At 39.5% G+C, this 392,634-nt stretch carries 328 protein-coding genes and 4 pseudogenes; 171 read left to right on the forward strand and 161 right to left on the reverse strand.

Features of this window, described 5'->3' with window-relative positions; translation table 11 throughout:
* Window positions 1-618: pseudogene (locus tag MED217_RS19235) on the reverse strand (IS3 family transposase); the annotation flags it as partial.
* 406 nt (window positions 619-1,024) lie between these two features.
* Complete coding sequence (locus MED217_RS10730; protein WP_009780543.1) at window positions 1,025-2,041, reverse strand: hypothetical protein; 1,017 nt, start codon at window positions 2,039-2,041, stop codon at window positions 1,025-1,027.
* Window positions 2,042-2,226: 185 nt separating this feature from the next.
* Here MED217_RS10730 and MED217_RS10735 point away from each other — a divergent pair, with 185 nt between their 5' ends.
* Window positions 2,227-2,727 carry an OmpH/Skp family outer membrane protein gene (locus MED217_RS10735; RefSeq protein ID WP_009780544.1) on the forward strand — a complete coding sequence of 167 codons (501 nt, stop codon included), beginning with the start codon at window positions 2,227-2,229 and terminating at the stop codon, window positions 2,725-2,727.
* Between the two features lie 198 nt (window positions 2,728-2,925).
* Here the strand turns inward: MED217_RS10735 and dnaK are convergent, their stop codons facing one another.
* The gene (gene dnaK / locus MED217_RS10740) at window positions 2,926-4,842 is read right to left on the reverse strand and encodes a molecular chaperone DnaK (protein WP_009780545.1); all 1,917 of its coding nucleotides are present in this window, start codon (window positions 4,840-4,842) and stop codon (window positions 2,926-2,928) included.
* Window positions 4,843-5,084: 242 nt separating this feature from the next.
* Window positions 5,085-6,356: a cystathionine gamma-synthase family protein gene (locus MED217_RS10745; RefSeq protein WP_154648933.1), complete on the reverse strand. Its 1,272-nt coding sequence runs from the start codon at window positions 6,354-6,356 to the stop codon at window positions 5,085-5,087.
* 122 nt (window positions 6,357-6,478) lie between these two features.
* Between MED217_RS10745 and MED217_RS10750 the strand changes: the two genes are divergently transcribed.
* Window positions 6,479-6,940: an Lrp/AsnC family transcriptional regulator gene (locus MED217_RS10750; protein ID WP_009780547.1), complete on the forward strand. Its 462-nt coding sequence runs from the start codon at window positions 6,479-6,481 to the stop codon at window positions 6,938-6,940.
* Window position 6,941: 1 nt separating this feature from the next.
* Here MED217_RS10750 and MED217_RS10755 read toward each other — a convergent pair whose 3' ends face one another.
* Together MED217_RS10755 and MED217_RS10760 are read right to left on the reverse strand one after the other, a co-directional pair.
* A complete protein-coding gene (locus tag MED217_RS10755; RefSeq protein WP_009780548.1) occupies window positions 6,942-8,216 on the reverse strand; it encodes a Y-family DNA polymerase in 1,275 nt (424 codons plus the stop codon).
* Entirely contained in the window at window positions 8,216-8,590 is a 375-nt protein-coding gene (locus MED217_RS10760) for a S24 family peptidase (protein WP_009780549.1), read from the reverse strand. The genes MED217_RS10755 and MED217_RS10760 overlap by 1 nt, the downstream gene beginning before the upstream one ends.
* A 115-nt stretch (window positions 8,591-8,705) precedes the next feature.
* On the opposite strand from MED217_RS10760, the gene MED217_RS10765 reads away from it, so the two are divergent.
* Window positions 8,706-10,139, forward strand: a complete 1,434-nt coding sequence (locus MED217_RS10765) for an L-serine ammonia-lyase (protein WP_009780550.1) — start codon at window positions 8,706-8,708, stop codon at window positions 10,137-10,139.
* On the opposite strand, the gene MED217_RS10770 is transcribed toward MED217_RS10765, so the two are convergent.
* A complete protein-coding gene (locus MED217_RS10770; RefSeq protein ID WP_230199294.1) occupies window positions 10,136-13,426 on the reverse strand; it encodes an ankyrin repeat domain-containing protein in 3,291 nt (1,096 codons plus the stop codon). The genes MED217_RS10765 and MED217_RS10770 overlap by 4 nt on opposite strands.
* Window positions 13,427-13,686: 260 nt before the next feature.
* Complete coding sequence (locus tag MED217_RS10775) at window positions 13,687-14,136, reverse strand: hypothetical protein (protein WP_009780552.1); 450 nt, start codon at window positions 14,134-14,136, stop codon at window positions 13,687-13,689.
* A gap of 136 nt (window positions 14,137-14,272) precedes the next feature.
* Here MED217_RS10775 and panB point away from each other — a divergent pair, with 136 nt between their 5' ends.
* Together panB and MED217_RS10785 are read left to right on the forward strand one after the other, a co-directional pair.
* Window positions 14,273-15,091, forward strand: coding sequence for a 3-methyl-2-oxobutanoate hydroxymethyltransferase (gene panB / locus MED217_RS10780; protein WP_009780553.1), 819 nt, complete (start codon window positions 14,273-14,275; stop codon window positions 15,089-15,091).
* Between the two features lie 12 nt (window positions 15,092-15,103).
* The gene (locus tag MED217_RS10785; protein ID WP_040532759.1) at window positions 15,104-15,811 is read left to right on the forward strand and encodes an RluA family pseudouridine synthase; all 708 of its coding nucleotides are present in this window, start codon (window positions 15,104-15,106) and stop codon (window positions 15,809-15,811) included.
* A gap of 3 nt (window positions 15,812-15,814) precedes the next feature.
* Here the strand turns inward: MED217_RS10785 and MED217_RS10790 are convergent, their stop codons facing one another.
* Both MED217_RS10790 and MED217_RS10795 read right to left on the reverse strand, forming a co-directional pair.
* Complete coding sequence (locus MED217_RS10790) at window positions 15,815-16,684, reverse strand: DMT family transporter (RefSeq protein WP_009780555.1); 870 nt, start codon at window positions 16,682-16,684, stop codon at window positions 15,815-15,817.
* A 23-nt stretch (window positions 16,685-16,707) separates the two neighbouring features.
* Window positions 16,708-18,270, reverse strand: a complete 1,563-nt coding sequence (locus MED217_RS10795; protein WP_009780556.1) for a hypothetical protein — start codon at window positions 18,268-18,270, stop codon at window positions 16,708-16,710.
* Between the two features lie 127 nt (window positions 18,271-18,397).
* Between MED217_RS10795 and MED217_RS10800 the strand changes: the two genes are divergently transcribed.
* From MED217_RS10800 to leuB, 4 genes are all read left to right on the forward strand, one after another.
* A complete protein-coding gene (locus MED217_RS10800) occupies window positions 18,398-19,570 on the forward strand; it encodes a 2-isopropylmalate synthase (RefSeq protein ID WP_009780557.1) in 1,173 nt (390 codons plus the stop codon).
* A 95-nt stretch (window positions 19,571-19,665) separates the two neighbouring features.
* Window positions 19,666-21,051 (forward strand): 3-isopropylmalate dehydratase large subunit, encoded by a 1,386-nt coding sequence (leuC, locus tag MED217_RS10805; protein WP_009780558.1) that lies wholly within the window; start codon window positions 19,666-19,668, stop codon window positions 21,049-21,051.
* Window positions 21,052-21,636 (forward strand): 3-isopropylmalate dehydratase small subunit, encoded by a 585-nt coding sequence (leuD, locus tag MED217_RS10810; protein ID WP_009780559.1) that lies wholly within the window; start codon window positions 21,052-21,054, stop codon window positions 21,634-21,636.
* Between the two features lie 23 nt (window positions 21,637-21,659).
* Window positions 21,660-22,775, forward strand: a complete 1,116-nt coding sequence (gene leuB / locus MED217_RS10815) for a 3-isopropylmalate dehydrogenase (protein ID WP_009780560.1) — start codon at window positions 21,660-21,662, stop codon at window positions 22,773-22,775.
* A 101-nt stretch (window positions 22,776-22,876) separates the two neighbouring features.
* Here the strand turns inward: leuB and MED217_RS10820 are convergent, their stop codons facing one another.
* The 21 genes from MED217_RS10820 to ilvD form a co-directional block, all read right to left on the reverse strand.
* Window positions 22,877-23,404 carry an SRPBCC family protein gene (locus MED217_RS10820; protein ID WP_009780561.1) on the reverse strand — a complete coding sequence of 176 codons (528 nt, stop codon included), beginning with the start codon at window positions 23,402-23,404 and terminating at the stop codon, window positions 22,877-22,879.
* A gap of 65 nt (window positions 23,405-23,469) precedes the next feature.
* Entirely contained in the window at window positions 23,470-24,231 is a 762-nt protein-coding gene (locus MED217_RS10825; RefSeq protein ID WP_009780562.1) for an oxygenase MpaB family protein, read from the reverse strand.
* Between the two features lie 211 nt (window positions 24,232-24,442).
* The gene (locus tag MED217_RS10830) at window positions 24,443-25,894 is read right to left on the reverse strand and encodes a TolC family protein (RefSeq protein WP_009780563.1); all 1,452 of its coding nucleotides are present in this window, start codon (window positions 25,892-25,894) and stop codon (window positions 24,443-24,445) included.
* Window positions 25,875-29,081 (reverse strand): efflux RND transporter permease subunit, encoded by a 3,207-nt coding sequence (locus MED217_RS10835; RefSeq protein ID WP_009780564.1) that lies wholly within the window; start codon window positions 29,079-29,081, stop codon window positions 25,875-25,877. The genes MED217_RS10830 and MED217_RS10835 overlap by 20 nt, the downstream gene beginning before the upstream one ends.
* 25 nt (window positions 29,082-29,106) lie before the next feature.
* Window positions 29,107-30,189 carry an efflux RND transporter periplasmic adaptor subunit gene (locus MED217_RS10840; RefSeq protein WP_009780565.1) on the reverse strand — a complete coding sequence of 361 codons (1,083 nt, stop codon included), beginning with the start codon at window positions 30,187-30,189 and terminating at the stop codon, window positions 29,107-29,109.
* Window positions 30,190-30,347: 158 nt separating this feature from the next.
* Window positions 30,348-30,719 carry a hypothetical protein gene (locus MED217_RS10845; RefSeq protein WP_009780566.1) on the reverse strand — a complete coding sequence of 124 codons (372 nt, stop codon included), beginning with the start codon at window positions 30,717-30,719 and terminating at the stop codon, window positions 30,348-30,350.
* 183 nt (window positions 30,720-30,902) lie between these two features.
* Window positions 30,903-32,201, reverse strand: a complete 1,299-nt coding sequence (gene argH, locus MED217_RS10850) for an argininosuccinate lyase (protein WP_009780567.1) — start codon at window positions 32,199-32,201, stop codon at window positions 30,903-30,905.
* A 61-nt stretch (window positions 32,202-32,262) separates the two neighbouring features.
* Window positions 32,263-33,327 carry a M20 family metallo-hydrolase gene (locus MED217_RS10855; protein WP_009780568.1) on the reverse strand — a complete coding sequence of 355 codons (1,065 nt, stop codon included), beginning with the start codon at window positions 33,325-33,327 and terminating at the stop codon, window positions 32,263-32,265.
* Window positions 33,327-34,103: an acetylglutamate kinase gene (gene argB, locus MED217_RS10860; protein WP_009780569.1), complete on the reverse strand. Its 777-nt coding sequence runs from the start codon at window positions 34,101-34,103 to the stop codon at window positions 33,327-33,329. The genes MED217_RS10855 and argB overlap by 1 nt, the downstream gene beginning before the upstream one ends.
* Before the next feature lie 9 nt (window positions 34,104-34,112).
* Window positions 34,113-35,063 (reverse strand): N-acetylornithine carbamoyltransferase, encoded by a 951-nt coding sequence (locus MED217_RS10865; RefSeq protein ID WP_009780570.1) that lies wholly within the window; start codon window positions 35,061-35,063, stop codon window positions 34,113-34,115.
* Window positions 35,064-35,121: 58 nt separating this feature from the next.
* The gene (locus MED217_RS10870) at window positions 35,122-36,255 is read right to left on the reverse strand and encodes an aspartate aminotransferase family protein (protein WP_009780571.1); all 1,134 of its coding nucleotides are present in this window, start codon (window positions 36,253-36,255) and stop codon (window positions 35,122-35,124) included.
* Window positions 36,255-37,055, reverse strand: a complete 801-nt coding sequence (gene proC / locus MED217_RS10875; RefSeq protein WP_009780572.1) for a pyrroline-5-carboxylate reductase — start codon at window positions 37,053-37,055, stop codon at window positions 36,255-36,257. The genes MED217_RS10870 and proC overlap by 1 nt, the downstream gene beginning before the upstream one ends.
* Window positions 37,056-37,142: 87 nt before the next feature.
* Window positions 37,143-38,120 (reverse strand): N-acetyl-gamma-glutamyl-phosphate reductase, encoded by a 978-nt coding sequence (gene argC, locus MED217_RS10880; RefSeq protein WP_009780573.1) that lies wholly within the window; start codon window positions 38,118-38,120, stop codon window positions 37,143-37,145.
* Entirely contained in the window at window positions 38,117-39,304 is a 1,188-nt protein-coding gene (gene argG / locus MED217_RS10885; protein WP_009780574.1) for an argininosuccinate synthase, read from the reverse strand. The genes argC and argG overlap by 4 nt, the downstream gene beginning before the upstream one ends.
* A 47-nt stretch (window positions 39,305-39,351) precedes the next feature.
* Window positions 39,352-40,017 carry a GNAT family N-acetyltransferase gene (locus tag MED217_RS10890; protein WP_009780575.1) on the reverse strand — a complete coding sequence of 222 codons (666 nt, stop codon included), beginning with the start codon at window positions 40,015-40,017 and terminating at the stop codon, window positions 39,352-39,354.
* A 385-nt stretch (window positions 40,018-40,402) separates the two neighbouring features.
* Window positions 40,403-41,998 carry an NADP-dependent glyceraldehyde-3-phosphate dehydrogenase gene (locus MED217_RS10895; RefSeq protein WP_009780576.1) on the reverse strand — a complete coding sequence of 532 codons (1,596 nt, stop codon included), beginning with the start codon at window positions 41,996-41,998 and terminating at the stop codon, window positions 40,403-40,405.
* 97 nt (window positions 41,999-42,095) lie between these two features.
* Window positions 42,096-43,403: a threonine ammonia-lyase IlvA gene (gene ilvA / locus MED217_RS10900; protein WP_009780577.1), complete on the reverse strand. Its 1,308-nt coding sequence runs from the start codon at window positions 43,401-43,403 to the stop codon at window positions 42,096-42,098.
* Between the two features lie 37 nt (window positions 43,404-43,440).
* Window positions 43,441-44,940, reverse strand: a complete 1,500-nt coding sequence (ilvC, locus tag MED217_RS10905; protein ID WP_009780578.1) for a ketol-acid reductoisomerase — start codon at window positions 44,938-44,940, stop codon at window positions 43,441-43,443.
* Between the two features lie 82 nt (window positions 44,941-45,022).
* Complete coding sequence (ilvN, locus tag MED217_RS10910; protein WP_009780579.1) at window positions 45,023-45,550, reverse strand: acetolactate synthase small subunit; 528 nt, start codon at window positions 45,548-45,550, stop codon at window positions 45,023-45,025.
* A gap of 2 nt (window positions 45,551-45,552) precedes the next feature.
* Window positions 45,553-47,289: a biosynthetic-type acetolactate synthase large subunit gene (gene ilvB / locus MED217_RS10915; protein WP_009780580.1), complete on the reverse strand. Its 1,737-nt coding sequence runs from the start codon at window positions 47,287-47,289 to the stop codon at window positions 45,553-45,555.
* 6 nt (window positions 47,290-47,295) lie between these two features.
* On the reverse strand, window positions 47,296-48,978 hold the full coding sequence (gene ilvD, locus MED217_RS10920) for a dihydroxy-acid dehydratase (RefSeq protein ID WP_009780581.1): 1,683 nt from the start codon (window positions 48,976-48,978) through the stop codon (window positions 47,296-47,298).
* Between the two features lie 451 nt (window positions 48,979-49,429).
* On the opposite strand from ilvD, the gene MED217_RS10930 reads away from it, so the two are divergent.
* On the forward strand, window positions 49,430-50,416 hold the full coding sequence (locus tag MED217_RS10930) for an aldo/keto reductase (RefSeq protein ID WP_040532763.1): 987 nt from the start codon (window positions 49,430-49,432) through the stop codon (window positions 50,414-50,416).
* A 12-nt stretch (window positions 50,417-50,428) separates the two neighbouring features.
* Entirely contained in the window at window positions 50,429-50,731 is a 303-nt protein-coding gene (locus MED217_RS10935) for a DUF3861 domain-containing protein (RefSeq protein ID WP_009780584.1), read from the forward strand.
* A gap of 79 nt (window positions 50,732-50,810) precedes the next feature.
* Here the strand turns inward: MED217_RS10935 and MED217_RS10940 are convergent, their stop codons facing one another.
* Both MED217_RS10940 and MED217_RS10945 read right to left on the reverse strand, forming a co-directional pair.
* The gene (locus MED217_RS10940) at window positions 50,811-51,281 is read right to left on the reverse strand and encodes a GNAT family N-acetyltransferase (protein ID WP_009780585.1); all 471 of its coding nucleotides are present in this window, start codon (window positions 51,279-51,281) and stop codon (window positions 50,811-50,813) included.
* Between the two features lie 64 nt (window positions 51,282-51,345).
* Window positions 51,346-52,704, reverse strand: coding sequence for an NAD-dependent succinate-semialdehyde dehydrogenase (locus MED217_RS10945; protein ID WP_009780586.1), 1,359 nt, complete (start codon window positions 52,702-52,704; stop codon window positions 51,346-51,348).
* 160 nt (window positions 52,705-52,864) lie between these two features.
* On the opposite strand from MED217_RS10945, the gene MED217_RS10950 reads away from it, so the two are divergent.
* Complete coding sequence (locus MED217_RS10950; RefSeq protein ID WP_009780587.1) at window positions 52,865-53,272, forward strand: hypothetical protein; 408 nt, start codon at window positions 52,865-52,867, stop codon at window positions 53,270-53,272.
* A gap of 38 nt (window positions 53,273-53,310) precedes the next feature.
* Here the strand turns inward: MED217_RS10950 and MED217_RS10955 are convergent.
* The 3 genes from MED217_RS10955 to MED217_RS10970 all read right to left on the reverse strand — a co-directional run bounded on the left by MED217_RS10955 (window position 53,311) and on the right by MED217_RS10970 (window position 56,331).
* Window positions 53,311-54,548, reverse strand: a protein-coding gene (locus MED217_RS10955) for an IS3 family transposase (protein ID WP_230199236.1) whose coding sequence is annotated in 2 segments (ribosomal slippage) — window positions 53,311-54,206 and window positions 54,206-54,548 — 1,239 coding nt in all. Because the reading frame shifts where the segments join, the coding sequence is not laid out codon by codon here.
* Window positions 54,549-54,652: 104 nt separating this feature from the next.
* The gene (gene ychF, locus MED217_RS10965; protein WP_009780588.1) at window positions 54,653-55,747 is read right to left on the reverse strand and encodes a redox-regulated ATPase YchF; all 1,095 of its coding nucleotides are present in this window, start codon (window positions 55,745-55,747) and stop codon (window positions 54,653-54,655) included.
* 233 nt (window positions 55,748-55,980) lie between these two features.
* Entirely contained in the window at window positions 55,981-56,331 is a 351-nt protein-coding gene (locus MED217_RS10970; RefSeq protein WP_009780589.1) for a 4Fe-4S dicluster domain-containing protein, read from the reverse strand.
* A 167-nt stretch (window positions 56,332-56,498) separates the two neighbouring features.
* Between MED217_RS10970 and MED217_RS10975 the strand changes: the two genes are divergently transcribed.
* The 6 genes from MED217_RS10975 (at window position 56,499) to MED217_RS11000 (ending at window position 61,744) form a co-directional block, all read left to right on the forward strand.
* Window positions 56,499-57,557 (forward strand): acyl-CoA reductase, encoded by a 1,059-nt coding sequence (locus MED217_RS10975; protein WP_009780590.1) that lies wholly within the window; start codon window positions 56,499-56,501, stop codon window positions 57,555-57,557.
* Window positions 57,558-57,835: 278 nt separating this feature from the next.
* A complete protein-coding gene (serC, locus tag MED217_RS10980) occupies window positions 57,836-58,900 on the forward strand; it encodes a 3-phosphoserine/phosphohydroxythreonine transaminase (protein WP_009780591.1) in 1,065 nt (354 codons plus the stop codon).
* Window positions 58,901-58,930: 30 nt separating this feature from the next.
* The gene (locus MED217_RS10985) at window positions 58,931-59,884 is read left to right on the forward strand and encodes a D-2-hydroxyacid dehydrogenase (RefSeq protein ID WP_009780592.1); all 954 of its coding nucleotides are present in this window, start codon (window positions 58,931-58,933) and stop codon (window positions 59,882-59,884) included.
* A 114-nt stretch (window positions 59,885-59,998) separates the two neighbouring features.
* The gene (locus MED217_RS10990; protein ID WP_009780593.1) at window positions 59,999-60,637 is read left to right on the forward strand and encodes a DUF937 domain-containing protein; all 639 of its coding nucleotides are present in this window, start codon (window positions 59,999-60,001) and stop codon (window positions 60,635-60,637) included.
* Window positions 60,638-60,757: 120 nt separating this feature from the next.
* On the forward strand, window positions 60,758-61,189 hold the full coding sequence (locus MED217_RS10995; protein WP_009780594.1) for a DUF6146 family protein: 432 nt from the start codon (window positions 60,758-60,760) through the stop codon (window positions 61,187-61,189).
* A gap of 42 nt (window positions 61,190-61,231) precedes the next feature.
* Window positions 61,232-61,744, forward strand: coding sequence for a DUF6787 family protein (locus MED217_RS11000; protein ID WP_009780595.1), 513 nt, complete (start codon window positions 61,232-61,234; stop codon window positions 61,742-61,744).
* A 4-nt stretch (window positions 61,745-61,748) separates the two neighbouring features.
* Here the strand turns inward: MED217_RS11000 and MED217_RS11005 are convergent, their stop codons facing one another.
* On the reverse strand, window positions 61,749-63,272 hold the full coding sequence (locus MED217_RS11005) for a bifunctional ADP-dependent NAD(P)H-hydrate dehydratase/NAD(P)H-hydrate epimerase (protein ID WP_009780596.1): 1,524 nt from the start codon (window positions 63,270-63,272) through the stop codon (window positions 61,749-61,751).
* 341 nt (window positions 63,273-63,613) lie between these two features.
* Here MED217_RS11005 and thrA point away from each other — a divergent pair, with 341 nt between their 5' ends.
* From thrA to MED217_RS11045, 8 genes are all read left to right on the forward strand, one after another.
* A complete protein-coding gene (gene thrA, locus MED217_RS11010; protein WP_009780597.1) occupies window positions 63,614-66,052 on the forward strand; it encodes a bifunctional aspartate kinase/homoserine dehydrogenase I in 2,439 nt (812 codons plus the stop codon).
* A 9-nt stretch (window positions 66,053-66,061) separates the two neighbouring features.
* The gene (locus tag MED217_RS11015) at window positions 66,062-66,991 is read left to right on the forward strand and encodes a homoserine kinase (protein WP_009780598.1); all 930 of its coding nucleotides are present in this window, start codon (window positions 66,062-66,064) and stop codon (window positions 66,989-66,991) included.
* Window positions 66,992-67,075: 84 nt separating this feature from the next.
* Window positions 67,076-68,374 carry a threonine synthase gene (gene thrC, locus MED217_RS11020; protein WP_009780599.1) on the forward strand — a complete coding sequence of 433 codons (1,299 nt, stop codon included), beginning with the start codon at window positions 67,076-67,078 and terminating at the stop codon, window positions 68,372-68,374.
* A 53-nt stretch (window positions 68,375-68,427) separates the two neighbouring features.
* Entirely contained in the window at window positions 68,428-69,510 is a 1,083-nt protein-coding gene (gene gcvT / locus MED217_RS11025; protein ID WP_009780600.1) for a glycine cleavage system aminomethyltransferase GcvT, read from the forward strand.
* A 78-nt stretch (window positions 69,511-69,588) separates the two neighbouring features.
* On the forward strand, window positions 69,589-70,395 hold the full coding sequence (locus MED217_RS11030; RefSeq protein ID WP_009780601.1) for a sugar nucleotide-binding protein: 807 nt from the start codon (window positions 69,589-69,591) through the stop codon (window positions 70,393-70,395).
* A 6-nt stretch (window positions 70,396-70,401) separates the two neighbouring features.
* A complete protein-coding gene (locus tag MED217_RS11035; RefSeq protein ID WP_009780602.1) occupies window positions 70,402-71,475 on the forward strand; it encodes a DUF3810 domain-containing protein in 1,074 nt (357 codons plus the stop codon).
* Window positions 71,476-71,564: 89 nt separating this feature from the next.
* Window positions 71,565-74,537, forward strand: coding sequence for an amidohydrolase family protein (locus MED217_RS11040; RefSeq protein ID WP_040532769.1), 2,973 nt, complete (start codon window positions 71,565-71,567; stop codon window positions 74,535-74,537).
* A 1-nt stretch (window position 74,538) separates the two neighbouring features.
* The gene (locus MED217_RS11045) at window positions 74,539-75,837 is read left to right on the forward strand and encodes an amidohydrolase family protein (RefSeq protein WP_009780604.1); all 1,299 of its coding nucleotides are present in this window, start codon (window positions 74,539-74,541) and stop codon (window positions 75,835-75,837) included.
* 94 nt (window positions 75,838-75,931) lie between these two features.
* Here the strand turns inward: MED217_RS11045 and MED217_RS11050 are convergent, their stop codons facing one another.
* A complete protein-coding gene (locus MED217_RS11050) occupies window positions 75,932-77,197 on the reverse strand; it encodes a tetratricopeptide repeat protein (RefSeq protein ID WP_009780605.1) in 1,266 nt (421 codons plus the stop codon).
* A 29-nt stretch (window positions 77,198-77,226) separates the two neighbouring features.
* Window positions 77,227-79,764 (reverse strand): DNA gyrase subunit A, encoded by a 2,538-nt coding sequence (gene gyrA, locus MED217_RS11055; protein WP_009780606.1) that lies wholly within the window; start codon window positions 79,762-79,764, stop codon window positions 77,227-77,229.
* A gap of 247 nt (window positions 79,765-80,011) precedes the next feature.
* Here gyrA and MED217_RS11060 point away from each other — a divergent pair, with 247 nt between their 5' ends.
* Window positions 80,012-82,558 (forward strand): ATP-dependent Clp protease ATP-binding subunit, encoded by a 2,547-nt coding sequence (locus MED217_RS11060; protein WP_009780607.1) that lies wholly within the window; start codon window positions 80,012-80,014, stop codon window positions 82,556-82,558.
* A 110-nt stretch (window positions 82,559-82,668) separates the two neighbouring features.
* Window positions 82,669-83,046 (forward strand): GTP cyclohydrolase I, encoded by a 378-nt coding sequence (locus MED217_RS11065; RefSeq protein WP_009780608.1) that lies wholly within the window; start codon window positions 82,669-82,671, stop codon window positions 83,044-83,046.
* 21 nt (window positions 83,047-83,067) lie between these two features.
* Here the strand turns inward: MED217_RS11065 and MED217_RS11070 are convergent, their stop codons facing one another.
* From MED217_RS11070 to msrA, 3 genes are read right to left on the reverse strand one after another with little or no spacing between them, the layout of a single operon-like run.
* A complete protein-coding gene (locus MED217_RS11070) occupies window positions 83,068-83,376 on the reverse strand; it encodes a hypothetical protein (protein ID WP_009780609.1) in 309 nt (102 codons plus the stop codon).
* A 41-nt stretch (window positions 83,377-83,417) separates the two neighbouring features.
* Window positions 83,418-84,017, reverse strand: a complete 600-nt coding sequence (gene folE / locus MED217_RS11075; RefSeq protein WP_009780610.1) for a GTP cyclohydrolase I FolE — start codon at window positions 84,015-84,017, stop codon at window positions 83,418-83,420.
* A gap of 15 nt (window positions 84,018-84,032) precedes the next feature.
* The gene (gene msrA / locus MED217_RS11080; protein ID WP_009780611.1) at window positions 84,033-84,584 is read right to left on the reverse strand and encodes a peptide-methionine (S)-S-oxide reductase MsrA; all 552 of its coding nucleotides are present in this window, start codon (window positions 84,582-84,584) and stop codon (window positions 84,033-84,035) included.
* 234 nt (window positions 84,585-84,818) lie between these two features.
* Here msrA and MED217_RS11085 point away from each other — a divergent pair, with 234 nt between their 5' ends.
* From MED217_RS11085 to MED217_RS11115, 7 genes are all read left to right on the forward strand, one after another.
* Window positions 84,819-85,481 carry an ABC transporter ATP-binding protein gene (locus MED217_RS11085; protein ID WP_009780612.1) on the forward strand — a complete coding sequence of 221 codons (663 nt, stop codon included), beginning with the start codon at window positions 84,819-84,821 and terminating at the stop codon, window positions 85,479-85,481.
* On the forward strand, window positions 85,462-86,253 hold the full coding sequence (locus MED217_RS11090) for a TIGR02757 family protein (RefSeq protein ID WP_009780613.1): 792 nt from the start codon (window positions 85,462-85,464) through the stop codon (window positions 86,251-86,253). The genes MED217_RS11085 and MED217_RS11090 overlap by 20 nt, the downstream gene beginning before the upstream one ends.
* A gap of 108 nt (window positions 86,254-86,361) precedes the next feature.
* Window positions 86,362-87,609, forward strand: a complete 1,248-nt coding sequence (locus tag MED217_RS11095) for a sensor histidine kinase (protein WP_009780614.1) — start codon at window positions 86,362-86,364, stop codon at window positions 87,607-87,609.
* 76 nt (window positions 87,610-87,685) lie between these two features.
* Window positions 87,686-89,593 carry a BatA domain-containing protein gene (locus MED217_RS11100; protein WP_009780615.1) on the forward strand — a complete coding sequence of 636 codons (1,908 nt, stop codon included), beginning with the start codon at window positions 87,686-87,688 and terminating at the stop codon, window positions 89,591-89,593.
* Window positions 89,590-90,843, forward strand: a complete 1,254-nt coding sequence (locus MED217_RS11105) for a dihydroorotase (protein WP_009780616.1) — start codon at window positions 89,590-89,592, stop codon at window positions 90,841-90,843. Before MED217_RS11100 ends, MED217_RS11105 begins: the two co-directional genes overlap by 4 nt.
* The gene (locus tag MED217_RS11110; RefSeq protein WP_009780617.1) at window positions 90,843-91,172 is read left to right on the forward strand and encodes a DUF4870 domain-containing protein; all 330 of its coding nucleotides are present in this window, start codon (window positions 90,843-90,845) and stop codon (window positions 91,170-91,172) included. Before MED217_RS11105 ends, MED217_RS11110 begins: the two co-directional genes overlap by 1 nt.
* A 1-nt stretch (window position 91,173) precedes the next feature.
* A complete protein-coding gene (locus MED217_RS11115; protein ID WP_009780618.1) occupies window positions 91,174-91,827 on the forward strand; it encodes an alpha/beta hydrolase in 654 nt (217 codons plus the stop codon).
* On the opposite strand, the gene MED217_RS11120 is transcribed toward MED217_RS11115, so the two are convergent.
* Together MED217_RS11120 and MED217_RS11125 are read right to left on the reverse strand one after the other, a co-directional pair.
* Window positions 91,824-92,306: a hypothetical protein gene (locus MED217_RS11120; RefSeq protein WP_009780619.1), complete on the reverse strand. Its 483-nt coding sequence runs from the start codon at window positions 92,304-92,306 to the stop codon at window positions 91,824-91,826. The genes MED217_RS11115 and MED217_RS11120 overlap by 4 nt on opposite strands.
* Before the next feature lie 4 nt (window positions 92,307-92,310).
* Window positions 92,311-93,075, reverse strand: coding sequence for an MBL fold metallo-hydrolase (locus tag MED217_RS11125; protein ID WP_040532773.1), 765 nt, complete (start codon window positions 93,073-93,075; stop codon window positions 92,311-92,313).
* Window positions 93,076-93,184: 109 nt separating this feature from the next.
* Between MED217_RS11125 and MED217_RS11130 the strand changes: the two genes are divergently transcribed.
* Entirely contained in the window at window positions 93,185-94,636 is a 1,452-nt protein-coding gene (locus MED217_RS11130) for a hypothetical protein (protein WP_040532776.1), read from the forward strand.
* Window positions 94,637-94,716: 80 nt separating this feature from the next.
* On the opposite strand, the gene hisS is transcribed toward MED217_RS11130, so the two are convergent.
* Complete coding sequence (gene hisS / locus MED217_RS11135; RefSeq protein ID WP_009780622.1) at window positions 94,717-96,087, reverse strand: histidine--tRNA ligase; 1,371 nt, start codon at window positions 96,085-96,087, stop codon at window positions 94,717-94,719.
* Between the two features lie 158 nt (window positions 96,088-96,245).
* Between hisS and MED217_RS11140 the strand changes: the two genes are divergently transcribed.
* Complete coding sequence (locus tag MED217_RS11140; protein ID WP_009780623.1) at window positions 96,246-97,487, forward strand: ABC transporter permease; 1,242 nt, start codon at window positions 96,246-96,248, stop codon at window positions 97,485-97,487.
* 8 nt (window positions 97,488-97,495) lie between these two features.
* Here MED217_RS11140 and MED217_RS11145 read toward each other — a convergent pair whose 3' ends face one another.
* From MED217_RS11145 to rpsF, 5 genes are all read right to left on the reverse strand, one after another.
* Entirely contained in the window at window positions 97,496-100,360 is a 2,865-nt protein-coding gene (locus MED217_RS11145) for a polysaccharide lyase family protein (protein ID WP_009780624.1), read from the reverse strand.
* A gap of 157 nt (window positions 100,361-100,517) precedes the next feature.
* Window positions 100,518-100,994 (reverse strand): DUF6495 family protein, encoded by a 477-nt coding sequence (locus tag MED217_RS11150; protein WP_009780625.1) that lies wholly within the window; start codon window positions 100,992-100,994, stop codon window positions 100,518-100,520.
* Between the two features lie 164 nt (window positions 100,995-101,158).
* The gene (rplI, locus tag MED217_RS11155; protein WP_009780626.1) at window positions 101,159-101,608 is read right to left on the reverse strand and encodes a 50S ribosomal protein L9; all 450 of its coding nucleotides are present in this window, start codon (window positions 101,606-101,608) and stop codon (window positions 101,159-101,161) included.
* Window positions 101,609-101,622: 14 nt separating this feature from the next.
* Window positions 101,623-101,922, reverse strand: coding sequence for a 30S ribosomal protein S18 (gene rpsR, locus MED217_RS11160; RefSeq protein ID WP_009780627.1), 300 nt, complete (start codon window positions 101,920-101,922; stop codon window positions 101,623-101,625).
* Between the two features lie 2 nt (window positions 101,923-101,924).
* Window positions 101,925-102,263, reverse strand: coding sequence for a 30S ribosomal protein S6 (rpsF, locus tag MED217_RS11165; RefSeq protein ID WP_009780628.1), 339 nt, complete (start codon window positions 102,261-102,263; stop codon window positions 101,925-101,927).
* Window positions 102,264-102,471: 208 nt separating this feature from the next.
* Here rpsF and MED217_RS11170 point away from each other — a divergent pair, with 208 nt between their 5' ends.
* On the forward strand, window positions 102,472-103,173 hold the full coding sequence (locus MED217_RS11170) for a LytR/AlgR family response regulator transcription factor (RefSeq protein WP_009780630.1): 702 nt from the start codon (window positions 102,472-102,474) through the stop codon (window positions 103,171-103,173).
* Window positions 103,174-103,228: 55 nt separating this feature from the next.
* On the opposite strand, the gene priA is transcribed toward MED217_RS11170, so the two are convergent.
* From priA to nadC, 4 genes are all read right to left on the reverse strand, one after another.
* On the reverse strand, window positions 103,229-105,685 hold the full coding sequence (gene priA / locus MED217_RS11175) for a replication restart helicase PriA (protein WP_009780631.1): 2,457 nt from the start codon (window positions 105,683-105,685) through the stop codon (window positions 103,229-103,231).
* 68 nt (window positions 105,686-105,753) lie between these two features.
* Window positions 105,754-106,182, reverse strand: a complete 429-nt coding sequence (locus MED217_RS11180; RefSeq protein ID WP_009780632.1) for a DUF2147 domain-containing protein — start codon at window positions 106,180-106,182, stop codon at window positions 105,754-105,756.
* A gap of 81 nt (window positions 106,183-106,263) precedes the next feature.
* Window positions 106,264-107,214 carry a YihY/virulence factor BrkB family protein gene (locus tag MED217_RS11185; protein ID WP_009780633.1) on the reverse strand — a complete coding sequence of 317 codons (951 nt, stop codon included), beginning with the start codon at window positions 107,212-107,214 and terminating at the stop codon, window positions 106,264-106,266.
* Window positions 107,214-108,071 (reverse strand): carboxylating nicotinate-nucleotide diphosphorylase, encoded by an 858-nt coding sequence (gene nadC / locus MED217_RS11190; RefSeq protein ID WP_009780634.1) that lies wholly within the window; start codon window positions 108,069-108,071, stop codon window positions 107,214-107,216. The genes MED217_RS11185 and nadC overlap by 1 nt, the downstream gene beginning before the upstream one ends.
* Before the next feature lie 124 nt (window positions 108,072-108,195).
* Here nadC and rlmH point away from each other — a divergent pair, with 124 nt between their 5' ends.
* On the forward strand, window positions 108,196-108,669 hold the full coding sequence (gene rlmH, locus MED217_RS11195; protein WP_009780635.1) for a 23S rRNA (pseudouridine(1915)-N(3))-methyltransferase RlmH: 474 nt from the start codon (window positions 108,196-108,198) through the stop codon (window positions 108,667-108,669).
* A 7-nt stretch (window positions 108,670-108,676) separates the two neighbouring features.
* On the opposite strand, the gene MED217_RS11200 is transcribed toward rlmH, so the two are convergent.
* From MED217_RS11200 to MED217_RS11230, 7 genes are all read right to left on the reverse strand, one after another.
* Window positions 108,677-109,162 (reverse strand): GyrI-like domain-containing protein, encoded by a 486-nt coding sequence (locus MED217_RS11200; protein WP_009780636.1) that lies wholly within the window; start codon window positions 109,160-109,162, stop codon window positions 108,677-108,679.
* Window positions 109,163-109,374: 212 nt separating this feature from the next.
* Complete coding sequence (locus MED217_RS11205) at window positions 109,375-114,273, reverse strand: DNA repair ATPase (protein WP_009780638.1); 4,899 nt, start codon at window positions 114,271-114,273, stop codon at window positions 109,375-109,377.
* Window positions 114,274-114,403: 130 nt separating this feature from the next.
* Window positions 114,404-114,715, reverse strand: a complete 312-nt coding sequence (locus MED217_RS11210; RefSeq protein WP_009780639.1) for a GIY-YIG nuclease family protein — start codon at window positions 114,713-114,715, stop codon at window positions 114,404-114,406.
* Window positions 114,716-114,827: 112 nt separating this feature from the next.
* On the reverse strand, window positions 114,828-116,894 hold the full coding sequence (locus MED217_RS11215; protein ID WP_009780640.1) for a flotillin family protein: 2,067 nt from the start codon (window positions 116,892-116,894) through the stop codon (window positions 114,828-114,830).
* Window positions 116,895-116,910: 16 nt separating this feature from the next.
* Window positions 116,911-117,630 carry an OB-fold-containig protein gene (locus MED217_RS11220; RefSeq protein ID WP_009780641.1) on the reverse strand — a complete coding sequence of 240 codons (720 nt, stop codon included), beginning with the start codon at window positions 117,628-117,630 and terminating at the stop codon, window positions 116,911-116,913.
* A gap of 2 nt (window positions 117,631-117,632) precedes the next feature.
* The gene (locus MED217_RS11225; protein WP_009780642.1) at window positions 117,633-118,352 is read right to left on the reverse strand and encodes a PspA/IM30 family protein; all 720 of its coding nucleotides are present in this window, start codon (window positions 118,350-118,352) and stop codon (window positions 117,633-117,635) included.
* 12 nt (window positions 118,353-118,364) lie between these two features.
* Entirely contained in the window at window positions 118,365-118,760 is a 396-nt protein-coding gene (locus MED217_RS11230; protein ID WP_009780643.1) for a type III secretion system chaperone family protein, read from the reverse strand.
* Between the two features lie 265 nt (window positions 118,761-119,025).
* On the opposite strand from MED217_RS11230, the gene MED217_RS11235 reads away from it, so the two are divergent.
* Window positions 119,026-119,781, forward strand: coding sequence for a helix-turn-helix domain-containing protein (locus MED217_RS11235; protein WP_009780644.1), 756 nt, complete (start codon window positions 119,026-119,028; stop codon window positions 119,779-119,781).
* Window positions 119,782-119,797: 16 nt separating this feature from the next.
* On the opposite strand, the gene MED217_RS11240 is transcribed toward MED217_RS11235, so the two are convergent.
* The 5 genes from MED217_RS11240 to ruvX all read right to left on the reverse strand — a co-directional run bounded on the left by MED217_RS11240 (window position 119,798) and on the right by ruvX (window position 123,421).
* The gene (locus MED217_RS11240) at window positions 119,798-120,760 is read right to left on the reverse strand and encodes a sterol desaturase family protein (RefSeq protein ID WP_009780645.1); all 963 of its coding nucleotides are present in this window, start codon (window positions 120,758-120,760) and stop codon (window positions 119,798-119,800) included.
* Between the two features lie 234 nt (window positions 120,761-120,994).
* Entirely contained in the window at window positions 120,995-121,768 is a 774-nt protein-coding gene (mazG, locus tag MED217_RS11245) for a nucleoside triphosphate pyrophosphohydrolase (RefSeq protein WP_009780646.1), read from the reverse strand.
* A gap of 90 nt (window positions 121,769-121,858) precedes the next feature.
* Window positions 121,859-122,284, reverse strand: coding sequence for a DUF5606 family protein (locus MED217_RS11250; RefSeq protein ID WP_009780647.1), 426 nt, complete (start codon window positions 122,282-122,284; stop codon window positions 121,859-121,861).
* Window positions 122,285-122,398: 114 nt separating this feature from the next.
* Entirely contained in the window at window positions 122,399-122,989 is a 591-nt protein-coding gene (gene def, locus MED217_RS11255) for a peptide deformylase (RefSeq protein WP_009780648.1), read from the reverse strand.
* A 27-nt stretch (window positions 122,990-123,016) separates the two neighbouring features.
* A complete protein-coding gene (gene ruvX / locus MED217_RS11260) occupies window positions 123,017-123,421 on the reverse strand; it encodes a Holliday junction resolvase RuvX (protein WP_009780649.1) in 405 nt (134 codons plus the stop codon).
* Window positions 123,422-123,732: 311 nt separating this feature from the next.
* Here ruvX and MED217_RS11265 point away from each other — a divergent pair, with 311 nt between their 5' ends.
* The gene (locus tag MED217_RS11265; RefSeq protein ID WP_009780650.1) at window positions 123,733-124,548 is read left to right on the forward strand and encodes a 2,3,4,5-tetrahydropyridine-2,6-dicarboxylate N-succinyltransferase; all 816 of its coding nucleotides are present in this window, start codon (window positions 123,733-123,735) and stop codon (window positions 124,546-124,548) included.
* A gap of 17 nt (window positions 124,549-124,565) precedes the next feature.
* Window positions 124,566-125,624, forward strand: a complete 1,059-nt coding sequence (locus MED217_RS11270) for a glycosyltransferase family 9 protein (protein WP_009780651.1) — start codon at window positions 124,566-124,568, stop codon at window positions 125,622-125,624.
* Here MED217_RS11270 and MED217_RS11275 read toward each other — a convergent pair.
* On the reverse strand, window positions 125,608-126,435 hold the full coding sequence (locus tag MED217_RS11275; protein WP_009780652.1) for a glycosyltransferase family 2 protein: 828 nt from the start codon (window positions 126,433-126,435) through the stop codon (window positions 125,608-125,610). The genes MED217_RS11270 and MED217_RS11275 overlap by 17 nt on opposite strands.
* Window positions 126,436-126,499: 64 nt before the next feature.
* On the opposite strand from MED217_RS11275, the gene MED217_RS11280 reads away from it, so the two are divergent.
* Window positions 126,500-127,258: a glycosyltransferase family 2 protein gene (locus MED217_RS11280; protein ID WP_009780653.1), complete on the forward strand. Its 759-nt coding sequence runs from the start codon at window positions 126,500-126,502 to the stop codon at window positions 127,256-127,258.
* Between the two features lies 1 nt (window position 127,259).
* Here MED217_RS11280 and MED217_RS11285 read toward each other — a convergent pair whose 3' ends face one another.
* Window positions 127,260-128,018 carry a hypothetical protein gene (locus MED217_RS11285; RefSeq protein WP_009780654.1) on the reverse strand — a complete coding sequence of 253 codons (759 nt, stop codon included), beginning with the start codon at window positions 128,016-128,018 and terminating at the stop codon, window positions 127,260-127,262.
* A 65-nt stretch (window positions 128,019-128,083) separates the two neighbouring features.
* Between MED217_RS11285 and MED217_RS11290 the strand changes: the two genes are divergently transcribed.
* The 7 genes from MED217_RS11290 (at window position 128,084) to MED217_RS11320 (ending at window position 134,950) form a co-directional block, all read left to right on the forward strand.
* Complete coding sequence (locus tag MED217_RS11290) at window positions 128,084-129,145, forward strand: glycosyltransferase family 4 protein (protein WP_009780655.1); 1,062 nt, start codon at window positions 128,084-128,086, stop codon at window positions 129,143-129,145.
* A gap of 2 nt (window positions 129,146-129,147) precedes the next feature.
* On the forward strand, window positions 129,148-130,041 hold the full coding sequence (locus MED217_RS11295) for a glycosyltransferase family 2 protein (protein WP_009780656.1): 894 nt from the start codon (window positions 129,148-129,150) through the stop codon (window positions 130,039-130,041).
* Between the two features lie 3 nt (window positions 130,042-130,044).
* Complete coding sequence (locus MED217_RS11300; RefSeq protein ID WP_009780657.1) at window positions 130,045-130,632, forward strand: L-threonylcarbamoyladenylate synthase; 588 nt, start codon at window positions 130,045-130,047, stop codon at window positions 130,630-130,632.
* A gap of 97 nt (window positions 130,633-130,729) precedes the next feature.
* Window positions 130,730-132,160: a CCA tRNA nucleotidyltransferase gene (locus MED217_RS11305; protein WP_009780658.1), complete on the forward strand. Its 1,431-nt coding sequence runs from the start codon at window positions 130,730-130,732 to the stop codon at window positions 132,158-132,160.
* A 20-nt stretch (window positions 132,161-132,180) separates the two neighbouring features.
* Window positions 132,181-133,203, forward strand: a complete 1,023-nt coding sequence (locus MED217_RS11310) for a COX15/CtaA family protein (protein WP_040532780.1) — start codon at window positions 132,181-132,183, stop codon at window positions 133,201-133,203.
* 120 nt (window positions 133,204-133,323) lie between these two features.
* Window positions 133,324-133,848 (forward strand): IS1096 element passenger TnpR family protein, encoded by a 525-nt coding sequence (locus MED217_RS11315; protein WP_009780660.1) that lies wholly within the window; start codon window positions 133,324-133,326, stop codon window positions 133,846-133,848.
* Between the two features lie 43 nt (window positions 133,849-133,891).
* Window positions 133,892-134,950, forward strand: coding sequence for a nucleoid-associated protein (locus MED217_RS11320; RefSeq protein WP_009780661.1), 1,059 nt, complete (start codon window positions 133,892-133,894; stop codon window positions 134,948-134,950).
* 69 nt (window positions 134,951-135,019) lie between these two features.
* On the opposite strand, the gene MED217_RS11325 is transcribed toward MED217_RS11320, so the two are convergent.
* Window positions 135,020-135,364, reverse strand: coding sequence for a MotA/TolQ/ExbB proton channel family protein (locus MED217_RS11325; RefSeq protein ID WP_009780662.1), 345 nt, complete (start codon window positions 135,362-135,364; stop codon window positions 135,020-135,022).
* Window positions 135,365-135,551: 187 nt separating this feature from the next.
* Between MED217_RS11325 and MED217_RS11330 the strand changes: the two genes are divergently transcribed.
* Window positions 135,552-136,607 (forward strand): sensor histidine kinase, encoded by a 1,056-nt coding sequence (locus tag MED217_RS11330; RefSeq protein ID WP_009780663.1) that lies wholly within the window; start codon window positions 135,552-135,554, stop codon window positions 136,605-136,607.
* A complete protein-coding gene (locus MED217_RS11335) occupies window positions 136,600-137,319 on the forward strand; it encodes a LytR/AlgR family response regulator transcription factor (RefSeq protein WP_009780664.1) in 720 nt (239 codons plus the stop codon). Before MED217_RS11330 ends, MED217_RS11335 begins: the two co-directional genes overlap by 8 nt.
* Here MED217_RS11335 and uvrB read toward each other — a convergent pair whose 3' ends face one another.
* The 4 genes from uvrB to MED217_RS11355 form a co-directional block, all read right to left on the reverse strand.
* Window positions 137,320-139,320 carry an excinuclease ABC subunit UvrB gene (gene uvrB, locus MED217_RS11340; RefSeq protein ID WP_009780665.1) on the reverse strand — a complete coding sequence of 667 codons (2,001 nt, stop codon included), beginning with the start codon at window positions 139,318-139,320 and terminating at the stop codon, window positions 137,320-137,322. It lies immediately after the preceding gene.
* Window positions 139,321-139,438: 118 nt separating this feature from the next.
* Window positions 139,439-142,159, reverse strand: coding sequence for a T9SS type B sorting domain-containing protein (locus MED217_RS18550; RefSeq protein ID WP_009780666.1), 2,721 nt, complete (start codon window positions 142,157-142,159; stop codon window positions 139,439-139,441).
* Window positions 142,160-142,258: 99 nt separating this feature from the next.
* Window positions 142,259-143,089 (reverse strand): ABC transporter permease, encoded by an 831-nt coding sequence (locus MED217_RS11350; RefSeq protein ID WP_009780667.1) that lies wholly within the window; start codon window positions 143,087-143,089, stop codon window positions 142,259-142,261.
* 7 nt (window positions 143,090-143,096) lie between these two features.
* Window positions 143,097-143,996 (reverse strand): ABC transporter ATP-binding protein, encoded by a 900-nt coding sequence (locus MED217_RS11355; protein ID WP_040533492.1) that lies wholly within the window; start codon window positions 143,994-143,996, stop codon window positions 143,097-143,099.
* 138 nt (window positions 143,997-144,134) lie between these two features.
* Here MED217_RS11355 and MED217_RS11360 point away from each other — a divergent pair, with 138 nt between their 5' ends.
* A complete protein-coding gene (locus tag MED217_RS11360) occupies window positions 144,135-145,208 on the forward strand; it encodes a hypothetical protein (protein WP_009780669.1) in 1,074 nt (357 codons plus the stop codon).
* A 71-nt stretch (window positions 145,209-145,279) separates the two neighbouring features.
* Here the strand turns inward: MED217_RS11360 and MED217_RS11365 are convergent, their stop codons facing one another.
* The 3 genes from MED217_RS11365 to MED217_RS11375 all read right to left on the reverse strand — a co-directional run bounded on the left by MED217_RS11365 (window position 145,280) and on the right by MED217_RS11375 (window position 147,801).
* The gene (locus MED217_RS11365; protein WP_009780670.1) at window positions 145,280-145,603 is read right to left on the reverse strand and encodes a type II toxin-antitoxin system PemK/MazF family toxin; all 324 of its coding nucleotides are present in this window, start codon (window positions 145,601-145,603) and stop codon (window positions 145,280-145,282) included.
* Window positions 145,594-145,839 (reverse strand): AbrB/MazE/SpoVT family DNA-binding domain-containing protein, encoded by a 246-nt coding sequence (locus MED217_RS11370; RefSeq protein ID WP_009780671.1) that lies wholly within the window; start codon window positions 145,837-145,839, stop codon window positions 145,594-145,596. The genes MED217_RS11365 and MED217_RS11370 overlap by 10 nt, the downstream gene beginning before the upstream one ends.
* 150 nt (window positions 145,840-145,989) lie before the next feature.
* Entirely contained in the window at window positions 145,990-147,801 is a 1,812-nt protein-coding gene (locus MED217_RS11375; RefSeq protein WP_009780672.1) for a glycoside hydrolase family 15 protein, read from the reverse strand.
* Between the two features lie 106 nt (window positions 147,802-147,907).
* On the opposite strand from MED217_RS11375, the gene MED217_RS11380 reads away from it, so the two are divergent.
* The 4 genes from MED217_RS11380 to MED217_RS11395 all read left to right on the forward strand — a co-directional run bounded on the left by MED217_RS11380 (window position 147,908) and on the right by MED217_RS11395 (window position 153,835).
* The gene (locus MED217_RS11380; protein WP_009780673.1) at window positions 147,908-150,112 is read left to right on the forward strand and encodes a bifunctional alpha,alpha-trehalose-phosphate synthase (UDP-forming)/trehalose-phosphatase; all 2,205 of its coding nucleotides are present in this window, start codon (window positions 147,908-147,910) and stop codon (window positions 150,110-150,112) included.
* Window positions 150,113-150,235: 123 nt separating this feature from the next.
* A complete protein-coding gene (locus tag MED217_RS11385; RefSeq protein WP_009780674.1) occupies window positions 150,236-151,585 on the forward strand; it encodes a M28 family peptidase in 1,350 nt (449 codons plus the stop codon).
* A gap of 46 nt (window positions 151,586-151,631) precedes the next feature.
* Window positions 151,632-153,257: a M1 family metallopeptidase gene (locus MED217_RS11390; RefSeq protein WP_009780675.1), complete on the forward strand. Its 1,626-nt coding sequence runs from the start codon at window positions 151,632-151,634 to the stop codon at window positions 153,255-153,257.
* 2 nt (window positions 153,258-153,259) lie between these two features.
* Window positions 153,260-153,835 carry a YdeI/OmpD-associated family protein gene (locus MED217_RS11395; RefSeq protein WP_009780676.1) on the forward strand — a complete coding sequence of 192 codons (576 nt, stop codon included), beginning with the start codon at window positions 153,260-153,262 and terminating at the stop codon, window positions 153,833-153,835.
* A gap of 66 nt (window positions 153,836-153,901) precedes the next feature.
* On the opposite strand, the gene MED217_RS11400 is transcribed toward MED217_RS11395, so the two are convergent.
* From MED217_RS11400 to MED217_RS11465, 14 genes are all read right to left on the reverse strand, one after another.
* Entirely contained in the window at window positions 153,902-155,086 is a 1,185-nt protein-coding gene (locus MED217_RS11400; protein ID WP_009780677.1) for an aldose epimerase family protein, read from the reverse strand.
* 19 nt (window positions 155,087-155,105) lie between these two features.
* Complete coding sequence (gene araA / locus MED217_RS11405) at window positions 155,106-156,617, reverse strand: L-arabinose isomerase (RefSeq protein ID WP_009780678.1); 1,512 nt, start codon at window positions 156,615-156,617, stop codon at window positions 155,106-155,108.
* 40 nt (window positions 156,618-156,657) lie between these two features.
* Window positions 156,658-158,307 carry a solute:sodium symporter family transporter gene (locus tag MED217_RS11410; RefSeq protein ID WP_009780679.1) on the reverse strand — a complete coding sequence of 550 codons (1,650 nt, stop codon included), beginning with the start codon at window positions 158,305-158,307 and terminating at the stop codon, window positions 156,658-156,660.
* Between the two features lie 31 nt (window positions 158,308-158,338).
* Window positions 158,339-159,037: an L-ribulose-5-phosphate 4-epimerase gene (locus MED217_RS11415; protein ID WP_009780680.1), complete on the reverse strand. Its 699-nt coding sequence runs from the start codon at window positions 159,035-159,037 to the stop codon at window positions 158,339-158,341.
* The gene (locus tag MED217_RS11420; RefSeq protein ID WP_009780681.1) at window positions 159,030-160,727 is read right to left on the reverse strand and encodes a ribulokinase; all 1,698 of its coding nucleotides are present in this window, start codon (window positions 160,725-160,727) and stop codon (window positions 159,030-159,032) included. The genes MED217_RS11415 and MED217_RS11420 overlap by 8 nt, the downstream gene beginning before the upstream one ends.
* Before the next feature lie 90 nt (window positions 160,728-160,817).
* Window positions 160,818-162,812 (reverse strand): alpha-L-arabinofuranosidase C-terminal domain-containing protein, encoded by a 1,995-nt coding sequence (locus MED217_RS11425; RefSeq protein ID WP_009780682.1) that lies wholly within the window; start codon window positions 162,810-162,812, stop codon window positions 160,818-160,820.
* 23 nt (window positions 162,813-162,835) lie between these two features.
* Window positions 162,836-165,202 (reverse strand): glycoside hydrolase family 127 protein, encoded by a 2,367-nt coding sequence (locus MED217_RS11430; RefSeq protein WP_050759328.1) that lies wholly within the window; start codon window positions 165,200-165,202, stop codon window positions 162,836-162,838.
* Between the two features lies 1 nt (window position 165,203).
* Entirely contained in the window at window positions 165,204-166,184 is a 981-nt protein-coding gene (locus MED217_RS11435; RefSeq protein ID WP_009780684.1) for an arabinan endo-1,5-alpha-L-arabinosidase, read from the reverse strand.
* A 3-nt stretch (window positions 166,185-166,187) separates the two neighbouring features.
* The gene (locus MED217_RS11440; RefSeq protein ID WP_009780685.1) at window positions 166,188-167,201 is read right to left on the reverse strand and encodes a glycoside hydrolase family 43 protein; all 1,014 of its coding nucleotides are present in this window, start codon (window positions 167,199-167,201) and stop codon (window positions 166,188-166,190) included.
* Between the two features lies 1 nt (window position 167,202).
* Complete coding sequence (locus MED217_RS11445) at window positions 167,203-168,744, reverse strand: arabinan endo-1,5-alpha-L-arabinosidase (RefSeq protein ID WP_009780686.1); 1,542 nt, start codon at window positions 168,742-168,744, stop codon at window positions 167,203-167,205.
* Window positions 168,745-168,754: 10 nt separating this feature from the next.
* A complete protein-coding gene (locus MED217_RS11450; protein WP_009780687.1) occupies window positions 168,755-170,305 on the reverse strand; it encodes an alpha-N-arabinofuranosidase in 1,551 nt (516 codons plus the stop codon).
* Between the two features lie 7 nt (window positions 170,306-170,312).
* Window positions 170,313-173,621, reverse strand: coding sequence for a VCBS repeat-containing protein (locus MED217_RS11455; RefSeq protein WP_009780688.1), 3,309 nt, complete (start codon window positions 173,619-173,621; stop codon window positions 170,313-170,315).
* A gap of 11 nt (window positions 173,622-173,632) precedes the next feature.
* Window positions 173,633-175,183 carry a RagB/SusD family nutrient uptake outer membrane protein gene (locus MED217_RS11460; protein WP_009780689.1) on the reverse strand — a complete coding sequence of 517 codons (1,551 nt, stop codon included), beginning with the start codon at window positions 175,181-175,183 and terminating at the stop codon, window positions 173,633-173,635.
* Window positions 175,184-175,195: 12 nt separating this feature from the next.
* The gene (locus tag MED217_RS11465) at window positions 175,196-178,327 is read right to left on the reverse strand and encodes a SusC/RagA family TonB-linked outer membrane protein (RefSeq protein ID WP_009780690.1); all 3,132 of its coding nucleotides are present in this window, start codon (window positions 178,325-178,327) and stop codon (window positions 175,196-175,198) included.
* Window positions 178,328-178,549: 222 nt separating this feature from the next.
* Here MED217_RS11465 and MED217_RS11475 point away from each other — a divergent pair, with 222 nt between their 5' ends.
* From MED217_RS11475 to MED217_RS11500, 6 genes are all read left to right on the forward strand, one after another.
* Complete coding sequence (locus MED217_RS11475) at window positions 178,550-179,248, forward strand: NUDIX hydrolase (protein WP_009780692.1); 699 nt, start codon at window positions 178,550-178,552, stop codon at window positions 179,246-179,248.
* Window positions 179,249-179,388: 140 nt separating this feature from the next.
* The gene (locus tag MED217_RS11480) at window positions 179,389-180,294 is read left to right on the forward strand and encodes a MerR family transcriptional regulator (protein WP_009780693.1); all 906 of its coding nucleotides are present in this window, start codon (window positions 179,389-179,391) and stop codon (window positions 180,292-180,294) included.
* A gap of 5 nt (window positions 180,295-180,299) precedes the next feature.
* Window positions 180,300-181,760, forward strand: a complete 1,461-nt coding sequence (locus MED217_RS11485) for a phytoene desaturase family protein (protein WP_009780694.1) — start codon at window positions 180,300-180,302, stop codon at window positions 181,758-181,760.
* Between the two features lie 9 nt (window positions 181,761-181,769).
* Window positions 181,770-182,609 carry a phytoene/squalene synthase family protein gene (locus tag MED217_RS11490; protein WP_009780695.1) on the forward strand — a complete coding sequence of 280 codons (840 nt, stop codon included), beginning with the start codon at window positions 181,770-181,772 and terminating at the stop codon, window positions 182,607-182,609.
* A 1-nt stretch (window position 182,610) separates the two neighbouring features.
* Window positions 182,611-183,063 (forward strand): sterol desaturase family protein, encoded by a 453-nt coding sequence (locus tag MED217_RS11495; RefSeq protein WP_009780696.1) that lies wholly within the window; start codon window positions 182,611-182,613, stop codon window positions 183,061-183,063.
* Window positions 183,060-183,776 carry a YqjF family protein gene (locus tag MED217_RS11500; RefSeq protein WP_009780697.1) on the forward strand — a complete coding sequence of 239 codons (717 nt, stop codon included), beginning with the start codon at window positions 183,060-183,062 and terminating at the stop codon, window positions 183,774-183,776. Before MED217_RS11495 ends, MED217_RS11500 begins: the two co-directional genes overlap by 4 nt.
* 2 nt (window positions 183,777-183,778) lie before the next feature.
* On the opposite strand, the gene bshC is transcribed toward MED217_RS11500, so the two are convergent.
* A complete protein-coding gene (gene bshC, locus MED217_RS11505; protein WP_009780698.1) occupies window positions 183,779-185,383 on the reverse strand; it encodes a bacillithiol biosynthesis cysteine-adding enzyme BshC in 1,605 nt (534 codons plus the stop codon).
* A gap of 266 nt (window positions 185,384-185,649) precedes the next feature.
* Here bshC and MED217_RS11510 point away from each other — a divergent pair, with 266 nt between their 5' ends.
* The 4 genes from MED217_RS11510 (at window position 185,650) to MED217_RS11525 (ending at window position 192,638) form a co-directional block, all read left to right on the forward strand.
* Window positions 185,650-188,121: a M14 family metallopeptidase gene (locus tag MED217_RS11510; protein ID WP_009780699.1), complete on the forward strand. Its 2,472-nt coding sequence runs from the start codon at window positions 185,650-185,652 to the stop codon at window positions 188,119-188,121.
* 1 nt (window position 188,122) lies between these two features.
* Window positions 188,123-188,695, forward strand: a complete 573-nt coding sequence (locus MED217_RS11515) for a mechanosensitive ion channel domain-containing protein (RefSeq protein WP_009780700.1) — start codon at window positions 188,123-188,125, stop codon at window positions 188,693-188,695.
* 3 nt (window positions 188,696-188,698) lie between these two features.
* Entirely contained in the window at window positions 188,699-191,560 is a 2,862-nt protein-coding gene (locus MED217_RS11520) for a M16 family metallopeptidase (RefSeq protein WP_009780701.1), read from the forward strand.
* A 70-nt stretch (window positions 191,561-191,630) separates the two neighbouring features.
* Complete coding sequence (locus tag MED217_RS11525; RefSeq protein ID WP_009780702.1) at window positions 191,631-192,638, forward strand: carboxypeptidase-like regulatory domain-containing protein; 1,008 nt, start codon at window positions 191,631-191,633, stop codon at window positions 192,636-192,638.
* On the opposite strand, the gene MED217_RS11530 is transcribed toward MED217_RS11525, so the two are convergent.
* Window positions 192,601-193,041, reverse strand: coding sequence for a hypothetical protein (locus MED217_RS11530; RefSeq protein ID WP_009780703.1), 441 nt, complete (start codon window positions 193,039-193,041; stop codon window positions 192,601-192,603). The genes MED217_RS11525 and MED217_RS11530 overlap by 38 nt on opposite strands.
* Window positions 193,042-193,073: 32 nt before the next feature.
* Window positions 193,074-194,381, reverse strand: a complete 1,308-nt coding sequence (rimO, locus tag MED217_RS11535; protein WP_009780704.1) for a 30S ribosomal protein S12 methylthiotransferase RimO — start codon at window positions 194,379-194,381, stop codon at window positions 193,074-193,076.
* Window positions 194,382-194,464: 83 nt separating this feature from the next.
* Between rimO and MED217_RS11540 the strand changes: the two genes are divergently transcribed.
* Window positions 194,465-195,541 (forward strand): serine hydrolase domain-containing protein, encoded by a 1,077-nt coding sequence (locus tag MED217_RS11540; RefSeq protein ID WP_009780705.1) that lies wholly within the window; start codon window positions 194,465-194,467, stop codon window positions 195,539-195,541.
* Here MED217_RS11540 and MED217_RS11545 read toward each other — a convergent pair whose 3' ends face one another.
* The 16 genes from MED217_RS11545 to MED217_RS11615 form a co-directional block, all read right to left on the reverse strand.
* Window positions 195,542-197,185 (reverse strand): amidase family protein, encoded by a 1,644-nt coding sequence (locus MED217_RS11545; RefSeq protein ID WP_009780706.1) that lies wholly within the window; start codon window positions 197,183-197,185, stop codon window positions 195,542-195,544.
* Between the two features lie 82 nt (window positions 197,186-197,267).
* Window positions 197,268-198,221, reverse strand: a complete 954-nt coding sequence (ftsY, locus tag MED217_RS11550; RefSeq protein ID WP_009780707.1) for a signal recognition particle-docking protein FtsY — start codon at window positions 198,219-198,221, stop codon at window positions 197,268-197,270.
* 133 nt (window positions 198,222-198,354) lie between these two features.
* A complete protein-coding gene (locus MED217_RS18760; protein WP_009780708.1) occupies window positions 198,355-198,507 on the reverse strand; it encodes a DUF4295 domain-containing protein in 153 nt (50 codons plus the stop codon).
* Between the two features lie 3 nt (window positions 198,508-198,510).
* The gene (rpmG, locus tag MED217_RS11555; RefSeq protein ID WP_009780709.1) at window positions 198,511-198,693 is read right to left on the reverse strand and encodes a 50S ribosomal protein L33; all 183 of its coding nucleotides are present in this window, start codon (window positions 198,691-198,693) and stop codon (window positions 198,511-198,513) included.
* Window positions 198,694-198,716: 23 nt separating this feature from the next.
* Complete coding sequence (rpmB, locus tag MED217_RS11560) at window positions 198,717-198,956, reverse strand: 50S ribosomal protein L28 (RefSeq protein ID WP_009780710.1); 240 nt, start codon at window positions 198,954-198,956, stop codon at window positions 198,717-198,719.
* A 79-nt stretch (window positions 198,957-199,035) separates the two neighbouring features.
* Window positions 199,036-200,283, reverse strand: coding sequence for a competence/damage-inducible protein A (locus tag MED217_RS11565; RefSeq protein ID WP_009780711.1), 1,248 nt, complete (start codon window positions 200,281-200,283; stop codon window positions 199,036-199,038).
* Complete coding sequence (locus MED217_RS11570) at window positions 200,283-200,624, reverse strand: Hpt domain-containing protein (RefSeq protein ID WP_009780712.1); 342 nt, start codon at window positions 200,622-200,624, stop codon at window positions 200,283-200,285. The genes MED217_RS11565 and MED217_RS11570 overlap by 1 nt, the downstream gene beginning before the upstream one ends.
* A 21-nt stretch (window positions 200,625-200,645) precedes the next feature.
* Entirely contained in the window at window positions 200,646-201,260 is a 615-nt protein-coding gene (locus tag MED217_RS11575; RefSeq protein ID WP_009780713.1) for a fumarylacetoacetate hydrolase family protein, read from the reverse strand.
* Window positions 201,261-201,263: 3 nt separating this feature from the next.
* Entirely contained in the window at window positions 201,264-202,208 is a 945-nt protein-coding gene (locus MED217_RS11580) for a carboxypeptidase-like regulatory domain-containing protein (RefSeq protein WP_009780714.1), read from the reverse strand.
* A 6-nt stretch (window positions 202,209-202,214) separates the two neighbouring features.
* Window positions 202,215-202,988: a 3'-5' exonuclease gene (locus MED217_RS11585; protein ID WP_009780715.1), complete on the reverse strand. Its 774-nt coding sequence runs from the start codon at window positions 202,986-202,988 to the stop codon at window positions 202,215-202,217.
* Window positions 202,989-203,145: 157 nt separating this feature from the next.
* Window positions 203,146-204,480, reverse strand: coding sequence for a dihydrolipoamide acetyltransferase family protein (locus MED217_RS11590; protein ID WP_009780716.1), 1,335 nt, complete (start codon window positions 204,478-204,480; stop codon window positions 203,146-203,148).
* Window positions 204,481-204,564: 84 nt separating this feature from the next.
* A complete protein-coding gene (locus MED217_RS11595; protein WP_009780717.1) occupies window positions 204,565-205,683 on the reverse strand; it encodes a glycosyltransferase family 2 protein in 1,119 nt (372 codons plus the stop codon).
* Window positions 205,684-205,686: 3 nt separating this feature from the next.
* Window positions 205,687-206,304 carry a recombination mediator RecR gene (gene recR / locus MED217_RS11600; RefSeq protein WP_009780718.1) on the reverse strand — a complete coding sequence of 206 codons (618 nt, stop codon included), beginning with the start codon at window positions 206,302-206,304 and terminating at the stop codon, window positions 205,687-205,689.
* A 65-nt stretch (window positions 206,305-206,369) separates the two neighbouring features.
* Complete coding sequence (gene wecB / locus MED217_RS11605; protein WP_009780719.1) at window positions 206,370-207,494, reverse strand: non-hydrolyzing UDP-N-acetylglucosamine 2-epimerase; 1,125 nt, start codon at window positions 207,492-207,494, stop codon at window positions 206,370-206,372.
* Window positions 207,481-208,752: a nucleotide sugar dehydrogenase gene (locus tag MED217_RS11610; protein ID WP_009780720.1), complete on the reverse strand. Its 1,272-nt coding sequence runs from the start codon at window positions 208,750-208,752 to the stop codon at window positions 207,481-207,483. Before MED217_RS11610 ends, wecB begins: the two co-directional genes overlap by 14 nt.
* Complete coding sequence (locus tag MED217_RS11615) at window positions 208,752-209,756, reverse strand: SDR family oxidoreductase (protein WP_009780721.1); 1,005 nt, start codon at window positions 209,754-209,756, stop codon at window positions 208,752-208,754. Before MED217_RS11615 ends, MED217_RS11610 begins: the two co-directional genes overlap by 1 nt.
* Before the next feature lie 206 nt (window positions 209,757-209,962).
* Here MED217_RS11615 and MED217_RS11620 point away from each other — a divergent pair, with 206 nt between their 5' ends.
* From MED217_RS11620 to MED217_RS11635, 4 genes are all read left to right on the forward strand, one after another.
* Window positions 209,963-210,454 (forward strand): Dps family protein, encoded by a 492-nt coding sequence (locus MED217_RS11620; RefSeq protein WP_009780722.1) that lies wholly within the window; start codon window positions 209,963-209,965, stop codon window positions 210,452-210,454.
* Between the two features lie 35 nt (window positions 210,455-210,489).
* Window positions 210,490-211,425: a mechanosensitive ion channel family protein gene (locus MED217_RS11625; RefSeq protein ID WP_009780723.1), complete on the forward strand. Its 936-nt coding sequence runs from the start codon at window positions 210,490-210,492 to the stop codon at window positions 211,423-211,425.
* A gap of 5 nt (window positions 211,426-211,430) precedes the next feature.
* Window positions 211,431-212,294: an NHL repeat-containing protein gene (locus MED217_RS11630; RefSeq protein WP_009780724.1), complete on the forward strand. Its 864-nt coding sequence runs from the start codon at window positions 211,431-211,433 to the stop codon at window positions 212,292-212,294.
* Between the two features lie 80 nt (window positions 212,295-212,374).
* Window positions 212,375-213,517 carry a pentapeptide repeat-containing protein gene (locus MED217_RS11635; RefSeq protein WP_009780725.1) on the forward strand — a complete coding sequence of 381 codons (1,143 nt, stop codon included), beginning with the start codon at window positions 212,375-212,377 and terminating at the stop codon, window positions 213,515-213,517.
* Window positions 213,518-213,522: 5 nt separating this feature from the next.
* On the opposite strand, the gene MED217_RS11640 is transcribed toward MED217_RS11635, so the two are convergent.
* Both MED217_RS11640 and MED217_RS11645 read right to left on the reverse strand, forming a co-directional pair.
* Window positions 213,523-215,094, reverse strand: a complete 1,572-nt coding sequence (locus MED217_RS11640; RefSeq protein ID WP_009780726.1) for a bifunctional GNAT family N-acetyltransferase/carbon-nitrogen hydrolase family protein — start codon at window positions 215,092-215,094, stop codon at window positions 213,523-213,525.
* 29 nt (window positions 215,095-215,123) lie between these two features.
* Window positions 215,124-218,834 carry a metallophosphoesterase gene (locus MED217_RS11645; RefSeq protein ID WP_009780727.1) on the reverse strand — a complete coding sequence of 1,237 codons (3,711 nt, stop codon included), beginning with the start codon at window positions 218,832-218,834 and terminating at the stop codon, window positions 215,124-215,126.
* 57 nt (window positions 218,835-218,891) lie between these two features.
* Here MED217_RS11645 and MED217_RS11650 point away from each other — a divergent pair, with 57 nt between their 5' ends.
* Entirely contained in the window at window positions 218,892-220,097 is a 1,206-nt protein-coding gene (locus MED217_RS11650; RefSeq protein WP_009780728.1) for a Pycsar system effector family protein, read from the forward strand.
* A 65-nt stretch (window positions 220,098-220,162) separates the two neighbouring features.
* Here the strand turns inward: MED217_RS11650 and MED217_RS11655 are convergent, their stop codons facing one another.
* The gene (locus MED217_RS11655; protein ID WP_009780729.1) at window positions 220,163-222,535 is read right to left on the reverse strand and encodes a GAF domain-containing protein; all 2,373 of its coding nucleotides are present in this window, start codon (window positions 222,533-222,535) and stop codon (window positions 220,163-220,165) included.
* Window positions 222,536-222,720: 185 nt separating this feature from the next.
* On the opposite strand from MED217_RS11655, the gene MED217_RS11660 reads away from it, so the two are divergent.
* On the forward strand, window positions 222,721-223,863 hold the full coding sequence (locus tag MED217_RS11660) for a TlpA disulfide reductase family protein (RefSeq protein ID WP_009780730.1): 1,143 nt from the start codon (window positions 222,721-222,723) through the stop codon (window positions 223,861-223,863).
* A 94-nt stretch (window positions 223,864-223,957) separates the two neighbouring features.
* On the opposite strand, the gene MED217_RS11665 is transcribed toward MED217_RS11660, so the two are convergent.
* The 5 genes from MED217_RS11665 to MED217_RS11685 all read right to left on the reverse strand — a co-directional run bounded on the left by MED217_RS11665 (window position 223,958) and on the right by MED217_RS11685 (window position 233,588).
* Complete coding sequence (locus MED217_RS11665) at window positions 223,958-225,526, reverse strand: SusD/RagB family nutrient-binding outer membrane lipoprotein (protein ID WP_009780731.1); 1,569 nt, start codon at window positions 225,524-225,526, stop codon at window positions 223,958-223,960.
* 11 nt (window positions 225,527-225,537) lie between these two features.
* Window positions 225,538-228,630, reverse strand: coding sequence for a SusC/RagA family TonB-linked outer membrane protein (locus tag MED217_RS11670; RefSeq protein ID WP_009780732.1), 3,093 nt, complete (start codon window positions 228,628-228,630; stop codon window positions 225,538-225,540).
* 381 nt (window positions 228,631-229,011) lie between these two features.
* Window positions 229,012-230,271 carry a cysteate-C-fatty acyltransferase gene (locus MED217_RS11675; RefSeq protein WP_009780733.1) on the reverse strand — a complete coding sequence of 420 codons (1,260 nt, stop codon included), beginning with the start codon at window positions 230,269-230,271 and terminating at the stop codon, window positions 229,012-229,014.
* Between the two features lie 109 nt (window positions 230,272-230,380).
* Window positions 230,381-231,421 (reverse strand): cysteate synthase, encoded by a 1,041-nt coding sequence (locus tag MED217_RS11680; protein WP_009780734.1) that lies wholly within the window; start codon window positions 231,419-231,421, stop codon window positions 230,381-230,383.
* A gap of 85 nt (window positions 231,422-231,506) precedes the next feature.
* Window positions 231,507-233,588: a S9 family peptidase gene (locus MED217_RS11685; RefSeq protein ID WP_009780735.1), complete on the reverse strand. Its 2,082-nt coding sequence runs from the start codon at window positions 233,586-233,588 to the stop codon at window positions 231,507-231,509.
* Between the two features lie 113 nt (window positions 233,589-233,701).
* On the opposite strand from MED217_RS11685, the gene MED217_RS11690 reads away from it, so the two are divergent.
* Genes MED217_RS11690 through gloA2 form a run of 3 tightly spaced genes read left to right on the forward strand, consistent with a single transcriptional unit; the run spans window position 233,702 to window position 234,737 of the window.
* Window positions 233,702-234,025, forward strand: coding sequence for a YbaB/EbfC family nucleoid-associated protein (locus tag MED217_RS11690; RefSeq protein WP_009780736.1), 324 nt, complete (start codon window positions 233,702-233,704; stop codon window positions 234,023-234,025).
* Between the two features lie 13 nt (window positions 234,026-234,038).
* A complete protein-coding gene (locus MED217_RS19240) occupies window positions 234,039-234,344 on the forward strand; it encodes a DUF6122 family protein (protein WP_040532785.1) in 306 nt (101 codons plus the stop codon).
* Window positions 234,345-234,353: 9 nt separating this feature from the next.
* A complete protein-coding gene (gene gloA2, locus MED217_RS11700) occupies window positions 234,354-234,737 on the forward strand; it encodes an SMU1112c/YaeR family gloxylase I-like metalloprotein (protein WP_009780738.1) in 384 nt (127 codons plus the stop codon).
* Window positions 234,738-234,743: 6 nt separating this feature from the next.
* Here gloA2 and MED217_RS11705 read toward each other — a convergent pair whose 3' ends face one another.
* Entirely contained in the window at window positions 234,744-235,775 is a 1,032-nt protein-coding gene (locus MED217_RS11705; RefSeq protein WP_009780739.1) for an LLM class flavin-dependent oxidoreductase, read from the reverse strand.
* An 86-nt stretch (window positions 235,776-235,861) separates the two neighbouring features.
* Here MED217_RS11705 and MED217_RS18555 point away from each other — a divergent pair, with 86 nt between their 5' ends.
* From MED217_RS18555 to MED217_RS11720, 3 genes are all read left to right on the forward strand, one after another.
* Window positions 235,862-236,302 carry a hypothetical protein gene (locus MED217_RS18555; protein ID WP_009780740.1) on the forward strand — a complete coding sequence of 147 codons (441 nt, stop codon included), beginning with the start codon at window positions 235,862-235,864 and terminating at the stop codon, window positions 236,300-236,302.
* A 166-nt stretch (window positions 236,303-236,468) separates the two neighbouring features.
* Window positions 236,469-237,500, forward strand: a complete 1,032-nt coding sequence (locus MED217_RS11715; protein WP_009780741.1) for a LacI family DNA-binding transcriptional regulator — start codon at window positions 236,469-236,471, stop codon at window positions 237,498-237,500.
* Between the two features lie 211 nt (window positions 237,501-237,711).
* A complete protein-coding gene (locus MED217_RS11720) occupies window positions 237,712-239,040 on the forward strand; it encodes a rhamnogalacturonidase (protein WP_009780742.1) in 1,329 nt (442 codons plus the stop codon).
* 81 nt (window positions 239,041-239,121) lie between these two features.
* Here MED217_RS11720 and kbl read toward each other — a convergent pair whose 3' ends face one another.
* Window positions 239,122-240,309: a glycine C-acetyltransferase gene (kbl, locus tag MED217_RS11725; protein WP_009780743.1), complete on the reverse strand. Its 1,188-nt coding sequence runs from the start codon at window positions 240,307-240,309 to the stop codon at window positions 239,122-239,124.
* 10 nt (window positions 240,310-240,319) lie between these two features.
* Window positions 240,320-241,282: an NAD-dependent epimerase/dehydratase family protein gene (locus MED217_RS11730; protein WP_009780744.1), complete on the reverse strand. Its 963-nt coding sequence runs from the start codon at window positions 241,280-241,282 to the stop codon at window positions 240,320-240,322.
* 166 nt (window positions 241,283-241,448) lie between these two features.
* Between MED217_RS11730 and MED217_RS11735 the strand changes: the two genes are divergently transcribed.
* Window positions 241,449-241,913, forward strand: coding sequence for an Lrp/AsnC family transcriptional regulator (locus MED217_RS11735; protein WP_009780745.1), 465 nt, complete (start codon window positions 241,449-241,451; stop codon window positions 241,911-241,913).
* On the opposite strand, the gene MED217_RS11740 is transcribed toward MED217_RS11735, so the two are convergent.
* Window positions 241,906-242,826: a metallophosphoesterase family protein gene (locus tag MED217_RS11740; RefSeq protein ID WP_009780746.1), complete on the reverse strand. Its 921-nt coding sequence runs from the start codon at window positions 242,824-242,826 to the stop codon at window positions 241,906-241,908. The genes MED217_RS11735 and MED217_RS11740 overlap by 8 nt on opposite strands.
* A 165-nt stretch (window positions 242,827-242,991) precedes the next feature.
* On the opposite strand from MED217_RS11740, the gene MED217_RS11745 reads away from it, so the two are divergent.
* Window positions 242,992-243,951 carry an alpha/beta fold hydrolase gene (locus MED217_RS11745; protein WP_009780747.1) on the forward strand — a complete coding sequence of 320 codons (960 nt, stop codon included), beginning with the start codon at window positions 242,992-242,994 and terminating at the stop codon, window positions 243,949-243,951.
* Window positions 243,952-244,551, forward strand: a complete 600-nt coding sequence (locus tag MED217_RS11750) for an RDD family protein (RefSeq protein ID WP_009780748.1) — start codon at window positions 243,952-243,954, stop codon at window positions 244,549-244,551. It begins immediately after the preceding gene.
* 35 nt (window positions 244,552-244,586) lie between these two features.
* On the opposite strand, the gene MED217_RS11755 is transcribed toward MED217_RS11750, so the two are convergent.
* Window positions 244,587-246,776 carry a M28 family metallopeptidase gene (locus tag MED217_RS11755; protein ID WP_009780749.1) on the reverse strand — a complete coding sequence of 730 codons (2,190 nt, stop codon included), beginning with the start codon at window positions 246,774-246,776 and terminating at the stop codon, window positions 244,587-244,589.
* A 226-nt stretch (window positions 246,777-247,002) separates the two neighbouring features.
* On the opposite strand from MED217_RS11755, the gene MED217_RS11760 reads away from it, so the two are divergent.
* On the forward strand, window positions 247,003-247,446 hold the full coding sequence (locus MED217_RS11760) for a hypothetical protein (protein ID WP_009780750.1): 444 nt from the start codon (window positions 247,003-247,005) through the stop codon (window positions 247,444-247,446).
* Here the strand turns inward: MED217_RS11760 and MED217_RS11765 are convergent.
* The gene (locus tag MED217_RS11765; RefSeq protein ID WP_009780751.1) at window positions 247,443-247,850 is read right to left on the reverse strand and encodes a response regulator; all 408 of its coding nucleotides are present in this window, start codon (window positions 247,848-247,850) and stop codon (window positions 247,443-247,445) included. The genes MED217_RS11760 and MED217_RS11765 overlap by 4 nt on opposite strands.
* Before the next feature lie 142 nt (window positions 247,851-247,992).
* Window positions 247,993-249,267, reverse strand: a complete 1,275-nt coding sequence (glyA, locus tag MED217_RS11770) for a serine hydroxymethyltransferase (RefSeq protein WP_009780752.1) — start codon at window positions 249,265-249,267, stop codon at window positions 247,993-247,995.
* A gap of 109 nt (window positions 249,268-249,376) precedes the next feature.
* Between glyA and fahA the strand changes: the two genes are divergently transcribed.
* The 3 genes from fahA to MED217_RS11785 all read left to right on the forward strand — a co-directional run bounded on the left by fahA (window position 249,377) and on the right by MED217_RS11785 (window position 252,507).
* On the forward strand, window positions 249,377-250,669 hold the full coding sequence (fahA, locus tag MED217_RS11775) for a fumarylacetoacetase (RefSeq protein WP_009780753.1): 1,293 nt from the start codon (window positions 249,377-249,379) through the stop codon (window positions 250,667-250,669).
* Between the two features lie 253 nt (window positions 250,670-250,922).
* Entirely contained in the window at window positions 250,923-251,525 is a 603-nt protein-coding gene (gene pnuC, locus MED217_RS11780; RefSeq protein ID WP_009780754.1) for a nicotinamide riboside transporter PnuC, read from the forward strand.
* Window positions 251,503-252,507 (forward strand): acyl-CoA dehydrogenase family protein, encoded by a 1,005-nt coding sequence (locus MED217_RS11785; protein WP_009780755.1) that lies wholly within the window; start codon window positions 251,503-251,505, stop codon window positions 252,505-252,507. Before pnuC ends, MED217_RS11785 begins: the two co-directional genes overlap by 23 nt.
* 68 nt (window positions 252,508-252,575) lie before the next feature.
* On the opposite strand, the gene MED217_RS11790 is transcribed toward MED217_RS11785, so the two are convergent.
* Window positions 252,576-253,583, reverse strand: coding sequence for a 3-oxoacyl-ACP synthase III family protein (locus tag MED217_RS11790; RefSeq protein WP_009780756.1), 1,008 nt, complete (start codon window positions 253,581-253,583; stop codon window positions 252,576-252,578).
* A gap of 231 nt (window positions 253,584-253,814) precedes the next feature.
* Between MED217_RS11790 and MED217_RS11795 the strand changes: the two genes are divergently transcribed.
* From MED217_RS11795 to MED217_RS11805, 3 genes are all read left to right on the forward strand, one after another.
* Entirely contained in the window at window positions 253,815-256,265 is a 2,451-nt protein-coding gene (locus MED217_RS11795; RefSeq protein WP_009780757.1) for an alpha/beta hydrolase family protein, read from the forward strand.
* A gap of 79 nt (window positions 256,266-256,344) precedes the next feature.
* A complete protein-coding gene (locus tag MED217_RS11800) occupies window positions 256,345-257,013 on the forward strand; it encodes a carboxypeptidase-like regulatory domain-containing protein (protein WP_009780758.1) in 669 nt (222 codons plus the stop codon).
* Window positions 257,014-257,274: 261 nt separating this feature from the next.
* Window positions 257,275-258,252, forward strand: a complete 978-nt coding sequence (locus MED217_RS11805; protein WP_009780759.1) for an acyl-ACP desaturase — start codon at window positions 257,275-257,277, stop codon at window positions 258,250-258,252.
* A 77-nt stretch (window positions 258,253-258,329) separates the two neighbouring features.
* On the opposite strand, the gene MED217_RS11810 is transcribed toward MED217_RS11805, so the two are convergent.
* Window positions 258,330-259,055, reverse strand: coding sequence for a hypothetical protein (locus tag MED217_RS11810; protein ID WP_009780760.1), 726 nt, complete (start codon window positions 259,053-259,055; stop codon window positions 258,330-258,332).
* Window positions 259,056-259,442: 387 nt separating this feature from the next.
* Between MED217_RS11810 and MED217_RS11815 the strand changes: the two genes are divergently transcribed.
* The 9 genes from MED217_RS11815 to MED217_RS11855 all read left to right on the forward strand — a co-directional run bounded on the left by MED217_RS11815 (window position 259,443) and on the right by MED217_RS11855 (window position 268,353).
* Window positions 259,443-259,739, forward strand: coding sequence for a hypothetical protein (locus tag MED217_RS11815; protein WP_009780761.1), 297 nt, complete (start codon window positions 259,443-259,445; stop codon window positions 259,737-259,739).
* 21 nt (window positions 259,740-259,760) lie between these two features.
* Entirely contained in the window at window positions 259,761-259,991 is a 231-nt protein-coding gene (locus MED217_RS11820; RefSeq protein ID WP_009780762.1) for a hypothetical protein, read from the forward strand.
* A gap of 397 nt (window positions 259,992-260,388) precedes the next feature.
* Entirely contained in the window at window positions 260,389-260,832 is a 444-nt protein-coding gene (locus MED217_RS11825) for a hypothetical protein (RefSeq protein ID WP_009780764.1), read from the forward strand.
* Window positions 260,833-260,840: 8 nt separating this feature from the next.
* Entirely contained in the window at window positions 260,841-261,272 is a 432-nt protein-coding gene (locus tag MED217_RS11830; RefSeq protein WP_154648934.1) for a hypothetical protein, read from the forward strand.
* 172 nt (window positions 261,273-261,444) lie between these two features.
* Window positions 261,445-262,380: a hypothetical protein gene (locus MED217_RS18560; protein ID WP_009780766.1), complete on the forward strand. Its 936-nt coding sequence runs from the start codon at window positions 261,445-261,447 to the stop codon at window positions 262,378-262,380.
* Window positions 262,381-262,521: 141 nt separating this feature from the next.
* On the forward strand, window positions 262,522-263,256 hold the full coding sequence (locus MED217_RS11840) for a LytR/AlgR family response regulator transcription factor (RefSeq protein ID WP_009780767.1): 735 nt from the start codon (window positions 262,522-262,524) through the stop codon (window positions 263,254-263,256).
* Between the two features lie 30 nt (window positions 263,257-263,286).
* On the forward strand, window positions 263,287-264,795 hold the full coding sequence (locus MED217_RS18565) for a sensor histidine kinase (RefSeq protein WP_009780768.1): 1,509 nt from the start codon (window positions 263,287-263,289) through the stop codon (window positions 264,793-264,795).
* Between the two features lie 113 nt (window positions 264,796-264,908).
* Window positions 264,909-266,162, forward strand: coding sequence for a hypothetical protein (locus MED217_RS11850; RefSeq protein WP_009780769.1), 1,254 nt, complete (start codon window positions 264,909-264,911; stop codon window positions 266,160-266,162).
* Window positions 266,163-266,172: 10 nt separating this feature from the next.
* A complete protein-coding gene (locus tag MED217_RS11855; RefSeq protein ID WP_040532788.1) occupies window positions 266,173-268,353 on the forward strand; it encodes a T9SS type A sorting domain-containing protein in 2,181 nt (726 codons plus the stop codon).
* Window positions 268,354-268,377: 24 nt separating this feature from the next.
* Here the strand turns inward: MED217_RS11855 and MED217_RS11860 are convergent, their stop codons facing one another.
* Complete coding sequence (locus MED217_RS11860) at window positions 268,378-268,920, reverse strand: nuclear transport factor 2 family protein (RefSeq protein ID WP_009780771.1); 543 nt, start codon at window positions 268,918-268,920, stop codon at window positions 268,378-268,380.
* 518 nt (window positions 268,921-269,438) lie between these two features.
* On the opposite strand from MED217_RS11860, the gene MED217_RS11865 reads away from it, so the two are divergent.
* Window positions 269,439-270,656 (forward strand): tyrosine-type recombinase/integrase, encoded by a 1,218-nt coding sequence (locus MED217_RS11865; protein ID WP_009780772.1) that lies wholly within the window; start codon window positions 269,439-269,441, stop codon window positions 270,654-270,656.
* A gap of 72 nt (window positions 270,657-270,728) precedes the next feature.
* On the forward strand, window positions 270,729-271,823 hold the full coding sequence (locus MED217_RS11870) for an AcrVA2 family anti-CRISPR protein (RefSeq protein ID WP_009780773.1): 1,095 nt from the start codon (window positions 270,729-270,731) through the stop codon (window positions 271,821-271,823).
* Between the two features lie 273 nt (window positions 271,824-272,096).
* On the opposite strand, the gene MED217_RS11875 is transcribed toward MED217_RS11870, so the two are convergent.
* Complete coding sequence (locus MED217_RS11875) at window positions 272,097-272,477, reverse strand: hypothetical protein (protein ID WP_009780774.1); 381 nt, start codon at window positions 272,475-272,477, stop codon at window positions 272,097-272,099.
* Window positions 272,470-272,643: a hypothetical protein gene (locus MED217_RS19025; RefSeq protein WP_009780775.1), complete on the reverse strand. Its 174-nt coding sequence runs from the start codon at window positions 272,641-272,643 to the stop codon at window positions 272,470-272,472. Before MED217_RS19025 ends, MED217_RS11875 begins: the two co-directional genes overlap by 8 nt.
* A gap of 380 nt (window positions 272,644-273,023) precedes the next feature.
* Here MED217_RS19025 and MED217_RS11885 point away from each other — a divergent pair, with 380 nt between their 5' ends.
* The 7 genes and pseudogenes from MED217_RS11885 to MED217_RS11915 form a co-directional block, all read left to right on the forward strand.
* A complete protein-coding gene (locus MED217_RS11885) occupies window positions 273,024-273,347 on the forward strand; it encodes a helix-turn-helix domain-containing protein (protein WP_009780777.1) in 324 nt (107 codons plus the stop codon).
* Window positions 273,344-274,342, forward strand: coding sequence for a DNA cytosine methyltransferase (locus tag MED217_RS11890; protein ID WP_009780778.1), 999 nt, complete (start codon window positions 273,344-273,346; stop codon window positions 274,340-274,342). The genes MED217_RS11885 and MED217_RS11890 overlap by 4 nt, the downstream gene beginning before the upstream one ends.
* On the forward strand, window positions 274,335-275,384 hold the full coding sequence (locus tag MED217_RS11895) for a DNA adenine methylase (protein WP_009780779.1): 1,050 nt from the start codon (window positions 274,335-274,337) through the stop codon (window positions 275,382-275,384). Before MED217_RS11890 ends, MED217_RS11895 begins: the two co-directional genes overlap by 8 nt.
* Entirely contained in the window at window positions 275,332-276,435 is a 1,104-nt protein-coding gene (locus MED217_RS11900) for an HNH endonuclease signature motif containing protein (protein WP_009780780.1), read from the forward strand. Before MED217_RS11895 ends, MED217_RS11900 begins: the two co-directional genes overlap by 53 nt.
* A 263-nt stretch (window positions 276,436-276,698) precedes the next feature.
* Entirely contained in the window at window positions 276,699-277,271 is a 573-nt protein-coding gene (locus MED217_RS11905; protein WP_009780781.1) for a hypothetical protein, read from the forward strand.
* A gap of 4 nt (window positions 277,272-277,275) precedes the next feature.
* Window positions 277,276-278,091 (forward strand): hypothetical protein, encoded by an 816-nt coding sequence (locus MED217_RS11910; RefSeq protein ID WP_009780782.1) that lies wholly within the window; start codon window positions 277,276-277,278, stop codon window positions 278,089-278,091.
* A 189-nt stretch (window positions 278,092-278,280) separates the two neighbouring features.
* Window positions 278,281-278,889: pseudogene (locus tag MED217_RS11915) on the forward strand (transposase); the annotation flags it as partial.
* A 26-nt stretch (window positions 278,890-278,915) separates the two neighbouring features.
* Here MED217_RS11915 and MED217_RS11920 read toward each other — a convergent pair.
* Window positions 278,916-280,045, reverse strand: a protein-coding gene (locus tag MED217_RS11920; RefSeq protein ID WP_088124387.1) for an IS3-like element ISLbl2 family transposase whose coding sequence is annotated in 2 segments (ribosomal slippage) — window positions 278,916-279,784 and window positions 279,784-280,045 — 1,131 coding nt in all. Because the reading frame shifts where the segments join, the coding sequence is not laid out codon by codon here.
* 58 nt (window positions 280,046-280,103) lie between these two features.
* Between MED217_RS11920 and MED217_RS11930 the strand changes: the two are divergent.
* Together MED217_RS11930 and MED217_RS11935 are read left to right on the forward strand one after the other, a co-directional pair.
* Window positions 280,104-281,048, forward strand: a pseudogene (locus tag MED217_RS11930) (transposase); the annotation flags it as partial.
* Between the two features lie 58 nt (window positions 281,049-281,106).
* Complete coding sequence (locus tag MED217_RS11935; protein WP_009780786.1) at window positions 281,107-282,471, forward strand: hypothetical protein; 1,365 nt, start codon at window positions 281,107-281,109, stop codon at window positions 282,469-282,471.
* Window positions 282,472-282,513: 42 nt separating this feature from the next.
* Here MED217_RS11935 and MED217_RS11940 read toward each other — a convergent pair whose 3' ends face one another.
* Window positions 282,514-283,479 (reverse strand): IS110 family RNA-guided transposase, encoded by a 966-nt coding sequence (locus tag MED217_RS11940; protein WP_009780787.1) that lies wholly within the window; start codon window positions 283,477-283,479, stop codon window positions 282,514-282,516.
* Between the two features lie 379 nt (window positions 283,480-283,858).
* Here MED217_RS11940 and MED217_RS11945 point away from each other — a divergent pair, with 379 nt between their 5' ends.
* The 3 genes from MED217_RS11945 (at window position 283,859) to MED217_RS11955 (ending at window position 287,269) form a co-directional block, all read left to right on the forward strand.
* On the forward strand, window positions 283,859-285,406 hold the full coding sequence (locus tag MED217_RS11945; RefSeq protein ID WP_009780326.1) for an IS1182 family transposase: 1,548 nt from the start codon (window positions 283,859-283,861) through the stop codon (window positions 285,404-285,406).
* Window positions 285,407-285,469: 63 nt separating this feature from the next.
* Window positions 285,470-286,231, forward strand: a complete 762-nt coding sequence (locus MED217_RS11950) for an SH3 domain-containing protein (RefSeq protein ID WP_009780788.1) — start codon at window positions 285,470-285,472, stop codon at window positions 286,229-286,231.
* 3 nt (window positions 286,232-286,234) lie between these two features.
* Window positions 286,235-287,269 (forward strand): PD-(D/E)XK nuclease family protein, encoded by a 1,035-nt coding sequence (locus MED217_RS11955; RefSeq protein WP_009780789.1) that lies wholly within the window; start codon window positions 286,235-286,237, stop codon window positions 287,267-287,269.
* A 656-nt stretch (window positions 287,270-287,925) separates the two neighbouring features.
* Here the strand turns inward: MED217_RS11955 and MED217_RS11960 are convergent.
* Window positions 287,926-288,891, reverse strand: a complete 966-nt coding sequence (locus MED217_RS11960; protein WP_009780319.1) for an IS110 family RNA-guided transposase — start codon at window positions 288,889-288,891, stop codon at window positions 287,926-287,928.
* Between the two features lie 354 nt (window positions 288,892-289,245).
* Here MED217_RS11960 and MED217_RS11965 point away from each other — a divergent pair, with 354 nt between their 5' ends.
* The 18 genes from MED217_RS11965 to MED217_RS12055 all read left to right on the forward strand — a co-directional run bounded on the left by MED217_RS11965 (window position 289,246) and on the right by MED217_RS12055 (window position 306,559).
* Entirely contained in the window at window positions 289,246-289,674 is a 429-nt protein-coding gene (locus tag MED217_RS11965) for a hypothetical protein (protein ID WP_009780790.1), read from the forward strand.
* A complete protein-coding gene (locus MED217_RS11970; RefSeq protein ID WP_009780791.1) occupies window positions 289,674-290,264 on the forward strand; it encodes a hypothetical protein in 591 nt (196 codons plus the stop codon). Before MED217_RS11965 ends, MED217_RS11970 begins: the two co-directional genes overlap by 1 nt.
* The gene (locus MED217_RS11975; protein ID WP_009780792.1) at window positions 290,264-291,436 is read left to right on the forward strand and encodes a hypothetical protein; all 1,173 of its coding nucleotides are present in this window, start codon (window positions 290,264-290,266) and stop codon (window positions 291,434-291,436) included. The genes MED217_RS11970 and MED217_RS11975 overlap by 1 nt, the downstream gene beginning before the upstream one ends.
* A gap of 162 nt (window positions 291,437-291,598) precedes the next feature.
* Window positions 291,599-293,146, forward strand: coding sequence for an IS1182 family transposase (locus tag MED217_RS11980; RefSeq protein ID WP_009780326.1), 1,548 nt, complete (start codon window positions 291,599-291,601; stop codon window positions 293,144-293,146).
* Window positions 293,147-293,163: 17 nt separating this feature from the next.
* The gene (locus MED217_RS11985; protein ID WP_230199262.1) at window positions 293,164-293,835 is read left to right on the forward strand and encodes a dioxygenase family protein; all 672 of its coding nucleotides are present in this window, start codon (window positions 293,164-293,166) and stop codon (window positions 293,833-293,835) included.
* Between the two features lie 335 nt (window positions 293,836-294,170).
* Window positions 294,171-294,542, forward strand: coding sequence for an ArsR/SmtB family transcription factor (locus MED217_RS11990; RefSeq protein ID WP_009780794.1), 372 nt, complete (start codon window positions 294,171-294,173; stop codon window positions 294,540-294,542).
* Window positions 294,543-294,553: 11 nt separating this feature from the next.
* Window positions 294,554-295,150: a mercuric transport protein MerTP gene (gene merTP / locus MED217_RS11995; protein WP_009780795.1), complete on the forward strand. Its 597-nt coding sequence runs from the start codon at window positions 294,554-294,556 to the stop codon at window positions 295,148-295,150.
* Window positions 295,151-295,161: 11 nt separating this feature from the next.
* Window positions 295,162-295,512 carry a heavy-metal-associated domain-containing protein gene (locus MED217_RS12000; RefSeq protein ID WP_009780796.1) on the forward strand — a complete coding sequence of 117 codons (351 nt, stop codon included), beginning with the start codon at window positions 295,162-295,164 and terminating at the stop codon, window positions 295,510-295,512.
* 87 nt (window positions 295,513-295,599) lie between these two features.
* Window positions 295,600-295,827, forward strand: coding sequence for a hypothetical protein (locus MED217_RS12005; protein ID WP_009780797.1), 228 nt, complete (start codon window positions 295,600-295,602; stop codon window positions 295,825-295,827).
* Window positions 295,828-295,881: 54 nt separating this feature from the next.
* Complete coding sequence (locus MED217_RS12010; RefSeq protein WP_009780798.1) at window positions 295,882-296,511, forward strand: DUF2652 domain-containing protein; 630 nt, start codon at window positions 295,882-295,884, stop codon at window positions 296,509-296,511.
* Between the two features lie 60 nt (window positions 296,512-296,571).
* Window positions 296,572-297,180 (forward strand): organomercurial lyase, encoded by a 609-nt coding sequence (gene merB / locus MED217_RS12015; RefSeq protein WP_009780799.1) that lies wholly within the window; start codon window positions 296,572-296,574, stop codon window positions 297,178-297,180.
* A 52-nt stretch (window positions 297,181-297,232) separates the two neighbouring features.
* Window positions 297,233-298,966, forward strand: coding sequence for a mercury(II) reductase (gene merA / locus MED217_RS12020; protein WP_009780800.1), 1,734 nt, complete (start codon window positions 297,233-297,235; stop codon window positions 298,964-298,966).
* Window positions 298,967-299,286: 320 nt separating this feature from the next.
* Window positions 299,287-300,834, forward strand: a complete 1,548-nt coding sequence (locus MED217_RS12025; protein WP_009780326.1) for an IS1182 family transposase — start codon at window positions 299,287-299,289, stop codon at window positions 300,832-300,834.
* 48 nt (window positions 300,835-300,882) lie between these two features.
* Window positions 300,883-301,467 (forward strand): Crp/Fnr family transcriptional regulator, encoded by a 585-nt coding sequence (locus MED217_RS12030; protein WP_009780801.1) that lies wholly within the window; start codon window positions 300,883-300,885, stop codon window positions 301,465-301,467.
* Between the two features lie 75 nt (window positions 301,468-301,542).
* Complete coding sequence (locus MED217_RS12035) at window positions 301,543-302,349, forward strand: type 1 glutamine amidotransferase domain-containing protein (RefSeq protein ID WP_009780802.1); 807 nt, start codon at window positions 301,543-301,545, stop codon at window positions 302,347-302,349.
* 185 nt (window positions 302,350-302,534) lie between these two features.
* Window positions 302,535-304,082 (forward strand): IS1182 family transposase, encoded by a 1,548-nt coding sequence (locus MED217_RS12040; RefSeq protein WP_009780326.1) that lies wholly within the window; start codon window positions 302,535-302,537, stop codon window positions 304,080-304,082.
* A gap of 17 nt (window positions 304,083-304,099) precedes the next feature.
* Window positions 304,100-304,999 (forward strand): DUF2726 domain-containing protein, encoded by a 900-nt coding sequence (locus tag MED217_RS18570; RefSeq protein WP_154648935.1) that lies wholly within the window; start codon window positions 304,100-304,102, stop codon window positions 304,997-304,999.
* A 355-nt stretch (window positions 305,000-305,354) separates the two neighbouring features.
* Window positions 305,355-306,559 (forward strand): IS3-like element ISLbl1 family transposase gene (locus tag MED217_RS12055; protein ID WP_154648898.1). Its coding sequence is split into 2 segments (ribosomal slippage): window positions 305,355-305,634 and window positions 305,634-306,559, totalling 1,206 coding nucleotides; the frame shifts between segments, so codons are not numbered across the junction.
* A 62-nt stretch (window positions 306,560-306,621) separates the two neighbouring features.
* Here MED217_RS12055 and MED217_RS12060 read toward each other — a convergent pair.
* Window positions 306,622-307,287: a transposase gene (locus MED217_RS12060; protein WP_230199263.1), complete on the reverse strand. Its 666-nt coding sequence runs from the start codon at window positions 307,285-307,287 to the stop codon at window positions 306,622-306,624.
* A 73-nt stretch (window positions 307,288-307,360) separates the two neighbouring features.
* Here MED217_RS12060 and MED217_RS12070 point away from each other — a divergent pair.
* Window positions 307,361-308,490 (forward strand): IS3-like element ISLbl2 family transposase gene (locus tag MED217_RS12070; protein WP_088124381.1). Its coding sequence is split into 2 segments (ribosomal slippage): window positions 307,361-307,622 and window positions 307,622-308,490, totalling 1,131 coding nucleotides; the frame shifts between segments, so codons are not numbered across the junction.
* 26 nt (window positions 308,491-308,516) lie between these two features.
* Here the strand turns inward: MED217_RS12070 and MED217_RS12075 are convergent.
* Together MED217_RS12075 and MED217_RS12080 are read right to left on the reverse strand one after the other, a co-directional pair.
* A pseudogene (locus MED217_RS12075) lies at window positions 308,517-308,987 on the reverse strand (IS91 family transposase); the annotation flags it as partial.
* Complete coding sequence (locus MED217_RS12080; RefSeq protein WP_009780806.1) at window positions 308,987-309,574, reverse strand: tyrosine-type recombinase/integrase; 588 nt, start codon at window positions 309,572-309,574, stop codon at window positions 308,987-308,989. The gene MED217_RS12080 and the pseudogene MED217_RS12075, both read right to left, overlap by 1 nt.
* A gap of 546 nt (window positions 309,575-310,120) precedes the next feature.
* Here MED217_RS12080 and MED217_RS12085 point away from each other — a divergent pair.
* The 3 genes from MED217_RS12085 (at window position 310,121) to MED217_RS12095 (ending at window position 311,888) form a co-directional block, all read left to right on the forward strand.
* On the forward strand, window positions 310,121-310,495 hold the full coding sequence (locus MED217_RS12085; protein ID WP_154648936.1) for a hypothetical protein: 375 nt from the start codon (window positions 310,121-310,123) through the stop codon (window positions 310,493-310,495).
* Window positions 310,496-310,659: 164 nt separating this feature from the next.
* The gene (locus MED217_RS12090) at window positions 310,660-311,319 is read left to right on the forward strand and encodes a CPBP family intramembrane glutamic endopeptidase (RefSeq protein ID WP_230199264.1); all 660 of its coding nucleotides are present in this window, start codon (window positions 310,660-310,662) and stop codon (window positions 311,317-311,319) included.
* A 17-nt stretch (window positions 311,320-311,336) separates the two neighbouring features.
* On the forward strand, window positions 311,337-311,888 hold the full coding sequence (locus tag MED217_RS12095; protein ID WP_009780809.1) for a DinB family protein: 552 nt from the start codon (window positions 311,337-311,339) through the stop codon (window positions 311,886-311,888).
* Window positions 311,889-312,027: 139 nt separating this feature from the next.
* Here MED217_RS12095 and MED217_RS12100 read toward each other — a convergent pair whose 3' ends face one another.
* Entirely contained in the window at window positions 312,028-313,395 is a 1,368-nt protein-coding gene (locus MED217_RS12100; protein ID WP_040532794.1) for an alpha-L-fucosidase, read from the reverse strand.
* 224 nt (window positions 313,396-313,619) lie between these two features.
* Here MED217_RS12100 and MED217_RS12105 point away from each other — a divergent pair, with 224 nt between their 5' ends.
* From MED217_RS12105 to MED217_RS12155, 11 genes are all read left to right on the forward strand, one after another.
* Window positions 313,620-314,663 carry a serine hydrolase domain-containing protein gene (locus tag MED217_RS12105; RefSeq protein ID WP_009780811.1) on the forward strand — a complete coding sequence of 348 codons (1,044 nt, stop codon included), beginning with the start codon at window positions 313,620-313,622 and terminating at the stop codon, window positions 314,661-314,663.
* A gap of 38 nt (window positions 314,664-314,701) precedes the next feature.
* Window positions 314,702-315,898 carry a DUF418 domain-containing protein gene (locus MED217_RS12110; protein ID WP_009780812.1) on the forward strand — a complete coding sequence of 399 codons (1,197 nt, stop codon included), beginning with the start codon at window positions 314,702-314,704 and terminating at the stop codon, window positions 315,896-315,898.
* Between the two features lie 137 nt (window positions 315,899-316,035).
* The gene (locus MED217_RS12115) at window positions 316,036-317,046 is read left to right on the forward strand and encodes a hypothetical protein (RefSeq protein ID WP_009780813.1); all 1,011 of its coding nucleotides are present in this window, start codon (window positions 316,036-316,038) and stop codon (window positions 317,044-317,046) included.
* Between the two features lie 56 nt (window positions 317,047-317,102).
* On the forward strand, window positions 317,103-317,939 hold the full coding sequence (locus MED217_RS12120; RefSeq protein WP_050759357.1) for a CPBP family intramembrane glutamic endopeptidase: 837 nt from the start codon (window positions 317,103-317,105) through the stop codon (window positions 317,937-317,939).
* A 44-nt stretch (window positions 317,940-317,983) separates the two neighbouring features.
* Window positions 317,984-318,862, forward strand: coding sequence for a transglutaminase-like domain-containing protein (locus MED217_RS12125; RefSeq protein WP_009780815.1), 879 nt, complete (start codon window positions 317,984-317,986; stop codon window positions 318,860-318,862).
* A gap of 171 nt (window positions 318,863-319,033) precedes the next feature.
* Window positions 319,034-320,362, forward strand: a complete 1,329-nt coding sequence (locus tag MED217_RS12130) for a DEAD/DEAH box helicase (RefSeq protein WP_009780816.1) — start codon at window positions 319,034-319,036, stop codon at window positions 320,360-320,362.
* Window positions 320,363-320,571: 209 nt separating this feature from the next.
* Window positions 320,572-321,057 (forward strand): hypothetical protein, encoded by a 486-nt coding sequence (locus tag MED217_RS12135; protein WP_009780817.1) that lies wholly within the window; start codon window positions 320,572-320,574, stop codon window positions 321,055-321,057.
* Between the two features lie 179 nt (window positions 321,058-321,236).
* Window positions 321,237-323,936 (forward strand): prolyl oligopeptidase family serine peptidase, encoded by a 2,700-nt coding sequence (locus MED217_RS12140; protein ID WP_009780818.1) that lies wholly within the window; start codon window positions 321,237-321,239, stop codon window positions 323,934-323,936.
* Window positions 323,937-323,969: 33 nt separating this feature from the next.
* Window positions 323,970-327,212 (forward strand): S41 family peptidase, encoded by a 3,243-nt coding sequence (locus tag MED217_RS12145; protein WP_009780819.1) that lies wholly within the window; start codon window positions 323,970-323,972, stop codon window positions 327,210-327,212.
* A 186-nt stretch (window positions 327,213-327,398) separates the two neighbouring features.
* Window positions 327,399-328,166 carry a hypothetical protein gene (locus tag MED217_RS12150; protein ID WP_009780820.1) on the forward strand — a complete coding sequence of 256 codons (768 nt, stop codon included), beginning with the start codon at window positions 327,399-327,401 and terminating at the stop codon, window positions 328,164-328,166.
* Between the two features lie 72 nt (window positions 328,167-328,238).
* A complete protein-coding gene (locus tag MED217_RS12155) occupies window positions 328,239-328,850 on the forward strand; it encodes a DUF1684 domain-containing protein (RefSeq protein ID WP_009780821.1) in 612 nt (203 codons plus the stop codon).
* 9 nt (window positions 328,851-328,859) lie between these two features.
* On the opposite strand, the gene eutB is transcribed toward MED217_RS12155, so the two are convergent.
* The 4 genes from eutB to MED217_RS12175 form a co-directional block, all read right to left on the reverse strand.
* Window positions 328,860-331,199 carry an ethanolamine ammonia-lyase subunit EutB gene (eutB, locus tag MED217_RS12160; RefSeq protein ID WP_009780822.1) on the reverse strand — a complete coding sequence of 780 codons (2,340 nt, stop codon included), beginning with the start codon at window positions 331,197-331,199 and terminating at the stop codon, window positions 328,860-328,862.
* 241 nt (window positions 331,200-331,440) lie between these two features.
* Window positions 331,441-333,111, reverse strand: coding sequence for a M1 family metallopeptidase (locus tag MED217_RS12165; RefSeq protein WP_040532797.1), 1,671 nt, complete (start codon window positions 333,109-333,111; stop codon window positions 331,441-331,443).
* A gap of 3 nt (window positions 333,112-333,114) precedes the next feature.
* Window positions 333,115-335,811, reverse strand: coding sequence for a DUF5695 domain-containing protein (locus MED217_RS12170; RefSeq protein WP_009780824.1), 2,697 nt, complete (start codon window positions 335,809-335,811; stop codon window positions 333,115-333,117).
* Window positions 335,812-335,823: 12 nt separating this feature from the next.
* Window positions 335,824-338,163, reverse strand: a complete 2,340-nt coding sequence (locus MED217_RS12175; protein WP_009780825.1) for an alpha-L-arabinofuranosidase C-terminal domain-containing protein — start codon at window positions 338,161-338,163, stop codon at window positions 335,824-335,826.
* A 336-nt stretch (window positions 338,164-338,499) separates the two neighbouring features.
* Here MED217_RS12175 and MED217_RS12180 point away from each other — a divergent pair, with 336 nt between their 5' ends.
* Window positions 338,500-339,345, forward strand: coding sequence for an AraC family transcriptional regulator (locus tag MED217_RS12180; protein ID WP_009780826.1), 846 nt, complete (start codon window positions 338,500-338,502; stop codon window positions 339,343-339,345).
* On the opposite strand, the gene MED217_RS12185 is transcribed toward MED217_RS12180, so the two are convergent.
* The 4 genes from MED217_RS12185 to MED217_RS12200 all read right to left on the reverse strand — a co-directional run bounded on the left by MED217_RS12185 (window position 339,342) and on the right by MED217_RS12200 (window position 342,922).
* On the reverse strand, window positions 339,342-340,034 hold the full coding sequence (locus MED217_RS12185) for a peptidoglycan DD-metalloendopeptidase family protein (protein ID WP_009780827.1): 693 nt from the start codon (window positions 340,032-340,034) through the stop codon (window positions 339,342-339,344). The two genes, MED217_RS12180 and MED217_RS12185, sit on opposite strands and share 4 nt — an antisense overlap.
* A 90-nt stretch (window positions 340,035-340,124) precedes the next feature.
* Window positions 340,125-341,831, reverse strand: coding sequence for a hypothetical protein (locus MED217_RS12190; RefSeq protein WP_009780828.1), 1,707 nt, complete (start codon window positions 341,829-341,831; stop codon window positions 340,125-340,127).
* A gap of 16 nt (window positions 341,832-341,847) precedes the next feature.
* The gene (locus MED217_RS12195; protein ID WP_009780829.1) at window positions 341,848-342,447 is read right to left on the reverse strand and encodes a hypothetical protein; all 600 of its coding nucleotides are present in this window, start codon (window positions 342,445-342,447) and stop codon (window positions 341,848-341,850) included.
* On the reverse strand, window positions 342,431-342,922 hold the full coding sequence (locus tag MED217_RS12200) for an RNA polymerase sigma factor (protein ID WP_009780830.1): 492 nt from the start codon (window positions 342,920-342,922) through the stop codon (window positions 342,431-342,433). Before MED217_RS12200 ends, MED217_RS12195 begins: the two co-directional genes overlap by 17 nt.
* Window positions 342,923-343,111: 189 nt before the next feature.
* On the opposite strand from MED217_RS12200, the gene MED217_RS12205 reads away from it, so the two are divergent.
* Entirely contained in the window at window positions 343,112-343,768 is a 657-nt protein-coding gene (locus tag MED217_RS12205; protein WP_009780831.1) for a hypothetical protein, read from the forward strand.
* A 156-nt stretch (window positions 343,769-343,924) separates the two neighbouring features.
* Here the strand turns inward: MED217_RS12205 and MED217_RS12210 are convergent, their stop codons facing one another.
* Window positions 343,925-344,350 carry an organic hydroperoxide resistance protein gene (locus MED217_RS12210; protein WP_009780832.1) on the reverse strand — a complete coding sequence of 142 codons (426 nt, stop codon included), beginning with the start codon at window positions 344,348-344,350 and terminating at the stop codon, window positions 343,925-343,927.
* Between the two features lie 176 nt (window positions 344,351-344,526).
* Here MED217_RS12210 and meaB point away from each other — a divergent pair, with 176 nt between their 5' ends.
* Window positions 344,527-345,564 carry a methylmalonyl Co-A mutase-associated GTPase MeaB gene (gene meaB / locus MED217_RS12215; RefSeq protein WP_009780833.1) on the forward strand — a complete coding sequence of 346 codons (1,038 nt, stop codon included), beginning with the start codon at window positions 344,527-344,529 and terminating at the stop codon, window positions 345,562-345,564.
* Here meaB and MED217_RS12220 read toward each other — a convergent pair.
* Genes MED217_RS12220 through MED217_RS12235 form a run of 4 tightly spaced genes read right to left on the reverse strand, consistent with a single transcriptional unit; the run spans window position 345,561 to window position 347,585 of the window.
* Entirely contained in the window at window positions 345,561-345,824 is a 264-nt protein-coding gene (locus MED217_RS12220) for a hypothetical protein (RefSeq protein ID WP_009780834.1), read from the reverse strand. The two genes, meaB and MED217_RS12220, sit on opposite strands and share 4 nt — an antisense overlap.
* 11 nt (window positions 345,825-345,835) lie before the next feature.
* A complete protein-coding gene (locus MED217_RS12225; RefSeq protein ID WP_009780835.1) occupies window positions 345,836-346,780 on the reverse strand; it encodes an NAD-dependent epimerase/dehydratase family protein in 945 nt (314 codons plus the stop codon).
* 1 nt (window position 346,781) lies between these two features.
* Window positions 346,782-347,354 carry a phosphatase PAP2 family protein gene (locus tag MED217_RS12230; protein ID WP_009780836.1) on the reverse strand — a complete coding sequence of 191 codons (573 nt, stop codon included), beginning with the start codon at window positions 347,352-347,354 and terminating at the stop codon, window positions 346,782-346,784.
* Window positions 347,355-347,585, reverse strand: coding sequence for a hypothetical protein (locus tag MED217_RS12235; RefSeq protein ID WP_009780837.1), 231 nt, complete (start codon window positions 347,583-347,585; stop codon window positions 347,355-347,357).
* A 194-nt stretch (window positions 347,586-347,779) separates the two neighbouring features.
* Between MED217_RS12235 and MED217_RS12240 the strand changes: the two genes are divergently transcribed.
* Window positions 347,780-349,225 (forward strand): sodium:solute symporter, encoded by a 1,446-nt coding sequence (locus tag MED217_RS12240; RefSeq protein WP_009780838.1) that lies wholly within the window; start codon window positions 347,780-347,782, stop codon window positions 349,223-349,225.
* Here MED217_RS12240 and MED217_RS12245 read toward each other — a convergent pair.
* Window positions 349,196-349,561, reverse strand: coding sequence for a CoA-binding protein (locus MED217_RS12245; RefSeq protein ID WP_009780839.1), 366 nt, complete (start codon window positions 349,559-349,561; stop codon window positions 349,196-349,198). The genes MED217_RS12240 and MED217_RS12245 overlap by 30 nt on opposite strands.
* 489 nt (window positions 349,562-350,050) lie before the next feature.
* On the opposite strand from MED217_RS12245, the gene MED217_RS12250 reads away from it, so the two are divergent.
* Window positions 350,051-352,495, forward strand: a complete 2,445-nt coding sequence (locus tag MED217_RS12250) for a TonB-dependent receptor (protein ID WP_154648937.1) — start codon at window positions 350,051-350,053, stop codon at window positions 352,493-352,495.
* Window positions 352,496-352,685: 190 nt separating this feature from the next.
* Here MED217_RS12250 and ytxJ read toward each other — a convergent pair whose 3' ends face one another.
* A complete protein-coding gene (ytxJ, locus tag MED217_RS12255; protein ID WP_009780841.1) occupies window positions 352,686-353,078 on the reverse strand; it encodes a bacillithiol system redox-active protein YtxJ in 393 nt (130 codons plus the stop codon).
* 203 nt (window positions 353,079-353,281) lie between these two features.
* Between ytxJ and clpB the strand changes: the two genes are divergently transcribed.
* The 3 genes from clpB (at window position 353,282) to MED217_RS12270 (ending at window position 358,055) form a co-directional block, all read left to right on the forward strand.
* Window positions 353,282-355,885, forward strand: a complete 2,604-nt coding sequence (clpB, locus tag MED217_RS12260; protein WP_009780842.1) for an ATP-dependent chaperone ClpB — start codon at window positions 353,282-353,284, stop codon at window positions 355,883-355,885.
* A gap of 177 nt (window positions 355,886-356,062) precedes the next feature.
* A complete protein-coding gene (locus MED217_RS12265) occupies window positions 356,063-357,472 on the forward strand; it encodes a KAP family P-loop NTPase fold protein (RefSeq protein WP_009780843.1) in 1,410 nt (469 codons plus the stop codon).
* 328 nt (window positions 357,473-357,800) lie between these two features.
* A complete protein-coding gene (locus MED217_RS12270) occupies window positions 357,801-358,055 on the forward strand; it encodes a hypothetical protein (RefSeq protein ID WP_009780844.1) in 255 nt (84 codons plus the stop codon).
* A gap of 452 nt (window positions 358,056-358,507) precedes the next feature.
* Here MED217_RS12270 and MED217_RS12275 read toward each other — a convergent pair whose 3' ends face one another.
* The 3 genes from MED217_RS12275 to MED217_RS12285 form a co-directional block, all read right to left on the reverse strand.
* Complete coding sequence (locus MED217_RS12275; protein WP_009780845.1) at window positions 358,508-359,971, reverse strand: alpha/beta hydrolase family protein; 1,464 nt, start codon at window positions 359,969-359,971, stop codon at window positions 358,508-358,510.
* Window positions 359,972-360,450: 479 nt separating this feature from the next.
* Window positions 360,451-362,640: a xanthine dehydrogenase family protein molybdopterin-binding subunit gene (locus MED217_RS12280; RefSeq protein WP_009780846.1), complete on the reverse strand. Its 2,190-nt coding sequence runs from the start codon at window positions 362,638-362,640 to the stop codon at window positions 360,451-360,453.
* 6 nt (window positions 362,641-362,646) lie between these two features.
* Entirely contained in the window at window positions 362,647-363,111 is a 465-nt protein-coding gene (locus tag MED217_RS12285) for a (2Fe-2S)-binding protein (protein WP_009780847.1), read from the reverse strand.
* Window positions 363,112-363,311: 200 nt separating this feature from the next.
* On the opposite strand from MED217_RS12285, the gene MED217_RS12290 reads away from it, so the two are divergent.
* Window positions 363,312-364,496 (forward strand): BamA/TamA family outer membrane protein, encoded by a 1,185-nt coding sequence (locus tag MED217_RS12290; protein ID WP_230199266.1) that lies wholly within the window; start codon window positions 363,312-363,314, stop codon window positions 364,494-364,496.
* 36 nt (window positions 364,497-364,532) lie between these two features.
* Here MED217_RS12290 and MED217_RS12295 read toward each other — a convergent pair whose 3' ends face one another.
* On the reverse strand, window positions 364,533-366,089 hold the full coding sequence (locus MED217_RS12295; RefSeq protein WP_009780849.1) for a M61 family metallopeptidase: 1,557 nt from the start codon (window positions 366,087-366,089) through the stop codon (window positions 364,533-364,535).
* 192 nt (window positions 366,090-366,281) lie between these two features.
* On the opposite strand from MED217_RS12295, the gene MED217_RS12300 reads away from it, so the two are divergent.
* The 5 genes from MED217_RS12300 (at window position 366,282) to MED217_RS12320 (ending at window position 372,762) form a co-directional block, all read left to right on the forward strand.
* Window positions 366,282-367,346 (forward strand): ligand-binding sensor domain-containing protein, encoded by a 1,065-nt coding sequence (locus MED217_RS12300; RefSeq protein ID WP_009780850.1) that lies wholly within the window; start codon window positions 366,282-366,284, stop codon window positions 367,344-367,346.
* A 108-nt stretch (window positions 367,347-367,454) separates the two neighbouring features.
* Window positions 367,455-368,672, forward strand: a complete 1,218-nt coding sequence (locus tag MED217_RS12305) for an exonuclease SbcCD subunit D C-terminal domain-containing protein (protein ID WP_009780851.1) — start codon at window positions 367,455-367,457, stop codon at window positions 368,670-368,672.
* A 1-nt stretch (window position 368,673) separates the two neighbouring features.
* The gene (locus tag MED217_RS12310) at window positions 368,674-371,697 is read left to right on the forward strand and encodes an AAA family ATPase (RefSeq protein WP_009780852.1); all 3,024 of its coding nucleotides are present in this window, start codon (window positions 368,674-368,676) and stop codon (window positions 371,695-371,697) included.
* Between the two features lie 22 nt (window positions 371,698-371,719).
* Window positions 371,720-372,199 (forward strand): hypothetical protein, encoded by a 480-nt coding sequence (locus tag MED217_RS12315; RefSeq protein WP_009780853.1) that lies wholly within the window; start codon window positions 371,720-371,722, stop codon window positions 372,197-372,199.
* 170 nt (window positions 372,200-372,369) lie between these two features.
* Window positions 372,370-372,762 (forward strand): acyl-CoA thioesterase, encoded by a 393-nt coding sequence (locus MED217_RS12320; protein ID WP_009780854.1) that lies wholly within the window; start codon window positions 372,370-372,372, stop codon window positions 372,760-372,762.
* 90 nt (window positions 372,763-372,852) lie between these two features.
* Here the strand turns inward: MED217_RS12320 and MED217_RS12325 are convergent, their stop codons facing one another.
* Window positions 372,853-373,431 carry a hypothetical protein gene (locus tag MED217_RS12325; RefSeq protein WP_009780855.1) on the reverse strand — a complete coding sequence of 193 codons (579 nt, stop codon included), beginning with the start codon at window positions 373,429-373,431 and terminating at the stop codon, window positions 372,853-372,855.
* 317 nt (window positions 373,432-373,748) lie between these two features.
* On the opposite strand from MED217_RS12325, the gene MED217_RS12330 reads away from it, so the two are divergent.
* Window positions 373,749-375,140, forward strand: a complete 1,392-nt coding sequence (locus MED217_RS12330; RefSeq protein WP_009780856.1) for an aminopeptidase P family protein — start codon at window positions 373,749-373,751, stop codon at window positions 375,138-375,140.
* Window positions 375,141-375,143: 3 nt separating this feature from the next.
* The gene (locus MED217_RS12335; RefSeq protein WP_009780857.1) at window positions 375,144-377,390 is read left to right on the forward strand and encodes a S9 family peptidase; all 2,247 of its coding nucleotides are present in this window, start codon (window positions 375,144-375,146) and stop codon (window positions 377,388-377,390) included.
* 76 nt (window positions 377,391-377,466) lie between these two features.
* Here the strand turns inward: MED217_RS12335 and MED217_RS12340 are convergent, their stop codons facing one another.
* The 3 genes from MED217_RS12340 to MED217_RS12350 all read right to left on the reverse strand — a co-directional run bounded on the left by MED217_RS12340 (window position 377,467) and on the right by MED217_RS12350 (window position 379,568).
* Window positions 377,467-377,976 carry a hypothetical protein gene (locus tag MED217_RS12340; protein WP_009780858.1) on the reverse strand — a complete coding sequence of 170 codons (510 nt, stop codon included), beginning with the start codon at window positions 377,974-377,976 and terminating at the stop codon, window positions 377,467-377,469.
* Between the two features lie 111 nt (window positions 377,977-378,087).
* Complete coding sequence (locus MED217_RS12345; RefSeq protein WP_009780859.1) at window positions 378,088-378,450, reverse strand: hypothetical protein; 363 nt, start codon at window positions 378,448-378,450, stop codon at window positions 378,088-378,090.
* A gap of 74 nt (window positions 378,451-378,524) precedes the next feature.
* Complete coding sequence (locus tag MED217_RS12350; protein ID WP_050759329.1) at window positions 378,525-379,568, reverse strand: cytochrome-c peroxidase; 1,044 nt, start codon at window positions 379,566-379,568, stop codon at window positions 378,525-378,527.
* Window positions 379,569-379,697: 129 nt separating this feature from the next.
* Between MED217_RS12350 and MED217_RS12355 the strand changes: the two genes are divergently transcribed.
* From MED217_RS12355 to MED217_RS18575, 3 genes are all read left to right on the forward strand, one after another.
* Window positions 379,698-380,309, forward strand: a complete 612-nt coding sequence (locus MED217_RS12355) for a hypothetical protein (protein WP_154648938.1) — start codon at window positions 379,698-379,700, stop codon at window positions 380,307-380,309.
* A protein-coding gene (locus MED217_RS12365) for an IS3-like element ISLbl2 family transposase (RefSeq protein WP_088124381.1) occupies window positions 380,245-381,374 on the forward strand; the annotation gives its coding sequence in 2 pieces (ribosomal slippage) (window positions 380,245-380,506 and window positions 380,506-381,374; 1,131 coding nt in all). Before MED217_RS12355 ends, MED217_RS12365 begins: the two co-directional genes overlap by 65 nt.
* A gap of 128 nt (window positions 381,375-381,502) precedes the next feature.
* A complete protein-coding gene (locus MED217_RS18575) occupies window positions 381,503-382,003 on the forward strand; it encodes a zinc metalloprotease (RefSeq protein WP_009780863.1) in 501 nt (166 codons plus the stop codon).
* A gap of 181 nt (window positions 382,004-382,184) precedes the next feature.
* Here MED217_RS18575 and bcp read toward each other — a convergent pair whose 3' ends face one another.
* Window positions 382,185-382,640, reverse strand: coding sequence for a thioredoxin-dependent thiol peroxidase (gene bcp / locus MED217_RS12375; protein WP_040532804.1), 456 nt, complete (start codon window positions 382,638-382,640; stop codon window positions 382,185-382,187).
* An 89-nt stretch (window positions 382,641-382,729) separates the two neighbouring features.
* Here bcp and MED217_RS12380 point away from each other — a divergent pair, with 89 nt between their 5' ends.
* Window positions 382,730-383,386 carry an endonuclease III domain-containing protein gene (locus tag MED217_RS12380; protein WP_009780865.1) on the forward strand — a complete coding sequence of 219 codons (657 nt, stop codon included), beginning with the start codon at window positions 382,730-382,732 and terminating at the stop codon, window positions 383,384-383,386.
* A gap of 20 nt (window positions 383,387-383,406) precedes the next feature.
* Here the strand turns inward: MED217_RS12380 and MED217_RS12385 are convergent, their stop codons facing one another.
* Window positions 383,407-388,674 (reverse strand): CHAT domain-containing protein, encoded by a 5,268-nt coding sequence (locus tag MED217_RS12385; RefSeq protein ID WP_009780866.1) that lies wholly within the window; start codon window positions 388,672-388,674, stop codon window positions 383,407-383,409.
* Between the two features lie 169 nt (window positions 388,675-388,843).
* Between MED217_RS12385 and MED217_RS12390 the strand changes: the two genes are divergently transcribed.
* The 5 genes from MED217_RS12390 (at window position 388,844) to MED217_RS12410 (ending at window position 392,555) form a co-directional block, all read left to right on the forward strand.
* Complete coding sequence (locus MED217_RS12390) at window positions 388,844-389,536, forward strand: HAD family hydrolase (protein WP_230199267.1); 693 nt, start codon at window positions 388,844-388,846, stop codon at window positions 389,534-389,536.
* A gap of 103 nt (window positions 389,537-389,639) precedes the next feature.
* On the forward strand, window positions 389,640-390,686 hold the full coding sequence (locus MED217_RS12395) for a M28 family metallopeptidase (protein WP_009780868.1): 1,047 nt from the start codon (window positions 389,640-389,642) through the stop codon (window positions 390,684-390,686).
* A gap of 95 nt (window positions 390,687-390,781) precedes the next feature.
* Window positions 390,782-391,390 carry a GNAT family N-acetyltransferase gene (locus MED217_RS12400; protein ID WP_009780869.1) on the forward strand — a complete coding sequence of 203 codons (609 nt, stop codon included), beginning with the start codon at window positions 390,782-390,784 and terminating at the stop codon, window positions 391,388-391,390.
* The gene (locus tag MED217_RS12405; protein ID WP_009780870.1) at window positions 391,387-391,932 is read left to right on the forward strand and encodes a DUF1697 domain-containing protein; all 546 of its coding nucleotides are present in this window, start codon (window positions 391,387-391,389) and stop codon (window positions 391,930-391,932) included. Before MED217_RS12400 ends, MED217_RS12405 begins: the two co-directional genes overlap by 4 nt.
* A gap of 56 nt (window positions 391,933-391,988) precedes the next feature.
* The gene (locus MED217_RS12410) at window positions 391,989-392,555 is read left to right on the forward strand and encodes a hypothetical protein (protein ID WP_009780871.1); all 567 of its coding nucleotides are present in this window, start codon (window positions 391,989-391,991) and stop codon (window positions 392,553-392,555) included.
* The last annotated feature ends 79 nt before the right edge of the window (window positions 392,556-392,634 follow it).

The following is a 392,634-nucleotide window of genomic DNA, read 5'->3' on the forward strand; positions in this document are numbered from 1 at the left end:
GTCAAATAGGGCATCTCTGCCTATTTTAACTCCCATCCTTTTGAAACTCAACCTTGAGTAAATAATACAGTTTACGAGTGCCTAGCCTTGGCATTTGCCGGCGGACCCTTAAAATCAGCGGTTTGATTAAAGCAAGTTCATCAGCTCTTATCTGTTCTCGCTTTTCTGATTGATAGACAGCCTGTCTGCTTATCCCAAACAATCTGCAACAACGTGACAGGCTTAGTCGGTGTTCTTGCCGGATTCGTTGGATTGATTGGGCAAATGCTTTTTTCGAATAGAAGTTCCGTATTGCTGATCTGAGATGTCGATCATCGTGTTGAGAATCTTATTTTTAAGCTTCTCATCTGATAGCTCTTTTTCAAGCCTCTTGATCTTTTGAGCAGGTGTTTCTTTCATTGTGTTACAGGTAAGTCTTGTCTTTGGTTTACTCCAGTCTAAGTTACCGTGTTTGCGTAACCAAACCAAAACAGTACTCCTTCCTTGAATACCATATGCTTTTTGGGCTTGCTTATAAGTCATTTCGCCCTTTTCTACCTGAGATACAACCGCCAATTTAAAGCCTAAATTGTAATCACGCTGAGTGCGTTTCTTCTCAGCTCCTTCTGAGTCTTTCATAAATAAGTCGAATTTGTGTCAACTTATTTCAGGACGGGACATAAGTTGGAAAAAAGTCTGTTACTTCGGTGCAGACTTTTTTAGTTTTGGCTACTAAAGGTTCTATACCCTATCTGCTTTTTCGATTCATTGCTTGTATCCGCTCTAACCCCTAGCCTTTTAATTTAAAGCATCACTACTTGGTTAAAAAAAGACCCGGCATCAAAAAAAAATGGTCTATAGTTATACCGAAATAACTAAAGCATTCTTTTAAAAGTATTCACAAGCATACACAATTCAGTTTATATAGCAGATCTCTTGATTGTAAGGCTTAAAATTCCTTCTATTCTATTATTTTTAATACATTATTCTGAACACTTCTATATTCCTTTCTAAATCTTCCTGAAGTAAGAAAAGTAAATCATTTTTACTGTTGCGGAACCTGCATTTTTCTTGGTTTGACGACAAACGGTGTAAACCAATCCCAAGTCAATCCAACAGAAAACCGTGGATAGCTGTCAACAAAACGATAATTGTAATCATCAAAACCAAAGCTAAAACGCGCCATAATTCCCAAATCGCCATCCCAGGGATACAAAGTGGCACTGGTCTCTGATCTATAAATTTCAGCAGAAGGATGTACATCAGGATGTAAGAAAACACGCTGAGTTAAACTGTAACGCATTTTCTTTAAATGTGATGTAAACTCATACCAGGCCTCAATTTGATGCCTTCCGTAGATGTTGATGTCTTCTGGATTGTAGCCTCCAAACTGAAACACACCCAAAAAACGATTATGATAAATTTGGTAAGCAATTGTAAAGGAATGCGATTGCAAGGGATAGTTGTCTTCATCAAAGGTATTGATGCGGTAATTTAAAGAGAGTCGTGTGAGATTGGTAGAAAAATTACCTGAAGAACGATTGAGTATTTCAGCAAGATTCGTATCATCTGTGATATCCTCATAAAGTGCCCTACTCTCCGGGGTATTATCCTCAAAATCTTCACTAAAAGCCGATTTGCTTTGACCATTAGAATAATGCCCACTTTCTATTGCTGCAGTTAAAAAATTGTTGTTTTCGGTTTTAATGATCGATTGCCAGCCCATAAAAGCTTTGTACGACGGAGTTTTCACAGGTTTTGAATTGGCATCATAAATACGCAAATGCGGCTGAATACTCAAATACACCGCATCACCGGCAACTATCGTATCTCGATTAAGCGCTTCTCTTATGTCATTATAAATACTGTAATACACCACAGGTTTTGCCTCTAGAAGTATGCGTTCATAAGGATTATTACCAGATCCTGCTGCCAAAAAAGGTCTTTCAGCAATAGGGAAATAGTCCTTAAAGCCTTTTGCTGACTTACTGTTTTGACCAAAACAAACCAAAGCACCTAAAAAGAAAATAACAGAAAAAATACGGTGTAGTGTAAAACTCATAGAATAGCAGATATGTGATGTACGGAAATAGATTTTTAAAATCGTAAAATTGCAAAGAACCAAAACATTAAGCCGTAGGTTTAAGAATATTTTGAGTTTTGGCCTAAATATTGAAACGCATCTAAGAAACAAGCGTCTTTAAAACATACGCTGAATAACGAATTAAAATTGAAATATCCCCAAATATGAAATTTAAGCACCTTGCCTTCCTTTTATTACTTACCGTGAGCAGCATCGCATCAGCACAGGGAACTGTTGCCCACGTCAATATGGAAGAAGTAATCAATCTTATGCCACAAACCTCACAAGCTGAAGCCGAGCTTAACCGACTAAGACAAGCCTATCAACGTGATTTTGAGACTTCGTACCGTGAATATCAAGCGAAGTTTGTAAAATATGAAGATGAAGAATCTACGCTTTCTCCTGCGGAAAATGAAAAGCGTAAAAGCGATCTCGAACTCATTGAACGTAATCTTGCACAAACGCAGCAAAATATTGAAAAACAAATCGCCGAAAAAAGAAAGGTTCTTTTTGATCCTATTAAGCAACAAGCACGCGATCTCGTAACAAAGGTTGCCGATAACCTTGGCTTTCTTTACGTCTTAGATTCTTCTAAAGATACCGGACTAGTTATGGCAAAAGGAAAAGATTTAATGTCTGAAGTTAAACGAGCTTTGGGAATGTAATTAAAGCTCCCGATTCTAAAAAAATTAAGACAAGCGCCCTAGGTATTATACCTGTTAGCGACACCCGTAAACTACCTTAGGGCAAGCCTCGGAGTATTGAACCCTTTGGCGGTGCCAATAAAAAAGCCCGATGCATTAGCATCGGGCTTTCTAGTATTAAACAACCAATCTAATTGGTTACTCTCAAATTATGAAGGTTTACTTAACCTCTTCAAAATCTACGTCTTCTACATCACTTCCTGAAGATCCTTCAGCATCACCACCGGCTGCTTGACCAGCATCTGGTCCCGGTTGTGCTCCGCCTTGCGCTTCAGCTTGAGCTTTGTAAATCTCTTCAGAAGCTGACTTCCAGATCTCATTCAAGTTATCTAGAGCAGGCTGTACTTTTTCTACCTCTCCGGTAGCGTGCGCCTTTTTCAATTCTTCTAAAGCACCTTCGATTTTGGTTTTGTTATCTGCAGATAATTTATCACCAGATTCTTTCAATAGTTTTTCAGTTTGAAAAACCATTTGATCTGCTTCATTCAATTTATCTACTTTCTCTTTAGCTTTTGCATCTGCTTCTGCATTTGCCTCCGCTTCAGATTTCATCTTTTGAATTTCTTCTTCTGTTAAACCTGAAGAAGCTTCAATTCTGATATCTTGTTTCTTACCAGTCGCTTTATCCTCTGCACTTACTTTGATGATACCGTTTGCATCAATATCAAAAGTAACTTCAATTTGAGGAGTACCACGCTGTGCTGGTGGAATACCGTCTAAGTGGAAACGACCAATTGTTTTGTTGTCATTTGCCATTGGACGCTCACCTTGCAGTACGTGGATTTCAACACTTGGTTGGTTATCAGCTGCAGTTGAGAATACCTGAGACTTCTTCGTTGGGATCGTAGTGTTTGCTTCGATCAACTTAGTCATCACACCACCCATAGTTTCAATACCTAAAGAAAGTGGCGTTACATCTAATAATAATACATCTTTTACATCACCAGTTAAAACACCACCTTGAATTGCTGCACCTACTGCTACAACCTCATCAGGATTTACTCCTTTACTTGGCTTCTTGTTAAAGAATTTCTCAACAGCTTCTTGAACTGCAGGTATACGTGTAGAACCACCTACAAGAATAATCTCGTCGATATCGCTCTTAGAAAGACCTGCTGCTTTAAGCGCAGACTCACAAGGCTCAATAGTTCTTTTTACTAGATCGTCAATCAACTGCTCAAACTTAGAACGAGTTAATGTACGTACCAAGTGTTTTGGTCCGCTTGCAGTAGCTGTTACGTAAGGCAAGTTAATTTCAGTTTGATTTGAAGAAGAAAGCTCAATTTTTGCTTTTTCAGCAGCTTCTTTTAAACGTTGAAGTGCCATAGGATCCTTACGAAGATCCATATCTTCTTCTGCCTTAAATTCTTCAGCTAACCAGTTGATGATTTTGCTATCTACATCATCACCACCTAAGTGTGTATCACCATCAGTAGCAAGTACTTCAAATACACCGTCACCTAATTCTAGGATAGAAACGTCATGTGTACCACCACCAAAGTCAAATACAACAATTTTTTGATCACTATCTTTCTTATCAAGACCGTAAGCAAGTGCTGCAGACGTAGGCTCGTTGATGATACGCTCTACTTTAAGACCTGCAATCTCACCAGCTTCTTTTGTTGCTTGACGTTGAGAATCGTTAAAGTAAGCAGGAACAGTAATTACGGCTCCGGTTACTTCCTGACCTAAATAATCTTCAGCTGTTTTCTTCATTTTTTGAAGAATCATTGCTGAAAGTTCTTGTGGAGTATATAAACGACCGTCGATGTCTACACGAGGAGTATCGTTATCTCCTTTTACCACTTGGTAAGCAGAAGCTTCAACCTCTTTAGAAGACTCGCTAAATTTATTCCCCATAAAACGCTTGATAGAAGAAATCGTTTTGGTTGGGTTTGTTACAGCTTGTCTCTTTGCAGGATCTCCTACTTTAATTTCTCCTCCTTCTACAAATGCTATTACAGAAGGGGTAGTTCTTTTACCCTCTGCATTAGGTATAACCACCGGCTCGTTACCTTCCATCACGGCAACACAAGAGTTAGTTGTACCTAAATCAATTCCTATGATTTTACTCATTATATATAATTTTAAGTGTTATTAATTTTTGTTCAGCCTGTTAAAGTCAATCTTTGTGCCACTAGAAATTTGCTGACAAGCTGTCAGAATTTCTTTAATGGCAAGTCAGCAAGTCTGCAAAAATGCGCTCAATGCGTATAGGTTTGCTACGGAAATATGAACTGAATCAATTAGACTCGAAACCAGAGATGTTAGAAATGCAAACGATTTTGTTTTAAACAGTAAACAGAAAACAAATAACCTTAAACCTGACGTAACGCATTTTCAATATCCATAATAAGATCTTCTTCGTGTTCTAGACCTATAGAAAGACGAACCAGTCGCTCGTTGATACCCATAAATTCTTTTATTTCAGGATCAAGCCCCACGTGGGTCATTGTGGCTGGATGCTGCCCTAAACTTTCGGTACTACCCAAGCTTACTGCTAATTTTACCAGTTTAAGACTGTTCAGAAATTTAAAAGCTTCGGCTTCTTTACCCTTAACCTCAAAAGCAATCATGGCTCCCGGAGAAGTATATTGTCTTTTATAAAGTGAATAAGCATCAGAATCTTTAGGTAAGCACCCCAAATAATATACTTTCAAAATTTTAGGATGTTTCATTAGGTATTGGGCAACTCGCTCTGCGGTGCGCGCTTGCTGCTCCATACGTACTTTCAAGGTTTCTAAACTACGTAGCAATAACCAGCAAGTATGCGGACTAGCCATATTCCCTAAAAATGTACGCAAAACTTTAATGCGTTGCATCACTTCGTCACCACCTAAAACAGCGCCTGCGATCAGGTCACTATGGCCTCCCAAATATTTGGTTGCTGAATACATCACAATATCTGCACCGTGCTCCAACGGACTACACCACAAAGGTCCCATATAAGTATTGTCTGTAGCCAAATAAACTTTTTTAGCATTGCTGCTAAAGCGATCTGCCAATCTGCGACACATCACAATGTCTATAAGTTCGTTCGTTGGATTCGCCGGAGTTTCAATGTAAATTAAACTGAGCTTATCGGCCTTTCCACTTTCTTCTATAAGTTGAGCAATATCCTCTTCACTATGATCAGGTCTGAAACCTATGGACTCTACTCCTATTTCCTTTAAAAAGTGATTGATAAAATGATCGGTCCCACCATAAGTTGGTCGGCTGTACAACAACATATCGCCAGGCTTCAAAAATTCAAGCAATACCGTACTTATGGCAGACATCCCACTTTCAAAAACCGCACATTGATCTGCCTTATCCCAAAGCGCCAAACGGTCTTCTAAAATCTCAAGATTGGGATTGTTGATGCGGCTGTAAATAAGACCCAATTCTTCCTGATCTGCTTTTTCACGCAAGCCGTAAGCCACTTCAAAAAAAGCTTTTCCGGCTTCGGCTGTTTTAAATACAAAAGTTGAAGTTTGAAAAACAGGTGGCTTTATCGCGCCTTCAGAGAGTTCGGGCTTATAGCCATGGGTCATCATTAGACTTTCAGGATGCATAGTTGTAGTTTTTAAATTGTTTGGTAAAATTACCATTTACAATACTCCATTTCTGCATTAATGATTAAATCAATAATAATTCCTTTTTTTATAATTTTAACAGGAATTTATTGTTTAATACAACCATTTAAAGCGCTTCCAACGGAAATTTTCCCACTATGAAACTAGATGATACAGATAAAAAATTGTTAGCCATTCTTCAAGAAGATAGTAAGACCAATATTAAAGAGGTTGCTTCACAACTGAATCTTACCAAAACGCCTATTTACGAACGCATAAAAAGGTATGATCAGGAAGGCATAATTAAGAAGTATGTGGGTGTTCTTGACACCACCAAATTAGATACTGCCATGGTGGTTTTCTGCTCTGTTTCCCTTGAAAGTCAAAAGCTAGATGCTTTAGAATCATTTGACAAGGCCATAGCCAATATTCCTGAAGTGGTCGAATGTTATCTGATGGGTGGTGCCAACGACTTTTTACTTAAAGTTGTGGTTAAAGATTTACAGGCGTATCATACTTTTTCATCAGGGAAGCTGGCAGCCTTGCCTAATGTTTCTCAAATAAAAAGCACCTTTGTTTTAAATGAAGTAAAGCGATCTACAGTGATACCTATTTTTTAAATTAATATGCATCAATCGTAAGCAGCTCACCCCATTGGGTGGTGTACCGCGGACTACGATCATTTTTAATCAATTCCCATTGATTCATACGATTACCAACCAATGCTGAAGAGACCGTTGATTTTCCAAATTTCTGGTTGATCTTATCTATCGTATTCATAAGATCGGTGCGAGAGGCAGGAATTTCTGCATCAAACAAACTGGTCTGTACATATTCTTGTGGAATAAGTCCGCTTAAATTAACACCTACCTTTTTGTAGCGATAATCCGGTTTGTAAATACTATAAAGAGCTTTTTTAGCCTCACGGGTGAGTATATAGGTGTTATTTGATGCTGTAGGCAAAGTCACTGTGATACTTTTAGAATATTGCTTGTCGCGCTCGCTGTGATAATTGGTTTGCAAAAACACCTGTATATATTGAGCACAAGATTTTTGTTTTCTCAAAACCTCGCTTACCTCAGCGATATAATAGGCACAGGCTTCTTCAATTAAATCAAGGCTGGTGAGTTTTGAACCAAAGGATTTTGCAGTGCCTATCGCCTTTTTTGCTCGGGGCAATGTCTCTAAAGATAAGCAAGACTCACCGCGTAATTCACGCCAGATACGCTCCCCTACTACCGTCATATTTTTCCGAACCCAGTCTAGCGAAACTTCATAAGCAAATTGATAGGCCATAAAAATGCCTTTTTTATTAAGGCGCTCTCGGTGCTTTTTACCAATACCCCAAATATCTTTTAATTCTGCGTGTTTTAAAGCCTGAATGCATTTTGCTTGGTTATCAAGCACACAAACGTGGTCATAGTTTTCAATCTTTTTAGCCATTCTGTTTGCCAGCTTTGCTAAAACTTTGGTTGGTGCAATACCTACGCCAACGGGTAAACCTGTATAGCGAAATACGGTTTCTTTGATAGAAGCCCCATACTGCCGCAGATCTACAAAGCGCATATTCGATAAATCAACAAAAGATTCATCTATACTGTAAATCTCTACTTCCGGAGAAAAGAGTTTCAACGTATTCATCACGCGCTGGGACATCTCGCCATACAATGTGTAATTAGAAGAAAAAAACTCAACCTGATTTTCAATCAATAGTTTTTTGATCTTAAAAACAGGTTCAAACATAGGTATATCAGTAAGAGCCTTAGCTTCCTTATTGGCTGCAATCACACAGCCATCATTATTACTCAATACAACCACCGGTTTTCCCCATAAATCTGGACGAAAAACCTGCTCACAAGAAGCATAAAAACTATTGCAATCTACTAGTGCAATCATTATATCTGATGTATAACATAGGTAATCACACCCCAAAGCAATTGCTCTTCCGTTTCTCCTGAAGTCTCATTCCTATTAAATTTAACAATCTTAAATTCACCATCTTTTACTACTACAGCGAGTTTACCGCGAGAAGCAACCATAGATCTATCAACTATAAGAACATCACCATTATTTATTTGAAATTCTCTGTATCCATCGCCTTTAACGCGTATAAAAAAAGTAGCATCTCGGTTACGGGTTAAAATACGATTAAGATCAATGCGACTCTCTAAATAGTGTGTTGCCGGACTAGGAAAGCCTGTTTGCTCTGAACTTCCTGCCTGGTGTACTTCGTCGGGTACCTGTACGCGTGCTACATCTTCAAATTCCATAAATCAAAATTATGGAAATATTCCTAATTAATGGATTTAATCCTGTTAATTAACAAATGTGCTATTTCAATTTCAGCTATGCTAATTATTCTATATTTGAAACCAAATTTCTCATATGCGCAAAATAGAAAGCATCAGTGTTTTTGATATGTTGAAGATAGGCGTTGGCCCTTCCAGTTCCCATACTTTAGGTCCGTGGCGCGCTGCCCGCAGGTGGATTACCAAATTGAAGAAAAAGAACAATTTTGATAAAGTTGAAAAAATCACGGTAGAACTATACGGCTCCTTGACTCTCACAGGAAAAGGTCACGCAACAGACATTGCTGTTCTTCTAGGTTTAGAAGGTCTTGACCCGCAAAAGTTTCCTATTGAAGATATCAGTGGTGTTATAGATCGTATTAAAAATGAGAAACAATTAAGCTTTAACAGCGAGCGTCCCATTGAATTTGATGCTGAAACTCAAATTATTTTCAACAAGAAATTCAAACCCTTTCATCCTAACGGAATCACGTTTAGAGCGTTGTTAAGCTCAGGTAAACGTACCACAGACACGTTCTACTCTATTGGTGGTGGTTTTGTAGTTCAAGAAGAACGCAAACGCGCTAAAGCCAAGCAAAAATTATTAAAGAGTTTTCCCTATCCCATACAGTCTGGAAAAGAATTACTGGCGTTTTGTAATGCTGAAAACTTAAAGATCTCAGAACTCGTTCTTGAAAACGAAAAATCGCTGGCTTCTGAAGAGGAAATCAATTTTAGACTGAAGGAAATCTGGAAGGTAATGCTCGACTCTATGTATACCGGCTGCCACACCGAGGGCACTTTACCGGGCGGACTCAACGTACGTCGTAGGGCATTTGACTCACATAAGAATCTGATAGGCGACTGCGCCTACAATAACGCCGAAGAATGGATTACCGCCATACGCGGCACCGAAGTAAAATTTAGACAAATTCTCAAGTGGGTTTCCTGCTTTGCGCTTGCTGTAAATGAAGTAAACGCTTCGCTAGGTCGGGTGGTAACTGCTCCCACAAATGGTAGTGCGGGTGTGATTCCCGCCGTGATGATGTATTATATGGTTATTGAGAATCACGATGCAAACTTTGAAGATATTAGACAATTTATGTTGGTTGCCGGTGAGATTGGTAGTTTGTTTAAAAAAGGTGCTACTATTTCTGCAGCAATGGGAGGCTGTCAAGCTGAAATCGGAGTTTCAAGCGCAATGGCAGCCGGTGCCTTAACCGAATTGATGGGCGGTACTCCCGAGCAGGTTTTAATGGCAAGTGAGATCGCTATGGAACATCACTTAGGACTCACATGTGATCCCATTGCAGGATTAGTACAAATACCCTGTATTGAGCGCAACGCAATGGGTGCGATAAAAGCCATAAATGCCTGTGAAATGGCATTAGACACCGATGCAAAAAATGCTAAAGTCCCACTTGACAAAGTCATTGAGACGATGTGGCAAACCGCAAAGGATATGAATTCAAAATATAAGGAAACCAGTGAAGGTGGTCTGGCAGTAAATGTAGCGTTAAGCGATTGCTAGCGGTAAACACTATCTTTTAAGAGTTGCTTGATGCTTCTATCTTGTGCGTAATCAAAAACCGTTTGTTTTTTGACCGTTTGAGCTTCGGCTAGAGCACCTTTTTCTAGTAATTTTAGAATGATTTTTTTATTAGGGCTGCCACCTTTTACAGCCCAATGCAGTGGCGTCTCTCCTATTTTATTTTTGGCGTTGATATTCAACCCAAAATTTAAAAGTTGGTCTACGAGTGCTACATCTTGATCCTGCGCTTTATAAACAACAAAATGCAATACAGTGTTGCCTTCATTGTCTTTGGTTTTAGCATTGAGACCTGTCGCTAACATTACCGGCACTGCCTCTTTAAAATCAGATTTTAATGCTTTAAAAATATCTTCCTCAGCAGGGATCCCACCTTTAGCAATAGCCAGTTTTAACAGATCGATTTGTTTCGCATCTAAGGCAACCTTATACGCATAATCGGCTGCGTTTAAACGATCTATTAAGTGAGATACCACAACTGGCATTTGATTCTGGACTGCATTAAGAAGGAGTGTATTGGTCAAGAGTGAATCTTCGGCACGCTCCATCAGTTTTAGAGCGATTGCTTCGTTCTTAGAATCAATTGCGGTGGTTAGGGCTGCTGAATTGACCTGCGCACCGTAGTTCAAATTGGTTTCTACAAGTTGGGGGTCCTTCAACTCGATCAAGTCTATCATTATCGAATCTGGGTTGATCTGGCGTGTTTCAAGTAACACTTTAGTAAGCTGAACGTCCTTGACGTTCGATGCAATTTTAAGCAGATCAGGATTTTTTACAACGGCTCCCTTTTCAATCAAATACGCTACTATAATGCTATTGCCCGAAAGTACAGCTACCTCGAGGCCCAATTGCGGATCTGCATCTTTTGAGATCAACAACTCAACCAATTCTTGATTTCCATTTTTGACGACACTAGCTAAATGTTTACCGGCATCTACTTCTGCCTCTTTCTGCTGAAAAACATACTTTACAAAATCAGTTTTATTATAGTCAACAGCAACAGCCAAGGCCGCTTTGGGATTTCCTTGAAAACGATCTAGACTTTCTTTAAAAAGAGAAAAATCGTTTTCTGTTGCCGCGTATGTAAAAACCGAATCTACATTAGCGCCTTTTTCCAAACTCAATCTAATTGAAGCTGTATTTTTTAAAGTAATAGCTTGTTCTAAAGCATAATCAGCCCAGTTTTTTTGTTCTAAAGCCAGCGCTAAAATCTCTAGGTTATTATTAGAGATTGCGGTAGTTATGACCTTATTTGATAACTGCGCTCCTTCTTTCTTCGTAAAATAAGTAAAAAGCTCTGTATTATCAGCTTCGGTAATAACTTCGAAAACCTGAGTAGATGCTGGCGTCACGTTTCGAATTTGGTTGAGGATCAGTGTATCTTCAACGTGTAAAGCTTCAGCTAAAATTGTCGCATTCGCTTCGGCTCCAAATTCAATAAACTGTTGCACAAGATCAGTATCCCCATGGGTAACTGCTAACGCTAACATTTCAGTATCTGCAGTAAAATGGGTGATCTCATCGCTCATTAAAGCTTTTACCGCTTTGTAATCTTTATTTCTAACCGCAAATGCAACATCATTATTTACCGGTTTTGCACCTTCTCTGAGCAAGGCATAAATCACCTCTGGAGCACTGAAAGCAACCGCTTTAAATATCATATTATTCTTTGGTTTTGCACCCCGTTCTAGCAAAGCTAAAGCCTTTGCTTTACTGAAATAATCCGGATCAAAAACCATATCCAGATCGCTTATTGTAGGTCGTACTCCTAAATCAAAAATCCTATTAAGCACTTGAGCATCTTCAAAATTCTGCACTGCAGCGGCAACAACACCATTTACACTGCGCGAAGCTCCGTTGAAATACTTTTCAGTCAGTGCTGTCGTATCTCCTCGTGCAGCTGCCGAAACCAATTCTGAATCTAAAGCATAATTATAAAAATTGCCTGATGCTACGATGGTCGTGTTCTCTTTGACTTGCTCTAAACTGTATTTAATGGTAAATACATCCTTATCGATGGTAGTGATTTGAACTTCTTTAACTACCGGCTGGAGCAATGCCTCTTTAAAAGATGTCCTAGCGGTTTCTGGCCCGCTAATGAGTAATGTCGTTCTTTGATCTCCCTTGACCAGTTTCTTTGTGTCGTCCCATATACTTACGTAAGCACCTTTGAGTTCCTCGGGAGAGACCGTAAAATCAAGTACTCTATTCAGTGCAATCTCCTCATCGGTGAGCAAGGTATTTAAATCGATTCCCTGATATTCTATCAGCGGTTTAGACGTCATAGGGTCGCCGTTGGCCTTAAAACTTCCAAAGAAAAGATCGCCTACATAATTGGTGCGCGAAGCTTCTTCAGCCGATCCCGTACTATTTTTAACCACTGAAATCACCTTTTGCCGAAACTGCAAGGAATATTTCTGAAAGAAGGACGAAGAGCTTTCTTGAGCCTGCCAACTTTTCACTTTAGCCTTTGCGTGATCAATTGCTTTTTGAAGCAAGGCTTTCTTTTTCTGTAGATCCTCAATTTCAGGAAAATTTTGAACCGTGAGCAACTCAGAAAGTTCGGCATATTGAGCGGCAATGATCACCGCATTTTTAGGATTGAGCGTTTGCTCCCAGCGTTTGTCCCAAAACTCATTTGGGTTTCCACCTCGAGTAAAGCGTTGCGGCTCACCTAATGGAATATAAGGATCAGTCAGTACCTCACCACGTTGTTGCTCACCTATAGCGATGCGTAATTTGGTTTTAAACACCTCTTCAGAATGTGGTGAATTGATAAAATCTGTAGAATTGATGCTATTACGGGTAAGAAAAAATCCGCCATACGTAACTTCTGTAGTATAGTGCGTTCCAAACCAACTCAAAAAACCTTCGGCAGTCACATCACGACCAAGCCGCATGACTGCATCCTTAAAACCTTCTGAAAGCGCTATTTTAGGTAGTTTTTTCGCAAATAAGGCTTTTTTTCGTAAGGTATAAACATAAAGCTGCTTGTTGTTTTTTTCAGCATCTGCAGTGCCCTTGTACGCTTGCGAAAAATGTGCAGAGACGGGAAGACCTTCTGCTTGAGTACTAAGAATAGTATGTTCAAAATCGTGAGCGGTTTGTATAAATTCAAAACGTAATTCTGAATCACCTGGCGTCTTTATTTTTGCAATTTCATCAAAAGCTACCTGCTCAAAAATTTCACCTTTTTTTGGACCAATAACCGATTTACGAGCAGGATCTAGCACATCTAAGAAGCGAATATCCACACTAAATCCAGGCACTTTCAAGGAATCTAAGCTTTGCTGTGCAAAGCAAAAATTGAGGCTTAAAAGAAAAAATGTATAATAAAAATGACGAGAAGCCCTCACGGTCTATAAGTTTACTATTAACGCTAAGAGGGGATTATTAAGGGACTTTGAAGATAGTTAAATACCTGAAATACACCAAGCTATTTACACTATAATCGAGACTTAAATGTTCTGAGGCTTGCTTCGAAAATAAACATTTTTCTCATCAATGCTTGCGGCTTAACTAGGGCAGTTTAGTCACAGCTTTGCCGGTTTCTGGTGTCAACGATATAGAATATTTTCCAAGAACCTTCATCCCAGATCATTTGAAAATTATTGACACCGCAATGGCTTAACTCACTATTGATATAGAATTCATAAGGCGTCCACACATTGGCCATAAGCGCATCAGAACGGGTTTGATAGTCGAGAATACGCTCTTCAAAATTTACATTTTCCGGTATGCCGGCGATTGACTTGAGAAAGGAATCAAAACTGCTTGTAGAAAGTTTTAACTCTCCGTCTTTACTCATCCCAATAGATTGCATCTTTACTGAATCATACATCAATTCTTTCATCGCCAGCGTGTCCTGCTGATGAAAGGCATTAAAAAAGGCTACCACTACTTCCTTAGCTTGTTCTGGCTCTTGTGCCTTCAGATTAAAAAAGGAAAGGATACAGATGAGTGTAAAAATTGTTTTCACAGTAGTATAGGTTTTAAATTTTTATTGGAATACAAGGTTTTGCATTGACCTGCTGATTGTCGCTGATATCAACGCTTACTTTGTGGGGCAATACGTGAGTAATTTACTACTTTTACGCGCATTTAAAAATTGTGCTATGTCAGCAGCAAAAAAAGAATACAAAAGAATTACGGTTAAGTCTTTAACCGAAATGAAAAGTCAAGGTGAGAAAATCGCAATGCTTACCGCGTATGACTATACTACAGCCAAAATTCTAGACCGTGCAGGAATCGATGTAATCCTCGTAGGAGACTCTGCATCCAACGTGATGGCGGGCCATGAGACCACGCTACCTATCACTTTAGACCAAATGATCTATCACGCTTCGTCAGTTATTCGCGCAATAAAACGCTCGCTGGTAGTGGTTGATCTTCCTTTTGGAACCTACCAAAGTGATCCTAAAGAAGCGCTTCGTTCTGCAATTCGTATTATGAAAGAAAGCGGTGGTCACGCGTTAAAACTAGAAGGCGGAAAAGAAATTAAAGAGTCTATCAAACGTATTTTACACGCAGGAATTCCAGTGATGGGACACTTAGGTTTGACACCACAATCTATTTATAAATTTGGTACCTACACCGTACGCGCTAAGGAAGAAGCTGAAGCACAAAAACTGAAAGAAGATGCGCTACTCCTTGAAAAATTAGGCTGCTTTGCGGTCGTTCTTGAGAAAGTACCGAGCAAATTGGCTAAAGAAGTAGCTGAAAGTCTTACGATTCCAGTAATAGGCATTGGTGCCGGTAACGGTGTTGACGGTCAAGTGCTTGTAATGCACGATATGCTTGGAATGAGCAAAGAATTTAGTCCGCGATTTTTACGTAGATATCTAGACCTTCATACGTTAATGACCGGAGCTTTTGAGCAATATATTACCGACGTAAAAGCGGTAGATTTTCCTTCGGAAGACGAACAATACTAAGTAGCGGTACTACTGAAAAATCAAGCCATACATAGCACAAAAGACAATCTTCAGGTTATTTATGAGGACAATCACATAATTGTCGTTAATAAACGACCCGGAGATATTGTGCAAGGTGACAAAACCGGGGATAAACCGCTTAGCGAAGTTGTAAAAAGCTACATTGCTGAAAAATACAATAAGCCAGGCGCTGTTTATCTGGGCGTTGTGCATCGTTTAGACCGCCCCACCAGTGGTATCGTGATCTTCGCGCGGACGTCAAAAGCACTACCCCGACTCAATAAATTATTTGCTGCCAAAGAAGCGAAAAAAACCTATTGGGCATTAGTAAAAGAAAGTCCGCCTAAAACTTCAGATAGGCTTGTTCATTATTTAAAACGAAATCCTAAGCAGAATAAATCGTACAGTCATATTAACGAAGTTTCTGATAGCAAAAAAGGGATTTTAGAGTATCGCGTGCTTAAGGAGTTGAACAACTATACCTTATTGGAAGTTGACTTGCACACCGGACGACATCATCAGATTAGATCGCAATTATCGGCCATTGGTTGCCCGATAAAAGGAGATTTGAAATACGGTTTTGACCGAAGCAACCCAGATGGAAGCATTCATTTGCATTCAAGAAAATTAACGTTAGTACATCCCGTACAAAAAAAGGAAATGACGTTTATTGCCGAGCCTCCATCTGAAGATGCACTATGGCAAGCTTGCCTAAAATAAGTTTTAAGACTTCTTCTTTGCTGTACGCAAACTTTCAATAACCACAGCGCTGATAATCAACAAGCCTCCTACTAATGTAGCTAATTTAGGAACTTCATTTAAAAAGAAAATTCCTAATAAAATACCATAGACAGGCTGCACACTGCTTATTATACTCGCAGTGGTAATAGAAAAGTACCTAAAGGTCAGCAAAAATAGCGTGTGTCCTAAAGCTGTTGTCAAGAGCGCCAAAGCCAAGATCCACATAAAATTGTCTTGCAAGGCTTCCATACTTGTTTGAAATGAAAGCGGAATCAGTAAAACTCCAATGATCAAGGCTTGGTACATCATTAATAAACTTCCATGGTATTTAGCGACTTGTTTTTTCATTAAAATATTCCGCAAGGCATAAGCTAATGCTGAAGCTAAACCAAACGCTACCGCTTGTGTATACTGATTTTCAAAATCAAAATCAGGAATGAGAAATGCGATGCCGGCAAGTACCAGCAATCCTAAAAACAGGTGAATTTTCTGAAAAGGTAATTTCAGCAATAAAGGTTCTAAAATGCTGGTTAAAGCCGGGTAAGTAAATATCGTGAGCATCCCAATTGCCACATTACTCAATTGCAAAGCTTTGAAATAAGCCACCCAATGGATGCCCATTAAAATTCCACCGAGAAATACCTTTAACCTATCTTTCCTTTCTATAATTAAACTGATCGATTTCCACTTTAGAAAAAGCAACAGGAAAACGACCGCTAAAAGTGCGCGCCAACCAATCGTTACCACCGGCGGTAAAGTAACCGCTCTCCCCAAAACACCGCTGGTGCTGACCAAAAGCATCGCCAGATTGAGCTGTAAAATATTTTTGAAATAGGAATTTTGCGTTTGCATCAAAGCAGAAAAATGTAATGAAATTATCGGTTAAGTAAAGATGCTTTTTCTTTGATGATATCGGCAACGGGCCGGTTTTCAATTCGGCTGTCAAGCCAGGAAAGAATGTCAAGATAAAGAAAAGCACGGCGCTCATACGGGTCATCTTCATAAACCTCTAGTCTGCTTCTCAATTTTTTAAATTCATTCTTCAATTCTCCCGGAAAAATATCTCCCAGATTTCTTAAGAACTTAATCATCTCCTTTTGCACCTCGTGTAGATCATCCATCTTGATCAAGAATTTATAGGTGCTTTTCAAAAGGGTTTCCAAATGATAGTCCATTCCGGCTTCATAGTGCGCAACCAGATTGAGAATACGTGAAAAACACATCAAATCCTCACGCATTTTGAGCGATTTATTGTTGATGATTTTGCCAAGATATTCAATACACTTTTTGTTTTGGCCATTACCAAAATACAGACTAGCAATCTTGTAATAAAACACCATAATGTGATGCTCATCCATACGTTGTCCAGACTGCTTCAGGTATTTTTCAATCTTTTCTATAAGTCCGTCATCGGTAGAAAAATCACCTACCATAAATTTGTGATTCAGCTTATGCGAGTAAACATACAGAAACTCCAAAATCTCCAAGTTATCACTATGCGGAAAATCTGTAGATTCCAAACGCGATTCTAGTCGAGCAAGGACTTCTTCAAATTTGGTGTGATGTTTCAAGAAGAATAATGACTCTAGCAAATAATGATTCCCCTTGAGGTAAAACACTGGATTACGTGCGATCATCGCTGGCGTCTCTTCAAACAATTCAACATAACGTGTTGCGTACTTAAAACACGATAAAAAATCCTGAATCAGGAAACTATACCAGAGGTAAGCTTTATTCAACCAAAGCTTCTCCCGAAACCCCAAGTCACTCATTTTATACTTGGGCATCGACTTTGTAAAAAAGTTGGTAATCTCTCGTTTTTCATCATCACTACGCACATAGCCCGTTTTCAACATCAAACCATAAAGCTGCAGCGAAAGATTAGAGAGCTTGCTGGTCATCAAATTCTGCTGACTCAAAATTTTTGCCTCATTCGCCAGTTCTTCTGAGCGCGTGCTCATACTGCGCGTGATGTACTGCGACTCGATGACTTTCTCAAGTTCTACGATCTCATAGGCCACATTTTTCTCTTCGTTCTCAATCGCCATATGCTTGGCTTTCTCCAACAATTTAAGGCTTTGTTGATATAAGCCTTTTTGATAGAGCACCGTGGCAAAATCTAATTGTTCACGTATTTGTACCCGAATATTTTGATGCGCCGGACTCAAGCGCAAAGAGATCAAAATCTGTTTATAGAGATGCGCTTTAAGATTAGAAAGCTGTTGTTTTTTGACAATATTTTGCTTCAAAATGATGCTTTCATCATAGTTGCTCATTTTATCAAGCAAGTTGAAAAGCTGTAAATACTTTGAATCTGCATTTCCGTCAAGGCGACCTACATAAAGTTTAAATTGTCGTTTTTCTGACTTGGACAACGACTTTATCAAAACGTAAAGCGAATCTTTTGAATCATTTGCCGTTGTAATGATTTTACGCATAAAACATTGATTATAAGTAATTTAAATAAAGACGTTTTTACTTAAACATCGTAGGTTATTTTGCTTTGGTCTCCTCAAAAGTACTACCAATATATATATTCACACTTAAATTGAGAAAAAAAGCACTATGACCGATAACAAAGTCCAAATTTTTGACACGACGCTTAGAGACGGGGAGCAAGTCCCGGGCTGTAAATTAGACACACAACAAAAGCTAATTATCGCAGAACGTCTCGACCTGCTGGGTGTTGATGTTATTGAGGCCGGTTTCCCTATTTCTAGCCCCGGTGATTTTAAATCTGTTGAAGAAATTGCGCGTTTGGTTAAAAACGCCACGGTGTGTGGTCTTACCCGTGCCGTAAAAAAAGATATTGAAGTTGCTGCCGAAGCCTTAAAATATGCGGTTAAGCCACGTATTCACACAGGAATTGGTACCAGCGACTCACACATTAAATACAAGTTTAAGTCCAATCGTGAGGACATTATTAAACGTGCTTACGATGCTGTTGCTTATGCTAAAACATTTGTTGAAGATGTAGAGTTTTATGCAGAAGACGCTGGCCGTACCGATAATGAGTATCTGGCGCGTGTTTGTGAGGCTGCAGTAAAAGCAGGTGCAACAGTACTTAACATTCCTGATACCACAGGATATTGCTTACCTGAAGAATACGGAGCAAAAATGAAATACCTTATGGAAAACGTTAAAGGTATTGATAAAGCCATTCTATCTTGCCACTGTCATAATGATCTGGGCCTTGCAACTGCCAACTCTATTGCCGGTGTGGTCAATGGTGCGCGCCAGATAGAATGTACTATAAACGGAATTGGTGAACGTGCTGGTAACACAGCGCTTGAAGAAGTGGTGATGATCTTGCGTCAACATCGAGATTTAGGCCTTGACACCAACATCAATTCACGTCTACTTTGGGATACCAGTAAAATGGTGAGTGACAAAATGGGAATGCCGGTACAACCTAACAAAGCAGTTGTGGGCTCTAACGCCTTTGCTCATAGCTCGGGTATTCACCAAGATGGTGTGATCAAAAATCGGGAGACTTACGAAATTATGGATCCTGAAGAAGTTGGTGTTACCGAAAGCGCCATCATTCTTACCGCGCGTAGCGGTCGTGCTGCCTTAGCCTACCGTTCTAAAAAAGTAGGGTATGAATTAACCAAGCTTCAGTTAGATGATGTTTATGAGGTCTTTCTTAAATTTGCCGATAAGCAGAAAGAAATTCATGATGAAGACATTCATGAAATTATGAAAGAGGCAAAAATTCAGACACAAGTCGAAGCATAACACATTATAAATTAAACTATTAAATAAGGATTCTTGAATTAGAATCCTTATTTTTTCATATAATCTAAGTGTTCTTAGGAACCAATTAAATTAAAATGGCAGGAAAAACCCTATTTGATAAAGTCTGGGATGCACACGTGGTTGACACGGTGCCTAATGGACCACAAGTACTTTATATTGACAAACACCTTATTCACGAGGTTACTAGTCCGCAAGCTTTTTCAGAATTAGAAGAACGCGGCATACCTGTAGCGCGCCCGGATCAAATCGTGGCGACCGCAGACCACAACACGCCAACCGTAGATCAACACTTGCCGGTGCGTGATGTATTATCAAGAAATCAGCTGAAACAACTTTCAGAAAACTGTGAAAAGCACGGGATCACGCTTTATGGTCTTGGTCACAAATACAACGGAATCGTGCACGTAATGGCTCCCGAATTAGGAATCACCCAACCGGGAATGACGATGGTTTGTGGAGATAGCCACACCTCTACTCACGGTGCTTTTGGTACGATCGCTTTTGGTATTGGTACCAGCCAGGTTGCTCAGGTTTTTGCGAGTCAGTGTTTATTACTGACTAAGCCAAAAAGTCTACGGGTAAACGTAAATGGAAAATTAAAACCCAACGTACTTCCTAAAGATGTAATTCTTTATGTGATCTCCAAAATCGGTACCAACGCTGGTACAGGCTATTTCTGTGAGTATGCAGGAAATGTCTTTGAAGAAATGTCTATGGAAGGCCGTATGACGGTTTGTAATATGAGTATTGAAATGGGTGCGCGAGGCGGAATGATCGCTCCAGACCAGACTACTTTTGACTACGTTCAAGGTCGTGAGTTCGCTCCGGAAAGTGCAGAGTGGGAAGAAAAATTGGCCTACTGGAAAACGCTTCCTACTGATGACGATGCGGTTTTTGATAAAGAATACTCATTTGATGCAGAAGACATCGAGCCAATGGTTACTTACGGTACAAACCCGGGAATGGGAATTAAAGTTACCGGAACCATTCCAGATAAAGAGGATGTAAATCTAGATAAGGCACTCGCTTATATGAACTTTAAAAAGGGAGAAAGCCTTATTGATAAACCTATCAATTATGTATTTATTGGTAGTTGTACCAACTCTCGTATTGAGGATTTCCGCATTGCGGCAGATTTTGTAAAAGGAAAACAAAAAGCACCAAATGTAAACGCTTGGTTAGTTCCGGGATCACAGCAAGTAGCTAAGCAACTTATTGAAGAAGGATTAGATAAAGTCTTTACTGAAGCTGGTTTTGCATTGAGACAGCCCGGTTGTTCTGCTTGTTTAGCGATGAACGATGATAAAATTCCGGAAGGTGAATATTGCGTTTCTACTTCAAACCGAAACTTTGAAGGACGACAAGGACAAGGCGCACGTACGATTTTAGCGAGTCCGCTTATGGCCGCTGCAACCGCCGTAGCCGGAAAAATTACAGACATTACAAAACAATTAAACTAGATGGAAAAGTTTACAAAACTTACCGATACGGCTGTTCCGTTACCTATTGAAAATATAGATACAGACCAGATCATACCTGCGCGCTTCTTAAAATCTACCGACAAAAAAGGCTTTGGCGATAATGTTTTTAGAGATTGGAGATTTGATCAAAAAGGAGAAAAGAACGAAGATTTTGTTTTAAATGATCCTACGTATAGCGGTCCTATTTTGGTTGCCGGAGATAACTTTGGTTGCGGTTCAAGTAGAGAACATGCGGCTTGGGCGATTGCAGGATATGGTTTTAAAGTAGTGATTAGTAGTTTTTTTGCAGATATTTTTAAAGGAAATGCACTCAATAACGGTATTCTTCCTATTCAGGTAACTCCGGAATATCTAAAAGAACTTTTAGCACTTGTTACCGAAAAGCCTGACACAAAACTCACCATCGATCTAGAAAACCAATTATTGAGTACCCCTGCGGGCAAACTTGAGTTTGAGATCGATCCGTATAAAAAAGTTTGTATGATCAATGGATATGACGACATTGATTTCTTAATCAGTAAAAAAGAAAAAATAGAAGCTTTTGAGCAAGAGCGCAGCTTCTAATTTGAAAACATAAAGCAGCACTTATGAAATTTAACATAGCACTTTTAGCAGGAGACGGTATTGGACCAGAAGTTACAGAACAAGCTGTAAAAACTCTTGATGCCATTGCAGACGTCTACAACCATACTTTTAAATTCAACAAAGCGCTTGTAGGTGCTTGCGCTATTGATGAAACGGGAGACCCACTTCCTGAAGATACGATCAAGTTGTGTCAGGAAAGTGACGCGGTACTTTTTGGTGCTATTGGTCACCCAAAATACGACAACGATCCTTCAGCAAAAGTGAGACCTGAACAAGGTTTATTAAAGCTGCGTAAGTCGCTTGGTTTATTCTGTAATATTAGACCGGTAAAAGCATACGAGCGTTTAATCGAAAATTCTCCTTTGAAAAAAGAGATCATCAGCGGGACCGATATTTCTATCTATCGTGAGCTGACCGGCGGGATTTATTTTGGTGATAAGCATATAAGCGAAGACGGACAAGTAGCTAGCGATGGCTGCTCGTATTCTGTAGAAGAAATCACGCGTATTGCACACCTAGCGTTTAAAGAAGCACAAAACCGAAGAAAAAAATTAACGCTTGTAGATAAGGCTAACGTATTAGAAACTTCGCGTTTATGGCGTAAAACCGTTACCGAGATCGCTAAGGAATATGAGGATGTAGAACTCGACTTTTTATTTGTAGACAATGCAGCGATGCAAATGATCTTAAATCCAAGTCAGTTTGATGTGATCTTAACCGAAAATCTTTTTGGAGATATCATTTCTGATGAAGCATCGGTAATTGGTGGTTCTATCGGGCTATTGGCTTCTGCATCTATCGGAAGCACTGTAGGAATGTTTGAGCCTATTCACGGTTCGTTCCCGCAAGCAACCGGTAAAAATATTGCTAACCCGCTTGCTTCTATCCTTTCTGCGGCAATGATGTTGCGCCATTTGGATCTTCACAAAGAAGCAGATGCTATTGAGAAAGCTGTCGAAAAGTCTTTAGAATTAGGCATCACTACTGGCGATATCAATCCTAAAAAACCATATAGCACCACAAAAGTAGGTGACTTTATTGCTGACTACATCACACATCCTGAAGATTCTAATCGTAATTTTAGAAACATTCACGCGGGACAAAGCACGATTATCTAGGGATAGATTTTAGATATTAGACATTAGATTCTAGACCTGAGATTTTAGAATAAAAAAGCGACCTTTTGGGTCGCTTTTTTTATGTTTTAATTTTCAGTTTTCTAACTATCCTCAAGAATTTCCTTTAGATTTTTGAGTCCGGCTTCAAAGTCTTTGCCTACCATTTTATCCATACTCATAAAATGACTCACGATCGTAAACGGAAAATTATATTTCCCGCTAAAACCCCAGGCGACGTTGGTGATACCGGGATTAGGTGTGCTCACCGCCAACCACGCATCGCTGGTACTTTTCATAGGTTTAATAAACCGCAACTGACTTTCAATACGTTTACCGGGAATAATCCCTGTGATCTCTTGTTCGCCGCTTCCTACCTCTTTATTTCCATCCCATTTTGAGATGAATCCTACGGTACCGTCGACACCCTCATAGGATTTATTCATATCGGGATCTTTTCGATTCCACGGGGACCATTGATCTTGATTTTTTAAATACTTCAAATATTCAAAAATCTTATCTGCAGGTTTTTGAATATTAATATCACGCTTAACAACGTATTGCTTCTTAGCTGTCACATGCAGAATAGCGATTAAACCCAAAATTGCGACGAGGATATAAACGAATAACATATTAAATTGTTTGAGGTTGCTACAGACTAAAGTAGAGAAATTTTAAATGTAATTCTCAATCTTTTTTAAACAACCACCTCCAGAGCTGCAATTTCCTTTTTATAGCTTTTGGGTAATAAAACTGCTTTTACAAGCACGTCGGCCTTTAGGAATCTACTTAACTTATAAAGCGGAATAAATCCTGTTAACCAAGAAAACGAACGCATGCTCAACAATTGGCGTACACGTTGGGGCACAAGTAGTTTTTGGGCTTCGATTAAGAAGAAATACCGCGCACTTCCCAAATGCTTTTTAAACTGTTTAAACAGATCTTTAGTGTATTTACTATTCTTTAAATCCTGCTGAATGTGTTGCTCCCGCTGTTCAAGCCAATCGGTATACTTTGGTTGGAGCTCTTTTAATTTCATTTGAACTCCGAAACGATAAAAAACATCATAAACCTCCTGTTTTTCTTCAGCAGAAAGTTTGCGCTCCAACAACTCAAAAGCCGCTATCGAGTAATGAATAAGCATAAACAAAACATCTCGATAGGCCCAATCGGGTATCGCACCACCCCTATTCTGCTCTACCGACTTATGAATATGGTAGATAGAATCTATGGTTTTGAGCGCGTATTGCTCTTCAGCAAAAATGATTTTTCTCGCATAAGTCACCGTTGAAAATAACCGGCCTAAAGGATCTGCCGGAAGTTTCCCGGTAAAATACAACCAGTCTACAGCTTTATTCAATGCAAATTCTGCAGCCGCCCCGGCAAAAATTAAAAGAACCGTATCGCTTTTACCCCAAATGGTTCTTACTATAGAATCCTGTTTTACAAACTGCTTCATCGCTATCGCTGTTAGATACTAAAGTAACGAAAGTAAAGTATAATTCAATTCTAAAACTCTGAAGCAATTTTAGAAAGCGAATTCAGCATATAGCATCCTTTTGGCGGTGCCAAAAAAAACCGCCCGGGACATCACCACCGGGCGGTTTCTAGTTTGCACGCTTCCGATATCAAGAAGAAGCTATGCAAACAACCTCAACACTAACTAATTCTTAGTTCCAGCCGCCACCTAGCGCCTGGTACATATGCACATACGCATTCATTTGAGCCATTTTGGTCTCTACAAGTTCAAAGTTTGACTCCAATGCATCACGCTGGGTCATCAATACTTCCATATAATCTGCCCTTGCTGATGAAAACAACTGACTAGAAATATTAACCGAACGATTAAGCGCATCTACTTCTTGAGCTTTGAGCTCATAGCTTTTCTCCAGATTATCTACTTTAGAAAGTTGGTTTGCAACCTCTATATAAGCGTTAAGCACGGTACGCTCATAATCATAAACTGCCTGAATCTGTTTTGCATTGGCACTTGCATAAGCCGCTTTGATCTCATTTCTGTTGATCAAAGGTGCTGTAAGTTCGCCGGCAATAGAATACAACAGCGACTCTGGAGTATCTAATAAATATTTAGGATTAAAAGCTTCAAAACCTACTCCTGCTGAAATTCCTAAGGAAGGATAAAAACGTGCCTTAGCTACTTTTACATTAAGCTTTGCAGCTTCAAGAGCAAGTTCGGCTTGCTTTACGTCTGTACGATTTTCTAAAAGCTGAGCAGGAATTCCTGCACGTATGGCTTTTGGCTTCATCATTAAAAGATCATCAGTACTACGCTGCACGTGTTGCGGAAAACGCCCAACTAAAAAGTTGATTCGGTTTTCTGCTTCAATAATGCGCTGCTGAATGTCAAATTGCAAACTCTTGGTATGCAACACCTCTGCTTCAAATTTACTTACCGCAAGACCGGTTGCGCGTGCAGCCTCTTTCTGAAGTCTTACAATACGATATGCATTGCTCTGAATTTCAATATTTCGGTTTACGATCGCCAGTTGATTGTCTAAAGCTAAAAGTTCGTAATAGCTTTCAGCGATTTCACCTACAAGTTGTGTAACCATAAAATTTCGACCTTCAACACTTGACAGATAATTGAACACCGCTGCTTTTTTTGCGTTGCGCAGTTTTTTCCAAATATCTAACTCCCAAGTCGCGTGCAAACCAAATTGATAATTGGGCAAAGGCTCAGGAAACTCAACACCTTCTTTAATATCGGTGTTGGCATCGTTTGCTCCTTGACTGGTATATCTACCTACCTTTTCAGTTTCAGCTGCAGCACCAAAGCCTACAAATGGTAAATACTCTCCTTTTTTAGCCTTAATCTCTGCCTGAGAAATCGCAATCTCTTGAAGCATAATGTTAAGCTCCTGATTGTTTACTAAGGCCGAATCTATAAGCGTAGTAAGGTATGAATCTGTAAAATACTCCTTCCATTGAATAAGAGCAGTATTGGTCGTATCTGTACTGCTGGTATTTGTGAAGTTTTGAGGGAGGTCTTTTAAATCGATCTCCCGCTCTACTAGACTGGGTGCTTTACAGGCAGAAAATGCCAGTAACACACACACTACTGCAGTATGAATAAATCGGGTTTTATTTATCTTCTTGATCATCTTCTTCTGAATTTGAAAAACTATCTATTTCGTGAACAAAGCCCTCTGTTAAAGAACCGTCTTCTTCATCTCTAATTAACTTCTTACCATCTGCCAAAGAACCAAATATGAAGTACAATCCGGGTACGATAATCACCCCGAAAATAGTACCGAATAACATTCCGCCTAAGGCTGAAGCACCAATGGTATGGTTACCAATTGCCCCCGCTCCTGAAGCTAATAGCAACGGAATCAAACCGGCGATAAAGGCAAACGAAGTCATTAAAATAGGTCTGAAACGCACCTTTGCACCTTCTATCGCAGCATCGAGTATCGTGGCGCCCTGAGAGCGTTTTAATACTGCAAATTCTACAATAAGCACGGCATTTTTACCCAGAAGACCTACTAACATTATGAGACCAATTTGGGCATAAATGTCATTTTGTAGTCCCATCATTTTAAGCACCATAAACGAACCAAACACCCCAACCGGAAGCGAGAACACTACCGATAACGGAATGATAAAGGATTCGTACTGTGCAGCTAAAACAAAGTACACAAAGACTAGTACAATCAAGAAAATATAAACAGACTCATTACCGCGGTTAGCCTCGTCATAAGAAAGACCTTCCCAGCCAATGTCATATCCTTTAGGTAAGGTTGTAGCCGCTACTTCACGTATGGCTTCAATCGCGTCTGCTGTCGTATATCCGGGAGCCGGAAGACCGCGTATTGCCGCAGAATTATACATATTGAAACGCGTTACCTCGTTAGGCCCCTGTGTTTTTTTCAAGGTCATAAATGCCGAATACGGAACCATTTCGCCATCCTCATTCTTCACAAACATATTGAGCACATCTGAAGGTAATCTTCTGAATTTAGGATCAGACTGCACATATACCTTAAAGAAGCGACCAAACTTAATAAAGCCTTGCTCGTAGGTACTACCTATCATAATGTTCAGGTTTTCCATAGCTTTCCCAATAGAAACACCTTTTTGCATGGCAAGATCATTATTGAATTCGAGTTCATATTGCGGATAATTTGCCGCAAAGAAGGTAAATACACCGGTGAGCTCTTTACGCTCTTTTAAATGATCTACAAACTCTTGGTTCACCTTATCAAAATCTTGATAATCGGTTTCCGTATTCTCATCTAATAAACGCATTGAGAATCCACCAGAAGAACCAAAACCAGGAATGGCAGGTGGTTCAAAAAATTCAATTACAGCACCTAGTCCTTTTGATTTCTCCTCAAGCTCTTCCATAATTTCGGTCACATCGTGCTCACGTTCAGACCAAGGTTTTAAGTTGATCAAACATGTACCGGCGTTAGAACCACGACCTTCGGTCATAATCTCATAACCTGCAAGCGAAGAAACCGACTCGATCCCATCAACTTCTTCAGCGATTTTCTGAAGTTCAAGCGAGACTTTATTAGTTCGCTCTAAAGTTGCTCCCGGAGGAGTCTGAATGATCGCATAGATCGTACCTTGATCTTCACTAGGAATAAAACCTGAAGGAAGCATCTGACTTTCTATAAAAACACCAATACAGAAAGCGATCAAAATTCCGAAGGTTAACCATCTTCTGCTTACGATACGCTTCAGTATCGCAACGTATTTACCGGTGAGTTTATCAAAACCACTGTTGAATTTATCCAGCGCACGTGTAAAGAGGTTGCGCTTCTTCTCTTTTCCGTGGTTGTTCTTCAAAAGCATTGCACACAATACCGGCGTCAACGTCAACGCGATCAATGCTGAAATCACAATGGAACTCGCCATAGTAATAGAGAACTGTCTATAGAACGTACCAACGGGACCAGACATAAAAGATATAGGTAAGAATACCGAAACCATTACACCGGTAATCGCGATAATCGCCCCACTGATCTCTCCTAAAACTTGTTTAACTGCTCGATACGGCGAGATATGCGGATGCTCTTCAAACTTGGCGTGCACCGCCTCGACGACGACAATTGCATCATCGACCACAATACCAATGGCCAGTACCAATGCAAAGAGTGTCACCATATTTATCGAAATCCCGAAGAACTGAATAACAAAGAATGCCCCAATTAAAGAGACTGGCACGGCTATAATAGGGATAAGCGTAGAGCGCCAGTCACCTAAGAAAATAAACACTACTAGTGCTACTAAAATAAAGGCATCACGTAAGGTGTCTATTACCTGTTCTATAGAAGAATCTAAGAATTTAGAAACGTCATAACTGATTTTGTAATCCATTCCCGGAGGGAAATCAGCACGCATTTCTTCAAGCTTTTCTTTTACTTCATCAATAACGTCACTGGCGTTACTTCCGTAGTTTTGCTTCAATACGATCGCCGCAGAAGGGTGACCATCTAAGTTGGAGTAGATATCAAAGAATTCACTTCCTAATTCTACTTTACCAATATCTTTTAGGCGAATGCTTTCACCTTCAGAGTTTGCTCTAATAATGATATTTTCATATTGCTCAGGCTCATTATAACGGCCTTTATAAGTCAACACATATTCTAAAGATTGTGCTTCTATACCAGAACTTCTTCCCAATCGCCCGGGACGTCCCACGATACTTTGCTCCTGCATCGCTTCCATCACTTCATCAACTGAGACATCATACGCACGCATACGATCTGGATTTAACCAAACACGCATTGCGTATCTACGGCTTCCTAAAATTTGAGAACGTGCAACCCCTTTTAGACGGTTGATCTCAGGAATCATTTTTACGTTGGCATAGTTGTACAGAAATTTTTCATCCATACTTTTTTCCTTAGAATACAGGTTCACATACATCAACATACTAGGCTGTATGGGTGTAATCACTACCCCTTCTCGCTGAACCAACTCGGGCAAGAGGGGCATAACCTGGTCAACCCTGGTCTTGACCCTCACCACAGCTTGGTTAGGATCTGTACCGGGTTCAAAAATAATTCTAAGCGTGGCCTCACCTGCACTGGTGGCATCGGTAGCCATATAACGCATTCCTTGAACCCCGTTGATAGAATTCTCTAAGGTTACTAAGGTTGATTTTACTAATACATCTGCACTCGCACCGGGATACGCGATAAAAATATTTACCGTTGTAGGCGCGATTTGCGGGAACTGTGATATAGGCAGCTGCTTGATCGCGAGCGAACCTATAAACACGATAATAATCGAAATTACTATCGCAAATACGGGTCTGTGAATAAATCTACTAAACATTATTTTTCGTTTTTAGAAGATGTGCTTACTCAGCATAAAGTGCTAACTCAGCCATTGCTTTGTTAGGATCTTCTACTTCATATTCTACTTTATCATGCTCTCTTACCAATCTTAATCCTTCAAGAAGAATTTTATCATCGGTGCTCAGACCATCGCTCACAGCGTATAAGTGCGGCATTTCTTCTGCGATGGTGATTTGTCTTGAGTGAACAACGCCTTCGTCATCTATCACGTAGCAGTACTTCTTGTCAAGGACTTCAAAAGTTGCCTTCTGTGGAATTAAAAGCGCATTTTCTAAAGGAATAGTAACGTGCACATTACCGGTTTCTCCGTGACGTAATAGCGCGTCAGGATTAGGGAAAGTAGCTCTAAAAGGAATATTACCCGTTTCGTTATTAAAGTCGGCTTCGATGGTCTCTACAATACCTTTATGGCCAAAATATTTATTGTTTGCCATAAGCAATTCAACTTCTGGTTTTGTAGCATCTTTCAGCGCAGCTTTATAATCAAGATACTCTGCTTCAGGAACATTGTAGTATACCCACATAATGTTGTTATCTGAAAGATTGGTGAGCAATTCGCCCTCATCTACCAGGCTTCCTAAACGTACGTGAAAGCGATCAACGATTCCATCAAAAGGAGCTCGTATTTGAGTAAATTCCAAATGTACTTGCGACAGTGCAAGTTCTGCATTTGCCTTTTCTAGCTTGGCTTTAGCCATCGCTAACTCATTAGGAGCGACAACATTGCTATCGGCAAGTTTCTTAGTGTTTTGGTATTCAATAGTTGCAAATTGCGCTTCGGCTTTTGCTTTTTGCATTTCTGCTTCATAAAGCTTCGGCATAATTTGAAAAAGAAGCTGTCCTTTTTTTACGGCTTGACCTTCGTCAACAAATATTTTCTGAAGATAACCGCGTTCTTGAGCACGCAGTTCAATGTGTCTACTCGAGTGAATTTGTGCGACGTAATCTTTTGTGATTACTGTATCCTTACGCATAGGATTTGTAACATAAAAGGTCGTTTCCTCTTCCTTTTCGTGGTGTTCTGACTTGCAGCTTACGTGGAACATTAAAGCCCCAAAGCCCAACATCATGAGAATCTTTTTCATGTGATGTGAATTTTACTTTAAAAAAAATTAAATGGATTTAAGTGTTCTTCCAGAACGGAAAAACGTAGGGAGTTTCGGCTTAGTGGTTAAACTAAGTGTGAGGTACACCAATAAGCAAAAACAGATTAAGCCCAGACAATGTGGGCTCAAAAGTTAAATCAAAGTCTAAATACCTGAAATAAAAGGTACGGCTTTACTGAAGCGCTTAAAGAAGAACGCGCCTTAGTTTTTAAATGTTTGTATTTAAAGTAAAAACATCTGGGAACAGATGTTTGAGTAGCTGTAAGTGAAGCTAAAACCTGGTTTTGTTTGTCTTTAGAAGCAGCATCGCTCTCTTCTATTTCAAACTCTGCCATTCTAATCTCCGGGCTATGACTATGAGCTACATCATAGTGAAATCCTACGGGATTAGCTGAAAAAGTTTCTTCAATACCCGATTCACTGAAGCTTGCTTCAGCCGACAGATAGGAGCTACCTGAAAGCTGTACAAAACCAGCAAGGAATAAGATAAATGAAAAAAGAAACTTCATAAGTCTTTTAATTTAAGACGGAACAAAATTAACAGAAGACTTATCAAACCACCAAAAATTGTGAAGGAAAAGTTTTACGAATAATTAATTTCTCAACGTTTAATCTCTAAATAAAATGATGTCACAAAAAAAGCTGCAAAAATAATCATTTATGCAGCTTTTTAATTAAAACCTAAATTCCTTCTATTTGATATCTAAAGCTGTTGAAACTTTACGCATTTTAGCCTTGATTTCGGCAAATCCCGGATTGTGAATGCTCCCAATGTGGGTATGGTTTTTTCCGGCTTCCGGCTTGTACGTTCCATCCTGAACCTGGCCTCCAATCTGTTGATAAGCCTCTCTAAAAGATTTACCTTCTACTACCAGATCGTTAATGCTATCTACGGTAAATAGGTATTTGTACTTCTCGTCATTCAGATCAATTTCTTTAACGATCACCTGACCAATCGCATAATCAAAGATCTCTAAAATATCCTTGATGGTCTCAACCGCGCTTATCGTATTTTCCTTTAATAATTGATAATCTCTGTGATACCCGCTGGGTAAATTATTTGTAATTAGTACCATTTCGGTACTCAAAGATTGAATCTTATTACACTTCCCCCGTATCAACTCAAAAACATCAGGATTCTTCTTATGCGGCATAATACTGCTTCCCGTTGTCAGATGCTCAGGGAAACTCACAAAGCCAAAATTCTGACTCATATACAAGCAAACATCCATCGCAAAACGAGACAGTGTGTTGGCTAAACTTCCCAGTGTAGAAGCTAACGTACGTTCACTTTTACCGCGTGCCATTTGCGCTGCAACCACATTATATTTCATCGTGGCAAAACCCAATTCTTTAGTCGTCATCTGGCGATCTATAGGAAACGAACTCCCATAACCTGCAGCAGAACCCAGTGGGTTTTGGTCAACAATATCCTGAGTGGCATTGATCAAGATCACATCGTCGATCAATAATTCGGCATACGCTGTAAACCAAAGACCAAAACTGCTAGGCATTGCAACCTGTAAATGGGTATAGCCCGGCAACAACTTCTCTTTATGCGTTTCACCAAGATTCATTAAGGTTTCAAATAAAGAAACCGTGCGTGCTTTAATTTGCTGCAATTGTTCTTTGTAATACAACTGAAGCGCCACCAAAACCTGATCGTTACGCGAGCGCGCAGTGTGTACTTTTTTACCGGTATCGCCAAGAATAAGGGTTAATTCTGCTTCTAGTTTAGAATGAATGTCTTCATATTCGGGCTCTATAAAGAAGTCCGGATTTTGCGTATGCGCTTCTAAAATATCAAGCTGCGGAAGCAAACTTTTCAATTCCTCATCGGTGAGAATGCCTATTTTGTTCAGCATTTTTACGTGTGCGCGTGTTGCTTGCACATCATATTTTGCAATATGCACATCGATCTCGCGATCATTACCCACCGTGAAATCGATGATCTTAGTATCTATATCGGCACCTTTATCCCAAAGTTTCATATCTCTTGTTTTTTCATTCCCTAGAAATAGGGAATCTAATTATTCCGCGAAGGCGGAAATCTTAAAGTATACTTTTCAGCAAATCTATATAAATTTCGATTCCTTCTTCGATTTCATTTACATAGATAAATTCGTTAGCGCTGTGTGAGCGCGTACTGTCTCCTGGACCCAATTTAAGCGAAGGGCAACTCAATACCGCCTGATCGCTGAGTGTTGGTGAGCCATAAGTGGTACGCCCTAAAGCAATGCCGGCTTTAACCAAATCGTGATCTAAGGGAATTGAAGAAGAATTCAATCGCAGACTACGCGGAATGATCTCATCGCACGGCGCTTTTTCCTGAAGTAAATCGGCAACTTCTTGATTAGAATATTTATCATTTACACGAACATCTACAACCAGCTCCACATCTGCAGGAACCGCGTTATGCTGCTTCCCTCCTTTGATTTGAGTCACAGTCATTTTTACTTCGCCCAAAGCATCTGAAACCTTCTCAAAAGTAAAATCTTTAAACCACTGCAAAACATCAATACAATTATAGATCGCGTTGTTATTGTTAGGATGCGCTGCGTGAGAAGGTGTTCCTTTCACTTTGGCGTCAAACACCACAAGGCCCTTTTCGGCAACTGCAAGATTCATCAACGTAGGTTCGCCCACAATAGCAACATCTACCGGCGGAATCACCTTAAGCATACTGTTCAAACCATTGGGACCACTGCTTTCTTCTTCACCACTGGCTACGATAACCAAATTATATTTTGGGTTTTCCTGCGCGTAGAAATACGTGAAGGTTGCGATTAACGAAACCAAACATCCCCCTGCATCATTACTTCCTAAACCATACAATTTACCATCTTCTACATCAGGACTGTACGGATCGCGTGTATACCCATTATTAGGCTGCACCGTGTCGTGATGGCTGTTAAGCAGCAACGTGGTTTTGCCTTCTTCAAAGTTTTTATTGGTCGCCCAGATATTATTGGCCTGTCTTTTAAACGGAATATCATGGGCTTTAAACCAAGCTTCAATTATCGCAGCGGTACCTTCTTCTTCGGAAGAAAAAGATTGGGTTGCGATCAATTTTTTAAGTAGCTCAATGGCTTCCTGTGTAAGTTGCTCTCTATTCATTACAGTCTTAAGGTTGTAAAATTAGCATCTTTATTGTATAGCATTTCGGGCTTTCCTAAACGTACTTGCTGAACTCCGCCTTTTAAAGCGTAAAAACAGTTTTCCATCTTCGGAAGCATTCCATCTGCTATTATTTTTTCTTCTAACAATTCAGCATATTTGGCTGAATCGATGTCTTTCACTACTGAAGTATCGTCGTTAATATCGAGTAAAACACCGTTCTTTTCGAAGCAATAATTCAACGTAACCTCATAGTTTTTTGAAAGTCCGCGTGCCAATTCACACGCAATCGTATCTGCATTGGTATTGAATAATTGCCCGTTTCCATCATGCGTGATCGCACAAAATGCCGGCGTAATACCAATACTCAAAAGCTTATCGATCATCTCTGAATCTACAGCTACCACATCACCCACAAAACCAAAATCGATTTCCTTAACCGGGCGCTTTACCGATAAGATCGTATTCCCGTCTGCTCCCGAAAATCCAATCGCATTGCAATTTCTGGCTTGCAAGCCGGCAACGATACTTTTGTTCACTTTTCCGCCATAAACCATCGTAATTACTTCAACCGTTTCTGCATCGGTAATTCTACGACCATTCACCATATTCACAGGAATTTCTAATCGCTCAGCCAGCTGACTTGCCAGCTTTCCGCCACCATGCACTAAAATCTTCGGCTCTGGAAGCGCCGCAAAAGCATCAAGAAAAGACTGAAGATCTTCTTCTTTCTCGATAATGTTTCCGCCTACTTTGACGATGTTTAGCTTTTTCATTTTCGGCTTTTAATTCAGGTTCTCTAAAATCTTCTTCAAAACCACCTGGGCTGAAAACGTACGATTATTTGCCTGCTCGATCACCACAGATTGTTCGCCATCTAAAACTTCGTCTGCAACGATTACATTACGACGCACCGGTAAACAGTGCATAAATTTAGCATCACCCAGTTTTTCATCGGTGATCGTCCAACTGCTGTGCGAATCTACAGTTGCCAAAACTTTACCGTAATCCTCATAGTTACTCCAGTTCTTGACATAGACAAAATCTGCATCTTTTAAGGCCTCATCTTGATCATAAACCACAGGGGTATCCTTCATCGTGGCGTCGCTGAGTTCGTAGCCTTTAGGATGCGTAACGGTAAGCTCAACATCCATTTTCTGCATCATCCCGATAAAGGAATTGGCCACGGCGTGCGGTAAGGCTTTAGGATGTGGCGCCCAACTCAGGACAACTTTTGGCTTTTTCTTTTCCGAAAGCTCCGTGATGGTAATAGCATCTGCCAAAGCTTGTAACGGATGTGCCGTCGCGCTTTCCATATTTACAACCGGTACTGTGGCGTATTTTACAAAATTAGAGATCACGTATTCAGACTCGTCTTTTGCTTTATCGGTCAAGGTTGGGAAAGCACGTACCGCAATAACATCACCATATTGCGAGATCACTTTTGCCGCTTCTTTCACGTGCTCAGAGGTATCTGCATTCATCACAGTGCCGTCTTCAAATTCTAACTTCCAGGCGTCGCTGTTAAAGTTCATCACCGTAACATCCATACCTAAGTTACTTGCTGCTTTTTCTGTACTTAGACGCGTGCGCAAACTCGAGTTGAAAAACAGCATCACCAGGCGCTTGCGCTTTCCTAAATGTTCATATGCATATGGATTTGCTTTTAACGCGCGTGCTTCGGCGATTAATTCCTGTAGATCTGTAATGTCGTCTAAACCGGTGTATTTTTTCATTAGTTGATTCCTGTCAAAATGTTAGTTAGCAGCCGAAATCTCTGCTAGATTTATATTATTATAAGTTGTTTAATTCTATTTTAAGCGCTTCAAAAAACTGATCGATATGCTCGTTTTGAACCGTTAATGGTGGAAGAATACGTATCAAGTTTTTGTTTTTTGCACTTCCTGTAAAAATATGCTGATCGTAAATAAGTTTTTTACGCAAGGCTGCCGTATCAAAATCAAATTCAATTCCCAGCATCAAACCGCGCCCTTTTACTGCTTTGATCTGCGGAATTTCAGTAGTTTTTGCTTTAAAATGATCTGAAACACGTAACGCGTGCGCCATCAAATCTTCTTCTTCTAAAACTTCGAGAACGGTCAAGGCTGCGGTACACGCTAAATGGTTTCCTCCAAAGGTGGTTCCCAGCATTCCGTATTCTGCTTTGATCGAAGGGTGAATAAGAATTCCTCCAACCGGAAATCCGTTCCCCATTCCTTTAGCCATTGAGATCAACTCAGGCTCCACATTATATTCTTGAAAAGCAAAAAAGTTTCCGGTACGGCCAAAACCTGCCTGAACTTCGTCTGCGATAAGACACGTGCCGGTTTCCTTGCATAGTTTATCTACGCCTTCGTAAAATTCAGCAGTGCTGATGTCTAAACCACCCACGCCTTGAATAAACTCTACGATAACCGCACAAACATCGCCCTTGGCTAAAACTGCAGCTAAAGCATCCAGATCTCCTAAGGGTAAAAATTCAACTTCTTGCTGCGCGTTTATTGGAGCGACAATCTTAGGATTATCGGTCGCAGCAACGGCTGCAGAAGTTCTTCCGTGGAAACTGTTGTGAAAAGCGACTACTTTTTTTCTTCCGGTAACGAAAGATGCCATTTTCAGTGCATTCTCATTAGCCTCGGCGCCACTGCTACACATAAATAATTGATAGCCGGGACAATTTGCCTGAAGCGGTAATTTTTCGCCTAAAGCTACCTGTAATGGGTTTTTAACCGCATTACTGTAAAAGCCTATATCGCCCAATTGCTTAGTAAGATTTTCTACATATTTAGGATGGGCGTGACCTATGGAAATCACTGCGTGACCACCGTATAAATCTAAATATTTGGTAGGCGTAGCATCATAAACCCAGACGTCCTGAGCTTTAATGGGTGTCACATCATAAAGTGGATAAACATCAAATAAACTCATTATTTCTGGTCTGTTTTTATAACATTAATTTTATTGAAAGATGCCACCATACCTTGAATCAAGGACGAACTCAAGCCTTTGTGTTCCATCTCGTTCAAGCCTTCTATGGTGCAGCCTTTTGGCGTAGTTACACGGTCGATCTCTTCTTCAGGATGGTTCCCGGAATCGATCAATAATTTAGACGCTCCGTTACAGGTGTGCATCGCCAATTCTTGAGCTTCTTTAGCATCAAACCCTAACTGAATCGCTGCCTGTGTTGTGGCACGAATTAAGCGCATCCAGAATGCGATTCCGCTAGCGCACACTACTGTTGCTGCTTGCATTTGTTTTTCAGGAATGATCAAGCTGTTTCCTAATCTGTTGAAAATAGCTTCGGCGATCTTAATACGCTTCATCCCCTTCTCGTTGCTCGCTAAACACGTCATCGATTCACCCACGGCAATTGCTGTATTCGGCATTGCGCGTATGATAAACTGATCTGTGCCCACAATATCTTCTATTTGCGAAATTTGATACCCTGTGATGGTTGAAATAATCACGTGCTTATCGGTCAATTCATTCTTGATGTCGTGTAAAATACTTGCTAACTGAGCCGGTTGTACCGCAAAAATCAAAATATCAGATTTTTGTACGGCCTCCACATTGTCTGAAGTTACAAACACATTTTTATATTCGGCGTACGACTCGATTCCCGCAGGATTACGACGCGTCATGTACAAAGAAGTGATTGCATTGTTGGTAATTAAACCTTTAGCTATAGAAAGTCCCAAATTACCCGTACCTATGATTGCTATTTTCATATGTAATATTTTTTTATCACTTCCGCCCTTCGACTATCGCTCAGGATAAACTTCAGGCGAAAACCTTTTTATTGCCTCTTTAAGGGCCTAGAAATAACTTCCTTTTAAATTCAAGCCTTCGGTTTGTGGTAAGCCAAAGATCAAGTTCATATTCTCTACCGCCTGTCCTGAAGCTCCTTTTAAAAGGTTATCAATACAACTGGTGATCAATAATTGATTTTCATGCTTATGCAAGTGAATTAAACATTTATTGGTGTTCACCACTTGCTTCATATGAATATCTGTATCAGAAACAAAGGTGAATGGCGCTTCGGCATAAAAATCGGTGTAGATTTTTTTTATGGCTTCCAGCTCACCTTCAAATTTGGTGTACGCGGTTGCGAAAATTCCACGTGAGAAATTTCCTCGATTTGGAAGAAAGAAAATCTCTTTGTCAAATCCGCTTTGCAAACTTTTAACCGATTGATTGATCTCACCCATATGCTGATGGGTAAACGGCTTGTAATACGAAAAGTTATTATCTCTCCAGGTATAATGCGTTGTTGCTGAAAGTGAGGTTCCCGCACCGGTAGCTCCGGTAACCGCATTGATATGAATGTCTGAAGTAATATTTTTTGAATCTGCTAACGGAAGTAATGCCAACTGGATCGCAGTAGCAAAACACCCAGGATTTGCAATAGACCCCGCTTGTTTGATCTCATCTTTATTCAGCTCCGGAAGGCCGTAAATGAATTCTCTTCCTTGAAACTCAGCGTCTGGTTTTAGCCTGAAATCGTTACTTAAATCAATAATGATTGTTTCTTCAGAAAACACATTTTTATCTAAAAAAGCTGTTGAATTTCCGTGTCCTAAACACAAGAAAACCACATCAACGTCAAAATCAACCGTGTCTGCAAACCGAATATCAGTACTCCCTAAAAGGTCCTGATGCACATCGCTCAATAGGTTTCCAGCATTCGAAGTACTGAAAACAAAACTTAAATCAACATAATTATGATTCAGTAGAATTCTGATTAACTCTCCTGCCGTATAACCGGCACCGCCAATTATTCCTGCTTTGATCATGAGTCTCCGTTTACGTGGTTGTAAATCTTGTTTTGATTCCCGGTGATTTTGATAAAGCCTTTAGCATCATTTGCCGTCCAACCTTTGTTCATCTCACCATACGCACCAAAGGAAGCATTCATCAAATCGTGATCAGATTTTATACCTTCTAAAGTGAATCGATACGGTTGAAGAGTGACATACACCTCACCTGAAACGTTCTTTTGACTATCGGTTAAAAAAGCTTCCAGATTGCGCATTGCGGGATCAAGATACTGTCCCTCGTGCAGGTGCATTCCGTAAAAGTTAGATAAGTAATCTTTGTGCTGCATTTGCCATTTTGTAAGCGTGTGCTTCTCTAGCAAATGATGCGCTTTAAGAATAATAACGGGCGCAGCAGCTTCAAAACCTACACGACCTTTGATCCCGATAATCGTGTCACCCACGTGAATATCGCGACCGATACCAAACGGAGCCGCAAGTTTTTGTAAAGCTTCGATATTTTCTACCGGAGATCCTGATTTGCCATTTACAGCGGTAAGTTCGCCCTTTTCAAAAGTCAAGGTCACTTTTTCTGCTTCAGACTTTTCTACCTGAGAAGGAAAAGCCGACTCCGGCAAACCTTGGTGTGAAGTCAAGGTTTCACTTCCGCCAACAGAAGTTCCCCATAGTCCACGGTTTATAGAGTATTGTGCTTTTTCCCAAGACATCTCAACACCGTGACTTTTTAAATAATCGATCTCTTCTTGACGTGAAAGTTTTAAATCTCTAATCGGTGTGATGATCTCGATCTCAGGTGCTAATGTTTGAAAGATCATATCAAAACGTACTTGATCGTTTCCTGCACCGGTGCTTCCGTGAGCTACATATTCTGCACCAATAGACTTTGCATAATTGATGATCTCAACCGCCTGGATGATACGTTCTGCACTTACCGAAAGTGGATACGTATTGTTTTTCAATACGTTCCCAAAGATCAAATACTTTACTACTTTATCATAAAAGCGGTCTACCGCTTGTACATTTTTGTAGGTTTTTGCACCGATTTTTAAGGCTTTAGATTCGATTTCATCAATCTCTTCTTGCGTAAAACCACCGGTATTGATGCTTACCGCGTGAACTTCAAATCCTTTTTCTTCTGAAAGGTATTTTGCACAATAACTGGTATCTAAGCCGCCGCTGTAGGCGAGAACTAATTTTTTCATTTTATTCTATTTATTCTGAAAACGCTCGGTAAGTGAGCTTAAGGTTTTTATTCTTCTTTTTTTTTATCTTTTTTCAAAAACAAGTGTTCTTTGATGCTTTTTAAGCGCGTAAATGCTTTGGGATTTACCTCTTCTTTCTCACGAACTCGTTGATTGATTTTCTCTTCAATTTCCTGCTTTTTCTTTTCTTCCTTTTCAGGATCATAAAGCATTCCTGTGCATAGACACATTTTTTGCTCGGTGCGTTGAAGAATGTCGTAGTTTCTGCAGGTTTGGCAACCTTTCCAGAAGGTAGGATCATCTGTAAGCTCTGAGAAGGTCACAGGACGGTAGCCCAAATCTGAGTTGATCTTCATCACCGCAAGACCGGTGGTAATCCCAAAGACTTTGGCATCAGGATACTTATCACGGGAGTGATTAAAGATCGCTTCTTTGATCTGACGTGCGAGTCCGCTACCTCTATAATCCGGATGAACAATTAAACCTGAATTAGCAACAAACTTACCGTGGCCCCAGGCCTCGATATAGCAAAAACCGGCAAATTTTTCACCATCAAGAGCGATGACAGCATTGCCGTTTTCCATTTTTGTAATGACATATTCAGGAGTACGTTTGGCGATTCCGGTGCCACGTACTTTTGCAGATTCTGCGATGGTATCGCAAATATATTGTGCATATCCCGCGTGGGATTTGTTAGCAATAATAATTTCCATATTCAATTGAATTGGAAGTTAGAAAAAAGTGAAATTGTAATTTGAATCGAAAGTTGGAACCGGACTCACCTAAGTTCCCTAAAAATATGCACCCACTAGGGGCGGCGGCGCTCACGGCGGCGTACAGGAATATAAACCAATGTAGTGTTGGTTCTGTTAACTGGGTATAAAGAATTAAGCAACGCATTTACCGCTTGCTTTAGTTCTGTTATATGTCTTTTTATTCCCTTCATTGTTGATGCTAAAATACAAAGTAGATTTAAATGAGCCTTCAGAATTTTTCAGAAATATCAAATAAATCTACTTTTTTATGATTTTATCAGATTTAAACTAAAAATCAGAATTTCACTGAAATTTTAATAATCAATACTGCTTTTTACAAAGTTTACAATAAGTAATCTGTACTTACAAAGTTTGACTTTTTGGTATCTAGAAGCTCGTTGAGTATCGCATTGTTGTAAGCATTGTCTTTAGAAGCCACAAAGGTGCGTATCGAGAACGATCTTAATGCATCATGAACACTCAACGTACTCACCGCTGAATCCTTTCTTCCCGTAAACGGATAGACATCCGGACCACGTTGACACGAACTATTTAAATTAACTCTGCAGACCAAATTAACCAAGGTGTCTATCAAAGGAGCAAGCGCTTTTACATCTTTACCAAAGAGACTTACTTGCTGGCCATAATTAGATTCGGCCATATCATCTAAAGGTTCGTCGATGTGTTTAAAAGTCAGTACCGGAACTACAGGTCCAAACTGTTCTTCTTTGTAAACTTCCATTTCTTTAGTTACCGGAAATAATACCGCAGGCCAAATAAAGTTTTCTGAACGTTCCCCTCCTTTAGCATTAATGATCTTTGCTCCTTTTTCTTTAGCATCATCAATCAACTGCTGAATATAATCTGGTTTTGAAGGCTCTGGAAGTGGCGTGAGTTTCACATCGTCTTCCCAAGGTAAACCAAATTTTAAAGCATCAACGGCTTCGGCATATTTTCTATTGAAGGTTTCTGCGATATTTTCATGTACATAGATCACTTTTAAAGCTGTACAGCGCTGGCCATTAAAAGATAGTGTTCCTGCGATGCATTCGGCAACAGCAAGATCAAGATCTGCATCGGGTAAAATGATAGCAGGATTTTTTGCTTCGAGACCCAGAACTAAGCGTAAACGATTTTGTTTTGGGTGTAATGCCTGAAGCGAATTGGCCGAAGAACTATGACCAATTAATGCTAAAACATCGACCTTTCCGGTTTTCATAATTGGTGTTGCCACTGCTCGACCTCTACCAAAAAGAATATTCACCACTCCTGCGGGAAAACTTTCTTGAAATGCTTCAAGCAATGGCGTGATTAAAAGAACGCCATGTTTAGCCGGTTTGAAAACCGCAGTATTCCCCATAATCAATGCAGGAATCAGCAAGCAAAAGGTTTCATTAAGCGGGTAGTTATAAGGCCCCAAACAAAGCACGACTCCTAATGGCCCGCGTCTAATATGTGCGTGAATACCTCCTTCTTTATAGAATTTGGCACTCTCCCGATCCATATTCTTGTAATCTTCTATGGTATCGAGAATATATTCTACCGTACGATCAAACTCTTTTTGCGAATCAGGATAATTTTTACAAATCTCCCACATGAGTAGCTTCACAATAAGTTCGCGCTTTTCTTTCATTTTTGTAACGAAAGTTTCCATACACTTAATGCGGTCAGCTACTTTCATCGTTGGCCATAAGCCCTGACCACGATCATAGGCTTTATGCGCAGCATCAACTGCCGCAATAGCTTCCGACTCTCCCAAGGTGGGAATAGAACCGAGTCGCGTAGGTGTGCGCTCCCCATCATTTTCTGTATGGATACTTGAGAAAACATCTGAAGTTTCTCCGTTCCAATTATGCAGTTTGCCATCAATAAGATAGGTGCGCTGCTCAATGGGTGTTACTTTAAATTGATCTGGAATTTCTGCTGTAATTTTTTTCATTGGTTGGTTAGTTTTTGGTGAAAAGGTAATTATGCGTTGTTTATCAATTCATCAGAAATATACAGCTTAAATTATTAACTTATAGATTCTTACATCTTTAAATTAAGAATTCGAATAAATCTGGTTTATCGTTTAAGTATTCTCCAAAAAAGTTTCTACTTTTCATTCGATCGATAAGCGGTTGTAGGTCTTTGCGGTCTTTAAGCTCAATCCCTACCACAGCCGGACCATCTTCACGAGATGTTTTCTTTTTATATTCAAAAAAAGTAATGTCATCTTCCGGACCTAAGATTTCATTTAAGAACTCACGCAATGCGCCTGCGCGCTGTGGGAATCTAATGATGAAATAATGCTTCAAACCACGATATAACAGAGCACGCTCTTTTATTTCGGCAGTACGTGTAATATCGTTGTTGCTTCCGCTCACAATACACACCACGTTTTTGCCTTTGATCTCATCTGCAAACTGATCTAACACAGATAGCGTAAGCGCTCCCGCGGGCTCGACCACAATCGCCTCTTTGTTATAAAGATCAAGAATAGTCTGGCAAACTTTCCCTTCAGGAACAGTCACCATTTTTTCTAAATATTCTTTGCATATCGCAAAGGTTCGTTCTCCTACACGTTGTACCGCAGCACCATCGACAAACTTTTCGATCAAGGAAAGCGTCGTATTTTCTTTATTAAATATCGAAGTACTCATAGACGGAGCTCCTTCAGGCTCTACTCCTATTATTTTAGTATTCGGCGAAAGCAAATGAAAAACCGTACTCAAACCTGAAGCTAGACCACCACCACCAACGGGAACAAAAACATAGTCTATCTCTTCTTTGCTCTGCTCAATAATCTCCAAACCTACAGTAGCCTGACCTTCAATAATTTTTTCATCATCAAAAGGATGTACAAAGATTTTACCCAGCGCATCACATTCAATTTTTGAAGCTTTATAGGCATCGTCAAATGTGTCTCCGGTAAGTACGATTTTGGCATATTCGCCACCAAACATCTCTACCTGCTCAATCTTTTGTTTTGGCGTAGGCGATGGCATAAAAATCGTACCATTAATCTTCAGCTTTGCGCAGGCAAAAGCCACGCCTTGTGCATGATTTCCTGCGCTTGCACAAACGATTCCTTTGGCGCGCTCTTCTTCGGTTAACGAATTGATTTTATTGAATGCTCCTCGGATTTTATAGGACCTCACCTGTTGCAAATCTTCACGCTTCAGCATAACATTGGCGTCAAACTTGCGCGAATAATTTAAACTCGGCATTAAAGGAGTCAACGCAGCAACACCTTCCAAGGTTTTTGCTGCTTCCTTTATCTGCTCTAGGTCAGGAAAAAATGTGGTTTTTAAATCGCCCAAAATAAAAGTATTAGGATTAAGTAAGCCTGTCTCAAAATGCATTGTGACAGGCTTATTTTTTATTGAGTTTAGAAAATCTTTAAGCTGTCACAGCCTCTCCAGAAGCTACGGTCTTAATGTCTTTCATCGCAGTCATTGACTCACGTAACCAAGCTCCTACAGCCTCTACTTCGTGAGCACGAATCGCATCGTTTACAGCAATAAGTGTTTTGTTATCTACACTGTTGTCTGTCGCATATGCTTTACCAATCACATTGGTATCAATGCCTTTCATAAACTCGGTAAGCATTGGCTTACACGCGTGATCAAATAAGTAACAACCATATTCTGCTGTATCAGAAATCACACGGTTCATTTCGAATAATTTCTTACGAGCAATCGTATTTGCGATAAGTGGCGTTTCGTGAAGCGACTCATAATAAGCAGATTCTTCAATGATTCCGGCTTCGGTCATGGTTTCAAAAGCGAGTTCTACACCGGCTTTTACCATTGCCACCATTAACACCCCGTGATCAAAGAATTCCTGCTCGCTGATTTCCTGACTTCCTGCAGGTGTTTTTTCAAAAGCTGTCTCTCCTGTTGCTGCTCTCCATTTAAGAAGATTTGCATCATCATTAGCCCAGTCTTCCATCATTGTTTTTGAGAAATGACCAGAGATGATATCATCCATATGTTTGTGGAATAATGGACGTGTGATATCTTTAATTTCTTCAGCCAGTTCAAAAGCTTTGATTTTTGAAGGATTGTTCAAACGATCCATCATATTTGTGATTCCACCGTGCTTTAACGCTTCGGTAATGGTTTCCCAACCATACTGAATCAATTTTGAAGCATAACCTGCATCGATTTCTTTTTCAACCATTTTGTCAAAGCAAAGAATAGAACCGGTTTGCAACATTCCACAAAGAATGGTTTGCTCACCCATCAAATCACTTTTTACTTCAGCAACAAAAGAAGATTCAAGAACACCCGCTCTGTGACCACCGGTTGCTACAGCATATGCTTTTGCCTGATCAAGACCTTTTCCTTCAGGATCATTTTCAGGGTGTACAGCAATAAGTGTAGGTACACCAAAACCACGTTTGTACTCCTCACGCACTTCAGAACCCGGACATTTAGGCGCACACATAATTACAGTCAAGTCTTTGCGCACTTGCATTCCTTCTTCTACGATATTGAAACCGTGGCTATACGCCAAAGTAGCTCCTTCTTTCATCAACGGCATAACCGTAGAAACCACAGCAGTATGCTGCTTATCTGGTGTTAGGTTACAAACCAAATCTGCAGTTGGGATAAGTTCGTCATACGTTCCTACCGTAAAACCATTATCTACAGCATTTTTATACGAAGCTCTTTTCTCTTTAATCGCACCTTCGCGCAACGCATAAGAAATATCTAAGCCGCTGTCACGCATGTTTAACCCTTGGTTTAACCCTTGCGCACCACAACCTACGATGACTACTTTTTTTCCGCGTAAAGCTTCCACCCCATTTGAAAATTCTTCAGATTCCATAAAGCGGCATTTGGCAAGTTGTGCCAACTGTTCTCTTAGGGATAGTGTATTAAAGTAATTTGACATTTTGATTTATTTTTAATGATATTGATTAGTTAATTTTAATTGCGCTGCTAAAGGGTTTCTTCCCTAGCCTATGCGCGATAGTTTACTCGGCAAATTCTGCCAGCATTTTAGAGATTTTCATTTCGTCTTTAGTTACCGAAATTCTTCCGGAACGTACAAATTGCATAATTCCGAAAGCGCTTAATTCGCGGTATAAAAGTTCGATCTCACTACGGCGACCGGCTTTCTCCAAAACAAAGAACTCTTTGTTCACGGTTACGATACGTGCACTACTTTCTTTTATGATATTCTGAATTTGGCGCTCTTCAAACAACAAGTCTGATTTGATTTTAAACAGACAAGTCTCTAAAAAGATGGTCTCTTCATCGGTGTGATAATACGCTTTGATCACCTCAACCTGCTTCTCCAGCTGACCGATGATCTTTTTCATACGTTCTTCGGTAAGGTTGATCACAATAGTAAATCGCGACACGCCTTCTATCTCTGAAATCGAAGTGTTTAAACTCTCGATATTTATTTTTCTACGCTGAAATATCGCCGAAATACGGTTAAGCAAACCGATGTTATTTTCGGTATATATAGAAACGGTATATGTTTTTGTTTCGCTCATAACTACTCAAGTCTAATATCTGAAACTGATGCTCCTGTTGGGATCATCGGGAATACGTTATCTTCTTTTTCTACAGTAACTTCCAAGAAGTAAGGCCCTTCTGAAGCTAGCATTTCTTCGATAGCCCCTGCAAGGTCTTCACGTTTTGAAACGCGCTTTGCATCTATATAGTACCCTTTTGCAATAGCCACAAAATCCGGGTTGATCAATTCGGTTGAAGCATAACGACGGTCAAAGAACAACTGTTGCCACTGGCGCACCATTCCGAGGAAATCATTATTCAACACCACGATCTTTACAGGAACTTTAGTCTGAAAAATGGTTCCCAATTCTTGAATGGTCATTTGATAACCACCATCGCCAATGATCGCAACTACAGGACGCTCTGGCGCTCCCATTTTTGCTCCAATCGCTGCCGGAAGTGCAAATCCCATCGTACCTAATCCTCCCGAAGTCACATTGCTTTTTGACTGGTTAAACTTGGCATAACGACAAGCGATCATTTGATGTTGACCAACGTCCGAAACGATCACGGCATCTCCTTTTGAAACTTTATTGATTCCTTCAAGGACTTCGCCCATCGTCAGACCTTCTTTTTCAGGAGTGATATCGTCTTTAATGATCTTGTCAAATTCTACCTGATACAGTTCTTTAAAACGATTATGCCATTCGGTATGCGTATTCTCTTTTAAAAGCGGAAGTAATGCTGCCAGCGTTTCTTTACTGTTTCCTAGAACAGCAATATCAGCTTCTACATTCTTATTCACCTCAGCAGGATCAATTTCAAAATGAATCACTTTTGCCTGCTTTGCGTAGGTATTTAAATTACCGGTAACACGATCGTCAAAACGCATCCCGATAGCAATCAATACATCACACTCGTTAGTCATTAAGTTAGGTGCATAATTTCCGTGCATCCCAACCATACCTACGTTTAAAGGGTGATCTGTAGGAATCGCTGAAACTCCAAGTATGGTCCAGGCTGCAGGTACTCCAGATTTTTCAACTACTGCCTTAAACTCTTCTTCTGCTTTACCCAAAATAACACCTTGCCCCCAAACGATCATTGGCTTTTTAGCATTATTGATTGCTTCAGCTGCAGCTTGCAACGCTTCAGGATTTAGTTTTGGGATCGGCTTATAGCTACGTACTGCTGTACATTTTTTATATGCAAAATCAAACTCTTCAAACTGTGCATCTTTTGTAATATCGATAAGCACAGGTCCCGGACGACCACTTTTTGCGATGTAAAAAGCCTTAGCCATCACCTCCGGAATTTCAGAAGCTTTAGTGATCTGATAATTCCATTTAGTAACCGGAGTAGAAATACCGATGATATCAGTCTCTTGAAACGCATCACTACCTAATAAATGCGAAGCCACCTGCCCGGTAATACAAACCATCGGCGTAGAGTCTATTTGTGCATCAGCGATCCCGGTAATAAGGTTAGTTGCACCAGGTCCCGATGTAGCGATAGCGACGCCTACTCTTCCGCTTACACGGGCGTAGCCTTGAGCGGCGTGCGTAGCACCTTGCTCGTGACGGGTCAAGACGTGATGAAGCTTGTCTTGATATTTATACAACTCGTCATAAACGGGCATAATCGCCCCTCCGGGATAGCCATAAAGTGTGTCTACACCTTCGGCAAGCAAGCATTTTATAATAGCTTCTTTTCCCGTTAAACGCTGCGTAGCTTCTACTGCAGTGTCTTGCAATTTGATTGTTTGTGTATTATCCATACCCTTCTACATTTCGTCTGTCACACAACCTTTAGAAGCTGACGAGACTGTTTTCGCATATTTATATAACGCTCCGCGTTGGAATCTAAGTTCCGGAGCTGTCCATTTTTCTCTTCGTTTTGCCAATTCTTCATCGGTAATATCGATGTTGATGGTATTCTTTACGGCATCAATAGAAATGACATCTCCATTTTCTACAAGTGCGATATTTCCACCCACTTGTGCTTCGGGAGAAACGTGCCCCACCACAAATCCGTGCGATCCACCAGAGAATCTTCCGTCAGTAATCAAAGCAACGTCTTTACCTAAACCGGCTCCCATAATTGAAGAGGTAGGCTTAAGCATTTCTGGCATTCCGGGACCACCTTTAGGTCCTTCATAGCGAATGATCACTACGTCACCTTTTTTAACTTTTCCTGATTTAATTCCTTCGTTTACCTCTAATTCGCTGTTGAATACATTGGCAGTTCCTGTAAACGAAAGCCCTTCCTTACCGGTAATCTTTGCTACAGCTCCTTCAGTAGCCAAGTTCCCGAATAGTATACGGATATGGCCACTATCTTTAATTGGCTTATTCAACGGTCTAATAATATCCTGACCATCTATAAGATTGGGAACATCTTTTAGGTTTTCAGCTAAAGTTTTTCCGGTAACGGTTAAACAATCCCCGTGAAGCATACCGTTATCAAGCATATATTTTAATACTCCCGGAATTCCGCCAACACCGTGTAAATCTTCCATAGAATATTTACCTGAAGGTTTAAGATCTGCTAACAACGGTGTATTATCACTCAGGCGCTGAAAATCTTCTAGCGTAAAATCTACCTGAGCTGCTTTAGCTATTGCTAAAAAGTGCAATACTGCGTTGGTAGAACCTCCCAAAACAGTCACCAAGCGAATCGCATTCTCGAGCGACTCTTTTGTTACAATATCTGAAGGTTTAATATCCTGCTCTAATAAATATTTTAAAGCCTCACCTGCTTTAATACATTCCTGCTCTTTAATATTAGCATCAGTAACTGCAGGGTTCGATGAGTTAAAAGGCAATGACATTCCTAAAGCTTCAATAGCAGAAGCCATAGTATTTGCAGTATACATACCACCACAAGCACCGGCACCCGGACACGCTTTGTGTACTACTTCTTTAAACTCATTATCATCAATAGTTCCTGCAACTTTTTGACCATAAGCCTCAAAAGCAGAAATGATATCTAGTTTTTTTCCGTTATGGCATCCGGAAGCGATCGTTCCTCCATAAACTAAAATTGACGGGCGATTTAATCGCAATTGCGCAATTAATGCCCCCGGCATATTTTTATCACAGCCCACAACTGTAACCAGACCGTCATAACTCATTGCTTGAACCACGGTTTCCATAGAATCAGCGATGATATCACGTGACGGCAGCGAGAAACGCATTCCCGGAGTTCCGTTAGAAATACCATCACTTACACCGATCGTATTGAAAATAAGTCCGACTAAATCTGCATTAGACGCACCTTTCTTGACGTAGGTTGCCAAATCATTAAGGTGCATATTACAAGGATTCCCCTCATAACCAGTACTTGCGATACCAATTAATGGTTTCTTGAGATCTTCATCGGTTAAACCTATTGCGTGCAGCATTGCTTGAGCCGCAGGCAATGTTGGGTCTTGAGTTACAGTTTTACTGTATTTATTTAATTCCATTGTTATAATTCTAATTCGAAATTAATTATTCCCATTTTTTATCAATTCTTTTCCCAAAAAGCTTTGGATATACCAAAAATTCTCAAAAAGATTTTAAATTGTTGATTTTCAGTTTTTTAAACTAAAAATACTACTATGTTCAATAGTTGAAATTCTGCATGTTTTAAATGCTATTCAAAAAAAAACCTTCCAGTTTAACGGAAGGTCTATTATTTAAATATGACGTTCCGCATCAACTACCGTTAATGACAATAATAGAACGTACACGAATTGCTGTTTTCATTATGGTAAAGCTATTTATTCTTAATGGGGCAGCATTAGAAACCCGGCTAAAATATTGGGATTATAGGCATTTTTAAAAATACCATATTTTGGCAAGGGTTTATGATCATTCTATTATAGGAAAACAGGTGGTTTTGTACTTTTAATGAAAATTTTCAAACAATTTTTTATGAACTATAGAAGATTAGGCAAAACAAATCTCAATATCTCTGAAATTTCTCTCGGAACTTGGCAAGTGGGCGGCAAATGGGGTTCAGGTTTTGACGATAACACAGCAGAACACATCATCAATACCGCAATAGATCAAGGCATCAATTTTATTGATACTGCAGATGTTTATGAGAATGGACTAAGTGAAGCTGCAGTAGGCCGCGTGGTACGCAGCAGATCTGAAGAGGTTTATGTCGCCACAAAATGTGGTAGACAAATCACCCCACACGTTGATGCAGGCTATACTGTAAAAGCTTTGCGTACTTACGTTGAAGCCAGCCTGAAAAACACCGGTTTAGAGCGTTTAGATTTAATTCAATTGCATTGTCCGCCAACCGAAACGTTTTATCGTCCGGAAATTTTCAGACTTTTTGAAGATCTTAAACAAGAAGGAAAAATTGCTAACCTTGGCGTGAGCGTTGAAAAAGTAGAAGAAGGCTTGAAAGCGATGCAATATGAAAATGTCACTACGGTACAGATCATTTTTAATGTATTTAGACAACGTCCTGCCCAATTATTCTTTCGCGAAGCGGAAAAAAATGATATCGGAATTATTGTAAGGGTTCCTTTGGCCAGTGGACTACTCACAGGTAAGTTTGATCAGAACTCCTCATTTGACAAAGAAGATCATCGCAACTTTAACCGAAACGGAGAAGCCTTTGATAAAGGAGAAACCTTCAGCGGAATTGATTTTGAAACCGGGCTTCAAGCCGTAGATCAATTGAAAGGTATATTCCCTCAGGTAGAAAATCTTGCTCCCGTAGCGCTTCAATGGATTTTACAGCATCCGGAAGTAAGCACTATTATTCCCGGGGCTTCTAAGGTTGAGCATTTGATGTCAAACCTTTCTCTTTATGAGCGACCCGATTTAACTTCAGAAGAAATTGAAAAAATGAATGCGGTTTATACTGAAAAAATAAAACCGCTTGTTCATCAAAAATGGTAAACCCTGAAAGCAATGGCAACCACAGTAAAAAAAGGAAATCACTACAAACTGAGTTTAGAACAGCTAAGCGTTTTAAAAGAAGAAAAGCGTGATGATAATACACTTGAATTAGAATTCTCAAACCACGACGAACTTTTTGAAATCGTCGAAAAAGTAAAGTCAAAAAAACTTTTTAACTCAGAAGAAGAATCAACAGAATTTGCACTCGGACTTAAATTATTTACCGAAGTTATGCTTCGCAATAAAAAGCATCCTTTATTTGAAGATTTAAGACCTCACATTGTAGATTTTATGAAGAAGCTGAAGAGCTCTTAATAACAAGCTGGTGTAAAGCAAACGAAACATAGCTTTAATTTCAACAATTAAAAAGCGACCTGATTAGGTCGCTTTTCTACTATAATATTTTCCCGTATTTAGTAAGATCTGGAGTAAAACCCAAAGATTGATAAAGCTTTCGGGCCTTTTTGTTATCATCAAAAACATTAAGCGTTAATAAACTGTAACCACAGTCTTTAGTCCATTCTTCTGCTTTTTGCATCAACATTTTACCTATACCTCTTCCCCTTGCTTCAGGCGCTACGATGATATCGGCGATATGGCCGTGAGGTTCCCGATGGTAATAGTCGGTGCCTATTTCTAAAAAGATAAACCCAAGCTGTGTTTTGTCTTCATCATCTTCGGCAATAAAAATCGCATTATCCTTATTACCATCTTCAATTTCGGCCTTTAAAATACGTTGATCAATATCAAGCATTACCTCAGGATCACGCCAGTGCGGCAATTCAGGATCTGTAAGGCTAGGCAAAAGATTCAGAATAAAATCAGTATCGCTTTTGGTTACGCGTCTAATAGTTACTTTGGGCATGTATAAGGCTGTTTGAAGGTTTTTTGGGTAAGTTACAATTATCCTCTTTTTGAACCAATCCTATTTAATAGGTATTAAAATAAACCGTCTTTTTATTTACAAACTCTTTGATACCATCTTCTGATAATTCGCGGCCATATCCAGAAATTTTAGTTCCGCCAAAAGGCAATCTGGGGTCGCTTTTAACGAGCTCGTTGATAAACACCGCCCCATCGTCAAACAACGGAACAAGTTTTCGCGCACGCTCTTTATCTTCGGTAAACACAGAAACTCCAAGTCCAAAATCAGTGTAATTTGCCAGATGAATAGCTTCGTCTTCATTTTTAAACGTGGTAATTCCAATCACAGGACCAAAGGTTTCCTCTTTAAACAAAGCCATTTTGGTCGTAACATTAGTGACCACCGTAGGTTCGAAGTAAGCTTTCTTGCGGGTTCCTCCGGTTAAAATTTTGGCGCCTTGCCTTACACTCGATTTTAATTGTTCTTCTAGCTCTTCAGCAAGATCTTCTCGCGCCATTACACCAATAAACGTATTCTCATCCATGGGATCACCGCTTTGCAATTCTTTGACCTTAGCCACAAATTTTTGTGTAAATTCTTCGGCAATATCTTTATGAAGCAGCAAACGCTTTCCGGCGATGCAGCTCTGTCCTGTATTTTGAAAACGTGCCTGAACCGCTGTTTTTATGGTTTCATCCATATTACAATCTTCAAAAACCACAAGTGCATTGCTTCCGCCTAATTCCAATACAGATTTTTTGATCTCGCTTCCGGCTGTAGCTGCAACAGCACTTCCGGCAGGCTTGCTTCCGGTAAGCGTAACAGCTTTAACGCGAGGATTTTTTATGATTCCCTCAATTTTATCACTGCGCAAAGGCAAATTGGTAAAACAGCTTTTAGGAAAACCAGCACGCTCAAAAACCCGCTGAATATTCATAGCACTTTCCATTACATTGCTTGCATGTTTTAAAAGGGCGACATTACCCGCCATTAAAGCCGGAGCTGCAAAGCGAAATACTTGCCAAAAAGGATAATTCCACGGCATTACTGCCAGAACGACTCCGAGTGGCTCGTAACTCACATAACTTTCGGTAGCATCTGTTGTGATCGTCTTAGGAGCTAATTGCGTTTGTGCATTTTGCGCGTAGTATTCACAAACCCACGCACATTTCTCCACTTCAGCTACAGCTTGTTTGATAGGCTTTCCCATCTCTAACGTGATGGTGGTTGCATAATCCTCTTTGTTTGTTTTGAGTTCGTCTGCTGCAGCCCGCATTAACGAAGCGCGCTCTGCAAAAGTGGTTTTTCTCCAAGACAAAAAACGCTCGTAGGCAACTTCTATAGCTTCAACCGCCTCTGCCTTGGTAAGTTGTTTATTTTGAAAAACATGTTCTTTTGTGTAGGGATTTATAGATTTAATCATGGGGACTTTTCATTAGTGACCTAAAGTTAAGAAGCAGAACACAAAGCATAGCGCGATTAAGAGCACTTTAACTGTGTAGCTGTTTATAAGTCGTTTACAACTCTTTACTTCTCAGGTTTGAAGTGCATTTTATAATTGTAATTTTAGAAAACTTCACGCTATGAATTCTAGAGATGCCCAATTACTCCAATTAAGACCAGAAATTTTATCAGCTCGAGTTGACGACACGATGAGTGCTGATGAGCAGTTTCAAAACGGAACCTTGCGTCCGGTTGTAAAACTTCAAAACGATCTTCTGGTAGAAGCCTTTCGCAATTACATCAAAAAGCATAAAAATGTATTCTACACTTTAAATATAGACCGAAGAATGGAATACATCGCAAATGCGATTCAGAAAGACATCAAATTTAGGAACAGCCTCAAGGGAATGGTTATTGGCCAATTTACGGTTGAAGAATATCAGACCTATATACAGAATTCTTCAGCATTAAATAAACGGATGATGAATCTGGTGAAGCAGCGTATTCAAAGTAATATTCAGCTGCTGGAAGAAGAAGTTTCTGTGTAATTGAGTCGTCCTAAAATAGGTTGACAGTTTTTAAAAGTTTAAATCAATCCGGTGAAGCTAGCTTCACCGGATTTTTTGTTGTGTATAAAATTAGGTGTTTTGTAGTTAAGGCTTAGATGTGGTCTTTCATTGTTATATGTTTTTATTGACTGCTGAATCAACAGTCTGAGTTCTTTACCTGTATTGCATTTGTTTATGAAGAACTCTTCCTTCAATATCCCGTTAATTCGTTCTGCTAACGCATTTTGATAGCAGTCATACCCATCTGTCATTGATGGTAATGCATTTGATCGCTTCAATTGAGTTTGATATAACGAGGAGCAATATTGCAAGCCTCTGTCAGAATGGTGTATTACCTCGCTTGATGTGGTTCTACTTTTATTAGCCATTTTCATTGCTTTAACTACATTTTCTGCACTCATATCATCACTTAGGTGGTAGCCCATTATTTTTCTGCTAAAAGCGTCTGTCACCAAGGAAAGATAGTGAGTTCTTTCTCTACTCTTGATGTAAGTAATATCGCTTACAAAGTATTGCTCTGGTCTTACGGGCGTAACATCTTTCATCAGGTTGGGGTGTTTTTTTAGCCAATGCCTAGAATCTGTTGTTCTTGTGTAATTCTTTTTTTGTTTTATAAGCATTGATTCTGACCTGAGATAGTCAAATAGGGCATCTCTGCCTATTTTAACTCCCATCTTTTGAAACTCAACCTTGAGTAAATAATACAGTTTACGAGTGCCTAGCCTTGGCATTTGCCGGCGGACCCTTAAAATCAGCGGTTTGATTAAAGCAAGTTCATCAGCTCTTATCTGTTCTCGCTTTTCTGATTGATAGACAGCCTGTCTGCTTATCCCAAACAATCTGCAACAACGTGACAGGCTTAGTCGGTGTTCTTGCCGGATTCGTTGGATTGATTGGGCAAATGCTTTTTTCGAATAGAAGTTCCGTATTGCTGATCTGAGATGTCGATCATCGTGTTGAGAATCTTATTTTTAAGCTTCTCATCTGATAGCTCTTTTTCAAGCCTCTTGATCTTTTGAGCAGGTGTTTCTTTCATTGTGTTACAGGTAAGTCTTGTCTTTGGTTTACTCCAGTCTAAGTTACCGTGTTTGCGTAACCAAACCAAAACAGTACTCCTTCCTTGAATACCATATGCTTTTTGGGCTTGCTTATAAGTCATTTCGCCCTTTTCTACCTGAGATACAACCGCCAATTTAAAGCCTAAATTGTAATCACGCTGAGTGCGTTTCTTCTCAGCTCCTTCTGAGTCTTTCATAAATAAGTCGAATTTGTGTCAACTTATTTCAGGACGGGACAATTTTAAAGCATAAAAAAGCCACTTAAATAAGTGGCTTTTTTATACTTGATTTTCTGGAAGAGTTACACATTAAATAAGAAGTGCATAATGTCTCCGTCTTTAACAATGTAATTTTTTCCCTCAACACCCATTTTACCGGCTTCTTTTACTTTGGTTTCACTTCCGTAAGCAACATAATCTTCATAAGCGATTACCTCTGCTCTAATGAAGCCTTTTTCAAAGTCGGTATGAATAACTCCGGCTGCTTGAGGCGCTGTCGAACCAATTTTAGTCGTCCACGCGCGCACCTCTTTTTTACCTGCTGTAAAATAGGTTTGTTGATTCAATAACTTGTATGCCGTACGGATCAATTTTGAAGAACCCGGCTCCTCAAGACCTATATCTTGTAAAAACATCTGGCGCTCTTCGTAGTCGTCCAATTCGTTGATATCTGCTTCGGTACCTACGGCAAGTACAAGCACTTCTGCGTTTTCCTCCTTTACTGCCTCACGTACTTTTTCTACGTAAGCATTTCCGTCTACAGCTGCACCCTCATCTACATTACACACATACATCACCGGTTTATCGGTAATGAACTGAAGCGGCTTAACAAATTCTGCATAGTCTTCTTCAGAAAATTCAACAGCTCGTACAGATTTTCCTTGCTCTAAAGCTTCTTTAATCTGAATTAAAACTGACTCTTCTTTCTGAGCGTCTTTGTTCCCGGTGCGAGAAGCTTTCTTTACTTTTTCAAGTTTCTTTTCAACGGTTTCAAGATCCTTAAGCTGAAGCTCTATATCTATAGTTTCTTTGTCGCGAATAGGATCTACGCTACCATCAACGTGAACAATATTATCATTGTCAAAACAACGTAAAACGTGAAGAATAGCATCGGTTTCTCTAATGTTTCCTAAGAATTGATTTCCTAATCCTTCTCCTTTACTTGCTCCTTTTACAAGCCCTGCAATATCAACAATATCAACAGTAGCAGGAATCACACGCTCTGGCTTTACCAGCTCTTCTAATTTTGACAAACGAGGGTCTGGAACATTAACTACCCCAACATTAGGTTCGATAGTACAAAACGGAAAGTTTGCACTCTGCGCTTTTGCATTTGATAAACAATTAAAAAGAGTTGATTTTCCTACGTTAGGCAATCCTACAATACCTGCTTTCATGGTTTCAAAATTTTGAGGCGCAAATATAGGAAGCTTATCTAAAACTTTACAGCTTTACTTGATAATCAAGAGCAATTGTTTTACTCCCGTTATACTACTATAGTTTTTTACAGCACAAGACCAATTCAAACGATTAAAAATCAATACGCTAAGTCAATCAACCCATAACTCCAAGGCATAAAAAAGTCCGGTTTATTAACCGGACTTTTCATTAATTATATAGAAGCCTTTGCTTAATTATGATGCATAAATGCCTGTTTGCCTAGAAGTTCTTCTTCCGTTTCTACGTTATCTTCATCAGGCACACAGCAATCTACGGGACAAACCGCAGCACATTGTGGCTCTTCGTGAAAGCCCATACATTCTGTACATTTATCAGGAGCGATGTAATATACCTCATCACTTATAGGCTCTTGAGTTTCTTCTGCATCAACCTCTTTCCCGTTAGGAAGCACTACTTTCCCTTCAAGGTCTGTCCCATCTGCATAACGCCAGTCATCTGCACCTTCATAAATCGCGGTGTTAGGACATTCTGGCTCACAAGCCCCACAGTTAATGCATTCATCAGTTATTATAATTGCCATAGTATAATCGTTTTCTAATCCTTAATTTTGCCCTCGTGGACAACACATTTTTAAACCCTACTAAATTAGTAGAAATTAATGAGAAAACAGGGCGAAAAATACACTGATTTTCTCTTAAATATTGAAACGCAAAATTAAGGTCTCGGCCTAACTCTACCAAACCATTTATGGATTTAAACCAAAGAATTACTGCATTCTCAAACCTCGGTGAATTTTTAAAGGATTATTTGTCTGACGCTCCAAAAAGCGATTTGGCGTTACAAGATTTTAAAACATTAACCGAAGAATTCACTGCGGTTATTGAAACTTCGCACCGTCAAAACGCCTGGTTCACTCCAGAATATATCAAAATGGCATTACAGAGTTGGTCTCAAATGCTCACAAAAGAAACTCTTACCCATTGGTTTGCGGCTTATGCTGCTTCAAATACAACTTCAAAAAGAGTAGCAGTGATTATGGCAGGTAATCTGCCTTTGGTAGGCTTTCATGACTTTTTAAGCGTTTTACTTTCCGGGCATCACCTTATCGCAAAATTATCTAGTGATGATAAATTACTAATGCCTTTTCTAGCCAAAGTATTGATTAAACTAGAACCTTCTTTTGAATCAAAAATTGAATTCACTCAGGAAAAATTGCCCCAATTTGATGCCGTTATCGCAACCGGAAGCAACAACACCGCACGCTATTTTGAATACTACTTTAAAGACAAACCAAGTATCATCCGCAAAAACCGTAATGCCGTAGCCATACTTACAGGAAATGAAACTGCTGAACAACTTGAAGCCTTAGGGAGCGATATTTTCAACTATTTTGGGATGGGATGCCGTAGTGTTTCAAAGATCTATGTGCCACAAGGCTACGACTTTGATGCTTTTTTCAATGCAATGTATGCGCATCAAAACGTGATCAATCACCACAAATACGCCAACAATTACGATTACAACAAAGCGGTTTATCTTATGAGTCTTTTCCCTGTTCTTGACAACAACTTTATGGTTTTAAAAGAAGATAAAAACTTCTCCTCTCCTATTTCTGTAGTCTTTTATGAGTACTATAAAAGCATAGATTCACTTAAGGAAACACTAAGCTCACAAGCAGATCAAATTCAGTGTGTTGTGGCTCAAAATTTTGATCCCAATGAGGTTGCATTTGGGCAAGCTCAAAAACCAAAACTTTATGATTATGCAGATGGTGTTGATACCGTTGCATTTTTATTAAAATTATAAGAGAAATTCGTCAATTATTTATTGATTTATCAAACTACTTTGAAAGTGTTTTAAGCATCTTTGCATGTCTTTTTAAGCACGCAATTGCTTGCACATATATAAGGTGGAATCTTATGTATTCTGTTTGAAAAGCCGTAATTTTCCAACGGAATACTTCAGGGCAAGTTCACGAAGTATTCTTAAGGAATAAATTTTCAATATTAAAGCAAGCCTAGGGTATTAAAGCCTTTTGGCGGCGCCAATAAAACCAAACAAAAAGAGACCAAATATTCAATCCAATGAAAAAACATAATTTCAGTGCAGGGCCATGTATTCTTCCTCAGGAAGTATTCAAACAAGCCTCTGAAGCCGTTTTAAATTTCAACAATCTTGATCTTTCTATTTTAGAAATTTCGCATAGAAGCAAAGACTTTGTAGATGTTATGGAAGAGGCTCGCGAGCTTGTTCTTGAATTAATGGGTCTTGAAGGCAAAGGTTATAAAGCATTATTCTTACAAGGTGGTGCAAGTATGCAGTTTGTAATGACCGCATACAATCTACTAGAAAATAAAGCAGGATATATCAATACAGGTACTTGGAGTGACAAAGCGATCAAAGAGGCAAAGATCTTTGGTGAAGTGGTTGACGTTGCAAGTTCAAAAGACAAAAACTACAACTATATCCCAAAAGGTTTTGAAGTACCTTCAGACCTTGATTATTTACATCTTACAACAAACAATACCATCTTTGGTACTCAAATCAAAGAGTTCCCTACTACAGATGTGCCATTAGTTGCAGATATGAGTAGTGATATTTTTTCTCGAGAAATCGACTTCTCAAAATTTGATCTAATTTATGCAGGAGCTCAAAAAAATATGGGGCCTGCAGGTACGACACTTGTTGTGATCAAAGAAGATATTTTAGGCAAAGTAACACGCCAGATCCCAAGTATGTTGAGTTATGCTACGCACATTTCAAAAGGAAGTATGTTCAACACGCCTCCTGTATTTGCAGTATACACCTCAATGCTTACCCTTAGATGGTTGAAAGAAAATGGCGGTATTGCAAAAGCTGCAGAAGAAAATGAGAAAAAAGCAACCTTGCTTTACTCTGAGATCGACCTCAACCCACTGTTTAAAGGATATGCAGCAAAAGAAGATCGTTCTATTATGAATGCTACCTTTAATCTTGCAGAAGACAATCTTAAAGAAACCTTTGATACGATGCTTAAAGAAGCTGGTATCAATGGCCTTAACGGGCACCGAAGCGTTGGTGGGTATCGTGCATCTATGTATAATGCTTTGCCACTTAACAGTGTAGGCGTTCTTGTTGACGTGATGAGCGAACTTGAGCGTAAAGCCTAACAAACCAATCAATAAATCAAAAATTAAAACATGAAAGTTTTAGCAAATGATGGTATTTCTCAAACTGGAGTAGACGCTCTTGAAGCTGCCGGTTTTGAAGTTATTACTACCAAAGTTGCTCAAGAGCAGCTCGTAAATTATATTAATGAAAACAACGTAGACGCGCTTCTAGTACGTAGCGCTACAAAAGTTCGCCAAGATCTTATCGATGCGTGTCCAGACCTTAAACTTATAGGACGTGGCGGTGTAGGTATGGATAATATTGACGTACAATATGCCAAGGATAAAGGCCTGAGCGTGATCAATACACCGGCTGCATCTTCTGCATCTGTTGCAGAGCTTGTGTTTGCACATCTTTACGGTGGCGTTCGTTTCTTGTACGATGCTAACCGCAATATGCCTTTAGAAGGTGAAGAAAAATTCGGCGCACTTAAAAAAGCATACGCAAAAGGTGTTGAGCTTCGCGGAAAAACTTTAGGAGTTATTGGTTTTGGCCGTATCGGTCAGGCTACTGCAAAAGTGGCCTTGGGTGCCGGAATGAAAGTGATCTATTCTGATCCTTACATGGAAAAAGCCGAAGTAAAAGTTGACTTTTTTGACGGTCAGGAAGTTTCTTTCAAATTCGAAAGCAAACCGAAAGAAGAAGTTCTTGCAGAAGCCGACTTTATCACATTACACGTTCCTGCTCAAAAAGAATATGTTATTGGTAAAGCCGAAATTGAAAAAATGAAAGACGGTGCTGCTCTTGTTAATGCAGCGCGTGGCGGAGTAGTTGATGAGCTTGCACTTATTGAAGCACTAGATGCCGGTAAACTTGCTTTTGCTGCTCTTGATGTTTTTGAAAGCGAACCAAAGCCGGAAATCAAAATTTTAATGCATCCTAAAATTTCATTATCTCCGCACATTGGTGCAGCGACTAATGAAGCCCAGGATCGTATAGGTGTTGAACTTGCAGATCAAATTGCTTCGATCTTAAAAGGTTAATTTTCAACTCCCCAAAAACAAAAAGCCGAATTTTATTCGGCTTTTTTTATGTGCAATAAGCAGAGAATAATGCAACTGTGCTTAACTTTATATCATAACAAAAACCAAAAAATCATGGCAGGCTTATTAGATTTATTAAATAGTGACCTAGGAAAACAATTAATTAGTGGCGCGAGCGCACAAACAGGAGCTTCAGAAAGTAAAACCGCAGATGTATTGAGTATGGCAATGCCACTGCTTTTAGGTGCAATGAAAAAAAATGTTTCCTCTAAAGATGGTGCTTCCGGACTTATGAACGCCTTAAGCGGAAAGCACGATGGAAGTATCCTTGACAATATAGGTAGTATTTTAGGCGGTGGTAGCGTAGATCAAGATGTAATGCAAGATGGCGCTGGTATTTTAAGTCACGTACTTGGCGGAAAACAACCCGTTGTTGAAAATACACTAAGCGCCAAAACAGGTTTAGATGCAGGAACCATTGCCCAAATTCTGAAGATCGCTGCGCCTATTCTACTTGGTATTATTGGGAAACAAACCAAAGAAAACAATGTTCAAGATCAAGATGGTCTTACCGGAATTCTAGGGAGCATGCTTGGTGGCCAACCAAAAGAAAACCAAAGTTTGATAGAATCTCTAATCGATTCAGATGGTGACGGAAGCGTTCTTGACGATGTTGCTGATATGGTTTTAGGATCAAACAAAAAACAAGGTGGAGGTATCGGCGGAATGCTAGGCGGGCTTTTCGGAAAATAAACATATTATCCCGTAGTAAACTAACAAGCCGCTTCCATCAAGCGGCTTGTTGATTTTAAACCCTAAAAATTTGATCAATTTATATGGCTTGAGTTTTGTAGCTTTAAAAGAAAAGATCTTATGAAAAATTTCTTCTACGTTGTTTTGGCACTTGTTCTAGTTTACGGTTGCGCTTCAACACAAAATAATAAACCCATTACAGATGCTAATCCTGAAGCAACTGCTAATGATACCGTGCGCATTGCTAATGACAGTCTCGAATACGAGATCATCATTATAGAACCCGGTTACAACGCATTTTTAAATTCAATAGCAAGGCCAGAAGGATATTACTCTCAAAACTATCTTGAGAACAAGAATCGATTCATTGTACCGGAATATAATCAACGCGTATTGCAACCTTTCCGATTTGATCCTAACCTGTATCCACAACAAATCGATTACAACAGTTCTGTAGATTATGGTTATGAAGTAAACTACAAACTTTATTATTACTTTGTGTATTTCACCCGAAAGTATAAGCAACGTTTTAGTGTTCCTACACGCATCTAGAATTAGTTTATTTATCTTAATTCTAAATAGTATATTTGGTGCGTGAAAAAATTCAAAGCAAACTGGGAAATCACCCATAACTGGCAACTTATATTTCCTGCTCTGGGAATTTTACTTTCTTTAGGATGTGGCTTCCTCATCGCCCGTAGGCTGGATTTCTTTTTAGATCCCGGGATTACTCAAAAAATCTACTTGACGGTTCTCAGCTTAGTACTAACCTATGCAATAATCCAATTGAGTTTATTCTGCTTTAAAAAGCTTAAAAACAGATGGCTTTTAGAAAACCGCTGGGAATTCATCGCGGTGTTTATCGTCTTTGCGATTACCGGTTCTACTGCCGGCAGAATTTCAAGCCCCGTAATGCAAGCAATAGGCTTAGGGAGCGAGACTATTTCAGGATGGATCTATTGGCCGTTACGCATCCTCATCATATTCCCAATTTACCAGGTCTTGCTGATTATCATCGCCTGGATCTTTGGGCAGTATGCATTCTTCTATCAGTTTGAAAAGAAAATGCTTTCAAGGTTTGGTTTAGGCTTTCTGTTTAAAAAATAGATCACTACTCCTTTTCCGGCTTGGCAAATAGATCAAGATAAGCTTGACCTAGAAATTCGGTGATCATACTCGCCGTTAAACCTTCATAAGCAGTATGGTTAATCGCAATATCTGCAGCCTTCCCGTGAAGGTAAACTCCAAAAATAGCAGCCGTTAGCGGATCATAATTTTGCGCTATCAATCCGGTGATTATTCCTGTTAAAACATCTCCACTTCCACCTGTTGCAAGTCCGGGATTACCGGTATTATTCACATAATATTTGCCGTCAAAAACCGTGATGGTATGCGCATCTTTAAGCACTAAAACACACGTGTACTTTTTACTGAATGCTTCGGCTTTTTTCAATTTATCAAAATCATCTTCCCAGGCACCAATCAGTCGTTCTAACTCTTTTGGATGTGGCGTTAATACAGAATATTTCGGTAAGTAATCTAAAAACTGCTTATTCTTTGAAAGTATATTGAGTGCATCTGCATCAAGCACAAGGGGTACTTCATTATCTTCCAAAAATTCCCCTAAAGCATTTTGAGTTTTTTGCGAAGTCCCTATTCCAGGCCCTATCCCAATTACGGTAGGTTTCAAATCAAATTCAATCTCCTCGAGTACATTCCCCATAAAATCATCAACCATCACCATAACTTCTGGCAAACTTGATTGTAAAATAGGCACACCTTGCTGAGTGGTATAGGCTGTAACCAAGCCGGCTCCTGCGCTCAAAGCACCTTTACAACTTAAGATTGCAGCCCCCATTTTACCATAACTTCCCGCAATCATCAAGGCGTGACCATAAGTTCCTTTATGACTGAATTTAGTTCTGGGTTTATACATTTGTTGTGCTTCAGCCTTATCGATAAGCTGTGCCTGTGTCTCAACCGAATTCAAAAAATCACGATCTAGTCCGATATCTAGGACTGTCCAATTATTGATATACTTTCCACTTTCCGGAAGAAAGAACGCCAGTTTCGGGGTTTGAAAAGTAAGCACGATCGTAGGCGTCACTATCGCCGAATCTTTAATAGTCAGATCTATACCCATCCCAGAGGGCACATCGATAGAAACAGTATATGCACCACTTTTATTAATGGCTACAAAAAGAGTTTGTACCCAGTCTGGCGCAGGCCTGTTGATCCCGATCCCAAAAATGCAATCGACAATCAAATCCTCCCGGCTTAATTCTGGGAGATCTTCTTCAGATTTTAAAACCTGAGGCCATTTGCGCGTCACTTTTTTAAGTTCGTCTAAGGCCAGAAGAAAATCTTTGCTTCGGTTATCGCTATAATTCACCACATACACATCAACAGGATATTGATGCTCAACAAAATATCTTGCGATCACCAGACCATCTCCACCGTTATTCCCTATTCCACAGAAGATTTTAACCGGTACAGGCTGCCCTTGTAACCGCTGGTGCATATATTGAAATGCATAACCTCCTGCACGTTCCATTAAATTGTAAGAAGGAATATTTTCTGCGTTCTCGGTCGCTTTATCGGCTTGATAAACTTGGTCTTTACTTAATATTTTCATTGGGAATTAATTCAGGTTTAGAATATCCGTAAGGAAAAGCCTTTGATTTCTATTTAATTAGTGATTTCTCTGTTAAAAAAGTATTCCTTGAAAAATCCTCAAAAATCAAAGTTTCAGCTTGTGCTTATGCGTAAAAATAATACTTTTGACTGCAACAGTTAATAACACATGAAAGCAATTAACAACATTCTTATCCCTACAATCGCTACCATAGGTATTGCGATCGCTTTCATTATTATTACCCCTTTGGGGTATTCTATTAACATATAACTTCCGGTACTTCTCGTGTTTACACGAAAATCAACTTATTTTTATAAAAACTCATTTCAAACACTAAAGCCATGCGTGTTTTAAAATTTGGCGGTACTTCAGTAGGAAGCGTCGCAAACATAAACCAAGTCATCAACATCGTTAAGAACGGTGCTCAAGATCAAAAGATAGCCGTTGTCGTTTCGGCATTAGGAGGCATCACAGATTTATTGATGCAAGCAGGAACAGATGCCAGCAATAAAGAAGATTACAATACTGCTTTTAAAGATATTGAAGCAAAACACATCGAGTTCACCCGAACATTAATTCCCGACAGCAAAGAAGCTTTAGACGAGATAAAAAATCTTTTAGGCAATCTTGAATCGCTTTTACAAGGCATTTACCTCATAAATGAACTTTCTCCTAAAACAGTAGATAAATTATTAGCCTACGGCGAAATTTTATCTTCTTCGATCATTGCTCGGGCAATGTATGCTCAAGGTCTGGATGCCGTGCGTAAGGACAGTCGAGATCTGATTACTACAAATGATAAACACACCAAAGCCGGAGTAAATTATAAAGTAACCAACAGTCAGGTGGAATATTATTTCACCAAAGCAAAACAAAAGATTACCGTATTGCCTGGTTTTATCGCAAGTACAGCGCAAGGCGAAACCACTACTTTAGGTCGCGGCGGTTCTGACTTTACAGCAGCTATTGTTGCTGCTGCACTTGATGTAGATCAAGTTGAGATCTATACCGATGTGAGCGGTATGTACACGGCTAACCCAAAAATGGTGAAGCAGGCAAAACCTATTGACAGCATTTCGTATCACGAAGCAATGGAGCTTTCACATTTTGGAGCTAAAGTTCTATATCCGCCTACGATCGTTCCGGTAATGAGTAAAAACATCCCGATACGCATTAAAAACACCTTGCAACCTGAAGACCCGGGAACACTTATTCATAATCAAGAAGGTCTTAGCGATAATCCTATCAAAGGCTTGAGCAACATCAATAATGTGGCGCTACTTACTCTTGAAGGCGGCGGTATGGTTGGAATTCCGGGCATCAGTAAGCGTTTGTTTGAAACCTTAAGCAACCAGGGAATCAACATCATTTTGATCACGCAGGCTTCTAGCGAACACAGCATTTGCTTAGGTGTGATGGAAGAAGATGCAGGAAAAGCTAAAAATGCCATTGACGAAGAGTTTGAATATGAAATTTCACTGAACAAAATCGATCCGTTAACGATCGAGATCGGTTTGAGCATCATTGCGCTTGTAGGCGATCAAATGAAAAGCCATCAGGGAATAAGCGGTAAAATGTTCAGTACGCTTGGTAAAAACAACGTAAACATTCGCGCTATTGCTCAAGGAGCGAGTGAGAAGAATATTTCTGCAGTGATCGCTCAAAAAGACGTTAAAAAGGCCTTAAACAGTCTTCACGAGCGTTTCTTTGAAGCACAACGCAAGCAATTGAACTTATTCATTACAGGAGTTGGAAATGTAGGTGAAAAACTACTGAACCAAATTCAGCAACAGCAAGAGTATCTTAAGAAACAGCTCAACATCAATATGCGTGTGCTGGGATTGAGTAATTCTCGCAAAATGCTTGTTGATGAAAACGGGATCGATTTACAAAACTGGAGTACACTCTTAGATGCAGGAGAACCTGCGACATTGGATGGTTTTCTAGATCACGTAGTAGAGCTCAATCAACGTAACAGCATCTTTGTAGATATTACCGCTAATGCTGATGTTGCCGATATGTACGGTAAATATTTAAAACAAAGTGTTGCCGTTGTGGCTTGTAACAAGATCGCTGCAGCTTCTGATTTCAAAAATTATAGCGAACTGAAGCGCTTAAGTAAAGCTTATAATGCACCCTTATTGTTTGAAACCAATGTAGGAGCAGGACTGCCTATAATTGACACCTTAAACAACCTTATTGCTTCAGGCGATCGTGTAAATCGCATTCAGGCGGTTTTATCCGGAAGTTTGAATTTTGTATTCAATAATTTCAAATCCGGAGATAGTTTCCACGATGTGGTACAAGCAGCAAAAGCTGAAGGTTTTACTGAGCCTGATCCAAGAATTGATTTGAGCGGTGTAGATGTTGCCCGTAAGATTTTAATCCTGGCACGTGAAAGCGGACTCAAAATCAACTTAGAAGATATTGAGAACGAACCTTTCTTAACGGAAAACAACTTGAATAGTTCTGACGTTCCGCACTTCTTTGAAACACTTAAAGAAGATGCCGAACATTTTGAAAAGCTCGTCGCTCAAGCCGAAGCTAAAAACTGTCGTTTGAAGTATGTAGCTCAACTCGATAACGGCAAGGCAAGCGTAGGACTTCAAGAAATTCCTGAAGGTCATCCGTTCTACAATCTTGAAGGTTCAGATAACATCGTGCTGTTCTTCACAGACCGCTACCCTACGCAACCTATGCAGATCAAAGGTGCAGGCGCAGGTGGTGATGTTACCGCTTCAGGATTGTTTGCAGACATCATAAGAACAGCCACTTTTTAAGCCGAAAAAATGAAAGAAATACGTGTCTTTTCACCGGCAACCGTTGCTAACGTAAACTGCGGTTTTGATGTTTTAGGTTTTGCTCTTGATGGTTTGGGTGATGAAATGGTAATTCGTAAAGTTCCTGAAAAAGGAATCAAAATCACCGAGATCACCGGCGCCGATTTACCGTACGAAGCGAAAGAAAATGTGGTGGGCGTTGCCGGCTTGGCTATGGTTGAAGCTTTAGATCTTGATTATGGTTTTGAAGTAGAAATTCATAAAAAAATAAGACTGGGCAGCGGTGTGGGCAGTAGCGCGGCAAGTGCTTCAGGAATTGTTTTTGGAATCAATCAATTTCTAGAGGAGCCGTTATCAAATCTTGAACTTACCGAATTTGGTATGAAAGGGGAAGCGGTTGCCAGCGGCAATGAACATGCTGATAATGTTGCGCCTTGCCTTTATGGTGGGTTTACATTAATTACCGGTTACGAACCTTTAAAGATTGTTTCCGTACCGGTTCCTGAAGAATTGTATGTGACCATTATTCATCCGCATATAACTATTAAAACCAAAGAAGCTCGGGAGATTTTACCTAAAGAAGTTTCGCTTAAAAATGCGATCAAACAGACGGGAAATCTGGCAGGATTAATCGCCGGACTATACACCAAAGATTACGATTTGATCGCTACGAGTACGCAAGATGTTTTGGTAGAACCTTATCGTAAAAACTTGATCCCTGATTTTGATTATTACAGAGACACGGCTCTTAAAAATGGAGGTTTATCTTTTGGAATTAGCGGCTCTGGACCTTCGATGTTTACGCTAAGTAAAGGTCTGCAAAATGCTGGTGCAGTTGAATTTGCATTGAAAAAAGCGTTAAAAGAAAAGAATATGCTTAGCGACAGCTATGTTTCTCCGGTCTCAAAACACGGAAACAGAATTTTAGAAAAAAATTAAACAGTTTAATTCGTGCGATTCGGAAAGTTTCCTAGTTGATTTAAAAGAATGTCGTACGAATACACATTCAATATTTATAAGAAAATGAACTTTTATAGTTTAAATGGTAAAGCGCCAGAGGTAGGTTTAGAAGAAGCTGTTGTACGCGGAATTGCACCCGACAAAGGATTGTATTTTCCCGAGTCGATCACACCGCTTCCACAGTCGTTTTTTGACAACATAGAAAACCTGTCAAATAACGAAATCGCATTCACTGCAATCCGTCAATTTGTTGATGGGGTCATTCCTGATACCGCCTTAAAAGATATTATCGCAGATGTGCTTTCTTTCGATTTCCCTGTTGTAGAAGTTGAAGAAAATATAGGAACGCTAGAACTTTTTCACGGCCCTACAATGGCGTTTAAAGATGTAGGTGCTCGATTTATGGCACGCTGCCTGGGTTATTTTTCGGCACAAAAAGAAACACAAGAGCCGGTAACGGTTTTGGTAGCTACCAGTGGCGATACCGGCGGTGCTGTTGCTCGTGGCTTTTTAAATGTGGAAGGTGTTGATGTTGTGATTCTGTACCCAACCGGCAAAGTGAGTGATATTCAAGAAAAACAATTAACTACTTTGGGCGCCAATATTACCGCACTGGAAGTTGATGGTGTTTTTGATGATTGCCAAGCCATGGTGAAAACAGCATTTCTTGATGAAGAAATTACTTCGCAACGCAAATTAACTTCTGCCAACTCTATAAATATTGCGCGCTGGCTGCCGCAACTATTCTATTTCCTGTTTGCGTATAAACAAGCCAAATCAAAAGGTAAAGAATTGGTTTTTTCTGTTCCTAGCGGAAACTTTGGTAATATTTGCGCGGGAATGGTTGCACATAAATTAGGAATGCCCGTAAAGCATTTTGTAGCTTCAGTAAACAGTAATGACATCGTTCCTGAATATTTAAAAACAGGAGAATACAAACCAAAACCTTCTGTTGCTACGATTAGTAATGCGATGGATGTTGGTGATCCTTCAAACTTTATTAGAATTCAGAAGTTATTCAACAACGATCTGGAAGCCCTTTCGCAGAAATTGTCCTCTTATTCATATTCTGACGAGGAAACCAAAGCAGCGATGCAAAAAATTTATGCAGAGACCGGTTATATCGCAGATCCGCACGGTGCCGTTGGTTATTTAGGTTTGAAACATTACCTGAAAGATCATCCTGATGCCTACGGTATTTTCTTAGAAACTGCACATCCGGTCAAGTTTTTACCGGTTGTAAATCCGGTGATTGATGCAGAAATTGAAATTCCTGAGCAGATCAAAGCAGTAATGGACAAAGAAAAACACGCGATCCCTATTAAAAATTACGACGAATTTAAGTCGTTTTTGTTAAGCTAGGTGCTGCGCTTTTCAGTGTAGTTTTGATACATTTGTGCTCTTAAAATTTACAGATGAAATCTACTGCACTTACCAAAATACATGAAAGCTTAGGAGCTAAAATGGTTCCGTTTGCGGGATACAATATGCCGGTTTCTTACGAAGGCGTAAATGCCGAACACGAAACCGTACGTAACGGCGTTGGCGTTTTTGACGTTTCGCATATGGGAGAATTTCTTGCCATTGGCGAGCAGGCCCTTGAGCTGCTTCAAAAAGTATGTAGTAACGATATATCAAAACTTAAAGTTGGCGGTGCGCAGTACAATTGCTTACCAAATAACGAAGGCGGGATTGTAGATGATCTTATTGTTTATCGCATTCGCGAAAATGAATATTTGCTCGTGGTAAACGCTTCAAATATTGAAAAAGATTGGGAATGGATTAGTAGTCATAACGAATTTGGCGTTGAGCTGAAGAACATTTCTGATGATTTTTCGCTCTTAGCAATTCAGGGCCCAAAAGCAATTGAAGCCATGCAGTCGCTTACCAAGACCGATCTTTCTGCGATCAAATTCTATAATTTTGAGGTAGCTCCATTTGCAGGTATCGATCACGTGATCATCAGCGCAACTGGATATACCGGCAGTGGTGGCTTTGAGATTTATTGCCACAACGATCACGCAGAGCAACTATGGGCTAAGGTTTTTGAAGCCGGAAAAGATTTTGGAATTAAGCCAATTGGTCTTGCTGCTCGTGATACTTTGCGTCTGGAAATGGGCTATTGCCTTTATGGAAACGACATTGACGATACCACTTCGCCCATTGAAGCTGGTTTGGGATGGATCACAAAATTCACTAAAGATTTTGTCAATGCTGAAGCCTTAAAAGCTCAAAAAGAAAACGGTCCCGAGCGTAAATTAGTAGGATTTGAACTTACAACGCGTGGTATTCCTCGTAAGGACTATGAGATCGTAGATGCAGATGATAATGTAATTGGCGTGGTAACTTCGGGAACAATGTCTCCTTCCCTATCCAAAGGAATTGGTCTAGGCTATGTCAAAACTGATTTGGCTAAACCAGATACCGAAATTTTTATCAAAGTACGCAATAAAAGCATCCCGGCTAAAGTTGTAAAACTACCTTTTTATAAAGCATAAAACACTAATTAGGTCGCTGTGGCACATGCAGAGACCATAATTAAAACGTGAACGCTCATTCAAAATACACACAAAATATTGATTTTGGGAGCCAGCGGCTTCCTGGGCGGTGCCTTGTATAAAGAATTACACAGGTACTATGACACCTATGGCACCTATCATACAGGCCGAATTTACTCAGACAATCAACATTTTATTCATTTTGATGTTTCTCGAGACAGCATTTACGAAATATTGAATCAAGTGCGGCCAACTGTCGTTATTTCGGCTTTGCGTGGTGATTTTGAAGGACAAGTAGAAGCGCACGAAGATCTTTGCGATTATGCGCAGCGTACCGGTATCTATGTGATCTACCTCTCTTCGGCTAATGTTTTTGATGCTTTTGTAAACTATCCCAGCTACGAGTATGATAAAACTTTATCAGAAAGCAAATATGGAAAGCTTAAAATACGCTGCGAGAATTTTTTTCTCAATTACCTGCCAGAAGAGCAATATGCGATCATCAGGTTACCGATGGTTTTTGGGATGAACTCACCTCGCGTGCGCGCCATAAAAAATGCTATTTTACTGCAAGAGCAAGTTGAAGTTTTTCCGCATTTGATTATGAATACGACTACTGATCGTAAACTGGCGCAGCAAATTCATTTTATCATCAACCGAAACCGTTTTGGGATTTTTCACTTGGGAAGTAATGACTTGATTCATCATCAAGAATTCATCAACGAAATCATTACTAAACTGGACATCAAGATCAAACCGAATTTCAAATTGGTTTATACCTCAAATTTTGATCGATATCTAGCCGTTTTACCTAAAGACAATAAATTACCCCAGCATTTAAGCATAACCAACGAAGAAGTAGTCGCAGAATCTCAAGCCTATTAAATACTGATGAAAATTAAAAAGCTTCTTATTTATTCTGGTGTTTTAGTGCTTCAGATCATTGGTCTCAAGTTACTTGCCTCCAATCCGGAATTTATCGAGCAGTATTACAGCAACGGAATCTACGAGTACACCTCTAGATTATTTCGGTATGTATTTGGATGGATTCCTTTTTCTTTTGGAGATTTGATGTATACCGCAGTGATTGTTTATCTACTGGTCGCTGTTTTTAAACTCTTCAGAAATAAATTCAAAACCTTTATTCCGTTTTTAACTCAAGGTATTTTATTTGCTAACATCGTTTATTTTGCTTTCCACTTTTTATGGGGATTAAATTACTATAGATTACCACTGCATCAAGCGCTTGGTATTGAAAACCAATACACCACAGAAGAGGTAATTAGTCTCACCCAAAGACTAATTAAAAGAGCAAATATGCTGCACGAAAGGCTTCAGCCAAACGATACGTTGCCTGTAGTTTTTCAGCAAGATTTACAAGACATTTTTGACAAAACCCCTGAAGGTTATGCAATTGTAGAAGATAATTTCCCAAAACTAGACTACCATCCCAAAAGCATTAAAAATTCGCTTTACCGTTATCCGCTGAGCTATATGGGATTTGGAGGTTATCTCAACCCGATAACTCAAGAAGGTCAAATAAATGGTTTGTTACCGGCCCATCGCTGGCCTTTAGTAAGCTGCCACGAAGAAGCACATCAATTGGGTTTTGCAAAAGAAAACGAAGCCAATTTTATTGCGGTTATGGCAACCACAAATAATCCTGATCCTTACTTCAAATATTCCGGCTATATATTTGCTTTGCGCTATTGTCTTAGTGATGTTTATCAAAGAAATCCTGCCGCAGGCGAACTGCTTTCTGCCAAAATAAAACCGGGAATTCTCGCAAATTACAGACAGTCGCGAGACTTCTGGATGGCGTATCAAAATCCATTAGAGCCTTTGTTAGCCAAATTTTACGGTGGCTATCTAAAAGCAAATAATCAACCTGCTGGAATGCAGAGTTATAATTATGTAGTGGCTCTTTTGGTGAATTATTTTAAGAAGCGTCCTCTTCACGTTTAAGCGTTAAAAATATCTTAATTACTCTTAAAATATCTTAAAGCCGCGTATTTACCTTTAATTTAGAGAGCATTCTTAAATTAAGTTAAATTATGAACAAAAAACTATTCTTCACCGGATGGTTATTATTCATGTTCTGTATGGTTTCAGCGCAGGAATATTATCCGGTAAACGATGGAGTAAAATCTATCAACACAAACTACACCCTATTCAAAAATGCAACCTTGCATCTTTCTCCAGGTAAAACGATTTCAAACGGAAGTTTGCTTATCAAAGACGGTAAGATTGTATCTGTAGGAAAATCAGTAGACAGCCCAAAAAATGCTGTGGTAATTGATCTGGAAGGGAAACACGTTTATCCTTCTTTTGTAGAAGCCTATTCTACTTTTGGTGTTAAAACACCAGAACGCTCCTTTGGTGGTCGCAGTCCGCAATATGAAGCAACACGTGAAGGCTATTATTGGAACGATCATATACGAGCAGAAACCAATGCTCTTGATGCGTTCAAGTATGATAATAAAGCTGCAAAAGATTTGGTTGAAGCCGGTTTTGGTGCGGTAAGTACGCATATGGCAGATGGTCTTGCACGAGGAAACGGAATTCTCGTCGCTCTAAATTCTGAAGGAAATACAGCAGAGCGTCTTCTTGATACTCGATCTGCACAATTCTTTTCATTCAATAAGAGTAACCTTTCGCAGCAATCGTATCCATCTTCTGTAATGGGTTCCACTGCTCTTATCCGTCAGGTTTTTGAAGATGCAGAATGGTATGCTGGTGGCAATGTTGACACTAGAGATCTTTCACTAGAGGCGCTAAATGCAAATATGGATCTTCCACAAATCTTTTATGGTGAAGGTCTTTATGATGATTTGCGCATCGCGAGTTTATCTAAAGAAACCGGAGTACCTTTTATCATCGTAGGTGGTGGTGATGAGTATAAGCGTATTGGCGAGGTTAAAGCTACCGGCGCTTCGTATATTATTCCTATTAATTTTCAGGATGCTTATGATGTTGAAGATCCGTATCAAGCAGATTTTGTAAGCTTAAGCCAAATGCTTGAATGGAACCAAGCGCCTACCAACCCGGCAAAACTAGACGAGGCAGGACTAACCTTTGCTATTACTTCTAATGGTTTGAAGTCTCCGGGAATGCTTTCTTCTATGTTGAAAAAAGCGTTTAAGTATGGTCTTGATAAAGAAACCGCTCTAGCTGCGTTGACTACTATTCCTGCTCAATTATTAGGAAAGTCAGAAGAGTTGGGAACACTTTCGCCTAATGCTTGGGCTAACTTTTTAATCACTTCAGGAGAACTTTTTGAAGAGGAAACAATTCTTTACGAAAACTGGGTTCAAGGTTCTCAAAATGTAATCAAAGATGCTTCGATAATCGACATTGATGGAAGCTATACCTTAAATACCGGTGGTAAATCTTATGATATGACCATCTCAAAATCTACAGAAAGACCTTCGGTAACTGTGAAGGATGGTGAGACAAAACTCGGTTCTAAAGTAGCTTACAATGATGGTTGGTTGAATGTTACTTTTACAGGTGACGCCGATAAAAAAGAGTATACACGTGTCATTGCACAAGTAAGTCCAAATACGCCTTGGAGCGGTAAAGCAATCTTACCTGATGGTTCTGAGACTTCTTTTAATATTTCGAAAAAACCTTCAACCGAAACGGAAGAGGAAGAAAAAGAAGACGATGACAAAGAAGAAGTTGCTCCAGAAGTGATGCCGCTTACCTATCCTAACGTGGCTTACGGCTATGAAGAAAAACCGGAGGCTGAAACAATTCTGTTTAAAAATGCTACGGTTTGGACTAATGAAGAAGCAGGTATTTTAGAAGAAACTGATGTACTTGTGAAGAATGGTAAAATTGCCAAAGTAGGTAAAGGACTAAGCGCCGGTGGGGCAAAAGTTGTTGATGCGACTGGTAAGCATTTAACCAGTGGTATTATTGACGAGCATTCTCATATTGCTGCATTTTCTATTAATGAGTCCGGTCAAAACTCATCTGCAGAGGTTCGTATGAAAGATGCGGTTAATCCTGATGACATAGATATCTACAGAGACCTTGCAGGCGGAGTTACCACCATTCAACTCTTACACGGTTCAGCAAATCCTATTGGAGGTCAATCAGCTGTGATGAAACTTAAATGGGGTTCTAGCATCGATGAGATGGTTCTTGATGATGCCAAGTTTATCAAATTTGCCTTGGGTGAGAACGTAAAGCAATCAAACTGGGGCAGCTACAGCAGATTCCCACAGACGCGTATGGGGGTTCAGCAAATGTTCACAGATTATTTTCAGCGTGCTAAAGAATATGAGGCTAAGAAAAATAGCGGCGAGCCGTATCGTACAGATTACGAGATGGAAACGCTTGTCGAAATCTTAAACGCAGATCGCTTTATCACTTCGCATTCTTATGTTCAAAGTGAAATCAATATGCTTATGAAAGTAGCTGAAAGTTTCGACTTTAGAATTAACACATTCACACATATTCTTGAAGGTTATAAAGTAGCTGATAAGATGCAAGAACACGGTGTTGCCGGTTCAACATTTAGCGACTGGTGGGCGTACAAGTATGAAGTGAACGATGCTATACCGTACAATGCGGCTATTATGTGGAGCCAAGGTGTACTTACCGGTATCAACAGTGATGATGCCGAAATGAGCCGTAGATTGAATCAGGAAGCTGCTAAGACTATGAAATATGGTGGCGTACCAGAAGAAGAAGCCTGGAAGTTTGTCACACTTAACCCTGCAAAAATGCTTCATATTGATGACCGTACCGGTAGTATTAAAGAAGGAAAAGATGCAGATTTAGTGCTTTGGTCAACCTATCCGATGTCTGTAAGTGCAGTTGCTGAAAAGACAATGGTTGAAGGTGTTGTTTATTTCGACATTGAAACCGATAAAGAACTGAAAGAAAAGGTTGAAGCTAAAAAGAATAAGCTTTCTACGATGATGCTTGGCGCCAAAAATAAAGGTCTTAAAACGCAGCCTGCTAAGAAGAACGAAAAACAGCGTTTAGATTGTGACACTTTAGAAACACTATACTAGAATGAAGACATTTAAAAAATTATATATACTATTATTTTTTGCAGTCCTTTCGCTGCAAGCACAGCAAACTCCTGCTCCGGTTCAAAAAGGTGACATAACGCTTACCGGCGGTGTTGCCCATATTGGAAATGGAGAGGTTATTGAAAACAGTCTGATTTTCATCACAGACGGAAAGATCGTTGGTGTTTATGATGCGACTACAACAAAGCGACCTCTTAAAGGAGAGATCATCAAAATTGATGGACAACACGTCTACCCAAGCTTCATCGCGCTAGACACCAAGCTAGGTTTGATTGAAATTGAAGCGGTACGCGCAACAGAAGATCAGGATGAAATTGGGGAGTACAACCCGCATATTGAAGCTATTGTAGCTTATAATGCAGAATCAAAAGTTGTTGAAAGTATGCGCCCTAACGGTGTGCTGCTCGCACAAACGGTTCCTCAAGGGGGTACGATCTCTGGAGAGTCATCTGTGGTACAACTAGATGCTTGGAATTGGGAAGATGCTGCCATTAAGCGCGGCGACGGAATTCACTTAAACTGGCCCAATAGTTTTAGACGTGGTCGCTGGTGGTTAGGTGAAGATGCAGGTTACAGCCCAAATAAAGAGTACGCGTCTAACATCACAGAAATTAAAGATTTCATGAGTCAATCTGCGGCATACGAAGCGGGCGATTCTTCTATTAAGAACTTACCTTTTGCAGCTATGCAAGGTGTTTTAGACGGAAGTCAAAATCTCTATGTACACGTTGATTCTGAAAAGGAAATCCTTGATGTTCTTAAGTTTAAAGAAGAAATGAATATCGACAAGCTTGTACTTGTAGGAGCTTATCGCGCGTATAAAGTTGCAGATGAGATCGCCAAAGCTGATGTACCGGTAATTCTTGCTCGTGTACATAGTTTACCTGAAGCTGAAGATGACGACTACAACATCTCTTTTAAAATGGCTGCAACCCTTGTTGAAGCTGGTGTTAAGGTTGCTCTAGGGAACAGCGGAGAGTATTGGGAAGCACGTAACACGCCTTTTTACGCAGGTCAAACAACTGCTCACGGTTTAAGCTTTGAAGATGCATTACAGTTGATCACTAAAAATGCAGCTGAAATCTTAGGAATGAGTGATCAGGTAGGAACACTTGAAAATGGAAAGGATGCAACCTTCTTTGTAAGCACGGGAAATGCTTTAGAAATGAAAGGAAACAACCTTACGCACGCATTCATCAACGGAAGAAGCATCAGTTTAGAATCACATCAAACTGAGCTTTGGAAACGTTATATGGAAAAATACGACCGAACAGAATAATTAGATTCTGTCTCTTAATTAGAATTAAACAAAAAAAGTCCGATTCAAAATGAATCGGACTTTTCTTTTATAGAAGTTTAAAACTTGCTAAAAATTAACCTTGCATTGCATCAAGCTTCGCTTTGTAAGCTTCAGCTTCTTCAGTATTCCCTAACTGAATATGGATGTTATATAAAGTTCTTATCGCTTCAATATTTGGATTCTCACCAGCAGTAGCTTTCTCTAAATAAGGAACAGCATCTTTGTATAATTGTAAGCGCTCTTCTTTAAGCTCTTCATACTTATCATTATCTGCCTTAGTATTTCCTAAAGAGTTCATTTGCTCAATAATCTCTTTGTCTTTACCTAGCATCAATGCAGCGATGTTAAGATTTGCTCCGGCATAATCAGGATCGATCTCCAAAGCTTTTTTGTAATAGCCAAGCGCTTTCTCAGTATTACCAGCATCAGCAGCACCTACACCAAGGTTAAAATACAAACCAGGATTATTAGGATCTTTCTCGATTACCTTTTGTAATGCAGCTTCATACTCATCTGTCATTCCCATTTTAAGATATACATCTGCTGCAGAGCGCAATAATGCATCATCATCAGGATTTGCAGCCAAAGCGTCTTTAATCGCTTCTAAAGCTTCCTCATTCTTCCCTTCTTGAATATATATAAGCGCAATGTTTTTTGCAATCTCACCTGCGCGAGACTCAGTAACCTCAACTTTAGGATCTTCGTGAGAACCAGATTTTACAAAAAGATCACGTTGTTGCTTTGAAGGGAAACTCTCTACCTCACCACTCTCTTTATTCTTAGCAGTGTATTTAGTCTCAATACCGGTGTAGCCCAAATCTTTAAGCTGCCCGTAATAATCAAGAGCAGTATCGTAGTCTTGACCATTCACTGCATTTGAAGCTGCAAAATAAAGATAAGAAGTATCCTTTGGAGTTAAAGTATACAATTTGTAAAGCTTGTCTGCTGCAGGAGCATATTTCTGTGCATTTTGATCATCTACAGCAGAAGAGATAATAGCGTTCATAGCAGTCTGCTTATATTGCGTAGCTTCTTCGCCATATTTATCTCCTTCGTTGTATTCAAAAACTTGATTAAAAGCTTCCATCGCTTTTAAAAGTTCGTCTGCATTCTTGTTATTTTCTCCACCAAGAAATGCACGTCCTTTTACAAAGTAGTAATATTCTTTTTCTTTTTCATCCATCTCGCCCATCATACTTTCAACAGCGGCGATTTCAGTTTGTGCTTCAGCATAATTTTCATCATCTACAGTTTTTTCCGCAGATCTGATTTCCCTTTTCTGCGCAAAGGTTACTGCAGTAAATGATAGGGCTGCAAGCAATAAAGATTTAGTTTTCATTATTGATTTTTATTAATATTCGACTTTATTTATTCTTCTTCGTCAGAAGAAGGTTTTTCAACATTTGGTGTTTCTGGTGCGTTTTCATCAGTCACGATATCTTCAGTATCATCCCCTTCAATATCATCCTCATCCTTTTTAACCTTAGTTACAGCAGCAATTGTGTCTCCCTTCTTAAGATTAATAAGTCGTACACCTTGTGTAGCACGGCCCATAACTCGCAATTCTGAAACTTCCATTCTAATTGCGATTCCAGACTTATTAATGATCATAAGATCATCTTCATCTGTAACATTGTTGATTGCTACAAGATTTCCGGTTTTTTCGGTAACAGAAATTGTTTTAACTCCCTTACCTCCTCGGTTAGTCACTCGATAGTCTTCAACTAAAGAACGCTTACCATAGCCGTTTTCTGAAACTACAAGAACATTAGACTCAGGATCGTTTACAGCGACCATGCCGATCACTTCGTCATTATCATCTGCAAGAGTTATGCCACGCACACCAGAAGCGTTTCTACCCATAGGTCTAGTCTTCTCTTCTTCAAAGCGAATCGCTTTACCAGATTTGACTGCAAGCATCACTTGGCTATCTCCGGTGGTTAATTTTGCAGCGAGCAATTCATCACCCTCCTTAATAGTAATCGCGTTGATTCCATTAGTTCGTGGTCGTGAGTATTGCTCAAGAGAAGTTTTCTTAACCTGACCTTTTTTGGTCGCCATAATGACATAATGACTGTTGATGTATTCCTCGTCTTTTAGGTCATTGGTACAGATAAAGGCTTTTACTTTATCATCTGGCTCGATATTGATCAAGTTTTGGATTGCGCGTCCTTTTGAAGTTTTGCTTCCTTCCGGAATTTCAAAAACACGTACCCAGAAACATTTTCCTTTTTCAGTAAAGAAAATCAAATACTGATGGTTTGTTCCTACAAACAGATGTTCTAAGAAATCTTCATTACGCGTAGTAGAACCTTTTTGTCCAACCCCTCCTCTATTCTGAGTTTTATATTCCATTAGGGAAGTGCGCTTCACGTAACCTGCGTGAGAAATCGTAAGAACAACTTTCTCATCAGGAATCAGGTCTGTGATACTAACATCACCGCCGGCAATATCAATATCTGTACGACGTTCATCACCATATTTAGCTCTAATTTCTTCGAGCTCTTCTTTGATGATATCCATACGACGCTCTTTGCGCGCTAGAATATCCTTCAAATCTTCAATCGTTTTTAAGAGCTCCTCGTACTCTTCACGTAGTTTATCTTGCTCGAGACCGGTAAGCTGTCTTAAACGCATTTCAACAATCGCTCGGGCTTGAATTTCAGTCAATTCAAAACGATCGATCAATTTTTGACGGGCTTCCTCAGCATTACTACTTGCACGTATCAAAGCAATCACTTCGTCAATATTATCTGACGCGATGATAAGACCTTCTAAAATATGCGCACGATCTTCAGCTTTTTTAAGCTCATATTCGGTACGGCGTACAACCACCTCATGACGGTGATCTACGAAATGATGAATCATATCTTTTAGATTCAACATTTCTGGTCTTCCTTTCACCAATGCAATATTGTTCACACTGAAAGAAGACTGCAGCGCAGTATATTTAAATAAGGTATTAAGAACAATGTTAGGGATGGCGTCACGCTTAAGAACATAAACGATACGCATTCCTTTACGGTCAGACTCATCACGTATTGAAGCAATACCGTCGATCTTCTTTTCATTTACAAGATCTGCGGTTTTCTTAATCATATCGGCTTTGTTCACCTGATATGGAATCTCGCTAACGATGATACACTCTCTTCCCTTTACTTCTTCGATGATCGCTTTGGCGCGTAATACAACACGACCTCTTCCAGTTTTAAAAGCCTCACGCACACCGTCATAGCCATAGATAGTTCCTCCTGTCGGAAAATCTGGAGCTGTGATATGCTGCATCAACTCGTCTATTTCGATGTCGTTGTTTTCGATATATGCGATGGTCCCGTTTACAACTTCAGTAAGGTTGTGTGGTGGCATATTGGTTGCCATACCCACAGCAATACCCGAAGCTCCGTTTACTAAAAGTCCCGGAATACGCGTAGGAAGTACGGTAGGTTCTTTTAAAGTATCGTCAAAGTTTAGGGTGTGATCTACCGTATCTTTATCTATATCGGCAAGCATTTCTTCTGAAATCTTGCGCATACGCGCCTCTGTATATCGCATCGCCGCCGGGCTATCACCATCTACAGAACCAAAGTTTCCTTGACCATCTACCAGCATATAGCGTAAACTCCACTCCTGTGCCATACGCACCATAGTATCGTAAACTGATGTATCCCCGTGAGGGTGATATTTACCAAGTACCTCTCCTACAATTCTCGCAGACTTTTTATGTGCAGAGTTTGACCGAACACCTAGTTCATGCATTCCAAACAAAACACGTCTATGTACAGGCTTCAAACCGTCTCGCACATCTGGCAACGCACGTGACACGATGACCGACATTGAATAATCAATGTAGGCTGATTTCATTTCATCTTCAATGTTGATAGGAATTAACTTCTCTCCTTCAGCCATATATTTTAATCTTTAATTGTGGTTTAAACAGTAAGGGGCAATATACGGTTTTCTTGTCTGTTTTAGGAGGCTGCGCAAATAAGCTAAGCTGGTTTTTATTAACAAAAATTAATTTTGGTTTTTAATAAGTATGCTTAACTTCCATTGTGTCTTTGAAAGTAATTTTGTCAATTTACTTACAAAGTAATCAACGGAACGGTTTTTGACCTACTAATACCAAAAACCTAAGATAAAGAGAGGAGCGTTTATGGATGATAATTTTTCACCCCGAGTTAAAGATGTAATTGCCTATAGTAAAGAAGAAGCTTTACGTTTGGGCCACGATTTTATAGGAACCGAACATTTAATGTTAGGCCTTCTACGTGACGGAAGCGGTAAAGCGATCGAAATTCTTCAGGCGCTAGATGTAGACCTTAGCCATTTAAGGCGCAAGGTAGAAATTTTGAGTCCGGCGAATCCGGGATCAGGAATTTCCAGCAATGAGAAGAAAAACCTACATCTTACCAGACAAGCCGAGCGTGCTTTAAAAACAACTTTTTTAGAAGCAAAACTTTTTCAAAGTTCTTCTATTAACACAGCGCATCTTTTACTTTGTGTTTTACGCAATGAGAACGATCCTACGACCAAATTGCTCAATAAACTCAAAGTAGATTATGACAATGTAAAAGATCAATTCAAACTTATGATGACTAGTGATGACGATTATATAGAGCCAATAAAAAGTGAATCGTTTAGCGAAGATGATAGTACTGCAGATTCGTCTAAAGAAAATCCTTTTAATGCTCCGGGAAATAAATCAAACAAAAAATCGAAAACTCCAGTTCTAGACAACTTCGGGCGCGATCTTACCGCACTTGCCGAAGATGATAAACTAGATCCTGTAGTGGGACGAGAAAAAGAAATCGAGCGTGTTTCTCAAATTTTGAGTAGACGTAAGAAAAACAATCCGCTACTTATCGGTGAGCCGGGTGTTGGTAAATCTGCCATTGCCGAAGGTCTTGCTTTGCGAATTGTTAAGCGAAAAGTATCACGTATTCTTTTTGACAAGCGTGTTGTGACGCTGGATCTTGCAAGCTTAGTTGCAGGAACCAAATATCGCGGTCAGTTTGAAGAGCGTATGAAAGCAGTGATGAATGAATTAGAGAAAAATTCAGACATTATTTTATTCATTGATGAAATTCATACTATTGTTGGTGCAGGTGGTGCAACAGGATCGCTTGATGCGAGCAATATGTTTAAACCTGCTTTGGCACGTGGCGAAATTCAATGCATTGGAGCAACAACGCTAGACGAGTATAGACAATACATTGAGAAAGATGGTGCGCTTGAGCGTCGTTTTCAAAAGGTGATTGTTGAGCCTACGAATATTGAGGAAACCATAGAAATCCTGAATAACATTAAGGATAAATATGAAGATCATCATAATGTATCCTATACCGACGAGGCGATAAAAGCTTGTGTTACGCTTACTAATAGATATATGACAGATCGCTTTCTTCCGGACAAAGCTATTGATGCTTTGGATGAGGCAGGATCGCGGGTGCATATTGTGAATATTGATGTTCCGAAGAAAATTCTTGATTTAGAACGCCAATTAGAAGAAGTACGTGAGCGTAAAAATTCTGTAGTTAAAAAACAGAAATACGAAGAAGCTGCAAAACTGCGCGATGATGAGAAGAATCTTGAAAAAGAACTGGCTGTAGCACAGCAAAACTGGGAAGAAGATTCTAAACAGCATAAAGAAACAGTGACCGAAGATAACGTTGCTGATGTGGTTTCTATGATGTCTGGAATTCCGGTAAACCGAATTGCAAAAACAGAAAGTAATAAACTTGCTGAGTTGCCTAAGTCTATTAAATCAAAAGTAATTGGTCAAGATGAAGCGGTTGCTAAAGTGGCAAAAGCTATTCAGCGAAACCGAGCCGGTTTAAAAGACCCGCATAAACCCATAGGTTCTTTTATTTTCTTAGGCCAGACAGGTGTAGGTAAAACGCAACTTGCAAAAATTCTAGCTACTGAATTGTTTGACAACGAAGATTCTTTAGTACGAATCGATATGAGTGAGTATATGGAAAAATTTGCTATATCTCGCTTAATCGGTGCACCTCCGGGATACGTGGGTTATGAAGAAGGTGGTCAGCTTACTGAAAAAGTACGTAGAAAACCATATTCTGTAATTCTACTTGACGAAATTGAGAAGGCACATCCTGACGTATTCAATATGTTGTTACAAGTACTTGATGATGGTTATATCACAGATTCTTTAGGTCGTAAAATCGATTTTAGAAACACTGTAATTATTATGACTTCAAACATAGGTGCTCGTAAACTTAAAGACTTTGGTCAAGGTGTAGGTTTTGGTACTGCAGCGCGTAAAGAACAAGCTGAAGAGAATGCTAAAGGTGTAATCCAACAAGCGCTCAAAAAGGCATTTGCTCCAGAATTCTTAAATCGTGTTGATGATGTAATCGTATTTAATGCGCTAGATCGTAAAGAAATACATAAAATCATCGATATCGAGCTTAAAAAGCTTTATCAGCGCATAGAAACTTTAGGATATCACTTGACTTTAAGTGATAAAGCAAAAGACTTTATTAGCGATAAAGGTTTTGATAAAGAATATGGTGCTCGACCTTTAAAGCGTGCCATTCAAAAGTATATTGAAGATGCACTTGCTGAAGAGATTATCTCCTCCAAAATAACCGAAGGTGATCGCATTTTTATGGATCTTGAAGACGATAAAGAAGAGTTGACTATAAAAATTGAGAAGACTGAGAATTCTGCTCAGTCTTAAGACTGTCAATCGCTCATTAAACCTAAAAAGTCGCCAACTTGGCGACTTTTTAGGTTTAATACACTTATAATCACTACATTCCCATAAACAAACTTTAACGGTGATTGGAGATGATAGAGCTCAGTGTAGGTACCCTTCATTTTGAAGGTCAAATTGCGATAGGTAAAATGCGTCCTGAAATTTCAATTGATGAGTCTGCAGCTCAAGAAATATACGAGGCCTGCGTTCAGCATTACAGAGACGAACCCTATGCCTATATTTCTATAAGAGATAATTCCTATAGTGTAAACCCACTTATCTACATCAATTTATCAAAGAAAAAGAATTTCAGTGCTATGGCCGTTGTGACCCAAAGCCCATTAGGAATTTCAAGTGTACAAATTGAGCGCATATTTTTCAAGAAACCTTTTAAGGCATTCAAAAATTTCACCGAAGCTAGAGACTGGGCATTAGAGATCTTAATCGAAGAACTAAAAAATGGTGCTTAAAAGCACCATTTTTTAGTTTTATTAGTTATTAATTTTAATAGGAATTGTTTTCAACTTACGCTCTGATTGAGGTTTTAGAAGAAAGGTATAAGCCCACATCAACGTAAATGAAGGAATGACATCTGTAAACGGTAAAATCTCTTCTACAAAAACTAAAATTGAGGCAAATTTGCCTTTTCTTCCAGGATACATCTTAGTCATCTGCTTAGCCGCCACGGGAGCCCAAGCTAAATCTAAAAAAGGCCCAATTACCGGGATCGCCATGGTGAGCATTCCAACTGCATCAAAAAATAAGCCTTTTAAAAGTAAATTATAATTTAAGGTCTTCATCGTTTAAATTTTACTTTTAATAGAGCAAATAACTTGCCAAACTATCCCAAATCAGAACCTATGAGTTTTAAAAACTCATTGCGCGTTTCATTATGTTCAAATTGCCCTCTAAACCCTGAGGTTGTAGTTGTTGAATTTTGTTTTTGAACTCCGCGCATCATCATACACATATGTGAAGCTTCGATCACTACCGCGACTCCTTGTGGTTTGAGTGTATTATTGATACATTCTAAAATATCATGGGTCAAACGCTCTTGTACCTGCAATCTTCTAGAAAATACATCAACAACGCGAGGAAGTTTGCTTAAACCTACGATATGACCGTCTGGTATATAAGCGATATGTGCTTTTCCAAAAAATGGTAGTAAGTGGTGCTCACACAGAGAATATAATTCAATGTTTTTAACGATTACCATTTCTCTGTAATCTTCTTTAAACATAGCTCCTTTGAGAATCTCACTTGCATCCATGTCATAACCGCTGGTTAAATACATCATTGCCTTAGCAGCGCGCTCCGGAGTTTTTACGATACCTTCACGGGTTACATCTTCGCCCAGATCTGTGATAATCGCCTTATAGCGATCTTTCACGTCTTCTTTGACATCGATATTATACTCTTCAAATTGTCTGTATGGAGCCATAAATATAGGTTTTGATTAAAGATACACCTCTTGCAATTTATCTTGGTATAGCTTCTTTATTTTGTTGACTTTAGGATTTATTATAAACTGACAATACCCTTGCTCAGTATGATTATTATAGAACGAATGATGCTCTTCTTCAGCGTTATAAAATGGTTTTTCCGGTGTCACTTCGGTGACAATATTAGACTCAAAAACCTGTTGTTCTTCTAAGTAAGCAATATACTGCTCTGCAAGTTGCCGCTGTTCTTCGGTATGGTAAAAAATCGCACTTCGATATTGTGTTCCCACATCATTGCCTTGACGATTTAATGTAGTTGGATCGTGTGTAGTAAAAAACACCTGCAGCAAATCCTTATAAGAAATGATTTCAGGGTTAAAATCAAACTGAATTCCTTCTGCGTGTCCCGTTCTTCCTTGACATACCTCGCGATACGGTGGATTTTTAATCGTCCCACCGGTATAACCACTCATCACATTGTAAACTCCTTTAAACCGCTGAAACACGGCTTCTGTACACCAGAAGCATCCGTTGGCAAAAGTGGCTTTTTCTAATTTTTCATTCATAGCTTAGCAAATTTATAATCTGAATCTTAACTCAGATACTGTTTAACCTTTTGTTAATACATTTAGACAAATCATTAAACAAAAAACAAATAGCACACGTGAAGACGCAAATCTTTTACACTGTAGTATCTTTGAAACCTATTGCTGAAATATCTGAGATTATTAAACAGTAAAAGGCAGCATACTAGTCGAAAACATACCGGCTAGCTTACATTTAATTGCATTGCATATATTATGATTAAAGCTGAAAATATTTATAAATCCTATGGAGATGTCCAAGTCTTGAAAGGTGTTGATCTTGAAATTAAAGATGGCGAAGTAGTTTCGGTCGTGGGTGCAAGTGGCGCCGGAAAAACCACACTCCTTCAAATTTTAGGTACACTAGATTACGCCGATAAAAACAAAGCGACTAATCTTTTCATCAACGATACTCAAATCGCAGACCTTAACGAAAAAGAGCTGAGTAAATTTCGCAACTTAAATATTGGATTTATTTTTCAGTTTCATCAACTTCTGCCAGAATTTACAGCATTAGAGAATGTATGTATTCCGGCGTATATTGCTAAAAAAAGTAAAGAAGAAGCCGAAGCAAAGGCAAAAGAACTTTTAGATTTTTTAGGCCTTGGTCATCGTATAAATCATAAGCCCGGCGCACTTTCAGGAGGTGAACAACAACGTGTTGCTGTCGCGCGTTCGCTAATCAATGAACCCGCATTAATTCTCGCCGATGAGCCTTCAGGAAATCTCGATAGTGAGTCTGCAGAGAATCTGCACCAATTATTTTTTAAGCTTCGTGACACCTATAATCAAACCTTTGTAATTGTTACACATAATGAAGATCTAGCAACAATGGCAGATCGTAAACTCACCATGATAGATGGCAAAATCATCTCTTAGACTAAAAAAAAGCGAACTCAAAGAATTTTTAGATGAAAAGGCTGCGCTCTATGAAAGTCCAAAGTTTATAGGCACAGATCCTATTCAGATTCCGCATCAATTCAGTAAAAAAGAAGATATTGAGATCATAGGCTTTTTGGTTGCTACTATCGCCTGGGGTAACCGCAAAAGCATCATTAAAAATGGTAATCAACTCGTAGCATTACTTGAAAATGCTCCATTTGATTTTGTGATGAATCATACCGAAAGTGATCTCGAACGTGTATTGCCTTTCGTGCATCGAACGTTTAATGGTACAGATCTGATGACATTTATTAAGGCCTTACGTCATATCTACACAAATTATGAAGGTATTGAAGCGGTCTTTAATAGCTATGCTTTGAATAATGAACTGCAAACTGCAATTCATCATTTTAAAAAGCACTTTTTTGAAGTCGAACATTTACCACGCACACAGAAACACGTGAGCGATCCACTGAAAAAATCAGCTGCTAAGCGTATCAATATGTACCTAAGATGGATGGTAAGACCTAATGCAGCAGGGGTTGACTTTGGAATATGGCCATCACTAAAACCTGCGCTACTCTCCTGCCCTTTAGATGTACATTCTGGTCGTGTAGCAAGACAATTAGGTTTGTTAAAACGCAAGCAGAATGATGCTATCGCTTTGGCCGAACTGGATAAACAATTAAGAAAATTAGACCCACAAGATCCTGTAAAATATGATTTTGCACTATTTGGACTCAGTGCTTTTGAGAAGGATCTATTTTAAAGCAAAATGCCAAATCAAGTTTTTTCCTGAGCTTCTATTTTTAATCTTTACCGAAAAAAAGTAGGACTACTTATAAGGTCAAATTACTATATTTACTTTCTGGAAAAGATGATAAAAATAGACGAAAAAAAACGGCAAGAGGCTGTAGATTCTTACAAGTTAGTAGGAACCCTACCCGAAAAAAGTTACGATAACATTACTCAGATTGCATCTTTCATCTGCGGTACTCCCATTGCATTGATTACAATGCTTGACTACAACCGTAATTTTCTAAAATCGCATTACGGAGTTCCTTTTAATGAATCTCCTCGTGAAATTTCGTTTTGTACACACGCTATTCAAACACATGATCCTATTTTTATTATTCCAGATGCGCGGGAAGATGAGCGTTTTAAAAACAACCCACTCGTTACCGGTGACACTAAAGCGATTTTTTATGCGGGCGTTCCTCTGGTGGATAAAGGTGGACACGCTTTAGGTACCTTATGTGTTTTTGACCACGAGCCACGTGAATTGGATGAAAATCAAATAAGCACACTTATCGCGCTCGCACATCAAGTAGTCAATCTGTTTGAATTGCGTCGTCAGAATATTGAAAATAAAGCTTTACAGGAGAACCTTTTAAAAAAGAACAGCTTACTTAAAGAATTTGCCGGAGTCGTTTCGCACGATATGAAAATGCCGCTAGCAAATATCATCACAACAACAGATATCTTAAAAGCTAAATATAAAGAGCTTCTAGACGAAAAAGGCTTAGACTACCTTAATTACTTAAAAAGTTCTTCCTTTTCTTTAAGCGAATACATCAGCGGTATTTTGCAGCATTACGAGAGTGACAATCTCACGATTGATCAGCGAGAATCATTTGACATACACGATCTTCTTGAAGAGATCGAAGATGTACTCAATCACGATTATAAAACAGTCATCAATCTACCCGAAGCCAACCACGTTATCTCATGCAATCGCTTGGCCTTACATCAAATTTTCATCAATTTATTAGGCAACAGCATCAAATATAATGACAAAGAAGAACCTGTAATTACTGTCACTTTTGATGAAAATGAAGAATTTTACCTTTTTGAAATCATCGATAACGGAATCGGGATTCCAAAAGATAAGATCAATAAAATTTTTGACCTTTTTTCTATTGTAGCTTCCAAAGACAAAAACGGAAATCGTGGTAATGGTATCGGTCTTTCTACAGTTAAAAAATTGGTTGCTAATCTAGGTGGAAGCATAAGCGTCACTTCTGAAGAAGGCAAAGGAAGCACCTTTAAATTCACCGCTAGAAAAAGTGACATCCCAACACTCATTAGCGGTCCGGAAGTTGATACCTCAGATTTGCAAAAATAAATTGAAATAAGCTTAAAATTGCAATTCAATAATTCTGAAAACTTGTACTTTCGTTAAGACCGAAACGTAGTTGTTTATGCTGTTTAAAAATCCAGAAATTCTTTACGCCCTTTTCCTTCTGGTAATTCCTATTTTAATTCATTTATTTCAGCTAAGACGCTTCAAAAAAACGCCTTTTACAAACGTTGCCTTTCTTGAAACTGTAATTCAAAATACGCGTAAAAGCAGCTCGTTAAAAAAATGGTTAATCCTCGCTACGCGCCTACTCGCGATCGCGTGCCTCGTCATTGCCTTTGCAGGCCCTTATATTCCTGCAACTAATCTTGCGCTTCAGTCTCGAGAAACCCTGATCTTTATTGATAATTCGTTCAGTATGCAAGCCACCGGTAAGAAAGGTGATTTACTTACCGAAGCGAAACAAGATGTGTTGGCCAACCTTTCTAAAGATGAAAATTATACCATAGCAACTTGGGATGATGTATTGCGAGATTTTAATCCCGTCGCAGACCGCAACGAACTTCTAGAGCTAGACTTTGCTGCGACCTCGAGTACACCACAAAATTTGCTTTTAAAACTCAACAACCTTTTTTCAAATACCCAAACAGCAAAGCAACTTTTATTGATTTCCGATTTTCAAGACGCTGAATGGAGTGCTGTTACTGACAGTACCGAAAATGCACTGTACCTCGTAAAATTGGTTCCAACTTCGTTAGAAAATTACGCGTTGGATAGTATCAGTTTACAGCGTGCAGGTAACAATTATGACCTTGAGGTTTTTGTAAAAAGCAACCAAAAGACAACGACAGATATACCGGTTTCTCTCTTTAATAAAAACGAACTTATTGCTAAAGGATCTGCTAAGTTTGAAGATAGTTATCAAGCCATAATCAATTTTCAAATAGACTCCGATGAAGCTGTTGAAGGAAGGTTAAGTATTACAGATCCTCATCTAAAATTTGACAACAACTTTTATTTCAGTATTAATAAAACAGAACCGCTGAAGGTTTTAGCTATTTCCAATGCAAGTGATGCATTTTTACAGCGTTTGTATCAAAGTGAAGAATTTCAGTATACCGGAGTAGCAGAAAACCAACTGGATTATAGCTTACTTTCTGATCAGAATTTGATCATTTTAAATGAGCCTAAAACAATTCCGCAGGCGTTAATCAATTTATTACAACAACACACACAAGACGGCGGAACATTGATTTTAATTCCAAACACTTCGATTAATCCTAGCGCCTATAACAAGCTACTCAACACCTTTGGTCTAAGTGGCTTTAAAAATTTAGAGGCAACTCCACAACGCATCTCCACAATAAATTTTGACCATCCACTTTATAAAAATGTATTCACAGGCAGGTCTACCAATTTGCAAACACATCAGGTAGAAGGCTATTTTCCGTTAGAGACTTCAGATGCGATTTTGAGCTTAGAAAATAAGCGTCCGTTTTTAGCTGAAAGCAACAAACTCTTTGTATTTACGAGTAGCTTATCATTAACAAACAGCAATTTTATTAATGGTCAACTTATCGTGCCTACATTCGACAAGATCGCTTTAGAAGCGCTTCAACTACCTCAAACACACTATACGATCAACAGCAAGAATACGTTTGAGTTTAGCACTTCACTACCACAGGATGCCGTTTTAACACTAGAGAAAAACGGAAATTCTTTAATCCCTATGCAACAAAGACAGGGGCAGAAAATAAGCATTTCTACGCAAGACGGCATCGTAGAAGATGGGCTTTATGCTCTAAAATCGAAACAAGACACACTAGCCGTTGTGGCGTTTAATTATGCGCGTGCTGAAAGCGTATTAACCGAAAACGCTGCTCTTGTATCTACAGAAAATACAACAATCCCTAATCTTTTTAATAAGCTAGAACAAGACACAAATCTTAATTTACTTTACAAATGGTTTGTTATTTTTGCTCTGCTTGCATTTCTTGCCGAAATGCTCATACTAAAACTGTTTAAATGAACGCACGCATCACTCAGGCAACCCTCCTAGACGAGAGTAACGAACACCACGGAAATCAAGTCGATATCAGGATTGAAAACGGAATCATAACCGAAATCGCGTCAAGTCTTGATCCCAAAAACGGAGAAGAACAACTTCAGTTTGAAAACCTTATCGTTTCTGCCGGTTGGTTCGATAGTAGTGTAAGCATTGGTGAACCGGGATATGAAGAGCGCGAGACCATACTTAACGGACTCAAAGTAGCCGCTAAAAGTGGTTTTACTTCAATTGCTGTAAACCCGAATACGTTACCAGTAACTGATACGAATGCTGCAGTTTCATTTTTAAAAAACAAAGCCGCTGGGAATGCGGTTGCGCTGTATCCTATAGGTGCGCTCACCCGCAATGCAGAAGGCACAGACTTGGCAGAATTGTATGACATGCAACAAGCTGGCGCTGTCGCTTTTGGCGATTACCAACATTCGATAAGCAACCCGAATCTTATTAAAATTGCTTTGCAATATGCGCAAGGATTTGACGGACTCGTACTTTCTTTTCCGCAAGAAAATGATTTGATCATAAAAGGGGTTGCAAATGAAGGAGAAACAGCCATTAAACTCGGTCTTAAAGGAATTCCCGCTCTTTCTGAACATATTCAGGTAGCGCGTGACCTGTATATTTTAGAATATACCGGCGGAAAATTACATATCCCAACCATTTCTACTGCGCAAAGTGTTGCTCTTATTAAAGAGGCAAAAGCCAAAGGTCTTGATGTAACCTGTAGCGTGGCTATTGCTAATCTATTTTATACCGAAGAAGTTCTTGAAGATTTTGACACCCGTTACAAAGTCTTACCGCCGTTACGCACCGAAACCGATCGCCAGGCCTTAATCGCAGCAATAAAAGAGGGCACGATAGATATGGTTACAAGTGATCACAATCCGCTTGATATTGAATTGAAAAAGCTTGAGTTTGATCACGCAAAATTTGGTACGATCGCCCAAGAAGCAACTCTAGGCGCTCTATTGACTTTAGTTTCAGAAGAAAGAGCAGTTAAATTGCTTACTGCCGGTAGCGAACGTTTTACAGGTACAACATCAAAAATAAAAATAGGGCAACCTGCAAACCTTAGTTTATTTACAGCAAATGGAACTTCGGTATTTGGGAAAGAAGACATACGCTCAAAATCTAAGAACTCTGCTTTCTTAGGAGCTCAATTAAAAGGAAAAGTTTATGGCATTTTTGCCAACAACCAATTTATAGCATCATAATGACTCTTGAAGACGTAAAACAAGGTAAAACCACAGCCATAGTTTCTTATCTAACTATGTTAGGAACTATCATCGCTATTTTTATGAATATGGAACCCAAAAATTCATTTGCGCGTTTTCATATTCGCCAAGCATTTGGTGTTTTTCTCACCTTTTTTGCATTGGGCTTTTTAGTCTCCTATTTAAACAGCTGGCCGGCCTCCATTGGTTTCTACGTTTTTATTTTCATTCTTTGGGGATATGGCTTTGTAAACGCTGTGCAAGGAAACATCGTACCGGTACCGATTCTTGGAAAATGGTATCAAAAATGGTTCACTTTTATCGAATAATATGGCACAACTATCATTAGAACATCTTATACAAAAACCCAAAAAGGCTTCAGAAAATAAGCCTCCGCTGCTGTTACTATTGCACGGTTATGGCAGTAATGAGCAAGACCTTTTTTCTTTTGCTCCGGAGTTACCTGAGGAATATTTTGTGATTTCAGCAAAAGCTCCAATGCCTATGCAACCTTATGGCAATGCGTGGTACACGATACACTGGGATGCTTCTAATGGTAAATGGTCTGATGACGAGGAAGCGATTGAAGCGCGTGAACTCATTAAAAAGTTTATAGATGAAGTTGTGACAGCGTATGACCTCGACGGCTCTAATGTCACGCTATTGGGTTTCAGTCAAGGCTGTATTTTAAGTTATGCTGTGGCACTCACCTATCCTGAAAAAATTAAAAACGTAATCGCTTTGAGCGGATACATCAATGAAGCTATCATTGAACCGAAGACAGATTTAAGCCTGTATGAGCACCTATCTATTTTTAGTTCGCATGGTACCGTTGATCAAGTTATTCCGGTTGAAGCTGCTCGTAAGATTCAGTCCTATTTGACACCTTTAGGTATTGAAGCAAAACTTCACGAATACCCTGTGGGCCACGGTGTAGCACCACAAAATTTTTACGATTTAAAAGATTGGCTGCTTAAGCACTAAGGATAAATGACACTTTGAAGTGTTTCAAATGTGATTTCACCATCCTTTGAAACATCATAGAGTAAAATAAGTTCGCCCCAGCGTTTCCCATCACTAAAATCGGTGATTACCCATTTGTGGTTGAGCACTTCTACTTTGTTGATCTGGAAAACACCAGTGGCATTTTCATAAGGAATAAGCGCATTTCCTGAAGCAGTGTTTTTACTTATTAAAGCGCTTTCAATTTTAGATTCTAAAGCGTCAACTTCGATCCCAAAACGATCAAAGTACGCATATGCATGCTCGTTTCCGTTCAATTGAAAATAGCGCGTGCCTTCATTTTCTTTAAGTGCATTTAAAGAATCGGCAGCGGTGAGTTGTGATTCAAGCTTTGCAATTTTTGACTCCTGAGCTTCAAAAAGTTTTGTTGAATTTACATACTGAAAAACCACCCATAAAGCGGTAAATAAAAATAAGTACATAAATATATTTCTGCGCATAATCTTAAAGTTCTAATTGTAAACCATCGTAGGCCAGATGTACATTTTCTGGAAGTTGCTTTTCAACTTCTGCGTGAAAGCCCAGCAGATGACTTATATGTGTGAAATAGGTTTTTTTCGGTTTGATCTCTTCAACAAAAGCTAAAGCTTCCTCTAAATTAAAGTGAGAATAATGAGGTTCTTCACGCAACGCGTTCACCACCAAAACGTCGAGATCTCTTAGCTTTTCTTTCTCTTCCGCAGCAATGGTTTTGACATCGGTTAAATAGGCAAAGTTACCAAAGCGATAGCCAAAGACTTGTAATTTTCCGTGCATCACATTTACAGGTTCCACGTGTAGATCGTTTATTTCAAAAGAAACATTATTGGTCACCTCATAAACCTCTACAGCCGGAGCTCCGGGATAGCGGTTTTCAGTCTCAAAAATATATTCAAAACGCTTTTTGAGTTCATCTAGAACCCGTTGATGCGCATAAATGGGAATATCACCTTGTCTAAAAAAGAAGGGTCTGATATCATCTAAACCGGCAGTATGATCTGCATGCTCGTGTGTAAACAATAAAGCCTCAAGATGAGTAACCTTATTTGAAAGCATTTGTTGCCTAAAATCTGGACCGCAATCTATGACATAATTAGCACCCTCAAATTCGATCAAAATTGACACCCGCAAACGTTTGTCTCGGGGGTCTGTGCTCATGCAAACCGGGTGTGTGCTACCAATGATGGGGATTCCTTGTGATGTACCTGTGCCTAAAAAGGTGATTCTCAAAGCTGTGAAATTTAGCACAAAACTACACTTAATTTTTTGTAAGCCCTACCATTTTGTTACCTTTAACCCGCAAAGGAAACAACCAATACTCACCCATAAAAAACGTGCTATGCCAATCACAATTCAAGGTGATAGAGAGTTTGAAAATATCCCGTCGATAAATAATAAAGCCCTACGAATAAATCTTAACCAAAATATCTACGGTACGTTTGCCGAGATTGGTGCCGGTCAAGAAACAGTACGACACTTTTTTAGAGCTGGAGGCGCAAGCGGAACAATTGCTAAAGCGATGTCTGCCTACGACAAAGATTTTAGTGACGCTGTTTACGGCGTTGAACACGATCATCGTTACGTTACCGAGGCAAGACTTAAAAAAATGCTGGCTCACGAAACCAATCTGTTAGAAAACAGAATTTCTCGTGAGAAGCATCCTAATAAGATCTATTTTACCTATGCTAATACTGTCGCGACCATTGATTTTGCAAAAAAATACAAAGGTCACGGTTGGGTAGGAATTAAATATCAAGTAGAGCCACAAGCAGAATTTAATGAGATAATCCTTCACGTACGCTTTCACGAGACTGATGCACGCTTGCAACAGCTTACCTTGGGTACCTTAGGTGTAAACCTCATTTATGGTGCATATTATAAATATGATTCGCCTAAAAAATTGCTACGCTACCTTTATGACCATATCGATAAAGATCAAATCGAGATCGATATGATCAACTTCTCGGGACCGGTTTTCTCTAAAGTAGACAACCGCTTGATGAGTTTACAGCTCGTGAAAAACGGATTTACCGATGCGGTAATGTTTGGCCCCGATGGCAACAATATTCTTTCAGCTAAAATTCTTTATAAGAAAAACATTCTTGCGCTGCGCGGAAGTTTTAGACCGGTGACTAAAGTGAACACCGATATGTACCGAAAATCCCTGGAAATCTTTCTAAGTGAAAATCGGGTTAAAGAAGAAAACACCGAAGTTATTTTTGAGATCACCCTTTCTAACCTGCGCGCTGAAGGTGAGATCGATGAGGAAGATTTTATGGCCAGAGCCCGATTATTATGTAATCTGGGACATACCGTAATGATTTCTAACTTTCAGGAATATTACAGACTTGTTGAATATTTCTCTCGCTATACCAAAGAGCGTATGGGGCTCGCAATGGGTGTTAACAACCTGATCGATATTTTTGACGAATCCTATTATCGTCACTTGAGTGGTGGTATTCTAGAAGCTTTTGGTAAATTATTCTTTAAAGATCTACGCGTGTATCTCTATCCAATGCGTGATCCTGAAACTGGAGAATTCTTTACCAGTGAAAACTTAAAAGTGCATCCACGTATGAAAGAATTGTATAAATTCTTTAAATACAACGGTCGCGTAGTAGATATTGAAGATTACAATCCAGATATTCTTAATGTATTCTCGCGTCAAGTGCTTAAAATGATTTCTAACTCAGAAGAAGGTTGGGAACAAATGCTTCCTAAGGGAATTGCTCAACAAATAAAAGAACAAGGATTGTTTGATTACAAACCAAAAACTATCGAACAGGAATAAATCTTCTTGTGCTAGTGCCAATAAAAAATCCCGAACATTAATTAATGTTCGGGATTTTTTATTGGAAACAATTTTGGTTTTTAAGCTAGGGCTGCTTTCAACCCTTCAAGATCAACACGCGTTTGATCTCCTGTTTTCATATTTTTTAAGGTGTAAACCCCTTCTTCCATTTCTTGTGTTCCTGCTAAAACTACAAATTGAATATTGCGCTTATCTGCGTGTGACATTTGCTTTTTCATTTTGGCAGCATCAGGATATAATTCTGAAGTGATTCCTGCTTCGCGTAAAGCTTTTACCGCTTTCAAACAATACAGCGATTCTGCTTCGCCAAAATTTATGAACAGTAATTTGGTTCCTTTAATCGCTTGCTCAGGAAAAAGACCAAGTTCTTCAAGCACCAAATAAATACGGTCAAGACCAAAAGAAATACCAACACCACTCATATTTTTCAATCCAAAAATCCCGGTAAGATCATCATAACGGCCACCGCCTCCTATGCTTCCCATCTTTACACCTTCGGGAGCAGCAACTTCAAAAATCGCCCCCGTATAATAATTCAGTCCGCGGGCTAAAGTCACATCAAGATCAAGAGTGACTGTTGTAAGTCCGAGCGCTTCAATTTTATCATTGATATACGCCAATTCTTCAATTCCTTGTTTTCCCACATCTGAATCCGCAAGTAGCTGATTCAACAGTTCAAGTTTTTCAGCAAAAGTTCCGCTTACATTGAAGATGGGTTTTACCCGTGTGATAGCTTCTTCAGAAATACCTTTGGCAAGCATTTCTTTGATCACACCTTCTTCTCCTATCTTATCGAGTTTATCTAAAGCGACTGTAAAATCGATGAGCTTATCTGCTGCACCAATGGCTTCAGCAAGACCTGAAAGTATTTTTCGGTTATTCATTTTAACCGTGGTTCCCTTCAGTCCTAAATCGGTAAAAACCGCATCATACAACTGCACAAAGGCTACTTCCTGCAATAAAGAATCTGAACCTACAGCATCTGCATCACATTGAAAAAACTCTCTAAATCTTCCCTTTTGCGGACGATCTGCACGCCAAACCGGCTGAATCTGATAGCGCTTAAAAGGAAATTCTATCTCGTTTTGATGCTGTACCACATAACGAGCAAAAGGCACGGTAAGGTCATAGCGCAATGCTTTTTCTGAAATTTCAGAAGTTAGTTTATTACTGTCACGCTCTTGATAAACCGAATCATTTACCTTGCTCAAATAATCGCCACTATTCAAAATCTTGAAAATAAGACGATCTCCTTCGTCGCCATATTTCCCCATCAAGGTGCTGCTATTCTCAAAAGAAGGCGTCTCAATAGGTTGAAAACCAAAAAGCTCAAAATTTGAACGCAACGTATTGATGATATAATTACGTCTTAAAACTTCTTCAGGTGAAAAATCGCGAGTACCTTTGGGTATGCTGGGTTTTTGAGCCATTTCTTTTGTAGTGTTGCGGTATATTTAATAATAAAAGCCAATGCCCATTGCATTGGGCCTGCAAATATCTTAAAAATTGAGGGTTTGTCCTGCTTAATTTTATAAAACGGTAACATTTTTAGACATTAGTAGACCTATTGGTTCAAACCGGTAAATCTATGTTCTCCTTATTTAGAGAAAATATTCGCATCGCCTACGATTCTATACGCAGTCAATTGCTTAGAACGATTCTCACAGTAGTTATCATCGCTATAGGGATAACTGCACTCGTGGCTATTTTAAGTCTTGTAAAAGCTCTGGAAAACACTATAAGTAGTGATTTTTCCTCTATGGGAGCCAACACCTTCAATATTCAGCGGTATGAGTTTACCACGCGCCGACGCGGAAGTGGAGAAAAACAAAAAATCAACCCTGTAATTCGCTATACCGAAGTAAAAGATTTTGAAGAGCGCTACACCTACCCGTTTACTCAAGTCTCGGTTTCTTTTACAGGAACTTCTTCGGCTGAAGTTAAATATGAAAATCTAGATACAGATCCTGAAGTTACCGTTGTAGGTGCAAATGAAAACTTTCTTGACAATGCGGGACTCGATCTCGATGTAGGTCGAAACTTCACGATGTTTGATGTTCAAAACAACAATAACGTGTGTATTCTGGGAAGCGATTTTAAAAACGGGCTCCTAAAAAATGTAAATCCTATTGGGCAAACCATCAGTATACGCGGAGCAAAGTTTAAGGTCGTTGGTGTTCTAGAAGAAAAAGGTTCGACTTTTGGAAACAATCAGGATTTACGTGTAATTATACCTATCCAACTCGCACGTTCTATTTTTACTCAAGCTAATATCAACTATGCGTTGAGCGTAAAAGTTGACGATAAAGAAATGTTTGACGGCGCTCTTGACGAAGCCATTATAACCTTCAGAAACATTAGAAAACTTGCTCCTGTTGAAGAAAATAACTTCGGCATCGGCCGAAGTGATGACCTCATTAATCAGATCTCACAAATAAGTGGATATCTCTCTCTTGCAGCCTGGATTATTAGCCTAATCACCATTTTAGGATCATCGATCGCATTGATGAATATCATGCTTGTTTCGGTTACCGAACGTACGCGCGAGATTGGTGTTCGCAAAGCTTTAGGTGCAAAAAAATCGATTATTGCCGGTCAATTTCTGATGGAAACAATTATGATAGGTCAATTTGGAGGTTTGTTAGGTATTATATTAGGAATAGGTATTGGTATATTGATATCGACTGTAGCTAATTTCAATTTTACCACACCGTGGATGGCGATGCTCGCAGCTACTGCTGTTACTTTAATCGTTGCAATTATCGCAGGATTATTCCCAGCCTTAAAAGCTGCCAAATTAGATCCTGTAGAATCTTTAAGATATGAGTAATTTGTAAGCTACTTAATAAATAGCTTTTTGTAGCGTGTGACCGTACCGTCTTTAATGCGAAGAATGTAAACACCAGTGGTTAAATCCTGATTCCAATATAGTTTTAATTTACCTGCTATGCGTTCTGGATTTTTATCCTCAACAACTTTTTTACCGTTAAGTGTAAATAGCGCTAATTCTGGTTTTTCGAGATACTCTTCTCCCTCCATATTTATCGTAGTGTAATTTGTTGCGGGATTAGGAAAAAGGCTGACTCTTTTAGCACTTACCTTATGGTCCTCTACACTTAAAACCGACTCAAATTCTCCTTCAAAACTTATATAGTCGTACATATGATGGTTAACACCACTCGAAGTGGAAGGCATTACAAACTTTATTGTATTCATTCCTTCACGTAATTTGCTATAAGGAATTTCTACCGTTTGAACGGCATATTTTGCGTGATCACTTTGCCTTAGGAAAGCATTACCTCCTCCGTTGGGGGGATAAAAAGTTATGGAAGGAGCACTTTCACCGTTGATGTACAACCACTGTTGCGCGTGATCTGTACTGGCATAGGCAATGGTGAGTGTTGCGTTACCTGAATTAGGAATTTCCCCTTGTATCTCAAAGTTAATATTCCAATCCCAACGGGAGCGATTGTCATTTGCGTCAAAATAAGAAGAATGTACATAAGGCAACACCTCGTCCCAATTATTATCTGCAACATTATATTCTATGGTTTCTGAGAATAACTCATGAAAATTCTCTTGGATAAATCCTTCTGAGTAACGTAAATGCCCCAAAACAAATTCTTCAGCAGTTCTATTAGGCACTCCTATTTCCCATATCAAATTACCATTATTTCGTGGTATCTCAAGCTCTAAATTACCAAGCTGAGTCACGTTTGAAGCTTCGACCCTGATGTTTTCCTTTTTAAATTCCTGAATGGCTCCATCATTAAAAGCAAAAAGCGTATAATCTCCAGGCCGAATGTCTTCGATTAAGAAGTTCCCATCATCATCAGCACGTGTCCAATACTGATAATTTTCTTCTTCAAACTGCCAATCGCCATCACTTCTCGAGCTAAGTTGTGTTACTCCCACCCAAGCATTTGCGCCATTCACATTATCTTTCTCCACATCTATTATATTGAAGTTACCAGCAACAGCACCACGAGCATCTTGCAATGGATATTCTGGGGTATTGGTCAACCACGAGTATGGCCAAGCAGCTTTTTCTTGAGCAGCTCTGGCTTTTGCATCTTGCCAATTGGCTTCTGCCGTTTCTCCTGAGCTCATATAAATCAAGTAGGGCCCATAAACCTTATTCCAATCGCGCCCTTCTGGAATTACCATGCCTCTAGAGTTATAATGGAGTCCGTTTAATAACACATGAATTATACCTGCTGCGGAATTTAAATCGTGATGCGTAGGACCGCTATTATAAAACTCATGACTTCCCATCACAGCCCATAAACCCATTTTATTCTTATCGCTCGTAAACCCCCAGGCCGGCAGCTCCATCAATTCTTCGGTATATTGATATTTTCCATCATACATACCGGCGCGTACACCGGTTACTAGTTTTATGATTTCGGGAATAGTGGTAGGTTCAGCATTCTCATTATCGGCATATGAAGCCATTTGCCAATTTTTAATTGAATCTACATAAATATTCTCAAATTGAAAAATTCCATCTTCATGAGCCGTCCACAATACCTGCCTCCAGGAGCCTAAGTCAAAACTAGGATACTCTGCTTTATGATGAATTACAGAATATGTGTACAATCCCGTATCTCCCTTTTTTAGGACATAATGAATGTCTGCATCGGCAGGAGTGTTTCTAACTCCGGGTTCGTATGTTCTTAAAAAGGAAATATCAACATAATCCTCGGTCTCTTCTTTTATAGAAAAGCTGGTACCCGTTACACGTTCAAAACCATAGGAAGTCTGAAAATCATAATAACCACCGATGCGTCTACCACTTTGAGAAAGGGTTTCTGTGCCGTTTATAACTAGAGAAAGTAAGTCTGAAGAACTTTTATCAATCTTTGCTTCAACAAATTCGTTTTTTAATAAGATATAAGTTGCGTACTCTTGAACCATTCTATTCTCATCCCTCGGAATAGCAACAATGGTCTGACTCCCATCAAAATTGACTTCTAGAGCCGTATCCTCATCGGTAACTATTTTTCCTGTATCAACAAGGTTTTGAAGTGCTGTTTGATTATCGCCATTTACCACTAAAGCGCCAATTCCGTTAATTGTTATTTTTCCATTATCCCCGATACGCACATCTGAAGCTACCTCCAGCCTCCCGCCATCAATAAGAACAGTTCCCACAGTAGTGGTTTCATCTGAACCTACTTCAAGGGTAGCTCCTACATAACAAATGCCTCCAAGAATAGAAACACTACCATTGCCCGAAGCTCCTCTTCCCACAAAAAGAGCATTCTTGCTTTCAAATCTGCCTCCATTGACTTCTAAACTTCCGTTAGAATTATTTCCTATAAAAACAAAGCTTCGTATGTTGAGATATCCAGGCTCATTTATAATCAGTTGTCCGTTAATGTAATTACTACTCCATGGTAACAGCGCTCCTTGCACTGTAAATTTACCACCATTGGCAATATCCAAAGCTCCCGGCCTTCTGTTTATATCTCCTGCACTTCCACCATTTTGTATCGGGTCATAAGGATTACCCGCATTAATAATTAGAGTAGTAGCCTGCAGGTTTAAGAAATCTACACTTGAATCATCCCAATTGTCAACATTATAAAAATCTTGATCAACGTTACCTACCCAGCCTACCTGCGCAATCGATTTCGTAATAAAACCAAAAAAAAGACAAACCAGTACTATTTTATATTCTATAAACCTCTGAAACGACATATTATTAAAATTAGTGCTTCAAGATACTTAAGCTTAAAAAATACTCTAACCTGTACTTTCCTGCCCTAGAGACACTTTCAAATTTAACTCAAAAAAAACCGCTCAGTTTCTATTACCAAGCGGCTTTCTTTAAAACATTTCAGTGCTAGCTATCTGTTTACTCTACCTCTACAAATTTTTCAAACCATTGGTATAAGTCTCCTTGAGTAATATTGGCTCCTTGCCTGATAAGTACAAAAATATCGTTGTTACGATCTTCAGAAAGCAATTTACTTGAGCTGTAGAGATTTACTTCATCCTTCATAAAATTATCCTGAAGCCACTTATATCCTTGTGGAGTTGTAATATCTACACCCTTATTTTCAACCTCGATAGAGATCATACTGATTTTGAGCTCACCTACTTTGAATAAGAACATATGTTGTGGAGAAAAATGCTCAAGATATTTCACCTTAGCAAGAACGCCTTCCCAAATCAGATCGCTAAAAACGTCAAGCTCTTGTTCTGCAGTTTCCGGCTGATTTTTTTTGATATCTTCCCACTCATCTGCTGTGATCGATTGTGCTGCCAAAAAGTTAATGAACTCTTGGTGCATTTCATCTAATTGCTCTTTTGAAAGTCTGATGTACTTCATATGCTGAGTTTTTAGAAGTAAACTACCTCAGGGCAAACCCGAGAGGCGTTTGTTGGAATGAATTTTCGATTTACTGGCAGGCCTAAGTGTATTAAACTCCTTCGGAAATGCCAATAAAAAAAGCTTCCGCGTAAACGAAAGCTTTTTACTGTATTGTGTAAGGCTTATGCCTCTGCTACAACGTCAAATGTGAAATTTTTCACTACATCACGGTGAAAACGAAGGCTTGCTTCGTACTGTCCTAAACGCTTGATGTTACCACCAGCGATAGTGATGTATTTTTTGTCGATCTCTACACCTTCTTTTGCTAATGCATCAGAAAGATCTGCATCTGTGATAGAACCAAATAGTTTATCAGCTTCTCCAGCTTTTGCAGTAAGTTTAATTTCTAAACCTTCTAACTTAGCAGCTTGAGCGTTTGCAGCATCAACCACTTTCTTCTCTTTATACGCACGTTGCTTTAAGTTCTCTGCCAATACTTTTTTAGCAGAAGGAGTTGCAAGTACTGCATATCCTTGAGGAATCAAGTAATTTCTTCCGTAACCATTCTTAACAGTTACTAAATCGTCAACAAATCCTAGATTATCGACGTCTTTTTTAAGTATAACTTCCATCTCTTATCTAGTTTTTATTTATATAAATCTGTTACGTATGGCATAAGTGCTAAGTGACGTGCACGTTTTACTGCCACACTTACCTTACGCTGGTATTTTAAAGAAGTACCGGTAAGACGACGTGGTAACAATTTACCTTGCTCGTTTACAAAAGACGCTAACCAATCTGCATCTTTATAATCTACATACTTAATACCAGAACGCTTAAAACGGCAGTATTTTTTTGTCTTAGAGGTCTCAATATTTAACGGAGTTAAATATCTGATTTCCCCATCTTTTTTCGCTTTTGCTTGTTGCTCTATAGATGATGCCATAATTACGCTTTTTCTTTATTTCGTTTTCTACGTTTTTCAGCCCACTCGATCGCATATTTGTCAAGCTTAACCGTTAAGAAACGCATAACGCGCTCGTCACGTCTAAACTCAAGTTCAAAGTTTGCGATAACCTCTCCTGGTACCGTAAATTCAAATAAGTGATAAAAACCACTCTTTTTGTTCTGGATTGCGTAAGCTAATTTTTTAAGCCCCCAATCTTCTTTAGAAATCATCTTGGCACCGTTTGAAACAAGAAAATCTTCAAATTTCTTTACTGTTTCCTTTACCTGGTCATCAGATAAAACGGGATTCAAGATGAAAACAGTTTCGTAATGATTCATAAAAATAGTTTATTAAAAAAATGAGTGCAAAAGTAACTTTAATTTTTCATACAACAAAACAGATCTCCTTTAAATCGACCATTTACTCGGTATTTTTTAATACAAGTGAAAATTCAGGAAAAAATATCGATGAACTACACAAAAAAGTTGGTTAATACATATATTGTAAGTAGTTTTGGTAAACTAACGCTATCTCAAAACTTAACCTTTGGAAGAATTAATTTTAGATTGTGCCGTTGTCGATGATTCAAGTTTACAACGTCTCGCTATCGTAAAGATGATCAAAGATCATCCTAATTTACGATTAGCCGCACAATACAACAACGCAATCGAAACTAAAAACGGTCTATTAGAAACCAAGGTTGATCTTATCTTCCTTGATATTGAAATGCCTATTCTAACCGGTTTTGATTTGCTTGATGATCTGGTACATAAACCACAAATCATCTTTGTTACCGGTAAAACAAAATATGCTTACAAAGCCTTCAACTATAACGCTATAGACTATTTAAGAAAGCCTCTTACCAAAGATCGCTTCCTGAATGCCGTTCATAAAGCTATCAATCTACATCGTCTTAAAACTGAAGGCAATGTAGAGGATGATGATTATATCTTCGTAAAAAGTAATCTTAAGAAGAAAAAGGTTTTTCTTAATGATCTCAAGTTTATTGAAGCACTCGGTGACTATGTAAAATTAGTCACTTATAATGAGCCTATCATTGTATTATCAACGATGAAAGCCTTTGAGGCGCAATTACCTGCAGAGCGTTTTATGCGAATCCATAAATCCTATATTATCAATCTGGACAAGGTTGAAAAATATAACAGTAGAAATATTGAGATCGAGGGAGATAAAATTCCATTGAGTAGACATAAGAAAACAAAATTGATGGAAGCTTTATCTAGCTAATCTCCATTGATTTGCGAATCAAAAAAAATCCTGCAATTTGCAGGATTTTTTTTGATCAATAGTTATCTACATTCAGTACTATCTTCACACTTCTAAATTGAGAAATACTTGAAAATGTAGTACGCACTTTAAGTATCGCTTTCTTTGTTTTCTCCAGACTTTGTTTCCGTGGAATTTTGATGAGAATATTGCGGTAATATTCATTACGAATTCGGGAAACCGGCGGAGGCTCTGGGCCTAAAACCTGATCTCTAAATACATTCTTAAGCGCTTGTCCCATCCATACCGAAGCCTCTTCAATCTTCTGAAAATCACGATGCTTCATCGTGATTTTAATCAATCTACAAAATGGCGGATATTTATAAATATGCCGCTCTTCGAGTTGCTCGTGATACATCGCTTCATAAGCATTCATAGACACTTGCTGCAAAATCTGATGATGCGGATTAAAGCTTTGAATCAACACTCTACCACGTTTCGCTGTACGTCCTGCCCTACCCGACACCTGCTGAATCAACTGAAAGCTTCTTTCATGTGCTCTAAAGTCCGGAATGTTAAGCATACTATCTGCGTTGAGAATTCCTACAAGGGTCACATTTCTAAAATCCAGTCCTTTTGTAAGCATTTGAGTTCCTACAAGAATGTCAATTTCGCCCTGCTCAAAAGCCGTTATAATCTTCTCAAAGCCGTGTTTACCCCGCGTCGTATCAGAATCCATTCGGCCTATATTATGCTCAGGGTATAATTCTTTGAGCTCAGTTTCCACTTGTTCTGTTCCAAAACCTTTAGTATCCAGCTCTTCGCTACCACAAGCCATACATTTTTGAAGCATCGCGATATGATAACCACAATAATGACAACGCAACTGCCCACGATGCCTGTGATACGTTAGACTTACGTCACAATTAGGACACTGCGGTGCGTGACCACAAGTGTTACACTCCACAATAGGTGAATAGCCTCTTCGGTTTTGAAACAAGATCACCTGCTCTCCAAGTTCTAAGGTATCGGTAATTGCCCGGAGCAGATCATCGCTAAAATGACCGGTCATCCGTTTTTTGCGATGTTTTTCTTGAATATCGATTATGCTGTTTTCGGGCATTAAAACATTTCCAAAACGCTTGTTCATAGTTACAAGTCCGTATTTACCGATACTCGCATTGTAAAATGTTTCTAAGGCCGGGGTCGCAGAACCCAACAAAACTTTTGCATTTTGCTGATGTGCCAATACAATGGCCGCATCTCTGGCTTGATAACGCGGTGCTGGATCGTATTGCTTGTAGCTGCTTTCATGCTCCTCGTCAACAACAACAAGTCCGAGATTTTCAAACGGAAGAAAAAGCGCACTACGCGCTCCTAAAACCAATTGCGCTTTAGATTCGTGATGTAAGACATTATTCCATACTTCAACACGTTCGTGAACTGAATATTTAGAATGATAAACAGATAATTGATTTCCAAAATACTCTTGCAAGCGCGCTACGAGTTGTGTTGTAAGAGCAATTTCAGGTAATAAATAAAGTACTTGTTTTCCTTCAGCCAGATATTCTTTAATAAGATTAACGTATACTTCCGTTTTTCCAGAAGCCGTTACCCCGTGCAATAAACAGACATCGTGATTTTGACAGGAGGTTTTTATTTCGCCTAAAGCTTGCTCTTGATTCTCGTTAAGTGTCTTAATCGGGCTATCTTCTTTACCACTGTAATTGATGCGATCTTTCTGAATTTTATAAATCTCAAAAATTCCCTTTTCGACCAAAGCCTTAAGCTGTGCTGATGATGCTTCACTTTGCTCTTGTAGTTCCTTTGCTTTTATCGGTTTTGGGGAACGCGCAGTTTGCGTAAAATAGTTGAGTAAAAGTTCCCGTTGTTTCGGGGCTCTACTTAATTCGTCAAGCGCTTCGTGCATTTTTTCTTCTTCATTATACGCTGGGGCAAGCCGAACATACTTAACCAGTTTAGGTTTATAGGCCTCATAAATCTCTTGATCAAGAGCAACCAGATCAAGATCTATCAATTTATTGATGCTAGGAAGCACTTTCTTTTTATTGAGCACCTGCATCACCTCACTGATTCTTAAAATTGAATTTCCTTCAAAAGCGTTGAGTATAGCAAGACCATCCTCATCAATAGCATCTAGATGGGGTTCAATAGGCGTCTTTGAAATACGCTTGATTATACTTTCACTTTCTAATAAAAACGCTCTTGGAAGGGCTGCACGCATTACATCACCTAATGTACACATGTAATACTGCGCCATCCATTTCCAGAAATTCAATTGGGCTAGGTTTACGACCGGTGTTTCATCTAAAATCTGCTCGATCTCTTTGGCTTCATAAATGCGCGGTTCGATCTGATGAACGCTAATAGCAAGGGCTGTATAAATTTTACTTTTTCCAAAAGGCACAGCAAGCCGCATCCCCGGTTTGATAAAAGCATATTCGGTCTCACTAATGCGATACGTAAACGCATTTTCGACAGGAATGGGTAAGATTACATCAACAAAATACACGAGGGTAAAGATAAAAAAAAGGCTGTCTCAAGAATTAGAAACAGCCTGTGTTTTGAAGTATATCGCTTTTATTTTACACGGTGCCAGTATTGCGTTCTTCCTATTAAAGAGAAACCTATATAGCCACGAACTTTCAACTTGTCTGCTTTTTCAAGTTCGATAAGACACTTGTATAATTTTCCGCTTTGCGGATCTAAGATTTTCCCATCATTATACTCATCACCATCCTTCTCAAGACCTTTAATGATCACAAGACCATTGATAGGCTTGCCTTTATCTGCTCCCGGGCAATCTACACATTTTGCATCTTGACGGTCTTTATTTAAAATTTCAACAATTTTACCATAAACCTTACCGTCTTGCTTGTAGATCTCAACAATAGATTTTGCATCACCTGTTTCATCATCAATAGTCTTCCATTTTCCCGTCACATCCTGAGCAAATAGCCCAGCTGTACAAACAAGCATCACAACTAAAAAAGCACTTAATTTTTTCATATTCGTTATTTGAGGGGTTATTAAATTTTTATTTATCAAATTAAACTTATCAATAATAAGATATTTTCAACTATCCTAAAATTATTTTGAAGATAATTGAGATTTTTTATAATCCCTTCTGCGCTTTAATCGATACAAACTCGCGTTGAGTTCGAAGCCTAAAAGCAACAAATTTGCATTGAGCCAGATATATACCATCATAATCAACAACGCTCCAATAGAACCATATAATTGATTATACGTGGCGAAATTATTGATGTACACGCCAAACAAATACGTGGTCACAATAAACAGAAATGTAGTTAATGTCGCTCCTATTGATAAAAAACGAGTGTCTTTCCCTTCTTTTGTTCCGAAGTAATACAAGGTTGCCACCACAGTATAAATCAAAACGATCAAAGCGATATAACTTCCCAATTGTGATATCCACAAATTATCTTCATTAACGATGCCGCGTCGTTTCAACTCACTTATAGTAATCTGAAGATAAAGCACCGCTATTACCACAAGTAACAACAACAGTGCCAACATTATAGAAACCCCAAGCGCCACAGCATATTGTTTTACTATACTTCGGTTTGTGATGGAGTGAAAACTATATTCAAACCCGGTGAAAATGGCATTGACACCATTGGCCATTAAAAAAATAGCAAAGATTAAAGTGAAAGATAGAAGTCCGCCACGCTGGTTTGCTGCAATATCCAAAAGGATCGGGTCAAAAAACTCCTGAGTTTGCGGTGGTAATAGATTATTGATAAAGGATAAAAAGTCACTTTGAAATCCGTTGATAGGAACATACGGAATAAGGTTGAGCACAAATAAAAAGAATGGAAAAAGCGCCATAAAAAAGCTGAAGGCAATCGCGCTGGCTCTTGTTGCAAAAGTACCTTTTAAGATACCTACGGCATACATTTCCCAAAAATCATATAGAGACAAGCCTTCAAAACCGGGAAGGATCACTCCCTTTGCCCATTTGACTACTGGAAGCAAAAATGGAATCGTTTTTAACTTATCGTCCCACTCTTCAGCCATTAAACTGCTTTTAGGCTTAAATCCATATTATAAACCGAATGCGTTAACGCGCCGCTAGAAATATAATCTACACCGCATTTAGCGTACTCCGCCAGCGTATATTCATTAATATTCCCAGAAGATTCCGTTAAGCATTGATCACCTATCATTGTTACTGCCGTGCGCGTGTCATCATAATTGAAATTATCTAATAGAATCCGATATACACCGCCTGCTTCTAAAATAGCTTCCACTTCGGCCAAATCTCTGGCTTCAACAATTATTTTTAAATCAAGACCATTTTCAGCTAAATAGGTTTTTGTTTTTGCGATCGCCTCTGGAATTCCGCCGGCAAAATCAATATGATTATCTTTAAGCATCACCATATCGTAAAGGGCAAAACGGTGATTTTCTCCTCCACCAATTTTCACCGCCATTTTTTCTAATGCACGAAAACCCGGCGTGGTTTTTCTAGTATCTAAAATTTTTGCTTTGGTTCCTTGAAGAAGTTCGGTATAGGCATTTGTTTTAGTTGCTATTGCACTCATACGCTGCATCCCATTTAAAACGAGACGTTCGGCTTTTAAAATGCTTTGAGAACTACCAGAAACATAAAGTACAATATCTCCTACTTTAACTTCTGCCCCATCTTGTATCAAAACCTCGACTTCTAGAGTTTCATCTACGTAAGCAAAAACTTTTTGAGCAAAGGCAACGCCTGCAATGATTCCTTTTTCTTTAACCAAAAGCTTGGCTTTTCCCTGAGCTGTATCAGGAATACAGGCCAATGAACTGTAATCTCCGGGACCAACATCTTCTCGAATGGCATTGGCGATGATACCTTCTATTTCTTCATTCAGCTTTGCTTCAGAAATCATAAAGTTGTGTCGTTTTTACTAAGTTAGATTTTCAGCTGGTTAATTTACAACACAGCCTTGCAAATATCGTGAAGATATATGCTTTTCTAAAGCACTCAAAATTGAAATAATGTAATTTTGAACTATGAATATAAAACTGCTTTGTATAGGAAAGACCGATGATCGTAATCTCGAGGCGCTTATTTCGGTTTACACCAAACGTTTAAAACATTATGTAAACTTTGAACTGGAGATCATCCCAGATCTTAAAAAGACCAAAAACCTTTCTGAAGAACAACAAAAAGAAAAAGAAGGCGAACTTATACTGAACAAGATCACAGCGCAAGACCAATTAATTCTACTTGACGAAAATGGTAAAGAATTGAACAGCGTAAAATTTGCCGACTATCTTCAAAAAAAAATGAATAGTGGTATTAAGACTTTGGTCTTTGTTATTGGTGGTCCTTATGGTTTTTCTGAAGCGGTATATGCCAAAGCTCAAGGCAAAGTTTCTTTATCAAAAATGACATTTTCACATCAAATGATTCGGCTTTTTATTACAGAACAAATCTATCGTGGCTTTACGATTTTACGCAACGAACCGTATCACCACCGCTAGTTTAAGCTTATTTCAGCTGAATAGGTAACCATATTTCTTCTTCAGATTCCGGGTGCTCTGGGCCGTAGTATTTTTCTCCCAAGCGTTCAAAGTGTGCCCGCTTATCCAGCTTGTAACCCGATTGGGGAAGCCAAGTACCGTAAATATAATTTGAAGTTTCTACAAATTCTTTTACGGGCCCCACGTGCGTAAAAACCGCATACAAACCACCGGCAATGGTTTTGGTTTGCATTCCTTCGGGTACTGTATCAAAATCTGTAACCTCAACAGCAGCCCAACGCTCAAATTCGGTTTCTCGCGTGAATTCCTCCACCTTAAAACCAGAAGGATATACCTGCATTGAGTAAAAACCAGAATCTACACAATTTTTTATTTCTTTATGTCTACTCATAAAATCTTGCCATAAAGCAGCAGTATCGTCAAACGATAAGGTCGTCGTAACACATTTCCCGATGATCTTGCGGGGTTCAATTTCTAGTATTTCTGGTTTCATGAAGTTGATTTTTATCCTTTAGCCCTAAAAATAAGAATTCTTTAACCCACAAAGCTCTTAACAATGGTTATCCTTAAAAAAACCATTACTATGAAACCAAGAAAACTAATTAAACGATTTTTCCTATTTACGAGTGCTATGCAGTTTGGCTATTATGCTGTTGTGTATGCTGATAAATACAAAAAAGATATTAAGCGTGTAATCAAAAAGTCTTAATCCTTTTTAAGAAAGCCTTGTTGTAAAACATTTTTGATTCCTTCAAGATTATCTGAAAATTGCATGAGTTGCGCGAGTAACTGAGCCATTTCGTTTGCATCTCCAAAGCCTTTGAGCTTGTTGTTTTTAACGAATGTTTCCTTTATAGCTGTCCAACGTTTAATTTCCTCTTCCTCTAAATTATCGGTAAGCTCCTTATATTTTAAAAGGTTTGCTTCGGCAGCTGCAGTCAAGGTCTGCGACTCGCTTTCATAATGTGATAACAGCAGGGTTTGCAACTCGTTTTCATTCATAACCGGCACCACTTTAGCTACCAATTTATTCATATCACGATAGGAGCCTTGCAGTTTAAAAGCAGGCTCGGTTCGGTATGCGTCGTCCATCGCTGCAGATTTAATATAAGCTGCGTTCACTTTAAGAACTGTGTTCCTGATTTTTAATACTTTTTTCAAGATCAAAGTATACTCTTCCAGTTCTCTGCTGCTGTGATTGCCTTTCAATTGCAATTCTTCATTGCCGGTTTCTAAACGTTGAAGCAACGTATATACATCGTCAAAATTTTTACTGCTCAATTGCTGAAGAATTGGATTTGCATTCAATGCATTTTCTATCAAACTCAGTTTGAAAAGATCTTCGGTATCGCCAATAATATCTCCCAAATTGTAAATGTCTGCCCGGTTGGCCAACATATCCGGGATTTGAAATTTAGCACCACTTTCTGTGTACGGGTTACCCGCCATAATCACACAAAACTTTTTCCCTCTAAGATCATAAGTTTTAGGCTTTTCCTTATAAACACCTTCTACCCTACGCGTACCATCAGAAAGCGAAATGAATTTCTGTAAAAACTCAGGATTACAATGCTGAATATCATCCAGATAAAGCATTACATTATTTCCCATTTCAAACGCGAGATTCAACTTTTTTAATTCTTCGCGCGAAGCGGAATTGGTAGCCGCTGCCGGATCTACTGAGGTTACCTCGTGCCCAATTGCCGGACCGTTGATTTTCATAAAAACCAAACCTAATCGATTGGCGATATACTCCATCAAAGTGGTTTTACCATATCCCGGCGGAGAGATCAACAGTAACAAGCCCATGCGGTCTGTGCGTGACTTGTCTCCAACAGTCCCTAGTTGCTTGGCTAAATTATCTCCGAATAATGGGAAATAAACCTGATCAATCAACTTATTACGCACAAATGAGGTCAAGACTTTCGGCTTAAATTCCTCCAGTTTTAATTCTTCCTTTAAATCCTCTGTAACTTTGTGTTTCGCTTTACGAAAAGCTTCAAACGCCGGTACCGCTTCAGCAAAATAGTGTTGCAAAGTCTGGGTAAAAAAATGGAAGTTAAACTCATAAATACCATCAGAAATGCTAGAGTGATCACCTTTCAAATCGGTGATTTTCTCAGATGCCTGAATGGTATTGACTTTAGAAACTGATTCATCATCAAACAGCAACAAACATACTGCTTCGTCTAAATAACTAAGCGCAAACTGTGTTTTCTCGCTTGTTAGAAAAGCTTTTACCCATTGGCGCACCAAAGCAATTTTAGACTCATAATCAGCCTGTGCTTCGAGGCTTGTTTTAAACTTTATATCTGCTTGGCGCTCTTTCAGGTCTGTTAAAAAAGATTCTTGTATCTCAACTGCAATAGTGCTTCGCGTAAAACTATCATCATTTTGAAGTTCAGCAAATAAATAGTTGGCTGTGGCAATAGCATCTTGAATTTCTAATAATTCATTTTGAACCGAAAACGCTTCGATTCTTTTAGCCAAAGCCTCCACAACAAAATTAGAAGTGGTTTCCTCCGGGAAATACTGTAGTACTTCGCCAGAAGCTTTCAATTTTTGATTTAAAAGGTTTTGCTCTTCACTTGCTAAGCTGTTCCAAAAGAATTGCGCATAAGAACGTATCTGCGGACTAAATCTCAACAGTCCCAGATCAACATGCTTTTGTACTAAAACTCTTAAGATTTTTGCAGCATCACTATCGTGAACTCCTTTTACATAACCTTCACTGTAATTGGAGCTGCTATGCTCTTGCACAAGCTTGAGCAATTCGTCATCAGTTGCTTCATGAAGCGTATCAATAGGCGCTACTTTATAAATTTTATAGGCTAAATAAGCTGATCGATACACTGTATCATTTTCTGAAACAAATTCCTGATCCCAGATCTGACGCGAATTTAAAAGAATAGGATCGTCAAGTTTTTGGTAAAAATCGGTTCCTGTAAGATGGTAAGCAAGCTCGCCATCTTTAAGCACTATAGTTAGATCAAGCGGCTGCCTGTTAACTCCAAATTTATGATTCCCAAAGCGGATGATATTCTCCCCGTCTTCATACAAATCGAGTTTATCCTTGAGTTTGCGCAAAGCATCCTCACGCGCAACTTTGAGCGCAGTTTCTAATTCTTCGGCTTTACCGCTATCTTCAAGTTCGTTGAGCTGCAAGATGATATACCGCAACTTATTGATCATAAGATCAGAAGCAAAATACCCATTGATCTCATCTGCAGATCCCAAACTTTGAGCACGTTTAGCGACTCCTTTTAAGATGCGTTCAGAAGCATTTTGCAAAGCAAGTGCGCGTTTATTCCGCTTTTCGACCAAAGCATTTTTGCGCGCTTCAAAGGCAGCATAAACTTCCTCCCGTTTTTCTAAGATGACGGCAATAAAATCTTCAAAATCTGCGAATTTCCCTTCGAGCTCCTCAAGCTGAATAGATATCTTATTTTGGAATTCGTCACATTTCTCTGGAGTTGAAGCAATATCTATATAATTGATGATGCTTTGATCAATCAGCTTTAGTTGTGCTGAAAAATCAGCTTGAGCTTCAGCACTTCCGAGTGCTTTTTTCTTATTTTTAAGCGCTGCTTTTAATTGATTTATGGTAGCAAAAATCAACGAAATATTGTCAACGATCTTTGTAGCGTGCGCAGTATCTTCAATATCAAGATTGGTAACAATGTCAATCAACAATTCTAAATCTGCAGCAATTTGATTGACTTCCTCTTCTAGCTTTTTTGCCTCAATTACTTTCTTGACGCCTTCAAGTTGGTGATTCTTCTCAGCAACTTGATCGTGATATGGTTGTAATGCCTTGTCATCTAGTAAAAACTGAACACAGCGCCTAGATATTTTTTGCGTTTGCTCACCTATTTCAGCTTCTAACTCATTTAGAAAATCAAGGTTTACATAACGCACTTCGCGAAGGCTAATCACCTTCCCTCGCAGACTGCGCAACTGGGTTAGAAGAATGACAAAATCGTTTATCGATTTAAAAGACGAACTCTTGATCTTAGAGAATATTTGCTCTGCTTCCTCGCGTAACGCTTTAGTTTGAGCTGCGGCGTGACGACGTAATTCTGTTACTTTCTCAAACTCATCGATCGCAGCATTAGCTGCTTTATTGATTTCGCCAAGCGGAAGATCTAAGCGTTCGGTTTCCTCTTCGGCTAACCAGTAATACGAATCCTGAATATCTTTAGCCGATTTTGCAATATCAGCGTAAAGTCCGTCATAATTATCCTCTTTATTAAGCAGTGTAATCAAGGCTTGCGACTCTGCCATCGCTTTTACAATGTCCTTGTTCCCTATTTTATACAGCATCGATTCGGTATGCTGTGAAGGCATAAAATCTCCCTTCAAAAATGGAGTTTGCCAGATTTGAACCACGTGATGTTTAGTCTGATTGTCTTCTGCAGTAAAATAGCAAAGCTCGCCATTCTCAAGAATCGTAAAACCGCTACAAATGATAGGAGTTTTTATTTCTTGACTGATGATGTTGTACGACATCAATTTATAGAGACCGGCTTTTGCCTCATAAAAAACGTACATAAAATCTTCTCCATTAGGAGAGACGATCTTTTGCTGAAATTTTAGATCGAGATGCCCGTCATCAAAGATTTTGTATTCTCCGGTCTGCAAGTAATATCCATTAGGAAAAATAATTCCCTGATCATCTGGAAGTAAAACTGCCGCAACACCTATACTTTGAATCTTATGAACCTGCTTAATTTTATGATTGTAAACAAAATAGCGTGAAGTTTCTTGAAAGGGTTTTATATCAAGCACGATCAGGTTGCCCAAATCTGCAAAGCGATATTGCCCATCATCCAGTGTCTGATCAAAATGTGCTACAGGTTCAGAAAAAATACCTTTTCCGTCCTCGGTATTATCTTCAATCTTAATAGTAAGATCACCACCTATGGTCTCTACAAATACTCTGTCTAAAATTGAAACGTGAGAATGCACACCATAACGATGCATATCGCGATTCACCTCTTGCCACTTAAACTCATGCTGCGGCGGAAAACGGTATTCGTGATCGCTGCGATTATCAACATACTCAAGCGCATTTTCTTTTATAAGCCACTTAAATGTCTTAATATCTGTTACACTTTCGCTCAGCTGAAAAACCATATGCAGGTAATTGCCTATGATTGCAAAGCGTGCAAAAATGGTATTTCGGTAATATTTATAAAGGTTTGAAAAGTCTGTTTGAAACGTTGAATCATCGAGCAAGTCTAAAGTGACCGGCTCAAACCTATTATTGGTAAACTGATAAATACTAAAAACATCTGAAAGGGCAATTTCGGTACGCAAACCAAAATGAACGTTATAACCAAAAATACAGGTATTTCCCAGCGAAACAATATCTCTGGCAATGCAGTTGTTCTCGGTACTGATGCGGTCATTAGCAATAAGCTTTGTCTCTAACGAACCAAAAACTGTCTTACGCGCTTCGTTTAAAGATGTTAACTTATCCTGCAGCTCTTGCTTTTGCTTTTGAAGTCTGCCACGAATGATAGCATATGTGCCACCATCCAGCGTTTCTTGCGCAGGATTTTCTTCAGGATTATTTATAGTGGTTTGTGACGTTTTTGCCATTTTTTGTGCTATTATTTTTTGGCAATAATGAGTGTCTTATAGACCCAGACTAACATTTGATATACTTAAAAGTGTTTTTGTCACGCTGAGCTTGTCGAAGCGCTTCACTCTTGCAATCATAACCTTGGTCCTACTCGTTAATTTTATTACCAAACTGAGTGTAATTTTTTGAGAATAATACCAAATCATCCCAATTACTTTCTATAAGTGCGATCTTCTTTCTTCTGCTCCAACCTTTTATCTTTTTCTCCCATAAAATAGCCTGATCTACTTGAGAAAAGCCCTCACTCCACACCAACTCGACAGGTCTGCGTTTAAATGTGTACGAATCAGGTTTTATCCCAAAATTATGCTGATCGATGCGCAACTCTAAATTACTCGTTACACCAGTATAAAAGCTATTGTCCTTACATTTTACGATATAAACAAAATAGGTTTTCATTTGAAGTAGTTGTTTTGTAAGGTCTTCGACAGGCTCAGACTGACATTCCGATTATAAATTAAATGTCAAACTGAGCCAGCAAAGAATATAGGTAGTCAGATCTCACTTGATTCTACTTCAACTTCTTGTTGTCTAAACCTAGACCTTTCGCCAAGTTGAATAGATTACTGAACAAGGTCTGCTCTTCAGAATCGTGAGAACGTTCTTTAAGATGCATCAGCAAGTTCGCTATGGTCAAGTTTTTAATGTCCTCGGAAGAAACACCATACTTGTCTGCAAATTCTTTTACTTTTTCAAGCAAATTTCCTTTGACATCATCGCTACCAAGAATTGCATTTTTTACATCCTGTATATTGCTACTATTCTCTACTAAACGATCGTATCCTTTAGCCTTTGTGATCTGACCAATAATCTGATCGAAGAACATCGTCTCGCCACCAACAATATCAATTTTAGCAGCTTTAAGTGCATCTCCTATCACCTGAGCCTGAGCATCGGCAATATCTTTCTGAATGTTGATATGTGCTAAGTCAACTTGCAATTCTTTATCCAGACGTAGTTTGAACTCTTCGTGTTCTTTACCTACACCGTCTAGTTTCTTCATTGCATTTGCTTTTTCTTCGATACCGGCTGCATCTGCCATCGCTTTTTCTTTGATCACCGCAGCTTCGGCAAGACCGTCTTTGCGCTTCGCTTCAGCTTTAGCTTCCATACCGGCAGCTTCCGCCTTCATTTTCTTCTCAATGATTGAAGCTTCAACAACTCCCTGACGCTCATTGGCATCTGCCTTGGCGTGCATTACTTGCGCTTCAGACATACCCACAGTTGCTTCTTCTTTTGCTTGCGCTTCTGCAAGAATCTTACGCGCCTGTGCTTCTTTCTCAGAAGCTTCTTTATGCGCAAGTGCCTCGATATTGATTTCTTCAGCTTTTTGCTTAGCCGCTTCTTTTTGAGCTTCTGCAGCTTTTATCGTCTTAATAAGATCTTCTTGAGCATTAGCTTCTGCGATGGTGATTTTTACTTGCTTCTCACGATCTGCAGTTTTAAACGCCTGAATATCCTTCATACTCTCCTGCTCTTCAACCACGCCTTTTTCTAGCATCACGCGATCACGAATCACATCTTGAATATTCTTCTTCTCCACTTCAACTACCTTCTCTTTCTCAATCTGAGCCAAGGTTACTACGCGCTCTCTTTCGGTAGCTTCGAGTAGACGATCTTTTTCAACGCGCTCGGTTTCTACAGCATCGGTGCGTTGCTTATTTTTAGCAGCGACAATGATCTGGCGCTCCATATTTTCTTCAGCAACTTTTACCTTTTCCTGCGTCGCAATACGTGCAGTTTCTGACTTGAGACGTTCTTCTTCTGCAACTTTCATCGTTTCAGCCTCTTCACGGGCTTTGATGTTTGCAATTTCACGTTTTTGCTGCTCTTCTTTTTCAGCCAATTGCTTATCAAGCTCTAAGATCGCTTCACGTGCTTCGACATCCTGCTTACGTATGGTTTTTTCCTCATCACGCTTGATCAGGTTTGCTTTTACGTTTTGAACCGCAGTTAACTCAGTGATTTTCTTAATCCCTTCTGCATCAAGAATATTGTCTGGTTTTAGATGGGTAACCGGTGTTTGCTCTAAAAAGTCAATGGCGCAATCTTCTAAGGTATACCCGTTAAGATCTGTACCAATGATATCTACAATCTCATCACGAAATTCCCGTCGTGCCTCGTACAATTCTATAAACTGGAATTTCTTACCTACGGTTTTTAATGCCTCAGAAAACTTGGCTTCAAAAAGATCTTCAAGGGTTTCTATACGAGAAGCACGGGCAACACCAATGGTCTGCGCTACTTTTTTGATATATGAAATGTCGTTATTTACTCTAACGAAGAACGCCACTTTAATGTCGGCCCGCATATTGTCTTTACAGATAAGCCCTTCTACGCCCAATCTTTCGATCTGGATTTTCTTTACAGAAACATCCATAATTTCCACTCTGTGAAAAACCGGGACAACATAAAGTCCTTTATCGGTAGCCACTTTAGTACCTCCAAAACCGGTACGGATAAGCGCCTGTCCTTGATGGACTTTCTTGTAAAACATCGCGATAATCGCGAAATAAACGATGATTAAGAACAAAAGCACTCCTAATCCAATTCCAATAATTGGTAAAACTTGATTCATTTTTTGATTGATTTATTTAGTCGTTATAATTCTGTACGAGGTAAAAATTCTGATCTTCAGAATGTTTGATAATTAATACGGTGCTGCCGTAGGTCAACGGTTCTCCGGTAAGGGATTTTACATAAATAGACATAGAATTGCCGTCTGCAAGCACTTCGGCATTGCCCATTTTTTCTCCGCTAATACTAGAAAGTAAAGTTGCTTTACGCCCCAAATAGTCCACAGCCACGTCACCGTCTTTATTAAGATGTCTGAAAAAACCTTTAAATGGTGTCGTAAATAATTTGTTGACTATTAACGCCGGAAAAAATGCAATTAACATTATCGCAAAGCCAAAAACCGAATCATAGGTCATTGTAAGGGCCGTTGTTAATGTCGTCATCAACCACCAGATAAATATCCAGCAGGTGAACGTAAACATAAACGGAAGCCCAACGAAATTGAAATAGATCAGAAAAATCTGCCAACCTTTAAGCGGCTTACGGCGTTTGCCTACAACATTTTCTTTTGTCACCTCAACATTTGAGACATCTTCAAAATCCATATTGCCGCCTTCTAAACCGGTATCAAGATCTACATCGGCGTCGACATCTACATCGACATCTACGTCAATATCCAAGTCAAAGTCGATCCCGCCGATCATCGTAACGACCCAATACAGGATTAAGATAATAAGCAATATAGACAGTACAATATTGACTTCTGAAAAGAGTACTTCTGTTAAGGTTGCATCCAATGTTATCCCTGGTTTTTAGAGTCATCAAGACCCAATTGTGATTTCAATTTTTCTAGTTCATCATCAGCTTTAGCTGTAGTCGTATCAGCGGCCTTATCCAGCTCATCATCAATAGATTTTGAAGCATCTGCAATATCCCCATAAGCTTCGGCCAGCGCTTCTTCCTGAGCTACTTTATCTTTCATACGCTCTAGCATAGAAACAGTTCCTGTACTGTCTAATTCTGCCATTTGCTTATTTAAATTCTTTGTGGCATTACTCACTTTCACGCGTGCTTTAAGCGTTTTGAGTTCGTTTTCCCATTTGCTGATATTCGATTTTATATTTTGAATATTCTTTTGCAACTGTTCTACATTTCCGTCAAACTTTTCAGATTCAGCCTTGGCTTGATCAACTTGTTTTTGCGCCTCTTCCTTCTTTATCAAAGCTTCCTTTGCAAGACGATCTGCTTCAGCTGCATCCATTTGTTTATTATGCGCTTTCTTAAGAATCACGATTGCTTTGCTCTGGTAATCTTCAGCTTTATCTTGAAATTGTTCCTGATCGTTTTTTGCTCTAATTGCAAGTGCTTTAACCTGCGCCAGAGCTTCAAGACTTTTATCTAGATCTTGCTTCATATCTCGAATTCCCTGCTCAGTTAATTTGATCGGGTCTTCCATATTATCGATTGCGGAGTTGGCTTCTGCTTCCCCTATTTTGAATAAGCGTTTAAATATGTTCATGAGTTCTAAAGTTTAATATTTTGAAAATTCTATTATTTTATCTGAATATTCACTCATCAATAAACTGAGTGAATTAAGGGAGCCTTCGAGTTCGTTTAAGTCCATATTCTCGATTTGAAGCGTATCTCTAAAGATTACTTTATCACCACTTTCATTTAAAACAAAAGCACCGTGAATGATATCTCTATTCTTTTGTAACAGGCTTTTAAGGACTTTTTCTGAGTGATTATTTATTTTGAAAATAAATTGCTCCAGAATTAGAATGGGTGGAGCAACTCCCAAAATCAGGTTTTTAATTCCTGAATTTTCTTTCTGAACTACAAGTATTCCATCTTCAGGATTTTGAAAACTGATATTAAAGTCCAGTTCGAGTAAATAATCTTTGGTTATATGAAAATGATCTTTCATCTTTTTGGTTACAAGTTGTTAAGAATTTCTAAAAGTTAATAATACGAAAACTAGTTTTTAATTGTTCATATTACGCTAATTATTATTGTTAACAATGAATGAATTAATACTACCATAATGTTCGATTTTTTGATTAGTGATTTCTTGATTGTCTGCAAAAATGAAAATGAATACTAAAAAAAATAGCAGACATTATTATTTTTTGCTAATATTGTTAGGTAAATATAATGAATATTTTATTTATTGCAAATATTATTAGCAAATTATGTCGTTTTTTGGAAAAAATATTAGAAAGATTCGTAGCGTAAAAACGCTAAGTCAACAGGCTTTTGCAGAGTTATTTGACTTAAAAAGAGGCACTTTAGGCGCATATGAAGAAGGAAGAAGTGAACCAAAGATCGAAACTATAATTAAAATTGCTAATTATTTTAGCATACCTATAGATGATCTGCTAACTCGAGAACTTACCGTCAATGAATTGCTGAAATTTAAAAGTTCGTTGTCAGAAATGCACGAGTTATCCCATCCTGAAAGCTTTGTTCAGGTACCTTGTATTACAGAAAAAAATAAAGACGAGTATCTCGAAAACTATAAGAATAAAAAATTCTTAGAAGAAATGATTCAGGTTACTTTACCCATAGAAAACAATGAAACTATGCGCGCTTTTGTGGTAACTAACCTAGAAATGACCAAGCAAAATCAGGGCTTCTTTCCTAAAGACATCGTTTTTGGAACCTTAGTAAAAAAAGACCATTACAAAAATATCGAAGACGGCACTGTGGTATTAGCACATACAAAAAGTCAACTCATATTGCGTAAAGCCTATTTATTGGATAACACACTTGTTTTGAAGGCAGAACATCAAAACATTGACGACTTGAACTTTGCGCTTTCAGAAATACTAGAACTATGGCAAATTACTTCTGTATATCAAAGACGAATTAACCCTATTAATTCTGGTATTGAAGACAAACTGACTATGCTCGAAAAAGAATTCGCCAAATTAAGAAGTCAAATATAAAAGGACGTAAGCTGTTTTACTCAGCAGCTTCAAGTTCTAAATCACTTTTTGCTTGCTGTACGCGTTCTTCTTTCAACTTTTGACGCATTTGTTTTATGGTGAGCGTGCTTCCGTCGTGGCTCCATCCCGGTGGGCCAAAGGCATACATAAACTTATGCTTCAGTTTGGGCGAGCGTTTCATATCGTTCCAAATATCTTTATACTCGTGGGTTAGTATAACCAACGGGTTGTAACTATCTGGTGATTTAGTAACTCCATATTCAATTTCGATTTCCTCGTCAAATTCTTTGAAGGTTCCAAATACCCGGTCAAAAATATTAAGAAAGCCACCGTGGTTTTTATCCATATACTCCAAATTCCGGGCGTGGTGCACTTGGTGCATTGTGTGGGTGTTAAAAACCTTATCAATGATTCCTAACTTCGGTATATATTGGGAATGCAACTGAAATTGCCACAATGCTTCGATACCTAAACAAACCACAAGCATTTCTGGCGGAAAGCCTATTGCGACAATCCAAACGTAGAATAAAGGTTTGTAGAAAATAGTAAACCACCCATTCCGCACTGCGGTACCTAGATTGAAATTTTCTGAAGAATGATGTACGATATGAGCTGCCCAAAAAAAGCGAACCATATGATTCTGGCGATGAAACCAATAATAAGAAAAATCATCTGCCAACTGACAAAGAATCCAAACATACCAGGCATAACCAAAGGATTCCCAACCAAAAATGTTGGTACGCACCCCATCAACCATTGGATTAAAAACATCGTAAACCCAGTTGAATAGCAAAATTACGGTCACGGTTTTTATCAAAGGCGCAATAAGTGTAGAGCCTATTCCCATAGTCAAACTTGCGCCAAGATCCTTCCAATTGTATAATTCGTCGTGATCGTGATGCTTGCTGTAGGTAAGCTCTACTAAAATGAGGCCTAAGAAACAAGGAACTCCGTATATTAACGGGTTTGTAAAATCCATAAAGTTGGTTTGATGATGGTCGAGATTTGTATTTTTTTGGACCCAATATTATACTGTGGTCACTTAAATACTAAAAAGATTTTTTTGTAAATACCTCAAAATATGAGGCGTTTGTTCCAAAAATAACCTTTAGAACACACAAACCAAGAGAAATAAGGTTAAACCCTTAAAAATTGCGATAAATCTTGTGTATTTATACGAAAACTAAAAAGAATCAGATCAAATCGTGCTTTTTTATAGCTTTTTAGCTTCTTCCCAAAAGGTATCCATTTCACCCAACGTCATATCTCGAAGCGCTTTATTGTTTTCTTTTGCCTTTTGCTCTAGATATTGAAAGCGTTTTATGAACTTTTTATTAGTACGCTCCAGAGCACTTTCGGCATCTACTTTTAAGAAACGTGCGTAATTGATCATAGAAAACATCACATCACCAAATTCTGCCTCGATCTTTTCCTGATCTCTAGCTTCAATCTCTACTTGAAGTTCCGCGAGTTCTTCTTGTAATTTTTCAAAAACCTGATGTGGTTCTTCCCAGTCAAACCCTACCCCTGCAACTTTATCTTGAATTCGGCTTGCTTTTACAAGAGCCGGTAACGAGCGTGGCACACCTTCTAAAACAGATTTTTTACCTTCCTTCAGCTTTAAATTTTCCCAATTGCGTTTGACATCTTCTTCATTTTCTACATCAACATCGCCATAAATATGTGGGTGTCGAGAAATGAGTTTTTCGCAAATGCCGTTAGCAACATCTGCAATATCAAAGTCATTAGTCTCGCTTCCTATTTTAGCATAGAAAACAATATGAAGCAGCAAATCGCCCAACTCCTTTTTCACTTCCTCAAGATCATTATCAAGAATAGCATCGCCCAATTCATAAGTCTCTTCGATCGTAAGATGCCTAAGACTTTGTAAGGTTTGCTTGCGGTCCCACGGACACTGTTCCCGAAGTTCATTCATAATAGTTAGCAATCGATCAATGGCTTTTAATTGAGTTGCTCTGTCATTCATAAGGCTAGTATTTTGCAATGAAATAGGTTGAAATAAAAAATCCTTCAGTAAAAGTACCGAAGGATTTGTATATTTTAGTTGTATTTGCGACTATTCTTCTTCGTCTGCTTTTGCAGGTTCAGCAGGCGCTTCAGCAGTTTCTAGTAAATCATTTGCTTGAAGCAAATTGTACCACTGAATCACTTTTTTCATATCGCTTGCATATACACGATCTTCATCAAAATTAGGCAGCACATCAAAAAAGTATGCTTCTAACTCATCTTTAGCAACCTTGTGGCTAATCGCCTTCTCGCCGTTTTCTTTTTCAGCAATTTTAGCAAAAACATCACGTAAAGGTACCTCGCCATCTAAAGTATAAATAGAAATTTCTGAAAGCACACTCACATTATGACGCAATCCTACCGGTATTTTTTTTCCGTCAGTTAATGATTCTGCAATAAAACCAGAACGCGTTTGCGCTCGCAAATGATATAATCCCGGTTTTCCTGAAATTGAAACTATTTTATCTAGACTCATAGTATGTATTTTATCCTTAAACGGATTTTTAAGTGGTTTATTCTAATTTTAAAGGCGGCAAATATCTAGGCTCTTTTTGAATTTTCAAAATTTAAACCGCCTGCAACATCTTTTTTAACGTCCTTTTTTTACTGCCGGAAATCGCATACGGTAATCTGCATTCACTTTTCCTTTACTAATTCCGGCGAGTTTACTTTTAATAATGCGCTTTTTAAGACTGCTCAATTTATCAGTAAACAAGATTCCTTCAATATGATCATACTCGTGCTGAATCACGCGCGCAAGCAACCCATCAAATTCTTCTACGTGCTCGTTAAAATCTTCATCCTGATATTTGATCTTGATGATGGGACATCTAAACACATCTTCATTAATCCCGGGAATACTGAGACAACCTTCGCTAAAAGCCCATTCATCACCGGTTTCTTCTAAAATCTGCGGATTAATAAATGCTTTTTTGAATGTTCTCAAACGCTCTTGTTCCTCATCAGAAAGATCTTCGTCGTCTGCAAAAGGGGTCGCATCAACTACAAATAATCTAATCGCTTTGCCTATTTGCGGAGCAGCAAGGCCCACCCCACTAGCGCCATACATAGTTTCAAACATATTGGCTACAAGCTCCTTTAGCTCAGGATAATCTTGAGGAATTTCTACTGCTTTTTTGCGTAAAACCGGATCGCCGTAAGCAACTATAGGTAATATCATTTTTAAACTTTTTAGTTATACTTCAACCTATTGATACAAATAGGTTTGAAGAATAATCGTAGCACTTATTTCATCAAGAAGCGCCTTATTTTTTCTTTGTTTCTTTTTCAATCCGCTGTCTAGCATGGTCTGTGCCGCCATCTTTGAAGTAAACCGCTCATCAACTCTTTTGATTGGGATCGAAGTAATTTTTTCTAAACTTTCGCGAAATTTCAATATTTCAGCTTCTACGTGAGAAGCTTCGTTATTCATTCGTTTGGGCTCTCCTAATAAGATGAGTTCTACGTTCTCTTCAGCAAAGTATTTTTTCAGAAAATCGAGAAGCTCTTTTGTGTTCACCGTTGTCAATCCTGAAGCGATTAGCTGCAGCTCATCGGTCACAGCGATGCCCGTTCTTTTCGTTCCAAAATCTAATGCCAGTATTCGCCCCATCTTACACATTGCTCGAGAGGTTCTTTATAAAACATTTAAAAATCAAAAATCTGCTTTTTAAAAGCTACTTGAACCTGCCCCGAATTTTATTTTGGCAAAAATAAGATTTTAGAAGCATATAGAATCAAAGCCCTTGGTATTCTTTGATACACGATTAGATTTCCAGAGTATTTAGTAAATACGCCTAACTTGAGGTCAGCTCAATAGGCAGTACTTGAAAACAAATGATGGTATTTTCGTTTTTTAGACACGCCTAGGCTATATTTGAACCCGCAAAAATTGAACTAATCAACAAATAATAAAATTTAGAAATGCAACAAGTAAAAAATCTTATTGAAGCAGCCTGGGAAGACCGTTCGCTTCTTTCTGATAGTGTAACTCAAGACGCAATACGCGAAGTTATAGAACTCATCGACGGCGGTACGCTGCGCGTTGCAGAACCTAAAGGTGATGACTGGCAGGTGAATGAATGGGTTAAAAAAGCAGTAGTGCTTTATTTCCCTATTCAAAAAATGGAAAAATTAGAAGTTGGTATTTTTGAATACCACGATAAAATGCCACTTAAAAAAGGATATCAGGATAAAGGAATTCGTGTGGTTCCTCACGCTGTTGCACGTCACGGTGCCTTTATTTCAAAAGGGGTTATTATGATGCCGAGTTATGTAAACATCGGTGCTTATGTAGATGAAGGCACCATGGTTGACACTTGGGCAACTGTAGGAAGCTGTGCACAGATTGGTAAAAACGTTCACCTGAGTGGTGGTGTAGGAATTGGTGGTGTACTAGAGCCTTTACAAGCTGCTCCGGTAATTATTGAAGACAACGCATTTATAGGATCACGTTGTATCGTGGTTGAAGGGGTACGCGTAGGTAAAGAGGCTGTTCTTGGAGCTAACGTAGTTCTTACTGCTTCTACTAAGATCATTGATGTAACCGGTGACGAACCTAAAGAAATGAAAGGTGCTGTGCCTCCACGTTCGGTGGTGATCCCTGGAAGTTATACTAAGAAATTTGCCGCAGGAGAATACAATGTTCCTTGTGCATTGATCATTGGTACGCGTAAAGAAAGCACCAATAAAAAGACTTCGCTTAACGACGCGCTACGTGAGTATGATGTAGCGGTGTAGTTTTCTAAATACAGAAAATGAAAATTTTAGTGATTCAGCAAAAGATGATAGGTGACGTTTTAACGTCATCTATCCTTTTTAGAGCCATACGTGAACAGTTTCCAGATGCTGAATTGCACTATTTAATTCAATCGCACACCTTACCTGTGGTTGAAAACAATCCGTATATCGATCAGATAATTTTTGATCGCACAACTGCCGAAGCTACGAATGTAAGCCTTCCTGTTTTTGCAAAATACATGGCAGAAGCGCGTTACGACTATATCCTTGATGTCTATTCAAAACTAGGTACTGCCTTTTTGTGTTTACCCAGCAGCGCAAAAAGTATTGGTTATAAAAAATGGTATACCCAATTTGTGTACAACAAAACTATAAGCTACCTAAAAAAGCCTAAAACCAATGCCGGTTTGGCTATCGAGAACCGACTTCGGTTACTTCAAATTTTACCGGGAAATTTCCCAGATTCTTTCAAACCTAAAATCTACCTCACTGCTGAAGAGAAAAATAAAGCGCTCCAGTTTTTACGCGAGGCTGAAGTAGCTATTGAAGCTCCAATTTTTATGATTGGTTTATTGGGTAGTGCTCCTAACAAAACTTACCCTCTGGAGTATTTGGCTCAATTATTAGAGGTGCTCGTTCAAGAAAAACCGGAAGCACAAATATTACTGAATTATATTCCCAGTCAAAAAGAAGCTGTAGATCAATTTTTAAACGTTTGCTCAGCCGAATTAAAAGCGAAAGTTTTTCCGAAAGTTTATACTGCAAATCTTCGTGAGTTTATTGCCGTTCTATCCCATTGTAAAGCCTTGATAGGTAATGAAGGTGGCGCTGTAAATATGGCTAAAGCACTTGATGTGCCTACGTTTGCAATCTTCTCTCCGTGGATCAGTAAAGAAGCCTGGGCTCTTTTTGAAGATGAAAAAAATGTTGCAGTTCACCTAAGCGATTTCAAGCCGGAGTATTTTCAGAAGAAATCCAATAAGCACATCAAAAAAGAAACCGAAACCTTGTACAAACAGTTCGTACCAGACCTTATAAAGCCTCAACTAGCAACATTTCTTAGGAATCTTTCTTGATCCCAAAAGCGGTGTAGGTTTTTTGTTGAGCTTTAGTTTCCTTTCTAATTTCAGCATTCTTTATAAGCATCTCTTCTTTCACGTAACCTCGAGCGTGATCGAGATGTACGCAAACTGCACTGTATCTAATTTGTTTTGACTTAATACCTTTATTAAAAAGGCGCTCTCCCAACTCGCGGTCTTCTCCCCCATATTGCATACGTTCATCAAAACCGTTGACTGCAAGTATTTCTTCTTTCCATCCACTAGAATTATGCCCGTTCCACGTAGGTTTAGTTGGCGTTACCGCATTAAGCAATCGCGCTTCTAAACCCCTTGCTGAAAGCTTTTTATTTTTGATAGAAGCTTTCAAGCCTTGTGCTTTAAGCCAGTTGAGATCAAAACAGTGCTGCTGTTCAATGTCGTCTTTGGTAATCGCTTGGGAAATATGCATTGGCAATTTGAAGTACCCTCCAGAAAGAAAATATCCTTGTTCTCGATACTTGAGATGCACCTCGACAAAATCTGCCTTAGGTATACAATCGCCATCAGACATTAAAATATAATCAGCGCTACTCGCCTCGACAGCTTTATTTAAAATGATGGTTTTTCTAAAACCGATATCCTCGTGCCAAACATGAACAATAGGTCGCTCAAAAACAGTAGAGAATGCTTCGATTGCCGCTTTGGTTTGCGTATCTGACCCGTCATCTGCGATGATAATTTCAAAATCTTTAAAGGTTTGAAAAGCATATCCCCATAGGGTTTTCTTCAGCCAGTCGACCGCATTGTAGGTACTGATGATAATCGATAGCTCCGGTTTTTTCTCCATAAATCAAAGAAAACAAATTTAATCTTAAAACCATATTTTAATTAGCTTTACGCTTCAGCAATTGATGGAAAAACTCACCGTAATCATACCCACGTTTAATGAAGCAGCTCATATTGAGGCCGCTATACAATCGGTATTATTTGCTGATGAGATTATAATCGTAGATTCCTTCAGCACCGATGAAACGCTAGGAATTGCTCAAAAATTTCCGGTAAAAATACTTCAGCGAGAATATGAATATTCAGCTTCACAAAAGAATTGGGCAATTCCGCAGGCTACACATAAATGGATTTTTATTCTAGACGCGGATGAACGTGTATTTCCTAGCTTAAAAGATGAAATTCTGAATATTCTTAAAAATCCAGATCCAGAAATTGTCGCTTATTGGGTGTACCGCAACAACCATTTTATCAATAAAAAAATCAAGTACAGTGGCTGGCAAAACGATAAAGTAATTCGGCTTTTTAAGAAAGAATTTTGCAGCTATGAAGATAAAAGAGTGCACGCCGAAATTATACCTCAAGGACGTGTTTCATTTTTAAAAAATCTTTTAGATCATTATAGTTTTACTTCTATTCATCAGTTTACCACAAAACTCAACCGTTATGCGGTTTGGCAAGCGCAAGACTATGACTCACAAACCGGAAGCATCACAGCCTATCATTTTCTATTCAAACCGAGCTGGCGCTTTTTTAAACATTATGTTTTACAGCAAGGTTTTAGAGACGGGATTCCCGGTTTGACGATAAGTTATCTTCAAGCCTACGCGGTTTTTATGCGATATGTAAATCTTTGGATTTTGAGAAATTCGAAGAAAAACTAAATCACTTTTTCCAGAATTTCACCTTCTTTTTGAAAGCCTGTTTTTTCGCAAAATGCTCTTGAAAATCCTGTGTTGCCTTCCACATCGCGACTTTGGTTTTAGCTTCATCGTAGTCTCCTACTCTGGCATATTCCTCAGCCATAATATCAACCATTTCCTTCTTTGGGGTCAATCGGGCAAAATTTTGAATACGGGTTTCAAAATCCAGCGGCTTAAATTCCATTCGGTTTAAATCAACTAAATAGAAATCATAGCCTTTTTCGGTTTGTACGATCAACGTATTTCCGGCAGAATGATCTAAAAAATGAATCTGTTTCTCGTGCATCTCATAGGTAAAGCGCGTGAAGGCTTTAAGAATCTCAATACGATTGGGAAAGTCCTCTTCGTTGATCAAGGTTCTAAAGGTTGCATCAGCTTCAACCAACTTACACGCGTAAAAACTTTTACCAAAAAAGATTCCGTTGGATTCTATTGCGTACCCTAAGGGAAAGGGCGTTAAAATACCTTTATCAAGCAATTTACACGCATACTCATACGATCGTTGTGCTTTTGATTTCCTGAAGTACTGGTACGCGATTTTATTGACCAGATTGGGAATTTTAAATCGTTTTACAGTGACTTTAGTTCCCTCAAGATCAAAGACTTTAATCTGGTTACGGTTGCCGTCTGCCAAAATTTTTCCTTGATTTTCAAAATGAACAAAAAAGGCTTTTAGTTTTAAAAGACTATTTTTGACCGATTTGTGAACTATGATTTTCATTGAGGAAATTTAGATTGCAAAAGTAGTTTTAATTGAATAAGAACTCAACACGGATTCCTAAAAGAATGAAGCAGGTTTTTCTCGAATCTCATAACATCAAAAATCTATGTTCTGGGCTAGGACAATTTAATTATCACCTCATCAAAGGTTTTTATGAATGTGCAGCTGATGATTTTAAGTTTGTTGTTCACGCCAAGAATATTAAAGGACTCAAAGCTGAGTTTGGTGATTTCTTTAAGTATCAGCCTTACTTTTCAATCACCCGGTACCGATATCTTAGATTGCCAAATAAATACACCATCTGGCATTCTATGAACCAAAACACTAAGGTAGAACCTCGATTTGAGATGCCTTACGTGCTTACCATACATGATGTTCATTTTGCTGAAGAACAAGACAGTGACGAAAAAGCTTCAAGTGTCAAGCGCTTTAAAGAAAAATTAAAACGCGCAAATGCCATTGTCTACATTTCAAAATATGCTCAAAAGGCAACCCATCGTCATTTTGATACCTCAGGAATTCCCGAGTACATTATTTACAATGGGAACCCGATGGCAGACACTAGCATTCCTGAAAATTATAATCCAGAACTAAAAATTTCAGGTCCTTATTTATTTACGATTGGTGAATTTGTTCCTCGAAAAAACTTTCACGTTTTGCTAGAAATGCTGAAGTACTTACCAGATTATAAATTGATCATTGCAGGAAACTCAGACCGTCCTTATTTACAAAAGATCAATGCATTGATCACGGAGCTTTCTTTAGAAGATCGCGTTTTTATTCCCGGAAAAATTTCAGAAACTGAAAAAAAATATCACCTCAAAAATTGTGAGGCTTTTGTGTTTCCTACACTTAAAGAAGGTTTTGGAATTCCTATTATCGAAGCTTTAAGTTATGGTACCGCTGTAATCACCTCAGACAACACTTCGCTTCCCGAAGTGGGACGTAGTTTTGCAACCTATTGGAAACATTATGAGCCGGAATATATGGCGCAGAAAGTTTTAGAAGGAATTGATCGTTTTCAAGATCAGGAGTTCGTTGAGAACGCAAAAAAACACGCGCAATCCTTCAGTTGGAAAAACACCGCCAAACAATACCTTGAAGTGTATAACGATATACTGCAGTAACTATGAAAGATATTGCAGTAATTATCATCAATTTTAATACTTCAGCATACACCTTAAAGTGTGTTGAAAAGGTATTTGAAAAAACGAATCCAAAAATTTCGTTTGAGATTGTAGTCGTAGACAATAATTCAGAAAAGAAAGACTTTGAACACCTTTCTAAGAATCTGAGAAAAGCGGAAAATGTAACACTGATAAAAAGCGAAATCAATACCGGTTTTGGAGGGGGGAACAATCTTGGATTTTCACATTCAGATTCAAAATATATTCTATTCTTGAATAATGATGCTTTTTTGATCAATGACTGTTTACAACTCGCTATAAATTTTATGGAAGAGAATCCGCAAGCAGGCATTGCAGGCGCACAGAATTACGATGAACATAATCAATTTGTTTCTTCATTTGACCACGATAAAGGTTTGCGCAAATTACTCTTTGGCAGATCTTTTCTGCAAAAATTAAATCCAGAAAAATATCCTTGCGTTAAAAAAAATTACACGTGTCCTGTTTGTGTGAATTGGGTGAATGGAGCTTTTATGTTTATGCGTGCTGAAGATTTTAAAAGAATAGGGAAATTTGATCCTGAGATTTTTCTGTATTTCGAAGAAATGGATCTTTCTCAACGCATGTTAAAGATCAATAAAAAAACTTTTTTGATTCCTGGTGCTAAGATCAAGCATTATCAAGGCAAAAGCACAGGTAAGAATCACCTTCTAGCTCAGGAAGGACTTATTTCCTTTCTCTATGTATTGGAAAAAAACAAAGGTATTCTTAAACAAGTATTGATTCGACTGTATTTTATACTCACCTTTGCATTCAAACCAAAAAAATGGTGCTTCTTAAAAATAGTGCTCTCCCCAAATCCAAAGAAATTCTCACTTCGACCTAAAATTTCCTAAAGCATGGCAACAAACAGATACGATCAAAATATCATCAACGAAGTTAATGAGTCACTGGGTGTGATTAAACGCGGTGGTCTGCTGCTCTATCCTACCGATACCGTCTGGGGAATAGGCTGTGACGCTACCAATGCCGATGCGATCGACAAGGTATATGCACTTAAAAAACGTAAAGAAAGTAAAGCTTTGATTTGCCTAGTGAGCGATATGAAGATGCTTAATCAGTTTATAGAAGAAATTCCTGAAGTTGCTTACAACATTCTCAAATATGCAGATCAGCCTACGACTATTATCTACGACAAACCCATACGTGTTGCCGAAAATCTTGTAGGCGAAGATAACACGCTGGGAATTCGTATCGTTCAAGATGAATTTTGCCGAAGCCTCATCAAAAAAATGGGACGACCACTGGTTTCTACTTCTGCAAATATTAGTGGTGAAAAAACGCCTATGCGTTTCCCTGAAATAAGTAAACCTATTTTGGAAGGAGTAGACTATATCGTAAATTTGCAGCGCAAACATAAATCGACCAAATCGTCAACCATTATTAGGTTGAGCAATGATGGTCAGGTTAAAGTTTTACGCAAATAATCTATAGCGTCGACGCTATAGATTTTAAATAGTCAACGTATTATTTCGGGTTTTGCCCGGAATATTTTAATCTCGATTATCGAGTAAATAAGAATACATGCCAGTTCCCAGTTTTCCGGAGGCTTTACAGCCAAAAATCTTTGATACGATCACGCAGGCTTCGGAAGAATTAAATCTTGAAACCTATGTGATAGGTGGTTACGTACGCGACTTTCTTTTAAAAAGAGGTTCAGCAAAAGATATAGATATTGTCGCTCTAGGAAGCGGAATCGAACTGGCTGAAAGAGTTGCCTCACTTCTTCCTCACAAACCTAAAGTTCAGGTTTTTAAAACCTATGGAACGGCGATGTTACGCGATGGAGATATCGAAGTGGAGTTTGTAGGCGCACGCAAAGAGTCATACAATGAAAACAGCCGCAATCCTGTGGTTGAAAATGGCAGTCTCGAAGATGATCAAAACCGTCGAGATTTTACGATAAACGCGTTGGCCTTAAGTCTTAACAAAAGCACTTTAGGCAATCTTATTGATCCCTTTGAAGGTCTAGTAGACCTTGAACGCGAGATCATAAGAACGCCGCTGGATCCCGACATCACATATAGCGATGACCCGTTGCGTATGATGCGCGCCATACGGTTTGCTACACAACTCGATTTTATGATCGAACGCAAATCGCTTGAGGCAATTTCTGCAAACAAAGACCGAATTAAGATCATTACCAAAGAGCGTATCGTTGACGAGCTAAATAAAATAATGCTGAGCAAAACGCCTTCTAAAGGATTCTTACTTCTTGAAAAAACAGGCTTGCTCAACTACATTCTTCCAGAATTGACTGCGCTAAAAGGCATTGAAGAAAAAGAAGGTCAAAAGCATAAAGACAACTTTTACCACACACTAGAAGTGGTTGATAATATTTCTGAAAATACCGATGATCTCTGGTTACGCTGGGCTGCTTTGTTGCACGATATAGGCAAAGCGCCTACAAAGCGTTTTCATAAAAAAATAGGCTGGACGTTTCACGGACATGAATTTGTAGGTTCAAAAATGGTCTTCAAACTCTTCAAGCGTTTAAAAATGCCTTTGAATGAAAAAATGAAATTCGTTCAAAAATTGGTTTTGATGAGTTCGCGCCCAATCGTGATCGCTGAAGATTTTGTAACCGACAGCGCAGTGCGTCGCTTGATTTTTGATTCCGGAGATTATCTTGAAGATTTGATGACGCTGTGTGAAGCCGATATCACAACCAAAAATCCGAAACGTTATCGCAAATATCACAACAACTTCAAGACGGTTAGACAAAAGATCGAAGAGGTTGAGGAACGCGATCACGTACGCAATTTTCAACCGCCGGTAAGTGGTGAAGAAATTATGAGCACATTCGACTTACAACCTTCCAAAGAAATTGGGATTATAAAAGAAGCGATTAAAGAAGCAATTCTTGAAGGTGAAATTCCTAATGAATACGAAGCTGCTCACGCTTTTATGTTGAAAAAAGGCGAAGAATTAGGCCTGGAAGCTGTAAAAAGTTAATTACTCAATACGTTAAACTCGTGTATAGAAAGTCAATAATTGTTTCGCTTATCCTTATTTATTTGGTAATCATTGCCGGGGCTGTTGTGCGTATGACCGGTAGCGGAATGGGATGTCCCGACTGGCCAAAATGTTTTGGCTATATCATACCACCAACTTCTGCAAGTGAATTAGAATGGACGCCTGAAAAAACCTATGAAAAAGGTCAGGTGATTATTGTAGATGAAACGCTGCGCGTTGCAAAAACCGACTTTACAACTACCGAAGCTTTCAATCCGCAAAACTGGAATGGGTATGATAAACACGATTATGCCATTTTTAACCCTTGGCATACGTGGATCGAGTACGTTAATCGCTTGTTTGGCGCGCTTGCCGGTCTAGCCTTTCTAGTTATGCTGGGCGCTGCTATTTTTAAAGAGCGAAAGCGTAAACGCATTCTCCTTTCCATACTTGCAGTTTTTCTTATAGGTTTTCAAGGCTGGATTGGTGCGACCGTGGTTTACTCAGTGCTTTCTCCGGTGCGCATCACGATTCATATGGTCATTGCGCTGCTCATTGTAGCACTGTTAATCTATATGCTTTACGAAGCATCTGTTACGACAAACAAGTTCAAATTTGATAAGGCATTCAAAACAGGAATGCTAATCGCAATTGTGCTTACGATGCTTCAAATCGTTTTGGGAACACAAGTGCGGCAACATATCGACGAGCAAGTAGATCTTGTGGGGTACGCAGCAAAAAACCTGTGGCTCAACAATCCTGAAATTACTTTTTACATTCACCGCTCCTTCTCTATCGTCGTATTTCTATTAAATGCGTGGTTGTTTATGCGCAATAGAAAATTGAATCTGGGACACCGCAGTTTCAATTGGGTGGTTCTTTTGATCTTAATCGAGATCGCAACCGGAGTTTTGATGAATTATTTTGAATTTCCGTTTTTAACGCAACCTATACACTTGGTTGTAGCCTCGTTACTCTTTGGAATTCAGTTTTATATTTTGCTTACCGCAAACAAAAAAGAAAACCTCAAAAAAGCCGTTTAAGCCTTTCTTGAAATTATATCTTTGCCGCCCTTTTGAAAATTTTCAATTGAGAGGATTTGATTTTAGATTTTTAGGACTATTACCTATTTTGAAGTTTTAACTTTGCTTAAAAATTAGATTATGATTTACCGTTTTCGCGTTATTCTAGATACTGAAGAAGATATCTTTAGAGACATTGAGATCGAGCAAAATGCAACTTGCGAAGATTTTCACAACTCGATCACCCAAAGTTTTGGGTTTGACGGCACAGAAATGGCTTCATTTTATGTGAGCGATGATGAGTGGCGTCAAGGAGAAGAAATTCCGCTTTTTGATATGAGCGAGTCTGATTCCCCACTACGTATGATGAATGAAACCTTGCTCGAAGATGTACTTTCTGAGGATCAAACGCGTTTGATTTACGTTTATGACTTTTTAAATCTATGGACGTTCTTTGTAGAGCTTGCCGAAATCGCCGAGCCCCAAGACGGTACTTCTTATCCTAATTTGATGTATGTGCACGGCCAAATTCCGGCAGAAGCACCACCGGCAGATTTTTCAGGTGATGAAGATGATCTTGATGAGGACGATCCTTTTGCAGATGATGATGACGATTATGATATCGAAGACTATGACGGTCTTGATTTTGATGAAAACTGGAATTAAATTAGGCTTCCAGAATTAGTTCTCCACTTAAACACAACAGCAAATGATCAATTTATATTCTGCTCAAATCGAGTCGCTTTCCATACATCGCATAGGTAATAAAAGCCGCAATGAAGGTGCTTTTTTATCTAAGGAGCGATACCATCTTAATGACGAGATCACGCCTTTGATCAAAGAGTTTTTCTTTAAGCCTTTCCGTGATAAAGAAGAAAACTACTATCAATTTGTTCACGAGGCAGATTTAGAGTTTCATTCGCTATCCAACCTTGTTGCATCGGTTTTTAATGACCCGAGACAATCGCACGAAATTTCAGTAGAAATTGCAAAGCTCTTGTATGAGCAGTCCAGTCATCCCCACATTAAACCGGGTGAAGTTTATGTGGCCCATATTGAAAATGTGATGATGGATAATGAGAAAATGGATGCTATCGGGATTTTTAAATCAGAGCTTAAGCAGGATTTTCTTCAGTTTCAAGAAGGTGAAAGCAACCTGCAAATGCATCTAGAACAAGGTGTAAACCTCAGCAAACTTGACAAAGGCTGCTTGATTTTCAATAAAAATTCTGAAAACGGTTATAAAATTCTTTCCATCGATTCTAACCGCTACGACACCAAGTATTGGCTCGAGAATTTCTTAGGCGTTGATATTCTTGCTGATGAAAACTTCTACACCAAGAAGTACTTAAAATTCTGTCAGGATTTTGCCAAAGACGTTGTGCTTCCTGCTGAAGATAAAAAGGAAGAAGTGATGTTTATGAACCGTGCGGTGAATCACTTTGCTAAAAACGATGAGTTTGTAGAGCAAAACTTTATGAACGAAGTGATGGAAAACCCGGCTTTGATTCCTGAATTCAACAATTACAAAACTGAAAAAGCGCCTAAATATAAAATTGAAGATCTTACTACATTCCCAATATCAAACACTGCCGTAAGTGGTGCGCGTAAGCGTATTAAAAGTGTTATAGAATTGGATACCAACGTACAGATCAAACTGGACTTTGTAAATCCTGAAAGTGCAGAAAAGTTTGTAGAAAAAGGTTGGGATGAAGAACGCCAGATGTACTATTACCTGGTTTATTTCAACAAAGAACAAAAAAGTTAGACAACTGTTTACTGTAAAACACAAAAGCCGAATCCATCCAGATTCGGCTTTTGTGTTTTTTGAGGAGTATTATTTCATCAAGTTTAAAATCAAGATAAAAAGTCGGCCAAAAATAAAAGTCACCAACCCAAAAACAGTAGTTAGAAATGCTATTTTAAGTCCGCCAGCCATCATTCCTTGAGAAACTTCGCCTAAACCTTCAATAGCATCAAAAGCTTGGATAAGACCAATGACACTTCCTAAAAATCCCCAGCTTAAAATAAATAAGCTGATGTTGCTTAATAAGGTTATGGTGTGTGCTTTATCTGCTTTGGTAATCATTTGTCTTACAAATAGTGCAACAATAATGATAAATACGATCACAATAGGCCACATAAAAAATGGGCCGCCTTCTTGAATTCTGTCTAATAACATAATTTGGTTTTTAAGAATGAATAGGCTTCAAAAGTATTTGAGATAAAAGTATTTAAAATTTATTTGCGATTGATAACCGATTTAGCCAGCGATTCTACATCAAAAACACTTATGTTAAATCGGGATGAGTTTCTGCAGTTCGTCTCAAAAACTATTCAATTTTGCCAAATTTTAGCATCTTGCATCCATGGATTTATTGAAGTTTAACCAGACCCGCATTTTTGCTTCTCATACCCTGTTGTGGGTTGGAGTTTGGTTTTTCTTTGTGTACTTTTTCAGTTATAATTCTACAAACTCTCTTTACATCACTTGGTTCTCGAGCATTCTACTGCCGCTAACCATGCTCACGACCTACACCACTGCTTATTATTTGGTCCCAAAATATTTACTTCAACAGCGCTATCTATTATTCAGCCTGTATGCCATTTACGTATTGATTTTTACTGCCTTTCTTGCTACTGTAACTATGATAGGTAGTTTTATTTTTCTTTCCAATCTAAGAGTTGCCGAAACACCACCTATGAGCCGCAACCTCATTTTCATAATGATTCTCATTTATCTCGTGGTTGGACTGGTGAGTTTTGTGCATATTCTAAAGCATAATTTTAATATGCTTACCCAAAACAAGGCTTTAGAAAATAAAATATTAGATACGCAGTTGCATATCAAACAGCAAGAGTTGCACTATCTAAAAAAGCAAATACACCCGCATTTTTTGTTCAATACACTCAATACCATTTACGGTTTTGCATTACGCCAATCCCAGCAAACGCCTGATATCATTCTAAAACTTTCTAATCTGCTTGATTATATTTTATATCAGGTACAAGAAAAAGAGGTTTCTCTAGAAGACGAGCTGAAACACATTGAAGAGTATTTGAGTCTTGAAGAAATTCGTTTTCAAGATACTTTGGAAGTTTCGGTAACTAAACAATACAATAATCCATCGATTACCATTCCGCCGATGCTTTTTTTGCCTTTTGTTGAAAATGCATTTAAACATGGTGCTATTCTCGATGGAAAACTTCGAATTCTTATCGATCTAAAAGCAGACGATCACGAGCTCAATTTTAAGATTAAAAATACGTTTCTAAATGCGTTACCTTCTGAAACACCACAAGGAATTGGCTTGCCCAACATTCAGAAGCGACTCGATCTCCTTTTTGGAAAAAACTATACTTTAGAAGTTGATACTCAAGATTCTTGGTATTCTGTTGAATTAAATCTCAAACTCAATGCATAAAAAACTCACCGCGATAATCGTAGATGATGAGCCCACAGCCAGAGCCATCTTGCTTACGCATTTGCGTCAAATCCCGCTGGTTGAAGTTCTAGGTGATTTTAAAAATGCGATTGAGGCACTAACATTTTTAAAAAACCAATCGGTGGATGTTGTATTTCTTGATATCAATATGCCTGAAGTCACCGGTCTTTCTTTAGGAAAACTTGTACATAATGATGTCAAAATTGTATTTACAACCGCGCATCGAGAGTATGCTGTAGAAGGTTTTGAACTGCAGGCAGTAGATTATTTATTGAAACCTATTTCCTTTGACCGCTTATTGCAAGCTGTTTATAAATGTCTTGGTGAAACTGTCAAAACGGAGCCGGTCCCCCTTTCATTCGAAAAGGAAGTGCAGAATGATTTTGTGTTCATTCGTGCAGATCGAAAGATGATCAAAGTTGAATTTGATCAGATTATTTATGTTGAAAGCTTAAGTGACTATATTAAGATTCATACCCAAACAGCAACCTTAACCACGCGAGAAACGATATCTAATTTTGAAGCGAAATTACCTGTAAAAGAATTCCTGAGAATTCATCGGTCATTTATCGTGGCTGCTTCTGCGATTAAAGCGTATACAAACGAGCACGTGGAACTTGAAGAAAAATCGCTTCCCATAAGCCGAAGCTACAAGGAAGCTGTTCTAGATGTTTTAAGTAGATATGAATAATTAATTCAATTCTTTTACCTGCTCCTGATAATTTTTAATACGGTCTCGAAGCTTGGCAGCCTCCATAAAATCTAACTCTTTAGCTGCTGCTTCCATTTGCTTACGCGTATCACGGATGAGTTTCTCGAGTTTTGGCTTACTCATATAGGCAGTATCGGGCTCGGCTGCAACGTTAGTCAATTCTTCAGCTTCAAATTTGAATTTCTCTTTCTTAGCCAATGCATTGTCTAACGACTTTTTGATCGCCATCGGTTTTAGACCGTGTTTCTCATTGTAAGCGATTTGCTTTTGTCTTCTGTATTCTGAAGTATCAATGGTTTCCTGCATACTTCTGGTAATCGTATCAGCATACATTATCGCCAGCCCATTGATGTTACGCGCAGCTCTACCTATGGTTTGCGTAAGTGATCTATTACTACGTAAAAAGCCTTCTTTATCGGCGTCAAGAATAGCCACGAGCGAAACTTCGGGCAAATCAAGTCCCTCACGTAAAAGGTTCACTCCCACGAGGACATCAAAAATACCTTTACGCAAATCAGACATAATTTCTACACGCTCCAGAGTATCTACATCAGAGTGAATATAGCGAGTTCTAATATCAACACGGGTTAAGTATTTGGTAAGTTCTTCAGCCATTCGTTTAGTCAAGGTAGTTACCAGCGTACGCTCGTCTTTTTCCACACGCTTCTGAATCTCTTCGATCAAATCGTCGATCTGATTTAAACTCGGTCGTACCTCAACAATAGGATCTAATAATCCCGTTGGTCTAATGATCTGCTCCACATACGTACCTTCAGATTTCTGCAATTCATAATCTGCCGGAGTCGCACTCACATAGATCACTTGATTCTGAAGCGCTTCAAACTCTTCAAATTTCAACGGCCTGTTGTCCATTGCCGCCGGAAGTCTAAAGCCATATTCTACCAAATTTTCTTTACGACTTCGGTCTCCTCCATACATCGCGCTTACCTGAGAAACGGTAACGTGACTCTCATCAATCACCATCAAATAGTCATCAGGAAAATAATCTAAAAGACAGAAAGGACGCGTCCCGGGTTCTCTTCCGTCTAAATAACGTGAATAGTTTTCGATTCCGCTACAGTAGCCGAGTTCGCGAATCATCTCCAGATCAAAATTGGTGCGCTCTTCTAAGCGTTTTGCCTCGAGGTGCTTCCCTATTTCCTTAAAATATTCGACCTGCTTAACCATATCAAAACCAATCTGATCAATGGCATTCTGCAATACATCCGGACTGGTAACAAACATATTGGCCGGATAGATATTCAAGCGATCGTACTTTTCTAAAACCTCATTGGTCGTCACATCAAAGGCTTCGATCTCCTCGATTTCATCACCAAAGAAATGCACGCGAAACGCGTGATCGTCATATCCCGGATAAATATCTACCGTATCCCCTTTTATGCGGAAATTACCGCGGTTAAATTCAGCGGTCGTTCTGCTATATAAACTTTGTACAAGACGTTTGAGAAGCTGAGTACGAGAAATTACCATATCCCGCTCCAGCGCGATCACATTTTTCTGAAATTCCACAGGATTCCCAATACCATACAAACAAGAAACTGAAGCCACCACAATGATATCGCGACGTCCCGAAAGCAAAGACGAAGTTGTACTCAAACGCAACTTTTCGATCTCTTCATTGATCGAGAGATCCTTCTCAATATACGTTCCTGAGGTTGGGATATACGCTTCCGGCTGGTAATAATCGTAATAGGAAACAAAATACTCTACCGCGTTATTGGGAAAAAAGGCTTTAAACTCACTATACAACTGTGCAGCCAAAGTCTTGTTATGCGCCAATACCAGCGTTGGCTTTTGCACCTCTTGCAGCACATTGGCCACGGTAAAGGTTTTACCACTACCTGTAACCCCAAGTAAGGTTTGATAACGCTCACCGGCATCAATGCCGCCTACCAATTGCTCAATCGCACCGGGCTGGTCTCCTGTTGGTTTAAATTCTGACTGTATATTGAATTTCAAAATAGATCGTATTTGCGCTCAGACAAGAGCGATTAAAGAAAAAAATCCCTACGTAAAATTAAACTATTTGAAAGTCAGAGTAAAGTTTAGAAATCTTAGGATTCCCTTAAAATTACGGCTATCGCTTCAAGGTAAAATGTGATTTAAAAACACGGCCGTCTTCAAGGTTAACCTGAAACCAATAATCATCGGCCGGTAAGTTGGTTCCACTGAAAGTACCGTCCCAACCTTGACCTAAAGGATTCAATTCTTTTAAAAGCTTTCCGTAGCGATTGAAAATACGAATTACCGTCCCCGGCTGAACCATCGCACTTATTCCTTTTACTTGCCAATAGTCGTGATATCCATCCCCGTTGGGCGTAAAATATTTTGAAAAGCCGATAATGCTGAACTCTTGAGATATTGCTGTACAAGCATTTTTTGAACGTACATACAAAGTATGAAACCCGGGGGTTAACCCATCAAAAAACAATTCATCCTGATAAGGCCCCGTCTCATCATCAATAGCCACTTCATAAGCCCCATTGCCGGAAAGTGTTATTGTAGCCGTATTGTTTTCGGTAGCATCAGTTACTTCAATGTTATCAATAATCGGAATTTGTTCTTCAACAATTGTAATGGTTGCTTCTCTAAAACAGCCTGTGTTTACATCGGTTACGCGCAGGGTATGATCGCCTGATAAATTGGTTTCTAAATACGGTGTAGTCTGCCCTTCGGGAAACCATTCGTAGGTGTAAATTCTTGAGGGATCTAGATCGCTATAATCTGGCGAATACGTCTGAGTTTCGGGATACGAAGCTTCGCAATAAATGGCTTCTGTTTCTAAAGAAAAATCAGGTCTCGGAATTAAAATTAAAGCTACAGTACTTATAGCAAAACACGCATTATTATTTTCAACACGCGCATACACAGTTTCATTATAAGCGGTTTGATTGGTATACAACTGCGGAAGCTCTAATGCCGAATCCTCTAGCAAAGCAGCTTCTTCAGTAGGATAATAATGAATCTCATAATTTCCTGAAACACCGTCCAAAACCTGCGCATCTGCCTGAGAAAGGTCAAATTCGGCAAAGCCTGTATCGTCAAGATCACAACCTTCTAAAACTGCTGTATTGGCTGCAGAACTGCTTACTATTAAATCAATAGGTACAGTAATACTACATCCGGCCGGATTGGTTACCCGGGCATACACAGTTTCGGTAGGATTTGTATTCTCATAACCAACAGGATCAATAGCGTTGCTTTCTGTAGCAGCATCTGTAGCATTTAGGTGATAACTAACCGTGAAATCTGTATCACCGCCGGTGAGCTCTTCCTGCACTTGGGTTAAATTAAAAATACTTAGACCATCAGCAGTCCCGGCATCTTCACATTGAGTAAGCGACAATCCTGTTGCAGCAGCTGGATATGCATAATACGTCACTTCTGCCACACCTACTTTCTCACAGCTTCCATCATTAGGATCGAGTCTAAATTCATAAGTTTCCGTATACGGTAAACTAACTCCGGCAGGCTGACTTATATTCAATTGATTATTGGTTTCTCCAGCTATTAAATTTCCATCTTTATACCAGGAATAAAGTGCTCCCGCCACAGGCTCATAGCCCAATACATAATTTTCACCATCACATAAGGTCAATTGGGTAGTACTGATGCTATTTTGAATGATATCTAATTCATTAAAAAGGGATTGATTAAATGGAGGCAAACCCTGATAGCTCACACCTGTTCCTAAATCTATAGCTTGATCATTATAGTTTGCCGCAGTTCCTAACGCATTTGGATTTTCAATAACACCCAATGAATTTAAACCCTCTTCATACGCCAAACTTAAAGCTCGGTAAATTTTTCCATCAGGACCTAACTGTAAACTTCCTCTGTAATAGCCGCTTTCATCTAAAGAGACTTGGCTGGCATTAATATCCGCTGCCTCCAGATCGTACTGAATCAAGGATGAAAAATGATTTCCTGCTCCTAATCTTGAATCTTCATTATTAGAGCTGGCTGAATACAAAAATCTATTATTCGGTGAAAATTCAACTCCATAAGCAGCATAGTTAGCTGAGTTTATATTCAAGCGCTGCGTATTGGTTACGGTTCCAGACTCTGAGTCAAAATCGGCTAAGAATAGACCTCCGCTTGCATTTGCGATAGCTAGTTTGGTTCCGTCTGGTGAGAATTTTAAGTTCCCTCTGGGATCTTCAACCACAAAACCTGCGCTGGAACGTACCGGGGTTGTATCTAGTCCGCTTGAACTCAACTGAAATGCATAAACCGTATTGATAAAATTCTGATTCCCTGAAGCTGAAGATAAGGTAACGAGCCAAACGCTATTATCGGTACAGCTCTTGATCACCGCACTCAGCTTTTCTGCTGCGTAATTCAACAAGGGTGTGTTTTTTTCACGCACAACACCAGCTGGATCTGAGGTAAAATCCACGATTGAATAATTGACACCTTCGTTGGTTTCCCCCTGTCTCGTAGTCGTATCTACGGTAAAAATATAGTAGATACCTGGTGTATCTGGTTGCGGAATTATAATCGCAGATTGCGTACTGGAAGGATTCCCAAACAATCCTGTTCCGTTGGTAAGGATGCTGTGATTTGCACCATAAACGGTGATTCCGTCGGTGTAAAATAGCAAGTTTCCGTCATCATCAGAAATTGTCGCACAACCTTCAAGTGTATATAAGCTTCCATCGGTTAAAGCTCTGGGCGATCCTGTACTAAAGTTCAGTCCAGCACCGTATCCAAAATACCAATTATTTGCCTGTCCTTGAGCACAAACGTTAAGCATTCCTAAAAGAAACACGCCTGTAAGCAGTACTATTTTATGCATTAAATGTGAGTTCGCCTTCATTATACGCCCACAATTTAAAGTATTCCAAGTGCTTATTGAAATACTATCGGTGAATCCAACGAAATAATCGAGAAACTTTTATAAATCGCGTTTTTTAAGCAATGCGTAAGCGCTGTAAATAAATAAGAAAATCCATACTGAAACAATTGCTACTTCATACCAATGTACCGCATAATCTATTTGAATATCTGCCTGCAGTTGATTGGCTGCGGTTTCAATAAAATTCAAACGTTGAAACGGCAAATTGATCAGGTTTTTCATTGATTCCAGCGGAAAAAATTGAATGACTGCATCTGCAGTTTCGGCACTGGTTTGCCAGCGGAGAATACCGTAGAGAATGTTTTCAAAAATCCACCAAACAAATAAAAACCCTAAAGCAAACGCTGAACGTTTTACCAAAACACCCAAGAAAAGACAGAATGAAAAGAAGCCTACTAGCTTGAAAAAGTATGCCAATAGAAATTCCATCTCTCGCGTTACAATACTAAACTCAGTATAATCTGAAAAAGAGTAGCCTAAGATCAAGGTCATCACAAAGATGAAAAGTGTAGATAGCGCAGCAAAAGCAATGACCGTATAAAACTTAGACAGCATAAATTCTTTCTTGCTTAAACCGTCGATTAAATTTTGTTTAAGTGTTCTATTGCTGTATTCGTTAGAGATCATTGAAACGATGACGATCGCCAAGAAAAACTTAAGTGTCGCAGCAACCCAAGTATTAAAATGCCAAATAAACGGGAAATTGAAAATTCCCTGATCTGCAATGCGAATTTGAAAATCACCCAGATTAAATTCTATCGATGCAATGAGTGCGATAAAAGATAAAATCACAAAATAGGCGATGCTCAGCACTTTTGAAGAGCGGCTGTGTTTTAATTTATAAAATTCTATAGTGAGTAATCGTAGCATGAAAATCTTAGTTAAGGTTGGCAGTAAGTTGTAAAAATTGTTCTTCAAGGCTTTCTTTACGCTTCACCATATGTGATAGCACAATCCCTTGAGTAAAAAGAAGCGTGTTGAGTTCTTCTGCAGTAAGCGGATTTTTCAAAAACGCGGTTACGAGTCCGTTTTCTTCTTTTATCGAAGCAAAATCCTGATGACTTTCTAAAACGCTAATAAGCTCAGCTTGCTTCTCACAACGCAATTCAAAAAAGCCGTGACTTGCATTCAACTCGTCTACCGGTCCTGCATACAGTTTTACTCCTTTTCTAATAATTACAACATGCGAACACACTTTTTCAACTTCGTCAAGTAAATGTGAAGCCAATAAAATAGTGGTTCCGCCAGATGCAATGGTTTTAATGATCTCTCGTATTTGATGAATTCCCTGAGGGTCCAAACCGTTTGTTGGTTCGTCTAAAATTAAAATCTCAGGGTCATTTAAAAGCGCCGAAGCGATAGCCAAACGCTGCTTCATCCCCAAAGAAAACGTACTGAATTTACTATCCTTTCGGTCTAGTAGATGAACGATTTCTAGCTTTTCTTCAATCTTACCGGGATCTACATCCTTTATCGTACACACCAATTCCAAATTTTGAGCAGCCGTCATATAAGGGTAAAAATTAGGGCGCTCGATGATCGCTCCAACTTTTTTAAGAGCATTGTGCGTAGTGTCACTTCCGTCAAACCACTGGAAAGCTCCTGAAGTCGCATTGACCACATTGAGCACCATTCCTAGAGTTGTAGATTTTCCACTTCCGTTGGGGCCCAAAATACCGTAGACGTTGCCTTTTTCTATAGTAAAGCTCAAGTCGTTTACCGCTTTTACTTTTCCGTAATGTTTGGTGAGATTATTTAGTGTAAGAATTGTTTCCAAAAGCGTATTTTTAGAATTAACGTTCTCTAACAAGACGGGTAAGCTTCTGTTTTGTTACATCACATTAGTACCTTTACACCTGAATCAAACTAGAAAATCAGTAGATTTTCTTTATTTAATTCAACAAAATTACACGCTATGGAAGATAAATTAATGTCTCGTAAAAAGCCTACATATCCCATTGGGGAGCGCTTAGAAGAGTATTTAAATAAATACAATCGCCTGACGCAAATCCCCGTTTTTTATGATGATTTATTACGGTTTTCCGGCGGAATAAATATTTACGATAAAAACGATAAAGACACCTTATGGATCAGTGTGTACTACCCCGAACACGAGCGCAAAGAAATTGAAGAAAGCCTTAAACGGGTTTATGCCATTTTGCATTCTGACGGAAACGAGAATGTGCTTCCGTTCTTAAGTGTGACCGCTATTGACTATTGTACGTTTGGAAACTCGAAGCCCTTCCGCATAAAAGTCAACAATATTTTTAACGATAACTACACCTATTTCTACGTAAAAAAAGCTGATGCAAGTCGTATTTATGGCTTGGATCTCGAGCACATTTTATCTCCAAACCGTATTAACTTTTTAGTCTATAAAGACACGCTTATTGAAGAACATATTGTAGGCATTCCCGGTGACGTTTTTATTTCAGATTATCTTGAAGAATGTGATGATGTGGGAAAAGCACAACTGGCCAAGGAGTTTGTAAAGTTTAATGAACGCTGCACCATTTTGCTATTAGGAGATATGCGCTCGTATAATTATGTGGTGATCCCAACGCATGATTTTGATCACATCAAATATAAAATACGCGCTATTGATTTTGACCAGCAAGCCTATGAAGGGAATTTTAAGGTCTATAAGCCACACATTTTTAAGGAAAACTTCAGAATGGTTGAATTAGTTTCCAATAGACTTCGAGATAAATCTATCGAGCAATACCGCGAGGAAGAACGCGCGGTGTTAGCAAAACGAATTATCACCTCAAAAAACAGACTACGCCGACTTTTAAAATGTATGAGCCACGATCACATTTCTACCGAAGAAAACCTCAAAGAACTGCGCAGTCAGTTGTACGATTACACGATGGATATGAAATTTAAGCGTGCAAAGTCTATGGGACAAATTGTAAAAACCGCCTTAGCCTTTGTAAAACGAAATTATGAAGATGTAAGTATGAAACGTATTATGGAGGCGAGACAATAAATTAGCGGTTAAAACAATGAGTAGTCGTTTAGTCCTAGATTAAGTGTAAAAAAAACGTGATAAATATTATTTTAATCCACAAAGGTTTCTTTTATCACCTCTTTGCATTTTTTAATTTCCGATTTTGACAGATCTTCAAAAACTCGGATTATTCTTGTTTTATCAACGGTTCGAATTTGGTCAATTGCTATCATACCCTTTTTACCGTTGTGTTTTACCGGAACTCTGGTTGGGTAATTTTTTAGATTTGTTGTCATGGGAGCAAGCACGATTGTACTTAAATATTTGTTCATTTCATTTGGCGAAATGACAACACAAGGTCTTGTCTTTTTTATTTCACTCCCAATTGTTGGATCTAGATTTACAAGAACGACTGCGTATTGATTTAACTCCATTCCTCAATGTTTTCGTCATCAAAAACGTCATTCATCAATAACTTATCGTCTCCATTCTCACTCATCTTTTTAAATTCTTTTTCCCAATTTTTTCTCGGTAATTCGATAGGTTTAAGAATTATTTGTCCCTTTTCAAGTATAAGTTCAACCTTGTCCTTAATATTATATTTTTCCAAAATGGTTTTACTTAAGCGAAGTCCTTTTGAATTTCCGATTTTGATTATTGATACTTCCATAATTACAGATGTTATTACAAAGTAAATACATATAACTTATATTTCAAAATTCGTTCCGTACTAAGACCTAGTCATTACTAAACCTTTGACTACGACATTAAAAAAGCGGCTCAAAGGCCGCTTTTTTATTATTATATATTTAGCATTTTTCTAATACAAAATAGGTTTAAACTGTGTTTCTTCTTCATCTTCCTGACCATATTTTGCAAAATTGGTCGCCGTCTCGATCAACGCAAGATGTGAGTATGCCTGCGGAAAATTTCCCAGTAGACGCTTGGTTTTAAAATCGATATCCTCACTGAATAAGCCTAAATGGTTACTATAGGACAACAATTGATCAAAATATTTGATTGCTTTTTGCTTCTGCCCTACCTTGAATAAACTGTCAATAAACCAAAAAGTACAAATGGTAAAAGATGAACTCGGTTCACCAAAATCATCTTCATTTTTATAACGATACATCAAACCATCTTTACACAATTCGCGTTCGGTGGCTTCAACGGTAGAAACAAATCGGGGATCTTTTGCATCGATAAAACCATACTGCTCCATCAGCAATGTTGAAGCGTCCATATCTTTTGAACCGTAGTATTGTGTATACGCCTGCATATCTTCATTCCAAGCGTTGTCGTGAATCTCATCGTGAATCTCCTTACGCAATGTGCCCCACTCTTCAAGATGACGTCTTCGGTTTAAAACCTCAGCGATTTTAATCGCACGATCTACTGCCACCCAGCAAAGTAATTTTGAGAACGTAAAGTGACGATCTTCGGTACGCAATTCCCAGATTCCTTTATCGGGTTCCTGCCAGTGTCGTCTTACGATTTTCACAATTCCTAAAACAACCGTCCACAGTTCCTCACTGTTTTCAAGAGTAGTTTCAAACTGAATGAACTGCTGATAGATCACTTCCATCAGAATTCCGTAGATATCATTCTGTTTTTGAACGTAGGCTGCATTACCTATGCGCACCGGAGCCGAATTTTTATAGCCTGAAAGATGATCTAATGTATGCTCGGTAAGTTCTTTCTCTCCATTGATACCATACATAATTTGCATTTTCTCATCTTTATCTGGAAGCGTGTCTATGATAAACTGAAGAAAATTCTGTGCATACTTAGTATGACCCAAATTGGAAATCACCCGAATCACCATCGAAGCATCACGCACCCAACAAAAACGATAATCCCAATTGCGCACTTCGCCAATGGTCTCTGGCAACGAGGTAGTCGCTGCAGCGAGAACGGCTCCTGACTTTTCAAACGTAAGGGCCTTTAGAGTAAGTGCGCTTCGCATAATTTCGTTTTGATATAAAGGATATTTTGTAGTGACCTCACTCCAATTCATCCAATAAACTTTCGTACGCTGAAATTTTAAATACGCTCTATCCAGCGTTTGCTCCATCAATTTCTCGTGATAAGACATCAAGAGAAATGCGTTTCCGTCTAGGGTTATTTCTTTCTTATTAAGAATAGATTCCTTTTCAAGATTCGTGTATAAATAGAGTGAATCATACTTTCCGTCATCGGTGTAACTCTCGATATACTCTCCTTTATTTACCGTTATCGTTTCGGTACTGGCATATTCTAATTTAGGATCATAGTTACACACAAACTTTGGAGCTCCTTTAACCAATCGTACAAAACGAATAATATCTGGCGGTGCGTAGAATGCTCCACTTCGCTTTTCGTATCTGGGCATAAAATCAAACACTTCAAAAGCATCGGTACCATTATCATACATTGTGCGTAGGATATTGGTCTGCCACATATATTTTTGAGTAATGGTATACTCATCTGAAACCTCAAAACTCTGAGAACCTCCTTTTTCTTCATCTAAAAGTTTGGCGAAGACCGAAGGCGAGTCAAAAATAGGCAGGCAACACCAATCTAATGAGCCTTTGTCTGAGATAAGGGCTGCACTCTTGCAGTTCCCGATGATTCCATAATTTAAATTGTCCATAAGGGAATTAAAATTCTAAAGTTCTATTAAACGGCTAGCTTAACCGCTACGATTTTCCGAAATTTAAGCATTAACAAAAAATCTAACCCTCCGATTACGTGTTTTTATGAGTAAAACTATCATTATTTCAAATCGACTGCCCTTACAATTACAAATTGACAACAATACCATCAAAGCAACACCCAGCGTAGGTGGATTAGCAACCGGAATGAAATCTGTACATAGAGACAGTAATGGTGTCTGGATCGGTTGGACCGGTTTAACCGAAGAAGAAACTCCTGAAGAACTTGTAGATGATGTGGCTAAAGCTGCCCAGGATGCGCAGTGTGTTCCTGTTTCTTTAACCGAAGAAGATATTGACGGTTTCTACTACGGCTTTTCTAACCGTACGATTTGGCCGCTATTCCATTATTTTATGGAGTATACCGAATTTGAAAAGGAAAGCTACCAGACCTATGTAGAAGTTAATAAAAAGTATGCTGAAGTTGTACTTGAAAATATTGAAGAGGGCGATACGGTTTGGGTTCACGATTATCAATTAATGCTTCTCCCGGAACTTATTAAAAAAGAGCGTCCTGATGTTCAGATAGGATTCTTTTTACACATTCCGTTTCCTTCTTATGAAGTTTTTAGGACGCTTCCTTGGAGAGAAGAAATATTAAAAGGGCTGCTGGGATCAGACCTAATTGGTTTTCATACCTATGATTATCAACGTCACTTTTTAAGTTCGGTTTCTCGTATTCTAAGACACGAAGTGAGCTTTAACGAGATCACTTTAAAAGATCGTATCGTCACTGTGAACTCCTACCCTATGGGTATTGATTACGACAAGTTTGCCGATGCTGCTGCAAAACACGATGCTGCAAAAAATCAATCGGAATTACAACGCCGTTTAGACTTGCATATCGATTCTACTCCAGATGCAAAAATGATCCTTTCCATAGATCGTTTAGATTACAGTAAAGGAATTGCAAACCGCATTCGTGCATATGAGTATTTCCTAGAAAAGTATCCGGAATTTAAAGAGAAAGTACGTTTAGTGATGTTGGCCGTACCATCTCGATCAAACGTTCCGCAATATCAATTGCTGAAAAAAGAAGTAGACGAACTCGTGGGTAGAATCAACGGAAAATTTGCATCGGTGAGTTGGACACCAATTTGGTATTTCTACCGCTCGATGCCTTTTGAAAATCTGATCGATTTATATACGACTTGTGAAGTAGCGCTTCTTACTCCAATTAGAGATGGAATGAATCTCGTTGCAAAAGAATATGTTGCTACCCGAACTGATAAAACAGGTGTGCTTATTCTGAGTGAAATGGCCGGTGCTGCGCAAGAAATGAGTGAAGCCCTGATCATCAACCCTAATAATTTTGAAGAGATCGCCGATGCCTTAAAACAAGCGATGGAAATGCCGGAAGCTGAGCAAATCAAAAGGAACAAATTCCTTCAAAAACGCTTAAAACGCTATAATGTTGAGAAATGGGCTGACGATTTTATGCACTCTTTACACGACACCACACACAAATCTGATATTGTAAAAGCAATTCGTATGCGTCAAGATCAAGAAGATGAAATGTTTGATGCGTATAAAAAATCAGAAAAGCGCATTCTGTTCTTAGATTATGATGGAACCTTAAGAGGATTTGTCAATAACCCTGAAGATGCAAGTCCTGATGACGAACTTATCGAACTAATTCGTAGCATACACAGTCAGGAAAATACAGAAGTAGTGATCATAAGTGGCCGCGATCGCCATACCTTAGGAACCTGGTGGCAAGATGTGCCCATCACTTTGATCGCAGAACACGGCGTATGGAAACGTCCTGTTGGCGGAGAATGGGCCGTAACTGAAAATCTTAAAAATGACTGGATGGAGACCGTGCGTCCTATTCTTGAAAAATATGTAGACCGCACTGCAGGTACTTTTATTGAAGAGAAGAATTATTCACTGGCGTGGCATTACCGTAATGCCGATCCTGACCTTGGAGAAAAGCGTGCCAGCGAACTTTCAACTGTTTTAAAAGAACTTTCAGCAAATAATGAACTTGGTGTTCTTGACGGAAATAAAGTTCTGGAAATTAAAGACAGTACCATTCATAAAGGGAAAGCGGTAACCAAACATATTTTCGGCAAAGACTATACGTTTAAATTTGCCATAGGTGATGATTGGACCGATGAATATATGTTCCAAGATCTACCCGATGAAGCATTTACGATCAAAGTGGGACTTCAAAAAACAGCTGCAAAATATTATGTAGACGATACCGACAGAGTACGCGACTTGCTTAAAAAGTTTGCTGCATCTTAGTGGTAAACCACAGCAAGCCCTAAGTATTTCGACGCTTTGGCGATGCCAATAAATTAGCATAAATTTATCACGAGCAGTATTTTTAACGATACTGCTCGTCCTTTTTTAACCCTAATTAATGATATGAAATTAAAATTTACACTTGTATTCCTTTCTTGTTTCGGGGCTCTTTTCGCTCAGAATAATGTGCCTTCAGAAACAGATTTACGCATTTACGATATTATCGATGCTGTTTCGGCAGACCGTATTGAGCAAGATGTGCGCACGCTTGCCGGTTTTGGTACGCGCAACACCTTTAGCGATACGCTAAGCGATACCCGCGGAATAGGAGCCGCACGTCGCTTTATCAAAGAAGAATTCGACAAAACGTCTGCAAAGTGTGGTGACTGTCTTGAGGTTTTTTACCAGAAAGATTTAGTTACACCAGAAATGGGAAGCCGTATTCCTAAAGAAACCTACGTGGTAAATGTTGTCGCGATTCAAAGAGGCACAAAATATCCTAACCGCTTTATCATAATGAGTGGTGATATCGATTCTCGCGCGAGTAGTGCAACCGATTTTACCACCGATGCTCCCGGAGCAAATGACAATGCGAGCGGTATGGCAGGAACTATGGAAGCTGCCCGCGTACTTTCAAAATACAAATTTGAAAACAGCATCATTTATGTTGGTTTATCTGGAGAAGAACAAGGCCTTTTTGGAGGAAAAGGTCTTGCTGAATATGCTGTAAAAAAAGGATGGGATATCATCGGAATTTTAAACAACGATATGATCGGAAATATCACCGGTGTAGATGGTGTGGTAAGCAATCGTGATTTTAGAATTTTCTCAGAACCTGTTCCTGCAAATGAAACCGAACGTCAGCGCAATGCACGCCGTTTTTACGGAGGTGAAGTCGATGGTAATTCACGACAATTAGCACGCTACATTCATAAAAATGTAGAAAAGTATATGCCAGAGATGAACCCGATGATGATCTATCGTCTGGATCGTTTTGGTCGTGGTGGGCATCACAGACCTTTTAATGACTTAGGTTTTGCTGGAGTTCGCATTATGGAAGCGCACGAAAATTACACCCAGCAGCACCAAGACATCCGTACTGAAGATGGTATCGCTTATGGAGATGTGGTAGAACACGTAAACTTCTCGTATGCAGCAAAACTTACAGCGGTAAACGCGATCAACCTTGCGAGCTTAGCTTGGGCTCCGCCGGCACCGGAGACGGTTAAAATTGGTGGAATTGTTGAAGCAGATGCTAAATTAGCTTGGTCAAAAGTAGACGGAGCATTTGGTTACAAAGTATACTGGAGAGACACCACTTCGCCTACCTGGGACCATAGCCGTTATGTGGGGGATGTTTCAGAAATTACTTTAGACGGAATTGTAATTGATAATTCATTCTTCGGAGTTTCAGCGGTTGGAGCTAACGGTCACGAGAGTCCGGTAGTTTTCCCTAATGCGATTATGCGTTAATCCATTTTTTGGAACGACATTTGAACTTCAGTCTTAAAACAAAAGCATGCATAAACTAATCACAGCGCTTTTAGGTATGATATGCCTAACTGCATTTGCTCAAGAAAAGCAATTTACACATCAGGATACACTCAAAGGCAGCATCACTCCTGAACGCGCTTGGTGGGATGTCACCCATTACGATCTGAAAGTTGACATAGATCCTGAGCAAGAATTCATTTCAGGAACTAACACGATCACCTACAAGGTGCTTGATCCGTATCAAACCCTGCAAGTAGATCTGCAAGAACCTATGAAACTCCTGAGCGCTACTCAGAATGGACAGAAACTAAAGATCAAAAAAGATGGCGCAGCCTATTTTATAGCACTTCAAGAGCAACAAGAAAAAGGTGCTGTAAACACAGTCGATGTAAAATTTGAAGGAAAACCTGTGGTTGGTGATCGCTTACCTTGGGACGGTGGCTGGACGTGGCAAGAAGACGCCAATGGTAACGTCTTCGCTGCAAACGCCAATCAAGGCATTGGTTCATCGATCTGGTGGCCAAACAAGGATATTCCTTACGACGAAGTAGAAAGCCTAGATTTCTTTATTACGGTTCCTAAAGGCTTGACAGCGGTAGGTAATGGGAAACTTATTAATTCAACTTCTACTCAGGACAAAACTACCTTTCATTGGGCTGTTGAGAATCCTATTAATAATTACGGAGTAAGCGCTGATATTGCAGATTACGCACATTTTTCTGATACTTTTAATGGTGAAAAAGGTGAACTCGACATAAACTTTTACGTGCTAAAAGAAAATCTTGAGAAAGCTAAAAAGCAGTTCAAGCAGGTGCCAAAAATGCTGGAAGCTTTTGAGCATTGGTTCGGCCCCTATCCATTTTATGAAGATGGCTATAAACTGGTTGAAGTCCCTTATCTGGGGATGGAGCACCAAAGCAACGTGACTTATGGCAATGCATACGGAAATGGCTATTTAGGTCGTGATCTTTCGGGAAGCGGCTGGGGAATGAAATTTGACTACATCATTATTCACGAAAGCGGTCACGAGTGGTTCGCCAATAATATCACCAATAAAGATGTGGCAGATATGTGGGTTCACGAGAGTTTCACCACCTATTCTGAAAATTTATTCATTGATTATTTCTACGGAAAAGAAGCGGCTTCAGACTATGTGGTCGGGATGCGCAGATCAATTCGTAATGATCGCCCGATCATCGGGACTTATGGTGTAGATCACGAAGGAAGCGGCGATATGTATTTTAAAGGAGCCAATATTCTACACACCGTACGCCAACTAGTTGAAGATGATGAAAAGTGGCGGCAAATTCTGCGCGGACTCAACAAAGAATTTTATCATCAAACAGTGACGACTGCTCAGGTTGAAAATTATATTAGCGAGCAAAGCGGAATTGACCTGACTCAATTTTGGGATCAATACCTGCGAACTACGATGATTCCGGAGTTGGAATACACGATTGATGGGAACACGTTAAAATTCCGATATACCGCTATTGTTGAAGGTTTTGATATGCCTATTCAGGTTCACGTAAATAATACAACTGAATGGATCTACCCTTCAGCAGCTTGGAAAACAAAGTCATTTGATGCGCCAATTACCGATTTTAAAGTTGATCGTAACTTCTATATTGAAGCGGAAGAAATCAAGTAAATATGACAAAAGGTAAGCGCCCACTACTCTATTTTAAAAATGCTGAAGAATGGCGCGCTTGGCTTCATGAAAATCATCATTTAGAGAGCGGTGTCGATCTAGTTTTTTACAAAGTAGCTGCCGAAGAACCTAGTATGCGTTGGGAAGAAGCCGTGCAAGTCGCCATTTGTTATGGTTGGATTGACAGCACTGTGAGAAAAATTGATGACGATAGACGCAAGCAATACTTCTGTAAGCGCAACGCAAAAAACGTTTGGAGCGCAGTTAACAAAGCTTACATTGAACGATTAGAGAAGGAAGGCCTAATTCACGATAGTGGTTATAAATCCATTGAAATCGCAAAAGAAAACGGTTCGTGGAGTGCTTTAGACGATGTAGAAAACGGAATCATCCCAGAAGATCTACAAACGGCGTTCAATAACAATCCCAAAGCTTTTGAGAACTATGAGAATTTTGCCCGCGGCTATCGCAAAAGCTATTTGTATTGGCTTAATCAAGCTAAAAGAGAAGCAACGAGGCAGAAGCGCATTGAACAAATCGTCGCGCTCTGCGAACAAAATTTAAAGCAACGCTCATAAACAACAAAAAGCCCAATGTAAATTACATTGGGCTTTTTCATCTAAACACAAATGCTCAAGGCATTTTTATTTTACTGAAAACTTAAAGCTTGTAGTTGTGTTATAGGTTTCTCCCGGTTTTAAAAGTGTCGATGGAAATTCAGACTGATTAGGAGAATCTGGATAATGTTGTGTTTCTAAACAGAAACCACTTCTCAAAGCATAAGTGCCTTCACCTCCTTTTTGCGGTAAGGTTCCGTCTAAGAAATTCCCGGTATAAAACTGAATTGCAGGCTCTGTAGTCATCACTTCTAAGAATCTTCCACTACGTGGATCATAAGCTGTAGCGGCTAAATGCATCGCTCCGCTTTCATCATTCAAAACCCAGCAGTGATCATAACCCTGCCCTTTTTTAAGCTGATCGTTTTCAGCTTCAATTTCTGCTCCAATCGCTTTCGCTTCTCGGAAATCAAAAGGAGTACCTTCAACAGCACGCAACTCTCCTGTTGGAATCAAGGTTTCATCAACCGGTAAATATTGATCTGCATTCAGCATTACTTCGGTATCTAAAATAGTGTTGTCAAAATCACCAGATAAATTGAAGTACGAATGCTGTGTAAGGTTCACAACCGTTGTCTTATCTGTTGTTGCCTCATAGTCTACTTTAAGCGTATTGTCTGCTAATAAGGTATAGGTCACAGTAGTTTCTAAATTTCCGGGATAGCCTTGATCACCATCAGGACTGGTGTAGGTCAACTTTAAGCCTACGTTGTCTCCATCTTCAATTTCTTCAGCCGTCCAAACTACTTTATCAAAACCTTTTCCACCGTGCAGACTGTTTGGTCCGTCGTTAGTTGGTAATTGATATTCTTCACCATCGATGGAAAATTTACCGTTGGCAATACGGTTTCCATAGCGTCCGATCAAAGCTCCAAAAAAAGTTGGATTTCCGGTCGTAGTATATTCCTCTAAAGTATCATAACCGAGTACCACATCTTGAAATGTGCTGTCTTGGCTAGGCGCTTTTAAGCTGGTAATGATACCGCCATACGTGATGATATCAACTTCCATCCCATTTGCGTTAACAAGGCTGTATTTTTCAACAGCAATGCTATCTGGCGTCATTCCAAAGTCTGACTTGGTGATGGTTGCTTCAGGCATTTCTGCAACAACCGCAGTTTCTTCTTTCTTAGGCTCATTTTTACAATTTACCATCGAAAGGGCCATCCCTAATACAACAGGAACAACTAAAAGATTTTTATTTAATTTCATAATTCGTCTGTTTTTAAACTTACATACGGTGTTGAAAGATGTGATAGTAGGCTTCGTTAGCGTTTATCGTATCCTTAAAGTCACGAACTCGGGTTTGATCATCGATCACAAGTAATTCGATACCTGCTATGTCTGCAAAATCTTCCATAAATTCTGTAGTTACCGCCTGGCTGTATACCGTATGGTGCGCACCTCCTGCGTGAATCCAGCTTGTTGCTGCGATATCAAGATTCGGTTTACAATCCCAAAGTACACGCGCTACCGGCAAATGCGGAAGATCTGCTTCTGGCTTAACGGCTTCAACTTCGTTCACAATTAAACGGAAACGGTTACCCATATCTACTAAAGAGGCGTTGATCGCCGGACCTTCTGGTGAATTGAACACCAAACGCGCCGGATCTTCTTTACCACCAATTCCTAACGGATGTACTTCACATTTTGGCTTGGCATCAGCAATAGATGGACAAATCTCCAGCATATGCGAACCTAACACGTAAGAACCTTGTGGTGTGAAATGATAGGTATAATCTTCCATAAATGAAGTTCCTCCCTCAAGACCAATGGCCATCACTTTCATCGCGCGCGTTAAAGCAGCTGTTTTCCAATCTCCTTCTCCACCAAAACCGTAACCATCTGCCATAAGGCGCTGCGTTGCGATTCCCGGTAATTGTTTCAGTTCGCCAAGATTCTCAAACGTATCTGTAAACGCACCAAAACCACCTTCTTCTAAAAAGGCTCTCAAGCCTAATTCAATTTTTGCTGCATCAACTAAAGACTGGCGCTTCTCGCCACCTTCTTTTATAGAATCGTGCAGTTCGTATTCAGTCTCATAGGTTTTCAATAAAGCGTCAAGATCCTCTTGCTTGATCTCATTGATTTTTGCCACAATGTCTGAAGAATCAAATCCGTTTACGGTAAAACCAAAGCGAATTTGTGCTTCTACCTTATCACCTTCAGTTACGGCAACCTCACGCATATTGTCACCAATACGCGCTACTTTTAAGTTTTGGAATTCATTCCATCCTAAAGCAACACGGGTAAACACACCCAGTTTAGTCTGTACGCGAGCATCTTGCCAATGACCTACAACGACCTTGCGCTTTTTACGCATACGCGACATCATAAAACCAAATTCACGATCACCGTGGGCAGATTGATTTAGATTCATAAAATCCATATCAATCTCGCCCCATGGAATTTCTGCATTAAATTGTGTGTGTAAATGGCAGACCGGTTTTTGAAGAATATTCAATCCCTTAATCCACATTTTCGCCGGTGAAAATGTATGCATCCATAAAATTAAACCGATGCAATTTTTAGTACTATTGGCCTCAAGACACAAGTCTGTGATCTCGTTAGGCGTTTTTACTAGATCTTTATAAACAATTTTTACAGGAATCGCTGCAGATGCATTAAGTCCTTTTGCAATCTCCTGAGAGTGTCCTGCTACTTGTTTTAGCGTTTCTTCCCCGTATAAATGCTGGGTTCCTGTTACAAACCAAACCTCGTACTGGTCAATGTTATAATTCATAGCCTTGATTGTGCTTCTATTTTTAAATGATTAAGTGTTTTTATGAAAAGTAGATGTAAATACTCACCACCGCGATGCAGATAACTACACCAGCCGGTTTTAAATATTTCCAAGGTGTAATGTCCACCTGACGTGTGTATTCTTCAAGATAATCTGTTTGACGTGGAAAGAATTTACTCACCGTAAACAAGATGAAAAGAACCATTACAAATATGATTCCCATAATATGTAAGAAACTTGGGAATGCATCTTTTGCTACCATTGCAAGTTCTGAAGCATCGGTAACGCCAGAGAGCTCTGCTGCTGCAACTGCATTGTCTGCGATAATTGGTTTTACCACATATAAGGTCACTAAATAGGTAACTACCGCAAAAACAATAGCGATATTAGCTGCTTTTCCTGAAACGCGTTTTGAGAAATAACCTACTAAAATGATCGCCAAGATAGGCACACTAAAAGAACCGTTTAATTCCTGTAAATAGTTGAAAATACCACCTTCTACTCCGTATAATAATGGTGCGATAGCCATCGAAAAGATCGCTAAGAATATACCGAAAGTTTTACCTGCGCGTACAACCTGCTTTTCTGATGCATTTGCATTAAAATATTGTTTATATAAGTCAAGACCAAATAAGGTTACCGAACTGTTTAATGCCGAGTTGAACGAACTCAAAATCGCACCAAAAAGTACCGCTGCAAAGAATCCTACAAAAGCAGTTGGAAGAACAGCTTTTACAAGCATTGGGTATGCTTCATCAGCATTGTCAAGATTTCCGTTAAAATATTCAAAAGCAATAACCCCCGGAAGTACAACAATGATAGGACCTAAAATCTTAATGATCGCTGCAAGACATAATCCCTTTTGTCCTTCAGCTAGGTTTTTTGCTCCCAGCGCACGCTGAATGATCGCTTGGTTTGTACCCCAATAATAGAAATTCACGATAAGCATTCCTGTAAATAAGGTCGTCCAAGGCACCGAAGAATTAGGTCCACCTAGAATTTCAAATTTCTCAGGAAGATTTGTGGTGACTACATTCAATCCTTCAAAAACGCTTCCGTTACCTACAGCCATAAGACCGAAAACAGGAATTAGAAGACCTCCCACGATCAAACCAACAGCGTTGATCGAGTCAGAAACTGCTACTGCTTTAAGTCCACCAAAAATCGCATAAATAGAGCCAATGATTCCAATTCCCCAAACCGTAACCCAAAGAGCAGATTCAGGATCGAGTCCCATACGCTCCGGGATATCAAACATCGTATTGATCGCCAAAGCTCCAGAATACAATACCGTTGGCAGCATCGAAATCGCGTAAGCCATTAAGAATAGGATTGACACAATCGTTTTCGTAAGTTTTCCGTAGCGTTTTTCCAAAAATTGAGGAATCGTCGATATTCCACCTTTCAGGTATTTTGGTAAAAGCACAAAAGCTGTAAAGACCATCGCTACAGCTGCAACGATTTCATACGCTGCAATTAAAATACCTTCACTAAAACCAACACCGTTTGTACCTATAATCTGTTCCGTAGAAAGGTTGGTTAACAAAAGGGAACCGGCGATTACCGGTCCTGTTAGACTACGCCCTCCTAAAAAGTAACCATCTGAAGTGGTCTCATCTGTTTTACGCGAAGCGAAATACGAAATCACCGCTACCAAAAGTGTAAATGCGGCAAATGTGATTAATCCCATAATTTGAAAATGTAATTGATTAGTTTATTGATTAGCAGCCCTGGCCGTAATAAGCATCTTTTCCGTGCTTACGCTCATAATGTTTTTTAATAAGCGAATCTTTAAGTCTTGGTGCATTTGGATTAATCTGAAGTGTCAATTGTGCCATACGCGCTACTTCTTCTAAAACCTTACTGTTATAAACCGCTTTTGCAGCCGTTTCTCCCCAAGCAAAAGGACCGTGGTTACCCAAAAGTACCATATTTACTTCGTTATAATCCAAACCTTTGTCTTTAAAACAGTCAAGAATTTGGATTCCTGTATTATGCTCATAATTTCCTGAGATCAAATCATCGTGCATGGGTGGCGCACAAGGAATATCTGCTGTGAGGTGATCGGCATGTGTCGTTCCAAAAATCGGAATATCCATCTGTGCCTGAGCCCAAGCTACAGAATACGTAGCGTGCGTATGTGCAATACCGCCAACACCTTCCCAATGTTTGTATAAATACGCATGTGTTTTTGTATCTGACGATGGACGCTTATCTCCTTCTACAATGTTGTTATCATAATCAACGATAACAATATCTTCCGGTTTCAAGGTTTCATAAGGCACACCGCTAGGTTTAATAGCAAATACGCCGTTTTTACGATCTACTGCGCTTACGTTACCAAAAGTATAAATAACCAGACCTAAAGCGTCTAGTTCCATATTAGCTTCGTAGCATTCTTCCTTTAAAGACTTATACATGTTCTTTTATGTTCTTTTTCGGTTTGGTTATAGTATTTTCTACAAAGTCACTCAAGACTTCATAGCGCTGCATCAAAGTTGCAAATTCTTCTAAATACTCTTCCTGCGGAAGGTATTCTGCCTCATAATCACTGCCTAAGGTTTTGCTCGCTTCAATCACATTAGGATACAATCCTGCAGCAACAGCAGCATAAACCGCCGCTCCTAAAGCTGGCGCCTGATCTGAAGCTGCTACTTTAATCGGTACGTTAAGTGTATTTGCCAGCGACTGCATAATAAATTTAGATTTACGCGCTACACCGCCAATCCCAACCACCGACTTGATCTCGATGCCTTCATCTTCAAAACGATCTAAAATCTTTTTAGAACCAAAGCAAATCGCATTTACTAAGGCTTTAAAGATATGCGGAGCACGCGTTCCCATATTCAGGTTGGTGATCGCAGCCTCAAGCTCTTGATTTGCATCTGGAGTCCTTCTTCCGTTGATCCAATCTAAAGCAACGGGAATCGCTTCACTATGCGGAATCGCTTCGGCAGCATCAGATAATTTTCTTATAAAATCAGCTTCTATTTCTTCTTTTAGTTGCTCCTTTTGCTCTGCAGAAAGAATATCTGAAGTAAGCACAAGGTTATCAATGGGCCAACTCAATACATCTTTGAACCATGCCAATAGATCCCCAAAAGCAGATTGACCGGCCTCAAGACCTACAGCCCCGGGAATGACAGAACCATCTACCTGACCACAAATACCTCTTACGGTTTTATTAGCCACTACCTCTGGTGAAGAAACACTTATATCACAAGTAGAAGTTCCCATTACGCGAACGAGCGTGTGCTCTTCTACTTTAGCACCTACAGCCCCTGCGTGTGCATCAAAAGTTCCTACTGCGATTTTAGTTTCAGTCGTAAGTCCTAATTTTTCTGCCCAGGCAGCGCTAAGATTTCCGGCTACTTCATCAGACGTGTACGTTTCAGAATATAATCGTGAACGCAACGCTGCTAAATATGGATCTAATTTACCTAGGAATTCTTCTGGCGGTAATCCTCCCCAGCTTTCGTGCCACATCGCTTTATGACCTGCTGCACATCGACTGCGTTTAAACGTTTCTAACGAAGTATTTTCAAGCAAAAGATAAGTGATCCAGTCACAATGCTCCATCCAGGAGTATGCAGCTTGTTTTACTGCGTCATCTTCACGCACCACGTGTAAAATTTTTGCCCAAAACCATTCAGAAGAATAGATTCCTCCTTCATATTTTGTAAAATCTTCACCTCCCCAGGTGCGTGCAAGGTGATTGATCTCGTTAGCTTCTGCAATTGCGGTGTGATCTTTCCACAACACCATCATCGCATTAGGGTTTTCTTCAAAACCATCTGTTAGTGATAAAGGCACACCTTCCGCATTAACCGGAATAGGTGAAGAACCTGTAGTATCGATACAAATTCCTTTTACCGATTCTGCTGAAACTCCGCTTCGGGTAACAACAGCTTTTATGGTTGCTTCAAGCCCTTCGATCAAATCTAAAGGATGCTGGCGAAAACGATTTTCTGAAGCGTCACAATATAGACGCTCTTTCCAACGTCTATAATAACTTACTTCTGCTTCTATCTCTGCTCCTGTAGCTGCATCTATCAAAACCGCTCTAACAGAATCTGAGCCGTAATCAAGCCCAATCACATAATCTTTCATATTCTAAAATCTTACTTGCTAACAAATCTACTATAATCTGTTTAAAAATGTAGATTCAACACTTAATATTTTTAGTTTTTTATTAAGAATTTATTTTAGTGGTATTCTAATGATATTCAACGAATAAGCCGAAACTTCATAGGTTGCAACATCTTTTTTAACTTTTAACTCCTCGGTTACAGGGGCAATTTCCTGCGTTGATTCAAACGAATTTTCCTGAGTCAAATCTGCTTCTTTTAAAACAATTATGCTGCCCTTACTCTTTAAACGCTTGCCTTCAAAATTCAACTGAATTTCTTGAGCTTCGCTTGAAGTATTAACCACTTTCACCACAACCTCATTAGCTTCTGAATCTAAAGTCGCTGAAGCGTAAAGTTCTTCTTGTCCAACCAAGTTTTCACCATCTTGGGTTACCGAGATCAAATCGGTTCCTTTATTGGTTGAATATAATTTTTGAACGTAATAATTCGGCGTTCCGTAAGACTCTAAGTTATTGAACCAGATCATATCTGGTGTCCACTGCCAACCTTCGGCGTGTGCCATCAACGGTGCATACGAAGTAAGCTGAACCACCTCTGCATTACGCTCTAAACCGGTCATAAATGCAGCTTCAGAAAGTGCAGTCTCCCAGTTATTTTTGTTATCCGGACTTGCAATAGCAACGCTTTGTGCTGCGTATTCTCCTGCGAAAATTTTTGGACCATTACGGTCATAGCTATAATAACGGGTTGCATTTTCTCTAAACCACTCCGGACTTCTGTAATAATGCTCATCGATGATCTCTGCTCCTATTTTCTTGAGTTCTTTCATACCGTATTCAAAGTAGTCTCCGTCAGGAAATGGTCCGCTTCCTGAAACAATAATGATCTCAGGATACTTTTCTGCAATTGCTTCATTAAATACTTTGTATCGCTCGATATATTCTGGTCCCCATTGTTCGTTTCCTACTCCAATATATTTCATATTGAAAGGCTCAGGATGTCCCATATCTGCACGTACTTTTCCCCAAGGAGTATCTGTCGATCCATTTGCAAATTCGATTAAATCCAATGCGTCTTGCACATAAGAATCCAGTTCGTCCATAGGCACTAATTCGCCGGTATTGAATTGACACGCGATACCACAACTCAAAATAGGAAGCGGCTCTGCCCCTAGATCTTCAGACAACTGAAAATATTCAAAGAAACCTAAACCAAACGACTGGTAATAATCTGGAGTCAAACGGTGATCAAACTCCGTATTCCAACGGTTCACTAAACTAGGGCGCTCGTCAACAGGACCCACGGTTTTTTTCCATTGGTAACGACGCGCCAGCGTGCGGCCTTCCACAATACAACCACCCGGAAATCTTAAAAATCCAGGATCAAGATCATACAATAATTGCACTAGATCTTTACGTAAACCATTCTCACGACCATTCCACGTATCTGTTGGAAACAACGAAATCATATCAAGACCTAATTCACCGGTACCTTCAAAGGTTAACTTTAAAGAACCTTTCATCACGGTTTTATTCGGAACGATTTCAGCTTTATAATTTGCCCATTCTGAACCAGAAACCGGAATTGAAGCTTCAGCGATCGTATTTCCTTCCTCATCCAAAAGTTCAGCCTTCACTGCAGAAACTGCACCTTCCATTTGTTTGGCATCAAAAGTAAAACGATAGGTATCTCCTTCTTTGATTCCCATTCCTCGGAAGCCTTCATTGTGCAATTCGTAACCTTTAGCATTCTTAATCTGAACGCGTAAAAAGTTTAAATTACCTTCTCCTTCAAAGTATTTTACGGGCAATGCATAGCCAGATTCATTGTTATACGAATGCCTGTCACTATTAGGCTGCGACCAACCCATCATTGAGATCGTAAATTCAAACGAACGGTTTTTGATCATCTCTGCATACAAACCACCATCGGCAGCAAAGTTGATATCTTCAAAGAAAATTCCGTACATCGTAGGTTGAATGGGTGCGATGGTCTCGCTCATATCAACCGTTAATTCCTTTTGAGCAAAAAGCGTATTGCCTGCCAGAAAAGTTCCGGCTAGTACAGCGGCTAGTCCTGCTTTTTTAATTGTTTGTGTGATCATTATATAAGTGTGTTTATGCGTTTTTATTCTTTAGTTGCGGGTATGCTCAATAAGCGTACGCCGTAAATTCCGGCTGTGGTTGAACCTGCTTCAGCTTCAAAGCGCACGGTTAGAATTTCATTAGTTGCGGCAAGTTCTTGCGGAATCGTATAATCGACTTCAAAAAAGTCATTGCCACGAGTTCCTTTTAAATGTGGTTCGGCAATTGTTGTCTCGTTTACCATAATCTTAAACTTGCGACCAGCGTCTTTACCAAAATAGGTCACACGCAAGGTTTTGGCCTTAGCTTCTTTATTTCTAAGATCGTAACTAAACCAACCTGCAGCGTCGCGCCAGTGCTTATTTTGATTTAAGCCACTGTTTGAATTTTCAGATAAAATTCCGTGATCAGACTCTGGTTGTTGTTCTCCCGGAGCCACAAAATCTAATGTGATCTCACGCAAATAAGCTTCTGCCTTTTGCTTTTCTTCAAGCTTGCGTTGCTCTTCAGCTAAGCCTTCAGGAGTTTGTTTTTTAAAGTAAATCGAATAGCGCTTCTCGTGAATTTTATAAAACGGCTGAAGCACCAAATCTGAATACGTTTCAGGGTAAAATAAATCTGGCGCTTTAAAGTGTAACGGCTCGCCTTCAACCGGTTTGATCTCATTTAAAAGATTTTCACCGCTTTCAGTAAGAAACATCGGCGCTTCAGTTAAAGGTAAAAATGGACCGTCTGCGATATGACCCCCTCGACTATCATCTGCAAAAAGTCCGTCTTGATTTGCTTCACCTGTCACTGCGGCCAAAACAATTGGACCGTATTTCACAGAAACATAGCCTGAATCATCAGGCAATTCTTCTAAACTTAAATGCATTGGCAATTCCATCTTAATGCGATCGCCATTTTTCCATTTGCGTTCTAAGGAAACATAAGAACCCGGAGTCGCATCTATTTTCTCTAGTTTATCATTCACATAAACCTTCAGTTCACCGGCATTTACCCATTGTGGATAGCGCAACATTAAAGTTGCCTTAGTTTTCTTTCTGCTATTCCAAATAAGTTCAGTTAATGCTTCTTCAGGAAAGTTTGTTTTTTGAGTAAGTGTAGCGTTTTTCTCTTCCCAGTTCACTTCCGAAGGAATAAACAAATTCACATAAAGTTTATCCTCTTTTTTGGCATAAATGAGTTCGTTATACTTGGTGTGATTTTCCATTCCCGAACCTACACAACACCAAAAACTGGTTTCCGGCTGCGAATACACGCGATAATGACCGGGGCGAATGGGCGTGAAATACACAAACCCGCCATCAGGGTTTTGAGAAGACAGAATGTGATTGTACAAACCGCGCTCGTAAAAATCTATGTAATGCTCTTCTGAAGTATCTTCAAACAAGAGTTTGCTCAACTTGAGCATATTGTAGGTATTGCAACTTTCTGGTCCTTGCTCGCTGCTCACCACCGATGAAAAATCATCAACGGGATTAAAATGCTCGCGCACGCTATTCCCACCAATGCTTATGGAACGCCGTGTTGTGACATTATCGAAGAAATTAGATGCGGCATCGTGGTAATCTTTAGCCTCTTCCAACTGACTGATGCGCTCAAAACCAATAAACTTAGGAATTTGCGTATTAGCATGCATTCCGGTTAATATGTCTTCATTTGCCGCTAGTGGTTTCAACAAAGCGTGCTGCGAAAAATCTTCAGCGAGTTTTAGGTATTTTTTATCGCTTGTAATTGCGTAAACCTCAGCAAAAACTTCGTTGAGTCCGCCGTGTTCTGAACGCAGCATATCTTGAATTTGCGCCTCACTTAGATCGGCTGTAATGTCCAGAAACCAATCGGTTAACTCAATGAGCATACGCTTTGCCTGCGGAAGTTCTGCGTGAATCCACGCGTCTTTTAAACCATTAAAGGTTTTATGGATGTTATACAGCGGCACCCATTTATCATTTAGACTGAAGCTTCCCGCGTTGATCTTTCCTGCTTTAATTTCCGCCCAAAGCGCATCGCTTCCGGGTACGCCACCAATGTAACCGTTCCCATTTGATTTTTGCACGCGATCTAATTCAGCTAAAGCATATTCAAGCATCTCTTTGGCTTTTGGATCACCGGTAGAAGCATAATACATCGACAATGCAGAAATATAGTGTCCTGCAGTATGGCCGTCGAGTCCTGTATTTTCCCAATTGGTGTAGGAATCCGCTTTAGGTTCAAGACCGGCTTCACGCAAAAACGGAGCGAGTAAGCGGTCTGCATCAAGCGCTTGTATGTAGTTAAAATCGGTTAATGCTGCTTCTTTAAAAACTCCGGATTCTACCGAAACCGCATTCAATGGAAAAAGCGAAACCTTCTCCTGCGCTTTGGCAAAAGCACTTAGTAGAAACAGACTAACAACAATATATTTCATTTTAATCAAGGACATTATCTTTTAAAGTTGGCCAGTCTTCAGCATCCCACTGAAGCTCAGCAATTTTTAATTTTGGTGCGCCATTATCATTAGCATCATACGCGTGAAAAATGATGTAATCCTTTCCGTCGAACGTGTAAGTACTGTTGTGCCCCGCGCCATACCAATTTTCATTTCCTTCGATGATCAAGGTTCCGCCACCGTTATTTAAGGCAACACCTTCTTTATCTACATAAGGACCGGTCGCGCTTTTAGATCGCCCAACCACTACTTTGTAGGTGCTGTTTTCACCGCGACAGCATAAATCCCAAGACAAAAACTCATAATACCAATCTCCTTTTTTGAAGATGAAAGGCGCTTCTAGCGCTGCATCTCCGGGATTGGCATCTGCCAGATCAAAAGAACGTTCCCGGCGCGCAATCGTATGCCATTCTTGCGGCTGCGCGATAGCTTTCAAATCCTCTGAAAGCTTTACCATTTTTAATCCTTCCCAAAAGGAACCAAATGCCAGATACGGCGTATCATTCTCGTCAAAAATCAAATTAGGATCAATGGCATTCCATAAATCGCGATTAGGAACCGACTGGATCACGATACCCTGATCTTCCCATTTGTAATTAGGATCATCTGCATCAAGGGTCGTATTGATCGTCAAACCGATGGCCGAAGTATTCTTTGCAAAAGCAGAAACCGAATAATATAAATAGTATTTGCCGTTGTGAAACGTAATATCCGGAGCCCAAATATGATTATTGAAATCTGCCGCAACATCATCTGCCCAAACCGGTTCTTCCGTAAATACTTGAGGTTCTTTTTCCCAGTTTTTTAAATCGGGCGAACTGAATACTGAAATTCCTCTTCCGGTGCAAAAGAGATAATAGGTATCACCCTGCTTGATCGCAACCGGATCGTGAACGCGGATGTCTTGTGCAAAAAGGCTGTTGAGAACTAAAAAACTAAAAAAGGTAAAGAGCGTTTTCATAGTTTAGTTTTCTGGTTGAATTCCTTCTGAAGTCATCACGATGCGTTTGATCGTCCCGTCTTCGTTGTAGTATAAACGATCTACACATACCGAACGGTGAAAACTACTACCGTGTGTTGGAATGCTTCCGTTATGATAAACGAAATACCACTTGTCTTTAAATTCAATAATCGACTGATGATTGGTATTGCTGTTACCCGCAACTTCATTTAAAATCCCTTTATATTCCCACGGACCGGTAATTGATTTTGACATTGCATAGGCGGTTTTCTCAGGAAAATCATAAGCATAAGAAAGATAATACCAGTCGCCACGTTTATGAATGTATGGTGCTTCAGTAAATTTAGGAAGGTCAACTGTCTGGATAGGACCGTCCATCTCGATCATATTGTCTTTTAACTTTACGTATTTACACACTTGATTTCCCCAATATAAATACGGAGTGCCATCATCATCAATAAAAACTGTTGGATCAATATCATCCCAACTAATTTTTGTTTGTGTGGTCATATCGTTAGTGATCAAAGCTTTGCCTATAGCGTCTTTCCAAGGTCCCTCCGGACTGTCTGCCACGGCTACACCAATTGCTTTACCGTGTTTTGACTCATTATGTTGAACCGTTACAAACCAGTAAAACTTACCATCCTTCTCCACCACTTCCGCAGCCCAAGCTGAATGAATTGCCCAGTCAAAATCGGTAGGTTTTAGCGGCACGGGATGTTCTTTCCAGTTGACCATATCATCTGAAGAAAACAGCAACCACTCATTCATAATGTAACGTTCCTGATCGTCTGGCGCCTGATCGTGACCGGCATAAATATACACACGACCATCGTGAACCAAAGCAGCAGGATCTGCAGTGTATTTGTCTTTTATAATCGGATTGTTATAAGAAGCTTCAAGCTCTTCAAAAAGTGCCTGACCACGTTCTACACTTACTTCTTCTGTTTGTGCTGTGGTTTTACAGCTTGTGAAAAGTGCAGCTGCTGCACAAAGTGAATAAAAATATCCTTTCATTTTAGTTTATTTTTTTGCCCCAAATGGCAGTTCCTTCATTATTTAATCCTGAAAGTAAAATGGTAGATTCTACTTCATTTTCCCAATCACGGCCACGTTCAACATAGAGTTTATCTACAAAGGTTCCGTCACCAAAATTTAAAGTTAACCAAGGTGCATCATAACTCCACACATCATTGGCGTTAGAATTGATACTTCCGTCAGCATTTAACGTGAGATCTATCGAGTTTTGAAAATCAGGATAGCGCTGTTCATCAGCATATCCCGGCGTAACAGTGTAACCAAAAATGATCTGCTCATAGTTTCCGACTAGATCCTCTTTGTTTATCGCTGTCTGTGCTACATTGGCAAAACGCTCTGGTGAAACAAGAGGCCAACCATCTTCGGTCCAATGGATTTTACGCACGTGCAATACCATAAAGAAACTATTTTCACCTGGTCTTCCTTGATGCGCCATATAATATTGACCACTATCATCTTTAAAAACGCCGGGATGCGAAACTCCTTGCCAACCTGAGTGCTCATCAAAACGATAAGGCGCCAGAATCATGGGACCGTTATCTTCTTCAGTGTTAATATCTAAACCATTATAATCGTAAAATGGCCCGTCTGGAGAATCGCTTCGGCCTACGCGCACGTTGTACTTGGTTTGCAACCAGTCGTAGGCAATAAACATATAATACTTGTTCTGATCTTCATTATAGATCACCTCGGGCCCTTCGATATTTCCGTTTACGATACCGTTAGTAAAACCGCGTTGTGCGACTCTACTGCCTTTATCTCCGGGATTTGCAGCCAGACCGGTTTCTGGATTTAATTTCAATTTGTAGATTCCATCGTAAGCAGAACCGTAGTAGAACCAATGTTCGCCTTCTGGCGTCACCACAACAGAAGGATCTATCGCATTGGTTTGCACGGCACCTCCAGGTTCTGAAGAAACCACTAAATCTTTTTCTACCCAAGGTCCTTCAGGATTGTCTGAAGTAGCAAGTCCCATCGTACTCAATCTTCCGGTAGATGAGGATAACGAATAATATAAACGATACTCCTCACCAACTTTCATCACATACGGCGCCCAAAGCGCTTGAAAAGGTGTCCCGCCTTTGCTTCTGATGTAGGCAGCCCCTTTTGCCGGTAACCCGCTAAAAGCCCAACCGATCCATTCCCAGTTGATCAAATCTTCTGATTTACGAATCTGGATTCCGGGACGCACTTCTGAACCAAAAGACACGTCTGTATTATAACAATAATACGTATTACCCACTTTGATCACCGAAGGATCGTGCACGTTATAGGGACCCCAGTTTGCAATGTTCTCAACGCCGGCAACATCATAATACGTATCTGTAATATTGTCTACCGTATAGACTTTTGCCGCTACAGGCTCCTCGGGCTCTTCAGGTTCTTCAGGAGACGTTGGTTTTTCAGGCTCTTCACCCGTTTCTTCAACCGGTGAATCTGATGAGCAAGAAATTGCCAATGCACACCAAAAGACAAAAAGCCCCTTATACAGTATACTTGTAATTTCTTTATTCTTTTTCATAGCAATAGGTTTATTTTCCTTCTAAAACCACTACCGAAAATGCCGGTAACGTAACTTCTAGCACACCTTTTTTAAATTTAAAATCCTTAAATCCTTCAGGCATGATATGCTCAGGGTCTTCAAAAGAATTGTGGTCCTGTAGTTTATCTGAAGCTAAAATTTCAGCAGAAAAATCTTTGATATTCAATGCGCTAAGATCGATGCTCACGGTGTTTTCTTTATGTGCATCTATGTTTACCAGCGAAATGTGCGTTTTGCCTTCAGCATCTTTTGAAGCCGAAGCTGAAATTGCAGGAAGCGTATCGCCATTATACTCATAATCTGGCGTATCTAAATCTAGCGGAATAAGCTGTGCATCGTGATGTACTGTGTACATTTTTAAGATATGATACGTTGGCGTTAAGATCATTTGCTCACCTTTAGTCAAAGCAACTGCCTGAAGTACATTTACCGTTTGCGCAAGGTTTGCCATTTTAACACGATCACTGTGATTATTAAAAATGTTCAAAGTTGTACCAGCGATCATCGCATCACGCATCGTATTTTGTTGATACAAAAATCCGGGATTTGTACCTTCTTGCACTTCGTACCATCCACCCCACTCGTCAACAACAAGATCTACTTCTTTCTTCTTGTCATATTTATCCATAATCGCCACGTGCTTGGTGATCAATTGATCCATAAACAGGCTCGACTTCATTGTGGTGAAATAATGATCTTCGGTAAAATCAACATCCGGTCCTTTCTTATTCCAATCAATTACAGAATAGTGATGTAATGCAACACCATCTAACAAGCTTTTAGGGATGTTTTTCATCAACACCTCGGTCCAGTTGTAATCTGCGCTATTCGCTCCAGATGCGATTCGGTATAAACCGGCTTCATTATTCCAGCTGCCCATAAATGTTGCATACTGGCGGTATAAGTTTGCGTAGAACTCCGGCTCCATATTTCCGCCACAGCCCCACATTTCATTTCCTACACCCCAATAGGTAACGCCCCAGGATTTCTCGCGGCCATTTTGTTTACGCAAGTCGGCCATCGGGCTTGTACCGTCGTGATTTACATATTGAACCCAATCTGCCAATTCTTTAACAGTACCACTACCTACATTTCCTGCCAAGTACGGCTCAGTTTCCAGTACTTCACAAAGGTTCAAGAAGTCGTGGGTACCAAAACTGTTGTCTTCGGTCACGCCACCCCACCACGTATTTACGATTGTAGGACGATCTTCTTGTGGCCCAATACCATCTTTCCAATGATACGTATCTGCAAAACAACCTCCGGGCCATCTCAGGTTAGGAATTTTGATCTCTTTTAAAGCTTCAATCAAATCATTACGTACGCCGTCTGTATTTGGAATAGGACTATCTTTCCCAACAAAAAAGCCATCATAAATAGAACGTCCTAAGTGTTCTGCAAAATGCCCATAAATATGTTTACTAATCGTAGGCGCATCCTTTGAAGGTTTTACGGTGATGGTCGCATCCTGAGCATTAAGCAACGAAACGCTGCAAAATGCAATTACAAATGCACCAATAATTTGTAGTTTGTTCATCATAATTGAATTATTTGGTGTTTAAATTGTGTGTGTTTGTATTTTTAAATTTAAAGGTCGTCAAGGTTTCACCGTTGCGGCCAACAAGTATCAAGTTGCTGTCCTTTGTTGAAACTTTCACTATACTTTTTGAATCTCCTGCCACTGTAAAACCAGATTTTTTACGAGATACTTCTGTAAAATTTCCATCTTTGGTATTTATCAAAGTCGTACCGAATGAAGCATCATAGCGTCCTCCATTGACTTCGGCACTATAATCATTACCTACTAGTAAAAGATCTGGAAATCCATCTTGGTTTAAGTCTTCGACTAGAATACTATTAACAGGTGCTAGCTGCACGGCATTTGGTAGTGGTAAAACTTCAAAACCCGTATCCTTTTGTTCTATAAAAATACTACGTAATTCTTTTGCTTCTAAGGTCTTGAAAGGAGTTTTTAAGAGCTGAAGCAACTCACTTGTGGTTGCTTGTGCAAATTTGTGATAATACAAGAAGTTCTTTTTCAATTGCGGCAACTGCTGGGTAAGTTGGTCTAGCGTTGCTATCGGAAAATAAGCACCTTCCTCATACTTCGAGAAGATAGGATCTACATAGCCATTGTTATCAAAATCGGCATAATCGACCTTTAATGCTTTATTTTGACCCGAATTTAGCATGGTATTTAATCCTATATTTCCTGCTACAAAATCTATATCTCCATCATTATCAAAGTCGGCTGCAGCAATGCTATTCCATAAACCTGTTGTTTTGCTCAGTCCGAGTGCTTCGGTTTTATTTTCAAACGTATTACCTGTATTTTCCAGTACAGTTATTGGCATAAATTCGCCCGCAAGAATGAGATCGATATTTCCGTCCTTGTTGTAATCACTAAAAGCAGCGTCAGTTACCATTCCCGCATTTTGAAGCAACGGACAAACCTCAGCCGTCACATCTACAAAATTTCCACCCTTATTTTTCAGAATATAACTCTCTGGTGTCGTCGGAAATTTCCCGGGAACGACGCGTCCTCCCACAAAAAGATCTACAAACCCATCGTTATCAAAATCTGCAGCTGCTACAGCATATGTGCTCGTAAGCATCTCCGGCAGTGGCTGCGCTACAAAACCTGAAGCGGTATTGAAATACAAGCGATCTTGATAAGCCTTGTGACCGGCATAGCGCTCAGATCCACCGCTGGTGACATAAAGATCTAATTTACCGTCATTGTTTGCATCAAAAATAACAGCCTCCCCATCTTCAAAAAGTTCTGTTTCCGGGAGTTCTTGCTTTTTAAAAGTGTAATCCTTTTGTTGATATAAAATAGTAGAATTTTCACCGTAGCTTCCGCCGATGAATACATCTTCGAGACCATCTCCGTTTAAATCTCCTACTGCCAGACTTGGACCTTGCTCTGAGTATTTATGCATAAGCAAAGGTTGTGTAGCATAATCGTTATTGAAACGGTCTTTATGCTCATAATCAATGGCTTCAACACGCGTTAAAAAACTAGCTTGATCAGTTGTATCTTGAGGAATATAATTTGCCTCATCATAAGATACTGTCAAGAGCCCATTGACTTTAATATTGCGTTCAATAGACTTTTTACCATCTGGCCATTGCACGATCAAACTGTCTATAGTTCTATGATCTTTCAATCCGAAGTGTAAGGTAGTACTCACCGTACTTTGAAAACCGCGCACCGGATTATTGACTCTTATCCTTTCAGTACTGCCTGAATAAACACGTACAGTTGCGCCAATTCCTTTTAAATTATTTTTTGAACCTTGTAGATCCACTTTTAAATAGTTAGTCTGCAGTCCTAAACTATCATTGAGGGTATTTTTATAAACAAAAGCCGGAGCGTTAATATTGCTTGCCATAAGGTCAAGATCCCCATCATTATCAAAATCGGCATACACCGCACCACTTGAAATAGAAGCTTCTTCAAAACCCCAGGCTTCAATATTTTTAGTAAATGACTGCCCATCTACATTTTTAAATGCATAGTTGGCTACTTTAATTGCCGGGCGTGTGGTTAGACAATCTTTAACTGCTTTTTGCAATTCACCACCACTACCAAAAGACGAACTTTTGCTTTCTCTGAATTTCACAAAATCCATATCGGTAATGTCTTTGCCAAAACCGTTTGTTATGTAAAGATCATTAAACCCATCGTTGTCAAAATCTGCAAGCAGTGGAGCCCAACTCCAATCTGTTTTATCTATACCGGCAAACTGACCTATCTCGCTATAGGTCCCGTCACCGTTATTATGCTGAAGCATATTACGCATATACTGATGCCCGTAGCCATAGCGCAAGGCAATCTGAAATATGTCGTAAGAATTTGCTCCAGACATTAATTTTCTTCGTTTTAAATCTTCGGGCAACATATCTACGGTAATTACATCTGTAAAACCGTCGTTATCAATATCTGCTACATCATTCCCCATAGAAAAGTGACTCATATGCCCAAAATATGTCAAGCCCTCTTCGTTAAATGTTCCATTTTGTTGATTTACATAGAGTAAATCTCTTGATAAGTAATCATTAGAAATATAAAGGTCTGGCCAGTTGTCGTTATTGGCATCTAATACCGAAACGCCTAATCCAAAACCTTCAAAAGTGATTCCGGCTTCTGCCGAAACATTTGTAAAAACCGGATGTCCCAGTTTCTCATTGTAATCATTGCGATATAAACGATCTGTGTTTCTTGCAGTTCCATTGGTCTGCATAGCTCTAACGCTAATCGCTGAATTTTCAAATCCACCACCGGTTAATAAATACATATCCAGATCTCCGTCCAGATCATAATCAAAGAATACGGCTTGAATGGATTCTCCCTGATCTGCCAAGCCATATTCTGCTGCAGCTTCAGTAAAAGTTAAATCTCCGTTATTAATGTAAAGCAGATTGGGGAACTCGCTTTTGTTCCCCATTCCGCCCACACTTAAATAAACATCATCATAACCATCCTGATTCACATCAATAACACTTACCCCGGTTGTCCACTTTCCGGAAGTATTTATACCAGAAGCAGACGTGATATCTTCAAACTTTAAAGCTCCTTTATTGAGATAAAGTTTACCCGAAGTAAGATTGCCACTGAAGAAAACATCAGGCAGGTTATCCTTATTAAAATCACCAACTCCTACTCCGCCTCCATTATAGAGATACTCATAATTGAGTATGTTGATCGAGTCGTTTGTGGTTATTGTATTCTCAAAATCAATACCTGTATAAGAAGCACTGAGACGCTCAAAGAGCGTCTCAGATTTTTTATTATCTGCACAAGAACTTACCACAAGGGCAAATACTAAAACAAATAGATTATTGATTTTCAACAGAAAGGATTTTATTGATTAGCTGAATTTCCTATCAAATTAGGGTTTCTATCTAGCTCATTCTGAGGAATAGGTTGAAACTTTCTATTTGATGAATAGGTAGCAAAATCAGAATCATTGTCCTGAAGCTCACTCAATTTTGCAGGATCATCTAAATAACCCCATCTTTTTATATCATACCAACGTAAACCTTCAATCGATAATTCAGTGATTCGCTCGTGATCTAACTGCTCCATAAATTGAGAAAGGTTATAACCTGCAAATTCTGCTTCACGATCCGGAAGATTCACGCGGTCTCTTACACGCTGAACTTGAGACGCCGCAAGAGGAATATTGCCTGTATTCGCTAAACATTCAGCATACATTAGCAAGACATCTGCAAAACGTATGATATGATAATTTATACCACAGGTAAAAGGATCTCCTCCTGTATTAGCCAACGTATACTTGGCAATGTAATTTTCATTTTGATCTAAGAAGAATTCTCTACCATAAGCTTGAGTCAAACCTTCTTCTGGAAGATAAGATAAGATTGTAGCAGGATATCTTGGATCTAGTTCGTCATCAACGGTTCTTTCTTGTTTCATTTCATTCACTAAGAATTGAGTAGGAAAGAAGTCGTAAAAATCTGCTCCAGAATATGTAGGTGCGATTGCAGAAAACTGTCTCCAGTTGACCGTAGGGTCTCCACCCCAGTTAAAGTCAACGTTTTGGCTTTGTGTAAATTCTGCCCAGAATATTCTACCCGGGTTAGCATTTTCTAGTGCCGGATCTTGAGAAAATAAATCCCCATAATTAGGCGCTAGATCATATACATTAGAATTTACTACGCTTTCAAAATACGGCAACGCTCCTTCGTAATCACCTTGATACAATTTAAGCTTACCCATTAATGAATTCGCAGCACCCAAAGTAGCACGCGCATCCTGACCAAAATCTGGCCAAGAAGGATCATCGTAATTTACCGGTAGTCGCTCAATTGCCATATTTAAATCTGCCTCAACCTGCGCATAAATATCTGCTTGAGTTGTTTCTTGATTTGAAGGGAAAAAACTTTCAGATCCTGATTGTACTTCTAACACCAGAGGGACATTATCAAAAATATTAGTAGCGTTGAAATAGGTCAAAGCTCTTAAGAAATAAGCTTGTCCTATAAGACGTTCTCTAAGCTCCGGATCAATATCCTCGATACGGTCTATAGCCGCAAGCGCTTGATTGGCTCTATTGATAACAGTATAAAAACCTAAATAGGCAATTTGTACATCTGGCTGTGTAGGAGGAATTGTAAAATTTGCAGTCCCGATCAAAAATGCCCACGGACTTCTTGATCTTGTTTCATCTCCTCTGGCATCATTAATTGCCGGAATCATTCTCTGATAATTCCCGTCTATAATAAGTCCATTATAAATGGCATCTACTGTAGCTTGGGCCTCTGCTTCGGTCTGATAATATTCTTCCTCAGCAAGCCTGTTTGTGTTCTCGATGTCTAGTTGATCATCACAAGAAATAAATGCGGTGATACCAACTACAAGAAACAATGATTTTATAAAATTTGTTTTCATTTTTCTAAGCTTTTAAAATTTTAATTGAACCCCTAACATGGTTGTCATAGGTCTTGGATAGGTACCAAAATCAAAACCAGGATTTAAGACACCAGCTTGAAAATCTGGATTATATCCTTTGTATTTTGAAAGAACAGCAACATTCTGCAAAGTCACATAAAACCTTGCGCTAGACATTGAAATTTTACTGATAAAATCATTAGGAAGACTGTATCCTAAAGAAATCGTATTGATTCTAAAGTAATCTCCGTCTTGTAACCATCCCGGTCTGTTAGAGTTTCGGCCATTTTGGTTAGGATCTCCAAACACTACTCGTGGCACAGTGGTATTGGTATTATCTGGCGTCCAACGATTTAAAATATCCTCGTGCCAGTTAGTATATCCAGAAGTAGGCATTAGACCGCGATATAAGTTACTGTTGATCAAGTTACCTCCACTTCCTTGTCCGAAAATGGTAAAGTCAAAGTTTTTATATCTGGCCGTAATATTGATCCCGTAATAATAGGTTGGCAAGCCCTGACCTAAGAAGGTACGGTCTGCATCATTAATTACGCCATCAGGAGTTCCGTCAGGTCCGCTTATATCTCTAAATTTGATATCTCCAGGACGTGTACCAGGCTGTTGCGTTGGTGAATTTGCTATTTCATCATTTGTTTGAAATATACCGTCATACACCCAACCATAATGTTCACCTAAAGAACGACCAACGATATTTCTCGAGCCTGTACCGCTAATAAAATCTTGGTTACCTATATCTAGTATTTCATTCTTTACGGTATAGAAGTTTGGAGCGATTTCAAATGAGAAATCATCACCAATGAACTGTCTGTAAACCGCAGATAATTCTATACCTGAGTTTCTAATAGATCCTGCATTTGACAAAATCTCAGAGTTAAATGCACCCACAATATTTGTAAAAGGAACCGGAATATTTACCAAAACGTCTTCTGAAGTGTTTCTGTAGTATTCTGCTGTAAAATCTAGACCTCCATTAAACAACGAAGCATCAAGACCAATACTGCTAGTTCTTCTGGTTTCCCATCTGATGTCCTCATCAATAAGTTGGGTTACAGCAGAACCAATAACCGTTGGACCTCCAGAAAATTGATAAGGAATACCTCTGTTAACAGTTCTTTGGAATAGGTAGTTTCCAATTTCTTGGTTACCTACTTCACCCCAACCACCTCTTAATTTAAGGCTTGTAATAAAGTCTGGTAATTCAAATTCATTGTGAATTTTCCAAGCAGCAGAAACCGATGGGAAAAATTCATAACGCACATCAGGGTTGAATCTTGACGAACCATCATATCGTATGTTACCTGTAAAGAAATACTTGTCATCAAAAGAGTAATTCACCCTTCCTAAATAAGAATACAAAGCAGACTCCTGAATATTGTCAAAAACACTAAAGTCTGTAGCGTTTTCCAAGTTCTTGATATAAGGCGCTGTCAAACCTCCACCTACTGTTGTAATGGCTCTAAAATTATCTTTTTGATACGTTTGCCCTACTAATACAGATAGGTTGTGCTTGTCAAATTCCTTGTTGAAGTTAATCGTGTTTTCGATCAAAAATCGATCTATGTTAGTATTAACCACACGTAACTGCGCCAATGGATTTGGGAAAAAATACCCCAAGTCATATTCCGGAACAAATAATTGCCCTTCAATATTAGTTGTGTTATAAGATGCACTAGACTTTAGAGCTAAACCTTCGATTGGTTCAAATTGCAAATACAAATTGGCATTTAATCTATTTACCTTAGATTCATTCTCAACTAATGTATTTATACCTGGTACGTTAAGCGTGATAGACTGATGTACGGTTGCATCTGCACCTCCAAATCCTCCTAAACGATTTGGATCTCTTAATGGTATAGTTGGCGCTGCTTGTAATAAGTCGTTCACTAATGTTGGTCTACCTCCAGGTAAATTGATAGAAGCAGTGTTGAATAAAGGATTTTCGTCTGAACGCACAAAGAACATATTCTCACCAATAGTAAATTTACCAACTTCAGCTTCAGTATTTACTCTAAAAGAGTAGCGTGTATAATTTGGACCTTGTCCTACTAACGTTCCTTGGTTGTCTAAGTAATCGAGAGAGACAAAATAGGTTGTGTTCTCAGTACCACCGGCAGCATTAAGGTTATGATTCTGAATAAAACCTGAAGTATAACCTTCATCTTGCCAATCTGTATTAATATCATCTATAAAACTTGGCGAGTTAGGATCATTCCCTAAAGGAATTGGTGTTAATGCTGCACCAGCAGGAAGTTGTGCATTACCATTATTAATCAACTCTCTATTGATAGTCTGATATCCTTCTCTATCAAGAAGCGGAAGCTTCTGCGTGATGTTCTGAACACCATAGTAAGATGAAAGATTAAAGGTGAGTTTTTGTCCTTTTTTTCCACCCTTAGTGGTAATAATGATAACACCATTACCTGCTCTGTTACCATAAATAGCACCTGCAGATGCATCTTTCAATACCTGAATTGACTCGATATCGTTAGGGTTAACATCTCTAATCCCGTCTACAGGAACGCCATCAACAACATATAAAGGCTCTGCACTCGCGCCTATACCAAAAGTTGCCACACCTCTAATACGAACACTAGGAGCTGCACCTGGCTGACCATCACTGGTAATAGTTACACCAGCAACACGACCTTGCATCATTTGAGTCACATCATTTGAGGCTTGCTTGGTCATTTCCTCAGTATCTACAACGCTCACGGCACCGGTTAGATCTGACTTTCGCTGTGTACCATATCCAACTACAACGACTTCGTCAAGATTTGACAAAGCTTCTTCGAGGGTAACGGTAAGCGAGGTTTGATCCCCTACAGTAATGCGTTGTTCTTGAAATCCAAGGTAGGTAAACACTAATACATCGTTTGCGCTAGCTTGAATAGAAAAATTACCGTCAAAATCGGTAACAGCACCGGTAGTAGTCCCCTCTACAAGAACGTTTACTCCGGGAATAGGCATATTACCATTTGAAGACAGGACAGTACCTGTAATGGTCTTGCTTTCTTGTGCTTGAGCACTCACCAAAGGTGCTAAAACAACTGCGAGAAGAAATATCCCTTTCTTAAAGAGAAATTTAAAAACGCAAAGACAATCATAAAGTTTGTTTTGCTTCATGTTAATAAAAGTTTAAAGTTAATTATAAGTGTGTATTTTACATTTCCAAATGTAAGTAAAGATATCTCAATCAAACAAATTTATTTTAAGGAAATTTTAAACATTGTTTATATTTTTTCTGTTTTCGGTAATTCGATATCGATTTTTATTATTGTATTATTAACATTTATTTTATTTTTACCCTTAAATCATATCTTTACTTTTATTCTATAGCGTTCCAAAATGACTGATGTTCTTAATAATTACAATTCTGAAGACAAAGTACTTCTTGCCGTAGATTGTATCATTTTTGGATTTGACCAGGAAGACTTAAAAATCTTGTTGGTTAAGCGGGATTTTGAACCCGAAAAAGGCAAATGGTCTTTGATAGGTGGATTTCTAAAAAGAACAGAAACACTTGACGACGCTGCCAACCGCATTTTGCACCATCTTACAGGTATTGATAAAATCTACATGGAGCAGCTTTACAACTTTAGTAAGGTAGATCGTGATCCGGCTGAACGTACACTTTCTGTTGCTTATTATGCGCTTATCAATATAGAAGACCACGACAAAGATTTGATTGAACAATATTCTGCAAAATGGTTCAGTATAGACAAAGCTCCGTCGCTCATCTTTGACCATGATGCGATGGTAAACAAGGCGATCTTAAGATTACGCAGACGTGCAATTTCAAAACCTATCGGTTTTGAATTACTTCCAGAAAAATTTACGATGCGCCAGCTACAGAAACTTTATGAGTCCATTCTTAATGAAAAACTAGATAAGCGTAACTTTATCAATAAAGTTAATGGTCTCGATGTCCTCGTTAAGCTTGAAGAGAAAGACATGTCTTCTTCCAGAAAAGGCTCGTATCTCTATCAATTTGATAAAGAAAAATACGATCGTAATGTAGAAGACGGCATTACATTTAAAATTTAGTCTCCATTTATATTCAACTTTCCTCGCTGTTTTTTGACTTTCTTAAAGCAATGCTAAAGTTTTCGTTTTGTTGAAGTTTTTACAAATTCTATTAAACAAAACTGTACTTTTGATATTATAAGATTTAGTCAAAAGACATTATGAATACGGTAAAATCAACGTTTAGCATCAAAGACCTAGAAAGTTTTGGTGGCATAAAAGCCCATACGATTAGAATGTGGGAACGTCGATACAACCTTTTAGAACCGGAGCGAACTCCTACCAACATTCGCACCTATTCTCTCGAAGATCTTCAAAAATTGCTCAACGTGACCTTCTTACTGGATCACAATTTTAAAATTTCGAAGATTGCAAAAAACTCGAGTGATGAAATCGCTTCTTTAGTTGCAGAAATTGTTGAAGAGAAAGATCTGGGAACTAATCATCACGCAATCAATTCGTTTAACATCGCGATGATGAATTTCGATCAGCGCTTGTTTTCTCAGACCTATAATCAATTGCGAAAAACCCTTGATTTTAGGTCCGTATTTTTTGAGGTTTTCATTCCGCTTTTAGAAAAAATCGGGCTTTTATGGCAGGCCGGAGTTGTTAATCCTGCACACGAGCATTTCATTTCAAATCTTATTAAACAGAAGATTTTGATCAATCTTGATGCCTGTTCAGAAACAACTTCAAAAGAGACTGACAAGATATTTATTTTGTTTCTCCCTGAAAATGAAATTCACGATTTGGGATTGATGTTCCTCAATTATGAGCTTGAATCCAGAGGTTATAAGTGTGTTTATCTGGGACAGAATATGCACATTGAAAATCTGAAATACATCGTAAACACACAGCACAATCCACACTTCATTTCCTATCTTACGGTAAATCCTTGTGATACAAGCGTAAAACAGTTTGCTGAAGATTTTAACAAAACGATTGAAGAAGAAAATATCCCCTTATATCTAATGGGAAGAATTGTTCAGAAAGTTGATCAAAAAGAACTTCCTGCTAATGTTCAAATTTTAAAAACTATAGACGCTTTAACTGCGACGCTCAACTGATATTTATGCCAAAAAAAATCACCATACTAGGATCTGGATTTTCTTCACTTGCCGCTGCAAGTTATCTGGCGCAAGCCGGTCACGAGGTTCACGTCTATGAGAAAAACAGCAGTTTAGGAGGGAGAGCCAGACAATATAAACGAGACGGATTCACGTTTGATATGGGGCCGTCCTGGTATTGGATGCCTGATGTTTTTGATAGGTTTTTTGCAGATTTTAATAAGAAGACCTCGGATTTTTATGCGTTAGAAAAGCTCAATCCTGCATACCGCGTTTACTTCGGTGAGAACGATTCGATACTTATCGAAGATTCTCTAGAAAAAATCAAAAAGACTTTTGAAGCTATTGAGCCCGGAAGTGCACAAAAGCTTCAGGAATTTATAGATGATGCGGCAGATCATTATGAGGTTGCCATTAAAGACTTAGTATATCGTCCGGGCGTCTCTCCTCTAGAACTTGTTACTCCGGCAACGATCAAAAGAATTGGAAGCTTTTTTAGTACGATTAGCAAAGATGTGCGTAAAGCTTTCAAAAACCCCAAATTAATTGAAATACTAGAATTTCCGGTGCTCTTTTTAGGTGCTAAGCCTAGCGACACCCCTTCCTTTTACAGTTTTATGAACTTTGCCGATTTTGGCATAGGCACCTTTCATCCACAAAAAGGAATGCACGCCGTCATTGAAGGTATGGTACAACTTGCCAAAGAATTAGGTGTGCATTTGTACACAGACAGTCCTGTAGAACGCATTTTAACCGAAAATAAAAAAGCTATTGGAGTTCAGATCAATGGAGAAGAAATTCTTTCTGACATCGTATTGAGCGGCGCAGATTATCACCATACAGAAACCTTACTTCCAGAAGCACTGCGTCAATATTCTGAAAGTTATTGGGATTCAAAGACATTTGCTCCATCTTCATTATTATTTTACGTAGGCTTTGATAAAAAATTAGAACGTGTTAATCATCATACGCTCTTTTTTGATACCGACTTTGAAAAGCATGCAGTTGAAATATACGACAAACCAAAGTGGCCAGAAGCCCCACTTTTCTATGCTAATTTCCCTTCGATAACCGATGCCAGTATGGCTCCCGAAGGAAAAGAAGCGGGATTCTTTCTTATACCCTTAGCTCCGGGAATTGAAGATTCTGAAGCACTTAGAGCGCAATATTTTGAAATTATAATGAACAGGCTTGAAAAGCTTACCGGACAAACGGTCAAAAAAAACATTATATTTAAAGAGTCCTTTTGTGTCAAAGACTTTGTAGAACAGTACAATTCATACAAGGGTAACGCTTACGGATTAGCAAATACGTTATTACAGACTGCGTTTTTAAGACCAAAATTAAAAAGTAAAAAGGTAGACAACTTATACTTTACAGGTCAGTTAACGGTTCCCGGTCCGGGAGTGCCTCCTGCACTGATTTCCGGTAAACTTGTGGCCGGTCTAATAACAAAAAATGACTAAGAAAAAGAAATGAAACAAATTTTTGACAATGTATCGCAAGCCTGTTCGGAAACGGTAACACGATCCTACAGCACATCATTTTCAACAGCAACCCGAATGCTGGCTCCCAGCATCAGACAACACATACATAACATTTATGGCTTTGTACGTTTTGCTGATGAGATCGTAGACACGTTTCATGCATATGATAAAGAAACGCTCTTCAATCGTTTTGAGCAGGATCTTGAAAATGCTCTAAATGATAAGATCAGTCTTAATCCTATTCTCAATTCATTTCAGTATACTTTTCATAAGTTCAAAATAGAAAAACACTTGGTTGATGCTTTTATGCACAGTATGCGACTCGATCTTTCTAAAAGCAAATACCTTACTCAGGAAGAGTATAATAACTATATCTACGGTTCTGCTGATGTCGTTGGACTTATGTGTCTCACAGTTTTTGTGAAAGGTGATCGTCAAAAATATGAAGAGCTTAAAGAAAGTGCGATGAGTTTAGGCTCTGCTTTTCAAAAAGTTAATTTCCTTAGGGATCTAAAAGCAGATTTTGAGGAGTTGAGTAGAACCTATTTTCCTAATACCGATCTCAACGAATTAGACGAAGTTTCAAAACAAAAAATTATTGAAGAAATTGAGGCAGATTTTGCAAAAGGTCTTTCGGGGATTTGTAAATTGCCTGTAGAAGCTAAATTTGGCGTCTACACGGCATACCGTTACTACCGAAAATTACTGAGTAAATTAAAAAGTACGCCTTCTTTAGAAATCAAAAATGCGCGCATACGTGTTCCTAATTATGTTAAGGCTTCACTTTTAGCACGCAGCTATGTAAAATACAGACTAAACCTAATTTAAAATGCAAACCCTTCTTTGGATCGTAGTTTTCCTGCTTACCTTCACGATTATGGAATTTATGGCTTGGTTTACCCATAAGTACGTCATGCACGGTTTTTTATGGGTGTTGCACCGCGATCATCACCATAAAGATCACGGCTCGTGGTGGGAGCGCAATGATTTTTTCTTCATCTTTTATGCGCTTATAAGTATAGGATGTTTTCTCCTGTGGCAATACGAAAATGTTTGGATAGGCTTGCCAATTGGTCTTGGTATCTTTGCTTACGGCTTTACCTATTTTATGGTTCACGATATCTTTATTCATCAGCGCTTTAAACTTTTTAGAAATGCCAATAACTGGTACGCCAAAGGCATTCGTCGCGCACACAAAATACATCACAAGCATTTAGGTAAAGAGGATGGAGAGTGTTTTGGAATGTTGCTTCCTCCTACAAAATACTTCAAAACTAAATGAGTTTTCTCACAGCATCTTGGAAGAAACTCTGCTTTGTCAATTATGCTATTGATCCGGCTATTTTAGAGCCTTATGTACCTGCGCACACCGAGCTTGATTTTTTTGAAGGTAAGTGCTATGTAAGTCTCGTAGGTTTTTTGTTTGATGATGTAAAACTGAAAGGAATTACCATCCCTTTTCATAAACGTTTTGAAGAGATTAATTTGCGTTTTTACGTCAAGCATTTTGACGGCTCTCAATGGAAACGCGGCACGGTATTCATTTCAGAAATTGTTGAAAAACCCGCTATTGCTTGGGTTGCTAATACACTGTATAATGAGAAATACAGCGTGCATAAAATGCACTATAAACACGATTTGACCGAAGAGGAAAATTTTATCAGCTATGGTCTGGATCTAGAAGAGAACTGGCAGCTTATTCAAGTTGCGACAAGCCCGGAACCCGAACCCTATGAGCAAGGAAGCATCACCCAATTTATTACCGAACATTTCTGGGGTTACAGCTACAAAACACCTACAACAAGCTGGGAATATGAAGTACGACATCCGCTATGGAAATCTTATAAAATCCTTGATCACGAAATCGTTTTCGACTTTGCAAAACTCTATGGAGATGATTTTCAAGACTTAACCACTGCTCAACCTGACAGTATTCAATGTATGGATGGTTCTGCGATAAGTATTGAAGGTAAAAAGTTGATCAAAGGCAATTAGAACTATTTTGAGAGAATCGTAAATCTATAATCTAACGGATCTAGCGCCTCGAACAAATCTTCAAGTAAACGATCTCCATACTCCAGGTAAAATTCAGAAAAATTGGTCGTACGCTCCTGCAAATTCTCTTGCGGAAACAATTCATTTTGTATAGCTACAAACCGCTTTACGTGATCGCTCAATTTTTTCTTTTGAGCTTTTAAAAGCCGTTTTTCTAAGTGTTCTAAACCTTTTAACTGTTTTACTTCCTGAGCTTTTACAGCACCAATAAAGGAAGCATCGGTTTCTTCTGCTATGTTATAAAGCGCTTCAAACTGACGTACTAAATGTTGTTTTTGAGGAGAAAAATCAATATCGATATTAGAAATCTTTCTGATCTTTCGGTTCACCAAGTCATTTTGATCAAGAAATAGATCGGCGATAGACAGGTCGAGTTTCTCTAATTTTTGTTGCTGCTTATCTGTGATGAGTAAGGCTGAATTGCGCAGCATCAACATTGGAAACTGCACTTCAACCTCATCAAAAAAGGTCTTTAACTCCAGCCAATATGCCAACTCTCCTCCTCCTCCAATGTAAGCCAAATTGGGAAGTATGACTTCTTGATATAATGGTCGCATAATCACATTGGGACTAAAACGCTCAGGATGATTCTCCAACTCTAAGAGCAACTCTTCTTTTGAAAATTTAAGTTCTGTGTCGTTAACAAAGAAGCTTCCTTCCTTTTCAATAATTCGCTCACGTAAGCCATCAGCCAGGTAAAACAGGTTGATCTCTCTAGCATTTACTTGAACTCCATAACCTGCTTTTTGCAAAGCTTCAGCTTGTTTTTGAACGGTATCAAATGCTTTTTGTTCAAGTAACTCCTGCTTCAGGTAAGGCATAAATACACGCTTCAAATCGGCATCGTTTCCATCAACGATAATCAATCCGTATGCTGCGAATAAGCTATTGGCTAAAAACCGGGTAGCTTCGGTTAAATTATCGTGCTTGAGATAAGCTTCTTCAAAAAGGGTACACAAGGATGTGCCCATTTTGGTCGTTCCAAATTCAGAACAAATAAGTTGGTAAACCTCGCTTAATCCTTCAGTTGAAAGTTCGCCTACAGCACCTTTATCATTATCCTGAATATCTGCTCTGTTCCATTTGATTTTCTTTCCGCGGAAATTAAAATAATTGATTTCCTCAAAATCGTGATCTTCGGTAGCCATCCAATATACCGGCACAAAATCTTGTTCAGGATAAGTTCTGCTTAATTGTTTGGCTAAATTGATCGTACTTACAATCTTGTATAAAAAATACAATGGCCCTGTAAATAAGTTAAGTTGATGTCCCGTGGTTACAGTAAACGTGTTGGGTAGTGCTAGCCGGTTTAGCGCATTATCTACGGCATCATGTAAATCAATATTTTTGTACTGATTTCGTACTGCCTTTACTAAAACTTCGCGGTTTTCCTCTGCAAATTGCTTTTGCTCGATCTGCTCCTTAAAATTTTCAAGATTCGGAAAATTGCCATAAAAAGATTTTAATGCATCTTTTTGTTCCAGATAATCACAAATAAGTTTAGAATAATAACCGGTCTCTTGATACGGAATATGATGTATAGACATTAACGTTCTTATTTAGGGTAAATAGCCTTAAAAATATAAGGTTAAATGAAATAGTTCTTATTTGGATTTTCCCGAATTGGGAATTTAATAAATTTTCAACCCAAATATTCAACGCATTCTTAAAGAATACTCGTTTAATTTCTAAAAATTTAAAACAAGCAAAAATAAGAGTCCTAGCGCGATGTGAGGCCCAAATTTACGTTAATTCAACGACAACACTTAGGTTCAATTTTAGTAGATTTACTGTTTACTAACCCTATTATTGTATGCAGAAATTTACCTTTTTCGTCGCTTTTATTTTCAGCAGCTTGTGCTTTGCTCAAGATGTTAAATCTCCGGAAGAATTTTTAGGTTATACCGTTGGAACTCAATTTTCAAGACACGCCGATGTGGTGGCCTATTTTGAGCATGTAGCTCAAAATTCTGATTGGGTAACTTATAAAGAATATGGTCGCACCAATGAACGCCGACCGCTCACCTACGCAATTGTTACTAGTCCGCAGAATCAAGCGAATATTGAAAGCATTCGTACCGATCACTTAAAAAACACAGGGATTCAAGAAGGAACAGCCAACCCCGATAAAGCAATCGTATGGCTTAGTTATAACGTGCACGGAAACGAGGCGAGCAGTACCGAAGCTTCTATGCTCACTTTATATGAACTCATTACCGAAAAAAAAGATTGGCTAGAAAATACGGTGGTTATTATTGATCCGTGTATCAATCCTGATGGTCGTGATCGCTATGCCAACTGGTACAATAAAGTAAAAGCTACACCTTACGATACCAATCCTAATGCTGCTGAGCACAACGAACCTTGGCCTGGCGGGCGTGCTAATCATTATTTATTTGACTTAAACCGCGATTGGGCTTGGGCTACGCAAAAAGAAACACAACAACGCTTAAAAGTCTATAACCGTTGGATGCCCCACATTCATGTTGATTTTCACGAACAAGGAATCAACAGTCCGTATTATTTTGCTCCGGCAGCCAAGCCATATCACGAGATCATTACTCCTTTCCAGTTTGAATTTCAGCAAGAAATAGGAACCAATCACGCCAAGTATTTTGATCAAAACGGCTGGTTATTCTTCACCCGCGAAGTTTTTGACCTCCTCTACCCGAGTTATGGCGATACCTACCCTACTTACACAGGAACCATTGGAATGACCTATGAGCAAGCCGGCGGTGGCCGCGCAGGTCTAGGGATTAAAAAAGCAGATGGAACTGTTTTAACCTTAGTAGACCGGGTGGCACATCACTTTACTACAGGAATTTCTACCGTAGAAATGGCTACCAACAACGTTGATCGTCTCAACACAGAATTCAAAAAATACTACAGCAATCCTGATGTAACCTACAAAACCTTCACCCTAACCGGCGAACAAGATCATCTTAATGCTTTAGCAAGCTTACTCGATGTACACGAAATAGAATATCAGCTAAGCGGAAACGGTACCAGTTCAGGATATGCTTACGACACCCAAGAAAACGGAAGTTTATCTTATGAACAAGCGTTGAGTGTGAGTACAGACCAACCTAAAGGTAAATTGGTTCATGTACTTTTTGAACCCGAAGCAGCACTTTCTACTCCGCTTACATATGACATCACTGCCTGGAGTTTACCTTATGCTTATGGTCTTAATGCGGTCGCTAGTACTAAGGCGGTAAATACTCAAGAAGCAGTAACTAAAACTCCAAAGCGAAACACCATCTCAAAGACTGCTGCAGGATACATTTCAAAATGGAACAGTATGACAGATGCTCGCTTTTTGAGTGCATTGCTTCAAGCTAAGATTAAAGTACGCTTTTCTGAAAAACCGTTTACAAACTCAGGAGTTGCATATCCAAGCGGCTCCTTGATTGTTACACGCAGTGACAATCCAAATGCTGATTTTGATACAAAGCTTATTGAAATTGCCAATGAATTTGATCGAACGCTTACCGCTGTTCCTACAAGTTTTGCTTCAGCCGGACCTGATTTTGGTTCATCTTCGGTAAAACTTATCAATAAAGCTAAAATTGGTTTGTTAACGGGAGAACAAACTTCATCTTTGAGTTATGGTGCCACGTGGCATTTCTTTGAGCAGCAATTAGAATATCCTGTTACCTCGATCAACGTTGATGATCTGGGTCGTGTTAATTTTAGTGATTATGATGTTTTGGTTTTTCCTAGCGGAAGATACCGCATCGACAATAATGTACTTGATCAACTAAAGTCTTGGGTGCGCAGCGGCGGAAACATCATTGCACTTGACAACGCGCTCAATGTTTTTGCTGATAAAGAAGGCTTTCAGCTAAAACGCATTCCATCTGAACAAAATGAAGACAGTCTTGCAGATAAAATTATCCCTTACGCTGATCGTGAGCAACAAATTGCTAAAAATTTGATAAGTGGAAGCATTTTTAAAACCAATGTAGATGCAACACATCCATTAGCTTTTGGATATGACGACACCTATTACAGTTTAAAAATAGGAAGCGACGCCTATGCGCTGCTAGACCGCGGTTACAACGTAGCGTATCTTGACGAAACTCCGCAGCGTGTATCAGGCTTTGCCGGCGCTGATGCTTTAAAGCATTTGAGCAACAGTCTTGTGTTTGGAGTAGAACCTATGGGACGCGGGACTATCACGTATATGGTAGACGACCCGTTGTTTAGAGCGTTCTGGGAAAACGGAAAACTCTTCTTTGTAAATGCACTGTTTTTAAATAACCCAAATACCTACAGAGACTAATTTGAATCCCATTGAATTAAAAATAATCGAATCGCTTGTACTTCTTCTAGTACTCGTGGTCATTCGTTACGTGGTTTCAAAACTTATCATTAGCCGTTACAAACGTGCAAATTTTGACATCACACGTAAGCAACTTACGATCAAAGTGCTCAACATTCTGTTTTTTATGATTTTGGGCTTGTGTCTTATTGTGGTGTGGGGACTTACGGGACAACAAGTTATTGCCGGGATAGGTTCGGTGATCACCTTGCTGGGAGTTGCCTTTTTTGCACAATGGTCTTTATTGAGCAATATCACTTCAGGTTTGATCCTGTTTTTCAACCATCCGTTAAAAATTGGAGATTATGTTGAGATCGTAGATAAAGATTTCCCGATGGCCGGTCGCGTAGAAAATATCACCTTATTTTTTCTGCACCTGCGGAATAAAGACAACCACGTTTACACATTAGCCAATACGATCGTAGCTCAAAAAACCATGCGCATTATGGAGCCTGAAGAGTTTTTTGAAGCGATCGAAAACGAAACCATTGAAGAAAATAAAAACACCCCTAGCGATAACAACGCTCAAGATTAATCTATGAAAAAAACTAAAGTATATCTATTGCTGTCTTTTTTGGCTTTAGCAGCTTGTAAAGGCAATGACCACAATTCTGATCAAGAATCGCAGCAAACTGAAACTGACTTTTCAGTAGCTTTTGAAGAGTATAAACTCGATAACGGTCTAACGGTTATTCTACACAAAGACACTTCAGATCCCGTCGTTGGTGTTGCGCTTACAGCCCACGTAGGTTCTGCCAGAGAAAAAGAAGGACGCACAGGTTTTGCGCATCTTTTTGAACATTTGCTCTTTTTAGAGTCAGAAAATTTAGGAAAAGGAGGCTTAGATCAATTAAGCGCACGTGTAGGTGGAAGCGGTGCCAATGGTTCTACCAACCGCGACCGAACCAACTATTTTCAGACAGTTCCTAGCGATGCGCTAGAAAAAATGATTTGGGCAGAGGCAGACAAGCTGGGTTATTTCATCAATACGGTAACCGAACCTGTTTTAGCTAAAGAAAAACAAGTCGTAAAAAACGAAAAACGTCAAAGCTATGACAACCGCCCTTACGGCCACCAGCGTTATGTAACGCATAAAAATTTATATCCCGCAGATCATCCTTACAACTGGCAAGTCATTGGTTCATTAGAAGATTTACAAAATGCAACCTTGCAAGACGTCAAAGATTTTTACAACCGCTGGTATGTTCCTAACAACGTCACGTTGACCATCGCCGGTGATTTTGATACCGCGCAAACCAAAGAATGGATCGAGAAATACTTTGGTGAAATTCCACGAGGCGAGGATGTAGAGGACTTACCCGTTCGTATTCCGCAACTTGCTGAATCAAAAAGTTTGTATTATGAAGATAATTTTGCGCGCTTGCCGCAACTTACGATGACTTGGCCTGCTCCTCCTGAATATACAAAAGACTCGTATGCGCTAGAAGTGCTCGCCGATTATCTCTCAAACGGAAAAAAAGCACCCTTAAATAAAATCCTTACCGATGAAATGCAACTGGCTAACAACCCGAGTTTACGTTATGGCGGTTCTGAGCTTGCCGGTGAGTTTACGCTAAGCGTGAGAGCCAATCCCGGTGTTGATCTCGATTCTGTAAAAGCAGGTGTTTACAAAGCTTTTGACGATTTTGAAAATGCAGGTATGTCACAAGATGATCTTGACCGCATCAAAGCAAAACAAGAAACACGCTTTTACAACAGTTTGAGCAGTGTTTTAGGTAAAGGATTTCAGTTGGCGCAATACCAAATTTTTGCAGGAGATCCCGGCTATATCAATGAAGACATCAAACAAATTCAGAATGTCACGATAGAAGACGTAAACCGAGTTTATGAGCAATACGTTCAGAATAAAAACTTTGTTGCGACGAGTTTTGTTCCTAAAGGGGATAAAGATCTGGCGTTAAGTGATGCAACAGAAGCCGAAGTTGTAGAAGAACAAATCGTTAATGGTGCCGAAGAAAGCTTTGATCCTTCTCTCGCAGCAGATTATGAGCGCACACCTTCTTCTTTTGATCGAAGCATTGAACCGCCATATGGTGCCAGCCCGCAGCTTAAAGTGCCTGAAGTTTGGAGCGAAGCACTTGATAACGGATTACACATTTACGGCGACACCAGCGACGAGGTTCCTCTAGTGAACTTTAGTCTCAGCGTCAAAGGAGGCCAACTTATAGAACCCAAAGACCAAAGCGGTGTCGCATATCTTACGGCTAATTTACTCACGAAGGGAACTCAGGATAAGACTATTGCTGCGTTAGAAGAAGCTTTAGATTTATTGGGAGCTTCAGTTTATGCATACGCCGGTCAAGAAGCGCTAACGCTTAGCGGAAGTACGCTTGCGCGGAATTTTGATGAAACCATGCAAATTGTTGCTGAGATTTTACTTCAGCCTAGATGGGACAAAGCAGAGTTTGAACTTCAGAAAAAGGAATTACTTACGCGCCTTGAGCAGCAAAAAGCAGACCCGGGAAGTATTGCAAATCTTGCGTTCTCAAAAGCTATTTATGGTACCGATCATCAGTTGGCTAAAAACATTCTAGGAACTACAGAAAGTGTTGAAGCACTTACGCTCGAGGATGTAAAAGCCTTCTATAACAATCTTGTTCCCAATTTGAGTGATCTTGAGCTTGTAGGTGCTGTTGATCTTGATCAGGTAAAAGACGCTATCGCACCGCTTGCGACCAACTGGAAAGCAAAAGATGTTGAAGTACCTATGCCTTCGATAGAAGCTAATCTTGACCGTGGCAAGATCTATTTTATAGACATTCCTGATGCTAAGCAATCCCAATTGCGCTTTGGTTATGTTGCATTAGCCGCGACAGATCCAGAATTTCTGCCCGCACAAATGATGAACTATCGCTTAGGTGGTGGTGGTTTTGCAAGTGAGCTTACTCAAATACTGCGCGAAACTAAAGGATACACCTATGGTGTGCGTTCGAGATTTGAAGGTTCACAACTCCCCGGCCCTTTTCTTGTAACAAGTGGCGTTAGAAGTAACGTTACTGCAGAAAGCACTGAGCTTGTACGTGATATTATGAGTTCGTATGCACAAGATCTAAGCGCAGAGGATCTGGAACTCACTAAAGGGTATTTTATCAAAAGTGGCGCTCGTAGTTTTGAAACTCCCAGAGCAAAACTCAACTACCTGAGCGAGATCGCTACTTTAAACTATGAGCCGGATTATATTTTAAAACAACAAGAAACGATAAAATCAATCGAACTTGACGAACTCAAGGCACTTGGTGAAAAATATGCTGATCCTTCAAAACTCATATATGTAATTGTAGGTGATGCTAAAACACAACTTAAAAAAGTTCAGGATTTAGGTCTTGACGTAGAATTGGTTGATCAAAATTTAGAGCCTCAAAAACCTCTTAAGAAATAAAGGCGAAAGTATTCTAATTAGAAAAACTATTATTGTAGTTTTATAACTATAATAATAGTTTTTTTGTTTTATGCGGTTTTGCTTGTTGCTTTTTATTTCACTTCACTGCTTTACACTTTCAAGCCAGCGAAAGCTAAAGGGTTATGTTTACAGTGCCAAAGATTCTACTGCGCTTGAAGCTGTAAGTATCTATTTTGACGGCACCACCATTGGAACCATCACCAATCAAAACGGGCATTACAGTATTCCTGTTCAAGATGGAATAAAAAGTCCGTTAGTGATTACTATGATGGGCTTTGCGCCGGTTTATATCAACAATTATCAAAATTCTGATGGCAAGATGCCGGCTGTTTATCTTCAGGAAACTGCAGAGGAGCTCGACCAGGTTTTTCTGGAAACCGATCCCTGGACCAGAAAACGTAAATTGCATATTTTTAAAATGCAATTTCTAGGAAATTCTCCTGAAGCTTTTCAATGCAAAATACTCAATGAAGATGCCATAAAACTGCATTACAGCCCGTCAAAACTGAAGCTTACCGCCTGGGCCAATGAACCTTTAATTATTGAAAATAAACATCTGGGATATACCGTTAGGTATACTTTAAATGATTTTTATGCCAAATATGAAAAAAACCTGAGTGGCTTAGAACTTTTAAACATGGTGTACTATGAAGGGTTTAGCTTCTTTCAGGAATTAAATAAACGCACGCGTAAGAAATACATTAAAAGCCGGGAAGATTCTTATGCGGGATCTACACTGCACTTTATGCGTTCTCTTGCTCAAAAGCAATTACACGAAAACGGTTTTAGGATTTTCTACGACAAGTTTGAGGCGCCACCCTATTTACATTTTGAGTTCAGAAAAGTGCTAAACAAAACGTATGTAAAGTTGCTGAAAGAAAAGCTTAGTATCTTGTACGACAATGAGGAGCAATCCTCTATCCAAACAAAAGGAACCTTTGTTATTGACGCTTTTGGAAATCACACTCCGCCGAGTGCTATTATTATGGGCGGAGCGATGTCATCGCGCCGTTTTGCCTTTATGCTTCCGCTAGACTATAAGCTTCAGGCTGAGTAGCCTCTTCTTTTATAAAATCTTTATTGAAAAAAGCAATATCTTCAGCCTTAAAATAGTTGAGATCAAACATTTCACCGCTTCCCAAACCTGCATTGATCGTTAAGGATTTATCAGTTAATTTTAATGATTTGATTTGATTCCGTTTAAAAATGATATGCTTTTGCTCAGGAGCTTTTAAGACTAACTTCTCCTCGTTCCACTTAATTACTGAAAATAAGCCTTTAGTATAAAATCGATAGCCCAGAAGAGCCAACATACCAATACCCAAAATGATATGCCACCAATTTGAAAGGGAATAACCTTCTGTAAAATGTATTACGATCCCAGACCCCAGGTACAACAAGCCAAATATCAATAAATAATTGCGTTGTCTTGTGTGTAATTTAGAGGTGATGGTTTTCATTTTTAATAATATTTATTCCTAAAAATAATATATTATTTACTAACCGGCGCTGCATAAAGATCAAAATCTTCTGCATCTGTTATCTTGACCCAAGTATATTCACCTGTTTTTAAATAGTGTTGTGTCGCATCAATAAGCACCTCATTGTCCACATCTGGAGAATCAAACTCAGTACGACCTACAAAGTAATTTCCTTCCTTACGGTCGATCACAATACGATATTCTTTACCTATTTTTTCTTGATTCAACTCCCAACTGATCTGTGATTGCAAAGCCATAATCTCATTGGCGCGTTCCATTTTTACTTCCTCAGGAACATCGTCTTCCAGATTATAGGCGTGGGTATTTTCTTCGTGTGAATAGGTAAAGCAACCTAAACGCTCAAAACGCATTTCTTTGACCCAGTCTCGTAATAATTCAAAATCTTCTTGAGTCTCACCGGGATAACCTACAATTAACGTAGTTCTAATTGCCATTTGCGGCACCTTCTCTCTAAAGGTTTTCAACAGCGCATTGGTCTTTTCATAAGTGGTACCACGGCGCATCGACTTTAATAATTTAGTCGAAATGTGCTGTAACGGGATGTCGATATAATTGCAGACTTTAGGCTCCTCGTTCATCACATCAAGTACATCCATCGGGAAACCGGTTGGAAAGGCGTAGTGCAAACGAATCCACTCAATTCCTTCAACTTTTACCAACTCGCGTAACAACTTGGCTAACGCACGCTCTTTGTACAAATCAAGACCATAATACGTTAAATCCTGAGCGATAAGAATCAGTTCTTTTATTCCGCTAGCGGCTAACTTTTTAGCCTCTGTCACCAGATGTTCAATTGGTGTACTTTTATGACCACCGCGCATAAGCGGGATCGCACAAAACGAACACGGACGATCACAACCTTCAGCAATTTTTAGATACGCATAATTTTTAGGAGTCGTAGTCAAACGCTCTCCTATCAATTCGTGCTTATAATCTGCTCCTAAAGCTTTTAAAAGTCCGGGAAGCTCAGTAGTACCAAAATATTGATCTACATTAGGAATTTCCTTCTGCAAATCGGGTTTGTAACGTTCAGAAAGACATCCGGTTACAAATACCTTATCTACAATACCATCTTCTTTCTTTTGAACATACTCCAGAATCGTGTTTACCGACTCCTCCTTCGCATTGGCGATAAAACCACAGGTGTTGATCACCACTACATTTCCTTCCTCTTCGTGAACCACTTCTTTTTGGTTCGCCTTAAGCTGCCCCATCAATACTTCACTGTCATAAACGTTTTTTGAGCAACCTAAAGTCACCACGTTTATTTTATTCTTCTTAAGGGTTTTAGTACGCATAATGCTGTTGATTTTGGGGCGCAAAGATACGGTATTTTAAGGCTTTTATGTCCTAAATTAGAGGATTCTTAAACAGACTGAATATGAGAGCCTTATTTTTAATACACCTTTTACTGCTGTTTATAGGCTGTTCCTCAAGCGACGAACCTGTAATGGTCCTTACACCAGAAGAGACGCGCTATTTTCCTCCGCTTAGCGGAACAACTTGGGACACAATCGATCCTACAGATCTGGGCTGGAATACCTCAAATATTGCCGATTTAGAAGATTTTTTGATCGAAACCAATACCGAAGCTTTTCTGATTTTAGAAAATGGGAAAATTGCTTTTGAAGCCTATTATAATGGAAAATCCAGTACTGACTTTTTTCCGTGGAATTCTGCAGGGAAGACACTCACCGCATTTACTATAGGCCTGGCACAACAAGAAGGTTTTCTTGACCTTGAGGATCAAACAACTCAATATTTGGGTCGTGGCTGGACTGCTATGACCGCAGAACAAGAAGATGCCATTCGCATCAAAAATCAATTGACGATGACTTCCGGAGGGGATTTTACTGATGAAAATACTGCTTGCTATGATCCGGAATGCTTAACATTTAAAGCAGCTCCCGGAGCAGAATGGTATTATTATAACGCTTACTACACCTTATTACAACCTGTACTCGAAGCCGTAACTCCCAATGGCTTTGAAGCCTTTTTTGAAAACGAATTAAAGACTAAAATAGGTTTAGATGGGCGTTGGGTAAGCTTAGGCTATAACAACGTATATTTTAGCACCGCTCGCGGTATGGCGCGGTTCGGTTTGCTCAACTTGAATAAAGGAAAGTGGAACGATACTCAATTACTGAATACTACCTATTGGGAAGCGATGACCACTACATCACAAGAACTCAATCCTTCTTATGGTTACCTCTGGTGGCTTAACGGAAAATCAAGTTTTAAACTTCCGGGTGCTACACAGTCTTTTAACGGTAAATTAATTCCTAATGCTCCCGATGATCTCATTGCCGGCTTAGGCGCCAATGATAAAAAGCTTTACGTGATTCCCAGTAAGAATTTGGTTATAGTAAGATTAGGACCTGCAGCCTATGCTGAGGATTTAGGTCCTACATCTTATGATAATGATTTATGGGGTGTTTTGAATGAAGTGCTTAATTAATTACTCATCAAAATCTACCGGTGTTTTACGCTTTTTAGAGATTTGCTCATAGGCATAAGCCAGCTCTAGAAGTTGCGCTTCAGATAAAGTAGGTGCAATAAATGTCAATCCCATTGGTCGATTGTTGTCTTGATATCCCATAGGCACGGTGATCGCCGGATATTTTGCCACAGCCGCATAGCCCGCCATATAATTATTAATGGATAATACCGCATCAAGATCATTTGCTTGCATAGGTTCATCAAAAAAGAGTCTTCCGTTGCGTTCTAAGGTATCTTTGATCGCAGTGAATTCTTCAGTAGAAGCTGAATCTTCTAAAACACCGTAAAGCAGCTTTTGTCCATACGGCATACGCACAAGCGAATCTTTTTTGTTGTATGCAGTGATGTCGTTTAAGTCTTTTACTGAAAGTGATTTCGCTCCATACTTCGCGATATAATCAGGTAGATCCTTTTTCATATCCAAATTTAATACACGTACAAATTGGGGTAAGTTGATCTCAGGACGCTCCAGTTCTACTAAAGTTGCTCCCGCATCCTTTAAGGCTTGTACGGCTTGAATATACAAGGTGTCCTCGTAACCTTTATAATATCCCAAACGCTTTTCAGTTAAGAAAGCTTCAGCATCTAAAGCTTTTAAAGCTGAAATATAGTCTTGATTTTCCGCTTGAAGCGACACAGCCTTTGCATCATCAGCGTCCAGACCAATCATTGCCTGAAGCAAGATCGCATTATCAACAACCGTGCGTGTCATAGGTCCCGGTGTATCAAGCGTACTCGAAATAGGAACAATTCCTCCTCGAGATAGCAAACCGATTGTAGGTTTTAACCCCACAACTGAATTTGAACTCGAAGGAGAAAGAATAGAACCACTAGTCTCTGAGCCTACAGCTGCAACCGCAAAATTAGCTGCCATAGAAACGCCACTACCAGAACTTGAGCCACCGGTATCGTGTATTTTTCTTCCATAAGGATTTAAGGTTTGGCCTCCAACCGCAGAATAGCCACTAGGGCAATCACCACAAAAGAAATACGCCCATTCACTCAAATTGGCTTTACCTAAAATAAGAGCGCCATTTTCTTTAAGCTTTTGGGTGATAAAAGCATCTCCTGCGTTATTATTCTCAAAAACCACGGCTCCGGCAGTCGTTGGCATATCAGATGCGTTGATGTTGTCTTTCAACAGAATAGGCATCCCATAAATGGAATAAGGATCTAAATCCTGCGGGCGTTTCTCATCCAACTCCCGAGCCTGATCTAAAATTTTAGGATTTAACGCGATAATCGAATTTAATGACAACTCATTTTCACGGTCGTATTTTTTAATTCGTGTTAAATAGAATAAAACCAACTCTTCATAGGTAAGCTTGCCTTGGGCAACAGCTTCCTGAATTTCGGGAATATTCTTTTCAAAAATTAAAGGCTTCAGTTTACTGTATTTTGTTTCAGTAAACATTTTGGTATCAAACTCAAAGGGTTTCCAGAGTGCTTCTGTATCCAGAACTTTGGAGTCTAAAACGGCATATTCCCGCTCTTCGGTTAATGCATTTGAATCTTGTGCAACGCTTTCGGCGTTTTCCTGTGTTGCTTCTTCTTTACAGGAAAAGAAGACAACAAATAAAGCTAAAAGTAAAAATTGTTTCATAGGGTTTATTTAAACTAAACCCCTAAAATACAAAAGGCATCACATAATTGTGATGCCTCGTGAACGCTTTATTTTAAGCTTCTTATTTTCTAAAAAAGGAATCGACAAATTCGATTTTATTAAATACCTGTAAATCATCTATTCCCTCTCCTACTCCAATGTATTTCACAGGAATTTGAAACTGGTCACTAATTCCTATAACCACTCCGCCTTTTGCTGTACCATCCAATTTGGTAACGGCAAGTGAAGTCACTTCTGTGGCTGCTGTAAACTGCTTAGCTTGTTCGAAGGCATTTTGACCGGTAGAACCATCCAAAACCAACAAAACTTCATCTGGAGCATCTGGAACTACTTTTTGCATCACGCGTTTAACCTTGGTCAATTCTTTCATCAAATTCACCTTATTATGTAAACGTCCTGCAGTATCAATAATAACAACATCGGCATCTAGCTTCACTGCGCTTTGCACCGTATCAAATGCTACAGATGCAGGATCGCTTCCCATTTGTTGCTTGATAATAGGAACATCAACACGATCTGCCCAAATTTGTAATTGATCAATAGCTGCGGCTCTAAACGTATCTGCAGCTCCTAAAACAACCTTCAAACCTTTACTTTTAAACTGATGTGCAAGTTTACCGATGGTGGTAGTTTTACCCACTCCATTAACGCCAACAACCATAATCACATATGGCTTTTTTGAAGGAATGCTAAAGTCGGTCGCTTCACCACTATTGGTCTCGCTCATCAACCCGGCAATTTCATCTCGGAGAATCGCATTCAATTCATCGGTGCCCAAATACTTATCGCGTGCAACGCGTGCTTCGATACGCTCGATGATCTTAATAGTCGTCGCCACACCTACGTCACTAGAAACCAATACTTCTTCTAGATCATCAAGTACTTCATCGTCAACCTTACTTTTACCAGCAACGGCCTTTCCTAATTTATTTAGAAAATTAGTATTTGATTTTTCCAACCCCTTATCAAGGGTTTCCTTTTTCTCTTTGGAAAATATTTTCTTAAAAAAACTCATCGTATTCGGGATACATAAATTAAAGGCGCAAAGGTATTCTCTTTTAACAGTACAAAAAAGCGACTTAAAACGAAAAAATACAAAAAGCCGTTACACAAAAGTGTAACGGCTACGTATAAACATTTAGAATGTCTTATTTTTTGTCTAAAAACTCTCCTACAGCTTCTGGTGGCATAACAGCTTCTACGAAAGTGTATGCTCCAGTTTTTGGAGATTTTACCATTTTAATGGCTTTGGTCAAACGTTTTGAACCGGTCTGTAATGTTGCTACTGATTTCTTTGCCATGTCTTATTTAATTTCTTTATGAACAGTCATTTTATTCAAAATCGGGTTGAATTTTTTCAACTCAATTCTGTCTGGAGTGTTCTTTTTATTCTTAGTGGTAATATAACGAGAAGTTCCTGGTTTCCCAGAAGCTTTATGCTCTGTGCACTCTAAAATTACCTGTACTCTATTGCCTTTCTTTGCCATAATTCCTAATCGTTATACCGTTATTATTTAGTAAGAAAGCCTTTAGCACGCGCTTCTTTAAGCACAGCAGTAATACCTTTCTTATTTATATTTTTAAGAGCGGCTGTAGAAATCTTTAATGTAATCCACTTGTCTTCTTCAGGAATATAGAAACGTTTTTTGATTAAATTGGCATCAAATTTACGCTTGGTCTTATTCATCGCGTGAGAAACATTGTTTCCTACCATTGCTTTTTTGCCCGTAAGCTCACAAACTCTTGACATGATTCTAAACTTTATAATGTGTTACTGAAAAACAGGGTGCAAATTTACACAACTAAATCAAGTTGACCAACTTAAATTGCTAGTTTTTTAAAATTTCTTTTTGCAAGAGTTCAAACGCCTTATTCACGCTTTTTGAAATCACGCGCTCACGCTGACTTCCCATCTTAAATTCTTGCGAAAAAACTCCTGTTGGGGTAGCAATTCCGATGAAAACGGTTCCTACCTCAGCATCAGAATCTCCCTTTGAAGGTCCTGCATTACCTGTAGTAGAAATGGCATAATCTGATTGATACCAATTTTTAACCGCTGCGGCCATCGCTTCAGCAACTTGTGCACTCACCACCGAATGCTCGTCGATCACCGCTTGATCAATTTTAAGAAGTTCCACTTTAGAATGCGTGGCATAGGTTACCATTCCGCCTTTAAAGTATGAAGAAGCTCCGGGAATAGCTGTTATTGCCGCAGCTATTTGACCTCCGGTACAACTTTCGGCTACCGCCAGGGTTTTATTGTTATTCGTCAATAAACTTCCTACAACTTTTTCTATAAGCTCATCATCATCGTAACCCACAATAATATCTCCTATCAAGGCTTTGAGCGATGTGATTTGCTCTTCAAGACGACGTTCTAAAGGCGCTTTATCTGGGCCTTTGGTAGAAAGTCGCAAACGTACTTTTCCTAAAGCAGGTAGATATGCTAGCTTAATATCTGACGGAAGGTTGTCTTCCCAATCTTCTATGGTATTGGCTATTTCACTCTCACCGCGACCATAAGTCTGCAAGGTTTTGTGTAAAATAAACGGCCTACTGAAGGTTTGCTGCACTCGCGGGATGACCTCATCGGTCATTAATGCTTTCATCTCAAACGGAACACCCGGCATCGACACAAATACCGTTTTACCAGATTGCATCCACATTCCCGGAGCCGTACCGTTTTTATTCATCAAAACGGTTGCCTTGCTGGGCACTAAGGCCTGCGATCTGTTAGCGGGCAGCATAGGTCGATTTACGTGGTGTTTAAAAATGCGTTCTATATTTTGCAATACCGCTGGATCTTCAACCAGGGTATCTTGAAAATACTCACAAAACGTATGTTTAGTTACATCGTCTTTCGTAGGCCCCAAACCGCCGGTAATAAGCACCAACTCTGAAGTTTCCTGAGCTTCTGCTAAGCTTTGTAAAATATGCTGTTTATTATCTGAAATGGAAGATATCTGGTGCACTTCGATACCTACTTTATCCAGCTCTTTTGCGATAAAGGCCGAATTGGTATCTACAATTTGACCGATAAGTATCTCATCTCCAATTGTAATTATATGCGCTCGCATTACATCTTCCAGTCTTTGCGCATTTCTTCAATCGCATTATTGATTAGCGTGATGATGGTATCTAATTGCGGACGTATTGCAGAAGTAGGTTTATTGCTGTCTGCCCAGCGCTCCATCGCCGAAATTTCTCGAATAAGATCAATACCGAACATTTCTAAATTCGGTTTCATTTTATGTGCAAATTGATAAGCCATCTTATGATTATCATTATCAATCGCCATTTGCATACTTTGAAGATCTGGTGGGATTTCGGTTAAAAAAGCTTCAACAACAGTCTGCATAAACTCCTTGTCACCGCCAGACATATCTTCGAGCTGGTATAAATCATAATGTGTAGGCATGGGTTCTCTTTAATTTTGGGGTTATTTTATATTCACAGTAAATATGGGTTCGTCTTCTAAGTATCCTTTAAGCCTATCATCAATAGCAACCGGGCCAACACCCGCCGGAGTACCTGTAAACAGGATATCGCCAATTTTTAAGGTCATAAATTGAGATACATGTGCGATCAAGGTATCAATATCATAAATCATATCACGCGTATTCCCTGACTGCACAATTTTATCATTTTTTTCTAAACGGAAATTAATATCGTTTAAATCTTTAAATTTTTCTTTGGACACCCAATGGTCTCCGAGTACTGCAGACCCGTCAAAACCTTTGGCCTTTTCCCAAGGATGTCCTTTTTCTTTACACGCTCGTTGTAAATCTCGCGCCGTGAAATCGATCCCAAGACCGATCTCATCATAATACTTATGTGCAAATTTAGGCTGAATATATTTTCCCAAGCGATTAATTCGTACCAATAATTCAACCTCATAATGTACCTCGTTACTAAACTCAGGAATAACGAACGGATGCTTTTTTAATAAAACAGCAGAATCTGGCTTTAAAAAGAACATAGGTTCGCTCGAAGGTTTACTATTGAGCTCTTTAATATGATCGCTATAATTCTGACCGATGCAAATAATTTTCATAATCTAATCTGTAAATAATACTTTAAAAGCCGGTGCCGGAGCACTCCCTGCCAAGATACTGTTTGCAGTGTTAAGCTGCGCTACAGCTTTCCAGCCTTCTAAACTTTTATAATAACTGCGGCTATCGCTTTTCTGATCTACTTCAACACCTTTAAAAATTGGAGCATAACGTGCGACTTCATACGTTTTAAAGTTGCCCGTTTCAGCATCTTTGATACTAAGGCGCTCAAGAAAGCGATTTTCTGGGATAAAAATATGCTCAACCACAATAAAAAGTCCCTTTTGCGGAACAGCAATTTTATAGGGTAACAAGTCTATTTTGATACTTCTCGCGTTAGCTTCCTTCTTTAAGATCAAATCCTCAACGAGCAAATCTGAACCAGGTTTACCATCCTCACTAACCCTAAGCACTCGCAAACGAAACTTTGCTGCAGGACTCGGTTTGCCTATCACCCTGTAAAAATCAATCTCCACTTCCTTAATAAAACAGCCCTGATCAAACTTCTCAGGACGTTCATAATGACGCGCTAATGCTGAAGGATAAGCTCCACCACTAAAATTACCTAAGCCTACAATTCTCGCTCCAATGAAGGGATTTACGCGCTTGTGCTTTTTATCTTTTATATCATAGATGCGAACTTCGCCCAAATCATCAATCTTGGGTTCGAGCGTGATCTGCCCGGTAAGCTCTTTAACTTTTAGCCTTCGATCAACATAACCTACACTGGAGATCTTTACAAGTTCTTCAGCTTCATTAGTTTCAAAAGTTAAGATAAAATTGCCTTCTTCGTCTGTAGAAGTTCCTTTTTTGAGCTTCGTTATAATTAGATGTCCAAACGGAATTCCCTCCTGAGTTTCCTTATTAACCACCTTTCCCTGAACAGAAGTTGTTTGCCCGTAAATGGAAAAACAAACAAAACTTAAAAACAGGAATAGTTTGTTAATCATTTTGAGTTAAAACTTGGTATTGAGCTTTCTAAGTTTAATTGCGGTAAGCACCTTTTTGGTATACAAAGGAAAATCTGCATTTTGAATCCAACCAAAATAGCCGGGTTCATTTTCAAGTACATCTTCAACCTTTTTACCCTTATGTTTCCCAAAAGAAAACACTTCTTCCCCGTCTTTATTGAAGGCGATAAATCCTGCGAAATCTGCAAACTTTTTACGCGCGCTGAATTCTGCGAGGCTTTTCATATTATTCTCTAGATCCTCATAGCGATCCAGTTGTGATTTTAAAACCTCATAGGTCGCAATGGTATCTGCTTCTGCACTGTGCGCATCCTCTAAAGTTTGATCGCAATAAAACTTATAAGCGGCGCTTAAGGTACGCTGCTCCATCTTATGAAAAATCGTCTGCACATCAATTGCATTTCGGTTTTTCATATCAAAATCTACTTCTGCACGCAACATTTCTTCTGCTAAAAGCGGAATATCAAAGCGATTGGAATTGAAGCCTGCTAAATCTGAATCTTTGATCAAATTATGAATCTCATTAGCCAATTCTTTGAACGTAGGTTTATCTGCCACATCCTCATCTTTGATACCGTGTACCGCTGTAGTTTCGGGTGGTATTGGGATGGTAGGATTTACCAGCCAAGTATGCTTTTCTTCTTTTCCGTTAGGTAAGACTTTCAATACTGAAATTTCTACGATACGGTCTTTAGCTACGTTGATTCCTGTGGTTTCCAGATCAAAAAAACAAATAGGTCTGGTTAAGTTTAAGTTCATAGGTTGCTTTAATTTCTACAAAAGTACAATTACCTATTCCAAATGATAAACATTTTGAAAAGCTATAATCGTATTTCACTTAATTTTCAGAAAAGTGCATAAAAAATCCTCTCTGTAGGGAGAGGATCTTTAAAATTTTTAAATCTCAGTTTAACTTTTAAACCGCTCGGTTAGCATCCCAGGCTTCTAAATATTGTGCAACACGCTGCACAAATTGTCCTCCAAGAGCTCCGTTTACCACACGGTGATCATACGAATGCGACAAGAACATTTTATGACGAATACCTATAAAATCACCTTCTGGTGTTTCAATTACCGCTGGCACCTTTCTAATGGCTCCGAGGGCTAAAATCCCCACTTGCGGCTGATTGATAATTGGCGTCCCCATAACACTACCAAAGGTTCCTACATTAGTCACGGTGTAAGTTCCGCCTTGAGTATCGTCTGGCTTTAATTTACCGGCACGTGCTCGTGAGGCAAGATCATTAACGGCTTTTGCCATTCCCACAAGGTTTAGCTGATCTGCTTTCTTGATTACCGGCACGATCAAATTACCGTCAGGTAAGGCTGCTGCCATTCCTAAATTAATATCTTTTTTCTTAACGATCTTATCGCCATCTACCGAAATATTGATCAATGGAAAATCACGAATTGCCTTAGCAACGGCTTCCATAAAAATTGGAGTAAAAGTAAGGTTCTCGCCTTCTCGCTTCTCAAATTCAGCTTTTACTTTATTTCTCCAGTTCCAGATCGTAGTTACATCAACTTCAATAAATGATTGTACGTGTGCAGATGTTTGCACTGATGCCATCATATGCTTTGAAATCATTTTTCCCATACGGGTCATTTCAATGATCTCATCTCCTCCATTTACACTTACCGGTGTTTGTACTGCTGCTGATGTAGTTTCTTTTGGTGTGGCATTTGGTGTATTGGTTTCCGAAGTGGTAGTCTTCTTTCCACGATGCTCCACATACTTAAGAATATCATCTTTGGTCACACGACCTTCAAGTCCGGTACCCGGTACTTTATCAAGTTCTTCTTGAGCTATACCTTCTTCCTGAGCAATATTTTTTACAAGTGGCGAATAAAAGCGGGCACCGTCATTTGTAATAGCAGGAGCCGCAGCCGTCTCTTGTCCCTGATCGAGCATTTGCGCTGCCTGTGCTACAGCCTCATCTTCTGGTTCTTCTTCAGCTACGTTTTCTTCTGAAACACGTTCTTCAGTGCTTACTTCTTCAGCGCCTTCACCTTCTATTTCTATTATGGCAATGGTTTGACCAACCTCTACAACATCATCAACGTCAAATAGTTTTTCTACCAAAACGCCCTCTACTTCACTAGGAACCTCGCTATCAACCTTATCTGTGGCAATCTCAACTACCGGTTCATCCATCTCAATGGAGTCGCCTACCTCTTTGAGCCAGTTTGTCACTGTAGCTTCAGCAACGCTTTCTCCCATTTTCGGTAATTTCAGTTCAAATTTTGCCATATTATCAAAATAAATATTAGTTGACTATAATTTTTTGCGAATTTACTAAATTAAAGCTTATGAAAACGATTTTTTAATTACCGTTCACCATTTTAATAGTTCGCCACGACTTGTAGAGGTGTCGCTTCCGAGGATAAAATTACAATTTGAAGGTCGTATGCGAAACCTATTTTTGTTGTTTTTTAACAACTGAAAGGCATCGATCACTTCGGAAAACTTCAAGAAATTCAAATCAAAAATCAGTTTGCTATTGAATTTCTGGAGCTCCTTTTCCTTTTCAAAATTTATCACTTGGTTTATCTGAAAAGGTATATTTTTTAATTCTTCTTGCTCCAGATTTCCTTTGTAAACCCAAAATATTGCTGTCTTTTCTTTCTGATCTTCTTCTTTTGAGGCAACTTTAGATTTACTAAAAGCCAAACACTTAAGACTTAAATCCAAAGCTTTGTCTATAAAAAATCCCTGCGAGAAATGTTTCTGCTGAAATAACTGCATCGCACCATAGAATCTCAAATTATATTTACGGTCTTTTACAGTGCTTTCCCCTTTGAAATGAATAACAGAAACTTGCCCAAAATAATAATTCTTAAATCCGTTTTGAGTAAGTCTGTAACTCAAATCGATATCTTCCCCATACATAAAAAAGCGCTCATCAAAACCTTTGATCTTCAAATATGCTTGCTTCTTTACCAACATAAAGGCACCAACAAGAACAGGAACTTCCCCTATTTCATCCTGAGCAAGTTGATTGGCATAATATCTAGAAGTATCGCCGGTCATTTTTTTAAATGCGACCTTAAAATCGGGCACATTGCGTTTACTTTCTGGCAAATAATGTCCGGTGCCATCAATTAATCGTGGTCCTAAAGCACCAAAATCAGGTTGCTTTTCGGCAAATGGAATAAGAGTTTTAAAGCAGTTTTCTGACAAGACCGTATCTGGATTCAAAATGCATACATACTTGCCCTTTGCCGTATGAACCGCTTGGTTGTAGGCTTTAGCAAATCCTAGATTCTCATTATTCTGCTGAAAAATAACGCGCTCAAAATTGGTCGTAATTAATTCTTCTGTTTCATCCTGAGAATTGTTATCTACGACAATAATTTCGGCATCAATACTTGCTATTGAACGCTCAACGCTTTGCACACAAAGTAGTACGTGATAGGGTACTTTATACGCTAAAATAATTACCGAAAGCAGCATCGCTTAGTGCTTTAGGGAGTTTTCAAAAGGAATACGATTAAGGATACTTCTTCCCAAAGTAACCTCATCCGCAAACTCAAGTTCGTCTCCCACCGCAATACCACGTGCAATAGTAGATGTTTTTACATTAAGACCTTCAAGCTGACGATAGATGTAAAAATTAGTCGTATCCCCTTCCATAGTAGAACTTAATGCAAAAATGATCTCTTCAATGGCTCCTGATTTTACTTTTTCGATTAAAGAATAAATCGTCAAATCTTGCGGACCAATACCGTCTAATGGAGAAATCTTTCCGCCTAAAACATGATAGTGCCCGCGATACTGACTCGTATTTTCAATAGCCATCACATCCCGAACATCCTCGACCACACAAACTATTGCCGATTCTCTATTGGGGTTTGCGCAAATCTCGCACAATTCGGTATCTGAAATATTATGGCAGTTTTTACAGAATTTAATACCGGTGCGCAACCCTGTTAAAGCTTCAGTCAATTGCTCGGTCTGTGCTTCAGGTTGCTGCAGTAAATGTAAAACCAAACGCAAGGCTGTGCGCTTACCAATACCCGGTAGTTGAGACATCTCATAAACAGCTTGCTCTAATAACTTTGAAGAAAATTCCATACGCGGTAAAGTTAGGAAAGATTATAGGTTAAACCACCGCTTACCACATTTGTTAACACCTTAGACTAAAGTCGATCTTTTACAAAATTAACGATGCGCTGCGCTGCCTTCCCATCGCCATACGGATTGTGTGCTGAACTCATTATCTTATAAGCTTCAACATTATCGATAAGATCCAGGACTTCAGTCTTGAGTTGTTCAGTGTTGGTTCCCACTAGTTTTACGGTACCTGCGTTTACTGCTTCGGGTCGTTCTGTAGTATCCCGCGTGACGATTACCGGCTTACCTAAACTTGGTGCCTCCTCTTGAACTCCGCCACTATCTGTAATAATAAAATAGGACTCATTTAAGAGCCAAACAAAATCAGGATACTCTAAAGGCGCGATCAAAGAAATATTTGACACTCCTCCTAACGTCTTTTCCACAACTGTTTGTACGTTAGGATTAAGGTGAACAGGATAAACGAAATGAACTTCTTCACGAGCCAAAGCGATTTCCTTCAAAACATTACAAACCCGCTGCATACCATCTCCAAAATTCTCTCTGCGGTGTCCCGTAACCAAAATGATTTTCTTCGAATCAAAAGGAATACCGGCTGCAAATGACGGTTTTAACTTTTTTATTTTAACTACCGTCTCTTGCAGTGCATCGATCACCGTATTCCCCGTAATCACAATTTTTTCTTCTGAAATGTTTTCTGCAACCAGGTTGGCTTGTGCCTGTTGGGTAGGCGCAAAATGGAAATCGGCTATTTTACTTGTAAACTGTCTATTGAGCTCTTCTGGGAATGGTGATTGCAAATTAAAGGTGCGTAAACCTGCTTCAACGTGCCCCACTTTAATTCCTGCATAAAATGCAGCAAGACTTGCGGTCATCGTGGTGGTGGTATCCCCGTGAACCAAAACAAGATCAGGGTTATAATCTTCAAACGGAACTTTTAATGCAACCAAGGCTCTGGAAGTCAAGGTTGTTAAATCCTGATTTTTTTGCATTAAATCAAGATCATAATCCGGTTGAATTTCAAAAAAATACAATACCTGATCTAACATTTCCCGATGCTGAGCGGTGATGCAGATTCTGGTTTCAAAATAAGATTCCTTCTGAAAGGCTTTGATCACCGGCGCCATCTTTATGGCTTCGGGCCGCGTACCAAAAATAAAAAGTATCTTTTTTGATTTAAAGTCTTCCATCTACACCTTCGGTTAAAAAGCCTTTAACATCATAAACCACAGCGGTATTGGCTTTAAGCTTTTCAAGATCGATTTGCTCAAATTCACGATGTGCTACAGCAAGAACTACAGCGTCAAAGAGCTTGCCTTCCAAATGCTCTAAAAGTTCAATATTATATTCAAGTTTTACCAATTCTGCATCTGCCTGCGGATCATAAACCGAAACCTGAGCACCGTATTCCTTTAAATCCTGAATAATATCTATTACGCGTGTATTGCGCACATCGGGACAATTTTCTTTAAAGGTAATTCCCAATACAAGAACACGGCTGTTTTTCAGCTTTATGTCTTTTTTCGCCATCAATTTCACCACCTGCGAGGCTACATAAGGCCCCATACTATCGTTGAGTTTTCTTCCTGCCAATATTATTTCAGGATGATACCCTACTTGCTTTGCCTTTTGAGCCAAATAATACGGATCGACACCTATACAATGTCCACCAACCAAACCTGGTTTAAATGGAAGAAAATTCCATTTTGTGCCTGCTGCTTCTAAAACAGCCTGCGTATCGATATCCAGCAGATTAAAAATCTTTGCCAACTCGTTAACAAAAGCAATATTTATATCGCGTTGTGAATTTTCTATCACCTTGGCAGCTTCGGCAACTTTAATCGATGCTGCTTTAAAAGTTCCTGCCGTAATTACTGAAGCGTATAGTTGATCAACGTGTTGTGCGATCTCAGGAGTAGATCCCGAGGTCACTTTTTTAATTTTATCAACAGTATGCGTCTTATCACCCGGATTGATACGTTCTGGAGAATATCCCGCATAAAAATCTGTATTGAAAATTAAACCTGAGGCTTCCTCCAAGATAGGAATGCAAAACTCTTCGGTAACACCGGGATACACAGTTGATTCAAAGATCACAACGTCTCCCTTTTTCAAAAAACCTCCTACCAACTTGCTTGCCTTTTCTAAAGGAGTCAAATCTGGATTGTTATTCTTATCTATGGGTGTTGGTACAGTGATGATATAGGTATCACTTTGCTGAAGATCTTCGGGATTTGAAGTACAAAACAAACCTTTTAAAGCAGAAGTCTCATTTATAAGAACAGCCTTTAAATGCTCTGAATCAAGTTCGCCGGTCTTATCAAAACCGCTTTGCAATTGGGTTATTCTCTCTTTGTTAATGTCAAAACCTATCGTAAGATATTTTGTAGCAAATAAACGTGCTAAAGGTAGTCCTACATAACCTAACCCAATAATTGCAATGCTCATTAATTATCTTTATCTGTTTCTAAATTTTGCTTGTACCAGTCAATTGCCTTATTGATTCCTGCCTCCAAATCATATTCTGGGTCATAACCCAAAAGATTTTTTGCTTTGGCAATAGAAGCTAAAGAATGAGGGACATCTCCCGGTCGTTCTGGTCCAAATTTAGGTTGAACGTCAATTAAATCGCTGCTATAATTAAGCAAACGATCCTTGAGCAAATTTACTAATTCAATTAAAGAAGTACGCTCACCGTAGGCAATATTATATACCTCATTAAGTGCATTTTTATTATCGGTGACTAACGCCAATAAATTGGCCTGCACTACATTGTCTATATAGGTATAATCTCTAGAAAAAGAACCATCTCCATTTATAACTGGAGATTCATTATTCATTAGCGATGAAATAAATTTCGGAATCACCGCGGCATAAGCTCCGTTGGGGTCTTGCTTTGGGCCAAATACATTAAAATAACGCAAACCAATAGAGTTGAAACCATAATTACGCTTGTAGACACCGGCGTAATATTCGTTTACAAGTTTGGTTACGGCATAGGGAGAAAGCGGTCTTCCGATCTCGCTTTCAATTTTTGGTAAAGCCTCATTATCTCCGTAAGTCGAAGAACTAGCGGCATAGACAAACTTGGATACTCCGGCAAGTCGAGAAGCCTCCATCATATTTAAGAATCCGGTAACGTTAACCGAGTGTGTAAGCAAAGGAGTTTTTAAACTACGCGGAACAGAGCCTAGTGCAGCTTGATGGCTTACATACTCACATCCTTCTACAGCTTTTTTACAGGTTTCAAAATCCCGAATATCTCCTTCAATAAATGTGAAGTTGTCGCGCTCTAGAAAAGGTTCTATATTCTTTTTCTTTCCTGTAGATAAATCGTCTAGACAAGTAACAAAAGCTTCTGCCTCTAAGAGCGCTTCAATGAGGTTAGATCCTATAAATCCGCAACCTCCTGTAACAAGCACATTTGCATTTTTTAGTACTTTAAAATTCATTTTAATAATGAAGTAGGGTTGAATTTTGCTAAAGTATTATAAAGCGGTGTATTTCTCATAAAGTTTTTAACCTTTTTTTAACTGAAAAATTCAAACTTAACAACTTTTAGGTTTTCCAGTTAAACTTATACTAAACGGATTTAACACGCTCTTAAAGTGAAAAATGCCGCTTAACTTTGAGTATTAACTTTTACGATAATTAGATCATGAACTATTTAAATTTAGATCCAAAAAGAACTGAAGCTACCGTTGAGCAGCTTAATGTTTTATTAGCAGATTATCATATTTATTATCAAAAACTGCGCAACTTTCACTGGAACGTTGTGGGTGAAAATTTCTTCGATCTTCACGAAAAGTTTGAAGAGATGTATAACGATACCCTGATCAAGATCGATGAAATTGCCGAGCGTATTTTGACGCTGAGATACCAGCCCGTTAGCCATTTATCAGAATATCTTAAAATGGCAAACCTCAAAGAATCCCCTAGTGAAACTGCCGATTTAGAAATGATAGAACTATTACTTGAAGATCACGGCAAACTACTCACTCAAATGCGTAAGACCGTAAATTTTGCAGATGAAGGTGGCGATGAAGGAACAATAGATTTATTAGGCGCTTACATCAGAGAACTCGAGAAAACGAGCTGGATGCTTGACAGTTGGAGAATGACAAAATCTGAAACACATAAAAAATCGTAACTTATTCAACAGAACTAATCAACCAAAACGCACCTATGCTTTTACTTCAAGAAAACACAAATTCTGATTGGACCATTTTTGGTTTTGACCTTTACAAACTTATTGAGAAACTTCAGGGATGGGGTGAAAGTTTTATTTTAAAATTGCCCAATTTTCTTGTTGCGGTTTTAGTTTTTGTACTCTTTTGGTATGGTGCAAAATACGTCTCAAAATTTGTTCGCAATATTTTGATGCGCGGTGTGAAGCAAGATTCAATTAAAGTAATGGCAGGTCAAACCGCCTTTGCCATTACTGTTCTCATCGGCTTTTTTATTGCCCTTGGAATTATGGATCTTGACAAAGTACTTACATCAGTTCTTGCAGGTGCCGGTGTCGTAGGTCTTGCAATTGGTTTGGCTTTACAAGGAACCTTGAATAATACCTTTAGCGGTGTGATCCTAAGTTTTATGCCTAAACTTCAATTGGGCGATTGGGTTGAATCTAACGATTATTCAGGTATTGTTGAAGATATTACCTTACGCAACGTTACCATTAGACAAGCTGATAACAACTATGTAATTATCCCTAATGCAAACATTGTTGACTCGCCATTTAAAAACTGGAGTCAAACCCAACGTTCTCGTGTATTTTTGAGTTGTGGAGTAGGCTATGAGAGTGACTTAGAAGCTGTAAAAAAGTTAACTATTGAAACATTGACAAACGAGTTTGAGCAGCAAAGTAATGAAGATATCGAATTTTTCTACGAAGGTTTTGGCGACAGCTCTATTAACTTTGTAGCGCGTTTTTGGGCACCGGTGACCAAAAGAAAAGATATGTTAGTCGCTCAAGACCGTGCCATTATTGCTATCAAAAAGGCTTTTGACGCGCACGATATCAATATTCCATTCCCAATTCGTACGCTAGATTTTGGTAAAAATAAATTTAGATCAGAAACCATTACCATAGCTAATTCTGATAATTCTAAACGCTAAAAACAATGCTACGGTTCTTAATTGGTGCTAGTTTTGCTTTATTCTTAATCAGCTGTCAAGATTATGGCCAATTGGAAATGAAAGGCAGCCTTGAACGAACGTTAGCAGAAGTTTCAGGTCTTGCCTTGTTTGAAGGGGACACCCTTATTTATACCGCTACAGACCACGGTAATCCAAACATAATTTACGGCTTGGATACTTCAGGAAACATCGTAAGGGAATTAAAAATAAGTAACGCTCCCAATGAAGACTGGGAAGATTTGGCCAACGATGCTGAAGGTACCTTATACATTTCTGATACAGGAAATAATGAGAACGACCGGGAAGACCAATTTATTTACATTATTAGAAACTTCAATGAGCTTCCCCGCGACGCAACTTCAGCCACAGCAGAACGCCTTACGTTTACCTTATCTGATCAGGAAGATTATCCACCAGATCTTAAGAATCTTAACTTTGATATAGAGTCGCTCATTTATAAAAATGAATACCTGTATTTATTTACCCGAAACAGAAGCCGCAACTTTGACGGTGTTACAAAAGTCTACAAATTACCTGCACTTCCCGGCAATTTTGAAGCCGAACTCATAGATGAATATTACGTTTGTGATGATTTAAATACTTGTGCGATCACAGGTGCAGCTATTTCTTCAGATGGAAAAACCATAGCGCTCCTTACAACCAACAAAATATTGCTTCTATCTAATTTTAAAGAAGAAAGGTTTTTCTCAGGAGATATCACGACTTATGAGACCGGCTACAATTCTCAAAAGGAAGGTGTGGCTTTCAAAAACGATTCTACACTATATCTCGTTGATGAGCGTCGCGCGCAAACCGGAGGAAATCTCTATGAATTCAGTCTAAAATAGATCATCTCGTTTTTATAAAGGCAACATGCTGCAATGCGCAGCGTTTATAGTATTTTTAAGCTGCATCAGACAATAATACTATGATTGAAGAACGACTTTCTCAATTAGAAGCCGAAAATCAAAAGCTCAAGGAGCAATTAGACCGTCAGGAAAACAAGAAAAAGAACCGCCGTAAACTGGGTTGGAATTTTCTCAAACGCTCTTCAGGAATTATTTTAGGCGCACAACTAAAAAAGAGCATTGAGAAATTTCTGGACGAAATCGCAGAACAGCAGCGCGTCTCCAGAGAGACCCTTTCAGACTTGCTAAGCAGCATAATTATCAGATTGACACGAGTAGGGTTTTTATTGATCCTTACTGCTGTACTCCCTTCTATCCTACTCATTTTTCAAACCTATTATTTAGGAAAACAGAATATGTTGATCACCGGTCAAAGCGAAATGTTTAAACAACAAAACAAACGTTTAGATCAACAAACCTACCTACAAGAAGCAGAGCGCCGTGGACAAACCTTGCTCATTATGGACAATATGCTGAAAGAAATAAGCACCGATGTTTCCAGAAGCAGTGCTAACGCGATTGACGATGCAACGGCTGGTAGACTCATTTCCTTGAGCAAAATGCTGAAACCTTATAAATATCTGGAAAACGATAGCTTAATCGCAAGAGTTACAAGCCCCGAACGCGGGTATTTGTTGGTTTCTTTATTAGAAACAGGAATTAACCTCAACACGACCGCCCGTTCACGATCTAACGGAAGACTCATTGAACGTCTTGATTTTACCTATGCAGAACTACGCAATCTATCACTAAAAGGTGCAGACTTGATACAAATCGATTTATCTAACGCCGACTTAAGAAATTCAAGTTTTAACGGGATTGATTTTGAAAAAGCAAATCTTCAAAATACGTGGTTACACGAGACCAACCTTACTTATGCCAGCCTAAAAGAGGCCAATCTGGAACATGCCGTTTTACAAAATGCTATTTTAGATTATTCAAACCTGCAAAATGCTAACTTATCATCTGCAGATTTGCGTAATGTGAGTCTGGTAAAAACAAAATTATTAGATGCTGATTTCACCAATGCCAGAGTAAACAAAACTTTTGAGCAAGATGTAACGCAACAACTCAATGCCGCTCAAAGGGAATGGTTGTTTTCAACCTTTGAGGTGGTCGAAATTGAAAAGGACAACTTTCAGCTGTTACCCATCAGCAATTGATCAGGCTATTTTTTCTTCCACTTAAGCTGAAATAAATCTTTTCTTCGGTCTACCAAATTATGAACACTACCAAATTGATTTAGTTCTTTCAATAGATCAAGATCTACATCTGCAACGAGAATCATCTCAGCATTTGGCGTCGCTTCCGCCTTAACGCCGTTTGTAGGAAACTGAAAGTCACAGGGTGTTAACACCATACTTTGTGCAAATTGCATATCCATATTATGTACTTTTGGGATGTTCCCCACGCTTCCGGCGATAGCCACATAACATTCGTTCTCAATAGCCCGTGCCTGCGCACAATGACGCACACGGCTGTATCCATTTTGCGTATCGGTTAAGAAGGGAACGAAGAGAATATCCATTCCTTCATCTGCTAGTAAACGACCCAATTCTGGAAACTCAACATCATAACAAATGAGGATTCCAATCTTACCGCAATCGGTATTGAAGGTTTTCAGTTTTTCGCCACCGCTCATCCCCCAGGCTTTGGCTTCGTCCGGTGTTACGTGCAGTTTATAAAACTTTTCTATCGTACCGTCACGTTTACATAAGAATCCCACGTTATACAACGTACCGTCTTCCATATACGGCATACTCCCTGTAATGATATTGATATTATAGCTCACCGAAAGCTCACTAAACCGATCTCTTATGCGCTCGGTATATTTTGCTAATTCTCGTATCGCATCAGGTTCTGATAAGTGATTGTACGCTGCCATAAGCGGAGCATTAAAGAACTCTGGAAACAATGCAAAGTCTGAACGATACCCAGAAATGGTGTCGATAAAATATTCGGCCTGCTCAAAAAGTTCTTCAAAATTTTTATAGGTACGCATCTGCCATTGCACCAAGCCTAAACGTACAACGGTTTTGATCGCATTTGGCTTTTTTGCCGGCTTTTGATAATAGATATTGTCCCATTCTAAAAGCGCCGCATACTCTTTTGATTGCTTATCTCCTTCTAGGTAATTTGTAATAATCCGTTTTACGTGAAAATCATTACTCAACTGAAAGTCAAGCACGGGATCGTTAATCTCACGCGCACGCACTTTCTCTATGTAGGCTTTTGGAGAAAGTTCTTTGGCATACTGATGATAGTTGGGTAATCTTCCGCCAAAAACAATGCGTTCTAAATTAAGATTCTCACACAATTCTTTACGATAATCATAAAGACGTCGACCAATGCGCATGCCACGGTACTTATGAGAAATAAAGATATCTATACCGTACAATACATTTCCCTTGGGCGTATGCGTACTAAAAGTTTCATCGCCTGTGATTTCCATATAGGTATGCGAATCAGAAAACTTCTCGTAATCTACCACGATAGAAAGGGCACAACCAGCGATCTCCCCGTTTACCTTGACCACTACTTGACCTTCCGGAAAAATGGAAACCAGTTTTTGCAGCTCCTTTTTCTTCCAATAAGGATCTGGAATATTGGGATAAACAGCGATCATGATCTCCTTGAGTTCTTCAAAGTCTTTTACTTTTAAATACTCAAGATTGATGGTGTCTATGCGTTCGCGCTTTTCTGCACTGTCTGAATTATCTATGTGATCTACTTCTTTCATATGTTATACACCTTTCGGCAAAAATTATTCTAAAAATTAAATCCAAAACCAAACGAAACCCGATACCCTTCGCTTGACTTAAATAAGTTAAATGTACCGCTCAAAGCATCTGCACTATTTACCCAAAACCCGATGCCGTAGGAATCGTGCCAACGCTCTGACCCCTCATCCAGATCTGACCATACACGACCCAAATCATAACCGCCAAAAACACCTATTTGTAACGGCAGAAAACCGGTCTTGAATGTGTTAAAGGCATATCGCAAATCTCCCGAAGCTGCAAAAGAACGCTCTCCGGTAAAACGGTCAAAACGGTAACCGCGTAACCCATTTGCTTGCCCTAGGGTTGCAGCCTGATAAAACTCAGTATTATCTCCAAATCTAAACTGACTGCGTGCTGTCGTTTTTAAAACCAATTTACGGTTGGCACTTATTGCATTATAAAATCCCAGACTAGGATTGAGGTAAGCAAAACGCTTCCCGCTCTCGCTAAGGCTGTTGGTAAACCCGCCGTTTAGAACAAAATCCATACCTCGGGTGGGCGCCAGTGCATTGTCTTTACTGTGATACTCATAACTTGCATCAAGAGTCGCAAAATACTTACGCTCTTCCTGTTCTATGATATCAACAATATCAATGTACCTCAAATAATTATTATCAACCTCAATACCTTCAAAAAGCCCACGTATAGAAAAAGTGCTTCCATAATCTGAATTACGCAAGAGTCCGGCAGATGCTTCCAGCCTGCTTAAACGCACGCGATTAAAATTCATTCCCAGTTCATCATCATTGTTACTGGTCTCGTTTCCGTAGCCGAAAAAGTTTCTGGCGTAATTAGGTGTCGTATAACGCGCACTTAGCGATAAATTCCAGTCGTTCATTATCCCTGCAAATTCACCGCTATACTTAAAATCCAGTCCGCTTGTTGCAAAAAAGTATAACATCTTAAAGCGATGCTGTTGCGAGAACGGGTTTTGTCTAAAGCCTTGAATGGTATAAACGTCTGTCAAACCAAGACTGATCCCATTGTCTGGATTGTACCCAAAAGCAGGTGTTATTCCATTGGTGCGTAATATTTGTTTCTGATAATCGTAGGTGTTGTAATCATAAACATCGGTAAGTCTAAAGTTTGCTCCACCCCGCTCTTCAATGGTATTGGGTAGACTTTCGTGATCATAAACTTTTACCTTTCTTCCATTCTTGATGCGGTAAATATCGTTGTTCTGCCCTCCAATAATTCGCATAAAAATTGGATTATCTCCGGTTCCTTTCACTTCAAAAACATCATCATCATCAAGGCCGTAAATCCATAATTGTTTGGTTTCATCAGAATAATAGGTGCGGTCAAGCATTACATCTGCTTTTTCTCCCCCTTTAATTCTATAAACCTTTACGTGCGTTTGATCATCAGATCGGGTAATCTCAAAATAATCATCTTTATCTGTCCCGGTGACCATTTGTAATTCTACCAGATAATCATAAAACGAATCTGCGATGCTTACCAAATTATCTCTGCGCCCTTTAAGATTCTTCTTGATCTCATCTATAGACTGCCCGCTTCGTACTTCCGGAGGCAAATCGTTAAAAGCTTCTTCTATAATCTCATCGGTGATGTGCTCTTTTATAAACTGCGCTTCGTCGTGCCAAACCGCTCTTCCCGAGCGCTGGGCTAATGCCCGATCAAGTTTAATCCCTGCGTTGTTAAACCATTTCATATCGTCAAGATTCTCATCATAGACCTGAAATTGTCTCGCCATACCAAAAAGTGTTCGTGCAATGTCGAGAATCGCTCCGTCAAAATTGGTGAACACCTGATCCCGATCTCTTGGGATAGGTATAAAAACATCCTTTCCGTTTTGATTTTTATATTCTGCCCAGCGCCATTGATCATTGTGACGATCCCAGTCTCCAACAAGCATATCAAACATACGTGCGCGTATATAAGCTTGTTCATCTACGATGTTTTCTTCATCGCTACGCAGTTTATCAAGAATATCATCTGTACTTTCAATATCATCAGGATATGCAAAAGTAGCTCCCGAATATTCCTTTGCTGGTCGCTCTACAATCATGTAAAGTTGCTCTCCATAATCTTCATTATACTTACCTAAAGCGGGTTGCTTAGGTACATAATAAAGACGTGGCGTCGTGTGTAATACTTGAGCGGCCTCGCTCAATCTTGGGATGGCAAAAGCTCCGTAAGGATGTGCAGAAGTATAAAAATCCTGTATTAAAGATTCCGGTAGTGTATTGTCAAGATCTTCTTCAATATCTGCATTTTCCTTCAGAATAACCTTTTGTAAAAACTGAACCGCGCTTTTACGCAAGGCACGCATATTATATTCTCTTCCACTCTTATCTTTTAAACGAAGTGATACCGTTTGATGTCCTCCGCCGGGACGCACAACTTCCAATCCTCCATAAAGCGTATCAAGAAGTGCTACTGGAGCTGTTATTTGTTTGCCATAAACCTCGCGATAATGTTCTCCCCAAACACTTTCAAAAAGATCTGAACGCTGGGTTTCTTCAATAGAATAAACTGAGGTTTTTAACGTCTGCGGAAAGCTTGTAGGCAATTGTGAATAATCTACAATTGAATCAGGCGCATAGACTTCTTGCTGAAAAAATAACTCCGGTTCACCGGTTTCCTGATTGGTACCGTAATATTGAACCCAGGACGAACCGTCTTCAAAAATATCGAGTTTCGCAAATCCCTCATAGTCAGAACTGAAAAGTCCGTCGTTACCCAAATAAGCATAAGATGATTTTGAACCTGATCCTGAAACGATCTGCCGCACTTCATCATGTTCTATATATTGTAAGCCATGCTCGTGACCAGAAACAAAAACGATCTTCTTATGTGTTTGACCCAGGACACGAATGCGCTTCATCAATTCGTTATACTTTTCATTAAAGCGGTCTTGCTTAGAAACACCGCCTTGCGTTCTGATCTGCGTAACGAGCGAACCTAAAATAGGCACAGGAATTTTTTGTTGAGAAGGAAATAAATGTTTGTCTATTGCAAATTTCCCACCGTGAACCCCATTGGTATACATTGGGTGGTGCATAGCTATAACCAGCGTTTTTTGCTGATTTTTTTTAATCTCCCCCTCAAGCTCTATAAAGAATTTTTCACGGTCTTTAATGTTATCACAATTGTCATTGATCTTCGGGCTCTTATCCCAATCTTCAAGATACCATTGTGTGTCTAGAATGATCAAATGAACCGATTCATTAATATCATAACTCACTAGCGGGCAGCCGTCCTTTGGCAAAAAGATATCATCAAGCCCCGTAACCTCTTTTAGATATTCTTCTTCGCGATTTAAACCGTGCAAGTGGTCGTTGTACCAGTCGTGGTTTCCGGGAATAAAAATGGGAGTTCCTGAGTAGTTGTCAAAAGTCTCCACTTGTGCATCTAGACGGTGCTGTGCCAGTGGACGTTCTTCAGTGCCTTCTGGTGGCATCCCCACAGGATAAATATTATCACCCAAAAAAATAGCAAATGAAGAATCATCATTTGCTTTGTCTAAAAATTTCTTAAATAATTTAATGCCTTCTGTACTTTGACCCATCTCAGAATTCCCTGCATCTCCTAACAGATAAAAGGTTCTGTCAACCTTCTTAGATGTTGGGTAAATCCCTTGCTCTACGCCGTCTTTATACCTTGAAGTATAGGTTGCACAAGCCGAAAAAAACAGAAGTAAAATAAGTGTTAGAAGTATGTTATTTTTTATCATGCAAATTATTTTGGAAATTCTTTTTCGTATTTTTCCTTACTTTAACAAGTATACTCTATGGCTGAAACAGCAGAAAAATCTACAGAATCTTTTTCAAAAGCAGATCAGTTTGTTTTAGAACTTTTCAAGGAAAAACTTCCAAACAGTTATCTCTATCACAACTACAACCATACTGTGAGAGTTGTTAAAAGTACAAAGGAAATCATCGAAAATTCTCAAATTAATGTTAAACAGAAAGAGGCATTAATACTAGCCGCATGGCTTCATGATACCGGTTATACCGTTACTAGAGACGGGCACGAAAAAGCAAGTGTCGAGATCGCTAAGGAATATATGGCAAAGGAAAATATCGATGCCGAAACTCAAGAACTTGTCGAGCAACTTATCGCTTCGACCAAAATGGGTGTTGAGCCTCAAAACGAATTAGAGCGCATTTTAAAAGATGCCGATAATTCGCATTTTGCCAAAGATTATTACGCACAAACCAGCGAGTTTCTGCGTCAAGAATTACTGTTGACTGAAACCAAAAAATTCTCTCCGGCAGAGTGGCGCGAGGAAAACATTCAAATGTTTACCCACAAGCATAAATTTTATACCGATTATGCAGCGCGCAACTGGAAAAGTCAAAAAGATGAGAATTTAATTTCTCTCCTTAAGAAAGAAAAAAAGAAGAAGAAAAAATACCGAAAAGAAGAAGTAAAAGCCAAACTGAAGGCCAAATATAAAGATGAAAGTCCAGATCGTGGCGTTCAAACCCTATATCGTACTACGCTAAGAAATCATATCAAACTAAGTGATATTGCAGATACTAAAGCCAACATTTTATTATCTGTAAATGCGATTATTATTTCGCTGGCACTTTCTAATATGATCCCAAAACTAGATGCGCCAAGTAACCGTCACTTATTGATCCCAACATTAATTCTTGTGATCTTTAGTGTTGCTTCGATCATTATGTCTATCCTTTCTACACGGCCCAATGTAACTTCAGGAGAGTTTACACGTGAGCAAGTAAAGAAGAAACAGGTGAACATCCTTTTCTTTGGGAATTTTCATAAAATGAAATATGATCAATATCAATGGGCGATCAATGAGATCATCTATGATAAAGATTACATCTACGAGGCGCTTACAAAAGATTTATACCTTCTCGGTGTGGTGCTCAATAAGAAATACCTGCTATTGAGAAAAACCTATACCGTTTTTATGGTTGGAATTATCGTTTCGGTAATAAGTTTTATTATCGCATTTTGGTTAATTTAAATCAGCATTCAAAATTAAAAAAGCCCCGAAAATCGGGGCTTTTTTAATTTGTAAACGTGAGCTTATTAATCTAAGATTTCCATGAGATCTTCGTAAGTGATCGTCTCTTCATCATTTTGTCTAGGCAATTTAGAAGTGTATAATACATTTACACGAATTGCTTTCAATCCTACTACACCTTGTACATCTTCCAATTCTAGATACTCTACTTCGGTACCTAAATATTCTTTGCGCTGCAGGTAATTGATATATCTCGTGTATTCTTCAGCATCTGCATCCTGAGAATAAATGATCGCAATTTTTCCTTTTTGTGTGATACGCTCTTCGGTTCCTTTTACTAACGCTTTGTCGATGCGTTTTTTGATGATTTCATAACGTGCGTTGTACGTTCCATCTACATCAAATTTCTTTTCATCCATTCGATATCGAATAGACAACGTAGTACTAAAAACCAAAATTAAAGAAGCTGCATCAAGCTGTAGCTCTGCCCCTTCCTGCTTGTGGTAAAAATGATTTTCCATTTCACACATCGTGCACAGCTGCCACAATCTCAAATTATAGAGATATACTTTATTAAACTTATCACTAGGCGTCATTGAAGCACCAATGTAGATGTTGTGATCTACACCGTCTGTTTTGTAACGCTCAAAATAATGTGGAAAAATCTGTTGTGCTTCTTGTTGTTTTCTGTCTAAGAACGTTGCCAGATTTTGATTGATCAACTGTACCGTATCATCGTAATTCTTGCGGTTCTCATAGATCAACCCCGTATCTTTATTGATCGAAGTTTTATAATTATCGATCGCTTTTTTAAGTTCAGGGATTTTGGTGTTTAAATGACTCAATAACGGATTGACTTCATCCTGGAGCAAAGCAAACACTTCGCTTTCACTATTGGCATTCAAACGCTCGGTAATTTGTTCTGTAAATTCTTCTATCCTGAATTTTACTTGCTCGTAAATAGGCATCGGAGCTGTTTCTATCGCTAATTCAAGAATAGTATGAACCATTTTCAACTGAATCAAAATATCCTGCTGAATTGCTTTATTACGCTCGTCAGACGAACCTACAATATCTATTTGACCATATAAAGGATAAACATCTTCAAAAGCAATATCCTTAAACGCAGCAAATTTTCCTTGGTTTTGATTGGCTATAAAACGCTTAGCCTCCTCTTCAAAAATCCATAATACACTAGGATGAATACTTGTGCATTCACTTTGGATTACGGCTTTGATTCGGTTTTCTAACTCAAACTTTTTACGTTCTACCGTTGAAACAATGTATGGCATCACATCATCCAACTTGGTCGCATTAAGACTATGAAGTGCATTTTTCTTAGTAGAGACCAACTCAAGCACCGCCATAAGTTCGTTACCTCTAGCCACAGGAGCTAGAATACAACTCTTTATACCTTGAGCTTGTAAATTTTTTGCCAGCATATTTGAACTATGCTTATGCGCATACTCATCAACATCTGCAATGGTAAAATACTTCTTGTCTTTAATTAAAGTGTCATAAGAACACTCGCACATACTTTGTCTACAATCTGTGCGCATCTTATCGTTCAAAATAAAGCTAGAGCCTACACCGCCGTTCATTCGAGTAAAACAGTCGTCTTCCTGATTAAACTCGGTAAAACCAACTTGTAGATCTGGAATATTAAAGATCGAACTGAATATACTCTGAAACTGCTTTTCAGCATCAGTTTTGATGTTTTTTTGAGAAAGTAACGTACTCTTTAAGTCAGAAATTGAATCATCTACCGTAACATCGGTTAAATTTAAAATGGTAAGCCCTTTAAGAATCCAGCTTTTTGGAGGAAAATATTCTTTCCACATATCAAAGTCATCACCGTTTTCTATAAGCTTATCTACGATCTCAGGAGTGATTTCAATAGAATTTTCGGTAGGCTCGCAAAAGGTAAAATCGGCATTCATCGACGCTCTATACGTACGCATCACACCATTTTTATCTGGAATTTCATAAAAAAGCGGACGTTTAAAATCGATCTCGTAGTTGTAATAACTATTCAGAATGATCACACAGCCTATGATATAAAAATATTCAGGATCAAGATTGCGTATAGAAAGACTAAAATCTTCACCGGCATCATTCATAATTGCAGAAAAACGCTTGGTAGGATTAAAGATCTTATTCATAAAAGGCATCGTAGCCGCTTTGATCTCATTCTTGGTCAATGCTGCCGGAAATAGATTGTCTAAAAGCGTCCCTAAAATATCCTGATATTCGTCAATCTTATCAGGATCTTCTATTCCTTCAATCAATTCTGGATAGCTTTCGGCATAGTTCAAGACCGACTTGAGGTACTCTCTAGCGACCTCATTTTGCGACTGTTTCATGCGCTTTTTAAATTCCTCTAAAACCTTAGCGAAACTCAGTTGTACTTGCAGTGGAAACTCCTGTAAATCTTCCATAAGCCTTTTATTTCTAATCAAAATACTAAAATTGCTGGGAACCCGTTAGAACCTATTGGTCTTTAACAAAGGTTTAAACTTACACGCCAGGCTATAAAAACTTAAACCTATTTTCAATGCATTGACCGATCATCGATTAAACCTCAAAATCCCGTATATTGCACGCCTAATTTAATACCTCTATAATGAATAAATATTTTTTAGCACTTGCAGCAACAATGCTCCTTATATCCTGTGGTTCTGATGGAAATTTTAAAATTACAGGAACCACACCCGACATCAATAACGGGACCTATGTTTACCTGCAAAAAATTGACATCAACAATCAAATTCTCAACGTTGACACCACGGTTATCAAAGATGGAAAATTCAGTTTTACTGAAGATCCTGTTGAAAATTCAGAATTGATGGCACTATCTTTTCAAAAAATTCGTGGTAATGTTTTCTTTATTTCTGAAAACGAAGAGATTTCTATAAAGGCCTACAAAGACAGTTTATATACTTCTGAAGTTGATGGCGGCGTAGAAAACGACGTGTTTAAATTATATTATGATGATGTGGTAACCTCTAACAATGAAAAGCAAAGGCTTCAACAAGAAGGAATGGCCGCTATGCAAAATGGCGATACCGCAAAGGTTAACATCATTCGCAACGAGTTTGAGCAAATTAACGAGGCAGATACCAGAAGACGTATAAAATTGATCAAAGACCATCCTGATAGATTCATTAGCATTATCAGTCTTTCTGAACTTGTAGGAACCCGCGCTATTGAATCGAGCGAGGCTGAAGAATTATTTGAAAATCTTGATGCTTCTTTAAAAGAAACCAAAAAAGGAAAGCGTCTTAATGAGATGATCGCAAAACTTAAATCTCAGGAAGCAGCGGCTGCTCAGGCAGAAATAGGAAATAAAGCTCCGGCATTTACCGCCCCTACTCCAGAAGGAGAAGAATTGGCTCTCGCAGATGCTATGGGATCAAAATATACGATCATTGATTTTTGGGCAAGCTGGTGTAAACCTTGTCGTCAAGAAAATCCAAATGTAGTTTCAGTGTACAATACATATCACGATAAAGGTTTAAACATTATAAGTGTTTCTTTAGACCGTGCTTCTGCAAAAGATAAATGGCTTGCTGCTATAGAAAACGATAAGATGGACTGGTTTCACGTATCTAACCTTATGGAATGGCAAGATCCGGTTGCTCGTAAATATGGAGTAACTGCTATTCCTGCCACCTATCTTATTGATGCTGAAGGCGTCATTATTGATAAAAACTTACGCGGTGAAGCCTTAGTTGCTAAAATGCAGGAGTTATTAGGAGAAGGTTAATCTTCACTTTCTAAACGCTTGAAAACTTAAAAATAGAAAAGCCCCGGATATTCATCCGGGGCTTTTTTAAATATCAATATTAAGTATTGAATGCTTAATTCACATCCCACCAAAGTCTGGTACCACCGGTATCAGGACCTCCAAGTAGGTTGATCGCTTCAGTAACTGCTTCTCCGTTTGAAGAGATCTCATTAGTTACATAGATCACACGTTTCATCAATGATGTACCTACTCCTGCATCAGGATTATCTGTATAAAGAAGAGGATAGATCACTTGCTCATCTGTTCTTCTTAAATCTGCCCAGGTTTCCCAAGATTCAGGGAAAAGTGCAAGATATTTTTGTACAGCGATCTGCGTGCGTTGTTCTGCTTCATTTGCAGACCAGCTTACCGGTAGATCAACAGGTGTGTCATACAGATCAAGATCAGGATATAACTCTGTAATTACTGGTACAACCGGAGTAGAATTTCCTGCGATGTAAGAATCAATCGCAGCAGAATCTGTAATATTCCATTGGTTCATAGATAAACGGATACCGCTCTCGTAGAAGCTTTCTGCGTTTCCGTTCATATTCCATCCATTTAATGCTCCTTCTGCTCTGTTTAAGTAACATTCAGCAGCCATTAAAATTTCGATAGGTTTAGTTTCTCTGTAGTCATTACCTAAAACATCATCGTTAAATGCTGAGAATTCAGTAGTACCAAACTGGTCATTTAAACCTCCTGCAGGCTGACCTCTAAACTCTCCATCTTCAGTAGGTGCAAACCAAACTTCCATTCTTGGATCATCGTATCCTTTTAAGATACTCTCCATAGAAGCGGTCATAAAATAACCCCAGCTGTTAACGATCATATTTAAGTTATTAGGAGTAATATCACTCGTTGCAAAGTATGCACTCTCGTCATTACTTTCCATAACTCCATTGGCTACAGCCAATTCTGCTTGTGTTTGTGCTCTTTGAGGATCTACATCAGAAATTCTTAAAGCAAGTCTTAAACGTAAGCTGTTTCCGAAAGTTCTCCAGTTTTCAATATCTCCATTATAGATACGATCTGAAGTTTGAAAAAGTCCGGCTGTAGACTCAGAAGTTGAACTCAATACAGCGTCTGCTTCATCTAGAAGAACAAAAAAGTCATCATAGATCTCACTTTGAGAATCATAAGCAACGCTCTCTGCTCCAGAACCTGCTTCAGTATAAGGAATAGGACCGTAATGATCTGTCATCTGGTTGTACATAAATACCTTCCAGATTTTTAGAATTGCCTGCGCTTCATCGTCACCTTCAGTTGCTAACATTGCATTTTGCAATGCTGGTACTGCTACGGTATAAAATCTCAACCATCCACGTGATTCATAGCCTCCAAAAGCATTTCTTTCGGTACTAAAACCAGTATTCATATACTGTACGAAGGTTGAAGAAATAATTCCTGTCGCGATACCCCAAGTTCCTTGGTCATCAACTCCAGGAGAAGAATATGAACCATTATGGGTCCCGGCATACTGTGCCGAAGCAAATGCAGGTCCTGCAAGACTTGCGTCAAGCTGATCTGTTGTTAGGGTATTATCGTTTGTATTTATCTCGTCAAAATCATCTGTACACCCAATAGCCAATGCGACCATAAGCGAAACAGCTGTTGTTTTTATATTTAAGTATTTTTTCATTTTGCTATTTTTTAAAATCCAAATTTCACACTAACCCCATAATCTCTTGTAGAAGGGATGTTAAAAGACTCTATACCTTGAAGGTTACCGGTACCTGCTCCTTGCTCAGGATCAAAATATTCTGCTTCGTTAAGAATGAAGAATAGGTTACGACCTACTAAAGAGATATTTACACTTTTGAAAGGTGAGTTCTCTAATAAACGCTGTGGCATTGCATAACCTAAAACCAATTCTCTTAAACGAATGTTTGTTGCATCAAAAATAAACGGCTCTGCTACCGGAGTACGCTGTCCTATAGCAGTCCAGTACTGTTCTGCCGTAATATTTGTTGTGTTTTGTGAGTATGTACCATCACCATTGTCTACAACACCATCTACAACAAAACCATTTTCACGACCTGCAAGAGTCATTTCATTTACCCCTAAACCTGCTTGTCTAGCTTGAGTATATGAGATTACATCACCTCCTATACGCATATCGATCAAGAAGCTTAAAGAGAAATCTTTGTATCTAAAGTTGTTCTTAAGACCACCGGTCCAGTCTGGGTTAAAGTTACCACCATAAACATCAAAACTATTTGTTGCTAACGGAATACCCGCTTCATTAACGATAACTTCTCCTGCATCGTTTCTTTGGAAACCTTGCACGTATAAGTCACCATATTGACCACCTACAACAACTTTACTTCTTACTAAACGTCCTTGACCTAAAACAAGTTCGTCTCTTCCTTCAAAGATCGAAACGATCTCTGAATCATATGAAGCATAGTTTGCTAAAATATCCCAAGAGAAGTTTTCAGTTTCAACTGGAGTTGCAGTAAGCGATACTTCTATACCACTGTTTTGTACTTCTCCTCCATTTACGATTGCATTAGAATATCCTGAAGATTCCGGAGTGTTGATGCTGAAGATTTGATTCTTGGTATTTGTTTTGAAATACGTGAAATCAACTCCTAATCTATTGCTTAAGAAACGTACATCTGCACCAAATTCAACTGAATTTGAAATCTCTGGCATCAAGTTAGGGTTTGCTGCTGTAGTTTGGGCATAAAGCATACCGCCGTTACCACCGATGTAAGAAAGCTGTGGACTTAACTGATAAGGATCTGTATCATTACCTACCTCTGCGTAAGAAGCTCTCACTTTTGCATAGGTGAAAAATTCTGGTAATTCTACCATTTCTGAAATGATACCAGAAAGACCTACAGAAGGATAGAAGAATGAACGGTTTTCTTCTGGTAGTGTAGAAGACCAGTCATTTCTAGCCGTAACATCTAAGAATAATTTGTTTTGGTACCCTAACTGAGCAAAACCGTAAACAGAATTAATCTCCTTTTCTCTCTTTGTTGAAGATGAACCGATAGTTTCTACGTTAGCTAAAGCAAAGAAGTTACGTAAGCTCAATACACCTCCAGAAGTAAGAGAAGCACTGGTTTGCTTCAGCATGTTTGCACCTGCATTTACATTTAAACTGAAGTCACCAAATTTATTCTCATACGCTAATAATGCGTCACTGTTGATTTCTCTTACAGTTTCGTAATATTCGCTGTAAGCACCTAAGTTGTTATTGAAGGCGTTAGTCGCATAACGATTTCTAAACGTTTTATTTGTCATATCATCGATACCGGTACGCACTTGTAAACTTAAATGATCGGTAAACTGATACTTTAACGAAGCTAAACCTATAAAACGGTTTCTTCTATCTGTACGAGCATCATTTCTAAGTGCAGACCAATATGGGTTACCACCTGGCGCACCTACCTCATCTCTAAAGTAGTTTGTTTGTAATTGCCCTTCAGCATCATAATATTCAAAATCACGATATTGACTGTGAGCAATACTACGTGGTAATAAGTAAGCTGATGTACCGATAGACTCCTCACCTGTTCGTAATAAGTTATCTATATCCTGTACGATATAATTGGTTTTAACATCAACAGACAATCTATCTGTAAGCTGACTGTTTAAACGCAAGTTTGCGTTATGTCTGTTAAGTTTGTTTCCTCCTACAATACCTTCAGCAGTTGTATTGGTATATGAGAAATACGCCTGTGTTTTATCACTTCCTGTAGTAATAGAGAGGCTATTTGCAAGATTATAACCTGTCTGATAAAAATCAATTACGTTATCCGGTTGTGGAGAATAAGCGTATGTAGCAGGGCCATCATAGTCAGGATTTCTTACAAGTTGCCAAGCTTCTACCTGACTTCCATCAAGTCTACCACCCCAGCTAGAGCTTGAATTAGGAACATATTCTCCGTTTGTACCTTGACCATACTCATTTTGTAAGTTCAATAAGTTATATGCCGAAGATGCCATAAAGTTTGAAGAAACTGTAATACTTGTTCCTTGTGCTCCATTTCCTGATTTTGTTGTAATTACAATCACACCATTACTTGCACGTGTACCGTAAAGTGCAGCTGCCGAGGGACCTTTCAAAACACTGATGCTTGCGATATCATCAGGATTGATGTTTGAAATTCCATCTGGCTGAGTTGTACCTCCCGTATCTATATCAGAATTACGGTTTCCAGATCCATTACTAATAGGCACACCATCTACTACATAGAGCGGTTGGTTATTCCCGGTAAGCGATCTGTTACCACGTAAGGTAATTCTTGAGGCACTACCTACACCGTTTGAGGTTGTTGAAAAGTTAAGACCTGCAACTTTACCCGATAACGAGTTTGCAACGTTTAACGAGCGTGCTTCAGAAACTTCATCAACTTCTACGTTTTGCGCAGAATACGTGATCGCTTTCTTTTCTCGTTTAATACCTAAAGCTGTTACAACAACCTCACCAAGTTGTTGCTCATCTTCTTGTAATTGAACATCAATAACGGTTTGATCTCCCACAGTAATTTCTTGAGAAGTAAAACCTAAAGAAGAAAATGTAAGAACCGCGTCTGAAGTTGTTAAGTCAAGAGTGTAGTTACCATCAAAGTCTGTTGAGGCACCGTTGCTCGTTCCTTTTTCAATGACATTTGCTCCGGGTAGGGGCATGCCGGTATTATCTGTTACCTTACCGGTAATGGTTTGCGCCACCACGCCTTGCATAAAGAGCAGTGTAACAAACCCAAGTATGTACTTTACCTTCACATTCATGTTTGTTGAATTTTGAGTTAATTAATTGTTATGAAAAACTTAATACAACTTAAAGGTGTCTATAAATTTGTGTTAAAAGAAACTATTTCGACATATAACATCTGTGAATAGGTTAATAACGTCACAATTCGCATAAAGGAACCCTAATACACCCTAAACGACATTACAGCATTTTTATAGATTTAAATCTATCAAGCGAAGAATCACTTCGATTTGCACAATACCTGATAAATTGTCTAACGAACGCTCTTGAAGAGTGAGAAATCCGCAATTCAAAAAGGGAGAGAATTGGGCTTCTTATTTAGGATGAATTCTAAAAAAACATAAAAAAAGCCTGATTTCTTTCGAAATCAGGCTCCTCATTTTGTTATCCTTGGTGAATTATGCTTCCATTGAAGCTTGAACACCTGCAGACAATCTTTTATAAGTTCCGTTTTCTAAACGCTCTCTAATTGCTGAAAATGCATCAAGCGTTTCTTCAACATCTTGTAAGGTATGAGATGCTGTAGGTATTAATCTTAAAAGAATCAATCCTTTTGGAATTACAGGATATACCACAATAGAACAGAAAATGCCGTGATTTTCACGCAAATCCTTTACAAGAGCCATCGCTTCTGGAATACTTCCTTTTAAATATACCGGCGTAACACAACTTTGTGTCGTACCAATATCAAAGCCACGCGCTTTAAGACCATTTTGAAGCGCGTCTACATTCTCCCAAAGTTTTGATCGAAGCTCTGGCATAGAACGCAACATATCTAAACGCTTTAACGCTCCCACAACCAACTGCATTTGCAATGACTTAGCAAACATCTGTGATCTCAGGTTATATTTTAGGTAATCTATAATTTCTTGATCTGCTGCAATAAAAGCTCCTGTACTTGCCATTGATTTTGCAAAAGTTGCAAAATATACATCGATACCATCTTGTACCCCTTGCTCTTCTCCTGCTCCTGCTCCGGTAGCTCCTAAGGTACCAAAACCGTGCGCATCGTCAACAAAAAGTCTAAAGTTGTACTTTTCTTTAAGCGCTACGATTTCTTTTAATCGCCCTTGCTCTCCACGCATTCCAAATACACCTTCTGAAATCAAAAGGATTCCGCCTCCGGTTTGCTCTGCAAGTTTTGTTGCTCGCTGTAAGTTTTTCTCGATACTTTCAATATCGTTGTGCTTGTAGGTAAAACGTTTACCCATATGTAAACGTACACCGTCAATAATACACGCGTGAGCATCTACATCATAAACAATAATATCGTCTTTAGCTACCAATGCATCTACCGTAGAGACCATCCCTTGGTAACCAAAGTTTAACAAGTAAGCTGCTTCTTTTTTAACAAATGCTGCAAGTTCATCCTGCAATTGCTCGTGCAATGAAGTGTGCCCACTCATCATACGCGCACCCATTGGGTATGCTGAACCGTATTGTGCGGCAGCTTCTGCATCTACTTTACGAACTTCTTCGTTATTTGCAAGTCCTAAATAATCATTTACACTCCAGGTAATAACGTCTTTACCTTGAAATTTCATACGGTTTGAAATAGGCCCTTCTAACTTAGGGAAAACAAAATATCCTTCTGCCTGTGCTGCCCATTTTCCTAAAGGACCTTTGTCCTTATAAATTTTGTCAAATAAGTCTTTCATACATCAATATTCCAACAAAAAGCTTCTACTCATACTTTTTGTTATTCATTCTAATTTCTTACCAATTTAGGATTATTCAATTCTATTGTACTTCTACAATTTAAAAGTACTATTTAATAAATTCTATTTTTTGTGCTGCAAATTCGTTTTGACTGTCAAAGAATCCTTGCTCATTCATCCAGTCGTCACTATAGATTTTACTCATATAGCTTCGGCCGTGATCAGGAAACATAATTACCACTTTAGAATCTTGATCAAACTCCCCTTGTTCTGCCATTTGGATCGTTCCTTGCACTGCTGCGCCACTGGTATACCCCACAAACAGACCTTCAGTTTTTGCAATCCTACGTGCGGTATGTGCACTATCTTCGTCAGAAACTTTCTCAAAGTAGTCTATCACATCAAAATTGGTAGCTGTTGGGATCAGGTTTTTACCAAGACCTTCTATACGATATGGGTAAATTTCGTTTTTATCAAATTCCTGAGTCTCGTGGTATTTCTTTAGCACACTTCCGTAAGCGTCTATACCAAGAATTCTAATATTTGGATTCTTTTCTTTTAAATATTTAGCGGTTCCCGAAATTGTCCCTCCGGTTCCACTGCAGGCAACTAAATGCGTGATCTTACCTTCGGTTTGTTTCCAAATCTCAGGACCGGAAGATGCATAATGCGCATCTGCATTTAATTGATTAAAGTATTGGTTGATGTAAACTGAACCTTTGGTCTCGCTGTGTAGACGCTTGGCCACTTGGTAATAAGATCGAGGATCGTCTGCGCTCACATTTGCCGGGCACACATAAACCTTTGCCCCCATTGCGCGTAGCGCGTCGATTTTATCTTTTGAAGATTTTGAACTAACGGCTAAAATACACTTATAACCTTTAATTATACTCACCATAGCAATACTGAAACCTGTATTACCTGATGTTGTTTCTATAATGGTATCACCCGGCTTTAAGATCCCTTTGCGCTCTGCGTCTTCGATGATGTAAAGCGCGATTCGATCTTTTGAAGAATTTCCCGGATTGAACGCCTCAACCTTTGCAAAATAAGACCCTGGCAGGTCTTTTGTAATTCTGTTAAGTCGTACTAAGGGCGTATTTCCTACCAGCTGAAGGACGTCATTATAAACGTTAAGGTGTTCTTTCATAGAAGAATTATCGTTTCGAGTACTCGTTTAGTATTTCCTAAAACCGTTATTTAAAACCTTGCAAATTTACGGGAAATATTTGGATTTAGTTGGCTTTTCCTGCTAAATCAATTAAAAATGCATAATCTTTAGCAGTCTCTTTTAAAGCTTCAAAACGTCCTGAAGCCCCGCCATGACCTGCGTCCATATTGGTTTCAAAATAAATTTTTGTGGCTGCTGTATTCTTATCTCTCAGACGTGCAACCCACTTCGCAGGCTCCCAATACTGTACTTGGCTGTCGTGATACCCCGTAGTAACCAAGATATTGGGGTAATTTTGCACCGTTACCTGATCATAAGGCGAGTAAGATTTCATATACGCATAGTATTCCTTATCATTAGGATTTCCCCATTCATCATACTCTGAAGTTGTAAGTGGGATCGAGTCATCAAGCATAGTAGTAACCACATCTACAAAAGGTACTGCTGCGATCACACCGTTATACAACTGCGGAGCCATATTCAAGATTGCGCCCATAAGTAAACCACCAGCAGAACCACCATAAGCATAAAGGTTTTTCTCACTGGTATAGCCTTCTGAGATCAAATGTTTTGAGCAGGCGATAAAATCGGTAAACGTGTTACGCTTTTTAAGCAATTTCCCGTCTTCGTACCAATTTCTTCCTAGATACTCACTGCCGCGAATATGGGCTATGGCAAACACAAACCCATTATCAAGCAAACTCAATCGAGAAGTGGAAAATGAAGGATCTGTGGTGATCCCGTAACTTCCATAGGCATATTGTAGTAACGGATTACTTCCATCTAGTTCTATTCCTTTTCTATAAACTAAAGAAATAGGCACCTTTACACCATCTTCGGCGGTGGCCCAAATGCGTTTAGACTCGTAATTGGCTTTATCAAATTTTCCTCCTAAAACTTCAACTTCTTTAAGCACTTCCTTTTCCTTAGTGATCATATTGAAAGAAACTACAGAGGGCGGCGTATCAAGTGAGTTAAACGCATAGCGTAAATACTGCGTATCAAAGTCGGGATTTATACCACTGTAAGCAGTATAAGTCTCACTATCAAATGGAAGATAATAATCTGCCGTACCATCCCAGCGCTTGATATTGATTTTGTTCAAACCGTCATTGCGTTCTTCGATAACCAGAAAATCTTCAAAAATCTCTACGTCTTCTATAAGCGTATCGTCGCGATGCGGAATCACATCAACCCAATTATCTGCTGAAGTTTGACTAACCGGAGTTTTCATCAGCTTAAAGTTGGTCGCATCATCTTTATTGGTAACCAAGTAAAAATGCCCCTTAAAATGCGAAACACTATACTCCAAACCTCTTGTTCGTTCTTGCAGCACCTTAAACCCAAAATCAGGTCCTTTTGCTTCGGTAAAACGGTATTCTGTGGTTAACGTACTTGAAGCACCTATAAAAATATACTCCTTCGACTTTGATTTAAAAACGCCCACGTCAAAGGTTTCATCTTCTTCTTCAAAAACCAAAACATCCTCTGAAGGATCAGTCCCTAAAACGTGTTTGAATATCTGACTACTACGCAACGTTTGAGGATCTTTCCGCGTATAAAAAATAGTCTTATTATCTCCTGCCCAAATCGCTCTGCCGGTTGTATTTTCAATTCGAGTATCGTAAAGCTCGCCGGTTACTAAATTCTTGAACTGTAACACATACTGTCTTCGGCTTACGGTATCAATACCAAAAACAGCGATCTCGTTATTTTCAGAAACAGAATAACCTGCTTGCTTGAAATAGCTATGGCCTTCAGCCATTTCATTATTATCAAACATCACCTCTTCTGGGGCAGTCATCGTTTCTTTTTTTCGGCAATACAGCGGGTAGTTCTTACCGGTTTCAAAGCGTGTGTAATACCAATAACCGTTGTATTTATAAGGTACGCTGGCGTCATCTTCTTTAATGCGCGCTTTCATCTCTTCAAATAGCTTTTGCTGTAACGGTTTTGTATGCGCAGTCATTTGCTCGTAATAGGCATTTTCTGCTTCGAGATAAGCGATAACATCAGGATGGTCCCGTTCATTCATCCAGTAATATTCGTCAATACGAATATCACCATGCTTTTCTAATTCGTGAGGTATTTGCTTGGCATCCGGTGGTAAAACCGACGCGTTTAGGGCTTCTAATTGATTCTTCATACAGAACGCAAAAATAGCAGTAATCGCTACAATCAACGAGATTTTTTTAAATTTCTTAAGCTCGATTATGCACACTAAATTTGCAAAACAACTATTAATTAAAAATTGAAACTATGTTTGGAGATATGATGGGAATGATGGGCAAGATCAAAGAGGCCCAGCAAAAAGCCGAAGACACAAAAAAACGTTTAGAAAGTGTTTATATAGATGAAAAAAGCAGCGATGGACTTATAGAAGTTAGCGTGAGCGTTGCAGGACAAGTCAAGAAAGTAGACTTTAAAGATGAGCTTCTTGAAGACAAAGAGCAACTGGAAGATTATCTTATTCTAACGTTGAACAAAGCGCTTTCAAGAGCTAAAGCAACCTACGACCAAGAGCTTGCTGCGGTGGCAAAAGAAGGAATGCCAGACATTCCCGGGCTTGATATGTTTAAATAAGTAAAGCTTTAGTTTGTTACAAACTCTTGTACATTACAGCTTACATTTTATTATACCCGGGTTAATTGCCCGGGTATTTTTTCCTGAGTATTGGGTGAAAGCCTGGTTAATTATGATCGCCACTATGTTTGTTGACTTGGATCATTTGCTGGCCAGTCCTATATTTGATCCCGATAGGTGCAGTATCAATTTTCATCCGCTTCACTCCTATTGGGCCATCGCCGGCTATTGTATCTTGTTTTTTATTCCAAAATGCAGAGTAATCGCCATCGGACTTTTATTTCATATGCTTACCGATTTTCAAGACTGTCTTTGGTAATTTTATTTTATGCTTCAAAACATTCACCACATTGCAATCATCTGCTCAGACTATTCTACATCTAAAACTTTTTATACTGAAGTTTTAGGCCTAGAGATCATTAAAGAAACCTTTCGCGAGGAACGAAAATCATACAAGCTTGATCTGGCTTTAAACGGCAACTATATTATTGAATTATTTTCGTTTCCTAATGCACCGCAACGGATTTCACGCCCTGAAGCGCAAGGCTTGCGGCATCTGGCATTCTCGGTAAACAACATTGAATCAGCCATTGAAGAACTCCATGCAAAAGGCGTTACTACAGAAGCCATTCGCGTTGATGAAATTACCGGAAAACGCTTTACCTTTTTTGAAGATCCAGACCAGTTACCACTGGAACTATATGAAATTTGATCCCGCTTAAACCGGTACTTCTATAGCATCAAAAACTTCGCTTACCAGTTTATAAGACTTTAAACGCGCCTCCTGATCATAAATATTGGCGATGACAATAATTTCATTCACCTGTGTCTCTTCAACAAAGGCTTTTAATCCTTCAGCAATAGTTTCTTTAGAACCTATAAAACTGTAATACATCATTTTTTCGATCTGCATACGTTCCATAGTGCTCCATTCTCCGTCCATACTTTGCACCGGTGGTGGCAATGGTTTTCTTGTATTACGGATCACACCCAACATAAATTTCTTTGCGCTGGTTGCAAGGTATTCTGCCTCCTCATCTGTATCTGCAGCGATGATATTGAGACAAGCCATAGTATAGGGTTTATCTAACTGGGCAGAAGGTTGAAAGTTTTGATGATATAAACGTAATGCATCGTGCAAATGAGTGGGTGCAAAATGACTTGCAAAGGCGTAGGGTAACCCCTTTTTACCGGCAAGCTGAGCGCTAAAAGTACTCGAACCCAATAAATACAACGGAATATCAAGCCCTTCTCCCGGTGTTGCTCGTACGGCTTCGGTACTGTTTTCTTCTGAAAGATACATTTGCAACTCATTGATATTATTAGGAAAATCTTGCACCGTTTCCTGTTGATATCTTCGCAATGCCATCGCTGTACGTTGATCGGTTCCCGGCGCTCGGCCTAAACCAAGATCAATACGATTAGGGTGAATTGTGGCCAACGTCCCAAATTGCTCTGCTACAACTAATGGAGCATGATTGGGAAGCATTACTCCGCCAGAACCCACACGAATACGTTCTGTTCCCTGCGCCACATGACTGATAAGAATTACCGGGGATGCACTGGCTAAACTTTCCATATTGTGATGCTCAGAAATCCAAAACCTGTGGTAACCAAACTGCTCTGCATGCTGTGCTAAATCTAAACTGCGTGCAATAGCTTCTTTTGCAGTGATGCCTTCTACAATAGGCACGAGATCTAAAACTGAATATTTTATAGAGGACAACGTAGTATTCTTTGTATTTTTCATAAAAATTTAGTCTCTACATAAGAAGCATCCTTACGTAGAAATCTTCCTGATTTTGTACGCTGACTGTCTTTATAAATAACTACACCATGAGAAAAATTTTCTATCTCGCTCTAGCCTTCACACTACTAATAAGTTGTAAACAAAATACTTCAAAAACACCTGCTTCAAACTTTCCGATTAGTGTAGGTTGCTATGGGTATTCTGATGAAAATTCAAACATCACCTTTCAAGTCACCCGTGTAGATCCTATGGTACAAGGAACACTTATTTATAATTACGCAGAAAAAGACCGAAATTCTGGTAGTTTTAGTGGCTCAATAGATCAAAATATTATTCTTGGTACCTACACCTTTATTTCTGAAGGAATTGAAAGTACACGTCAAGTTGCTTTTAAGATTGACGGCGACCAACTTATTGAAGGGTTCGGCGAGGTTACTTCGTCTGGGAAAATGATGGCTTTTAAAAATGCTTCAGACCTAAATTATAACGGCGACATCACACTTACTAAAAATCAATGTGCAAATTGATGCTATTTTTATACAAGTCTGAAACCACTAAGTGTATTTAGCCAATCGCGCGCAGCTATTGCTATTGCTGAATCGATTTAGTGTGAAACATACATTTAAAAATTCTATACACTGGATTTACAGCATTTTGGGTAATTTTATTTAAAATAATCACCTCAGCTTATCTATGAAGAAAAAAAGACCTTCTCTTAAGGACATTGCAGAAGTTTTAAACGTCTCTACAACTACTGTTTCGTTTGTTTTAAACGGAAAAGGAGAAGAAAAAAAAATATCAAAAGAACTTATTGCTAAGGTAGAAGCTTACCTTAAAGAGATCAATTACAAACCTAATCTTGTTGCCCGAAGCCTACGTACAGGAAGTACACGAGTTTTGGTTTTTATGGTTGAAGATATAAGCAACCATTTCTTTTCAAAGGTAGGACGACTCATTGAAGACATTTCTTATAAAAATGATTACCGTGTACTTTTTTGCAGTACCGAAAACGATTTAAAACGCACTCAAGATCTCATTCATCTTTTTCACGAGCGCCAAGTTGATGGTTTTATTATAGTTCCTCCATTAGGTATTGAAGATGATATTAAACACCTGATGGAGCACGAAACTCCGGTTATACTTTTTGACCGAAAAATACCTTCGCTAAAAACAGATTATGTAGTCATCAATAACTTTGAAGGAGCAAAAACATCAACCAAACATCTCATTGATTCCGGATATAAAAATATCGCCTACATTACCGTAGATCTCGATCAAGGTCAAATGCAAGATCGGGAAGCGGGTTATCGCGCTGCAATTGAAGAAGCCGGTTTAAATGAAATCACGCTCAAATTACCGTTTAATACCACGGCAGTTACTGAATCTCGAGAAAAGCTTAAAAATTTTATCAAAGAACATAGCAACATAGACGCGATTTTCTTTGCCACAAACTACCTATCGCAAAGCGGCCTAAAAGGCATTCATCAAATAGACCCTAATCTCATCAATAAACTGGGTATCATCAGCTTTGACGATAGCGGATTTTTTGAAATGTATTCTCCTACCATCAGTGCCTTTGCACAGCCTATTGAAGAAATGGCTGAACAACTTATGCGCATCATGCTTAAGAAGCTAAAAGAAAAAGATACAAAACCAGAGTATCTAACCTTAAAAGGAACACTGGTAGCCCGGGAGTCTTCACAACCTAAGACAACCAAGCTTTAACTTTAATGTTTGCCTCAAAAAGTGCGTCGTTACTCCATAATAGGAGAACGGCGCTTCTTTTTTAATTCAGTTACATTTAGTAAACTACATCAAAATAAGCCTCGTAGCAGTATCGCTTTGACTTTACAATACATTGAACGTTGCAGGACACCGCAGGATTACTATATCGATATATATGAATACTTTTAAATGCTATCGAATTGTAAAAAATATGATGAAATCACTCCAGAGTTACACGCTAAATACTTTATTAATTTTAACACTAGTGCTGCCTTTCGGTGCTTTTGCTCAGGATAAATTTCCTGACGGAAGTATTATTCCAGAATGGTTTCACGACACCACGCCTACCGATATTGCTACCTTAGGTAAACAGTATACACTTACCGATTATGGTGTAATCAAAGACAGCACGCTTATTCAAACTGAAAAAATCCAGGCAGTTATTGACACTGCTTACGCGCAAGGTGGAGGCGTTATCATTGTGCCCGAAGGTACTTTTTTAAGCGGTGCTCTTTTCTTTAAACAGGGCACACACTTATATCTTGAAGAAAATGGAGTTCTAAAAGGAAGTGACGATATCAGCGATTTCCCTGTTGTGGTGACCCGTATTGAAGGGGAAACCGGCAAGTATTTTCCCGCTCTTGTAAATGCCGACGGTATTGACGGCTTTACCATTTCAGGAAAAGGAACCTTAGATGGAAACGGTCTGCGTTACTGGAAAGCTTTCTGGCTAAGACGGGAGTGGAATCCTGATTGTACTAATAAAGATGAAATGCGCCCGCGTCTGGTTTACATTTCTCATTGTAAAAACGTTCAAATTTCTGATATCAAACTGAAAAACTCTCCTTTCTGGACAACGCATTATTACAAAAGTGAATACATCAAACTTTTAAACCTGCATATCACTTCTCCCAAAGAACCTGTAAAAGCACCAAGTACCGATGCAGTAGATATTGATGCCTGCCAAAATATGTTGATCAAAAATTGTTACATGGCCGTTAATGACGATGCAGTGGCTTTAAAAGGCGGGAAAGGTCCGCACGCTGACGAAGATCCAGACAATGGTGAAAACCGAAATATCATCATCGAAGATAACACCTATGGTTTTTGCCACAGTGCATTGACTTGCGGAAGTGAATCTATTCACAATTATAACATCATTTTCCGTAGAAGTACTGTAGATACTGCACATCGTATTTTTTGGCTTAAAATGCGTCCTGACACTCCCCAGCACTATGAATACATAACTATTGAGGACATAAAAGGAAGCGTAAGAAGTATGATCTTAATTAAACCTTGGACGCAATTTTTCAACCTCAAAGGGGAAAAAGATATGATCACTTCTCAAGCCAATAATATCACCATGAGAAACATCAAGCTCGATTGTGAAATGGGCTTTAATATTGAAACCTCAGATCAATATGAGCTTTCTAATTTTTCGTTTGAAAACATCAAGTTAAAAACCTCAAATGCTATGCTTGACAACACTGAAAATATTGCAAACCTGAAGCTGGATAATGTTGATGTTAAGACCAAATAAGATCAAAGTATTGACTTAAAAATAAAAAAACCTCACGCCTTTGGCGTGAGGTTTTTTATTTCAATAGTGTGTTGTTGTATCTTAGATAACACCCAAAGCTTTACCTACTTTAGTAAAAGCAGCTACAGCTTTTGTAATATGCTCATCCTCGTGACCTGCAGAAAGCTGTACACGAATACGTGCTTTTTCTTTAGGCACCACCGGATAGAAAAAGGCAATAACATAAATACCTTCGTCCAATAATCGAGCTGCAAACTCCTGAGCTAGTTTTGCATCATAAAGCATTATAGGCACAATAGGATGCTCTCCCGGGATAATGTCAAAACCAGCATCGGTCATTTCTTTTCTAAAACGCTTCGCGTTATTTTGCACTTTTTTGATCAAGTCACCAGACTCGCTAAGCATATCGATCGCTTTGATCGAAGCTCCCGCAATTGCCGGTGCCAGAGTGTTTGAAAATAAGTAAGGTCTTGATTTTTGACGCAACATATCAACAATTTCTTTGCGAGCTGCGGTAAAACCGCCCGAGGCTCCGCCAAGGGCTTTTCCATAAGTACCGGTAATGATGTCTACGCGACCCATTACTTTATTATACTCATGAGTTCCTTTACCGCTCTCACCAATGAATCCTGTGGCATGGCAATCGTCTACCATTACCATTGCGTCATATTTTTCTGCCAGGTCACAAATTTTATCCAGCTGTGCGATGGTACCGTCCATTGAGAACACCCCATCGGTTACAATCAATTTTCTACGCGCTCCTGAAGCTTTTTTCAATTCTTCCTCAAGCGCTTCCATATCATTATTCTTATAACGGTGACGCGCTGCTTTACACAAACGTATTCCGTCTATGATACTTGCGTGATTCAATTCGTCTGAAATGATCGCGTCCTCTTTCGTCAAAATAGGTTCAAAAACACCTCCATTTGCATCAAATGCCGCAGCATACAGGATACAGTCTTCCATCCCTAAAAACTCAGCGGTCTTACGCTCTAACTCTTTATGAATATCCTGAGTCCCACAGATAAAACGCACTGAAGAAAGTCCAAACCCGTGACTTTGAATGGCTTCAATTCCCGCATTAATGATGTCAGGATGTGCTGAAAGTCCTAAGTAGTTATTAGCACAAAAGTTAAGCACCTCACTCCCCTGCTGCGTATTGATTTCAGCACGCTGTGGTGTAGTAATGATGCGTTCTTCTTTATAAAGACCAGCTTCTTTTATCTCTTCTAATTCGTGTTGTATACTTTCTCTTACAGATGTAAACATGATTTTATTTTTAGGCGAAAACGCTCAGGTTTCTATTTTTTTTTAACTCCAGACGATAGATCATCTCTTCGGTCATACGCTTTAGATCGTAACTGGGCTCCCAACCCCACTCTTCTCTGGCACAAGTATCGTCTAAAGAAATCGGCCAGCTTTCTGCAATTTGTTGACGGGAATCTGGTTGATAGGTCACCTCAAAAGCAGGAAATGTTTTCTTGATTTCTGCAGCGATAATTTCTGGGGAAAAACTCACTCCTTGAATGTTATAACCTACGGTCTTGATATCGCGTTTTGACGCTTCCATCATTCTAATGGTAGCATCTATCGCGTCGTCCATATAGAGCATAGGAAGCTGTGTATCAGGCTTAAGATAACAAACAAATTCCTCATTATTAATGGCTTTATGAAAAATATCTACAGCATAATCTGTAGTTCCGCCGCCGGGTAACGACTGATAGCTAATTAAACCGGGATAGCGCAGGCAACGAACATCCATATCATATTTTGCGTTATAATATCGTGCCCAGTGCTCTCCGGCTACTTTGCTAATACCGTAAACGGTAGTCGGATTGAGACCAAAATCCTGAGCTACGTGTTCCTGTCTAGCATCTGGACCAAAAACAGCAATCGAACTTGGGAAAAATACTTTCTGAACGTCATTCAAACGTGCAGCCTCTAAAACATTAAAAAATGTGGTATTGTTTAAATCCCAAGTTTTTAAAGGTTGCTGTTCTCCCTTCGCTGAAAGTACCGCTGCCAAATGGTAAATTTGAGTAATATGATGATTGCGTACCACCTTATCCATGGCTTCAAGATTAGTCGCATCGAGCGTTAAGGTCTCGCAATTGAATTCGTCCCGAATATTTAGATCGGTTGCAACAACGGCTTCGCTTCCGTATTTGTATATTAAAGCTTCAGTTAAAGCTGTTCCCAGCTGACCAAAAGCTCCGGTAATCAATATTTTAGGTGTGCTCATATCCTATCAATTTTTCAATATAAAATTAGAAAACAGACAGAAACAACCTTTTAATTATCTGTTAAATAGAAAAAACTAAGTGTTTTATTCTGTTGAAACAAACTTTAAACCTATTTTTATCTGATACGATCTATATATTATTATTCGTTCAGTAATTTTATCTGTCATGACCGAAAAACTTGATGAAACCGACCTGAAAATTTTAAGAATTCTACAAGAGAATGCTAAAAAGACTACCAAAGAAATTGCAGAGCAATTGCACCTTACAGCTTCTCCGGTATATGAGCGTGTACGACGCTTAGAACAAAAAGGCTATATTAAAAACTATGTAGCCTTGCTTGACAAGAAAATGCTCAATAGACCTGTGACCGCGATCTGTATGGTCTCGCTGCGCTATCACAATGAAGGATTTATTGACACTTTTGAGCGTCAGATCAAAGAGTTGGTAGAAGTTCAAGAATGTTATCATATGGCAGGTAAAGTAGATTTCTTCTTAAAAATCCACTTAGAAAGTCTAGAGGAATATCACGAGTTTGTGCGTACCAAACTCTCAAAAATTCAAAATATTGGCGTTTTGGAAAGCTATTTTGTGCTTAAAGAAATTTACAACACTACGACCATCGCTATTTAAGCGGCGTTTTATAATCTGACGCCCGTTTAAAGCCTTGTATTTTTAAATGAGCTTCGTCGAGTTCTACGATACTAAAGCTATTGTTCTCGAGTCCCTCATAGTCTACCATTCCCAATTGGGTGATGTAGTGAATTCCCTTTATCGTTTTGAACTCTTCCTTGTGTACGTGTCCGTGAAAACATGCGACCACTTTTTGAGAAGCTTCCATAACCTCCTGCACTTCTTGATGATTGGTAACATGAAACTTTGAACCTTCTTTATAAAAGGGATAAAGCGGATGATGACAAAAAACTAAAACAGGCTTTTGCGCTTGGCTCAAAGTCTGCTTAAACCAACGTAACTCTTCCTGCGGTATGTTTGCGTCTTCCCAGTCGGCACCTTCAGCATAAAAATGATCAGTTCCTTCTGCATCATAATTTGCATCCAGCACAACACAAACAAACGCTGAAGTTTCAAATGAATAATAACTTTTGGCCTGCTTCTGTCCTGTATTTTTGATAGTATTTAAGAAGTCGGTTTTACGTATGCTGTCTACATCGTGATTCCCCAATGCGTGATAGCCATCACCATTATAAGTTTGAAAAACAGTCTCGATTTCCTGCAAATACTTTAAAGTCTCTTGCTGATTTGCTTCTGCCCCTTGATCTTTAAAATCTCCCAAATGAATTAAAAAATCCAGTTGTCCTTCATTTAAAGCTTCAATTGCTTCTTTCATTTTTGGTAAAGCATCGCGGTAAAAACGCGTTCCTGCCGGTTCACGATCTGCATAATGCGAATCTGTAATGATCCCAAAACGCAAGGGTTTTACAACGTTCTTAGCACTCCAAAGTACGCTTGGCATAGCGAGTACTGTGGTTCCGCTAAGGGCAAAAAGTTTGAGAGAACTGCGTCGACTTATGCTGGCTTGTTTCATAGATCACAAATTTAGATTTAATCTAATAGATAAAAACTCTCCCGTTATAGTTTAAAGATTTATTAAAGAGTTGAGTGGCGGTAGCAGATTTAGTAAACTTGAATATAACCTTTAAAATACGCTATTTTGAAAGAATTGATGCTTTCCCTACTTTGTTGTTTCGGTATGTTTTTTCTTCAAGCTCAAGAAGATCAATTAGAATTGCTAGACCTTCAACTGGCAAATTATGAGTATCCTTATGAAGTGACTTCTATTGAGGTACACGCTCAAAACCAAACGCTCGAAATGGCTTTTATGGATGTCAAACCGAAGAACTACAACGGGAAAAACATCGTGCTATTACACGGTAAAAACTTTAACGGTGCGTATTGGAGAACCACAATTGAAGCCTTGACCGCAGAAGGTTTTCGTGTGATCGTCCCCGATCAAATAGGATTTGGAAAATCGGCTAAGCCCGATTATTTTCAATATACGTTTCAGCAATTAGCATTGAATACCAAAGCTGTTTTAGACAGTATTGGTGTTGAAAAAACAGCAGTCTTAGGACATTCGATGGGCGGAATGCTCGCCACCCGATTTGCTTTGATGTTCCCTGAAACAACCGAAAAATTGATCTTAGAAAATCCTATTGGTCTCGAAGATTGGAAGTTGAAAGTACCTTACAAACCGGTTGAATGGTGGTATAAAAACGAACTTAAAAAGAGTTATTCCTCCATAAAAAACTATCAACTAGAAAGTTATTACGACGGGAATTGGGATCCTTCTTATGATGAATGGGTAAATCTTTTAGCAGGCTGGACGCTTAATTCTGATTATGAAACCATCGCTTGGAATGCAGCGCTTACCTACGAAATGGTGTTTACCCAACCGGTCGTTTATGAGTTTGAAAAAGTTAGTGTTCCCACCTTACTCATCATCGGCACGCGAGATCGTACTGCGCTAGGTAAGAATCTGGTAAGTGACGAAGTACGCAAAACGATGGGGCTGTATGACAAATTAGGGAAAACTACACAACAGAAAATCCCTAACAGTCAATTGGTTGAAATTCCCAACACCGGTCACCTGCCGCACATTGAGCGTTTTGAAAAATTTATTGCACCTTTGAAGACCTTTTTAAGCAATTAAATGAGTTCAGATCAAAACCCACAAATCAATCTTAAACAAAGTTCTGATGAAGAACTGGTAAAAATCATTACGGTTCAGGTACATCACTATGAACCGCATACCGTTAAAGCTGCAGAAGCCGAAATCGAACGCCGTGGAATTGACAAAATGCGTATGGCGCATCTAGTTAAAAAAGTAGCTCAAGAAAATACTGCAGTTCAAGAAATTCAGGATTATGTAACCACAACCTGGATGCGGTTTGTGAATTTTTTAATCGACTTTATCGTGTTTGTATTGTTGGTACTCATAGGCAGTTTATCCCTAGATTCGGTTTTTGTGACCTCAAATAGTGATTTCCTTTTATTCATAGGTTACGGAATGGTGATCCTTATCTTTTTGCTATATCACGGCATTGCAGAATTCTTTTTTCAGAAAACCGTAGGTAAATATGTTACAAATACCAGAGTAGTGACCAAAGATGGTAAAAAGCCTGGAGCAGGCACTATTGCATTACGCACACTATGCAGGTTGATTCCTTTTGATCGTATTTCTTTTTTAATTACTAAAAACGGCTTTCACGATCGTTTTTCTAACACTAAGGTAATAAAAGACCCCAGCTAAAAACTGAGGTCCATTACACGTTTATTTGAAGTGTTTTATCCCATTTTTACGAGTTCGTCAAGTTTACTCTTAAAGGTAGTAAAGGTCTTTGCCAGCTTTTCAATTTGCTCTTGAGCCTCTTTAAAATTCTTTTGTTCGATCGCTTCGCGCACGCCGGGTAAGGTTTTTACGCCATAACCTGTATAGAATCCCGGAGCGTAAATTTGATGTTTGAACCAAGGACGTCTAGGCAATCCGCTGTCGCTTAATAAAGCTTTTTCAAGATCTTTCAGCTTAGCATTTACCATTTTCTGTTTTGATGCACTTAAGCTGGTAAAATCGGTTTTTGAAAATTCCTGAACGCTTACTTTTACTGAAGCTAAAGCATTTTGCAAGGGTGAGAAGTCAAGGTAAGGCACATCGCTTTCTGCTTCGGGAGCCTTCAAATTATCTTTAGGATCTGCGGCGAGCACATAGGCTTTTTCGGCAACCAGTTGCTGTTGCTTTTCAGCTTGCTTACGCATGGAATTGGTGGTTTCAATAACCTCATCCATATATTCTGAAACCGTTTTATACCACGCATTCAATTCAAAGGGTAAAATATCGGCATTTGCCATCCGCAGGGTAATATGGCCGGCAGTTTTTGCTAAAGTCACTCCGTATTCAAAACCGGGATCTTTAAAGCGCGTATAATGCGTGTAACTGTCAAAAATCGTATGGTATTCTCCACCCGAACTTTCACCACCAAAACCAAGGTTTAATGAAGGGATCCCGGTATGCTGAATAAACGGCGTATAATCTGATCCTGAGCCTAAGGCTGAAAGTCCAAAAGAACTGTCACGTCCAGAAACTTTAGCGGCCGCAGCGCGACGTTCTACAAGTGAAACTCCCGTTTGCGGATCTTTGATGTCGCCGGCGATTTCCTTAACCATGGTTTCCAGCGTATGCGAGCCGCCTACTCCTAAAAATCCGCGACCGTTTCCATCGGTATTGATATATACCACAGCTTTTTCTTTAAGTAGGTCCTGATGATCCTCTACCCATTCGGTAGAACCGATCAAGCCAGGTTCCTCAGCATCCCACGCACAATACACGATCGTACGTTTTGGCTTCTTTCCGGCTTTTGCCAATTCTCCTACAGCACGAGCTTCTTCCATCAAGGCCACCATTCCGCTTACAGGGTCTGAGGCACCGTGAACCCAAGCATCGTGATGATTCCCACGCATCACCCACTCGTCTGGATACGTAGCTCCTTTAAGTTTTGCAATAACATTATACGCCGGCTGCAACTGCCAATCAAACGCTAATTTTAAATGCACTTTTGCCGGTCCCGGACCTATATGATACGTCACCGGTAAACCTCCTCGCCATGAAGCGGGCGCAACCGGACCTTCTAAGGCTTCCAGAAAGGGTTTTGCATCGGCATACGAAATAGGCAATACCGGGATTTTGGTTATGGTAGGAGCATCTTTACGGTGGAGACGCTTGGCATTTTTGGTCGCTCCATAACCCGGTGTTAATACGTCTCCCGGGTATAAAGGCATATCCATCACACTCCCGCGTTGTACGCCGGTTTCGGGCTTAAAAGCACCTTCGGGATACACATCACCTTGCACATAACCATCATCTGCGGGGTCAGAATAAATGATACAACCTATCGCTCCTTTTTCGGCGGCGAGCTTTGGTTTGATACCGCGCCACGAACCGTAATACTTCGCAATGACTATCTTCCCCTTAACGTCAATACCCAATTTTTCTAGTTCTTCATAATCCTTAGGGACGCCATAGTTCACAAATACCAGCTCTGCAGTCACATCACCATCTGTAGAAAAGGCATTGTAACTGGGCAATAGGGCTTCGCCCTGCTGGGTGTATTTATCTTCGGCAATAGGCTCTGGTGCTAAAGCGGCTTTGAATGTAGTAGGTTCCGTAAGCTCTAAAAGTCGAAGCTTGGGATACGGAAACAACACCTGATACTCATCAATCTCAGCATCGTACCCCCAGGATTCAAACTGTTTTTTCATCCATTCGGCATTCTTTTTACCATATTCGGTACCAACATAATGGGGTTCTGCAGCCATAAACTGCATCCAATCGTCAAGATTTTCTTTTTTCAGCTTAGCGTCAAATTGCGCTTCTAAAGCCAACTGATCTTGTGCGCTTTCAGGAGAAAATCCTTGAATAGTTTGCGCTATTGCTGTGTACGAAAACGCATAGAGCAACAACAAAACGTAATGTTTTTTCATAAATAATTCCTTGTGTTAGTTTAGACTTGATGCTCATAAGTTAAGAAATAACTCCGGGGCAACTCTCATACACTAACCTAAGCAGGTCACTTTTATGAATTCTAAAAATATTGAGGAGTTAATTGATTAAATTGGCAAGAATTTATTTTGATGTACCTTGAAAAAATAATGCGTTTTGTTTATCGTTTTAGACTAATTTCGCCCGCCTTAAAAACTAAAAAATTAGATGCAAAAGAAAGCACTTATACAAGAATTACGCTTACGCTTAAATGCAAAACTCAACCAATTGCAGGAAACAAAAGCCAATCTTATCGAGTCGCGTGACAGCGATACCAAAAGTAGCGCCGGAGATAAATATGAGACGGGGGTAGAAATGATTCAGCAGGAACTGGAGCGTACGCAAGGGCAAATCGATCAAGTAGAAAGACAGAAGGATTTTTTAAACCGCATCAGTATGACGCCCAATACAATTATTGGCGAAGGAAGCTTGGTCATCACAGACAAAGCAAAATACCTTATCGGGATTCCTTATGGCGAACTCAAACTGGAAACCGGCAATGTGTACTGTATCTCTAGCGCGTCACCTATTGGCGAACTACTTACCGGCGCACAAAAGGATGATGTTATCAGTTTTAGAGAACAGAAGTTCACGGTAACCGAAATTCATTAACCCGTAGCCAATAAAGATTGAACCATATTTAAAAGCGCATTAGGTCTGATAGGTCGTTCAATATAACCTTTAACTAAAATATGATCTGCAAAAGCTGCCTTTTGTAGGGAACCAGGATCCAGCATCATAAAGACCTCTGTGCGCTTATCGATCTGCGGCTGAAAGGTTTCGATCTCTGAGAGAAATCTTGCTATACAGTGTGAAGATAAATTACCTGAAAGCAGAATGGTATCAGGATATTCCTTAATAGTAAAGCGCTGCTCACCTAAAAAGTACTTATATCCCGCTTCACAAGAATCAAAACGTTTGATGACGATTTGGCCATATTCGTTCTTAATCAGACGCTCAATGAGATCTCGGTTCACCCGATCTTCATCAATTATGTAAATCACTTTTGCAGACATCGTTACCCCTAATTTGATGACTATAAATTATATTAAAACACTCGGCGAAATAAAATCATCCTGCGCTATCCTGATTCTTTTTTAACAAAAAAACCGACCATCTAGGTCGGTTTTCATCAAAGTAACTTGTAAATAAGTTATATTAATGCTTGAATAAAGGTCTGTGTCCCATCATGTTATTTACCTCTCCTGCAATTTCTTCAAGCTTCTCATCATCTTGATAATTTACAATTGCAGCATCGATAAGCTCAACCACTTTTTTCATATCCTCTTCTACCAATCCACGAGTCGTTACGGCAGCAACACCAATACGCATTCCTGAAGTTACAAAGGGTGAACGGGTATCAAACGGTACCATATTTTTATTAACGGTAATATCTGCTTTTCCTAATGCTTCTTCTGCATCTTTACCGGAAATATCTTTATTTCTCAAGTCGATCAACATCATATGATTGTCGGTTCCGCCGGAAATGATATCATAACCTTTAGCTACAAATTCAGCCGCCATAACCGCAGCATTTTTCTTAACCTGAACCATATAGTGTAAGAAGTCATCAGTAAGCGCTTCACCAAAAGCGATCGCTTTTGCTGCGATGATGTGCTCTAATGGTCCACCTTGATTTCCAGGGAAGATTCCGCTGTCTAATAAAGACGACATCATTCTTAGGTTTCCGTTCTTCAGCTTGATTCCGAATGGATTTTCAAAATCTTTCCCCATCAAGATCAAACCTCCACGTGGTCCTCTTAAGGTTTTATGTGTTGTAGTTGTTACAATATGACAATGTGGTACAGGATCACCTATGATTCCTTTTGCGATCAAACCAGCAGGATGTGCCATATCGCATAATAAAATTGCTCCTACTTTATCTGCGATCTCACGGAAACGCTTATAATCGATCTCACGGCTATATGCTGAAGCACCGGCGATGATCATTTTTGGCTGCTCTTTTACCGCAAGTTCTTCGATCTTATCATAGTTCAATAAACCGGTTTCCTGATCTACCCCATAAAACACAGGGTTATATAAACGACCAGAAAAATTTACAGGCGAACCGTGCGTCAAGTGACCACCATGTGCAAGGTCAAAACCTAAAAAAGTTTCGCCCGGCTTCATCACTGCATGAAAAACTGCAGTATTTGCCTGCGATCCTGAGTGTGGCTGTACGTTTGCGTACTCGGCACCAAAAAGTTCTTTAGCGCGGTCGATGGCGATTTGCTCTACCACATCTACCACTTCACAACCTCCATAGTAGCGCTTTCCGGGATACCCTTCGGCGTATTTATTGGTAAGTACAGAGCCAGCAGCTTCCATCACTTGCTCGCTGACGAAGTTCTCTGATGCAATTAACTCTAAACCATTAAGTTGACGTTGTTTTTCTTCCTGAATAAGATCAAAGATTTCAGTATCCCGTTGCATGCTTTATAAAGTTTGTTAAATTAGGTGCAAAAGTAGTGATTCCAATTGGTTGGTACTATTTTAATTCTATATTTGAAATGAGCATTTACTAACATTTTATTAAAAATTTATGCCTTCCAAAGCAAACGACCCCAAACGTAAAACATGGCTGGAGACTCCCGCCCAGACCGACTTTCCTATACAAAATATTCCTTTTGGGGTATTTCTTACCCGTGATGATATCATCACCATTGGTACGCGTATAGGAGATTTTGCCATCGATCTAGGTGCGTTACATCAGCTTGGCTATTTTGAAGGAATACCGCTCACCGATGATATCTTTTTACAGGATACGCTTAATGATTTTATAGCAGACGGTCGCAAAACCTGGCGCGCCGTGCGTAACCGCATTTCTCATATTTTTGAAGAAAGCAATCCAGACTTGCGTGATAATGCAGAGCATCGCGATACGGTGATCTTTGCGCTAGACGAGGTCGAAATGCAACTGCCGGTACAGGTAGGAGATTACACCGATTTTTACAGTAGTAAAGAACACGCAACAAACGTGGGCAAACTCTTCCGTGGAAAGGACAGCGAGTTGATGCCCAACTGGATGCATATGCCTGTAGCTTATCACGGGAGAAGCAGCTCTATAATTCCTTCGGGAATCCCGGTACACAGACCACAAGGTCAGAAGTTGCCTAATGGAGCTACCGAACCTATTTTTGGTCCTTCGCGCCAATTAGACTTTGAATTGGAGATGGCCTTCATTACCACAGATGCTAACGAATTGGGACAACCGATTCCTGCTGATCAGGCTGAAGAATACATCTTTGGGTTGGTCTTGTTCAATGACTGGAGTGCTCGAGATATTCAACGTTGGGAATATGCCCCTTTAGGACCCTTTTTAGGAAAGAACTTTGCATCTTCTGTTTCTCCCTGGATCGTCACTTTAGACGCTTTGGAGCCGTTTAGAACTACAAGTCCAAAACCGGATAAAGAATTGCTTCCGTATTTAAATTACTCGGGTAAGAAAACCTTCGACATCAAATTAGAAGTAAGCATCAAACCTGAAAACAAAGAAGAGACCGTAGTTTCTAAATCAAACTTTAAGTACTTATACTGGAATATGAGTCAGCAATTGGCACATCATACCATTAATGGATGTCCGGTAAACAGTGGTGATATGATGGGAAGTGGAACGATTTCCGGTCCAACACCAGACGCTTACGGCTCGATGCTCGAACTCAGCTGGAAGGGTTCTAAACCGGTAAAACTTACCGAAGGCGGTGACCGTAAATATATCGAAGATAAAGATACCGTGATCGTACGCGGGCATTGTGAAAAAAGCGGTGCTGCTCGAATAGGTTTTGGAGAAGTTTCTACTAAGATTCTTCCGGTATTCAAGCACAAGAAAAAGTAATAATAGAATATACTTCTTATTGAAAAACGCGCTAAATCTCACCGTATTTAGCGCGTTTTTTAATTTTAGAACAATACCTTTGTCTTCAGAAAATGGGGTGCTTACACCAATTGTTGTAGGCTGAGATGATACCCAGAGGCTTTACCTCACACCTGATCCGGTTAGTACCGGCGTAGGGATTTTGTACTACACTACTTGTGTGCTTCTGCCCGTTGGGCTCATCTCCTCATTCCATACATTTTAATTGATCACAATGGAGGAGTTTTTTATGAATTTTGTCTGGCTGCAATGGATCGGTACCGCTTTTGGCGTGACACAGGTGTTGCTCGCTCGCAAAAACAATGTCAACAATTATATTTTTGGGATTATTGGTATTCTTATCGGGATCTGGGTGCTGTATCATTCTAAGCTTTATGCAGATATTTTACTACACCTCTACTATCTCGCTATGAGCATTTACGGCTGGCTGTACTGGAAATTTGGTAAAGAAAAACAAGAAGCTCCAATCGCCTATTCTACAAAAAACGAACACCTAAAAGCCGGCGGTATTGTTCTTGGCTGTTTTATATTGATGAGCTATTGGCTTACGCAGCATACCGACTCAGATGTACCGTATCTGGATGCAGTTGTGAGTGCATTTGCCTGGGCAGGAATGTGGTTGATGGCTAAACGTAAAATAGAAAACTGGGTATACCTCAACATCAGCAATATCATTTCGATCCCGTTGTTGATCTATAAAGAATTATACATCTATGCCGGTCTTACCGTGTTTCTCTTTATCGTAGGTACTTCGGGATATTTAAAATGGCGCAAACTCATTAAACAAGAAAGCTATGAGCAACTTAGCGAAGCTTAATAAACAGGATTTTGGTAAATCGGTTTTTGATGCGGAAACCCTAAAATTAATAGCAGAAGAACAACTTTGGAAGATCTGGGTGCCTAAAACGTATGACGGACTCGAATTAGCTCTTACTGAAGGTTTAAAGACACTACAACAACTGGCCAGCATTGATGGCAGTCTGGGATGGACGGTCACGCTTTGTAGCGGCGCCAATTATTTTATAGGGAATCTGCTTCCTACAACGGCTTCGACGATCTTCAAGGCTTCAGCAAATCCTATTTTGGGAGGAAGCGGCGGACTCTTTGGCACTGCACACAAAGAAGGCGATCATTACCGTCTTAACGGAACCTGGAAATATGCTACCGGTGCGCCATACCTTACGCATTTTACGTTGAATGCAAAGATCATTGAAAACGGAAAAGAAACATTCAATGAAGACGGTTCACCTGTTTTTAAATCCTTTGTAATACCTCGTGAGGCGGTACATATCATCGACGACTGGCATACGATGGGACTGCAAGCTACAGCAACCCAATCCTTTGCTGTGACTGATCATTTGGTACATCAGGACTTTAGTTTTGTTTACAATGAATTCTATTTACCGCAAGACATTTTTAAGATCAACTTCAGGGTCTTTGCAGACCTCACCCTTTGGGTAAATTATATCGGGATGGCGCAACATTATCTGGCGGAAGCTTCAAAACTTCTAGAGCAAAAAACACTAGAACAATCCCATAAAATTACTACCGAAGCCACAAACCAACTGTTTAACTATGCGCAACAAATTGAAACGATAACCGCTGATAATGCGGTATTCACAGCGGTTCAGATTGAAGAATTACACACGACAGCAGCTGCTTCGGTAAAAAGACTTTCACAGCTCTTAATTGAATTGCATCCCCGTTTAGGAATCAAAGCCGCAAGTAGTCAACATCCGCTTAATCTCATCTTTAGAGATTATTTTACAGCTACACAACATCATATTTTCACCCGCTAAACCCAATTATACAAAACAAAAAAGGAACCAACAGGGTTCCTTTTTTGTTTTGTATACTCTTAAAATTGTTACCATTTAATAATGGCACTCGCCCAGGTAAATCCGCTACCAAAGGCTGCCAAAACCACTGTATCACCTTCTTTGATCTTACCTTCCTCCCAGGCTTCGGTTAACGCGATAGGAATAGAAGCCGCAGTAGTATTTCCATATTTCTGAATGTTGTTATACACTATATCGTCATTCAGCTTGAATTGTTTTTGTACAAACTGAGAGATACGCAAATTCGCCTGATGCGGGATAAGCATATCGATATCTGCAGCGGTGAGTTTGTTCTGTGCCAAACCTTCCTGAATGACTTCAGCAAAACGCACTACAGCATTTTTAAACACAAACTGTCCGTTCATATAAGGATAATACGGGATATCTTCCTGTGGATCTTTCTCGATCAACTCCGGCACCCACTCCATCGTACTGGGTCCTTTTAGCGACAACTCTAGCGCATGTTTTCCTTCACTATGCAGATGGGTAGACAAAATACCTTTGCCGTTATCTTCCTCGCGGGTTAACACAGCCGCTCCTGCCCCATCACCAAAAATCACAGAAACACTACGCCCACGTGTGGTCATATCAAGACCTCCACTGTGATTTTCAGAACCTATCACGAGGATGTTTTTATACATTCCGGTTTTGATAAATTGGTCGGCAGTAGAAAGCGCATAAACAAAGCCGCTACACTGGTTACGTACATCAAGCGCGGGTACCGTGCGCATCTCCAGCATTTCTTGTACCTGCACCCCACACCCCGGGAAATAATAATCTGGACTCAGGGTCGCAAACACGATCATATCAATATCCTGAGCCGTCATTTTTGCACGTTCTAATGCGATCTTTGCCGCTTTAACACCCATCACAGCTGTGGTGTTGCCATCACCATCTTTTATGTGACGGCGTTCTTGTATACCGGTACGCTCTTGAATCCACGCATCATTCGTATCCATCATTTTCGATAGATCATCATTGGTGACTACATTTTCTGGGACGTAAGCGCCCATTCCGGCAATTCGAGAATTATACATAATTTATAAAAATCTAGTTCAATTAAGAATCTGTTAGTAAACAGAATTAATAAGCGTTGTAATATAGTGTTTCTTCAATTTGTAGCGTGTTAGCAGTTTCTTATTTAGCTATGCACGCATAGCATTAACACAGTGCTTCGGGCTTTTTTCAGTAAATTAGAACAGTATAAAAACTTCCTTTTTGTCTAAATCATAGACATAGAGTTAATTAGATCAACAAACACAAAAACTATGAAAAGAATCAACCTGCTAAGCTTGTTTTTACTGCTTACTGCTTCGGTAGTTGCACAGGTAAATCTAGATTATCAAAAACCTCCGCAAGAGATCTTAGATCTGGTAGATGTGCCACGCGCCCCTTGGGTACTAATGAATACCGAAGGCGACACCATGCTTTTAATGTATCGCGACAGTTATAAAACCATCGCCGGACTTTCTGAAGAGGAATTGCGCCTTGGCGGACTGCGTATCAATCCTAAAACCAACATTGGTAGCCGCACCACTTTTTACAACAATATCAAGATCAAAGGAATTGAAGAGACTGAAGCTCGCGAGATCAATGGCCTGCCCGAAGATGCGCAGCTCAGCAATTTTAACTGGTCGCCCGACGAAAGTAAAATGGCGTTTACAAACACCATTGAAAACGGCGTGCAAGTATATATCCTCGATCTGGAAACCGCAACAGCAAAACGGGTCACTGAAGCTTTTGTCAATGCCAATATGGGCAATCCTATCAGCTGGTTTAAAGATGGGAAAAGTTTGCTTGTGAATATGCTGCCGGCTACGCGAAAAGAATTGATCAACACGGCAGAAGCCGTTCCTACCGGACCAACGATCTCTACCAGCGACGGTTCTAAAGCACAAAACCGTACTTATCAGGATTTGCTTCAGAATCCTAATGATGTTTTCAACTTTGAGCAATTAGCGACTTCAGCCTTGGTAAAAGTAAACCTTGACGGAACTTCAACCTTATGGAAAGACGCTGCGATGTATAGCGATGTTTCTTTTTCTCCTGACGGAACGTATATCATGACAAGTACTATTCATAAGCCCTTCTCTTACATCGTACCTTATTATCGCTTTCCTGAAACCGTGACCGTTTATGATCAAGACGGTACCGAAGTGAAGGTGATTAATGAAACCCCACTTCTTGAAGAATTACCACAGGGCTTTATGGCGACACAAACCGGTAAAAGACGTATCTCCTGGCGTGCCGATCAGCCGGCAACCTTATATTGGGTAGAAGCTTTAGACCAGGGAGATCCTGAGGTTCAAGTTGATTATAGAGATCAGGTATTTATGCAAAAAGCGCCTTTTACCGGTGCTGCGCAAAAAGTGATCAAAACCATCAACCGTTTTAGCGGAATCACCTGGGGAGACAGTACCACTGCCGTGGCCTACGACCGCTGGTGGAATACACGAAATACTAAAACCTATGTATTTAACCCTTCAGACGGGAGTAATATGGGCGAAGTGATTTCAGACCGAAGCTATCAGGACACGTATAGTGATCCCGGTAATTTTGTGACTCACGATAATGAATATGGGCGTTCGGTACTCACCTTGGTTGACGGCCACGCCTATTTGATGGGAGATGGATTTAGCGATAAAGGCCAGTTCCCTTTTATTGATAAGATCAACTTAGCCACTCAGGAAACCGAACGTATTTATGAATCGGCTTACACCGATAAACTTGAAGACCTGCAAAAGGTTTTAGATATCGAGAGCGGTAACGTATTAGTTCGTATTGAAGCTCCTACTGAATATCCTAACTATTACATCAGAAACTTAAACGACAATAGTCTGGACCAGATCACCGCTTTTGAAAATCCTTTTAAGAGTATTCAGGACGTTCACAAAGAATTGATCACCTACAAGCGTGAGGACGGCCTTGAACTTTCAGGAACTTTATACCTTCCTGTTGGCTATGATATGGAAAAGAAAGAAAAGAAGCCGATGCTGCTCTGGGCGTATCCACGTGAATACAAAGACAAAAACAGTGCTTCACAAACCACCACAAATCCTAATGAATTCACCTACCCGTATTACGGGTCTATGGTCTATTGGGTAACCCGTGGTTATGTGGTGCTTGATGATGCCGCTTTCCCAATTGTGGGAGAAGGCGATGAAGAGCCTAACGATACCTTTAGAAGTCAGCTGGTTGCCAATGCCAAAGCTGCTATTGATGCCGTAGATGCTTTAGGATATATAGACCGCGACCGTGTTGCAGTGGGTGGTCACAGCTACGGAGCGTTTATGACCGCTAACCTTTTGAGCCACTCCAATTTATTTGCTGCCGGAATCGCACGAAGCGGTGCTTATAACCGTACGCTAACTCCTTTTGGCTTTCAGTCTGAAGAGCGTAGCTACTGGGAAGCTCCGGAAATTTATTATGAGATGAGTCCGTTTATGCATGCCGACAAGATGAAAACTCCGCTATTGCTCATACACGGTGTTGCAGACAATAACAGTGGTACGTATCCGCTTCAAAGTGAGCGTTATTTCAATGCGCTTAAAGGTTTAGGCGCAACGGCACGATTAGTGATGTTACCTAAAGAGAGTCATGGATATGCTGCCAAAGAATCTATTTTACATATGCTTTGGGAACAAGATCAGTGGCTTGAGCAGTATGTCAAAAATCGTGACGTACAAGAGATCAAAAAACAAGAAGAAGTAAAACAATAATGCAGTAAGTAGGTCGCAGTGAGCAGCGTAAATGAGTACGTCGGTCCACGTCTGCTCACTGAGACTAAACACTGAACCTATGCATTTTAAACTGAGTATTCCAGAACCTTGTCACGAAGACTGGTCGCAAATGACGCCTAGTGGGCAGGGACGCTTTTGTAGCAGTTGCGAAAAAGAAGTGATTGATTTTACAGAACTTTCGCGAAAGCAAATTATAGCTAAAGTGCAGCGCGGTGAAAAGATCTGTGGGCGGTATCGCAAAGATCAGTTAGATATCCCCTATTTTATTGCGCAGGAAAAACCTGCTTTTAAGCATTTAGGTATTGCTGCAGCTTTTACATCGCTTTTGGCTTTATGTGAGCCGGTACAGGCACAACAATCAGAGCCTTCTTTAGCATATTATCAAACAGATGCTCGTGTTGATGAGGACAAAAAAGAAAGCGTTCAAGATTCGATTGCTATTAGAGGCAACGTTACAGACGAGCTAGAGAATCCTATACACAAGGCTCGAGTTACGTTGGCGGGCACCAAAATAACTACACTGACGGATAAAGATGGAAACTATTGTATTACAATTCCAAAAAAACCAAATACTGAAAAAGTAGTACTACATTTTGAATACCTCTTTTATGATCTCAAGAAAGTACAACTAGATAATACGACAAAGCGTATTGATGTTACTCTTGATCAACCTATAGTTGTTGGCGAGGTGGCGGTTGAATATGATCCCAAACCGGCAAAAAATTGATCAGCTGAATTAAACTAAAAGTCTCGGTATGCAAAAAGATGCCTGCTGAGACTTTTTTTATACTATTCTAAAAGAAGTAACTCCAAGATACTGAATACTAAAACCATACACTTCAGCACCATACAAAGCTATGCGTGCATAGCAAGTGTGCCTTGGAAATAGCAGGCATACCACCTAAAACCGCTACCTTTACACACAAGGCTTTGAGTGCTACTATAAAGCTTTGCTTAAACATTAGTTTTTAACTTTTGAATATAAACAATGACCCTAAATAACATCCGTCTTGAAGTAATGCAAACCGTAGGTAAGTCTATGGATGAGCTTATAGGCAAATACCTGAAATCTGTAGAAGAGAACTGGCAACCCACAGATATGCTACCAGACGCTACAAACCCCGAATTTATTGACGACGTACGAGAGATCCAAGAGCTCTGCCGCGAGATGGATTATGACCTGTTTACAGTTTTGGTAGGTGATACTATTACCGAAGAAGCCCTTCCTACTTACGAATCCTGGTTGATGAGTGTACAGGGAGTGGATCAGGTAAACGGAAACGGCTGGTCAAAATGGGTACGTGCCTGGACGGCTGAAGAAAACCGTCACGGTGACTTGCTCAACAAATATTTATACCTCTCCGGGCGTGTGAATATGCGCGAGATGGAAGTAAGTACGCAATACCTCATCAGCGATGGTTTTGATATTGGTACAGGAATGGATCCTTATAAGAACTTTGTATATACCAGTTTTCAAGAATTGGCAACCAACGTTTCACACCGCCGTGTAGCTTCATTTTCACGTAAAGCAGGAAATAAGCAACTGGCAAAAATATGTAACACGATAGCCAAAGATGAGGCGCGTCACGCTTCAGCTTATATGGATTTTGTACGCCGTATTTTTGAACTGGACCCTAGTGAAATGATGATGGCTTTTGAAGCCATGATGAAAAACAAGATCGTTATGCCGGCGATGTTCTTACGAGAAAGCGGACAACAAATTGGCGAACTCTGGGAACACTTTTCTGATGCAGCACAACGCTCTATGGTATATACCACTCAGGATTACATCACCATCCTAAAATCTTTGATCGCCGACTGGAATATCAACGATATCAAAGGGCTCAACGACAAAGGAGAGCGCGCTCGCGATTACCTGATGAAGTTACCAGATCGTTTAGAACGTATTTCACAACGTATCGTAGTGCCTAAACGCGACCATACCTTTAAATGGATCGCCACCTAAAAGGCTTTTATACAGCATACTAAAAACCCCGATAAACGTGATTTATCGGGGTTTTTTATTAGTTCCGCTAAAGGCCATTATGCACAAATGATCTTCCATTCTTTAGCGTGCGGCAAATTCTTAGCAGAAATAGGATAGCTGAATGAAGTATATGAACTGATCGATGCTTTGAGCTCATCTAGCGTCTGATGCGAGACATAGCCTATTTTTTGAAGCAAAGCCCCAGCCAAGGCTCGCGTGCGTGCTTGATAATTTAAAGCCAACTGCGCCACGGTTTTATGCTCTCTGGAAGACAAGTGGGTCAAGCCTTTAGTAATATGATAGCACAACTCATCTGGCGTGGCAAAGGCTTGCTTTGATAATGCACCCAACATATCTAAGAGTTGAAAATAAGGGATATGCGCAGGCTTGATGACATTTTTCTGTCTGATAAATGAAACTTTGAAGGGTCCGCGTTTTATGGGATTTCGCTTTTCGGCAATGCCTACTTCGATCTGCGTGCCGGCCGGTAAATTAAAGCCCAACTCGGTATAACTGCTTTTTCCGGTAAGGTATCCTATTTGTTTTCCATCTTCAAACAACAGATCTTTTACCACCTCATAAGGCTTCAACTGCGGTGCTCCATCCGCTTTATAGAATTTGTCTTTTGCCAGTTTATTTATTTTACCGCTTTTGGCGAGTCGGTTCAAGTACCGCTCCACGGCCTGCTCGGTTCCCGGGTTTTCTTCAAAATCGTTGTGTGTAAACACGTATCCGTAGGGCAATTCTTCTATTTGTTCTTCAAGATATTCTATATGTTTCATAAGCGTATGCGTATTCGGCTAACTAAAAGACTAGCGCAATCGATTGATTGTTACAGTGCTAACGGAATAATTATGTTAAAACGTATATCAAGAGTGCTCTTGTTCTTTTTCACCAATGCCTTAGACGCACAAGTTTTCTAAACGTTTAAAAGAGATTGAAAAGATTTTAAGGGTGGTTTATAGGATTGAGAAGAATCAGTTGAGTACCAGCGATTCAAAAGAATTATTGGTTCCTAGTTAAATCCTGCAAGTTACAGGACTGAAAACTATTGACCTCCCTTACATCACCCTGATAAACAGCTATATTTGTGAGGGTAATAGAAGTTCGTAACAAGCTATAGAGAAAATCAAAAAAAGAACCTATATCTGATACTGATAACAATATAAATGGAAATTCCGAAAATAAAATTAGTCCCAAAACCAGAAACTGATGAAGGTAAATCTGTGATTGGTTATAAATATAACGATGTTGCAGGAACAAGACATTTTCTAGGTGGAAAACCAGAAGAATTAAATGAAGAAGATTATCCTAGATGTGAAGATTGTAATAAACAAATGACTTTCTATTCACAAATAGATCCTATCGGAGATCAATATGATTTAGCAGATTGTATGGTAATTCACACTTTCATTTGCTTTGATTGTTTAAAAGTAAAATCTGAATTAAATCAACTAAAAGCTTAGGAGAAATAAAAAGAAAAATCTATGCCTTATGGTTCAGGAATAATTTATAGTGTAACAGGATATCTATATTTATGGATTAGGTATAGAAATAAGAATAAAGTTATGGAAGTTCTCCAGAAAGAATATGACGGTAGATATTATGATGCTGGAGCAAGATTAATATTGAGCATTTTTGGAATAGCCCTAATTGGATTGATAATTTTACTACTAGTAGCAGTAATTGGAAGATTTACATATGATTTAATTTACTAATTGCGCCAGTTGCCAACAACGGTTAATAGCCAATAAGCTGCTGCCTTAGAAAGAAAATAATTAATTTGATCAACAAACAAAGACTAAGCCGACAACTCCGCCTCCCTTACTCCGCCAAGTGGCGATAACCGGCACCTTTACCATACATTTGAAAAGAACCTCTAAAATAGTACTTAAAATTATCGGATTAATAATGCTATTGATATTTCTATATTTTTTAGAAATGATTATTTTCTGGATGATTTTTGGAGAAGGTGGTCAAGCAAGTTATATTATGAGCAAATGGTCTACACAGTTTATATTTTATGTTCTGCCCTTTCTCCTAATCTTCGGGATTGCTTATAAAATATTTAAGAAAAGAATCAATTGAACAGATTTTGAGAACTTTAGTAGTTTAATGATCGAGATTACCTATAAAATAATTGATGGTGGATGGGCTAATGCCAAAATAGGCAACGGTAGAAAACAGACAAAATTTGCCGTTTCTTACTTAAACGATTCTCTAAAAGAACTCGCCGAATCTGCAATTGAAATTCGCAGTAAAGATTTCAAAACTGTGGTATTTATGGAAGAACCCGGAGAGCACGTGCTCATCTTACATCGCAATGATCAGAATAAAATAGACTACGAACTAAGATGGTACGCAGACTGGTGGAGTTGGAATCTGATTGAAGAAGGCAATTTCAAAACGGTTTTAAAAGGTTCAACAACTGTCCCTAAATATATAAACCAAGTTAGAAACATACTGCAAGAGCTCATGACAGCGCTTGGACCGGAAGCATATCGAAAAAAGTGGATTGAACACGATTTTCCAATTGAGGAATATGAAAAACTGAAATGAAAATGAAAATGAAAACCAAAATCCAAATAAACGTATTAAGTATTGATGCTAGGGATGATACAATTCATTTTCAATCTTATTTTAGTAACGGGCACTGCTCAACTACTTTAGAGACTTATGGATACGCAAATGAATTTCAAGACTTTGCAAAAAAAATAACTGAGTTTCCCAAATCAATAGATGACGTAGCTATTTATAAACTAGGAGAAAGAGGGATTAAATGGGCTTACTATCTTTTAATAAAAGTTTATTGCAGTCAACCTAATGGACGAGCATCCATACGAATAGAAGCCACCAATAATTCTATTAGTCCATACTATCACGAATCAATATTTGAAATTGAGTCTCAAGCTGCTTCGCTAAATCGTCTCGGAAAAAGCTTATTACACTGGAACCCCAGAGAATCTAAAAAATTTGAGTGGACTCCAAATCAACAATGACGAAAGCACAATACCAACTAAAATTTACTACGTCGATAATCTCAGCTCCTTATTTAGAAAACTTTTCTACCCCGTTCTAACAAATACCCAACCCATCCCCGTAAAATCACAGTTCAGAAGGATTAACTATCCCAGCCTGTAAAGATGCTCTAGGTTTGCGCAAAATTACGGTATGAACAAAAGCTATCACTTACTGAAAAAGGGAATTCTATACACCTTAAGTGTTTGCTCCTTATTTACTGTTGCGGGATATGTTTATCTCTATGTGCTTCCCAAAGGACCTGCGATCACGACAACTTCTAAAATCAAGAATGGTAAAGATGCCTTTGTAATGTATGCCTATACCACTACTAAACGCAAAAGCATCAAGATATGGACGTACAAACCGGAGCGTTGGAAAGATAACGACCAGATAGTGTTTATTATGCACGGCGGAGGCCGCAATGCTGAAGACTACTTGGATGCTTGGGTTGAGATCGCCCAAAAGAACAACCTGCTACTCCTCGCTCCTGAGTTTGCCAATACCTTTGCGAAATACACCACAAACGACTATCAGGAAGGGAATCTCTTTACGTTTTTTGGCACGCCAAACCCAAAAGAGGAATGGGCTTATAGCGTTATTGAAAATACGTTTGACCACATTAAAGCAACCCATAAGATCAGTAACGAGCAGTATGCTATTTTTGGGCATTCAGCGGGTGGACAATTTGTACATAGAATGATGCTCTTGATGCCCGAAGCACGAATAAGCATTGGCATTGCAGCAAATGCAGGCTTTTACAGCTTTCCGAATGAACAGCTTGAGTTTCCGTACGGTCTCAAAAATACAGAGGCAAAGCTTCAGGAAGCCTATAATAAAAAGTTGGTAGTCCTTTTGGGTGCGCTAGACAATGACCCGGCTTTGGGAACGTTTAGAACCACAGCCCAAGCTATGCAACAAGGACAACATCGATTAGAACGCGGAAGTACGTTTTTTAATGCCAATAAAGAATTAAGCGCCTCCCACCGGTGGAACTTCAATTGGGAGCTAGACACCATCCCAAATGTAGGGCACGACTATAAAAAGATGTCCTTACAAGCTGCTAAATGGTTAACCCCACAATCCTAGCCGTTTGTTTTCCTAAAGGTTGAAGCATACAACTGCCCGAACAACGTGTTAAGGTACCGCTTATACAACAAGCGAAGCAGGTTATACACTATCGTGGGCTACTTAGAAAACAAAGTTTAAATTTATACAAATTTGAACGCTATGCTACATTGTATTCTTGTTGATGACGAACCTCGGGCTTTAGAGACCTTAGCCTGGGAACTTGAGCAATTTAAAGAAGAGATCAGTGTAGTGCAGACCTTTACGCAACCGGAGGAAGCCATCACATACCTTAAAAAGAACCCGATAGACTGTGTGTTTCTCGATATAGAAATGCCTAGTATGGATGGGTTTCAGTTACTGGAACAGGTAGGACGTATTGACTTTGCGATCGTGTTTACCACAGCCTATAACGAGTATGCCATTCAAGCTTTAAAAAAGGAGGCCATCGACTACTTGCTCAAACCCATCGACAGTGATGACCTGCGGCAAGCGATTCAAAAGATCAAAAAACATAAGTCCAATACAGAGGACAATAAAAAATTTGAACACCTGTTGCTGCACTTCAATGAGCGCTTTCAGCATAAGAAAATAGCGATAAACACCGATGGCAAGTTGGTTTTTCTCGATCCCGACGAAATTTGCTACGCCGCCTCAGACGGTAACTACACCACGCTGTATCTTGAAGCTGCAAAGAAGATCGTAGTGACCAAAAAGCTCAAAGAAATAAACGCCTTGCTCCCGGAACATCAGTTTTTTAGAGTGCATCATTCTTACATCATCAATATGCACAAGATCAAAGAATTTTTAAAGAGCGATGGCTATATTATCCTTGAAGATGGTAGTAAAATTCCGGTATCAAGGCAAAAGAAATCGCAGTTTCTCAATAACTTTTAACCCATAATCCAACCTAATTAAACGCTACTTTTGGGCAGCAGCCTTGACGACATATTATACAACAGCACCTCAAACGGTTTGGGGCTGGCCGTATTGGCGGTACTTTCGTATATGGGAGGCTATCACTTGTTTCTATATGCACAAAACCGCAGAATACATTACCTGTATTACAGTCTTTTTATTCTGATCTCGGTAATTATGTTACTGCCCCGTATAGAGAATGCATTTACGTCGCCATTTTTGCTTCAGTATAAAGGGATGCTGAACGCCATTCACTTTCCGCTACAGGTAACTTCCTATATGGCATTTGCAGGTTTTATACTCGAGATCTTAAAACTGAAAGAAGTCAGTCGTAAGTATTACCGCCTAAGCTACGGCTTCATCATCGGTTCGATTGTATTGTTTGTGCTGCTGTATCTCTTTGATGTTCTTTTTGGTACCAACTATGACATCCTGATCTATAGTACCGTTTTTGTTCCGGTATTTACGATCCTTACATTTATCGGGATATACTTTATTTTAAAGGCAGACAGTCCGGTGAAGTATCCCATTCTTATCGGCTTACTCATTTTACAGATTCTTTCGACTTACGTGTATATTGCCGGAAAAGGCAAAAGCTATGAAGAAACACAAGGCTTGTTGTGGATCTACTATCTGGCGGTGCTCTTACAAAATCTGGCTTTTGCCATTGCGATAGGAAAGGATCAGGCGCTTTTGTTCAAAGAAAAAAACCACCTGCAAAAGCAGTATATCCGGCAGCTGGAAGAAAATCAGAAAATAAAAGAAAACATCAACCAGGTCCTTGAACAAGAGATCGAAGCAAAAAAGGAAGAGCTTCTCAATGCTGCTGCACGCCAGGAACACGAAAAGCAGAAAAACCTGAAGCTGCATTTTGAGAACGAACTGAACGCCCTGCGCCTCCAAAGCTTACGGAGTCAGATGAATCCGCATTTTATATTCAATGCGCTCAACAGCATCAAATTATTCCTCATAAACAATCACACCAAAGATGCGGTGTATTACCTGAATAAATTCTCAAAACTCATACGGCATGTCTTAGAACATGCCACAACCCCAAGCATCAGCCTTGAGAAAGAACTGGAGATATTACAGATCTACGTTCAGATAGAAAACCTGCGCACGCAGCTTCCTATTGACTATACGGTCACTATTGACCCGGAGATCAACCCCGCCCAGATCCCCTTTCCTCCTCTTTTATTGCAACCCTTGCTTGAAAATGCCATCCTTCACGGTCTGGCACTCAAAGAAACTAACAAATCCCTCAGCCTTCAAATTCAGCGTAAAGCGCAAGCACTTGTCATTACCGTTACCGACAACGGTATAGGCCGAAAAGCCGCAGCAGCACTCAGAGCGCATAAACACATCAAAAAGAATTCTTTAGGTGTAAAGTTGGTCGAAGAACGCCTGCAGTATTTTTCTAAAACCACACAAAAAGAAACAGCGCTGAAGCTTATCGACCTGACTGCAGCAGATGGAAGTCCTGCCGGCACCCAAGTCAAGATCTCGATCGCACTCTAAGTCACTGGCTCTTACCAGTTATACAAAATTGCGCACCAAGTATACATCTCTGTAGAAACACCTGCTGTTCACTCCCTAGTTTTAGAGTACAGAAGTTTTTTAATACTCAAACTATGAACAAAACTACACCGGTCATCATCGCTACAATATGTGCTTTATTTAGCCTTCCGGCGGAAGCACAATTCCTAAAAAAGCTCACCAAAAAATTGGAGGATAAAGTCCTCAATAAGGTAGACGAAACCCTGGAAAAACAACCCAAAGAAACTACCGAAACCACTGAAACATATCAGAATGCAACCGTACCTAAGTTCGCTTCCAACATCAAAGGGGAAATGATCGTGCAAGATGAAGCTTTAGTGTTTGAAGGATTAGACTGGCGGCTTCAGCTCAACAAAATTGACCTAAGCAACCTGGGCGCTGCGGTAAAAAAGTACGAAGGCGATAGGCTTACCCCTCCTGTAGACGCCTATCCCGCAGGCTACGCGATGCTGAGCAGCCTTACCGAAGATGGATATTTGCTTCCTGATGCAGCACAAAATACGATGGTGCACATCTATAAATTGAATAAAGACACGCTCAATTTTGCGTTTAGAGGCGTATGGCATTTTATAGATCCCGATAAGCAAGACCAGCCGTTGAGTAAAGAGGTTTTTGTACTTACCAAAAATATTATTGATAAACGTCGCGAGGCTTCCGCTGCAAAACCTTCGGCAAGTGGTAGTAGTACCAACACATCCACTGCGGCATATCCATTTACACCGGAGCAAGAGGAAAACATCAGCGCGATGAACGGGAACTACTTTTTTGACCAGTCGATGACGGTTGCCATAAAAAGTGAAGGCGTAGACCCTGTCTTCAGCACCTATTATTTCAGTTCTGATATCCCGGGTATTTTTTGCAATACTATTGAAAGCGGAGCGCAAGAAGGTACTATGAAAACCCTGTTTACTCCCGAAGGCTACACCGTGTTGATGGATATGGGTGCTATGAAGATCAAAAAATCGGTATCCCAAAAACAGATCGACCGTATGGCCGGTGGTTTAAACTTAAAAGAAACCGACCAGAATACCCAAGCAGAACGTACCGGACGCACTAAAAAAATACTGGACTATACCGCTGAGGAATATAAGATCCTATCAGAAGGAAAACCCATTTATTTCTGGACCACCGAAGAAGAAATCCCGGTGCAAGCTTCTTTTATTCCCCTGTTTGGCCAAAACCCCAGACTTCCCTTTAGCGGTGCTGTACTCGAGATCAATGCAGAAGGTATCAGTATTACCACGACCGCGTTTGATCCCGCCGCAAATTTGAGTGTAGATACCTCAAAATACAAAGCGATGGGAATGAATCCTTTCGGTAATAAGTAAAAGAAAAGCTATGAAGAACTACCTACTCCAAGCACTTCTTATGCTCGTGCCTTGTATGATCTACAGCCAGTTGCGTCTGGTAAAAGATTATACAGGCTCTGGAAACGGACAAACCTATTCGCTTAATGTAGTGGACAACGATCTGGTCTTTGCTATGCAAATCAACAATAGCGGGGCAGATCGCTATGGCGTTTACAGCAGTAACGGTACTGCTGAAGGTACTTTAGACCTAAGCTTGAATCGCAGCGAACTCGTAACCGGCACGATAAGTACCGTGGCAGAAGGCTACAAAGCTATCTTGAATGAAGACCTAGAGATAGGCAGCGACCTGTTTATGTATTTACATCAAAACAGTCCCGGTACCAAAACCCTTTTTAAACTCAACGCTGCCAAAACGGGGATGGACTTTTTTGACAATATCACAGACACCCAGACCAATGACCTGGGCAGCCGTGTTATCGCTATGCAAAACGATAAGATCGCGATGTATAAAGTGTCGCTAAGAACAGAAGATACCATTACCGATAGCAGGGACTTTGACCTTAAGATCCATACCAAAACTGATATTTTAAACTATGCTTTTAACGGCGTGGTGAATCGTGAAGCGCAGGATTACAGTGAATTGTCGGTAGTGGTTGATCTTATCAACGTATTTTTCTTTCAAGACGAACTCTGGCTCGAGGCCCGAAATACCCGAGACCGTATCGATCTTTATAAATATTTTAATGGCAATCTGGTACGCGTCACGCAAGATTTTACCACGGTGAACGGTGATGGCGTCAATCCGGAATATATGATCCCCACTGAAAATTACATCTACTTCTCGGGGGATTTTGTTTCCGGCTCGTATCAAGACAACAGCTATGTGGCACACGGGATGGAAGTGTGTTTTACCAATAATGCCTTGGCCGCAACTACACCATTGAACAGTGTGCGGGGCTACAATATTTTTGAGACCCAACGCAATGCACAAGACGCAGCCAACAGTAGTTTGCTCGCCGTTTCTGAAGATGCGATCTATTACCATAGCAGCGTAAACAATACTGTGAGTGCGGTTACCTTTGATGAAAATAACATTGCAGTAGTACAAAGTCTTTTTTCGGTGCCTCCCGGTGGCTATGCAGGCATCAAAGCCTTTACCAGAGGCAACACCGCCTATTTTTTGTCGCGTGACCCTACCTCCTATGTCGCCACGATATATATCACGCAAGGGCAGCCGCAGGATGTACAGGAAGTTCCATTTCCTGATCATCCAGATGGAGCACAACTTAGAGGGTATAACCCGTATTATGATGTGGCGGGAGACAAACTCTACATCAGCGGTTCCTATTACCCTTCTAGCGGACGCACCTATAACATTCTGTCTTTTGATTTTGAAACCCATACTACAGAAATCGCTGCCGAGTTTCCCGATGCATTTCCCGGAGGAATAGGTAAGCTTAAATATTACTGCGGTGGATTTGCCGTAAATGCTACCGGAGGCGGTATTTACACGCTTGATACTGAAGTGCGCAGCGGATTTTTGGGACAAAACAGTTCGCGTGATCTGGGAGACTTGAGCTTAAGTTATGACGGAATCCCATATGAAACGACTTTAGTGGCTACCGATCTAGCTACGACCGACAGTTTAAAAATTCAGCTGTTAGACACCGGCAGCGTGCACTTTAAGGAGCATATCAACGCGTTACCTTCAAGCGACTATGCTACGAAATATTATAGGCTGAATACACTTACGGAAGGTTTAAAACACCGTTCTACCCTAACCTTATCATATGCTGATACCGACTTTGAATCGGCACCGCAAAATCTGGAGCTTGTACTTTTTAAAGACGGAGCTTTTACCGCTTTGACACCCGATGCTGTAAACACTACCGAAAAAACGATCACGATAACCGCCGATTTTGAGGCAGAGTCCATCCTCTTCTTGCGAAGCACGGCCAGCCTTTCCATGGAACACGTAGCAGAAGTGCAAGTAACGGTATATCCTAATCCTACGACCGATGCGCTTTACCTCGACCTACCACAGGAAACTATTGAAGAAGTTATGGTATACAATATGCTTGGTCAACGCGTCCTTAAGCCCAAAACATCACAAAGCATCGATGTGAGCATGCTCAAACCTGGCGTGTATCTTCTCAAACTGAAAGATCAAGATCAACGCATTAGAACGCATAAATTCATTAAGCGCTAGACCGCATACTACTCCAATCAAACCCTAAGGCTTCAGCGCGTTCCAGTCGGCTTCGCTGGCAGGAGCGCCCTGTAGTTCCATAGTGATCAACCAATGACCTTCCTTTTTTACCAACAAGGCCTGCATATTCACGTAAACCACTTGTTGTACAGCCCCCTCAGCATTCAATACGCTATAGGCAAACATACCGGTCTCGTGCGCAGTAGTCGCATCACCCAGACGTTTTGAAAACCGAAAGGCCACCTGAGCACCGGTTTTTCCGCTACGGGTATCTTCAAAACCCTGCTTCCACGCAGCTAATGCTTGTGTTATGGGCATACTGCCCGGCCTGCCGGCATTGTCGATCACCAGCACCGCATCTTGATGATACAGCGCAGCATAGCCTTCAAAATCTCCCGTTTGTACCGTTTGCGAAAGCCGATCCCAAAAGGCATTTAAAGCGGCCACGCGACCAGTATCTAAAGTAGCTTGTACACGTATTGGGGTAGCCCCATCATAATCCCGGGCGTGCGTTGGAGTGAGACTGAATACAAGTAAAAACGGTAGCAGGAACAGTGGTGATTTCATAGTGTAGCTTTTAATGGCACCGCCAAAGGGTTCGATTCCCTGTCCCGATAGCTTACGGGTTGCCACGAAATTAAAATTAGATATCCAATAACTACCTCGGCAGCCTGCCTTTGCCGGCAAACAGACTTAGGCCGAGGAAGTCTGCTACAATATACTGAAATACCCACAATTCCTACGGTCTTGCCGCGGTTAACCCAAATACATTAAGATCCTAATCTTTAAAAATTTCACCTAAACCTTTGCAACTGAAGCACGCTAAAAAGCTTCCTAAACAAGACGGGTATATAAGGGATGTTTGGCGTGGTTTAGTCGCCCTTCAGGCATAGATTATCCGTTAATTAAGCATTGTTTGCCCATAAACACTGGGGTTTAATGGTAAAACAACGGATAAACTATGGATGAATACTGGTTGAAGCCCTATTCAAACCCGAAGTTTTTAAAGATCATTTATGCAAAAAAACACAACGTATGGAGTTGCAAAAGACACTGTTTTTCAATAGCTTAACTCTAAAAAAGAGATGTATACCATAAAGCTAGACCGCATAAGACATAAAAATGCCTCGCAAATAGCTGTGCATTTTGACTATGATGTTTCAGTAAAAGAGCATGTGAAGGCCTTTAAAGACACGCATTGGAGTCAAACCCATAGGTGTTTTTATTTTGAGGACAGCAGCAGTAAGCTTCGTCAATTTTTTAAACACATTCAGCAGAAATCCTGGTATCTGGATTATGAAGCCTTACGAAAAGCTCCAAAGCAACCTCAAGTCGTGCAAACTTCTACAGAGCGTTTACTCCGTAATACCACAGACTTAAAGCAGCAGTATCAACAACTGCCACAAAGCCACAAGGCTCTTTTAAAGCGCTATGTTCACTATTTAAAAGGACAACGTTTAAGTGAACAAACCCTAAAAGTGTATGGTAATTTTACAGTTCAGTTTTTGAACCACTACAAAAACAAGCCTATAGAAAACCTGAACGTGCGTGCGTTTAGAGCCTTTATAGAAGAGGTTATTGCCTTTAGAAGGTATAGCATAAGCAGTCACAGGCAATGCATAAGTGCGCTGAAACATCTAAGTATACTCCTAGAATTTCCGAAAGCTCATTTTGATGGTTTACAGCGCCCTAAGAAAGACAAAAAACTGCCCGTCGTATTGAGCCGGAAAGAGGTGATCGATTTATTGCGTGCTACACCAAATCTAAAACATCGCACTATTTTGGCACTGCTGTATAGCGCAGGTTTGCGTATAGGCGAACTACTGGCATTACGCTGTGATGCTATAGATCTTGACCGCATGCAAGTGCACATCAAAAAAGGAAAAGGCCGCAAAGACCGTACGGTAAAACTTGCACAGGCCGTAGTACCCCTTTTACTGAATTATATGGAAAGTTATGCACCTACCCACTATTTGATCCCTGGACGTGATGGGCAAGGCTACAGTGCAGGCGCTATACGCACCTTTTTGAAAAAAAGCTGTACACGTGCAGGGATTAAAAAAGCGGTAACACCTCATACATTACGCCACAGTTATGCTACGCATATGATGGATCACGGGGTAGCCTTGCGGCATATCCAAGAACTTCTAGGACACGCCAAACCCGAAACTACGATGATCTATACACACGTCTCGCAACAAGATTTGTTTGAAGTAGCAAACCCCCTAGATGTCACGATATCGCAAATAACAAAAAACGCAAAAGAGCAACAAAAAGTGTTGATATCCCGACAAGGACTCTGATAATCAACTATATTTGTGTTGATATAACAAGTTAGCACCAATTTGAAAAAAAACTCTGACAGACAAAGAAATATGTCGAACGAATATTTAGAATACTATCCTAACAAACTTGCAAAGGACTTTAAATTTGAAAAGCATTTGAAAAATGAAAAGAGATTTAAAGAATATTGCAGAGGAAAAGAAGTTCCGTACTATAAAGACGAAGGAAATTGGGGAACGAAACTTGACCTTGGAAATGTACCTGAAAACGAAGCTGTTAAAAGAGCGTTTCTCTTACAAGAATTTCGCATTTGGAAAGATTGGAAAAACTTGGGAAGAAATATTTTTAGTTTTTCAGAAAACATTAGTAAACTTCTTAAAAAAACCGATGTACTTGATATAGATATTTCACTTATAAAATTACCTTATCAAAACTTTTACATTGATTTATCATCTGCCAAAATTCCATTAGAAGAAAATAGTTCAGAATTTATAGAAGGAGCATTTATAAGAGATGAACACGATGATGGAGATAACGGAGAAACTTTTGAGAGAGCAATAAATATTGACTTTGTCAGTAAAGATTATATTGATAAATATTGGATAATAAACAAACACTTGGATTGGGATATGGAAAGAGGTTTCCATTCTTTGCTACTTTTTTTGGACCGTAAAGACAATTTAACAACAATCGAAGATGCAATTAAATTTGACAAACAGGCATTTGTCGGAGAATATACATTTGACGACAGAGAAGATGATACAAAAATTGATTTGTATTTAATTCATAAACAATTTGTCGATAGAACTATAAATTTTATTATTAATTGTCTTTTATATCTAACTACAAAAGAAGCTGACATTGAAGAAAAATATCCTAAAGATTTACCAACCTATTTAAAATCGAAATTAGCAAAAGCTAACACAAAACGAAAAAAAGAAGTTGTTAAAGACGAGATTTACAGAAACGGATTCACTAAAATCAAATATGTAGGACAAAATATAAAACTGACACATAGCAATAATGGTTCAAATGGAGATGTGGCGACACATTGGAGAAGAGGACATTGGAGAAATCAAAAATTCGGACAGAATCTATCCGAATCTAAATTAGTTTGGATTTTACCAACGATTGTCAATAAAGAAAAAGGAGAACCGAAAAAAGGACATATTTACAAAATTGAGTAGAAAAAACTGGTGCTAACAACGTGTATAGCTCATTGCTAATCAGTTTCTTAAATCAAAGTTAAGGCATATTTCGAAAGTCGCCAAATTTTTAAATTTGACGATTTCCAAAAAGTAAAATTTAAAAATCTGGCTTGTGGCAACCGAAAATAATCGCTAATTTGCACGCAACGAGCCATACACAAAACCGTTAGGCAACAATAAACGGCGGATTTTCTCACTCTGCCGGTTAATTTAAAAGCCAAGCAGTACGCTTTATAATTGTCGCTACCGCTCCTAATTTTTATCTATTAAACTCATATCAAAAACACCCTTTTTAATTTTATGAAGTTTAAAAAAATGCTTAGAGTTCATATCTAAATCAAATAAATCAGAAAACGTTACACCGAGGGATTTATTTGTAAATCTTGAGTAACTTCGTTTACTTCCTGCTAAATGGTAATTATCATCTTCTTTTTCTTCAATCTCAATTCTTACTTTTTTATCTTTTTTTGATAAATAGAACATTAAACCTTGCTTTTCTTTATCTATTTTTAGAAGATTCATTGTCGGTTCATAAAAACAAAACTCTCCTAAAGGCAAGCCTAATCCTATTGTTGGATGGATATGCTTATTACCTCCTTTTCGCTCTTTTCTTATTGCTACAAAATCACTCATTTTCTTTTTTATTTATAATTAAACATTCGTCTAAAGTTGCCTTTCCTCTTGATTTATCTACTAAATCAACACAAGCTAAAGTTGTTTTTAAAATTTGTTCACTTAACTGAATATTATTAATTCTTAAAGCACAATCAACGTAATCTAATCTTTCTTTTTTTTTCATTTTATAAACATTTGTTCTTACTCATTCTCTAATTTGGCTTTTTCAAAGCCACGCCGTTTACAGTAGCCAACAACGGTTATAAAAAATGCGGGTTGTGAGCTTATCCGATAAGCTTAAGTTTCTCTTACTTTGCCTTTGCAACGGCGGAAACAATCCGTTAGCCAACCCCGCCCATTTCATAACCAAATCCGTTACCTGCAAGCTGAAAAAAAGCCACCGCTCGGTCAAGCACATTTGTTTTTTTCCGACACTCATAGCCAACGCTAAAAAAACAAAAGAGCTTGCCCTTCCCCACCACCACCCGAAAAAAATATTTGATAACTTGATATAAAATTCGCAAATCATTCTTACATTTGCTAAAAATAGGTCAAATCAATAAAATGGCAAGTTTCGGAAATTTTATAAAGACAGAAAGAGAAAAACGAGAATGGACTCAAACTGAATTCGGTGCAAAAATCGGAATCAACACTAGTGCAATCAGTCGAATAGAAAACGGAAGTCAAAAATTTAGTAAATCTAAACTAAAGGAACTTTCAGAATTATTTGAAATTCAATTACAACAAGTAACTGACTTATTTTTCGCAGACAAATTTGCTAGAGAGGCTTTTAAATATAAATGCTCGGAATCAGTATTTTCTGTTGCAGAAGACACTGCAAATTATTATCGCAACACAAATGTTAAACAAGGAAAATTAGAACTATGAGCAGAAGTTTAAAATATATTGACCTGTTCTCTGGTGCTGGAGGCTTTTCGCTTGGATTTGACAATAAAGGTTTTCAAAATGTCTTTTCAGTAGATATTGAACCTAGTTTTTGTGAAACATATAATCATAATTTCCCAAGTCATAATTTAATACATAAGGATATTTGTGATGTTAAAGATGCCGAATTGAAATACTTAAAAGAATATGATGAAATTGATGTTGTTATAGGTGGTCCACCTTGTCAAGGATTTAGTATCGCTGGAAATATCGGAAGAAAATTTATTGATGACCCAAGAAACAAACTATTCAAAGAATTTGTTAGGGTAGTTAAAGTTGTTGAGCCTACATACTTTGTTATGGAAAATGTTGCTCGATTATACAACCATAATAAAGGAAATACTAGAAAAGAAATAATAAATGATTTTGAAAATCTAGGTTATAAAGTTGAATGTAAAATTCTAAATTCCGCAGACTATGGAGTTCCTCAAGTCAGAAAACGTGTAATCTTCATTGGAACTAAAAACAGTCAAAAAATACTTTTTCCTAAAAAGGAAGTTGATAAATATGTAACTGTAAAAGAGGCATTATCTTCTTATCCAAAATTGAAGTCTGGTCAAGAATCAAAAATTCCAAATCATATAGCAATGTCTCATTCAGAACAAATGTTGCATAAAATGAGCTTTGTATCAGATGGTGGAGATAGAAATGAAATCCCTGAACAAATTAGACCGAAATCAGGTGATGTTAGAAAATATATAAAATATTCAAGTGATAAACCTTCTGTAACAGTTACAGGAGATATGAGAAAAATATTTCATTATGAGCAGAACAGAGCATTGACTGTTCGTGAATTAGCAAAATTGCAATCTTTCCCAGATGATTTTGAATTTAAAGGCTCAAAAATTTCTCAACAACAACAAGTAGGGAATTCTGTTCCACCAAGAATGGCGGAAGCTATAGCAAGTGTAATTATTAAAATGAGTGAAAATGTTTAAATATCCTAAAGTCAATTACATAGGAAATAAAGAAAAGATTGCAAAGTGGATATGCGACCAATTTCCAACGGATGCAGAAACACTTTTTGACGCTTTTTCTGGAGGTTGTTCATTAAGCTATGAAGCAAAATGTAGAGGTTTAGAAATTTACACAAATGATATTCTAAAAATCAATTATCACATTGCTAATGCATTGGTAAAAAACAATAGTACTCTACTTGACAAAAACGATATAGAAATAATTTTTAAAGGAGAACCTTTTGAAGGGTTTATGTTTAAAAATTATTCAGAAGTCTATTTTTTTCCACAAGAATGCAAAGAACTTGATTTGTATAGACAAAACATTGAACTACTTAAATCAGAGGAAAAAAAATCATTAGCATTTGCTTTAATGAGAAGAGCTATGATTCGTAAAATGCCTTACTCTAGATTTACATTAAATTGGGATAAAATAGTCCAATTAAGAGATGAGGAATACAGCTATAAAAAATACAAACGAAGAAGAGCTTATCACAACCAATCATTTAAACATCATTTTCTTCAAAATTTAAATGAGTACAATCAAGCAGTATTCAATAATGATAAAAATAATATTGCTTACAATGATGATATTTTCAATTTGTTAGAAACTGTAAAAGCAGACATTATTTATTTAGACCCACCATATACAGGAACAATGAATAATTATTTTGGTTTTTATGGTTTGGTAGACGATTTTATAACATCAGAGGTAACAAAACCATTTGAAAACAACTTTGTAAATAAAAATTCTGCAATTGAGCTTTTTGATAAATTGTTTTCTAAACTTAATAATTTTAAATATTGGTATTTAAGCTACAATAACTCTTCTTTTCCAAGCAAGAATGAACTACTTTATCTGTTGGGTAAATATTCAGACAATGTTGAAGTAATTGAGCGTAAACATAACTATCAAATTACTGGTAAAAACAAAAAAGAAAAGAATAAAGAATTTTTATTCATTGTGAAAAATGAAAATTATAAAGAAACTATTAAAGAAAATTATGCCACAGCAGAACTATGAAGAGTATTGGAAACTGACCAATGCCTTTACTGATTATAATGGTACAAAGTTTTTAGATACATTGGCTGTTTGTATCAATTTTATTGATGTCCATAAAAACGAAGAATATTCTGAAGAAAAATATTCAAAACTTCAGGACGAGATTCATAAAGTAAATCCTATTAACCATATTTCGATTAGAAAGTCTATAAATCAATTGGTTAAAATGGGATTTATTAATTCTTTCCTTGTTTCTTATCATCCACAAGCTAAAGAGTATGTTGAAGCTCGAACGAATAAGAAAAGAGAAACACTTTTATCCAAAATTGTTTACTCAAATTCAAGTTTCAACAGAGCAGTAAATAATGAATCTTCAATAAAACAAATCAATTTCCTAATTCAAACACTAATTGAAAAAGGTAAATTATCTAAAGAAGAAATAATAGCCTTAATGCTTGTTGATATTGAAGCTTATAAAAAACCATTTATAACTGAAATTGAACTTTCAGAATATGTTAAAGAAGCTAAAGAAATTGGTTTTCTGGAAAGGAAATATAATCAAATTGGCTATTTGTATAACCTTCTCGGAAAATTAGATGATTTAGTTTTTGTTAAGGAAGATTTATATTTTAAAGAAGATGCTGAACAGATTTTTGGAGAAGATTTAAAAGCAATTACAAAAAGAAGAGACCCATATTTACATAGATTATATAAAAACCAATTACAAGAGGAATGTGAAGAAATTTATGGTAATCCTATGTGTGTTTTAGAACATCTTTCTTATCCTGTTTTAATTGCTAGTCATATCAAACCTTTTATTGACTCTGATGAAAATGAAGCTTATGACCCAAATAACGGATTGTTATTAAGCAGAACAATTGATTCGTTATTTGACTTAAAATACATATCGTTTACAGATGAAGGAACTATGATTTTCTCAAATAGAATATCAGATGATGTAAAGGAGTTTTGGAAAAATTATAAACTCGAAGAAAATATATTAAACGAAAAGAGAAAAACATATTTGGCTTATCACAGAAATCTAATGACAGAAATTGATGCCCGAGCTTAAAGCCATACACATTTGCAATTCGCTCCAGCCAACACGCAAGCCGAAAATTGCAAAAGAGTATGTCTTTGCCAACGCTGAAAACCAAGCAGAACGGAAGAAAGCCAGCAGGTAACAATGTATAAAAATAATAGCGGTTTTATCGCTAAAATGAAAGTAAGTAAATATAAAAAGGGTCTGTGTTTAACCGAAAAGTTAGTGCCTGTAAACCCGCTACTATTCTTATACTAGACCGTTAGCCACAATACGAAACCAAAAAATGAACAATGAGTAAAATAAACTTAGAAGTCAGGGATAATTATGAATTTCTCCAAGAGTTATCGTATGAAGAAAAGAATCTAAATACTAATACTATCGTTTTAGAACCAAAAAGGAACAATAGAGATTGGTTAAAGCAATCTTCAAATATAGATCATTCTACTATAGAAGAGAATATTACTTTAATAGTAGAAAAGAAAATATCGTTTTTCAAATACGGGATAAAATTACATTGTCCAAATTTCACAAGTCAACCTTATTTCAGATTTGATTCCGACGGACCTGCTCATAGAAATAAATCGGAACCGTCATTACCTGAACAAAAAATTACAACACCACATTTTAATACTTTTGATGAAAAAGGAAACGAGTTTGCTTATAAGAGCGAAACTTTAAAAAGAGATGAAGATGCTCAAGCAATTGCAGAGGATTTAAATTTCGGTATAAGTCATTTCTTTAAAGAAACTAATATAAAAACTAACGGCAAGGAAGAATTTCCTGAGATTAAAATTGATGAGCCAGAATTATTTGAAATAGAATTAGACACTGACCCTTTAAATGGAATTGATTTTTTAGATTAGCGTAATGGATAAACTGTTAGACATTTTCACAACGATTAAAGAGGATTTCTGCTCTCTCACTACTTATAAAGTACGTGGGGAAAGTTTAGAAATAATCACTCCATTTTCTACATTAAATAATAAATTTGTCTCTGTTTTTATCAAAGAAATAAAAGGAAAATTTGTTATATCAGATGGTGGTTGGACAGATTTAAATTACTATGATGTCAACATAAGTGAGGAATCAGAAGATATTATTCAACGCATTTTCACTTACTATCAACAAAGTTTTGAAATATCAATAACTTCCGATCAAGCTGGAACTTTGTATTATTTTAAGACGTGTTCTAATCCAAGAGATATTCCAACTTATGTATATGATATTGCCAATTTTATAGTTGGTGCTGTAAATTCTTTAGGTATCAAATACAAAGATGACAAAGAAGAAAAGGAGAAAGAAACTTTTAGAAAAGATGCTAACACATTTTTAAAAGTTCATTATGATGAAAATGTAAAGCTTCAGAAATCATTAGATGATTTTAAAAATATTAGATTTAATGCTTTGATTACAAAAAACTCTGATATTTTTCTTATCTCATACGTAACAGGTAGTAGCTCATATTACTTTACGAATGATTTAAGAAAGACAATTGTAAATTTTGAAATTTCTGAAAAATCGAAATATCGAGATTTTATTAGAGAAAAAGTTTCTATAATTAATGATAATGCAGATGGTTATAGACCGGATAAACTAGGTAGTATGTTGGAGTTGTTGAATGAAAAAGTTACAAAAGAGCCTATAAAATGGTCTGAAAAAGAGAAAATATTAGAGTTAATATAAAAAAGTACTGTGGCTAACACCGTATAACAACAATTGCGGCTTTGTGTTCTGCGGACACAACCGCGCAAGCATAAAAGTCGGTAATTTTAGCTATCTTAGTTTCTGAACAATCCGCAACTGATTGTTATACAAGACCGTCAGACTGTCTCAAAACTTAGGATATTTCATTTAAAAAGATTAATTTCATGAATGGAATATCAACAAGGACAACCCCGCGAGCAACTTACCCTGTACACCACCTGTTTAGACGATATGATCCCTCAAGATAATAGTGTTCGTCTGATCGATCAATTTGTAAACCTATTAGATCTTCAAGCGCTGGGCTTTCAATCCAAAGCCTCACAGGGCAGACCTCCCTATGATCCTGCAGATTTATTGAAGCTTTACATTTACGGCTATATGAACCGGATGCGCTCTTCCCGCATCTTAGAAAAAGAATGCCTGCGCAATATCGAGGTCATCTGGTTGATCAAAAACCTACAGCCTGATCATAATACTATTGCCCGATTTAGAAAAGACAACCCAAAGGCTATTAAGCGCGTGTTCCGCCAGAGCGTGCAACTCGCACGTAACTTCAACCTGATCGGGGCTACGCTCATCGCCGGTGATTCTACTAAGCTCAGAGCCCAAAACAGCAAGAAGAATAACTACAACAAAAAGAAGATACAGCGCCATCTGGATTACATTGATAAAAAACTCGAAGAACATAACCGGGAACTGGCTAATGCTGATGGAGATCACAAAGAAGAAGTACAACAGCAAATACACACCCGTAAAGCTCAACGTGTAAAATACCAGTGTAAGCTTCCCCAGACTAGAACTGCTTAATCTTCCAAAACTGGTTTAAAATTATTGTTTTTCATTCTCTTGGGGCTAGCCCCAAGAGAATGGAGTTTTGCGTATTGCACTGGTGCTATTTTGCCCAGTGAGTCATGGGGACGATATTTATTGTAATCTTCCATCCATATTTGAGTTTGTTCCCTTACCTGATCAATGTTTTCAAAGATATATTTATCTAGGACACCTCTGCGATAGGAGCCATTAAAGCGTTCTACAAAAGCATTTTGAGTAGGTTTGCCTGGTTGTATGTATTTAAATTCAATTTCATGCATTTTACTCCATTCAGCAGTTAGGTTTGCTATGAATTCAGGACCATTGTCCATCCTGATCCTATTTGGCTTACCTCGTCGGTTAATTAGGTGATTAAGTACCCAGACTACCCGATTACTGGTTAAAGAAAAGTCTACTTCAATATGTAGTGCCTCTCGATTAAAATCGTCTATTACGTTAAAAGATCTAAAACGTCTCTTGTTTTCTAGGACATCGCTTACGAAATCAATACTCCAAGTATCATTCAATTCTTCAGGAATCTCCAAAGGCTCCTGTATACGCGCGGGCAGGCGCTTCTTTGCTTTTCTTCTTAAAGGAAGCCCTAAAGATACATACACCCTGTGTACCCGCTTATGATTCCAAGGCTTTCCTTCGTTACGGATACGCCAGTAGGCTTTCCAGAAACCCTCTTCTGAATGTTCTTCTGCTTTGTCTCTAAGAGCTTGTTCTATAGGAGTATCATCCTTGGGTAAAGGTTTGTAATAATAAACACTTTTACTCATATTAAGCACTCGGCACGCCCTACTGATGCCGTAGCGGATAAGTTCTTTAGCTATGGTGCGTTTACGGCAGGGCTTTAGAGCTTTTTTTCAATAATCTCTTTTGCCATTTGGTGGTCTAGTGCTAAAGAGGCATACATCTGCTTTAGACGGGCGTTTTCAGCTTCGAGCTCCTTAATACGCTTAAGTTCTTTGCTGCTCATACCAGCGTATTTAGAACGCCATTTATAAAAGGTAGAGGTACTGACACCGTATTCGCGGCTAATTTCTTCAACACTCTTACCGTTGTCGAACTCCTTTAAAATTTTTGCAATCTGTGTAGGTGTGAATTTGCTTCGTCTCATACTGTTTAAAATTAAGAATTATTACACTTCTAAACAGTTCGGTTTGAAGGGAAGCTTACACCAGCAGATAAAAAACCAACTCGAGCAGGATACCTCTTCTCCCAATCCGCAACTATCGACCTCTGACCCTGACAGCAGACATCAAATTGTACGCGGGACCGTTACCGAAGTATGCTACACTGCACAAACCACCGTAGATGCTCAAAATAAAATCCTGATCGATTATAAACTCACCAACGCCAATGATAAAAAAGCAATGGGCGGTATGCTCGCCAGAGCTAAAACCATCTTACGCACAACCCACTTCACCGCCCTTTATGACAAAGGGTATCACACCGGAAGTGAGTTTCATACAGCAGATCATTTAGGCATTGCTACCTTGGTTGCCATACCTGCTATTGGAAGAAAAAGTCAGGCACCAAACCCCAGATACAACGCAGAGTATTTTAACTATAACTCAGATCCAGACACTTATACCTGTCCGCAGGGACATACACTAACCTCTAACGGGACCCAGTACAAAGCACGTAACTACACTTTTAAACAATACAAAACCAAAGCCTGCAAGACCTGTGTGGTGCGGGAGAACTGTACCACTTCAAAAGTCAATGGAAAAGTAATACAGCGCAGTCAGTACACCCAGAACATTCAGGATAATGCCAAACGTATTGCTCAAAGCGGTGAACTCTACAAAAGGCGGCAAGCACTAGTTGAGCATCCTTACGGCACCATAAAGCGTCAATGGGGATTTAATCATATCTTGACCAAAAAAGGAATACAAGCTGCTTCAGCAGATTTAGGTCTTATGCTGCTAGCTTATAATCTTAAAAGACTGTTCAAGCTAAAAGTATCTCTTGAGGCAGCGATAAAACATAGTTTTTTAAGTGTTTTAAAGCTATTAGAGGGCTTAGAGAGGCTCAAACCTAAAGTATATCACCAAAATACCCAAAACACCTCATATGCAGTTTTTGTTGGATATCGCATACACTTCAACTACTTTTAAAACATAAAAAGGTAGTTTTGAGACAGACTGCCGTTGTAGGCAATTAAACCCAAAACCAATGAACAAACAAATTTTACTGATTTATTTTCTATTATCAAGTGCTTTTTCTATTGCACAAGAAACAATTTATTCGCTCAATAAAGAAAGTATTGCTGACAAAGGAATTGAATTTTTTGAAATCATTGAAAAGAAAATAACGGCAAAGACTTATGAAAATAAATTAATTGATAATCCTGAACGAGAAAAAGCAAAAAAAGAAATTGAGAATGCTAAAATCAAAATTGACTCACTTCAAGGTGGCTATCTTACAAATGAGCAAAAACAGTTTTTAGTAAATGCACGTGCAGGCTTAGAAAGAGCAATTGCAAAAAGAACAAGATGGCAAGATTTAAAGTATGCAAAAGAAGAATTAGATAAATCGGGATTTGACTTCATTCAAACAACAAAAAAAGACTATAAACTTGCACTTCAAGAAGCTCAACAAAATCTGAATAAAATAAATGACTTATTCGGTAATTCGGAAACTAAAATTGAGAAAATTAATTCGCTTAGAGAACGAATGTCTAATTTAAGAAAAGATTTAGGTATTGGTTGTATTGGCTGTGGAGAACCGAAAATCCCACATACAATTAGACAAAATGTACCAATAGGAGAAATAGAACGAAACATAAGGATTTTAGGTGCAAAAGTGCCTGTTTCTGAAATTCAAGGTAATTTTAGTTTGACAAGTAATTCATATTATCTTATCAAAAAAAATCATCGTAGATTTTTAGAAAACGAATTGGTTTCTGGAGATGACGTAAGAGAACATATTTATAGATTTGATATTGAAAACGTTGCTGAATTTGTGGCAAGTAATTCGTACACGCTTGTAATGACGGATAATAACAAAAGATATTTTGTACAAAATGTATCTATTGAGGATTTTGCAACTGATTTAGTCAAAAATCAATTCCAAAACATTGTTAACTCTGAAAATCTGGTAATTACAAACTCAAATAGAAAAACGTTTGTATCCAAAAACAACGTCCAATGTGTATTGTCAGATTATGTAAAAATGCAATTAGCACAAGGAAACATTGATATAATAAAACAGACTTCAAACTCTGTAAATAGTTACAATCAAATTTATGACCAAGCCATAAAACAATTAGATTTGGTTACAAAACATTATCAAGCATATAGGAATCGGACTATGACGGAAAGTAGGTTATCCACTTGGAAAAACGATATCCGAAAATTAGAAGCGAGCTATAAAAAACTAAGTGACATTAATTATGGTAAATACAAAAACGATACATCGTCAGATTTAGCATATGAATATTTTAGGAATTTTAGTAAGCAACTAACGAGAGAACAAGTTCAAGCCAGCTCATTGATGGCTGATATGATAAGAGAAACGAAAATAATAACAGGAATATAATAACTGCCTACAACAAAGAACTGAGTTAAAATCCAAGAGTATTTAGTTCAATTTTGTCGCATAATTTGGGTCATAGGGCAAGCCGCTCTTTGCGATTGCAAAAGCTTGTTTTATTAGTTTATTTATAACTGCTATTAGTGCTAGCTTTTTACTTTTGCCTTTTGCTATAATACGTTCATAAATTTTCCTACAGGCAGTATTGTATTTACTTGCAGAGAAGGCACATAAAAACAAAAGATTTCTGAGTTTTTGGTTACCCATTTTACTGATTCTGCTTTTACCCCTGACACTGCTCCCTGATTGCCGTATGGTGGGCGTTGTGCCTGCAAAGCTACAAAGCTGCGATGCAGTTTCAAATTTGGTAAAACCATCAGTTAACACGATCAATAAAGCTGCTGTTTTATCTCCTAAACCTGGGATACTCTTTAAATTAGTCAACTGTTGCTGGTGCTCTGCTTTAACTAGAGATAATAAGCGCGTTTCTAGGGATTTTATCTCTTTATCCAATATCTTTTTTGATCTGTTCAATGATCTAAAAACCGCTTTAGAAGGTATACCTAAAGCTTGCTCTCCGTGAATTTTATTCTTTAGCTGAGTGCGCTGTTTTAAGTACAGCTCTAATAAACGTAGAAGTTGTAGAGATTCTGCTTGATTCTGATCCTTTCCCGTATATAAAGGCACTGGGTTGATCAAAGCATAGTCACATATGGCTTTAGCATCACTCTTATCGGTCTTTACTTTAGATAAACGCATCTGTATAAACCTCTTTACAGATAATGGATTTACTACAGAAACCGGTTGGCCAGATTCAAACAGGAATTGTGCTAAACAATAATGATAATAACCGGTTGCTTCCATAACGACAATTGCTGATTTTTCAAGCTCTTTAATGAACTTTTTGAACCCGGCAACAGTATTAGGGTATTGACGGTAAAAGCCTGTTGTATTTGCTACATCAAAGACATCTTTGCTAATATCTACTCCATAAGTTTCACTATATTTACTCATAACAATTAGATTTTGGAAAGGACGATCTACTTGGTGTTCAACAACTTTAAATCGAGGTTAGCGCCTCACAGAACTGATCGAAATCTAAGTAGAAAAGAGCAGTGATTATCAATGTTGACGGAATCTGAAGTTCCAACGGCTATAGTAACCTTAACCTGCTCTTTTGTTCTTTCTGATTAATGCTATAATTTAAACAGAATCAAACTTAAGTTGGCTATAAGTAATTGCTTGTTCTCGCCTACTTCTGAAAATCCTCGCGGATTTTCAGTTTGGTGTGTACTTGCAAAGTTAAGTGCTAAACCACGCAACTACTCATAGCCGAGACCGTCAGACTGTCTCAAAACTTAGGATATTTCATTTAAAAAGATTAATTTCATGAATGGAATATCAACAAGGACAACCCCGCGAGCAACTTACCCTGTACACCACCTGTTTAGACGATATGATCCCTCAAGATAATAGTGTTCGTCTGATCGATCAATTTGTAAACCTATTAGATCTTCAAGCGCTGGGCTTTCAATCCAAAGCCTCACAGGGCAGACCTCCCTATGATCCTGCAGATTTATTGAAGCTTTACATTTACGGCTATATGAACCGGATGCGCTCTTCCCGCATCTTAGAAAAAGAATGCCTGCGCAATATCGAGGTCATCTGGTTGATCAAAAACCTACAGCCTGATCATAATACTATTGCCCGATTTAGAAAAGACAACCCAAAGGCTATTAAGCGCGTGTTCCGCCAGAGCGTGCAACTCGCACGTAACTTCAACCTGATCGGGGCTACGCTCATCGCCGGTGATTCTACTAAGCTCAGAGCCCAAAACAGCAAGAAGAATAACTACAACAAAAAGAAGATACAGCGCCATCTGGATTACATTGATAAAAAACTCGAAGAACATAACCGGGAACTGGCTAATGCTGATGGAGATCACAAAGAAGAAGTACAACAGCAAATACACACCCGTAAAGCTCAACGTGTAAAATACCAGCAGATAAAAAACCAACTGGAGCAGGATACCTCTTCTCCCAATCCGCAACTATCGACCTCTGACCCTGACAGCAGACATCAAATTGTACGCGGGACCGTTACCGAAGTATGCTACACTGCACAAACCACCGTAGATGCTCAAAATAAAATCCTGATCGATTATAAACTCACCAACGCCAATGATAAAAAAGCAATGGGCGGTATGCTCGCCAGAGCTAAAACCATCTTACGCACAACCCACTTCACCGCCCTTTATGACAAAGGGTATCACACCGGAAGTGAGTTTCATACAGCAGATCATTTAGGCATTGCTACCTTGGTTGCCATACCTGCTATTGGAAGAAAAAGTCAGGCACCAAACCCCAGATACAACGCAGAGTATTTTAACTATAACTCAGATCCAGACACTTATACCTGTCCGCAGGGACATACACTAACCTCTAACGGGACCCAGTACAAAGCACGTAACTACACTTTTAAACAATACAAAACCAAAGCCTGCAAGACCTGTGTGGTGCGGGAGAACTGTACCACTTCAAAAGTCAATGGAAAAGTAATACAGCGCAGTCAGTACACCCAGAACATTCAGGATAATGCCAAACGTATTGCTCAAAGCGGTGAACTCTACAAAAGGCGGCAAGCACTAGTTGAGCATCCTTACGGCACCATAAAGCGTCAATGGGGATTTAATCATATCTTGACCAAAAAAGGAATACAAGCTGCTTCAGCAGATTTAGGTCTTATGCTGCTAGCTTATAATCTTAAAAGACTGTTCAAGCTAAAAGTATCTCTTGAGGCAGCGATAAAACATAGTTTTTTAAGTGTTTTAAAGCTATTAGAGGGCTTAGAAAGGCTCAAACCTAAAGTATATCACCAAAATACCCAAAACACCTCATATGCAGTTTTTGTTGGATATCGCATACACTTCAACTACTTTTAAAACATAAAAAGGTAGTTTTGAGACAGACTGCCGTTGTAAGCCATTTGACCACACCAGAAACATATGAAATACATTTTTACTTTATTCCTATTTTTAAACTCAATTTTTGCCCTTTGTCAAACCGAATTTATAGTAAACACGGAACTTTTAAATGTACGTAGCGGACCAAGTACTGATTACGAAGTGGTCGGTCAGGTAAAACTGAACCAAAAGGTTTTAGAGATTTCGAAGTCTGGTAATTGGTCAAAAATACAGGTTGACGATTTACAAGGTTATGTATCTGCAAAATACATCACAGCCGTTGATGCTAATTCTCAAAGTAAAGATAATGAAGACGGCGATACTTTTATTGGGTGGTTGATAGCTCTCGGGATTATTGGCTACATAATAATTAAAGCAAAGAACTTTTTGTCCAATCTTTTTGGAGGTAGTAAGTCATCAAGCAGACCAAGCAGAAACTATGCCCCAAGTACACCTAAAAAAGTAACCAATTATCACTTATCGATAAAAGACGGTGTAGTTTATTTAGGCAAAGAGAGGAGTACAATGCAATCACCTGTGTTTCGAGGGTTTGAAAAAGCTGTTGACTGTGATTTGGAAAACCCAACAAATGAAAGGTCAAGATTTTTAGTTGCAACTGCAAAAGGCGAAGTATTATTATGCCAATTAAAAAGCACAAGTCAAAAAAAGGTTTTTAGACCTTTTGTATCTTTTGGAAGTGCATACAAGACAAGATTTGCAGATAGCAATTCATTTACTTTTCAGACGGAAAAGGGACTTTTCAAGGGTTATTTTAATAGTACTAAAATAGACAAACTCGCATAGCTGATGAAACCAAACATTTTCAATATTGCCACCAAAGAACTAAATCAAGACGCATTTTTGACTTGGTTGCTAAAATATGCGGATAGAAGTTGTGCTTCAATTAACATTTCGCTTAACAACTGTGGCAAAGAGTTTATTTCAAGTTTGATAAAATCGGTACATCCACAGTTTAATGATAATATAGAAATAGTTGATGCTGGTAGGCAATGGCACAACATTGACGTTTGGGCAACAATTAACAATAAGTACCTTATTATAATAGAAGATAAAACCTTTAGTTCCTTTCATTCAAATCAATTGGCTCGGTACAGACAAATCGCAACTGAATGGTGCCAAGAAAAAGAGTATTTTGAGCCAATTTGCGTTTATCTCAAAACGGGCAATGAATCAATGCGGAATTTGAGTTTTGTAAAGAAACAAGGCTATTCGATTTTTAAGCGCCAAGACTTTTTGAAAATACTTGAGAAGTATAATAAAATTGATAATGATATTTTCATTGACTTTAAAGATAGGCTTGCAAAACTCGAACATTCAAACAATCAATACAAACATAAGCTGATTGGCGAATGGAATGGTGCGGATTGGCAAGGTTTCTACCAATATTTGGAAAAAGAAATTGGTTTGGTCAATTGGCATTATGTCAACAATCAAAATGGTGGTTTCTGGAACGCAGTCTTGAATTGGGATTATTGGAGTATGTTTCCTGTCTACTTACAAATTGAACAAGGAAACCTTTGCTTTAAAATTTCAACTGACCCAGATGAATTGGAAATGCCCGAAAACGAAACAAGAAGTCAAATAAGAAATAAAATCTATCGCTTAATTCTGAAAAATGCAAAAGAACAAGATTATGTCGAAATCAAACGACCAAACCGTTTCGGACACGGAAAATATATGACGGTGGCAATCATAAAACAGCAGGATTGGCTTGGGAAAAAAGATGAAAAAATTAACGCTGTACAAATAGCTGAAAAACTAAATGAATACAAGAAATTTCTCAAACATACCGTAGAAAAAACGGCTTACAACAACGTATAAGCGCAATAGCGGGAAAAGTGATAAAACGAAACAAAATGTATAAATTTATGGTCAGTTATAAATCGAAAGGTAAGTGCGTTAATACCGCTACTGCGCTTATACAAAACCGTTACCTGTAATAAGCTGAATGAGCTCCGGCGGAATACTGAAAGATCTAAAACCTACTTTAGTTTTTCATTACAAACCTTCTGATTTTCTCACTCGAACTCTCACTGAAATAAAACTTGGCTGAACTTAACGAACTTTCTCAAAACTTTGAACTGAATACTTCGCGAACGAACTTCTGACTGATTTACTACAGGTAACAACGGCTATAGTTCATTGCGGCTGAATTCGATACCCGAATTCACCGCTTTTTAGTATATTCGTTATTCATCGGAAAAATCCCAGCGGATTTTTCCGCAACGAAACCATAGCCAAACCCGTTACCATTAATAGCGCGGAGTCGCCTATGGCTGATTTTCTTTCTGACAGAGTTTTGATCACAGTCGCTCGTTAACGAGGAAAAGAATTCTCACTTTTGAACATTTCCGAATCTGACTGATTTTAAAAGCCTATCCGAATGGAATGAATCTGAAAACCATCGTCGGTTCCGGCCCAATGTTTCGGTCGCGCTACAAAAGGTAACAAAGAACTGAGTTAAAATCCAAGAGTATTTAGTTCAATTTTGTTGCATAATTTGGGTCATAGGGCAAGCCGCTCTTTGCGATTGCAAAAGCTTGTTTTATTAGTTTATTTATCACTGCTATTAGCGCTAACTTTTTGCTTTTGCCTTTTGCTATAATACGTTCATAGATTTTCCTACAGGCGGTATTGTATTTACTTGCAGAAAAGGCACATAAAAACAAAAGATTTCTGAGTTTTTGGTTACCCATTTTACTTATTCTGCTTTTACCTCTGACGCTGCTCCCTGATTGCCGTATGGTGGGCGTTGTTCCTGCAAAGCTACAAAGCTGTGATGCAGTTTCAAATTTGGTAAAACCATCAGTTAACACGATCAATAAAGCTGCTGTTTTATCTCCTAAACCTGGAATGCTCTTTAAATTAGTCAACTGTTGCTGGTGCTCTTCTTTTACTAGAGATAACAACCGTGTTTCTAAAGATTTTATTTCTTTATCTAATGTCCTTTTTGATCTGTTTAAAGATCTAAAAACAGCTTTTGAGGGTATACCTAAAGCTTGTTCTCCGTGAATTTTATTCTTTAGCTGAGTGCGCTGTTTTAAGTACAGCTCTAATAAACGTAGAAGTTGTAGAGATTCTGCTTGATTCTGATCCTTTCCCGTATATAAAGGCACTGGGTTGATCAAAGCATAATCACATATGGCTTTAGCATCACTCTTATCTGTCTTTACTTTAGATAAACGCATCTGTATAAACCTCTTTACAGATAATGGATTTACGACAGAAACCGGTTGGCCAGATTCAAACAGGAATTGTGCTAAACAATAATGATAATAACCGGTTGCTTCCATAACGACAATTGCTGATTTTTCAAGCTCTTTAATGAACTTTTTGAACCCGGCAACAGTATTAGGGTATTGACGGTAAAAGCCTGTTGTATTTGCTACATCAAAGACATCTTTGCTAATATCTACTCCATAAGTTTCACTATATTTACTCATAACAATTAGATTTTGGAAAGGACGATCTACTTGGTGTTCAACAACTTTAAATCGAGGTTAGCGCCTCACAGAACTGATCGAAATCTAAGTAGAAAAGAGCAGTGATTATCAATGTTGACGGAATCTGAAGTTCCAACGGCTATAGTAACCTTAACCTGCTCTTTTGTTCTTTCTGATTAATACTATAATTTAAACAGAATCAAACTTAAGACGGCTATAGTTCATTGCGGCTGAATTCCGTGTTCGGAATTCACCGCTTTTTAGTATATTCGTTCTACATCGGAAAAATCCCGGCGGATTTTTCCGCAACAAAACCATAGCCAAACCCGTTGTGCGTAATTAAAACCAACCAAAATGGGAATATTTAACAGAAAAAAAGAGGAGAAATTATCGGGAGAACCAGCATTATTTTTAATGGCTGCTTCTTTACTTCAAAATGGCGAACACCAAAAATCACTTGAAGTTTTTGACAAGTTGATTTCTGAATATGTTTCAAATCGAGTAAATTTTAATGACTCTGAAATTGCTGAACAAGATGCTATGATATATTATAATAGGTCTTTGGCAAAATATTATCTCAATGATATGCAAGGAGCAATAGATGATTTAAAAATTTCTGTAAGCATAAAAGAATTAAATCAAGCATATTACCAGCTATTTGTGATTTACCACAATCAAGATAAACCACAAGAAGGAATAGACTATTTGGTAAAATCATATAAACTCGGGAATAAAGAAGCGGAGAACATTTTAAGACAAAACACTAATTATTTTAATCAATAATGAGAATAGATTTAAGAAATCAGCTTGCAGAAGGGATGAACAACTTGCAAACCTGGAGAAGTAGATACAGTAAAGGTGAATATGGGGAGAAAGTGCTTCTAAATGTATTCTACAGAAAGTATTCAACTTTTTTTATGTGGGACAAAATTCAAAATTCATTCAATGGTAATGTCCTATGGAATGATTTTAATATAGGGTTTCGAGAAATGATGAACCTGTATCAAAATCAAGCAATGCAAACACAACCAATATTACTACAATTACTTTCTGAAAAAAGCAATAATCCAGTTGGCAGTGTTACTTATGCAGGGTTTGCCGATAAAATTAGGGGAGCAAAACAGGGCAAAAATGAGGACATTGAAGAAATAGAATTTACATATTTACACTACCTATTGAATGACCAACTTATTTTAATGTGGAGTGCGTTTGGCGGAACAGGACTTTCTAAAATAGATGCTTTGGTTCAAATGTCAGGAGTAATAATTGCGGAAACTGATATGTCAGAATATGGTAAAGTTGAAAATATAATTGGTCAATTATGTACAGGTCCATATTTACACGAAAATTATAATCCATTACCACCATTATAATGGATGAAACAGTTAACAAAGGTCTAAAATCAAGTCTTGGACTACTCTTCTCAATTACAGAGTTTGAGGATTTCTTCAAAAACTATTCTCAAGAAAAAAAGATTGAAGGTAAAAATGGTTTGTATTTGTTAATTGAATCTTTTAGAGAAAATCTATCCCAAAATAGAGAGTTATCGTCAGAAGAAGATATACTGCTAAAACATATTGTTGAATGCACGGAAAATGAAATTTATGCGAATAGTGCTTTAAAAATTTCAATTGTAAATAAGGTTAAAATACCCAATGAAGAATTTTTAAAAGAATTTCTGACTGATTTTGAAGCAATTAAAACGGGCGACTTATCTTTTGAAGAAATAAATAATGGTAAATACAAAACTGTAAAAGAATATATTTCTTTACAAGGTGTTGATGGAAAAGGATTGTCCAAATTATATGAAAAATACAAGGACTTCAATCACCCATATATTTATGATTTAATTTCAGAACCTATTATTCAAGCAAAAAACTATTCTAATGGAATAGCAATTCTTAAAAAATCTCTTAAATACGCTTTACGTTATCCAAATTATTTTTGGCATAGTTTACAGGGTGTAGATGCGTGTGCTACTTCTTTATATCGTATTCAGTTTTTATTGGGATATGAGGGTTTTAGGGAAATTGAAAAATCAATTGAGAACTTTGAAACTAAATTATTAAAGTTAATCTTCCTATTCCTTTCAAGAGTTATCTATATGAGTAAAGACAATTTACTCTCTATTGATGCATATTCAAATAGGGCAAGAATTGTAAGAGATTATAAGTACCAATTTATTGGGATTTTTGGAATAGGCGTGATACCAGACATTCAATATATTTCAGATAAATATTTAGCTTACACAACGGCAACAAAAAATAATTTAGTCGGACAACCCTTTACTCAACTAATGTGGGACAGTATGAAAATGTATAGACACGGTTCACATATTCCAAATAGCTCGGGAGGTTATCAAGAGACAGAAGATGCAACTTGGATGCAATTAGTACAAAGAGGACATTTGAGAAGTATAAATCTTTCCGAGAAAATTTTGGAAGAATTTGAAAACTACGAACTGAATTTTACAAACTCGGAAATTGATTTAATATGTGAAATCGCATTAAAAAAGAATATAATAACTACGCACAACAACGTATAACAACAATTGCGGCTTTGTGTCCTGCGGACACAATCGCGCAAACATAAAAGTCGGTAATTTTAGTTATCTTAGTTTTTAATCAATCCGCAACTGATTGTTATACAAGACCGTCAGACTGTCTCAAAACTTAGGATATTTCATTTAAAAAGATTAATTTCATGAATGGAATATCAACAAGGACAACCCCGCGAGCAACTTACCCTGTACACCACCTGTTTAGACGATATGATCCCTCAAGATAATAGTGTTCGTCTGATCGATCAATTTGTAAACCTATTAGATCTTCAAGCGCTGGGCTTTCAATCCAAAGCCTCACAGGGCAGACCTCCCTATGATCCTGCAGATTTATTGAAGCTTTACATTTACGGCTATATGAACCGGATGCGCTCTTCCCGCATCTTAGAAAAAGAATGCCTGCGCAATATCGAGGTCATCTGGTTGATCAAAAACCTACAGCCTGATCATAATACTATTGCCCGATTTAGAAAAGACAACCCAAAGGCTATTAAGCGCGTGTTCCGCCAGAGCGTGCAACTCGCACGTAACTTCAACCTGATCGGGGCTACGCTCATCGCCGGTGATTCTACTAAGCTCAGAGCCCAAAACAGCAAGAAGAATAACTACAACAAAAAGAAGATACAGCGCCATCTGGATTACATTGATAAAAAACTCGAAGAACATAACCGGGAACTGGCTAATGCTGATGGAGATCACAAAGAAGAAGTACAACAGCAAATACACACCCGTAAAGCTCAACGTGTAAAATACCAGCAGATAAAAAACCAACTGGAGCAGGATACCTCTTCTCCCAATCCGCAACTATCGACCTCTGACCCTGACAGCAGACATCAAATTGTACGCGGGACCGTTACCGAAGTATGCTACACTGCACAAACCACCGTAGATGCTCAAAATAAAATCCTGATCGATTATAAACTCACCAACGCCAATGATAAAAAAGCAATGGGCGGTATGCTCGCCAGAGCTAAAACCATCTTACGCACAACCCACTTCACCGCCCTTTATGACAAAGGGTATCACACCGGAAGTGAGTTTCATACAGCAGATCATTTAGGCATTGCTACCTTGGTTGCCATACCTGCTATTGGAAGAAAAAGTCAGGCACCAAACCCCAGATACAACGCAGAGTATTTTAACTATAACTCAGATCCAGACACTTATACCTGTCCGCAGGGACATACACTAACCTCTAACGGGACCCAGTACAAAGCACGTAACTACACTTTTAAACAATACAAAACCAAAGCCTGCAAGACCTGTGTGGTGCGGGAGAACTGTACCACTTCAAAAGTCAATGGAAAAGTAATACAGCGCAGTCAGTACACCCAGAACATTCAGGATAATGCCAAACGTATTGCTCAAAGCGGTGAACTCTACAAAAGGCGGCAAGCACTAGTTGAGCATCCTTACGGCACCATAAAGCGTCAATGGGGATTTAATCATATCTTGACCAAAAAAGGAATACAAGCTGCTTCAGCAGATTTAGGTCTTATGCTGCTAGCTTATAATCTTAAAAGACTGTTCAAGCTAAAAGTATCTCTTGAGGCAGCGATAAAACATAGTTTTTTAAGTGTTTTAAAGCTATTAGAGGGCTTAGAGAGGCTCAAACCTAAAGTATATCACCAAAATACCCAAAACACCTCATATGCAGTTTTTGTTGGATATCGCATACACTTCAACTACTTTTAAAACATAAAAAGGTAGTTTTGAGACAGACTGCCGTTGTGCAACATTTGAAAAAAGCATCGAGAATGAAAAAATATTTGGGAATAGTATTGATGGCTTTGATTATAACTTCCTGTAACGGACAATCTAAATCTGAAAGAAAAGTTGGTGGACCTTGCCAAGATTGCGAAGCAGTTTTGGATTATAAATTGTTGGAATTAGAACCTAAAACAACTGTTACTTTACCTAAATTCGAAGACAACGAACCGAAAGTAAAAATAACAGGAACTGTATATCAAAAAGACGGAAAAACACCTGCTGAAAATGTAATACTGTACGTATATCACACAGACAGAAACGGAATTTATCAACCAAGTGAAAATCCAATTGGTTGGGAAAAAACTCACGGACAATATCGTGGATGGCTAAAAACAGAAAAAGACGGAAAATTTACTTTTTACACTTTTAGACCAGCACCCTATCCAAAAGTCCAAGAACCTGAACATATCCATATTTATGTGAAAGAACCGAATACTATTCCATACTATATCGACAGTTATTTTTTTGAAAGTGACACGAAATTGACGACAGAAAAAAAACAATCCCAGAAAAACAGAGGTGGCTCGGGAATTGTGAAGTTGGAAATGAAAAATGGAATTTGGACAGCAAATAGGAATTTAATTTTAGGAAAAAATATTCCTAATTATGAATAAAAAACGTTGCACAACAATGTATAACCGCAATTACGGCGGATTCGACTACGTCCGAATCCACTCGGAATTGCTAAGGCTAGTGCTTAAACGGAAAATAATGGCTAATTTATGCCGTAACTGACGGTTATACGAGAACGTTACCCACAAGCTGAAAACCAGCCGCATATTTTAGCACTTTCGGTTTTTCCCAACACATAAATCCAACGCTCTAAAAACCAAAAGAGCTAAAACTTTCCCAAAATTCGTAATTATGTATTTAAGTATTTGCTTATATACGTAATTAATTATATGTTTGTACGACAAAGCAAATAACTTTAATAAAAATATATACACAAATGAAATTAGAAATAACCTGTACAAGAGCGGAAGCCAACCATAAGCAGTTACAAAACTGTATGGAGGCATTGGATAATATGGAAGGGAGTTTTCAAAAAATGACAAAACTTTTATCAATTGCAGGAAGCGATGTAAGATTGAGAATTCTTTATTTATTGAATTTAGAAAATGAACTATGTCCTTGTGATTTAGCTGATATACTAAAAATGAGTGTTCCTGCGATCTCACAACATATACGTAAAATCAAAGATGCAGGAATAATCAATTCAAGACGAGATGGTCAAACACTTTATTATTCATTAAATAAAGATGAAACAGAGATATTTATTAGCATTTTTAAATCTATCGAATTAATTAGAAAAACAGCATAATTTATAAAGAAATGAAAACAGAAAAAACATCAAAAAATGCAGCATACACAGGTTTATTTGCTGCTGTAGCAGCATCATCTTGTTGCATACCACCTGTTATAGCATTAATAGCTGGCGTTGGAGGAAGTGCATCTGCACTATCTTGGATGGAACCTTTTAGACCCTATTTAATAGGTTTAGCTGTAATAGCTATTGGCTATGCTTGGTATGCTTACTTAAAACCCAAAAAAGCCGATGACTGTTGCGAAGTTGATGCAAAACCAAAATGGTATCAAACCAAAGGCTTTTTAATAGGCATTACATTGTTTGCAGCTATTTCAATTAGCTTTCCTTATTATTCTCATATATTTTATCCAGATAACAAAAAAGAGGTTATTGTCGTAAATCAATCAGACATTCAAACTGTAAATTTTGATGTAAAAGGTATGACTTGCGCTTCTTGTGAAGAACACGTTAAGCACGCTGTTAACGAATTAGAAGGTATTGTTAATGTAGCTGCTTCTTATGAGAAAGCTAATGCCGAAGTGGAGTTTGACAATACAAAAACATCTAAAGAAGATATAGAAAAAGCTATAAATTCAACGGGTTATAAAGTTATTAATAAATAAAAATAAATCTTATGAAAAAATTATTAGTTATATCAGGATTATTCCTTTTATTATTTTCATTTAATGCACAAGCACAATCGTGTTGTTTGCCGAAAAATGACAAAAAGGTAGAGAAAGCCAATATCAATATGCAAGAAACTAAAACAGTTACTTTAAAAGTTACAGGCATGACTTGTATGTCTTGTTCAAACCATGTAATGAAGGCTTTAGAAAAAGTAGAGGGAGTTATAGAACCGTTGGTCGAGTATAAAGAGGATAGAGCGGTTGTGACTTTCAATCCAAAGTTAACTACAGTAGAAGCCATTATTGAAGCCATTAATAAAACACCTTATAAGGCAAGTTTGATGGAGCCAAAAAGCTAGGGAAACTAAAGTCGCAAAAAAAGTTGGGGTATAATACCTCAATTTTTTTCAAACTGTATTTAAGTATTTAATTAAATAATTGTTCTAATGAAACAGTCAAAGAAGGAAGTTTTCAATCCGGACCACTTGGATTGTTGCATAGAAATTGGAGATTGTGAATTGCAAAATCCACCAAAAGAATTAATTGATAAACTTATTGGACAGCCCATCAGTGACTGTAAAAAAATTATTGAAGAGTTTCTTAAACCTCAAGAAAAATTAGTTATAAAATTTAAAAAGAAAATAGGGTTTAAAACTCAAAATGATAATCGCTAGTTAGCTTTTAAATGGACTGAAAATACAGTACTTAATTTAAAAAAAGATATCAAAATGGAAGTTTGTCACACCAGTAACCCAGCACTTATTCTTATACCAGATATTAGTGGGTTTACCAAATACATTGCCACTTCTGAAATTAGGCATAGTCAGGAAAAAATTGCACTATTGCTCGAATCAATTTTAGAAAATAATATACTAAATTTTAAAGTGTCTGAAATCGAAGGCGATGCTATTTTATTTTACAGTTATGAATTTCCATATTCAGCAACGGAAATCATTAATCAATGTCAATTGATGTTCGACAAATTTCATCAAAGAATAGATGAATTTAAACGATCGAAATGTATGTGTGAGTCTTGCCAAAATCTATATAACCTTTCACTAAAATTTGTGCTTCATTTTGGACAACTTGGCTCTGTAATGGTAAAAGACTATTGTAAACTCTTTGGTAAAGATTTAATAATAGCACATCGGCTTCTTAAAAACAAAATTAGCTCAAATGAGTACATACTTTTCACGGAAAATTTTAGCAATCAATTTCCACTTATAGGCACTCATCTTGATAACCATACGGAATTGGTCAACGACATTTTCAATTTAGAAGACATCGGTGATATTGGTATTACTTATTTCGATTTGAAGGCATTAAGTTTAAAGAACAGACAAGGTACGACTTGTTAAAATGATCAGCATTTTCTTCGTGCGGAAAATGAAATAAACATAATCTAAATTATATACAAAATGAAAACAGCAAAGCAATATTTGGGCAAACAATTAAACACCATGTTATCTGAAATTCAACTTGATGATAATAATTTTATCGTGAATGTCCAAAGGGAATTACTTAAAGGCAATCCACTGCCAAAAACAACATTTTATGCACTTATCGATGCGACTAAAGAGAAAGCTGATTCACTGTTGGAATTATTAGGAGAGCTAAATGAAAATGATGAAATCACTGCCTTTTCTGGTTTGTCGATCACACCTACTAACCACAAGTTTATAGTGCAAGGCAAAACACTTTATACTTGGTGTGCATTAGACGCTATATTGTTTACCGAATGGCTGGATGTTTCGTCCCAAATTATATCTCAAGACCCAATTGACAATTCTTTAATTGAGTTGAATATTGACTGTGATCATTTGGTATCATCTAATCCGTATCCAATATTTCTCTCTTTGGTTGAAAAAATGGACTCTTGCAATATCAGAGGCTCCTTCTGTAATCACGTTTCTTTTTTTGCAAGCGAACAAACCGCAAAACAATGGCTTGACAGCAATGCAAATGGCAAGATATTAACCTTGGAAGATCTGTTTGAATCGAATAAAATTGGCTTAAAATGTTGTTAAAAATAATAACCCATATTTATTAAGCACCACATAAAAACAAATCATTTTTAATATGAAGAATTTATTTAAAAAGAAAAACGAGTTATCTCAAAAAACAGAAACTGTTTCATTACAGATAGAAGGAATGACCTGTAGTGGCTGTTCATTACATATCGAAAAGGATATCAATAAAAAAGATGGTATTCTAATCAGTTCTGTGAACCACGAAACTGGTAAAGGAGAATTTACTTTTGATACTGCCAAGTTGAATAAAGAGGAATTGATTAACGCTGTAAATAGCATTGGTAAGTATACGGTTGTTAAAGGCAATGAAAAAGAGGATTGTTGTGATTCAATTTCGGATAGCACGACAGATAAAGCGTCCAACAAAGGAAAAAATCAATTCGATTTAATCGTAATTGGAGGTGGTTCTGCTGCATTTTCAGCAGCCATAAAAGCTGAAAGTTTAGGACTCACAACACTAATGGTTAATGGTGGATTAGATTTTGGTGGCACTTGTGTTAATGTTGGCTGTGTACCTTCCAAAAATTTAATCCGTGCGGCTGAAACGGCTTACCATACAACACATTCTAATTTTGCAGGAATAAAACCAAAAGGTGCTGACATTGATTTTGCTCAAATAATAAAAGACAAAAAAGCATTGGTTGCAGCCCTGCAACAGCAAAAGTATATGGATGTTGTGAGTGATTTTGAAAACTTAACGATGCTAAAAGGATGGGCAGAATTTGTAAATAACAACACCATTATTGTTGATGGTAAAGACACATACACTGCAACAAACGTTGTTATAGCAACAGGTGCAACCACGAATATTCCAAATATTGAAGGATTAAATGAAGTTGGGTATTTAACTAATGTGTCCTTATTCGATTTGGAAGAAAAACCCAAAAGCTTGACCATAATGGGCGCAGGTTATATCGGATTGGAAATGGCAATGGCATATAATCGTTTAGGAGTAAAAGTACGTATCATAGAATTTACCGATAGGCCTTTACGAAGTCAAACCGAAGACATTACTGATGTTTTAGTTGAACAAATGAAAAGTGAAGGCATTGAAATTCTTCCAAATTTTAGAGCTTTTAAATTTGAAAAAGAGGGCAACGATACTATTATTCATTGTAACTGTCCTGATGGTTCTACAACACAAATTGTTGAAAAAGGACATATTGTTGTTGCTACAGGAACCACGCCAAACACGTCTAAATTAGGTCTAAAAAAAATAGACCTAAAATTATCAGAAAGAGGGCATATTGTGGTTAATGAAAAAATGGAAACTAATATTTCCAATATTTATGCAGCTGGTGATGTCACTAATACACCGCCATTTGTGTATACAGCAGCAACCGAAGGCAGTACAGCCGTTAATAATGCATTTTCATTATCAAAACAAAGTGTAGATTATGCATCATTACCTTGGGTAGTATTTACAGACCCTCAAATTGCGGGAGCAGGTATGGATGAAATTGAAGCTGAATCAAGAGGCATTCCTTTTGAAGTATCAAAATTAGATCTAACACATGTACCAAGAGCTTTAGCTGCACAAGATACCAGAGGATTTATAAAGTTGATTCGTAATACGGAAACGGATAAATTAATTGGAGCAAGAGTAATAGCACCAGAAGGTGGTGAACTCATCCAACAATTAAGTATGGCTATTAAATTTGGAATTACAGTAAAAGATTTGGCTGAAAGTTTTTATCCATATTTGACACTTGGAGAAGGAATCAAATTAGCAGCAATTACTTTTGGAAAAGATGTTTCTAAATTGAGTTGTTGTGCAAGTTAATCCCTACTAAAAGCCATACACATTTGCAATTCGCTCAAAGCCACCACGCCATCAAAAATTGCAAAAGAGTATGTCTTGCCAACGCTCAATCCGAACATTTAAGAAAATATCGGAATTGAAAAGCAGAACGGAATAAAGCCAGTGGGTAACAACGTATATAAAAAATAGCAGTTAAGAGCTAAACTAAAAGTTTGGTTCTTTTCTGCTATCTTTGTTTTCAACTGAAAAATTGCACATACAAATCTGCTACTTTTCATATACAAGACCGTCAGACTGTCTCAAAACTTAGGATATTTCATTTAAAAAGATTAATTTCATGAATGGAATATCAACAAGGACAACCCCGCGAGCAACTTACCCTGTACACCACCTGTTTAGACGATATGATCCCTCAAGATAATAGTGTTCGTCTGATCGATCAATTTGTAAACCTATTAGATCTTCAAGCGCTGGGCTTTCAATCCAAAGCCTCACAGGGCAGACCTCCCTATGATCCTGCAGATTTATTGAAGCTTTACATTTACGGCTATATGAACCGGATGCGCTCTTCCCGCATCTTAGAAAAAGAATGCCTGCGCAATATCGAGGTCATCTGGTTGATCAAAAACCTACAGCCTGATCATAATACTATTGCCCGATTTAGAAAAGACAACCCAAAGGCTATTAAGCGCGTGTTCCGCCAGAGCGTGCAACTCGCACGTAACTTCAACCTGATCGGGGCTACGCTCATCGCCGGTGATTCTACTAAGCTCAGAGCCCAAAACAGCAAGAAGAATAACTACAACAAAAAGAAGATACAGCGCCATCTGGATTACATTGATAAAAAACTCGAAGAACATAACCGGGAACTGGCTAATGCTGATGGAGATCACAAAGAAGAAGTACAACAGCAAATACACACCCGTAAAGCTCAACGTGTAAAATACCAGCAGATAAAAAACCAACTGGAGCAGGATACCTCTTCTCCCAATCCGCAACTATCGACCTCTGACCCTGACAGCAGACATCAAATTGTACGCGGGACCGTTACCGAAGTATGCTACACTGCACAAACCACCGTAGATGCTCAAAATAAAATCCTGATCGATTATAAACTCACCAACGCCAATGATAAAAAAGCAATGGGCGGTATGCTCGCCAGAGCTAAAACCATCTTACGCACAACCCACTTCACCGCCCTTTATGACAAAGGGTATCACACCGGAAGTGAGTTTCATACAGCAGATCATTTAGGCATTGCTACCTTGGTTGCCATACCTGCTATTGGAAGAAAAAGTCAGGCACCAAACCCCAGATACAACGCAGAGTATTTTAACTATAACTCAGATCCAGACACTTATACCTGTCCGCAGGGACATACACTAACCTCTAACGGGACCCAGTACAAAGCACGTAACTACACTTTTAAACAATACAAAACCAAAGCCTGCAAGACCTGTGTGGTGCGGGAGAACTGTACCACTTCAAAAGTCAATGGAAAAGTAATACAGCGCAGTCAGTACACCCAGAACATTCAGGATAATGCCAAACGTATTGCTCAAAGCGGTGAACTCTACAAAAGGCGGCAAGCACTAGTTGAGCATCCTTACGGCACCATAAAGCGTCAATGGGGATTTAATCATATCTTGACCAAAAAAGGAATACAAGCTGCTTCAGCAGATTTAGGTCTTATGCTGCTAGCTTATAATCTTAAAAGACTGTTCAAGCTAAAAGTATCTCTTGAGGCAGCGATAAAACATAGTTTTTTAAGTGTTTTAAAGCTATTAGAGGGCTTAGAAAGGCTCAAACCTAAAGTATATCACCAAAATACCCAAAACACCTCATATGCAGTTTTTGTTGGATATCGCATACACTTCAACTACTTTTAAAACATAAAAAGGTAGTTTTGAGACAGACTGCCGTTGTGAGTAATTTAAATGAACATCGAAAACTCAATAATATCAGAAATTTTTAAAGAAATCTCTTTTTCAAAAAAAGAAGAAAATCTTATTGAAAATAAACTTAAAAAACTCGATTTAAAAAAAGGAGTTACAATATTAAAAGCAGACGATAAAGTCCTCAATCAATATTATGTTTACAATGGTTGTTTAAGAACTTACTTTATTGATAAATCTGGCAAAGAACATACTTTGCAATTTGCCATTAATGATTGGTGGATAAGTGATTATACAGCTTTCTTCACAACAACTAAAGCAGTAATGTATATTGAAACTATTGAGGAAGCAACGATATATCAAATTTCAAAAAAAAGTATGGAAGATTTATTCATAGAGATTCCACAATTAGAAACTTTTTTTAGAAAAAAAATGGAAAAAGCTTTTGCTAGTTTTCAAAAGAGGATATTAGCAAATTTGGCCCAGTCTGCTAAAGAAAGATATGTTTCGTTTATCAATACTTACCCAAATATTGAACAGACTGTAAAAAATTACCATATAGCTTCTTATCTAGGAATTACTACCGAAACCTTAAGTAGAATTAGAAAAGAAATGTCTCTTAATTGATTTTATTGACATACATCAATTTTCAGCACTTAATTTGACTATAATTTTGCCTTTTTAAAACAAAATAATTCTCAAATGAAAAGAATAACAACAATTATAATCGCTTTGGCTTTATTTTCGTCCTGTGGCAAAAACACAAAAGAAACTAATTCTAATGAGCAAAAATTAAGTACTAACACAGAAACAGAAAAAAGTAAAACAATGAAAAAAGTATTATTTGTATTAACAAGTCACGAAGATTTAGGAGATACTGGGCTCAAAACTGGTTTTTGGATAGAAGAGTTTGCAGCACCTTATTATTTATTAAAAGATAAAGGAATTGAAATTACTTTAGCATCTCCAAAAGGAGGACAACCTCCAATTGACCCAAAAAGTGCTTCTCCAGACTTTCAAACCCCAGCAACTGTAAGATTTAATGACGATAAAGAAACCCAAGAAGTCTTATCTAGAACAATAAGATTGGAAACTGCAAACCAAGCAGATTTTGACGCTGTATTTTATCCTGGTGGACACGGTCCTTTATGGGATTTAGCTGAAGATAAAAATTCAATTGCTTTAATAGAAGATTTTTATAAAAATAATAAACCAGTTGCTGCTGTTTGCCACGCTCCTGCTATTTTTAAACACACAAAAAATACAAATGGGACTTATTTGGTTAATGGCAAAAAAGTAACTGGATTTACAAACGGAGAAGAAGAAGCTGTTCAACTAACTTCTATTGTTCCATTTTTAGTAGAAGATATGCTAAAAAGTAATGGTGGAATTTACTCTAAAAAAGCAGATTGGAATCCTTATGCTGTTGAAGATGGTTTATTAATAACTGGACAAAACCCTGCCTCTTCTGAATTAGTAGCTGAACTTCTACTTAAGAAAATAAAGTAAAAACTACTCACAACATTGTATAAAAGCAATAGCGGTTTGGGTTATAACTCAAACCGCTATTTTATTTTAATTAAGTATCTTGCTATTCGAATAGTGGAGCGTTTTAATCCGCTACTGCTCTTATACTAGACCGTCAGACTGTCTCAAAACTTAGGATATTTCATTTAAAAAGATTAATTTCATGAATGGAATATCAACAAGGACAACCCCGCGAGCAACTTACCCTGTACACCACCTGTTTAGACGATATGATCCCTCAAGATAATAGTGTTCGTCTGATCGATCAATTTGTAAACCTATTAGATCTTCAAGCGCTGGGCTTTCAATCCAAAGCCTCACAGGGCAGACCTCCCTATGATCCTGCAGATTTATTGAAGCTTTACATTTACGGCTATATGAACCGGATGCGCTCTTCCCGCATCTTAGAAAAAGAATGCCTGCGCAATATCGAGGTCATCTGGTTGATCAAAAACCTACAGCCTGATCATAATACTATTGCCCGATTTAGAAAAGACAACCCAAAGGCTATTAAGCGCGTGTTCCGCCAGAGCGTGCAACTCGCACGTAACTTCAACCTGATCGGGGCTACGCTCATCGCCGGTGATTCTACTAAGCTCAGAGCCCAAAACAGCAAGAAGAATAACTACAACAAAAAGAAGATACAGCGCCATCTGGATTACATTGATAAAAAACTCGAAGAACATAACCGGGAACTGGCTAATGCTGATGGAGATCACAAAGAAGAAGTACAACAGCAAATACACACCCGTAAAGCTCAACGTGTAAAATACCAGCAGATAAAAAACCAACTGGAGCAGGATACCTCTTCTCCCAATCCGCAACTATCGACCTCTGACCCTGACAGCAGACATCAAATTGTACGCGGGACCGTTACCGAAGTATGCTACACTGCACAAACCACCGTAGATGCTCAAAATAAAATCCTGATCGATTATAAACTCACCAACGCCAATGATAAAAAAGCAATGGGCGGTATGCTCGCCAGAGCTAAAACCATCTTACGCACAACCCACTTCACCGCCCTTTATGACAAAGGGTATCACACCGGAAGTGAGTTTCATACAGCAGATCATTTAGGCATTGCTACCTTGGTTGCCATACCTGCTATTGGAAGAAAAAGTCAGGCACCAAACCCCAGATACAACGCAGAGTATTTTAACTATAACTCAGATCCAGACACTTATACCTGTCCGCAGGGACATACACTAACCTCTAACGGGACCCAGTACAAAGCACGTAACTACACTTTTAAACAATACAAAACCAAAGCCTGCAAGACCTGTGTGGTGCGGGAGAACTGTACCACTTCAAAAGTCAATGGAAAAGTAATACAGCGCAGTCAGTACACCCAGAACATTCAGGATAATGCCAAACGTATTGCTCAAAGCGGTGAACTCTACAAAAGGCGGCAAGCACTAGTTGAGCATCCTTACGGCACCATAAAGCGTCAATGGGGATTTAATCATATCTTGACCAAAAAAGGAATACAAGCTGCTTCAGCAGATTTAGGTCTTATGCTGCTAGCTTATAATCTTAAAAGACTGTTCAAGCTAAAAGTATCTCTTGAGGCAGCGATAAAACATAGTTTTTTAAGTGTTTTAAAGCTATTAGAGGGCTTAGAAAGGCTCAAACCTAAAGTATATCACCAAAATACCCAAAACACCTCATATGCAGTTTTTGTTGGATATCGCATACACTTCAACTACTTTTAAAACATAAAAAGGTAGTTTTGAGACAGACTGCCGTTGTGCGTAAGCTGACCAAACCAAGAAACTTAATGATTAATCAAGAAAATATATATCAGCTTTTACAAAAAGAAAATTGGACTGAATTAATCGGAATATTCTACCAAAATAAGGATTTAATAAAAAAAGACCTATTACTTCAAACCGCATCGGAAACTACTATTTCTGTTATGGTTCAAAAAGCAATGGAATTAGAGACTGATTCAGATTTTGTTGAAAATTTAGGTCAACTGACTTTGTTGAATGCTGGACATTTTATAAAACTAAAACCCGAACAAGACGAAGCCATTAATGTCGCAATTGCAAATGCAAAAATTGACAACTTATCTCTTGCTTATAATTATGCCAAAAAATATCCTGACAATGAGGTTTCTAAAAGTATAATTACTAAATACCATAAAGAGTTTCCGAAAGAAATTAGCAACAGTTCTAAAAATCGAATTCTAACAACTGAAAATACTCTTGACGAAAACGGAATTGATGCTCGGAAATCAATGTTTAACTCTTATCAGGAAAGTGAGTTTTTTGTAGCTCTAAAAAGAGTTTTTGACACTTACCAAGTTTATCCAAATGTAGCTTTGAGCAATGTAATCGAGTATGATTTAATTAAAAACCAACTAAATCAAACTGAACGGAATTTTTTCTTCAAATCGTCTATCGACTTTGCAGTTTTTGAGCCTTTCAAAAATTATTATCCAATTTATTTTTTCGAACTCGATAGTATTTATCACGACACAAAAGAACAAAAAGAAAAAGATAAAATGAAAGACAAAATTTTGAGTCTCTCAAATTCAAAACTTTATCGGATTAGAAAACGAGATAAAACTGTTAGTGAAGCGGAATTTGAAGAAATAATACGAGAAATAAGAAAATTAACGGAATGAAAAAAGCCTACGCACAACAACGTATCCTATGAAAAGCCCTAGTCCAGTTCTTTAAAGTTAATATTTTATTTTTAATCACTTCATAATGTTGATTTTGGGGTGTTGAATCGTTGATAATTCCGATAGGATTATCAATCATTCAATACCTATATAACTTGCTCGGCATCCTATATGTGATACGCGCATCTTGGCGGTTCACCAGCATCTGTATGATTATAAGCTATAATAAACTGGTCACTTGCTAACCGATGTGATCTAAACTCAAGTAGTCACCTACGTTGTTTTGTGATCCAGATTTTGCTACTTCTATGTGGAATTACTACATTAGACTGGACATAGAGTTGAATGAATATTATTGCAAGTTGTTAACTTAGCAATCATGAGACGTAAAGCCAAACATTACACTTTAGAGTTTAAGCAAAAAGCAGTAGAATTAAGTTACGCCAAAGGCAGTGTAGCACAGGTTTGTGAGGACCTGGATATCTTACCTGCTGTTCTTTACCGGTGGCGTAAAGAGCAAAAGAATTATGGTAAAAATAGTTTTCCCGGCCGTGGTAACCCTAAAATGACCGATCAACAAAAAGAGATAGCCCGTTTAAAGAAACAGCTCAAAGAAGCCGAATTAGAACGTGATATCTTAAAAAAGGCGATTGGCATCTTCTCCGCGAGCGACAAGAAAAATACAGGTTCATAAAACAGCATCGTATGAAATTTCCTGTTGAGAAGATGTGCACTATGTTAGCCGTGAGTAAAAGCGGTTATTACCACTGGTTGAAATCTGGTCCTAGCACCCTTTGGAAAGAAAATCAGAAGCTCTCTTCATTAATCAAAGATATATTTGAAGATAGTCACCAAAGCTATGGAGCTCCTAGAATAAAGGCTGAATTGAAAGCTTTGGGCTTTAAGGTATCAAAGCCTCGGGTAGCCCGTATAATGAAGGCAAACTATTTATACGCTAAGAGGAAGCGTAAGTTTAAAGCCACCACCGATAGTAACCATAAATATCCCATAGCACCAAACTTGTTGAACCAATGCTTTAATGTAGCCAGGGCTAATCAAGTATGGGTAAGCGATATTACCTATGTTCAGACCAATCAGGGTTGGAGTTACCTAACAGTGATCATTGATCTATTCAATAGAAAAGTTATAGGATGGGCTTTAAGTGATACCCTAAATACTGAGGATACTGTTATAAAAGCTTGGCAGATGGCTATTAAAAATACCACACTAACACAACCTTTGATATTCCATTCAGACCAAGGTATCCAATATGCCAGCCAAAGATTTACTAATCTACTTAAAAGCTATAATGACCTGGTAAAACAATCGATGAGTAGAAAAGGTAATTGCTGGGACAATGCCGTAGCTGAATCCTTTTTTAAATCTCTGAAAGTAGAATGGGTATATTGGCATAAATACAAGCTTAAATCACAGGCAGAGTTATCTATCTTTCAGTGGATAGAAACCTGGTACAATACCAGAAGAAGACATTCCTACTTAGGAAACAGAACTATTAAAGAATTTGAAATAGATATGTATAATCAAAAACTAGCAGCATAGTCACTCAACTTAAAGTCCAGTTTTTTGTTGCAAGTCCAATGTTGAGCTTTGTTATTGGTTTATTATTCTACAATCCCTATCTCATAGGGAATTCCTGTTTTAATTACAGCTAAGGTGCGGCTTAGTAATTTACGAGCTACCTTAACGATTATTGATTTTACGTTCTTACCTTGATGTTTGCGATAATACTCTTGCATTACCGGGTCTGTCCTGATCGCTTGCCAAGAAGCCTCAATAAAATAACTGCGTATCAAGCGGTGTGCTCGCATACTCACACCCGTATGCCTTAGGGTATCACCACTTTGATAAATACCTGGGGCTAAACCTACATAGCCCGCCAGATGCTTTATGTTCTTAAAGCGTCGCAGATCTCCAAGCTCACTCAGTATACCACTGGCCACAATAGGACCTATGCCCGGTATACTGCGCAATAGCATATAATCGTGTTTAAAATGTGTTTTAGTGTGTCTTCTAAGTAACGTAGATACATCCCGAAACTCTTGATCTATAAACCGAAAACTACGCATACGGCTGCGTAAAACTTCTGTGCCTGTATCATATTCAAACTTCAAGTCATCTAACCAATATCTAAAATTATGACTCCAGTGATCATTGTCGTACTCCGGTGGTATTTCTATACCATAATACAGCAGTTGCATTTTAATATAACTCTTGATCTGACGCATATCTTTAACCAGATCATTGCGTCGACGAAAGAGGCTGCGCAATTGCTCACGACATTGTATGCTTCCCTTAAAACCGAACTGTTTAGAAGTGTAATAATTCTTAATTTTAAACAGTATGAGACGAAGCAAATTCACACCTACACAGATTGCAAAAATTTTAAAGGAGTTCGACAACGGTAAGAGTGTTGAAGAAATTAGCCGCGAATACGGTGTCAGTACCTCTACCTTTTATAAATGGCGTTCTAAATACGCTGGTATGAGCAGCAAAGAACTTAAGCGTATTAAGGAGCTCGAAGCTGAAAACGCCCGTCTAAAGCAGATGTATGCCTCTTTAGCACTAGACCACCAAATGGCAAAAGAGATTATTGAAAAAAAGCTCTAAAGCCCTGCCGTAAACGCACCATAGCTAAAGAACTTATCCGCTACGGCATCAGTAGGGCGTGCCGAGTGCTTAATATGAGTAAAAGTGTTTACTATTATAAGCCATTACCCAAGGATGATACTCCTATAGAGAAGGCTCTTAGAGACAAAGCAGAAGAACATTCAGAAGAGGGTTTCTGGAAAGCCTACTGGCGTATCCGTAACGAAGGAAAGCCTTGGAATCATAAGCGGGTACACAGGGTGTATGTATCTTTAGGGCTTCCTTTAAGAAGAAAAGCAAAGAAGCGCCTGCCCGCGCGTATACAGGAGCCTTTGGAGATTCCTGAAGAATTGAATGATACTTGGAGTATTGATTTCGTAAGCGATGTCCTAGAAAACAAGAGACGTTTTAGATCTTTTAACGTAATAGACGATTTTAATCGAGAGGCACTACATATTGAAGTAGACTTTTCATTGACTAGTAATCGGGTAGTCTGGGTACTCAATCACCTAATCAACCGACGGGGCAAGCCAAACAGGATCAGGATGGACAATGGTCCTGAATTCATAGCAAACCTAACTGCTGAATGGAGTAAAATGCATGAAATTGAATTTAAATACATACAACCAGGCAAACCTACTCAAAATGCTTTTGTAGAACGCTTTAATGGCTCCTATCGCAGAGGTGTCCTAGATAAATATATCTTTGAAAATATTGATCAGGTAAGGGAACAAACTCAAATATGGATGGAAGATTACAATAAATATCGTCCCCATGACTCACTGGGCAAAATAGCACCAGTGCAATACGCAAAACTCCATTCTCTTGGGGCTAGCCCCAAGAGAATGAATAACAATAATTTTAAACCAGTTTTGGAAAATTAAGCAGTTCTAGTCTGGGGAAGCTTACACAAGGACAGGTTCTGTCCCCAGGTATGCAGGATGGCGATCATTCCGGGACTAGCCCCTAAAAACTTAGGATTGGAAGCAAACCCTGTTATAACCTCCCAAGCGGTTTTGAACAGCAAGTCATACAAGAGTCTGGGCTCATACAGGCACAGGCGGTTGAGCTCACAAGGCAGGGTAAAGACCACGTGGAAGTAAGGCACATTCAAGAGTTCTTCTTCCCGTGCTCTAATCCATTGCTCCCTTTTGTGCCCCTGGCACTTGGGACAATGCCGGTTACGACAACTGTTATAACTCAGGTGTAAGATATTGCAAGAGGTATTGGTGCAGCGGTCAATGTGACCGCCCAGGGCAGCCGTGCGGCATTTACGCAAGGCGTATAAAGTTCTTAACTGCCAGCTAGTGGCACAACAGCCAGCTAAGTCTTGTGTATTGCGATTTAATACCTGAGCTACCTCATACGTAGCCCTTGCCATCAGTCTTGTTTATAGAGTTTATCAAGCGGACTGAAGGACTTTTGCCTGCCCAGTTGAGCCACGTGTAAATACGTTAGGGTGGTCTGGATGTCTGCGTGCCCTAAAAGATCCTTTACACTCATAATATCAAGACCCATCTCCAGAAGGTGGGTAGCATAACTGTGGCGCAGGCTGTGGGTGGTCACTTGTTTTCTTATGCCGCTATGCTTACGGGCTTCACTTACGATCCAACGCACCCCTTGAGTAGAAAGCGGGACAGCTTTACCTTCGCTATTATTACCGGTAAAGCACCAGATGGAAGGCTGTTCTGCCCTAAGGTAGGTTTGAAGTCCGCGGATCTGCATCTTTGACAAGGGTACATACCGGTCTTTCCTGCCTTTTCCCTGGCGGATGTGGAGCATCATCCGGTCAAAGTCCAGATCTTTTAACTGCAGGTTACACAGTTCAAAACACCGAAGACCGCAACCATAAAGCAGTGCCAAGACCAGACGGTGCTTTAATAACTTTGGAGCTTTTAAGAGTCGCTTTACCTCCCTAAAGCTTAAGACAACCGGAAGCTTTTTGGGACGCTCAATGGAGGGGAGCATCAACTGCATTTCTTTACGGTTAGATATCCTGTAAGCATATCTCAAGCCATAAACGGTATGTTTAAAAAAGCTGCTCGAAGGAGTCTTGTTGCGAGATTTTAAAACGTGTAGATAATCCAGCACCTGTTCTTCATCCAGATCCAGTGGACTACACTTAAAATGCAGGGCTATGTGTGAAAGACAGCGGGCATAATTAGTTAAGGTACTTTGGCTTTTGCCCGATAGTTCAACAGAACGTTTTAGTTTGAGATACAATTCCTGAAATTCCGGAACACATTCACAAGCACGTTCAATCAGAGTACTACTTTTTTTTCATAATTTGCTAACTATTAGATTTATATATCCTAAAGGTAGTGAATAGAGATTTAGACAACTCTTGAAGCTACCTTTAGGTTTAGTTCAACACAGTGTATAGCTCATTGCGGCTGAATTCCTCATAGTTTATTTGGGCAACTTTACTATCTTTAAGTCGGGCGAAATCCCGATGCTTCGGGACTAGTTGGATTTTTTTGTAAAACCGTTGTGCACAATATGCAAAACCTCAAGATGATTAATCAAACTTTCCTATTAGGACTTTTCATTCTGAGCCTGAATTCCTGTACGGAATCGATAAAAAAAACTTCAAAATTCATTTATGAGATAGAAGAAAGTAGCGTGCAATTAAAAATCTTGAATGGAAATGACTATCTGACTTATAATACTCCTATCAGAGTAGATTTTGAATGGAAAAATATTGAACCAGAAACAGTTTCGATCTACGGAGCAGGAATAAAGCTTCTGAGAATAAAGAATGAAGTCACTCAAACTGAAATAAATATAGAAAGGCATCACTTGATCTCAGATACCTTGGATATCAAGTTGAGTTTTGAGCTTAATGGTCAAAAAACTAGCACTTATTTTAATATTCCTGTAAAAAATTAAAAACTAGTTCTCCTCCTAACATCTAGTTGCATCACTCCCTTTCTTCAGCTACTTTTAATAAATAAACAATACCAAAAAAAGCCACACGCATTTAATCTCCAAGATGAAGTAGATGATAGGAATTTTAGTCTTAATTAGCATTTCTTGGTTGTTGCTCTATCTTGTTGAAAAAAAAGAGCATTCTGGCATTGGGCGTGCTTCCGCCGGGTAAACGTTTAAAACAATTGGGCTTAGGTTTTTTGGTTACCGCGATACTTTGCGTGCTTGTACAGTATTTAGAAGCCTATCTAAAAAGCTCGTCTTGGATCTTGAATGAAAAGATCACTTCTGGCATTGTCCTAAAATCCTTGTGGTGGGATTTTAAATCGGTATTGACTGAAGAACTCCTATTTCGTGGAGCCTTGTTATACCTGCTTATCCAAAAAATAGGCTCCAAGAAAAGTATCCTAATTTCTGCAATCGCCTTTGGCATATATCACTGGTTCTCCTACGGAGTGTTTGGAAATCTAATAGCAATGCTTTTCGTTTTTATCGGAACCGGATTGATGGGATATGCCTGGGCTTGGGCATTTGCAAAAACCAGATCAATGCTGTTAGGTTTCGGCTTACATTTGGGATGGAATGTCACTTACAATACCCTATTCTCTAAAGGTCCCTTAGGCGAACTCGTTTTCCTTTCAAAAGGTGAAACGGAATTAACCGATTGGGCTTCATTGCTCAATTTTACAAGTGGGTTAATTCTCGTCCCCATCATTGTCCTGTTGTTTATACGTTACGGTATTAAAAAAGAAGCGGTGCAAGAGGACTCTGAGGCAAATCTTTAAATTGATAATCAAAACTCATGAAAAACATCAAGTATACCTTAATACTAATTGCCGTTTTTATCCTATCTGCTTGTATGCAACCGGTAAGTGCGCAGGAAAATGTGTTTATAAAGGAGTATATAGAGCGGCTAGAACAATCAAAGGCCTACTTAATTCTTGTAGCCGAAACGATGCCCGAAGCGCAATACAAATTCAGAGCAACTGCAGAATCTATGAGTTTTGAAGAGCATTTGATGCATATAGCTTGGGCGATGGACTGGCATAGTCAATCTTTAATTGGTGGCCGCAAGGCACGCGATTGGAACACCGACACCACACTGAAAGTTGACAACAAATCAAAAAAAGAAATGATCGCTACGATCGCAGAGACTTTTGATACCACCATCCATTTCATTGCTAACCTAGATCTCGATATTCTTGATGAAAGACTGGACTACTTTGGAGCAAACCGAACGAAACGACAAATTTTACTCTTACTTGCAGATCACATCACACACCATAGGGCGCAAATGCTTGTTAATATGCGCCTCAACAAAATCCAACCGCCTCGGTATGTGCTGTATCAGTAAAGCTTAAATTAATAAAACTACTTTCCTGTGCTCTTGAATTCAAGTAAACTACCTTAGGGCAAGCCTGGGAGTATTAAACCCTTTGGCGGCGCCAATAAAAAATCCGTGATCTTAGACCACGGATTTTCTTCGTTCTAAATTATTTTAGAAAGAGCTCGATCACCGGGATCTCCACATCGGGTTTGGTTACCGGCAGTACGAGGTTGATATCATTCTCACCAAACTCTTGCTCGATCATCCAATGACTGTAAGGCTCGGTCAGTTCGATTTCTGAAGCATCGTGTAAAAACTGTGCATATTTGATCTTGTACTTAAAATCCTTCAATAAGAGATTCTTTGTAGGATAGTTAAGCAAGTGCAGATACAATCGCTTACTTTTAGGATTGTAGGTTAACACGGTATTAGGTGGTGCCGTAAATCCTTCGGGAGCTTGAGTACACTCATAAATAGCACGGCTGTTATAGGCCATCCACTCCCCCATTTCGGCTAAAGCTTTATCTACTCGAGGATCAAAAGCTCCACGCCCCGTGGGTCCTACATTAAGCAGTACGTTTCCGCCTTTGCTTACCGACTCGATCAATAAGGTAAGCAACTGCCGTTTGTTTTTCCAGGTGTATTCATCGCGGTAATACCCCCAAGACCCGGAGAAGGTTTGGCAGGTTTCCCAAGCAACGCGCTCCCCGTTATACTCCAACCACTTCTCTACAGTAAACTGCTCTGGCGTGGTAAAGTCCCAACCGCCTTCATATTCTTTGAGATCCGCACGGTCATTCACAATGATCTCAGGCTGAAGCTCACGCACCATTTTCATCAGTCCGGCAGAATCCCAATCTTCGGCAAACTTCCCATGCGGATTAGGGAATGAATAATCGAGCCACAGCAGATCGATCTTTCCATACTTGGTAAGGATCTCTCGTACGTGATTTTTCAAATATTCCCTGTAGATGTCCATATCGCGACCCTTATTGAGTTTTGCATAGTCTTCTTCATTTTCCGGACTTAGCGGATGGTTACGATCTATGGTATACTCCGGATGATGCCAGTCTAGCAACGAATAATAAAAGCCCACTTTTAGACCTTCTGCTCTAAATGCATCTACCCACTCTTGAATCGCGTCTTTCCCGTATGGGGTATTGGTAATCTTATAATCGGTATATTCAGAATCAAAAAGTGTGAAGCCTTCGTGATGTTTTGTAGTAATCACGGCATATTTCATACCGGCAGCTTTTGCCTTTTTAGCCCAAACCTTAGGATCATACAAATCAGGATTGAAAAGCTCAAAATACTTCTCATATTCTTCAACACTCATTTTTTCTTTGCGCATCACCCACTCGTGACGTGCCGCCTGAGAGTATAACCCAAAGTGAATGAACATCCCAAAACGGGCATCGGTCCACCACTGCATACGCTCTTTTTTCTGTGCCGGGGTCTCCTCCCAAATTTTCTCTTGGCCAAAAACATTGAGGCTTTGGCAAACAATCAATAGAATTAGTAGTTTTTTAATCATAATTTCTGTTAATATTCATAAGTAAATATAACAATTAATGCTTCAATATGAATAAATAGAAGCTCTTCAAATACGTGTAGTAGTAGCTTCCGCATTAGAAGCTCAAAACAACAAGCACACTTTTATCTAAGTATCAAAGAGTTATCTTAAAGAAAAACAACACCCGCCACGTGTAACAAATTCTTCCGTTTATAAACTTATAGGCTATAACAAGACTTAACCCAATGGCTTCAAAGCGTACAACAACCATCATCAGAATTTTACTTTTTACAGCAACGCTCATTTCGTTATACTTTGTCCCCTGGCCTATTGTTACGGCGTGGATCAAACCTTTGCCAGACACGATTCAGGAACAAGTTGATAAAGCGCCAGACTATGGTTTTGATGGTATTATCGTTTATGTAGATCAAGCAGGAAAAGCCCCAGCCTGGTATACCGCCGGTACGCACAGCAGAGAAACTCAAGAACCGGCACGCCCCGATGCGCTGTTTAAGATTGCCAGTGTAAGTAAATTGTATACGGCTTTGGCTGTTACTAAACTTGTGAGTAGCGGAAAACTGGACCTTGACCAGACGCTTGCACACTACTTCCCCGAGTTGGCAGATCGTATTGAATATGCAGATCAAATAACGCTAAGCATGATGGTAAAACATCGTAGTGGTATTCCTAATTTCACAGATACCTATATGTATTGGGCAAATCCTAAAGACAATAACGAAGAGCGGCTGGCTTTAATATTAGACCAACCGGCAGCTTTTGCTCCCGATACCCAATACGCATACAGCAACACCAATTATTTGCTGCTTCACGAACTCATTAAAAAAGTAACAGGTCAAACTTCTTTTTACACCATAAAAAAGGAAATTCTTGAGCCTTTAAACCTCAACAACACCTATGGTTCTATACACGATGTGGAGCTCGACCGCGTGATGAGCGGTTATTATGTAGGCTATGAACAAGATCTAAAAACCGATGACAACGATCTTATGCTGGCTACCGCGCAGGATTTAGGTAACTTTATACGTGCCCTCAATGACGGATCGGCTTTTAAAGATGCTGAAGAAAAAGCCTTATATTCCTCTATTTATAAATTTGAGCATACAGGATTGATTCCGGGGTATCAGAGTATTGCCAAGTATCACAACGAGCTGGATGCGGTGGTCATTCAGTTCACCAATACCGTAGATTTTGAAGGCTATAACTGGAATCTTTCAGAAGTGATGTATAGTCGTATTGTCAAGATTTTGAAAAAGAAAACTTCAAATTAAAACCTGTACTTTTAAGACTTAAATATGCCCTTTTAAATTTGAGCCTTACTCCTGTCAAACCTAAATCCCGTATAGACCTGCTCGATGTATATCGTGGTTTTGCGGTATTTGGGATTTTTGTGGTGAACAGTGTCATTATGCATTCCACATTTGTGAATCAAGACGCTTATCTTGCTCAGTTTACGAGTTGGTATGATCGTGGTACACAGCAGCTTTTGCAGTTGTTTTTCTACACCAAGTTCTTTCCTATTTTCTCCTTGCTTTTTGGTTTGGGGATCGCGATGCAAATCCTCAAACGCCGTCAAGAACATCAACCGGTTGCAGGCTTTCTAGGCCGTAGAATGGGTTTTCTTTTTCTATTTGGAGCAGCACACATCATTTTTTTGTGGTCTGGCGATGTCATACACCTTTACGCCCTGCTCGGGATGTTTGCGGTAGTATGCATAAAAGCTTCTAATAAGGTTTTGCTCTGGTCCTCGCTGCTCTTGCTTTGTTTTCCGTTTTACGATCTTCTGTTGGGGTGGTTATTCAACAGCATTCATTTTGATCCTTATGTTTACCTCGAGGGTTTTGACGGTGAGCGCATCAATCAAATCATTACAGAAGGCGCGTACACCCAAGGGCTCGTATTGCGCTTGCGAGAATACGTGGTAAATCTCCCGATGCTTTATGGTTTTCTGGCACCTATTGCATTGGCGATGTTCCTTCTAGGCGTGTACTTAGGTAAGAACAAGCTGGTTTATGATCTGAAATCCTTTATACTGAAGCTCAAAAAACCGGCGCTCCTTATTGCTGTAATTACCAATGTCTATAGAATCCTTTTTCTTACGCTGTTCACTTCTTTAGATCTCTATAAAACCGAAGGCTTCCGTTCAGCATTTATCAAAATGATGGTGATTTGCGACGTGGCTATGGGCCTGTTTTATTTATGGGTTTTAGGTTGGCTGTGGTACATGACGCCTTTTCAAAAACTACTGCACCCGCTGAAGTACGTCGGCCAAATGGCCTTAACCAATTATATTTTACAGAGCGCTATAGGCTTATTCCTGTTTTCTTCAGTGGGATTAGGTTGGTATGAGCAGTTAAGTCCAACACAAGTAGCATTGCTCGCTGTGAGTGTATTTATAGTACAAGTATTCTTCAGTAAACTTTGGCTTAGCTATTTTAAATACGGACCTTTAGAATGGTTTTGGCGTTGTCTCAGCTACAAAACCCTACTCAAGATCAAACGCTAGAAAGCATAAGCGATTCATTCCTAGGTACAAATTGAGACCTATGCAATACTAAAAAGAAGCTGAAAACTGAAGTCCTTTAAAAAGTAATCCTCATCAAGTTTGAATATATTTATAGCCAGATCAGAAACTACCTTGTGATGAACATTAAAATTAAAACCTTCTTACTCAGTTGTATATTTGTCTGGAGTTGTACAAACACCGAAACTCCCGAAAAGCAAAACAAAAAAACAGATTTGCAGCTTTTGGCACTCCAGGCTCAGGTAAAAACGATAACCAGTTTTACAATACAGCCGGCAAATCCTGAAGCAACTCAAATGCTGGAACCGGTAAAAACAAGACATATGGAGTTTAATGAAGCGGGATACCTCACGCTATCACATGAATTTAGAGGCAACCCTACTCCATTTGCCACCAATGACTACACCTATAATGCAAAAGGGCTAGTCGCTGCACGAAAGGAAACCCGTCATTACAACGAACCTATTACAACGAATTATGCTTACGCGTATAATGAAGTAGATAGTTTAACACAAATGGAAGTTGATAACGGATTCAATCAATGGACATATTACACACAACGAGACGCTAAAAATCGTCCTATTCTGAAGCAGGTGATTCAGGCTGATACTGTAGCCTCCCTGCATAAAATGACCTACGACACGCAAGGCAATCTGACCAGAGAAGAAAGCTATTATACTGAAACGCATCCTGATAAGTTTATTTCCAGAACCTTTAACGAGAACGGACAAAAAGTGAAGGAAGTAATTACCGATTTCAAAGACACCGGAGATACACTTCACTATACCAATCACTTCTTTTATAAGGATGATCAGCTTAGCCGTGAAGAACGTAATAAAACTTCAGACAGTGTCTTTACTGAAATCACCTATACCTATCATCCTAATGGTAAACTACAGCAGGAAATCATAATGCCCAAAGGCGCTGAGAACTATGCGATAATCATACAGAAATACAACACCCACGGAGACATTACCTATCACGCAAGTAATTTTAATTCTGATCCTAAAAAGGATATTTTCACCACTCAATACACCTACGACACCCACGAGAACTGGACCGAAAAAACAAACTACAAGAACGATACGATCGTCTCAAAAACTACGCGGGATATCACATACTATGAGTAAATCTGGCATTATAGATCTTGATTGTCTTAGGCTTGACCTTTAATACCGAATTCTTGATGCAAGAACAAAACTACTCCCACAAAGGTTGGTTGAACATCTTAGCCTTCATCATTCCGTATCTGGTGGTGGTTGGGCTGTTTCAATATACCGGGATGCTCATTGCCGGGATGAATGTGGAAAGCTCCGCGCCTCGTGATTTTGACCAGCGACTCATCATTAAAAGCTTTGACCTTATTGGTACCTGTGTCGTTCTGTTTCTGTTCATGACCTTTGTAGATAAGAAACCTTTTAAGGCTTTAGGCTTTTCCATTAGCCACAGGTCTAAGGAGATTGGCTTTGGTTTGGTTCTAGGACTATTAATTATGCTTACTGGATATTCGGTTTTACTTGGCTTGAACGAGATCAGTTTTGTTCGTATCCGGTTTGACGGAATGCAATTACTTAAATCTGTTGTGTTTTTTATTTTGGTGGCCTTTATAGAAGAAATGCTTTTTAGAGGCTACATCCTGCGTAACCTGATGCTTTCTATGAATAAATACATTGCACTTTTGGGGAGTTCGCTGGTCTTTGCCTTGATGCATGCCTTCAATCCTAATGCAAGTATGTTTGCGCTTTTCAACATATTTCTTGCAGGGATTCTTTTAGGGCTTTCGTATGTGCATACTAAAAACCTTTGGTTTCCCATTGCTTTGCATTTCAGCTGGAATTTCTTCCAATCGGTTTTTGGTTTCAACGTGAGCGGTCAGGGATTTTATTCGGTAGTTCAATTTAAGATCAATACCGACAGTTCCTTAAACGGCGGAGCTTTCGGCTTTGAAGGCTCTTGGCTTTCGGTTGTGATTCAAGTATTAGCAATCATCGGGATCGCAATACATTTTAAAGCAAAAAGGTAAAACCTTATTTGTTTTAATTATATTTAAAAGTAATACGCCAGCTTATGACTATTCTAAAATATGCACTTATCTTATCTCTAATTCTTTTTCACGGTAGGGCCTTTGCTCAAACCTCTTCCACCCAAAAAGTAGAGATCGCCTATATGATTACACCTTCAGCAAAGACTAAAAAAATAAAATTTAGATGTCTGGTCCCAAGGGATATCCCCAACATCCAAAAGATAAAGAACATCAAATATTCTATTGCACCCACATCAATTATTGAAGAGGGAGATAGCAGGTATGCAAATTTTCTCTTTACCGGTATACACAAGCCCATTTCGCTAAAAATTAAGTATACAATTGCTCTTGAAGAAACTGATCTAGCACATCCCAACAAACTAGAACTAAAACAATCTACACCTTTAGATTCCTTCTTGATCGAAGAACGTTTTATTGAATTATCAGATCCCTTAATTGCTTCCACAGCTCAGAAATTAAAAGATAATGACACTTTGGGAACAGTGAAAAATATTTATCAATTTGTATCAAAAAAGCTAAAATATGGAGGCTTTAATACGGCAGACATTGGCGCTGCAAAAGCTTTGCGTCAAAAAGAAGGCGACTGTACTGAATTTACAGATCTTTTTGTAGCTCTATGCCGTATTAATGGAATTCCAGCCCGTGTAATAGATGGATATAAAGCTGATTATAATAACACACCTTTACACTCATGGCCTGAGGCTTATATCAAAGAATATGGCTGGATACGTTTTGATCCCACTCCCGGTAATGCGATTGACTTTACCAAACTTAGACCTACTTATATTCAACTAAGTACGCTTAGGAATAATCCAAAACTCAACAACGGTCATTTTTGGAGTTATACCTATTGGGGTGAAAAAATAAGTGTAAACGAGAAGATTAGCATCACCAGCCTTTAGCACATTTAACTGGATCCCACACCACAATGCTAAAGCTCTTTTTTATTAAATCGAGCCCAATCTCCGATATTCAAACTAATCAAGATAGATTTACTGGCTGAGGATGTATTTAAATTTCAAATTTCCATAGAGCAACAAGATAAACCCTATCTTTGCTGCTTATTATACTATATGACATTTAAAGAATTAGGTCTAATTGACCCTATCCTCAAGGCTTTAGCCGATAAAGGATACACCCACCCTACTCCAATTCAGCGACAAGCGATTCCAATACTTTTAAAAGGAAAAGATCTTCTGGGATCTGCACAGACCGGTACGGGTAAAACAGCTGCTTTTACCATTCCTATTCTTCAACAGATTTATGACAAGGTTGGTTCAGGCAAAGGAAAGCGCAAGCTTAAAGCACTCATCGTGACGCCTACACGCGAACTCGCGATTCAAATTGAAGACAACGTAAAAGAATACAGCAAATACACAGGAATCCAAAGTACCGTGATCTTTGGCGGAGTCAAACAAGCGTCGCAGGTACAAGCGATGCGTAAGGGTGTTGATGTGCTTACCGCTACGCCGGGACGCTTATTAGACCTGGTAAAACAAGGATTTATAGATCTGGGCACTATTGAATATTTGGTGCTTGATGAAGCCGATCAAATGCTTGATATGGGCTTTATTCACGATATTAAAAAAATACTCAAACTCGTACCGCACAAAAGGCAATCGCTTTTCTTTTCGGCCACGATGCCTAAAGAGATCATCGATCTTTCTAAGCTTATTTTGGGCGATTTTGAAAAAGTAAGCATCGCTCCAGAAAAACCGACTGCAGAGCGCGTAGATCAGGCGGTATATTTTGTAAGTAAAAAGAATAAAGCAAAATTACTGAAGCACCTTATCGATACCGAGAAGCCCGAAACCTTGCTCGTGTTTTCGCGTACGAAACACGGTGCCAATAAGATCGTAAAGGTGCTGGATAAAGCCGGCATTCAGGCTGCAGCCATTCACGGGAATAAGTCGCAAGCTGCGCGTCAAAAAGCGCTCAATGCCTTTAAAGAAGGGAAGCTTCACGTACTGGTCGCTACCGATATTGCAGCACGAGGAATCGACGTTTCAGAACTTGAGCTCGTTATTCAATACGATCTGCCTAATGTGCCTGAAACGTATGTGCATCGCATTGGTCGTACCGGACGCGCTAAAGCCAGCGGTATAGCAATTTCATTCTGTGCTACAGATGAACGCGCATATTTAAAGGATATTGAAAAGCTCATCAAGCAAAAAATACACGTGATTGAAGAACATCCGTTTTTAAGCGATGAAGCTTCAGAAGCGGGCCAGCTTGCTGCAAACAACGAGCAAGAGCAACCCAAACGCAACAACCGTAATCGCTCTAGAAACCGCAACCGTAACAGGAATCGAAACACTAATAAAAATAGCAGCAACAGACCTAAAAAGCAAACCGCGGGAAGGCCTAACAAACGTTTCAACTCAAAACCAAAGTCAGAGTAAACTATAGGGCAAGCCTCAAAGTAGTAAACCTTTTGGCGCTGCCAATAAACATTCGGTTTATATTTTAAAAAATCCGCTACGCTTAAGCTGCAGCGGATTTTTTTTAGGATCCTACCCAAAAACGCTCCACCTAAATTCTAACGATTATTTAACAGCAAATACGGTGTTTTCTGGAGTACCTTTAATCGTAAAATAAAGGATCATTTATTATGAAAAAATACCTTGTATTAAGCGTTTTTGCTACAATACTCTTTACCTCTTGTGATGACACCCGCAAAGCCTTACACGATGATTATCTTGAGTTTGTGATGCACACAGATAGTCTAGAAGTGGTACACGAGGCGATGGTGGTTTCTCACGAAGCGGTAAGAGCCGATACCCGCACCTTAAGTGAAAAATTAAAAGATGTAGAGGAGACAGATTCTGTGGCGATGGCAGATGTTCAAAAACATCAGATGTTGCTAAAGCAGCAAAATGAAACCTTAGCAAAGCTGAAAGGAATTATTGAAAGTCACGCAGAACTCAAAGACTACTTTATGTCAGACAGTATTTCTGTAGCACAAATGGAGCAGCAACTGCTGGATATGGAAGCCAATAACGAAGAGATCGCTGCACGTTTAAACCAGATCAAAACACAATTGAAAACGATCGAAGCAGAACAGGAAATCTTAAAAAATCAAGAACCTGAAAATTAACTCAACCATTTTCAGAAGCATTTCAGTACACTGACACTGTTTTATTTAAGAGATAAAAGTCCGTTGAAAAACGCATTCAACGGACTTTTTTATGGGTTGTACACGATTTTAAAGGCTTAGCATACAAGTTTTTAGTAACTTGAAGCACTTATTTTGTTCAATCCCAGCAGTATAAATACATGAATAAAAAATACGCTTTCGTTTTCATTATCAGTTTCTTAATTGGTGCTAAGTCCTTTGCTCAAAGTGACACCAAAGATCCCAAAGCCTGGACGCCTGAAGACATTGTTTACACCGAGTCGATGCGCGCTCCGGTATTTTCACCAGACGGAAATATGGTGGTCTGGAGTAAAAGTAAAGCGGTAAAGAAAAAAGATCGCTTTGTTGCTAATCTTTATTTGACACGTTTGGGTATTCAAGAAGACGGTAAGTTCCTTACTACGCAACTCACACAAGGCGACGAGAATGACTACAGTCCTATTTTTTCAAAAGACAGCAAGGCGCTTTATTTTTTGAGTTCGCGCGATAAAGGCAAAAAACTTTGGAAACTTAGCCTTTACGGGGGCGAAGCCGAAGAAATACATGAGTTTGATAACGGGATTTCAAGCATTCAGCTTAAAGATAGAAACACCTTATTCTTCACCTCTAAAAATGGAAAAACGCTCTACGATGTGGAAGCCGAAGAAAAAGAAGACAATGTGCAGGTGATTGAAGATTCACTCCACTGGCAACCGAGTCATATTTATGCTTTTGATCTTAAAGACAAAAAGATCACTCGAATTACCGACAACACAAAACCCATACGTGGCTACCAACTTTCGCACGACGGAAACTGGCTGTACTACAGCATCACCCGCAGTTTAAGTTACGGCGCCGATGCGCAGAAAGATCCCTTCAGCTATCTTGTTGACCTTAAAACAGGCGACAAAAAGCAGATCTTAAAAGACTTTGAATTTCCTATTTACAGTGTACAATTCTCTGCAGATGATAGCGGATTTTATTTCGGCACCGGATTTTCTTCAGACCCCGAATGGAATGGCGCCGGGATTATAGAATTATACTATTATGATATCGCTTCAGCAAAAGCGACTAAGGTAGATCTGGATTGGGAACTTGGTATTGGCGGCGGCTATACAGTGGCCGGGAATGACGTGATCGTTTCCCTGGCCAACAAAGCCACAATGAAGTTGGCCTATTACACCAAAAAAGGGACGAGCTGGTCGCGTTCTGAAATGGATTTTGATGACAAGAACGAGCACGTAAGTCTCAATGCAATTGCAGACGATGCTTCAAAAATCGTTTACACCTACTCTACCGCTTCAAAACTTCCGCTGTACTTCGTTGCAGACCTTAAAAAAAATAAAGTAAGTAACGAGGAAACCTTTATCGCGCTCAATAAAAAGCTTGAAAAGAAATATATGCCGAAAAGCGAAATCATGACCTGGACGGGCTATAACGGTGATGAAGTAACCGGAATTTTATACTATCCTAACGATTATGAGGAAGGGAAAAAATATCCATTAATGCTCAATATTCATGGTGGGCCGTCAAGTCAGGATACCGACGAATGGTCGGGCAGTTGGGCATATTATCCATCGATCCTAACGCAGAAGAATATGTTTGTCTTGATGCCCAATTATCACGGCTCAAGCAATCATGGTTTAGAATATGTCGAGGCGATCAAGGGCAATTATTACGAACCGGAGCTAGAAGATATCACCAAGGGAATCGATAAACTCGTTGCTGAAGGGAAAGTAGATCGCGATCAAATGGGAACTATGGGTTGGTCTAACGGGGCGATCCTAACGACAATGCTTACGGTCAAATATCCTGATATGTTTAAGGTCGCGGCTCCCGGTGCCGGCGATGTGAACTGGACCTCAGATTTTGGAACCTGCCAGTTTGGGGTGAGTTTTGACCAGAGTTATTTTGGCGGTGCGCCTTGGGACGATACCAACGGCAAAACCTATAACGAGAATTACCTCATCAAATCGCCACTTTTTGAGATTGAAAAAATTAAAACCCCAACCATAATTTTCCACGGAAGCGAAGACCGCGCAGTACCTCGCGATCAGGGTTGGGAGTATTACCGCGGCTTACAGCAGGTGGGCAAAACGCCGGTGAAATTTTTATGGTTCCCGGGGCAACCTCACGGTTTAGGAAAGATCACGCATCAGCTGCGCAAAATGAAAGAAGAGATCGCCTGGATCGACACCTATCTTTTTGATAAAAAACCTACAGAAAACGAAGCCTTTAAAGAGGACAGTCCGCTGGCGGAAATTTTCAAGCTTGAAGAAGCGAAACAACAGAACGGATTATATGGAGTTTTAAATAAAGGAATACTGATTCCCGAAACCGTTCAGGTGAAAGAAGATTCCATCAGTTTAGGTCGTTTTGAAGTTACTAATGCACAGTTTAAGACATTCAAAGAAGCTTTCTCTTTTGATGCCGGAAAAGACAATTATCCGGCTGTAGTTTCCAAAACAGAAGCCGAAGACTATGTAACTTGGCTTTCAGCACAAACCGGAAAAACCTATCGCCTTCCCAATGCTAAAGAAGCTGAAAAACTTCAGCAAAAAGCAGCCGAAAGCGCCAAAGGACAAAACAACCTGAATACTTGGGCAGGATACGATCTTACCGCTGATGATGCTGCGATGCTAAGTCAAAAAGTAAACAGTTTAACCTATTCTCTTTTAAAGCCGGTGGGTTCTAATAAAAGTGTAAAAGTTGGCGAAGCAATACTCTATGATTTGGGAGGAAATGTTGCCGAATACAGCAACACAGGAACTTATGATTATAGTGCGTATGATTTCGCAGATCCTTACGATCAAAAACCCGTAAAGAGTGAACACGTAGGCTTTAGAGTAGTAAAAGAATAATCAATCCAGAATTTTTAGAAAATCAGTCAAAATATGAAAATCAATAATCACATGTTAAGCCTTATTGCAGCTACGCTTTCTGTTACCGCAATGGCACAAATCAATCAGACCGACACCCGACTTATGGATGCGCCGGCAATTAGCAACACGCATATCGCATTTATCTATGCCGAAGATCTCTGGGTGGCCAATCGCGATGGTTCACAACCCCGCAGATTGACTATTGATGAAGGTGTAGAATCAAATCCCATATTCTCACCAGACGGAAAAACCATCGCCTTCAGTGCAGAGTATGATGGCAATATGGATATTTTCAGCGTGCCGGTAACCGGTGGTGTTCCTACCCGCTTGACCTTCCACCCTTATCCGGATATTGCGCGTGATTTTACGCCAGACGGAAAAAGTGTAGTTTTCGCCTCGCAGCGTACCTTGTTTACCAATCGCTATACTTCGTTGTTTACGGTGCCTTTGAGTGGTGGCCCGGTTTCCGAATTGGAGATCCCAAATGCATATTGGGCGAGTTATTCTGAAGATGGAAAATACATCGCATATACGCCAATTCCTGATCGTTTCAACCAATGGAAACATTACCGTGGCGGAACACAAACCCGTATTTACATCTACGACACCGCAACCCAAGAAGTGGTAGAAATCCCAAAACCGGCAGCAGGAAGCAACGATGCGCAACCCGAATTTATAGGAAATAGCGTGTATTTTAGAAGCGATCGCGATGGTGAATTCAACCTCTATGCCTATGATCTGGCTTCAAAACAAGTGAGTAAGTTGACCGACTTTAAAGATTTTGGTCTGGAAGATTTAGAAGCAAGCAGCGATGGGATGCTGATTTTAGAGCAAGCCGGATACTTGCACACCTTTAATCCTTCAACCAAGCAGCTTACCAACCTTAAAATCGGTATCGCAACTGATTTATTAGAGCTACGTCCACGCTTTGTAAGCGGGAGTTATTACGTGCGTAGCGGTGGTATTTCACCTTCAGGAGCGCGTGTGGTGGCCGATTTTAGAGGAGAAATTGTAACGCTTCCTTCAGAAAAAGGAGATATGGTGAATCTCACTCAAACTCCCGGAGTTCACGAGACTTTCCCAGCATGGTCGCCAGACAGCAAGCATATTGCTTATTTTTCTGATGCCAGCGGCGAGTATGCGCTGCATATAAAAGATCAAAACAGCACCGATGCTGCCAAAGCGATCGCTCTTGATGGCACCGGATTTTATGCGCACCTACACTGGTCTCCCGATAGTGAAAAAATCGCTTATGTAGATAACGGTAGAAACCTATACATCACCACGGTAGCAACAGGAAAAACCCAAAAAGTAGCTCAGGATGTATTATATCAACCTGGCGAGTACCGGGATTTATTCGGAAGCTGGTCTGCTGATGGAAATTGGCTCGCCTACACCTTGATCACCAATACCAACTTTGAACAGGCGTATGTGTATTCGCTTAGCGAAAACAAATCTTATCCTATTTCTGACGGCCTGTCTAACGTGACCGAACCTACCTTTGACCCTAGCGGAAAGTACCTGTATCTCACCGCTTCTACCGATGCCGGTCCGGTGGTGAATTGGTTTGACCAGTCTAACCAAGATATGACTTCGTCTAATGCTTTGTATTTAATCACGCTTCAAAAGGAGGTAAAATCGCCTTTTGCCAAGGAAAATGATGTTGAAAAAATCGCCGAAGCTGAAGAAGAACAAAAGGAAGATAAGAAAGAAGAAGGTGTACCGACTTTAAAAATTGACTGGGACGGTATTATGGATCGTATGGTTTCGGTCCCGGTAGGCACTGGGAATTTTATGTCGCTTGCTGCTCCTAAAGAAGGGATGCTGTATTACATTTCGTATCCGTCCTATGATGCTCCTGCAATGCTACATCTGTACAATTTAGGCGAACAAAAAGACGAAGAACTCTTTGAAGTGGATGCTTTTGAAATTTCTGCGAACGGAGAGAAAATGTTTTATTACGCTAATGGAAGCTGGTTTGTTTCTGACACCGGGAAAAAATCAGATTTAGGTCCGTTGGCTTTTGATGCGATCAAGGTTAAGATCGACCCTAAACAAGAATGGGAAAACATATTTAATGAAGCCTGGCGCGTAAACCGCGATTACTTCTACGACCCGGGAATGCACGGTGTAGACTGGGATGCGATGAAAGAAAAATACAGCGTATTCCTTCCTGATGTTCCTGCAAAAAGTGATCTCTACCGCGTGATGAGTTGGATGTTTGCCGAGCTTTCAGTTGGGCATCATCGCTTTGATTACCGAGGCGATTCTCGCGTAGAAAAAGAGAACATCAACGGTGGCTTACTGGGTGCTGATTTTGAGATCAAGAACAACCGTTACCAGATCACTAAAATCTACGGTGGTCTCAATTGGAATCCAGATCTGCGTTCCCCACTTACCGAACCCGGTGTAAATGCCAGCGAAGGCGATTATATCATTAAGGTAAACGGAAAAGAAGTAACCGGTGAAGATAACCTCTACCGCTTTTTTGAAAATAAAGCCGGAGCTATTGTGACCCTTACCTTGTCTAGCAATGCCAATGGAAGCAACGCCCATAACGAAGAAGTAACCACGATCGCTTCAGAACGTGCGTTGCGCAATCGCGATTGGGTAGAAGGCAACATTAAGAAAGTGAACGAAGCCACAGACGGCCAGGTAGCTTATGTCTATGTACCGAATACAGCAACAGCGGGCCACGAGTATTTTAAACGCTATTTCTATCCGCAGGCAGATAAAAAGGCCATCATTGTTGATGAGCGCTTTAATGGTGGTGGTCAACTGGCAGATTATGTGATCGACCTGTTAAACAAACCGATGCAGAGTTATTGGAATTTCAGATATGGTAAGGATATGAAAGCACCAAGCGCTTCTATTCAGGGACCTAAGGTGATGCTTATTGATGAAACGGCAGGTTCAGGAGGAGATTATTTACCCTATTTATTCCGAAGAAATAACTTGGGAACGCTGGTAGGAAAACGCACCTGGGGCGGACTCGTGGGAGTCTTAGGATATCCGGAATTCATTGATGGCGGTTATGTGACTGCGCCTAACGTGGCCTTTTACAATGAAGAAGGCTTCGGAATTGAAAATGTAGGAACACCACCAGATGTTGAAGTAGAGCAAACTCCAAAAGATGTCATCGCCGGTAAAGACCCACAGTTGGAAAAAGCGATCGAGATCATCTTACAACAGCTTGAAGAAAATCCGCCGAAGTCGCTTACCACTCCGGAATATCCGGATAAAACCAAAAATTAAATTCATGATCGAATGAAAAAAGTGTCTTAAACTTAAGTTTAAGACACTTTTTTTTTGCTTTTCACATAAAAACCAACCTCAATTTGTAAAAGCATAAAAAACAGCCTATTGCAATAAAAATTCACTTGTACTTTCAAATTTTACATCGATTTCTTTTTATCTTAGATTTCCCAAATCATTATGAAAATGAGTAGATTATTACTTCTAATCGTACTGTGTTTTTGCAGTACGATTTCCACTCGTGCACAAGTAGGCATAGGTACTACAGATCCTAAAAATGACTTGCATATTGAAGGTGGCTTGCGCATAACCGATACGCCGGCGGGTGTTGATAATGATGCTTCCCAGCGCGTCCTGGCCACTGATGAAAATGGAGATGTGGTTACAGTAGATCGAGATCAAATCCTAAAAGATGTAAAGTTTCCTGAAATTGTCTTCAGTGCTAAATACGGTACTACAGATCCTTTTATTCCATTTTTTAACAGCTGTAATCCGTGCAACGCAGGCCAACAGTTACGTTTAAATTTAGTGAGTCCAAAAATTGCATACCAAAAAACCAGTGCTATCCAGGTGATAGATCCTTCCGGAACCAACGGTGATGAATATTTTAGAATTACAGAAGACGGTTATTATACTTTTGAGATTCAAACGTCAATAACTTTGAATCAAGCCCTGAAGTATTATATCAATTTTTATATGCAGAATAATAAAGCAGATACTACTACTGAAACTGACATTTTAAGAATATACGCCGGAATTCCGGCAGGAGGAGAACCTGCCAATCAAAATATAGGAGCTCCCATTACCTTTAAAGATGTTAAATATTATAGTGCAGGTGATGAAGTCTATTTTGCATTTCAACCCGCTTTTTATATCAATGCTATCATCGCCAATGGAAGACCTACCGGTGCTTCCTATGCTGCGCAACTTACCGTGATGCGATTTACCGACTAATTTTGGCTGTTAGATTTAGCTTTAGAAACAATTGTGCTTATCTTTCTCATTGAAATCTAAAAATTCTGTTCAATGCTTAAGCAATTTCTAGGCGTACTGATGCTCTGCTTCATTTTTGGTAAAACCGTATCGGCTCAAACTTCTTACGAAGCCGAAATCCTTCAGTTTCAAAACGACTTAAATGCTGAATATAAAAATCCGGAAGAATCGCCCTTAACTCCACAAGAGCAAAAGGAATTTAAAGGACATAGCTTCTACCCTATCGATTCGACCTATCGGGTTATGGCGCAATTTCGAAAAATAGAAGATCCGGAAGAAATTCAATTTCCAACCTCATCAGGTGCCATTAAAACCTATGATACCTATGCCCTTGCTACTTTTGAACTGAAAGGGAATACCTATCAATTACCCATATATCAAAGTCACGTGCTACGCCAAATGGAGGAATATAAAGACTATCTCTTTTTACCGTTTACCGATTATACCAGCGGTGTGGAAACCTACGGCGCCGGTCGATATATAGATCTCAGAATCCCCGAAGGAAATACAATTGTGATTGATTTCAACAAAGCCTACAATCCCTTTTGTGCGTATAGCCCTAATTATTCGTGTCCCATTCCGCCGGAAGCCAATGATCTAAAACTTGAAGTAAAAGCAGGAATACGAGGACCTGAAGAGCATTAAGTCTTTCGTTTAAGCACTCTTCATGGCTTCTAATTCTTTGACGTCTTTGGCTAAAAGCGTTTTTAGGATCGCGACGGTTTGTTTGGCGGCTTCTTCCGGTTGCAGCGCCGTATCAGAGATCCCGGAAACTACGCGTGAGATATCGTGATCTACCCAACGCTTTTTTGACCAACTGGCTGCCGGAGCGGCGGTGAGATACGCAGAGAAGTTATGATGCCCGCTCCCGGGGCGTTCCCCGATGATATGAACAATTGCTTTGTTCCCGGCAAAATTATCGGCTCCAAACAAATGTTCGCCACAGGCATAACCCGCACGCACCCTACCGTGGGTGATCACCAGATTTTTAGCACTCGTAGTATAGCCTTCGTTATGGAGTTGGTCTTTTAGTGTATTCAAAAATGGAAGTAAATGACCATCATCCATCAAAGCTCGGGCGTTGAGTCCGTCTGAAATGATGATTTGAACATCAGGAATCTGATTCCAACTTTGGCGCAGTTCTTTCAGTTTTCGGGTGGCGTCGAATGACAGTTCTTCCCCACTTTCCGGGTGATATACATAATCTTTTCGATCTTCTGACCGGGTTTTGATCAATAAAGCCTGCGCTATTGAAGCTGCAAAAGATGCATCCATTGGCGTCCATAAACTTTCCTTAGCGTCTTCATACAGCTTTTTAACTTCGGCTTCTAATGCCGGATCCAAATCCCAAACATGTTCCCCAAAACCTTCAGCGATCGCTACTCCCCGATCTCGAATTTCTTTTAAGGTATTTTCGGCTTCCTGATAAATTTCAGATTTGCTGCGCGTATCGCCTTGGGCTTGCTTAAACTTATAATACACCCATTTGGGATCACCAAAATGCGCTGTAGGTTTTCCTTCGGCATCTATAACTTCTAGCTTTTTAAAGAACTCCCACATCGCATCATTGATCTTGTAACCAAACTTTTCGCGAATGCGCACATGGTCTGCAAAAGAGGTAGTGAGATAACTCAGCATCGGGTCGTTTTTTGTGGGCAGCGCCATCAAATAAGCAGGATTTGCAGGCATAACTTGTTCTATACACCAACTCAAATCTTCTAATGAAACATCCATATGCAAGGTGGAACAAATATCAAGGCCAATCGTTAGGCCATGCAATTTGCCCATAACCGTATCTTCAAGACAGCAGCGTACGAGTTGTTCTTTGGTCTTAAAAACTTCAGGGCCGATAAATCCCGCAACATCATTTACGTGTACCCACGGCTGTGCACCTTCCTGGTTTTGTGCTTTCAATTGTTCTTGAAGTGCTCTCACAAAACCATATTTGCGCGACTCATGCAACACCATATCAAATCCTGATCCGTGGCCGTTGGTAAAATCGGCACCTTGCCCGGTTTCGGCATACAAACCGTAACGCCCGTTGCGCTGCCGGGTATACTCTTGCATTTTATCAAGGCTCACGTCAAAGGTTTTATTGGCCGCAACCGTACCTGCCAAACTTTGAAACCAGATTCCCGTTGTACCGGGATGCTTTGCTTCTACTTCTGCCTGCACATCAATATGCGATAGCACACAGTTAGACAACGTATCTTCTAACTCAAAAGTGGTTAAAATATCATAAAGCGCCGCTTCTATTTTTGCCACGGAAACCGGATCGCTAGACACCGGATTGGTCCCAAGTACCAAATCTCCCACCGCATACGACCAGGCATCAAAAACCTGCCAGATAATATCATCGGTATTATCGGTTGGGGAATTGGGCTGAACACGAGCACTTAGATAACCTTTACTACCGATTTGACTTCCCGCCAGCGGGTTGAAAACCTTTTGACCTACAAGAATAAGTTCGTCATTAGACATCAACTTAACCACGCAACCGATCACATCACTGCTCAAAGCCGGCATAATGCGTTTGACCTCAGCTTCCGCTTGTTCTAGAATAAAGGTTTTAAGGTCTAAAATGCTAAAAGATTCCAATTCGGGAGGAGCAGTCGCTGTGGTTTCTCGCACCAAATCATACAAGGCATCCTGAAAAATCAGGTGTTTATCTATAGAAGCAATTTTGGTATTCCCTAACAATTCACGGGCTGTCGCTCTACTCGCATCATCTGCCGCAGCAAGTCCCAAAGTCAAATCACCTTCTTTAAATGCGTTAGCGGCACCTATGATCTTTCGATAAAGATCTGTATCGATCTTGCCTTGATTGCGCTGCAAATACGCAAAGATATCCTCGCCCTTCTTGGCAGGTTGAAGTTGAACCCGTTTTAGCGGTTCGCCATCATCCCCAATAAAATTACATCCGCTGAATAAAAGTGTTGCCGTGCTCATAAGTCCCATCTGAATTAAAAAATGCTTTCTAGAAATTGCTTCCATAGTGTTCCCTGTCTTCTCTTAAAGTTAGAAAAAAAGCTTCCGCAGTTTGTTGCCAAAGCGTTAAATCAAACTGATTTTATGGATTTTACAAAATACCAAGCCTAAAATGAGATTATAGAAACCGAAGCTTCACTTTAGCAAAACAACTAAGACAAACAGTAAAGTCTTTACCCTTTGGCAAAACAAAAAAAGCCCTGAAATCCTACGGACTTCAGGGCTGCTATTTTAAATATCAATAAGCTTATAATTCTTTGACTAAAACTACATTGAGGTAATACATTTTTTCAATACGATCTGGCGTTAACAGGTATTGATTTTTCATCGTAATATCTACCGCTTTCCAGGTATTCGCTACCGGAAATATTTTCAGCTCTTCGTGCGTTCCAACCAGACTTAAGGGCAAATCAAAGCCTTCAATACAGTTGACATAGCGGTATTTGATTTGACTATTTTCAGCATCTACAAAAAGTTCTAAAGTTGGAATCTCGGTCGTAGTCAAATACTGCTCAAAAACTTTAGAATAATCAAAGTCGGCTTTGCGCGAAATATAATCCTGTACCTCACTACCATCAACGGTTTTATTATGAAAAGTCTGATTCAACCCGGCCAAAATGTTTCTGAACAATTGATCGTTATTGATGCTGTGTCGAATGCTGTGTAGCATATTTCCGCCTTTAGGATACATATCGCCACTTCCCTGAGCATTTACACCATACGCGGGAATAATAGGCGTTTTATTGCCAATCCCTTGTCGAATACCGTAATTATATTCATTTGCAGCTTCAGGACCGTAATTATAATCTATAAATAAGGTCTCGCTGTAATTGGTAAAGCTTTCGTGAACATACATATCTGCGAGGTCGTTTGTGGTGATGTTGTTGCCAAACCACTCGTGACCGCTTTCGTGAATGATGATAAAATCCCAGGTCAAACCCAGTCCGGTGCCTGAGCCGTCACGACCGCGATAACCGCCGGCATAGTAATTTCCGTAAGAAACCGCCGATTGATGCTCCATACCGGTATTGTCTACTTCTATCAGCTTGTAACCATCCTCATAAAACGGATACGGCCCAAACCAATACTCAAAGGCATTCAACATATTATGCACTTCTTTAGGCATATACTCTTTGGCTTTTTCCAGGTTATAATCCAGCACCCAATAATTGAGATCAAGATCGCCTTTTACACCCGGATGTACCTCTTTAAAATTCTCGTAATGCCCGATATACGGAATGATCGTATAATTACTTATCGGGTTTTCAACACCCCATTTATAACTCGTAGTACTATCTTGATGTTCGGTTTTATCCAGTAAGCGACCGTTAGCCACGGCAGTCAACGCATCAGGAACACGCATCGTTAATGAAGCACCACGATCGGGTTCGTCGCTTTGATGATCTTTATTGGGATACCAGATAGAAGCGCCCAAACCTTGACACGTAACGGTCATCAATGGTCTGCCTTCTGCGTCTTTAGAAAAAGACCAGCCACCATCCCACGGTGGTCGTACCGCCACGTGCGGATTTCCACTGAAAAAGATTTTTACGGTATGCTCAGAATCTAATTCCTGCGGAAGTGTATTGACCCAATACACATTACCTTCTCTTTTAAATTGTAGTTCGGTTGCATCGTCAAAAAGAATGCGGTCGATCACCAGCGGTTCTTGCAAATCGATCTGCATCACATCAGGATGTTTTTCCTGAACCACTTTATAGGTGATTTGATTTGCCCCGGAAGTAAACTGCTTATCATAATCGGGTTGCACCTCAATATCGTAGCGCATCACATCCCACCACGCCCGCTGTGGAGTAATGCTTCCGCGTAAACTATCGGCTCTTGTAAATTCTTGTGCAGCAACAGAAAGACTCAAAATAAGTCCCAAGACTGTCAGCAAATTGACTTTTCTATTCAATGTTTAGTGTTTTAGGGTAAGTGTGATCGGTTTTGCCTGAAGCGGAATTTTATATGCACCGCGCACCTTCTCATAATCTAGTGCATATTCTTCCGGAAGGTTTACATAAGCAAACGGTGTGATTTCCGTTTTAGGCGCTAGCCTAAGTTGAACCTCTTTCGTTTTCTTATCAAAGCTAACTTGTTGAACTGCTCCGGCATCTAAAGTGATCCACAAGGCTAACGGCTGAACAAACACCGCATTTTTAGCAGCGGTCGTTAATTGCATTGTAACCGAATTCTTTTCTTCTGTAAGATTTCCGCCGAAGGCCAAATAGCCCAATTCTGCATCTTCAACCAAATACGCCGAAGAATTGATCGCGTAACCATAGAAATTAGAACCGTAATCGCCAGACAGGTAATCGATCTCTAGCGTTGAAGGCCAACTGTGAAAAGCTGCCGCTCCAAAACCATCTTCCGTAATATTAGAAACCGCGCCTAGCAAGCCGCCGTAGCCCACTTTCAACAAATGCAAATCCTCAGGATTTTCCCGATAATTGTCCAATACAGGAATTGCATTAAGTCCGGAACCGTAATGATGAATCTGGCGCTCTACACGCGATAGTTTACCACCATAAAGAAAATCCCAATAACGGCGAGCATTCCCATTATACGCCCAGTGCGGCATTGTAGGCATATAGGCTAAAATAGCGCTCAAAGTCACCGCAGCTTTGGCGTCGTACCCAAAATAATCAGACCACATATACACCTCTTCCTGACCGGTAGAATCCCACGGCATCTCACTACCAAAAGGATAGGCCAGCGACTCCCAATGATCGGCACGTTTTTTCATTTCGGCTTCAAGCTTGGTAGCTTCTTCTGTGAGTTGCTCGCGTTTTAAATCTTTGAGTACGTGCAGAAAAATACTTCCTTCCATCTGACCAAACTGCGCATAATACGGAGCCTGAGTAGTCATCGCCAATGTGGTTTGATACGCCTGTTCCAGATACCATTTCCAGTCTTTTTGAGTGACCAGATTATCATAATAGCGTGACAAGCGGTAGAGCGTCCAATAGGCAGCAACCACGTGCGGATAGTTGTACGATCTACCGGGATCTGCAGCTCCTTCTTTATTCCAGGCTGCCCAGGTATTCCAATTTATCGTGTCGTTATACGTGCCTGCCGGAAATTCTTCCGGTTCATAATACAACACACTTTTACGCACGCCATATTTATGTTCGCCCTCAGCATTTTGTAACACGCCCCAAACGGTTTGGTTTACAAAATCTTCTAGTTTTGAAACCTGTTCTTGATCGGGCTGAAGGTATTGTTTCATCATTCCGCCTAACCAGCTTCCGGCGCCACCTTCATCGCTCAAACCGGCGATCCAAACCCTTCCGTCTTGCGTCACCTGTCGCTTGTTCTGATAATCATACGAAATCAATGAAGGTGCTCTGTTGAACAGATCTTCATCGTCATCAAACCATTGATTATCGAACAAGAAATTCCCAAAGTCAGCAACCAATTCACTTTCAGGCTTAATAACTTTATAGTTGATGCTTTGTGTTTTTCCATTCGTGTACTTGATTTCGACACGCGCTCTTCCCCACTGATTTCCGGTAACGGTGTACACATCATACGCATTCCTATCTGCTTCTTTCTCAACCGAAAGTGCACCTTCAGGAGTCACCTTGATACTACTTACATCAGAATTATATTTTAAAAATAATTTTCCCTGTACATCCTGCGGAAGCACATAGCCCGGAACACCAACAGCCACCGGCATATCTTTTTCCGTCAGTTGTTGTTGTACTTTTTTGATTTCCGGAGCAAGTGTCAATCGTACTGAAAATGTTTTGAGTTCGCCTGGTTTTAAGAAACCTGACGTTGGCGTATTCCATTGCTTTACACCTTCCCATTCGTCTGAAGCATAAGCCTTGCTATTGGCCATCCACTCGTGAAAACCTTCAAACACAATGCTGCGTGGCGAAGGATCGTCAAGCAACGGGCGATAGGCTTCAAATGGCATATTGTTCTCAGGAAGAACAAGTAAAGTTTTGCCTTTTCCGTCTAAGCGTTTTACTTCGAGATAGCCTGCATCAAGCCCGATATATGGATCGAAAAATACATTTTTAGCATGCGCTTCTTCCAGCGAATTTCCTTCTAAAATATTGTTGAAGATCATCGGGATCCCCAGCGCGCCCAACTCGACAGGTTGATCGGTTTTATTCTGAAAATCAAACGCCAAAATCAAGTCGCCGTCGGCTTCGGTATAATAGCGTGTAATACCAAGCGGAAGCTCTTCCGGCAACGTATTGGCTAAATTGGCAGCAGCCAAAGCGCCTTCTTTAGCTATCGCTTCCACAGGTTTTCTGGCAGTCGCGGTTGAGACCGTATTCCAATCTTCTGAACCATCCAGGCGGTATCTAAAATTGATATCTCCCAAATGGTAGAGTCCGTTGCCGGCTCTGATCTCCAAGCGGTCTCCAGGAGTAAAATCAAATTCAGGATCTGATTTTGGAGCCAAGGAAGCCACCGTTTGCGAAGCCTTGACCAACTTGAGTATAAATTGATCGGTTTCTAAGGTTTCAAAGCCTGATTCAAGACCTAAAGTCGCTTCTCGCTCTTTGACTTTATCCCAATATTCCTGGGCTTGTGCACCTGCTGTAATGCCTATAAAAAGAAGGGTAAATACCCTTAATGCTTTTTTATACGTGTTCATATACGTTGATTTCTAATTTAATTTGAATTTATAGATTCCTGCCGACTCCTTAGCGACCTGTAAGCTGTTATGCTCCAACTCAAAAGAAGTTTCTTCGAGGTAGATACTGTTTTTATGTGTAACATCATTATACACCATATCGTTGGCTCCTGTGATCACAAAAGCTGTTCCTTGCGTTGGAATATTTTCAGTAATAAAGTCAAGCGCTAAGTGATACTCCTGATGCGTAGCATTGATAACCGAAAGTGTTAAATATGTTCCGTCTTCGGTTAATGTAGCCGCAACATCTAAAGGCTCTGGAGCACCCGAAACCGCAACAGGAATAGTACCGAATTCTTTTCGGTACGTTTTTAAGACTAATCCGGTTCCCTCAAGCCAGCTGTCAGTAGGTGTTGTTTTTATCGCTCCGATCACATTCACCGTTTGCGCATAATTGGCCATATAATACATCTCAGACTGGCGTGAGAATTCATTCAATCCTGCGGCAATTCCTAAAGCATCGCGCAAGAAATAACGCGTTCCCAACAATCCAAACTCGTGCGGACCGTACCAATAATTCCATTCATCAAGTGCGATCTTGATATCACGATCTGCGATTCCCGGAATTTCCCTGCGAGCCCTACGGTGTTCTTCTGCGATTTCTCTAATCGCATCCGGCATTTGCTTTACATGCGTGAGCAAACCGCCTGCATGCCAATCCTGACGGTAAAAATGCTCGCTGATGTAGGTCATATTTTCAGCTGTATTTTGATACATCATATCATTCCATTCCCCGGGATAACCTACGGCGATGAGATCTATATCGGGATCTACTGCCCACATTGCTTCGGCTACTTTGTTATGCTTTTTCACATACTCTTCAATTGGCATATGGCCTAATTGCCAGTCGCCAAACATCTCGTTTCCTACCGCCCAAAGTTGAACATTATACGGCTCAGGATGACCATTTGCCGCGCGTCGTTTTCCCATAGGTGTAGTAGCTGCACCGTTAAAATACTCTACTTCGTTTGCTGCCAATGCTGCATCACCCAAACCGGTGTTCACGGCAATATTGGCTTCAGCATCTAGTATTTTGCAGAGTTGCATAAACTCGTGAATACCCACATCGTTATATTCTAAGCCATTCCAGGCGCGCTCATATCGTGTAGGGCGTGCATCGGGATTGCCTATACCATCTTTCCAATCATAACCCGAGACAAAATTTCCACCAGGCCAGCGGTAAATTGGGGAATCTAATTCTTTCAACAATGCGATCACATCCGGGCGAAAACCTTCAATATTATCCTCCGGCATTAAGGAAATTGCGGCGAGCGTGACTTTCCCGGTGCCACTAAAAGATACATTCAGCTTGGCAAGATCTCCAAAATTTGATTTCGGTTTCAGTTTAAATTCTTTAGTAATAAAGTCTGTACTTTCTGAATTGATTAAACCTATAGTAGTTGATGAATTGGCGGTTTCTAAACCAATTTTGACGCCCGTAACACCGTTGTCAGCTTTGTAAACAATACGACCGATATAAGATTTATCGGCGTATAATGAAATAGAGTCCTGATAAATAAGAACTGAATCATTTTTGACATTAAAAACCGGTAAAGCCATTTCTGAAAAACCGTTTTCGGCATCTAATGTGATTCTGGTTGTATCTACGCTCGTCGCCCAGGGAGAATTACTGGTTCCCGGTTTATGATAAAATTTACGGTCGGTTAGCATTTCAGCCCATAAGCCACCATAGATAGATTTACCCATATGCTCGATGAACTGGCCGTAGATATACGGCGACATCGGTTCCTTTTGCGCTTCCAGATCGATGCTAACTTTAGGTTCTAGGGTTTCTGCTGAAAGTTCTTCAAGCTTGATATCCTTAAAATAGGCAGTTCCTGAAGCAGGCGCGTTTTTCCCTAAAAGACATTCAATAATAAAACTATCGTCTCCTTCAGTATTAAACGTCATTTCGACCGGTGTCCAGGCAGTAGTACCTGTAAAAACAGTATCTGTTTTAGAAGAAAATTTACCTAAACCAAATCCCGCTCCGGCATTGGGTTTATCTGTCGAGACATTTTCAGTTTTTACAAATCCGCTGACTTTATATTGTGCGTAGGGCTTTACATTTACTTTCTTAAAAACGCGTCCCATCTGCAAGCTGTCGTGATTGATCACCAAAACTCTGGCATCGGTATCCTTGAACGTACTGTCTGAATAATTCTCTTGATTGCTCCAATATTCTGTTTCCCATCCGGCTTCTTTAAACGTTGAACTGGCATCAGGAGATAGATCGATAAGGCTTGGCTCTTGCTTTGTCTGGCAAGAAAGAAACAAGCTCAAGCCAATAAGAGCGAGTGTATATTTAATCATAAATCGAAATTTAACAGATATGGCATTGGTAAGTTTGCTTTGCTAACCAATTCAAATGCTTAAAATAACACAATTGAAAATGAAATCGTTTTGTTAAAGTTACCAAAAGATAATAGCATATTAACTCTATAAATGTAACTAATACACCTTTGCCGATAATCAAGTATCAACCCTAGTAAAACCAGATTATTAAATCGATTTATCTCAAATTTAAAATTGTAAATGTTAAAAGTACACGTTTTATGATCTATATCTAACCTATATTAATACGATATTACCCCTAGACTTGACTTGAACTATAATTTTATGTCAATTTTATAGCAGATTTAAGCACAAATGAAAGTTCTCCCCTTTAAAATACCGAAACCTGGTAAAGAAGCCTTGGTCTATCAAGAAGACCACGAACTCAAATTTTACGATAAGTTACATGAGCACGAAGAGATTCAGATCAGTTACATTGCTAAAGGATCAGGCAGCCTCCTCTTGGGTGATACGATCAATGAGTATCGCGAAGGCGATATATTGGTCATTGGCGAACACGTTCCGCACGTTTTTAGAAGCGATAATACTGCTACCGACAAATCGGTGATGTACACGCTGTTTTTTACTAAACATTCTTTTGGTAAGGAGTTTTTTAAACTCACCGAAATGTCAGGTATTGACAGTTTTTTCAATGAGGCAGAAAACGGAATGAAAATCACCTCGAATACCGATTTACTGATCAATAAATTCTCCAAGCTTAAAAATCAAAGTCGTATAGAGCGTCTTGCTTCATTTTTACAGATTCTTGATTTAATCCAGCAGTCTGAAAAAACACCTTTATCCTCTTTTGTCTATCATAAAAAATATACCGATGTTGAAGGTAAACGTATGAGCGACGTGTATCAATACACCTTAGATCATTTTCAGGAGAACATCACCCTCGATATGATCGCGGAGGTCGCAAATATGACCAAAAATGCCTTCTGCCGATATTTTAAAAGACGTACCAACAAAACCTATTTACAGTTTTTGATCGAGCTGCGTATAGAGCATGCTTGTAAATTGTTGTATAAAGAAAGAGAGCTTTCGGTAGCTGCGATATCAGAGCTTTGTGGTTTTCAGAATATCGCTAATTTCAACCGAAAATTTAAAGAGTTAAAACACACCACGCCGTCAAAATATCGGTTACAGGTTGCTTAATTGATCTTGAGCAAAAGATTAGGATCGGGGCAGTTTGCTCTATAAAAATCAAGGTTCTTTAAGGTAGACACTCCGGGATAATCGCCGTGATTGCCTTGCAGTTCTTTTATAAGCTGAAAATGCAAATGCGGCCCGTAATCTCCATTTTCATCGGGCGTACCTAAGTGCGCGATCGTTTGCCCTGCTGCAATAGCCTGCCCCACTTTAAGTGATTCTAAGGAGGTTCTTGAAAGATGCCCATATAAGGTATAAAAATGCAAGTCTTCAAAGTGATGCTCTAATACCACACAAGGCCCGTAATCGCCATAGTTGGTATTGTCTTTAAAGCTATGCACGCTACCCGCTACCGGAGCCAGAACGGGAGTTCCTGCCGCACTCCACACATCGATTCCTAAATGGATATTCCGTTTTAGATCGGGATTGTCATTGTGAAAATACAAGCTGCGATCGTAAATACTGCGCTGTTCCAGATAGCCTCCGTAAGCCACACGACCGCCGGTTTTTGCCAGATAGGTATTGATATAGTGCTGAATGGCTTCCGCAGAACTCGTATCTACTTCCTCTAAAATTTTATTAGTAACCGACAGGTCTAAAAATCGGTAATCTGAAGCCGTATACATACTATCGATCACCGGGGTAAAGCCGGTAGTAAGTGTTGCAATTCGGTCTAAAAAAAGCGCGTGTTCCATCGCGCCAAAAATACAATTCTGCCCGCAGTAAAAAACAAAAAAGTCCGTTTTGGCAGAAACGGACTTTTCAAATAATTAAAACTAAAAAACTCAATTAAGCACGACATCACTATACTTAGAAGATATCGCTATAATACTGTCTGTATTTCTTGATTTATAAAAGCCGTTAACCATACTGCTGTTATAGCCTTCCATAACTTTGGCTTCTATTTTCCGAGGATAATTTAGACGGCTGCGAACGCCGTTAAAATTAAAATGGAACGGAGTCTCCGGCAGGTTAAGCACCACATCACTGTTTTCTACACTAATGTTTAAGGTCTTAAAGTTCTTACCCAGTTTAGGTATTGAAAGTTCGCCAAAGCTTCCTGTGATCACCGCTGCGTCTTCAAGCTCATTGATCACGATGCTACTCGCTCTGGAGTCTACGTTAATGCTTTTTGCTTTATCGATCACACAGTTTTTAAGATAGCTGGCGCGCAGGGTTCCATAATCCCACATCGCCACATCCACCGGACTATACGCAACATTGATCAATGTTTTTTCACCAGAGATCGTATTGGCCATAAAATCACCGTGAGCCAAGGTTACCCGGGCGTTTGTAGCCTCAGAGATCTTGATGTCTCCGTGGCGTACATTAAGATCTAATTGTGCTTTTTTAGGCATACGCACGACGATCTTACGTGTGAATGATCCTTTCGGTTTTACAGCAGCTCCCGCCGGATTACCGGTGTAGGTATAGGTCATTTGGGTGCTTACATTACCATTTGCATCTGTAGTAACTGTTTTTTGAAGACTTCCGCCTTGAGCTTCGGCCATTTGTTCTAATTTCTTGGCAAAGTCATTACTCCAGCCCTGCATCGCTTTTTCAACATTTTGTCCTAAAGCCGCCATATCGCTTTCTATGGCACGACCAAAAGTAGCTCCTAAAGCTTCAGTCGAACCGCCGAGTTGCTTACCAAAACGTGCTCCCCACGCTTTCATATCTGCACTAAACTCATCGCCCCAGGCTTCAATCGCAGCACGCCACTGATCTACTTGAGCGACACTTACATCTGTACCGTATTTTTTATTCATCGCAGCCACATAGGCTTTTTTGTCGCGATTAAAAGCATTACTGTCAAAATTCAGATCTTTCCCAAAAGGAGATTTGGGCATTCCTAATAGACTGCTTCCGGCAAGGCCTTGTCCTGCGGCAACCCGCTTTTTATTATTCTGTTCCCATTTCTTCATCACCACGTCAAAATCTTCTCCTAGATTCTGCTCGATCTTGCGCTTGTATTGCTCCAGGTATTTGGCTCCGTCGCGTTTATAGGCTTGGTAATCAAAAGCGATCGCGTTCATTCCTTTATAAAACTCTGCAGGAATCTGAGCTCCCGAAAACTGCTGAAGCACCGGAGAAAGCATATTTTGCATCACCGGCTGCATCATTTGCATAGACGAGGTGATCAAGTCATTAACACCACGCACCGGTGCATTGCCCATAGCCAAGTTAACTGTTGATGGTGCTCCGCGGCTTACAATACGCACCGCTTTGCTGTTGCCCTGTACACTGATTTGCCAGCCTTTTAAAAGTTGGTCTATTTCTTCCTCGCTTAGATCTTCAGATTCAATGATCGCAGCGACCTCAACTTCATCTTTATTCCAATCTTCAAAAACAATATCTGCGTACTGCGATTCGGTAAGTATAGCGACATCGGCAGCGGTATCAAACCGTTCGGTAAGTTTGGTACTTTTGGTTTGTGCTTGAGCCTGCGGAATAAAAACCAATACCGCCAGTAAGAAAGCACAAGGCTTCATTATCCTAATCATAAATTTATAAGGTGTTGGTCTGAATCTCATTATTTTGAGACTCTTGTAATTCATTTAATTTTTCTTTGAGCTTGGTAAGCAGGTCTAAGCGAAACTGTAGATTATCGATCAAGGCTTGAATGTTTTGATCATTAACTCCTGTAGCTACTAAATCTGCATTAAGCCTGTCATATTCTTGGTTAAGCTCTTCAAGCTGTCCCATAAAAGCATCTACGATCGCTTTATTATCTTCTGTCACGTTAAGCTGTGCCAACTCCATATGAATGCTCGCCAGGTAACGATCTTCTATCTGCTTATATTCTGGTGAAAAATCACTCAGCTGTACTTTGGTAGGTTTCGCATTTGCTACTGCATGCACTTCTGTAGGCTGATCTGCCTGTGCCCCGCTACTCAACGGATTGTTCAAAAGCAAACCGCTAATGGCGATCACCACAACCAGTACGGCAGCAATTTTCATCCAGAGATAACCTTCTGCTTTGGCTTTTTCTGCCTTACCAAAATGAGCATCAAGACGCGCATTAAAGCGTGCTTCATGACCCCGTTTAAGCCCCTCATCAGGAATGCTTAAATCATTTTTAAACAATTCTCTAATATCCTGTGCCATGATATTTTGTTTTAAGTTTTTCTTGCAATTTTTTCTTTCCGCGATGCACCAGCGTACGCGAAGCGACCTCGGTAATTTCTAAGATTTCTGATATTTCCTGATGGTCATAGCCTTCTACCAAAAAGAGCATCACGGCATAGCGGTACCGCTCTGGCAATTCTTCGATAGCTTCTTTGATCTGATCAAGCGTAATCCCATCATCTACAGACCAGTCATTATGCTCATCTACCGTACCTAAAACCTGCTCGTTGATCGCGACCAACTCGAGTTTTTTGGCCTTCAACATATCGATACTTTTATTGATCACGATACGCTTTAACCACGCCCCAAAGGTCACTTCACCATTGTACTGATGCATTTTTGTAAACGCTTTTACAAAACCCTCCTGCATGGCTTCTTCGGCTTCAAAAGAATTCTTTAAAAACCTAAAAGCAACATAATACATGCCTTCGCTATACTTATTGTAAAGTTGCATCTGTGCACGCCGGTCGTTTTGCTTACATCGTTCAAGTATTTCGGTAATTTGCAAAATGGTAAATGGTTAGTTGCTAATTCCTTTTCTAAAGACGAAGCTTTTTCGTCTGCGTTGCAAAATTGTGATTAAATATTTTAGATAAACTATAAGTGGCAGGTTATTTGATTCTAAAACTGAAAATAGAATAACATGAAGTCACTTTATTTTCTGATGCTCATACCGTTATTAGGAGTGTTTTCCTGTTCTCATAACATAGAGGATATTCCTGAAGTTTCTCAAGATCTCGAGACCTTGTATTTTCCAAATGAAGAACGTTTTAACGCTTCTTCTAACGAAAACATTCTAATCGATCTAAATGATTTCAAAACATACGCCGAATTAATCGCAGAAATGGACAAAAATGCCTGTGATGGAAGAGGCAATATTCTAAGTTTTACAGAAAAAAATAGGCTACTAAAAATCCTTGTTTTTAAAAACTGTAGTAAGCAAACTTTATTTGGATGCTATGGGCGAGTAGATCTATTTGATTTTCAAAATGACTCTTTAAGATCGAACTTTGAAACCAATGTTTCAGCAGATCTATTCCCTTCAAAAGTCCGGGAGACCTTAGATACCCAAATTAATGCTCCGTATTTCAATAAAGATGAATTAAAGAGGATTTTAATAAGTATTGACTACGCTACTGATAGAAAAAACACTTCAATAGAAAATTTAAAAAATACATTGCGCCTTATTACAACTACAATGACTCAAGTTCAGGAAACATATCAATTAGATATTCCTTATTATTTAGAAATTGACAAAACCAATATCACCCCGCCGCCTCCATTTTTTAAAGAATTTTAAAACTAAAAAACTCAGGGCAAGCCCGAGCATTGTTTAGCAACGAATTTTCAATTTCAGAACATTCCGATAGCTATCAGTACGAAGTATTAAACCCTTTGGCGGTGCAAAAAAAAACCCGCTCATAGAGCGGGTTTTAATTTTAAGAAACGCCTTAAACTACTCGTCTAAAAGTAAGTTTAAGGTCACATCAATATTATCCATTGTAGCGCGAGAATACGGGCAAACCTCGTGAGCCTCGTTTACAAGCTCTTCCCCTTCTTCTACGTCTACAGTAGGCAGGTAACAATCCAATACCACTGCAAGCTGAAACATATCTTCTTCATTCTTGCCTATTTTTACAGTTGCAGTCACCGTGTAAGCACCAAGATCTACTTTTTTCTCACGAGCAACGTGTGCCAGTGCGCTACCAAAACACGCAGAATAACCTGCTGCAAAAAGTTGCTCAGGATTCGTCCCGTCACCACCGGCGCCGCCTAAGCCTTTAGGTACACTGAGATCAAAGTCTAATGTGCCGTCATCGGTTGAAACACTGCTGTCACGACCACCTGTGGCGGTAGCCTTTGCCTTATATAAAGCTTTCATAATAAAATTTTCGTTGATTAATATTTTGAATATACCATTCCTATTTTGAGGAATCAACGCGAGATTCTTAAAGATTTCACAAAAATGCGAGCAAGCCGATACATTCCAATATTTTTCAGTTGTATTTCTTCTTCAATTAGCTTTTCCCGTACCTTTAAGTTTTCAGAACTATTCCATTGAAATCTTCAAAACCTAAACATATCGATTCCGCTGCCGCGAAAAAACTCATCGCAAAGCGCAAACAAAGCATTCCTACCGAAGCATTGATCCAAGGTATTCTTAAAGGTGACACCACAGCCTTGAGCAGAGCGATCACGCTTATTGAAAGCAATGCGGTCGCCAATCAGCAAGAAGCTCAAACAATTCTTGAACAGTGTTTACCACAAGCGAAACCTGCAGTGCGTTTGGGAATTACCGGAGTTCCCGGTGTAGGAAAAAGCACCTTTATTGAAGCTCTAGGAATGCGCGCCATCGATCAAGGAAAAAAAGTAGCGGTACTGGCCATAGACCCCAGCAGCAGCATTGCGCACGGAAGCATTCTGGGCGATAAAACCCGAATGGAACGATTAGCAGCACACCCCAAAGCATTTATACGCCCGTCTCCGGCAGGCGACGCCTTGGGCGGTGTGTCCCGTAAAACACGGGAAACCATAAGTCTGTGCGAAGCAGCAGGTTTTGATTTGATTATTATTGAAACCGTAGGCGTAGGCCAAAGTGAAACTGCCGTGCATCACATGACCGATTTTTTCCTGCTCCTCAAACTGGCAGGCGCCGGAGATGAACTGCAAGGCATCAAACGCGGCATTATGGAGATGGCAGACGCCATCATCATCAACAAAGCAGACGGGACGAATGAAACTGCAGCAAAGCAGGCACAAAGCGAATTCTCAAAAGCGCTGCATCTATACCGGGCCAAAACCAGCGGCTGGCAACCTCAGGTGCTGCTGTGTAGTGCGCTGGAAGAAACCGGGATTGCAGCCATTTGGGAAATGCTCAACGCCTATATCAAAGCGGTAAAAGCGAACGGTTTTTTTGAAGAAAATCGAAAACATCAAAACAACTATTGGCTACAAGCAAGCATAGAACAGGCGTTAAAAGATCAGTTTTATGCAAATGACAAGGTCAAAGCCCAAGTGCCTCAACTCTTACAAAAGATCAATGAGGGGAAACTTACTGCGTTTCAGGCGGCACAAAGCTTACTTGACTTGCGCTAACGTGTTAACCGCGCATAGCGTTTTTCGTTCTTTCGGTATTTCAGGAATCCCACGACGATTCCTAAGATCAAGCCTATCGCTCCAAAGAGTACAAAATCCATTTGGTCAAACATCGATCCGCTAAAGTAGGTAATCACCAATTTGTAGGTCAATGCGCCTAAAATTACCTGCAGCACGATCCCCAAAATAAACTGAAATTTCCCTTCTCGTTTTTCCTTCCAGTCTTTTACAAACTTGCGGTCTTTCTCATCCAATCGCATAGCGCTTTCCTTTAGTCTACAAATTCTTTCTTATACCAGTCGATTTGCTTTTGCAAACCTTCTTTTAAAGTGGTTGAAGGATTATAGTCGAGTAAGCGTCGGGCTTTGTCGATATTGGCTTTGGTAAACATTTGATCTCCGCCACGTCTGGGCACAATATCTTTTCTAATCTGAGTATCCAGAAGTTCTTCAACGATCGCGATCCCTTCGCCTGTGGTGTGTTCCTGTTCGGTTCCCAGATTGATCACTTCACCATCAACAATGGCTTCTTTTCCGATCACACTTACCACACCATCAATGATATCGTCAACAAAGGTAAAGCTGCGCACGTGGGCCTCACTACCTTCAAACAACGGAAATTCGTGATGGAAAAATCCGCAACCTATGAGTTTGGTATACAGTTTTTCGGGACGTTCCCTCGGCCCATACACCGAAAATAAACGTAGGGAACAGGTTTTCATTTTTTGCTCTCTGGTTTTAGATAACACGATCTGTTCTGCAGCGAGTTTGGTCACCCCGTAAAAAGAAGCGGGTTCAGGAGCTGCATCTTCGGTCAAGGTTGCGCGTAAACCGTAAATAGACGAAGTAGAAATATTGGTAAAAAGTTTCAGCCCTTCGCATTGCAATGCAAAATCGATCAGGTTTTTGGTAGCGACCAAATTATTCATCAAATAATCTTCAAAACTTGAGGTCGCTGCAATACCGGGCTGTGCTGCAAAATGAAAGATATAATTAAAATCTGTAGGAAGTTTTTCAAAATCTTTAGGCTCTCGCAGATCTACCATTTCCATAGGGATTCCTGCTTCCTTCAGGTCTTTGGCATTTCGGTCTTTGAGATCGGGACTGTAATAGGGCGAGAAATTATCGATACCCACAACGTCAAAATTCAATTTCTTCAAGCGTTCGGCACAATGCGAACCTATAAAACCGGCGGCACCGGTTACCAATACTTTCATATTAATATGTTTCTTTAAATAGTTTGGCAAAGCCAAAACGGTGCAGCGCATACACCAGCAGAGCGATGAGCGCTCCTATGATGATCCCTGTCAATACATCTCCGGGATAATGCACGCCCACATAAATGCGGCTATAGCCTACAAGCAGTGCCCACACCAAGAGTACAGGAAATATCCATTTATATTTTGATTTTAAGATCAAGCCCACAAAAACCGCCAAAGCCATCGAGCTCGCTGCGTGTGCCGAAAAATACCCATAACTCCCGCAACGTACAGCGATAAATCGCGCCTGCTCCATTACACCTTCCTGACGACACGGCCGTAAGCGCTCAAAACCGTGTTTGAATACATTGGCCAGCTGATCTGTTGCAGTAATGAGCAAGGCTACAGCGACTAAGCTGTACAGCGTTCCTTTTAAACCGAACTTTTTATAAATGAGAAAAAGTAAAAAGGCATACAGCGGAATACTCGACCATTTATTGGTCAAAAACAACCAGAAAGGATCCCAGGTCTCTGTTCCCAAATTATTGAGAAAGAGAAAGACTTCGTGATCCAGTTCCTTCAACGTATTCATTTAATCGTCTTCGTAGCGCGCTACTTCTCTATCGTAAAAATCGGTAGCTGCTTGAATTAAACCTTCGGCTTCGGTAGCCAGTTCTTCCTCATCGTTTTTATCAAAATCCTCCAACCATTCTACATCATCGGTTTTTAAATCGATTATAAAACGTGGAAAATCGGTATGTATTACAAAAATCGATTCGGGATAATCGGTATTATCACCCAATATAAACTTAGGAAGTTCCATAATTAAACGTTTAAAGGTTCATCACCCGTAAAAAGGCTACGAAGATACGCATTCAAAATCGTTTATTGGCTTTAGAAGCACAACGGTATTTATAGACTACAAAAGTACACCAGCCCTTTAAATTTTCTGCTTGAAGTGATTTGAAGTTTTATACCGTATCTTCGTGCGCGATTCTATTAAACCCTGAAAACGCTATGCAACCCACAACAATTCTGCTTCTAATTGCTGGCTATTTTATCACGCTAATGCTCATCTCCTACTTCACCGGAAAAGGTGGATCAAACGAAGAATTCTTCAAAGCGAGTAAGCAGTCGCCGTGGTATCTGGTAGCATTTGGGATGATAGGCGCCTCACTCTCGGGCGTGACCTTTATTTCGGTGCCGGGTTGGGTTGAAGCTTCTCAGTTCAGTTATTTTCAGGTGGTTTTAGGGTATACCGTGGGGTATGCGGTCATCAGTCTCGTCCTGCTTCCGCTCTACTACCGTTTGAATTTAACTTCGATCTATACCTATCTCGAAGGACGTTTTGGAACCGCCTCTTATAAAACCGGGGCGTCGTTCTTTTTGCTAAGTCGCGTAGTTGGTGCGAGTTTTAGATTATACCTCGTGGCTAATGTGCTACAACTGCTGGTTTTTGACAGCATGCAAGTTCCGTTTTGGGTGACCGTGACCATCACGATTTTGCTCATCTGGCTCTATACCTTTAGAAGTGGAATCAAAACTATTGTATGGACAGACACGCTGCAAACCTTGTTTATGCTTACCGCCTTGGGCGTGGCGATCTATTTTGTATCGACCGACCTGGGATTAAGCGCAGGATCTCTTTTTAATTTTATTGCGGAAAGCGATCTATCGCAAATGTTCTTTTTTGACGATTGGAAAAGCGAAGATTTCTTCTTTAAGCAATTCATCAGCGGGGCCTTTATTGCCATTGTGATGACCGGTCTCGATCAGGATATGATGCAAAAAAACCTCACTTGCCGAAGCCTGAAAGATGCTCAGAAAAATATGTTTTGGTTCACGATCGTACTCACCGTGGTGAATTTTATATTCCTCGCACTTGGCGTATTGCTCACCGTGTATGCACAAAAAAACGGGATCGAAGCTTCAAAAGACGACCTCTTCCCGTACATCGCTACAAAAAGCGGCCTAGGCTTTGGTATTGCCATCTGTTTCATTTTAGGCTTGATCGCTGCAGCTTATTCTAGTGCAGACAGCGCACTGACCTCGCTCACGACTTCCTTTAGCATCGATATTTTAGGGATCGAGAAAAAGTATGATCAGGCAAAGCAAATTGCAATTCGTAAAAAAATACACGTTGCCGCATCCTTGCTTTTGATCCTGGTTATCATAGGCTTTAAATACCTGATCGCCGATGAAAGCGTCATCGCCAGATTGTTTGTTTTTGCAGGGTATACCTACGGGCCTTTGTTAGGCTTATACGCCTTCGGTTTATTTACGAAATGGCAGGTAAAAGACAAGCTGGTTCCAATTGCGGCAGTCGCTTCGCCGATTTTAGGATATACCATAAGTCAGTTGACCTTGACCTACCTCAATTTTGAATTTGGTTTCTTTATCTTGATCTTAAACGGACTCCTGACCTTTTTGGGCTTAGTAGCTATTCGTACTCAAAAGCACTAAGGTACAGGCAGGATCCACTTCAATACTTGCTTCTTGCAGTAGTTTATAAAACTCCGGATTTTCGGTTCCGGGATTAAAGATCACGCGTTTGGGTTGCAGTCCTATGATATAGTCGTAATACGCTTGCTGACGCTGTGCATTGAGATACAACGTAACCGTGTCAATAGACTCATACTCCGGCATACCTATGTCTATGGATACTCCGGCGACTTCTCCCGCCCTTAAACCGATCGCCACAACAGGTTGATTATTCTTTACCAGTTTATGTATCGCCATATACGAGTAGCGTATAGGTTTTAGAGAGGCGCCAAGCACCAGCGTTTTCTTTGCTTTCATAAATCAAAGTTAAAGGTTTCCTGCAGCTGTAACAATATCTTTTTTATACGGTCTATGTAATAGAAGTCGACTTCCAAGTTTGAATCGTTTATAAATTAGTTTTGATGGTTAGTGTTAATTTCTAGCGTTCAAGCTTGAAAACCCGAGGTTTAGCGGTCTCGGGTTTTCTTTTTTTAAACTTCCTCATATTCTAACCCTGATTTTTCCGCAGTAAAAAACAATTGAACTCGGGACACTTCCGGACTTAAGTTGAACAAATTTTCTGCAAAGTATCGAAATAATATGCACCTCTACAACTTCAATAAACCACTTACATTCAGTCGAATGAAAACATTTAAATTAGTTATTCAAAAATAAAGGTAACTTTTACTGTAACAGATTTGATACACGTTCGTCTTTTAATAAACCGCTAATCACGGGGTACTTTGGTTTTGCTAGTATGCATTACAAAGTATTATGTTTTATCAATCAACAAAAATTCGAACAGTTATGAAACTTAACCAAGGGCTTCTATGCCTTATGCTCACCCTTTGTACCACTCTGCTTTTTGCGCAGCCTAAGCCCAATGAAGTAGTGACCGGCTCGGTAACCGGAGTGGTGATGGATGCCGACCTTAACCAACCTATTCCCTACGCCACCGTAGTGATCAATGCAGGTGAAAAAACCGTAACCGGTGGTATCACCAACGACGATGGTGTTTTTGAGATCAACAAGATCCCAGAAGGTATTTACTCCCTGAGAGTACAGTTTATGGGGTATGAAGCCTTTGAACGCGACCTGAAGATCGACCGCGAGCACCGTACCAACGATATGGGTAAACTCAATTTAAGTGCGGTTCCCGCAGAATTAGACGCTGTGAACATTGTCGCAGAACGCACCACAATCGAGCAAAAAATCGACCGTAAGGTGATTAATGTAGGGAAAGATTTGACCACTGCCGGAGCTTCAGCAGCAGATATTATGAATAACATTCCGTCGGTGAATCTCGATCAGCAATCCGGGGCGCTTACGCTACGCGGAAACAGCAACGTGCAAGTGATGGTTGACGGAAAATTATCTAATATTCCTGCAGATCAATTATTAAAACAGCTTCCGTCTAACTCGATCAAAAAGATCGAATTGATCACCAATCCTTCCGCCAAATACAACCCTGACGGAATGAGCGGGATCATCAATATTGTATTACACAAGAACGTGAATATTGGCTTTAACGGTGACGTAAGTGCCGGTCTGGCTTATGAGAAAAATCCGCAGTTTAACAGTGGTTTGAATTTGAACTACCGCAACGGTAAATTCAACCTGTATTCTAATTACAGCAACAGCATCGCAAAACGTGCGAATTATGGGACGATCTATCGCGAAGGCGATAATTCAACACAATTTTTTGATATGCTGAACGACCAGAATTCACACCTGCTTAAAGTGGGTCTTGACGTGTACCTTAATGATAAGAATACGCTTTCGGTATTCACTTCTCAAAACAGCTTTAAAGGCGCTCCCGGCGGAAACATCAACATTGTTTATGCCGATGATATGAGCCGCAATCTGATGCAGGATTTTGGCGCAGATATGGATAATTACTCGCAGCAGTACAACTTTGACTACAAGCTTGATTTTGAAAAAGAAGGGCACAACATCGAGTTTGAAGCCGATTACAATACGTTTGACGCAGACGAAGACACCTTCTTTGACTTTACCGGCGCAACACCACTTGCAGACTATGAAGATTTTGTAGATACCAAGCGCGATCGCACTACCTTAAATTTAGATTATGTAAATCCGCTGTCTGAAAGTGAAAAACTGGAAGTTGGTTTACAAGCGATCTTGTTCAACACCGATATTGGCTACAGCAGTACCGGACAATCTTACAATGCAGCAGGCAATCTGGTTCCTACGCCTAACACACTTTTTGACTACAGCAGAGATATTTATTCGGCATATGTAACCTATGGAAAGAACTATGAGAAATGGTCATATCAAGCCGGTGTGCGAGCAGAGCAGGTAAATGTGGTTGCAGATACCAATAGTGTGCGTGCGTTTACCAACGATTATTTTGAGTTGTATCCCTCGGCTTATGTAACTTTTAATCCTTCGGAAAAAAATCAGTATCAGGTAAGTTACAGCCGAAGAATTGACCGTCCCGGTGTTGGGCAGGTAAATCCTATTAGAGAATGGAGTTCGCCGCTGGTAACTCAATACGGAAATGTGAATTTACGTCCGCAGTTTACCAATTCGTTAGAAGCAAATTACACGCGATCGCTGGGGAAAGGAAGCATTACTGCCGGTGTGTTTTACCGCATCATCGAAGATCAGATCAATCAGGCGGTTTATGTAGACCGGTTCAATCTGGATCGTGCAGTCTTGACCAATGACAACTTCGACTCGACGACTGCCTACGGTTTTGAAGTAAGTGCCAATTATAAGCCGTTCAGTTGGTGGAGTGTAAACGCGAGTTTTGACCTGTTCAGTCAGACACAAACCGGAATTTCAGAAGCTTTAGACACCGATATCGACAATCCAACGGTTGATGATATTATTTTAACCGAACGCGAAGTGACCAACTCGGTGTTTAACACCCGCGTCATCAACAACTTTACAGCGACCAAGAAGCTCACCTTTACCGCTTTTGCAATGTTCAGAGGCCCGGGACAAAACATTCAGTTTAGCAATAAGTCGATGTTTATGACCAATGTTGGTGCGCGTTACAGCCTTTTTGAAGGTAAAGGAACCATCAGCTTGAACTACAATGATATCTTCAATACGATGAAAGCCCGCTTTACTGCTGTGAGCCCGTATGCGCTTGAAGGTCAATTCAATTGGGAAAGCAACACGGTTTATGTTGGATTCAACTACCGTTTTGGTGACAGTAAGTTTAGAGCCAAAAAACGCAAGAACCGCGACGATAATGAGGCAGATGGCGGCGGTTTATTTTAACATAATTTTAATTTTTTTACTATAATTGTAACAATAATGGGTTTTCACAAACTTATTATCAACTGACCTGTTAAAATCTACGGTTATTGTTTATTAGAGTTAGCCTTCTACAAACATAAATAACCATTTAATAGGTATAAAAAAACCCGGAGCGCTTGCTCCGGGTTTTGCTTTTTAAATAGTTGAAGGTCTATAACTTATCGGCCAGACTTGCGGCATCTATCGCGCCGTGAGACGTATGATAGGTGGCTGCTCCGTTCTTGATCAATAACAATTGCGGACTCTCATGCTGCACATTGAATTTTGTTGCGATGGCGTTACTGATGTCGCGATGCGCTTTAAGATCCAGAAAATAAGGTTCTAGCTGCTTTTTATCATAAGCGTAAGCTTTTTCAAAACTACGCAGCGCCATGCGGCTGATGCCGCAAGTGGTACTGTGTTTAAAAATAACCACCGGTACAGCTTTAGAGCGCTCAGCGATCTCGTCAAGCTGCTCCAGGCGCTCGAGCGGTATCCAGTTCATTTCTTTTATCTCTTCCTTCGCAATATCTCGCTGACTTTTAAACAGATCAAAAAGTCCCATAATCTAATTCTTTTTAAGGTTTGTTAACGCTTGTAAACTCAAGTCGTTTGTAAATTTAAGGAAACTTAATCGGCTTTTGTATTAAGAAAATCCAAAGCACCATAACCGACAAAAAGACAGCTTAAAACTAAGAAAGACTGACTAAACGTCGGTTTTAACATTTGGTACAGCTATTGCCTTATCAACATCGAAATACAAACACGATGAACTTTAATAATTTTACCATAAAATCACAAGAAGCCGTACAGCAAGCCCAGGCGCTTGCTCAAGGGTACGGCCATCAGCAGATCGAGAATGAGCATATTTTTAAAGCCATTCTTGAAGTTGATGAGAACGTTACTCCGTTTCTACTCCAGAAACTGGATGTGAATGTAAATCTGTTGAAGCAGATTTTGGAGAGCACGCTTACCAGTTTTCCTAAAGTAAGCGGCGGCGATATTATGCTTTCTCGTGAAGCCGGTAAAACGGTAACCGAAGCCAGCAACATCGCCAAAAAAATGAACGATGAGTATGTTTCTTTAGAGCATTTGATCCTGGCGATCTTTAAATCGAGCAGCAAGATCGCACAGATCTTAAAAGACCAAGGCGTTACCGAAAAACACCTGAAAGCTGCCATTGAAGAATTGCGCAAAGGCGACCGCGTGACTTCGCAAAGTGCTGAAGAAACCTATAATTCGCTAAGCAAATACGCCAAAAACCTCAACCAACTTGCCCGCGACGGGAAGCTCGATCCGGTGATTGGCCGTGATGAAGAGATACGCAGAATTCTGCAAATCCTTTCACGTCGAACTAAGAACAACCCGATTTTGGTCGGTGAACCCGGTACCGGTAAAACCGCGATCGCCGAAGGTCTCGCCCACCGAATCATCGACGGCGATGTACCAGAAAACCTTCAGGAAAAGCAGATCTGGGCGCTGGATATGGGAGCCTTGATCGCAGGTGCAAAATATAAAGGTGAGTTTGAAGAGCGTCTGAAAGCCGTGATCAAAGAAGTAACTACCAGTGCCGGTGATATCGTCTTGTTTATAGACGAGATCCACACCCTTGTAGGTGCCGGTGGCGGTCAGGGTGCGATGGATGCTGCAAACATCTTAAAGCCTGCTTTGGCTCGTGGAGAATTACGTGCCATAGGTGCAACCACACTCGACGAGTATCAAAAATACTTTGAACAGGATAAAGCTTTAGAGCGACGCTTCCAGAAAGTGAGTGTTTTTGAGCCGGATACCGAGTCTGCGATTTCCATCTTACGTGGGATCAAAGAAAAGTATGAGACCCACCACAAGGTGCGCATCAAAGACAACGCGATCATTGCAGCGGTAGAGCTTTCGCAACGCTATATCACCAACCGCTTTTTACCCGATAAGGCGATCGACCTGATGGACGAGGCGGCTTCAAAAATGCGTATGGAGATCAACTCCAAGCCCGAAGAGCTTGATGTACTCGACCGTAAGATTATGCAACTCGAGATCGAGATCGAGGCGATCAAACGCGAGCAGGATGAGAATAAACTCAAGTCCTTACGCGCCGATCTTGCCAATCTTAAAGAAGAACGCAACGAGATCAACGCCAAGTGGAAGAGCGAAAAAGATGTGGTAGACAACATCCAGAACGCCAAGCAGGATATAGAGAACTTTAAGCTGGAAGCCGAGCGTGCCGAGCGCGAAGGCAATTATGGTCTGGTAGCCGAGTTACGCTACGGTAAGATCAAACAGGCACAGGAAGAGCTGGAAAAATTGCAGGAGCAACTGGCGGCACAAGCCGATAACAGCCTTATTAAAGAGGAAGTGACCAGCGAAGACATCGCCGAAGTGGTAGCCAAATGGACGGGAATCCCCGTGACCAAAATGCTGCAAAGCGAGCGCGAGAAATTGCTGCACCTGGAGGGCGAACTGCACAAACGTGTAGTAGGCCAGGAAGAAGCGATCATCGCCGTGAGTGATGCGGTGCGCAGAAGCCGCGCCGGCCTGCAGGATCAAAAAAGACCTATAGGTTCGTTCTTATTCCTCGGGACCACCGGGGTGGGTAAAACCGAACTCGCAAAAGCACTGGCAGAATACCTGTTTGACGATGAGAACAACATCACCCGTATAGATATGAGTGAATACCAGGAGCGTCACAGCGTGAGCCGTCTGGTAGGCGCGCCTCCGGGATATGTGGGTTATGATGAAGGCGGGCAGTTGACCGAAGCCGTACGTCGCAAGCCCTACAGTGTGATCTTGCTTGACGAGATCGAGAAAGCACACCCAGACACTTTTAATATCCTGTTACAGGTGCTTGATGAAGGTAGACTTACAGACAATAAAGGCCGCCTTGCCGACTTCAAGAACACCATCATCATTATGACCTCAAATATGGGAAGTCATATCATACAGGAGAAATTTGAGACCATCAAAGATCCTGAGACCGCGATGGAAGGTGCAAAAACCGAAGTGCTGGGGATGTTGAAACAAACCATACGTCCTGAGTTTATAAACCGTATAGACGATATCGTGATGTTTACCCCGCTTACGCGAAAAGACATCGAGCAGGTCGTGAGTTTACAACTCAAAGGCGTGACCCGTATGTTGGCTAAACAAGGCATCACGCTAGATGCTACGGCCGAAGCCATCAAGTTTTTGGCAGACCGCGGTTTTCAACCGGAGTTTGGGGCTCGTCCTGTAAAACGTACCATACAGAAAGAAGTGTTGAACAAACTGTCTAAAGAGATCTTAGGCGGCAAGGTCACCACAGACAGTATCATCTTACTGGATGCGTTTGATGACGAACTCGTGTTTCGCAATCAAAGCGATCTGGTAGAAAATGACTGAAGAGCATTGCTCGTATAAACCCAAAGCGACATCGTATTGATGTCGCTTTTTTTTGTTTTATGCTGACGCGAAAGTAATCACATTTCGTTGATAAATTATTAATAACAATATTGACTGTGTGGTAGTTGCGTGTTTTTAATTGGGTAGTTTTATGGTAACTAATCATATTTTATCTGTATGAATATAAAGCATCCTGATTTAGAAATACCAGCCACAAACCCATTTGCAAACTGTAAACTGGAAAGAGAAAAATATGCTGATATTCTAACCAATATTGTTAACTCCTACTCTAACGGTTTTGTCCTAGCTATCAATAACAAATGGGGTACAGGAAAAACGACATTTGTAAAAATGTGGCAACAAAAACTCATTAACGAAGGCCATAAATCAATTTATTTTAATGCCTGGGAAAATGACTTTGAAAATAACCCATTAACTGCTATAATGGGTGAATTGAAGTCGTTAACTAAATCTGCAAATAATCAAAAGTTTAAATCTACGCTTAAAAAGGCGGCTATTATGTCTAAGCATATTGGCCCTGCAATTGTTCAATCCATTGCTGATAAATACGTTGACACAAAGACTATAAAGGAAGCTATTACAGAAATCACCAAGGGCCTTACTGATATATTTGAAAATGAGGTGAATGATTATGTAGACAGAAAAAATAGTATTAATGAGTTTAAGACAAGTCTTGCAGATTTTATAGTTGACGCATACAATGGTAAACCTTTCATCTTTATTATTGATGAATTGGATAGGTGTAGACCTAATTATGCTGTCTCAATACTTGAACAAATCAAACATTTTTTTTCGGTACCAAATATAATCTTCGTTTTATCGATTGATAAAAATCAATTAGGAAGTGCTGTAAAAGGTGTGTATGGTAGTGACTCCTTAAATTCAGAAGAGTACTTACGAAAGTTTATTGACTTAGAATATTCGATCCCAGAACCAAATAAAGATTTATTCTATAAATACTTATTTGAACACTTTAAGTTTAAAGACTTTTTTGATTCTCCGGAAAGAAAGCAGTTGAGAGAATTACAAAATGATTCAAATTATTTTTTGAAGGTAACCGACTTGATATTTACAAACAAAAATCTGACTTTGAGACAGCAAGAAAAAATTTTTAGTCTAGCTAGAATTTCCTTGCGTAGTTTTAACTCAAACTCTTACGTAATACCTGAAATATTATTGTTTTTATCTTATTTAAAAATTGATAGAAGGTCGTTTTTTGATGATCTAAAGTTTAAAAAACTAAATATTCATGAGTTACAGGAAAATTTTTTAAAAACAGTTATATCAAATAAAACAGAGAAAACTGAGAATGCACTTATTTTATTAGAAGCACATCTAATTAATTTTTATAACAATTACTTACATTTAAATTATTACCAAAATAATCTTTTTAAGTTTAATGAAGAGACAGGTAGTAATGAGCTCTTGATTAATTGTGTAATTTGTAAAGACAAAAACAACAGTTTGCTTAGAATCCTTGAAAATCTCTCTAATTCTAGAGAAGGAGGTTTAGACTTAGGATATTTCATTAATAGAATTGATTTAATGAAAGAATTAACCATCTAGCATTTCTCATAATCACAAGATTATATCGTCCCCACATTGCCACACGATAAAAAATTATAAGAAGCTAGAATAATCCCTGCGTGATGCAATCGCGCAGGAGCAACATAAAAAAATAAACCCATCTCGAGTTACCCTCTTGTTACCGCGCTGCCTGTCCCAATGCATATAGGGAATGGTATCGCGTGGGAAGATCCTACCCACTACCTTCAGGGTCATTTCCCGTAAAAAAATAAGAGCGATTTCCTTTTCAAAAAGGGTCAACCGCTCTGATAATGTGATGCATAGCCTCGTTAAGTTTGTATCAAACGAATCCAAAAAAACTTAAGTTATGCCACATTATGCACAAGGAACTTCAGGATGGACCAAATTAAACGGCTATCAAGCGCTTTGGGATCCTAAGATCGATATGGGGAAATTCTATTTTACCACCTTTCAAGGGAAACGCGAAGAAACGCCATATATGACCGCAGAAAATTTTGCCCGCGTCATCGACATCCTAAGAAATGAAACGCCGGTTTATGGTAACGCCAGCACCGGCTCGGTCACCACCCAAGCTGAAGAAGTGGGTGAAGAAGAAAGTTAGTCTTCAAAACATTCAGAGAACTGCTAACAACCAACCAGAACGCAGCAACGCCTATATCTTTTGATGTAGGCGTTGTTTTTGTTGCCGCACGATTGTATCGCGTGGTAAAACCAAAAATAATCCTCTTTACTAAATCTAAACTTAGGTTCGGTTCCTCTGTTACCGAACTTCCTGCCCCTATGCATATAGGGAATGGTATCGCGTGGTAAAGACCAACAAAGTTTAATCCTGACTTTTACATTAACACTACCTAAGATGTTCAAAAAGATACCGAAATCGCTAATAACCTCTGCGCGGCGATGCAATCGCGCAGGAGCAATAGAAAGTTAGAAAATTTACATTTGAGGAGTAGATATTGTTGTCGCGTTTCCCTATTATGGCGCTGCCCAGTTGCCGCGCAATTGTATCGCGTGGTATTCCACTAACTAAACCGACTAAGAACGCACAATTTACTACTCCTCCATTCCTTCATAAACATTTAGTTCTAGCGCTTCATAGCGTTCTGCTAAAGCCTTCAGGTTAACGGATTCTTGATGCTTTAAATGCGTGTCAAAAAAACCGGCGACCAATTGAGTGATGATTTCCATTCCCAGTTCGGGATCGATGCTTCCACTTCCGGAGAGCGAGGGCACAGGAATCATAAAAGGAATATCCATAAAATTAGGATGTCCCGATCCTAAGATTTTGGATTCATAAAAAACCGAAGTGCTTTTTTTATGATAAATATGTGCATTGAGATCCTCGTGTTCCGGCGGCCAATCTGCCGAAACGTATAAAAAAGGTTTCTGAAAAACTGTATCGATCTTTTTGCCCCATTGTATTCCATCTAAATTAGCACCTGCTTTAATGCGATCATCTACGAGTGCCAACCTGCCTGCAGCGCCCCCTCCTACCGAATGTCCTAAAACGCCCACGGCATCCAGTTGTAAATGTCCTTTCAAAGCTCCGTTAGCATTCCACCTCGGCAATAGCTTTAAAACACTTTGCATATCGGCCACCCAACGCGCTTGAATAGCGCCTTCAAAATAATCTTGAACCGCTTCCTGTACAATGGGATGCCGCTGCTCAAAAGTTAATCCATTAGCAAAAGCCTCCTGAATGGGTGTGATGGTTTGCATCGCATCCTTTGCAAGACGTTGCTGATATTCATAATCAAAATAGGCATGTTCACCATTTGGAAAGACCGCACCCAGACTTTCATAGGTATGATTCATATTGATCACCACATAGCCTTGACTGGCCAATTCGCTGAGCAAAGCGTAATAGCCCGTAGCTTTGGAGCCATACCCGTGAGAAAACAGCAACACGGGAAAGCTGCCCTCTGCAATGCTGCCTTCAGGATAAACATAGGTTTGTATATGGTCTAAATAATTCAGTGCTGAAGCAGGCAAGCCGTACTTCGTCGCAAAACCGGCTCTACTGGCATCATCTACGTAAGCTTCCGGCGTAGTAGTTGCTGCCTTGGGAGCTGCCGGATACCAGATCTTCACCATAAACTTACGCCGATCTTCAGGCGTTGCAGTGATAGGTTCGTCTCTGGCTGTCTGCACAAGTACGGTATCGGTTCCCACGGCATAAGCACCACTGGGCTGCGGCAAATCAAAAACAGGAAGCACTACCGGCAAAACCCAGGCGACACCCAGTAAAATACCGTAACCTAAGCCTCTTAAAACAGCCAGCACCGAAAACCGAAAAGCTTGTGTGGCGTCGGTTAACAGAATACGTGCCGTTAAAATAAGTACTAAAACATAAGCCGGCAACAACTGCCAGCGATAGCCTTCGAGCACAAGCTGAAGCACAACTAGTGCAGCAAGTACTCCGAGAATAAGTACGAGTGGTATACGCCGTGCAAGAGGCTTCCATATAAAAGGCAACCCCGTAAGCACGAGCAGTAATACAATTTCAAAAAAACGCATAGTTTTGGTTTTAAATTACAGACTATAAAACTACCTGATCCCTTTAAGGATTGCGAGGTAGAATCCCTAAGCGATCGGGTTATCTGTCGCTCAAAACCCGCAGTTAAGAAAAACGCACAGCGTATAGGGAATTGCATCGCGTGGTAAAAACTTAAACTTCATTTTGCGTATATTAACACAGCAGTTCCAAACTGCGCTAAACTACTTTAAAGCTTCAAAGCAGTTGCCAAGCTCCCCAGGCATTAGTTTACCCGTCGTTCATTCGTAGTTCACCCGAGGTTCACCCGTACTTCACGCGTAGCAAAAGCATACCTAAGCTATGGTAGCGGTATGGTTACAGCCAGTAAACCTTTAAGGATGGATAAAGGAACAAGCAGACTATAGCCATAAGCCTTCTGAATCTCCCTATACAAAAGTCGTAAAACATAAAAAGCTACCTCCGGTAAGAAGTAGCTTTTTAAAATTATGGAATAAAACCATCAACCTAAGATCTGCGTTTCCTGCTCCAGGATCATATATGGCTGGCGGTAGTAACGCTTGCTTGTAGCTTTATACAAAGCACTCGCCAGAGCTCCTGCAACCGGAGGCAAACCGGGTTCGCCCAACCCTGTGGGTGCGATCTGGTTCTCTGCAAAGAACACTTCGATCTCCAGCGGAGCTTCGTTGTTTCTGATCAAGCGGTAGCGGTCAAAGTTCTGTTGCTCCGGCGCCCCGTCTTTAAAGGTTAACTGACTGTACATCACGTGACCTAGACCATCTATGATTCCGCCTTCAATTTGATTTAATGCGCCTTCTTTATTGATCACAATCCCGCAATCAACAGCACACCATACCTTTTTTACCTGTGGATTTCCACGATCATCCATCACGAGGTCGATCACCTGTGCTACATACGAATTGTGGCAGTAGTAGGCCGAAACACCGCGGTAAACTCCGTCTAGTTCTGCGCCCCAATTACTCTTCTCACGCACGAGTTTTAAAACTCCGGCATAACGCTCGGCATCATAATCATTGCGCTCTCCAACGGGATTGGCGATCGCGTTATCAAAAAGCTCCAATCTAAAATCAATAGGATCTTTACCTGCTGCTTCAGCAACCTCATCGATAAAGGATTGCTCTGCTCCAGCGGTAAAATTAGAACGCGGCGCACGCCAGGCTCCTGTTGAAATATTGGTATCAATACCAAAGTTCTCTGCGCGATAATTGGCTAAGGTACCCGCCGGATAGCGATTGGCAAACACCGGACTTGACGGAATACCGCTCCCCTGCACTTCAAAAGCGGTCAGGTTTTTATCGGCATCCAGTGCGGCTTTATATTTTAAAGTATACGAAGGACGATAGGTTCCCTGAGTCATATCATCTTCCCGGGTGTAAATGAGTTTTACCGGAGCTCCTAGTTTCTGCGAAATAGCTGCAGCCTCAAGACCGAAGTTCCCGTACAATCTGCGACCAAATCCACCTCCCATACGGGTCATATCTACGTGAATGTTGTCTTCAGGAATGTTAAGCATTGCAGCAGCTGAACCGCGTAAAGCTTCCGGCGTTTGAATAGGACCGATCAAGCGCGCTGAATCTGCTTTAACATCTGCAAAAAAGTTCATCGGCTCAAGTGTGTTGTGTGCCAAAAATGAACCAAAATACGTGCGTTCGATCACGGTATCGGCATTGGCAAAAGCTGCATCAGGATCTCCATCTTGACGGGCTACTTCTCCCTTTCCTTCAAACACAGAAGCAAATTGCTCCAAATGTGCTGCAGAACTTTCAGCAGCAGATACGCGTTCCCATTCGGCTTTTACCGCTTTTTTAGCCTGCATCACCTGCCAGGTGCTGTCACCCACGACTACGATGAGTTCGTTAAATGCATTCACATCTGCCCAACTGGGTTTTTCTAATGAAGTATTTATTGTAAAAATGTCTTTGATCCCCGGCATCGCTTTCGCTTCGGCAGCATCAAAACTTTTTAGTTGCATTCCAAAAGCAGGCGCGTGGATGAGCATCACAATGGCGGCGCCGTCTTCCATATAATCTAAACCGAACAAAGGTTTTCCCGTAGCGATCTTAAAACCGTCTACGTTTTTAACCGCGGTCCCAATAAGTTTAAAGTCTTTAGGTTCTTTCAGCTTCACTTCTTCAGGAAGTTCGATACTGATGGCATCACTGATCAAATCTTTATACGCGATGCTTTTATTGGTAGGCAAGTGCTTTACCATACCCGCCTCGGTCACCAGATCTTCTGCAGGAATATTCCACAGGTTTGCAGCGGCGCTCACAAAAAGGTACCGCGCGGTAGCCCCGGCCATACGCAATCCGTTCCAACCGACGCGAATAGACTGACTTCCACCGGCGATTTGACGACTAAATTTTTTAGTATCCAGAGGCGCTTGTTCTACGCTAACCTGATCCCAGGCCACGTCCAACTCCTCGGCTACAATAAGCGGCATCGAGGTTTTCACATTTTGACCGATCTCAGGATTGGGCGAAAAAATAGTCACCGTCCCGTCTTCATTCATTTTGATGTAAGCATTGAGGTCAAAGGCAGCCTCAGCCGGAGTAGTCGAATCTTGTGCCAAACCTGAAAACCAACTGAACTGCAACATCAGTCCTGCGCCCCCGGCTGCAGAAACTTTTAAAAACGATCTACGGTTGTGTTTTGTCTTGATAAGTGCCATAATCGATTATTTTTTTGTTGCTGCCAGTGCGACAGCTTTATTGATTCGTGTATAGGTTCCGCATCGGCAGAGATTACCGCTCATCGCGTTTTTGATCTCGTCTTCAGAAGGATTCGCATTGCGATTGAGCAAGGCTGCTGCGCTCATAATTTGTCCTGCCTGGCAGTACCCGCATTGCGGCACATCAACTTCGATCCAGGCCTGCTGCACAGGATGCTCACCGCTTTCGGAAAGTCCTTCTATCGTGGTGATCTTCATCGAAGCGTTTGCGATGGCGCTCACAGGGAGCGAACACGAGCGTACGGCATTACCGTTAAGGTGAATGGTACACGCACCACACTGGCCTATACCACAGCCATATTTGGTTCCTACCATATTTAGATGATCCCGCAAGACCCAAAGCACCGGGGTATCTGCAGCAACATCAACCTGATGTTCTTTCTCGTTAATGTACAAACTATACTGTGGCATAGCATTATGATTTTAATGAAACGTCTGTTTTTAAGCGTTATAGCAAAACGCACTGCTCTAAAGTTAACTAATTTTAACGATCACTCCTTACACTTTTCAAACCAAATGCGGGATTGCCTCCGCTTAAAAATTAGCATTTCCTTACAATTTGAGCTGATTCGTTCCGTGACTAAAAGGCTACTTTTACCTGAAAATTGACAATGCCGAGAACATTACGTCTTCTTTTATGTACACTGGGTCTTTTGCTTATGGGGTTACAACTGCAAGCACAGGAGACCACAATTCCCAATGAAACTCCCAAGAAAGGGTTTATTTCCCGCTACCTCAACAGGGTGTTTAATGATACCGTATCTAAGGAAAAACCACAATTCCTGATCTATCCGGTGTTAGGTATACGACCTGAAACGGGTCTGGAATTTGCCGTGGCGCCACTCTTTGTGTTTTATGCCAATGAGGATATCAACAACCGTCTTAGTGAGATCAACACCTATGCATTTTTTACCTTCAACGGGCAGTATGGAATACGCATCAATCACGCTGTCTATTCTGATCAGGACAAATGGTTTTTCTTAGGTGATCTTGATGCAGAACGCTTTCCGCTAAAATATTACGGGATAGGCAATGATGTTCCTAAAGACAATATCGCATTAGTAGATGCGACGCAAATTCAGATTAAAGAACGGGTATTACGCAAGGTGGTAAAAAACTTTTATGTAGGTCTCGAGACCGACTTTAGAAGTCTGTCTAACGTTTCTTTTGAAGCTCCCGAAGACAGCGATGAAGCTCTGGACATTGAGCTTCCCTTTGGTGCCGAAGGAACGACCAGCTTTGGTATGGGTGCCGGTCTGGTTTACGACGCCCGTCACAATGTATTGAATGAGCGGAATGCTTTTTTTAGCGAATTGGCTTACCTCAATTACAACCCATTCTGGAAAAGCGATGTAGAATATCAAACCATCACGACAGACAATCGTTTTTTTACGCCTATAGGTAAACGGGATGTGCTGGCGGCTCAGGTTATTGGTCAGTTTAGCTTTGGTGGTGATGTTCCATTTAACCAACTTTCGTACTTAGGTGGAGAAAGTATTATGCGCGGTTATTTTAGTGGAAGGTTTAGAGACCGCAATCAGATCGCTGCACAAATAGAATACCGTTTTCTACCGCTTAAACTCGGTTTTACAGACCGTTTAGGAGCGACTGTTTTTACCGGTGTAGGCGAAGTTTTTGACGATTGGAACGAACTGGAGATGAACAAGATCAAATGGTCTGCCGGTGCCGGTGCCCGTTTCTTGATCTTTAGAGAAAAAGATATTTTTATTCGCTTTGATTATGCCTTTACCAGAGACGGAAGTAATTTTTACCTAAGCATAGGTGAAGCCTTTTAGGACGTCATTTCATTGCATTAAAACCTTGAATTTGGGCTAGAGGCGATATCTAAAAAGCGCCTTACGGATTTCTTCTTGCAGTTTATTTTCGGGGGCTTTGCGCTGCAATTCATAAGCACGTTCCGCACGTTCTGTTTCAGGATCATCGTTTAGGCTTAGATCTAAGGACAATGCCCCGTAGCTTAAATACTTCTCATAATCCGGTGTTTCGGTTGTTTCTACATAATGACGCAATTCAGTTAGCGGCTTACCTGCCATTTGCGCTACCGTATCCCAAAATTCTTCTTCGGTATAACCGCGTTGTTGTTCCCGATAGTAAGTAGTATACATTTCGCGCATCACATCGTCTAGAGACTTTTCATTTGCACTCTCGTGACGAATGGCAAGATCAAGCAAAAGTCCGAGCATTGGGCCTTTATGATAATAGGAGATCGTAGTGGCATCGGTAATGGCGTCAGTATTCAAGAAGTGATTCCACACATCATAACTGGAGCGTTCTAAAGACATATGTTCTTTTCCCTCCTTATTTTCGATCGCCTTAAAATGGCTGCTTAAATACTTCAGTAGCTCGGCTTCACTGATCAATCCTGCATCGCGCATAATGAGATATTCGTAATACACGGTAAAGCCTTCAGCCACCCAAAGCATCGTTGTGTAATTTTCTTTGCTGTAATCAAAAGGTCCTAATTCAATAGGTCGCAAAGCTTTTACATTATATAGATGAAAATACTCGTGGGTGATAAAATTGAGAAACGCCTTATAATCGGCATCGGTTTTAAAATCAAAACTTCCGTAGGTAAATACCGCTTGCGAATTGGCATGCTCGAGTCCGCCGCCGCCGGGTTCCATCATAATAAACGCATATTCCTCAAAAGGAATGTGCTGCATCAAATAGGTTGTGCGTAAAATGATCTTTCGCAAATCACCCACAAACTGTTGCTCATTCAAACCTTTGGGAGTTGCAATGGTCAGACTAAAGTCTTTGCCCAATTGCTGAAACGCGATCATTTTTTGATTTCCGAGGTAAAACGGACTGTCATAAAGCACATCTGCCGATACGGCGTAAAAGGTATTTTGGTTTACTTTTTCGAGTCCCGTAGCGATGTTTTCCCAAGCTTCAGGAAGTTGAAAGCTTACCAAAATGGGTGCTTCCTTTCGCCCTTCAGGAAACATAAATATATCGGTGTTCGCGAGAAAAGCCCGACTATCCTTCACATTAGATTCTGCTACCGAAGTACGATTAGCATAAACCCTGTAGGTTACCTCTAATTCGGTATTTTTAGGATGTGTGATCGTCCATTTGTTTTTAGAAGTTTTCTTCCAGGCTATCGCAACACCTTCAGAAGCTTGCACCTCAAAATCAATAATATGCGCAGGGTTATCGAGAATCATATAATATCCCGGAGTCCAAACCGGCAAAACGAGTGTGGTTTCGGTAGTATCCTGCTGGTCCAGATGCAACTCCACTGCAACATAATGCGCTTCCGCCTGAGGAAAGGATAGTTGATACTGCATTTGTGGATCGCCCTTCTGCGCAAAAAGAGTTTCTGCAAACAAAAACAATACAAGTAAAGCATATGCTCTGCAAACCATAATATTCAATTTTTATATCCTTAGGAAAATTACAGATTGCAGATTGAAAAACGCGAACTCCTTACGGTCTATTATTCGCAAGTGCTGATACGATATTAACCGCTTCACCCCATTTATTCAAAACATCCACCACGCTTAGTTTACTTATTTTTAAACATTTAAAGACTATATTTAGAGCGTCAATCAAACCATATGAAAGCCTTTATCTTCCTACTCCCTATGCTGTGTATTGCTTTTACGAGTACTTCCTGCACCCAAAAGAAAACAAAAAAAACAGACGCAGCTGCTCTTACTGAATTGATACAACCACTGACATCTGATACGTTGAAATTCACCTCAGGAGTTCGTGCGATCTTTCAGGATTCAAATGGGAATTATTGGCTAGGAAGTCACAACGAAGGCTTGGTAGTTTATAACGGTACGCGCTTTAGCTACTTTACCACGGCAAATGGTTTGGCCGAGAATCAAATCCGCAGCATTCAGGAAGATGCGCAAGGCAATATCTGGCTGGGCACCGCAGACGGCGTAAGTAAATTCAACGGTACACACTTTACAAATTACACTACCGAAACAGGTTTTCCAGAACCTGTTGCTAAAGCTTCTTCAAAAAACCTATGGTTTAATGCCGGGAATCTGCCGGGCGTTAACTGGTGGGATGGGCAACAGCTGAATTACGTACCCTTTCCTAAACCAATTTCTGACGATCTTGAAAATTCTTATGCAATTACCGGGATTTCAAAAGACAACCAAGGCCAGGTCTGGTTTGGTACCTATGCCGGATTATTCGTCTTTGATGGGCAAAACCTACTACCGGTTGAGAAGATCAAAAAGGCACTACTTCCTGAAGATTACATTCATATAAGAAGCGTGTTTGCCGACTCTAAAGGGCGTATTTGGGTAGGCAATAACGGGATTGGCGTTTTATTGATCGATGGAGACACTGTTATCAATTTTTCAGAAGAAAACGGACTCATACATCCCGAAAGTTCCAGAAGAGGGGCACATTCTCCAGCCGGTACTTTAGAGCACGTTTTTTCAATTGCTGAAGATGCTCACGGAAACATTTGGTTTGGAGATCGGGACACCGGCGCCTGGAGTTATGATGGAAAATCAGTAAAACATCATTCCATAAACAATACTCTAGATTCCATAATGATCTGGAGCATTTACAAAGACACTACAAACCGACTTCTTTTTGGGTTATACAATGGTGAAGTTTATGCCTTTAACGGGATGCGTTTTGATAAGGTGTTTTGAAAAAGCTTCCTTTTCATGAACCCTTAGAATTACTCAAAAGTTACAATCCCTTTTACCTCTCAATTTTCGTAACTTCACGCTTCCTCCTACGCGATTAAATCTAAGCCCATGAAAATCTTGCATACGGCCGACTGGCATATTGGCAAAAAGCTGCACAAACACTATTTATACACCGATTTTGAACGCTTTATCTCTTGGCTGATTGCAATTATTCAAGAGGAAAACATCGAACTCGTTTTGGTTTCCGGAGATGTTTTTGACCTCGCTAATCCTTCTGCTGAAGCACGCAAACAATACTACAAAGCTTTAAAACAGTTGAGCAATCTCAATTGTAAACTCATCATTACCGGTGGAAATCACGATTCACCGTCGATGCTCGATGCGCCTCGCGAAATACTCGAAGCATTAAATGTACATATCCTTGGCGGAATGCCGGAAAATCTGGAAGACTGCTTGATTCCCGTTCAAGGAAAACAGGATAATGACAAGCTTGTCGTTGCTGCAATTCCGTTTTTACGGGATGGAGATATTCGTGCGGCAGAATCTGGCGTTACCTATGAAAACCGCATTGAAGCCATTAGAAAAGGAATTGAAGCCGTCTTTACGCAAGCGGCAGAAACTTGCAAGCAAAAATTCCCCGGACTACCGGTGATCGCTATGGGGCATTTGTATGCAGCAGGCATTGAGCCTTCAGAGAGTGAACGCGACATACAGATCGGTAATCAGGCTGCTTTTCAGGCGAGTCAGTTTGGGGAGTATTTTAGCTATGTAGCGCTGGGGCATATTCATAAACCCCAACGCGTAAGCGCAGCAATTCCCGCTTTTTATAGTGGTTCACCTTTACCACTTTCCTTCAGCGAGCGTACCGATGAAAAACGGGTGTTGATCTTAAATACTTCAACGGGTTTTGAACCTAAAAGTGTTGCGATTCCTACGTTTAGAAAGCTGAACAAAGTGAGCGGCGATCTGGAACGTATACAAAGCAAATTGCAAACGCTGACTCCTGAAGGTGAACTCACCAACCTCATCGAAGTGGAGTTGATCGAAGAGAACTTTGATGCCCATCGTATTGCACAACTCGACACGCTGGTTACCGAATTTGACACTCCGGGACTCGAGATCGTCAAGCATCGCGCGACCTTTAAAAACCGACTAAAAGCAACCGGAAAATTGTTTGACGCCCAGCAACATTTGGAAGACCTAAAACCGCTGGAAGTATTTACCAAAATGCTCGAGCAAAACTCGTATGATGAAGAAACCAAGACGCAAGTAACTTTAGCGTTTCAAGAACTTGTAGAACACCTCAATACCGCAGATCCCGCTTAACATGAAGATATTAAAAATTGCTTTTAAAAACATCAATTCGCTACGCGGAGAGTACGAGATCGACTTTACCCAAGAACCCTTTTTGCAAAACAGTCTTTTTGCGATCACAGGCCCAACCGGTAGCGGAAAAACCACGATTCTTGATGTGATCTCCCTGGCGTTATTCAATCACGTGCCACGTTTAGGGAAGATGAGTACGAACGAGGTGCTCAAAAAAGGAGCTATTCTTACCCGCAATCAGGAAGACGCAAATGCGCAAATTACCTATCAATGCAATCAAGGGATTTTTACCTCGCGCTGGGAAATTTCGACCAACCGAAATGGTAATCTGCGCGATTATCATATGGAGCTCATAAACACAGTAAGCAACGAAATTCTCGATTTAAAAAAGTCGGATGTGCCGGGAAAAAATGAGGAGCTGATCGGTTTGAATTATGATCAGTTTATCAAGTCTGTTGTATTGGCGCAGGGCGAGTTTGCTAAATTTTTACAAGTGCCCAAAAAGGAACGTGGCGCGCTTCTTGAGAAGATCACGGGCACTGATATCTATCGCAGAATTGGGATAGAAGTGTTTCTTCGGAATAAAGAGCGTGCTAAGGAAATTGATGCTAAACGCGCTAAAATTGAGACTTTCAGGGAGCAATTGTTGGAAGAAGATTCGTTCGCAGCAAAGCAAAAAGAAGCTGAAACTTTAGCCGAGAGGCAAAAGGAATTAAAGCAATCGATCGAACAATTTACCAAAGAGATCGAGCTTAAAAAGAAACTGCAAGTCGAAGAAGGCGAACTGCAAAAAACACAGAAAGAATTAAGCGAAGTGGTCTCGCTTCAGGAAAACTTCGAAAAAGAAAAAGGAGATGCACTGAAGCATCACGAAGCAATTCAACTTTTTGCAGAAGAACTCAATCATTGGCAAAGTTTGCAGGAAAAGCAAAAAGAAAAGCAAACCGAAATCACTAGGGCTACGGAAGCTTTAGAAGCTGCAAAAACCCGACGAGAGCGCTTAACGCAACAACTTAGCGAGCAATTCAAACTTACGGTCACGCCAACTGATTTTCCGGAAAAAATGGAACGTTATAAAGCGGAAGTCCGTGCCTTGATCGATGAGCGCAATGCCTTGCGCACCGCTTTCGAAACCAGTAAAAATCCGTTGCAAACGGCAGCTAGGGAGTTCGATTTACGTTTAGACCTAAAAGATCTCAAGGGTTTTGAAACTGCTTTACAGGAGAAATTTACGAAGACTAAATCTGCATATGCAGATTTAGAGAACCGCTTTGACCTCAAAAATGCTTCGGTAGCAGAACGTCTGGCAGCAATTCAATCTAAGCTGAAAAACATCCGCGCAGCTGAAAAAGCGCATACGGCTTTAAGCACTTTAGAAACCCAACGCAAAGAACGCAGCAAAGAACACGTTGCTCTGCAAAAGCAACAAGCCCCTCTACCGGAAGAGATCAAACAGCTGAAACAGCAGATCGAGCTAAAAGAAGCTCAGCACACCGCTAAGCAAAAAACTCTGGAAGTAGCGCAGCTACAAAAACAACTTGAGGATTACCGCAAAGACCTACAAAATAATGAACCTTGTCCGCTTTGTGGTTCCCTTGATCATCCTTTCGCAGCCCATATTCCGCAAGAAGAAAACGGACTCAAAGCTGCGGTGCTTCAATTAGAACACGAATTAAAAACGCTGAACAAAGAACTCGCGACTAAAGAAAGTTCGCTTCAGCAATTAACGCAACAAACACAACAGCTCGAACAGCGTATAAAAGTTCTCGATGAAGAACTGAGTGCTCAGCAAACCACTTTTGATGCCCAATTTAAAAACCTGATGCAAACCAAAGGTAACGCCACGTTTAACGAATTGGAGCTCCAACTGGAACAGCAAGAACAGGAATTAAATTCCGCTGAAAAACTTCAGCAAAACATCAAAACACTTGGGCAAATTGAGCAGCAAACAAGCGATTTAAAAGCGCTCTTGGCCAAAGGCAAAAAAATAGCAGCGTCCATTTCCGCAGTGTATTCTGGTAAAGATTTTGAGCAAGACGTCAGTCAGTTGGAAACCTCCTGGAATCGTAACGAGCAAACAGCAAAGCAGCAAGAACAGCTGCTCAATGCAGCTAAAGAAGCAGAACGTGATCTTGCAAAAAAATTAGAAAGTCTCACGGTTAGCCTGCTAGATCAATTGAAAGAGAAAGGCTATGATGCTATTGAAGATGCATTGCAAATGCGCTTGAATGCTGCAACGGCTCAAACCTGGAAGCACGAACTAGAACAGATCAAACAAGATGCTTTACGTCTAAAAACCCTGCGCAATAAGCTCATTGAAGAAATTCAAATCTTAAAAGATACCGTGGGCGAAACACCGCTTGAAGCGCTTCAAGAGGAACATCAGAAACAAACAGAAGCGCATCAACAAAATGAACATTCAGCTTCCGTTTTATCTCGCCAACTATTAAATCACAAGGACAATCTGGAGCAGATTAGAAAACTTCAAAAACAGATCGATCAAGAATTAGAATCGTCTAAGCATTGGCAAGTGTTGTTTGATCTAATCGGAGATTCAAAAGGAGATAAATTCAACAATTTTGCCCAGGATTTAACGCTGCAACAACTGCTGCAACTGGCTAACAAACGTCTAATGCGCCTTACCGACCGTTATCAAATAGACCAACCGGCTGAGGATGAAGATGACAGTCTGGTTGCGATTGATGAGCATATGGGCGGGCAACGCCGCTCGATCAAAACGCTGAGCGGTGGTGAGACTTTTATTCTAAGTCTGGCACTGGCCTTAGCACTATCTGATCTAGCATCCCGCAATATCGAGATCAACAGCTTATTTATTGATGAAGGTTTTGGTACCCTCGACCCCGAAACCCTTGACCAAACACTAGATACACTTGAAGTTTTGCAAGCCGAATCCTCAAAAATGATCGGCGTGATCAGTCACGTAGACAGTTTAAAAGAGCGTATTGCAACGCAAATTCAACTTACACAAAACGGGCAGGGTTATAGCAGTTTAAAGGTGGTTTGATCAATCTTTTAATACGATAAATATGAATGAGCAATTAGATATTATAACATTTCATCACAAGCAAACCCCATTAATAATAAGGTTCTTTCTAGGATTATTAGTGCTAGTCTGCGCGCTTATTCCGATAGTTGCTTTGAGCGTGGTAATTCTCAATCGTAAAGGTCTGCATATAGGTGTGTTTTTTATCTTCTTTCTTTTTTGGGGACTAGGATTTATGATGCTACGCAGCTATTTATGGAATTCTTTTGGAAAAGAAACTCTTTATCTTCAAAAAAATAAAATTATATACTTGGCAGATTATAAATACTTCAGGGATGCTCGACAGGAAATTGAGATTGAAGGTTTAGAAGCAGAAATTGTTTATAGTGAAACAATAAATGGATCAGGAACTCTTCGACTAACTAATGAGAAAACAACAATTGAGACGGTTTTAGAAACTTCAACAGAAATTCTATTGAATGAAATATACAAAATAGAGACTACTTATTTACCAGATTCTTAATCTACATCTAACTAATTAATCTTACGCAAAATGGGCAGGGTTATAGCAGTTTGAAAATCGTATAATCCTATATAAATTGGTTATCATAGCATAGGCTAAAGCTTCCGTATGAAGCTCTTTTAAGCCTTGATAAATCCTAACTTTACGTTAGAATTTTAAGAGAAAAAACTATGAATTTTCATACCCGAAAATGGATCAAACCGCAAGATCTTAATCCCAATCGTTCGCTCTTTGGAGGCCGACTTTTAGAATGGATCGACGAAGAGGCGGCGCTTTACGCCATCATACAATTAGAGAATCCGCGAACGGTTACTAAATATATCAGTGAAATAGATTTTAAATCTAGTGCTCGCGAAGGGGATATTGTCGAAATTGGTATCGAACCGGTAAAATTTGGTACCGCTTCCCTGACCTTAAAATGTGAGGTACGTAACAAAATGACGCGCGAGACCATCATCACCATCGATAAGATCGTGATGGTAGGCTTAGATGAAAACGGAAACGCCAAACCCCACGGAAAAACAAAAGTAGAATACGTAAAAGACCGTTTGGAGGATAAATAGATTTATAAATGGCAAACAACTGAAACAAGAAAGAGACCACAAATGTGGTCTCTTTCTGTACTATTTCTGTATTATATCTCTTAGTATAAATTAGCTTCTTGAATAGATCACATCAGCCTCTTGAATTTTTTGTGGCAAGTCGCTCATCGTGTTATAATATGCATCTTTATTATTGAATACACGGTCTGGACGCTCTCCTACGATGATATATTTTACACTCATATCAGGAGCATTTAAGTTTACCTGATCTTGAATACGCATGGTTTGATCTTCGATATCGGTTCCAAGATCCTCAAGATTGGCAATTACATATAGCATCTTATTGCTAGCACGTACTTCCTGAATTTCAAGATCTTTTTCGGTATCGGTGATTTCAGCTTCTACGACAAGGCTTTGTTCAACATTTTCCTCATCGGGCATATCTACGTCTATGGTAGGTACTTCAACCTCTTCTTCTTCCATCACAACCACAACTTTAGGCACTTCTACCGTTTCTGTTTTGGTGCTGATGTCTACATCTGCCCATTCGATATCATATTCGGGTAACTCACCTGCTTCAGTTTCTACATCAACATCGACTTCAGGCAATTCTGCTGAATCTTTTTTGTTGATATCACAGCTTGTAAATAGTGCTAATGCTAATCCTATTGGTAAAATAATTCTTTTCATAGTTATCATTTATTGGTTAGTAACTGAACGCAATTTAAAGGGTAGCTTTCCGCAGCTCCGTTAAAAGCTTCTCAATTGATACGTTATTAACCTTGATAAGGTTAAATGTTAAAGGATTTAAGCAAATAAGCATAAGGCAGATTAAAAATTCACCTGATAATTCAAAAAAAGCGTGAAATACTGCTAACAAATGCATACAAATGGGCAATTACCGGTAATTGTTTCTAATTGCATTTCGATAATTTAGCAGCAAATCGTCAAAACCGGCCTTTTTTGCAGGGCTTCAAACTTTGACTTTTAAAAAATTAATTCAATTTATGTTTCCTAAAAACACCTACGTCAATAGACGAAATACCCTAAAACAAACGCTTAAAAGTGGCATCATCCTCTTTCCCGGCAATGGAGAAAGCTCGATGAATTATGCCGATAACTGGTATCCTTTTAAACAGGATAGCAGCTTTTTATATTATACGGGGATCGATCATATTCCTGATCTGTATTTCCTGATCAACATCGATACCGGCGAAGAGATCCTCTTCGGAAACAATGCTACTCCGGAAGAAAAAGTTTGGATCGGTTCTGCTGAAAAATTAGAAAGCTTTGCTGAAAAGTCAGGCTTCAGCACTGTAAAACCTTTAGATCAGGTAGCTTCTTATCTAAAAACGCAAGTAGCCAAAGGGCAACAGGTGCATTACCTTCCACCCTATCGTTCGGCTCAAAAAATTGCGATCAGCGAACTTTTAGATATTCCGATTCAAGAAGTAGAAGCTAAAAAATCTGTAGCCTTGATTCAAGCGATCGTTACACAACGCGAGCGCAAGTCGGCTGAAGAATTGGTACAACTTGAAGAAGCAGTGAATATTACCCGCAAAATGCACGAGTATGCGATCATCAATACTAAAGCGGGAATGACCGAAATGCAAATGGCAGGAACACTTAACGGTATCGCGGTAAGCGGCGGTGGCGGACTCGCTTTCCCCATTATTTTGACTAAAGACGGCCAATATCTCCACAATCACGCAACCACCGCGGTATTGAGTGAAGGCGATCTGGTGCTTTGCGATTGCGGCGCGTATAATACGATGGGCTACGGTGGTGATATGACCCGCACCTTCCCTGCCGGAAAAACGTTCAGTCCGTTGCAAAAAGACGTTTACAATATCGTGCTTAATGCGCACGAAAGCGCCATTGATGCCTTAAAACCCGGCACGCGTTTTAAAGATATTCATTTGTTGGCCTCCAAGAAACTTGTAGAAGGTCTTACCGATCTTGGCCTGATGAAAGGCGACGCTGACGAGGCAGTTGCCGCAGGTGCTCACACGCTTTTCTTTCAATGCGGTTTAGGTCATATGATGGGCTTAGACATTCACGACATGGAAAATATGGGGGAACAATACGTGGGCTATACTCCTGAGCTGAAGAAAAGCACTGAGTTTGGACTAAAGTCACTACGTCTAGGGAAAGAACTACAGGAGGATTTTGTGCTTACCGTAGAACCCGGCTTGTATTTCAATCCATTCTTGATCGATGAGCGCAGAGCACAGAAAAAGTATATGGACTTTGTGAATTATGACGAAGTGGAAAAATTCAAATCTTTTGGCGGCATACGCGTCGAAGAGGATTTTGTCATTACTAAAGACGGAAGCAAACTATTGGGCGAACCACTTGCCAAAACACCTGAAGCCATCGAAAAACTAAGAAACAACTAACCTATGAAAGCTATAAAACTAGGCCTGCTTTGCCTATTTACTATTGCACTAAATAGCAAAGCAATTGCACAGGACGCCTCTCAATTAACACTAGATCGCATTTATTCCTCTGAATTTCGCGGAGAAAGCGCACGATCTATAAGTTGGATCCATGATGGAGATGCCTTTGTTACCATCGAGCAAACCGAAGACGGCCAAGACCAACTCATCAAGTATGAGAGTAAATCAAATGCTCAAGAGATCTTTTTAAGCGCGGAAGCCCTTACGCCATCGGGTGAAGATCAAGCGCTACAAATAGCCGACTTCAGTCTTTCTAACGATGAAAGCAAGGTGCTTATTTTCACCAACACCAGTCGGGTTTGGCGCTCAAATACCAAAGGTGACTATTGGGTGTATGATCTGGATACCAAAGCTTTGAAGCAATTGGGCGCGGCGCTTCCTTCGTCCTCGTTGATGTTTGCTAAGTTTTCTGATTCTAATGAACATGTAGCTTATGTTTCGGGTTTCAATCTTTATGAAGAGAACTTTAAAACCGGCGAAGTAACCCAGCTTACGACAGACGGAACGGGCGATATCATCAACGGAACCTTTGACTGGGTTTATGAAGAAGAATTTGGTGCGCGTGATGGTTTTAGATGGAATCCTGACGGAAAACACATCGCCTACTGGCAACTGGACGCTTCAGGAATCGGAACCTTCTATATGATCAACACCACCGATTCTGTGTATGCAAAGCCTATTCCGTTGCAGTACCCAAAAGTAGGTTACGACCCTTCTTCGACTAAAGTGGGCATTGTAAATACTAAGACCAAAGAGACTACTTGGATTCCGGTTCCCGGTGATCCTGTACAGCATTATTTACCGGCTTTACAGTGGATTGATGAAGATCTTTTGTTGATTCAGCAGTTGAACCGCAAGCAAAACACACTGAAGATATACACCTATGTACCTTCTTCTAAAGCCCTAAAAGAAGTATATACCGAAACCGAAGAAACCTGGGTAGATCTTGATTATCCCGATGTTTCTGCCAACCAATGGGGTAAAAATGATTTGCTCCTAACGCCAGATAAGTCTGAGTTTTTAAGAATGACCGAAAATGATGCGTGGCGTCATATTTACAAAGTAAGTTTAGAAACCGGCGAGCGTAAACTATTAACTCCGGGTGACTACGATGTGGCGGCTTTTTATACCGCAACAAACAAGGAAGTATTCTTTTCGGCTTCGCCGGAAGATCCTGCGCAGCGTTATTTGTTTTCGACTTCGTTAAAAGGAAAAGGCACTCCCAAACGCCTTACGCCTGAAGAGTTTGAAGGGATCAATACCTATCAAATCGCTCCCAACGGTAAGTATGCGATTCATTCGCATACCAGTGTTGATGAGCCAACGACTGTACGGTTGATAAGTCTGCCCAATCACAAAACCATAAAAGTCTTGGTTGACAATGCCGGTTTAAAAGAAAAACTAAGCAGCTTGGCGCTTCCTAAAACCGAATTTTTTCAGGTAGAGACTGAAGATGGCGTTCTAGTTGAAGGTAGAATCACCAAACCTGTAGGTTTTGATGAATCTCAGGAATATCCTGTGCTTTTTCACGTATATGGCGAACCTTGGGGACAAATGGCCACCGACAATTTTATCGGCTTGTACGATATCTTTTTAGCCCAGCAAGGCTTTGTGATCATCAATATGGATAACCGCGGCACACCTTCTTTAAAAGGTAGTGCGTGGCGTAAATCTATTTATCGCAAAGTGGGTGTGATCAATTCGCGTGATCAGGCGATGGCAACCAAAGCTTTATTGGAAAAATGGAGTTTTCTTGATGAAGATCGCATTTCAGTCTGGGGCTGGAGCGGTGGTGGCTCGATGACGTTGAACTTACTATTCCGCTATCCTGAAATTTATCAAACCGGAATGGCGGTAGCCGCAGTGGCCAATCAGCTGTTTTATGACAACGTGTATCAAGAGCGTTATATGGGACTTCCGCAGGAAAACCGCGAAGATTTTATTAAAGGTTCACCGGTAACTTATGCTAAGAATTTAGAAGGCAATCTACTGGTGGTTCACGGTACCGGCGACGATAACGTGCATTATCAGAATATGGAATATTTGGTAAACGAACTCATCAAACAAAACAAGCAGTTTACGATGATGTCGTATCCTAACCGCTCCCACGGAATTTACGAAGGAATGAATACCCGCAGACATTTATATACCTTGCTCACCAATTATCTTTTTGAGCACAACGGAAAGTAATTTAGAGCATATTCCAAAAAAATAAGCCTCAGTCTATCAAGACTGAGGCTTTGGTCTTTTAGGGGTAAAAGACACTTTAGGCTGCACGCACGTGTGTAGCCTTTTCATTTTGCTTTAATAGATCTTCAATTGTGGTTTTCCAGCTATTGGCGCGCTTCATTTCAAAATTTTGTGAAGCATCAAGCAACGAATCGTAAAAATTAAGAATAATAGAAGCCTCATTTCCTTTTAGAACAAGTTCTAGAGCAAGGTTTTCTAAGGTAGAACTAAGCTTTCCTTCAATGCGTTTAGATTGCAGATCTTCAAGAATATGTACTCGGGCTACTGCATTCAAGTCAAGCTGTTGATGTTTGAATTCGCCCTGTATAAACTGGGTGTAGAGCAATACGTTTTTTGAAGTATCGATCCCGATGATTCGGTTGCTCCACTGCTCTTTCAAATTAAAGGACAAGCCTTGTTTTGCAGCCTGTGCCTTAAAAAAGTTACTCAGCTTTTTTGCATTGGAGGCCGAAAAAACAAAAAAGATATAGGGTATTGCTACGGCTCCTACCACAAGGGCAAAAACCAAGATCATATTTAATTTCATAATGTAAAAGAATATACTGTTGTTTAAAATGTTGAGATGCAAGCATCTTCAGGGTGTTTAGAGATCAGATGGATTTCTAAACTTCAGAATTTGAACTACGTAGTATAATCTTTACGGAAAAAGGTGAAAAGGAAAAATGAGATCCAAACGGCTTAACGATGGTATGATCGAAGCACTGAAGCTTAAATAGTTGAGATCTACAACGTCTGCTATCGCAGTGGAAGACGTTGAATTGCCGGCCCAAAGATCAAGCCCGGAGAGTGCATAAGACTCCTCTGAATTAACAGAGATTTCTGGCGCTGTCAGCGTGAGCTGTTCTACGGCAACTGCTTTATCATTGGCGCGCTCAACACTTGCAGTATGCTCTGAGCTGTCTAGAGGCAACCTCATATCTATATCAAAACCATACGAAGTTTGTCCTGCTCCTAAGAGCAAGAACAAAAACATAAATAATGAATAGATAATTGCTTTCATTTCAGGCACAAAGGTAAAGCAGCAACCTGTTAAGTTGCTGCTAAAGTTTTTAAATTTTTATAGGCTTTATTTAACTAATTATACTCCTCTGGTATATCTGTCAAGGTTTTTAAAAAGGCAACAAGCGCTTGTTGTTCTTCGTCGGTAAGTTCAAGATTGTCAAAAGGAAGCGTTTGATGTGGCAGATCAAAACCAAGACCGCCACCGCCACCTTTGTTGTAAAAATCAATAACTTCTTCTAAAGTTTGATACGCACCGTTATGCATATAGGGTGCGGTAAGTGCTGCGTTGCGCACAGTCGGCGTCTTGAACATTCCTAATTGAATGGGCTCTTCGTACATAAAATAAAAACCAAGATCATCATCGAGTTTTTTATTGGCTGAAGTTTCCGGAACTCCGATCACTTCCTTCTCGGTATCAGTAAAAAAAGGAGGAACCGTCCCACTGGTGAGCGGCATAAAATGACAGGTAGCACAAAGCGCTTTTCCCATAAACAGATTTAATCCCAGTTGTTCTTCTGGAGTAAAGGTGTTTGCTTCACCCCGCATATTCTTGTCGAATTTCGAACTGAACCCATTAAGTGTACTGATGTATGCCGAAAGTGCTTTGATGGTCTCCTCGTTGGTCCAGCTTCTGCGCGTACCAAATACTTCTTTAAACGCTTCAAAATAGGTCGAATCGGTTAAGACTTCTTCAGAAAATTCGTGTACCGTACTGTTGAATTCTTCTTTGTTAGTAAATACGCCTGAAATTTGAGCAAGTAAAGTTTCCGCTCTGCCATCCCAAAAAAATGCCCGTTGAAAAACTGAATTGATCAGGGTAGGTGAATTGCGCTTTAACGGCGAACCGGTATTATTCATATTGGTCACCTTCCCGTCTGTGTAAGCCAGTTTGGGATCGTGGCAGGTCACACAAGCCATATCTTTTCCTTTAGAAAAGTTTTTGTCGAAAAAGAGGCATTTTCCCAGAGCGATTTTTGCTTCAGAAGGATTGCGATTGGTGATCGCTCGAAAGTATTCTACATTAAAAGAATCTTCTTCAAAGAAGGTTGGAGCATCAAAATTATAAGGTTTGTTGGTTACCGGTTCCCACAAGTCTGAAGCTTTGCGTATCGCCACCCAACTGCGCGTAATGGGGTTAAAATATTAATGTAAAAATAACAAGTGAATAAAAAAAATATAACTGTTTGTAAATAAAAAACTTATAGAAATCTGGCAATTTACTCCAACAAACCTTTTAAACAATTTATGATGAAAAATCGCTACCTTTTAATTTTGTTTACCTCTTCTATCTTGATAAACGGATGTTCAATAGATCAGGATAATACACTATCTAATTCAGAAAATATAGAATATCTGGATGTAATCAAATCAAACGTTTCTATTCCTGTAGATACCTTTGATTTTGAAAATTATATAGTTATAGAGGGAGATATAATGATACCTAAAGAGAAACTTTTTTCAAAAAATCAGTCAAAACAATTTAGTTGGAAAAATGATTCATTAGTTTCTAAAGAGAATATAAATAATATTACTATTTATGTTGACAATTCGATCCCGTCTTCGGGTACAGATAACTGGAGAATTGCTGTTCAAGAAGCAGCTAATCTTTGGAATAGTTTAGAGTATCAAGGAACATCATCTCAAATAAATATATCCTATTCTAATAGTACAAATTCTGATATTATCGTAAGATCTGATTATGGTCAATTACAAAATGGCACCATAGCTATGGTGTATGCTTCCCTTAAAACCGAACTGTTTAGAAGTGTAATAATTCTTAATTTTAAACAGTATGAGACGAAGCAAATTCACACCTACACAGATTGCAAAAATTTTAAAGGAGTTCGACAACGGTAAGAGTGTTGAAGAAATTAGCCGCGAATACGGTGTCAGTACCTCTACCTTTTATAAATGGCGTTCTAAATACGCTGGTATGAGCAGCAAAGAACTTAAGCGTATTAAGGAGCTCGAAGCTGAAAACGCCCGTCTAAAGCAGATGTATGCCTCTTTAGCACTAGACCACCAAATGGCAAAAGAGATTATTGAAAAAAAGCTCTAAAGCCCTGCCGTAAACGCACCATAGCTAAAGAACTTATCCGCTACGGCATCAGTAGGGCGTGCCGAGTGCTTAATATGAGTAAAAGTGTTTACTATTATAAGCCATTACCCAAGGATGATACTCCTATAGAGAAGGCTCTTAGAGACAAAGCAGAAGAACATTCAGAAGAGGGTTTCTGGAAAGCCTACTGGCGTATCCGTAACGAAGGAAAGCCTTGGAATCATAAGCGGGTACACAGGGTGTATGTATCTTTAGGGCTTCCTTTAAGAAGAAAAGCAAAGAAGCGCCTGCCCGCGCGTATACAGGAGCCTTTGGAGATTCCTGAAGAATTGAATGATACTTGGAGTATTGATTTCGTAAGCGATGTCCTAGAAAACAAGAGACGTTTTAGATCTTTTAACGTAATAGACGATTTTAATCGAGAGGCACTACATATTGAAGTAGACTTTTCATTGACTAGTAATCGGGTAGTCTGGGTACTCAATCACCTAATCAACCGACGGGGCAAGCCAAACAGGATCAGGATGGACAATGGTCCTGAATTCATAGCAAACCTAACTGCTGAATGGAGTAAAATGCATGAAATTGAATTTAAATACATACAACCAGGCAAACCTACTCAAAATGCTTTTGTAGAACGCTTTAATGGCTCCTATCGCAGAGGTGTCCTAGATAAATATATCTTTGAAAATATTGATCAGGTAAGGGAACAAACTCAAATATGGATGGAAGATTACAATAAATATCGTCCCCATGACTCACTGGGCAAAATAGCACCAGTGCAATACGCAAAACTCCATTCTCTTGGGGCTAGCCCCAAGAGAATGAATAACAATAATTTTAAACCAGTTTTGGAAAATTAAGCAGTTCTAGTCTGGGGAAGCTTACAATGGGATCAGTTCCAATTGGATGTAACGTTGGTTCAACAATTATTATAAACTTAGATTTTTATAACAATTATAATGTACCTCATTCAAAAAAAGTTTATAATATGGTTCACGAAATAGGACATAATATTGGTTTTGGTCATACAAACTCTCCAAATACTTGGTATTTACAAAAGATTGTGGGTACACCTGATACAGATTCAAACTCTGTTATGAACGGAGGTACAGCTTTAAATTCTTGGGATGGTTTCTCTATTTATGACGAAAAAGCAACTCTTTGGCTTTATGATAATATCGCTATAAAATACCCTAAAGAAGGTGATGAGTTAGTTTCTGGAAGTGGAGATTGGTCTACCTCTTGGACACCTCATTATTTTTGTCAAGAAGATTATGTTAATATAAAAGTCTATTTTGATCAATTTGGTTCTGGCAATGAAGTTTTAAGAATTAATGAAAACGTAAAGAATGATGGTAGCTGGTATTATCCAAGTGGAAAATTTGGTGGTGGGAACAATGATAATGATGGAAATTTTAGACTAAGAATATCTTCAATTGACAATCCAAATAATTTCTTTGAAGTAAATTTCAATATGTTTGTTGACTAAGGAGATCTTGATTTAAAATTAAATTCTTAACCTTATTTAAGAAGTATTAAAAGAGGCTGTCTAATAAAGTCAAGACAGCCTCTTTTTATTCGGGTAGGTATTATTAATTGAGAAAAATTCTCAAAAAATCTATTCTCAGCGCGTTTATTTTCTTTCTAGCCACTCCTTTTTTATTAAAAATTTACCCCAAGTTCAGAATCTGCGCGGCGTGATCTTTAGTCTTCACTTTACCTATTACACGGGTTACGGTTCCGTTTTCTACGATAAAGGTGGTGCGATGAATTCCATCGTATTCTTTACCCATAAATTTTTTAGGACCCCAAACACCAAAGGCGTTGATCACGGTTTTATCTTCATCAGCTAAGAGCGGAAAAGGAAACTCATACTTGTTTCTAAAATTGGTCTGGCGACGTTCTGAGTCGGCACTTACACCGAGTAACTCATAGCCTTCTGCTTGTAATTCTTTATAGTTATCTCTTAAGTTACAAGCTTCTGCGGTACATCCCGGCGTTGACGCTTTTGGGTAGAAAAACACAACGACTTTTTTGTCTGCATAATCGCTCCATTGTACTTCGTTTCCGTCCTGATCTTTGGTTGTAAATGCAGGTACTTGATCTCCTTCTTTTAGCATATTCATGGTTTTCTATATTTAAATGTGTAGAATTGATTCTTTTTAAGATATCAAAAATTCGCTTCTTTGTATTTTCGTTTTCAAAATTACAGATAATGACTAAAGCCGAGAAGGTAACCTTTGTTATAGATACGTTAAAGCGACTTTATCCGCAGATTCCCATTCCGTTAGATCATAAAGATCCGTACACTTTACTTATCGCCGTTTTGATGAGTGCGCAGAGTACCGATGTTAAGGTCAATCAGATCACGCCGCTTCTTTTTGAAGTTGCCGATAATCCGTATGATATGATCAAGCTTTCTGTGGAAGAAATACGGGAGATCATCAAGCCGGTGGGATTATCGCCGATGAAGGCAAAAGGCATTCACGGACTTTCTCAGATTCTGATCGATAAATACGATGGAAGAGTTCCCGAGAGTATAGAAGCTTTAGAACAGCTCCCTGCGGTTGGTCATAAGACAGCAAGTGTCGTGGTTTCTCAGGCCTTTAATATTCCTGCCTTTCCCGTTGATACGCATATTCGTCGCCTTATGTATCGCTGGAATTTAACCAATGGAAAAAACGTAGTACAAACCGAAAAAGATGCCAAACGTCTTTTCCCAAAAGATCTTTGGAACGAACTGCACCTACAGATCATCTGGTACGGGCGACAGTACAGTCCGGCGCGCGGTTGGGATCTGGAAAAAGATATTATCACAGCAACCATTGGTCGCAAAAGCGTTTTAAAAGAATACTACAAAGGAAAAAAGTAAGCTGCTTTTAAATACTGCTGCTATTTATAACGCAACAAGGCTTCGCGTATCTTTGAAAGTACATCTTGTTTATTCTGGTCGATCACCTGTGGGTGACTCAGTAAAAAATCAATTTGGGCGATCTCGATGCGTATTTGCCGGGTGCTGTGCAGCAGCGAGAAGGTTTCAGAAAAACGCTTATTTATTTCATCTAAAAGCGTCTGATCTTCCTGACCGTCCTCCTGAAGCAATAACAAACAAAAGCTTACTTCGGTCATTCCTAAGAGTACCGAGATATCCAGATCTTCGGGGTCAAAATCATCGAGATTCTTATGAAAGTCTTTTAGATACGTCAGCGGATCTTTATCTGTAAACTGCTGGAAAATCTTTGACAAATCGGCTTGCTCATACCCTTGCAAGATATAACCGATGAACACCATATTTGAAAAAGCATCCAAGCTGTTCCCGTCGTAAAGATCATTATTCATCAAAAAGGCTTCAGAATAATAATCTAGCGCAAACTTCAGGTAGAGATCGCGTTTCTTGGGCGTTTCCTTCATCGAGGCAAATTTATAGGCATTCCCCACAACGCCCAGGCGCAGTGTGGTCTTACCTATCATGGCCAACTTGGTGACTTGTTCTAACTGCTCAAGCCGTTCTTCTGCTTTGTCAGAAAAATTATGCGAGCGTAACAAGCAGAAATGCTCGAGCACTTTCATCGAGAAGTTAGCATCTTCAAGCAATAATACAGAACTAAAGGTTTCTAAAGCTTTTTTGGGGTCGCCCAACTCATCGTAGATCAAAGCTTCTTTTTCTCTGATCACGCCATCAATAAGGTAGTTGCGTTCTGCGTTAGCCAAAATAGCTTGGAGTCGTTTTTTACCACGTTTAGGTTTTGACGCATTTTGTTTGATCTCAGAATACAGATTTTCCAAATCGATGTACACTTGCGAACTGAGCACATAATCATAATCGTCTTCCTGTTGCTTGCTTCGGTCATTGAACTTATAGTGCTGATTTCCGTAGCATTGATAGGCGCCCCACGTATTGGTATGGCCGTGATTCTGATAGCATTTTTTACGTGCAAATTGTACCGCTTCACCAAATTCATAGCCCATAAGCATACGTTTATAAAAATTTTCTGAAAAAGTTGCTGCCGCTGCATCATCGACTGCCCAGCCCGTAATGATGATCGCTTTGACTCCCATACGAATCAGCTGTGTACCTACGTTTGCTGCCAGTTTAAAGCGAGACTGCGTATACGCTGCATCCTTTGCATTTAAGGTTCCTGAATAGCAGCAATTGATAAAAACGAACTCGGGCACATAACTCAATTGTTTGATCATCGCCGGGTTGATACAAATTCCGCCACCAATGGCGATACCCACGCGATCGTTTTCCATATCGTACAAACCGTGACCGGCAAAATGAAGGATTTTATAAGGACGCGTGTACAACTCCAGCATAATCTCGGCAGCTTGCGCATTAATGAGCGCATGGGTTTCAAAAGAAGCCTCGTTCAACTTAGCATCAACCAACTGCGCTTCCTGCTTAGCGGCCGGCAACTGCGGCAAGGCTTCTTCCTCATAAATGGGATCTCCTATGATCAAAGCAGAATCTGTTGCCGCGCGTAGCTGCATCGACTCATATTCTGAGGTGAGCAGCTGCCTGATCAATCCGCTATTGACAGCTGCCGGTGTTTCATCAGACTCAAAATCGTGAAACAATTCCCATGGAAATTGTGCCGCTTCCAGATCGAGTTTGAGCAAAATGTTATTTTGATTGCGAATGATATCTTTAAAGCGATTGGGAATAAGCAACTCAAACAAGGTTTTTGACAAGCGTTTATCCCAAACTGAACTGTGTGACATACGTTCTAGTAAAACCTCAACCTGATCTAAGCCATTATGCACTTCTTCCTCTTCAATACGTGCCAGACCGCTTGAGGAATTAAATGCAAAACCTTTGACACAATCTTGCGTAAGAATACTCTCTATATTGAATTGATGCCACCAGTCATCCCGATCGCTTATAAAGGCTCTTTTTTTCTTGGCGCCTTCTTTACTTTTCACCCCTTTTACCAACTCAAAACTGAAGCGATTATCAGCGTGCTTCAATCGGGTGAGTCCCCAATACGCCTGGCTAGATAAGGATTCGTAATGATTGATCAGTTCAATATGCTTAATTTCCATCAATCCATTTTTATGATCGCGTATGTAAGCGTTGGCATTACTCACACCGAGCAAAATTCCTTTTAGCGAATCTTCTACCTGCAATCTGCCATACCCAGTGCCTATAAAAATAAAAGAGATACCTTCAGCAAAGGATTTGGCACGCGGTAATGTGTAGTTATCGCGCATAAACATGGCATATTTTAAAGTTGCCATCTCGGTGGTTTTGGCCAATAAATAATGGGTTAGTTCCTGAGTGTTGCCCAAACCACAAACGATGGCACCGTGAGGCTTGGTGTTCAAATTGAAAAAGACTTCACTTTCGCCAATTTTCCCCGGATAATACCCCATATCGTAGCGCTGCATCAACCTCCCGCCGAGACAACGGTTGAGTGCTTTTTCTGCACTGTGCACGCCATCATTATTAAAATGGCCTACCATCACAGGATAACGCGCCACTTTCAAATCGGCGTTGATGACTTCTACTTTAAATTTGGTTTGTGCACTCGCAGCAACAACAGGCTTCGCCGGAATTCCAAAAACAGCATCTCCCGCAGTCGTTAGATCGCTAAAGGGTTCTGGAGTGCTGTACACTTCGGTAATAACTTCTCCTGCTCTGCTTACGGGTTTGGTTTTTGAGATGCGGTTGGTTTTTCCTTCGAGTAAAATATCAACAATACCGTCATATAATTTGGGATCGTTGGCGAGTTCGCCGTGTGAGGTTTCGCTATAATACAAATTGTTCTCCGGCAAGCGCGAAGGGATTCCCGTGACCCAGGTCACACTACTGTCACCGTGAGTAGTCGCGAGATAGACCAGTTTTTTCTTTTTAGACCAGAACCGCTTTTTTGTGGTGTAATCATAAACGGTTTGCTCAGCGTGACCTGCGATATAATATACATCTTTGAGGTCGTCATCCTTCAGTTGAGTAACAAAATCCAGAACGGTTTTTCGGTATTTCTTAAAAGCATCCAGTTCTTTTTTAAGCGGAATCACCATCGCATCATCGCATTCTTCCTGGCGTTCTTTCCAAAATTGCGTTTCCCAAAACGGGCGTTTTTCATTGTTTTCGATAGGAAGCAATTCAAAAATACCCGGATATTCTCTAAACACTTGAAGCAACTCTTTTTTGCTGTTTTTAAAGTCCATCATCGCCAATTGCTTGACGCGGCTGCTGTGGCCGGTGAGCACTTCCATAATTAGATAAGAACCCAGCCAGGGCGTCCCCAGCATCACAAACTTATTAGAAGGTTTTTCTATAAACGTCTTCCATTGCTGCGGAAAATCGATCATAAACTGTCGTACTACGAGTCCGCCCATAGAATGCGCAATGAGGTGTACCGGTTGGTTGTGCTGAAGCAATGCCTCGATCTTTTCTGAAAAAGCTTTAGCTGCTAAAGAAACGCTTTTACGCCAATCAAAAGGAAAAGTCACCACATCGTGCGTTTTCGTCAAATGCTGTATAAAATCATCGTAATACTTTTTGATCACACCACTTGCCGAAACATCGCTGGTTTTAATATGTAGATCATCTTTGATCGCACCGCGGTTCAGTTCTCTAAAATCGATCCATTGCGGATTTCCGTTATGATCAAGGCTTGAGCCCATTATTCCCGGGATCACAACGGCTATACGCTTGTTTCCGCTTACGCTATCATAATGAACGCCTTTCATAGACACTAAACTGAGCAGTACGCCTCTGCTGGCAACAGCCGGAGTTTTACGCACAAAGAAATTTGCAGTTTCTCCCACTTGCGTAAGCGCCGCTTGCAAAATAGCATCACAGGTATTTTGATTACTGAAATAGTTAAAATGATTAGTCGCAGCGTCTTTTGAAAGCAAATAGTTGATTCCATTCAAGCGCGGCACGCCTTGCTCCATACGGTTAGAATCTACAACAAGGTCATTGGCTTTCCAGTAAAACAGATTGGCAAGAATTACTTTCATAGCATCTACCAGACCGGCACCCACCTCAGCATCACCTGCAATAACATAGAGTTCGTTAACCACCGCATTTGAAGAATAATTCAACATTTTTTGAAAAGCGCTGTCGGGGACCATACTGTATAAACCCGCCATCGCTTGGGGATTTGCTTTCTGCTTGATCACTTCGAGCAAAAACGTGCGTACCGTGGTATAAAGTACGTTTGCCTGCGCTCCAAGTGCCAGACCCAGCGCATTCATCACAACGTTAAGAAAATGATCTAAGCGTCTAGAAAGTATCGTCGTGCCGCTGGCAGGCGCCGCAACACGTATGATTTTATTAACTGTAAGCTGAAGCTTTGCTGCCAGCGTATTGATCTTGAGCATAAGCTTATAAGACGCATCATCTTCCTTGCGCATCATCTCCAATTCAAGATCGCTAAAGCCTACAATAGGATTGCGACAATCACATTTTGCTAAAATATCAGCTACAAGACCGCCACGCGAATGGCTTAAAATATCAATGCTTATATTTTTATCGAGCTGTTCTAAAAAATCAAGTGCATTTTGCAACGGACTCACCGAAAGCGTACGATGCTCTAAAGCTAAAACGCCTGAAGGATAATGCGCTCGCAGCTGATCCCAAATGGGGTTCCCTCCTACGCGCAATTCTGAAAAAGCAGCAAAAGTGTTGGACATCGTCCCGTGGATGAGTAACAGATAAGGGCTGGGTTGCACAACCACTTTTCCTGCCGGTATGTATTGAAACGATGCATCCATCTTGAAAACTCCCGGTTGCGGCATCAACTTTTTATCGTAGGCCACAGCTAGTTTTGCGGCGGTTTGTGCTGCCACGTCAGCAACTTTAGGTCTTAATAAATGCAATGCTTTTATAAGCACACTGCCTATTCCGCCACGAGAAGCCGCCGTACCCGTCACCTGGGCATCAATTACAAAAAGCGCTTCAGACCTGCTGCTTTTTGCAGGATTTGAATAGATTTCTTCAATATCGAGCGCATTACCAATCCACGTAGTATCATCAGCAAAAGTCAGTTGAATAATATCTTCCTCTTTTAGATCTAGCGGAATGGCTTTACTTTCGGCTCTGCTTTGTGCCAACCGAATGGTTTTTACCGTTTCAAATTCAGCATAAATCCCCGATAGTTTGGTTTCTTCCGGCTTTTGCTCAGTTCCGTAAACAAGTGCTTTGCTCATGACAAGATTGGTTTAAAAGACTAAAACTAAATTAATAAAACACACATTATCAAAACCTTAACCGCTTTAATTAGGGGCAAACGCCCCTTTTACCAAGGGGGAAACGCGTAAATTTTAGCTTACGCAGACCATTTCCGTATCTTTGAGCCATTACTTTTAATTCTACATATTGGCAACAGCAACACACAAAATACCGGTAAAAGCGCTCATCTTTGATATGGATGGCACAATGATCGATAACATGATGATTCACCACCGGGCCTGGCAAAAAAAACTAAAAGAACTGGGGCTGGAAATGACCTTAGACGAAGTCAAACGGGATATTCACGGGGTGAACAGCGAGATCATTAAGCGACTTTTTGGTGATCGATTTAATGAAGAAGAAATCGCACAAATCGCTTGGGACAAAGAAGCTGCCTATCGTGAAATTTATGCTGATAAGATCAAAATGCTTCCGGGGCTTCAACAGTTTTTAGATACTGCAAAAGCATTACAGATCCCTATGGGCATTGGTACTGCTGCACCTAAAGAAAATGCCGAATTTGCTGTGGAAGCTTTACATCTTGAACCTTATTTTCAAACCGTCGTGCATTCTGATATGGTAGATCGCGGAAAACCAGATCCACAAGTATTTGAGATGGTTGCAGCACGGCTTCAGGTTGACCTCAAAGACTGTTTGATCTTTGAAGACAGCCCCACCGGAGCAAAAGCCGCAGCAAACGGAAATGCACAAGCTATCATTCTCAATACAACCCACACGCAGGACGAATTTGCACATATTGAGCAGATCAAGCATTTTATGCTTGACTATCGAGATTTAATACTTACCAAAGAAGACGGTAAATTTTACCTGCACGTTTAGAATTTTTCAGCATTTAAAGTGTGCCGTACAGAAAAATCCTTTCATTTCCGTTAAAAGCATTTTACTAAAACGTATTTTTATCGCACAAATAATAAAATAACCTATGAAACAAATTGTTTATACAGCCAGCATTCTTGCCAGCGTATTGCTAGTAAATTGTGGGCCAAAAATGACCGAGTCTGGAAGTCATTCCGGAGAAAATGTCGCGTTGACCGATGTTGATCCTATGCCATTTGCCGAAAGTATTTCTGCAGAAGAATTGAAAGAAATGCTTTATGTATATGCTTCTGATGAGTTTGAAGGACGTAATACCGGAGAGCCGGGACAAAAGAAAGCTGTAGAATACCTTAAGGACTATTATATCGATCAAGGGATACCTTCTGCACTTGAAGACACTTATTTTCAAACCGTTCCAGAAAGTTTCTTTAGAGCAGGAAGCGGAATCAAAGCTTCTGAAAACGTAGTTGCTTTTATAAAAGGAAGTACCAAACCTGAAGAATATATTGTCATCTCAGCGCACTTAGACCACGTAGGGGTACGTGATGATGGCGAGGTTTTTAACGGTGCAGATGATGACGGTTCGGGAACCGTGGGTGTACTTGAGATCGCTGAAGCGTTTAACAAAGCGGTTGAAGCAGGTTACAGACCACAACGTTCTATTGTTTTCTTGCATGTGACCGGTGAAGAAAAAGGACTTTACGGTTCTAGATACTATGCCGAAAATCCTATTTTCCCTATCGAGAATACAGTAGCAGACCTTAATATCGATATGATAGGTCGTGTAGACGATGCGCATAAAGACAATGAGAACTATGTTTATCTCATTGGTTCAGACAAGTTAAGTACGCAGTTAGACAGCATTTCGACTGCTGTAAATAACAAGTATATGAACATCGATCTGGATTATACCTACAATGATGAGAACGATCCTAATCGTTTTTACTACCGTTCTGACCATTATAACTTTGCGAAGCAAGGTGTGCCTATTATTTTCTACTTTAATGGGACTCACGAAGATTACCACAGAGTATCTGACACACCAGATAAGATTAATTATCCCATGCTTGCAAAACGTGCGCAGCTCGTTTTCTTAACCGCTTGGGAGGTGGCAAACCGCGAAGACCGTATTATTGTTGATAAAGCCCCGTAAGGAATTAATTGACTGAAACTACAAAAGCCTCTTTTTAAGAGGCTTTTTTTATGCATTTCTAGTAGTTTTATAAATAAGAATAGAACACCAATTTTATGTCTGAATGGATCAAACATCCACTGGAATTAGAGGATGATACTGTTAAACTTATTCCGCTGAAAAAGCAACACCGCGATGGCTTACTTGCTGCTGCGTCTGATGGAAATTTATGGGAACTGTGGTATACTTCGGTACCTTCTGAAGCAACTATAGACACGTATATTGCAACCGCACTGGATCAAAAAGAAAAAGGCGAAGAATATCCTTTTACTGTTATTGATGCGCAAAACGGAAAGATCATAGGATGCACACGCTTTTATGGGATGCACCCCCAGCACAAAAGATTGGAAATTGGCTACACCTGGTATGCCAAGAGTGCACAACGTACCGGTGTGAATACAGCTTGCAAACGACTGTTACTCGGTTACGCTTTTGAACAACTGGAGTGTATCGCTGTTCAAATTGTAACCGACTGGTTCAATCTAAGATCGCGTGCAGCCATAGCAAGGCTTGGAGCCAAACAAGATGGCGTTTTACGCAATCACCGTATTAATGCTGACGGTAGTTACCGGGACACAGTGGTATTCTCAATAACAAATTCTGAGTGGCACGGAGTCAAGAAAAATCTGGACTTTAAAATGAAAACCTACAACACCAGCTTATGAGTGAAACTAAAATTGCACTGTTACGCGGAATCAACGTAGGCGGACACCGAAAAGTCCCAATGGCCGAATTGCGCCAATTGATGACCGATTTGGGTTTTGATCATGTTAAGACCTATATCCAAAGTGGAAATATCATTTTTAATGCTGACACAGAAGACACCGTGCAACTTGCAGAAAAAATTCAGAAGGCGATTTTGGAGCACTTTGGTTTTGAAGTTCCTGTGATCTGCTTGGAGGCAGCAAGGCTTCAACACGCTATAAAGAACAATCCGTTTGCCACCGCAAGCACTCCGATAGAAAACTTACATCTTACTTTTTTAAGTGAAACACCAGAGGAATCACGGGTAACGGCATTAGAAGCAATGGATTATGCTCCGGATCAATTTCGTTATCAAAATGCATGGATTTATTTAAACATTCCCGGGAAATACCATAAAACCAAGCTCTCTAACGCCCTGTTTGAGAAAAAACTTAAAGTTAGCGCCACCACCCGCAATTGGAAGACGGTGTTGAAGTTGAGTGAGTTATTACAAGCATATTAATAGTAACAAAATCTGTTTAAGTATTACTAATGTATTGTAGCACTTCAATTTAACCAATGATAATCAAATCAAACGCTTCTCCTCAAGAGACGAGTTCTCCCTTTTTTAAGGCCAACGAAGAATTCTGTAATCATTTTGAACATTTTATAGCCAATAAAAATGGAAAGGTTAAAGGCGTCTTTAATGCTTCATCCTATTTGATTTTTGGAGAGGTTGCTCATCCAAAATTGTGGACGTTAGGCTACAAGAAAGCAACATTTACATCTACAGGAAACTTATTCCTCTCATCAAACTATGAGAGTTTACTGGTCGCTGCTGAATGGAAAACAAAATATGTTTCACGAGAAGCGAATGACTTTAAGATTAGAAAGCAAACAACTACTGATGGCATCAAAATGCTTTTCAATACAAAATTGAAAAAGGTAGAACACTATCCTAAGTATATTGTCGAATACAAAAATGGACTACCCAGTCTCTACCATAAGATTTTAACCAGCTTAGAAAGCTTATTTTCTTCCAAAGAACTCTATGAGGTAAATATGAAAAATGAAGAACTTAGTATTGAGCTGAGATCAGATAAACATCACTTTGAAGTTTTTGACAGACTAATTGAAGAAATCTAAAACCGCCCTAAACGAAAAAATCCCCACATTGCTGTGAGGATTCTTACTTTCGGGTGGAAGATCGGTCTCGAACCGACGA

The organism is Leeuwenhoekiella blandensis MED217, from assembly GCF_000152985.1.
Classification (GTDB): domain Bacteria; phylum Bacteroidota; class Bacteroidia; order Flavobacteriales; family Flavobacteriaceae; genus Leeuwenhoekiella; species Leeuwenhoekiella blandensis.

Excerpts from the sequence above, each read along its gene's own strand:
- MED217_RS11760 (WP_009780750.1), top strand. The coding sequence starts at position 247,003 with ATGCAAAAGAAAGCACTTATACAAGAATTACGCTTACGCTTAAATGCA.
- MED217_RS12345 (WP_009780859.1), bottom strand. The coding sequence starts at position 378,450 with ATGAAAGCAATTATCTATTCATTATTTATGTTTTTGTTCTTGCTCTTA.
- MED217_RS11870 (WP_009780773.1), top strand. The coding sequence starts at position 270,729 with ATGTCGAACGAATATTTAGAATACTATCCTAACAAACTTGCAAAGGAC.
- MED217_RS11440 (WP_009780685.1), bottom strand. The coding sequence starts at position 167,201 with ATGAAAGGATATTTTTATTCACTTTGTGCAGCAGCTGCACTTTTCACA.
- MED217_RS11320 (WP_009780661.1), top strand. The coding sequence starts at position 133,892 with ATGATCAATTTATATTCTGCTCAAATCGAGTCGCTTTCCATACATCGC.
- MED217_RS18550 (WP_009780666.1), bottom strand. The coding sequence starts at position 142,159 with ATGCATAAAATAGTACTGCTTACAGGCGTGTTTCTTTTAGGAATGCTT.
- MED217_RS11350 (WP_009780667.1), bottom strand. The coding sequence starts at position 143,089 with ATGCTACGATTACTCACTATAGAATTTTATAAATTAAAACACAGCCGC.
- MED217_RS11265 (WP_009780650.1), top strand. The coding sequence starts at position 123,733 with ATGCAACAAGTAAAAAATCTTATTGAAGCAGCCTGGGAAGACCGTTCG.
- MED217_RS12385 (WP_009780866.1), bottom strand. The coding sequence starts at position 388,674 with ATGAGCAAAGCACTTGTTTACGGAACTGAGCAAAAGCCGGAAGAAACC.
- MED217_RS11225 (WP_009780642.1), bottom strand. The coding sequence starts at position 118,352 with ATGAACATATTTAAACGCTTATTCAAAATAGGGGAAGCAGAAGCCAAC.
- MED217_RS11370 (WP_009780671.1), bottom strand. The coding sequence starts at position 145,839 with ATGGAAGTATCAATAATCAAAATCGGAAATTCAAAAGGACTTCGCTTA.
- MED217_RS10950 (WP_009780587.1), top strand. The coding sequence starts at position 52,865 with ATGAATTCTAGAGATGCCCAATTACTCCAATTAAGACCAGAAATTTTA.
- MED217_RS11965 (WP_009780790.1), top strand. The coding sequence starts at position 289,246 with ATGGGAATATTTAACAGAAAAAAAGAGGAGAAATTATCGGGAGAACCA.
- MED217_RS11595 (WP_009780717.1), bottom strand. The coding sequence starts at position 205,683 with ATGCTGCTTTCGGTAATTATTTTAGCGTATAAAGTACCCTATCACGTA.
- MED217_RS11420 (WP_009780681.1), bottom strand. The coding sequence starts at position 160,727 with ATGAAAGATTATGTGATTGGGCTTGATTACGGCTCAGATTCTGTTAGA.
- folE (WP_009780610.1), bottom strand. The coding sequence starts at position 84,017 with ATGGCTCCATACAGACAATTTGAAGAGTATAATATCGATGTCAAAGAA.
- thrA (WP_009780597.1), top strand. The coding sequence starts at position 63,614 with ATGCGTGTTTTAAAATTTGGCGGTACTTCAGTAGGAAGCGTCGCAAAC.
- MED217_RS12275 (WP_009780845.1), bottom strand. The coding sequence starts at position 359,971 with ATGCGTTTTTTTGAAATTGTATTACTGCTCGTGCTTACGGGGTTGCCT.
- ftsY (WP_009780707.1), bottom strand. The coding sequence starts at position 198,221 with ATGAGTTTTTTTAAGAAAATATTTTCCAAAGAGAAAAAGGAAACCCTT.
- MED217_RS10945 (WP_009780586.1), bottom strand. The coding sequence starts at position 52,704 with ATGATTAAATCTATAAATCCCTACACAAAAGAACATGTTTTTCAAAAT.
- MED217_RS18575 (WP_009780863.1), top strand. The coding sequence starts at position 381,503 with ATGGTTCACGAAATAGGACATAATATTGGTTTTGGTCATACAAACTCT.
- MED217_RS11280 (WP_009780653.1), top strand. The coding sequence starts at position 126,500 with ATGGAAAAACTCACCGTAATCATACCCACGTTTAATGAAGCAGCTCAT.
- argB (WP_009780569.1), bottom strand. The coding sequence starts at position 34,103 with ATGAAAAAGCTAAACATCGTCAAAGTAGGCGGAAACATTATCGAGAAA.
- MED217_RS12130 (WP_009780816.1), top strand. The coding sequence starts at position 319,034 with ATGACATTTAAAGAATTAGGTCTAATTGACCCTATCCTCAAGGCTTTA.
- MED217_RS12170 (WP_009780824.1), bottom strand. The coding sequence starts at position 335,811 with ATGAACACGTATAAAAAAGCATTAAGGGTATTTACCCTTCTTTTTATA.
- MED217_RS11755 (WP_009780749.1), bottom strand. The coding sequence starts at position 246,776 with ATGAAAAAACATTACGTTTTGTTGTTGCTCTATGCGTTTTCGTACACA.
- MED217_RS11400 (WP_009780677.1), bottom strand. The coding sequence starts at position 155,086 with ATGAAATTAAATAAAAATCTTTTAGTTGTTCCTGTTGTATTAGGGATG.
- MED217_RS11575 (WP_009780713.1), bottom strand. The coding sequence starts at position 201,260 with ATGAAAATTATTTGCATCGGTCAGAATTATAGCGATCATATTAAAGAG.
- MED217_RS12095 (WP_009780809.1), top strand. The coding sequence starts at position 311,337 with ATGAAAAACATCAAGTATACCTTAATACTAATTGCCGTTTTTATCCTA.
- MED217_RS11740 (WP_009780746.1), bottom strand. The coding sequence starts at position 242,826 with ATGAAACAAGCCAGCATAAGTCGACGCAGTTCTCTCAAACTTTTTGCC.
- MED217_RS11495 (WP_009780696.1), top strand. The coding sequence starts at position 182,611 with ATGCAAACCCTTCTTTGGATCGTAGTTTTCCTGCTTACCTTCACGATT.
- MED217_RS12180 (WP_009780826.1), top strand. The coding sequence starts at position 338,500 with ATGAAAGTTCTCCCCTTTAAAATACCGAAACCTGGTAAAGAAGCCTTG.
- MED217_RS11530 (WP_009780703.1), bottom strand. The coding sequence starts at position 193,041 with ATGAAAACCATCACCTCTAAATTACACACAAGACAACGCAATTATTTA.
- MED217_RS11045 (WP_009780604.1), top strand. The coding sequence starts at position 74,539 with ATGAAGACATTTAAAAAATTATATATACTATTATTTTTTGCAGTCCTT.
- MED217_RS12310 (WP_009780852.1), top strand. The coding sequence starts at position 368,674 with ATGAAGATATTAAAAATTGCTTTTAAAAACATCAATTCGCTACGCGGA.
- MED217_RS11150 (WP_009780625.1), bottom strand. The coding sequence starts at position 100,994 with ATGAAGTACATCAGACTTTCAAAAGAGCAATTAGATGAAATGCACCAA.
- MED217_RS12235 (WP_009780837.1), bottom strand. The coding sequence starts at position 347,585 with ATGGAACTTCCTAAGTTTATATTGGGTGATAATACCGATTATCCCGAA.
- MED217_RS11120 (WP_009780619.1), bottom strand. The coding sequence starts at position 92,306 with ATGCGCAGAAATATATTTATGTACTTATTTTTATTTACCGCTTTATGG.
- MED217_RS11645 (WP_009780727.1), bottom strand. The coding sequence starts at position 218,834 with ATGATAAAAAATAACATACTTCTAACACTTATTTTACTTCTGTTTTTT.
- MED217_RS11205 (WP_009780638.1), bottom strand. The coding sequence starts at position 114,273 with ATGGCAAAAACGTCACAAACCACTATAAATAATCCTGAAGAAAATCCT.
- MED217_RS11380 (WP_009780673.1), top strand. The coding sequence starts at position 147,908 with ATGAGTAAAACTATCATTATTTCAAATCGACTGCCCTTACAATTACAA.
- MED217_RS11625 (WP_009780723.1), top strand. The coding sequence starts at position 210,490 with ATGCTTTTACTTCAAGAAAACACAAATTCTGATTGGACCATTTTTGGT.
- MED217_RS11450 (WP_009780687.1), bottom strand. The coding sequence starts at position 170,305 with ATGATGAACAAACTACAAATTATTGGTGCATTTGTAATTGCATTTTGC.
- MED217_RS11230 (WP_009780643.1), bottom strand. The coding sequence starts at position 118,760 with ATGAAAGATCATTTTCATATAACCAAAGATTATTTACTCGAACTGGAC.
- rimO (WP_009780704.1), bottom strand. The coding sequence starts at position 194,381 with ATGCGTACTAAAACCCTTAAGAAGAATAAAATAAACGTGGTGACTTTA.
- ilvA (WP_009780577.1), bottom strand. The coding sequence starts at position 43,403 with ATGCATTTTGAGACAGGCTTACTTAATCCTAATACTTTTATTTTGGGC.
- leuD (WP_009780559.1), top strand. The coding sequence starts at position 21,052 with ATGGAAAAGTTTACAAAACTTACCGATACGGCTGTTCCGTTACCTATT.
- MED217_RS10990 (WP_009780593.1), top strand. The coding sequence starts at position 59,999 with ATGGCAGGCTTATTAGATTTATTAAATAGTGACCTAGGAAAACAATTA.
- MED217_RS11090 (WP_009780613.1), top strand. The coding sequence starts at position 85,462 with ATGGCAAAATCATCTCTTAGACTAAAAAAAAGCGAACTCAAAGAATTT.
- clpB (WP_009780842.1), top strand. The coding sequence starts at position 353,282 with ATGAACTTTAATAATTTTACCATAAAATCACAAGAAGCCGTACAGCAA.
- MED217_RS10750 (WP_009780547.1), top strand. The coding sequence starts at position 6,479 with ATGAAACTAGATGATACAGATAAAAAATTGTTAGCCATTCTTCAAGAA.
- MED217_RS11335 (WP_009780664.1), top strand. The coding sequence starts at position 136,600 with ATGCATAAAAAACTCACCGCGATAATCGTAGATGATGAGCCCACAGCC.
- rpmG (WP_009780709.1), bottom strand. The coding sequence starts at position 198,693 with ATGGCAAAGAAAGGCAATAGAGTACAGGTAATTTTAGAGTGCACAGAG.
- MED217_RS11305 (WP_009780658.1), top strand. The coding sequence starts at position 130,730 with ATGCCAGTTCCCAGTTTTCCGGAGGCTTTACAGCCAAAAATCTTTGAT.
- MED217_RS11510 (WP_009780699.1), top strand. The coding sequence starts at position 185,650 with ATGCAGAAATTTACCTTTTTCGTCGCTTTTATTTTCAGCAGCTTGTGC.
- MED217_RS11850 (WP_009780769.1), top strand. The coding sequence starts at position 264,909 with ATGAACAAAACTACACCGGTCATCATCGCTACAATATGTGCTTTATTT.
- MED217_RS12230 (WP_009780836.1), bottom strand. The coding sequence starts at position 347,354 with ATGAATACGTTGAAGGAACTGGATCACGAAGTCTTTCTCTTTCTCAAT.
- MED217_RS12175 (WP_009780825.1), bottom strand. The coding sequence starts at position 338,163 with ATGATTAAATATACACTCGCTCTTATTGGCTTGAGCTTGTTTCTTTCT.
- MED217_RS11815 (WP_009780761.1), top strand. The coding sequence starts at position 259,443 with ATGGAAATTCCGAAAATAAAATTAGTCCCAAAACCAGAAACTGATGAA.
- MED217_RS11865 (WP_009780772.1), top strand. The coding sequence starts at position 269,439 with ATGTATACCATAAAGCTAGACCGCATAAGACATAAAAATGCCTCGCAA.
- MED217_RS10995 (WP_009780594.1), top strand. The coding sequence starts at position 60,758 with ATGAAAAATTTCTTCTACGTTGTTTTGGCACTTGTTCTAGTTTACGGT.
- MED217_RS11975 (WP_009780792.1), top strand. The coding sequence starts at position 290,264 with ATGGATGAAACAGTTAACAAAGGTCTAAAATCAAGTCTTGGACTACTC.
- MED217_RS11385 (WP_009780674.1), top strand. The coding sequence starts at position 150,236 with ATGAAATTAAAATTTACACTTGTATTCCTTTCTTGTTTCGGGGCTCTT.
- MED217_RS11855 (WP_040532788.1), top strand. The coding sequence starts at position 266,173 with ATGAAGAACTACCTACTCCAAGCACTTCTTATGCTCGTGCCTTGTATG.
- MED217_RS11005 (WP_009780596.1), bottom strand. The coding sequence starts at position 63,272 with ATGAAAATATTAAGTAAAGACCAAGTTTATCAAGCCGATAAAGCGACC.
- MED217_RS12280 (WP_009780846.1), bottom strand. The coding sequence starts at position 362,640 with ATGGCACTTATCAAGACAAAACACAACCGTAGATCGTTTTTAAAAGTT.
- rplI (WP_009780626.1), bottom strand. The coding sequence starts at position 101,608 with ATGGAAGTTATACTTAAAAAAGACGTCGATAATCTAGGATTTGTTGAC.
- MED217_RS11730 (WP_009780744.1), bottom strand. The coding sequence starts at position 241,282 with ATGAGCACACCTAAAATATTGATTACCGGAGCTTTTGGTCAGCTGGGA.
- MED217_RS11910 (WP_009780782.1), top strand. The coding sequence starts at position 277,276 with ATGGATAAACTGTTAGACATTTTCACAACGATTAAAGAGGATTTCTGC.
- MED217_RS11115 (WP_009780618.1), top strand. The coding sequence starts at position 91,174 with ATGGCACAACTATCATTAGAACATCTTATACAAAAACCCAAAAAGGCT.
- MED217_RS10735 (WP_009780544.1), top strand. The coding sequence starts at position 2,227 with ATGAAATTTAAGCACCTTGCCTTCCTTTTATTACTTACCGTGAGCAGC.
- MED217_RS11035 (WP_009780602.1), top strand. The coding sequence starts at position 70,402 with ATGAAAATTAAAAAGCTTCTTATTTATTCTGGTGTTTTAGTGCTTCAG.
- MED217_RS10820 (WP_009780561.1), bottom strand. The coding sequence starts at position 23,404 with ATGTTATTCGTTTATATCCTCGTCGCAATTTTGGGTTTAATCGCTATT.
- MED217_RS11410 (WP_009780679.1), bottom strand. The coding sequence starts at position 158,307 with ATGGGATTAATCACATTTGCCGCATTTACACTTTTGGTAGCGGTGATT.
- MED217_RS12220 (WP_009780834.1), bottom strand. The coding sequence starts at position 345,824 with ATGCGATTGGATGAGAAAGACCGCAAGTTTGTAAAAGACTGGAAGGAA.
- rpsF (WP_009780628.1), bottom strand. The coding sequence starts at position 102,263 with ATGAATCATTACGAAACTGTTTTCATCTTGAATCCCGTTTTATCTGAT.
- MED217_RS11565 (WP_009780711.1), bottom strand. The coding sequence starts at position 200,283 with ATGCGAGCGCATATAATTACAATTGGAGATGAGATACTTATCGGTCAA.
- MED217_RS11635 (WP_009780725.1), top strand. The coding sequence starts at position 212,375 with ATGATTGAAGAACGACTTTCTCAATTAGAAGCCGAAAATCAAAAGCTC.
- rlmH (WP_009780635.1), top strand. The coding sequence starts at position 108,196 with ATGAATATAAAACTGCTTTGTATAGGAAAGACCGATGATCGTAATCTC.
- argH (WP_009780567.1), bottom strand. The coding sequence starts at position 32,201 with ATGAAACTTTGGGATAAAGGTGCCGATATAGATACTAAGATCATCGAT.
- MED217_RS18555 (WP_009780740.1), top strand. The coding sequence starts at position 235,862 with ATGAGAAAAATTTTCTATCTCGCTCTAGCCTTCACACTACTAATAAGT.
- merA (WP_009780800.1), top strand. The coding sequence starts at position 297,233 with ATGAAGAATTTATTTAAAAAGAAAAACGAGTTATCTCAAAAAACAGAA.
- MED217_RS12210 (WP_009780832.1), bottom strand. The coding sequence starts at position 344,350 with ATGAAAGCTTTATATAAGGCAAAGGCTACCGCCACAGGTGGTCGTGAC.
- MED217_RS11210 (WP_009780639.1), bottom strand. The coding sequence starts at position 114,715 with ATGAAAACCTATTTTGTTTATATCGTAAAATGTAAGGACAATAGCTTT.
- MED217_RS12270 (WP_009780844.1), top strand. The coding sequence starts at position 357,801 with ATGCCACATTATGCACAAGGAACTTCAGGATGGACCAAATTAAACGGC.
- MED217_RS12025 (WP_009780326.1), top strand. The coding sequence starts at position 299,287 with ATGGAATATCAACAAGGACAACCCCGCGAGCAACTTACCCTGTACACC.
- MED217_RS11480 (WP_009780693.1), top strand. The coding sequence starts at position 179,389 with ATGAATACGGTAAAATCAACGTTTAGCATCAAAGACCTAGAAAGTTTT.
- MED217_RS12135 (WP_009780817.1), top strand. The coding sequence starts at position 320,572 with ATGAAAAAATACCTTGTATTAAGCGTTTTTGCTACAATACTCTTTACC.
- ilvC (WP_009780578.1), bottom strand. The coding sequence starts at position 44,940 with ATGTCAAATTACTTTAATACACTATCCCTAAGAGAACAGTTGGCACAA.
- MED217_RS11465 (WP_009780690.1), bottom strand. The coding sequence starts at position 178,327 with ATGAAGCAAAACAAACTTTATGATTGTCTTTGCGTTTTTAAATTTCTC.
- MED217_RS12125 (WP_009780815.1), top strand. The coding sequence starts at position 317,984 with ATGACTATTCTAAAATATGCACTTATCTTATCTCTAATTCTTTTTCAC.
- MED217_RS11900 (WP_009780780.1), top strand. The coding sequence starts at position 275,332 with ATGAAAATTATAAAGAAACTATTAAAGAAAATTATGCCACAGCAGAAC.
- MED217_RS11325 (WP_009780662.1), bottom strand. The coding sequence starts at position 135,364 with ATGTTATTAGACAGAATTCAAGAAGGCGGCCCATTTTTTATGTGGCCT.
- MED217_RS11580 (WP_009780714.1), bottom strand. The coding sequence starts at position 202,208 with ATGATTAACAAACTATTCCTGTTTTTAAGTTTTGTTTGTTTTTCCATT.
- MED217_RS10830 (WP_009780563.1), bottom strand. The coding sequence starts at position 25,894 with ATGATCAAGAAGATAAATAAAACCCGATTTATTCATACTGCAGTAGTG.
- argC (WP_009780573.1), bottom strand. The coding sequence starts at position 38,120 with ATGATCAAAGCAGGAATAATTGGCGGTGCCGGTTATACGGCAGGAGAG.
- araA (WP_009780678.1), bottom strand. The coding sequence starts at position 156,617 with ATGAATTATAACATTGACCAGTACGAGGTTTGGTTTGTAACAGGAACC.
- MED217_RS11905 (WP_009780781.1), top strand. The coding sequence starts at position 276,699 with ATGAGTAAAATAAACTTAGAAGTCAGGGATAATTATGAATTTCTCCAA.
- MED217_RS12035 (WP_009780802.1), top strand. The coding sequence starts at position 301,543 with ATGAAAAGAATAACAACAATTATAATCGCTTTGGCTTTATTTTCGTCC.
- MED217_RS12140 (WP_009780818.1), top strand. The coding sequence starts at position 321,237 with ATGAATAAAAAATACGCTTTCGTTTTCATTATCAGTTTCTTAATTGGT.
- MED217_RS12325 (WP_009780855.1), bottom strand. The coding sequence starts at position 373,431 with ATGAAAAGAATTATTTTACCAATAGGATTAGCATTAGCACTATTTACA.
- MED217_RS11620 (WP_009780722.1), top strand. The coding sequence starts at position 209,963 with ATGAACTATTTAAATTTAGATCCAAAAAGAACTGAAGCTACCGTTGAG.
- MED217_RS12200 (WP_009780830.1), bottom strand. The coding sequence starts at position 342,922 with ATGCAACTTTACAATAAGTATAGCGAAGGCATGTATTATGTTGCTTTT.
- hisS (WP_009780622.1), bottom strand. The coding sequence starts at position 96,087 with ATGGCTCAAAAACCCAGCATACCCAAAGGTACTCGCGATTTTTCACCT.
- MED217_RS11875 (WP_009780774.1), bottom strand. The coding sequence starts at position 272,477 with ATGAGTGATTTTGTAGCAATAAGAAAAGAGCGAAAAGGAGGTAATAAG.
- nadC (WP_009780634.1), bottom strand. The coding sequence starts at position 108,071 with ATGATTTCTGAAGCAAAGCTGAATGAAGAAATAGAAGGTATCATCGCC.
- MED217_RS11430 (WP_050759328.1), bottom strand. The coding sequence starts at position 165,202 with ATGAAATATATTGTTGTTAGTCTGTTTCTACTAAGTGCTTTTGCCAAA.
- MED217_RS12315 (WP_009780853.1), top strand. The coding sequence starts at position 371,720 with ATGAATGAGCAATTAGATATTATAACATTTCATCACAAGCAAACCCCA.
- MED217_RS12300 (WP_009780850.1), top strand. The coding sequence starts at position 366,282 with ATGAAAGCCTTTATCTTCCTACTCCCTATGCTGTGTATTGCTTTTACG.
- gcvT (WP_009780600.1), top strand. The coding sequence starts at position 68,428 with ATGAAATCTACTGCACTTACCAAAATACATGAAAGCTTAGGAGCTAAA.
- bshC (WP_009780698.1), bottom strand. The coding sequence starts at position 185,383 with ATGTCTATACATCATATTCCGTATCAAGAGACCGGTTATTATTCTAAA.
- MED217_RS12080 (WP_009780806.1), bottom strand. The coding sequence starts at position 309,574 with ATGCTCCCCTCCATTGAGCGTCCCAAAAAGCTTCCGGTTGTCTTAAGC.
- MED217_RS10935 (WP_009780584.1), top strand. The coding sequence starts at position 50,429 with ATGGCAACCACAGTAAAAAAAGGAAATCACTACAAACTGAGTTTAGAA.
- MED217_RS12145 (WP_009780819.1), top strand. The coding sequence starts at position 323,970 with ATGAAAATCAATAATCACATGTTAAGCCTTATTGCAGCTACGCTTTCT.
- MED217_RS11145 (WP_009780624.1), bottom strand. The coding sequence starts at position 100,360 with ATGTCGTTTCAGAGGTTTATAGAATATAAAATAGTACTGGTTTGTCTT.
- MED217_RS12355 (WP_154648938.1), top strand. The coding sequence starts at position 379,698 with ATGATGAAAAATCGCTACCTTTTAATTTTGTTTACCTCTTCTATCTTG.
- MED217_RS11790 (WP_009780756.1), bottom strand. The coding sequence starts at position 253,583 with ATGTATAATTCTCGAATTGCCGGAATGGGCGCTTACGTCCCAGAAAAT.
- MED217_RS11540 (WP_009780705.1), top strand. The coding sequence starts at position 194,465 with ATGAGAGCCTTATTTTTAATACACCTTTTACTGCTGTTTATAGGCTGT.
- MED217_RS11945 (WP_009780326.1), top strand. The coding sequence starts at position 283,859 with ATGGAATATCAACAAGGACAACCCCGCGAGCAACTTACCCTGTACACC.
- MED217_RS10825 (WP_009780562.1), bottom strand. The coding sequence starts at position 24,231 with ATGAAGCAGTTTGTAAAACAGGATTCTATAGTAAGAACCATTTGGGGT.
- MED217_RS11680 (WP_009780734.1), bottom strand. The coding sequence starts at position 231,421 with ATGAAAGAACACCTTAACGTTTATAATGACGTCCTTCAGCTGGTAGGA.
- MED217_RS11285 (WP_009780654.1), bottom strand. The coding sequence starts at position 128,018 with ATGAAAATCATAGTTCACAAATCGGTCAAAAATAGTCTTTTAAAACTA.
- MED217_RS11615 (WP_009780721.1), bottom strand. The coding sequence starts at position 209,756 with ATGAATTTTAAAGTACTAAAAAATGCAAATGTGCTTGTTACAGGAGGT.
- fahA (WP_009780753.1), top strand. The coding sequence starts at position 249,377 with ATGCCTTCCAAAGCAAACGACCCCAAACGTAAAACATGGCTGGAGACT.
- MED217_RS11630 (WP_009780724.1), top strand. The coding sequence starts at position 211,431 with ATGCTACGGTTCTTAATTGGTGCTAGTTTTGCTTTATTCTTAATCAGC.
- MED217_RS11445 (WP_009780686.1), bottom strand. The coding sequence starts at position 168,744 with ATGAAAAAGAATAAAGAAATTACAAGTATACTGTATAAGGGGCTTTTT.
- MED217_RS10845 (WP_009780566.1), bottom strand. The coding sequence starts at position 30,719 with ATGAAGTTTCTTTTTTCATTTATCTTATTCCTTGCTGGTTTTGTACAG.
- MED217_RS11990 (WP_009780794.1), top strand. The coding sequence starts at position 294,171 with ATGAAATTAGAAATAACCTGTACAAGAGCGGAAGCCAACCATAAGCAG.
- MED217_RS11100 (WP_009780615.1), top strand. The coding sequence starts at position 87,686 with ATGCTGTTTAAAAATCCAGAAATTCTTTACGCCCTTTTCCTTCTGGTA.
- MED217_RS10865 (WP_009780570.1), bottom strand. The coding sequence starts at position 35,063 with ATGAAAAAATACACCGGTTTAGACGACATTACAGATCTACAGGAATTA.
- MED217_RS11290 (WP_009780655.1), top strand. The coding sequence starts at position 128,084 with ATGAAGCAGGTTTTTCTCGAATCTCATAACATCAAAAATCTATGTTCT.
- ilvB (WP_009780580.1), bottom strand. The coding sequence starts at position 47,289 with ATGGATAATACACAAACAATCAAATTGCAAGACACTGCAGTAGAAGCT.
- MED217_RS11935 (WP_009780786.1), top strand. The coding sequence starts at position 281,107 with ATGAACAAACAAATTTTACTGATTTATTTTCTATTATCAAGTGCTTTT.
- bcp (WP_040532804.1), bottom strand. The coding sequence starts at position 382,640 with ATGAATATGCTAAAAGAAGGAGATCAAGTACCTGCATTTACAACCAAA.
- leuC (WP_009780558.1), top strand. The coding sequence starts at position 19,666 with ATGGCAGGAAAAACCCTATTTGATAAAGTCTGGGATGCACACGTGGTT.
- MED217_RS10755 (WP_009780548.1), bottom strand. The coding sequence starts at position 8,216 with ATGATTGCACTAGTAGATTGCAATAGTTTTTATGCTTCTTGTGAGCAG.
- glyA (WP_009780752.1), bottom strand. The coding sequence starts at position 249,267 with ATGCAACGGGATACTGAAATCTTTGATCTTATTCAGGAAGAAAAACAA.
- MED217_RS11425 (WP_009780682.1), bottom strand. The coding sequence starts at position 162,812 with ATGATCACACAAACAATTAAAAAAGCAGGACTAGCCGCTGTACTAGCC.
- MED217_RS11095 (WP_009780614.1), top strand. The coding sequence starts at position 86,362 with ATGATAAAAATAGACGAAAAAAAACGGCAAGAGGCTGTAGATTCTTAC.
- MED217_RS12250 (WP_154648937.1), top strand. The coding sequence starts at position 350,051 with ATGAAACTTAACCAAGGGCTTCTATGCCTTATGCTCACCCTTTGTACC.
- MED217_RS11820 (WP_009780762.1), top strand. The coding sequence starts at position 259,761 with ATGCCTTATGGTTCAGGAATAATTTATAGTGTAACAGGATATCTATAT.
- ilvN (WP_009780579.1), bottom strand. The coding sequence starts at position 45,550 with ATGAGCGAAACAAAAACATATACCGTTTCTATATATACCGAAAATAAC.
- MED217_RS11640 (WP_009780726.1), bottom strand. The coding sequence starts at position 215,094 with ATGAAAGAAGTAGATCACATAGATAATTCAGACAGTGCAGAAAAGCGC.
- MED217_RS12330 (WP_009780856.1), top strand. The coding sequence starts at position 373,749 with ATGTTTCCTAAAAACACCTACGTCAATAGACGAAATACCCTAAAACAA.
- MED217_RS12000 (WP_009780796.1), top strand. The coding sequence starts at position 295,162 with ATGAAAAAATTATTAGTTATATCAGGATTATTCCTTTTATTATTTTCA.
- MED217_RS11300 (WP_009780657.1), top strand. The coding sequence starts at position 130,045 with ATGGCAACAAACAGATACGATCAAAATATCATCAACGAAGTTAATGAG.
- MED217_RS11180 (WP_009780632.1), bottom strand. The coding sequence starts at position 106,182 with ATGAAAAAATTAAGTGCTTTTTTAGTTGTGATGCTTGTTTGTACAGCT.
- MED217_RS11885 (WP_009780777.1), top strand. The coding sequence starts at position 273,024 with ATGGCAAGTTTCGGAAATTTTATAAAGACAGAAAGAGAAAAACGAGAA.
- MED217_RS18760 (WP_009780708.1), bottom strand. The coding sequence starts at position 198,507 with ATGGCAAAGAAATCAGTAGCAACATTACAGACCGGTTCAAAACGTTTG.
- MED217_RS11085 (WP_009780612.1), top strand. The coding sequence starts at position 84,819 with ATGATTAAAGCTGAAAATATTTATAAATCCTATGGAGATGTCCAAGTC.
- MED217_RS12245 (WP_009780839.1), bottom strand. The coding sequence starts at position 349,561 with ATGAAAGCAAAGAAAACGCTGGTGCTTGGCGCCTCTCTAAAACCTATA.
- MED217_RS11655 (WP_009780729.1), bottom strand. The coding sequence starts at position 222,535 with ATGGAAGATTTACAGGAGTTTCCACTGCAAGTACAACTGAGTTTCGCT.
- MED217_RS11390 (WP_009780675.1), top strand. The coding sequence starts at position 151,632 with ATGCATAAACTAATCACAGCGCTTTTAGGTATGATATGCCTAACTGCA.
- MED217_RS11015 (WP_009780598.1), top strand. The coding sequence starts at position 66,062 with ATGAAAGAAATACGTGTCTTTTCACCGGCAACCGTTGCTAACGTAAAC.
- recR (WP_009780718.1), bottom strand. The coding sequence starts at position 206,304 with ATGGAATTTTCTTCAAAGTTATTAGAGCAAGCTGTTTATGAGATGTCT.
- MED217_RS11140 (WP_009780623.1), top strand. The coding sequence starts at position 96,246 with ATGTTCTCCTTATTTAGAGAAAATATTCGCATCGCCTACGATTCTATA.
- MED217_RS11375 (WP_009780672.1), bottom strand. The coding sequence starts at position 147,801 with ATGGACAATTTAAATTATGGAATCATCGGGAACTGCAAGAGTGCAGCC.
- msrA (WP_009780611.1), bottom strand. The coding sequence starts at position 84,584 with ATGAATGAAAAATTAGAAAAAGCCACTTTTGCCAACGGATGCTTCTGG.
- MED217_RS10790 (WP_009780555.1), bottom strand. The coding sequence starts at position 16,684 with ATGCAAACGCAAAATTCCTATTTCAAAAATATTTTACAGCTCAATCTG.
- MED217_RS11960 (WP_009780319.1), bottom strand. The coding sequence starts at position 288,891 with ATGAGTAAATATAGTGAAACTTATGGAGTAGATATTAGCAAAGATGTC.
- MED217_RS11785 (WP_009780755.1), top strand. The coding sequence starts at position 251,503 with ATGAGCAACTTAGCGAAGCTTAATAAACAGGATTTTGGTAAATCGGTT.
- MED217_RS11475 (WP_009780692.1), top strand. The coding sequence starts at position 178,550 with ATGACTGATGTTCTTAATAATTACAATTCTGAAGACAAAGTACTTCTT.
- MED217_RS12335 (WP_009780857.1), top strand. The coding sequence starts at position 375,144 with ATGAAAGCTATAAAACTAGGCCTGCTTTGCCTATTTACTATTGCACTA.
- MED217_RS11950 (WP_009780788.1), top strand. The coding sequence starts at position 285,470 with ATGAAATACATTTTTACTTTATTCCTATTTTTAAACTCAATTTTTGCC.
- MED217_RS11040 (WP_040532769.1), top strand. The coding sequence starts at position 71,565 with ATGAACAAAAAACTATTCTTCACCGGATGGTTATTATTCATGTTCTGT.
- MED217_RS11940 (WP_009780787.1), bottom strand. The coding sequence starts at position 283,479 with ATGAGTAAATATAGTGAAACTTATGGAGTAGATATTAGCAAAGATGTC.
- kbl (WP_009780743.1), bottom strand. The coding sequence starts at position 240,309 with ATGTTTACATCTGTAAGAGAAAGTATACAACACGAATTAGAAGAGATA.
- MED217_RS10840 (WP_009780565.1), bottom strand. The coding sequence starts at position 30,189 with ATGAAAAAGATTCTCATGATGTTGGGCTTTGGGGCTTTAATGTTCCAC.
- merTP (WP_009780795.1), top strand. The coding sequence starts at position 294,554 with ATGAAAACAGAAAAAACATCAAAAAATGCAGCATACACAGGTTTATTT.
- MED217_RS11690 (WP_009780736.1), top strand. The coding sequence starts at position 233,702 with ATGTTTGGAGATATGATGGGAATGATGGGCAAGATCAAAGAGGCCCAG.
- MED217_RS11065 (WP_009780608.1), top strand. The coding sequence starts at position 82,669 with ATGATAGAGCTCAGTGTAGGTACCCTTCATTTTGAAGGTCAAATTGCG.
- MED217_RS11315 (WP_009780660.1), top strand. The coding sequence starts at position 133,324 with ATGATTTACCGTTTTCGCGTTATTCTAGATACTGAAGAAGATATCTTT.
- MED217_RS10835 (WP_009780564.1), bottom strand. The coding sequence starts at position 29,081 with ATGTTTAGTAGATTTATTCACAGACCCGTATTTGCGATAGTAATTTCG.
- MED217_RS11275 (WP_009780652.1), bottom strand. The coding sequence starts at position 126,435 with ATGGAGAAAAAACCGGAGCTATCGATTATCATCAGTACCTACAATGCG.
- wecB (WP_009780719.1), bottom strand. The coding sequence starts at position 207,494 with ATGGAAGACTTTAAATCAAAAAAGATACTTTTTATTTTTGGTACGCGG.
- MED217_RS12120 (WP_050759357.1), top strand. The coding sequence starts at position 317,103 with ATGCAAGAACAAAACTACTCCCACAAAGGTTGGTTGAACATCTTAGCC.
- MED217_RS10870 (WP_009780571.1), bottom strand. The coding sequence starts at position 36,255 with ATGAGTTTATTTGATGTTTATCCACTTTATGATGTGACACCCATTAAA.
- MED217_RS12005 (WP_009780797.1), top strand. The coding sequence starts at position 295,600 with ATGAAACAGTCAAAGAAGGAAGTTTTCAATCCGGACCACTTGGATTGT.
- proC (WP_009780572.1), bottom strand. The coding sequence starts at position 37,055 with ATGAAAATAGCAATCATAGGTACGGGTAATTTGGGACTTTCTATAGCT.
- MED217_RS10760 (WP_009780549.1), bottom strand. The coding sequence starts at position 8,590 with ATGGAATTTGAAGATGTAGCACGCGTACAGGTACCCGACGAAGTACAC.
- dnaK (WP_009780545.1), bottom strand. The coding sequence starts at position 4,842 with ATGAGTAAAATCATAGGAATTGATTTAGGTACAACTAACTCTTGTGTT.
- MED217_RS19025 (WP_009780775.1), bottom strand. The coding sequence starts at position 272,643 with ATGAAAAAAAAAGAAAGATTAGATTACGTTGATTGTGCTTTAAGAATT.
- MED217_RS12085 (WP_154648936.1), top strand. The coding sequence starts at position 310,121 with ATGATTAATCAAACTTTCCTATTAGGACTTTTCATTCTGAGCCTGAAT.
- MED217_RS11365 (WP_009780670.1), bottom strand. The coding sequence starts at position 145,603 with ATGGAGTTAAATCAATACGCAGTCGTTCTTGTAAATCTAGATCCAACA.
- MED217_RS11185 (WP_009780633.1), bottom strand. The coding sequence starts at position 107,214 with ATGGCTGAAGAGTGGGACGATAAGTTAAAAACGATTCCATTTTTGCTT.
- MED217_RS12240 (WP_009780838.1), top strand. The coding sequence starts at position 347,780 with ATGCAACCCACAACAATTCTGCTTCTAATTGCTGGCTATTTTATCACG.
- MED217_RS12380 (WP_009780865.1), top strand. The coding sequence starts at position 382,730 with ATGACTAAAGCCGAGAAGGTAACCTTTGTTATAGATACGTTAAAGCGA.
- MED217_RS11270 (WP_009780651.1), top strand. The coding sequence starts at position 124,566 with ATGAAAATTTTAGTGATTCAGCAAAAGATGATAGGTGACGTTTTAACG.
- MED217_RS11745 (WP_009780747.1), top strand. The coding sequence starts at position 242,992 with ATGTTTTTTCTTCAAGCTCAAGAAGATCAATTAGAATTGCTAGACCTT.
- MED217_RS11330 (WP_009780663.1), top strand. The coding sequence starts at position 135,552 with ATGGATTTATTGAAGTTTAACCAGACCCGCATTTTTGCTTCTCATACC.
- MED217_RS11685 (WP_009780735.1), bottom strand. The coding sequence starts at position 233,588 with ATGAAGAATCAATTAGAAGCCCTAAACGCGTCGGTTTTACCACCGGAT.
- MED217_RS10800 (WP_009780557.1), top strand. The coding sequence starts at position 18,398 with ATGACCGATAACAAAGTCCAAATTTTTGACACGACGCTTAGAGACGGG.
- MED217_RS11830 (WP_154648934.1), top strand. The coding sequence starts at position 260,841 with ATGAAAACCAAAATCCAAATAAACGTATTAAGTATTGATGCTAGGGAT.
- MED217_RS12040 (WP_009780326.1), top strand. The coding sequence starts at position 302,535 with ATGGAATATCAACAAGGACAACCCCGCGAGCAACTTACCCTGTACACC.
- MED217_RS11240 (WP_009780645.1), bottom strand. The coding sequence starts at position 120,760 with ATGGATTTTACAAACCCGTTAATATACGGAGTTCCTTGTTTCTTAGGC.
- MED217_RS11435 (WP_009780684.1), bottom strand. The coding sequence starts at position 166,184 with ATGAAAACGCTCTTTACCTTTTTTAGTTTTTTAGTTCTCAACAGCCTT.
- MED217_RS12290 (WP_230199266.1), top strand. The coding sequence starts at position 363,312 with ATGCCGAGAACATTACGTCTTCTTTTATGTACACTGGGTCTTTTGCTT.
- MED217_RS11970 (WP_009780791.1), top strand. The coding sequence starts at position 289,674 with ATGAGAATAGATTTAAGAAATCAGCTTGCAGAAGGGATGAACAACTTG.
- MED217_RS12150 (WP_009780820.1), top strand. The coding sequence starts at position 327,399 with ATGAGTAGATTATTACTTCTAATCGTACTGTGTTTTTGCAGTACGATT.
- MED217_RS11570 (WP_009780712.1), bottom strand. The coding sequence starts at position 200,624 with ATGCCTACACATTATGATTTATACCAGCTCGAAGATATGTCTGGCGGT.
- MED217_RS12155 (WP_009780821.1), top strand. The coding sequence starts at position 328,239 with ATGCTTAAGCAATTTCTAGGCGTACTGATGCTCTGCTTCATTTTTGGT.
- MED217_RS11715 (WP_009780741.1), top strand. The coding sequence starts at position 236,469 with ATGAAGAAAAAAAGACCTTCTCTTAAGGACATTGCAGAAGTTTTAAAC.
- MED217_RS11665 (WP_009780731.1), bottom strand. The coding sequence starts at position 225,526 with ATGAAAAAATACTTAAATATAAAAACAACAGCTGTTTCGCTTATGGTC.
- gloA2 (WP_009780738.1), top strand. The coding sequence starts at position 234,354 with ATGCTTCAAAACATTCACCACATTGCAATCATCTGCTCAGACTATTCT.
- MED217_RS11200 (WP_009780636.1), bottom strand. The coding sequence starts at position 109,162 with ATGAAACCAGAAATACTAGAAATTGAACCCCGCAAGATCATCGGGAAA.
- MED217_RS12100 (WP_040532794.1), bottom strand. The coding sequence starts at position 313,395 with ATGATTAAAAAACTACTAATTCTATTGATTGTTTGCCAAAGCCTCAAT.
- MED217_RS11675 (WP_009780733.1), bottom strand. The coding sequence starts at position 230,271 with ATGAAAGACTTATTTGACAAAATTTATAAGGACAAAGGTCCTTTAGGA.
- MED217_RS12400 (WP_009780869.1), top strand. The coding sequence starts at position 390,782 with ATGTCTGAATGGATCAAACATCCACTGGAATTAGAGGATGATACTGTT.
- MED217_RS11810 (WP_009780760.1), bottom strand. The coding sequence starts at position 259,055 with ATGAAACATATAGAATATCTTGAAGAACAAATAGAAGAATTGCCCTAC.
- def (WP_009780648.1), bottom strand. The coding sequence starts at position 122,989 with ATGATATTACCTATAGTTGCTTACGGCGATCCGGTTTTACGCAAAAAA.
- ruvX (WP_009780649.1), bottom strand. The coding sequence starts at position 123,421 with ATGGGGCGAATACTGGCATTAGATTTTGGAACGAAAAGAACGGGCATC.
- MED217_RS10940 (WP_009780585.1), bottom strand. The coding sequence starts at position 51,281 with ATGCCCAAAGTAACTATTAGACGCGTAACCAAAAGCGATACTGATTTT.
- MED217_RS11825 (WP_009780764.1), top strand. The coding sequence starts at position 260,389 with ATGATCGAGATTACCTATAAAATAATTGATGGTGGATGGGCTAATGCC.
- MED217_RS12410 (WP_009780871.1), top strand. The coding sequence starts at position 391,989 with ATGATAATCAAATCAAACGCTTCTCCTCAAGAGACGAGTTCTCCCTTT.
- MED217_RS11050 (WP_009780605.1), bottom strand. The coding sequence starts at position 77,197 with ATGAAAACTAAATCTTTATTGCTTGCAGCCCTATCATTTACTGCAGTA.
- MED217_RS11395 (WP_009780676.1), top strand. The coding sequence starts at position 153,260 with ATGACAAAAGGTAAGCGCCCACTACTCTATTTTAAAAATGCTGAAGAA.
- MED217_RS11860 (WP_009780771.1), bottom strand. The coding sequence starts at position 268,920 with ATGAAATCACCACTGTTCCTGCTACCGTTTTTACTTGTATTCAGTCTC.
- MED217_RS12305 (WP_009780851.1), top strand. The coding sequence starts at position 367,455 with ATGAAAATCTTGCATACGGCCGACTGGCATATTGGCAAAAAGCTGCAC.
- MED217_RS11105 (WP_009780616.1), top strand. The coding sequence starts at position 89,590 with ATGAACGCACGCATCACTCAGGCAACCCTCCTAGACGAGAGTAACGAA.
- MED217_RS10970 (WP_009780589.1), bottom strand. The coding sequence starts at position 56,331 with ATGGCAATTATAATAACTGATGAATGCATTAACTGTGGGGCTTGTGAG.
- MED217_RS11650 (WP_009780728.1), top strand. The coding sequence starts at position 218,892 with ATGGCTGAAACAGCAGAAAAATCTACAGAATCTTTTTCAAAAGCAGAT.
- MED217_RS12395 (WP_009780868.1), top strand. The coding sequence starts at position 389,640 with ATGAAACAAATTGTTTATACAGCCAGCATTCTTGCCAGCGTATTGCTA.
- MED217_RS11805 (WP_009780759.1), top strand. The coding sequence starts at position 257,275 with ATGACCCTAAATAACATCCGTCTTGAAGTAATGCAAACCGTAGGTAAG.
- MED217_RS11130 (WP_040532776.1), top strand. The coding sequence starts at position 93,185 with ATGCCAATCACAATTCAAGGTGATAGAGAGTTTGAAAATATCCCGTCG.
- mazG (WP_009780646.1), bottom strand. The coding sequence starts at position 121,768 with ATGAATGACAGAGCAACTCAATTAAAAGCCATTGATCGATTGCTAACT.
- MED217_RS12105 (WP_009780811.1), top strand. The coding sequence starts at position 313,620 with ATGGCTTCAAAGCGTACAACAACCATCATCAGAATTTTACTTTTTACA.
- ilvD (WP_009780581.1), bottom strand. The coding sequence starts at position 48,978 with ATGGAATTAAATAAATACAGTAAAACTGTAACTCAAGACCCAACATTG.
- MED217_RS12010 (WP_009780798.1), top strand. The coding sequence starts at position 295,882 with ATGGAAGTTTGTCACACCAGTAACCCAGCACTTATTCTTATACCAGAT.
- MED217_RS11980 (WP_009780326.1), top strand. The coding sequence starts at position 291,599 with ATGGAATATCAACAAGGACAACCCCGCGAGCAACTTACCCTGTACACC.
- MED217_RS11525 (WP_009780702.1), top strand. The coding sequence starts at position 191,631 with ATGCGGTTTTGCTTGTTGCTTTTTATTTCACTTCACTGCTTTACACTT.
- MED217_RS11415 (WP_009780680.1), bottom strand. The coding sequence starts at position 159,037 with ATGTATAAGTCTTTAAAGGAAGAATGCTACGAAGCTAATATGGAACTA.
- rpsR (WP_009780627.1), bottom strand. The coding sequence starts at position 101,922 with ATGGCATCATCTATAGAGCAACAAGCAAAAGCGAAAAAAGATGGGGAA.
- MED217_RS11705 (WP_009780739.1), bottom strand. The coding sequence starts at position 235,775 with ATGAAAAATACAAAGAATACTACGTTGTCCTCTATAAAATATTCAGTT.
- MED217_RS12185 (WP_009780827.1), bottom strand. The coding sequence starts at position 340,034 with ATGGAACACGCGCTTTTTTTAGACCGAATTGCAACACTTACTACCGGC.
- gyrA (WP_009780606.1), bottom strand. The coding sequence starts at position 79,764 with ATGGCTGAAGGAGAGAAGTTAATTCCTATCAACATTGAAGATGAAATG.
- MED217_RS11295 (WP_009780656.1), top strand. The coding sequence starts at position 129,148 with ATGAAAGATATTGCAGTAATTATCATCAATTTTAATACTTCAGCATAC.
- MED217_RS11215 (WP_009780640.1), bottom strand. The coding sequence starts at position 116,894 with ATGAATCAAGTTTTACCAATTATTGGAATTGGATTAGGAGTGCTTTTG.
- MED217_RS10985 (WP_009780592.1), top strand. The coding sequence starts at position 58,931 with ATGAAAGTTTTAGCAAATGATGGTATTTCTCAAACTGGAGTAGACGCT.
- MED217_RS11545 (WP_009780706.1), bottom strand. The coding sequence starts at position 197,185 with ATGAAACAATTTTTACTTTTAGCTTTATTTGTTGTCTTCTTTTCCTGT.
- MED217_RS12285 (WP_009780847.1), bottom strand. The coding sequence starts at position 363,111 with ATGCCACAGTATAGTTTGTACATTAACGAGAAAGAACATCAGGTTGAT.
- panB (WP_009780553.1), top strand. The coding sequence starts at position 14,273 with ATGTCAGCAGCAAAAAAAGAATACAAAAGAATTACGGTTAAGTCTTTA.
- ychF (WP_009780588.1), bottom strand. The coding sequence starts at position 55,747 with ATGAAAGCAGGTATTGTAGGATTGCCTAACGTAGGAAAATCAACTCTT.
- MED217_RS10890 (WP_009780575.1), bottom strand. The coding sequence starts at position 40,017 with ATGGAAATTATTATTGCTAACAAATCCCACGCGGGATATGCACAATAT.
- MED217_RS12295 (WP_009780849.1), bottom strand. The coding sequence starts at position 366,089 with ATGGTTTGCAGAGCATATGCTTTACTTGTATTGTTTTTGTTTGCAGAA.
- MED217_RS11795 (WP_009780757.1), top strand. The coding sequence starts at position 253,815 with ATGAAAAGAATCAACCTGCTAAGCTTGTTTTTACTGCTTACTGCTTCG.
- MED217_RS11485 (WP_009780694.1), top strand. The coding sequence starts at position 180,300 with ATGCCAAAAAAAATCACCATACTAGGATCTGGATTTTCTTCACTTGCC.
- MED217_RS11460 (WP_009780689.1), bottom strand. The coding sequence starts at position 175,183 with ATGAAAACAAATTTTATAAAATCATTGTTTCTTGTAGTTGGTATCACC.
- MED217_RS12405 (WP_009780870.1), top strand. The coding sequence starts at position 391,387 with ATGAGTGAAACTAAAATTGCACTGTTACGCGGAATCAACGTAGGCGGA.
- MED217_RS11610 (WP_009780720.1), bottom strand. The coding sequence starts at position 208,752 with ATGAGCATTGCAATTATTGGGTTAGGTTATGTAGGACTACCTTTAGCA.
- MED217_RS11890 (WP_009780778.1), top strand. The coding sequence starts at position 273,344 with ATGAGCAGAAGTTTAAAATATATTGACCTGTTCTCTGGTGCTGGAGGC.
- MED217_RS10930 (WP_040532763.1), top strand. The coding sequence starts at position 49,430 with ATGAACTATAGAAGATTAGGCAAAACAAATCTCAATATCTCTGAAATT.
- MED217_RS12115 (WP_009780813.1), top strand. The coding sequence starts at position 316,036 with ATGAACATTAAAATTAAAACCTTCTTACTCAGTTGTATATTTGTCTGG.
- MED217_RS11235 (WP_009780644.1), top strand. The coding sequence starts at position 119,026 with ATGTCGTTTTTTGGAAAAAATATTAGAAAGATTCGTAGCGTAAAAACG.
- MED217_RS11735 (WP_009780745.1), top strand. The coding sequence starts at position 241,449 with ATGACCGAAAAACTTGATGAAACCGACCTGAAAATTTTAAGAATTCTA.
- MED217_RS12320 (WP_009780854.1), top strand. The coding sequence starts at position 372,370 with ATGAATTTTCATACCCGAAAATGGATCAAACCGCAAGATCTTAATCCC.
- pnuC (WP_009780754.1), top strand. The coding sequence starts at position 250,923 with ATGGAGGAGTTTTTTATGAATTTTGTCTGGCTGCAATGGATCGGTACC.
- MED217_RS11660 (WP_009780730.1), top strand. The coding sequence starts at position 222,721 with ATGAATAAATATTTTTTAGCACTTGCAGCAACAATGCTCCTTATATCC.
- MED217_RS12190 (WP_009780828.1), bottom strand. The coding sequence starts at position 341,831 with ATGAAGCCTTGTGCTTTCTTACTGGCGGTATTGGTTTTTATTCCGCAG.
- MED217_RS11070 (WP_009780609.1), bottom strand. The coding sequence starts at position 83,376 with ATGAAGACCTTAAATTATAATTTACTTTTAAAAGGCTTATTTTTTGAT.
- MED217_RS11110 (WP_009780617.1), top strand. The coding sequence starts at position 90,843 with ATGACTCTTGAAGACGTAAAACAAGGTAAAACCACAGCCATAGTTTCT.
- MED217_RS10975 (WP_009780590.1), top strand. The coding sequence starts at position 56,499 with ATGGATTTAAACCAAAGAATTACTGCATTCTCAAACCTCGGTGAATTT.
- MED217_RS12030 (WP_009780801.1), top strand. The coding sequence starts at position 300,883 with ATGAACATCGAAAACTCAATAATATCAGAAATTTTTAAAGAAATCTCT.
- MED217_RS10895 (WP_009780576.1), bottom strand. The coding sequence starts at position 41,998 with ATGAAAAAAATTACAGCAGAAATTCCAGATCAATTTAAAGTAACACCC.
- MED217_RS10730 (WP_009780543.1), bottom strand. The coding sequence starts at position 2,041 with ATGAGTTTTACACTACACCGTATTTTTTCTGTTATTTTCTTTTTAGGT.
- eutB (WP_009780822.1), bottom strand. The coding sequence starts at position 331,199 with ATGGAAGCAATTTCTAGAAAGCATTTTTTAATTCAGATGGGACTTATG.
- merB (WP_009780799.1), top strand. The coding sequence starts at position 296,572 with ATGAAAACAGCAAAGCAATATTTGGGCAAACAATTAAACACCATGTTA.
- MED217_RS10795 (WP_009780556.1), bottom strand. The coding sequence starts at position 18,270 with ATGCGTAAAATCATTACAACGGCAAATGATTCAAAAGATTCGCTTTAC.
- MED217_RS12340 (WP_009780858.1), bottom strand. The coding sequence starts at position 377,976 with ATGAAATTAAATATGATCTTGGTTTTTGCCCTTGTGGTAGGAGCCGTA.
- argG (WP_009780574.1), bottom strand. The coding sequence starts at position 39,304 with ATGAAAAAATTAGTTCTCGCCTACAGCGGCGGCTTAGATACCAGTTAT.
- MED217_RS11585 (WP_009780715.1), bottom strand. The coding sequence starts at position 202,988 with ATGAACTTAAACTTAACCAGACCTATTTGTTTTTTTGATCTGGAAACC.
- ytxJ (WP_009780841.1), bottom strand. The coding sequence starts at position 353,078 with ATGGGACTTTTTGATCTGTTTAAAAGTCAGCGAGATATTGCGAAGGAA.
- MED217_RS12195 (WP_009780829.1), bottom strand. The coding sequence starts at position 342,447 with ATGGCACAGGATATTAGAGAATTGTTTAAAAATGATTTAAGCATTCCT.
- MED217_RS11765 (WP_009780751.1), bottom strand. The coding sequence starts at position 247,850 with ATGTCTGCAAAAGTGATTTACATAATTGATGAAGATCGGGTGAACCGA.
- MED217_RS10745 (WP_154648933.1), bottom strand. The coding sequence starts at position 6,356 with ATGGTAATTTTACCAAACAATTTAAAAACTACAACTATGCATCCTGAA.
- MED217_RS18560 (WP_009780766.1), top strand. The coding sequence starts at position 261,445 with ATGAACAAAAGCTATCACTTACTGAAAAAGGGAATTCTATACACCTTA.
- MED217_RS12265 (WP_009780843.1), top strand. The coding sequence starts at position 356,063 with ATGAATATAAAGCATCCTGATTTAGAAATACCAGCCACAAACCCATTT.
- MED217_RS12225 (WP_009780835.1), bottom strand. The coding sequence starts at position 346,780 with ATGAAAGTATTGGTAACCGGTGCCGCCGGTTTTATAGGTTCGCATTGT.
- MED217_RS11670 (WP_009780732.1), bottom strand. The coding sequence starts at position 228,630 with ATGAATGTGAAGGTAAAGTACATACTTGGGTTTGTTACACTGCTCTTT.
- MED217_RS11590 (WP_009780716.1), bottom strand. The coding sequence starts at position 204,480 with ATGGCAAAATTTGAACTGAAATTACCGAAAATGGGAGAAAGCGTTGCT.
- MED217_RS11250 (WP_009780647.1), bottom strand. The coding sequence starts at position 122,284 with ATGAGTCTAGATAAAATAGTTTCAATTTCAGGAAAACCGGGATTATAT.
- rpmB (WP_009780710.1), bottom strand. The coding sequence starts at position 198,956 with ATGTCAAGAGTTTGTGAGCTTACGGGCAAAAAAGCAATGGTAGGAAAC.
- MED217_RS11490 (WP_009780695.1), top strand. The coding sequence starts at position 181,770 with ATGAAACAAATTTTTGACAATGTATCGCAAGCCTGTTCGGAAACGGTA.
- MED217_RS11720 (WP_009780742.1), top strand. The coding sequence starts at position 237,712 with ATGATGAAATCACTCCAGAGTTACACGCTAAATACTTTATTAATTTTA.
- MED217_RS10855 (WP_009780568.1), bottom strand. The coding sequence starts at position 33,327 with ATGAATAGAGAGCAACTTACACAGGAAGCCATTGAGCTACTTAAAAAA.
- MED217_RS11060 (WP_009780607.1), top strand. The coding sequence starts at position 80,012 with ATGGATGATAATTTTTCACCCCGAGTTAAAGATGTAATTGCCTATAGT.
- MED217_RS11750 (WP_009780748.1), top strand. The coding sequence starts at position 243,952 with ATGAGTTCAGATCAAAACCCACAAATCAATCTTAAACAAAGTTCTGAT.
- MED217_RS12205 (WP_009780831.1), top strand. The coding sequence starts at position 343,112 with ATGAAGTCACTTTATTTTCTGATGCTCATACCGTTATTAGGAGTGTTT.
- leuB (WP_009780560.1), top strand. The coding sequence starts at position 21,660 with ATGAAATTTAACATAGCACTTTTAGCAGGAGACGGTATTGGACCAGAA.
- MED217_RS11895 (WP_009780779.1), top strand. The coding sequence starts at position 274,335 with ATGTTTAAATATCCTAAAGTCAATTACATAGGAAATAAAGAAAAGATT.
- MED217_RS11360 (WP_009780669.1), top strand. The coding sequence starts at position 144,135 with ATGGAAGATAAATTAATGTCTCGTAAAAAGCCTACATATCCCATTGGG.
- MED217_RS10765 (WP_009780550.1), top strand. The coding sequence starts at position 8,706 with ATGCGCAAAATAGAAAGCATCAGTGTTTTTGATATGTTGAAGATAGGC.
- MED217_RS11840 (WP_009780767.1), top strand. The coding sequence starts at position 262,522 with ATGCTACATTGTATTCTTGTTGATGACGAACCTCGGGCTTTAGAGACC.
- thrC (WP_009780599.1), top strand. The coding sequence starts at position 67,076 with ATGAACTTTTATAGTTTAAATGGTAAAGCGCCAGAGGTAGGTTTAGAA.
- MED217_RS11800 (WP_009780758.1), top strand. The coding sequence starts at position 256,345 with ATGCATTTTAAACTGAGTATTCCAGAACCTTGTCACGAAGACTGGTCG.
- MED217_RS11500 (WP_009780697.1), top strand. The coding sequence starts at position 183,060 with ATGAGTTTTCTCACAGCATCTTGGAAGAAACTCTGCTTTGTCAATTAT.
- MED217_RS11520 (WP_009780701.1), top strand. The coding sequence starts at position 188,699 with ATGAAAAAAACTAAAGTATATCTATTGCTGTCTTTTTTGGCTTTAGCA.
- MED217_RS11955 (WP_009780789.1), top strand. The coding sequence starts at position 286,235 with ATGAAACCAAACATTTTCAATATTGCCACCAAAGAACTAAATCAAGAC.
- serC (WP_009780591.1), top strand. The coding sequence starts at position 57,836 with ATGAAAAAACATAATTTCAGTGCAGGGCCATGTATTCTTCCTCAGGAA.